Raw genomic sequence first — 330,455 nt, forward strand, 5'->3', positions numbered from 1 at the left:
GCATCGAGACCAGCACAATCCATCTCGACACCATCCGAGACCTCAAGCAGATCAACTCGCTGCTCGCATCAATGGCCTATCCCGTCCTCGAAGAACAGGGCCTCCTCAGCGATACACGCCTCAAGACCGTCAAGCAAAACTGAAATCAGACCATGCGGCGGCGGGTACACATCCGTTGCCGCACGACGTTGAATATCAAAAGGAAATATCCGCAGCAGGGCGAACCCGCACACGGGCACTTCCAGCCTTGAAACCATTCAGCGTTTCATTGTGGTGCGCAACGATGTCCGCAAATTGCAGGCTGGCAGTGTCGCCGGTCGTATGCGCATCCCCGATCAGAGTGACGTCAAAGCCGAGCGAAACGGCGCGTCGGACGGTGGTGTCGATGCAATATTGTGTCTGGCATCCGCCGACAATGAGATGCGCGATATTCTGCTGTTGCAAAAGGGCGTGAAGAGCCGTCTCGTGGAAAGAGTCGCAACTCTGCTTTTCAACGAGAACATCTCCCGGTTTTAAAGCAAGTTCCTCGCGGATTTCCCATCCGGCTATGCCTTTTTCAAGCTCGTCGCCCGGACCGCCATCGTGCTGCACCATGATGACTGGAACGCCGGCCTGACGCGCTTTCTCCCGCAGATCACGCAGTTTGATGACAATCTCATCAAGGGCATGGTCGATAGCTGGTTGCCGCTCCGGCGTGCCCGTCCCGGCCACAATGTCGTTCTGAACGTCTATGACAAGCAAAGCTGTTTTCATCGGTTCACACCCGGTTGTTGATCGGTCTTTGCCATGCATAGCACAAGAAAAAGCCCCCGCCAGAGCGAGGGCTAGACAAAACGAAGGGCGGTTAAACCTTACGCTTTCACTGCAGAAGCGATTTCACGATAGCGCTGGCCTTGGTGAAATCCATCTTGCCTGCATAGCGTTCCTTCAGGACAGCCATGCACTTGCCCATGTCACGGAGACCCTGGGCACCGATTTCAGCGATCACATCCGCGCAGGCCTGCTTGATCTCATCTTCGGTCATCTGCTGTGGCAGAAACTCGGTAATGATCGTGATTTCCTCGCGCTCGGCTTCAGCAAGCTCAAGACGGCTGCCTTCTTCATAAATGCGAGCGGATTCTTCGCGCTGCTTGACCATCTTGCCGAGAATGCCCAGCAATTCTTCATCCCCGACCGGGTCCTTGCCAGCGGTACGGTTGGCGATATCTCGGTCCTTTACCGCAGCCAGAATAAGGCGCAGCGTCGACGTGCGACGCTTCTCCTGTGCTTTCAGCGCGGTTGTGAGGGCCTGGGAAATCTCCTGGCGAAGCATAACGTCTCTCCTGACGGTGTTTGTTCTGTGTTGTTCGTTTCATGCATCTATACAGCAAGCGCATAGAAACGCCGAGCTGTCCGAACCACCATCCCGCGAAATAATAATACGACGATTATCGTCATTATTTCAGGAAAGCATGGCTTCGGGCGATTGACCCGGCCTTCAAGTTTCTCTATTGCTCAAGGCTTAGCAGGACATCGGCACGCGCTCGCGGCGGGAGGTTTAAATCCCCGCTGCCTTTTGGCGCATATATGACCCTTGACGCTTCATCTTTCAAGCCATCCGCCCGTAGCGGCACTATGGCTGGTTGAAACACGGATGCGTGCCGCCTAAAGCATGCCGCCCAAAAGTGGGAACCGGTTTTGGGACAACGGCATGCACGAAAACAAACAATTAGGGTGTCGATTTGATTCCATCAGTTCGACGCACTAACTGGTAACGAAATAACAGCACACGCTGGCGCGCGGCTAACGAAACAGGAGTGCAGACCATGACAGAGACCACACCGAAAACAGCACCCTGGACTGTTGAAAAGCGAACCGCCGTCCTCGTGCTGTCCGATGGAACCGTGATCGAAGGCAAGGGCCTCGGCGCAATCGGTGCGATCGAAGCTGAAGTCGTTTTCAACACGGCGCTCACCGGTTACGAAGAAATCCTGACCGACCCATCCTACGCCGGCCAGATCGTAACCTTCACCTTCCCGCATATCGGCAATGTCGGCACCAATGCCGAAGACGTTGAAGACCTGACGCCCGCCAATCGCCACGGCGCTGTCGGCGCGATCTTCAAGGCCGACATCACGTCACCATCGAATTTCCGCGCAACAGAAGATCTGGATGCCTGGCTGAAGCATCGCGGCATCATCGCGCTTGCAGGTATCGATACACGTGCGCTCACCTCGCTTATCCGCGAGCGCGGCGCCCAGAACGCGGTCATCGCGCATGATCCGAGCGGCAAGTTCGATCTTGACGCCCTCAAGGCGCGCGCTGCCGCATGGGGCGGCCTGGAAAATCTCGATCTTGCCAAGGACGTCACCATCGGCCAGAGCCTCACATGGAAGGAAACGCCATGGACGCTCGCAGACGGCTATGGTGAACAGGACGCCCCGGAATATCACGTGGTGGCGCTCGACTTTGGCGTGAAGCGCAACATTCTGCGCCTGCTCACCGGCCTCGGCGCAAAGGTCACCGTGCTGCCTGCAACGGCGACGGCTGAGGACGTTCTGGCCCACAACCCGGATGGCGTTTTCCTGTCCAACGGTCCCGGCGATCCGGCGGCAACCGGTGAATATGCCGTGCCAACCATCAAGCAACTTGTCGAAACCGATCTTCCGGTCTTCGGCATCTGCCTCGGCCACCAGATGCTGGCGCTCGCGCTCGGCGGACGCACCGAGAAAATGCATCAGGGCCATCACGGCGCCAACCATCCCGTGAAGGACTACACAACCGGCAAGGTCGAGATCGTGTCGATGAACCACGGCTTTGCAGTCGATTCAGACTCTCTACCGGAAAATGTCGAGGAAACGCATGTGTCGCTCTTCGACGGCACCAATTGCGGTCTGCGCGTTGTCGGCAAGCCGGTGTTCTCCGTCCAGCACCATCCGGAAGCATCGCCCGGCCCGCAGGATTCGCACTATCTGTTCCGCCGCTTCATCAACCTGATCCGCGAAAAGAAGGGCGAAACGCCGCTTCCCGAGCGCGAACAGGCTGCATAAACCCGCCGCATGAGTTATCAAAGTAAAAGGCCGGAGTGAAAACTCCGGCCTTTTCGTTTTCCGTATCGATCAAACTTCCGACAGCTTGGCCGATGGTGTCGGGCGCACCCGCGCCACCACGATGACCAGCGCCAGAAAGACCAGCCCCGCCCCAACGGCATAGGGCATGCCCGCAAAGACGAACGGCGCATTCATGCCGGTGAACACGGCGAAAAGCTGCGTGAAGATGAGCGGGCCGATGATGGTCGTAATGCTCGACACGCTTGTCAGCGCGCCTTGCAATTCGCCTTGCGCGGATGGCGGAACCTTGCCTGCCGCGATACTGCGTAGCGGCGGATCGGCCAGACCTTCCAGCGCCGTCAGGAAGATGACGGCATAAACCATCCAGCCTTCCCATGCGATAGCATAGCCGATCATGCCCAGACAGGAGAACAGCACACCCGTAATCGCCGTGCGCCGTTCGCCGAGCACGGGCAAAACCCGAGGCAGAACCAGCGCCATCACGAATGCGGCCCCGATACCGAAGAGCCCCAGCGACAGACCGATCTGGGCTTCGCTCCAATTATAGCGATAAGCACCGACGAAGGACCAGACGGACGGATAGACGGCGTGGGCCAGCCAGAACAGGAAGAAGACCAGCACCACCCAGCCGATGCCGGGATAGTTTCGCATCTGCTTGAGCGCGCCAAGCGGATTGGCCCGGGCAATCTGGAACGTGCGTCGGTTTTCGCGCTTCAAAGTCTCCGGCAACAGGAAATAAGCCAGAATGAAGTTGATGAACGACAGGAACGCTGCTCCATAAAACGGAACACGTGGACCGAATTCACCCAGCAAACCGCCCAGAACCGGACCGAGTGCAAAACCGACACCGAAGGCGATGCCGATCAGGCCGAAATTGCGCGCACGATTGCTGTCATCGCTGACATCGGCGATATAGGCTGATGCCGTTGCAAAGCTCGCTCCGCTGATCCCTGCCAGCACACGGCCGACAAACAGCATCCAGTAGGAGACTGCGAGCGCGCAGATCAGATTGTCGAGCGCGAAGGTGAAGATCGATGCGAGCAGCACCGGGCGCCGCCCGAAACGGTCGCTCAGATTGCCGATCATCGGCGCGAACAGAAACTGCATCCCGGCATAGACCAGCAAAAGCCAGCCGCCATCGACGGCAGCGGTGCTGATATCCGCGCCGGTCAGCTCTTCGAGAAAAGTGGGCAGAACCGGCATGATGATCGCAATGCCGATAATGTCGAGAAACAGTGTCATAAAGACGAGTAACAAGCCCCGCCGTACAAACTGGGGATCATGCATGGGACACCTGAAATATGCTCCACGACAAAAAGGGTGGAACATTCATAAATTGTGTTGATTGGAGAACTCGCGCGCCATCGTCGCTCAAAACTGAGCGTCACGCTTGTAAATCGGAAAAAGGCCGCGCCGGTGCGAAAGCATTTATCTGGAAAATTATTTCACGACAAGACGAATATTACCGGGTTTGGACAAAAAGAACGGATGCTTTCCCTGCATAAAGAAAAAGGCGGTCGAAACCGCCTTTTCTAAAATGTTGCAGGCACTTTAAACATCGCCGCTGAAGGTATCGCAGGATTCCAGCTTGCCACTATCGAAGCCGCGCTGAAACCACTTGGCGCGCTGAGCAGAAGTGCCGTGGTTGAAACTCTCCGGCACGACATAGCCCTGGCTGCGCTTTTGCAACGTATCGTCACCGATCTGATGTGCTGCATTGAGCGCCTCTTCAAGGTCACCTGTCTCAAGAATACCCTTCTGCTCCGTGTAATATCCCCACACACCGGCAAAGCAATCGGCCTGGAGCTCAACGCGAACCGACATCTGGTTGGCCTGCGCTTCACTCATCTGCTGACGCATCTGGTTGAACTTGGGCAGAATGCCAAGAAGGTTCTGGACATGGTGACCGACCTCATGCGCAAGGACATAGGCCTGCGCGAAATCGCCGGACGCGCCGAAGCGGTTTGCCAGTTCCTTATAGAAGCTCAGATCGATGTAGAGCTTACGGTCGCCGGGGCAATAAAACGGACCGGACGCCGCAGAAGCAAAGCCGCAAGCCGAACGGACCTGCCCAGAGAAGAGCACCATTGTCGGCGGTGTGTAGGTCTGTCCGCGTGACTGGAAGATGCCGCTCCAGACGTCTTCCGTCTCAGCCAGCACCGTGCGGGCAAATTGCGTCGTCTCGTCATTGGCAACGGTTCTTCCGGATTGTCCGGCCTGCTGCGTCACGCTCGGCCCCATGCTGCCATCACCGAACAGGATCGGCAGCGGATCGATGCCAACCGCACGCAGCACGAAGAACATCACCACCAGGATGAGAATGCCGGAAATTCCGCCGCCACGCACGATCCTGAAGCCGGGACCGCCAAGGCCACCACCGCGACCGAAGCCGCCGCCCTGCTCTCCGCGTACATCTTCCACATTGTCGCTTTGCCTACGGCCTTGCCAGCGCATTGACCAACTCCCCTGCACCGTGCCGCTCTCAACGAAGCAGCACCAAACTATATATGCAATTGTCGCATAAAGAGTTGGCACGGCAACATAAAAAGTAAATGGCAGTGTCAATCACAAACGGAGACTCTTTCGCAATAGTTTGGGCACAAGAAAGCTCTTTCTGCTGCGATAGACAAAAACTGCCGCAACAAGCACCGGTAGAAGGCATGCCACAAGAAATGGCGACCCTAAGCCATAGGGAAAAGCGACTTCATTCATGATGCGCCCCGGCATGAACGCGAAGGCCCCCGCCCCAAGAATACCGCCGAGATAAACGCTTCTGATGATTTTACGATGAGACTCGATCTGCCCCATTCGGGCCGCAGCGACAGCGCGCCCGCAACCCAAAAGCACCAGTATCGAAAGAATATGTATCGGACTGAATCCGCCGACGAGGTTGATCTTGTGAATAAAGAAACTGGATAATGCAGTTGTAATCATCAGGACCATCCATAGTCGCCCAAGCATCTTGTGCAGCGCGGTGCCTTTGCGACGCATGAAAATGGCAAGTCCGATAACCGCAGCAGCCACGACAGTCGCAACATGAATTTGAATGGCAAGCGGTGCATGAAGAAGCGGTTCGAAGTTCATCGCAGGGTTCCTGTTGAATTTCCCATCGCTTTCAACAAGACTGCACCCGGCTCAATCGAAACGGCGTCAAATGCAGGAAAACTACGTGACCGGCGGCCTGTTGCAATTCGCGCTTCGTGAATTGTCGACCATTCTTCGTGCGCCGCGTCTGTGGGGCACCTTCATCATCGTCGTCCTGATCTTCACTATTACCGGCCCCTTCGGAACGGACCTGTCCATGCCGGTGGCGGTTCGCTTCTTTTACTGGCTCTCCGTGCAGTTTGCCGGATGGTCTACGGCAATCGTGTTTTCCATTCTGGCGGATGCCTTTCTGGAACCTGTCGCAAGACACGCCTTTGCCCGCATGATGATCGGGGCGGCCGTGGCCGCTCTGCCGATCGGGCTCTGGGTTGCGTTCATCGACTGGGGGTTCTCTGGCAGAACGCCCACAATCGCCGCCATCCTCGCCAATGCCGTTATCGCGTTGCCACTCAGTGCCCTGTTCTGCATTCTGGCTTATATGACGCTACGCCGTGATCTGGAAGCCGTACCGAGAAATGTTTCCGATACGCCACCGCCATTGTTGGCCCGACTGAAACCGGGCAATCGGGGTACGATCCTGCGTCTCTCCGCCGAGGATCACTACACGCGAGTTGTCACCAGCCGGGGGCAAGAACTCATCCTTCTTCGCTTTTCGGATGCCGTGAAAGAGGTCGGCACGACGAGCGGGCTTCAGATTCATCGTTCGCACTGGATTGCCGACCGCCATGTTGCCGAATTGCGCAAAACCAATGGCGGTTTCAGCCTGCTGACAAACGACGGTATCTTGCTGCCGATCAGCCGCGCGAGCCAGAAATCTACGCGCGAACGGTTTGGTTCGGCTATAACATCCGTCGAGAAAGTAAGAGGCAGGCAAGAATTTTCGTGAATGCCAGCACTTTCTTTGAAATAAAACGATTTGTGGGGTTCCGCTTTCGGAATCGATTGCCTATAAGGCCCGCTTAGCCCACAGAATTCATACGCTGCCAACCCGCCGGTAAACCGTGCGGGCTTTTCTGGCAGGCTAAACACAGGATGAGCCCATGCCGAAACGTACAGATATCAAATCGATCCTGATTATCGGCGCGGGCCCCATTGTCATCGGCCAGGCTTGCGAATTCGACTATTCGGGCACCCAGGCCTGCAAGGCGTTGAAAGAGGAAGGCTACCGCATCATCCTCGTCAACTCCAACCCGGCCACGATCATGACCGATCCCGATCTGGCGGACGCGACCTATATCGAACCGATCACGCCGGAAGTCGTCGCCAAGATCATCGCCAAGGAACGCCCGGACGCACTCTTGCCAACCATGGGGGGCCAGACCGCGCTGAACACCGCATTGTCGCTGCGCCGCATGGGCGTGCTGGAGCGTTACAATGTGGAGATGATCGGCGCCAATGCCGAAGCCATCGACAAGGCCGAAGATCGCGCGCTGTTCCGTGAAGCCATGGAAAAGATCGGTCTTGATACGCCGGAATCCAGGCTCGCAAACGCGACCGAAATCAAGGATGAAGACCGCAAGCGCCACGAAGCAAAGCGCACTGAGGTCAAGGCGCAGTTTTCGGGTGACGAACTGGACAAGGCTCTCGACAAGCTTGAAACCGAGTGGCAGCTCGGCGAAGTTGACCGCAAACAACGCTACATGACCCACGCGCTGGCCAAGGCTGCTCAGGCGCTCGACGTGGTCGGCCTGCCCGCGATCATTCGCCCCAGCTTCACGCTCGGCGGCACCGGCGGCGGCATCGCCTATAACCGTCAGGAATTCTTCGAAATCATCGAGCGCGGTCTGGACGCATCGCCAACGACCGAAGTTCTGATCGAAGAGTCGGTTCTGGGCTGGAAAGAATATGAAATGGAAGTCGTCCGCGACAAGGCGGACAACTGCATCATCATCTGCTCGATTGAAAACCTCGATCCGATGGGCGTGCATACGGGCGACTCGATCACCGTTGCACCGGCGCTGACGCTGACCGACAAAGAATACCAGATCATGCGTAACGCCTCGATTGCGGTACTGCGCGAGATCGGCGTCGAAACCGGCGGCTCCAACGTGCAGTTCGCGATCAACCCGGCCAATGGCCGCATGATCGTCATCGAAATGAACCCGCGCGTCTCGCGGTCTTCGGCGCTCGCTTCCAAGGCGACCGGCTTCCCGATTGCCAAGGTCGCAGCCAAGCTTGCCGTCGGCTACACGCTTGACGAACTCGACAACGACATCACCGGCGGCGCGACGCCTGCCTCGTTCGAACCGTCGATTGACTATGTCGTCACCAAGATCCCGCGCTTCGCATTCGAAAAATTCCCTGGCTCCTCGCCGATCCTGACCACCGCCATGAAGTCGGTCGGTGAAGTCATGGCCATCGGTCGTACCTTCCAGGAAAGCTTGCAGAAGGCGCTTCGCGGCCTTGAAACCGGCCTGACGGGTCTTGACGAAATCGCCATTCCGAACATCGAGGAAGGCGACGAGAAGAACGCAATCCGTGCGGCCATCGGCACGCCGACGCCGGATCGTCTACGCATGGTCGCACAGGCTATGCGTCTCGGCCTGACCACCGAGCAGGTGCATGACGCATCGAAGATCGATCCGTGGTTCCTCGAGCAGATCGAAGCCATCGTGAAGACCGAAGAGCGCGTCCGCGAGCACAGCCTGCCGCAGGATGCTGAAAACCTGCGTATGCTGAAAGCCATGGGCTTCTCCGACGCGCGCCTCGCAAGCCTCACCGGTAAGGACGCCGAAGACGTTGCAAAGCTGCGCGCCGATCTCGACGTGCATCCGGTCTATAAGCGCATCGACACCTGCGCCGCTGAATTCGCTTCGCCGACCGCCTATATGTACTCGACTTATGAAACGCCATTTGTCGGTCAGCCGCGTTCGGAAGCTGAAGTCTCAGATCGCAAGAAGGTCGTCATCCTCGGCGGCGGCCCGAACCGTATCGGTCAGGGCATCGAGTTCGATTATTGCTGCTGCCATGCGGCTTTCGCGCTCAATGATGCTGATTACGAAGCCATCATGATCAACTGCAACCCGGAAACGGTTTCAACCGACTATGATACGTCGGACCGCCTCTATTTCGAGCCGCTGACGGCGGAAGACGTGCTGGAAATCCTGCGCGTCGAAAAGGAAAAGGGCACGCTGCACGGCGTCATCGTCCAGTTCGGCGGACAGACCCCGCTCAAGCTCGCTACGGCACTGGAAAAGGCGGGCATCCCGATCCTTGGCACCTCGCCGGACGCCATCGACCTTGCGGAAGATCGCGACCGCTTCCAGAAGCTTTTGATCAAGCTCGATCTCAACCAGCCGAAGAACGGCATTGCCTATTCGGTTGAACAGGCCCGCCTCATTGCGGCTGACCTCGGTTTCCCGCTGGTTGTTCGCCCATCTTATGTTCTGGGTGGCCGCGCCATGCAGATCATCACCGACGAACGTTCCTTGCAGAACTATCTGCTCGACACCGTACCGGAGCTGGTGCCGGAAGACATCAAGGCGAAGTACCCGAACGACAAGACAGGCCAGATCAACACGCTGCTCGGCAAGAATCCGCTTCTCTTCGACACCTATCTGACGCAGGCCATCGAAGTGGACGTAGACTGCCTGTGCGACGGCAAGGACAGCTATGTTTCCGGCATCATGGAGCACATCGAAGAAGCCGGCATCCATTCGGGTGACTCGGCTTGCTCGCTGCCTGTCCACACGCTGTCGCCTGAAATCGTTGCTGAACTGGAACGCCAGACTGCGGCGCTCGCCAAAGCGCTCGATGTCGGCGGTTTGATGAACGTGCAGTTTGCCATCAAGGATGATGAAATCTTCATCCTTGAAGTCAATCCACGCGCATCGCGGACGGTTCCATTCGTCGCCAAGACCATCGGCACGCCGATTGCCAAGGTTGCAGCGCGCATCATGGCCGGTGAAAGCCTGGAAGACGCGCTCAACGCCTATGGCGGCAAGCCGAAGACGCCGTCCCGCCCGCACATTGCGGTCAAGGAAGCGGTGTTCCCGTTTGCGCGCTTCCCCGGCGTCGACACGCTGCTCGGACCGGAAATGCGGTCCACCGGCGAAGTCATGGGCCTCGACTACGACTATGCGCTGGCCTTCGCCAAGGCGCAGCTCGGTGCAGGCGTTGAACTGCCGCGTGAAGGTACTGTTTTCGTTTCGGTGCGTGACGAGGACAAGGAACGTGTGCTGGGTGCAGTCCGCAAGCTTGCAAGCATCGGCTTCAAGGTGATGGCAACCGGCGGAACACAGAAGTTCCTCGAAGCCAACGGCGTCGAATCGACCAAGATCAACAAGGTCATCGAAGGCCGTCCGCACGTGGAAGATGCGATCCGCAATCGCCAGATCCATCTTGTCTTCAATACGACCGACAGCGCCAGCGCGGTTTCCGATAGCAAGTCGATCCGCCGTGCAACGCTCATGCAAAAACTGCCTTACTACACGACCATGGCCGGAGCGGAATCTGCCGCCGAAGCCATTGCGGCACTCAAGGCAGGATCGCTGGAAGTGCGTCCGCTTCAGGATTACTTCCGCTGATCGTATAGGCATAAAAGTAAAAAGAGCCGCCGGTCACCCCGGCGGCTTTTTCTATGCCGTTTTCAGGGCTGGCAGCTCCAGAGGTTTTCCGGAAGGATCGTCTTCCAGATTGACCTGCTGCGTGAAAAGACCGTCGTGCAGATGCGGCTTGCCGAGATGAATGACGGCAGCGTCTTTCAGTTCGCTGTTCAGCATGTCGCGAATCCGGTCGTAGGCTTCGGCATCAAGGCCATCAAGCGCGCCATCGATGACGATCCACTCCGGCTTCTGCAGGATCAGACGGGCGAAGGCGATGCATTGGCGCTCATCGTCCGTCAGCACGCGATCCCAGCGCGCAACGCGGTCGAGGCTCGTGGAAAGCCGCTCGAGCCCGGCCCGTCGCAGAACATTTTCCACATCTTCTTCGGAAAACTTCTTGATATCGAGCGGATAAACGATCACGCCCTTGAGGTTGCCGGGCGGGAAATAAGGCGCGCGCGGCATGAAGGCGACACCGTCGCCGACCGGCATCCCGATCCGTCCCTCGCCCCATGGCCAAAGCCCGCCCAATGCACGGAACAACAACGTTCTTTGCGTCTCGGTTCCGCCCGTGACGAGCACCCGCTCGCCGGGTTTGACCGAAAAGGCCTTGCGGGAAAGTTTCAGGCACTGATCGGGCGCGGCGATGGAAACATCATCCAGTGTCAGCCTGTCATTATCATTCGTGGCAAGATCGATCTGCCGGTCCAGATGACCGAGCTCGTCCATACGCAACACCGCCTGACGGAAGCTTGCGACACGCAGCAACGTCGCCCGCCAGTCCGCAATCGCCCCGAAATTGTCGACGAACCAGCGCAACGAATTGTGCACCTGCGTAAACGCGCCGACTGCCATCATCAGCCCGCCGAAGGTCAGTCCTCCAGAGAAATAAACCGGCGCCGCGACGAGAATTGGGGCGACGATGGTGAGCCAGCCGTAACCGGCGGTCACCCAGGTCAATCGCGTGGTCGCAAAGACGATCTTGCGAATAGCAGCCAGAACCGCGTCGATATCCAGATCGAGGCGGCGTCTCTCATCCCCTTCGCCGCGCGACAGGGTGATGGCATCCACGTGCTCATTGACCCGCATCAGCGATGCGCGAAAATCAGCTTCGCGCGCATAGCGATTGGCATTGATATTGACCAGACTGCGCCCGACGATCCATGTCAGCCATGAGGCGGAAGCCGCATAGATGATGACAGCCCAGACCATGTAACCGGGGATTGAGAAACTGTAGCCCGCGACATGAAACACGAAGCCGCTCGACAGCGACCACAGAACGCCGACGAAACTTACCAGAATGACGGTCGACTGGAGGAGATTGATCCCGAGATTGCACGAGGTTTCCGCGAGGTGACGCGCATCTTCATGCAGACGCTGATCGGGATTGATGCCGATCTCGCCCGCATTGGCGAGACGAAACGCCCGGCCCGGCACAAGCCATTGTCCCACCAGATCACGCGCCAGCCCCTCGCGCATCTTGAGCGCAAACATCTGGTTGAGCCAGGTTTGCGATACGTTGAGCACAAGCAAGCTGCCTGCAATCCCGAAGAAGACCATCAGTTGATGGAAGAAAGCCTGCAAATCCCGACGGGAGAGCGCGTCGTAGAAGGGTTCGTTCCAGCGATTGATGGCGACCTGCCCGACGGCGATCAGCACGACGAGAACGAAAATGCCGGTTCCGAGCGCAATCAGCGTGTTGCGCACAGGCGAGACCAGAAAAGCCCCCACCATCATCGACACCTGGGAGAAGAGATCGGTCCCGTCGTGTGAGGGAGTGCCGCCGATCAGCTTGGCCGAACTTTTGCGCAGGCGCTCGGTGACGCTGCGTCTGGGCTTTCTGCGGCGACGCTCTTTTTTAGGCGCGCTCTGCTTCGTCTTGTCCTTGTCTGGTTCAGACGTCATGTCCTGCCTCGCTGCCCATCCGCCCGGCTCAATTTTGCAGATATGTTTGCAACATGCTGAATATCTACGTCACGTGGAAGTCAAAGATAGGAGATCAGCACGCTTTTTCCCGCAAACCATCCATGATGGCCCACAACAGTATGCGGGTTTTACCGCAAATCATTCGTTGCAATTATGGCCTGAACGCGAACCCCGCCGGAAACATTCCATGACTGTCACAATCCAGCCCATCGACAAAGTACTCATTTACGCCACGTGGAACGATCGCCTTCTGGTTTTTGAAGAACCCGATTTTCCTGAAACACCGCTTCAAGTGCCGGGCGGCACGGTCGATCCGGGAGAAGATATTCTCGCCGCCGCCTATCGCGAATTCGCCGAGGAAACCGGCCTTCTTTATGACCATGGCATGATCCATCTTGAAACCGTTGACTATGACTACCCGGAAGAGGAACATACAGAGCTTCACCGCAGACACTGTTTCCACCTGCGATTGAGAGCGGCAACGCCCGAGACCTGGGATCACTATGAAATGTCGCCTTGCGACGGAAGTGCTCCGATTCTGTTCCGGCTGTTCTGGCTCGACCGATCGAGCGCGCGAAACCGGTTGGGACTCGGAATGGCAAAAAGCCTGAATAAAATCAATTTCTAGATCCTATCCCGGAAAGCATGGAATAGTTTTCGGACAAGATGCGTATCAAAACAGGACAGCGAAAGCTGTCGACCCGGCCTAATCAGATCAAAACGCTTTAGCTGGCAACGTAGCTGACTTGTATTGGTCAAATTTGTCGCATATAGTTAGTGCATCGATTTTTCGGTCAAGTGACTTTGCGACCCGTGCGGCCCGCCGTGCTTCCTGACGATCTCCTGTCCATAAATTCGATTCACAGGGACGTATGTGAAGCATACGGACTACTCTACTACTAATGTTACAAAGGAATTTCCCATGGCTACGGGAACAGTTAAGTGGTTCAACACGACCAAGGGCTTCGGCTTCATCCAGCCTGATCAGGGCGGCACGGACGTATTCGTTCACATCTCCGCCGTTCAGCGCGCCGGTCTGGCCACGCTCGACGAAGGCCAGAAGGTTTCGTACGAAATCGTTCAGGACCGCCGTTCGGGTCGTTCGTCTGCCGACAATCTGGTCGCAGCATAAGTTTTGCCGCAAGGCAGAGAAAAGGCGGGTCTTCGGGCCCGCCTTTTTTATTTGCCTGCTTTTTGCTTAGACCTTTGCCATCGCGCTCGCGCCCAGAATAAGCGCCGCAATCAGCGCGGCCACGGTGCGGACATGATTCCATATGGTCCAGTCCCGCACATAAGCCAGCCAGACCTCCGCCGATGCGGCATCATTGGCATCCATCGCGGCAAGCTGGTTATTCAGCGGCACATTCAAAACCATCGTGACGCCGATAGTGCCGACGAGATAGACGGCAGCGCCGATCATCGCCCATTTCGACAGGCTTCCGATGCCCATCAAGCCCAGAACGATAATCACCAGACACAACAGCGCCGTTCCAAAGAACGCGGCAAAAAACGTACCATTGATGACAGTGATATTAATCGACTGCATCGCCGTTATGCCTGCATTGGCCGGAATGCGTGCCAGTGCGGCCATCACAAAGCTTGAGAACGCATAGAAGATGCCGCCTGTAATGGCGCTACCCCACGCCGTCAGTAGCACAAGCAGTTGAAAACTCATTGTCATGATCGTCCCTCCCATATGCCCTCATCGGCAGCCTTGCGGGCAAAATCTGCAAACCGGCGCGGCTTTCGTCCGAGAGCTTCCTCCACGCCATGTGCCACATTGGCATTGCGGCCATCGAAAAGCTCGGTGAAAAGATAGCGCAAGAGCGTGATCACATCTTCCGGTAATGCCTGTTCACGCAATGCGGCCTCATAGTCGGCGAATGAGACGGGATGAAACGACAGCTCCCGACGCGTCGCTCTGGCGATCTCGCTCACCGCCTCGTTGAAGCTGAACAGTTCGGGGCCGGTCAGTTCATAGAGCCGATTACGGTGGCCGAGTTCCGTAAGAGCGGCAACCGCAACATCGGCAATATCGTCGGCGTCGATGAACGGCTCTTTCGTCCCTGCGACAGGCAAGGTCAGCGAACCGGAAAGCAACTCGTCCAGCATGTAATTCTCGCTGAAATTCTGCATGAACCAGCTAGCGCGCAACACGGTCCAGTCCAGCCCGGACGCCCGCAGAACCTGTTCCGCAGCTTCCGCCTCTTCCTCGCCGCGCCCGGAGAGAAGCACGATATGCTTCACACTTGCCTTCTTCGCCGCGGAAAGAAATGCGCGGATGACATCCACGGCACCGGGCAAAGCCAGATCCGGCTGATATGTGACATAGGCGCCAGCAATGCCTTCAAGCGCTGCAGCCCAGGTGGACTGGTTGTTCCAGTCAAAGGAAACTTCGGTGCTTCGCGATACGGCCCGAACTGAAAGCCCCTTCTGCCGCAGTTTTTCCGCGACGCGCCTGCCGGTTTTGCCGGTAGCACCAATCACCAGATAACGATCGTCAGGATACGTATTCATCTTTCTTCTCCCAAAATATGAGTAACCCTCATATTTGCAATATGTGAGCAATCCTCATATTCTGTCAAGAGAGAAAAATTGTGAGTCGGTCATGAAGCAGAATTCCGTCAAGCAAGCAGAGACAACCAGCGCGCCTATCCTGCGTCGTACGCCCAGCCAGAGCCGCGCGCAGGAAAAGATTCGTCGCATCGCTGAATGCGCTACAGCCCTGATCGCCGCCAAAGGCAGCGACAGCCTCAAGATGAGTGAAATCGCCCAACAGGCTGGTATCTCCATCGGCGCGCTTTATCAGTATTTCCCCGATAAAAGCGCCCTGATCCGCTACCTGTTCGAAAGCTGCAATGCGCAATCGCGCCAATGCATCGCGGAAGGACTTGCGGCGGCCAATTCAGCCGACGAGCTGATTGTCGCCTTCAACGCATTGATCGATGAGTATCTGGCCCTGATGCGGCAGGAACCGGCAATGCGCGACATATGGTCTGCCACACAAACCGACAAATCACTGTCAAAGCTGGAGATTGCCGAAAGCAGGCAGAACGGGCAACTGCTGGCCGATACGATCCGCCGAATCGCCCCCGACAAAGAGCCGGCACAACTGGACGAGTCCGCCTTCCTGTTGATGCATTTTGGCGAATCCGCCATGCGCATCGCGGTCGAGGTTCCGGAGGATGAATGCGATGCACTGATAACGGCCTACAAAGTCATGGCCACGCGCAGTTTGCGCGACCTCATGGCGGGATAGAGCCCAACATCGCCCGTCCGATCAGTTTCGTTGCGTTAACATGTCAGCATTGCTGATCGATCTGTTCGTTTCGGCAACACATTTTCGCGAAATCAAGCAATTGCCGATGAAATCACAATCCATCTGTTGCGCTTCCTGCGCCGATGGGACATAGAAAACCCGCAAAACCGGACGCGCCCGGTGCCGGTTAACAGAGCCTGCCATCTATGGAGATCTATCATGGCATTTCTCGCCGACGCCCTTTCTCGTGTAAAGCCATCTGCGACCATCGCGGTCAGCCAGAAAGCACGTGAACTGAAAGCCAAGGGCAAGGATGTGATTGGTCTCGGTGCGGGCGAGCCCGACTTCGACACGCCCACGAATATCAAGCAGGCCGCTATCGACGCGATCAATCGCGGCGAAACAAAGTACACGCCAGTTGCCGGTATTCCTGAGCTGCGTCAGGCCATCGTTGCCAAGTTCAAGCGTGAAAACGGCCTCGACTACAAGCCGGAACAGGTTATCGTCGGCACCGGCGGCAAGCAGATCCTGTTCAACGCCTTCATGGCGACGCTGAACCCCGGCGACGAAGTCATCGTTCCTGCTCCTTACTGGGTCAGCTATCCGGAAATGGTGGCGATCAACGGCGGCAACCCGGTTTTCATCAACACAAAGATCGAAGACAATTTCAAGCTGACGGCCGCCGATCTGGAAAAGGCGATCACGCCGAAGACCAAGTGGCTGATCTTCAACTCGCCGTCAAACCCGACCGGCGCGGCTTACACGGAAGCAGAACTCAAGTCCCTGACCGACGTTCTGGTTCGTCATCCGCATGTCTGGATCCTGACCGACGACATGTATGAGCATCTGGTCTATGGCGACTTCGTCTTCACGACGCCTGCTCAGGTCGAGCCTTCGCTTTACGACCGCACGCTCACCATGAACGGCGTGTCCAAGGCCTATGCCATGACCGGCTGGCGTATCGGCTACGCAGCAGGACCGCTGCAGCTCATCAAGGCCATGGATATGGTGCAGGGTCAGCAGACCTCGGGCGCCTGCTCCATCGCACAGTGGGCCGCAGTCGAAGCCCTCAATGGCACCCAGGATTTCATCCCGGAAAACAAGAAGATCTTCCAGGCCCGTCGCGATCTGGTCGTGTCAATGCTCAATCAGGCCAAGGGCATCAAGTGCCCGACGCCGGAAGGTGCTTTCTACGTCTATCCGTCCTGCGCTAACCTGATCGGCAAGAAGACGGAAGCTGGCAAGGTCATCGAGACCGATGAAGACTTCGTCACCGAACTGCTGGAAGCCGAAGGCGTCGCCGTTGTTCACGGTTCGGCTTTCGGTCTCGGACCGAACTTCCGCATTTCCTATGCAACGTCGGATACGCTGCTCGAAGAAGCCTGCACCCGCATCCAGCGCTTCTGCGCAAGCCTGCGCTAAACACTTCAGGCACAGAATGACCAAGGGGCCGAAAGGCCCCTTTTTTGTGCCTGCAATTCAGGTGAAAAAGCGAGACTTGGCGAAAAGCCAAAAAAAAAGCCAGACAAATGTCTGGCTTTGAGTTTTGAAGGTGCCTTTGAGGCAAACCTCCAGAGGGGAACACTCAGCCTGCGCAAATGGGAGGAGGAAACGCAGCGCTGAGATGATCTTTATATGCCTCGTGCACATTGTTTTTGCAATGCGGCTTTATCGCAATGCAGCTATGCGTTTTACGCATGACTAGATTCGATATAAAAACAAAATGAAAACAATGACTTAAAAGCATTCAAATTACTTCGTAATATTATAATGTGCAGATCGGTCGCCTAAAGGATGAGCATCGGCAAAAATGCGATGCCTCCAAAATTGGCAAACCACCTTCTCTGAGTCGCCCAAAGCAGATGTCATGCAACTGTCACTGCAGTGCAGCGGGCCTGTCACACAACGCGCCTAAAAGCCCCGGCAAGATGCCGCGCATGATGCGCTCGGCGGAGTGCAGCACAAGAAAAAGTGCTGCAACAAGTGACAGACCCGAGAAGGAGCGTACCCGTGCGGATCGTTCAGATTACAGACACCCACCTCAGCCCCATCAAGCCGCACTTCAACCGCAACTGGGAACCACTCGTTGCCTGGATCGATCAGCAGAAACCCGATCTCATCATCCACACCGGTGACCTCACAGTCGACGGTGCGGACGTGGAAGCCGACCTTCTGTTCTGCCGTGCCTGCCTGAACGATCTTCCAGCGCGCGTTCTCAGTCTTCCCGGCAACCACGATATCGGTCATCTTCCCGAAAGCCATCAGCCGGTCAATGCGCAACGCCTGATGCGCTGGCGCCGTCATGTCGGCCCGGATCGCTGGGCGGAAAATTTCGGCGACTGGCGCATTTTCGGCCTCAACAGCCTGATTATCGGATCGGGTGAAGCCGAAGAAGAAGAGCAGTTTCAGTGGCTCGAAGACGAGTTGAAAAACAGTGACGGCAAGCCCGTCGCCGTCTTCGCGCACAAGCCGCTCTTTGTGGACGATCCGGATGAAGGCGACAGCGGTTATTGGGGCATTCGCCCTGCCCCACGCCAGCGCCTTTATGATCTCTTCGCGCAGTATAATGTGCAGCTTCATGCCAGCGGTCACCTGCACCGTGCGTGGTCGGGCGATGCTTTCGGCACGAACTATATCTGGGCGCCAGCCGCAGCCTTCATCGTCGGGCCGATGGAACGCGACCTCCCCGGCGAGCGCATTCTCGGCGCTGTCGTTCACGATCTCGATGAAATCGCCACAAGCCACATCGCCCGCATCCATGAACTGACGCCCTATGTCATCGATGATGTGGTGCATGAAGTCTATCCGCACCACACAGGCGACGGCGAGAAAGTCGCCGAGGAGGCAAGCCAGTGAGCACGCTCGTCCTTCGCGATATCGGCAAATCCTACGGGGGGAACCACATTCTCGATGGCATTTCCATCGAAGCTGCGGAGGGTGAATTCATTGCCCTCGTCGGTCCGTCGGGCTGCGGCAAGAGCACATTGCTGCGCATCCTCGCCGGTCTCGACCATGCGGATGAAGGAAGTGTGGAGCTTGCAGGGCGCAACATAACCGGCGCTCATCCCGCAGACCGCAACATCGCCATGGTGTTCCAGTCTTATGCGCTCTATCCCCATCTGACGACGGCGCAGAATATCGCAGTGCCGCTGGCAATGCGTGATCTGACCGCATTGGAACGCCTGCCCATGATCGGCGCTTTCATTCCCGGCCAGCGCAGCAAGCGCGCCGCCATCCAGAAGCAGGTCAAGGCAACCGCAACGAGCCTCAAGATCGACCATCTGCTTGACCGCAAGCCGGGCCAGATGTCCGGGGGCCAGCGCCAGCGCGTCGCCCTTGCCCGCGCGCTCGTCCGCCAGCCCGGCGCATTCCTGATGGATGAGCCGCTGTCCAACCTCGATGCCAATCTGCGCGTTCACACCCGCGCGGAAATCGTTGAACTGCATCGCCGCGCCGGTGTCCCCACCATCTACGTGACCCACGATCAGGCCGAAGCACTCAGCATGGCCGACCGCGTTGCGGTCATGATGGGCGGCAAACTGCTGCAGATCGACACGCCGACCGCGATCTATAATGATCCACGCCATATCGAGGTCGCGCAATTCATCGGCACGCCGCGCATCAATATTCTGGAAGCCTTGGTCAGCGATAGCGGCATAGTACATTTTGCAGGCCGCGCCATCCTGCAGGACGTCGCCGCCCATTCCGGCACCGCTATCCGCATCGGCGTTCGCCCTGAACATCTTCAGCTCAAGCCGCACGACAAGACGGGCATTGCAGGCGCGGTCTCGCGGATCGAATTTCTCGGTTCGGAAGTGCTCGTCTATCTCAAGGCTCCCGGTGCCCCGCATGACCTCACCGTAAAGCTTGCGCCCGAAGAAGCCCGCGACATCGCCGTCGGCCTACCCGTGGGCCTGAATTTCGATGCGAGCCACGCCCACCTCTTCGGAGAAGACGGTCTGCGCCTGCGCCAGCCCGCCGGGAACATCGTCAAGCTTGCAGTACCGGCAAAGGCTGCTGCTCATGTCTGATATGACGTTACCCGGCCACGCAACCGCCAGCGCACGCACGGCAGCCGAGGAAGCCCGTCGCCGCGAGGAACGGCTTGCCTGGAAACTGGCAGCTCCGGCCATCATTCTGACGGTACTGCTCATTCTCCTGCCGACTGCGGCCGTCATTTTCTGGAGCCTGACCAATTTCGAGCTTGGTTATGACAGTTTCGAATTCATCGGACTGGATAACTATGCCGAACTGTTCAGCGACCGGACATTTCTGATCTCGCTGAAGAACACCGCCATCTATACCGCGATCGTGGCCCCCGCTTCCGTCTTTCTCGGCCTCGGCGTAGCCCTCCTCATCGAAGGCGAAGTTCGCGGCAAGTCCTTCTTTCGCACGGTCTACTTTCTGCCGGTGGCCTCGCTCCTCGTTGCCATGGCAACCGTCTGGCAATATCTGCTGCATCCGACACTCGGCCCCGTCAATGCCATGCTGGGCATGATCGGCATTGCCGGCCCCAACTGGCTTGGCTCCAGCGAGACGGTGCTGTTCAGCCTCGCATTGATCGGCATCTGGCAGAGCGTCGGCTTCAACATGGTGCTGTTTCTGGCCGGTCTCACCGCCATTCCGCGAGAACTCTATTCCGCAGCCGAAGTGGACGGCGTGAAAAATAGCTGGGAGCGCTTCCGGCTGGTCACATGGCCCTTGCTCGGCCCCACCACGCTTTTCGTCACGACGATCAGCATCATCAATGCCGTGAAGGTGTTCGAGACGGTCAAGACGCTGACCGAAGGCGGCCCGAACAAGGCTTCGGAAGTGTTGCTCTGGACCATTTATCAGGAAGGCTTCGTCTATCTGCGCGTCGGCTATGCTTCGGCAATGACAGTGATCTTTCTCGCGGTTCTCGTGATCCTGATGATGTTGCAGTTCCGCGTGCTGGACCGCCGCACCCACTATTGAGGAAACCTCCCATGTCGCTTGCCCGTTCGCTTCGCCTCGGCATTCTTTCACTGGGTGCCCTGCTTTTCCTCGCGCCCTATATTTTCATGCTGTCGACGGCAGCAAAGTCGCAGCAGGATATTTTCTCGTCTTCCTTGTCGCTGATCCCGCATAACTGGGCGCTGTGGGATAATCTTGCCAAGGCATTCAACCGTGTGCCGATGGGGCTTTTGCTGTTTAACGGCGTGGTCGTCTGCGCACTCGTTCTGGTCATTCAGGTCGTGGTCGCCATTCCCTGCGCCTATGCCATGGCAAAACTCAATTTTCGCGGCCAGCGCGCCATGATGATGATGGTCATGCTCGGTCTGCTCGTGCCGATCCATGCCACCGCACTGCCCTTCTATGTCGGCTTCAACCAGCTCGGCGTGCTCAACAGCTATTTTGCTCTCAGCGCCCCGTTCTTCATCTCGGTCTTCGGCATATTCCTGTTTCTGCAATTCTTCCGCGCCATGCCGGACGATCTGATCAGTGCCGCTCGTCTCGACGGCATGTCGGAAGCAGGCATCGTCATGCGGGTGATCGTGCCCAATGCCTGGCCTGCGATTACCGCCTTCTCGATCTTCTCCGTTGTCGCGCACTGGAACGATCTGTTCTGGCCGCTGATCGTCGTCAACGGCATGGAACGCGCCACGCCACCGCTCGGCCTCCTCTATTTCCGCGCTGCGGAAGCAGGCGATGATTACGGGGCGCTGATGGCCGCGACTCTCATCATCACCCTGCCGCTGCTGCTGGCATTTCTCGCCGCCCAGCGCCGCTTCATCGAAGGCATCACCCTCACCGGCCTCAAGGGCTGAATTCATCCCTCCCATCCTCCACAGGAGTTCAAACATGAAACGCCTCGCAAGCAATCTTGGCGCACTCGCCGCTCTGGCAATGGCAACAGGCTTCGGCTCGCCCGCCTTTGCCGACACGACACTGAACGTGCACTACCCGATGCCGGGCTTCTTCAAGGATGTCATGGCCGACATCTCCAAAAAATTCATGGAGGAAAATCCGGGCATCAAGATCAACTTCGTCAGCCCGTCGGCAACCTACGAAGAAGGCATCCAGACGATCATGCGTCAGGCTGGCACGTCGGAAATGCCGGACATCACCTTCACCGGTTTGAACCGCCTGCGTGTTCTGGCGGAACGCAATATCGGCGTCGACATGAAGCCGCTGGTCGAAAAAGAAGCCGACATGGAAGCGCAGGGCTTCACCGATCACCTGCTGAGCCTCGCCCGCGTCGGCGACCGTCAGGTCGGCCTTGCTTTCGCGACCTCCAACCCGATCATGTATTACAATGCCGATCTTCTGAAGGCGGCAGGCGGCAATCCCGACACTCCACCAACCACTTGGGACGAAGTGATTGAGATCGGCGGCAAGATCAAGGCGCTCGGCGATGGCAATGAGGGCATCGACTTCCGCTGGCAGGGCGACGACTGGATGTTCTCAGCCCTTCTGTTCGGCGCGGGCGGCACCATGCTGACCGAAGACGAGAAGAAGGTCGCCTTCAACGGTCCGGAAGGTCTCGAAGCCTTCAAGCTGGTCGACCGCATGGTGAAGGAAGGCGGTATGCCGGTTCTGACCAAGGCTGCGGGCGAACAGGCTTTCGCGGCTGGCAAGGTCGGCTTCTCGTTCCAGACCACCGGTGCACTGCGCAACACGATCAAAAATGTCGGCGACAAGTTCGATCTTCGCACGGCAAAAATCCCGCTCATCAACGCTGAAAAGGGTCGCCTGCCAACTGGCGGCAACGCGGTTGTCATCCTGACCGAAGATCAGGCCAAGCAGGATGCGGCATGGAAATTCGCCAAATTCGCTGCCGGACCATACGGTGCTTCCGTTGTCGTCCCCGGCACCGGCTATGTGCCGAACAACGAACTCGCTGCAAAGTCCGACGAATATCTCGGCAAGTTCTATGAGGAAAATCCGCTCTTCAAGGCCGGTCTCAGCCAGATGTCGCTGATGATCCCCTGGTATGCCTTCCCCGGTTCGAACGGCGTGAAGGTGACGCAGACCATCGTGGACAATCTTTCGCGCGTCGTCGAGCAGTCTGCCACGCCGGAAGACGCCCTTGCCGATGCCTCCAAGGAAGTCCAGCGCCTCTTGCCGCGCAAGTAATCAGCCATCGTTAAAAACAAAAAAAGCCGCGCTGGCGATCAGCGCGACCTTTTGATGAATCGCAAACGACGATCAATAGGTCCAGTTGCGGGCCTTCGAGAACAGGAAGTCGCGGAAGGCATGCAGTTTCGCGGAGTTCTTCAAAGCTTCCGGGTAACAGAAGAACGTATCGAAAGACGGTATTTCTTCCAGTTCCGGCAGAAGCTGCACCAGACCGGATTCCTTGTCGGCCATATAGTCGGGCAGAACAGCGATACCGACGCCACGCTGCACAGCGCGACGAATCGACAGCAGATTGTTCACCTGCAACGCCGGAATGCGTGTGCTGCCATCGGCGCGTCCGGCAATCTCCAGCCAGTTCAGGCCTGTCAGATAGCTTGGCGCCGGTTCGCCGAAAGTGACGACGCGATGCTGGTCGATCTCGTCTATCGAATTCAGCTTGCCATATTTCGAAACATACCCGGCGGACGCATAGACATGCATATGCACCGTGAACAGACGACGCTGGATCAGGTCCGGCTGCTGCGGCTGCCGCAACCGGATGGCACAATCTGCATGACGCATCGTCAGGTCCAGTTCCTCATTGTCGAGGATGAGCTGGAGCTGGATATCGGGATAAAGCTCGACGAATTCCTGAATGCGCTCGACCAGCCAGCCGGAACCGAGACCAACAGTCGTCGTCACGCGGAGACGGCCTGTCGGTTTTTCCTTGCTCTCGGCAAGTTTCGAGCGGACATTTTCGAGCTTCATCAGCACGTCATGTGCCGTGCGATAAAGCGTTTCGCCCTGCTCGGTCAGGATGAGACCGCGCGCGTGACGATGAAACAGCGGGACGCCGACATCCTGCTCCAGCGCGCTTACCTGACGCGAGATAGCCGATTGCGACAGATGCAATGTCTGGGCCGCGTGGGTGAACGACCCAGCCTCAGCCGCAGCATGAAAAATGCGCAGTTTATCCCAGTCGAGCGGAGCGACCACGATTATCCCCTCTCATTGTTTTCACCGCATTCACCTTACGCAAAACGGCCTCACACCTTTGGCCAGGAAATGCTCTACTCCGCAGCTTCGTGCAGCGGTTCCTGTGCAGCAAGCCAGCGCTCGGCTTCAAGAGCTGCCATGCAACCCAAACCGGCGGCAGTCACAGCCTGACGATAGATATCGTCCGTGACGTCGCCCGCAGCGAAGATGCCCGGAACGTCGGTAGCGGTCGAATCAGGCGCGGTCCACAGATAGCCGTTTGGCTTCTGCTTGAGTTTGCCCTCGAACAAAGAAACCGCAGGTGCGTGGCCGATAGCGACAAAAACACCATGCGTGTCGAGTTCCTGCGTCTCGCCCGTCACCACGTTCTTGAGGCGCACGCCGGTCACAGTCGCGCCCATTGGCGGCTTTGCCTCGGTGCCGAGGATTTCGTCAATCACGCTGTTCCAGACAACCGAGACGTTCTGGCGCGAAAGCAGGCGATCCTGCATGATTTTTTCTGCACGGAAACCGTCGCGGCGATGCACGACCGTCACGCTCTTGGCGATATGCGAAAGATAAAGCGCTTCCTCGACAGCGGTATTGCCGCCGCCGACGACGACCACATCCTTGCCGCGATAGAAGAAACCATCACAGGTCGCGCAGGCGGAAACGCCGCCGCCCATGAAGGTCTGTTCGCTGTCGAGGCCCAGCCACTTGGCTTGTGCACCCGTCGCGATGATCAGCGCATCGCAGGTATAGATCGTGCCGGAATCACCCTTCAGGCGGAAAGGCCGTACGGTGGTTTCAACCTCGGTGATGATGTCATGGACGATTTCTGCGCCGACATTTTGCGCCTGCGTCGCCATCTGGTCCATCATCCATGGTCCCTGCACCGGCTCGGCATAGCCTGGATAATTTTCTACATCCGTGGTGATCATGAGCTGGCCGCCCTGCTGCAGCCCGGCAATGATGATGGGTTTCAGCATCGCGCGTGCGGCATAAATCACTGCAGTATAACCAGCAGGACCTGAGCCGATGACGATGACTGGCGCATGACGCTGTGACATGAAGTTCTCTCCGGTCCCGGAGCGTTTTGACCTGATCGAGCCAGATCGACGCTCCTTATGTCTGTTTTCGCACGTTTGTCTTTTCGGCACCTTGTCCAAAAACCGTTTCACACTTTTGGGGTGCACTTTAAAATCGATTTAAAGCAGCGGGTTCCAACTCACCGGAATCGCTTCCGCGTCCAGTTCGGCGAATGCCCCGACCTTATGGCCAAAGTAGGTCTGCCCCTGAATGTTTGCAAGGTTTGGCAGGGATTTGCTGTGCGTTAGCCACAGCTTGTGACCTTTAAGCAAACCCTTTGATAGCCACACGTTGCGGGTGGATCGATCTCACGCTAAACAAACATCATATAAGAGACAATTCGCCCAACCTCGGAGCCAGAAGCCATCTATAAAACAGTCGCCAATATCTGCGCGCGTTTCGGCCTCATCATGGCTGCTGCCATGCTTCTGCCCGCTGCGATCGATCTGCGCGACGGAAGTGACGACTGGCTGATCTTCGTGCGCTCGGCTGCGGCGACGGGCGCGCTCTCTGCGCTGATCCTGCTCGCCACGCAAAACCAGACCATGCGCTTCACCCCGCGCCTCGGCTTTCTACTGACGGCGTGCCTCTGGCTCACGGCAAGCTTTCTCGGCTCGATCCCGCTTTATTTTTCGCATTTGCCGATCAGCTATGCGACGGCGTTCTTCGAGGCCATGTCGGGTGTCACATCCACTGGCGCCACCGCGCTGACCGGGCTCGACAACATGCAGCGCGGCATTCTTTTGTGGCGCTCGCTTCTTTGCTGGATCGGAGGCGTAGGCTTTATCGGCCTGGCGCTCTTGATGCTGCCCTCGCTGCGCGCAGGCGGACTTGCGCTCTTTCACATGGAGAACTCCGACAAGTCTGAAAAAATCCTCCCCCGCATGAACCAGATCGCGCTGGGCATCGTGCTTGCTTATCTCAGCCTGACGGCTGCCTGTATCATCGCCTATTTTGCCGTCGGCATGAGTGTGTTCGATGCCATCAATCACGGCCTGACGACCGTCGCCACGGCGGGCTTTTCCACTCACGACAGTTCAATCGGCTTTTATGATGGAAACCGACTGCTTCTGATCGTGTCCACGATCTTCATGGCGCTCTCGGCTTTGCCCTTCGTGCTTTACATCAAAGCCTTCATGCCACGCCGTATGGAACTGCTTGCCGATCCGCAGGTGAAGCTGTTCTTCACAATCGTGATCGGTTTCAGCTTTGCGCTCGCAGTGGTCCTGCGGCTCGGCTCCGACGTGCCTTTCGGCGAAGCATTGATCTCGGCCTCGTTTCATTTCGTCTCGGTCATGACGACGACTGGCTATGCCACCGAGGACTATTCGCTCTGGGGACCGCCAGCGATTGGAATTTTCTTTCTCGCATCGTTTCTGGGTGGCTGTGCCGGTTCAACGTCGGGCGGCATCAAGATGAACCGTCTCATCATCCTGTGGAGCCTGACGCAGGCCAATCTCGCCCGCCTCATCATGCCCCATGCCGTCATCAAGATCCGTTACGGCAGTTCGGAAGTCTCCGGTGACATTGCGCAGAATGTTCTCCTCTACCTGTTCCTTTACTGCGCTTCGCTCGTCACAGGCGCGGTATTGCTCGCCTCACTCGGACTTGACTTCGTATCGGCCTTCACCGGTGCCCTGACCGCGCTTTCCAATGTTGGCCCCGGTTTGGGCGACACCATCGGCCCCGTCGGCAATTTTTCAACCATCCGGGACCCTGCCTTATGGGTCCTTTCATTCCTGATGCTGGTCGGGCGCCTGGAGCTCGTTACCGTGTATATCCTGTTCACGCGCGCTTTTTGGGTGCGTTGACAGCGCGTTAGGCAGTTTACATCCGCCTGCTTCATTTGATATGAGCAGGATTAGATTGCGCCACGATGGCGACGAATGTTCTATAATTACCCCGGAATGAAATTTCCTTGCGCGCGGAGTTATGCATGCCGATCAAGGCCGATCTGGATGAAATCGATTGGAAAATCCTTCGGGAGCTCCAGAATAACGGGCGCATCACCAATGTCGAGCTGGCCGAACGCGTCGGCATTTCGGCTCCGCCCTGCCTTCGCCGTGTGCGCAAGCTGGAAGAAAGCGGCGTCATCCGAGGGTATCGCGCCATTCTCAACGGCAATTCGCTCGGGCAGGATCTGGTCGCCTTCTGTTCGGTCGGCCTCCACCGTCAGGCCGATGCCGACCTTAAGGCGTTCGCCGAAAAAACCAAGCAATGGCCGCTGGTACGCCGCGCCTGGATGGTTTCGGGCGAATCCGATTTCCTGCTCCATTGCGTCGCGCGCGATCTCAACACGTTCCAGACCTTCGTGATCGAAGAACTGACCGCCGCTCCCAATGTGGATTCCGTGCGCACCGCTCTGACCATTCGTCCGGTCAAGGACGAGCCACTGATGATCCTTTAAATATTGGATTTTGCGCCGGGGGTACTTATTATTTCCCGGCGAATATGCGCTCGTAAACGTCGCTGATTGCGGCAGCTTCCTTTTCGAGCGGAAACGTGGCGCGAACGTGCTTGAGAGCATTTTCGCCGTCACGCTCGGCCAGAGCCGGATCGGCTAGATAAGGCTCGATAGCCTTGCGCAGGGCTTCGCCGTCTCCCGCCGGAACCGATATGCCCGTCTCGTCAACGAACATTTCCGCATAAGCCCCTGCATCGCTGGCCACCACCGCCGTTTGCGATGCCATGGCTTCAAGCGGCGTCAGCCCGAAACCTTCATTGCGCGAAGGCGCAACATAAAGCGTCAGGCGACGATACCAGATACGGATATCCGGCACTTCCCCCATAATGAGGATACGGTCCTGCAGACCGGCAGCGGCGATCTTCGCCTTCAAAGCATCCTCGAAAGACTGGTGTTCGGCAGTCGTGCGCCCGGTAATGATCGCCGTCCAGTCCGGATATTTCGGCAAGAGCGCGATCATAGCATCGACAAAAAGGTCCGTTCCCTTGGAGGAACGGACGCGGCCGAAACAACCCACAGCATATTTTCCGGGCAGGCCCGACGCCGCGAAGCTGTCGTCGTCACCAACAGGTGGATGGAAGCGCTGCAGGTCCACGCCATGCATGATGACCTCGTGCGGAACTTCAAGAAAGCTTCCCGACCGGCCGCTCGTTGCAATCACCGCATTCATGCGGCGGATGAGCCATTTGGTAAAAGGCTTGTGGTGGCGCTGTGCGGCCGAGGTAAACACCAGCCGCAGTTTCATGCGCAGCACATCGCGCATGAAGATACCTGCAAGCATTTCGATATTGCGCCGCGCATGCCAGATGCGGAACGGTTTTGTCCTCGGCTTCGACCAGAAAGACAGAAGAGCCTTCCATCCCAGATGCGGAAGCGTGTCCGGCAGACCCGGCCCCATCGTCGCAATGTTCAGGCCCTTTGCGCGCTGCAAAGGGATCAACTGAACAATCGTCGATGTGACACCGGAGAGGCGGCGCTTGAAATTTGGCGCCACTACCTCGACATCCTGAACCCGAACCTGTCCGGAATCTGACCCTGAATCTGACTTGTCAGCGGACACGGAAATCAGACGAACTTCAAACCGACGATTTCGTAGGAACGCGAACCGCCTGGTGCGTTGACTTCAATCGTATCGCCTTCGCCCTTGCCGATCAGCGCACGCGCAATCGGCGATGAAATGGAGATGCGGCCTTCCTTCACATCGGCTTCCTGATCGCCGACGATCTGGTAGATTTTCTCTTCTTCCGTATCTTCGTCGATCATAGTGACGGTAGCGCCGAACTTGATGCGGTCGCCCGACAATTTCGAGACGTCGATAATCTCGGCGCGCGCAACCAGATCTTCCAGTTCGTTGATACGACCTTCATTCAGGCTTTGGGCTTCTTTCGCAGCGTGATATTCGGCGTTTTCCGACAGATCGCCATGCGCACGCGCCTCAGCGATTGCCTCAATAATCCGAGGGCGCTCCGATTGCTGACGCCAGCGCAGCTCTTCCTTAAGCTTTGCAAAACCGCCAGGGGTCATAGGGAACTTTTCCATACCCAGTCCTTTCCTTCGTCCGGTGCTCGCCTCACCCCGAGGCCTGCACGCACCGGCATCTTGATTTGCCCGCCTCACCTCGCGCAATGCTTGGATAATGCGAGGCGCTTTTCGAAGGCTGCAGCCTCCGACACACAAAAAGAAAACGGTCACCGAAACATCCGTCTCGGAACCGTTCGAATAGCCGTTCACAGAACTATAGCATTTCCATCAATCATTTCACGCGGAAAAGTATGCCTCTGTCAACTGTGCCCTCAAGCGGTACTATTTCGGGTTGATCGGCCAGCTTGCAGGCCATTTTTCCGGACCTCCCGCATAATTTCCATCGCAATCGCCTTTCGACCGCTCCTGCAGCAGGACGAAACGCACCCGACCCTCGCCGCTGTCTGTGGCTTTCCAGACATCGTAGATGCCGCAATCGCCAAGCCCTCTCCCCTTGAAAAAAGCCGTCAGCATCGTGGTCTTCTGCGTCCAGTCGATGTTCCATGCCGTGTCGGTCACTGTCGGGCCATCATCGGAAATGGTCGGCAACGAGATCGGCACGATCTTGTTTTCGTAGCGGCTGTAGAAGCTATAAGGCTGATTATAGGCACCCGGCGATCCGCATGGCAGGCCGATGAGATCAAGACCATCGGCAACCTTCGTTTCAAAACCGCCCGCATTGCGGAACGTGCCGGGGCTGGCCCCGCCGCAAACCGCCGTTTCGTCGGAAAAATCCTTGCGGATTTCAGCAGGTATCTCTTCGACGGTCTCGATCAGCTTGATTGCCGGTGGAACGGGAGCAGGCTTTCTGCCCGTCACCTGCAATGCCTCGACGGTGCCGTCGCGCGATTGTTGCTCATCGACAAAGATCAACCCGCCGACAAAGCCCGAAAGCGAATAGGTCGAGGTCTTTCCGGCAAATTTCAGTTGCAGTTTCTGGCCGTTTTTCATCGCATCGAGCGCTTTGGCAATATCGCCCGTATAGTCGAGCTGGTCGTTCTCAGCCTTCAAGGTCGAAACCTCGACATCGAGCAGTGCTTGACCGTCGACGGAAATCTCCAACTTGCCGGTTTTCTGTGATGGATCGACATAGGAAAGCTTCAACACCGGTTTCGACCCGGATTGGCCGCTGCGAAAGACGCCCAATCCCGGCGCGCCGTCGCTCGCGACCGGTGAGAGCGTCACGGTGCAGTTTTGCGCGAAATCGCACAGAACCAGCGTATCACGCACTTTCTTGAAGGCCGCCTGTGATTCCTCACCCGCCAGAAACAGCATCGTCGTGGCAATCGTTGTCACCGCAACAGATCGACGATTCAAAGAAAGCATAAAACACCTCGTCAGTAAGAAATCGTTCTAAAATAGATCATGCATGAATGTCGCAGAATCGGAAGTTCCCTTGCCGCCTGCCCATAATATTGCCTATAGCATGGCGACCGGAAAAGACTGAAAAGTGTCCGGTTTCTCTTTCTATTGTGACATATGCTGAAAAGTTCGAAACGAGGCAATGATGACGCGCGTACAAGCCAACATGCTGCTGCTTCTGGCAGGCGTCATCTGGGGCATGGGCTTCGTCGCCCAATCAACGGCGATGGCCAGTATCGGTCCGTTTCTGTTCATCGGCATCCGCTCGGCAATCGCATCGCTCACGGTCCTGCCATGGGCCGTAGCGGAAGGGCGTCGGGCGAAGGTCCGTCTGAGCCGGTCGAACTATCTCTTCTTCATTATCATCGGATTGAGCCTGTTCACCGGGCTCGTTCTCCAGCAGATCGGGCTCATCACCACATCCGTCACCAATGCCGGTTTTCTGACCGGGCTTTATGTCGTGATGGTGCCCGTACTCGGCGTCATCCTGTTTCGCACATGGCCGCACCCGGTCGTCTGGCCAAGTGCGGCGGCATGTCTTGCTGGCATATTTCTGCTTTCAGGAGGCGCGCTGACCGCCCTCAAGCAAGGGGATTGGCTGGTCATTTGCGGTGCGGTTTTCTGGGCCTTGCAGGTGGTCTTGATCAGCAGGGCAAACCGCGCAGGGCGACCGATAACGCTAAGCTGCATCCAGTTTGCGACCAGCGCCGTTGTCGGGCTTGCCATCGCATCTATGGTCGAAGACTTCAACTGGACTGCCATTACGCTCACCTGGAAGGAAATCCTGTTCACCGGCGTCTTCTCGTCCGGCGTCGCCTTCACCTTGCAGGCCATCGGGCAGCGCTATACGACGTCCGCACAGGCCGCGATCTTCCTGGCATCGGAAGCGCTTTTCGCGGCCCTGTTCGGCGCCATCTTCCTCGGCGAGCGCGTAACCTTCATCGGCTTCATCGGCTGCGGACTGATCTTCGGCGCCATGATGGCCGTAGAGCTCATTCCCATGTTCTGGAAACGCAAGCCGGCACTCGTTCCCGCCGAGTAATACCAAAACTCGATGAGTTTGACTCATCGAGTTTTGGTTAAGCCTGTGCGGCGATTGAGCATTTTCAGGGCGTGATGCGTTAGCATCTCAGCGCCCTGGTATAAAAGGCGTCATGCCTTGAAGATTAACGCCGCACCGCCTGCTATGAAAGCGAAGCCCAGCAGATGGTGCCAGGTAAAGGCTTCCTTGAGATAGAGGACCGAAAACAGGCTGAAGATCACCAGTGTGATAACCTCCTGAATGGTCTTCAGTTGCGCCGCCGAATAGACCTCATGTCCGATGCGATTGGCCGGAACCGCGAGGCAATATTCGATCAGCGCGATACCCCAGCTTATGAAAATAACGGTGATAAGTGGCGTGCTGGTGAATTTCAGGTGCCCGTACCAGGCGAATGTCATGAAAACATTCGAACCGATGAGAAGCAGGATCGGCAGAACGCTTGGCGAAATCAGTGCTGACATGGAAATGACTTTAGGGACCGGGAGGATGTTGTCTGCGGCATGGCCCGAAGCCGCAGCACGGTGATAAAACAACGGCGGCATTTTGCCAATGCTGCCCCGATTACGCCACAGCCCTTAACACCGGCGCTGACTCTTCCTTTACGCTTGCGGGCTAATATTCGGGAAACGCCATCGGTCTGGTCTCCTGAAGAAAAGGTATGGACATGAGTTCTGTGTTGTCCGCCAACGCTCCAGTCAGCCGCCAGCGCTCCCGGTTGCGAGGTCTGGCTCCGTCATTATCCATCGCTCTGCTGGCCATCATCGCCGGTTGTTCCGGTGAAAGCGCCCCGCGTCCGCAGGCCAGCGTCGGCAATTCGGATATGATGGTACCCGACGCGCCGGTCGCAAGTGCTGCTCCAGTTAATGCCCCTGTCGTGGACGCACCTGTCATGCCGGAGCCACAGGAAGAACGCATCGTGGGGCTTGCCGAAGAGGAAGAAAACCACGTCGCGCGATCCACACCGCAGAGCCAGCCGCAATATTCCGGCGACTACGGCTTCACAGCACCTATTCAAAACCCGGTAACAGCCGCTGAAAACATCTACACGATGTCCAATGCGGAAGCCGCCTGCCGCACGCGCCTGAAGCGGCTCGGCGTTGTATTCAAGGAAAAGCCGACGATCTATCGCAGCAGTTCCTGCCAGATCGCAAACCCCATCGAGGTATCCGGTTTCAACAGCGGGTCCATCGCCTTCAAACCGGCAGCAACGCTGAACTGTCAGGTGACCGAAGCCTTTGCGCGCTGGATCAAGGGCGACCTGCAACCCGCCTCCCGGATGCGCTATCTGTCCGGCGTAAGCACCATCTATAATGCCGGGGGCTATTCCTGCCGCACCATGAACAATCGTCGCGGCGCGAAAATGTCGGAACATTCACGCGGCAACGCCATCGATGTCACCAAGATCGTGCTGAACAATGGCAAGAACATCATGGTGCGCAAGCCGGGATTCTTCGCCTTCCGCGAAAAGGGCCTGCTCAACAGCGTTCGCTCCGATGCCTGCGGCTATTTCACGACAGTTCTCGGCCCCGGCTACAATCCGGAACATGCCGATCACTTCCATTTCGACCTGATGCAGCGCCGCAGCGGCTATCGCACCTGCAAATAAGCCCGGCGCAATACCGGGCTTGACGTTTCTTTATTCTTCCTGCGGTACCGGTGTCGGCTTGCCGTCCGCATCCAGGGAAACCATGATGAATTCGGCATGCGTAACAAGGTCGCGTTTATCGCTGAGATAGCGCTTCGCCCACGCCTCGACCCGCAGTGTGATGGAAGTGCGGCCTACCCGCGTTATTTCCGTGTATACGCAGAGCGTGTCACCGATCTTTACCGGCCGGGCGAATGACATTTCGCGTACCGCCGCCGTCACCGTACGCCCCTTGGCGCGCTCGGCGGAACGGATGCCAGCAGCCATATCCATCTGCGCCATCACCCAGCCGCCGAAAATATCATAGGCTGAATTGGCGTCCTTGGGCATGGCGGAAACGCGGATGGTCAGCGTGCCATTCGGCTCATTGTCAGTACTCATCAATGTCAGTCCTTAAGTGCTTGAGAGAGTCGGCCTCTAATATGAGACAAGCCCGGCGCGAAGAAAAGTACCGCGCAAAGCGCTTAAACCGTTAGAATGCAGCCCGATTTCAGGATGTCGATATTCATTAATCATGAATTGAAATCGAAGAATCGTGATGCACGTAAATAATAATCCCCATGCTATAAGTAAACAACAGAAGTATATTAGAGGAATAATATATGAAACTATCGGTAAAATCTTCCATAGTTACATTAGCGCTTCTTGTTTCAACAAATGCTTATGCATCATCGGCAATCGTAACATCGACAATTAATCTGCGCGTCGGCCCCGGCACCCAGTATGGCACCATCGGATCGATACCGAACGGCGTTGGCATTGCTGTGGGCGGCTGCACCAGCGGTTATGGCTGGTGCCAGGTCACCTATGGCGACATGACCGGATGGGCTGCATCCAGCTACATCGCCATTCAGACGGGCAACGGCTACACGACAAACGACAATTTCGGATCGACTGCCGCCGCTGTCGGCATACCGCTCATCGCAGGCATGGTCATCGGCTCGGCTATCGCCAATAGCGGTCCCGGCTGGGGTCCTGGCCCTTATCGCGGCTGGGGTGGCGGCGGCAATGTCTATAATGGCTGCATCGGACGCAACTGCCAGTCGAACTGGGGACCGCCACGTCCGCATTGGACGGACCGTCCCGGCTGGCGGGACAATCCGGGATATCATCCCGGCTTCGGTCATGGCTTTGGTCCGGGCCCTCGTATGCGTCCCGGCGGACGGCTGTAAAGCGCGCCGGAATTACCCCGCCTCCTGACAGCCTTCTGTCAGGAGCATCGCCGGATAGAAGACGGGTGCGGAGGATTTCTCCTTCACACTCTTTTCATTTGAACGCTGAAATTCCATATTGAGGACATGGCTTCCTCAAAAGACAAACACTCCCAGGATTCGCACAACAAGGCTGGCGGCTTCGGTGAAGCGCCACAGGCCGAGTTTTCGGGTGCGCCGCTATCCGGTTCCCCCCTGTCCGGTTCTATCGCCGATTGGGCGAAGGAGATTGGCGACGAGGCCGCGAAGCCGCGCGGCAGCGGCGCGAGCGCGAAAAGCCCGAAGCAACCAAAGAAGATTCCCGAGCGCAGCAAGGAAGCGTCGCGCACGGGTCGCGGCACGTCGATGGGCGGCGCCGCTTCCGCCAAGGAACGTGCGGCGGCTGGCCTCAATCCGGTTGCCGGCCTCGATATCAGTCTGGAAGACGCTGCCGGGCTCAATCCTTCCGGTGCGACGGCGACGGTTCAGGCCCTGTCGGACCTGATTGCTTCCGGCAATCCGCTGTTCAAGAATGGCGAACTCTGGACGCCTCACCGCCCGTCCCGCCCGGAAAAATCCGAAGGTGGCATCGCCATCGAGATGGAAACCAGTTTCGAACCGTCCGGCGATCAGCCGACGGCTATTCGCGATCTGATGGAAGGGCTGGAGAATGACGACCGCACGCAGGTTCTGCTCGGCGTCACCGGTTCGGGCAAGACCTTCACCATGGCGCAGGTCATCCAGCGGACGCAGCGCCCTGCCCTGATCCTCGCGCCGAACAAGACGCTGGCCGCGCAGCTTTACGGCGAGTTCAAGAACTTCTTTCCGAACAACGCCGTCGAATATTTCGTTTCCTACTACGATTATTACCAGCCGGAAGCCTATGTGCCCCGCTCGGACACTTATATCGAGAAGGAATCGTCCATCAACGAACAGATCGACCGTATGCGCCACTCGGCCACGCGCTCGCTGCTCGAACGCGACGATGTGATCATCGTCGCTTCGGTCTCGTGCATCTACGGTATCGGTTCGGTCGAAACCTATACGGCCATGACCTTCGAAATGAAGATCGGCGACCGGCTCGACCAGCGCCAATTGCTCGCTGATCTCGTGGCACAGCAATATAAGCGGCAGGACATTAATTTCGTGCGCGGCTCGTTCCGTGTGCGCGGCGATACGATCGAAATCTTCCCGGCCCACTTGGAAGATCGCGCCTGGCGCATTTCCCTTTTCGGAGACGAGATTGAAACCATCACCGAATTCGACCCGCTGACCGGCCAGAAAACAGGCGAGCTGAAATCGGTCAAGATCTACGCGAATTCGCACTATGTGACGCCGCGCCCGACTCTCAATCAGGCGATGAAGTCGATCAAGGAAGAGCTGAAGCATCGCCTCGACGAACTGAATCGGGCCGGTCGCCTGCTGGAAGCCCAGCGCCTCGACCAGCGCACGACCTTCGATCTGGAAATGCTGGAAGCAACCGGTTCCTGCGCAGGCATCGAAAACTATTCGCGCTATCTGACCGGCCGCAACCCCGGTGAGCCGCCGCCAACGCTGTTCGAATATATTCCCGACAACGCGCTGGTTTTCATCGATGAAAGCCACGTCACGGTTCCGCAGATCGGCGGCATGTATCGCGGCGACTTCCGCCGCAAGGCAACACTTGCCGAATATGGCTTCCGCCTTCCGTCCTGCATGGACAATCGCCCGCTTCGTTTCGAGGAATGGGACGCCATGCGCCCGCAGACCATCGCCGTTTCGGCGACGCCGGGCGGTTGGGAAATGGAGGAAGCGGGCGGCGTGTTCGCAGAACAGGTCATCCGTCCGACCGGGCTGATCGATCCGCCCGTCGAAATCCGTCCTGCCAAGTCGCAGGTTGATGATGTGCTCGGCGAAATTCGCGAAACGGCGCAAAAAGGCTATCGTACACTGGTCACGGTGCTGACCAAGCGCATGGCCGAAGACCTGACCGAATATCTGCATGAACAGGGCGTGCGTGTGCGTTACATGCATTCCGACATCGACACGCTGGAGCGCATCGAAATCATCCGCGATCTGCGCCTCGGCGCTTTCGACGTGCTGGTCGGCATCAACCTGCTGCGCGAAGGTCTCGACATTCCCGAATGCGGCTTCGTCGCCATTCTCGACGCCGACAAGGAAGGTTTCCTGCGTTCGGAAACCTCACTGGTCCAGACAATTGGCCGTGCAGCGCGTAACGTCGACGGCAAGGTCATTCTCTACGCCGACAATATTACCGGCTCGATGCAGCGCGCGATGGACGAAACCAGCCGCCGCCGTGAGAAGCAGGTTGCCTACAATGAAGAGCACGGCATTACGCCTGCCTCGGTGAAGAAGAATATCTCGGATATTCTCGGCTCGGTTTACGAGCGCGATCATGTCCGCGCGGATATTTCGGGCTTCGCGGAAGAAGGCGCGATGATGGGCAACAATCTTGCCGCCCATCTGGAGCATCTGGAAAAGCAGATGCGCGACGCCGCTGCCGATCTCGACTTCGAAAAGGCCGCGCGCCTGCGCGACGAAATCAAGCGCCTGCGCGAGACGGAGCTGGCTATTGCCGATGATCCGCTGGCACGCGAATTCGAAGCGGGCGATGCGGGTGCGGGACGCAACAAGGGCAAACCCACTGGCAAATCCCGTTTCCGCAAGCCGACACTGGATGAAATGGGTGCCGACACGACACGTCCGGCCGGTAAGCCATCTCTGTTCCAGAAGCCGTCGCTCGACGATATGGGACCGGGCACCGACATGGCGAAACCGCTGTTCCGCAAGAACACGCTGGACGAGATGACGGTCAAGCGGACGGAAGTGCCTGCTGGCGGAAATGACGCGGCGATCCGTCGTGAGCGCGCTGGCATCGGGTCTTACGAAGACCCGGCCGAAACGGCACGCAAGAAGCGCCGCCCCGGCAAGACAGGCCGTCCGGGACGGTGATTGGGGCGCAGTGATTATGTGTTGGAGGGCTTACCAGCCTTCCAACACGATTTTGCCCTTCGCCTTGCCGCTTTCAAGCACACCATGAGCTGCCTTGAGATTGGCGGCATTGATCGGTGAAAGAGCCTCCGTCAGCGTTGTCTTGACCTTGCCTTCATCAACCAGTCGCGCGACTTCGTTCAACAGCCTGCCCTGCTCACCCATATCTGCGGTCTGATAAATCGGGCGCGTGAACATCAGTTCCCAGTGCACCGACACCGACTTGCGCTTGAACGGCATGATGTCAAGCTTGTCCGGATCATCGATCAGCCCGAACCGACCCTGCGGCGCAATGAGACCAACGATTTCGGAAAGGTGATCCAGTGTCTGCGTCGTCGAAAAGACGAAGGCCGGTGCACCGATCCCCAAAGCTTCAACCTGTTCGGCCAGCGGCTTGCTGTGGTCAATGACATGATGCGCTCCGAGCTGCTTGACCCATTCCTGCGTTTCCGGTCGCGAAGCCGTCGCTATCACCGTCAGATCGGTCAATGCGCGTGCTAACTGGATCGCGATCGAGCCGACACCACCGGCCCCGCCAATAATAAGAATGGCATTAGCCGCACCGGCGACAGGTTTGCGCACATCCAGTCTGTCGAACAGCATTTCCCATGCGGTAATCGACGTTAGCGGCAAGGCCGCAGCTTCGCTATTGGCGAGCGATGCTGGCTTGTGCCCAACGATGCGTTCATCGACAAGATGAAACTCGCAGTTGGCACCCGGACGAACCAGCGAACCTGCATACCAGACCCTGTCGCCGGACTTGAAACCCCGCACCTGATCGCCGGTCTCCACGACGGTGCCAACCGCATCCCAGCCAAGCACTTTCCATTGGCCAGCCTCGGGCGAAACGCCGTTACGGATTTTATAATCAACCGGATTTACTGAAACTGCCTCTACCTGAACAAGCAGATCGCGCCCAGTTGCAGCCGGCTTGTCCAGTGTCACATCGACGAGCGAATCCACACACTCCAGTTTACCGGCCTTCTGATAGGCAACAGCTTTCATTGTCTTTGCTCCATTTGCTATGGACCAAATATTAGACTACCATCGATTTACATAAATACGCACAAATATCGCCCATAGTGTCTATATTTGTACTTAGTATACGAAGGATACCAATGTGACCAAGGCCAAGCATTCGCGTTTCGACTGTAGCCCCGGTTGTGCGGTTGAAGCGGCCATCAGTCTGATCGACGGAAAATGGAAAAGCGTGGTTCTTTTTCACCTCATGGACGGTACGCTTCGGTTCAATGAAATCAGGCGGCAGATACCCGGCGTCACGCAGCGCATGTTGACCAACCAGCTTCGAGAGCTTGAAGACGATGGCCTCATCGAGCGCAAAGTCTATGCACAGGTGCCGCCAAAGGTGGAATACAGTCTTTCCCCGTTGGGCCGCAGCATCGAGCCCATTTTGCTTGCATTGAAAGAATGGGGTGACGCCAATATCGACCGCTTTGGCAAACCGGTGAGAGAACCATCATCCGTTCAGGATGCGGTCTAAAAAAAGGCGGCAATTGCCGCCCTTTCATGTGAGCCACCTTTACCGGCACTGCCCGCCATTCATGATGCGATAACCCGCGCGGTCGGCTTCGCAACGATTGGGGAAAGTGCGGCGGTCGTTGCCGCGTATTGCGCAGACCGGCCTGTATTCCCGTGTACACGCACCGACTCCGGGCCTGCCCGGCCTGTTGCCCTGATGCGGCGGATGCATTCCGCCTGCGCCGCCCCATCCCGGGCCCGGCCTTGACGAGCATTGGCCATTTGCGATGATGCGATAGCCCTCCGCTCTTGCCTGACATGAATTGCCAAAGGTTTTGCGTGAAGAGCCGCGCGTGGCGCAAACTGGCGCATAATTCATGGGACAGATTTGCGGCTGTGACGGTCCGGGGCGCATCGGTGGGCGATAATCCGGCCCGCCTTCGGCCACGCAACCGGCGAGAAGCAGCGCGCCCGCAAGCACAGCCAATTGTCTGAGTCGATGAAATTGCATTTTCCTCTCCTTTTGTCCCGAAGGCTAAGATGGCGCAACCTTCGATAAGAGCAAGTCTTTTCGCAAAAGTGCAAAACCTTGCAGACCATATCGACAACCTGCCGATATAGGTTACCTTGGCCGAGGTTGAGGGGCGGAACAGGCAGCATGAATCGTTACCGGCGCAGCATAGCGATTATCTTGGCTTCGCAGCTTTTCAGCCTGCCTTTCGGCGTCGCTTCACCTTACGCAGCGAGCGAACCGAACCCACCGGTCTATGCGCCACCGTTACCGCCGGAGAAGAAAACGCCGACTGTCGGTCGCATTTGCCAGCTCATTGGCGCCAATGCCGATGCCCATGGCATTCCGCGCGATTTCTTCGCCCGGCTGATCTGGAAGGAAAGCCGTTTCGACCACAATGCCGTCAGCCCTGTGGGCGCTGAGGGTATCGCGCAATTTATGCCCTACACGGCAAAGGAACGCGGCCTTGCCGATCCCTTCGACATCGAGCAGGCTATCCCCGCATCGGCGAGTTTCCTGCGGGATCTGAAAGGTGCCTTCGGCAATTGGGGCCTCGCAGCCGCCGCCTATAATGCAGGGGCCGGGCGTGTTTCCAACTGGATACGGTCCGGCGGTTTTCTGCCCCTCGAAACAGAAAATTACGTGCTGGACATTACCGGCGCCCCCGCCGACGACTTTGCGGCAGGCAAGGAGATCGTGAACCGTCCGCTGGATCCAAAGCTTGCATTCAATGCGGCTTGCAAGCGCCTGCCCATCATCCGCAGCGCCACCATTCCAATGTCACGTGTGAAACCCAAGCCGTGGGGCATACAGGTCGCAGGCAATTTCCGCCGCAGTGCGGCCGTCAATCAATGGGCGCGTCTGCGCAAGCAGTTCAGTGCCGTGCTTGCCGGCCACGATCCCGTCATCAGCCGGATTCGGACACCGATCGGTCGCCGTGGTATATATGCAGTACGCATCGGGGCAGACAGCCGTGGTGAAGCCGACGGTATTTGCGCGAAGCTGCGCGCCGCCGGTGGCGCATGCATAGTTTCGCGCAATCGATGAGAAAACCCAAAAATTTCCCAATATATCCGCGATATATTAGGGATAGCCTGTTCTATTTTGGAAACAGCTATACGATTTTCTTGAAACAATCGTAAAAAATCCAGACGATACCGGTTCAAAGATAACCAATCATGTACCCCCCAAAGAATTTGCTTGCCAAATACCGCATCATAGATCAGTCTCCACCTGTTCGGGCACTTAGCGAACAAATGGAAGACTGGAAGAACGGCGTGCCGGGGCCGCTATAAGTTCCGGGTCGAAGGCTCCCCTTCGGCAATGATCGGTTCCTTCCCAATGTCGAGAACTGCCTGCATAACCCTCTGCCGGGTGTGTGGTGCGCTTGGCAGAATTTGTAATACCACTGTCTCCCACAAGAGCAGTGGCGCCAAGGAAAAGGAACGGATCCAATGGCACAGACCGGACTGGTCAAATTCTTCAATACCGAAAAAGGCTTCGGTTTTATCAAGCCGGACGACGGTGGCGCTGACATCTTCGTACATATCTCAGCCGTACAGGCTTCTGGCCTCACTGGCCTCGCAGACAATCAGAAGGTTTCCTACGAGACGGAACCGGATCGTCGCGGCAAAGGCCCCAAGGCCGTGAACATCACCGTTACCGGTTGATCGTTCATAAAAGAACCTACCTTTTACCCCGGCTTCTGCCGGGGTTTTTTATTGCCCTTCGTCGCCGATAAGCGGCCGGCAGTTCAGGCGCGAAATATTACAGATGCTGCATGTAATTGACCGGAAACGAACAGCTTTTCATCGCCCTTCACCATTGTTCAGCCTCCATTCATGTCGAAAGAGTTAATCAGTTATTCATAAACGATACGTGCGTGCCTGTTCGGCGAGCGTATCGGAGAAATTACAGTCGAGCTTCTGAAGGAGCGAACAATGAACCGATTTGCGAAAACAGCCATCCTGGCAGCGGCGTCCCTCGCGGCAGTTGCCGCACCGCTCGCAACAGCATCGGCAGATTCCTGGGGTCGTCATGGTTGGGATCGCGGCGGCTGGGACCGTCCCTATTATCGTGGTCGGCATCACAACAATGGCGACGCTGTCGCCGCAGGTGTGATCGGCCTGGCAGCAGGCGCCCTCATCGGCAGCGCGCTGAGCCAGCCGCAGCCGACCTATGTGCAGCCTGCCCCGGTTTATGCACCGCCTCCACCGCCGCCTGCTTATTACCCGGCAGCCCCGGCTCGTCAGGCGACTTATTATCGCTCAAGCTATGAGCCATGGAGCCGCGGCTGGTATCAGTATTGCTCCGATCGTTATCGGTCGTTCAATCCGAATACCGGCACCTATCGCGGTTACGACGGACGCGATCACTTCTGCTCCGCCAACTAAAGCCGGAGTTTAATAGGAAAAGCCGCCTTTAAAGGCGGCTTTTTTATTTATGCATATCCGATGTCGTTCAAAAACGGATTGGAACGCCGCTCATCGCCGAACCGGCTGCCGGGACCGTGCCCGCAAATGAAGCCGATATCGTCGCCGAGTGGCAGCAGCTTTTCCTTGATGGAGCGAATCAGCGCCGCGTGATCACCGCCAGGCAGATCGGTACGTCCGACCGAGCCGTTGAAAAGCACGTCACCGACAATGGCAAACCGGGCTTCCGGGCTGAAGAAAACGACATGTCCCGGTGCATGGCCCGGCGTATGGAAGACATCGAACTCGTGACCGGCGACGGAAACCTTGTCGCCCTCGTCGAGCCAGCGATCCGGCGTGACATTGCGCGCGCCTTCAGTGATGCCATATTTCAGGCCGGTCGTTTCCAGATTATCGAGCAGGAATTTATCGTCCTTGTGCGGGCCGATAATGTCCACATTCAGGGCTTCCTTGAGATCAAGAGCAGCCGCAGCATGATCAATATGGCCATGCGTGATCCAGATGGCCTCGACATCGATCCCTTGAGATTCAATTGCCTCCCGGATGCGATCAAGATCGCCGCCCGGATCGATCACGACCCCCTTCTTGGTCTCGCTGTCAAACAGAATGGTGCAATTCTGCTGAAAAGGCGTGACGGGAACGATAATGGCCTGCAATTGCCCCATGTTCTTTACTCCACTCGATATGCGGTTTTCCTGTTCACACATAATGGTCAGCCGTGGCCGCGTGAAGGCTTTGTAAAATAAAAACGGACGGCGAATAGCCGTCCGTTTTTCCCTCTCCGACAGTTCGTCTTGCCGATCGTCCCCACAATCAGGCAATCAGAGCATGTCTCCCGAAAATGGGAACCAGCTTCGGGAGACATGCGTAAGACTAATGAATAGAGCACTTTCAATCCGATCGAAATGCGCTCCAATCAAAGCTTATTCCGAAAAGCGGGTTCGCTTTCCGGGCTGAAGGCTTCTCGCCTCCACAGGGGGCACTGCATCATAAAGGGCTGCGCCCCAAATGCATCAGGCCTTGGCGGCCATCGAGTTCTTGATCAGGCCGACAATAGCCGTCAGCACGATACCGCCAACACCGCCGCCCGCCAACTGACCGACAACGCCATTGAGCACCGAATCCAGGCCCCCGCCGGACAGCATCGGAAGGAGCTGACCGAGGATGACACCACCGATGCCACCAGCTACCGTGTTACCCGTGGTACCTAGACTGATGTTCTTCACGGCACCGGCGATGTTGCCACCAACCGCGCCAGCGACAAGCTGGAGAATGATAGGTAGTAGAGATTCCATAATCGTCACCCCATCTGAGTTTTAAACCGGAATAGTGCGAGTCCGGTCCAAAAAATCTTGGACTGAAACTGCCCAATGTCAAACAATAAGCGACGACATAATTAAAAAGCGGCCCGAAGGCCGCTCTTTTTCTGTTTAAAACTCAGTTACTCTGCTGCCACTCGCTTTGGCTGAACTTCTGCAGAATAGTCATTCATTAGAACATTTGTAATTTCGGAAGGCTTGAAACGGTATTGACCGATCTCGGACACCGGCGTCACTTCCGCTGCTGTTCCGCACAGGAAGCATTCAGAGAAACCGGCAAGTTCTTCCGGCATGATTGCCCGCTCGATGACTTCGATACCGCGACGCTTGGCAAGATCAATGATCGTGCGGCGCGTAATACCGTCAAGGAAACAGTCAGGCTTCGGCGTATGCAGCGCTCCATCCTTCACGAAGAAGACGTTAGCGCCGGTTGCTTCGGCAACCTGTCCGCGCCAGTCGAGCATCAACGCATCGGCATAGCCCTTGGCTTCGGCGGCATGTTTGGAGATCGTGCAGATCATATAGAGACCGGCAGCCTTTGAACGCGAAGGCGCGGTACGCGGGTCCGGGCGGCAATATTCGGCAATATCAAGCCGGATGCCCTTCATTTTTTCTTCAGGCGAGAAATAGCTCGGCCACTGCCAGATGGCGACTGCAAGATGAATGCGGTTGTTCTGCGCCGAAACGCCAAGCGATTCCGAACCGCGCCAGGCAATCGGACGCACATAGGCGTCTTCAAAACCCTGCTTCTTGAGAAGTTCACGGCAAGCATCATTGATTTCTGCAACGCTGAAAGGAATCTCGAAGCCGAGAATGCGCGCAGATTCGTGCAAGCGTTCGGTATGCTCATTAAGCTTGAATATCTCGCCGCCATAGGCGCGCTCGCCTTCAAACACGGCACTCGCATAATGCAGGCCATGGGTCAGCACATGAATCTTTGCATCTTTCCAGTCGACGAATTCTCCGTCCAGCCAGATAAATCCGTCCCGTTGATCGAATGGAATCGCAGCCATTTTCTTGCTCCTGAATATTTCGCGGCGCTGTCTCGAAACCGATTTCCGGTCGGGCAACCTTTTCCGCAACCTGTCTTCCCCAATTAAATCGATATAACTGGTGAGACGGCCACCTTTTTCTGCGTAATTGCTGGCCTTTTTGTTCGAAATGCTCTGAGGTCACGCAAACATATTGCGCGAATCCCAGGCGGAGCATGCATGGAAAGAAAATAAATCCTCCACCGGGATAGAATATTGCGGCAACCATTCTCATCATCCATCTTTTGGACGGTGACGGAAAGCCAGTCAGCGCAATTATTCCTCCTCCTTGCATGCGTCAGCGCGAACATTATTCCAAAAAAGCCAGCCTACGCTTATCGAAAATTATCTGGGCGATTGAATTATGTCAATAATGCTGACATATTTAACGCGACAGAACGGAGCACAGATGTGAATTCGACGAACGATATGAATTATATAAGCAATCCGTTGACGGCTGAGGAGGCGGCCGATCTCAACGTGATCGAACTTCTGTTTTTTTCCTATCGCGATTTTACCGCCGACCCTGATCTTATTCTGGAAAAGATCGGATTCGGGCGGGCACATCACCGAGTTCTCTACTTCATCAACCGGAAACCCGGCATGACCGTTGCGGAACTGCTGGAGGTTTTGCGGATCACCAAGCAGAGCCTGTCGCGCGTGCTCAAACAACTGATCGATACCGGCCATGTGGTTCAGGCCACCGGCCTGCATGACCGCCGCCACCGCAAGCTCTATCCGACCAAGAGCGGTCGCCAGCTCACGCTAGCGCTGGCCCTTCCACAGTCGCGGCGCATCGCACGTGCACTGGAAGACTGCGTACCGCAGGACCGCCAGGTAATCGAACGCTTCCTCTATAATATGGTCAATCCCGAACGGCGGACGCAAATCGACGAGTTTTCCGCAGAAGACAGCTCTGCCCGGCAAGGTTGAGAGGAAGTGTTACGTAAAGTAGCAGTAAGTGCTTGTATAAAAACGCTTCCGTGCAGGCAGTGAATGGACGTGCCGCATTCCAGTGAGTAATATGCCGTGCGACGCATCTTGCGTCATAGTCGAATTGGAACGGAATGGGATCGAAAGACGCCATGGCTGCAGAAGAAGAAAAGACGCTCTCGGACGACGCGCCGCATCTCCTCGTTGTTGACGATGACACGCGTATCCGCAGCCTTCTCTCGCAATATCTGACCAATAGCGGATTCCGTGTCACCATGGCTGGAAGTGCTGCCGAAGCGCGCCGCAAGCTGGAAGGCATCGACTTCGACCTTTTGATCCTCGACGTCATGATGCCGGGCGAAACCGGCGTTTCGCTGACGCGTTCGCTGCGCGAGCAAAAGAACGTCCCCATCCTGATGCTCACGGCCCTGTCGGAAACCGACAGCCGCATTGACGGTCTGTCTGCCGGTGCAGACGATTATCTGCCCAAGCCGTTCGATCCCCGCGAGCTGACGCTGCGCATCAATAACATTCTGCGTCGCGGCGCGCCGCCTGCACAACCAAAGATCGAGCAGATCGTCTTCGGTCCCTATACATTCTTCATCCCGCGCCGCGAGCTGAAGAAAGGCACTGAAACGATCAAGCTGACCGACCGTGAACAGGACATCATGGCGATCTTCGCCGAGCGTGCCGGTGAAACCATCCCCCGCCATGAGCTGACCGGTCAGGACGGCGATGTCGGCGAACGCACGATCGACGTCCAGATCAATCGCCTGCGCCGCAAGATCGAGCAGGACCCGGCCAATCCGGTCTGGCTCCAGACCGTGCGCGGTATCGGCTACAAGCTCAGCATCGAATAGCAACCATCGGCAATCAGGAATATCGCGATCAGAAAATGGTGTTTTCCCAAAACGCAGGGCGACGTGTACAAAAGCTACAGTCGCAATGTTGTTCATGGAAAGCGCAACCGTGCGGCCCTGGGGACGTTTTAACACGATGAAATCGCCCTTGAGAAAATTCTCCCGCTGGTTGGCGCGCATCATGCCGAAAGGGCTTTATGCGCGGTCGCTCATCATCATCATTGCCCCGATGGTTCTGCTCCAGTCCGTGATCGCCTATGTGTTCATGGAACGTCACTGGCAGATGGTGACTGAACGACTATCGACCGCCGTTGTGCGCGATATTGCGGGTATCATCGACATTCTTGAAACCTATCCGCAGGAACCGGGCTACGACAATCTCATCCGCATCGCGCAGCAGCGGCTGGCGCTGAACATTTCGATCCTGCCGCCCGATCCGCTGCCGCCGCCCGGGCCGAAGCCCTTTTTCGCCATCCTCGATTACTTCCTCAGTGAAGAGATTACCCGTCAGATCAATCGTCCCTTCTGGGTGGATACTGTTGGCGATTCCGATCTGATCGAAATCAGGATCAAGCTTGAGGACAAGGTGTTGCGCGTCTTTGCCCGGCGCAGTCAGGCCTATGCGTCCAATACGGGCATCTTCCTGACATGGATGGTCGGCACCGCGCTTGTTCTGCTGATTATCGCCATCGCCTTCCTGCGCAACCAGATCAAGCCGATCCAGCAGCTTGCCGAAGCGGCGGAGAGTTTCGGCAAGGGACGCCCCATGCCGGAAGGTTTTCATCCGCGCGGGGCCGAGGAAGTGCGCCGTGCAGGCATTGCCTTCGTTCAGATGCGCTCGCGCATCGAGCGCCAGATCGAGCAGCGCACTGCCATGCTTTCCGGCGTCAGCCACGATCTGCGCACCATCCTGACCCGCTTCAAGCTGCAGCTTGCACTGACTGGCCATTCGATCGACACCGAGCCGCTCAATCAGGACATCGCCGACATGCAGACCATGCTTGAAGGCTATCTCGCCTTTGCGCGCGGCGAAGGCTCCGAGGAAACGGCAAGCTACGACGTCACGAAGCTTTGCGAAAAACTGGAGCATGAGGCACGCCTGCGCGAACGCGGCTTCAAGTATCATATCGAAGGCGACAGCGAGATTCATGTGCGTCCGAACGCCTTCTCGCGTCTGGTCAGCAATCTCGTGTCGAATGCCTTCCGTCACGCACAGAATGTCGAGCTTTCGATTTCGCATGAGGATGGCTGGCTGAAGGTCGTCGTGGACGATGACGGGCCCGGCATTCCGGAAGACCGTCGCGAAGATGTCTTCAAGCCTTTCGTCCGGCTGGATGAAGCACGTACGCAGGATTCAGGCGGCACCGGCGGGCTGGGGCTTGCCATTGCACGCGATATTGCACGCAGCCACGGTGGCGACATTACGCTGGAAGACGCCCCGACGGGCGGGCTGCGCGCCACCATTCATATTCCGGCGTGAAGCATTCTGATGCTCGTCTAAGTGAAATGCACTTCGAGACGGTTCCTTCGCAAGCTCAGGGGCCTCATCAGGATGAGGGGGAGCGCGGTTGCTCAACGGGAAATCATGATACCCTTAGTAAAGCTTGCCACCGTTTGGCACCGGCTTGTCTATTCCCGCGAGAACCACTTCGCCGTCTTCATCCGGCATTCCAAGCGTCAGCACTTCCGACATAAAGGGGCCGATCTGGCGTGGCGGGAAATTCACCACGGCCATGATCTGTTTGCCGATGAGTTGCTCCGGCGTGTAGTGCTTGGTGATCTGGGCTGACGATTTCTTGATGCCGATCTTTTCACCGAAATCGATCTTCAGCTTGAAGGCTGGCTTGCGCGCTTCGGGAAATGGCACGGCTTCCACGATGGTTCCGCTGCGGATATCGACCTTTTCGAAATCTGCCCAGGTGATGGTGGTTGCTTCGCTCATTTTCTCACTCCCCGGCCCTCATTCCCGGCCTCGCAGAAAACCCGGCGCGAGCGCCGGGCCAAAATTCAGATAATATTCACGCTCACGCGCGACCGACGGTCTCGAACACGACGCTTTCCAGCGCCTCGCGTGCCGTGACGCCCGACCAGACTACAAACTGGAACGCCTGGAAATAGGCTTCGCACGCTTCCAGCGCAGCCGACAGCAGCACTTCCACCTGACGGCTCGTCGGTTCCGCACCGCCCGCCAGCAGCAGCGACTGGCGATACATGATCGCACCTTCCTGCTGCCAGAGGTCGAAATGGCCCATCAAAAGCTTTTCATTGATGAGCGACAGCAGGCGCATCACTTCATTGACGCGTGGCTCGGCCACCTTGATGTCGAATGCGCAGGCCAGATGCAGTGCCTCGAAATCCTCCATCCAGGAAAACGAGATGTGATAGTCAGTCCAGTTGCCCGCAACCGAGATTGCGATTTCGTCGTCGCCAGTCCGCTCGAACGTCCAGTCGTTTGAATTCGCAACATGCTCGATCACATCCACCGGGTGCGCTTCGCGTGCGAATTCAAGCTCAAGAAGGCTCATGTCCGTTTCCTGTTCTGCGAAACACCTGCCCCCAGATGCTTCCTAATTCCCGGCGCGCAAGTCATTGCTCGCCCGTGCCGGCCACCGCGCAAGAACAGGCGCAGGAAAACAGGCACGAATTGATCGGTTGAGGAACCGGCATGCACAACGGCATGCAAGCGCCCCAATGGCACACGCACATACGCAACTGATACTGGAAAGCAGCCTGAAAGACGCGAAACCTGACACTGAGCCCCTCGCCGCCGCCTACATGACCACGTTACGAATCATGTAGTGTTTTCAGTCTATTGATGCTGAATCTGAACGCCAGCCCCTTTTGAGAAAAGAGCCATGAAAGCATGTGGAAATATAAGGGGCGCTGACCGCAGCCCTTGCCTTAAGCGACTCTAAGACAAGGGTTTTTGCCACTTGCGGCCTGTTAATAAATATTCAGGGATTATTTTTGGATTTCGCCGAAGATGAAGCTGATTTCGCCGCTTTGGCATCAGAATCAACTTCGAATTTGGCAAGACGTGCTTCGAGAGCTTCGATTCTTGCCAGCAACGCGCTGTTTTCCGCCCGAGCCTTGATCGCCATTTCACGAACGGCCTCGAAGTCTTCGCGCTGCACCACGTCGAGCGTGTTCAGCACGCGTTCTCCTTGCGAACGCAACGCCGTTTCCACTTCACGGCGCACGCCTTGCGCAGCGCCCGCCGCATCCGTCACAAGCTTGGCGAGTTCATCGAGAACCCGGTTCTGTCCGCTGGTCATGGCAATCATTCCTTATTTCCAGGTGAGACCTGTTGAAAACATAGATTTGAAATAGGGCCGTCTCAGTTCCGATGCAAGCGCAGCTATAGAAAGTGATCGGGTTCAGCGTATTTGAAGCAATAATCATGGGCTCGCGAAAATAGCCGCCCGCAGGAACCGCAGGCGAATGTACTTAAGGCTGCCTTAAGGGTAAATCAGCACCGGAAGCCCCGAAACCGCAATTTGCAACCGCGATTGCAAACGCGAACTGCAGCGAACGGGAACAGCTTGACCATAACGGGCCGGTCCAGCATGTTCCGTCACAAAACGGAGTGATTTCATGATTGAGACGTTGCTGCCCGCATCGGCGCTCGCCTTCCCAAATATCGATCCGGTGATTTTCCAGATCGGGCCGCTGGCGGTGCACTGGTATGGCCTCGGCTATGTCGTCGGCATCATGTTTGCCTGGTGGTATGGCAAAAAGCTCCTGCGCAGCCATCGCCTATGGGCCCACAACCAGCCGCCCATGGCGCCGGAAGCTCTCGATGACTTCGTGATCTGGGCAGCGCTGGGCGTGGTGCTCGGTGGACGCATCGGCTACGTACTCTTCTATAATTTCTCTTATTATATCTCCAACCCGCTTGCCATTCCGGCGGTCTGGGATGGCGGCATGTCGTTTCATGGCGGCATTCTCGGCACCACCATCGCCATGATCCTGTTTGCCCGCTCGCGCGGCATCAAGGTCTGGAGCATGTTCGACACGATTGCCGCCGGTGTGCCGGTCGGACTTGGCGTGGTGCGCGTTGCCAATTTCATCAACTCGGAACTTTGGGGCCGTGTCAGCGATGTGCCATGGGCAGTTTATTTCCCCAATGGCGGCCCGCTGCCGCGCCATCCGAGCCAGCTTTACGAGGCATTTCTCGAAGGCTTCGTCCTGTTCTTCGTTCTGTTCCTCCTCGTCTGGGTCGGGCGCAAACTGAAGAAGCCGGGCTTCGTCGCGGGTGCTTTCGTCACCGGTTACGGCCTCAGCCGCATCGTGGTCGAATTCTTCCGCGAGCCGGATGCCCAGCTCGGCTATCTCTTCGGCGGATGGCTCACCATGGGCATGGTGCTTTCGGTGCCGATGGTGCTGATCGGGCTTTGGGCCATGTGGCGCGCCAACCGTGCAGCGGCGAAAGATGCCTGAAGCAGCGCTGAAAGACCGGCTGAAACGGCTGATTGCCACGTCCGGGCCGATCAGCGTTGCCGATTATATGGCAGCCTGCCTCGGTGATCACGAGGCGGGCTACTATACGACGCGCGAACCTTTCGGGCGTGACGGCGATTTCATCACCGCGCCGGAAGTCAGTCAGATGTTCGGCGAACTGATCGGTATCTGGTGCGTCAGCGAATGGGACGCGCTGGGACGCCCGGACAGTATCGTGCTTTGCGAAATCGGCCCCGGCCGCGGCACGCTGATGAGCGACATGCTGCGCACCATCGGCAGGCTCGCCCCGCAAATGCTGGCCCATGCGCGGGTCGCCATGGTGGAAACCAGCCCGCGCCTTGTCGAAAGGCAAAGGGAAAAGCTGTCCGATACCGGAGCGAAGATCGACTGGTTCGAACGCTTTTCCGATATTTCCGCCGATACTGCCAACAGGCCGCTGATCCTCGTGACCAATGAGCTGTTCGATGCGATTCCGTTCCGGCAATTCGTCAAGGTCGATGGCCGCTTTGTCGAACGGATGATCGCGCTCGACGAAAAGAACGAGTTCCATTTCGTCAGCGGACTGGGCGGCATTGATCCGGCACTTTTACCTGCAGGCCATGCGCAAGCACCTGAAGGCGCTATCTTTGAAGCGGCTCCGGCGCGCACGGCCTTGATGCAGGAAATTGCCAGCCGTATCGCGGCCACGCGCGGTGCAGCGCTCAACATCGATTACGGCCATCTCGAAGCCGGTTTCGGCGATACGCTGCAAGCCATGCTGAAACATGCTTATGACGATGTGTTCGGCCATCCGGGCGAAGCCGATCTGACCAGCCATGTCGATTTCGATAGTCTTGACAAGACCGCACGAGCCAGCGGCTGCAAGACCGGAATGATGACGCAGGGCGAATTTCTGCTTGCAATGGGCCTTCTCGATCGCGCCGGAAAACTCGGTTCGGGCAAGGATGCAGCGTTTCAGGAAAAAATCCGGCAGGACGTCGAAAGACTGGCCGCGCCCGATCAAATGGGAACCTTGTTCAAGGTTCTGGCATTGAGTGACAGGCAGACGCGCCTCTATCCTTTCGAGGCCACGTGATGCCCTGGCCTTCAAAAAGCAGCGATTGACAAGCCAACAGACCTCCCCCACCATCCCGCCGTTTACGAAAGCCAGCAAGATGACCGATATGCCGCAACCGCTCCGCTCGCCTCTCCTTGAAAAGCCCGTCGGACAGAACGGGAAGCGGATTGCGCACGGCTTTTTCACCCGCAAGGGCGGCGTTTCCGATGGCATCTATATGGGCTTGAATGTTGGAAGCGGTTCAAACGATGTGCCGGAAAAGGTTGCCGAGAATCGCCGTCGCGTGGCGGAAAGCCTTGGCGTTGCACCCGATCATCTCATGACCGTGCATCAGGTTCATTCGCCCGATGTCCTCCATGTCACCGAACCGTTTGCCGCCCCGCGTCCGAAGGCTGACGCAATGGTGACGAATGTTCCCGGCATCGCCATCGGTGCGCTTTCCGCCGACTGCGGGCCTGTACTTTTTGCGGATCATGAAGCGGGAGTCATCGGCTCCGCCCATGCCGGATGGCGCGGCGCTTTCGGCGGTGTGCTCGAAAATACCGTTGAAGCCATGATCGGCCTCGGTGCAAAGCGCGAGAACATCGTTGCCGTTCTCGGCCCGACCATCGGACCCAAAAACTACGAAGTCGGACCGGAGTTCTACGCAGAATTTATCGGCAGGGACCCTGCCTACACCGCCTATTTCCGGCCTTCCGACAAGCCGGAACACAAGCTTTTCGATCTGTGGACCTTCATTACCGACAGGCTGACAAAGGCTGGCGTGCGGGCAGAATCCCTTCGCCAGTGCACCTATGCCGATGAGGAACAGTTCTATTCCTACCGGCGCACCACCCATCGCAACGAACCCGATTACGGGCGTCAGATTGCAGCGATAGCCATCATCAAAGAATAGGGAGAACCGCATGGCCCTTCACTTCGAGCCGGAAGAATTCGCCGCACGTCGCGACCGTCTGATCTTGAAGATGGAGGAGGAAAAGCTGGATGCGCTTTTGCTGTTCGCACAGGAGAGCATGTACTGGCTGACCGGCTATGACACGTTCGGCTTCTGCTTTTTCCAGTGTCTCGTGGTGAAAGCCGACGGGTCGATGGTGCTGATGACGCGTTCTGCAGATCTGCGGCAGGCGCGCCACACGTCGAATATCGAGAACATCGTCGTCTGGACCGACCGCGACAATGCCAATCCGGCTTCCGACCTGCGCAATATCCTGACGGAACTCGACCTTCTCGGCACCCGGATCGGGATCGAATACCAGACGCACGGCCTCACCGGTGCCAATGCCCGCAAGCTGGACGAACAGTTGCAGAGCTTTGCCAAGCTTTACGATGCATCCGGCATGGTGGATCGCCTGCGTCTTCTCAAAAGCCCTGCCGAAATCGCCTATGCCAAGCGGGCTGCCGAACTCAGCGACGACGCGCTTGATGCCGCCGTGAAACTCACCAAGGCAGGTGCCAGCGAAGCCGATATTCTGGCCGCGATGATGAGCGCCAATTTCGCGGGTGACGGCGATTATCCGGCAAACGAATATATCATCGGCTCGGGCGACGATGCCCTGCTCTGCCGCTACAAATCCGGCCGGCGCAAGCTGAACAAGAACGACCAGCTTACGCTCGAATGGTCGGGTGTCTTCCGGCATTACCATGCGCCGATGATGCGCACGCTGATCGTCGGAAAACCGACCACACATCATCTGGAACTCTATGCCGCCGCACGTGAAGCCCTCGAAGCGGTAGAAGCGGCAATGACGCCCGCCTCGACATTCGGCGACGTCTTTGACGCCCATGCGCGGACCATGGAAGCGCACGGCCTCACCCGCCACCGCCTCAATGCCTGCGGCTATTCGGTGGGCGCGCGCTTCACGCCATCGTGGATGGACCCACAAATGTTTTATGCCGGAAACCCGGAAAGCATCCAGCCGGACATGACACTTTTCGCGCATATGATCATCACGGATTCCGATACGCAGACCGCGATGACGCTGGGGCAGACTTATCTCACAACAAATGGCGCGGCGCAGCCATTATCCCGCCATTCTCTTGATATGATTGTCAAATGAGGCGCAATCGGCGATAAAACTGCCACAAGTGCATCCTGAAAAGTGCGAAGCGGTTTTCGGATGAGATGCACGTCGGGAGAGATCGATAGACTATTTCATACTGAAAATGCCCTATCGCAGAGAAACTGCGCCTTCAGGAGCATGAAGCCGAACATGAACAAGGCACGTCTTTCAACGATGTTGTTGCTGGCCGGGGTGCTTACAAGCTTGCTTGCCGCCTGCAACAGCACCGAATCCGCTCTGAACGTACAAGGCAGCAATCAGAGTTCGGGCCAGAGCTCTGGCCAAACTGCTACGCCAGCGGCGACACCGGGCACCCCGGCGACAGGAACAGCACCCGTCCAGCCCACGGGAACAACCCCGGCTGCGACCGGAACAGCGCCCGCAACGACCGCACCAGCGGCACCGCAGCGCAGTGCGGCGCTCAAGCCGGGAAAGTTGCACATTGCGCCCATCGTCGGCGCGCCTGTGAATGTGGTGACTCCCCTCACCCATCGCATGAATGATGACGCCAAGACGAAGGGCATCGAGCTTGCGGGCAACAACGACACGAGTGCCGCCTATGTCATGAAGGGTTATTTCTCCGTTCTTTCGGAAGATAACCAGACCACCGTGCTCTATGTCTGGGACGTGCTGGATGCTTCCGGCAACCGCCTTCACCGGATACAGGGGCAGGAGAAAGTTCCAGGTGCGGCCGCAGACTCATGGAGCGTCGTTCCGGCTTCCGCAATGCAGGCAATCGCCGACCGCACCATGCAGGAATATTCGACCTGGCTTGCGGCAAATCGCGCATAGAAAGTTGCTTTGGTGGCAAAAGACTGAAATCTTTTGCTGAATCATGTTTGCCCACTGTGGGAAAGCCGGAAAACCGGGCTTTTAACAGCAATTGTGTTCCCAAGGGCCTTGCAATGACGGTGACTCTTTGCAATAGGCCCCACATCCGAAAGAAAACCTTGCAAGCTGCAGTACTTGATCCCGTCAGAAAGTACGCAGCTTAAAGTTTTTAAGAGATTAAGTCCGTTACGGCGGACTGTTGCGACAGAACCAAACTGCAAACCGCGACCGCATCGGCGTCAGAGGCAAAAGAATGAAACTTTTCGCAGGCAACTCCAACCGGGTTCTTGCCGAATCCGTTGCTCAATATCTCAACATTCCACTCGGTAAGGCCAGCGTCCGTCGCTTCGCCGATCAGGAAATCTTCGTAGAGATTCAGGAAAACGTCCGCGGCGAAGACGTATTCGTTCTGCAATCGACTTCCTACCCGGCAAATGATCACCTGATGGAACTGCTCATCATGATCGATGCCTTCCGCCGTTCCTCCGCACGTCGCATCACCGCCGTCCTGCCCTATTTCGGCTATGCCCGTCAGGACCGCAAGCCCGGTCCGCGCACGCCGATCTCGGCAAAGCTTGTTTCCAACCTCATCACTGAAGCCGGTGCGAACCGCGTTCTGACGCTCGACCTTCATGCCGGTCAGATTCAGGGCTTCTTCGATATCCCGACCGACAATCTCTATGCGGTTCCGGTTATCGCGCGCGACGTGAAGGCCAACTATGCCACCGGCAACTGCATGGTCGTTTCGCCTGACGTCGGTGGCGTGGTGCGTGCCCGCTCGCTGGCCAAGCGTATCGATGCACAGCTCGCCATCGTCGACAAGCGCCGCGAACGTCCAGGTGAATCGGAAGTCATGAACGTCATCGGCGACGTTGTCGGCAAAGATTGTCTGCTGTTCGACGATATCGTCGATTCCGGCGGCACGCTCTGCAATGCAGCCGAAGCCCTGCTGGCCAAGGGTGCGAACAGCGTCACCGCCTACATTACGCATGGCGTTCTGTCCGGCGGCGCGGTTGCCCGTATCGCCGCGTCCAAGCTGAAGGAACTGGTCATCACCGATTCCATCCAGCCGACCACCGCGATCAACGATGCGCCGAATATCCGCGTGCTCTCGATTTCCGACCTGATCGGCGAAGCCATTGCGCGTACAGCAGCGGAAGAGTCCGTTTCGAGCCTGTTCGACTAAAACACCAGCCGGATTACAATTCCGAGACATGCCGCCAGCAACAGCACGAGCGGCATGTTCAGTTTGAAGACGACAAGCAATAATGCCGCCGCGCCTGCGATCAGGACGGCGGCATTGTCTATTGTGCTCCAGACCGGCAGCGGCAATGTGAAGGGACCGACAGCCTTCTCGACCACCTGCGAAAACAGGACGTGCAGCGAGAACCACAGCGCCAGATTGGCAATTACGCCGACGACCGCAGCCGTAATGCCGCCCAGCATGGCAGACAGCCAGCGTACCTGACGCAGCCGCTCGACGAATGGCGCGCCCGCCAATATCCATAGAAAGCAGGGCACGAAGGTAAACCAGAGCGCGATCAATCCACCAAAAAAGCCGCCCGGAAGCGGCGGCAGGCCCGACAGGTTCGCAGCCCCCACAAAGCCGACAAAGACCAGCACGAGGATTAGCGGCCCTGGCGTGGTTTCGGCGAGACCGAGCCCGGTCAGCATTTCCCCCGGCTTCATCCAACCGAAATGCTCGACCGCCTGCTGCGCCGTATAAGAAAGAGCGGCATAAGCGCCACCGAATGTCACCGCAGCAAGCTTCGAGAAGAAGGCTGCTTCCTGCACGAAAACATGCGCGCCGCCAAAAGCGAAAAAGAGCCCTAGCAACGGCAAAAGCCACAGCCCGCCCCAGATGAGCGTCTGCTGCGTGAACTCTCGCAGGGCACCGGGTGTCGCCTCTCCCAGAATTGTTGCTGCACTCTTCCCCTGAACGACATGTCGTAGTCCGCCCACAAGAGCTGCCAGCAGGACGACGAGCGGAAACGGCAGTTTCAGGAAGGCTATCGCAATGAATGCAGCAATCGCCACCGCATAGGAAAAACCCGAGGCCAATGTCCGTTTGGCCATGCGATAGAGTGCTTCGAAAACCACAGCCAAAACCGCAGCCTTGAGGCCGAACAACAGCCCCGCCACGACCTCGACATGGCCGAAGGCGATATAAAGCGCCGACAGTGCAAGCATGACAACTGCGCCGGGCAGCACGAACAAAAGCCCTGCCAGCAGGCCGCCACGCCAGCCTTTGACCGCCCAGCCGGAATAGGTCGCAAGCTGCATGGCTTCCGGCCCCGGCAGCAACATGCAGAAATTGAGTGCATGAATCAGCCGTTCCTGATCCATCCATTTTTTCTCATCCACGAGGATGCGTTGCAACATGGCAATCTGCGCCGCCGGTCCGCCGAAGGACAGAAGGCCGATCTTGCCAAAGGTCGTGAAAAGTTCTTTGAAATCCGGCTGCTTTACTGGCTCTGTCACGCTGTCGCCCTGAATGATCCGTTTCGCAAGCTGTCGGCGAGGATCATTACAGGTTCATGACAGTTTTCACAGGCAACAACTTATTCTATTCAGCCGCAGCGCCTTCTTCCGCCAGCTCGTCCGGCGCATTCGGGTCGCCCGGAGCGGTCTCACAGGCAAGATCGGGAAAATTGACGATGCGCATTCCCTTGAAATCATTGCGAACAACCAGAAGCCCGCGCTCCTCGAAATAGGTCAGCAGACGCCGCGCGCGGCTGAACGAGTGCGTGCCATAGGCGCGCGCCAATGCCGCGTCAGAAGGGCACGGCGCACCGGTTACCGCTGCCTGCGCCACGATCAGGAACACGCCCTGCACATCGTCGGTGAGGCTTTCTGACAGCGACAGCGCCTGCTGCCATGTCTCTCCATTGGCCACATCGCTTTCAATGCTGGCCTGCGCCACCGCCAGCCTGCGGCGGAAGGCAGGCAGTGCCAGCGGTTCGCCCGGAACACGGTGAATGCGGCAGCGCACAAGAAAGTCCTGATAGAGAACGGCAACCGAGCGGAACGAAGCTTCCGGGTCGTCCACGATCTCGCGCATGACCTTCTCAAGAAGCCCATCCCGTTCAGCTTCCACGATGCCGGGGAACAACGGCTCTTGTGCCGGCTCGGCCTCGGGCTTCGGCTTTGCCACCTGCGCCAGAATTTCCGCCGTCGATGGCGGCGGTGGTGGTGGTGGCGTCCTGCGCACAGCGGTACGGATTTCCTGCGGCGCAGGCGTGAAAATGAGATCGAGCGCATCTTCCGGCGCTTCGGGCAGCGGCATCAGTTTGGGCGACGACGAACGCGCCGATGTCTCTACCTTGCCAATCTTGATCGGCAAGGGACGGCGCGACAATGCAGGGCCAAGCGCCACGAAATGCCCGCGCTGCAAATCTCGGAACATTTCAGCTTGGCGGCGCTCCATGCCGAGAAGATCGGCAGCGCGTGCCATGTCGATATCGAGAAATGTACGTCCCATCAGGAAGTTGGAAGCTTCGGCAGCAACGTTCTTGGCAAGCTTGGCCAGTCGCTGCGTGGCGATGACACCGGCCAGTCCGCGCTTTCGTCCACGACACATGAGATTTGTCATCGCGCCCAGCGACAACTTGCGTGCTTCGTCCGACACTTCGCCTGCGGCGGCAGGTGCAAAAAGCTGCGCCTCGTCCACAACCACCAGCATCGGATACCAATAGTCGCGCTCTGCATCGAAAAGACCGCCGAGAAAAGCTGCTGCCGAGCGCATCTGCTGCTCGACATCGAGACCTTCCAGATTGAGCACCACCGAAACACGATGCTGGCGGATGCGTCCGGCAATACGGGTAAGTTCAGCTTCGGTACGGGCGGCGTCAACGACAACATGGCCGTAAAGATCGGCGAGCGTGACGAAATCGCCTTCCGGATCGACGATGCACTGCTGCACCCATTGCGCGCTCTGTTCCAGAAGACGGCGCAGAAGGTGCGACTTGCCGGAGCCGGAATTGCCCTGCACCAGCAGACGCGTGGCGAGAAGCTCCTCAAGATCAAGCATGGCCTGCTTGCCACCGCCAAGCGCCGCTGCCGAGGCAGAACCGCTTCCGGCAACAGAACCCATGTCGATACCGACCTGCATCTCGTCTCCTTGTTTCAACATTGCAGGAACAGACGACTCGTACGGTCCAGCCGCCAGTCGATCAGGCATTCGCTTAACACTTTTGCGGCTGCCATTGCCACCCGTTAATGCATGTCTCCCAAAAGTGGGAACCGGTTTTGGGATGAAGACATGCATGAAAACAAAAACTTAAAGCGTGTCATATGACGACGATAAAAGGCGACGCGCTTTAAGACAAATACCCACAGATGCCGGGCAGTAGATTTCAACCAGAAGTTTTGATAGCAATTGGATCAGGGGGCAAAAGCAGCAAGCGTCCAGCCAGCGGGCGCGTCGGGGAGGATGAGCCACTCCGACCGTGGCAAGGGCTTTGCTCTCTGTTCGGAGGTGAACTCTATGTGGCTAATACCCATTAGATTCACGCTTAGAATAAAGAAAACCCGCACTGGCTGGCAAGCCTCAGTGCGGGTACAGATCTTTATCTAAGTACGCGGTAGCTGGAGTTCGCGCTTCAGCTACCGATCCGAATATAGGCCATCGGGATCATTTTTTCAACTATCGCCCGTCGGCCTCCGCGCGAAGGCAAATCCAAAAAACTTGCGCCGCCGCACGCTATGGTCTATAGCCACCGCCATCCGCGTAGACACCCTTGGAGGCAACGCGGAATGGAGCGGTCCGGTCTTTCACCTTGTGACAGACGATACGGGCTGTTTCATGTCGTTTGTTGGAGCATGATCCCGAAAAGTGGAAACCGGTTTTCGGACAAGATCATGCGCAGATTATACAGCGAGCGACACTCCAGTAACTTTGAAAGGAAATGCCATGAGCGAGACTTACGTGCTCAAGGCCGATCTGCGTACCCGGGTTGGTAAGGGGTCCTCCCGCGAACTGCGTCGCAACGGCCAGATTCCTGCAGTCATCTATGGCGACAAGCAGGAACCCCTCGCAATCGCCGTCCCCTACAAGGAAATCTTCTACAAGATTCATGGCGGTGGTTTTAAGACCACGGTTGCCACGATCGAAGTAGACGGCAAGAAGATTCAGGTCCTCCCGAAGGACTACCAGTTGGACCCAGTCCGCGACTTCCCGCAGCATGTCGACTTCCTGCGCGTTTCCGCCAAGTCGGTCGTTCACGTGAACGTTCCTGTTCACTTCAAGAACGAAGAAGCTGCTCCGGGCATCAAGCGCGGCGGCGTTCTCAACATCGTTCGTCACGACGTTGAACTGATCGTTCCGGCCAATGCAATTCCGGAAGCACTCGAGTTCGACCTGACCGGCCTCGAAATCGGCGACTCCGTCCATATTTCGGCTATCAAGCTGCCGAAGGGCGCGACCGCTGCCATTCAGGACCGCGACTTCACCATCGCCACGATTGCTGCTCCTGCCGGCCTGAAGTCGGAAGAAGCTGCTTCGGAAGGCGCTGCAGAAGAAGAAGCCAAGGACGGCGAATAATCGCTTTCCGCATTTTAGGGGCTCAGAACCATGCTGCTCATTGCAGGTCTTGGCAATCCGGGCCCCAAATATGCGCATAACCGGCACAATATCGGTTTCATGGCGGCGGATGAAATATTCCGCCGCCATCGCTTTTCCAACTGGCAGAAGAAATTTCAAGCCGAGATCGCCGACGGTGTGATCGATGGCGAAAAGGTGCTGCTGATCAAGCCGCAGACTTTCATGAACCTTTCCGGCCAGTCCATCGGTGAAGCCATGCGCTTCTACAAGCTGACATCCGCCGATCTCGTCGTGATCTATGACGAACTCGACCTTATTCCGGGCAAGCTGCGCATCAAGACCGGTGGCGGCTCTGGCGGCCATAACGGTATTAAATCCATCGACGCGCATGTACAGTCTTTCCCCGGCGGCCAGAACTATCGCCGCATGCGGCTTGGCATCGGCCATCCCGGCGCGAAAGAACTCGTGCATAATTATGTCCTCGGCGATTTTGCCAAGGCCGACAATGAATGGCTGGACACGCTTCTGGGCGCTATCGCCGATAATGTGGGCTTGCTCGCCAAGGCGGGCGAAGACAACAGCTTCATGAACCGCATTGCGCTTGCCATGGGCGACGGCAATCAGCGGCCAAGCGGCTTCAAGGCCGATCCCGCGCAAGCGGAAAAGGCCCCCCCTGAAGCAAAGGCCAAGGCGCAGAGCCATATTCGCCAGGCGCGGCAAAACCAGAAGAAGCCGGATATTCCTGCAAGCGGACCGATGGCTGAAATGCTGAAAAAGCTGCTGGGGAAGAAGGATTAATCCCCGGCGACGGCTGCGCCTCTTGACGCTTCACACCTCAATGTCGCATAGCGACGGTAATTCTATTCTAGTCTGACAGGTACGATCATGGGTTTCAAATGCGGCATCGTCGGTCTGCCAAATGTTGGCAAGTCGACGCTTTTCAACGCGCTGACCAAAACGGCCGCCGCACAGGCCGCAAACTATCCGTTCTGCACCATCGAGCCGAACACCGGCGAAGTGGCGGTTCCCGATCCGCGCCAGAACGAAATTGCCAAGATCGCAGGTTCGAAGGAAATCATCCCGACCCGCATCAACTTCGTGGACATTGCCGGTCTCGTGCGCGGCGCATCGAAGGGCGAAGGTCTCGGCAACCAGTTCCTCGCCAATATTCGCGAAGTCGATGCCATCGTGCATGTGCTGCGCTGCTTCGAAGATGACGACATCACCCATGTCGAAGGCCGCATCGATCCCGTGTCAGACGCCGAGACGGTCGAAACGGAACTGATGCTGTCGGACCTCGAAAGCATCGAGCGCCGCATCGTGCAGATCCGCAAGCGCGCTACGGCCAAGGACAAGGAAGCCCTCACCATTCTGCCGGTGATGGAAACCGCACTCGAACTGCTCCAGAACGGCCAGCCGGTTCGCCTCATGCTGAAGGACATCGCAGCAGAAGACCTGCTGACGCTTAAAGGTCTGAACCTGCTGACCTCCAAGCCTGTTCTTTATGTCTGCAACGTCGCAGAAGGCGACGCCGCCAAGGGCAACGAATTTAGCGCTGCCGTCGACAAGATGGCCGACGAACAGGGCGCCCAGACGGTCATCATTTCGGCTGCAATCGAAGCAGAAGTTGCGCAGCTTCCCGATGAGGAAGCCAAGGAATATCTGGAAAGCATGGACCTTGAGGAACCGGGTCTCGACCGCCTGATCCGTGCCGGGTACAAGCTTCTCGACCTCATCACCTATTTCACCGCAGGACCGAAGGAAACCCGCGCCTGGACCATCCGGCGCGGCACCAAGGCTCCCGGCGCTGCCGGTGTCATTCATACCGATTTCGAGCGCGGCTTCATCCGCGCCCAGACCATCGCCTATGAAGACTACGTCAAATACAATGGCGAAGTCGGCGCCAAGGAAGCCGGCAAGGCAAGGGACGAAGGCAAGGAATACATCGTCCATGACGGCGATGTGATGCTGTTCCGCTTCAATACCTGATACGATCAGGCCGCCGAAAACCGGCGGCCTTTTCTTTATTCTGCATAGAGCGCATCCCGAAAGGTGCGAAGCGGTTTTCGGAATCGGATGCGCGGTCCAAGACAAACAGATAGAGCGGAAGCGCGACCGAATGTGAACGCAATCCGCTCCAGTGGGAGGAGATCGAGGGTGACCAAGCCTCTGCCAAAATATGCCTACGAGGATATGGAACCGGGAATGACCCTTCCCTTCGGCCCTCGTACGATCAACAAGGAAGAAATCATCGAATTTGCCAGCGCGTTCGACCCGCAGCCATTCCATCTCGATGAAGAAGCGGGCAAGGCGAGCGTTCTCGGCGGGCTGGCAGCATCGGGGTGGCAGACCACTTCCCTCATCATGCGCATGGTCTGCGATGCCTATCTCACCAATTCCATGTCGCAGGGCGGCCCCGGCGTTGAATTCACACGCTGGAAACGCCCCGTACTTGCCGGTGATACGCTGAACGGCGTGACGACCATCAAGGACAAGCGCATTTCCAAATCACGTCCGGCCATCGGGCTGGTGACATTCCACCATGAGCTGTTCAATCAGCGCGGCGAAAGCGTGTGCGAAATGCAGCATCCATGCATGATGGGACGCCGCGACTACGATGCAATCCCGGAAGGTGCGGCCCCGGGAGGTGCAGCATGAGTTTCCTGGAAGAAAATCTCGGACAGAACCTCGTCATCGGCAGCTATACGTTTACCGCCGAGGAAATCATCGATTTCGCCAGAAAATACGATCCGCAGCCGTTCCATCTGGATGCGGAAGCGGCAAAGAAGAGCGTCTTCGGCGGGCTTTGCGCCTCCGGCTGGCATACTACGGCGGTGTTCATGAAGCTCAATGTCGCTTCCATCGTCGAGGCGACGAAAGAAGCACTGAAACGCGGCGAGACGCCGCCGACATTTGGCCCCTCGCCCGGCTTTGAAAACCTGAAATGGTCGAAGCCCGTTTATGCCGGAGATACCATTACCTACAAGCGTGTGGTCCATGCCATCCGACCGCTTGCGTCCCGTCCCGGCTGGTCCATGCTGACCATGACGACAAGTGCCCATAACCAGAATGGCGAAGAGGTGCTGTCCTTCGACAATGCGGCGATGGTGAAGCTGCCACCCAAGGCCGATGCCTGAAACAACAAAGCCCGGAGCGATCCGGGCTTTCTCGTATTCTCAATCGCCTTCGCTTTCTCGTATTCTCAATCGCCTTCGAAGGCAACGAGCGTGCGAACCGGCACGCCGAGAGCTTCAAGCTTCTTGCGGCCGCCGAGGTCCGGCAGATCGATGATGAAACAGGCTGCGACGATATCCGCCCCCATTTGAAGCAGAAGTTTCGCCGCCGCTTCCGCCGTTCCGCCCGTGGCGATCAGATCGTCCACCAGAATGATCCGCTCACCCTTTTCGATCGCGTCACGGTGCATTTCCATTTCGTCGATGCCATATTCAAGGCTGTAGGCAATGCGCACGGTATCGCGCGGCAGCTTGCCCTTCTTGCGGATCGGCACGAAACCGGCTGAAAGCTGATGCGCAATTGCGCCACCGAGGATGAAGCCACGCGCCTCGATACCGGCTACCTTGTCGACCTTGTTGCCTGCATAAGGATAGACCAGTTCATCGACCGAACGGCGAAATGCCTGTGCATCGCCCATAAGCGTCGTCACGTCACGGAACTGGACGCCCGGCTTCGGATAGTCCGGAATAGTGCGGATCGCATCCTTCAAGCTGGCTTTAAATCCGGATTCCATTTTCCATCCTTTCAGGCGGCCGTGGGGCCGGTCAAATTAATCAAGGCAAAGTTGGGGCCAAGCTCCTTTACACCCTCAAACGAGCAAATTGCAAAAGAAACCGCCCGTTTACGCCAAGAACATTGCGGCGACGCACCGTCATTTTTATGGCTTGATTGCGGCAATGGTATCCCGGCGAACCGAACGATCATTCTCTATCCATCCATACCAAAAAAAATGGGCGCCCGCGGCGCCCATTTTTTAACTCGGACTGACCGGTCAGTGCTTCACATTCGACCAGATCGAACGCTTGGCAACATAAACCAGACCAGCAAAAAGGATCAGGAATATGATGACCCGGAAACCGGTGCGCTTGCGATCTTCCAGATGCGGCTCTGCAGCCCACATCAGGAAAGCCGAAACGTCGCGTGCATATTGGTCCACCGTTTGCGGCGAACCATCGTCATAGGTGACCTGGTCGTCGCTCAGCGGCTTCGCCATTGCCAGAGCCTTTGCCGAAATGAAGTACGGATTGTAATGCGTACCTTCGGCGATCTGCATGCCTGCAGGCGGCTGTTCGTCGTACCCGGTCAAAAGTCCATGAATGTAGTCCGGACCAGCTTCGGCATATTGCGTGAATATGTCGAAGATGAAGGTTGGAAAGCCACGCTCAACACCACGGGCCTTCGCGATCAGCGAGAAGTCCGGAGGCGCTGCGCCGTTGTTCGAGGCCGCGGCTGCAGCCGCGTTCGGGAACGGTGCCGGAAAGTGATCGGTCGGGAGAGCCTTGCGGGTGAACATCTCGCCATCCGCATTCGGGCCATCCTGCACTTCATATTCAGCGGCAAGCGCCTTGACCTGCTCCGGCGAGTAGCCGAGGCCTTCCAGCGTGCGGAAAGCCACCAGGTTCATCGAATGACAAGCCGAACAGACTTCCTTGTAGACCTTCAGGCCACGCTGAAGCTGTCCCTTGTCATAGGTTCCGAACGGACCGGCGAAGCTCCACTTTTCCTGCTTGGGATGGTGGATCGGAAAATGTTCCGGCTCCGCGGCATTACCGCCTTCCTCAGCCGAGGCACCACCCATCGTACCCAGGGCGATACCAAGCGCAACCAGCGGAGCAATACCGAAGGCAGCGAAATTCTTGAGGATGTTTTTCATTGTTACGTCCTTCATCTCTCTCGCTGACTCAGCCCTTGATTTCCACAGGGGCGATATCGGCCTTGCCGTTCTTCTCCAGAACCGCCTCGGTGATCGAGTTCGGCAAACGCTTCGGCGTTTCGATCAGGCCGATGACCGGCATGATGACGATGAAGAAGGCAAAGTAGTAGAGCGTACCGAGCTGCGCCATGAAGACGTAGGAACCTTCCGCCGGACGCGAACCCAGCCAGCCGAGGAAGATGGCGTTGATCACGAACAGCCAGAAGAACAGCTTGAACCACGGACGATAGACAGCCGAACGAACCTTCGATGTATCGAGCCAAGGCACGACGAAGAGGATCGCGATCGAACCGAACATGGTCAGAACGCCGCCGAGCTTCGAATCGATTGGGCCGATGTTGAAGGTGATGGCGCGCAGCATCGCGTAGAACGGCAGGAAGTACCATTCCGGAACGATGTGAGCAGGCGTCTTCAGGGAATCGGCCGGGATATAGTTATCCGGATGGCCGAGGAAGTTCGGCATGTAGAAGACGAAGTAAGCGAAGAACACGAAGAAGACGAGCGCGCCGAAAGCGTCCTTGATGGTCGCATAAGGCGTGAACGGCAGCGTATCGGTCTTCGATTTCACTTCAATGCCGGTCGGGTTGGTCTGGCCCGTCACGTGCAGCGCCCAGACGTGCAGGATAACGACACCCGCAATCATGAACGGCAGCAGGTAATGCAGCGAGAAGAAGCGGTTGAGCGTCGGATTGTCGACCGCAAAGCCGCCCAGCAGAAGCTGCTGGATCGGTTCGCCGATGATCGGGAAAGCCGTGAAGAAGCCGGTGATAACCGTCGCACCCCAGAAGGACATCTGGCCCCATGGCAGCACGTAGCCCATGAAGGCGGTCGCCATCATTAGAAGGAAGATGACCACGCCCAGAATCCACAAAAGCTCACGCGGCGCCTTGTAGGAGCCGTAATAGAGACCGCGAGCGATATGGAGATAAACGGCGATGAAGAAGAACGATGCACCGTTGGAGTGCATGTAGCGCAGCAGCCAGCCGGAGTTGACGTCGCGCATGATCTTCTCGACGGAATTGAACGCAATACCCGTATCCGCAGCATAATGCATGGCCAGCACGACGCCGGTCAGAATCTGCGAAATGAGCATGAAGCTCAAAATGCCACCGAAGGTGTACATGTAGTTCAGGTTACGCGGCGTCGGATAGGCCACGAAGGAATCATAGACGAGACGCGGCAAGGGAAGCCGTTCGTCCACCCATTTTTCGATGCCGGTCTTCGGCGTGTATGTGGAGTGTCCAGCACTCATGTCTTCTCTCCCCAAGACCTGTTAGCCGATCCTGATGACCGTATCGGAAGTGAACGCATATTGCGGGATGTGCATGTTTTCCGGTGCCGGACCACTGCGGATACGACCGGCAGTGTCATAGGTCGAACCATGGCATGGGCAGAACCAGCCACCGAAAGAACCGGACTCACCGAGCGGCACGCAACCCAGATGGGTACACACGCCGATCATCACCAGCCAGTTTTCCTTGCCTTCGCCTGCCGAGCGGGCAAGATCGGTCGCCTGCGCGTCCGACGCAAGGTTGGCATTACGCGCAATCGGATCCTTGAGATCGCCAAGAACGGTCGTCTTGCCATCCTCGACTTCCTTGGCGGAGCGGTTACGAATAAAAACCGGCTTACCACGCCATTTAACAGTTAATGATGCTCCTTCCGCAAGGGACGAAACATCAACCTCGATGGACGCAGCCGCGAGTGTCGAAGCGTCCGGACGCATCTGGTCGATAAACGGCCAGGCCAGTCCGCCAACTCCGACGACACCGGCCATTCCCGTCGCAATATACAAAAAATCACGCCGTGTCGGCTCAGCCGTGTCGTGTGCGCTCACGTGCCAATTCCTTTTCAACCTGCATGTTCAATTGAACTCTCCCCTCGTCCTCTTTTGCACTTGCGCAAAAGTAGTCCCGCAAGTGCTCACAGGACGAAATTCCCTCCATTTCACTTTCCGGTTTAGGCGTGTAAAAATCGCTTGTCCAGACACCAAGCCCTTATGACGGCACGATGTCGCAGGCGGATTTGCTTGCTCAATTCAGCGAATGCGCAACAAACCGATAATGCACCACAGATAACGCAAAGCTCTCAACTTTATTCATTCCGCCCAATAAAACCACCCGACTGGCGGGCCCAAAGTCCCGCATAGATGCCGTCACGGGCAATAAGTTCGTCATGCGTGCCCTCCTCCACGATTCGCCCCCGATCCATCACCACGAGACGATCGAGCGCTGCAATGGTGGAAAGGCGATGGGCAATCGCAATCACGGTCTTGCCGTCCATGAGGCGCTTCAGATTCTCCTGAATGGTGGCCTCCACCTCCGAATCGAGTGCGGATGTCGCCTCATCGAGGATAAGGATGGGTGCATCCTTCAAAATGGCGCGCGCTATCGCAATGCGCTGGCGCTGGCCGCCGGAAAGCTTGACGCCGCGCTCGCCCACAAAGGCATCGAACGAGCGGCGCCCCTGAAAATCCTCCAGATTGGCAATGAAGCCATCGGCCTCGGCCTGTCGTGCTGCCTGCAGCAATTCTTCATCGGTCGCATCATCGCGCGCCAGCATGATGTTATCGCGCAAAGACCTGTGCAACAGGGCGGTTTCCTGACTGACGACCGCAACGGCACGGCGCAATGATGTCTGGGTGACATCGCGAATGTCCTGCCCGTCTACGAGAATCGCGCCTTTCTCGACATCGTAGAGGCGCAGGATGAGGTTGACGAGGGTCGATTTTCCTGCACCGGAATGACCGACGAGACCGACCCTCTCACCACCGCGCACAGTGAGGTTGATATTGTCGAGAACGCCTGCAGCCTTTCCATAATGAAAGGTGACGTTCTGGACATCGATACGCGCCTTTGTCACCTGCAACGGCTTCGCATTGGGCCGATCCTCCAGACCGAGCGGGGCCGAAACCAGCCGCATGGAATTTTCGATCAGTCCAAGCTGGCGCAGCATTCCATTGAGCTGCATCATGAGGCGGCCAAGCAGCATGTTGAGGCGCAGCACCAGCCCAAGCGTGAACGACACCTGCCCGACTGTGATGGCATTGCGTGTCCACAGATCGATGGCAATCGCCGCAACCGTCACGATCATCAGGCCGGAAAGTGCCGTGAGCGAAACCCGGACGCCGGTGAGCGAACGCATGAACGGGAGAATCGCGCCAAGATAGCGCTCGAACCCTTCGCGCAGATAGCGTTCGTCGTCGTCGGCGGTATTGAGCTTGATCGTCTGGATGTTGGAATAGCTGTCAACGATACGCCCATTGATCATGGAGCCCGCCTCGGCCGTAGCCTCGGCATTCTTGCGGATGCGCGGCAGATAACGCCATGCGATGAAACCGAAAGCAATGATCCACAGGATCACGGCTGCCGCCAGCCGCCAGTCGAGCCGGCCAACCAGAAACAGCGTGGTGATGCTGTAGATCGCCATGAACCAGACGACCTGAATGAGACTTTCTATGAGGTCGCCAGCCGCCTGCCCTGCCTGCCAGACCTTGGTGGCAATGCGCCCGGCGAAATCATTCTGGAAGAAGGCGTAGGACTGGCGGAGTACATAGGAATTCGCCTGCCAGCGGATCATATTGTAGAAGCCCGGCGACAAGGTCTGATCATCCAACAGCGTATTGATCGCTGTCACGACGAGGCGGATCACAAGGACCGTGATTCCCATGAAAAGCAGTTCGGGGCCTGCCGCCTGCAAAAGCGCCGACCAGCTTCGCTCAACACCACCTTTTCCCGCCTGGTCGAGAATATCGACCAGCCTGCCAGTGAAATAGAACAGTCCGGCCTCGACCAGCGGCAGCAATCCGCCGACCACGAGGGAAGCAGCAAGCGGCCATTTCGCCTGCCTTGCATAATGCCAGAGAAAGCCGAGCGTAGTTGAAGGCGGTCTCAGCCTGTCCGGTTCGCGAAAGGGATCGACCCAGCGTTCGAACAGGCTGTAAACCGCTTTCATCAATGGCTTCTGTCCTTATTTTACCAGCGCATCCTCGGAACTGTCATCGAAACCGAGGAAGCCGCCAGACTGACGGGCCCACAGACTTGCATAAATGCCGCCAAGCGCGACAAGTTCCTCATGCGTACCGTCTTCGACGATGCGGCCCTTGTCCATCACCACGAGACGATCGAGCGCCGCGATGGTTGAAAGACGATGTGCTATGGCAATCACCGTCTTGCCTTCCATCAAAGTATTGAGGCTGTCCTGAATAGCCGCCTCAACCTCTGAATCGAGCGCCGATGTCGCCTCGTCCAGGATGAGGATCGGCGCGTCCTTCAGCATCACGCGCGCAATAGCGATGCGCTGGCGCTGTCCGCCCGAAAGCTTGACGCCGCGCTCGCCGACATGGGCATCCAGTCCCTGCCGTCCCTTCGGGTCGGTCAGCAACGGAATGAACTGGTCGGCCTGTGCCAGCCGGATAGCCTGCTGCAACATTTCTTCCGTTGCGTCCGGTCGTCCGTACATGATGTTCTCGCGAACCGAGCGGTGCAGAAGCGAGGTATCCTGTGTCACCATGCCGATATTGGCGCGCAGCGAATCCTGCGTGACTTGGGAAATATCCTGCCCGTCGATCAGGATGCGGCCCTTCTCCAGATCGTAGAAGCGCAACAGCAGATTGACCAGCGTGGATTTACCAGCGCCGGAACGTCCGACCAATCCTACTTTCTGGCCGGGCTGAATGGTGAGCGTGAGATTTTCGATAACCCCTTTGCCCTTGCCGTAATGGAAGCCGATCTTGTCGAAGTCGAGCTCGCCCCTGGTCACCTGTAATGCGGGTGCACGGGGGACATCCACAACTTCATGCGAGCGTGCAATCGTCGTGATCCCGTCTTCAACGGTGCCGATATTTTCGAACAGGGCGGACATTTCCCACATGATCCACTGCGACATGCCGTTGAGGCGCAGCACCAGGCCGATGCCGACGGCAACGGCACCAACCGAAATTGCTTCATTCATCCAGAGCTGGATGCCGATTGCACCCACAGCAAACAGCAAAATGCAGTTCGCCATATAGAGGGTAAAATGGAACATCGTCACCAGACGCATCTGCCGGTGCACAGTGCCGAGGAAGCCATCGAGGCTCTCGCGTACGTATGATTCCTCCCGGCTTGAATGCGAGAAAAGCTTCACAGTCGCAATGTTGGTGTAGCTGTCGACGATACGTCCGGTCATCGATGAACGCGCATCGGCCTGCTGCTCCGAAATCACGCGCAGGCGCGGAATGAAGACGCGCAGCAATATGATATAGACGCCGAGCCAGACGGCAAACGGGATCATCAGAACCAGATCCGCAGACGCTGCGATGAACAGCGTGCCCGCGAAATAGACAATGACATAGTTGAGCACGTCCAGAAGCTTCATCACCGTTTCGCGAACGGCGAGAGCAGTCTGCATCAATTTGGTCGAGATGCGCCCGGCAAACTCGTCCTGAAAGAAAGCCATCGACTGGCGGATCAGGTAACGGTGCATCAGCCAGCGCACACGCATCGGATAATTGCCGAGCAATGTCTGGTGGATAAGCAGCGAATGGATCAATACCACACCCGGAAGAACAACCAGAACAACACCAGCAATCAGCGCAAGCCGCCAGCCTTCATTGCTCAGGAATGTCTCGCGCGACTGGTGTGACAGCCAGTCTACGATATTGCCCATGAAGGCAAAGAGCGACACTTCGATCACGGCGATAAGCGTCGTGAAAATCGCCATGCCGATGATCCACGGCCATGCGCCACGGGTGTAATAAAGACAAAAGGCTACCAGTCCGCGCGGCGGTTCGCGCGGCGGTTCTTCGGGATAGGCTTCGAGTCGTTTTTCAAACCATCTGAACATGGTGATCCTTTTAGGTGGCCCCGCAGGAATTGCCAAGACGGAAGGGGAACAAAACAGGAATATTTTCGTGATGCCGGAATGATTTTATTCTTGCGAACACTATCCTCGCCAACTGATGTGTTGACGTGAGATGCGCAACCACTTTGAACGCTTGCAGCCATCGGCTTTGTGGGCTACCCGCTTCATATGGAACTGCGCGTCGCACTTTACCAGCCCGACATTCCCGGCAATACGGGAACCATCCTGCGTATGGCCGCTTGCCTCGGCTTCGCGGTCGACCTGATCGAACCCGCCGGTTTCGACATTTCCGACCGGTCCCTGAAGCGCGCCGGCATGGATTATCTGGAGCAGGCTGCCCTCACCCGCCATGCAGACTGGCGTCACTTCGAAGACTGGCGCATACAGTCCGGGCGCCGCATCGTATTGCTGTCCACCAAGGCAGCGATTCCCTATACGGATTATCAGTTTCAGGAAAATGACATCCTGCTCTTTGGGCGTGAGTCGTCAGGCGTTCCCGACGATGTCCACGATTGTGCCGATGCGCGGCTTCTGATCCCGATGGTGCACGGCGCCAGATCGCTAAATCTTGCGGTTTCGGTTGCGATGACAGCAGGCGAAGCTCTGCGCCAGCGGAAGGGAAGAATCGATTCCCTTCTCTCATAAACACAACCCCCACAGTGAAAGGCTCGCTTCGTCCATGAACCCGTCCATTCGCATTCTCGTCGCTTCCACCATTTCCCTGCTGGCAAGCGCTCCGGCTTTTGCCAAGGAGGCTTCGCCCATCGCACCAAAGGTGATGGTCATCACCATGTTCGGCGAAGAAGCCAAGCCGTGGCTTGAAGGTGAAAAATTCACGCAGAAGATCAAGCTGCCGGGCCTCAATCCGGAATATCCGGAGATCGACTGCACCGCCGACGGCCTCTGCCACATGACGACGGCGATGGGCTTTGCCAATGCCGCAAGCTCGGTTTCCGCCATGGTCTTGAGCGACAAGCTCGACCTCAGCCACACCTATTTCGTGATCGCCGGCATCGCCGGTGTCGACCCGAAGCATGGCACACTCGGATCGGCGCATTGGGCAAAATACGCCATCGATGCCAATCTGAACCATCGCATCGACATTCGTGAAGCGCCGGAAGGCTGGCCGACCGACTTCTTCGGCCTCGGCGCTGCAAAGCCCGGCGAGAAGCCGAAATGGGCCGCAGGCACGGAAGTGTTCGAACTGAACGGCAAACTGGCCGACTACGCACTGGCGACGACCAAGGGCGTCGAACTCCTCGATAGCGACGCTGCGAAGGAATATCGCAAGCACTACTCAGAGGAAGCGGCGACCGATGCGCCAAAGGTCACGATCTGCGATACGGCTTCGGGCGACACCTATTGGCACGGCGCGAAGCTCGGCGAAGCCATGACCGAATGGTCGAAACTTCTGACCGACGGCAAGGCCGACTATTGCACATCGCAGATGGAAGACAATGCCACGCTGACCGCGCTGAAGCGCGCTGCCGAGGCGGGCAAGCTCGATTTCGACCGCATCGCATTGCTGCGCACCGCATCCAACTTCGACCGTCAAGGCAAGGACCAGACGGCGGCTCAATCGCTTGCCGCGAACTCCGGCGGTTTCCCGCTCGCCACGACCAATGCCTATCGCGTTGGCAAGGCCTATGCCGACAGCATCATCCAGAACTGGGATGCGTGGGAAAAAGCACCACAAACGACGGCGAAATAAGGCTGTAATGGAATAACGATTCAAACAGAGAAGGCGCCCCTCGGGGCGCCTTTTGGATCTCTAATCTGAATCGTATTTCAAGGCTTTGACCGTCACGGTTAAGCCGTTGCTCAGTCCGCAGTCGCCAGCCGACGCATGGTGAATTCGATCACATCGTCCGGACGTTCGCACCAGCTTTCGATCTCCGTCCAGTAGGCCGCCTTGGGGAATGTCTCGAACCATTCGCGCGCCTTTTCGCGCGCCGCCAGCCTCGGCAGGGTGAATGTCTCGCGAACGAAGCCATCGCGCGGCATACGACTTTGCTTCATGCCTTTCTGGACACGGCTCTTCTGAAGCTGCTTGCGCAAGCCTTCGAGCGGTGGACGGGGCGGTGCTGCGGTCATGCGATGCCCTCCCGGCAAAACCGGAAATGAACGACTTCCAAACCCTGGGTAGAGAAAGATAGGGGAGCAGGTTAACAAAGACGAGTCTTTTCTTGGGGAGAGGGTCTATACTGCCCTGCGATCGCGCGCTTCGCGCTTTGCGCCAGCAGCGGACTTTGATAAGCCAAGGAACAATAGTTCATCCATTTACCCTTGGCCGCCAGATACCGCCGAGCGATCCGGCAAACCGCGCCGGAAGGAAACAGACAATGCAACGCGACGAAATTCCAGCAATCATCCCCGCAGACATCGAAGAGAAGAAGCAGGCGGCACAGCGCTGGTTCGAGGAACTGCGCGACCGCATCTGCGCAAGCTACGAACAACTTGAAGATGAATTGCAGGGCCCGCTTTCGGATCGCGAACCTGGACGTTTCGTTCGCACGCCCTGGCAGAAGGATGAAGGTCGTGGCGGCGGTGGTGTCATGTCGATCATGCATGGTCGCGTCTTCGAAAAGGTCGGCGTGCATGTCTCGACGGTCTATGGCGAGTTTTCGCCGGAATTCCGCAAGCAGATCCCCGGTGCAGAGGAAGACCCGCGTTATTGGGCCAGCGGCATTTCGCTCATCGCTCATCCGCAGAACCCGAACGTGCCTGCCGTCCACATGAACACGCGCATGGTCGTGACCACGCGCCAGTGGTTCGGCGGCGGTGCCGACCTGACGCCGGTTCTGGACAACCGCCGCACGCAGGACGATCCCGATACACTCGCCTTCCACAAGGCTTTCCGTTTCATCTGCGAGAAGCACAAGGACATCGTCGACTATCAGCGCGTGAAGGACTGGTGTGACGAATATTTCTTCCTGCCGCATCGTAATGAGCCCCGCGGCACCGGCGGCATCTTCTACGACTGGCTGCATTCATCGGATGATAAGGGCGGCTGGGACGCGGATTTTGCCTATACCCGCGATGTGGGGCGTGGCTTCTCGGTCGTCTATCCGCATCTCGTTCGCCAGAACTTCAACAAGGATTGGACCGACGCGGATCGCAACGAGCAGCTCATCCGCCGTGGCCGCTATGTCGAGTTCAACCTGCTTTACGACCGTGGCACGATCTTCGGCCTCAAGACCGGCGGCAATGTAAATTCCATCCTGTCGTCCATGCCGCCCGTGGTGAAATGGCCGTAAACCATTGAAAAAGGGCCGGTTTCCCGGCCCTTCCATCATATAGCGAATGCGGAATGATAGGTCACATCGCCTTCCGGTATATCCGACCCGAAGGCCAGACACTGGAAATATTCCGCTGGCACGCCCGGCAATTTCAGTCGCGCATCGGCCTTGAAGCCGAAACGCCCGTAATAGCCGGGATCACCCAGAAGAACACAGCCTTTGGCGCCTTCGCGCCGCAGAATGGCAAGGCCCTCGCGGATAAGCTTGCCGCCAATCCCCTCACCTTGCCGATCCGGACGGACTGAAACAGGACCAAGCCCGTACCAACCCTTATCCGCGCCGTCGATCAGGACGGGCGAAAAGGCGACATGGCCCAACATCTGCCCGTTCTCTTCCGCAACCAGCGACAGGGTAAGCGCTTTTGCAGCGCGAAGCGCATCGACAATCTCCCCTTCCTTCTGGTTGCTATAAGCCACAGTACGGAATGCCTCCTCCGTCATGTGGCGGATTTCAGCGGCATCTTCAGGCATTTCCTTTCGAATATGCATGATGCTCTCCTTCACCGGTTATTGAGCTGAGCGCGAACATTTTCGCGCCCTTTGAACGAGATGCGATAAGGACTGCCCATTCGGGATTCGATTAGTCGCTTGCGGCGCAACTGCTGGAAAACTGCCATCGTACAATCGGAAAGCAGATAGCCTTCGCGGGTAAAGCACTCGATTTCGCAGATATGTCCGTCTTCGCGCAGATGGCGGATGTAACCGCCCTGCGCCAGCACGTGCAAGACGCGCTGTTCCATGCGTGAGATATTCATTTTGTTATGCCTGGATGGAAACCATGACAAGCATCAGCACTCGCGGACGGTGAACCATCCACGGCCAATGCCGTTTCCGCTCCTGAACACTGCCTGTCAGACGCTCTCGGCGCCTGTCATCTACAGCTTGTTCGGAACGATCAAAGGCTTCCTACAATCTCCGGCATCAACAATTCCTCTTCCAGAGGCCCAAAGGACAGGAGGGCAATAGCCCCTCCTGCTCATTTACAAGCGCGCAACAGCAGTGTCAAACCGTTCAGTTTTTCGGCTGGTTGCGAAGCTTTTCTGCTTCCGCATAGAATTTCTTTTCCCACTCATTGTGGTTATCGAGTCCCTCCTTGATGAAGGGCGTGAAAATCGCGAGATTCATCAGGCACCAGTTGACCAGTCGGGCCGGAAACTTGAGCGGCTTCACGAAATCGACGAAAAGGACCACACGCGTCTTGTCGGTATGATTCCACGCCTCGTGCTCATAGGCATCGTCGAAGATCAGCACCTTGCCTTCCTGCCAATGGCAGACTTGCTTGTCTACGCGAATGGCAAGCTGGTCGTTGGGCTCCGGCACGATAAGGCCAAGATGCAGGCGCAGCACGCCATTATAAGGCCCGCGATGCGGCGGCAGATGCTTGCCCGGTTCGAAGATGGAGAACATCGCCGTCGTCAGGCCGGGGATCTTGTTGACGATGCGCCAGGTTTCCGGGCAGGCCTTGATGTTCTGCTCCGACTTCACACCGAAACCGAGCAGGAAGAATGTCTTCCAGCGATTATCGGTCGAGATCGTCTTCACATCGGTCGAAATATCCTGAAAGGAAGGCAATTCACTCTGGCGCAGAAGAACTTTTTCCAGTTCCTTGCGGATGGCGGGCCATTCCTTCTCGATTTCGGCTGACCAGGGGAAAGTCGCATTGTCATAGACAGGCGGATTGCCAAGCTTGGCATATTTCAGATTGAGACCTTCGGCCCAGGATACGATCCCCATGAAAAAACGGGTGATTTTGCTCGGCCGCTCCATTGCGGCAAGGCCTTCGGTGCCAAACTTCTGCTGCGGATCGGTCGCTGTCTTGTCTTGTATCGATGTATCGGGATTGGACATCTCATGCTCTTTCAAAACGCGCGCTAAAAATTATCATTTCCTGTTTTGGGCATATTTTGCCCCAAAACCGGTCCCACTTTCGGGAAACATGCTCCAGCTATAAGGCGATGAAACTACGGCTGAAATTTGCAAGCAAGCCATCAGTTGTTCAATTTAAAAGCATTTCCAACAAAAGTGAGACACGGTTTTGTGTTCGGAAATGCTTGGGAAAAAACGGTTAGAGCGGAACCGCTCTAACCACGATCAAGCTTGCGCAGAAGTGCGGTCCGGTCAAGGCTAAAACCGGAGTCAATCCAGAAAGTTTCAAGCGACCGCAATGCTTCTCCAAGCTCCGGCCCCTTTTCAAAGCCGATAGCCAGAAGATCGCTGCCCGTGACGGGGAAAACAGGGGTATCATAATGTTCGGCGGCATCCAGAAGACGCGCGAAACCACCGGCGCGGATCATGGCATCGTCGCTGCCTGCAGCATCGGCCCGCGCCGTCGCATAGGCCAGACGGATACGATCCAGCACCGCCTGCTTGCTGCCGCGATAGATGGTCTTTTTCAATGCCTGCTCGGAAAGCTCCGGCTTGACCGCATCGGCGCGCGCCCAGGCCTCAAGGCGGGCCCTTTCCGCATTGGACATTTTCAGCCGTTTGCCCATCTCTTCCATCCGCACGCTATCGGGCGGAATAATGCTCTCAAGCCGCAATAGTGGATCGGGTTGCCAGCCAAGATCGGTCTCGGTTCGCACCAGCCCATGAATGGCGTCGATGCCCCACTTCTCGCTTTCAGGCAGAATGAGATTCAAGACACCGGCCTGTCGCATCCACAAAAGCGCGCGCGACGGATCGGGAGCGGACAGGAGTTTCTTCAGTTCCGACCAGACCCGTTCGGCAGAAAGCTGTGAAAGACCGTCCTTCAATCGTGCGCTGGCCCGCAAGCCTTCAGCCTCGGGCCGACCCGAACCATACCAGGCGAAGAAACGGAAAAAACGCAGGATACGCAGGTAATCCTCGCGAATGCGTTGTTCCGCATCGCCAATAAAGCGCAGCGTCCGGCTCTCGATATCGGCCAGCCCGCCGACATGATCGATGATCGTGCCGTCAGCCGTCACATAGAGCGCATTAATGGTAAAGTCGCGCCGCTCCGCATCGACTTTCCAGTCGGTCCCAAAGGCGACCTTGGCGTGGCGGCCATTGGTTTCGATATCCTGCCGCAGCGTCGTCACTTCGAACGGATGCCCCTGCACGACGACTGTGATCGTGCCATGCTCGATGCCGGTCGGCACCGGCTTGAAACCGGCCTCTGTCGCCAGTCTGACCGTATCCCGCGGCAGATGCGTCGTCGCCAGATCGACGTCGCTCACCTTGGTGCCCAGCAACGTGTTTCGCACCGCGCCGCCCACGACACGCGCTTCGCCGCCATCACGGTTCAGCGCCTTGAACAGTGCTTGCAACGGCTTTGCTTTCAGCCAGTTCGCCTTGCCGGAAATATTCATACTCTCGCTCAAACGTAGAGCCTTTCATAAAGTCCGCGAATGATACCGGCGGTTGCCCCCCAGATGAATCGCTCGTGATAGGGCATGGCGTAAAAAAAGCGTTCCTTGCCGTTGAACAGCCTGCTTTCACGCCGATGGTTCTCGGGGTTCATCAGGAAGGAAAGCGGCACTTCGAAAATATCGGCGACTTCGTCCGGGTTGGGATGCACATCGAACGGAGTCTTGACCACCGCCAGAATGGGCGTGATCGAAAAACCGCTGCCGGTAAGATAACGTGGCAGATTGCCGATGATTTCCGCACGGTCCGCCGCAAGCCCGATTTCTTCATTGGCCTCGCGAAGTGCTGCCCGCTCAGCGGTGCCGTCCTCCGGGTCGATTGCGCCACCGGGAAAGGCGATCTGGCCGGAATGCTTGCGCAGAGTATCGGTACGTTGTGTCAGAAGAAGTGTTGCCTCCGATCCGCGATCCACCACCGGCACCAGCACGGCGGCATCGCGCATCTTAGCCATCTGCATTAATTGCGTAATATCGGGATTAAGCGAATGATCGCCGGTCAGATCATCCTGGTTGGGACGCCACTGCCGAACCCGCTCGGCAAAATCACCGGCTGAAAAGGCTGGGAATTCATTCATTGCAGTGCAGCCTCCAGTGTATCGGACGCCATGATCGGAAACACCATGCCACCCGAGCGAACGGCAAATGTCGGCACGCCATCGATTTCGATTTCTTCGCCCAGCGCCACCAGATCATACATGACAGCACGGGCAATCAGTGCCTCCAGCCGTCCGCGAACCAGCACATAGGGTTTCAGCCCACCACTGACGGGCTCGATCACAAAACGCAAGGGATGCTGCGCGTCTGTGGTCACCACATCACCCACATTGGTGCGGAATGTCAGCGCCTGCGCCTCGCCTGCGCCGGAAACTTCCATTTCCACAGCGATGAAAGGCGCGTCCTCCACCCGGATACCGATCTTTTCAACCGGCGTGACCAGATAGGTTTTCCCGTCCTCGTCCTTGCGAAGCACAGTCGAAAACAGCCGCACAAGCTGCTTGCGGCCAATCGGCGTGCCCATATAGAACCAGGTGCCATCCGCCTTGATTTCCATATCGAGGTCGCCGCAAAAGTCCGGGCTCCAGCGCTCCACCGGCGGGATTCCGCGCTCTTTCGTCGCCGGACCGCTTTGCGCATCGGCATGGGCGCGCGCAATCAGGGCTTCCAATCCGCCAGTTGTTTCTGCATTCCGCATCGAAACTTGCGGCGCGTCTTTGCCTTCAGGGGTGCTTTTTATCATCCGACTCGGTTATTCCTGCGCAAATAGACCCAAAGCCATGAAATAGTCACCCTTTCGCGGCTTGTCAGTATTATATAGCGATTTATGAGGCAGTTCCGCCAGAGCGGTCATATTGCGAGGTTCCCATGAGTGTCGTCGTCACGCCTGAAACCGCCAATCCCGAGCAAATCGTCGCGGAGGCCGAACGGGCGCTCGCAGACCTTACCCGCATCAAGGAAAGCGTCGGGACTGTGATCTTCGGTCAGGAAAACGTGATCGAGCGCACGCTCGTCGCCGTTCTGGCTGGCGGACACGCGCTTCTAGTCGGCGTACCGGGTCTCGCCAAGACCAAGCTGGTCGAAACGCTGGGCACCGTGCTTGGTCTCTCAGGCCAGCGCATCCAGTTCACGCCCGACCTGATGCCATCCGACATCATCGGCTCGGAAGTCATGGAGCAGGATGCCGACGGGCGCCGCTCGTTCCGCTATCTCAAGGGCCCGATCTTCGCGCAGCTTCTGATGGCCGACGAAATCAACCGCGCCAGCCCACGCACCCAGTCGGCGCTTTTGCAGGCCATGCAGGAATATCATGTCACCGTCGCTGGCCAGCGCTATGACCTGCCCGCGCCCTTCCACGTTCTTGCGACACAGAACCCGCTGGAGCAGGAAGGCACCTATCCGCTGCCGGAAGCCCAGCTCGACCGCTTCCTGATGCAGATCGACATTCTCTATCCGGAACTCGACGCCGAGCGGCGCATTCTTCTGGAGACTACCGGCGTTTCCGAAGCCAAGGCCTATGAGATCATCAATGCAGAACGGTTGATCGAAATGCAGACTTTGGTGCGACGCATGCCGGTGTCGGAAAGCGTCGTGGAAGCAATCCTCAAGCTGGTGCGTTCCGCCAGACCGGATTCTGGGCCGAATGCCGACAACGACCACGCGAAGAAACACATTGCCTGGGGCCCCGGCCCACGCGCCAGCCAGGCGTTGATGCTGTGTGCCCGCGCCCGCGCGCTCTATGAAGGCCGTCTCGCCCCTTCGGTGGACGACGTGAAGGCACTGGCCGAGCCGGTTCTGCAACACCGCATGGCGCTCAACTTCGCTGCACGCGCCGATGGCATGCATATTCGCGATGTCATCGCAAATCTGGTAAAGGCTGCCGTCTGATGGTCATTGGCGCAGAAGTTTCCACCGCAGATCGCAAGGAGACACTTGCCCGCGCCCGTGCGCGGGCCGCAAGCCTCCCCGATCTGCTGGTCGAAGCGCAGCGCGTGGTCAACACCGTCATGAATGGCTGGCACGGACGGCGCAAGCGCGGTCCCGGCGAAAATTTCTGGCAGTTCCGCCCTTATGTAGACGGCGAATCCCTTTCCCGCATCGACTGGCGGCGTTCCGCCCGCGACGACCATACCTATGTCCGCGACCGCGAATGGGAATCCGCCCATACGGTCTGGCTTTGGTGCGATTTCTCGCCCTCGATGCTCTATCGCTCGCAGCTCGCGCCTGTTTCCAAGGAAGCACGTTCGCTGGTTCTTACCCTTGCCCTCGCCGAGCTTCTCTCGCGCTCCGGCGAACGCATCGCCTTTCCGGCACTTATCCAACCTTTTTCGGCCCGTAACGGGGCCGAGCGTCTGGCAAGCGCATTGATGCACGAAGCGCCGGTTGCAGCGCTGCCCGACATCGGCCAGATCCGCCGTTTTTCCGAAGTCGTCCTCGTGTCGGACTTTCTGCATCCGTTCGACGAACTGACCGATCTTCTCAACCGTCTGGCAAAGCGCGGTGTCCGCGCGCATCTGGTGGAAGTTGCCGATCCGGCGGAGGAAACATTTCCCTATTCCGGTCGCACCGAGTTCCGCGATCCCGAAACCGGCGCCACGCTCGTTGCCGGCCGGGCCGAAACCTATGCGGATGACTATCGCCGCCTCTATACCGCCCGCCGTGAAACCCTCATCGATTTCTGCAAACGACTTGGCTGGAGCTACACGGTTCACCGGACGGACAGGCCCACGGCGGAAGCTTTGGCACGCCTGCATAATGCCCTAAGCGCAACGGGGAGTGCGGGTGCATGAATTTTCTGCCGCTCGCCTTCGGTTCGCCGCTCATCCTCGCAGGACTGATCGCCCTGCCGGTCATCTGGTGGCTTCTGCGCATGACGCCGCCGCGACCGCAGGAGGAAACCTTTCCGCCGCTCCGCATTCTGGCGCAGGTCTTCAAGCGCGAGGAAGTCCCGTCGAAAAGCCCATGGTGGATGACCTTGCTGCGGCTGCTGATTGCCGCGCTTGTCATTCTGGCGCTGGCCTCGCCGATCTGGAATCCACGTCCGGTCGCGCTTGCAGGCAACGAACCGCTCGCCATCGTCATCGATAATGGCTGGGCCTCTGCCGAGGATTGGCAACAGCGGGTCAATGCTGCCGAAAAGCTTATCTCCGATGCGGAAGGCACCGACGCGCCGATCTACATCGTGGGTTCGGCAGAACCGGCCAATGCCGAAATCGGCCCCTATGACGGCAAGCGCGCTGCCGAGCGTCTTCAGGCACTGGAACCGCGCCCGATCCCGGTCGACCGCAAGTCGGCAATGGAACGACTGGCTTCTACCTTGCCAGCAGACACAAAGGTCCGCCTCGCCTTCATGAGCGACGGGCTGGCTGCGCCGAATGATGCGGAGACATTTGCAGAACTGGACAAGTCAGGGCACCTCGCCTCCGTTCTCTGGTATGAAGCGAGCCTCAGCCGCACTTTCGCGCTGACTGGCATCGACAACAAGGCTGACAGTCTGGAAGCGGTCGCCATCCGCCCGGAAGGCGTATCGGCTCCACGCACGCTCACCGCCGCTGCCTATGACGACAAGGGACGCCGCATCGCCGAAGCGCCGCTTTCCTTCGCGCTTGGGAGCGCGGAAGGCACGGCACGGTTCAACCTGCCGGTAGAGCTTCGCAACGATTTCCGCCTGATCCGCGTCGATGGTATCGAACAGGCAGGCGCGACCCGGCTCATCGATGCAGGATCGGAACGGCGCGCAGTCGGCCTTATCGCCAGCGGTGACGGTGATCTGGCGCAGCCGCTGCTCTCGCCGCTGCATTATATTTCCCGGGCGCTTTCGCCTTACGTCAATCTGATCGAACCGCGCTCTGCCGATCTTCTGCAATCCGTGCCGGAAGTGCTGGATGCAAAACCGTCGATCCTTATCATGGCCGATATCGGCACATTGCCGCAGCCGGTCACCGAGCAGCTTTCCAAATGGATACAGGATGGCGGCACACTCGTGCGATTTGCAGGCCCGCGCCTTGCTGGTGCCAGCGACAACGATCCGCTCCTGCCGGTGAAATTGCGCAAGGGCGAACGCGCGCTTGGCGGCACGCTGTCGTGGTCCGAACCGCAGAAATTGCGCACGTTCCCGGATAAGGGGCCTTTCGCCGGTCTGGATGTCCCCGATGATGTAACTGTCACCCGGCAGGTGCTTGCCGAGCCGTCATTCGATCTCAACGACAAGGCGTATGCCATTCTTCAGGATGGAACGCCGCTTGTGACCGGCGAAGAGCGCGGGCGCGGCAATATCGTTTTGTTCCACATTTCTCCGGATGCTAGCTGGTCGAGCCTGCCCATTTCGGGCTCCTTCGTGGAGATGCTGCGCCGCATTGTGTCGCTGTCGCAAAGAACTGGCGCGCAGGACAATCAGGCTTCGGTCTCGCTGCCGCCGTACCAGCTTCTTTCGGCTTCCGGTGCCCTGACCCCGCCCACATCGGAAGCCAAGCCGCTGATCGTCGAAAAGAACAAGCAGGCCAGCGTCAGCATCAACACGCCGCCCGGTTTCTATGGCAATGAGGACGGCTTGAAAGCTCTCAATATTTTCGAAGGTGCGAATATCAAGCTGCAACCGATCGCCCAACCGGCACTGTCCGTCGGAATAACGCCCGCCTCCTATACATCAGACCAGTCGATCTCGCTGGCGGGCCCATTCCTTGCCGTCGCCGCGATGCTTCTCGCACTTGATACGCTTTTGATGCTGTGGCTGCGCGGTGCCTTCCGACGCCGCATGAAAGTGCGTGCCAAGGCAGCGGGAATAGCCGTTCTGCTGGCCGGTTCATTGGCCTTCAACCTTCTTCCTTCCGGAATGGGCAAAGCACAAGCTCAGACTCAGGCACAATCCCAGTCCGGGGCTCAAGAGCAGGTGCATGACGACAGCAAGCCGGGAGACGAGGCGATCATCAACTCCGTCTCGCAGACGCATCTTGCCTATGTCATCACCGGCAGAGCCCAGACCGACGACATAAGCAAGGCAGGACTGCGGGGCCTAAACTTCGCATTGACAGACAAGACCGCACTCGAACCGGGCGACCCTGTCGGCGTCGATCCCGCCAAGGACGAGCTGGCCTTTTATCCGCTGATCTACTGGCCGATCGACCCAGACGCGCCGATGCCAAGCCCCGAAGCGATTGCCAAGGTCGATGCCTATATGCAGCAGGGTGGCACAGTGCTTTTCGACACGCGCGACCAGTTGCAGGCTGGAGCCAGTCTCGATCCGTCCGCCTCACCTGCCAACCAGCGCCTGCGCGCCATTCTTGATGGGATGAACGTTCCGCCGCTGGAACCAGTGCCTGACGATCACGTGTTGACCAAATCCTTCTTCATCATGCCGGATTTCCCCGGTCGCTATGAAGGAAGCCCGCTCTGGGTCGAGGCATCCACACCGAACGCCTCGCCCAGGGAACGTCCCGTGCGCACCGGCGACGGTGTGACGCCGATCATGATTACCGCCAATGATTTCGCGGGCGCATGGGCTGTCGATGACCAAGGCAATCCGCTGCTTCCGACCGTGCCGAACGACCCGATGCAGCGCATCTATGCCATTCGCGGCGGCGTGAACATCGTGATGTATATGCTGACCGGCAACTACAAGTCCGATCAGGTCCACGCCAAGGACCTCATCGAGCGGCTGGGGAATTAGAGCATGTTTCGGAAAAGTGGAAACCGGTTTTCCGGTAAAGACATGCTCAAAGAAAAGAGAGAGGGGCAGGTATGAATATCGAATTCGAACCCTTCCTCTCCACGCCATGGCTGATCGCCATTCTCGTGCCGCTGGCGCTGTTGGTGCTGGCCACGATTGCATTGCGGATGCGTGGTGGTCTGATCCGATTGCTGGCTGCGGCAGCACTTGCGCTCGCTCTTTTCAATCCAGTCATCATCAATGAAGAGCGCGAACCGCTGAAAAGCGTGGTCTCTGTGGTGGTGGACCGCAGCCAGAGCCAGGAACTGGGGCAGCGCCGCGCCGACACCGATGCCGCCTTGAAAGCGGTGCAAGACCAGCTTGCGACCATGCCGCAATTTGAAACCCGCGTCGTGGAAGCAGGCCAACCCGGAGAGAACGAAGACGGTTACGCCACCCGACTGTTTGGACCGCTGGCGCGTTCGCTTCTCGACGTTCCGCCTTCCCGCGTGGCGGGCGCGATCATGATTACCGACGGTCAGGTCCACGATATTCCTGCCAACAAGAATGCGCTCGGCTTCGACGCGCCGCTGCATGGTCTTGTGACCGGAAAGCCGGACGAATTCGATCGCCGCATCCGCTTCAACAAGGCGCCGCGCTACGGCATCAGCGGCAAGCCGCTCGAAATGTCGTTTACGGTAATCGATGAAGGCAAGAACCTCGGCAGTCCCGCGCCGGTTGAAATCCGCGTCAATGGCGAGGTCGTCAGCGAGGAAGAAGCGCAGGTCGGGCAAGAAACGCCAATCACCATCACCCTGCCGCGCGCCGGTGTGAACATCGTCGAAATCGCCACGCCAGCGCTTCCCGGCGAAGTAACGGACGCCAACAATCGTGCCGTGGCGACTGTAGATGGCGTTCGCGAGAACCTGCGCGTGCTGCTCGTCTCCGGCGAGCCCCACAATGGCGAGCGCACCTGGCGCAACCTGCTGAAATCCGATGCTGCCGTCGATCTGGTTCACTTCACCATTTTGCGCCCGCCGGAAAAGCAGGATGGTACCCCAATCAACGAATTGTCACTGATCGCGTTCCCGACGCGTGAACTCTTCGTGGACAAGGTCAACGAGTTCGATCTCATCATTCTCGACCGCTACCAGCACCGCGACGTGCTGCCGCTCCTCTATTATGATTACATCGCGCAATATGTTGAGAATGGCGGTGCGCTGCTGGTCGCCGCTGGTCCGGAATATGCCGGCGAAATGTCAATTGCCCGCACGCCGCTTTATAGCGCCCTGCCCGCGATGCCCACCGGGGCCGTGACAGAGAAGGCGTTCTATCCCCGCCTCACGAATATTGGCAAACGCCATCCAGTGACGCGCGGCCTCGACGGCAGCGAACAGGAGCCGCCGCACTGGAGCCGCTGGTTCCGCACTATCGACATCACGGCGCCGCAGGGCGAAACGGTAATGAGCGGCGCAGACAACAAGCCTCTGCTGGTTCTCAACCGCGTCGGAAAAGGCCGTGTCGGCATGTTTCTCTCCGATCAGGGCTGGCTTTGGGCGCGCGGCTTCGAAGGCGGAGGCCCCTATGCTTCGCTCTATCGTCGCATTGCCCACTGGCTGATGCAGGAACCGGAACTGGAGGAAGAAGCACTCACTGCCGCAGGCAATGGCCGCACGCTTTCCATCCGTCGCCAGACCATGGGCGACAATCCGGGTACAGCGGCCGTTACAACACCTTCCGGCAAGGAAGTGCAGGTCAATCTTGCGCAAAGCAAGCCGGGCCTGTTCGAAGGTTCGCTGCAGACGGACGAGATCGGCATCTTCCGGGTGAAGAACGGCGATCTGGAAGCACTGGCCCATGTGGGGCCGATTGATGCGCCGGAATTTGCAGACAGCATCTCCACGACGGATCGCCTGAAGCCACTTGCCGAGGCGACCGGCGGCTCGGTCCATCGCGTGCATGCAAGTGCGGACAGTTCAGTCCGGGTTCCCACGATCACTGCCGTCGGCGGCAATCGTGCGGCCAGCGGCAATGACTGGATCGGCCTGCGCGAGACGTCAGATACGCAACTGAAAAGTGTCAATCGCCTGCCACTGTTCTCGGGCTTTCTGGCGCTTGGCCTGCTGCTCTTCGTCTTCGGCAGCATGTGGCATCGCGAAGGGCGGTAACCCGCCCCTCGCTTTCCCCTCTTTTTAACTATTTTGCCCGGTTGGCGTGGCGCACGATGCCGCTGACACCATTCAGCGCGCCGGGCGCCAGTTCGCAAGCAAGCATCCGGCGCGGATCGACCGATGCCGGCATAACCATGGAACCCGGCTCCACCATCTTGAAGCCGAACGGGCCATAATAAGGCTCGTCACCGACAAGAATGACCAGCTTGTGACCGGCTTTCGTCGCCGCTTCCAGCGACATGCGCATCAGCTTGCCGCCAATACCCCGCTTTTTCCATTCAGGCCGCACAGCAAGGGGGCCAAGCAGGAGTGCGGGCGTCTTGCCGACGATAACCGGCGTCTGCCGCACTGACCCCACGACGATACCACCCATCAGCGCCACGAAGGAAAGATCGAGATCGTGCGGGCCGCCTTCGCGGATGAAATGCGCAGCCCTGGTAAACCGTCCCGGTCCGAAGGCTTCAGCATTGATAGCTTCGATTTCAATGTCGTGCGCCGGGCATTCCTGCGCGTAGGTCAGTTCAAGCTGCTGCATGGGCTTAGATCGCAATAGGAGAAGTCGGGGACCGTCAGGTCAATGGAATGCATTCCGCACGCACGGCACGGTCCAAGTTTCATCGTCGGATGAAAAGCATTTCCATTACATCATTCTCCTTAGCGGTCGGCGTTTGGATGACCGCAATTTGGAAGTTGCATTACACCAAAATGGACAGAGGTAAAACTATTTTTTTCAAAATGGCAGTTTCGGCTGATCTTTTTGGAACCGTTACGCACTGTTCACGGCTTGCGATGCTGCAAAATGGCGGCTCTCGCCCTATTCTCTTTCCAAAAGGAGCAATCACATGGGACTTCTGGTCGATGGCAAGTGGCACGATGTCTGGTACGACACCGAGAGCACGAAAGGCCGTTTTGAGCGGTCGAAATCGCAATTCCGCAACTGGGTGACCGCAGACGGCAGCGCCGGTCCGAGTGGCGAAGGCGGCTTCAAGGCCGAGCCGGGGCGCTACCACCTCTACGTTTCCTATGCCTGTCCGTGGGCGCATCGCACGTTGATCTTTCGCGCGCTGAAGGGGCTGGAAGACGTCATTTCCGTATCCGTCGTGGACTATCTGATGGCAGATGAAGGCTGGACCTTCTCCGGCACGACCGGCAGCACCGGCGATGCGCTCTACGGCGCGAAGCGCCTGTATGAAATCTACACCCGCGCCGATCCGAACTATTCCGGTCGCGTCACCGTGCCGGTTCTGTGGGACAAGCAGCGCCAGACGATCGTGTCCAACGAATCGTCAGAAATCATTCGCATGCTCAACACCGCCTTCAACGAATTCGGCGATGCTTCGCTCGATTTCTATCCGGAATCGCTGCGCGGCGAAATCGATGCGCTCAACGATTTCATCTATCCCAATATCAACAACGGGGTCTATCGCGCCGGTTTCGCCACCACGCAGGACGCTTATGAAGAAGCGTTCGGGCAATTGTTCGCGGCCCTCGATTCGCTCGAAGACCGTCTTTCCCGCCAGCGCTATCTGACCGGCGACCGCCTGACGGAAGCCGATTGGCGGCTGTTCACGACACTGTTGCGCTTCGATCCGGTCTATGTCGGCCATTTCAAGTGTAATCTGCGTCGCCTTGCCGATTACCCGAACCTGTGGAACTACACGCGTGAGCTCTATCAGGTGCCGGGCGTGGCCTCGACCGTGAACTTGGAGCACATCAAGGGCCATTACTATCACAGCCACAAGACGATCAACCCGACCGGCGTTGTACCGCTTGGACCGGAAATCGACTTCTCTGCACCACATGACCGGGACCGGTTCCCGAAAGCCTGACCGGACCAACTGCGTTCTTCCTGCAACACTGTTGTTAGAACATCAGCACTCTCTCAAATCTCTTGCGCCCCTTTGATTTCGATCAATGGGGCGTTTCGTTGCGCGGTCCAGATTGCACGCATCACGATTACCCAAGACCGATCACGACTTAAGGAGAGAGAAGATGAACCGCTTCATGAGGGGATTGCTGGCCGCCACCGCGCTGACCGTTGCCGCACCGGTTGCATTTGCTGCGGACGCCATCGTAGCCCAGCCTGCATCAGAAATTCAGGCCGTGCCGGAAGCCCTGTCACCGTGGCAGATTCGTGTGCGCGCACTCGGCGTCGTTCCCCAGAATTCCGGCTATGTGAACGGCGTTTCTGGTTCGGATCTCGACTATTCGAAGTCGATCACACCTGAACTCGACATCACCTACTACTTCACCGATAATTTCGCAGCCGAACTCATTCTCGGCACGACCTATGCCAATATCAATGGCGCCGGTTCAATCGACGGATTGGGCAAGATCGGCAAGGCATGGATTCTGCCTCCGACCCTCACCCTGCAATATCACTTCACCAATTTCGGCGCCTTCAAGCCTTATGTCGGCGCAGGCGTAAACTACACCATGTTCTACAATCAGGATGCGACCGGCGTTGAATATCTCAAGGTCAAGAATGCATTCGGCGGCGCGCTGCAGATCGGCTTCGACTACATGCTCAACGAGCATTGGGGCGTGAACTTCGACGTCAAGAAGCTGTTCCTTGAACCGAAATTCGACGCCACTCTGGCTGGCGGCGTGGAAGTCAGCGGCAAGGCCAAGCTTAATCCATGGCTGATCGGTACGGGTATCACCTACCGCTTCTAAACCTCTATGTTCCGGTAAAGGTGCGGCATCCGCGCCTTTACCAAAGCGGAAGCGGTTCCAGATCGTGAAGCGCTTCCTGCAGACGCCGCTTGGTCGACGATGTCGTCCCTTCCGGCAGATCGTCCAGCGGAAAGAAACCGCATTCCGCGATTTCCCGATCCGGCAAACGCGGTGCCGTCTGCTCGAATTGCCTACATATATACAGCGCCACGTGATCGCGCGGCGATGCATGCGCATTCTTGTAGAGCGCAAAAAGCTGCGGCGGGCCTTTCAAAACGATATTGGCCTCCTCGCGCAATTCCTTTTCCAACGCCTGCCCGAAGGTCTCGCCGCGTTCGACACCCCCGCCCGGCAATTGCCATCCCGGCACATAGGTATGCTTCACCAGGAAAACGGAATTTTTGTTTTCATCGAAGACAATAGCCCTGACGCCCAATGTCATCGGGCGTCGCATTAAAAAATAAGTATGAAATATGAAATGACGAAAGCGCATACCGTCTCTCCGCGAGGCAACATACCTCTATCCCAAACAGCACTGACATCAACAAAAAGTCGCTAAACAGGTTTCGGTTTCACGCATTATCCAGTAAATGGGCTTAATGTTTCGTCTCGCGCACATCTCCGATATACACCTTTCGCCTTTGCCTCGCGTGAGATATCGCGAACTGGCATCGAAGCGCATCACAGGCTATATCAACTGGCTGCGCAATCGCAAAAACGCGATGCACGGAACCGTGCTGGATACTCTCATCGGCGACATGCAGGCGCAATCGCCTGACCACATCGCAGTGACGGGCGATCTCGTCAATCTGGCGCTCAATCTGGAAATCGATATTGCCCATGACTGGCTGTCCAAACTGGGCAACCCGAACGATGTTTCGGTCGTTCCTGGCAATCATGATGCTTATGTGCCCGGCGCACTCGACAAGACCTGCCGGAAATGGGAACCGTGGATGCGCGGTGACGGCATCGACAACAAGGGCAATCGCCCGCAATTCCCTTATATGCGAGTGCGTGGACCCGTTGCGCTGATCGGTGTTTCTTCGGCGCGCGCAACAGCTCCCTTCATGGCCAGCGGCGACTTCCGGTCCGAGCAAGGGAAGCGTCTGGCTGCAATGCTCGATGAAGCCGGCGCGCGTGGCCTCTTCCGTATCGTGATGATCCATCACCCGCCCATTTATGGCGCGACGCCCGCCCATAAACGCCTTTATGGTATTCGCCGTTTCCAGAAGATCATACGCAAGCACGGTGCGGAACTGGTCATTCACGGCCATACGCATCTTATCACGCATTATGAAATCGACGGGCCGAACGGCAAGATCCCCGTTATCAGTGTGCCATCTGCAAGCCAGAATTTCGGCGGCCATAAACCCGCTGCTCGCTATAATATATTCAGCATCGATAAACGCCCTGAAGGCGGCTGGTCCTGCCTGATGGAAGAGCACGGCGTTTCCGATGCAAGCGAGAAAATAACGAAGCTCAACGAGCGCGTTCTCTATTGATCCGGCCAATAAAAAACGGCGCCGAAGCGCCGTTTTCATTTCATTTATGTTCGCTCACTTGCTGATGACGCGGTTGGCCGCCGATACGATGGCTTCCAGTGAAGCACTGACAATATTATCGTTGATGCCAGCGCCGAACAATTTGCCGCCCGGATGCGCCATTTCGACATAGGAGATGGCCGAAGCGTCCGAACCCTGCTGTAGCGAATGTTCGGAATAATCCACGACCGACATCTTCACACCGAGATATTTGGACAGCGCATCGACAAATCCGTCGATTGGGCCGGTGCCCTTGCCTTCGATATTCCTGGTCACGCCATTATCGGTGATTTCGGCGGTGAGAATACGGCGTCCCTTCTGCTCCGGATCGGGCATGGTGTGGTGATCTACGAACTTGATACGAGCCTCCGGCTGCGTCACATAGAGTTGCTGGAACTCTTCATGAATACGCTTGGAGGGCAGTTCCTTGCCTTCTTCATCGGTGATGTTCTGGATGATCTCGCGGAACTCGACCTGCAGATTGCGCGGCAGGTTCAAGCCGTAATCCGCCTGCAGTATGTAAGCGATCCCGCCCTTGCCCGACTGCGAATTGATGCGAATGATCGCTTCGTAGGAGCGGCCCACATCCTGTGGGTCGATCGGCAGATAGGGCACTTCCCAGACCGGTGAATTGGCAGACTTGCGCGCCTTCATACCCTTGTTGATCGCATCCTGATGCGAGCCCGAGAAGGCCGTATAAACCAGTTCGCCGACATAGGGATGGCGTTCGGCAATCTTCAACTGGTTCGAATATTCATAGACTTCCTTCATCCGGTTGATGTCGGTGCAGTCCAGTTCGGGGTCCACGCCCTGCGTGTACATATTGAGCGCCAGCGTCACGACGTCGACATTGCCGGTGCGTTCGCCATTGCCGAACAGTGTACCTTCCACACGGTCGGCCCCGGCCATCAGGCCCAGTTCGGTTGCAGCGATGCCGGTACCGCGGTCATTGTGCGGATGCAGCGAGATAATCAGGTTCTCGCGATTGTCGAGGTTGCGGCACATCCATTCGATCTGGTCGGCATAGACGTTCGGCGTGTTCATCTCGACCGTCGAGGGCAGATTGACGATCAGCTTGTTGTCTGCGGTCGGCTTCACGATCTCGATGACCGCGTTGCAGATTTCCAGCGCCACATCCATCTCGGTGCCGGTGAAGCTTTCGGGCGAATACTGGAAGCGATAGCCACCACCCGCTTTCGCAGCCATATCCATGATCATCTTGGCAGCGTCGGTTGCGATCTGCTTGATACCACCGACATCCTTGGCGAAAACCACACGGCGCTGCAATTCACTGGTGGAATTGTAGAAATGGATGATCGGTGTCTTCGCGCCTTCCAGCGCTTCAAAAGTGCGCGTGATCAGTTCGGGGCGGCACTGGACCAGAACCTGCAAATCCACTTCGTCGGGAACATTGCCCTGTTCGATGGCCCAGCGGCAGAAGTCGAAATCCGTCTGCGAAGCGGACGGGAAGCCGATCTCGATTTCCGGAAAACCCATATCGACCAGCAGGCGGAACATACGCTCCTTGCGGTCATGCCCCATGGGGTCGACCAGGGCCTGATTGCCATCACGCAGATCGACTGAACACCAGATCGGCGCCTTTTCGATGCGCTTGGACGGCCAGGTGCGGTCATCGAGTTGCGGGGCCGGGAAAGGCGAATATTTGGTGCCTGCAACAGGCATGCCTTTGCGCTCAGCATTGGATTCTGATTGCGGTGTGGCGACGGACTGATTCATTTTCGTTTCCTCCCGGCTTTCGACGGCATTATAGACCGTCAAGCACGGATACTACTGATCGATTATAAGGGTTTTTTGAAAAGGAGCACAGGCCAGCGGGACCGTTTTCGACCGCCGGACGCTCCTTCAGCGAGCCCGGCGATCGCCGCTAAGGCCGAGGGTAAGAAGCGAGTTTAGAACGCAAACATCAACGCGCGCGCCGAAGGCGGCTGCGGAATGTTCCAGGGATGTTGCGTTTTTGATCGTCATGGCAAAAGCTTTTACACGCGAGATTTGTACTGCGCAAGACAGTATTTCATTCAGGCGAAAGGCACCGCACTCGTCCCCGGAGGCAACTTTGCCTCATCCTCCGGTTCGACATGGATCACCACCCGCGCGCTATCAATCTGCTTCTTCAAAGCGTCTTCGATACGGTCGCAGATCACATGGGCATCGCCGACACTCATATCCGCCGCAACGACCAGGTGAAACTCGATGAAGGTAACACGGCCCGCAATACGGGTCTTCAGATCATGAACCTCGATGGCGCCACCCGCATTGGCCGAAATGACATCGCGAATGCGCATCTCCTCAGTCGGCTCGACACCAATATCCATCAATCCCTGCACCGAGGAATTGATAACATGCCAGCCCTGCCAGAGAATGTTGATCGCCACCAGAATGGCGAGCAATGGATCAAGTATGGCCCAGCCGGTCACGACAGCACCGACAAGACCGACCAGAACACCTGCGGACGTGAAAACATCCGTCATGATGTGCTTGCCGTCGGCTTCCAGCGCCGGTGAGCGGGACTTGCGACCGGTGCGGATCAGCAATGTCGCCCAGAAGCCGTTTATGACGGCTGCAGCCGTATTGATGCTCAGCCCAAGCCAGGGTTCATCGAGCATTCGCGGCGTTTGAAGCGCAAACCACGCCTCGCGGAAGATCAAAAGTGCGGCGACCGTGATCAGCACGCCTTCCACGACAGCCGAAATATACTCGGCCTTGTGATGTCCGAAGGGATGGTTGTCGTCGGCAGGCAGATAGCTGACCCGAATGGCCCACCACGCGCCGATTGCCGCGATCACATTGACGATGGATTCCAATGCGTCCGAATAAAGGGCCACGGAGCCGGTCAGCGCATAGGCCAGATATTTCAGACCCATCACACCGAAAGCAATGGGAATAGACCAAGCGGCAAGCCGCCGAACCTTTGCACTCGCGTCCATGATGAACCTTATTATCTTGATCTTTTCCCGAAATCGGGATGGCCAACAGTTGGCCCCTCATACATTGGCTTGAACGCGGGACGTATCCGCAACGCATCTGGCATATGCAGCAGCAATTCACCGGCGTTCTATACCCCAGAAAAGCGAAACTTCGTACCCCTGTTTTTTCTGTTCTCGCATTTAATTTTCTCCTGCAAATGCAAGGCATTACAGTTGCAAATGAGTTGCCAAAGCAGGCAATGGGTAAGCAGCGAAAAAGCATAAAAAAGCCAGCCGCAGCAATAGCTGCGGCTGGCTCAAAATCAGGACGGAAGGCGTTCGATCAGTAGTTGGTACGGCGCGCCTTGTTCTTGCCCGCCAGATGCGTCACCACATTCTCGATCATGCGCATTCCGGCGTTGTGGCCCAGCGTCATGATGGATTCCGGGTGGAACTGAACGGCGGCAACTGGCTCCTTCTTGTGCTCGAAAGCCATGATGACACCGTCTTCGGTCTCTGCTGTCACCAGGAAATCATCCGGCAAACGTTCCGGATCAGCGAAGATCGAATGATAACGCCCGACCGTCACTTCCTTTGGCAGACCCGAGAATATCCGCTCCGGCTTCGACACGCGAATGCGCGACGGCTTGCCGTGCATCGGAATGCGCAACTGGCGCAATGTGCCGCCATAGGCTTCCGCCAGCGCCTGCAATCCAAGACAGACACCGAAGATCGGCAGTTCACGCTTGCGCGCCTTGTCGATGGTCGCCTTGCAATCGAAATCCTGCGGCGTGCCGGGTCCGGGTGACAGGACCACGAGGTCCGGCTTGACCCTGTCGAACACGTCATCGGCAACAGGCGAGCGCACCGTCGAGACCGTGGCACCGGTCTGGCGGAAATAATTGGCGAGCGTGTGCACGAAGGAATCTTCGTGATCAACGAGCAGGATCGAAATCCCCTCACCCACCTTTGCCGCCACACGCTCTTCGGCAATATGATTGCTCTTCTGTGCTTCGCGAACAGCCGTGATCATTGCCGATGCCTTCAATTCGGTTTCGGCTTCTTCTTCTTCCGGATTGGAATCGAACAGAAGCGTTGCGCCGGCGCGGATTTCAGCCACGCCGTCCTTCACGCGGATCGTGCGCAGCGTGAGGCCGGTATTCATGTCACCGTTGAAGTGCATCATACCAATGGCACCGCCGTACCATGCACGCGGGCTGCGTTCATTTTCCTCAAGGAACCGCATTGCCCACAGCTTCGGTGCGCCGGTTACCGTCACGGCCCATGCATGGCTGAGGAAACCGTCGAACGCATCCATGCCGTCACGAAGGCGTCCTTCAATGTGATCGACCGTGTGGATCAGGCGCGAATACATTTCGATCTGGCGGCGACCGATGACGCGCACCGAACCCGGCTCGCAGACACGGCTCTTGTCGTTGCGGTCCACGTCCGAGCACATGGTCAGCTCGGATTCATCCTTCTTGGAATTGAGCAGTTTCAGAATCTGTTCCGAATCCGAAATCGCATCTTCGCCGCGCTTGATCGTGCCGGAGATGGGGCAGGTTTCGATACGCCGCCCGTTGACCCGCACGAACATTTCCGGCGATGCGCCGACCAGATATTCGTTGTCACCCAGATTGATGAAGAACGAATAGGGCGACGGATTGATCGTCTTCAACCGGCGGAAAATCTCGGACGGCGGTGTGTGGCAGCGTTCATAGAAAGTCTGGCCCGGAACCACTTCGAAGAGGTCGCCGCGCTTGAAGCTTTCCTTGGCGCGCTCGACGAGCTTGGCATATTCGCCCGGATTGTGATCGCCACGCGCGAGCTTGGCTTCCGAAGGCTTGAATGCCTGTATGGGCGTCGCCCGTGCGAGACCGTGCGTGGAAGAACCGCCGCAGGTAAATTCATAACGGTCCACCCAGGCACGTGCCGCATAGTGGTCTGCCACGAAGATTTCATCGGGAATGAACAGCACCAGATCGCGCTGATCGTCGGGGCGCTTCAGCTTGTACTGAACCGGATCGAACTGGAACGCCAAATCGTAACCGAAGGCACCGTACAGACCGAGATTGGCGTCTTCCTCGGAGAAGAACAGGCCGACAATGGCGCGCAGAACCGTGAAAACCGAAGGCATGCGCGAGCGCTCTTCCTCGGTGAAGGTGCCGCTCGGCTCGGCAATGGCCAGCTCGATGCGGTTTTCCTCGGCCTTGTCGACCGTCACCTCGCTAAGCGCCTTCACCGTGTCGAGGATAGGCCGCAGAAGAATAACGCCGCGGGCATTCAGCGCTTCGATGCGCATGGTGCGGGCCCGTGACGTGATCACCACCGGAGGATCGACGATAGCCGTGTCCCATCGCGTATAGCGGCCCGGATATTCGTAATTTGACGAAAACACCGCGCCGCGCCGTTCGTTCAATGCATCGATATAGGTCTCGATCGCACCCTTATAGGCTGTGAGGTGGCGCACGCGCTCGACGACGATGCCGCCTGCCGTCTCGTGCTGGAATATCTCGCTATCCGCAATCTTCGCATTCATGATCGGCTATCCCAAATCTCGCTTGTTTCCAAACACTTCCAGAACCCGGTATTCCTGAGGTCTTATTCAAACAGCCAAACAAAAAGGCCGCCCGGATAATCCCAGCGGCCTGTTTCCTAAACGCAAATGCACAAACGCCTGCGTGGCCGCTATTAGCGGGCCCACCACCAACCGTTGATGACGATATTGCGCGAAATGTTCATGGACATACAGTTAGCCTTCAATGTGCATCCTTGCAACCGCAAAATTTAAGTATGGAACTGAGCAATACAGTTCGGCGTCCGAACAGCGATCCCGCCATGCATTCGCGGGTTTTGCCGGGCGATCCTGTTCCTTGCAAAGAAAATCCGGACAGTTTGGGGCTGTCCGGATTTCCTCAGAACCGGGATGGACAAAACGGAAGGAACTGAACGATTCCTCCAGTTTCGGCCCCCCATACCCCATGCCTAAATTTACAGGTGCAATATAACTTTCAGTATGCACAGTATCATTATCACAGGTTGTACATAAATCACAACCTGTGATTGTTATTTGCATATATGCTTACATTTAAGGCGTTTTCATCGGAACGGTTCGAAAATTTGTAGGACCACCCAACAAGTTTCATCTTGCGTCGGGGCCCGATTTCGGATTGATTTCCGTGGCAACTCAAACACATATCCAAAAATCAAGAACAGAGCCGTCGCACATAAACGGCCATTGGGGACAACTGATGAAGAATCTCGATGCGATGGACAGGAGTATTTTGCGCGCCCTTCAGGAGAACGGGCGCCTGACCAATACCGAACTGGCCGATCGCATAAATCTCTCGCAGACGGCGACCGCCGAACGCGTCAAGCGACTGACCCGTGAAGGGTATATTCTCGGCTATTCGGCACGCCTATCGCCCAAGATGCTCGACCGGGCCATGCTGGTCTTCATAGAGATCAAGCTCGACCGCACAACGCCGGAAGTCTTCGAAACCTTTTCAACCTTCACCCGCAATAATCCCGACATTCTGGAATGCCACATGGTTGCGGGCGGCTTCGATTATCTCGTCAAAGCCCGTGTATCCGATATGGATCACTACCGGCGTTTTCTTTCCGAGGCGCTCCTTTCTCTACCCGGCGTGCGGGAATCGCACACTTATGCCGTGATGGAGGAAGTGAAGGAAACCGCCTATATCGCGGTCTAGTCCCCGTCGACAAAACACGAGCGTTACCTGAAGGCATTGTTGCTGTCAGCAAAATGGCAGCAGCGTAGCCCCTATTTTTCACTTCGTTCTTGCTATCGACTATTTACGGGTATATACCCGCAATATGTCTCATCCGTGTTTCTGTATTCTTCTGCGCCAGGCAGCCCGCAAGACATCAGGCGTCTATGACAACGCTCTGGCCCCGCTTGGCATTAATGTTGCCCAATTCAGTACACTGCGAAAAATCCGCCGTGCAGGCTCCATTTCGCTGACGGAACTTGCACATCTGTCCGAGTTGGATCGTTCGACCATGGGCCGCAATGTGAAGGTTCTGCAGCGCATGGGCCTGATCGAGCCTGCAGTCAGCGATGACCACCGCGAGACCAGCGTAACGCTGACCGCCGAAGGTCGCGACCTCGTGGAGCGCGGCGGTCCGCTCTGGGATCAGGCGCAGGAGGAGATTGAAGCCAGATTGGGAGAGGACGGCGTAGAGCAGTTGCAAAGCCTTCTTCGCAGTCTCGATTGATCGGACACCGAACGCCCTTTGACTGAAAACAATGACCTGAAGCCACGCGCCCTCTATGGAGCGCACGGTTTCGCCATCAGCCCATGGCTGGCCAATAGCCAGCTTGAAACCAGCTTGAACCCGAAAGCGCCAAAGATGATTTCTGCCCGCCTTGCCAGTTTTCTCGCCCAGAGAAACATCCATTACGGATGGGTCGTCGCCGCCATAACCTTCCTGACCATGCTGGCGACGGCAGCCGCCATGGGGTCTGCGGGCATTCTGATCGAACCGCTCCAGCGTGAATTCGGCTGGACGAATGCGAATATCTCCTTCGCAATGGCACTTCGCCTCGTCCTTTTCGGCCTGATGGGGCCATTTGCGGCAGCCTTCATGAACCAATTCGGCCTGCGCCGCGTGGTTGCAGCCGCTCTTGTCATGATTTCGCTGGGACTTGTCGGCTCCATTTTCATGACCGAGGAATGGCAGATGCTTGCGCTCTGGGGTGTGGTGATTGGTCTTGGCACTGGCATGACCGCGCTCGTCCTCGGTGCGACCGTCGCCGCGCGCTGGTTCGAAAAGCGGCGCGGTCTCGTCGTCGGCCTCATGACAGCTAGCAACGCCACCGGTCAGCTCGTCTTCATGCCGATCCTTGCCAGCGTCAGCCAGACGATTGGCTGGCGTACATCGCTCACCATCGTTGTTTGCTTCCTTGTTGCCGCGCTTGTGCTGGTTCTCGCTTTGATGCGCGACCATCCGGCAGATATTGGTCTGAAGCCTTACGGTCGCATAGCGCCGCTTCCCGCACCTGAACCCCGGAAGAGCTTCGGCGCCATGCTCGCCTCGCCGCTCGTAACCCTGCGCGAAGCGTCTTCAACAGCAACTTTCTGGGTCTTGTTCCTGACCTTCTTCGTCTGTGGCTTCTCCACCAATGGCCTTATCCAGACGCACTGGATCACGCTTTGCGGTGATTTCGGCATCGCACCTGTTGGTGCAGCAGGCATCCTTGCCGTGATTGGCGCATTCGACCTGATTGGCACGATCATGTCCGGCTGGCTGTCCGACCGCTTCGACAATCGCTGGCTCCTGTTCTGGTTCTATGCACTGCGCGGCCTGTCGCTGATCTACCTGACCTTCACTGACTTCACCGTTTACGAACTGGCATTGTTCGCCGTCTTTTACGGGCTGGACTGGGTGGCGACCGTGCCGCCGACCGTCAAGCTCGCTGCCGAGCGTTTCGGTCCGGAAAAGGCCGGTCTGGTCTTCGGCTGGGTCTTCACCGGCCATCAGATCGGTGCCGCTGCTGCTGCCGCCTTCGCCGGTTTCGTCCGCACCGACTATGACAGCTACACCCCTGCTCTGATCCTTGCCGGTGCCATGTGCTTTGCCGCCGCGGCTATGGTGTTCATCATCAACCGCCCTGCACCGCGCGTCGTTCTGCAGACTTCATGATGCGACAGGCTTCTTTCCCTTCCTGTTCAGCGCCAGCACACCGAGACTGATCAGGAAGGCGGCCAGCGTGTCGGGCCAGCCCGGCACCTCACCCAGCAGGACGAGCGCCAGAACCAGAGTGATGACAGGGATCAGTGCCGACAGCGCTGCCCCTGCCGCCGTTCCCAGCAGCACAACGGCACGGTTGAAGGCAAAGACGCCGAATGCCGAGGTTAAAACGCCCTGATAGAAGCCTTGCAGGGCAATATCGCCCCAGGATGTTGCTCCAAGCCCCTTGGGCAGAAAGATCGCATAGATCGGCAGATAGGCGATTGCTGACGCAACTGCCGCAACGGCGGTGGCGTGCAACCCGTCCATTCCCTTCCTGCGAAACACCATGACATAGATCGCCCACACCAGTGCCGCAGTGAAAAAGGCGACGTGCCCAAGCATCTCCTGTTCGCCCGATTGCGACAGACCGGCGATCAGCATGGCGCCGATCAGGATCAGCACGACCCCGGACCAGCGCGACGGCGCAAGATGTTCCTTGAGAAGCGCCATTCCCAGAACGGCAACCATCGCAGTCATCATGCCCGGAATGAGCGCTGCTGCATGGGACGCCGGAGCATATTGCAGGCCGCAGGTGGTTAAAAGCGCATAAGGAACGCCCGCACCGGAAACCAGAAGCACAAAGCCAAGCGGACCAAGCTTCCGAAAGCCAAATCCATTCATCAGAACCACCGGCAACAGCACCAGCCCTGCCACGCCGAAGCGCAGGGCAATGATGTCGAAAGGCGTCAATGCGGTCTTGAACCCGAAACGGGTCAGGACAAACGACCCGGACCATACCAGAACCCCGGACAGCCCCCAGGCCAGACCGCGTATGGTGTCCGAAGTCGAGCTCGTCGGGGTGGTTTCGGTAATTGCCGTCATGGTCACTCACTACAGGATGAAGAAAGAGCGCAGACTATTGCACCCCTGGCATACGCAAGCGCCACGGATAAGCAAGATATGAGATATTAGAGTTTCTTATGCCGCTTTGCTTCTGGCATCCACTGCCATATCGCAGAACCGTTCGACCAGATGCCTGACCGGACTGTCGGCCCGAAAAACAATATAGACGGTGCGGAACGTCGGCGGATCGAGGCGGCGCGCCCGCAATCCATGCAGATCGGCGCCCGGCAGGCTGATTTCTGACAGAAGCGTCGTGCCGATGCCATGCCGCACCATTTCCAGCACCGTGGCAACGTCGCGGGTGCGCACCTGCTCGCTGCGCGTCTCGCCGTCGCCCTCGCCCTCACCCTCACCATGAATAATCCGGTCGATAATCATTTCGCAGCCTGCAGCGGCGATCAACTGGCGGTCCCGCAGGTCCGCGGCAGTGATTGTGTCATTGCGCATGAAAGGGTCATCACGCCGCCCCACCACGACAAGTTCTTCCCGGCCAACTTCCCGTGCCTCAAGCTCGGGCGTCGGTAACGATGTAATGCCGAGATCGGCAATACCGTCGCGCACCCACAGGCTGACATCATCGTGCCCGCCCTCGAAAGCGCTGAATTCAATGCCGGGATAAAGCCGCTGAAACGACTTTCGCAGACCGGGCAGAACAGGCTTGGAATTGCCGCGACGCGCAGCCGTTCGGGCACACCGGAAGCACTGCATCGTGCCTGTAATTCTATCCGGTCGACTGCGGCAAGGGCGGCCTTGGCATCCGCAAGGATCGATTGTCCGAACGCCGTCAGGGCGGCCCCATCGCGCTTTCGCGCCAGCACATAGACCCCGAGGATTTTTTCCAGTGTTGCAATCGCCTGACTGGCCCCCGATTGCGTGAGACGCAAGCGCCGTGCCGCAGCACCTACACTGCCGGTTTCCGCGACAGCTTCAAGCAGACGTAACTGGACCAGACTGATCTTCATCGTTTTGGTTCCGGGTTTCGGTTCCGGCTCACTCTTTCATCAAGGCATCGCCCCAGTCGGCGCGACGCGCCCAACGGAACAGATCCCCGTCGCGCTTGGTCAGGAGGCGTTCTTCCGCCCTGCCGTTATCCTTGCAGAGTTTAACCGAAACTTTGCCGCCGCCAACCCGCGTCGGCGCGATGATCCGCGCTTCCACACCACCGACCGTCTCGCGCACCGCAGCAAGATAGATGAACTTCTCATCCTCCCACGGCACTTCGGCTTCCTTGGTCAGACGATGAATACGCGAGCGCGCAACGCGGCGCGAAAAATGGCACCAGTCGGGCGCGACCAACGGGCAATCGAGCTGGTGTGGACAGGGTGCCGCAATGACTGCGCCTTCAGCAACAAGCGCACTGCGTGCATCGAGAATACGCTGCCAGCCTGCTGGTGTGCCCGGTTCCACGATCACCAGCATGTGCCGTGCTGACGCCCACAGACGCTCGATCAGTCCCAGCCGCTTTTCAGGAGCAAGCTCGTCGAGCACATAGGCAATGGTCACGAGATCGGCTTGCGGAAAATCAAGTTTTTCCCGAACCACATCCCCTGCCCGCCAGTCCAGGTCACGCAGCCCGCTATTTTGCGAAAGATCGCTACCCACCGCTCGGATCGCGGGGCTTGCCTCGATCATGGTAGCGGCTTGAAGCGTCGGCCAGCATTGTTTTGCTGCCCAAAGGGCTGTTCCCGGCCCCGCGCCCACATCGAGCATGGATTGCGGTGCGAAATCGGGACAAACCTCTGCTGCACTGCTCATGCTGGCGCGAACCGCCGCATAGGTCGCAGGCAAGCGCGCCGCCAGATAGGCTTTCGCAGCAAGATCGTCGGAAATATGCATGCGTCCGTCCCGCGTCTCGGCACGGTAACGGCGGGAAAGCATTTCAGATGCGCGCTTGAGGTCGGCCAATGCCACGCCCTCAAGCGCGGCATCCACCGCCTGTCGCAAGGAAGTTGGCAGTTCCATTGCCGGTCAGCGCTCCAGAACCTGTTTCACATCGACCAGATTGGAACGGACACGCAGGATATAGAAGCCCATCGTGGTCAGATGCGACGGCGTGAACCATGCATCAGGGCTGCCGTTGGAAACGATGAAAGGCTGCATGTCGAGTGCGGCGCGCATCTGCTTTTCCATCTCGTCCCACACACCATCGAGGTGCTTTTCGGCAAGAACGCCACGGAAATCCGAATGTGCTGCGCGCAGCAGGCCGTAATATGCATAGAGCTGACCGTAGGCGAACCAGAAGCGGTCATCCGCACGCGTGTCAAACCAGCCAGCGTGATAGTTCTCGGCGCGGTCCTTGAGGATAGCCGAGGTGGAACCGAGATCGCTCGCGATACGGTCGACAAACTGGATCAGATTGTCGGCGCGGGCATCGAAGGTCGCCTGACAGTTTTCAAGCCGTCCGTTGAAGGAACGCAAATCCTTGATCGCCGAACGGTAATAGCTCGGCGTCGGCGTCTTCGGACCGAACGGGCTCAGGCCGAAATACCAGGAATCTTCTGCAAATTGCAGATTGCCACGCGCCTTTTGCAGATCGCCGTCGATCTGCGATGTGCCACGCAGACGGCCGATATTGTCGACCAGTTCAATCGCAGTACGGCGCACCGCTGCATTGATGCCGCGCTGGAACGAAGCCTTATTGTCGAGGAACGGCGTGCGATCCCAATCCAGACCGAAAAGGCCAAGCTTGTAGAGCAGCATGGACGAAATCCATGCATTCTGGTTGACGTTGAAGTCGGTGAGATCGGCAGCAACTTCGGCAATGGCCGAGCGGGAACATTTGCGGGCCGAGGACGGCAGTTGTGCTGCCTGAACCGGCTGATTCGCCGGTGCGGCCTCGCCAGTCTGGTTGGCTTCGGGCGTAACGGCAGGCTGTTCCACTGGTGCCGCGGTGGAAGGTGCTTCAGCCGGTGCGGCCTCCGCTTTCACCTCTTCACCGGGTGTGGTCGCATTCTGATAGGTGTACTTGGCCGGATAGTCCGGGTCGAAATTCGTCCACGCCTGAGTCTGCCAGATGAAATAGACGTAAAGGCCGCCCAGACCGATCACGATGACCGCAATCGCGACTTTCCACAAAATTCCGAGCCGCAGGAAAAGCCGCCATAATCCGCCAAGCGGAATGGCTATCAGACGAGCAAGCGCGGCTAGGAAACGGCCGAGGAAGGAAAAAACGCCCTTAACTGCATTCCACACTGTAACAAATCCTTCCTTTTGCCCGAAACTCCGGGCTTCGCACCGCCTCTGCGTCGCATCTCGACCCATGCATGGCATGTCCCGTTCGCAAGCAGCCAAGCCTGAAAAAGCTTCAGGTTCTCAAATAGAGTGTGCTCATCTTTTCGACAACCTCGAACGGTCATCCAACTGATTTTATCCGTCATTTTCGGCTGGCAGGGTTGAAACCGGGGGCTCAATACGTAACATGGCGCCACCCCGCTTCGACCAAGTACGTGGCAATCATGCTCCGTTTCCCCCACGGTCGACGGTTCCGGAAAACGATGGGCGGCAGCAGTTTCAGGAAGGTGCGAAACGGTTTTCCGCCGGAAACTGCGACCAACGTCGCAATCAAGAACATTTTCGCCGCTATGGTACTTGAATGGCGAAATCTTTGGTGTTTGCTAAAGCTGGAACCGGAAAAACAATCAATCCGTCAAAACGGCCCGGTAAATGGAGAGAACAATGAAGTCCGTATCGACCTATATGCTTACGCTTGCCTTGGGTGGGCTTGCCACGGGGACAGCAATGCTAAGCGCCCCGGCAACCGGTTTCGCCGCCGAACCCGAAAGCTGTTCAACCGTCCGTTTCTCGGATGTCGGCTGGACCGACATCACCTCGACGACGGCGGTGGCGACAGAAATCCTCAAAGGTCTCGGCTACAAGACCGACATCAAGGTTCTCTCCGTACCGGTGACTTATGCGTCGCTGAGCAAAAAGGACATCGACGTCTTCCTCGGCTACTGGAACCCTTCCATGACCGCCGACCTCCAGCCTTATCTGGATAACAAGACCGTCGAGACACTGCGCACCAATCTGACCGGCGCAAAATATACGCTCGCCGTGCCGAAATACGCCTATGACGAAGGCCTCAAGGACTTCAAGGATATCGCCACGTTCAAGGACAAGCTCGGCGGCAAGATCTACGGCATCGAGCCAGGCAATGACGGCAACCGTCTGATCCTCGACATGATCAACAAGGATGCCTTCGGCCTCAAGTCGTTCGAACTGGCGGAATCGTCTGAACAGGGCATGCTGGCTCAGGTCGCGCGCAGCATCAAGAGCAAGGAACCGGTGGTGTTCCTGGCATGGGAGCCACACCCCATGAACAAGCGCTTCGAAATCGCGTACCTCACCGGTGGCGACGATTTCTTCGGTCCCAATCTCGGCGGCGCCAAGGTCGAAACCAATGTCCGCACCGGCTACACGCAGGAATGCCCGAATGTCGGCAAGTTCCTCACCAATCTGGAATTCAAGCTCGATATCGAAAACGACATCATGGGCAAGATTCTCGATGATGGCGAAGAGCCGTCGAAGGCTGCAACCAACTGGTTGAAAGCCAATCCGGGCGTACTCGACCAGTGGCTCGCCGGTGTAACCACCGTTGATGGCAAGGAAGGCCTGCCTGCTGTAAAGTCGGCACTCGGTCTTTAATCCCGACACATGCTGCCGGGCTGCGACGAACGCGGCCCGGCAACTTCAAGAATGCCCGCACCCTTTCTCTTTGTTTTTAACGCATTATCCTACGCATCGGAGCGGGATCAGAAATCAGTCCAGTGAACTGATTTCCCCGCGTGGACGCTTCGCACCTTTGCTGGAAATGCTCTAGCACGCAGCAGGAGACTTGATCGTTGAACTGGCTGACGGATTACAAGATTCCTGTCGGACCAACCGCCAAATCTGTGGTGGACTGGCTGACGGACAATATGGGCGGCTTTTTCGATACACTGGCCGCTGTCATGCAGAGCCTTATTGACGGGCTGCTTTTTCTTCTAAAGCTACCACACCCTCTGCTTTTGATCGCCATCTTCGCTGTCATAGCGTGGCTGATCCAGCGCCGTATCTCGGTGGTCGTGCTGACCGTGATCGGCTTCCTGTTCATCATCAATCAGGGCTATTGGGACCGCACACTCGAAACCCTGACCCTCGTTCTGTCGGCCTGCTTTCTGTGTATGGCAATCGGCGTGCCACTCGGCATTGCCGCCGCCCATCGTCCGGCACTTTATGCCGCGATGAGGCCCGTCCTCGACCTCATGCAGACATTGCCGACATTCGTTTATCTGATCCCGGCCATCGTCTTCTTCGGCATCGGCATGGTGCCAGGCCTGCTTGCAACGGCGATCTTCGTGCTGCCTGCGCCAGTGCGCCTGACCCATCTCGGCATATCGTCCACACCGTCGTCGCTGATCGAGGCGGGTGAAGCGTTCGGTGCGTCACGGTCGCAGCTCTTGTGTAAGATCGAACTACCCTATGCGATGCCGCAAATTCTCGCCGGTCTGACCCAGACGATCATGCTGTCGCTCTCGATGGTGGTCATCGCAGCACTTGTCGGCGCTGACGGCCTTGGGGTGCCGGTGGTCCGAGCGCTGAATTCGGTCAATACCGCACTCGGCTTCGAGGCCGGACTTGTCATTGTTGTGGTCGCCATTGTGCTCGACCGTATCTTCCGCGCTGGCAGAGAAAAATAGGAGACCGCGGATGACCATTATCGCACTCGAAGACGTCTGCATCATTTTCGGCAGCAATGTCGATGAAGCGCTTGCTCTTGCAGATCGCGGCGCCACCCGCTCCCAGATTCAGGCCGAAACCAATCTCGTACTGGGCGTACACAACTGTACGCTCAACATTGAGGAAGGCGAAATCCTCGTTCTGATGGGATTGTCAGGCTCCGGGAAATCCACGCTTCTTCGTGCCATCAACCGGCTCAATCCGATCTCACGCGGGCACGTTCTCGTTCGGGAAGGCGATCGCACCATCGATGTCGGCAAAGCTGACCGTGGAACCCTTCGCCATCTGCGCACCGAACTTGTCTCGATGGTGTTCCAGCAGTTCGGCCTTCTGCCGTGGCGCACGGTTGAAGAAAATGTCGCCTTCGGGCTGGAAATTTCCGGCATGGGCAAGGAAGAGCGTCTTACCCAAGCCCGTCAGCAACTTGAGCTTGTCGGCCTGCAGGACTGGGCCAAGCGTAAGGTCGGAGAACTTTCCGGCGGCATGCAACAGCGTGTCGGTCTCGCCCGCGCTTTTGCAACCGGCGCGCCGATCCTGCTGATGGATGAGCCTTTCTCAGCCCTCGATCCGCTGATCCGCACCCGTCTGCAAGACGAATTGCTGGCCTTCCAGTCACGCCTGAAGAAAACCATCGTCTTCGTCAGCCACGATCTCGATGAAGCCATGAAGATCGGCAATCGCATCGCCATCATGGAAGGTGGGCGTATCGTTCAGTGCGGCACGCCGCAGGAAATTCTCCTGCAGCCTGCCGACGACTATGTTGCTGACTTCGTTGCGCATATGAACCCGCTCGGCGTTCTTCGGGCCGGGGACATCATGGTGCCTTTCGATCGCAATGCAGCGCCACGTCCTTTTGCGGCAACCGCCCGGCGTGAGACGCTGGTGCGAGAGCTGATGAATGCCGTGGCGGACAGCAGCGGTGATGTCGGCATCATTGAAAACGGCGCCATCGTTGGCAAGATCGCCGCAGATGATATTGTGCGCGCGCTCGCCTGGCATCAGCAACGTGGAACACAAGCTTAAACAGGAAACCCAAATGCCATGTTTTCTATCCAAAAAATAGCGGACAACATCATAGTAACGACAAAAACGACAAAGTAAAAATACATTAAAATACCGAAATAGAGATAAATACAATCATTTTATAAGGCGGAACTGCAAGAAATACTATAATCTCGTTTCATATAAAAAGGCCGCACATTCTCATGTGCGGCCTTTTTAAGCATCGCATCGATAGGGATCAGCTATGAGCGGCCTGTCTGGCAGCGGCACGTGCTTCCACGCGAGCCCGAATAGCATCGACATCCGCGCGCGGCGTCGCGGCAAACAGCTTCTTCGTATAATCATGCTGCGGATTATTGAACACGGCGTCGCGCGAACCGTATTCGACGACCTCACCGAAATACATCACCATCACCTCGTCGGCGATATAACGCACCACCGAAAGATCGTGGCTGATGAAGACATAGGTGAGGCCAAACTCTTCCTGCAGGTCAGAGAGCAGGTTCAGAACCTGCGCCTGCACCGACAGATCGAGCGCGGAAACCGGCTCGTCGAGTATCAGCAGCTTTGGATTGAGCATCAGCGCGCGCGCGATGGCGATACGCTGGCGCTGACCGCCCGAGAACATATGCGGATAACGGTTGAAGTGCTCGCGACCGAGACCAACCTTCAACAACATCTGCATCGCCTTGGCACGCCGCTCTTCTGCCGACATATTGGTATTCAGCAGCAGCGGTTCCGCCAGAACATCACCGATCTTCTGGCGCGGGTTCAGCGAACCGTAAGGGTTCTGGAACACGATCTGCACCTTCTGGCGCATTTCCGCCGTCAGCCCGTCACGAGCGATGTCCACATCCTTACCGCCGATCTTCAGTTCGCCGGATGTCTGAGGATCGATCATCGTGAGGATACGCGCCAGCGTGGACTTGCCGCAGCCGGATTCGCCAACGATCGCCAGCGTCTTGCCCTTCTCGAGCTTGAAGCTCACGCCCTTCACAGCGTGAACCACTTTCGGTTTGCCGAACAGGCCACCGCCAACATGATAATCGCGCTTGATATCGCGCGCTTCGAGAACGATCTCGCTCATCGCGCTTCTCCTGCACTGCTGGTGTCAAAGACGAAATCGGACACCGTCGGAAGACGATCACCAGTCGCATTTTCCGGCAGAGCCGAGAGAAGCGCACGCGTGTAAGGGCTTTTCGGCGCGGAGAACAGCGACAGCACGTCGGCATCCTCCATCTTGTGGCCCTTATACTGCACGATGACCCGGTCCGCCGTTTCGGCGACAACACCCATATCGTGAGTGATCATGATCAACCCCATGCCGTGCTCCACCTGAAGCCTCATCAGGAGATCAAGGATCTGCTTCTGGATCGTCACGTCGAGAGCCGTGGTCGGCTCGTCGGCAATCAGGAGCTTCGGATTGCAGGCAATCGCAATCGCGATCATGACACGCTGGCACTGGCCACCCGACATCTGGTGCGGGAAGCTGCCGAGACGCTCGGAGGCATCGCGAATGCCGACGAGTTCCAGAAGCTCGATGGCACGCGCACGGCTCGCCGAGCCGTTCATGCCCATATGCTGCTTCAGAACTTCCTCAAGCTGATAGCCAACCGTGAAACACGGATTGAGGCTTGCCACAGGTTCCTGAAAGATCATCGAAATATCGCGACCGATGATCTGGCGGCGTTCCGAACTCGAAAGCGTGCGCAAATCCTTGCCGTCGAACGACATGACGTCCGCCGTCACGGTCGCAGTCTTGGGCAGAAGGCCCATCACCGCAAGCATGCCGACGGACTTGCCCGAACCGGACTCACCGACGATGGCGAGAACTTCGCCCTTGTCGACCGTAATATCGATGCCGTCGACCGCCTTGAAAGGACCGACCGAGGTATCGAACGAAACCGTAAGGTTCTTGATTTCAAGCAAAGCCATCAATCAGCTCCTCTTGAGTTTCGGGTCAAGCGCGTCGCGCAGACCGTCGCCAATCAGGTTGATGGCGAGAACAGTGATCAGGATTGCCAGACCGGGGAAGGTAACAATCCACCAGGCGCTCAAGATGAACTCACGCGCTTCTGCAAGCATTGTGCCCCATTCCGGTGTCGGCGGCTGCGCACCCATACCCAGGAAGCCTAGTGCCGCAACATCGAGGATGGCGTTGGAAAACGACATCGTTGCCTGTACCACGAGCGGGGCAAGACAGTTCGGCAGAATGGTCTTGAACATCAGGCGCAACCTGCTCGCACCGGCAAGCTTGGCTGCAGTCACATATTCACGTTCCTTTTCCGCCATGACGGCGGCGCGGGTGAGACGCGAAAAATGCGGGAGCAAAACCAGCGTGATGGCAAGCACGGCATTGATGAGACCCGGCCCGAGAATTGCCACCAGAACCAGCGCCAGCAGCAACGACGGAAACGCCAGGATCACGTCCATGATGCGCATGAACACCGTATCGACACCGCCACCGAAATAGCCGGTGATGAGGCCGATGGTGATGCCAAGGCACATCGAGATGATGACGATGACGAAACCGACGAGCAGCGAATACTGTGCGCCATAGATCAGGCGGGACAGAATATCACGCCCGACAGCATCTGTTCCCAGCAAGAACTGGGTTGTACCGCCGTCTTCCCAAAAAGGTGGAATCTTTACGAACTCGCGGAACTGTTCTGTAGGATTGTGCGGCGCAATGAGCGGAGCAAATATCGCCACCAGAATAATCGCGACAAAAACGTACAGGCCGATAACCGCGCCGCGATTGACGCTGAAATAGAACCAGAAGTCCTTCAGTGCGCGCATCTTTCCAATGTCGCTCGCGGCTTCCGGCTGAATAGCTGAGTGTGTCATGATACCCTCACTTATGCCGGATACGCGGATTGATCAGGCCGTACATCAGATCAACCACCAGATTGACCACCATGATGATGGCGGCAATCAGGAGCAAACCGCTTTGCACAACCGGATAATCGCGACGGAAAATGGAATCGAGCATCCATTTGCCGATTCCAGGCCAGGAGAAAATGGTTTCCGTCAGAATCGCACCGGCCATCAGCACGCCGACCTGCAAACCGATCGTCGTGATGACTGGGATCATTGCGTTGCGCAAGGCATGAATGCCCACGACACGACGGCTTGGCAGACCCTTGGCGCGAGCGGTGCGCACATAGTCCTCACCCAGCACTTCCAGCATCGCAGAGCGCGTCTGACGCGCAATAACCGCGAGCGGAATGGTCGCAAGCACGATGGTCGGCAGGATGAGATGTGACGCCGCCGACAGGAACGCGCCTTTCTGGTCCGACAAAAGGCTGTCGATCAGCATGAAGCCGGTCACGGGCGGGAAAAAATACAGAAGCGAAATGCGGCCTGAAACCGGAGTCCACTGCAAAATGCCGGAGAAGAAAATGATGAGCAGAAGCGCCCACCAGAAAATCGGCATCGAGTAGCCTACCAGCGAAATGCCCATAAGGCCCTGATCGAACCAGGAACCGCGTTTGACGGCTGCGATAACGCCTGCGGGAATACCGAGGAAAATGGCCAGGATGATCGCGCAGACGGACAACTCGACAGTTGCAGGAAACAGCGCGAAAAACTCTACCAGAACCGGCTTTTTGGTCACGAGAGACTGACCGAAATCGCCGTGCAGCAGGTTCCAGACATAATCCAGATATTGTTGCCAGATCGGGCGATCGAAGCCGAGCTGTGCCATCAGTTCGGCATGGCGCTCAGGGCTTACGCCGCGTTCGCCGGCCATCAACAGCACAGGATCGCCGGGCAGAACCCGGACGAAGGCAAAGGCGACGATTGTGATGCCTATGAAGGTCGGAACCAGATAGACGAGTTTGTTGAATATGAAACGGAACATACAAAAACTCCGACCGGGTGCAGGGGATCACCCTACACCCGGCCGCCGATTTGGCGAAACCGAAATTCGCATGCTCCTTGGAAGGAGCCATGAACGAATTTCGGTTTCAAACCAAACCAGCAACCAATTGAATCGAGTGTGGTTTACGGATTTGAGGTTCCTGAACGCGCATATCACGCAAAGAATAGAAACCTCAAATCCACCACACTCGTGTTGTCAGATTTTACTCAGCAATATCAACTTCTTCGAAGCGATAATCGCCGAGCGGGCTCTGCTTGAAGCCAGTAACCTTGGCCGACATCGGCACGAAGACCGTCGAGTGAGCAAGCGTATTCCAAGGAGCCTGCTCCTTGAAGACCACCTGTGCTTCTTCGTAAAGCTTCGTGCGTTCTTCCTGGCTGGTCGAGACCTTTGCCTTCTGGATCAGGTCTTCGAATGGCTTGTAGCACCACTGGGCACGGTTGTTGTTGCCAACGCCAGCGCAGCCGAGAAGCGTGCCGAGGAAGTTGTCCGGATCGCCGTTGTCACCGGTCCAGCCGAGGATAACGGAACCGTCGCGGTCCTTGTCGGACGACTTCTTGAGGTATTCACCCCATTCCATCGAAACGATTTCGGCGCTGACGCCAACCTTGGCCAGATCGGCCTGCATGAGTTCAGCGGTACGACGGGCATTCGGCATGTAAGGACGGCTGACGGGCATCGCCCACAGCTTCATCTTGAGATCCTTGACGCCAGCAGCTTCGAGAGCCTTCTTGGCAGCTTCCGGATCATACTTGTCGTCCTCGACCTTGTCGTTATAGCCCCACATTGTCGGCGGGATCGGGTTTTTGGCAACCTGACCCTGACCCTGGAACACGGCGTCAACGATGGCCTGCTTATTGATTGCCTGGTTCAGTGCCTTGCGGACTTCCGGCTTGTCGTAAGGTGCCTTCAGCGTGTTGTACGCGAAGTAAGCCACGTTGAGACCGGCCTGTTCGTCAACCTTCAGGTTGGAATCGGCCTGAAGCCCCTTGATATCTGCCGGAGCAGGATAGGACATCAGATGGCATTCGCCAGCCTTGAGCTTCTGCGCGCGAACGGCCGGGTCGGTCGTGATTGCGAAGACGAGATCGTCGATCTTCGGCTTGCCGCCCCAATAGTTTTCGTTGGCCTTGAAGCGGACGACGGCGTCCTTCTGATATGCGACGAACTGGAACGGGCCAGTGCCAACCGGGATCTGGTTGAGATCGTCTTTCTTGCCGTCGGCAGCAAGCTTGTCCGTATATTCCTTCGAAATGATCGAAGCGAAAGGCATCGAGATATTAGCGAGGAACGGTGCTTCCGGACGGTTCAGCACAAACTTGACGGTATAATCGTCAACCTTGGTGATGTCCTTGATCAGCGCGCCCATTTCCATGCTGTCGAAATATTCGTAGGTGATACCAGCCGTATACTGATGCCAAGGATTGTCCTTGTTGCGCATGCGATCGAAAGAAAAGATCACGTCGTCGGCATTGAAGTCGCGGGTCGGCGTGAAATAGTCGTTCGAGTGGAACTTGACGCCCTTGCGCAGATGGAAGGTGTATTCCAGACCATCGTCGGTAACATCCCAGCTTTCTGCGAGACCAGGCACGACTTTCGTCGTTCCGTTTTCGAATTCGGCAAGACGGTTGTAGACCGGGTGGGCCGAGGCATCGAAGGTATCACCGCCAGTATAGGCGGCCGGATCGAAGCCTTCAGGCGAAGCCGGCGAGCAATATACAAACGTTTTTGCCGATGCAGCACCGCTCATCAGAGCCACCAGCGCGGTTGCTGCCAGGAGTTTTTGGTAGAATTTCATTATTGTCCGCCTCCACGGAAAAGCATGCCGCGTGCACCCCATTGCCCGCAGCTTGCGCTTATCGAAACGTGTGGGCGGTCACTTTGCAAGCGCAATTTTTAGAACCAGTTCATATTCTCAACCGAATATGGCCGCATATGTTAGATTTTTATTCTAAATATAACGGCATTTTCGGAATATTGCGCTAAAGCTCCTCGATTTATAATATTATTCGCACAGAACTTGCATGAGATAATGCGCTTTATGCATCATCGACTCACGCGCGACGCCGATGCAATCGCATCAATCGTTAATCGCCCACCGCTCCGGCCATCCAGCACAACTCCCGCACCGAATTCACTAGCTCTTTTAGCGGAAGCACATTATTAAGTGGATAATATAAGTCATATTTGAGTCCAGCAAATCATGCCCGAAACCAATCCAATTCGCCCGACCACACCAGAAGCCATTCAGCTTGCCAAAACCCTGCTCCGCACCTCGCGCTATGGCGCCATCGCCGTCTTCGATGCCGCAACAGGTCGGCCATTGGCAAGCCGCGTCGCCGTTGCGACGGATCTGGATGGCACCCCACTGATTCTCGTTTCCGGGTTGGCAGCCCACACACCGGGTCTTCTGGCAAACCCTGCCTGCTCGCTTCTACTCGGCGAAGTTGGCAAGGGAGACCCCCTCGCCCATGCGCGTGTCACTCTGCACTGTCAGGCCCGGAAAATTGAGAGGACGAATTCTGACTATCCGCGCATTCGGCGACGCTACCTCAATCACAATCCGAAAGGTTCACTGTATGTGGATCTGGGAGATTTCGCGTTCTTCCGGCTTGAACTGGAAAGCGCCAGTCTGAACGGTGGCTTTGGCAAGGCGTTCAGCCTGACGCAGGACGACTTGCTGTGTGCAGCTTCGATCAGCGCGAATTTTACCGAAGGCGAACAGGGCGCGCTTGACGAACTGAATGAACACCACGCACCTGAAATCGCCGAAATAGCTCAACCGCTATTGAAAGCAGGTGCTATTAAAGATCAACTGAAAGTGATAGGCTTGGATCCGGATGGTATCGACATTGCCAAAGGCGATCTCGTTCTGCGTCATACGTTTCCAACAAGCGCTGATTCCATCAGGGAAGCCGTTACAGCACTGACCAGACGGTAAAATAAAGCCCTTGAAACAAAATCATATTTTTTTTGGGACGAAATTGCACGTCTTTATACCGGAATGAATATAAGCAAGGGCTTTTCAAACTCGGTTTATAGTATTAATTTCAATATGCATGCTTATGCAAACTCGCATGTATATTTCAACTTTGTCCAGTCTTACGGGGGTATGACGGCAAATGAGCAACGAAGATACTTTCTTTGATTTGATTCAAAACGTAGATCAAGCCGCTGATTTTCTATCGGCACTTGCTAACAATAAGCGATTACTAATTTTATGTAAGTTGCTTCACAATGAAATGTCGGTAGGTGCACTTGCCAAGGCGATTGACCTTAGCCAATCCGCCTTGTCTCAGCACCTGGCAAAATTACGAGCTCTCGACCTCGTTTCAACCCGGCGCGACGCGCAGACCATCTACTATATGGTCTCTTCGCCGCACATCGAGTTGATGTTGTCGACGCTCTCGAGTCTCTATATGAGTCCAACGCCGCGCAGACACAATTTGACGGCAGTCGCTCACGTATAACAATATGAGGTCACAGCCGTGCGATGAACGAAAACACTCATTCGCACGGCTGCGTCCAGCAGATTGACGATCAGGACGATATTCGCCTTTCCCCCTACCGTGACATTCGCGAGAAGGATCTCGTCGGACGCCAGCAACGGTTTATCGCTGAAGGCAAGGTGGTTCTGAACGTCCTGTTTTCATCCTCAGCACGATTCGAAACAGAATCGTTGCTCGTTCTGGAAAACCGGCTTGCCGGACTTGCCGGACAGCTCAGTCAATTACCGCCAGATGTGCCTGTCTATTCTGTTCCACAAACTGTCATGGATGCGGTCGCCGGATTCCATGTTCATCGTGGAATTCTCGCGGTTGGCCACCGCAAGAAGCAGCCGAACCTGCAGGCGATGCTGGATGGCTTGCCCACGAATTCGCTCGTCGTCGTTTTGTGCGGTATCTCCAACCACGATAATGTCGGCTCGATTTTTCGCAATGCTGCCGCCTTCGAATCCGATTGCGTATTGATGGACGAAACCTGCTGTGACCCGCTTTACCGCAAGGCCATTCGCGTATCGGTCGGCGCGACGTTGAAGATTCCCTATTTCCATGGCGCGAACATTGATGAAATCATTGCCGCGTTGGGCGATGCCGGGTTCAATCTGCTGGCGCTCAGCCCATCATCCTCGCTCAGCATCTACGATGCGACCAAACACGCCCGCCAGGCACTCCTGCTCGGCACCGAAGGTGACGGATTGCCACCTCGCCTGCTTCATAAGCTGCAGACCGCCAGAATTCCGATGTCCAAAGCGTTCGACAGTCTGAATGTCGCGACTGCATCGGGTATAGCTTTGTCCCGGTTCAGCAAGTTTCAGTAGACTTCTCGTTTCCCTGATGACGATAACGCTGCCGCTATCAACCGGCCGTCGATGGCTGCCAATCCTGCTGCAATCATCGCCATGCCGATCAAGTGCTTGATTTGCAGAGTCTCGCCGAGAAAAAGCGCTCCAAGCAGGATAGCACTGACTGGAATGAGAAATGTCACCAGCATGAGATTGACCGCACCCGCCGTCGATAGAATGCGGAAAAAGAGAACGTAAGCGAGTGCTGTCGAAAGCAGCGCGATACCGGCCAACGCTCCCCATACTGCAGCGCTCGGAGCAGCCAGCGTCCAGGGATGATCCACCAACAGGGCTACCGGGATGAGCATGATCGTTGTTGCCGTTACCTGACCGGTGGCCGTTATCAGCGGCGCGACTCCCATCGCTTTGAAGCGACGCCCAAAAATACCTGCCAACGAATAGGAGAATGCAGCACACAGAATCGCAAGCTGCGGCCACAGCTTGCCTCCGATTCCGCTGATGGCATCGGGTCCGATCATGATCGCCACCCCGCAAAAGCCGATCAAAACACCGGCAATCTTGTTCCGGGTGATCTTTTCGTCCACCGTCAGAAAATGTGCGACAATAACGCCGAAGAGCGGTGTCGTGGCATTGAGAATGGAGGCCAATCCACTGGCGATCTGGGTCTGTCCCCAGACGATGAGACTGAACGGCAGCAGATTATTGAGAAAACCCATACCGAAAAACGCCCACCATATATGGCGATCTTTCGGTAACGATAGGCCCATCATCCGAATTAACACCACCAAAGCGAGCGCAGCCAGCCCGACCCGGAGCGTGACGATAGTAAAAGGCGGCAACTCCCGAACGGCAACACCATTAAAGAAGAAAGAACCACCCCAAAGAACGGAAAGAATAATGAGCATCGCCCATTCCTTCCATCCCATCATTTTCTGCACTGCCATCTTCAAAACCTCTGAAGCCAAAGCTTAAGTTCCGCCCACTATGAACTTAGATTCACTCAGTGCAATTGACTTCCCGTTTATCGCTTTCAAATTCCAGAGCATATCTCTCGAAAGAAGGAACCGGCTTCAGGAGTTAGCATCTAGCTGGAGCAGATAAAAAAAGCGGGCGCTCTCGCGCCCGCTTTTCATTCATCAATCGGAAACTTGGTCAGGCTGCAGAAGCACTGGCCGTGTTAGCAACAAGACGGCGCAGCATTTCTTCAGCTTGCGGTTCACGTTCCGAACGGCCAATAAAGCCGCCGCCAAAGACGCGAGCAGTGTTGCTTTCATCAGAATAGAGCACACAGGCCTGTCCCGGAGCTATACCACTTTCGCCGTCAATCAGCTCAACCCAGGTCTGGCCATCGGCATGGCGCAGTACGGCAGGGCGTGGCGGCCGGGTAGAGCGAACCTTGGCGAAAACTTCCATTCCACCTTCCGGCAGATCACCGATCGGAGCATCGCCCAGCCAGTTGATGTCACGCAGGAAGACCTTATGCGTTTCCAGCGCTTCACGCGGGCCGACGATAACCCGCGCATTGGCAGCATCGAGATGCACGACATAGAGTGGTTCACCCGTGGCCACGCCGATACCGCGACGCTGGCCGACCGTATAGTGCACGATGCCGTCATGGCGACCAAGCGTGCGGCCGTCGATATGAACAATATCGCCAGGATTGGCCGCTTCCGGCTTCAGCTTGGAGATAATGTCGGAATATTTGCCCTGCGGCACGAAGCAGATGTCCTGGCTGTCCTGTTTCTTCGCAACAGTCAGGCCCATTTCCTCTGCAATTTCACGCACCTGGGCTTTCGGCAGGTGACCAAGCGGAAAGCGCAGATAATCAATCTGTTCTTGCGTGGTGGCAAACAGGAAATAACTCTGGTCGCGATCCGTATCGACAGGACGATAGAGCGACCGATGCGCGCCATTGGCGCGGCTGCGGATATAATGCCCCGTCGCCAGCGCATCGGCGCCAAGATCGCGTGCGGTCTGCAAAAGGTCGGCAAACTTCACCGTCTGATTGCACGAGACACATGGAATCGGCGTTTCGCCACTGACATAGGAATTCGCAAAAGGATCGATCACAGCTTCGCGGAAACGCGCTTCGTAATCGAGAACATAATGCGGAATGCCGAGGCTTTCCGAAACGCGACGGGCATCTTCGATGTCCTGTCCTGCACAACAGGAGCCAGCGCGATGAACCGCTGCGCCATGATCATAAAGCTGCAGCGTCACGCCGACGACATCGTAACCTTCACGTTTGAGAATCCCGGCCACAACAGATGAATCGACGCCGCCCGACATGGCGACGACAACGCGCGTGTCTTCCGGCTTTCCCGGCAGATCGAGGCTGTTCAGGCTCATGATTGATTCCAGCTTCCGGGCAAGCGCCCTGCTTCTCAAAATTTAGTTTTCTGCGCCCTATATAGGCTAAAGTGCGGCAATTTGCCAAGGGTCCAGGAACAATCATTGTCCAGATTGCGACAAGCCACACGCACTTCCACGTGAAGTTTTCCGATCATATGCCGCAAAAAGGCCCGTAATGGGGCACAGCCGAATATTTTTCCAAGTCTTACCAGAGTGTTACCAGGTGTTTAGGTAATTTTTAAAGCTGTCGCGTTAGTCTCCTACTCGATTAGGTCCTTGAGTGTTGTGTAGAGAGTACAATGACCGATCTGGTAAGACCGCGTATAAAATATGTTATCGGTCCTGATGGCAGCCCGCTGACCATCGCGGACCTCCCCCCCGCCAATACAAGGCGCTGGGTCATTCGCCGCAAGGCTGAAGTCGTCGCTGCTGTTCGCGGCGGGCTTCTAAGCCTTGAGGAGGCATGTCAGCGCTATACATTGACGGTGGAGGAATTCCTTGGCTGGCAATCTTCGATCGACGAGCATGGTCTCGCCGGTCTCAGGACCACCAGAATTCAACAGTATCGTCACTAAAACCTGTCTCTCCAAAGCCGAGACAGGTTTTGGAAGAACGGTAACACGACCAGGGCGGAGTAAAATCTTCCGCGATGGATCTGATAAATCGAAAACCGGCCCACGTGGCCGGTTTTTATTTGCACATTCCATTTCTATGTTGTGAACTCGTGAGGCTGATCCGCAAAAGCGGATCGAAGCGATCCAGACACGCATCGTTCAGGAGGATGGCATGAGCGCGACTATCGAGATTCGTAAGGAAGACAGTTCCGACGGTGGCCGTTACGCGGCTGTTCTCGACGGCAGCGAAGCCGAAATGACCTATACGAAGCTCGGCCCCTCACTGGTATCCATCGACCATACTTTCGTGCCGGATGCGATGCGCGGCAAAGGAGTCGCTCAGGCGCTTGCCAAGAATGCCGTTCTCGACGCCCGCCGGAGCGGATGGAAAATCATTCCGCGCTGTAGTTTCATGCATGCACAGGCGATGCGTCATCCCGATTGGTCGGATGTTTTCGGCAAAGAATAAACTTTAGAGCGCATCCCGAAAAGTGTGAAACGGTTTTCGGAAAAGATGCGCGGTTCAAAACAAAGGATTAGAGCGCCGATCTGATCCAATCAGATCGAAACGCGCTCTAAACGGAAGACTTACTGCAGATCACGAATGCGGCGCGCCAGGCTTTTCGAGCCATCGTTCTTGCCTTTGTCTGTGTCGGATTTTTCCGCTGCCTCAAGAATTGAGTGGATTGGAGAATCCGGTCCTTCTTTATCGGCGGTTACAGCCACCATGCGGGCGGCAAGCTCAGCCATTTCTTCACGAAGCGCTGCATTCTCGCGTTCGATTTCGGCCTGCTCGGGGCTTACATTTAAACCCGTATTCTTCCGGCTATAGCGTTCGATTTTTTCCTGCGCATCGGAAAGCTCCGATATCAGCTTCTCAAGCTTCTGCTGCAATTCACCATTGCGGCGCTTTTCGCTTTTCAGCTCCGTCTGTGCAGACGTCAACTGGGTCGAAACTTCGTTGTAACGCGCTGCGGCTTCCTTGCGATCTCGACGCATTTCGGTCATCTCGTTTGTCAGACGGCTGTACTCCGTCTCGCTTCCACTTATCTCGATCCGCAAAGTATCGGCCAGTCCCTCGAGCGCACTGTAGTGGCTCTGCACCCGCTCCAGTTCAGCCTGAAGGATTTCTGCCTTTTCCAGCGCCGTATCGCGTGCTGCTTCGGCATCCTTGGTCACCCGTTCATGCTCAGCAAGTTGCTTCTCGATATCGGCCTGGCTCCCCTCGAGGAGCGGGATGCGTTTCAGCTCTTCATATTGCCGGGCAAGCGTCACCTTCTGTTCAGCAGCCTTCTGGCGTTCGAGCTTCAGCAACTGTTCCTGTCGGCTGAGCGCAACAGCATGTTCGGCCCGGAGCCCGTCACGGTCGGCACGTATCTCGGCTAGCGTTATCGGCAGTTCAGCCTGCACCTGACGGCGCGCCAGAAAGAAAGCGCGTCGCCAGACAGAAGGGCCAAGCAGAACCACGACGAAAACCGTCACAAGAACACCGAATATGAAAAAGAGAGCGGACTGGATCACGGTTTCAAATGGGCCCGAACAGTTTCAGACAAGCATTTACTATTCATAGTGCGCGATCGACCGTCTTTCCAGCCAGCTAGAGCATAATCCGATCGGAGTGAAACGAGGATCGATAAGATTATGCTTCAAAGAGAAGATTTTAGAGCGCCGATCTGATTCAATCAGATCGAAACGCGCTCTAAAACAATCTCCGGCTGAAAAGACACCTATCTGTAACTAAGCTTTAGAACGGATTCCATGTCGGCGCTGCGGACAGCTTCAGATAGCCTATATTCACGCCCAGTCTTGCGCCCACACCGGTGCGGATCGGAACCAGCATGATGTTCTCGCGTTTCAGGACGTTGAAGCCCACGCCTGCAATGACATAAGCAGAGCCCGCAACACCGGCATACCGGCCATACAGGTTCTGGATGTCATCGAGATTATAGACGAGCATCATCACACGAGACCCCTGCCCGCCGAAATCCCAACCAAGTGAGGGACCTTGCCAGTAGGTCTTATGGTCGCCTGCGTTCTTGGTGTAGAGTGTACCTTCACCATAAGTCAGGCCGCCGATGAAAGCGCCGGAACCTTCTTCACCAAGAATATAGCCGTTGGGCAGACCAAAACTCTGGAAGGCCTTCTCGACCGCGCTTGCGATACCGCCCGAAGTCGAGCCGAAGAACCTGTGACCAGATTCGACGATTTCCTCGGCAGTGTATGTGTTCTGTGCTCTCGCCTGATTTGGCAGAGCGATGAAAGAAACAAACAGCGCCGCAAAAAACGCAACGAAGCACGCCGCATTGCGGAACCTGATTTGCGACAGGGATTGTATGGCCATGTAAAATTCCTTTTGGCTCTCCGCTCCTCTGTCTGACGGCCCTGTTAAAGCCAGACCACGTCTCTTCCGGACATTTCGGTCGAATCGCGCCTATTTTAGACCCGAATTTATTGTCCAAACCTTTAAGCATCGAAATTGACTTTACGAAGGCATCTGATTTCCGGTCTTTTTCACACTGATGTGAGGAAATGCCGAGGCATACGGCTCGAAAAGAGAGCTTTGTTGCGGCAGTCCGATGGCGCGTGTATCCAGTTAAATCGACATTCAGGGCGATTCGCCCACCTTCATGCAGCGCGCAAACTCTGGCTTTGCGGGCTGTCTCGTTAACCGAAAACGGTCCCGTCATCCGAAACGATCAGGTGACAGGGATCGATCCGCGTTCCGGAGAAAACGCCATGCCAATGCCCGTTACCCTTTCTGCGCTCGACCTCGGTGCGCTTCTGTGCAGCAGGATCTGTCATGACATCATTTCGCCGGTCGGCGCGATCAATAACGGCCTGGAGCTGCTGGAAGAAGGCGGTGCCGACGAAGACGCAATGTCGCTCATCAAGTCGAGTGCCCGCAATGCTTCCGCCCGCCTTCAGTTTGCCCGCATCGCTTTTGGTGCCGCAGGTTCGGCTGGTGTGCAGATCGACACCGGTGATGCCCAGAACGTCGCCACTGAATATTTCAAAAACGAAAAGCCGGAGTTCACCTGGGAAGGCACCCGCGTCCTTCTGCCCAAGAACAAGGTGAAGCTGCTTTTGAACATGCTTCTTATCGCCAATGCAGCCATACCGCGTGGCGGCTCGCTGGCCGTGCGTCTCGAAGGCGGAGACACCGAACCGCGTTTCGTCATCACCGTGAAGGGCCGCATGCTGCGCGTGCCGCCGAAGTTCCTTGAGCTTCATTCGGGTGCAGCCCCGGAAGAGCCGATCGATGCCCATTCCGTCCAACCTTACTATACACTTCTTCTGGCCGAAGAAGCTGGTATGAAGATTTCCATCCACGCCACTGCAGAAGACATCGTATTTTCTGCTGAATAAGCACTCCAGAGCGCGGGACCAACCCGCGCTCACACTGGCAAACCATCATGAAACCCTCTATCAGTCAGGCAACGCATTTGTGGAGGGGACTGAATGGCGAATGAACCAATGACAGGTTATTGCCTGCTGGTTGACGACTCCTCCGTCATTCGCAAAGTAGCCCGGCGCATCCTGTCCGAAACTATTGCAGAATTTGCCGAAGCCTCAACCGGTCGGGAAGCGCTCGAAACCTGTTTCTCGCGGATGCCCGACGTCGTTCTGCTCGACTACGACCTTCCCGATATGACGGCACTGGAAGTCGTGAGCGAGCTGCGCGCCATGCCAAACGGCAAGCAGCCCCGCATTGTCCTTTGTCTTTATGAACTCGACGTCACCCGCATCATGCGGGCAAAACGCGCCGGCGCCGATGGCTACATTCTGAAGCCATTTGACCGGGCCTACCTGACCGACCAGTTTGCAGGCATATTGTCCGCCTGAAATCCAAAGTGAATGATCACTTCAAAAAGCAAAAGCTCCGCCGAAGCGGAGCTTTTTACATTTCGGACTGTGTTGCCGATCAGGCGCTTTCGCGCATTTCTGCATCCGGCTCACGCAGCACATAGCCGCGACCCCAGACCGTCTCAATGTAGCTCTGGCTACCGGAAACAGCATCAAGCTTCTTGCGCAGCTTGCAGATGAAGACGTCGATGATCTTCAGTTCCGGCTCGTCCATGCCACCATAAAGATGGTTGAGGAACATTTCCTTGGTGAGCGTCGTACCCTTGCGGAGCGAAAGAAGCTCCAGCATCTGGTATTCCTTGCCGGTCAGATGAACACGCTGGCCGGAAACTTCGACCGTCTTCGCATCCAGATTGACGATCAGATCGCCCGTCGTGATGACCGACTGCGCATGTCCCTTCGAACGGCGCACAATCGCATGAATACGTGCGATCAGCTCGTCCTTGTGGAACGGCTTGGTCATGTAGTCATCGGCGCCGAAGCCCAGACCGCGAACCTTGTCCTCGATACCAGCCATGCCGGAAAGGATGAGGATCGGCGTCTTCACCTTGGACAGACGCAAGGTGCGAAGAACTTCGTAACCAGACATATCCGGCAAGTTTAGATCCAGCAGGATGATGTCGTAATCATACAGCTTGCCGAGATCGATGCCTTCTTCGCCCAGATCGGTCGTATAGACATTGAAACTCTCGGACTTGAGCATCAACTCAATGCTCTGTGCGATAGCACTGTCGTCTTCAATCAAAAGGACGCGCATCTCTTATCCCCTTTCCGCAGCCGACCAGATGTCCCTCACGGCGGCACACGGAACTGTCGTTGCCTTTGCATGAAGGTGCCAGCAAATGGTTAACAAAATATGATTCTGCTTGGCAAGCATATTTCTGTCCAGTTTAGAAAATTCTCTTACGCACCTGAATCATAAAGACATTCATTTCTTCACGACTCTAAAGCACCGCATTAAGAATCTTCGCTAAGCGATTCATCTGACTCTAGCTTTCGCCTGTTGCTCAAAAACCACACGAGGTTTACCGAGCCTTAAGTCCTAACGCGTATGATTAACTTCGCCGGTAAAGGAATGGTTACCAAACGAGCGAATTCTTAACTTTTTGTTTCGCTTGTTGAGCCAATTCGGAAAAACGGCTGCGATGATTTCCCCTCCAGGGGCTTGGATTCGCAAGGAGATTCGGGTGTCGACCGGGTGCGTTTTGCTCGTTTACACCTGTTAATAAAGTCGGGGGGAACGCCCCAACACATGAAAGCTGGTTGGTGTTCAAGGAGTATTGCGTATGAAGCCACGTGAAAGCCTAGTCAGGCTGAAACTGTTCCAGGTGAAGGAAAAACGCCGTCAACTGGGCCAGCTCGACCTGATGATCGGCGAGTTCGAACGGATGGCCGGAGAACTCGACGCCCAGATTCTATCCGAAGAAAAGAAAGCTGGCATCACTGACATCAATCATTTCGCTTATCCGACCTTCGCCAAGGCTGCACGCCAGCGACGCGACAACCTCTTCGTATCGATTCGCGATCTGATGTCCCAGAAGGAAGCGGCCGAAGCCGAATTGTCGGCTGCGGAAACCGAGCTGACAAAAGCCGAGGCGCTCGAAGAACGCGATGGCGGCAAGGCCCCGCGGGAGGTGATCGAACGCTCCGTGAACCAGCGCCGCGCCATGATCGGCTGATCGAGGCCATCTAGGGGTAATTCAAGACGCTGCTTTTGTTGAAAAGCGGCGTCTTGCCGTTTGCTGCAAACCCCTCTTTTTCCTCAATATATTGATATTTAGAAATCAATGTTTCTTGAATAAAAACGGATTTGCATAGCTCTCTCGCCAGATGTAGTGAGGAAGGGCAATGCAGAAAACCTCTCCTTCGGGGCCGAATTCGACCCCAAACAAATTCAGTTTCAAGCAGACAGCCAGGCCGATCCAATGGATCTTGCTGGTTGTATTTTCCGCTATCCTGATTTTCGCAGGGGAAGTGCTGCAGCTACCTGCCGCCATGCTTCTGGGCGCGATGCTCGGCGCAATATTGATGGCCGCTGGCGAAAGCACCTTGCGGGTTCACCGCTGGCTGTCACTGGCGGCACAGGCTGTTGTCGGGTCCCTCATCGCCCGTTCGATCACGGCAGAGTTTTTCACCAGCATGGGGCAACACCTGCCCGTCATCCTGCTATCCGTCGGCTATGTGCTGTTCACCAGCACCCTGATCGGCTATCTGCTCGCACGGTTTCGTATCCTGCCGGGAACAACCGCTGTGTGGGGCTCCTCTCCGGGCGCTGCCACCGCAATGACGCTGATGGCTGAATCGCACGGAGCGGATGCCCGTCTCGTCGCCTTCATGCAATATTTGCGTGTGGTGCTGGTCGCCACGGCCGCTTCGCTCGTCCTGCGCCTCAGCACAGGCGTGGAAACGGTTGCGCCCGTCGAGATCGTCTGGTTTCCACCCATTGATTGGTCCACCCTTGGCCCGACATTGCTTTTAATCGTCGGCGGCGCGTTCCTAGGAGAAATCCTCCGCATCCCGACTGGCGCCATGCTCGTGCCGCTCATATTGGGGGCACTGCTTCAGGACACCGGTTTCATCACTATCGACCTGCCACCATGGCTGCTCGCGGTCAGCTATCTGCTCATAGGCTGGCGCATCGGCCTCGGCTTCTCGCGCGCCATTATCGCTCATGCCGCGCGGGCCTTTCCGGCAGTTCTGACATCCACGCTGCTCCTCATCGCCGTCTGTGGGCTGTTCGGCATGGCGCTCGGTCACGTGCTGGGCCTCGACCCGCTGACAGCCTATCTCGCCACCAGCCCCGGTGGTGCCGATACAGTGGCGATCATCGCGGCATCAAGCAATGTCGATCTGCCCTTCATCATTGCGATGCAGACAAGCCGGTTCTTCATCGTACTACTGGCAGGCCCCGCTATCGCCCGTTTTGTCGCTGCGCGCATTGATGAGCGCACTATGAAAAAGAACCTTTAACGGCCCGATTGCCGGAACTGGCGGGGCCGTGTTAGGCTTTCGACATGACACAGGTTTGCACCCATCTCATGTTTCAGGGCAGTGCAGGCGCAGCTCTGGAAACATATCGTTCGATCTTTCCCGACTTCCTGATCGAGTCGATCAAAACCTATGACGAAGCGAGCGGCAGTCCCGGTAAGGTGCAGATTGCGCGTGTAACCTTCGCCGAACACCGCCTGATCGTGATCGACAGCCCCATTCCGCACCAGTTCGATTTCAACCCATCCATATCGCTGTTCATCGATTTCCACGATGAAGAAAGCCTGACCAGCGTTTTTGAAAAGCTTTCGGAAGGCGGCGAGACACTGATGCCGCTCGACAATTACGGTTTCAGCAAGCTTTTCGCCTGGATTAAGGACAAATACGGGGTTTCCTGGCAATTGAATTTGCAGGCATGACAAATAAAAAACCCGGCTTTCGCCGGGTTTTTCGTCAATCAGATTGGAAACTGATCAGGCCTTCTTGCCGTGGAAACCACGGATAGCGCCGATGATCTTGTCATGATCGGCTTCCGACAAATAGGGGTGCATCGGCAGGCTCAGAATACGGTTCGGCAGGCTTTCCGAAACCGGAAGACCGCCCGGCGCAACCGGATAATGCTTGTATGCAGTCTGCTGGTGCAACGGCTTCACGTAATAAATGACCGATGGAATGCCGGCTGCCTGAAGATGCGCCTTCAGACCGTCGCGGTTTTCGCTTTCAATCGAATACTGTGCCCAGGCCGAACGATTGCCAGTCGGAAGTGCCGGAACCTTGACCACGTCCTTGAGCAACTCATTGTAGCGTTTGGCAATACGGTCGCGCGCTTCCATTTCGTCTTCAAGGATTGCCAGCTTTTCCAGAAGAACAGCGGCCTGGATCGTATCCAGACGTGAGTTGATGCCGATACGAACATTGTCATACTGCGTTTCGCCCTTGCCGTGGAACAGCACGGAGCGCAGCGTGTCGGCAAGCTCGGCATCATTGGTAAACATGGCACCACCGTCGCCGTAGCAACCAAGCGGCTTGGCCGGATAGAAGCTCGTCGCACCAACATGACCGAAAGCACCACACATGACGTTGTCACGCTTGCCGCCGATCGATTGCGCAGCGTCTTCAATGACGAACAGGCCTTCGCGGTCGGCGATAGCGCTGATGCGGTTATAATCGGCAGCCAGACCGAACAGATCGACCGGAATGATCGCCTTCGGCTGCAGGCGGCCTTCCTTCCGGATAGCGGCGATGGCAGCTTCAAGCTGTTCGACATTCAGATTGTATGTATCCGCGTCTACGTCGATGAACACCGGCTCCGCGCCGACGAGCGCAACGACTTCCGCGGTGGCAGCAAAGGTGAAGGACGGAACGAATACCGCATCACCCGGACCAATGCCGCGTGCCATCAGGGGCATCTGCAAGGCGTCGGTACCGTTGGCGCAGGCGATGACGTGTTCCACGCCCAGATACTCGCCGAGTTTCTTTTCGAATTCGGCCACTTCCGGTCCAAGAATATAACGGCCTTCCGCAACAACCTTGGAAATGGCGGCATTGAGACGGTCTTCGATACGCGCGCGCTGCGCTCCAAGATCAATAAACTGCATGTTGGCTCCAATATATCTGGCCCGCACAATTCGATATGCGAATCCTCGGCAACCTATTTATTCGCTTGCGCCCTGCCCCGCTACGGCCAGAGCGTTCAAAGTTTTGCGATTCCTGTAACACCGCTTGACGCAGATTACTCGGACCGCACGGCTCCCTTTTAACGCGGGTGCCGGACAGTACCTTCCGTGAGAATGCGCAGCACGCTGATCGCTTCCTTGCCATCGGTCCGCGGCTTCTCGCGTGTCTCGATGCAATGCATGAAATGCTGCAATTCACGTGTCAGTGGCATGCCTTCCTCAACCGGGATATAGACCGGCTCGACGGATTTGAAAGACCACTGATCGTTTTCCCGCCAGACATCGTGGCTGTAGAGCGCAAGCTTGCGATCCCATGGCTCGACGTCATCGAATACAGCCATGCCTTTTGTGCCGGTGACTGTCAGGCGGCGCTCGCGATAGGCATTCAGACGCGACGCAAACAAATGCCCACGGATACCACTCGGAAAATCGAGATGAAGATGGGCGATGTCAGTGAGATGATTGAGCGTCGCGACGCCTTCTCCACGAACTGCGCTCGGCTCTTCTCCGGTGATCGCCAGGATCATCGAAAGATCGTGCGGCGCAAGGTCCCACAGGGCGTCGAACTCGTTGTGGAACTTGCCGAAGCCGACGCGATGCGAATGCACATAGCGGATGTCGCCGAGCTCGCCGCTTTTCACCATGTCGAGAAGCTTTTCGAAGGCCGGATGGAAACGCAGCACATGGCCAACCATGAACACGCGACCGTTTTCGCGGGCAGCCTCCACTTCGGCTTCCGCAGCCGGAATGTCGAGCGCGATCGGCTTTTCGACCAGCACGTCCTTGCCGTTCTTCACTGCCTGAATGGCGTATTGTGAATGAAACTGTGCCGGTAGCGCCAGAACGATGCCATCAATGTCCGGACGGCTGAACAACTCATCGACGGGAATGCTGGGAACGTTGAACTCGGTCGCGAAGCGTTCCGCCTGTTCTGCCCTTGAGTCCGAGACTGCCTGAAGGGCACCGAGGCTCTTCAGGGTACGAATGTGATTGCCGCCCCAATAGCCGCAACCCAAAACCGCAATACGAGGTGCCATAAAACTATGCCTTTGCTGATGCCAAGTTCCTTATCGGTGCAAATGATAGAAAACAAGACGAAAGCTATGCGAAGAATGCTTGACAGCTTTTCATTCCGCACATATACCGCCGCCATTCCTTGCAGGAACAACGATTTGTCCCACCGGAAACGGCGATCATGAAGTTGTCTCTGCAAAGCGACGCGTGGCGGAGTAGCTCAGTAGGTTAGAGCAGAGGAATCATAATCCTTGTGTCGGGGGTTCGAATCCCTCCTCCGCTACCAACGCCCCCCTGAAATGAACGCAATTTTCGTAGCTTGACCGGCAGTCGGCGAGCTTTATGCTGTGGGTTCATCTTTTGGACCCGGCCACCTTCATGCAAATCATCGCTCTCGATCATGTTCAACTGGCAATGCCGGAAGGCCAGGAGCAGAAAGCGCGCGATTTCTATGGCTCGATCCTGGGTTTCAAGGAAGTTCCAAAACCTGAGAATCTGGTAGCCCGCGGTGGCTGCTGGTTTGAAATGGGGACGATCAGGCTTCATCTGGGCGTTGAGCGCCCTTTCGCACCTGCGCGCAAGGCACATCCTGCATTTCTGGTCGACGATCTGCAGGAGATGACCGCACATCTGGCAAGAGCCGGTATCGAAGCTGTCGTGGATGAGCCACTGCAAGGTTATGAGCGTTGCTACATCCACGATCCGTTCGGCAATCGTATCGAATTGATGCAGAAAATTGCCTGATGGCATCGACCATCAGGCAATAAGGCTCAATTCGCTGCAGCAGCAATGATGCGGCAAAGCCCTTCGCGTACCACCGACTTGCTGGTTGCCTGTCCCGCCTGAATACTGAAAATCGCATCGACACGTGTGCCCTTACCCTGCGCCCGCGCAGTTACGCGCAAGGTCTGGATACGGCCTGATCCGGTCGTCTCCTGAAAAGCATCAATCGAAGCGAGCTGTTTGTTGATCTTGATGCCTGAGAAACCTTCGGCGGCAACAGCTTGTGCCAGACGCTGCAAGGCGGTCGACGATTTCACACCGGCAAAGTTTTGTGTCGAGCGATAGCTCATCGCAGTTACGAGCGGAACGCCCTCGGACTTGAAATTCTGTTCACACGAAGCAGCAAAGCCTGCCCCGGCCATCGTCAGGGTCAGGAGACCCGCAATCAGGAACACCCGCATTCATCTCTCCCTCAACTATATACAGAAGGACTAATAAGCTGTCATAGCCGCGCCGCCAACGGGAAGTTGATGCCCATGCGGCAACACTTCACTGGATTGTGGTCAACACAGCGATTATATCTGCCCTACAGCACGTCTCCCGAAAGGAGGGACCGGTTTCGGGATAAAGACATGCGTAAAAACAAACGGATAGAGCTGTTCCAACGACTCTGTTTAACTGGAGCCGCTCGAGAATCCACCTCTGGCACAAAGACATTCGACAAGCGATCATGACCGTTCTCATCAATCAGCCTCATCCGTCCATTGATCCAGCCTCCATTGAAAAGCTGGTGGCCACTTTCTACGGACGGGCGCGCGAAGATGCAGTTATCGGGCCGATTTTCGCCGATGCAGTTCACGATTGGGATCATCATATCGCACAGATCGCTACATTCTGGTCGTCAGTTATTCTCAAGACTGGCAGCTATGACGGGCGCCCCATGGCGCCACATCTGAAGCTGGGATTGAAGAACGAACATTTTGACCGCTGGCTCGAGCTTTTCGAGAAAACCGCGCGCGAAATATTCCCGCCCGAAGCCGCAATCATTTTCATCGACCGGGCGCAGCGCATTGCCGACAGTTTTGAAATGGCAATCGCCACCAACACGGGACAGATTTCCGCACCACGGCATTCTCGACGCCCTCTTTAACCAAAAAGAGCGCGCAACCCTTGCGGGCAATGCAACATATCTTGTCATTGAATATTTAACTATATAAGCACGTCCCCAGAATAAGCGGAATGCAACTCAGTCACGTCAACAGAAAATAAAGGCTTGCGGGAGCAGATAAAGCCAAACGCGCGATGGTGTGTTTGCGATGTAGCTAATATTCGCAACATATCACTTGCATAAAGGGGCAGAATTTCGAACAGTTGCCGCAGCTTTTTTGAAAGCTCAAGAGATCGTGTTGTCGCGTCAACCCAGACGCGAACATTCGACTTGAGCGGATATGCAGGGAGATAAATTATGAATGAATCCATTCGCGAACTTTTGGCCAAGGTCGGCAGCCTGCCGGGACCCGTGACCGACATCGCCGACGATGCCGATCTTTACAGCGCGGGCCTGTCCTCCTTTGCATCGGTTCAGCTCATGCTTGGTCTGGAAGACAAGTTCGATATCGAATTTCCGGACCAGTATCTCAATCGCAAGTCTTTCGCGAGCATCAAGGCCATCGAACAGACGATCACCCAGATTCTCAAGGACAAAGAGGCTGCATAATGAATGCCGGGGCGGGAAACAGTCTTTCAGAGCGCGTAGGCCGCGTTGCGGCCATAGCGGGTAAATTTTCCGATAGCGTCGATAAGGAAGGCCGCTTCCCGCGTGAAGCAATCGATGCAATGAAGGCCGAAGGTCTGCTCGGCATTCAGGTGCCAAGTGAGTTCGGCGGCGAGAGTGCAGAAATCGACCAGATTGCGGAACTATGTTGCGTTCTCGGACAGTCCTGTGCGTCGAGCGCGATGATTTTCGCCATGCATCACATCAAGCTTTCAAGCGTGGTGGAACACGGCCAAACGGTCGAGTGGCACCGGGACTTCATGCGCAAAATCGCGAAAGACCAGTTGTTGCTTGCGTCCGCAACGACTGAAGGCGGCATCGGCGGCGATCTGCGCAATTCGATCTGCGCCATTGAGGTCGACGGCGATATCTGCCGTCTGGAAAAGAACGCCACTGTCATTTCCTATGGCACCTATGCAGATGCCATTTTGATCACGTCGCGCTCCCACAAGGATGCCGCCTCGTCGGATCAGGTGATGACCGTGTTCCTGAAAGACCAGTACACACTCGAAAAGACCCATGATTGGGACACGCTCGGCATGCGCGGCACCTGCTCGGAAGGATTTGTGTTCCGCGGCGAGGCCGACAAGGTGCAAATCCTGCCGCATCCTTTCGCTGAAATCGCAGCGCAATCCATGCTGGCGCAGTCGCATACGCTGTGGAGCTCGCTCTGGTATGGCATCGCCGTCGATGCGGTCAACCGGGCGCAGGCATTCGTGCGCGCCGCCGCAAAGCGCAATCCGGGCGCGCCGCAGCCGGGCGCATTGCGCGTTGCCGAAGCATCCAACATGCTTCAGATGCTGAAGTCCGAAATCGTCGCCTGCCTCAAGACCTATCGCGAAGCAAAGCACGACCCTGACAAGCTGGCATCGATGGGCTTTGCGATTGCGATGAACAATCTCAAGATTGCCGCGTCACAAACGATCCTTCAGATCATCAATCACGCCATGCTGGTCTGCGGCATCATGGGCTACAAGAATGGCACGCCTTTCAGTCTCGGACGCCATCTGCGCGACGCGCATTCCGCGCAACTAATGATTTCAAACGAGCGCATCCTCGGCAATACGGCCACGATGTTGCTCATTCACAAACAGAACACCAGCCTTTTGGGATAATCGCCATGGATGCTCAGAGATCATTTCTAGACCGGCTTTTTGATTCCGGTCTCCTGATCGACACCGGCGTGGAAGGTCTATATGGACGCTCCGGCCAGTTCGAAGATGTCATCCAGGCATTCGAACGCCTGATAGATCGTACCGGAGGCAATGACGGCGCCGAAGCGATCCGCTTCCCGCCCGGCATGAACCGCGCTTTTTTCGAAAAAAGCGGCTACATGAAAAGCTTCCCGCAACTCGCCGGCACGGTGCACAGCTTCTGTGGTTGCGAGCTTGACCACGTCAACCTCATAAAGTGCATGGATGAAGGCACGGACTGGACGCTGGAACAAAAGGCTACGGACATCGTTCTGACGCCCGCAGCCTGCTATCCGCTCTATCCCACGATTGCCAAGCGCGGACCGCTGCCGCAGGGTGGCGGGCTTTACGACCTGCAATCCTATTGCTTCCGCCATGAACCATCGGTTGACCCTGCCCGCCAGCAGCTTTTCCGCATGCGTGAATATGTGCGCATGGGCACGGAAGCCGATGTGATGTCGTTCCGCCAGCTCTGGATCGACCGTGGCACGGAAATGATGAAGAAGGTCGAACTGCCCGTCGAGATCGACGTCGCCAACGACCCGTTCTTCGGACGTGCTGGCAAGTTGCTGGTCAACAACCAGCGCGACCAGAACCTGAAATTCGAACTGCTGATTCCGATCACCAGCGTCGAAAAGCCGACCGCCTGCATGAGCTTCAATTATCATCAGGACCAGTTCGGCGTGAAGTGGGGCCTCTCGCTCGATGACGGTGCCGTGGCACACACCGCCTGCGTCGGGTTCGGGCTGGAGCGCATCGCACTGGCGCTCTTCCATCATCACGGTCTGGATGTTGAAATCTGGCCGGAAAACGTACGCAAGGAATTGTGGGGCTGATCGCGACCATGAAGGCAGTTTTTCCGAACATCGCGCCCGACCGTTACACGCCGCACGCTTTGCATGCCCAGACGCGTATCTGGCCGGAAACCAACTGCTATGTCGATCTTTGGATCGAAGTGCTGGCAACATTGGGCGTCGCCCCGGAAGCCATGCTCGGCTTCACGCTGACGCAGGATTTCGAGGGCGACCAGTTCACCTTCTTCAAGGTGCCGCTGGAAGACCTTGAAGCCCTTTATGGTGTGCGGGCGACGGAGCTTGCAATTTTCGATCATGTGGAAAGCCATATCGCCGAGCAGATTGCGCGCGGACGCCTTTGCATGATCGAAATGGACAGCTATTTCATGCCTGATACGCATGGCGTCAGCTACCGCACGGAACATGGCAAGACGACCATCGCCATCAACCGCATGGACGTCGAAAGCCGCTCGCTCGATTATTTCCACAATGGCAGTTTCTATCACCTCGAAGGTGAGGATTTCGACGGCGTTTTCCAGCGTCATCTGACGGAAGCCGACCTGCCCTTCCTGCCCTATACGGAATTCGCCAAGTTTCCGAAGCATGTGCCGGATGAGGCGCATCAGCGACGCATTGCCGAAATCCTTCTGACACGCCATTTTGCGCGGAGACCGACGGAAAACCCGATCCGCGCTTTTGCCAGCGTGTTCCCCGCTCAGGTTGAAGCAATCGCCGAACGCCCGTTTGGCTTCTTCCATAAATATGCCTTCAACACGCTGCGTCAGCTCGGCGCAAATTTCGAACTCGCGGCAAGTCACCTCGACTGGCTTGGGCAAGGCAAGCGCTTTGCAACGGCCTCGGCAGATGCCTTGCAGATCGCGGAAACAGCAAAGGCCGTCCAGTTCCAGCTCGCCCGCGCCGTGATGCGCAAAAAGTTCGACGCATTGGCCGGAACGCTTCAACCGGCAGCGGATGCCTGGGATCGGCTGATGGCAGCGCTGGCAACGGAACTCGGTCGCGATGCGGCTTGAACTGAACCCGACCAGCCGACCACTCTCTGCCGGGTGGCGGCTCGTCATCACCGGCCCGGATGCAGCGCAATCGCCGCACGACGTCCCGCGCAGTGAGACAATTGACAATGCTCCCGTACCCGGCACAGTGGCGGAAGCACTGGATAAATCCGGACGCTTCGACCGGAAAAACCCCGCACCGCTCGACAATCAGGATGCCTGGTATTTCCTCGATCTCAAGGAAACACCCGGCCCGGTCACCCTGCATTTTGGCGGACTTGCCACGATCTGCGACGTCTTTTTCAACGGCGAACTGCTGCTGCAGACCGACAGCATGTTCCTTGGCCATGATCTGGCCGTCATACTGACCGGCAAGGATGAGCTCGCGCTGTGTTTTCGCGCGCTCGCTCCCCGTCTCGCCCAGAAAGGTCCGCGTGCCCGCTGGCGCACACAACTGATGAACACGCAAGGCCTGCGCCTCGTCCGCACGACCACGCTTGGCTACATGCCGGGCTGGTGCCCGGAAGTGCATGCCGTTGGCCCATGGCGTCCAATTACAATCAGCCGCTATGACGCTGAAGCCATATCCGGCATTGCCATTCAGGCGAAATTGACCGCAACCAGCCATGGTGAACTTGGGGTCAGCTTTACCTATAGCGGCAAAACCGAAACGCCCACCCTCCATTGTGCGGGGCAGAAAACCGCCTGCGAGCGCCAAAACGGCGATCAGTGGGCGGCAAGGCTGACGCTTCCCAATATCGAACCATGGTGGCCGCACACGCATGGCAATCCGACGCTTCACGATGTCGAACTTTCGCTCGACGGTGAAAAGCAGTTGCTCGGGCGTACTGGTTTTCGCAGCATCGAAGTCGACCGTGGACCGGACGGCAAGGGATTTGCACTCAAGATCAATGGCGAGAAGATCTTCTGTCGTGGTGCGGTATGGAGTTCCGCCGATATCGTCCGTCTCCCCGGCGCGCGCAGCGATTATGAGCCATGGCTGAAGCTCGCACAGGAAGCGGGCATGAACATGCTGCGGCTGAGCGGCATCACCACCTATGAGACACCGGATTTCTATGCGCTTTGCGACGAGCTGGGCATCATGGTGTGGCAGGACTTCATGTTCGCCAACTTCGATTACCCGGTGAAGGACGAAACTTTTGTCGCCAAAGTAAGAGCGGAAGCTTGTCAGATTCTCAACGCCGTCCGACATGCGCCGTCGCTGACAGTTCTTTGCGGCGGCAGCGAAATCTACCAACAAGGCGCGATGATGGGCCTCCCGGAAGCAACCTGGAAAGGTCCGCTTACCGAGGAAATTTTACCCAGCATCGCTGTCGAGCTTTGCCCGAATATTCCCTATGTGCCGAATTCGCCCTGCTATGGCGCCCTCCCCTTCATCAGCAATGAAGGTGTCAGCCACTATTACGGCGTCAGTGCCTATTGCCGACCAATGGAAGATGCACGGCGTGCGGAAGTGCGCTTTGCGACCGAATGTCTGGCCTTCTCCAACGTGCCGGAAACGCGCACGCTGAAAACCCATCTCGATGTGCCGCCAGTCCACGATCCGCGCTGGAAGGCAGGTGTGCCCCGCGATCGTGGCGTATCCTGGGATTTCGAGGATGTGCGGGACGCCTATCTGGAGATGTTATACAGCTACGATCCGGCGCGGTTGCGGCGCGAGGATATGGAACAATATCTCCACCTTTCCCGCGCCGTCACTGCGGAAGTGATGGAAGCGACCTTCGCCGAATGGAGACGCCCCGAAAGCACCTGTTTTGGTGCACTTCTCTGGATGTTTCAGGATCTTCTGCCGGGTGCCGGTTGGGGCATGATCGATGCGACCGGCGAACCCAAGGCTTCGTGGTATGGCCTCAAGCGCGCCTTCCGCCCGCAACAACTCGCCTTGACCGATGAAGGCATCAACGGCCTTGCGATTCACATTCTGAACGAGCAGGTGGAATCCGCTGATCTTTCGCTTGAATTAGCATGTCTGCGCACCGGTTCGCAGCCGGTGGCTTCCGGTCGCCAAGATCTTTCAATTGCCGGTCGTTCAACGATAACCGTCCCCGCCACCGACCTGTTCGGCGCATTTTTCGATGTCACTTACGCCTATCGTTTCGGCCCTGCGGCACATGACGTCACGGTGGCTCGACTGAAGCGTAATGATGTTACAGTCGCTGAAGCGTTTCACTTTCCGCTTGGACGGACAAAGGCCTTTCACGATGCCGCCGTCGAAGCTGTGCCTGTCGAAAAGAACGGGAACTGGTTCCTCGATCTGAAAACACCGGTTCTGGCCCAATCCGTCAGCATCGATGCAGGTGACTGGCGCGCGGCGGAGAACTGGTTTCACCTTGCTCCCAATGAGACCAAACGCATCGCACTCATCCCGCGTAAGGATGCGCAGGAGAAACCAACGGGCGAAATCCGTATCGCCGGTTCGTCCCGGATCGTCTGGTTCTAACCACGCATGGCCAGCGAACGGATCTCATCGATATAGATTTCGCGTGAATGTTCCGGCGTCAGATTATGATCGGCATCGGGAATGAGGGCGACCGACACATTGTCGAAACCCTGCACGCTGCTGCCCGCCTGATCGAAATAGAAATCGAAATGTTCGCGCCCGGTGTCCTTTTCGGCATAGACCAATGCCACTGGTACCTGACGTTGCTTCAATTCGTCAAAAGCCGAGTAGACCGCTCGTCCTTCCACTGTGCGGCTGCGCAGCAGCTTGCGTGCCAGACTGCGAACACGCCCGACGATCCCTCGCATGAGGTTGCGCAGGATAGCACGGATGTCCAATTCACCGCGAAACAGACGCTGGAATGTTTCGGCACGGAGCGCGCGACTGCCGTAATCCTCCAGCGTGCGATTGCCTTCGCGAACAGCATCCTCAACCGAGCGCTCTGGCGCCCAATAAAATGTCACCGGATTGACGAGAACCGCACCGGAAATGCGTTCATCTTTGAGGGCGCTGTGGAACCCCAGAAACGCACCGCTGCACCGTCCGGCGACAACGGGACGCCCCCAGCCTATGGCGTCAAGATAATCGAGAGCTTCGGCAACATCTGTTTCTGGTCCTTGGGTGTAAAGCACCTGTTCCGGCATGCCCGGATTGGGTGGACTATCACCTGCATTCGCGATGTCGAAGCGCAGGGAAGCCAACCCTTCCCGTGCAAGCTTGCGTGCCATATCAACAGTGGTGCGGCCCCATCCGACACGCCGGTCATAGGATGATGACAGGAAAAGGACCGTTCTGCCGCGCCGTTCGCCCAAGGGCGCACAGATAACGCCTGAAAGGCGATCGCCAGAACCGAAAGATACAGGCGTTTCGATAAAACCGTCGCCCGTCAACGAGCCGCCAAGAGCGCTATCATCGGGCTTATTCTGCGCAGGATCAGACCCTGCAAGGCCTGCCACCCAATCGACAAGCCGATCCGCGACTTCCAGAGGAAGCCGAGAGATAACCGGGTTCGAAATCAGCTTGTCGTAATCGGCAAAGGCTTCAACCGTCACGTCCGCACCCAGTTTTTCCAGATGCGTCGCCAGTTCGGCATCGTTCGGACGCTCCGTCCGTGCCAGCAAAAGACATTGCGGCGCGGGCTTCGTCTCCAGTGACAGAAGATTGATCTTCTTCACATCGGCAGCCACTTGCCGCTGCATCGTCAGCGATGCGATGGAAACGCTGTTCTTGATCCTCTGCGCATCGGTCAGTCCCAGATCGGCATCGACCATGCTCGACCAGACGGCCAGTTCGCGCGTATAGAACCGTCCTGAAATGACCGGCGCCAGTAGCGCCAATGCCGCGATACCGTCGATCCGGGCTGCAGTTTCGGCAGCGACGGCTGCACCAAGGCTCTGCCCTATGATAATGACGCGGCGTGCCCCTGACAGGTCGCGCGCTTTCCGAGCAGCCTCCACCAAGGTATTTTGCCAGAGCGCCAGCCCCTGTGAAAAATCGATGTCATCACGCCCATCGCCCGTGCCGGGCCAGTCAAAACGGAAAGAAGCGATGCCATGCACCGACAGTTCGTCGGCAATGACGCGCCAGAATTTGCGTGTCGTGCAGAGTTCTTCCAGCCCCCAGGGACTGGAAAATACGACAACTATATCAAGAGATTGGCCAAGGGGAGCCTGAAAAAGGCCGAGTGTCTCGCAGAAGACGACGGGGCTGGCGGCAAGCCGCACGGTCCTTGCCGATTGTCTAAAGAATGTTTCGCTTTCCACCCTGTCGCCCATGCTCGATGCACCCCATCACAGAAATCACATCCTGCAATAATAGAAATCGCGCACGGCACAAGAGTTTATCGCATTGATTGTGAAAGAGCGTCCCCGCCGCGCATCAAGCGCGGCAGGGTTGCAACAGGTAGAGCCCATCTTCCAAAAGTGGAAGCTGCTCAAAAGATCAGAAATCAGGCCGCTGGCTTGGACTTTTCGGCCTGAAGCTGCTGCTTGTGGCGCAACAACATGCCGTAAAGATCGCGCGGCTCATCCGGATCAGCCAGCAGATCGAGCTGCTCATAAAAGCCCGTATCCTTCAGCTTGTCACGAACATAGCGCAGAGCCGAAAAGTCTTCCGTTGCAAAGCCGACAGAGTCGAACAGCGTTATCTGACGCACATCCTTGCGGCCTTCGGTCTTGCCGGTAATCACTTCCCACAATTCATTGACGGGATAATCTTCCGGAAGCTGCTGGATTTCGCCTTCAATGCGGGTCTGCGGCGGATATTCGACGAAGATATCCGAACGACGGAGGATATCGCCGTGCAGCTCCGTCTTGCCTGGGCAGTCACCGCCAACCGCGTTGATATGAACGCCAGCACCAACCATATTGTCGGTCAGGATCGTCGCATTAAGCTTGTCGGCCGTTACGGTCGTGATGATTTCCGCACCCTCGACCACTTCTTCAACATCCTTGCAGATCACGATATCAATGCCTGCACCTTCCAGATTGCGCGCGCATTTTTCCGAAGCCGTGCGGTCAATGTCATAGAGACGCAGCTTGTCGATACCGAGAATTGCCTTGAACGCCAGGGCCTGAAACTCACTCTGAGCGCCGTTGCCGATGATCGCCATCGTGCGCGCATTCTTCGGCGCAAGATGCTTGGCTGCGACTGCCGAGGTTGCAGCCGTGCGCAGCGCCGTCAGAATGGTCATTTCGGTCAGAAGCATCGGATAACCGCTGCCAACATCCGAGAGAACGCCAAAGGCCGTAACCGTCTGCAGGCCGTCACGCGTATTCTTCGGATGACCGTTCACATATTTGAAGCCGTACATCGTACCGTCGCTTGTCGGCATCAGCTCGATCACGCCTTCATCGGAATGCGAAGCCACGCGCGGCGTCTTGTCGAAGCTTTCCCAGCGGCGGAAATCCTCTTCCACATAATCGGCGAGCTCCTTGAGGAAGGTTTCGACGCCGACGGAAAGCACCAGCTTCATCATGTGATCGACACTGACGAAAGGGACGATATTGAGGTTCGGTTGGGTCATTATTACTCCTAAAGCATCTGCGGCCAGATGAGCGACATCTGGCGTCGCATCAATGCGGCCTCCTGAATTCAGTAATTGATGGTTGGACGGTCCATGACGCTGCGGCCCAAAAGGCTCGCCATCAGGTCAACCATCACGGTTGCGGTGCGTCCGCGTTCATCGAGAAACGGATTAAGCTCAACGAGATCGAGGCTTGTCACCAGATCGCTGTCGTGCAGCATTTCCATGATGAGATGTGCTTCACGGAAGGTCGCACCGCCGGGAACCGTGGTGCCCACAGCGGGCGCAATCGAAGGTTCAAGGAAATCGACATCGAGACTCACATGAAGAAGACCGTTTTCGTCCTTCACGCGCTGCAGGAAGCGGCGCAACAGGGCTGCCACACCGTGCTCATCAATAAGGCGCATGTCATAGACGGCAACATCGGTCTGCTTGATCGCAGCACGTTCTGCCGGATCAACACTGCGAATGCCCATCATGCAAACATTGGCGGGATCAATCGGCGCTGCCAATGTCGGAAAATAGCCTTCAAAGCCCTTCTGGCCCGTGTAATAGGCAACAGGTGTACCATGCAGATTGCCGCTGCCCGTCGTTTCCAGCGTATGGAAATCCGTATGCGCATCAAGCCACAGCACAAATTGCTTGAGGCCCTTTTCCGCGGCGCGGCGCGCAATGCCGGGAACAGTGCCTGCTGCAAGCAGATGATCGCCACCGAGGAAGATCGGGAAACCTTCTTCGCTTTCGCGATAAGCAGCTTCGCTGATTGCTTCGATCCAGGCGACAGCCTGCGGCAGTGCCTTGATCACAGGATTGGGATGGGTCAGCGGGCGCAGTTCAGCCGGAGCCAGATTGCCGAGATCGGTAAACTCGTGGCCAAGCTCGCGAATTGCATCCGCAATGCCAGCGGCGCGATAACCGTCAGGGCCCATATTGCAGCCGAGACGTCCAGTGCCTTCCTGAACAGGCAATCCCAAAATCTTGCAATGCATAAAGTGCTACTCCAGAGAAATTATTGCCCTAGATTGACCATTTACGCTTGGCGATGTGAAGCAACCGGATTGGCAATTTTAATGGTTTGGTTTATCAGAATGTCGGATTGGCTTTTCAAAATGGAGAAAACATGGACGACCTGGATGAAAAGCTAATCACGCTTTTACGTCACAATGGCCGACGCAGCATTTCGGATGTGGCAATCGATCTCGGTGTTTCCCGCGCGACGGTTCGCGCCCGTATGGAACGACTGGAACAGTCCGGAGACATCATCGGCTACACAGTGATCCTGCGGTCCGATGCGGTCGATCTGCCGGTGCGTGGCATCATGATGATCGAAATCGAAGGCCATGTCGCCGACCGTGTGGTCAAGGCGCTTGGTGGCTTCTCGGAAATTTCAGCCGTTCACACTACCAATGGTCGTTTCGATCTGGTGGTGGAACTGGGTGCTGCAACACTGACCGATTTCGATGCCGTGCTGCGCCGCATTCGACTGGTGCCGGGCATCAAGGCCAGCGAAACCAATCTGCTGCTCGCCACCCCGCGCTCAACCCGGGCAAGGTTATAAACGACAAAGAGGCCAGAGTTTCTCCGGCCTCTTTATTTTCATGATCAGGCAAGGAGCGGATAGTCCGTATAGCCCTTGGCACCACCGCCATACATATGCTGCTGATCCAGCTCATTGAGCGGCGAATTATCCTTCAAACGGCGAACAAGATCCGGATTTGAGATAAACGGCTTGCCAAAGGCAACCACATCGGCGCGACCGCTTTCGACTTCCTCTTCGGCAAGTGCGCGGTCATAACCATTGTTGACCATCCATGCAGCCTTGCCGCCCGCATCGCGATAGACCCGCTTGAGACGCGCATAATCGAATGGCTGCGGACCCTGCTGGAAATCGCGTGGACCGCCGGTCGCACCTTCGATGATGTGAATATATGCAAGACCGTAAGAGGCAAGCTTTTCGAGCACATAGTCGAACAGCGGCTGTGGATCGGAATCCGATGAGTCATTGGCAGGTGTTACCGGCGAAAGACGAATACCGACCTTTCCGGCACCAACCGCTTTCGTCACGGCATCGACGACTTCGAACAGGAAGCGGGCGCGGTTTTCGATCGAGCCACCATATTCATCGGTGCGGTGATTGCTGCCCGAACGCAGGAACTGATCGATCAGATAGCCGTTTGCAGCGTGGATTTCGACACCGTCAAAACCAGCTACTTCAACAGCGTCCTTTGCAGCTTTGGCATAGGTCGCAACGATTTCCGGCAACTCGCTCTTGTCCAGTGCGCGCGGCTCGGAGGTTGGCGCAAATTCGCCTGTGCCATCAGGATGCACGAGATAGGTCTTCGACTTGGCCGTGATGGCCGAAGGTGCTACCGGCTTGCCGCCATTTGGCTGCAGGCTGTCGTGCGAAATACGGCCCACATGCCACATCTGCACGACGATCTTGCCGCCTGCGCTATGCACGGCGTCGGTCACGCGCTTCCAGCCGGCAAGCTGCTCATCGGAATAAAGGCCCGGCACATCGGCATAGCCTTGCCCCTGATGGCTGATCGGCGTTGCCTCGGTGATGATAAGACCGGCGCTTGCGCGCTGTTCATAATAGGTAACGTTGAGATCGTTTGGCACAGCGCGGGGTGAGCGATTGCGCGTCAGCGGTGCCATAACGATGCGATTGGCAAGCTTGAGATCGCCGATAGTAACTGGATCGAACAATGTGGCCATGGATGCATTTCCTTCAAGTGGGAAAGATCGTTTCAGGATGGATTAAAGATCGGACAATGATTTGAGCAAGGCGGTAATCGCCTCCTCATCGCGCTTGTAGAAGGTCCATTGGCCAACGCGGTGGGGCGTAATCAGCCCCGCTTTCGTCAGCACGGACAAATGAGCAGAAACGGTGGATTGGGAAAGACCGCACCGTTCGAACTGACCGGCGCACACACCCATCTCCAGGGGCATGTGCTGAGCGGAGAAATGCCTCTCCGGCTGCTTGAGCCAGCTCAAAATGTCGAGACGAACTGGATGGCCAAGTGCCTTGAGTATCTCGTCCAACGGCATAGCCGTTGCTATAGATTGATTAGCCGACATCATGGTCACCTCGCTGATCTTCATTCATATCGTCATTTCACGATATAAGTATCGTTTAAATTCGATTTAAAAAGAGGGAGGCTGTTCACATGCGCGTGAAGAGGTAAATCGACGCCTTTCCTGTGGAACATCGATACTGCCTTGATTGCGCCGAACCGGCATCCGACTATGTTCGCCGTAATAGTGGAGAATTGGAAAATACATGGCGGACATCACCAAGCGTATTGCCGGGATTATAGCGGCGGAGATCAATGCAAAGCCGGAACAGGCAATCGCCGCTATTGGCCTGCTGGATGAAGGCTCAACCGTGCCTTTCGTCGCCCGTTACCGCAAGGAAGTCACCGGCGGGCTTGATGACACGCAACTGCGCCAGCTTTCAGAGCGCCTCTCCTACTTGCGCGAACTCGAAGCACGCCGCAGCTCCATTCTGGAATCGATCCGCAGTCAGGAAAAGCTGACACCGGAACTGGAACTGAAAATCGCTGGCGTTCAGACCAAGGCCGAGCTTGAAGATCTTTATCTTCCCTATAAGCCCAAGCGCCGCACCAAAGCGGAAATTGCCCGCGAACGCGGCCTTGGCCCCCTTGCCGAAGCGATACTCACCGACCGCAGGCTGGTTCCCGCCGAGATTGCTGTGCAATATGTCACCGGAGACGTTGCCGATGTGAAGGCAGCACTGGATGGTGCGCGCGACATCATCGCTGAAGGCTTTGCAGAAAACGCCGAACTGCTCGGCAATCTGCGCAACTATCTCAAAGATCGTGCCGTGTTGCGCTCGCGCGTTGTCGATGGCAAACAGGGCGCAGGCGCGAAGTTCTCCGATTATTTCGACCATTCCGAACGCTGGGCAAATGTTGCAGGCCACCGCGCTCTCGCCATGCTGCGCGGCCGCAACGAGGATTTTCTGTCGCTCGACATTGAAATCGACGCCGACGACACCTCGCCTGTAAAGCCGGTCGAACGCAAGATTGCCGCCGCCTATAATATCGGTGCAACCCTGCCCGGTGATCGCTGGCTCATGGAAGTTGCTGGCTGGGCATGGCGCGTCAAACTTTCGCTTTCGTTGTCGCTTGATCTGATGCGCGACTTGCGTGAACGCGCCGAGGAAGAAGCCATCAACGTCTTCGCCCGCAACCTCAAAGACCTGCTGTTGGCCGCGCCTGCCGGTTCGCGTGCCACCATGGGCCTTGATCCAGGCATCCGCACCGGCGTCAAGGTCGCAATCATCGATGGTACGGGCAAACTGCTCGACACAACGACGGTCTATCCGTTTCCGCCAAAGAACGATGTGCGTGGCACCCAGGCCGAACTGGCAAGCCTGATCCGCAAACACAAGATCGAGCTGATTGCCATCGGCAATGGCACAGGCAGTCGCGAAACCGAACGGCTTGTCGTGGATATGCTCACCGACATGCCCGCGCCAAAGCCGCTGAAAGTCATCGTGTCGGAAGCAGGTGCATCGGTCTATTCGGCATCAGAAGCCGCAGCAGCCGAATTCCCGCAGCTCGACGTATCGCTGCGCGGTGCCGTTTCCATCGCCCGCCGCTTGCAGGACCCTTTGGCGGAACTCGTCAAGATCGAGCCGAAATCCATCGGCGTCGGCCAATACCAGCATGATGTCGATCAGTCCCGTCTGGCGCGTTCGCTCGATGCAGTGGTCGAAGATGCAGTGAACGCTGTCGGCGTTGATCTCAACACGGCATCCGCCTCACTGCTGGCGCGTGTGTCCGGTCTCGGAAAGTCGCTCGCCGAAGCAATTGTCGCGCATCGCGATGACGCCGGTGCCTTCAAGAACCGCAAGGAACTTCTGAAAGTCGCCCGCCTCGGCAACCGCGCTTTTGAACAATGCGCAGGCTTCCTGCGTATCGCGAACGGCACCGAGCCGCTCGATGCATCCTCCGTTCACCCGGAAGCCTATGGCATTGCCAAGAAGATCGTTTCTGCCTGCGGTCGCGATGTGCGCAGTCTCATGGGCGACAGCGCAGCGCTCAAGGCACTCGATCCGCGCGTCTTTGTCGATGAGCGTTTCGGCCTGCCAACCGTGCGCGACATTATTGCCGAGCTCGACAAGCCCGGCCGCGACCCGCGTCCTGAATTCAAGACCGCGACATTTGCGGACGGCATTGATGACATCAAGGACCTGAAACCCGGCATGATGTTGGAAGGCACCGTCACAAATGTTGCGGCCTTTGGTGCATTCGTTGATATCGGCGTGCATCAGGACGGGCTTGTCCATGTTTCGCAGCTCGCCGACCGCTTTGTCAAAGACCCGCATGAAGTGGTCAAGGCTGGCGATGTGGTGAAGGTGCGCGTGACGGAAGTAGACGTGCCACGCAAGCGCATCGGCCTCACGATGCGCAAGGATGGTGGCGAATCCCCTGCCCCACGTGACCCTATAAGCCGCGACCGGCAGCCCGCTAAGAACTTCGCGCCGCAGCGCAAACAGGAACAGCCATCAACCGGCGGTTTTGGCGCTGCGTTGCTGGAAGCAATGAAGAAGAAATGAAAACGACGAACGGCCTTTGCGATCTTGCGTAGAGGCCGTTCAGCTTGCCGCCTGTTGTAAGGGACGATTGACTTGTCCAGAAATCCTTCGGCCAACCGCAATCATCGGCTTCTCCACATAACGATAAGTCAGGATCGAAACCGCGAACGATCCAACGACACACAATGCTATCGTGATGAGATCGCTTAAGGTGCCTGTCGGCGGCAAGAACAGGTAAATCGTCCAACAGACCGGGACGTGAAAAAGATAGATCGAGTAACTTATCTCACCTGTTGAAGACAGAAGCTCCGATTGTGGTCTCATCGTCCAGAGTGACAGAAGAAAGACGAAAAAAGCTGCCAAATAAGATGCAATGACCGGGAATTTTCCCACGATGAAGAACGTGTCATTTCGAGCAAGAGAAAAGTCTCCAATCGAGACAATAATGCTCATCTGTACAATGATCAGCACGAGAGCCGCCCATAAAGCGCCCCTTTCCTTTTCAATGACGGCAAAGCGGAGCAGCAATCCGCAAAACAGAAACGATAGATGAAGCCCGATATAGATAACGGGCAGATTGACGCCGAGGAAGCGCAGCAGAAACGGCCCACCGGTTGAGAGCGCCAGCAACAGCCCGGCCGCGAAGACCAGCAAGGGTTGTCGCAAAATCCCGGCCATGAAGGCCACGGCGATCAATACATAGAAGGCCAGCTCGATAAACAGCGTCCAGTAAACACCGGAAAGCCACGGCTGCCCGAAAACATTCGCCGCCATGGTCGCATTGGCCAGCACGGTTTTCAATTCTGGCGTGTTTCCGGTGAATACCAGATAGCCACACATGAAAAGCAGTGAAAGCCAGAACGCAGGGTATAGACGGAAGAACCGACCGATTGCAAATCGCCTGATCGGCTGGTCACCCTTGATGCTGAAAGGCACCACGAAACCGCTGATCAGAAAAAACAGCACCACGCCAAAACGGCCGAAGTCAAAACTCGAAACTATCGAGGTAAGAAAACCAATCAGAGCTGTACTCTGATCAGATGCGTCCCGGATGAAATCACCAAAGATATGATGAAATAAAACCGATGTGGCTGCAATCGCGCGCAACCCATCTATATTGGAAAACCGCCCCGCCCCCATCGCCCCCTCCAGGTAAAGCACCAGATCGGGTGTATATCTGCAAGAAACTTACATCACAAGTTGAAAAATTTTTTATATCTTGTTGCCGATTGGAAAGCCGGTCGAAACTCTTCTCACCGGCATTTCATCCGTTGGAATGATCCAGCCGCCGCGAATGGCGACGCGGACCTCATCGCCTTCTTCCAGCCGCACCGGATCGCGCAGCTCAAAATGCAGGTGAATATCCGGCTTTGAAAGCGGTGAGGCTTCAATCCGTGAACCGCCACCCCGATAAACAGAACGTTTGACCCGCACAGGAATGCCACTGGCTTCGGTCAATGCCAGATCTTCTGCACGAACGCATAGCTGCGCATTGGCACGCGGCATTTCAATGCCGGAACAACGCACCTGCGCGCGGCTTCCCAACACCAGTGCTTCGCAATGTCCCGCTTGCGCAAAGGACACGACCTCCGCAGGCAGAACCATGCCATGCGCGATAAAGGACGCGACCATCTCGCTGGCCGGTTCCTCATAGAGTTTGCGCGGCGTATCGAACTGCTGAAGCTTGCCGTGGTCGAGAACCGCAATACGGTCAGCAAGCGCCATGGCCTCGGCCTGGTCATGCGTGATATAGATAATCGTCGTGCCAGTGCGCTTGTGGAAAGCTGCAAACTCGTCTTCCATCGAAGCACGCAAATGCACGTCGAGATTGGCAAGCGGTTCGTCAAACAATACGAGCGAAGGGGCAGCTACCAGACAGCGGGCCAAAGCCACACGCTGCCGCTGACCACCCGAAAGATTGGCCGGGCGGCGATCACCGAAACCGTCAAGATCAACCAGCGCCAGCGCTTGCTTCACACGGGCCTCGCGCTCGGCTTTGGCAACCTTTGCCACTCGCAGACTATAGCCAACATTCTCGGCCACGGTCATATGCGGCCAGAGCGCATAATTCTGGAAGACGATACCGACCTGCCGCTTCTCCGGTGGGACGTTCCCATCCACATGGGAAACACGGCTGTCACCAATATGGATTTCGCCACCGTCAACATCTTCAAAACCTGCAATCATCCGCAGAAGCGTGGTCTTGCCGCAGCCGGATGGGCCGAGAATGGCAACGAACTCGCCGTCCTTCACATCAAGCGACACTTCAGACAGGGCCTGAAACTCGTTGAAGTCCTTGGAAACAGAAGCGATTTTCAGTCGCGCCATGGCAGCACTCCGTTTGGAAGACGCCGCGCAAACAGATTTGTTGCAAGCATCAGCATGAATGTCACCGCAACGGCCAGAATGGATATGGCAGCCGCATAGGCGGAATCGCCCGCCTGTTCGAAAGAAAACATCACAACGCCCAGCGTTTCCGATCCCGACGCCCATAGTAGCGCTGAAACCGTCAGCTCACAAAATGCGGTCATGAAAATGAGCACACCCCCTGCAAGCGTCGCTGGTGCGACAAGAGGAAATATAATAGTCCGCAGCCGATAGAAAAGGCCTGCGCCCGCAACTCGCGCGGCTTCTTCCAGCGCACGGTCGATCTGGTGGAGGCCAGCCACCGTTGGCCGCAGCGCCAACACGAAGAAGCGTGCAAGATAGGCAAACAGGATGATCCAGAGCGTGTTGTAGAGGCTGAGGCCGACCACCGGCAACGGCTTCAGGAACATCAGCAAGCAGGCGATGGCCAGCACGACGCCCGGAAGAGCATAAGGCAGCTCGGCTGCGAAATTGAGGATCGGCGTCCAGCGCCGTTTGCGCCATGCCAGCATATAGGCAAGCGGAACGGCAATCAGCACAGCAAAACCCGCCGTCACCACCGACAGCAGAATACTGTTGCCAAAAGCGCGGGCTGATCCGCTGTGTTCAAGCATGACAAAGCGGAAATTTTCAAGCGTTGCCGTCGCAAATGTAAGCGGAACGCCATAGGCCGGAACCAGTGCTGAAAGCGTCAAGCCGATCAGCGGCAGAAACAGCACGATCACGATCAACAGCCATGCACCAAGCTCTGCCCACACACGCCATACGCCAAGCGCAAAAGGTGCCGCTGGAAGCGACGTTGACACAATGCGGAAATCGCGACGGCGGGAGGCATAATCCTGCGCGGCGATCCCTGCCATTGCGATCAGACCGATCAGCACAGAAAGCACGGCGACGCTGGAGAGCACCGCTGGCCCGCCGCCCGCAAGACGCTGATAAATCAGCGTTGGCAGAACCAGATAATTCGACGGAATTCCCAAAAATGCCGGGATGCCGAAATTCCCGACGCACGACACAAAAGCCAAGGCCGCAGCTCCGATAATCGATGGCGTCATCAGCGGCAGGATAATGGTGCGCAGAACGGTCCATTTGCTGGCACCGGCACTCAGACCCGCTTCCACCAGCTCGCGCGGAAGCTTGCGCAAACCCGCCCGTACAATCAGAAAGACCAGCGGTCCATATTGCACACCAAGCAGAAAGATAATGCCCCAGACGGAATAGAGCGGATTGCGGCTTCCCAGCGGCGGCGCCATGCCGATGATCTTGAGGAACTGGCTGGAAGGCCCGAAAAGCTGGAGCCACGCCAGCGCTGTTACCTGCGGGGCGATCAAGAGCGGGGTCACATAGAAAAGCACGAAGACATTGCGCCCGCGCATATCTGTGAGGCCGACGAGCAACGCCGCCACAATGCCAAAGACCAGCGCCAGCAGCGTGCCGCCAATACCGATCTGCAGGGAATGCCATGTGGCAACCCATGTTGAACGGCTGCTCAGTGTTTCGGAAAGAACGGATGTCGAAAACTGTCCCTGCGGCGCAACAAGCTCAACAAGCAGACGCGCCATCGGCAGAAGCGACAGCACAGCAACAATCAGCGTTACACCAACAATCAGGGCCGTATCCCGGCCCTGAAGATCTCGAAACATCCGCATTTTCGTTTTTATCCGCCAAACAGCTCGGAGAACTGCTTCTTGTCGGCATCAGTCTGATAGAGAACCTTCTGGGTGTCGATAGACATGATGTTGATCTTGGTGCCTTCCGGCAGCCATGCAGGGCGGCCGACGCCTTCCTTGGCAGGCAGATAGCCCTGCTCAAGTGCCAGCTTCTGGCCATCATCCGACAGGATGAAATCAACGAACTTCTTGGCACCATCGACGTTCTTGGCGGTTGCCATGATCGCAACTGGTTCAGTCACGGCAGGCACACCTTCCGGCGGGAAGACAAACTCGATCGGCGAACCCTTGGCCTTGGCATTAAGCGCCATGAAGTCAACGAGAATGCCATATGGCTTTTCGCCACTCGCAACCGACTTCAGCACTGCGCCATTGCCCTTGACGCTTGCCAGTTCATTGGCCTTGAGGTTCTTGAAATAATCCCAGCCGAGATCCTTGTTGAGCGCGAAACCGCTCAGGAGATAGGCCGCTGCACCCGAATAAAGCGGGCTTGGCATGACAACCTGCCCCTTATAGTCGGCCTTTGCGAGATCGGCCCAATGTTCAGGCTTCTGGCTCGCACCCGTATTATAGGCGATGCCGGTGGTGATCAGCTTGGAGCCGAAATAGGTCTTGTCGGCGTCATAGCTATCCGTAGCAAAACCACCGACCTTGGCTTCCGGATAGGCGAGCAGGCGCTTGTCCTTCTTCAGACCTTCCATCGTCACCGCGTCGGCGATCAGCAGAACATCAGGCTGCGGCGCGCCAGCCGAAAACTCGGCGGCAAGCTTGGTGAGGAGTTCGCTCGTTCCCGAACGGAAAATCTGCACATCCGTATCCGGATTGGCCTTGCGAAAAGCTTCAACCGTCTTGGTCGCATCCGCTTCGGGTTGCGACGTATAGAGCGTCAGCGTATCGGCCTGTGCCACGGCGATGGAAAGAGCAAGAAGCGCAGGTACGGCAACGGCCCGCTTCAGCATCTTGTTCATGGGATTCGCTCCTCGAATTTCTGTATAATGTTCGCCAGCATGACCAGCGATGCCGGTGCAATCCTGACGCGTGCGAAGTGATAGCGCGCAGATACTGCCATGGCGATAGGCACGATCATTTCCATTCATGGTGCACCTGTCAAACATCCTGCAACGTGAACCCGGAAAACAAAAGCCTCCCGGCGGAATCATATCCATCGGAAGGCTTGTAAAACATTGAATGTTTTGCAGAACAGCCATCCGTATCTCCAAGCATGGAGAAGATGCGGATGGCATTAGAGGAATTGCAATGCGGTTTTATGACAACCGCGAACCCATTCCCGGCAAAAGATTAACACATCAGATAACAATCTCGGCGACATGCGCAACCTGCGCACCGGCCTCGTAATAGGCTTCACGCAGACCTCGGAAATTCTGTTCCTTCGGATCGCTGACCGGCAGCGGCAGATCGTCTTCCTTGATCTCGCCCGAAACGAGCTGCGAAAGCAGTTTTCCAAAGACCGTCCCCGGCGCGATGCCGCGACCGTTGTAACCGGAGAACCCAACCACATTACGCGCCAGGCGATGGAATTTCGGCAGGCTGTCATCGGTCATGCCGATCTTGCCATACCATTCAGCTTCAAACTCGACTTCGCCGATCTGCGGGAAGAGACGCTTCAACGATTTCTTTGCCCATGCCTTGTGCACGGCAGCACCCGTGTTGCGCAACGCACCGACGCTGCCGAAAACGAGGCGACCCTGTTGGTCGAAACGGAAGGATGAGAGAACTTCCTTTGTATCCCACACACCCTGACGTTCCGGCAATATGGAGCGCTTGATATTATCCGACAGCGGCTTCGTGGCCATGTTGAAATATGGCAAGTGAACCAGCTCGGCGCGCACTTCCGGCCATGGCGCATTGGTGTAGGCATTTGTCGCCACAACGACCCAGTTTGCCGTCACGGAACCCTTGGCGGTCTTGACCACCCATTTGCCGCTCTTTTCCTCGGCCCCGATCACCGGACTTCCGGTAAATACAGTCGCACCGGCGGCAATGGCAGCATGGGCCAGCCCGCGCACATAGGCGAGCGGTTGGATCGTACCGGCGCGCAGATCGAGCAGTGAGCCCGCATAAGCCTTGGTTCCGACCTTGGCTTCGGTTTCCTTGGCGTCTAGCAGTTTCACATTAGCGCCACGACGCGCCCACTGCTCATAGCGGTCCTCAAGTTCCTTCAGGCCCTTCTTTCCGACGGCGCAGTGGAGCGTGCCTTGCTTCTCGACTTCGCAGGCAATCTTGTGCTTCTCAACGATTTCGAAGACAAGCTTCGGCGCATTGCCGAGGACATCAAGTAACCGGTCACCATATTTCTGACCGAGCACGCCGGGCAGATCATCCGGCATGACCCACATGCCTGCATTGACCAGACCGACATTGCGGCCAGAACCGCCATAGCCGATCTCTATACCTTCGAGGACGATGGCTCGCGTGCCTTTCTCGGCCAGATGCAGAGCTGTCGAGAGACCGGTAAAACCGCCCCCAACGATCACCACATCCGCAGTCAGATCACCTTGCAGCGCGGCCGTCTCGGGAGCAGCAGGGGCGGTCTTTTCCCAAAGACCATGGGAGCGCGGATCGTTCAGCATTGAGAGCAACCATTTTAAATAGTGGAATACGGGCACTCTGCCCGACTGTTTCTATTTCACGCCGCGAAAGCCGGTTGGACAGCGTTATTTGCGCAACAATTCATTCCGGTTTGGAATGAACCAGCATTGAATAGTCGGTATTCCCCACCTGCCCGGCAATCCACTGACAAAACACCTGCGTCAACGGGTTTTCCAGTTTCCCTTCCGGCACGACGAGATAATATTCATTCTCGGTTCGCATCGGCTTCTCAAAAAGCATGACAAGTTCGCCGCTGAGCAATTCCTGCTCGATCAGATAGAGTGGTAGAAGCGCGAAGCCCAAACCGGCCAATGCCGCGCCGATAACCATCGAGAACTGGTCAAATCGGTGCCCACGATAGGCCGACCGCCCCTCGACACCGCAGCTTTCGAACCATTGCGCCCACATTTTGGGCCGTGTCGCAAGATGCAGCAAAGGCTCGTTTTCAAGTTCTTCCGGGGCGGACGGATGGCGCACTTCTAACAGGCTGGGGCTGGCGACCGGCACAATGACTTCGCTGCACAGGAAGGTACAGTTGGCATGTGCCCAGACAGGCTGGCCATAGTGAATCGCGAGATCAAAAGGCTGCTCCTCGAAATCGAAGACACCGGAGCGCGACGCGACATTGATGGCAATACCGGGGTGCTTTTCGATGAAATCGGAAATCCGCGGCATCAGCCAGCGTGTGCCGAATGTCGGCAAGGTCGCGACGCTGAACGACGATGTCGATTGCGCGGATGCCATGGCGCGCAGCATCGTATCCTCAGTCTGATTGAGAAGACGTCGCACTTCCGGCAGGAACTTGCGCCCGGCATCGGACAGAAGAATACGCTGGCGGATGCGCTCGAAGAGAAGCACGCCGAGCTGGCTTTCCAGATCCTTGATCTGACGGCTGACCGCGCTCTGGGTGAGATTGAGTTCATTGGCCGCCTGGGTGAAACTTCCGTGGCGGGCAGCACACTCAAATGCCTGCAGCGTGGCGATGTCCGGGATCAGTCTTCTGCTCAGCTTCATTCCATTCTCGCATTAACATAGTTGCGTTCGTCGCGATCATAACGGCAAAACGGCTGATATGATACATTTTCATCATAATCCATGCATGTTCCTCCCAAGTACGACATGCATCACCCGAAGATGCCCCATTCGACGGAAATTTTCGCCATGAAAGACCAGAAATTCGTTTCGCCGGACGCCATTCGCTCCGCTTTCTCTGCAGCCATGTCGGCCATGTACAGGGAAGAAGTGCCTGCCTATGGCACCTTGATGGAACTCGTCGCCGACGTAAATGCCAAGGTGCTGGCAGACGATACACATCTGCATGAGCGTTTGACGGAAACAGACTCGCTGGAACGCATCTCCGAGGAACGTCACGGTGCAATTCGTCTCGGCACAGCCGCTGAGCTGTCGATGATGCGCCGCGTCTTCGCGGTCATGGGCATGTTCCCGGTTGGCTATTACGATTTGAGTGCCGCCGGTGTCCCGGTTCATTCGACCGCCTTCCGTCCAATCGATGATGCTGCCCTGAAGCACAATCCATTCCGTGTTTTCACCTCGCTTCTGCGCCTCGATCTCATCGCCGATGAAAAGCTGCGTGCTGAATCGGAAGAAGTCCTGTCGAAGCGCAATATCTTCACCGCCGGAGCCGTCGCTCTGGTTGAAAAGGCTGAGGTCGAAGGCGGCCTTCTTGAAGAAGACGCCAAGACTTTCGTGGCCGAGGTTCTGGAAACATTCCGCTGGCACGATCATGCCAATGTCAGCGCCGAGCTCTACCATCGCCTGCATGATGCCCATCGCCTGATTGCCGACGTCGTGTCCTTCAAGGGCCCACACATCAACCATTTGACGCCGCGCACGCTCGACATCGATGCCGTACAGGTTCAGATGCCGGATCGCGGCATCAACCCGAAGGCTGTTGTCGAAGGTCCGCCAACCCGCAGATGTCCAATCCTTCTGCGCCAGACCTCCTTCAAGGCACTGGAGGAAGAGGTATCCTTCGCAAGCAGCGACGGCACCTGGACCCCTGGCTCACACACTGCCCGTTTCGGCGAAATCGAGCAGCGCGGCGTTGCCCTGACACCAAAGGGCCGTGCGCTTTACGACAAGCTGCTCAACGACACCCGCGCAGTTGCCCGCCCTGCTCCGGATGGCTCGAATTCGGCTGAATATGTGAAGGCGCTGAGCGACACCTTTGCCGCTTTCCCGGACACATGGGCCGGTGTGCGTGAAGAAGGCCTCGGCTACTTCGCCTATTCGGTCAAGGACGCAGCAAAGCTTGAAGCTTTCAAGCCCGGTACCGATATCGAGGTTCTGATTGAAGCTGGTGCAGTTCAGTTCGATCCGATTATCTATGAAGACTTCCTGCCGGTCAGCGCGGCCGGTATATTCCAGTCCAATCTGGGCGACGACGAAACACAGGATTTTGTCGAAAGCCCCAACCAGAAGCGTTTCGAGGATGATCTGGGTGCGAAAGTGCTTAATGAGTTCGAGCACTATGCCCGCATTGAACGCGAATCCATCGAAGCCGCTCAAATAGGCCTAAAAGGCCTCGAAGCGGCAGAATAAAGTCAAAGAAATACAGAGAGGAAAACCATGAACACCGCTGTAAAAAAACTCGACGTGAAAAAGGAAGCCGCAGAGCTGCTTTCGAAGCTTGGCGTTGACGCAGCCCTTTACACGTCGGGCGACCTCGCTGGCTTCAGCCCGGTCTCCGGTGAACAGATCGCTTCGATCAAGACCCACAGCAAGGACGATGCAGTCAAGATCATCGACAAGGCTGACGAAGCTTTCCGCGCATGGCGCACTGTTCCAGCTCCAAAGCGTGGCGAACTGATCCGTCTGCTTGGTGAAGAACTGCGCGCTTCCAAGGAAGATCTCGGCCGTCTCGTTTCGCTCGAAGCTGGCAAGATCCCTTCGGAAGGCCTCGGCGAAGTGCAGGAAATGATCGACATCTGCGATTTCGCAGTCGGTCTGTCGCGTCAGCTCTACGGTCTCACCATCGCAACCGAACGCGCTGGCCATCGCATGATGGAAACCTGGCACCCGCTCGGCGTTGTCGGCGTTATCTCTGCCTTCAACTTTCCCGTGGCGGTCTGGTCATGGAATGCCGCTCTGGCAATCGTTTGCGGTAACTCGGTCGTCTGGAAGCCGTCTGAAAAGACCCTCCTGACAGCTCTTGCCTGCGACGCCATTTTCAAGCGCGCGCTCAAGCGTTTCGGCGATGCACCAGAAGGCATCGCGCTGCTTCTGCTCGGCGACCGTGAAGTTGGCGAAGTCCTCGTCGACAGCCCGAAGGTTCCAGTCGTTTCGGCAACCGGTTCGACCCGCATGGGCCGCGAAGTTGGTCCACGTCTTGCAAAGCGTTTTGCGCGCGCAATTCTCGAACTCGGTGGCAACAATGCCGGTATCGTCTGCCCATCGGCCGATCTCGACATGGCGCTGCGCGCAATCGCTTTCGGCGCAATGGGCACCGCTGGTCAGCGTTGCACCACGCTGCGTCGTCTGTTCGTGCATGAAAGCGTTTACGACGCTCTCGTTCCACGTCTGCAGAAGGCATATGCCAGCGTTACCGTTGGTTCGCCGCTCGAAACCACAGCTCTGGTTGGTCCATTGATCGACAAGGTTGCTTTCGACAACATGCAGAAGGCACTGAAGGAAGCAGCAGCACACGGCGGCAAGGTACAGGGCGGCGACCGCGTCGACGCTGGCCATGAAAACGCTTACTATGTGCGCCCAGCTATCGTCGAAATGCCAAAGCAGCAGGGTCCGGTTCTCGAAGAAACCTTCGCACCAATCCTTTATGTGATGAAGTATTCCGACTTCGACGACGTGCTGGCGAGCCACAACGAAGTTGGCGCAGGCCTGTCTTCGTCGATCTTCACGCTCAACCTGCAGGAAGCAGAGCGTTTCCTTTCGGTTGAAGGTTCAGATTGCGGCATTGCAAACGTCAATATCGGTACTTCGGGTGCTGAAATCGGCGGCGCATTCGGCGGCGAAAAGGAAACCGGCGGCGGTCGTGAATCGGGTTCGGATGCGTGGAAGGGCTACATGCGCCGCGCAACCAACACCATCAACTACTCGAAGGCTCTGCCGCTCGCACAGGGCGTTTCCTTCGACATCGACTAATCGATCTGATTTCAGATCAAAAGAAAACCCCGCGAAAGCGGGGTTTTTTATTGGCAAGACGCACCGACAGGCATCTCACTAGGTCAGGCGATTAGCGAGATTGTCGTTATGACGAGCCGAAAATCGTGGCTTTTGAGAACCGGCGCGCAGCGTACTTGAGTACGTGAGCACCGGAAGCGCAAAAAAACGCGATTTGCAGGCCGTCAGAGCCGCAATATCAGCCCATACGTTCGGAGGCGAATGAACCGGGCGAAGCCGGGAATACGACGGTGCGATTGCCGTTGAGGAACGAACGGTGATGAATATGCGCGTGAACGGCGCGTGCCAGAACCTGCGCTTCAACATCACGGCCAATCGACACATAATCCGCAGCACTTTGTGCGTGGGTGATACGGGCAACGTCCTGTTCGATGATCGGACCTTCATCAAGATCGGCGGTCACATAATGCGCCGTGGCACCAATCAGCTTCACGCCGCGCTCATAGGCCTGCTTGTAAGGGTTTGCACCCTTGAAGGACGGCAGGAAGGAATGGTGGATATTGATGATCTTGCCCGACATTTTCTGGCAAAGTTGATCGGACAGAACCTGCATATAACGCGCAAGAACGACAAGTTCAGTGCCAGTATCATCGACGATATCCAGAAGACGCTGTTCAGCTTCCGGTTTGTTGGCCTTGGTAACCGCCACATGATGGAAGGGAATATCGTGGTTCACGACCACCTTCTGATAATCGAAATGATTCGACACGACGCCCACGATGTCGATTGGCAGAGCGCCGATCTTCCAGCGATAGAGAAGGTCGTTCAGACAATGACCAAAACGCGACACCATCAGCAATGTCTTCGTGCGATGGGCATTGTCGTGGAAATCGAAATCCATTTCGAACGGTGCCGCGATAGGCTCAAAGCCTTCGCGCAGTATATCAAGTGCCACGCCGTCTTCGGAAATGAAGCTGACGCGCATGAAGAAGCGACCGGTGTCCAGATCGTCAAACTGGGCGCTGTCGATGATGTTGCAACCCTTGCTCGCGAGATAACCCGAAATGGCGGCAACAATACCGCGGGTAGACTTGCAGGTGACGGTCAGGACAAAATTATGCATCGGACTTCCTCAAATTTTCCAAGGCGCAAGCCTAAGCGCGCGCCTTGAAACTAGTTCACGATGCGGCCTCCGCCATGCCAGAATGCGTAATGCACTGACCGGATTGCGCTATCAAGCGACTTTGGAAGAAAGATTGCCCTGATTTGATCAAAGATGAGGATTGCGATTACGATAACGAGCCACCAGCGAGCGATTGACATCGCCGGAACCCGGCATATTGGCGCTGAGATAGATCGGCGCATCCCCCTCGCCCACCAGCTTTGCTGCCACATCGGCAAAAATGGCGTTGAGAATCGTTACGCCCAGCGCCGTCGAAACCGGACCGACCTTCAATGCGCTGCCTTTCACTTCCAGCACCGCATCGCCTGCAGGCGCATCATTATCCAGCACGACATCCGCCAGGGAAAGCAACTGTGTGCGACCCTTGGCAATTGCATTGGAATAGGTAACGGAAGTGACCGCCACGATCGCAGCCCCCTTCTCCCTCGCATAGCGCGCCGCCTCGATGGGAGCGGCATTCACGCCGGAATTTGAGACGACGATCAAAACGTCACCTTCACGAATACCGTAGCGTTCGAGAATTGGCAGCACAGCCCCTTCAATCCGCTCGAAATGCGAGCTTGCCACTGCCCCATCCTGCAGCATGATCGCCCCGCAGAGGATCGGTACTGTGATCGCCAGTCCGCCTGCGCGATAATGCAGCTCTTCCGCCATCATATGCGAATGGCCGGTGCCAAATACATAGACCCGACGATCCGCCTTGGCTGCAGCGGCAATAAGCTCGGCGGCTTTGGCCATTGGCTCGGCGAGGCGGTCACGCAGACCGTTGAGCCTTGCGATAAGGTCATTGAAATAACGATCGGTGATTTCCGTCATTGCCCTTACCCCGCTATCTGTTTTTCACCGGAAAGCCATGTGGCTTTCGCAAACAACCCGTCATCAAGGTGTACGGCATCCATGCGCATTCCCGGTCGGAACGTTCCGCGATCATCCAGACGCAGGTAGCGGGCCGGATAATGGCTCGCCATGCGCAGTGCCTCGGCCAGGGTCAGCTCCAGCTCGGCCACGCCGAAACGCACTGCCGACGCCATGTCGAGATCGGAACCGGCAATGGTGCCATCCGCCAGCACAAGCTTCGAACAGATGCCGCCCGGCACACGACGGACAGCACGCCCGTTGATCTCGAAGCTTTCCGAAGCCGAACCAACCAAAGCCATGGCATCTGTCACGAAAAACAGATGGGCATCGCCGCGTTTCGCCCGCAAGGCAAGCCGCAGCGCCATCGGATCGACATGGTGGCCATCGGCAACGATGCCGCACCAGATATCGGGATGGTCAAGCGCTGCCCCTGCAAGCCCCGGCGCGCGGTGGCCGATCTGGCTCATGGCGTTGAAGAGATGGGTGACGCTACGCGCACCGGCATCGAACCGCTTGAACGCTTCCTCAGCCGTTGTATCGCTATGACCGATGCTGACCACGACACCGCCATCGCTTAAGGTGCGCACCTGCTCAGGCGTGACCTGCTCGGCAGCAAGCGTGACCAGCAAAGTGCCGATCTGCTTCGCGGTATGGATATAAAGCGCAATATCGGCATCATTGACGGGACGCATCAGTTCCGCCAGATGGGCCCCTTTACGGGCCGGAGCCAGATGCGGCCCTTCGAGATGAAGACCCGCAACGCCCTTGTCGGCCTTGACCGCTTCAATTGCCGCTTCAATGGCACGGTCACGGACCGGCATCGTATCGGTGATCAACGTCGGCAGGAGGCTGGTCGTTCCGTATTTGCGATGGCCCCTGGCAATCACAAACATGGTTTCGGGCGTCGGTTCGTCATTCAGCATGCGCCCGCCGCCGCCATTAACCTGCGCATCGATGAAGCCGGGCGCCAGAACACCGCCTTGCAGCCGCTCGATATCGTGGCCTTCGCCAAGCGACACTTCCGGCACGATGGCTTCAATCTTGCCATCGCTGAACACCAGTGCACTTTGGTCATGAAAGCGCTCGCCGTCGAAAATACGCGCGCCAGCAATTGCCGATTTTTTGGTCATACCGTCACCGTAACCTTGTTGAGATTGCGCGGCTTGTCGGGGTCAAAACCCTTACGGCGCGTGACCGCTTCAATAACGCGGTAATAATTGATGAGGGAGACCAGTGGATCGAGATGCGCATTGCCCGTGCTCGCCGATGGCAGCCGGAAGCCCGGCGTTTCCGCGTCGGACAGCGTCACGATACTCGCACCGAACGAGTGCAGCCGCTTCAAAGCCTGTATGTTGGTGTCGAAGGCTTCATCGCGCGGCAGAAAGGAAATGATCGGGAAACCTTCCTCGACCAGACGCATCGGACCGTGCATGAGTTCCGCCAGAGAGAAAGCCTCGGCATGGATATTGGCCGTTTCCTTGGCCTTCAGAGCAGCTTCCAAAGCGATCGCAAAGGCCGTGCCGCGGCCGCCCGTATAAAGCGAACGGGCATTGAAAAGAAGATTTTCAACTGCTTCGCGACCATCGGGACTTGTTGCAGCCAAGGCTTCCGGCAGGCGTTGCAGCCCGGCCTGCAGGCTTGCGTCACCACTAGCCGACGCCACGACGCCCGACAGTGCGGCAACTGCGGCAATGAACGACTTGGTTGCCGCGACGCTCTTTTCTTCACCGGCATTGAGCGCCAGCACGATGTCCGCGGCCCTGCCCAACGGGCTATCAACGACGTTCACGACGGCGATTGTCGTTGCGCCACCTCTTTTGGCAGCGTCCTGCGCCGCGACAATGTCAGGGCTGGCGCCAGATTGCGACACAGTGAAGTGCAATCCATTATTCAGCTTCAACTTGGAACCATAGACCGATGCCACCGATGGCCCGATGGATGCCACCGGAATACCCATCGTGATTTCCATCAGATATTTGAAGAACGTCGCAGCATGATCGGACGAACCCCGGGCGGCGGTGGTGATGACGGCAGGTTCGCTCTTCTGGAAAACGCGTGCGATTTCTGCGAGTGTGCCTGCCTCCTTCTCAAGCAGACCGGCGACGACAGCGGACGACTGTTCGGTTTCCTGTAACATCAGGGAGGAAGGGGTATTCATGGTCATTCTCCAATTTTCAGTTCCGCGACGAAGTCATAGGCATCGGCGCGATAGTGCGAACGGGTATATTCGACGATCCGGTCGTCCTCGAGATGCGAGATGCGTTCGATCAGAAGCGCAGGCGCTCCCCGGTGCACACCAAGCAAGCGCGCCGTGCCCGGATCGAGTGTAACGGCTGTCAGGCGCTGCAAGGCGCGAACCGGCTTGTGGCCGCGCCGCGCCAATGCGCCATAGAGCGACGTTTCCTCCACGCGGTCCTTATCCAGGTAATGGCGCGGAACCACAGCGCGCTCGAAGGCCATTGGCACGCCGTCGGCAAGCCTCAGACGGTCCAGCCGGACGATTGTCGTATCAACGCCGATTCCCAGCCGGAAAGCCTCGTCGGGCGACGGCCTGTCGACCTTGTTGGTGACAACGCGCGCGCCCGGCTCCTTGCCGCGTGACAGCATGTCCTCGGAAAACGAAGTCAGACGCCAGAGGTGCTGGCTGATACGCGCCGGGCGTTCAGCGACAAAGGTGCCACTACCACGCCGCGCCTCTACCGCGCCTTGCGTCAATAGTTCCTTATAGGCATTGCGAACAGTAATCCGGCCGACGCCAAGCTGTTCCGCCAGATCGCGCTCCGGCGGCAGTCCCACAGAAGGCGCAAGTTGCCCTTCCTCGATCAGTTCACCGAGAATACGCGCAAGGTTCCGGTAAAGCGGCCCCGTCAACTGCGGATCATGCAAGCCGCGCTCTTCGATGGCCGTGATCAATGTGGTTCTATTCATGCTTTACATATTAGAACCTATATAGAACCAATGGCAAGTGACAATCTCATGAAAAAGGCCCGCGTCCAAGCGGGCCTTTTTAGCTTAATGTGATTACTGAGCGGGATGCGCTTCGGCTGGCGGTTCATCTGCGCCGTGTTCCGGCTCCTTGATCCGGAACCAGGCGACATAAAGCGCTGGCAGGAAGAGCAGCGTGATTGCCGTGCCCGCTATGATCCCGCCCATCATGGCGTAGGCCATCGGACCCCAGAACACTTCACGCGCAATCGGGATCAGCGCCAGACTTGCCGCCGCCGCCGTCAGTGCGATGGGTCGCATTCGGTGCTGGCTGGCCTGTGTCACTGCATCCCATGGATGCATACCCTCCGTGATATGCTCCTCGACCTGCACGATCAGGATGACCGAGTTTCGGATAAGAATACCAACCAGCGCCAGCACGCCGAGGATCGCCACGAAACCGAGCGGCTTTCCGCTTGGCAGCAGCGCCGCCACCACACCGATCAGACCTAGCGGCGCCACGGCGACGACAAGGAACAGGCGCTGGAAGCTCTGCAACTGAATCATCAGGATCGTAGCCATGACGAACAGCATCAGGGGCACCACGGCAGCAATCGGGCCCTGGCTCTTGCCGCTTTCCTCCACCGTGCCTGCCGTCTGGATATAATATCCCGATGGCAACTTGTCAGCAAAAGTCTTGATAGCAGGCGCCAGATCCTTGACGATCGTGTCCGGCATCGTCTTGTCGATGATCCCGGCCGCAACCGTAATCGTTGGTGTACGTGAGCGACGATAGATAACCGGCTGCTCCAGTTCATACCGGAAATTGGCAATCGCCGCCAAGGGCACCGAAGTCCCGTTACCAGTTGCGATCTGAAGGCTCTGCAACGTATCGATCGAGTCGCGTTCGTGTTTCTGCGCCCGCGCGATGACGTCGATCAGATAGATCGAATCCCGCACCTGGGTGATCGTGATACCACCGACGATACCGTTGAGAGTTGTTGCAATATCCTTGGAGGAAATGCCGAGCTTTCTCGCCTTGTCCTGCATAACGTCCACGCGGATAACCCGGCCTGGTTCGTTCCAGTTGTAGCTCACAACCCCAAGCCGCTTGTCGGAACTGAGGATACCGGCAAAATCCTGCGCGACGCCGCGCAGCTTCTGAATATCCGGCCCGGAGACACGATACTGCACCGGACGGCCAACAGGCGGTCCAAGCTCCAGATATTTCACATAAACATCTGTACCAACGTAGTCCTTGCGTAGAACCTCGTTGAATTTCTGCTTAAGCCTGTCTCGCGCTTCAAGATCTTTTGCAACGACGACCATCTGCCCGAAATACGGGTTTGCAGGTTGCACGTCGAACGAAAGAATAAAGCGAATAGCGCCTTCCCCGATATAGGTGCTCCAGTGATCCACATCGGGATTGTCCTTCAGCATCGTTGCTTCGAACTTTTCCATCTGAGCCTTGGTATCAGTGATGGAACTGTTTTGCGGCAGCGTCCAGTCGAGCACCAGTTCCGGACGGTCTGATTGCGGGAAGAACTGCCGTTCGATGAAGCCCATGCCGAAAACCGACACGAGGAAAAGCGCAATCGTCGTAATGATCGTGATCCATTTATGCCGCATGGATGCAAGCAGGACCTGAGAGAAGATGTTGAAAAAGCGACTATGTTTCTCCTCATGCGCCTTCATTTTCTTCGGCAGGAAAGTGACCCCCAGCAAGGGCGCGAACAGCACCGCCACGACCCATGAAACAACCAGCGAAACCGCAATCACCACGAACAATGTGAACGTGTATTCACCGGCCTGACTATTGTTCAGACCAATCGGGATAAACCCGGCAATGGTTACGAGCGTACCCGTCAGCATCGGAAAGGCCGTATGCGAATACACGTAAGTTGCGGCCTTGTTGATGGGGTCACCCATTTCCAGCCGGGCTACCATCATTTCAACCGCAATCATCGCGTCATCAACCAGTAGCCCCAGCGCAATGATAAGCGCACCAAGCGATACACGCTGCAGTGAAATATCCATCAACGACATCGCCAGGAAGGTGATGGCCAACACCAGCGGTATCGAAAGAGAGACGACAAAGCCCGCTCGTACTCCGAGACTGACAAAACTCACGGCGAGGACGATAACTACCGCTTCAAATAGCGCTTTGGTAAAGCCCGAAACGGCGTCAGTAACAACCTGCGGCTGATCGGCAACCTTGAATACCTGGACGCCTACCGGAAGTTCTGCCGTCACTTGGCTCATCATCTTGTCGAGCGCTGCACCAAATTCAAGCAGATTGCCGTTGGGCTTCATGCCGATGCCGAGGCCGATGGCATCCTGTCCGTTCACCCGGAAAATGGATGTCGGCGGATCGACATAACCACGTGTGATCGTCGCCACGTCGGAAAGGCGAAAGAAACGATCATTGACGCGCAGATTTACAGCACGCAGATCGGCTTCCGAGTTGAATTGCCCGCTGACACGCACACTGATACGCTCCGGCCCGGCCTCAACCACACCCGAGGGCGTAATGGCGTTCTGGTCCTGCAAGGCTTGCAGGATTGCCTGCTGATCCAGCCCAAGCGCCGCAATCTGCCGCGTTGAGAATTCCAGATAGATTGCTTCGTCCTGCGCACCGATCAGTTCAACTTTGCCCGCATTGGGCAATGTCAGAATCTTGGTTCGCGTGCTTTCGGCATAATCCCGCAACTGCCGCATCGACAGCCCGTCCGATGTGAACGCATAGACGTTCCCGTAAACATCACCGAACTGGTCGTTGAAATATGGTCCGAGAACACCTTGCGGCAGCGTGTTCTGAATATCGTTCAGAAGGTGGCGTACTTCGGTCCATGACTTTTTGACCTGCTCAGCCCGTGTCGTATCTTTGAGAAATACGAATACCACCGACTTGCCCGCTGTGGTTATGCTGCGCGTGTAATCGAGCGTATCCAGCTCTTCGAGCTTCTTTTCCAGCCGGTCGGTAACCTGGTTGAGCGTTTCCTCGACAGATGCTCCGGGCCAGTTGGCCTGAACGACCATCGTTTTAACGGTAAATTCCGGATCTTCCTCACGTCCGAGGTCAATATACGAAATCAGGCCCGCCACCAGAAAGACAAGCATGAAATACCAGACCAGGGACCGGTGGTTCAGAGCCCAGTCAGACAGATTGAATCCCTTCTTCACAGACCGGCTCCTTTCTCGTTCAGGCGGACTTTCTGTCCTTCTTTAAGCTCGTTCACACCGGCAATCGCAACATAGCTTCCGATGTCCACGCCTCCGGCAACGAAACTGTTGCCGTGCCGCTCAGTCACCTGCACGTCATGAAGAGAGACCGTCTGTTTATGCGGATCGATGACCCAGATGCTTGTCTTGCCATTTTCATCGAGCAATGCCTGGATCGGCATCGTCACAAGATTCTGTTCGGGTGCCGCCATCGCAGCCCTGATCGTCGCACCGAGGCGAAAGCCTTCCGGCGGATTGTCGAGGGCAATACGTACGCGACGCGTGCGCGTCTGCGCATCTGCCTGTGGGGCGACCTCGCGCACCATTCCGTGCCCGGTGACAGCGGGATCGGCCTGAAGCTGCACATTGAATGACGTGCCCTGCTCGAAATACTGCGTCATGCTGTCGGGAATATCGAGCACTGCTTCGCGAATATCGGGGCGCGCGACCGTCATGACGGTCTGACCAGCGGCAACCACCTGTCCGACTTCCGCATCCGTTGCTGAGATGACGCCATCATAATCCGGACGCAGTACGGCATAGCTGCGCTGGTCTTGCGCCTTCTTCAGCCCTGCCCGAGCCTTTTCAAGTCCCGCCTCGGCGCTGTCCCGCGCCTGCCTTGCAGCGTCATAGTCAGCTTGCGAGACATTGTTTCCCTTCAGCAGGATATGCTGGCGCTCCTCGCTTGCAGAGGCGTTGGCAAACTGTGCTTCGGCGCTTGCCAGATCTGCCCTTGCCGACTGAACGGCAAGATCGAGATTGGAAGGGTCGAGCATCGCCACCATCTCGTCTTTCTTCACGAGATCCCCCACCTGCACGGGCCGATTGATAATCCGCCCGAGTACACGAAATGCAAGATCGGTGGAATAACGCGGTTCAATTGTGCCTGCGAAGCCTGTCTGCGTTACGGGCTTGGGTTCGACCACCATGTAAAGAACGGGACGCACAACGTCCGCGTTCGCTTGTTTTTCTTCTTCCTTGCCACAAGCGCTGAGCACAACCGCAGCGCCAAACACGACGAGATACCCTATTGACCGGATCGCAGGAAACTGGATTGCCGTTTTCATTGCGCGACGAGCCCTTCCTGTTCCTGCACGACTTCGGCGGGCTCGCCCGAACGCAACATTTGTGCGCCCTTCGTGACGATCAGCTCGCCTTCCTGCAGTCCGCCCTCCACCAGCAACCGGCCTTTCGCGAAGGCAAGCACCTTGATCGGAACCAGCGTTGCCACCTTGGAATCCTTCGAGAGCCTCCAGACGGCCGTGCGCCCCGCATCCGAAGTCATTGCGCTCCACGGCAGAACCACGACTTTCACAGTGTCCATATGGACCGTGCCCGTCACCGTGGCTCCGAGCGCCATCTGGGGCGGAGTTTGCGCTATTCCGACCTTCACCCGCACGGTTCCGGTCTGTGCATCGACCACCGGAGAAATTTCGCGAATCTTGCCTTCGGCGTTTATCGAAGCATCGGACAGAAGCGCAATCGTTACACCCATCCCGATCTTGGCATGATTGACCAGTGTTTCCTGAACATCGAAGACCGCGTCACGAGGCCCGTCCTCAGCAATCGAGAACGCCGTCTGTGCGGCCTGCACGACCTGACCGGCCTCAACATTGCGCGCGGTAATCACGCCTGAAACGGGTGCCTGCAATTGCGTGTAGGACAGTTGGTCGCGCGCATCGTTAAGCTGGCTTTCAGCACCAGCAAGGGCGCTCTGCGTCGTCTGCAGGTTCTGGTTCGCCTGGTCATAGGTGCTGCGCGTCGTGAAGCCTTGCGCCAGCAAAGCCTTCTGTCTTGCAAAATTGGCCTGCGCCTGCACGAGCTGCGCCTGAGCGGCATCTTTCGTGGCCTGCGCAACACGCAGATTAGCCTGCTGTTCGACATTGTCGATGCTGGCGAGGGGCTGCCCCTTTTCCACGTGCTGGCCAATTTCGACCAGACGCTGCACAACCTGACCATTCAGACGAAACGATACATTGACAAGCGATCGGGCCGCTATCGCACCGGACAACGTCAGTTTCGGCTGATAATCGCTTGCGACCACTTTCACTACCGCCACCGGCACGACATTGAGCGAGTCTGCCCGCGCCTGAACCGTGGCGCCTGATACAAGCAGCCCCAAACAAACAAGTAGCACGTTGGGTATTCTGAAATGGGGAGCAGGTTGGCTCGCAACTCGCCTCCACCCGTTTCGCAAACCGTAAACAAATGATTTTACTGCCATTTACACGATTCTCACTGGTTCGGTTCTGTTGAGAATGCAACTAAAGCTAAGCAGAGAAAAGCCGCGTTGTAAAAGATCATGTTTCATAGTTATCGCTGTTAAAATCTTTCAAAAAATTTGCTCAAGACAATTGAAAGGCTGCTGCCTTCCATCAGGGTCTTTATGAGTAGAAATATATAGCTCTGTTAAATATCAAGAATATCGGCTGCTGCGAGCAGCCCGCTACTCCCTTACCTCCTCGACAAGCCTTTGGCCGAGCGCACTCAATTCATAGCGTGTGCGTTGTGTTCGCAGATCGCGCTGTCTGATCCTGATATAACCGTGGTCCTGTCCGAGTACTGAAATTTCCCGAAGCACCAGCGCGTGAGCAACACCCAGCAGCCGCGAAAAAGTCCGGCTGTCTGAAGCAATTTCGAGCGCCGCCGCAGCAACAATCCCGGCACCAAGCCCGGTAAGACTGCGGGATGCAGTCATGAGCGTGTCGACGAACGCCATATATTCCGCCTCGCCCTCATCCATCATGATGCAACCGATTTAAGCGGACGGAACGAAACGATTACCGATTTCGAGGTCGGCGTGAAGCTTTCATCCCCGGAACTGGCCAGCGGTACCAGCACGTTCATTTCCGGATAGTAGCCAGCAATGCAGCCGCGCGGAATGTCATAGGGCACAAAACGGAAATCCCGTGCAATACGCTCCACGCCATCATCAAATTCGCCGACGATATCTGCCCGGTCACCCGCTTCAACGCCGATATCCGCCATATCATCCGCATTCATGAAGACCACTTGCCGCTCGCCGTAAACGCCGCGATAGCGATCATCCATGCCATAGATGGTGGTGTTATACTGATCATGGCTGCGGAATGTCTGCAGCACATAGCGCCCCGGCATACCGCGTGCCTGCTGATGTTCGACAGTTTCCGGCAGAGCGCCGGTCCAGAACGTCGCCTTGCCCTTTGCCGTGTTCCATTCCAGCTCGCGGGCAGAATTGCGCAAGTGGAAACCGCGCGGGACCCGTACGCGCTCGTTGAAGTTGTAAAAGTCTGGCAAAACGCGGGCGATGCGGTCACGGATAAGGTCATAATCGTCGGCGAGCTCCAGCCAGTCGACCGGCTGCGGCCCAAGCGTCGCCTGCGCCATGCCCGCAATAATCGCCACTTCCGAACGCAGATGTGCAGATGCAGGTGCATTGATGCCGCCTGAGCCATGCACCATGCTCATGGAGTCTTCGACCGTCACGATCTGCGCGGTTCCGCGAGAATTAAGATCAATTTCCGTGCGGCCAAGGCAAGGCAGGATAAACGAATCCTGCCCCGGCACGAGATGTGAATGGTTGAGCTTGGTCGCAATATGGACCGTCAGGCGCTGACCGGAAAGCGCTTTCGAAATAAGCGGGCTATCCGGAGTAGCGCGTGCGAAATTGCCGCCAAGGCCAATGAAGGCCTGAGCCGATCCGTCGAGCATGGCGCCAATGGCACCCAGAACATTGTGCCCCGGTTCACGCGGAACCTCGAAGCCGAATTCCTTTTCCAGTGCATCAAGGAATGCGACCGGAGGCCGTTCATTGATGCCGACCGTGCGGTCCCCTTGAACGTTGGAGTGACCGCGCACCGGGCAAAGCCCGGCTCCCGGCCTGCCAATATTGCCGCGCAACAGCATGAAATTGGTGATCTCGCGGATCATGATCACCGAATGGCGATGCTGGGTGATCCCCATCGCCCAAGTGCAGATGACCCGCTCCGATTTCATGTAAATTTGCGCTGCACGCTCCAGCGACTGGCGAAGAAGCCCGGACTGATCTTCGATTTCCTCCCACGACGTACTGTCTACCGCAACACGGTAAGCTTCCAGTTCCGCCGTATGTGTGCCGAGAAAATCCCGGTCGAGGATCGATGGCCTGCCTGCGGCGAGTGCGGCATCGTCTGCGGCAAAAACCGCCTTGGCCATACCGCGAAAGGCAGCAAGATCACCACCCAGACGCGGCTGGAAGTAGTCGCTGGCTATGGCTTCGCTGCCGCCATGCAGCATTTCAAGCTTGTTCTGTGGATCGGCGAACCGCTCCAGCCCGCGTTCGCGGATCGGATTGAAAACAACAATGCGCGCGCCTCGCTCGGCTGCACGACGCAAATCACCCAGCATGCGCGGATGGTTGGTGCCCGGATTCTGCCCGACCACGAAAATGGCATCGGCCATCTCGAAGTCTTCCAGCAGCACCGTCCCCTTGCCGACACCGACAGACTGTTTCAATGCGACGCCGCTTGCCTCATGGCACATATTGGAGCAGTCGGGGAAATTGTTGGTTCCGTAGGCACGCACGAATAGCTGGTAGAGAAACGCAGCTTCATTCGAAGCACGGCCCGATGTATAAAATTCGACGCGGTTCGGGCTATCGAAACTCTTGAGAATGTCGCCAATAGCCTTGAATGCCTCACCCCATTCGATGGCTTCATACTGGTCTTTCGAGGCATTGTAACGCATCGGATGGGTCAGACGACCGGTATTCTCCAGATCGTAATCCGTCCAGCCGCGTAGCTGAGAAACCGTATGCTCGCGAAAGAAGGCGGGCGTCGTGCGCCGGTCGGTCGCCTCCCAGGCGACAGCCTTCACGCCATTCTCGCAAAATTCAAAGGAAGAGCCATGTTCCGGATCGCCCCAGGCGCAACCAGGGCAATCGAACCCGTCAGGCTGGTTCGCTTTCAGAAGCGTGCGTGCGCCGGAAAGAGGAGCACCGCTTGCAAGCAATTGCCTGCCGCAGCTTTTCAATGCGCCCCATCCACCCGCTGCAGCGGATCGCTTGCCGATGAAACCGGTTTTGGTGGCCTTGCTCATCCGTTACCCTCTAACCCAGTTGCGGGACCGCCTTCTTCTACTGGCAGAAAATTGCCTTGGGCGGGTGCCATTACCATAAGAGCAATTACCTGGTCCTTCAATTAACCGCGAGGCAATTGTTATTCGATACTTGTTCGTACTTGATTTCGGCCGCGCGATCCGTCATGCGAATGGTCAAGAAAAATTACCACAAGGGGTGGGAAGATGCCCAACATCGTTGAAATCGCCGATCTGAAGCGGCTTGCCCAGCGCCGCGTCCCCAAGATGTTCTTTGATTACGCGGATTCTGGCGCATGGACCGAGTCGACCTACCGCGCAAATGAAGACGACTTCAAGAAGATCAAATTGCGCCAGCGCATTCTCGTGGACATGACGAACCGTTCGCTGGAAACGACGATGATCGGTGAGAAAGTGTCCATGCCGGTCGCTCTTGCGCCAACCGGCCTGACGGGTATGCAGCATGCCGACGGTGAAATGCTCGCCGCACAAGCGGCTGAAGCCTTCGGCGTTCCCTTCACGCTCTCGACCATGAGCATCTGCTCCATCGAAGATGTCGCTTCGGTCACCAAGAAGCCGTTCTGGTTCCAGCTTTATGTGATGAAGGACCGTGACTTTGTGAAGAACCTGATCGGTCGCGCCAAGGCTGCTGGCTGTTCCGCACTGGTGCTGACGCTTGATCTCCAGATTCTCGGCCAGCGTCACAAGGATATCCGCAACGGCCTTTCCGCTCCGCCGAAATTCACCCCGAAGCATATCTGGCAGATGGCGACCCGCCCCGCCTGGTGCCTTGGCATGATGGGCACGCAGCGTCGCACCTTCCGCAACATTGCCGGTCACGCCAAGAACGTCACCGACCTTTCCTCGCTCTCCTCCTGGACGGCGGAACAGTTCGATCCGCAGCTCAACTGGAACGACGTGGCCTGGATCAAGGAACAGTGGGGCGGCAAGCTGATCCTCAAGGGCATTCTCGATGTCGAGGACGCCAAGATGGCGGCAAAGTCGGGGGCCGATGCGATCATCGTATCGAACCATGGCGGTCGTCAGCTCGACGGTGCGCCGTCCTCGATCTCCATGCTGCAGCCAATCGTTGACGCTGTCGGCGACAAGATCGAAGTTCACGTCGATGGCGGTATCCGCTCCGGCCAGGATGTGCTCAAGGCGCGCGCGCTCGGCGCGCAAGGCGTGTTCATCGGTCGCCCGTTCCTCTATGGCCTCGGCGCGATGGGCAAGGACGGCGTAACGCTGGCGCTCGAAATCATCCGCAAGGAACTGGATGTCACGATGGCGCTCTGCGGCAAGCGCGATATCAACGATATCGACAAGTCGATCATCCATTCCGTAAACTTTTGACGACATTTGGAGCCGGCCCAGGGTCGGCTCCTATACCTCAGCAATTGCTTGAGTATTATCGCGCCATGCGCGAGTCCCTGCGGTCGATGCACCGTAAGGTTATTTAAAAATAACCAAGTGTTAAACATATCTCTTTACCATATCCGGCAATAGGGCTTGTGGGCCATTTTTCTGTTCGGATTTGGAGTGGGAACCGATGAAGTGCACTTCCGCCATTGCCATCGTGGCTATCAGTCTGATGGCGGGATCAGGAGCGGCATTTGCCGCCGATATAATTGCAGACCCCATTGTTGAGCCAATGCCGGAACCGGTCAATTCCTCCGGCTGGTATATTCGTGGCGACCTCGGTTACAATTTCAAATCCAGCACGGACGGCGACTGGAGCTTCTGGAACCAGTTCGATCCGCCCTATCGCGGCATTGACGACACGCTGCGCTATGACGATTTCGACCTCAAGGCAGGCGCAACCTACGGCGTGGGTGTCGGTTATCGCTTCACCGACATGTTCCGTGCGGATGCCACGCTCGACTTCTTCCGCGCGGGCATCAACGGGCGCACCGCCTGCCCAAGCTATGTGAAATCCAGCAAGGGCTTCAACCCGGTTGAGGACAACTGCAACTACGAGGATTCTTCGACGGCCAATATCTGGACGGCGATGGCTAACGCCTATGTCGACCTGCCGCGCGTAGGACCAGTCACACCTTATTTAGGCGCCGGTCTGGGCGCTGCCTATGTACAATATGACGACTGGAAATCCCATGAAGTTTGCGCAGGCTGCACCTATTCCAGCGAGAAGGACGGACTGGATAGCTGGCGCTTTGCAATGGCTCTCATGGCCGGTGTCAGCTATGACCTGACCGAACAACTCAAGCTGGATGTCGGTTACCGCTATACGCGCATCAATGGCGGCAAAGCCTATGGTTTCGACGCGGCCGACCGCAGCACCAACCCTTACGGCAATGCCGAAGGACCGGGCGCCACGGGAACACAGGCCAAGGACAATGGCTTCAACATGCACACGATCCGCGCCGGTCTTCGCTACGAATTTCGTTAAAGAGAGTAACCTTTCGGATAGAAAGCCCGGTCAATGCCGGGCTTTTTCATTTCAGCCGCGTGAAGTCGGTGCTTTCGACAGAAGCACCGTTCGGATGGCGAAACTAGAATGGATGCGCGCGACACCGGGCAGTCGCGACAGGATTTCCTTGTGAATGATCTCATAAGCCGCGGCATTTTCGGCTTCGACGCGCAGAATATAATCCGCGTCGCCCGTCATGAGATAACATTCCTGTACTTCCGGGTGCCGCCGCACCGCCTCCTCGAAACGGTTCAGAAACTCCTCGGTCTGTCGGTCAAGCGTAATGCGCACGATGGCGACCAGCCGCTCATCACCATCGGATGAGCCGACGATGGCCGTGTAGCCACGAATGACCCCACTTTCCTCCAATATCTGCACCCGCCGCAAACAGGCAGACTGCGAAAGCCCCACTTCACTGGCAAGATGGCTGTTGGTCATGCGCCCATCCCGGCGCAGGCAACGGATGATATTGCGGTCGATACTGTCGAGCGTCGGCATGAATAATCTTCAACCTAAAAGCTAAAATATGCGCAAGATGTGCCAAAATTCGCACAATATGCGATAAATAGCAAAAACATTCGAATAGTCTTCGACTAATATGCACCTAAGCTTCGGGAGGGCGCAGCCGCAGGTTTTTCCACCCGAGCTATATGCTTTGGGCGGCAGACGATCCGTATCGATGATGACCTTCCGAGCGTTCTCGTAGCGAAGTGAGCAGTTTGGAAAGAACCGTGCGAATGGTTGATATGTCGATGCAATTTTCCCAGGATGAGCGCGACCTTGCCGCCGGCGGCATATTGACCATCGACCTGTCGGCCCTGCGCCATAATTATTCGGCCATTGCCCGGCACATTACCCCCACCCGCGCCGCCGCTGTCGTGAAGGCGGATGCCTACGGCCTCGGCGCCAGCCGCGTCGCACCAGCATTTTACGATGCCGGTTGCCGTGATTTCTTCGTTGCACATCTTGGCGAAGCTATTGCGCTCAAACCTTTTCTCCAGCTCGACGCAACACTCTACGTCCTAAACGGTCTTCAGCCGGGAACCGAGGCGGCCTGCGCCCGCGAAGGCATTCTGCCAGTACTCAACTCGCTGGAACAGATTGAAAACTGGGCGGCGCTCGCTGCCAAACACGGCAAGAAACTGCCTGCCTTGCTGCAGCTTGACACCGGCATGTCACGTCTCGGCCTGTCATCGAGAGAGTTTGAAAGCCTTCTTGAGAATTCCGCACTTCTGGACAACATCGACATCAAGTTCGTCATCAGCCATCTGGCCAGCGGCGACGAGCCGGCAAATGCAGCCAATGCCCGTCAGCTCGCCAATATGACTGCTTTGCTGGCGCGGCTGCCAAAACTTCCAGTTGCCTTTGCCAATTCCGGCGGAACCTTTCTCGACAAGACCTATCATTTCGACCTCGCCCGCCCCGGTGTCGCGCTTTATGGCGTTGGACCTAAAAGCGAGATCGTTCCTGTCCTCACCCTTTCGGCACGTGTCATCCAGGTGCGCGACATCGACAAGGGCGCGGCTGTTGGCTATGGCGGCACCTATATAGCCGAAGGTCCAATGCGGGTCGCGACGATTGCTGTCGGCTACGCCGATGGCTGGTTCCGTTCTCTCAGCAACAAGGGTGCGGCCTTCTACGGCGACACGCGTCTGCCGATCATCGGTCGTGTGTCGATGGACTCGATTACGCTCGACGTCAGCGCATTGCCGGAAGGCACGCTGCAACTCGGCAACCTTGTGGAACTGATCGGCCCGCATCAACGTCTCGAAGATGTGGCGCGCGACTGTGACACCATTCCCTATGAAATCCTGACTGCGCTCGGCAACCGTTATGCACGTGTCTACGTGGAGAGCGGCGCGAGCGACATAAAAGCATAAGACAAGAGGCGAACATGCAGATCATCATCCTCGGCAGCGGCGTTATCGGCGTCACAACAGCCTACTACCTCGCCAAACTCGGTCACGAGGTAACCGTTGTCGACCGCGAAGAAGGCCCCGCACTGGAAACAAGCTTCGCCAATGCAGGCCAGGTTTCGCCAGGCTATGCCTCGCCATGGGCCGCGCCCGGCATTCCGTTCAAGGCTGCGAAATGGCTGTTCCAGAAGCACGCGCCGCTCATCCTGCGCCCGACCTGCGACCCGGCTCAATATAGCTGGCTCATACAGATGCTCGCGAACTGCACCGACAGCCGCTACAAGGTCAACAAGACCCGCATGGTGCGCGTTGCCGAATATGCGCGCGATTGCCTTGTCGATCTGCGCAAGGAAACCGGCATCGAATACGACCAGCGCATGCAGGGCACGCTCCAGCTTTTCCGCGAGCAGTACCAGCTCGACGGCATCGGCAAGGACATTGAGGTGCTTCGTCAGGATGGCGTACCGTTTGAAGTCCTCGACCGTGAAGGCTGCGCCAAGGTGGAACCGGCGCTTGCCCGCGTGAAAGACAAGTTCGTCGGCGGCCTGCGTCTTCCGCATGACGAAACCGGCGACTGCTTCAAGTTCACCAATGCACTGGCAAAGATCGCCGAAGGGCTCGGCGTGAAATTCCGCTTCGGCGTCAACATCAAGTCGTTGCTGATGTCCGGCGGCAAGGTTTCCGGCGTCGAGACCTCAGAAGGCGTTCTGACCGCCGACCGCTATGTCGTTGCTCTCGGCAGCTATACGCCCGCACTCGTCAAATCGCTGGGCCTCAACGCGCCGATCTATCCGGTGAAAGGCTATTCCATCACCGCGCCAATCGTCGATGAGGATCGCGCGCCGGTTTCGACGGTTTTGGACGAAAGCTACAAGATCGCCATCACCCGCCTTGGCGACCGCATTCGCGTCGGCGGCATGGCGGAAGTGTCAGGTTTCACCAAGGATCTTCCCGCCGCGCGGCGTGCAACGCTGGACCTTTCGGTCACCGACCTGTTCCCTGGCGGCGATCTGAAAGCGGCGACCTTCTGGTCCGGCCTGCGTCCGATGACGCCGGATTCCACCCCGATCATCGGTGCAACGCGCTACGACAACGTGTTCATCAATGCCGGCCACGGAACGCTCGGCTGGACCATGTCGTGTGGTTCCGGCAAGCTGCTCGCCGACCTTATTTCCGGCAACAAGCCGGATATCCGGGCCGACGACCTCGGTATCTCCCGCTACGAATAAGAATATTTGCGCGAAATTGAATCGCCTTTCCGAGGCGATTCAAAAACTCGGTGGCGTGCAGGCGCTTACGATTTCGCATGGCACCGGTCCGACGCAACGGAACCGGTGCGGCAGCTTGCTGGAAAAATAATAGGCGTCGCCTGGCCCCAAGATGCGGCGCTCACTGCCGACAGTCACTTCGATGCGACCCGAAATGACGATGCCCCCCTCCTCGCCCTCATGCATGAGCAACACCTTGCCTGTGTCGGAGCCCGGTTCATACCGCTCCTTCAGCATCTGTAACGAACGCGAGAACAGATGGTCGCCCACCTGACGATAAGAAATCGGCCCCTTGCCGATTTCCACCAACTCCTCCGCCTGATAGAATACCTTATGCGGGGCATCCGGTTCGAGCGCGAAAAACTCGGCCATGCCGATGGGAATGCCGTCGAGAATACGTTTCAATGCACCGACGGACGGATTGGACTGATTGGCTTCGATGAGGGAGATCGTGGAGTTCGTCACACCCGCCCTCTTGGCAAGTTCACGCTGCGACAGATTCTGCCGCATGCGCACATAGCGAAGCCGCCCGCCAATATCGATGCTCATCGAACTCTTCCCCATGTTTATGATGTTCGATATAGCACAAACTTGATAATTATCCCAGATAAAAACAATAACTTAATATCTTGAAGAAAAGGACTTGTTGCACCTCGCAAAGCGTGGCCTGCTGCTTACAAATAGGAGGTAATTATGCTCACCAAAACCAACACGCCAAGCCTTGAGAACTTCTGGATGCCGTTCACCGCGAACCGGCAGTTCAAGGCAGCGCCTCGCCTGCTCGCAAGTGCTTCGGGCATGTATTACACCGACACCGACGGCAATCAGGTTCTGGATGGCACGGCTGGTCTCTGGTGCTGCAATGCCGGTCATGGCCGCAAGCGCATCACCGAAGCTGTCGAGCGCCAGATTTCGACCATGGATTTCGCACCGACCTTCCAGATGGGCCATAATGTGGCTTTCGACTTTGCTGAAAAGCTCGCAGCCATCGCGCCGGGCGGACCGGATGCAAAACTCGACCGCGTATTCTTCACCAATTCCGGTTCGGAATCGGTCGATACCGCACTGAAGATCGCCATCGCCTATCAGCGCGCCATCGGCCAGGGCACCCGCACCATGGTTCTGGGCCGCGAAAAGGGCTATCACGGCGTTGGTTTCGGCGGCATTTCCGTCGGCGGCCTCGTCAACAACCGCCGCGTCTTCCCGCAGATTCCTGCCGACCATCTGCGTCATACGCTCGATATCGAGAAGAACGCCTTCTCCAAGGGCCTGCCTGCAAACGGCATCGAACTTGCCGACGATCTGGAACGTCTCGTCCAACTGCATGGCGCTGAAAAGATCGCTGCGGTTATCGTTGAACCGATGTCCGGTTCGGCTGGCGTCATCCTGCCATCGAAGGGTTATCTGGAACGCCTCCGCGCTACGGCAGACAAGCATGGCATCCTCCTGATCTTCGACGAAGTCATCACCGGTTTCGGCCGCCTCGGCACGCCGTTTGCCGTTGATTATTTCGGCGTCGTGCCCGACCTCGTGACAACCGCCAAGGGCCTGACCAATGGCGCCATCCCGATGGGCGCAGTCTTCGCCGCCCGCAAGGTCTATGATGGCCTGATGACCGGCCCGGAAAACGCCATCGAGCTGTTCCATGGCTACACCTATTCCGGCCATCCGGTTGCCGCTGCTGCCGGCCTTGCAACGCTGGAAGTCTATGCCGAGGAAGGCTTGCTGACGCGCGGTGCGGAGCTTGCCAATCACTGGCAGGAGGCACTCCATTCGCTCAAGGGCGTTTCGAACGTCATCGACATTCGCAACCTCGGTCTGGTTGGCGCAATCGAACTCTCGTCGCGCAAGGATGCACCGGGCGCACGCGCCTACGATATTTTCGTGGATTGCTTCCAGAAGGGCCTGCTCATCCGCGTGACCGGCGACGTGATCGCGCTTTCGCCGCCGCTCATCGTGGAAAAGGAGCAGATCGACACCATCGTGTCCATCCTTGGCGACGCCATCAAACGCGCAGCCTGATCTTCACCCAAGTCATGCTGCCTTTTAGCCGCCGCTGTTCCCCTGCGGCGGCTTTTTTGTCTGCTACCAGAAATTGGCGAACGGTAGTATCATTTGGAATGTTCCGTAAAACGGACACTATGTATCTTCGGGAACCTTTTGACCTCGCATACATCCAATAAACTCCACAGGAGTTTGACCTATGCGTGCAAAAACAGCCATACCGACCAACTCACCGACATTTCACGGTGATCTTGCGCTTGCTCAATGCGCAAAAATGCATGATCTGGATGCGCTGCGCAAAATCATGCAGACCAACAACCAGCGGCTCTATCGTTTGGCCCGCAGCATCCTGCGCAACGATGCCGAAGCGGAAGACGTGGTTCAGGAGACCTATTTTCTGGCCTTCAGGAGCCTTGATCGCTTTCGCGGTCAGTCCAGCCTGACCACGTGGTTGTCCCGCATCGCAATTCACGAAGCACTCGGTCGCCTGCGCAAGACCCGGAAGGCCGAAAAGCTTCTCGACACATTGCCCGACACATCAGCGGACAATATCATCCCGTTCCCCTCTGCCATAAGCACGGACGATCCCGAACGCGGTTTTGCGCAGCGCCAGATTTTGCAGATGGTCGAACAGGCAACGGACAATCTGCCGGAAATTTTCCGCCTTGTATTCGTCGCACGGGTCATCGAGGGCTTGAGCGTGGATGAAACAGCCGAATTGTTGAACCTGCGCCCTCAGACGGTGAAGACGCGTCTTCACCGTGCCCGATATTTGTTGCGCAAACAGCTTGACGCAAAAATTGGCCCGGTGCTGCTTGATGCCTTCCCCTTCGCAGGCAAACGCTGCGAACGGATCACAACCGCCGTTTTGGAGCGACTGGACAAACAGATATAATGTCAGGAACCTTTTGAATTCTCCCGCATCCAATAGCTATCGCTAGAAGAAAGAGCCCGTAAAGGCACCGGGCAAGGGAGAGCTCCATGTCTATTCGTTCAGTTGTATCCGTTGCTGCAATTTGCATTTGCGGCAGCCTGTCTCTGGCAATCGCCCATGACGGAAAATTACACGATCCGGCGATTGCGCATATTGCTTACACGGCAGGCGCTATCGACGTCGCAGCCGCCAAGCAAGCACTTGAAAAATCCAAAAACAAAATGGTGCTCGAGTTTGCACAGACCATGGTGCGCGATCATGAAGCGGTCAATCAGCAAGCGCTCGCTCTGGTCAAGAAACTCAAGGTCACACCAGAGGATAACGACACAAGCAAAGCCTTGTCCAAAGCGGCTGCAGACGAACTGGCAAAATTGAGCAAGCTTGATGGAGCTGCCTTCGACAAGTCCTATGTCGACAACGAGGTTGTCTATCATAAGGAAGTGAACAAGGCCCTGAAAACCACACTTATCCCGTCCGCCAGCAATGCCGAGCTGAAGAGCCTGCTCGAAACCGGCCTCAAATTGTTCCAGAGCCACGAGCAACATGCCGAACACATCGCCATGTCGTTGAAATAGGAACGGTCCGATGAGATATGTTCAAGCCGTCACGATACTTGGCGGGCTTCTGATTACCAGTGTCCCGGCAGAGGCCAAAACAATTGAGGTTACGGTCGAGAAACTGGCCTTTTCGCCGCAGAATATTGAGGCAAATGTGGGCGATGTGATCGAATGGAATAATAAGGATCCCATGCAGCACACCACGACCGTAAAGGGAGGATGGGATATTCTGCTGCCACCCCAAAAGGTTACGAAACAGGTTCTCAATTCGCCAGAAACAGTCAGCTATTACTGTCGTTTCCATCCGGATATGGTCGGAAAACTGACAGTCAAACCATAAGGAAAAGCGTGTCCGTGCGGCCTGCGGCCCGTATCATACAGGCCTTTCATCCTCCCTGCGACGGCGTGAAACTCGCCACCAGCGCATGGCTGTCGCCGGGATAGGTGAAACGCACATGCGTCACCGGCTGGTCAGCATTCCACGTCTGGCGCTCGATCACCAGACAGGGCGACCCCAGCGGAATACCGAGCATGCCCGCATTCTCCTGCGTGGCGGCAATTGCCCGTATCGAGTGCTTTGCACTGCTCCACGGCACACACGAAACCAGCCACGGCCCCGGAGAGTTTTCGGCAAAATCCGTCTGAGCCGCACCCGGAACAGCATCCAGACTGATGATGCGCTCTTCAAGGGTAAAGACGCGCTTGCCCGCATAGTGACGGCAAACAAGCTCAATCAGCGGCGTGTGGCGCGGCATGTCGATATGCCTTGCATCGGCAGGCCCGCTCAATCGCTCGCGTCGGTTCGTCAATTCGAACCGATAGGCAACGCCAAGTGCTGCCACTTCATCGCGAATATCGTGGATTTCGAGAATCGCCGCCTGCGATTGCGGAAAGGAAACAAAGCTGCCGGACCGCCGCTTGCGCTCGATCAGACCGGCCTTGGCAAGCTGGGTCAGCGCCTTGTTCACCGTCATGCGCGAACAGCCATATTGCTCGGTCAGTTCATGCTCGAACGGGATGCGGTGTCCCGGCGCCCATTCCCCCGACAGGATGTGCGATTCAATGTCGTCCAAAATACGCTGATGCAGTGACAGCACCGGACCGTCTTTTGCCGCTGAACTGTCATCCGCCATGCCATTTCCCCTTGTTTTCGCTTTGCTGAAAATGCTCAGCCGAGCAACTCGCCTATTGCTTTCTGGAAAGCACGCTCGGCTTGATCGCGCAAGCGGTGACGTCCGCACTCTACCTGTTTCACGCCGCGCACCCACACATCGTTGATCCGCGCGCGACCGGCAAAAATCCAGCCATCCAGCACTGTATCGCCTTTCGCATGAGGCAGACGCTCCGTATCGAGTGCGACAAAATCCGCCGAAGCGCCGAGCTTCAACCCGTCATCCGCGCGACCCATCGCGATGTTGCCGCCGCGCACCGCGCCATCAAACAGGGAGCGACCCGTCGAGGCTTCGCTTTCAGCCAGCACATTGCGTGCGCGATGATGGAGACGCTGCGAATATTCGAGCTGGCGCAATTCATCGCCGATACCGATCAACACATTCGAATCCGAGCCGACGCCAAACTTGCCGCCTGCCTTCGCGAACACCGTCGCATTGAAGGTTCCGTCGCCGAGATTAGCTTCCGTCACAGGACATAGACCGGCAATCGCACCAGCCTTGGCCATGCGCCGTGTTTCGTCGTCTGTCATATGGGTTGCATGGATCAGGCACCAGCGTGAGGACAGGTCTTGATGGTCAAGAAGCCACTCGGCCGGGCGCTTGCCCGACCAGGCGATGCAGTCCTCCACTTCCTTCACCTGTTCGGCCACATGGATATGCACCGGCGCGTCGGGCAGGAGCTTCGTCACGACGCTCAGTTCATCCGGCGTCACAGCGCGCAGGCTATGCGGCGCAACACCTAAAACCGCGCCGTCGAATCCCGCCAGTGCTTGTTTGCAGCCTTCGATCAGCCGCACAAAGCGTTCCGGATCGTTGATGAAACGGCGCTGGCTTTCATTGGGCGCGCTGCCGCCGAAGCCTGAATGCGCATAGAAAACAGGAAGCAACGTCAGGCCGATGCCTGCCTCCTTTGCTGCAGCGACAATGCGGTCGGCCATCTCGGAGAGATTGGCATAGGGCGTGCCGTCGCGGTCATGGTGCAGGTAATGAAACTCGCCGACGCGGGTGAACCCGGCCTCCAGCATGTCGACATAAAGCCGCAGCGCCACAGCTTCCGCCTGTTCGGGCGACATGGTGAGCGCAAATTTGTACATAATCTCGCGCCAGCTCCAGAAAGAATCGACAGACGGCCCGCGCCTTTCGGCAAGCCCGGCCATCCCGTATTGGAACGCATGGCTGTGCAGATTGGGCACGCCTGCGACAATCGCCGTGTGACGTTCATCCCCTGCCTCGGCAGCCTTATCCACCTCCAGCGAGGCGATCTTTCCACCGGTAATACCAATGCGGACATTCTCGGCCCAGCCATTGTCGAGAAGCACCTGGCCGGCATGGATAAAACGCAATTCAGGCGTGGCTGCTGACATGAAATTCATCTCCTCGAATGTTCCCGCGCATTTTTTCTCTTGGCTGTCTCTCTAATATGTATATACATTATCAAAAAACAGGGGAAGCGAGAAAACGCTCATGCTCAAGAATTCAAGTACCGTTTTTATCAATGCGCGCATTGCGACGCTGGAGGAAGACGCGAACGGTCTCGGTCTCATCGAGAATGCGGCACTTGCGATCAAGGGCGGCAAGATCGCTTATGTGGGGCCGCAGTCCGCACTGCCTGCCGATTATGCTTCCTTCGATAGAATCGATTGCGAAAACCGGCTGATCACGCCGGGATTGATCGATTGCCACACCCATCTCGTTCATGCCGGAAATCGCGCGCATGAATTCGAACTGCGTTTGCAGGGCGCGTCCTATGAGGAAGTCGCGCGGGCCGGCGGTGGCATTGTTTCATCGGTCAAGAACCTGCGCGCTGCCAGCGAGGACGATCTGGTGCGCGAAACCCTGCCCCGTCTCGATGCGCTGATTGCCGAAGGCGTCACCACTGTCGAAGTCAAATCCGGTTACGGTCTCGACCGCGACAGCGAAATCAAGTCACTGAAGGCCGCCCGTCGCCTTGCTGAAGAGCGCGACGTTGCGATCCGCACCACCTTCCTCGGCGCGCACGCCCTGCCTCCGGAAATGAACGGCGACAAGGCCGCCTATATCGACAAGGTGGTCGACGACATGCTGCCCGCCATTGCAGCCGAGCATCTGGCCGATGCGGTTGATGGTTTCTGCGAGGGCATCGCCTTCCTGCCGGATGAAATCGCCCGCGTGTTTGATGCGGCCAAAGCGCATGGTATTCCGGTCAAACTTCACGCCGACCAGCTTTCCAATCTGCACGGCGCGGCCCTTGCCGCATCCTATGGTGCACTTTCCGCCGATCATCTTGAATATACCGATGCGGACGGTGCTGCCGCGATGGCCAAGGCCGGAACCGTCGCGGTTCTGCTTCCCGGCGCTTACTACTTCATTCGCGAAACACAGAAGCCACCGGTTGAGACATTCCGCGCTGCTGGCACCAAGATGGCGCTCGCCACCGACAACAATCCGGGCACATCGCCGCTGACCTCGCTTCTCCTCACCATGAATATGGGTGCAACGCTCTTCCGCATGACGGTCGATGAATGCATTGCAGGCGTCACCCGCGAGGCCGCGCGCGCGCTGGGCATTCTCGACCAGACCGGCACGCTTGCTATCGGCAAGGATGCTGATCTGGCCATCTGGAACGTCGAGCGTCCCGCCGAACTCGTCTACCGTATCGGCTTCAACCCGCTGTGGAAGCGGGTATTCAAGGGCCGAATCTGACTGCTTTTATAACGGAGCCTTTCATGTCCCTTGTTCTTCATCCCGGCAGCGTTCCGCTCGCGACCCTTGAAAAAATCTACCGCGAAGGTCTCCCCGTCCGCATCGACACCGCCTTCCATGCAGGCATTGAAAAGGCGGCAGCGCGCATTGCGGAAATCGCAGCGGGGGATGAACCGGTTTACGGCATCAATACCGGCTTCGGCAAACTCGCTTCGATCCGCATCGCGGCGGGCGATGTCGCCACGCTGCAGCGTAACCTGATCCTGTCGCATTGCTGTGGCGTCGGCGAAGCACTGCCGGAAAAAATCGTACGCCTCATCATGGCGCTGAAGCTGATCTCGCTCGGTCGCGGCGCATCCGGCGTGCGGCTTGAAGTCATCACACTCATTGAGGACATGCTGGAAAAAGGCGTGATCCCGATGATCCCGGAAAAAGGCTCCGTCGGCGCTTCGGGCGACCTTGCACCGCTGGCCCACATGACTGCGGCCATGATCGGCGAAGGCGAAGCCTTTTATCAGGGCGAACGCCTCTCCAGCGCAAAGGCACTGGAAAAAGCCGGACTGAAGCCGGTCGTACTTGCCGCCAAGGAAGGGCTGGCGCTTATCAACGGCACGCAGACATCGACGGCGCTTGCGCTGGCCGGGCTTTTCCGCGCCCATCGCGCCGCGCAGACGGCTCTGATCACTGGCGCATTGTCCACCGATGCCGCCATGGGATCGGATGCGCCATTCCATGAGGAAATCCACACGCTGCGTGGCCATAAGGGCCAGATCGATGCAGGACGGGCGCTGCGCGCCCTGCTGGAAGGTTCTGTCATTCGCCAGAGCCATCTCGAAGGCGACCAGCGCGTGCAGGACCCTTATTGCATTCGCTGCCAGCCGCAGGTTGATGGCGCCTGCCTCGACATTCTGCGACAAGCCGCGCGCACGCTGGAAATTGAAGCCAATGCGGTTACCGACAATCCGCTGGTTCTCTCGGATGGGCGGGCCGTATCGGGCGGCAATTTCCACGCCGAACCGGTTGCCTTTGCCGCGGACCAGATTGCGCTTGCCGTCTGCGAAATCGGCGCGATTTCACAGCGTCGCATCGCACTTCTGGTCGATCCGGCACTGTCATTCGGTCTTCCGGCCTTCCTCGCCCGCAAGCCGGGGCTCAATTCCGGCCTGATGATCGCCGAAGTCACCTCCGCCGCACTGATGAGCGAAAACAAGCAGATGGCGCATCCGGCTTCGGTCGATTCCACGCCAACCTCGGCCAATCAGGAAGACCATGTGTCCATGGCCTGCCATGGCGCACGCCGCCTGTTGCAGATGACCGCCAATCTCAATGCCATCATCGGCATTGAGGCGCTGACCGGTGCGCTGGGCGTGGAGTTGCGCGAACCGCTGACCACCAGCCCTGAGCTTGCCAAGGTGATCGCGGCATTGCGCGGCCGCGTGCCGACGTTGGAAGACGACCGCTACATGGCTGACGACCTGAAGAATGCCGCCGATCTGGTCGCTGACGGTGTGCTTTCCGGTGCGGTTTCGAGCGGCATCCTGCCAGCGCTGGAGGCGTGAGCATGAGCCCGTTCGAAGTTCGTCAGGGAACGTCGCCGGTCATTCTTGGCCTGCCGCACACCGGAACCGACGTGCCGCAGGATATCTGGGCGCGTCTCAACGACAATGGCAAAATTATTGCCGATACCGACTGGCACATTCACACGCTCTATGACGGTCTCATCGAAGGCGCGACTACGGTGCGCGCCACCTTCCACCGCTATTGCATCGATGCCAATCGCGATCCGGCGGGTGTGAGCCTCTATCCGGGACAGAACACCACGACGCTGATCCCGGAAACCGACTTTGACGGCATTGCCATCTGGAAAGACGGAGAAGCACCGACGGAAGCCGATATTGCCGACCGCATTGCGCGCTTCCACAAGCCCTATCACGAGGCGCTTGCCGCTGAGATCGAACGGGTAAAGGCAATCCATGGGGTCGCCATCCTTTATGACTGCCATTCGATCCGCTCGCATATCCCGTTCCTGTTCGAAGGCAAATTGCCCGATTTCAACATAGGTACGGATATGGGCAAGACCTGCGATCCGAGGATCGAGGCGGCCGCTGTCGACGTGACGGGCGGGGCACAAGGTTACACGTCGATCCTCAATGGTCGTTTCAAGGGCGGCTGGACGACGCGCCATTACGGCAAGCCGGAAACCGGCGTTCACGCCATCCAGATGGAGCTTGCCCAATCGACCCATCTTGCGACCGAAACTGTTCCCTTCGCCTATGATGAGGCCAAGGCGAACAGGCTGCGTGTCCATCTGAAAACCCTTTTACAGCGGCTGGAAACAATTGCCGCCGACCTGAAATCCTGAGGAGAACACCATGTCGAACCCACGCCACAATGAGCGCGAAGTCCGAGCGCCGCGCGGAGACGAACTCAACGCCAAGAGCTGGCTGACCGAAGCGCCCTTGCGTATGTTGATGAACAATCTCGACCCCGATGTGGCCGAGCGTCCGCATGAGCTGGTGGTCTATGGCGGCATCGGTCGCGCAGCCCGCACATGGGACGATTTCGACCGTATCGTCGCCACCCTCAAGACACTCAACGAGGATGAAACCCTGCTGGTGCAGTCGGGCAAGCCGGTCGGCGTTTTCCGCACCCATAAGGATGCGCCGCGTGTTCTGATCGCCAATTCCAACCTCGTACCGCATTGGGCAACCTGGGATCATTTCAACGAACTGGATAAGAAGGGTCTCGCCATGTATGGCCAGATGACCGCAGGTTCGTGGATTTATATCGGCGCACAGGGCATCGTTCAGGGCACATACGAAACCTTCGTGGAAGCCGGTCGCCAGCATTATGATGGCAACCTCAAAGGCAAATGGATCCTGACCGGCGGTCTCGGCGGCATGGGCGGCGCACAGCCTCTGGCAGCCGTTATGGCAGGCGCTTGCTGCCTTGCGGTCGAATGCGACGAAACCCGAGCTGATTTCCGCTTGCGCACCCGTTATGTCGATGAAAAGACCCACAGCCTCGACGAAGCGCTGGCCAAGATCGATGCATGGGCCAAGGCAGGTGAAGCCAAGTCCATCGCGCTCATCGGAAATGCGGCCGAAATCTATCCAGAACTCGTCAAGCGCGACGTGCGCCCCGACATCGTCACCGACCAAACCTCGGCGCATGATCCGGTGCATGGCTATCTGCCGCTTGGCTGGACCGTCGCCGAATGGCGCGCCAAGCAGGAGAGTGATCCAAAGGCTGTCGAGAAGGCTGCCCGCGCGTCGATGAAGATACAGGTTCAGGCCATGCTCGATTTCTGGAGTGCAGGCATTCCAACAGTCGATTATGGCAACAACATCCGTCAGATGGCGCTGGAAGAAGGTCTGGAAAACGCTTTCGATTTTCCCGGTTTCGTACCTGCCTATATCCGCCCGCTGTTCTGCCGCGGCATCGGCCCGTTCCGCTGGGCCGCTCTCTCCGGCGATCCCGAAGATATTGCAAAGACCGACGCCAAGGTGAAGGAGCTGCTGCCCGACAACAAGCACCTGCACAACTGGCTCGATATGGCAAAGGAACGCATCGCGTTTCAGGGCCTGCCTGCCCGTATCTGCTGGGTGGGCCTCGGCGACCGTCACCGCCTTGGTCTCGCCTTCAACGAAATGGTCCGCAATGGCGAATTGAAAGCGCCTATCGTGATTGGTCGCGACCATCTCGACAGCGGCTCGGTGGCTTCGCCGAACCGCGAAACGGAAGCCATGAAGGACGGTTCGGATGCCGTGTCCGACTGGCCGCTCCTCAACGCCCTCCTCAACACCGCTTCAGGTGCGACCTGGGTGTCGCTGCATCACGGCGGCGGCGTCGGCATGGGCTTTAGCCAGCACGCAGGCATGGTCATCTGCTGCGACGGCACCGAAGATGCGGATCGTCGTCTGGAGCGCGTCTTGTGGAACGACCCGGCCACCGGCGTCATGCGCCATGCCGATGCGGGCTATGAAGAAGCGCTCGACTGGGCCAAGCAGCAGGGCCTGCGCCTGCCCGGCATTCTGGGAAACTGAGGTCCAATGGGCATCACTATCCTCAAGGCCGAAAATCATCGCCGCATGCCGTGGAAAAACGGCGGCGGCGTGACGGTCGAGATCGCCGTCCACCCGCAAGGCGCGTCAGTCGATGATTTCGACTGGCGCATCTCCATGGCGACCGTCGCAAATGACGGCCCCTTTTCCGTCTTTCCCGGCGTCGACCGGACATTGTCGGTGCTGGAGGGCGACGGCATCGTGCTCGATGTCGACGGACAGATGACCACCCTCACCTGCGACAGCGCACCCTTGGCCTTTGCAGCCGACAGCCGTTCGGCAGCGCGCCTGATCGGCTCCGCCATCACCGACCTCAATGTCATGACCCGACGCGGGCGTTTTGCTCACAGGGTCCAGCGCCTGCCCGTCAGCGGCACCATACTGACGCAGACCAGTGGCGATCCGACGCTTCTTTTCTGTGCCGAAGGTCAGATCGATCTCATATCTGCGGGAAAGGCGGCGAAACTTGCGGAACATGATTGCGCGGTTCTAACGAACTGCGACGCCTTGCCTCTTGAACTGAAGGGGAAGGGAACGATTTACCTGATCTCGATTAGCGTAATCTGATCAGTAGCTTACGCCTTTTCCAGGGAGAAACGGGAGTTTGAGGACCCGCGACGAACTCTCTGGACAGACGATACGGTCCTGTTAATTTGGCAGGAGTTAAGAGACAAAAAAGTCTCACTATAAAAGGGGTACTAAACATGAAGAAAACATTGCTCGCCGGGGCAACACTAGCAGCTTTCACTTTTGTGTCTGCCGCGCATGCTGAAACTGCCGTTTCACTCGGCTTGTCCGGCTGGACTGGTTTTGCTCCGCTGACACTTGCGAAAGAAGCCGGTATTTTCAAGAAAAACGGCCTCGACGTGACGCTGACCAAAATCCCGCAGGCAAGCCGCCATCTGGCGCTGGCTTCCGGTGACATCCAGTGCGCGGCCACCACCGTGGAGACCTGGATTGTCTGGAACGCGGCGGGTGTAAAGACCAAGCAAATTTTCCAGATGGACAAGTCCTACGGCGCCGACGGCATAGCAGTGCGCGCCGATGTGAATTCCTTCGCCGACCTGAAAGGCAAGACGGTTGCCGCTTCGGCACCGGGCACATCGCCTTACTTCCTTCTCGCCTTCATGCTCGCCAAAAACGGCATGACCACGAAGGACGTCAAGGTCGTCAATATGGAGCCGGGACCGGCTGCACAGGCTTTCGTGGCAGGCCAGAACGACGCCGCCATGACCTACGAGCCTTATCTCTCGACCGTGCGCGCGGCACCCGACAAGGGCAAGATTCTCGCCACCACGCTCGATTATCCGGCGGTCATGGATACGGTCGGCTGCACGCCCGATTTCCTGGAAAAGAACCCCGAAGCTGCCAAAGCACTCGCCGACAGTTATTTTGAAGCGCTGCAGATGATCGCTTCCGACAAGGCCAAATCCTATGAAATCATGGGCAAGGACGTGAAGCAGTCGGGCGAGGATTTCGGCAAATCGGCCGATTATCTTCGCTGGCAGGACAAGGCGGCAAACCAGAAATTCTTCGAGAAGGAATTCAAGGAATTCTCGACCGAAGCCGCCGACCTCCTGCTGCAGGCAGGCGTTATCAAGTCGAAGCCCAATCTCGACGATATCGTGGACACAAGCTTCATCAAGTAACATCGTTTCATGCGCCAGCCCGGACCAAGCGTCCGGGCTTCCTCATTTTCCGCCTGTCGAGTGCGGCAGATACGCGATCAAACGGAAAAATATATGCAGCCCTTGCAGCCGATAGGCAGTCAGGCCCGGATATTACTGGGCATTCTATTCTTCGTTCTCTTCTTTACATTCTGGGGTGTCGCCACTCTGGGCGGCTTCGTTTCCCCGACTTTTCTTGCCGATCCCATCACCATGGTGAAGGACGGCTGGGACCTCATCGCCAATCAGGGCTTCCTTTCCGATATCGGCATGACGGTCTGGCGCGTGCTGGGCGGCTTCGTGCTGGCAAGCATCGTTGCCATTCCGCTCGGGATCGCCATGGGCGCCTACAAACCCATCGAAGCCCTGCTGGAGCCCTTCGTATCCTTCGCCCGCTATCTCCCGGCTTCCGCCTTCGTGCCCCTGCTGATCCTGTGGGCAGGCATTGGTGAAACCCAGAAGCTGCTGGTTATCTTCATCGGCGCCGTGTTCCAGATCATCCTTATGATCGCTGTGACCGTCTCCAATACACGGCGCGATCTTGTTGAAGCCGCCTATACGCTCGGCGCATCGAACAGCGGCATCATCCGTCGCGTACTCATGCCGGCCAGCGCGCCGGATATCGCCGAAACGCTGCGCCTCGTGCTCGGCTGGGCCTGGACCTACGTGATTGTCGCCGAACTCATCGGCGCCTCGTCCGGCATCGGTTACATGATTATCAACAGCCAGGCGCTGATGGCCACTGGCCAGATCATTTTCGGCATCATCGTGATCGGTGTGATCGGCCTGATCTCCGACCTTGCCTTCAAATATTTCAACCGCTGGCTCTTCGCATGGAGGTTCGCATAATGGTTACGAAAAGCGACCAGGAACTTGTCATCAAGGGCGTGAGCCGCACCTTTCCGGGCGTGCATGGCGGCAAGCCGACGCTTGCCTTACAGCCGACCGACCTCGTCATACCGAAAAATGATTTCGTGACCGTCCTCGGCCCCTCGGGCTGCGGTAAGTCCACGCTCCTTCGCATCATCGCCGGTCTCGACAAACCGACCACCGGCACAGTGACGCTGGAAGGTAAACCCGTAACCGGCCCCGGCGCCGATCGCGGTATGGTGTTCCAATCCTACACGCTGTTTCCGTGGCTCAATATCCGGCAGAATGTCGGCTTCGGGCTTCGCGAAAAAGGCGTGCCGGAAAAACAGGCGCGCGAAATCGTGGACAGTTATATCGACAAGGTGGGGCTGCGTGGTTTTGAAGATCATTGGCCGAAGCAGCTTTCGGGCGGCATGCAACAGCGCACGGCGATTGCCCGCGCACTTGCCAACGATCCAAAAATCCTGCTTCTCGACGAGCCGTTCGGCGCACTCGACAACCAGACCCGCGGACTGATGCAGGAACTTCTGCTCGGCATTTGGGAGCGGGAGCACAAGACAGTGATCTTCGTCACCCACGACATCGAGGAAGCCATCTTCATGGCGACCCGCGTGGTTACGATGACCGCTCGTCCGGGCAAGATCAAATCAATTACGCCGGTCGATATCGCGCATCCGCGCACCTACCACGTCAAGGCAAGCCCGGAATTTTCGGAGTTGCGCCTCAAGCTCACAGAAGAAATCCGCAGCGAAGCCATTGCAGCGGCAAAACAGGCTGCCTGAAAATAGCTGTTTCCCATTGCAGCCGAGTGACCTATGAAAAGACTGCGACTTGATCGCAGTCTTTTCGTTTCAGGACACATTCCATCATGGCCGTTTCAGCAGAAGAACTTGAAAACCGCATCGTCTATGTCAATGGTGAATATGTCACCGCCCGCGATGCGCGCATTTCCATCTTTGACCGTGGCTTCCTGTTCGGCGACGGCATCTACGAAGTGACAGCCGTGCTGGAAGGCAAGCTCATCGACAGCGAGCCGCATATGCGACGCCTGCGACGCTCGACCGGCGAGATCGGCATTCCGATGCCAATGAACGAAGACGAGATCGTGGCCATCGAGCGTGAACTGATCCGCCGCAACAATCTGACTGAAGGTCTGGTCTATCTGCAGGTGACACGCGGCGACGGACGCGACCGCGACTTCGTACCCGCAAAGGGTATGAAGCCATCAGTCGTCCTGTTCACACAGGAAGCCAATCTGCTCGACAAGCCTGCACTGAAAACCGGTGCACGCGTGCTTTCGCTGGAAGACCTGCGCTGGAAACGCCGTGACATCAAGACGGTCTGTCTGCTGCCGCAAGCGCTCGCCAAGGAAATCGCCAAGAACGCGGGTTGCGATGAAGCGTGGATGATCGAAGATGGTTATGTGACCGAAGGCGCATCGTCTACCGCCTATATCGTGACCGAAGACGATGTTGTCGTCACACGCCCGAACAGCAATTCCATCCTGCCCGGCTGCACGCGGCTTTCGCTTCTGCAACTGATCGCCGAGACCGGCATGAAGCTGGAAGAGCGGCTCTTCACCATCGATGAAGCCTATGCCGCAAAGGAAGCTTTCCTCACCAGCGCTGGCACATTCGTCACCCCGATCACCGCCATCGATGACAAGACCATCGGCACGGGCAAACCCGGTCCTGTCGCCCAGCGCCTGCGCGAGATCTATCTCGACCACGCCCGCCGCACGGCGATCTGAGGCATGACGTAACCATTTTTCCTCGCTCCTCATCCTGAGCTTGTCGAAGGGCGAGGGAAAACCCACCGCGCCTGCCCTCGTCCTTCGAGGCTACGCTTCGCTCCGCACCTCAGGATGAGGGATAAGCGTCGCGACAGACAAACCTGAAATGATTGCGCCCAACACAGAACAGCGCCATTTGCAGGCCGCCAGAGCCGAAATATCAGCGTTTCTGGTTATAGACGTCGATACAGACGGCCCCCAGCAGCACGATCCCCTTGATCACCTGCTGATAGTCAATGCCGATGCCGAGGATCGACATACCGTTGTTCATCACGCCCATGATGAGTGCGCCGATCACGGCACCGGTCACACGACCCACACCGCCATAGGCCGATGCACCGCCGATGAAGCAGGCCGCGATCACGTCCAGCTCGAAGCCGATACCGGCCTTGGGCGTGGCCGTATTCAGGCGCGCCGCGAAAACCAGACCGGCCAGTGCCGCCAGCACCCCCATATTGACGAAAGCAAGAAATGTCAGCCGTTCGGTCTTCACGCCCGAAAGCTTGGCCGCATGGCGGTTGCCACCGACCGCATAGATCTGGCGACCGATCACCGTGCGGTTGGTGAGAAAGGCATAAGCCGCAATCAGAACCGCCATGATGATCAGTACATTCGGCAGGCCGCGATGCATGGAAATCAGCAGCGACAGATAGGCAATCGCGGCAAAGAACAGAACGTTCTTGATGACGAACAAGCCGAACGGCTCCGTTTCCACTTCATGCGCGATATGGCGCTGGCGCGACTTCACATTCTGCCAGATCATGAAGGCCGCCAGAAGCACACCGATAGTCAGCGAGGTGAGATAAACACCACCGGCCGTGGTGCCTAGAATTTCAGGGATGAAGCCCGACGACAGCTTCTGGAACACGACCGGGAAAGGCCCAACGGACTGACCGCCGAGCACAGCGAGCGTCAGACCCTTGAAGACCAGCATGCCCGCCAGCGTGACGATGAAGGACGGTATGTTGAAATAGGCAACCCAGAAGCCTTGTAACGCACCGATCAGCCCGCCAACCAGCAGGCAGAGAATGGCGGCGATTGGGAACGGTACGCCCCATTTCACCATCATCACCGCAGCCACTGCGCCGATGAAGCCGCAGACCGAACCGACCGACAGGTCGATATGGCCGGTCACGATGATGAGCAGCATGCCGAGCGCCATGATGACGATATAGCTGTTCTGCAATACCAGATTGGTCAGGTTCAGCGGCTTCATCAACACGCCGCCGGTGACAATCTGGAAGAAGATCATGATCGCGACGAGCGAGAGCAGCATCCCGGATTCGCGCAGATTGTTCTTGAGATAACGCCCCACGCTGCTTGTCTGGCTGCTTCCGATTATGTTCTCGCTCATTGCCGTTTTCCCTTGTTCCGCATGATGGCGCGCATGATGTTTTCCTGCGTTGCCTCTTCGCCGGCGACTTCACCGACGAAAGCGCCTTCATGCATGACGACGATGCGATCGCAGATGCCGATCAGTTCCGGCATTTCCGAAGAAATGACGACCACGCCCTTGCCGCTCTCCGCCAGTGAGTTGATGATGGTGTAAATGTCGTATTTCGCGCCGACATCGATGCCGCGCGTCGGCTCATCGAGAATGAGCACATCCGGTCCGGTGAACAGCCATTTCGACAGCACCACCTTCTGCTGGTTGCCGCCGGAAAGCGTGCCGGTCTGCTGAAAGACATTGTGGCTGCGAATGCTCATCTGGTTGCGATATTCACCGGCAACCTTCATTTCGCGAATATCGTCGATGACGCCCTTCGGGCTGACGCCACGCAAATTGGCCAGCGAAATGTTACGCGAAATGTTTTCGCCCAGAACGAGGCCAAGCTTTTTGCGATCCTCGGTCACATAGGCAAGTCCCGACTTGATCGCCCGCGCCACGGTGGAAATATCCGAGGCCTTGCCGTTGATGCGTGCCTCGCCGGTAATATTCGTGCCCCAGGAGCGTCCGAACAGGCTCATGGCGAATTCAGTGCGCCCAGCGCCCATCAGGCCTGCAATGCCGACAATCTCACCCGCCTTGACCTTGAACGACACGTTCTTGACCGAATGCCGCTCTGGATGCAGCGGGTGATAGACCGACCAGTTATCGACTTCGAAAATCACATCACCGATCTTCGGCTCGCGCTTCGGATAGCGGCTTTCCAGATCACGATCGACCATCTTGCGGATGATATCGTCTTCCTCGACCTCGCCTGCATGACAATCGAGCGTCGCCACGGCCTTGCCGTCGCGCAGCACGGTGATCTTGTCGGCAACTTCGCGGATTTCATTGAGCTTGTGCGAAATCAGGATCGACGTGATGCCCTGCGCACGAAACTCTTTCAGGAGCGTCAGAAGTGCTGCACTATCCGTCTCGTTGAGGCTGGCGGTCGGTTCGTCGAGGATCAAGAGCCGCACGCGTTTCGACAGCGCCTTGGCTATTTCGACGAGCTGCTGCTTGCCGATGCCTATATCGGTGATCAGCGTATCGGGCGATTCCGACAGGCCCACTTTCTTCAAAAGTTCCCGCGTGCGCATATGCACGGCACTGCGGTCGATGACGCCATGGCTTGACGGTGGATTGACCAGGAAAATATTTTCCGCAATCGACATCAGCGGAATCAGTGCCAGCTCCTGATGGATGATGACGATGCCGAGCGCCTCGGAATCGTTGATGTCGCGAAATTGCCGTTCTTCTCCGTCGAAGAAGATCGAGCCTTCATAACTGCCATGGGGATAAACCCCCGACAGCACCTTCATGAGCGTGGATTTGCCGGCGCCGTTTTCGCCGACAAATGCGTGAATCTCCCCCGGCATAACCGTGAAGTTGACGTCGCTTAACGCCTTCACGACCCCGAAGGATTTGCTGATGCCGCGCATTTCCAGAATAGGTTTGCCAGCATCATTCGGCTGGCCACCCTGCTCGTGCAGCGGGACAGGATTGGCTACATTCATCGCTCGCTCCCATTTCAACTTCTGCGGCCATTGCCCCAGCGAAAAGACAACGTTGTCAATCGCCGAGGCTACCCCAGCCGAAAGACTGGGGTTTTGGGGGCAATGGCTTGCAGAAAAGCTCCGGGCATATCCTCCGATGCGCCCAGAACCATAAATTAGAACCACAGATTACTGGATCTGGTCTTCCTTGTAGTAACCGCTATCGATCAGAACCTGCTTCCAGTTTGACTTGTCGACGATCACCGGCTTGAGCAGATAGGACGGCACGACCTTGACGCCATTGTCATAGGTCTTGGTGTCATTGACTTCCGGCTCCTTGCCGCTCATCAGCGCATCGACCATATCAACCGTGACCTTTGCCAGTTCACGGGTATCCTTGAAGATCGTCGAATTCTGCTCGCCAGCGAGGATCGACTTCACCGAAGGCACTTCCGCATCCTGACCGGATACGACCGGCATCGGCATGTCACCGCTGCCATAGCCTACACCCTTGAGCGACGACAGGATACCAATGGAAATGCCGTCATAAGGCGACAGGACCGCATCGAGCTTCTTGTCGGAATAATAGGCCGAGAGGATCGAATCCATGCGGGCCTGTGCAGTTGCACCGTCCCAGCGCAGTGTTGCGACCTTGTCCATGCCGGTCTGACCGCTGGCAATGACAACCTTGCCGCTATCGATATAGGGCTGCAGGACAGACATGGCGCCGTTATAGAAGAAATAGGCGTTGTTATCATCCGGTGAACCGCCGAACAGTTCGATATTGAACGGGCCCGGCTTGTTCTTGAGGTCCAGAGCCGTTTCAATCGACTGTGCCTGCAGCACGCCAACCTGAAAATTGTCGAACGTGGCATAGTAATCGACATTGGGCGTGTCGCGGATCAGGCGGTCATAAGCAATGACCTTGATGCCTGCATCATGCGCTTTGGCCAGTACGTCGGAAAGCGTGGTGCCGTCGATGGATGCAACGACGAGAACCTTGGCGCCCTTGGTCACCATGTTTTCGATCTGCGCCAACTGGTTTGGCACATCGTCTTCAGCATATTGAAGATCGGTCTGATAACCGCGTTCCTTCAGCACCTTGACCATATTGTCACCATCGGCGATCCAGCGCGCCGACGACTTCGTCGGCATGGCAACTGCGACAAGACCTTTGTCTTCCGCATGTGCCATGCCTGTGAAGGCAAGCGCGGCCATCGCGACTGCCATTGTTAGAGATTTCATGCCTGCCATTGTCTCACTCCCAAAATTGGGACAGGCTTTCCGCCTGCCTTTCTCCCAAAATTTCCGCCCCCGCCTTCCGGCCATGCGGAATTCCTCCAAAACAAATCACAGGGACCGTCAGCCCGCGATCTTGTCCCATACCGCGCAGGATTGCGACCAACGGAAGCGCAGTTTCGGCCATGCACCGCGCGCACTCATTGGGCACCTTCCGCAAAAGCGTGCTTTGCGGCCATGAACAGACCATCGCGCACCAGTGCGTCCGCCTCGACGCGCTTGAACGTAAGCCCAGCAATATCAAGCGCGCTTGCATAAAGCCCGCCCATCATGCCGTCGGAGAGCAGCAGCACCTGCTGCGGTTTGCCGTAAAGCGTGCGCCCACCCGCAACTTCCAGCCCGATCAACAGACCGGAAAGCCGCGCAAGCTGGTCGGTCGGCTTGCCGTCATGCACGAGCCAGTCCGCACGAACGGAGAACAGGGCATTGGCGATCAGTTCCGGCCTTTCGAGCGAGGCTTTGACACCCGCCGCAAACGCCGCTCCAGTCGGATCAACCGGACCAGCACCTTCCAGCGCACCGGCCAGCACCGACTTGTCTTTCAGAAGTGCGAACAATTCGCCCGTCATGAAGGTCCGGTAATCCGCGAGACCGCCATCGGCAATCCGCACCCATTTGGCATGAGTGCCGGGCATGACGACAACCGCATCCTGCGTGCCGCCATGCACAAGACCGAGAAGCTTGGTTTCCTCGCCGCGCATAACGTCGGGAGCAGCTTCGTCCCGCCGCGCAACGCCCGGCAGCATGATGACGTGGCGGCGCGCAGGAACACGCACCGCAGCCTTCACAATGCCATCCAGTCCGGCAGGCAGGCTCATATAAGGCGCCTCGATCCAGCCGGTCCGTGAACCGGCCATACCGCAGATCACCACCGGCAGATCGTCCGGCGCGCCAATAGAAGCAAGGTGCCGTTCGAGCGTTGGTTCGAAACCGGCTTCCTTTGCCCGCAGCAAACCGTCATCACCACGGCTCTCACCCAGCACGGTACCGTCCGCATCCAGCGTCCAGAGCCGCAACCGGGTGGTGCCCCAGTCCGCAATTGCCGCAAATGGCTTTTTATCGAGAGCCATCCGGGGAACCTTAGTGGTTATCTCGCGGCAGGCCACGCGTATGCGCGATGTCCTGATACTTGACCGCGTTTTCGAGAACCGCACCAGTTTCCATCTGGCCAACAACGGCGCGCTGGATTTCCTGCCACGGCGTCTGGCTTTCCGGATACTTGAAGCCGCCGGCGGCTTCCAGAGCCTTGTGACGCGCGGCCAGTTCTTCGTCAGAGATCAGAATATCCGCCGCGCCACGACCCAGATCGATGCGCACACGGTCGCCGGTCTTCAAAATTGCCAGACCGCCGCCAGCGGCAGCTTCTGGCGAAGCGTTGAGGATCGACGGCGAACCCGACGTGCCCGACTGGCGACCATCGCCAATGCATGGCAGCGAGCTGATGCCCTTCTTCAAAAGATAATCCGGCGCGCGCATGTTGACGACTTCCGCCGCTCCCGGATAGCCGATCGGGCCAGCACCGCGCATAAACAGCACCGTATGCTCATCGATTTCCAGCGACGGATCATCGATGCGGTGATGATAATCCTCCGGTCCGTCGAACACGACCGCCTTGCCTTCAAAGGCGTTCGGGTCTTTATCGTCGGACAGATAGCGATTGCGGAACTCGTCCGAAATAACGCTGAGCTTCATGATCGCCGACGAGAACAGATTGCCACGCAGCACGCGGAAACCGGCATGCTTCTTCAGCGGCTGATCATAGGTCTTGATGACATTGCTGTCTTCAATGGTGGCGTTCTTGCAGTTTTCGCCGATGGTCTTGCCATTGACGGTCAGCGCATCCTCGTTGATGAGGCCCTGCCCCATGAGCTGATTGACGACGGCTGGCACACCGCCCGCATGGTAATAATCTTCACCGAGATATTCACCAGCCGGTTGCAGATTGACCAGAAGCGGGATTTCCTCACCATATTTCTGCCAGTCGTCGACCGTCAGGTCCACGCCGACATGGCGGGCGAGCGCGTTCAGATGGATTGGCGCATTGGTCGAGCCGCCAATGGCGGAATTGACGCGGATGGCGTTGACAAAAGCGTCCTTGGTCAAAATGTCGGAAGGCTTGAGGTCTTCATAGACCATCTCGACGATACGGCGGCCGGTCAGATAGGACACTTCCTGACGGTCACGGTAAGGTGCCGGAATAGCCGCAGAACCCGGAAGCTGCATGCCCAGCGCTTCAGCAAGCGAGTTCATGGTTGTAGCCGTGCCCATCGTATTGCAATAGCCAGTGGACGGTGCCGAGGAAGCAACCAGTTTCACAAAGCCCTGATAATCGATCTCGCCCTTGGCCAGAAGTTCGCGCGCCTTCCAGACGATGGTGCCCGAACCGGTACGCTCGCCACGGAACCAGCCATTGAGCATCGGGCCGACCGAAAGCGCAATCGCCGGAATATTGACCGTCGCGGCAGCCATCAGGCAGGCAGGCGTGGTCTTGTCGCAACCAATCGTCAGCACGACGCCATCGAGCGGATAGCCGTAAAGCACTTCCACGAGGCCAAGATAGGCGAGGTTGCGGTCCAGACCAGCGGTCGGGCGCTTGCCGGTTTCCTGTATAGGATGAACCGGAAATTCGATGACGATACCGCCTGCCTCACGAACACCTTCGCGCACGCGCTTGGCCAGTTCCAGATGATGCCGGTTACAAGGTGAGAGGTCGGAACCCGTCTGCGCGATCCCGATGATCGGGCGACCCGACTGCAATTCTTCCTGGCTCAAGCCGTAATTCATGTAGCGCTCAAGATAGAGCGCCGTCATGTCGACATTGTCCGGATTGTCGAACCATGCGCGCGAGCGGAACTTCGGAGTTTTCGGAGTGACGGGCTTATTCATGTCTTTGTCCTGCTGGGTAAGAGGCCGCGTTGCGACAACCTCATTTCCTAATCTTCAAATGCTTCGACCACGTGCCGTTTTCCAAACAGGAAAGCATCGGCGACGTGCGTCAGCGGAGCAAGATCGACATCCGAACGCCCCGCACCGATCAATTGCACAAAATGCTTGTAAAGACGCTGATATTCGCGATCCGGCTCGGCCATTTTTTCAGTCCCGGCAATGGTCAGTCGGCTACCGCCATGGCTGAGCAAGACCGTGCCCCTGTCGGTCTCGACGCGAATGTCCCACGTCTGCGGTCCGGTCTGACGCCAATCCAGTTCGAAGGAAACCGGAATGCCGCTTTCCGTCTGGAATTGAAGGCCGGCGGCAATCGGCGCGGCGCGATTTTCCGGGAAATACAGATCGGATTGCGTCAGGAAAAAGCGCTCCGGCAAAATATGCGTGACGATAGACAACGCATTGATACCCGGATCGAACACGCCAAGCCCACCCGGCTCCCAGATCCATTGTTGGCCCGGATGCCAGTGACGCACATCTTCCTTCCAGGCAACCGCAACCGAACGGATCGCGGCATCCTTCAGGAAATCGCGGGCCGGTTCCACCGCCGCCGCCTCACGTGAATGCCATGTCGCATAAAGCGATACGCCCTGCTTTTCAGCGAGCCGCTCCAGCGCTTGCACTTCAGAAATGGTCGCACCGGGAGGCTTTTCCAGCATTACGTGCTTGCGTGCCTTCAGAGCCGCGTAGGCTTGGCTAAAACGCCCCTGCGGCGGCGTGCAGAGCGAAACCGCGTCAATAGCGACATCCGACGCCAGCAATTGCTCGATATCGTGAAAAGATGGCAGGCCGTCCAGCCCGGCATTGCGGCTGGCAATGGCTTTCAGCTCGATGCCATCGACGGCTTCAATGGACGGCAGGTGCTGGTCACGTGCGATCTTGCCGAGACCGACGATTGCGAGAGCGATGTTCGATTGTGCAGCCATTTCAGAGCGCCTTCACGGCAATATCTTCGGCATCTTCGGCTGGGGCCTGCGCCAGTCTGTTGACCAGCGGATAACGGAACGGCTTGGCCGAAATCTCGAACCGGTCGCCGACTTGCGTCTTCACGCCTTCCGAGAAAGACAAGGTTGCCGTACCGAAGAAATGGACGTGAATATCGCCCGGTCGGCGGAACAGCTCATATTTGAAATGGTGATGCTCCAGATTGGCAATCGTGTGCGACATATTCGCTTCGCCCGACAGGAACGGCTTTTCGAAGATCACCTCATCGCCGCGGCGAATGCGTGAAACGCCTTCCACATGATCCGGTAGCGCGCCGACATAGAGTTCCGGTCCAAGCGACGCCTGGCGCAGCTTGGAATGGGCGAGCCAGAGATAGTTCTGCTTTTCGGTCACGTGATCGGAGAATTCATTGGCGAGGCAGAAGCCGAGACGGTGTGGCGCGCCATCCGGTCCGATCAGATAAATACCTGCAAGTTCCGGCTCTTCGCCGCCATCCTCGGCGAAGGAAGGCGAAACCAGTTCGCCGCCGGTTGCGACCAGCGCGGAACCATCGCCCTTGTAGAACCATTCCGGCTGAACGCCGGTCTGGCCCGGTTTCGGCTTGCCGCCCTCGACGCCCATCAGGAACATGCGCATCGAATCGGTCGGCTTTTCGGCAGCCTGCGCTGCCTTGTGCATCTTGTCGCGACCGTCAGCAGAGCCAAGATGTGTGAGGCCGGTGCCTGCCACGATCAAATGAGCCGGATCGGAATGGGTGATCGGCAGGCCGACGCGGCCCGCAGCCAAAGCGGCGTCGAGATCGACGGCTTCGCCCTTACCGCTCCGCTCAACCTGCTCTGCGAGGCCAATGCCCGCCTGAATTGCCGCCCAGGCCAGTTCATAGGTCGTGGACGCGCCCTTGACCACATGCGCCACACCATCATCACCACATGCAGCCACACGCGTTTCACCGCCCGCATCGCGGAACTGTACCAGACGTAACATTGATCCTCCCATTTTCCGCATTACCCATTGCGGAACTCACCCCGACCGCTTGAAGACACCATACGGCGTCAATATACGGTTCGCGTTATTAATATGACTATTTTGCTCCAGCTCGCTTTGTCAAGCAAGCAGACGCACCCGCTCCACCGGTTGGAAAATCCTGCCATATACAGGTAGCTTCAAGCCTTTGTTTTATATTAACAAACGGGAAATTTGCCTGTTTGTCGCACCGGCATTTTGTTGGGAAACGCCGAAAGATACTTGCCATAAAGTAATATTATATGCTTCATAAATGACGAGGCCGGGAGGGCCTTAATGGGAGGAACCACCATGAAACGCAGTTTGACGGCCCTGACGGCCGCCCTGATCTCAGCATCGTCGCTTGCCCTGATTTCCAGCGCATCCGCCGCATCGCTGACGGTCGGCTTTTCGCAGATTGGCTCGGAATCAGGCTGGCGTGCCGCAGAAACGGCCCTGACCAAGCAGGAAGCTGAAAAGCGCGGCTACACGCTCAAATTCGCCGATGCCCAGCAGAAGCAAGAAAACCAGATCAAGGCCGTGCGTGGCTTCATCGCGCAGGGCGTCGACGCGATCCTGATAGCGCCAGTGGTCTCCACGGGCTGGGATGCAGTTTTGAAGGAAGCCAAGGAAGCGGAAATTCCGGTTGTCCTGCTTGATCGCCAGATCGATTCGCCGGAAGATCTTTATCTCACCGCCGTTACCTCCGATCAGGTTCATGAAGGCAAAGTTGCCGGTGACTGGCTAGTGAAGGACGTGGGCGACAAGCCGTGCAATGTCGTCGAGCTTCAAGGCACCACCGGTTCCTCACCGGCGATCAACCGCAAGAAGGGCTTCGAAGACGCGATCAAGGGCCACGACAACATCAAAATTTCCCGCTCGCAGACCGGTGACTTCACCCGCACCAAGGGCAAGGAAGTCATGGAAAGCTTCATCAAGGCCGAAGGTGGCGGCAAGAATATCTGCGCTGTCTATGCCCACAATGACGACATGGCTGTCGGTGCCATTCAGGCCATCAAGGAAGCCGGATTGAAGCCGGGCACCGAGATCAAGATCGTATCGATCGACTCCGTGCCGGACATCTTCCAGGCCATGGCGAACGGTGAAGCCAACGCGACCGTCGAGCTGACGCCAAATATGGCTGGCCCGGCCTTCGACGCAATTGAAGCCTTCAAGGACAAGGGCACTGTTCCGCCGAAATGGATCCAGACGGAATCCAAGCTCTACACACAGGCTGACGATCCGAAAGCCGTCTACGAAGCCAAGAAGGGTCTCGGCTACTGATCCTCTCGTCCTCGGGCCGCGGTTATCGCGGCCCGGAATGACCTTTGCAAAATGCAATGGAAGACTGCCATGGCTGCAAAAGACGCTGCATCGGCGGCCGCAATGCCGCTTCTTGAAGCTCGTTCGATCACCAAATCTTTTCTGGGCGTGACTGCGCTCGACCATGTCGATTTCACGCTCAACCGTGGTGAAATTCACGCGCTGCTCGGCGAAAACGGCGCGGGCAAATCGACGCTCATCAAGATATTGACCGGCGCCTATCACGGCTTCGACGGGGCGATCCTGCTTGACGGCCAGCCGATTGCGCCCGCTTCCGTTGCGGAAGCGCAGACGCTCGGTATCGGCACGGTCTATCAGGAGGTCAACCTTCTCGAAAATTTGACAGTTGCAGAAAACCTGTTTCTGGGACGCCAGCCGAAACGTTTCGGACTGGTCGACCGTAGCCGTATGGAAAAGGATGCGGCAGGTCTCCTTTCCCGCTATGGCCTCGCCATCGATGTCGGCGCGCCCCTGTCCGCCTATTCAGTCGCCGTCCGCCAGATTATCGCGATTGCGCGTGCTGTCGACCTGTCGGGCAAGGTACTCGTTCTTGACGAACCAACCGCCAGCCTTGATGCGCGCGAAGTCGAAATGCTGTTCGGGGTGTTGCGTCAATTGAAGGCCGAAGGCCTCGGCATTGTCGTCATCACGCATTTTCTGGATCAGGTCTACGCGATTGCCGATTGCGCCACCGTGCTACGCAACGGTCGTCTGGTTGGAAGCCGCAATCTATCGGAATTGCCGCGCACCGATCTCATTTCCATGATGCTCGGCCACCAGTTGCAGGAAACCGTGCGCCGCCAGCTCACCGAAGAAGTAAGCTGCGAGACGGTCGCGCCGATCCGCTTTGCGGACTTCGGCAGACAAGGCAGCGTCGCCCCGTTCGATCTCGCCATCAAGCCCGGAGAAGCCGTCGGCATTGCCGGGCTGCTTGGTTCAGGCCGCACGGAAACCGCACTTTTGATGTTCGGCGTCGATCAGACCGACAGCGGGACACTGACCGTCGACGGAAAGGAAATCAGGCTCCCCTCGCCCGTCGCGGCAATTGGCGAGCGTTTCGCCTTCTGCCCGGAGGAACGCAAGACCGATGGCATCATCGGTGATTTCTCGATGGCAGAAAACATTGCGCTCGCCGTTCAGGCGAAGCGCGGCTGGTCCAGACCGATATCGTCGCGTGAGAAGACGGCGCTCGCGCAGCGCTACATCAAGGCGCTCGATATTCGCCCGCCCGACCCCGACAAGCCGATCAAGTTCCTGTCCGGCGGCAATCAGCAGAAGGCCATTCTGGCCCGCTGGCTCGCCACCGATCCTCGCCTGCTGATCCTCGACGAGCCGACGCGCGGTATCGACATCGGCGCTCATGCTGAAATCCTCAAGCTCATCGGAGAACTTTGCGCCGATGGCATGTCGCTGGTCATCATCTCATCTGAATTCGAGGAGCTTGCCGCCGTTGCCAATCGCGTCGTCGTCCTGTCCGACCGCCGCCATGTGGCGGAACTGAAAGGTGAGGAAATCACCGCCGACAACATCGTCCGGGCAATCGCAGAGACCGGAAGCGAAAAGGAAACTGCGGCATGATGAACCGCATCGGCAGAAAGCTGAAAAGACTGGCGCCGCAACTGGCAGCTCTGGCGCTGATCCTGACGGCAAATACAATCATCGCGCCCGGTTTTCTCGACATCTCGTTTCAGAACGGACGGCTCTACGGCAGCCTGATCGACATTCTGGTGCGTGCAGCGCCCGTCGCGATTCTGGCTGTCGGCATGACACTGGTGATCGCAACGCGTGGCATAGATCTGTCGGTCGGGGCAGTCATGGCAATCAGCGGCGCTTTTGCCGCGTCACTCATTGTTGCAGGCTATCCGCTTGCAATCGTCATTCCGGCAGCGCTTGGCGTGGGCCTTCTGTGTGGCTTGTGGAACGGCTTTCTGGTTGCCGTCTTCGATATCCAGCCGATCATTGCAACGCTCATTCTGATGGTAGCAGGGCGCGGCATCGCACAGCTTATCACCGAAGGCGCGATCCTCACCTTCAATAATGAATCCTTCGCCGCGCTTGGCTCCGGCTCCTTCCTCGGCATACCCGTCCCGGTTCTGATATGGATTCTGGCTGGTCTCGTCGTGGGCCTTGCTGTGCGGTCCAGTGCGCTTGGCTTCCTGATTGAAGCGACCGGCATCAATCGCCGCGCGGCGATGCTGGCAGGCGTCAAGGCGCGCTTTCTCCTGTTCAGCGTCTATGCGGTTTCAGGCGTCGGCGCTGCCCTTGCCGGGCTGATCGCGGCGGCGGATATTCGCGGCGCGGATGCCAACAATGCCGGTCTCTGGCTTGAACTCGATGCCATCCTGGCTGTCGTCATCGGCGGTACCTCCCTCAATGGCGGGCGTTTCTCGATCATGGCTTCGTTGCTCGGCGCGCTCATCATCCAGTCGATCAACACAGGCATCCTGATGGCGGGCTTTCCGCCGGAATTCAACCTTATCATCAAGGCGGTCATCATCGTGATCGTGCTTACCTTCCAGTCACCGGCAATTGTCCAGCTCATCACCTTCCTGCGCTCGGAGCGCAAAGGCAATGGAGCCAGCACAATCGGCCAAAGCCAGCAGGGAGCACGGCAATGAGAGCTCTTCGCAATCTGCCCTTCCTGACCACAGTCGCGATCTTCCTGCTCGCCTATGCGCTCTGCGTCATCCAGTTTCCGAACATGCTGTCGACACGGGTCATCGGCAATCTTCTGACGGACAATGCCTTTCTCGGCATTGCCGCAGTCGGCATGACCTTTGTGATTATCTCCGGCGGCATCGACCTTTCGGTCGGCTCCGTCATCGCCTTTACAAGTGTCTTCGTTGCCGTGCTGGTCGGACAGCTTGGGGTGCATCCGCTTGTGGCCTTCGCGCTCGTTCTGGTGATTGCTGCATTGTTCGGGGCGTGGATGGGCATGATGATCCATTTCCTCGGCATCCCGCCTTTCGTGGCAACACTTGCCGGCATGTTTCTGGCACGCGGCGCAGCATTCCTCATCTCGACGCAATCCGTGCCCATCGCGCATCCATTTCTTGATACGTTGCAGGGGCTTTATTTCCGCCTGCCGGGTGGCGGCAGGCTGACATTCATCGCCATGCTCATGCTCGCAGTCTTCATCGCCGGCGGTGTTATTGCCCATCGCACGCGCTTCGGCGCCAATATCTATGCGCTGGGTGGAAACCAACAGTCGGCGGAACTGATGGGCGTTCCGATTGCTCGCACGACAATCGGCATCTATACGATGTCGGGCATCCTTTCCGGCCTCGCCGGGATCGTCTATACGCTTTACACCTCGTCCGGCTATTCGCTGGCAACGGTGGGGGTGGAACTGGACGCCATCGCTTCGGTGGTGATCGGCGGAACCTTGCTGACGGGCGGTGCAGGCCTTGTGGCCGGAACATTCGTCGGCATTCTCATTCAGGGGCTGATCCAGACATACATTGTTTTCGACGGCACGCTGTCTTCCTGGTGGACGAAAATAGCAATCGGTATATTGCTGTTCCTGTTCATTGCTCTGCAACGAGGACTTGCGTGGTTCTCTGATCTAAAACTGGCCAGGCAACGCATGAAGGAGGCCTGAATTGGGATTGCTGGAAACGGCCATAACCGGACGCAAACGCCATAACAGCCACGCTGTCGTGGTGGGTGAACTGGGCCGCGGCATCGTCGCGGGAACCATTCCTGCAGGGTCCATCCTTCCGGGCGATCATGAACTGTCGTTGCGCTTCGGCGTCTCCCGCACAGTTTTGCGAGAGGCGATGAAAACACTTGCCGCCAAGCGCCTGATCGAACCCAAGGCCAAGGTCGGCACGCGTGTTCTGGGCCATGCAAGCTGGAACTTCTTCGATCCCGATGTGCTGACATGGCGCTTTGAAGCAGGTTTCGATGAGGTCTTTGTGGACCATCTGGCCGAAATGCGCATGGCACTGGAACCGGCAGCAGCGGCCGCGGCCGCAGAGCGCGCTTCCAGCGACGAGATTGTCGAGCTTTACGCGCTCGCTGCCAAGTTCGACGATCCAAGTCACACGCCGGAATCCATCGCCAAGGTCGATCTTGAATTCCATCTTGCCATTGCCCGCATGTCCGGTAACCCGTTCATGCGTTCGGTCAGCGGATTGATCGAGGCCGCACTTGCAGTCTCATTTCAGCTCTCCTCACCAGCGGCTTCGCGCGAGGGTATTACCGAATGCGCGGCCAATCACCTGCGTATTGCGCATGCCATTGCATCGCGTGATCCGCAAAAGGCGCGTCTGGCGATGGAAAACGTCATTAAGGTCGGCGTCGAGCGTATACGGGACGTGATCTGAACGTCAGGACACGTTCAGGTCAAACTGCGGCTCTCCACGCAGCGTATTGCTGACCGTACAGATTTCCTCGGCCATTTCGGCAAGGCGATGTTTTTCATCATCCGTCAGATCGCCATCGAAATGGAAGGTGATGTTGAACCGTTCGATACGTGACGGACCTTCGTGGGCTTTGTCGCCCTTCACTTCCACCCGAAGATTGGTCAGTTTTTCCTTCAGTTCGAGCTTGCCTGCGGCAATACGTGCGCTCAACGCCATGCAGGCGGCGACCGACGAATAGATGAGGTCGAGCGGGTTGAACCCTGCCTGACTGACACTGGTGACGATTTCAACCACACCGCCTGTCGGCGTGGTGATGACGGGGAGCTTTCCATGCAACATCTCGGCGACGGCGCCCGTCTCGCGGGTTCTGACTTTCAGTTCGCTCATTCCTGAATTCTCCTGTAGTCTATATGCCGTGCCAGCCAGCAGCCGACGGTCATGCCTGTTATCCCGCCTTTGGCATCGCGATGGAAAACAAGCTTCCACTCGCCGGGCGATGGCGCATCCATCGAACGCTGCACCGGCAGCAACCACACATCCGGGCCCGCCTCATAGAGCGGATACATATCGCTTTTGCCGAGAAAGCCCTCAAAGGTGCCATAGAACGCACCGCCCTGATTGACGATCAGAAGATCGGCTTCCAGTTCGTCACTGCGATAACGCCCCGCAATATCCGGCTTCCCTGCACCTTTCAGGCGCCGCATTGTCAGGCTCAGATTTTCATCTTCGCGCGCCAGATGGATCGTATCACCATCGCGACGGATCGTGGTCATCGAAGAACGTGCTTCGTTCTCGGCCACGACGTCCATGATTTCCGGACCGGTGCCGAAACGTGCTTTCATGCATCCACATCCCGCATCTTCGAGGCCCAGCACAAGACCTGTTTCGTGATCGAGCCATGAGCCGAACCATCCAGCATCGGCTTCGACCCGCACCGTTTCCGATACGGAAACCCCAAGCGCAATATTCATCAGCTTGAAGGCAACATCAGATGCGCCACCTTCAAAATTGAACATGGCGATTGTCGAAAGACGCTCATCGGCGCAATGCCAGCGCTGGCAGCGCCAGCCGCGCAAAGCACCGCCATGGCCGGTCAGCCGCTTGCCGCCTGTTTCCTCAAATTTGAGACCGAGACCGTAAGGCGCTGACGCACCATCGCGGAATGTCTGCGGCCCGCTCAGGCGACGATAGATTCCGTTTTCGTCGTCGCGGGTTGCGTCGATGAACTGTTCCCAGGCAATCATGTCGTCCAGCGACGCGCAGATGCCCGCATCACCCATCCAGTGGAGGCGGTTGACGGCAGGCAGGAAGCCGCGCACCGTATCGCCCTCATAGCCGGTGCATTCGTCGAACAGCGCGGTATCGGGGATAAGCTCTGCCGTCTTCATGCCCGCAGGCTGGAAAACACGCTCCGACAGCAGTTCGACCAGCGACCGGCCCGTATGCTGCTCGATCAGATCAGCCAGAATGCGGAAATTGCCATTACAGTAGGAATAATGCGTTCCCGGTGCAAAATGCGTGGTCTTCAGGCGGCGCAGCAGGCTTTGCGCCTGTTCGGGCAGAAAAACGCCTTCCGGATCGGCCCCGCACAGAACCGTCAGCGCCCAGTAGTCACGCAAGCCCGACTGGTTGTTGCATAGATCGCGCACGCTGGGGCGCTTTTCCGCAAATTTGTCGAGATAGGCGGCAAGGGCATCGTCAAGTACTTCCGGCTCGCCGACACTGTCGAGCAGAACGGCGCAGGTGAACTGCTTGCTGACCGAGCAGATCGGCATGCGCGTTTCGGGCGTCATCGCCTTGCGCGCAGCAAGATCGGCAAAGCCCCATGCATGGCGCAGCACAACCTTGCTGTCCTTCAGCACCGCGACCGCACCGCCCGGCCCCTTGTAATTCTGCGGAATGGTATGAACGAAGGCTTCAAGCGCGGAAAGATCGAATTTTGACATGATGCTCAGGCGACTCAGATGAAAATCAACAGCCGCCACGAGGCATCATTTTGTCCGTTCGATCAAGGCCATGGCCGCATGCGGATTATGCGCCTTATAGCCGCTGATGACATAGAGATAGACATCGCGGGCAATATGATCGGCAACAGGCGGAGTGACGGTCTTCAATCCTTCGGGAATTTCTCCAACGGCTATCGCCTGCGCGCGCGCTGCCCACTGGTCGAGATCGCTTTCGCTATAGCCAAGCGGTTCGCTTTCCTTGGTTCCCATGATGCGAAGATAGGCGAAAGGTGCAGTCATATCGGCGAATTGCGGAAAGTCACTGTCGCCCGCAATCACCACGGCCACCCCATATTCACGCAGCAAGGCGATGAACTCCGGTGAATTGAAACTGTCGTGGCGTACTTCCACTGCATGGCGCACATCACGCCCGTCCACACGCTTCGGCAGAAGCTTCAAAAAGGCCTCGAAATCCACGGGGTCGAACTTCTTCGTTCCCATGAACTGCCAGTTGACCACACCGAGCTTGTCCTTCAGTTCCATCATGCCGCCGGTCATGAACCGTTCAATGCTCTCGCCCGCCTCCGCCAGCACACGGCGGTTGGTGGAAAAACGCGGCGCCTTCAGTGAAAACACAAAACCTTCCGGCGTTTCATCATGCCATTTAGCAAAGGTCGCAGGCTTCTGAGGCCCGTAATAAGTGCTGTTGATCTCAATGGATGTGAGCTTGCTGGAGGCATATTCAAGCTGGCGCTTCTTCGACAGTTTTTCAGGATAAAAACTCTTGTCCCACGGTTCATAGGCCCATCCGCCAATACCGATGCGGATCTTGCCCGTGTTTTCCTTGGCCATCGCCGTTCCTCCATACCGGTGCATCATGAGTTCATACAGTTTAGTCATAATGTTTAATCTGTATTCGCACCGCTGGCTATGTTCATATCAGCGTGTTTGACTGGGAGGAGAAGCAAGCGGCTGAACCTGAAAACTTTGCCGCAAAACTAAACAGGCCCGGTGCACCTGTCGGCCATTTGGGTGCGTCTGACCATGAATTCCCGTTCCCCTAAACACATAGGTTGTCAGAAATTTACGGCAATCTTTTTTGAAAAGAGGCGGAGAAACCGTCCTTGCAAGGCGAGCCGAACGGCAAGCCAGACATGGTGAGATTGAGGAAATGCATCACATGACGAGCAAACCCAATGCCCGTACCGGAGGTCAGATTTTGGTGGATGCGCTGCGCATCCATGGCACTGACCGGGTATTCTGTGTCCCCGGCGAGAGCTATCTCGCCGCGCTTGACGCCTTTCATGATTCCAGCGACGCGATTGATCTGATCGTCTGCCGGCAGGAAGGCGGCGCGGCCTACATGGCGGAAGCCTATGGCAAGTTGACCGGCAAGCCGGGCATCTGCTTCGTCACGCGCGGGCCGGGCGCAACCAATGCCTCGGTCGGCGTCCACACGGCCTTTCAGGACTCGACGCCGATGCTGCTCTTCATCGGACAGGTCGCCAGCGATCAGGTCGAACGCGAGGCGTTTCAGGAAATCGATTATCGCCGCATGTTCGGCCAGATGGCCAAATGGGTCGTGCAGATCGACGATGCCGCGCGCATACCGGAACTTGTGAGCCAAGCCTTTCACCGCGCCGTCAACGGACGCCCCGGCCCGGTCGTGATCGCACTGCCGGAAGACATGCTGACATCTTTTGCCGCCGTCAGCGACGCACCTGCCTATAAGCAGGTTCAGATGCATCCAGGCGCTGACCAGCTCCAAGACATGCAGGCGCTGCTCGCGAAGGCCGAGCGGCCTCTGGTCATCGTCGGCGGTGGCGGCTGGGATGCTAGCGCCGTCAGCGATCTGCAGAAATTTGCCAAGAACATGCATCTGCCGGTCGCCGCATCCTTCCGTTGCCAGGATATGTTCGACAACACCCATCCGCTTTATGCCGGTGAAATGGGAACCTCGATCAGCCCCAAGCTGGCGCAGCGCGTGCGCGATGCCGATCTTCTGATCGTGATCGGCGCGCGCCTTGGCGAAATGACGACACAGGGCTACGAACTGGTATCCATTCCGGTGCCGCAGCAGAAGCTCGTCCATATCCATCCTGGCGCAGAGGAGCTCGGCCGCGTCTATCATGCTGACGTTCCGGTCAATGCCTCCATGCCTGCCTTCTGTGCGGCGGCGGCAAAGCTCGCGCCGGTTGCCGATCCGCGCTGGAAGACATGGACCGACAGCGCCAATGCCGATTACCGCGACAACATCAAATCACCCACCATCCCCGGCGATGTGCAGATGGGTGAAGTGATGGAATGGCTGCGCGCGCATCTGCCAGCCGATGCCATCATCACCAATGGTGCAGGCAACTATTCCGCCTGGCCGCATCGCTTCTACCAATACCGCACCTATCGCAGCCAGTTGGCGCCGACCAATGGCTCCATGGGCTATGGCGTACCGGCTGCGGTCGCAGCCAAGCTCACCGCGCCGGAACGCACGGTGGTGGCTTTTGCAGGCGATGGCTGCTTCCTCATGAACGGGCAGGAGCTGGCGACAGCAGCACAATATGGGGCCAATGCCATCTTCATCGTCGTCAATAACGGCATGTATGGCACGATCCGCATGCATCAGGAACGCACCTATCCGGGCCGCGTTTCCGGCACCGGCCTTGCGAACCCCGATTTTGCAGCGCTTGCCCGCGCCTATGGCCTGCATGGCGAAGTGGTGGAAAAGACGGCTGATTTTGCCCCTGCCTTCGAGGCTTGCGAAAAGTCCGGCAAGCCGGGACTGATCGAAATCCGCATCGATCCGGAAGCACTTTCACCGAAAATGAGCCTCAGCCAGATGCGCGAACAGGGCCTCGCCAAACAACGATAAGCCGGCCCCGATAAAAACACGCTTCCCTCTCGGCCAAGAGGGAAGCGTGTTAATAAACTTTCAATGACCACTGCTTCATCGAACTCGCGATCAAGCCTGCGCTTCTCCGCAAACCTGCCGATTATCAAGTGCTTCAACCATCAGTTCCACGGCTGACGAGATCGGCGCGACGATCGGAACATCGAAGCTTCCCTGCAATTGTTCCGCAGCCTCACCTAGCGGTCCGCCGCCGATAATGACCGCTTCCGCTCCATCCATGATGCAAAGCTGCACTGCCGCTTCCAGCTCCATGCGCAAACGCTCACCATCACCTGCCAGTTTTTCCGGATCGCCCGGCGTGCAACGAATACCCGTATAAAGATGCGACAGGCCGAGGCTTTCCGCCCGTGCCGCTATCGCATCGGCAAGATCCGGCGTTACTGTCGCAATGCCGAAACGTCGTCCGTTCCGCGTTGCCTCGACCATCGAGGCTTCGCATATGCCGAGAACCGGCACGGCCAGGCTCTCCTGCAGATGCACGACACCGGGATCGCCATAAGCGCTGACGATGACCCCGATGCAGTTCGAATCCTGCCCCCTGCCGATTTCGATGACCTGTGCCGCAGAAGCATGAAGCTGCTCGTCATTGACGATCATCGAGGGGCTGCGCGTGGCGGTGGCTGCTTCAATCCGAAGCCGTCCATCCGCCCTGCGTCTGGCAATATCGAGCATCATCCCGCTCGTTGCCTCCGAGCTGTTTGGATTGATCAGCAGGACATAAGGGGATGATGCAGTCATGTTCAGGCCTGTTCTTTAGCAGTTTTAGTGAAATCGACTGTCGGCTCCTCGGCTTCCACCGGTTGCGTCAGGTCTTCCATGGACCGGCCATAGGTTTCCGGTCCAAGCTGGATGCAGAATGCGAAGATCGCGTACATCGATGCAGCAAGACCGAAGACACCGATCATGCCGTAAGTATCGAACAATGCGCCCGCAATTGTCGGCACGAAGGACCCGGCTGCCGAACCGCTCGCGAGGATAAGCGCCACACCGAAGCCACGGATACGGGTCGGATAGAGTTCCGGCGCGTAAATCCAGATCGACGTGTTCAGCAACAGGACGAAGAACTGGAACAAGGCTCCAAAGAACAGCACAAGATAGATATTCGTGCCGAGATAAATGATCGAAAGCGCTGCAGCACAGGCACAAACTGCACCCAGGGTGAGAACCTTCTTACGCGGGAAGTAGTAGCCAAAAGCCGATGCCGCAATGGCGCCGAGCACGCTGCCGCTCTGGATGATCATGCTGTAAAGAAGGCTGCCCGAAAGCGTATAACCCATCGAAACGAAGATCATCGGCATCAGCGTCAGGACAGAAAGCTGTGCGCCGTAGCTCATCAGGATCGCAATCGCCACCGGGACGGTGCGGCCGAGATAAGGAGCCTGAAACAGTTCCTTCCAATTGCCTTTGACCGGCTTGACGTCACTATCTTCCATCTTCGACAGATATTCGGTGACTTTCAGGTTCTTAGGTCTAAGCGTTCCTGACGCCAGAATGGAAAGCACCTTGTTTGCTTCATCGATCTTGCCTTGTGAGGCCAGAAAGCGCGGTGTTTCCGGTACGTAACGGCGGAAGAAAACGACAAGGAAAGCGGGGATAGCCAATACGGCGAAGAGCCAGCGCCAGTTGTCGTCGCCCGGAAAGAGCGTGAAGACCAGCAGGCCGAAAGCTGGTGCGAGGAAATTGCCAAAGCCGCCTGCACCAACATTGACGAGACCGGCAGCGGTTCCGCGGAACTTCGGCGAACAGAATTCGGCAAGCATCGTCACCGCGGTCGAAATTTCGCCGCCGACACCAAAACCGACAATGGCACGTGCGAAGCAGAGCCAGCCGAAGCTCGGGGCGAGTGCACAAAGTGCGGAACCGACGGTGAAGAGAAGTAGATTGATGGTCAGCATGACACGGCGACCGTACCGGTCGCCGAGAATGCCGGACAGGAGACGGCCTGCCGCCGCACTTGCGAAGGTGATGGTGTTGAGGAAACCGATATCGGCACCCGACAAACCCCATTGTTCGCGAAGGATCGGCCCCACAAGGCCAATCGTATTCTGCTCAAAACTGTCAAAGAGACAGCCGATCAGGATCAGCGCGAGAATCTGCTTGTGCGCAGTCGTCACACCGATGTTTCCCAAAGCATTTTCCATCTGCTTGATGGCCGGTGATGTCGCACCGGATTGTATCATTTGTTCCCCTGCCATAACGGTCCAACTCCCATGATATTAGCCGCATGAAATTATTTTTTCATAATCAAACATCAGAAAATCAATTTTTACAAGAACTTTTTTATCGTTTATTTTCAGATAGATAATCTGCACAATCCTTGAGCGAAAAAGATGCAAAATTAATCAAAAGCTGCTAATAGTTAGGCATTCTGAAAATCTGATTTCATCAGGCAGGCCATGAAACCCACCGAAAAGTCCTTTCTGACCCGTGTAAGAGACGTCATGGGCGAACTGCCGCCAGCCGAAAAAAGGCTTGGTGAATTCGTCTGTGATTTTCCGGGGGAACTGGCGAGCTATTCGGCGTCGGAACTGGCAGCACTCGCCCATGTTTCCAACGCGACTGTGACGCGCTTCGTGCAGCGTCTCGGCTACGACACTTATGAAGAATCGCGACGTCACGCTCGCGAAGAAAAACAGACCGGATCACGCCTATTTCTGTCGAGCGCCACCGACACGGAGAGCGGGCAGTCCCTGTCCTCGCATGTCGGTCAGGGCATTGCCAATCTGGAAAAGACCTTCCTTTCCATACGCGAAACGCAGATCGATGCCGTTGTGGAAGCGATGCTTGCTGCACGCAAGACATGGGTGTTCGGCTTTCGCAGCAGCCAGCCTTTTGCGGCCTATCTGCAATGGCAGATGATACAGGTGATGGACAATATCGTTGCGGTTCCCGGACCGGGCCAGACACTTGGCGAATATATTGCCAGCATCGGCCCCGATGATCTGGTCATCGTCTTCGCGCTTCGCCGCCGTATCGCGAAGATGGACGACATTCTTGCCGCCATCGAAAAGCGTGGCGCGAAACTTCTCTACATCACCGATGAAGGCGCGCCGTTCCGGGCTTCCGCACAATGGCATTTTCATTGCCAGACACTGGCGCCCGGCCCGTTGTTCAATCACGTCGCGGTCATGGCGCTCTGCCATTTATTGACCACGCGGGCGATTGAAAAAGCAGGCGCTTCCGGACGAAAGCGCCTGCGCGATATTGAAGTCTTCGGCGATCTGCTCGAAGAGCTGTAAACCTGTTATTTTACGGGCGGCGCGTACATGAGCCCGCCCTTGTTCCACAATGCGTTGATGCCACGGTCAATCTTGAGCAGGCTGCCCTTGCCGATGGTGCGTTCGAACATTTCACCATAATTGCCGATCTTGGAGACGATATTGTAGGCCCATTTCGGCTCAAGGCCGAGCTGCTGGCCGCTGTCGCCTTCGGTTCCAAGGAATCGGCGCACGTCCGGCTTCTTGGAATTGAGGTCCGCTTCAGCAGAGGCTTGCGTAATGCCCAGTTCCTCTGCCTCAAGCATTGCAAACAGGGTCCAGCGAACGATGTTGAACCATTTGTCGTCACCCTGCCGGACGGCGGGTCCAAGCGGCTCCTTGGAAATCACTTCCGGCAGAACGGTGAAAGCATCGGGTTCGGCAAGCTTGAGACGCTGCGCGTAAAGTGCTGACGCATCGGTCGTATAAACGTCACAGCGACCGGTTTCGAACGCCTTCAGAATACCGTCAGCGGAATCGATGACCACCGGCTCGTATTTGATGTTGTTGGCGCTGAAATAATCGGCAACGTTCTGTTCAGTGGTCGTCCCCTGTTCGGTACAGACCGACGCGCCATCGAGCTTCAGGGCGCTATCGACGCCCAGATCCTTACGGATCATGAAGCCCTGTCCGTCATAATAGGCCGTGCCGACAAAATGGACACCCATGCCCGCATCGCGTGAAAGCGTCCAGGTCGTCTGGCGCGAAAGCAGGTCGACCGCGCCGGACTGCAATGCGGTAAAGCGCTCCTTGGTCGAAAGCGGAATAAAGCTCACCTTGTCAGGATCGCCGAAAACTGCCGCCGAAACAGCACGACAGAAATCGATGTCGAAGCCGGTCCATTTGCCCTGGTCATCCGGCGACGAAAAGCCCGCGACGCCCTGGCTGACGCCGCAATTGATCTTGCCGCGTTCCTTGACCGTCGAAAGCGTATCCGCCTGCGCCCCGCTTTGAGCGGACAGGGCAAAGCCCACCGCCAGCAACGAACCCAAAACTATCTTTTTCATTGTTCCTCCTCCCAGAGTTTCGGCAAAAGCCGATCCATTGCCCGGCGACATGCCGCCGGGCTTGTTGTTTGTTCAGTTATCCGACTACGAACTACTTCAGAGCAGCCGCGAAGCTATCCTCCAGAACGCTTAAGAGATGATCGGCATTGGCGCGTGTGAAGATCATCGGCGGACGCATTTTCAGCACATTGTCGAATGGACCTTCGGTCCCCATCAAAATGCCGCGTTCGCGCGCGCCATCATTGATTTTCTTGGCCAGCGCCGTCGCCGGTTCCTTGGTCTTGCGATCCGTGACCAGCTCGATACCGAGAAACAGCCCCTGCCCGCGCACATCGCCGATGATATCGAAGCGCTTCTGCATCGAACGGAAACCGTCGACGAGATAATTGCCGATGTCGAGCGCGTTGCGGCGCAGATCGTTGCGTTCGATCACATCCAGCACCGCCAGCCCTGCAGCGCAGGAAACCGGATTGCCGCCGAATGTGTTGAAATATTCCATGCCATTGTTGAAACTGTTGGCAATCTCGCGGGTCGTCACCACTGCCGACATCGGATGGCCGTTGCCGATTGGTTTGCCCATGGTGACGATATCCGGCACCACATCCTGCATTTCGAATGCCCACCAGTGGCTGCCGACACGGCCGAAACCGACCTGAACTTCGTCAGCGATGCAAACACCGCCAGCCGCCCGCACCATCGCGTAGACTTCCTGCAGATAGAATTCCGGCAGGAAAACCTGTCCGGCAACGCTCGGGATCGACTCGGCAATGAAATAAGCCGGGCCGCGTCCAAGGCTTTTGATGGCCTCGATCTGTTCTGCAATGCTGTCAGCAAAGCGCTTGCCATGTTCCGCCAGCGGCCAGTTTTCCGGCGCGCGATAGCTGTCGGGGATGGTGGCCTCGAACACATGGTCCGGACGTCCCTTGCCGCCCTTGCGCTTGTATTTATAGGGGCTGAGATCGATCAGCTCCTGCGTCGTGCCATGATAGGCCCAGTCGAGCACCAGCGCATCGCGCTGACCTGAATGTGCGCGCGCCATGCGCAGCGCCAGACTGTTCGCTTCACTGCCCGAGCAGGCAAAAGAGGCCACCGCCAAGCCTTCCGGCAAGGTCGCCGTCAGGCGCTCGGCATAGGAAACGATATTATCATGCAGATAGCGCGTATTGGTGTTGAGGATCGCAGCCTGTCTGGCGATCGCTTCCACCACTTCCGGGTGCGCATGACCGAGATGGCAGACATTGTTGAAGCAATCGAGATAGGCACGGCCCCGATTGTCGATCAGCCATGCCCCTTCGCCGCGCACGAACTTGATCGGCTCGGAATAGGAGATGGAGAGGTTCGGCAGCAAAATGTCCTTGCGGGCGCTGACGATTTCGGCGCGCGTGCGTCCTGTCTGGTGGAAGGCTTCCGCCGGAATATCGGCAAGGACTGCGGCATCTGGGAAAATATCGGCCCAGACATCGAGATAAGCATTCTCGCCGACGCCCAGAATTTCCGCTGCCGTGAGGCCGGTATCGGTCGAAATCTGGAAATGGAGATGTGGCGTCCAGCCGCCATTCTCGTGCATGTCGCCCATAGGGCCGACGAGATCACCGGCGGCGAGCTTTTGCCCCGGCTTGAGGCGGGACACAGCTTCGTGCGCCATATGGCCCCAGAGCGTGATGAAGGGCGGACAGCCTTCCGGCTGATGCTCCAGTGCGATCAACCCGCCATAGCCAAGCGGCGCGGTCTCGATCTCGACGCTTTTCACAGTGGCTGCAAGCGGCGTGTAGACGGGCGTGCCTGCAGGCATGAACAGGTCGAGGCCCAGATGATGGACACGCCGCTCGCCTTCGACAAAGCGCGAACGGAACGCCTCATCGGTATAGACCGTACGCTTTTCGCCCCATGGCCCAATGCCGAGCTGCACATGGTTGCGGGCGCAGAAATCGTCCCACCAGGCGGTGGCTTCCTTCGGGCGCTGCCCGGCGGAATCGACCGTCATCACATGGGCCGGATCGCCATAGGGCACCAGCGCCTTGGTCATCGTCGCCGGATGCGGGTGAACGATCGGGGCGAAGTTCTTTCGGTTGGCACTCATCCAGTGGCGGACCGCACCGGCACCGTCGACAGCATCGAAACCGCAGGCCTTGCGCAAAATGGCGGTGGCAAAGCGCGGGTTCATGGCATCGAGCTTGTGCAGAAGCCGCCATGCAGGCGCTTCGCTGATCGCAAGATAAGGATTATCGTCGGTCTTTTCGCGACGCGAGGCCGACAGCGTGACGCTTGTGACGAGACGCATCGCAATCAGATCGAATATGAGATCGATTTCCTGCGGCAGAAGCGGATATTTCGCATGGAACCCGGCAGCAAGGGCTGCGGCTGCACCAATCGGGTCGTCCATGTCCAGAACGGAATAGGCAGCGGCAACCGCCACTTCGGCGACCAGAACGGTGTGAACCGCATCGCCGAAATCGATCAGCCCGGCGATACGCTCATTGTCCTGCGGGTCGACCAGCACATTCCAGTCATTGGCGTCGCTGTGGATCACCTGCGCGCGCTGCAGCGGCAGTTTCGGCGCCACATCACGCTCGAAACGAACAAGGAAGCGCTCGACGACGGCGCGATCTTCCGGCTTGTCGATGAAATGCAGGCGGTCACGGGCCCGGCCCGCATGGCGCACGTCCCAATCGAAATCACGCAAGGCGCCCGGATGGATAAAGCCCTGCAAGGCGCGGTCCAGTTGCCCCAGCGCGCTACCCAGATTGTGCATCAGCGCTTTGGTGCGCTTAACCTCGGCCAGCGGCGTGCCGGGAAGCCAGCTTGCCACCCGCAACGCATGCGGCTTGCCCGCTTCCTTTTCGGCAGAAGCCAGAACCTCACCCGACAGGCTCGCCTTCAGGCGCGGCACGGCGAGCGCCGGATCGGCCTTGGCCAGATGCTGCAGAAGCGCGGTCTGGAACTCGCTTTCCACGCGCGGCTCGCTGGCATTGACGACCTTCAGAATCCAGTCCCCTGATCCATTGCCCGTCTTCAGCCGGAAATTGCGGTCGCGCTCGCTGTCGAGCGGCGAGGCACTTGCCGTCACACCGAAATGAAGCTGAGCCAGCACTTCAGCCTCTTGGGGAGAAAAATCGGGAGCGGGATGCGAAAGATCGGTCATGGGAGGCGCTTCACGGGTTGAATATGAATGGGAGATCACAGGATCAGCTTGGCATGTCCGCGATTTTCAGGCATCAGACAAGACGTCGGTCAGACCGGCACTTTGCCGGAATGAGCCGGCACATTTACGGCAACACGAAAGAACCGACCATGCGGGAACTGGATGCGAAAGATCGCGAGATACTGGCCATTCTCTCCAAGGAAGCACGCATTCCGCTGAAAACGCTGGCGGGCCGTATCGGTCTTTCGCGCAGCGCAACCGGAGAGCGCGTCGCCAATCTTGAAAAGAACGGTGTCATACGCGGCTACAGGGCCGACATAGGCCAAATCGACAAGAATGTCATTCGTGCCATGATTCTGGTCAGTCTCAAACGCACCCCGGCGCTCGGTCTTCTCGATGAACTGGCGCGTCATGCCGAAGTGCGCCGGGTCTCCTCGGTGAGCGGCCAGCTCGATTTGATTGTCGAGGTGGAAGTTCCCTCCATAGACCGGCTCAACAGCTTGCGCGATCTCATCGCTACTCATGAAACTGCAGAGGATCTCACTACGGCAATTGTGCTTCGCCGTGATATCGAGCGTGAAACCGTTTGAAATCAGGCTCCACAACTTTAGTTTGGACTATTACAATTTAAGGTAGACATTCTACCGCAAGTCGAACATAACGCCCCTGGGTTGAAAAGGAGGGGACATGAAGACGCTTAATCTATTCATTATCGGGTTCGGCTTTACCGCGCTCGTCATCACATGCATTTTTGCCATTGGCGGCGGTACGATCTAGAGCGGTTTCAGTTAAGACGGAATCGTAGAACCGCTCTATCTCTTTGTGTTTACGCATTATCTTACGCAAAACCGCTTCGCACTTTTGCTGGAAATGCTTTGACCGGCAACGAACGACAATCTCACTATAATTCATGCCCGCAGCAGGGGTTCCCCAAGGAATATTGCTGCAGATTCGCGCACAGCGCGGATCATGAAATCGCTCAGCACCCGGATTCGCGGTGCAGCCACCACATCGATGTGACAACTCATCCAGTATTCACGCACCAGATGCATCTCGCGCGGCAGAACCGGAACCAGTTCCGAATGCCGGCTGGCAATGAAATAAGGCAGAACACATAGGCCATATCCGATCTGCGTCGCGATAAGCTGCGCATGGATGCTGGAGCTTTGATAGGTGCAGCGCTGCCCCGGCAGGATTTCGCGCATGTAATCGAGGCCCGGCGTGAAAACCATGTCGTCGATATATCCAATGAAGGGATGCCGGGCCATATCCTCGCGCGTCCTGATCGGCGGATGCCGCTCCAGATAATCGCGATGTCCATAGATGAAAAGACGATAAGGCGTCAGCTTCTCGCTGTGATAAGGACCAGTGCGCGGCATATGCAAGGTGATCGACAGTTCCGCCTCACGGCGTGATAGCGACATGATCTGCTGGATCGTCACCACCTCCACGAACAGGCTCGGATAGGATTGCGCCAGCACCGGCAGACGGTCGGCAAGAAAGAAATTGCCGAAACCTTCCAGTGTCGAAAGGCGCACGACGCCCGACAGTGCCGCCAAATTGCCGGTGGCTTCGGTGTGGAACTTCATCGCCTCACGTTCCATGACTTCGGCAGACGTCACCAGCCGTTCGCCGATCGGCGTCAGCAGATAGCCGCGCGGATTGCGCTCGAAAAGCTTGGTCGCAAGCGCCTGTTCCAACCGGTCGATCCGACGCAGAACAGTGACGTGGCTGGTGCGCAATTGCCGTGCCGCCGTGGAGAGCTGGCCGGTGCGGGCAACCGCCAGAAAATATTGCAGATCGTCCCATGTGAACTGCCGCATCCACCCCTCCCAAACAATTGCAGCAGCTTATGCTGCTCTATCTGTACGTTTTTGAACAGACACTGTTCAAAAATTGTTGTTCGTGTACGCATTTGTCAATGCTACCGTTCTAATTCAACGCCCGAGCGGAGGAACAAATCGGGCGGAAGCAGAGGGTGGCTTGTCGTGAGGAAGACGGCCCCGCCCCATCTGAAAAAACTGCTTCATAAGGAGGATTCCGTACGGCTTTCCGTTGCGGTTTATGGTGTTATTGGGAGGAGCACTTCATGAAATGTCTCGCACTTGCAACGGCAGCGCTTTTCGCCGCCACGGCTATCTCGTCGGCGGCGGAAATTTCCGACGGTAAGGTCAAGATCGGCATTCTGAACGATCAATCCGGCGTCTATGCCGACTTCGGCGGCAAATGGTCGTTCGAAGCTGCCAAGATGGCAGCCGAAGATTTCGGCGGCAAAGTGCTCGATGCGCCGATTGAAATCATTACGGCAGACCACCAGAACAAGCCGGACGTCGCCTCGAACATTGCGCGCCAGTGGTACGACACCGAACAGGTCGATTCCATCATGGAACTGACGACCTCGTCAGTCGGCCTCGCCGTGCAGGCCCTGTCGAAAGACAAGAAAAAGATCACCATCAACACCGGCGCCGCCACGTCGGAACTGACCGGCAAGCAGTGCACGCCTTATGGCTTCCACTGGGCCTATGACACTCATGCGCTTGCAGTCGGCACCGGCGGCTCGCTCGTGCAGCAGGGCGGCGATACCTGGTTCTTCCTCACCGCCGACTATGCCTTCGGCTATTCGCTGGAAGAGCAGACGACCAAATTCGTCGAATCCAAGGGCGGCAAGGTGCTTGGTTCCGTGCGTCACCCGCTGGCAACCACCGATTACTCGTCCTTCCTGCTGCAAGCACAGGCTTCCGGCGCGAAGGTGGTCGGCCTCGCCAACGCAGGTCTCGACACGTCCAACGCAATCAAGCAGGCGGCTGAATTCGGCATCGTTGCCGGTGGACAACGTCTTGCAGCATTGCTCTTCACCTTGTCGGAAGTACACGGTCTCGGCCTTGAAGCCGCTCAAGGTTTGACGCTGACGGAAGGCTTCTACTGGGATCGCGACGATGAATCGCGTGAATTCGGCAAGCGTTTCTTCGAGCGTACCGGCCGTATGCCAAACATGATCCAGGCAGGCACCTATTCCGCCGTCACCCAATATTTGAAGGCGATCAAGGAAGCAGGCACGGACGAAACCGAAACCGTCGCCAAGAAGCTTCATGAAATGCCGGTCGAAGATGTCTTTGCTCGTCACGGCAAGGTCGGCCCCAACGGACGCATGATCTATGATATGTATCTGATGGAAGTGAAGAAGCCGGATGAAAGCAAAGCGCCTTGGGATTACTATAAGGTGCTGGACACCATTCCCGGCGATCAGGCCTACATGAAGCCGGAAGAAAGCGGCTGCCCGCTGGTAACGCAGTAAGAGGCTGGTTGAATGAACGCAGCAACTGGCAATATGGCGGCCCTGCATGAAGCAGGGCCGGACGGTGGAGGCTCATCCGGCAGGACCGTTCTGTCGGCGCGCGGACTGGGCAAGTCTTTTGGCGGCTTTCACGCGGTCAAGAATGTCGATCTTGACGTGGAACACGCGCGCGTTCACGCGCTGATCGGCCCGAATGGTGCAGGCAAAACCACGGTTTTCAACCTCCTGACCAAATTCTTGCAGCCTTCGAGCGGTGAGATCACACTTCTTGGCGAAACCATTACCAAAACCGATCCGGCCAAAGTGGCCCGCATGGGGCTGGTGCGCTCATTCCAGATTTCGGCCACCTTTCCGCATCTGACGGTGCTGGAGAATGTGAAGGTCGCGCTGCAGCGCCCCAACGGGCTTGCCACGCAGTTCTGGCGCTCATTGTCAGCACTCGACCGGCTCGATGCACAGGCGACCGAGCTTCTGGAACGGGTCGGCCTTGCCGATGCCCGTTATGCGCTGGCCGCCGATCTGTCCTATGGCCGCAAGCGCGCGCTCGAGATTGCCACCACGCTGGCGCTTGACCCCAAAGTGCTGCTGCTCGACGAGCCGATGGCCGGCATGGGCCATGAAGACGTCCACACCATTGCCGCCCTCATTGCCGATGTGGCGAAGGATCGCGCGGTGCTGATGGTCGAGCACAATCTCAAGGTGGTGGCCGATATCGCTCACCATGTCACGGTGTTGCAACGCGGCGAGATTCTCGCCTCCGGCAGCTATGCCGACGTCTCGAAGGACGAGCGCGTGCGCACCGCCTATATGGGAACCGAACATGAATAAAGGCCAACCGCTCCTGTCCGTGCGCGGGCTGAATGCCTGGTATGGCGAAAGCCACGCCCTGCATGGCGTCGACCTCGATATCTGGCCCGGCGAAACAATCACGCTTCTGGGCCGCAACGGCGTCGGCAAGACGACAACGCTGCGCGCCATCATGGGCATCATCCGCAAACGCACCGGCTCCATCACACTGGACGGCAAGGACATCATGCGCGTGCCTTTGCATCGCATCGCCCATGCTGGTCTCGGTTTCGTGCCGGAAGAACGCGGCATCTTCGCCACCTTGAGCGTGCACGAAAACCTGCTTTTGCCACCAGTTGTCGCCAAGGGCAGTCAGGGCATCATGTCTCTGGATGAGATCTACGAACTCTTTCCCAATCTGCATGAGCGCCGCAACAGCCCCGGCACAAAGCTTTCGGGCGGCGAACAACAGATGCTGGCAATTGCGCGCATCCTGCGCACCGGGGTCAAGGTGCTGCTGCTCGACGAGCCGACAGAAGGTCTTGCGCCCGTCATCGTGCAACGCATCGGCGATGTGCTGGTGGAGCTGAAGAAGCGCGGCATGACCGTACTTCTGGTCGAACAAAACTTCCGCTTCGCGGCCAAGGTCGCCGACCGCTTCTACCTCATGGACCATGGCGTGGTGACGGAAAACTTCCCGACCGCCGAACTGCCCGCCCGCATGGCGGCGCTCACGCACGCGCTGGGGGTATGACACGATGACAATGATTTTTGGAATACCTTTACAGGCACTTCTCGGGCAGTTGCTGGTCGGGCTCATCAACGGCTCGTTCTACGCTATGCTGAGCCTCGGCCTTGCAATCATCTTCGGGCTTCTGCGCATCATCAATTTCGCCCATGGCGCGCAATATATGCTGGGCGCTTTTGTCGGCTATCTGCTGTTGAGCTGGCTCGGCATCGGTTACTGGCCAGCGCTCATCCTGGCCCCGCTCATCGTCGGGCTGGGTGGCGCGATCGTCGAGCGCGTGGCCCTGTCGCGGCTCTACAATCTCGATCCGCTTTACGGCCTGCTCTTCACCTTCGGCCTTGCGCTGGTGATCGAAGGCACGTTCCGCTATTATTATGGCGCTGCCGGTCAGCCCTATGCGGTGCCGCCTTCGCTTGCGGGCGGGCATAATCTCGGCTTCATGTTCCTGCCGAACTATCGCGCCTGGGTGGTTGTTGCCTCGCTTTTCGTCTGCCTCGGCACCTGGCTTCTGGTCGAAAAGACCAAACTGGGCGCCTATCTGCGTGCCGCGACTGAAAACCCCACCTTGGTCAAAGCCTTCGGCATCAATGTGCCGCTGCTCCTCACCTTCACCTATGCGCTGGGTGCCGCTCTTGCCGGTGTTGCAGGCATCATGGCAGCCCCTATCTATCAGGTCAGTCCACTGATGGGCTCAAACATCATCATCGTGGTCTTTGCCGTGGTGGTTGTCGGCGGCATGGGCTCGATCCTTGGCGCCATCATCACCGGCTATGTGCTGGGGCTGGCGGAAGGTCTCACCAAGGTCTTCTATCCAGAAGCCTCCAGCATCGTCATCTTCGTCATCATGGCTATCGTCCTTCTGGTTCGACCCGCCGGACTGTTCGGGAAGGAGGCCTGATATGGCTGATACCGCTCTCAAGGCCACTTCCAAGGCAACTGCGGCCCCGCGCGACAGCAAGGCACCTGCCGTCAACAGCCTCTCGATCATCGTCCTCGGCATCGCGCTGGTCGGACTGCTGGCTGCACCCTTCATGGTCTACCCCATCTTCCTGATGAAGATGCTGTGCTTTGCGCTGTTCGCCTCCGCCTTCAACCTTCTGCTGGGTTATACCGGCATTCTCTCCTTCGGCCATGCGGCCTTCTTTGGCGGTGCTGCCTATATCACAGCCCATACGGTGAAGGTCTGGGGCGTCACGCCGGAACTGGGGCTGGTACTCGGCGTTCTCGCCGCAGCAGCGCTTGGCCTCGTCATCGGTTATCTCGCCATTCGCCGTCAGGGCATCTATTCGACGATGATTACGCTGGCGCTGGCGCAGATGTTCTTCTTCTTTTGCCTGCAGGCTTCCTTCACTCATGGCGAAGACGGATTGCAGGGTGTGCCGCGCGGGTTTCTCTTCGGCATCATCGATCTCAACCAGCCGATGAACATGTATTATTTCGTGCTGGCCGTGTTCGTGCTGGGGGTCTTTATCATCTGGCGTATCATCAATTCGCCCTTCGGCATGATCCTGAAGTCAGTGCGCGAGAATGAAAACCGCGCGATCTCGCTCGGTTACTCCGTCAACCGCTACAAGCTTGCAGCCTTCGTCATGTCGGCAGGGCTTGCAGGCCTCGCGGGCGGCTTGAAGGCGCTTGTCTTCCAGTTTGCAACGCTGACCGATGTCGGCTGGCAGATGTCCGGCGAAGTGATCCTGATGACGCTTCTCGGCGGCATCGGAACGCTTATCGGTCCCATCGTCGGTGCGGCCTTCGTCGTCGCGCTGCAGAACTATCTCGCAACATCCGACTTCCCGGTCACGATCGTGACGGGCGTCATCTTCATGGCATGCGTCCTCCTCTTCCGTAAGGGAATCGTGGGCGAGTTCTATGCATCGCGGATCGGAAAGAAACTCTTCGGATAATACCCAAGCCTGCGGGAGGCAAAAATCCCGTTAACTGACTGGATATGACATTATGACCGACACCTACGACTACATCGTGGTTGGCGCGGGCACGGCAGGTTGCGCGCTTGCAAACCGGCTTTCCGCAGACCAGAACCGCTCCGTATTGCTGCTGGAGGCAGGCGGAAAGGACAATTACGCCTGGATTCACATCCCGGTCGGCTATCTCTATTGCATCGGCAATCCGCGCACCGACTGGTGTTTCACCACGGAAGCCGAACCGGGACTGAACGGTCGTTCGCTCGGCTATCCGCGCGGTAAGGTGCTTGGCGGCTGCTCCTCCATCAATGGCATGATCTATATGCGCGGTCAGGCCCGCGACTACGATCTGTGGCGTCAGGCCGGATGCGACGGCTGGGGCTGGGACGATGTCCTGCCGCTCTTCAAGAAGTCGGAAGATTATTTTGCGGGTGCCAGCGATGTGCATGGCGCGGGCGGTGAATGGCGCGTCGAAAACGCCCGCCTGCACTGGGATATTCTGGATGCCTTCCGCGATGCAGCGGTCTCTGCGGGCATCCCCGCCACCGACGATTTCAATGGCGGCGACAATGAAGGCGTGTCCTATTTCAAGGTCAACCAGAAGCGTGGCATTCGCTGGAATACCGCCAAGGCGTTTTTGCGCCCGGCACTGGATCGCAAGAATCTGACGGTCGAAACCGGCGCGCATGTGCGCCGCATCGAAATCGAGGAGCTGCGCGCCACCGGCGTCACCTTCGACCAGAACGGCACCACCCGCACAGTGAAGGCAAAGCGCGAGGTCATTCTGGCCGCCGGTGCTGTCGGATCGCCGCAAATCCTCGAATTGTCGGGCGTCGGGCGCGGCGACGTGCTGCAGCAGGCGGGCATCCCTGTGAAGCTGGAGCGCAGGCAGCTCGGCGAAAACCTTCAGGATCACCTGCAATTGCGCTGCGCATACAAGGTCACGGGCATTCCGACGCTCAACGAGAAGGCCAACAAGCTTGTCGGCAAAGCGATGATCGGGCTGGAATATCTGCTGCGGCAATCCGGTCCCATGTCGATGGCGCCAAGCCAGCTCGGCGTCTTCACCCGTTCCGATCCGTCCTACGAGACTGCCAACCTGCAATATCACGTGCAGCCGCTGAGTCTGGAAAAGTTCGGCGAAAACGTCCACCCCTTCCCTGCCTTCACGGCAAGCGTGTGCAATCTGCGCCCCGACAGCCGCGGTTCGATCCACGTCAAGTCGCCGGATCATCGCGCCCAACCGGCAATCAGGCCGAACTATCTCGCCACCGAGAGCGACCGTCGCGTTGCCGCCGACGCCATCCGCATCACGCGCCATATCGTGGCACAGGCACCGTTGCAGAAGTTCCGCCCGGAAGAGTTCAAGCCCGGCCCTGCTTACGAAACGCAGGAACAGTTGGAAAAGGCCGCCGGCGATATCGGCACGACGATTTTCCATCCGGTCGGCACCTGCCGCATGGGGCAGGACGCGGAAGCAATCGTCGATCCCCGCCTGCGCTTCAACGGCATTGCGGGCTTGCGCGTCGCCGACGCCTCGGTCATGCCGACCATCACTTCCGGCAACACCAACTCACCGACTCTCATGATCGCCGAGAAGGCCGCACAGATGATTATTGCTGACAACCGCTAGAACAAGATTTCCGAGCGCCCGGTCAGCGGAAATGGCAATCCGCTCACCGTCTCGTGAACGCAATTTCGGCATCATCGCTTCGGCAAATTCTGAAATAATTTTCCTTGTTTATTGCCCGACAAAAGGGAATTATCGGCAACAAGGTGGGCAGGGGGAGAAAGATCATCTCAAAAGATCGTTTTCCAGGACCGGCTCTCCAAAGTCTTTAAACAAGGAAAACAAAATGTCGTCAGTCCTTTCCCGCTACACGCTGACCCGTCGCGCCGGTCTGAAAGCCCTTCTCTTCACCGCAGCCGCACTGACCGTCGGCTTCGCTGCCGCACCGAGCCACGCAGAAGACAAGACCATCAAGGTTGGCATCATGGGCGGCGAAGACGAAGACGTCTGGAAAGTCGTTGCCGAAGAAGGCAAGAAACACGGCCTCAACATCGAGCGCGTGACCTTCAATGATTACAACCAGCCGAATGAAGCTCTGGAACGCAAGGAAATCGACGCCAATGCCTTCCAGCACAAGCCTTACCTTGATGAACAGATCAAGCAGCACGGCTACAAGATCAGCGTTGCCGGTTACACCGCCGTATGGCCGATCGGCATCTATTCGCGCAAGGTGAAAAGCCTTGAAGAACTGAAGGAAGGCGCGGTTGTTGGCGTGCCGAACGACCCGACCAATGAAGGCCGCGCGCTGCGTGTTCTGGAAGCCCATGGCCTCATCAAGCTGAAGCCGGATGCAGGCATTCTGGCAACCCCGATCGATATTGTCGAAAACCCCAAGAAGCTGGAGATCAAGGAACTCGACGCCGGTGTTGTCGGCCGTTCCATCGATGACCTTGATGCAGCCATCGTGAACAACGACTGGGCTGCGAAAGCTGGTCTGAAGAAGGAAGAAGCGATCGGCTGGGAATCCAAGGAAAACAACCCATACAACAACTTCATCGCGGTCCGCACCGAAGATGAAAACGCCGAATGGGTGAAAAACCTCGTGGCTTCGTTCCAGAACGACGCCGTGAAGGCCGAAATCGACCGTGCCTACAAGGGCACCGGCATCCCGGCCTGGAAATAATTGCCTTTGATGCTTGAAAGACCGCGCCGGAACCATTTCCGGCGCGGCTTTTATTGACGTACCGACAAAAATTGCCCTAAAGCATCGCCACAGCGAAAGCTGATGGCTTGAGCCAGGCATCATCCTTCCTTGAAGCCTTATCGAATACAACAAGCCGCTGCCCGCAGCGGCCTATCCAGACATAGAAGAAACGACCGTGACCATTGAAAAGCCACCCGCCACATCAGCGCCCATCGTCGAAATGAAAGACGTGCGCCGAATGTTCGGCGATACGGCAGCTATCAACGGCGTTTCACTTTCCGTCGCGCGCGGTGAAATCCTTGGCATCATCGGTCGCAGCGGCGCGGGCAAGTCCACGCTGATCCGTTGCGTCAACGGCCTTGAAAAGCCGGATGCCGGTTCGATCCTGATCGAAGGGCGCGAAATCACCGGCCTTGGCGAAGATGCGCTGCGCCCCGTGCGCCGCCGCATCGGCATGGTGTTCCAGCATTTCAATCTTCTGTCGGCCAAAACCGTTGCTGAAAACATCGCCCTGCCCCTGAAGATCGCTGGCAAGCCGAAGGCAGAACGTGTCAAGCGTGTGGCAGAACTGCTGGAACTGGTCGGCCTTTCCGACAAGGCAAAGCAATACCCCGCCCAGCTTTCCGGCGGCCAGAAGCAACGCGTCGGCATTGCCCGCGCCCTTGCCGCTGAACCTGCCGTGCTGCTTTCGGACGAGGCGACATCCGCACTCGACCCGGAAACCACGCAATCTATTCTGGCGCTCTTGAAAGATATCAACACCAAGCTCGGCCTCACCATCCTGCTCATCACGCATGAGATGGAAGTGATCCGTCGCATTGCAGACCGCGTCATCGTGCTCGACCACGGCGCCATCGCCGAGGAAGGCCCGGTCTGGAAAGTCTTCGCCAACCCGCAATCGCCTGTAACGCAAAGCATGTTGCAGGTGCTGACGCCGGAACTGCCTACCATCTGGCGCGATCGGCTGGAGAAATCCGGCAACCTCGCCGTGCTGAAGGTAAAGCTGTCGGGCGCAGCCGCAAAAGGCGCGTTCTTCAACGATGTTTCCGCTGCCACCGGCGTGGCGCCGCAGCTCATCCATGGCGGCATGGATACGATTCAGGGCGAGCCGGTCGGCACGCTCTTCATCGGCCTGCCCGCAGAGGACAAGGCGAAACTCGACGCCGCAATCACCTATCTCAACACCCATGCAGACGCCACGGAGGTACTCGGCTATGTCTCAGGCGATGCTTGATCTTCTCTGGCGCTCCTTCTGGGAGACCATGATCATGACCGGCTTTTCGAGCCTGATCTCGCTCGTCGTCGGTCTGCCGCTCGCACTCATCATGATCCTGACGGAGCGTGGCGGCCTCGCACAGAACCTGACGCTGAACACGATCCTCGGCGCCATCATCAACGGCTTCCGCTCGGTTCCGTTCATCATTCTGCTGGTTGCGCTCATTCCCGTCACGCGCTTCATCGTCGGCACATCCATCGGCACATGGGCATCCATCGTGCCGCTGTCCATTGCCGCCATCCCCTATTATGCGCGCATTGCGGAAGTATCGCTGCGTGAAGTGGATCACGGCCTGATCGAAGCCGCGCGCTCCATGGGCGCAAACCGCTGGACCATCGTGCGCGAAGTGCTCGTCCCCGAAGCCCTGCCGGGCATCGTCGCGGGCTTTACGGTCACGATCATCACTCTGGTCGGCGCATCGGCAATGGCGGGCGCCATTGGCGCAGGCGGTCTGGGCGATCTTGCCATTCGCTACGGCTATCAGCGTTTCGAGACGCAGATCATGATCGCGGTCGTGATCATTCTCATCATCATGGTTTGCGGTATCCAGTGGATTGGCGACCGGCTGGTGAGCCGCCTCGACAAGCGCAACCTTCGGGCTTGATTAGAGCGTCGGGCGCCCTATTGGGCGCACAAAGGTCGCTCAACAGTTTAAATTATGCCGCAATCCTGCCTATCTCTTCCTCTCACGGAAACCCGCTTCCAGCGTGTTTCCGTCGGGGTCGAAGACCAACGCCGCGTAATAGCCCATTTCCTCCGGCCCCTGATAGCCAGGGCCACCGCTATCCTTGCCGCCCGCTTTCAGCGCGGTTTGATGAAAAGCTTCGACCGCCTCACGGCTTCCTGCCGTAAACATCAGATGCAGGCGGTCACCGGGCTTGTCCTCACCATCACCTGCCCCATCCGGGCTGCCATGGATCCACAGAAACGGTACCGGCGCTCGTTCTCCCCCGCTGACGAAGAAGCCGCTGCCTGATCGGGCAATGACCTCCAGGCCAAGTTCAGGCATGCAGCTTTCGTAAAAAGAAAGGCTGCGATTGACGTTACGGGCTTTGAATCCGATGTGATCGAAGAGCGACATGAGATTCAATATATCGCGGCCAATTATAAAGAAAAGCGGCGCTCCCCAATTTGGAAAGCGCCGCTATCAATCTTCAATACTTGGCAATACGGAAGGTTATCCGCGCGTCCGTGCCAGACCATCCTTCGCAGGCTGGTATTTCGGATCAAGCTGCACGGCACGCGAATAAGAATTCGCAGCCTTGGCCTTGTCGCCATTGTGCTCGTAGACAAGCGCCTGATTGGCCCAGCTTTCGGCAACATTCTTGTCGAGCGTGATGGCGGTGTTGAAATCGTCGAAGGCGTTGTCGTAGTCGCCGAGCGCCACATAGGAAATGCCGCGACCGTTATAAGGCTCCGGCGCAGTCGAATTCAGCGAGACGGCCTTGGAGAAATCCTCGATGGCCTGCTTATGCTGGCCCTTCGCCTGATAGATCAGACCGCGATTATGGTAGGCGCGACCATCCGTCGTCTGCAGGGCAATTGCCTGATTGAAGTCGTTGAGCGCCTGATCGAGACGTCCGGCCTGACGGTAGACATTGCCTCGGCCGATATAGGCGGCGTCATATTGCGAATTGAGCTGGATGGCTTTGCTGTAATCCTGCACGGCCTTGGTACTGTCACCCATATAGCGATAGACCAGCGCGCGGTTGGCATAGGCCTGATAGAAATTCGGGTTGAGCGCTATTGCCTGATCGAAATCGCGCAGCGCTTCCTTGTAGCGCCCGGACTTGCCATAGGCGGAGCCACGCACGTTGTAGCCTTCCGGATCACGCGGATTGCTCTGGATTACGCTCGTCAGCGAACTGATGTTCTCGCTCGACCCCTGAGCACGATCAACCGTACTCAGTGCTGTCGTCGTGGAGCTTTGGCAGCCCGCAACGGTCAAAGCCAGAAGTGCGGTGGCAATGATGAGGCCGTTTCGACCTGCTCCACCCAATGCCCCGATTCCCGAAACTTTCGTTCCAGACGATTGCATCACCTTTAAGCGTGTGGGCAACGACTGCATTCCTTTCAGCTCGCATAGGGCGCAAAACCCTTCTGCTTCTTCTCCATCCCGTAGCCAGATCCGTTTTGGGGGATCTCGCCTCTGCCGGATTGTTCTGTCTGTTACGGTACTATACTGGTCTCAACCACCAGATAAAAACAGCAAAAAGGCGGCATTTTCTTCAGTTTGGTTTACTTTTGGATAGCCCGCTTGACAGTTGGATACCCTAACTATTGTTTTTACACATATTGGCATGCGAGGAGTCCAGAAACTTTTCGTAACGCCGCATTAAAAATGGAAGCCTGAACAAATGAAAATATATGTATTGGTCTGATTTTCGAGATTTGCACGCTTCGGATGCAGGCATCGAGCAAATGTCGAATTCAATCCACTCGCTGACCTAAAATCGCTTCCAAGGTGCGGGAAACGATCGCAAATATCTGAGGTCAAAACATGCAAAATCCGGCGCAAGCGAAAGCCAGCACCGGAAAGCAAAAAAGGCGCTGTTCAACAGCGCCTGTTTTAAAGTCGATCAGCGAGCGCCAGGACGGCCGCCGATGAGGCCTTCACGCTGTGCGCGCTTACGGGCCAGCTTGCGTGCACGACGAACGGCTTCTGCCTTTTCGCGAGCGCGCTTTTCGGACGGCTTTTCATAGTGGCCGCGCATCTTCATTTCGCGGAAGATACCTTCGCGCTGCATCTTTTTCTTGAGAGCGCGGAGAGCCTGATCAACATTATTATCGCGGACGAGTACCTGCACGTGTATTCCCGTATCAGTTAGAATTTCGGTTAAGCCTGAGGCCGTTAGGGGGTCTTTTAACGATTTCAGCCGGTCTGACCGGCCGATCAACGCCCAAAGGCTCCCAAGCTTCGCAACGGATACGCTGCAAATTGGTCGTGGCTATTACCAGAAAGAGCCTAGCCTGTCCACCTCAAGATGCAACTTTGCCCACCGGCTTGCGCGAAATACCGGCTTGCACACGATTTACTATAGTCGCAATCGTGCGAATAGGCTAAGCGGCACGTGTTTCCCGCATAATTCAGCCTCAATGACTGCCCATAGCATTTCGCCAGAAAACCGATAGTGCTTCCTCTCAATTTATCCGATTCTCCTGATGCCCCTCCGCAAACGACTCGTTATCCAGTTCACAGGCTATGAAGGCCTGCACCCCAAGGCCGTCCGCGTGCGCCACGCGCAGGCCCTGAAGGATTTCGACCGCTTGTGGAAAGCAAAGACCAAGCTTCCGCCCATGACGGAAGAGCCTGACGATTGCGGTACGACGACCGCTGTCACTCTGGGCAATGGCTGGCAGACGGAAACAGAGTTCTGCCAGTTTGGCACGGCTGATATTTTCGATGATTACGCCGCGCGCTCGACGCCTAAGCGGATGCTGACCGGCTTTCACGCATTCTTGAACATTCTCTTCACGGGAACGCTCTGGCGCTATCTGACGACGAGCTGGCGTTTCGTCCTGTTTTTCCTCTGGCCGTTTCTGCTGTCGCTGGCGATTCTGGCTGTAGCGACGCTGCTGGCCTTCGCACCGATAGCCGCAGGCTTTTCGGCGCTGCACCTTCTCTGGTCTGTTCCGTTAGCCGCCATCGTCGCAACCCTGCTCGTGCGCAAGCCCGGCGACCGGTTTTTCATGTCCTATCTGCTCGACGACTGGTCGGCTGCGTATGATCGTATTTACGGCCGCAACGAGAAGCTCAACCAGCGGCGCAAGGCTTTTGCCAATGCCCTGAAACGAAAGATCGAAGCCAGTGATGCCGATGAGGTCATCATCGTTGCACATAGTCTCGGCACGGTTCCGGCAGTGGAAGCGCTTGCCGACCTTCAGCGCGAGCGTCCCGATCTTCTGGCGAAACAGCCGGTTTCGCTGCTTGCCATCGGCTCATGCCTGATGATGATTGCCCTGCACCCCAAGGCAAAGTCGCTGCGCGAGGACGCGCGCGTGGTGATCGAGGAAAGCCCCGTCCTGTGGTCAGAATTTCAGGTGCTGACCGACATCATTCACTTCTACGGCTCGGACCCGGCCAAGGTTCTCAAGCTGAAGACAGCTAACCCGCCGCTCATCCACCGCATCCGCTTCAAGAACGTGCACAGCGAAAACCGCTACAAGCGCTCCAAGGGCAACTTCTTCCTGATGCATCTGCTTTATATGCGCGGGGCGGAGAAAAAGAATTTCTACGATTTCGGCATGTTCCTGCACGGCCCGTTCTTCTTCCGTGAGCTGATGACGGAGCACAAAGAAAAAGCCGCCCCGCTTGATGAAGAAGGGCGGCTTCCAGTTCAGTATCGCGAAGCGGCTTAGCTCTCCGGTGGCTCCACCACGGCAATGGTGAGCCAGGTTGCGGTCAGTGCTGGCTTCAGCGAGTTTTCGATCTCCAGCGTCACATCATAGTGATTGACCACCCGGCCTGACGGGCGGATATCTGCATCCGCCAGCTTGAAGCGAGCACGCACGCGAGCCCCGGTTTTGACCGGCGATTGGAAGCGCAATTTGTCGAAACCGTAATTGATGCCCATGGTGGCACCTTCCAGCATCGGCAATGCCTCATAAGCCAGCGTCGAAAGCAGTGACAGCGTCAGAAAGCCGTGCGCGATGGTGCCGCCGAAAGGCGTTTCCTTGGCAGCGCGTTCCGGATCGACGTGAATGAACTGATGATCGTCGGTTGCATCCGCGAACTGGTTGATCATTTCCTGCGTGACTTCGCGCCACTCGGAACATCCGATTTCCGTGCCGATTGCCTCGCGCAACTGGTCGAGCGTGATTGCGTCTTTCATTCGCTGGCTATTCCTGCTGATGTGATTTGCCTTGTGTTTAACGCATAAAGTTCAGGCAGCAACCAGAATTTCCCGGGCAATATCATCCCAGTGCGAGAAAACCTGATGCGCTCCTTTGGCCGAAAGCCGCTCGGCATGGCCTTCATAAGTATGTCCGCCGCCTGTATAGCCAAACGCGGTCATCCCGGCTGCGACCGCGCCTTCGACACCAAAGGGCGAATCCTCGATCACCACACAGCGCGACGGATCGACACCCATCTTGGTCGCAGCAAACAGGAACAGATCCGGTGCAGGTTTGCCGCGCTTGACCATGGTAGACGAATAAACGGCATCGCCGAAATAGTGGCTGATGCCGGTCTTCTCCAGACTGAAGGCAATACGCTCGGGTTGCGACGACGAAGCCACGCAGCGCTTTTGCGGCAGCTCGCGCAGAAAGTCGGCAATGCCGACTGTCGGCTGCAAGGCTTCCGCGAACAGCGTTCTGGTGACAGGCCAGAATTCGCCGTCAACGCCGTCCGGCAGACGATGCCCGGTCATATCCTCGATCATCTTCATGATGTCGGCCTGCTTCATGCCGATGCCCTTGGCGACCGTGCCCTGCGGCAATTCCATACCGTGATTGGCGTAGACCCGCTCGAACGCAAGACAGGAAAGCGGCTCACTATCGACGAGAACGCCGTCGCAATCGAAGATTACAAGATCGAAAGGGGATACGCTGTTCATTTTGGCTCCAGTGGCCCGCTAAAGGGATGCATATTTTGTCGCGCAGATTGGGGGTGCGCGCCTGTCAGTGTTGATATAGAGACTGTTCATCTAATACGCATCTATATCAACACAAGCGTGACAAATTTATCTCGCCGGTGCGGTTCTGACGTTTTGCGGAGAGTTTCATGACGACAAATGTGGCACTGGTAGGACTGGCGCGCGATCTCGCAGCGCGGGCTGAAACCGGCAAGCCGATCCGCATCGGCCTGATTGGCGCTGGCGAAATGGGCACCGACATCGTCACGCAGGTGGCACGCATGCAAGGCATCGAAGTTGGCGCACTTTCGGCCCGCAGGCTGCCGAACACGTTTAAAGCCGTGCGCACCGCCTATGGCGACGAGAACAACGCACAGGAAGCCAACAGCGAAGCGGCAATGACCCGCGCCATTGAAGCAGGCAAGATCGCCGTCACCGGCGACAATGACCTGATCCTCTCCAACCCGCTGATCGATGTCATCATTGACGCCACCGGCATTCCGGAAGTGGGTGCAGAGACCGGCATCAAGGCGATCCGCAACGGCAAGCATCTCGTCATGATGAATGTCGAGGCGGATGTCACCATCGGCCCGTATCTCAAGGCCGAGGCCGACAGGCACGGCGTGATCTATTCGCTCGGCGCGGGCGACGAGCCGTCATCCTGCATGGAGCTGATCGAATTCGTGTCCGCCATGGGCCACAAGGTCGTTGCCGCTGGCAAGGGCAAGAACAATCCGCTCAATTTCGATGCGATCCCCGACGATTATCAGGAAGAGGCTGACCGCCGGAACATGAATGTCCGCCTGCTGGTGGAATTCGTCGACGGCTCCAAGACCATGGTTGAAATGGCGGCCATCGCCAATGCGACCGGCCTCGTGCCGGACATTGCGGGCATGCACGGCCCCAAGGCCGCCATCGACGAACTGAACCGCACCCTGATCCCGAAGGAAGACGGCGGCGTTCTCAACAAGACCGGTGTGGTCGATTATTCCATCGGGCGTGGTGTGTCGCCCGGCGTCTTCGTCATCGCCAAGATGGAACATCCGCGCCTTGTCGAGCGTCTGGAAGACTTGAAGATGGGCAAAGGCCCCTACTTCACCTTCCATCGACCTTTCCACCTCACCTCGCTGGAAGTGCCGCTGACGGTGGCGCGCGTCGTGCTGCATGGCAAGACCGACATGGTGCCGCTGCCGAAACCCGTGGCAGAAGTCTGTGCCGTTGCCAAGAAGGATTTGCAGCCCGGCGATCACCTGGATGCCATCGGCCAATATTGCTATCGCTCGTGGATCATGACAACGCCTGAAGCGCGTGCGGCGAAGGCCATTCCCTGCGGCCTGCTCCAGAATGGTTCGGTCATCGCGCCGATCAAGAAAGGCGAGCTCATCACCTATGCCAACGCCACCCCGCAGCCCGGCTCAAAGATCGCCGAACTGCGTGCTTTGCAGGATGCCATGCTAGGGCAGTAAGGCAGTAGGGCGATATGGCAGTATGTTTAGGGGAGTAATGGATTAAGGCGAAGACGGGCAGCATGTCCGCAAGTCAAACATACTGCCCTAATGCCTTACTGCCCTATTGCCTTCCCCTAGTGGTCGAGCGCCTTCACAATACTCTCCACCATCTTCTTCGCATCGGCGAAGAGCATCATGGTGTTGTCGCGGAAGAACAGTTCGTTTTCCACGCCCGCATAGCCGGAGCCCATGCCGCGCTTGATGAACAGAACCGTACCGGCCTTGTCGACATCAAGGATCGGCATGCCGAAGATCGGTGACTTCGGATCGGTCTTCGCAGCCGGATTGGTGACGTCATTCGCGCCGATCACGAAAGCCACATCGGCCTGCGCGAATTCCGAATTGATGTCTTCCAGCTCGAACACTTCATCGTAAGGCACATTGGCCTCGGCCAGAAGCACGTTCATATGGCCCGGCATACGACCGGCAACCGGATGGATGGCGTATTTCACTTCCACACCTTCGGCCTTGAGCTTGTCGGCCATTTCACGCAGCGCGTGCTGGGCCTGCGCCACCGCCATACCGTAGCCCGGCACGATGATGACCTTGGAAGCGTTCTTCATGATGAAGGCCGCATCGTCGGCAGAACCCTGCTTGACCGGACGCTGTTCGACCTCACCAGCCGGACCGCCGGACGTATCGCCGCCAAAGCCGCCGAGAATGACCGAGATGAACGAGCGGTTCATGCCCTTGCACATAATGTAGGACAGGATCGCACCGGATGAGCCGACCAGCGCGCCGGTGATGATCAGCGCCAGATTGCCAAGCGTGAAGCCGATGCCTGCCGCTGCCCATCCCGAATAGGAATTGAGCATGGAGACCACGACCGGCATGTCTGCACCGCCGATTGGCACGATGATCAGCACGCCGAACACCAGCGACAGAAGCACAATCAGCCAGAACACGAAATGACTTTCGGTGTTCACCAGCACAACGACCAGCAGCACGATGGCTGCGGCAAGAACGGCGTTGATGACATGGCGGCCCGGCAGCATGATCGGCTTGCCCGACATGCGACCGTCAAGCTTGAGGAAGGCGATGATCGAGCCGGTGAAGGTGATCGCGCCGATGGCGACGCCCAGCGACATTTCAATCAGCGCCTGACCGTGGATCTGGCCCACTTCGCCGATACCGAAGGAATGCGGCGAGTAAATTGCGGCAGCGGCCACCAGAACGGCAGCAAGACCGATCAGCGAGTGGAATGCGGCAACGAGCTGCGGCATGGCCGTCATGGCGATGCGGCGCGCAATGACCGCACCGACACCGCCACCAATGGCGATGCCGATGACGATCAGCGCCAGACCGCCAAAGCTTGGACGCGCCAGCAAAAGCGTGGTGACGATGGAAATCGCCATACCGATCATGCCATACATATTGCCCTGACGGCTGGTCGTCGGATGCGACAGGCCGCGTAGCGCGAGAATGAACAATACGCCGGAGACGAGGTAAAGGAAGGCTGCGAGATTAACGCTCATAATGGTTCAGCCTCACTTTTCTTTTTTCTTGTACATGGCGAGCATGCGCTGGGTGACCAGGAAGCCGCCAAAAATGTTGACGCTCGCCAGAATGAGCGCAATGAAACCGAAGCCGGTTGCCCAGCCAGAAAGCGAAAGGCCGACGGCCAGAAGCGCGCCCACCACGATCACCGATGAAATGGCGTTGGTAACGGCCATCAACGGGGTGTGCAGCGCAGGTGTAACCGACCACACGACGTAATAGCCGACGAAGATCGACAGGATGAAAATTGCAAAGCGGAACACGAACGGATCGATTACGCCGCCCGATGCGGCATGCGCGGCAGCCGCTGCTGCGTCACCCAGACCGCCGGCATTTTCCGCTGCCTGTCTGACGGCATCTGCGGCCTGGTTCAGGCTCTCAAGAGCTTTATCAAGACTTGTTTCGGCCATTATGCCTCTCCTCCATCAACTGGAGATTTGGGGGAAGACGAAGACTTTGCGGCAGCCTTCGGTGCTTTTGCAGGCGCTTTTTTCGCCGATTTGGGCGCGGCTGGCTTTGTATCGCCGACTACTTCTGCCTTCGCCACTTTCGGCTTCGGTGCCGCTTTCGGTTTGGCAGCGGGTTTCGCTGGCTTTTCGGCAGCAGGTGCGGCTGCGACAGGCGTAGCATCGGCCTTGGCGAAGGCCGGGTGCAGAATCTTGCCCTGATGGGTCAGAAGCGTCGCCTTGACCAGCTCTTCTTCCGGATCGATCTTGAGAAGCTTGGTTTCCTTGTCGACCAGCGTTTCGAGGAAAGCGATCAGGTTGCGGGCATAAAGCTGCGATGCGCTCGCAGCGATGCGGCCCGATACGTTGAGATGGCCGACAATCCTGACACCATTCACTTCGGCGATCTGACCAGCGATAGCGCCTTCGACATTGCCGCCGCGTTCGACAGCCAGGTCGATCAGCACCGAGCCGGGACGCATGGAAGCGACCATTTCCTTTGAAACCAGACGCGGCGCCGGACGGCCCGGAATGAGCGCCGTGGTGATGACGATATCCTGCTTGGCGATGTGATCGGCAACGAGCGCGGCCTGTTTCGCCTGATATTCCTTTGACATTTCCTTGGCATAACCGCCGGATGTTTCAGCAGCCTTGAACTCGTCATCCTCGACGGCGATGAACTTCGCACCGAGCGAGGCGACCTGTTCTTTCGCAGCCGGGCGCACGTCGGTTGCCGTCACCACGGCGCCGAGACGGCGCGCAGTCGCGATGGCCTGAAGACCGGCAACGCCCGACCCCATGACGAAAACCTTGGCGGCTGGAACCGTACCCGCCGCCGTCATCATCATCGGCATGGCGCGATCATAGACCTCTGCCGCATCGATCACGGCCTGATAACCGGCAAGGTTTGCCTGCGACGACAGCACATCCATCACCTGCGCGCGGGTGATGCGCGGCATGAATTCCATCGTGAAAGCCGAAATTCCAGCCTTGGCAAGCGCCGCAACAGCGTCTTCATGGCCATAGGGATCAAGCATGGCAAACAGTGCTGCTCCCGATTTATACCCTTTGAGTTCCGTATCCGTCGGACGTCGCACTTTAAGCACAACATCCGCCGTTTTGGCATCCGCCGCCGCGCCGATCCGCGCACCCGCCGCCGTAAACTCGGCATCGGGAATGCGCGATTTCTCGCCAGCGCCTTTTTCCACCACAACATCGAAACCGAGCGCGATGAATTTCTTCACCGTCTCCGCCGATGCCGCAACGCGTGTCTCGTTGGGATCACTCTCTTTCGGGATAAATAACGTTTGGGCCAAGCTGGTTTCCCTTTCGTGGCGTTCTTCCGGATTTGATTCCGGTCAGGCAGAATTGCGGGCTTCCGGGAAGAAGCCTTTTAAAAAAATGAACTACAGACATGCATAAACCCTCGGCACGGTACCCCATGCCAAGGCATTCGATCAAATTGTGCGGGTTAATCCGGGTTCAGATGTTCTGAAGCCGCATCGGCGCGCCACCAGATGTCACCATCTGGCAGCGAAAGGATGCGCTAGAGGATGAACCAGGCAGCGACACAGACGAGAATGAAAAGAACGGTCGCGGAGAAGAAACCACCAGCAAAAAAGCCGAACGCCATGGCAATCATAAGGGCAACGAGCGCCACCGTGGCCCATTTCACCAGGCCCGCAAAACCGGCATAAGTTTTCTCATGCTCAGCATAGTCCATCGGTGCGCCAAGTTCAGCCGGAGCCGTCGTATGATGTTCTGCCATTTTCGTTCCACCCATTCAGATTTTCCACCCAACATTGATGATGTTAAGCGAAAACACCTGCAATCTTCAATGTGCGACCGACTAAAGCCGTGCATTGACAGCAAGGCTTTTCGTCGCAGCTACCCTCTCTCCGCAAGAAGCGGTTCCGCAATCTTCGTAAAGCGAAACCACCCCTCTGGCTATATTTAATTGTTTAATCTGGCGGAAGATTTTTCCAATCTTAGACTACAGTGGCGGCCTTGGATCAGACATTTACACGCCGAGACCGGTATACTTTGCAGTCGGCAGGATTGTCAGCGGCACAGAACTGCCGTGCATATCGGCAAACATGGCGCGACGTTCATGCGGCTGCGACTTGAAAAACGGAAAGCGCACGGCCACCGCATCGCGGATATTGCGGATGGGAGCAGCACCGAGCCCGACTCTAATTCCATAGCCTTCATGTTCGCGCGCATCGGCCATCATGGATGTGCCGAAAATGCGCTTGTAGAATGCCATGTGCTCCGGCTTTACCGAGGCAAGGCATTGGTCTGCTGCGAAAAACTCGGATGCCATCGCCGCAATGCGCAAGGTGATATAAGGAATGGCCGGATATTCGCTCAACAGCTCCGGATCAGCGGCAAAGCGTGTCGGATCGACAAAATGCATGCCGCTATTGAGCAGCGGATCGAGAATATCCGGAAACAGCGCATAGCTCGTGCCGCGACGATGATCGGGCGTAATGTGATGGATGCGCAGCGTGCTGACCAGTTGCCCGTCCACATGCACACCATAGACAAAGGCATGGCTGTCACGGTCAATGTCATCCACGATGGACGGCACTTCCGCCTCATGCATGACATTGCGGGTGCGATAGGAACGGTAGCGCAGACGACCGATTTCCTCCAGATCCTCTGCATGGACGATCCGGCGATATTCAACCCGATCGAGAAATTGCAACAGCTGTCGCGCGAAATTGGACAATGGCGGTTTTTCGCCTGTAACAGCCGTATTCGTCATGCAATCGATTTCCGCACCCCACAAATCAGTGCGCAGAATATGCACCTTTAACAGCGTGTAAAGATATAACTTTGTGCGCTGCCTTCTTATTGCCTTGCAATCAACATTCCGTCGCCACAATTGAATTGCGCTTTTGCGCACGACAAATAGGCCGGAAATGCGAAATGGCCCAATTACGGGCCATTTCACGACTTTGCCTTAGTTTGAAAACGGGGCGTCAAAGCGCATTGGCGATAGCCTGAAATGCGTGCATCGACTCGTCCTTCATATCCTGTCCGTCGATATTGTAACTGGAATGCGCGGAAGTCTTGGCAATGACGACACGCTTGGCAGGATTGACATAGATGAACTGCCCATAGATGCCGACAGCACTATAATCACCCTGCCAGTCAGCCGGTGTCCACCACTGATAACCATAGCCGAACGGAATCTTGCCGAATGCATCCTTGCGACCGGGCATGAGATAGGGCGCATCCGGCGTCACCGAATCATGCACCCATTGCGCCGGAACAAGCTGCTCGCCCTTGAAGTTGCGCCCTTCATTGAGATAGAGCAGGCCGAAACGCGCATAGTCGCGAAGCACAGCATTCAGTCCTGCAGCCGCCGCAACTTCTCCGGTCGGATCGACCAGCCAATAGGCATCCGCCTCGGCGCCAAGCTTCGACCACAGCCGATCCTCGAAATATTTCTGAAGCGGGATTCCGGTTGCACCCTCCAGCATCAGGCCGAGCACTTGGGTATCCGCCGACACATAATGACTATCGGTGCCTTGCGGACGCTCGTTCTTGAGATGCGCCGTGAATTTGGCGATCGAGCCTGTCAAAAGCTCAGCCGCATAACGCACGATGTCCGAATTGAGGTCGGCATAATTTTCGCTGAAGCCAATACCCGATGCCATCTGCATCACATTCTTGACCATGACGCCCTTATAGCCGCCCTCGGCCAATATCGGTGCATAACGCTCTACCGGCTGGTTGATGTCGATCAATCCGTCATTGACGGCATTGCCCACGAGAAAGGACACAAAGGATTTCGACAGGGAAAAAGCAATCGCCTGCGTATTCTCGGTATTGCCGTGATCATATTCCTCATGAACGATGACACCGTCTTTCAGCACGATGAAGCCGGTTGTACCGCCACGCTGAAGCCAGTCGGCAATTTTGCGCGTTTCGCCCTTATAGACAAAGGTTTCCGGAAGGGGACGTTCAGCCTTGGCAAGCCGACTGACCTCGCCCTCATGCGGAATCCGTACCGAAGGATACATTTTGTATAGATTGCGGAATCTTTCAAAGATGTGCTCGGGCTTGAATACCTGCGCATATTGATAGACCGCCCAGGTCTCATGAATCTTCTTCCAGAACACGGCAGTGCCGGCACCTGCAAGAATGACAAGCCCGATCAAAGCATACAGACCATAGCGAAGAAAACGTTTCATTGCCTCCCCTTTAAATTAGTAGATTAAATTTAAGGATTTCCTTATAGTAATATAATGAAATACTTATACAGATCCCGTTGAGACAATAAGTGCACGATATCTATGCCTTAAAACATCCCAATTATTTATCTTATATTCAAATTATGGTGAGAAACACAAGAAACCTCAGCGACACAAAGCGCCGCAGATAAAATATCAGCAGACCGCCTTATCCTGCGACCGCCCCAGAACCCATAAATTTTGAGATTTTATTCTGTAAAAACAGTCAATTAATCCATGTCTCCCGACAGTGGGAACCGGTTTTGGGATAAGACATGCATGAAAACAAAAGCTTAAAGCGTGTCGTACGAGTACGATAAAATGCGACACGCTTTAGAGACAATTCAACGACTTCACCGTCGAACCCGGTCTCAATTCATGGAAATTCAAGCTACGGTTCGCCCACCGTCGCGTCGTGCTGCGGCTTTCATGGTCATGGCGGTGATCGCTTCGACCGGCACGGGCATACCGAGAAGATAGCCCTGAACGAGATCTGCACCCGCCGCCACGCGGATCAGCGCAAGCTGTTCCTCGGTTTCCACGCCCTCGACCGTCACACCCAGCCCAAGCTCGTGCGAAAGCTGGGTAACACCGCGAAGCAGCATCAACGACCGCCGGTCGCTAGTGATGTCACGGACGAAGGAGCGGTCGACCTTCACCTTGGTCAGCGGCAAGGTATTGAGATAGCTGAGGCTGGAATAACCGGTTCCGAAATCGTCCAGCGCGATATTGATCCCGGCATTCTTGAGACGCTGCAGCACCATCGAGGTCTTGTTACGGTCGGAGATGATGGCGCTTTCCGTCACTTCAACCTCAAGACGGTGGGCCGGAAGTCCTGATTTCTGCAAAGCATTCGCAATGTCGCGGGCAATGTCGCTGCTTTTCAGATCAATGGCCGACAAATTGACGGAAACGCCGATCCGGTCCCCCCATGACAGGCAATCGGCACAGGCCTGGGCCAGCATGAAGCGCGTAATATCGGTAATGATACCCATCTCTTCCGCAAGCGGAATGAACTCGGCAGGCGGTACGAAGCCAAGTTCCGGATGTTCCCATCGTGCCAGCGCCTCACATGCGACAACGCGCAGGGACTGCGCGCTGACAATGGGCTGGTAGACCACCTTGATCTCGCCGTGATCGATGGCAAGTCGCAGATCGGCTTTGAGTTTCTGGCGTCCGCGATATTTGGTATCCATTGCATCGACAAAGATCGACCAGGGTTTGTCTTCCCTGCTTTTGGCTTCGTAGAGCGCCAGATCGGCATTGATGTGCATGCTGCCGACATCGCATCTTTCGAGATCCTCGATCGCGATGCCTGCACTGATATCGATATGAACCTGATCGCCGTCGAGATCATAAACCCCGGTCACAACGGCCATGATGTGATCCATCACACCCGCCGCTTCAGCCTCGCTGCGCAAGTTGAAGACAAACACCACGAATTCGTCGCCGCCGAACCGCGAGGTGATAAAACGCTGCGGATCGAGCGAACTGAGCCGCTCCGCAAACAGGCGCAACAGCACGTCACCTGTATGATGTCCCAGCGTATCGTTGACATGCTTGAAATGATTGATGTCGATGACGATGAGAGCGGCCCGCGTGCCCATTTGCTGGTGGGAACGCATGGCTCGTACCAAGGTCTCGAAATAATTGCGGTTCGGCAGGCCGGTCAGACCGTCGTAGCGCGCCATATGCTGGATGCGCGCTTCCGCTTCCACGCGCTGCGTCACATCCTCGAACATCAGGACCGCCCCCTCATTGAGGGTCTGGTTGCCGATACATTCGATATAACGCTGGTTCGAAAGCTGGAAAATGTCGCGGGTACGTTTGCCGAGCAGAAGATCCTGCATGCGCACATATACGTTCTTCAAATCTTTCTGCGGAAACAGCCCCTTCTTCGCGCAATAGCGCAACAGAACGTCGAGCTTGCGGCCATGCAGCTTGGTATGTTCGGCAATCTGCAGCATCGCCTTGGCCTTGTTGTTGATAACCGCGATACGGTGCTGGCTGTCGAACATCAGCAGGCCCTGCGGCATGTTGTTGAGCGCCGCATCGAAACGCCCGGCCACGATGGAGAGGCGCCGCTTGCCCATGACCGCGGCGAAGAGAAACTCGCGCAGGCCATTGGCCATCTGGATATTGGATAGGAAATACGGGATCAGCAGCAGACCGATAATGACGTGAAACGGCGTTCCGGCCAGAATGAGCCCGGCCAGAACCGGAATAAGCGTGCAGGCCGACATCAGGACGACGGCTTTCGCCGAAGCATAATTGCGGCCCACAATGGAAACGACCGAGGCGAGCAGCACGGTCAAACTGGCAAGCTCGGCGAAAGAATCCCGCAGCACATAGCTTGAGAAGAAGCACAACATGCCAAGCGTCAGGCAGACAGCGGATGCGCCAATCAGATAACGCGTTTCCCACCGGTCGAGATCGGCATGGGAAAGCGACTGCTGTTTTGCCTGATCGAACTTGTGCATGTCGAAGATGCGACCGACGGCTATGACGGCGAAGACACCGGCAAAGACCAGATAGCGCCAGTCGTCAGTTTTTACATAGATGACGACGCAGGCTACAACGTGCGCGAGCAAGCCGAACCAAAGCGTCGTACGATTGCCGTACAGCGCTCTGAGAAAAGATAGCCGCACATCTGCAGGTATCTCAGGTTTACGGCTTTGCCACATTCGATGCATTAATCCCTTACACGGGGAGGCAATATCGCACTAATGACTTAAAAATATCTTTCGGGATATTAAACCACAAGCTGTCATGGCAACCACCATAAGATGTATTCAGATATTTTTTAAGGAAACCCACAGACGCACAACCCTCAAAGGCCAATTACAACCACAGGCATTCATCTTTTAGTCGTCCCAATATTACTGAAATGCCTATAACGGGAGAACAGGAACAGGTTAGTTTCCCTGTTTCCGAGAATTAATCCAAATTAGTCGAAGTGGATATTCTACTGCCAGACCCCGACCGGCTAGAGGAAAAACCTGTCCCACAAGTCACGATGCGGGAAATAGTCGCCCGTGAAACTTTCCAACTCTGTCAGAGTTGATGCCCCCCATCAATGGTAATGATTGAACCCGTCATATAGCGGCTCGCATCGGAAGCCAGCATCAGCACAACCCCGTCCAGATCTTCCGGCTCGCCAAGGCGCCGCATCGGGTTTCGACCTTTGAAGTAGCCGCCCGCAGGACCCTGTAGTTGCTCTTCATTGATTCGGGTCGGAAACCATCCCGGCGAGATTGCATTGACGCGAATATCGTGGGCAGCCCATTCCAGTGCCAGCGCCCGCGTCATCTGGGTAACACAGGCCTTGGACATCGAATAGGCTGCAGCCCCTTTCTGTGGACGCTCGCCCAGAATGCTGGTCGTATTGACGATGGAACCGCCCTCGCCGCGCTCGATCATGCGGCGGGCAGCCTCCTGCGCCACGAAAAAGGCACCGGCAACATTGACCTCGAATATATGCTCAAGCATATCGCGCGTCGTGTCGAGCGCGCGTGCCATATGGGCAACGCCGGCATTGTTGAAAAGCGTCGTCACCGGCCCGAAACGCGCCTCCGCCTCATCGAAAGCGCGTATGATTTCATTCGGATGGGTTACATCCGCCATGATTTCCAGAACCTCGCCACCCGACGGGCAGATGCTTTCACCCGCATGCGTGCGTGAGATCGAAATCACCCGCGCCCCATGCCCCGCCAGTACATGGACCATTCTTAGGCCCAACCCCGAAGACCCACCCGTCACGGCAATGACCTTGCCCTTGACGGAGAAAAGCTGATCGTCAGTCATTCATCCCCTCAACTGCCAATCTCTCTCTTTATCCATTCCTAGATTATCGGGAGCAGCATTTGAACCATCTTCGACCGTAAAAATCGGTTCAAATCAACACAATACACAGAAGGCACGACGAAAGACCTATGGCGTAGCCGATAGACGACACCTGTTCGTGATTGCGCGCGCCATTGCGGAGAAGTAAGGAACAGAGCAGATAAGAGCATAATCCGACTGGTGGATACGAACATTATGCCCAAGACTTCTCGCCCTCTCGTCGCCGTGCCGACCGATGTGAAGCCATTTGAAAACTACACCTGGCACGCCGCACCCCAACAATATCTGGCAGCCGCCATCGACGTTGCGGAAGTAACTCCGCTGCTGGTGCCGAGCTTCGGCGACAAGATGGACCTCGACGCCATTCTGGATGCCGTCGACGGGGTTCTCGTCACGGGTTCCAAATCGAACGTTAACCCGGCGCTCTACGGCGTCGAACCGAGCGCCGCGTTCGAACCCTATGACAATGCCCGCGACGCGACTTCACTACCGCTCATCCGCGCCGCCATTGAAAAGGGTGTTCCCGTGCTGGCCATCTGCCGTGGCATACAGGAACTGAACGTCGCGCTTGGCGGTACGCTCGCCACCGAAATTCAGGAGCTCGAAGGCCGGATGGACCACCGCGCGCCTGAATCCGAAAGCCAGGCCGAGCGTTTTGCCATCCAGCACCCGATCAAGCTCAACCCGAACTCATGCCTTGCGGAAATCCTGAAAGAAGAAAGCGTGCGCGTGAATTCCGTTCACCGTCAGGCCATCGACAAGCTTGCCCCGCAGCTTGAGGTCGAAGCCGTCGCCGAAGACGGCACGGTAGAGGCCGTATCGGTGAAGAACGCGAAAGGATTTGTCGTCGGCGTCCAATGGCACCCGGAATATTGGGCGCATTCCGATGCCCCTTCCCGCAAGATCTTCGAGGCTTTCGGCGATGCGGTGCGCAAGCATAGTTTAGGGGAATAGGGGAATAGGGGAATAGGGGAATAGGGGAATAGGGGAATAGGGGAATAGGGGAATAGGGGAATAGGGGAATTTGAAAGAATCGGATAAGCTAAAGCAAGTTATTTTCTGCTTACTCCCTTACTCCCTTACTCCCTTACTCCCTTACTCCCTTAATCAGCGATCGCAACCACACCGCAATCCCCGGCTTCCGAGCCGAAGACGAGGCGGTGGCCCTGTTCATCCCAGCCCATGCTGGTGATCGCGCCCTTGCCGGGGCGGCGCAACAGAACTTCCTTGCTGTCGGCGAAACGCGCAACCAGGATCATGCCGTCATTATAGCCGATGGCCGCGATGTCCTCGACCGGATGGCAGGCAACCGATGTCACCATGCTGTCGCCGCGAAGACCAAGCTCCAGAGGAGCCTTGCCCATCGGGCCATCCTTGCCTGCAAAGGGCCAGACGATTGCTGCCGGGGCACCCGACGTGGCGAGCCACTTGGCCTTGGCGCTCCACGACCAGTCTTTCACCTTTGCCGGATAGCCGGTCATGCGCATGTGCTTGGTGTCTTCGAGACGCCAGCCATGCAGGGCATTTTCCTGCATCGAGGTGACGAGGAAGCGGCCGTCGGGCGAAAAGATCACGCCGATATGCGCGCCCTTCCATTCCAGTTCAACGGGTTTCGCCGCCGTTCCGGTCCAGATCAGGGTTGCACCATTATAGCGCGCTATCGCCAGCCGCTGGCCCTTCGGCGCAAAGGCGATGCCCTCGACGCTGCGTTCCTGCGCAAATTCCTGCACCTTGCCGTCGGAGGTGCGCACCCAGGCGGTGCGACCCGATGCAAAACCGACAGTTCCGCCGGGGCCTGCTGCCACTGCGGTCATCCATTTGCGCGGTATCTTCGCAAGTTCGGTTACCGTCCCGTCGGCATCCGTGCGGCAGACGCGACCGTCTTCGCCGCCGGTGACAAGCGATTTTCCGTCAACGGAAACAGTTGCGCTCAGCAGCCCGTCATGAGCTGCCAAGGTCTTGTTTCCATTGTTGAGCTGATGGATCGAGCCATCCGCCATTGCGAAAAAGGGAATGCCGCCGACAAAGCGCGCATAAAGACAATGACCTTCGAGGTCGAGCGGAGCTACTGTAGGCATCGGCTTCCGGTATTTCCTGTTTACTTGACTTGGCTGTTTTCGAAGCCGGCTTTCAAGGCAGCAGGATCGAGTTCACGACCGATAAAGACGAGACGGCTTTCACGCTTTTCGTCTTCCTTCCACGCGCGCTGGTGGTCGCCCTCGATAATCATGTGCACGCCTTGCACTACATAGCGATCCGGGTCGTCCTTGAAAGCGATGATGCCCTTGAGGCGCAGAATGTTCGGCCCCTGCGTCTGGGTGATATTCTGGATCCATGGGAAGAATTTCGCCGGATCGATTTCACCAGCCCTGAGCGATACTGACTTCACCGTCACATCATGGATCGGCGAGGCGTGATCATGGTGATGGTCATGATCGCAGTCGGGGCCGCAGACATGATCATGGTCGTGATGATCGTGATCATGCGCATGATGATGGTGGTCGTGCCCATGGTGATCATGATCGTGATCGCAATCCGGTCCGCATACGTGATCGGGATGGTCATGGTCGAGGAAGTGCGGGTCGTTGTCCAGAACACGCTTCAGGTCGAAGGCACCGCGATCCAGCACGCGGTCGAGCGGAATCGAAGCGCGTTCGGTGCGATGGATGATGGCATGCGGGTTGATGGCGCGCACGGTCGCCTCGATGGCAGCCAGTTCCTGCAGCGTCACGAGGTCTGTCTTGTTGATGAGCACCACGTCGGCAAAGGCGATCTGGTCTTCCGCCTCGCGGCTATCCTTCAGGCGTAGCGGCAGGTGCTTGGCATCGACAAGGGCGACAACGGCGTCGAGGCCGGTCTTGGCGCGCACGTCATCATCCATGAAGAAGGTTTGCGCAACCGGAACGGGATCGGCAAGGCCGGTGGTTTCCACGACGATGGCGTCGAAACGACCCGGACGGCGCATCAGGCCTTCCACCACGCGGATCAGATCGCCGCGCACGGTGCAGCAGATGCAGCCATTGTTCATTTCATAGATTTCTTCGTCCGACTCGACGATCAGGTCGTTGTCGATACCGATCTCGCCGAACTCATTGACGATGACGGCATAACGCTTGCCGTGATTCTCGGTCAGGATGCGGTTGAGAAGAGTGGTTTTACCCGAACCCAGATAACCGGTCAGAACGGTCACGGGAATGCGGCCAGCTTCAGTGGTCGTCGTGCTTTCAGACGGAGCTTCGGTTCGGGCTTCAGCCTGGCTCATGGTCATGCCTCTTGAAGTTGTGGCCCGGTGTGGCCAGCGTGAAGCGGCACGGCACCGAAACCTCGGATAGGACAATTCATATAAGGGAAGGGCAACGTGAATGCCATATGCAATGCTATAATATTACATCCGCCCAATCACATTCACGCCAGTTGGTGCACAGGTTTTGCGGGGCTAAAGCATGTCTCCCAAAAGCGGGAACCGCCTTCGCGGGGAAATCAGTCCACTGGACTGATTTCTGGTCCCGCTACGATGGGATAAAGACATGCGTGAAAACAAAAGCTTAAAGCGTGTTCCCTGAATATAATAGGATGCAACACGCTTTAACCCGCCTGACTGGCGAGGCGTTGCGACTTGAACCGGGCGAGATCGAACCTGTCGACATCGCGCAGCAGGTCGATAAAGCCTGCAACCGCGTTGGCGATCAGTTTTTCACCAGCTTCAGCGGTTGCGGCAGCAGCGTTGCCTGCGACCCCCTCCGGGTTGAGATCGTGCATCTTCCAGCCGAAGGCATGTGGGCCATAGGCCCGCAGAAACTTGAATTCCTCGGCATAACGTGACTGGGCATTGGAGAAATTGCGTGCCTTCGACATATCCACCAGATCGGGGCACAGCGCCAGCATCACCGATGTCTCGATGAAGCCGCCATGAATATCGAGCGCTTTTTCCTCCGGTGTAATCAGGCCTTCCGGCAGACCGAAACGGGTCCAGCTTGTAGCAACCGCCAGCATGTCGAGCCGCGTGCGCAACTCTGTCGCTACAATCGTCATCAGCGGCGAATTTCCGCCATGTGCGTTCAGCATGACCAGTTTGCGAATACCGCCTGCATGAAGGTTTTCGCCGATGCCGACCCACTGGTTCACAGCCTCGGCGAAGGCGAGGCTCTGCGTTCCTTCGGTATCCATGTGCTCGATGGAATAGCCGACCGGCTGGGCAGGCAGAAAATTGACATTCAGCTCGGCAGGCAGCGCATCGCTGACGCGCGCAACAATGCCTTCGGCGATAATCGTATCCGTTTCAAACGGCAGGTGAGGCCCATGCTGTTCGTGAGCGCCAAGGGGCAGAACGACAATCATGTCGCTGTTTTGATCGCGCAGATCGGTCATGTTTTCCTCGCTTTATTCTTTTCTTTGAGCCTGAGACCCTAACGCTCGTTAGCCATGACAGCAACCGGGCCTTGTTGTTTCATAAGTCGGACAATATTTTACGATATATGGATGGATGGGACTATCGATCAGGCGACAGGAACTATTTCATTTTAACGCGCATCTCGTCCGAAAACTGTTTCACACTTTTCGGGGTGCGCTCCAAAGCGGCAACAAGGGCGAGGTGGCGATGAGCAAGGACAATAAGGCGGTTGTACTCTACCGGCTGCAATCCGTGGCACGACTGTCGCGGACGGTGCTGGCCACGCGGCTTCTCGAACAGGGACTCTATGCAGGGCAGGATGCAGTCATGCTGCAACTGGCTGCGGAAGACGGGCTGACGCCAGGCGTTCTTGCACAGCGGCTGGGTGTGCGCCCGCCCACTATCACCAAAACCATTGCGCGCCTGCAGGGCCAGGGTTTCGTGGCAAAACGCGCCTCGGAAACCGACCAGCGCCAGTCGCATGTCTATCTGACACAGACCGGTCTCGAGACGATCAAGGCAATCGAGAAATCCATTCGCAAGACCGAAAAGGACATGCTGAAGAGCCTCGATAAGAAAGACCGCAAGACCTTCCTCAAGATGTTGAGCCGGATGGAGAGCAATCTTGCGCTTCGCGGTGTCACACGCCTTCCCGACGAACCTGAAACGGACGTGCCTGAAGAGGACGACGTGGAATAAGCCTGCCGTTTATCGGGCTCTAACTATTTGTTTTGACGCGTATCTTGGCTGGAAACCGTTAAACACTTTTCAAGATGCCTGCTATCGAAAATGCTTCCAATTCAAGGATTGCAATGGCATAACCGTTCGCAGGACGGACGGTCGCGTCACACCTTGTCAGGTTGCGGCCGCGTCTCCGATTGCGGCACGGACCAATTTGGGGAGGCGACTTGGCCCAGAAAATAAAGCTATCGACCATCGCTGATGCGCTTGGTGTTTCGACAGCCACAGTTTCGCTCGCTTTGCGCGACAGCCCGCTCGTTGCCGACCAGACCCGCGAAAAAATCAAGGAACATGCCCGCACGATCGGTTATATCTATAACCGTCGCGCCGCGAGCCTGCGCACCTCGCGCTCCGGCATTGTCGGTGTCGTGGTGCATGACATCATGAATCCGTTCTTCGCGGAAATTCTCAAATCCATCGAAACGGAACTGGACCGGTCGCGGCAGACCTTCATCCTGTCCAACCATTACGACCAGCTTGAAAAGCAGCGCACCTTCATGGATACGCTTCTGCAGCTCGGCGCGGATGGGGTGATCATGTCGCCCGCCATCGGCACGCCGCCGGAAGATATCCAGCTTGCGGAAGATAACGGCCTGCCGGTCGTGCTGATCGCGCGTAGCGTCGATGGTGTTCATGCGCCGGTTTTCCGGGGTGACGATGCCTATGGCATCGGCCTTGCCACCAATCATCTGATTTCCCTCGGCCATACGCGCATCGCCATGATCGGCGGTACGGACCAGACTTCGACAGGCCGTGACCGTTATCGCGGCTATGTGCAGGCAATGGACAAGGCTGGCCTTGAGGTTCGTCCCGACTGGCGTATTGCCGGGCCGCGCACGAAACAAGGCGGCTTTGAAGTTGCGCCACAGTTTCTGGCATTGAAGGACAAGCCGACGGCTGCGGTCTGCTGGAACGATCTGACGGCCATCGGCCTGATGAACGGCATTGCCCGCGCCGGGCTGGTGCCGGGCGAGGACATTTCCGTGACCGGTTATGACGACCTTGAGGAAGCGGCCATCGCGACGCCAGCGCTCACGACCGTCTGGAACGGACAGCGCGAAGTGGGACGCCGTGCCGCCCGCGCGCTGCTCGACCAGTTGAACGGTGTCGAGGTTTCTTCGATGCAGGAACTCATCAAGCCGGAACTGCATATCCGGCAATCGACATCCAAGCCAAGACACGGCTGATTTTCCCCGCACCGGTGGCCTCTTGGCGGACCGGTTTTCTTTACGCATTCTCCCAGGCAAAACCGCTACGCACTTTTGCCGGAAATGCTCCGTGACATGAGGAATGCCATGACAAAACGCGACGCGACTATACTGGTGCTCGGCAACTTCGATGATTATGCCGTGCAGAGGCTTTCGGGTGAGTTCAATGTCCAGCGTATTGCGCGCGGCGACACTGCACTTCTGGATGCGGCCTGGGCGAAGGACGTAAAGGGCATTGCCAGCATGTCGACCGTCGATGCGGCGCTGATCGACGCATTGCCCAATCTTGAAATCGTCGGCAATTTCGGTGTCGGTTACGATGCGGTGGACGCAAAACATGCCGGTACGAAGAATGTCATGGTCACCAACACGCCTGACGTCCTGACGGATGAAGTGGCGGACACGACCATCGGCCTTTTGATCGATACGGTGCGCGAACTGTCGAAGTCGCAGGAGTTCCTGCGCGCCGGCAACTGGGTCAAGGAAGGCCGCTACCCGCTGTCGAAGCTTTCATTGCGTGGACGCAAGGTTGGTATTTTCGGGCTCGGCCGCATTGGCAAGGCGGTTGCCCACCGCGTCGAGGCTTTCGGCCTGCCGATTGCCTATCATAATCGCCGGAAATCCGCCGATGTCGCCTATGAATATCATCCGAGCCTGCTCGAACTTGCCAAGGCTGTCGATACGCTCATTCTGGTGGCGCCCGGCGGCGAGGAAACAGCCAAGGCCGTGAATGCGGAAGTGCTGAAGGCGCTCGGACCGGAAGGCGTGCTGATCAATATCGGGCGCGGTTCTGTGGTGGATGAAGATGCGCTTGCCGAAGCACTACAGAACGGAACGATTGCCGCAGCCGGTCTTGATGTCTTTGCAAACGAACCGCACGTGCCGCAGGCATTGCTCGATGCCCCCAACACAGTTCTGCTGCCTCATATCGGCTCTGCCTCGGTCAAGACCCGCCGCGACATGGCGAATCTTGTGATCGACAATCTCATCGCGTGGTTCGACACTGGTTCGGCGCTGACGCCTGTGCCGGAGACGGTTCATGTGAAGGGAGTAAGGGAGTAAGGGAGTAAGGGAGTAAGGGAGTAAGGGAGTAAGGGAAAAAACGCTTATTCTCGGTCAAGGCAAATATTTTACTTGCCTTGTCCACCACCTGCCAGCACCCTATTCCCCTATTCCCCTATTCCCCTATTCCCCTATTCCCCTATTCCCCTATTCCCCTATTCCCCTATTCCCCTACTGAACTCACTTCGCCTTCATAGAAACCGCTGGCGCGCCATCTGGTCCCAGCGATGCTACCCATTGACTGATGGCAGCGATATCCTTTTCACCCAGCATATGATCCGCATCGATCGTGCGGGCATCAACGCGCGCGCCGCCGGAGCGCAGCAGTGCGGAAAGCGCTGGCGCAAACGGTGAATAGAGTTTGTCCTCGTCGCCCGTAATCGTCAGAACACGCGTCTTGCTCAGATTGGCGACCGGAACATTATCCAAAACCGGCATCGAGCGCATCAGGATAGCGCGTTTCACCAGATCGGGGTGAAGTATCATGGTTGCAGCCAGAAGATTGGCGCCATTCGAATAGCCCACGAAAGTTGCATGGGTAAGATCGAGATCCTTTTCGTCGGCCAGACGGGTGAGAAAAGTCACGAAGGCATTGGCTTCGAGCTTAACGTCCTTCTGGTCGAATTTGACCGGCGAGATGCGCTTGTACCAGCGCGTACCGCCATCCTGCATCACGCGGCCACGAATGCCAAGCAATGTGGCGCGCGGCCAGATCCTGGAAGCCAGCGGCACAAGGCTGGTTTCATTCCCGCCTGAACCATGCAGCAGAATCACCAGTTCATTCGAAGCATTTTCCGGCTTGTAGAAGCGGTGAATGAACTGCTTGCTGCGCGAGAAATTCTGCTCCGGGGTTGTTTCCGTATCCATCTTCTTCTCGCGCATTGTCACGCCTTCACCAAGCTTCGGAGCACCCTGCTCTTCCTTCATCGACGCGGCAATAGCGCTCAGAACCTTGCCCTGACCGTTCGTCGAAACAGGCTGCCCTTCGGCCAGAGCCGAGCCAGCCGCCACCGTGAATGCAGCCGCCGCCAAAGCGGCAATAAACATCTTCTTTACCATGATCTCTACATAGCCAATGAGACGTTAACGAAGGTTTGAAGGCAGCTCTTCCCGGGTGCGTCCCCACCCCTGCCGGCGATATCAATTTTATCCGACACATCTCTCCGAAATCGCTCTCCGCGCCTTTTCGGGATGCGCTAATGTAATGCCGTTAACAGCAGAGTTTTAGCGAGAATATGGCAGAATGCACGAAAAGTTACATCGTGTTACAATTCTGTTACGCTTTCACGCGGTTTCAACAATGCGTGAACAAGGGGCAGGTCCCAAATTATCCATGCTTTTGACGCGTTTACGTGGGAACCTATCTGCAACTTGAGGGTCAATTTTTTTGGAAGTGGGAATGACCATGAGCAGCTTCAAACCGGGACGTTTTTCATCCGCTCGTCTCACTTATGATGCGGTGACGCCCAAAAGCCTCTACCTGAACCGTCGCTCTTTCATGGTCGGCGCGGGTGCTCTGGCTGCTGCCGGTGTCGCATCGTCGGCTTTTGCCGAACCGCTCAAGGCCAAGGCTTCCGCCTATAAGGTCGATGAAAAACTGACCCCGCAGGACGCGGTGACGACCTATAACAACTTCTACGAGTTCGGCACGGACAAGAGCGACCCGTCCGCCAATTCCGGCAGTTATAAACCGCTGCCATGGAAGCTTACGGTCGATGGCCTTGTGAAACAGCCAAAAGAATTCGACATTCAGGACCTGATCGCGAAGATGCCGCTCGAAGAACGCATCTATCGGATGCGCTGTGTCGAGGCATGGTCGATGGTCATTCCGTGGATCGGATTTCCGCTCGCAAGCCTTCTGTCGCAGGTGGAGCCGCTTGGTTCCGCCAAATACATCGCCTTTACCGGCGTCGTGCGACCGGAAGAAATGCCGGGCCAGACCGGACTCTTTCAGGTTCTCGACTGGCCCTATATCGAGGGCCTGCGTCTCGACGAAGCCAATCATCCGCTGACCATCCTTTCGGTCGGCCTTTACGGCGAGACATTGCCCAATGCGAACGGCGCGCCGATCCGGCTCGTGGTGCCCTGGAAATACGGCTTCAAGGGGATCAAGGCGATCACGAAGATCAGCTTCGTCGAAAAGCAGCCACCGACCTCATGGCAGCAACAGGCCGCCAACGAATATGGCTTCTACGCCAATGTGAACCCGGAGGTCGATCACCCGCGCTGGAGCCAGGCGACCGAGCGGCGTATCGGCGAAGGCAGCTTTCTCGGCTCGGGCCGTCGCCCGACATTGCCGTTCAATGGTTATGGCGACGAAGTCGCGTCACTCTATGCGGGCCTGGACCTGAAAGCGAATTACTGACATGGCGACAGCGACCCAGACAAGTAACCAGACAGCCAGGAAGAAAACAACCCGGCCCGGCGAATGGAAAATCTGGCTGCTCTATGTGGTCGGTTTCGTTCCGGCAGTCTGGACGTTCTATCTGGGTGCGACCGGCAATCTTGGCGCCGATCCGGTCAAGACTTTTGAACACACGCTTGGCCTGTGGGCTCTGCGCTTTTTGATTCTGACCCTCATGGTAACGCCGATCCGCGACCTCACAGGCATCGCGTTTTTACGCTACCGGCGCGCACTCGGCCTGCTTGCCTTCTATTATGCGCTGATGCACTTCGCCACCTATATGGTGCTTGATCAGGGCCTGAACCTGTCCGCCATCATCACCGATATCGTGCGACGGCCCTTCATCACCATCGGCATGATCAGTCTGGTCCTGCTGGTGCCGCTGGCGCTCACCTCCAACAACTGGTCGATCCGCAAGCTCGGCCGCCGCTGGAACAGCCTGCACAGACTGGTTTATGTCGCGATAGCGGGGGGCGCCATCCATTTCATCATGTCGGTAAAGAGCTGGCCCGCCGAACCGGTTATCTATGCCGGGATCGTCAGCGCGCTGCTTCTGTGGCGTCTGGTGCGCCCGCACGCCCGCAACCGCAAGCCTGTTGCCCGCCCGCGCGGCCAAGCAATGGCGCTAAAGAAATAATCCCGAAATGCAGAGCAACTTTCTACAGTTTCTAATATAGAAACTTAAATTCCTTATTCTAAGGGATACCCCCATGACATGACGATGCAAATCATGTCAGTATCCCCGCGATTTCCGCACGCTGAATAATTCCAGACAGCGGCAACCGACGAATACGGAATGCATATGTCTTCTCTCCTGAAATCGGCTCCCGTCCGCATCGCAGGCAAGTTCGTCTTCATTTTATTCGTCCTTATCTTTGCGATATGGGCCAGCTTCGCCATGTGGTTCCAGTTGCCCTTCGGCGATGCCATGCGCGGATCGATTATTGCCGTCTGGCTTCTGATCGCTCTCGGGGTGATTGCAGGCGAAAGACATTATAGCTGTTGGCGCAGGCGACTGGTCTTCTGCCTTCTGGCGCTGGTGATGCTGGGGGCATGGTCGACGGTGCGCCCATCCCTCAACCGTATATGGGCGCCCGACGTTGCCCGCACGGTAACGGGGCAGATCAATGGCGACATGATCACCCTTTCCAATGTCCGTGACTTCATCTGGCGGACAACGGAAGATTTTACACCCAACTGGAAAGAGGAAACCTACGACCTCAGCAAGATCACGTCCGTGGACGTCTTTCTTTCCTACTGGTCAGGCCCTGCAATCGCCCACACGCTTCTGTCATTCGGCTTCGAGGATGGTCGCCATGTGGTTTTTTCGGGAGAAATTCGCCGCGAACACCATGAGGTCTATTCGCCGATTGCCGGTTTCTTCCGCAAATATGAGCTGGCTATGATTGCCGCCGAAGAGCGCGACATCATCTATCTGCGCACCAATGTCCGCAAGGAAAACGTCTATCGCTATCGCGTGAAACTGCCGCAGGCAGGCGCGCGCGAACTCTTCCTGTCCTATGTCGAGCTTGGCAATGAACTGGCTGAACAGCCGAAATTCTACAATACGCTGACGGCGAACTGCACCACGATCATCTTCCACATGGCGCGCGTTCTGGACCCGGCCTTCCCGTTCGATTACCGCATTCTCCTGTCGGGCTACCTGCCCGGCTATCTGCACGATCACGGCTGGATCGAGAATGGCGGCACGCTGGAGGAAACAAGGGAACGCGCGTCGATCGATGCAAGAGCGCTGGCAGGCGGACGCGACGGCTTTTCGGAACGAATCCGCAAATAAAAACCCCGCCGAAACCGAAATTTCGACGGGGTTCGCATCGATATGAAGAAATTACACCGCAGCGGTGATGATGATTTCAACCTTGTAGTCAGGCGTTGCCAGCGCAGCTTCGCCGGTAGCGCGGGCAGGCGTGTGAGCCGGATCGACCCATGCGTCCCAGACAGCGTTCATTTCGCCAAAGTCCTTCATATCGGCAAGCCAGATAATGGCCTGAAGGATCTTGGTCTTGTCGGAACCCACTTCCTTGAGAAGACGGTCCACCTCGGCCAGAACGGCCTTGGTCTGTTCAGTGACGCTGGCACCCGGATTTCCCACCTGACCGGCGAGATAAACGGTGTTGCCGTGAACAACGGCCTGGCTCATGCGCGGGCCGACTCCGATGCGACGGATGCTCATGGTGAACTCCTCTCAATACTGCTCTTCTGCGGGAATGCTCCCGCATGTGAATATGTTGCGCATCCTTATTAAAGCCCTAGTCTGCTTTGGCAATGCCAATGCCAACCCGATTTGCGCATTTTCGGCAAAAAGAGCATTTCCAGCAAAAGTGCGAAGCGGTTTTGCGTGAGGATAATGCGAGGAAACAAATACTTGGAGCGGCCTCAGCGACACAGCTTCAACTGGAACCGCTCCAAAGAGGAGGACAGCCATGTCGGAACCACTCGCAGAGATATATCGCGACTATATTGCATGCCTGAACCGGCAGGATTGGGATAACCTCGGGCTTTACGTGCATGAGGAAGCAATTCATAACGGCAGACCTTTGGGACTTGGCGGTTACCGCACGATGCTGGAACAGGATTTCGAGGCGATCCCCGACCTGCGCTTCAACATTGAGCTGCTTGTCAGCGAACCACCCTATATTGCCAGCCGACTCCAGTTCGATTGCACGCCCAAGGCGCTATTGTTCGGGCTTCCGGTCAACGGCAAACGAATCCAGTTCGCCGAGAATGTTTTCTATGAATTCGAGAATACGCTGATAAGGAAAGTCTGGTCAGTCATCGACAAGGCAGCGATTGAAGCGCAACTGTGATATAGCGCCCGTCACCATTGACTCTTTGTCCCCCTCCCCCTATAAGCCGCGTCACGTTCGCCCGCGCGGTTTACGGATGGTTTTGTGCTGTCCGTCGCAAGGGACAAGAACCAGCTCCTGTTCAATAGAGCATGATCCCGAAAAGTGAATAACGGTTTCGGACAAGATCGTGTTCAACGGAAAAACAGAATTAAGAAGGGCCGCACACCGCGGTATTAAATAAATGAAGCGCACTTACCAGCCATCCAAGATCGTCCGCAAGCGTCGCCACGGTTTCCGTGCACGCATGGCAACCACCGGCGGCCGCAAGGTTCTCGCCGCTCGCCGCTCGCGCGGCCGTAAGCGGCTTTCCGCTTAATCTTTTCCCGCGCTGTCGCGCGGTGAATAAAGACATGAACAAGCCGAAACAAATACTCCGCCTTCGCAAGAGAGCGGAGTTTTTGGCTTTGAGGAATGGTGAAAAGCGACGTGGTCCACTGTTTCTTCTCGAAGTCCGCGAGCGGGCGCAAGAAGAATCGAAAACCGCCAAAATCGGCGAAAAACCCCGTGCAGGTTTCACCGTAACGAAGAAAAACGGCAACGCCGTGATAAGAAACCGCATCCGCCGCAGGCTGCGAGAAGCGGTTCGTTGTCACGCAGGGCGTGACATGGCGCCTTCGACCGACTATGTGATCGTAGCGCGCGAGCAAGCCCTCACTGCGCCCTTTTCGCGACTGACCGAAGAACTCTCCCGCCGCATCAAGGCGAAGGGTGAACGGCGGGGCGATGGGAAACGCCGAACGGAAAGACCGGAATCAGGACCCGTCAATGGAAAATAATCGTAATTTCTTCATCACCATTGCCCTGTCCATCCTCGTGCTAACGCTGTGGCAAGTGTTTTATCTGGGTCCGAAAACGGAAGCCCAGCGGGAGCAGGCACGCATTGAGGAGCAGCAGCAGCAGAAACAACAGGCGACGCAACAGCAGGCTCAAAGTGGCGACACGCCGCAGATGCCCGCCACCTCCGGGAACATTCCCGGCCATGGCGATGTTGCAGCCGCGGGCGGCACGCTGACCCGCGAAGCAGCCATTGCCCAGACGCAGCGCGTCGAAATCGACACGCCTTCGCTGCGCGGTTCGATCAACCTGACCGGCGCGCGCCTCGATGATCTCTTCCTCAAGAATTATCACGAGACCGTCGACGACAATTCTCCGAATATCGAACTGCTCGCGCCTTCCGCGCTGAAGCAGGGCTATTTCGTAGAACTCGGCTTTACCGGCAACGACACGACCGGCCCGGTTCCGGGACCGAACACGGTCTGGACCGTGGAGGGCAACAACAGGTTGACCCAGGCCACGCCGGTCACGCTGACCTATACCAACGAGAAGAACATCACCTTCAAGCGCGTCATTTCGGTTGACGACGCCTATATGTTCGCCGTTGAAGACACCATCACCAACAATACCGGCGCGCCGATCTCGCTGGCCTCCTATGGCCGCGTGACCCGCTTCAACCAGCCGGAACATGCAAGCGCGACCTATGTTCTGCATGAAGGCCTGATCGGCGTCATGGGTCAGGACGGCCTGCAGGAAATCAAATATTCCAAGGTCGAAGACGACAAGGACATCTCGTTCAAGGACGTCATGGGCGGCTGGCTCGGCATCACCGACAAATACTGGGCCGCAACGCTCGTACCGCCGCAGGACGAAAAATTCACCGGTCGCTTCTCGCACTTCACCAATGATCGTCCGCGCTATCAGACCGACTTCCTCGGCGCGCCGATGACAATCGCGCCCGGTCAGGCACAGACGCTGAAGAACCACGTCTTCGCCGGTGCGAAGGTGGTCACACAGATCCAGGCTTACGAACAGCAGCTTGGCATCAAGCAGTTCGAGCTCCTGATCGACTGGGGCTGGTTCTACTTCATCACCAAGCCGATGTTCTATCTCATCGACTGGATCTACAAATTCTCGGGCAACTTCGGCGTCGCCATTCTGGTCGTCACCGTTCTCCTCAAGGGCCTGTTCTTCCCGCTTGCCAACAAGTCGTACAAGTCGATGGCACGCATGAAGCTGGTGCAGCCGAAGCTGACTGAAATCCGCGAGAAATATGCGGATGATAAGATGAAGCAGCAGCAGGAAATGATGCAGCTCTACAAGCAGGAAAAGATCAATCCTCTGGCCGGTTGCTGGCCGGTGCTGGTGCAGATTCCGGTGTTCTTCGCGCTCTACAAGGTGCTCTACGTCACCATCGAAATGCGCCATGCGCCGTTCTTCGGCTGGATTCAGGACCTTGCAGCGCCCGATCCGACCTCGCTCTTCAACCTGTTCGGTCTTCTGCCTTACACCGTGCCGCACTTCCTGATGATCGGCGTCTGGCCGCTCCTGATGGGCATCACGATGTTCCTGCAAATGCGCATGAACCCGACGCCTCCAGATCCGACGCAGGCTGCCATCTTCACCTGGATGCCAGTGATCTTCACCTTCATGCTGGCTTCGTTCCCCGCTGGTCTCGTGATCTACTGGGCATGGAACAACCTGCTCTCCATCACCCAGCAGGGCATCATCATGAAGCGCCAGGGCGTGAAGATCGAACTCTTCGATAATCTCAAGGGCCTCTTCAAGAGAAAGCCGAAAGAAGCGAAGAAATAGACTTGAAAGAACCCCGCTTCGGCGGGGTTTTTTGTGCCGTCATGTTGACAATGCGGCCCATAACATTGATGCGTGTACGCAAGAGAACACACCGACCGGGACAGAACCATTGAGCGAGCAGGATAAGAAGCAGGCGGCAATCAGGGCCGCTCAGGCAGCGGCGGATGCAGTCCGGGAAGCCCAGGCGGCACTCGTCGAGGAAGGACGCCTGCTCTTCAAGAAATCATGGATATTCATCCGTGGCGTCCCGTCGATGAATTTCCTGCCGCCCGAAGGACCCGTGGAGATCGCCTTTGCAGGCCGCTCCAATGTCGGCAAGTCGTCGCTCATCAACGCGCTCGTCAACAAGAAGGGTCTTGCGCGTACGTCCAATACACCGGGCCGCACGCAGGAACTGAACTATTTCGTGCCGGACGGCTATTCCGGCGAAAACGGCGACCTGCCGCCGCTGGCACTGGTCGACATGCCCGGCTATGGCTTCGCCGAAGCGCCGAAAGCGCAGGTCGATGCCTGGACGCGCCTGGTGTTCGATTATCTGCGTGGACGCACCACGCTGAAACGTGTCTATGTGCTGATTGATTCCCGCCACGGCATCAAGAAGAACGACGCGGAAGTGCTCGACCTTCTCGACAAGGCGGCTGTGTCCTATCAGATCGTGTTGACCAAGATCGACAAGATCAAGTCTGCGGGCGTACCGCGCCTGATAGAAGAAACGCACAAGCTTACCTACAAGCGCGCCGCCTGCTTCCCCGGTATCATCGCGACATCGTCGGAAAAAGGCGAAGGTTTCGACGAGCTGCGTGCAGCAATCGCGCTGCTGCTGAAAGAATACTGATAATCAGCTCGGGCAGCTTTCCGGTTGCCCGTCCAAACCTTCGTTCAATCGTTCGAAACGGGCACTCACATGCCCGTCACCGCGCCGGATGTGCAGCACGTAGATACTGTCGAAATCATCGCTGCGCCATTTCGGCACCGCAGCTTTATCTCCGCCATTGTCCTTCAGCAGATTTCTGGCCAGCTTGTAGAGCTGCTTGTGTTCCCAGCCAACCAGTATCGTCGCATTGCTGTATTGCGGCTGCTCAAGCGCCGCCTGCAGCTTGCCGATCTCGTCATAGCCAAAGCGCGTATCGACCGGCATTCCAAAACGGATGGCAGTCGGCTCCACCGTCGCCAGCGGGCGGTTATAGGCATAGGAAATGCCGCTATCCGTCTTCTCCTTCGCGGGATCAGGCGCGAAAATGGCATCGGGCTTGCCGAAATCCCGTGCGAGGACGGCGGGCAATTTCAAAGAGCGATTGAGGCCCCGGCAGTCGAGCTGTCCCATGCCATCTTCGGGCTTTTCTCCGTGACGGACGAGAATGATTGTTTCGGTCGTTGGTGCCGGTGCAGCATAGGACGCAGTTGCGCCAAGTACGGTAGCAAGAACGGTGAGGAATATTTTGCGCATGATGCGATCTCTGAAAATCATTCCGGTTCAAAAACCTGCATAGGCCGCAGACCAGCTTTTTGTTGGGCATGTTTCGGGCCGCAAATTCAAATAATCGCGAACGGGTAAGCGAAAAATAAGCATCTGCGGATTCCAATTGCGATAAATCCGGTCTAGAAGAACCTGCCTCTTTTTGCCCTGTCGCCTGCCATGGAGCCCGCGATGACGACACTTGAAAATCCCGAAATGCAAGCGCAACTCCTGTCGGCTGCCCTGCCCTATATGCAGCGCTACGAGAACAAGCATGTCGTCGTGAAATATGGCGGCCACGCCATGGGCAATCCGGAACTGGGCAAGGCCTTCGCGCGTGACATCGCGCTTTTGAAGCAATCGGGCATCAATCCGATTGTCGTTCATGGCGGCGGCCCGCAGATTCAGGCCATGCTGACGAAGCTCGGCATCGAATCCCGCTTCGAAGGCGGCTTGCGCGTCACCGACGAAAAGACCGTCGAAGTGGTGGAAATGGTTCTGGCCGGTTCCATCAACAAGGAAATCGTCGCCCTCATCAATGCCGAAGGCGAGTGGGCAATCGGGCTTTGCGGCAAGGATGGCAACATGGTCTTTGCGCAGAAGGCGCACAAGACCGTCATCGATCCCGATTCCAATATCGAGAAGGTGCTGGACCTCGGCTTCGTCGGCGAACCGGCGGAAGTGGATCGCACCCTGCTCGATTTGCTGGCACGTTCCGAGATGATTCCGGTCATTGCGCCAGTGGCACCGGGCCGCGACGGCCACACATATAATATCAACGCAGACACATTTGCCGGCGCGATTGCCGGTGCGCTCGCCGCAACGCGCCTCCTGTTCCTGACCGATGTGCCGGGCGTGCTCGACAAGGACAAGAACCTCATCAAGGAACTGTCGGTTGCCGATGCGCAGGCGCTCATCAAGGACGGCACGATTTCCGGCGGTATGATCCCCAAGGTGGAAACCTGCATCGAAGCAATCCGCCGTGGCGTGGAAGGCGTCGTCATTCTGAACGGCAAGACCCCGCATTCGGTGCTGCTGGAGCTTTTCACCGAGCACGGTGCCGGCACGCTTATCGTGCCGTAATAAGAAGAAGCACGCTTATCGTGCCTTAAGGATCGACCATGACCGATATTCCGGACAGAGCTGCCTTCGCCCACGTCACCGACTGGGTGTTCGACCTCGACAACACGCTCTACCCGCACGCCGCCAATCTGTTTTCGCAGATCGACGTGAAGATGACGACCTATGTCGAGACTTTGCTGAAGCTGCCGCGTGACGAAGCGCGCAAGATCCAGAAGCAGTTCTATCTGGAATATGGCACCACGCTGAAAGGCCTGATGGAATGCCATCAGATCGACCCGGACGATTTTCTCAGACAAGTCCATGACATCGACTATTCCTGGCTGACGCCCGATCCGGCGCTCGGACAGGCGATCAAGGCGCTGCCGGGCCGTCGCTTCATCTTCACCAATGGTGATCGCAGTCATGCCGAACGTGCCGCCAGCCAGCTTGGAATCCTCGATGATTTCGACGATATTTTCGACATTGTCGCGGCAGGCCTGACACCGAAGCCGGAACGGGCCACCTATGACCGCTTCCTCGGCGCTTTTGGCATCGATGCGGGCAAGGCAGTCATGTTCGAGGATCTGGCGCGCAATCTGGTCGTTCCCAAAACACTCGGCATGAAAACCGTGTTGGTCGTGCCGAACAATTTTGAGCCTACATTTTCCGAGATATGGGAAAGCGATCCCGAATTCACCGATCAGGTGGACTATGTGACCGATAACCTGACCCAGTTTCTGGAAACCATAATTGCAGACCGATAGGCAATTCACCGGCCTTGAAAAACGCATCGACAAGGCCGCCCACCGCCTTCTCGACAATCTGCCCCGTCACCGGATCAGCGATGCGCTGATCGAGTTTCTGGTCTTCGGGCTGAAACAGGCATGGGCCTGCCTTTTCGGGGGCGCCATGCTGGCGCTCATCATGCTGACCCGCTGGTTCTGGCCGGATGGCGGTGCAGGATTCATCACGCGCTACGATTTTCTGTTCCTGTCCGCGCTTGCCATCCAGCTTGCCATGCTGCTTTTCAAGCTGGAGGCATGGGAGGAAGCCAAGGTCATCCTCATCTTCCATGTGGTCGGCACAGCGATGGAAGTGTTCAAGACCCATGCCGGTTCATGGGTCTACCCGGAGGAGAATTTCTTTCGCATCGGTGGCGTGCCGCTGTTTTCCGGCTTCATGTATGCGGCTGTCGGCTCCTACATGGCGCGCATCAATCGCATCTTCGATATAAGGCTGAACCACTATCCACGACTCTGGATGACCGTCATTCTGGCCGCCGCAATCTATATCAACTTTTTCGCCCACCACTTCATCTGGGATATGCGCTGGCTGCTGTTCGCCGCGACCTTCGCCCTTTTCTGGCGCACCAGCATGCACTACCGCGTCTTCCGCTTCCGGCACAAAATGCCGCTGCTGATCGCCTTCCTGCTGACCTCGCTCTTCATCTGGATTGCAGAGAACATAGGCACATGGTCCAAGGCCTGGCTTTATCCGAACCAGCGCAATGGCTGGGAGCTGGTCTCAATGAGCAAGCTCGGCTCGTGGTACCTCTTGATGATTATCTCAGTCGTGCTGGTGACGCTCGTTCACCGCCCTCGTCCCTATCAAGCAGAAGAAAAGCCGCAAAAAGAAACGCCCGACCATTTGGCCGGGCGCATCGAACAGAAAATCCGGGGCGATCAGAGCTTATAAAAATCCTTGATCTGTTCCCAGGCTTCGTCGGCGGTTTCGACAAAGTTAAGCAGTTCGATATCGGCAGGCGAAATCGTGCCCTGCTCGGCCAGAAACTCGATATTGATGGCCTTGGTCCAGAATTCCTTGCCGAACAGGATCAACGGCATCCGCTCCATACGGTTGGTCTGGATCAGGGTCATCGCCTCGAATAATTCGTCCATCGTGCCGAACCCGCCAGGGAACACGCAGATCGCCTTGGCCCGCATCAGGAAGTGCATCTTGCGGATCGCAAAATAATGGAAGTTGAAGCAGAGGTCTGGCGTGACATAGACGTTGGGCGCCTGTTCGTGCGGCAGCACAATGTTGAGCCCGATCGTCGGGGCACCGACATCGGCCGCACCGCGATTGCCGGCTTCCATGACGCCGGGGCCGCCGCCCGTCACCACGATGAACTCGCGATAATAGGTCGTCGCGGAATATTCGGAGCAAAGCCGCGCAAACTTGCGCGCTTCCTCGTAATAATGCGCATTGGCTTCGAGGTTCTTCTTCTGAATCTCGTTCTTGGCCGCCCATGCTTCGCCGCCCGGTTCCGGAATGCGCGCACCGCCAAACATGACGACAGTGGACTTGATGCCCCGGTCGGCCAGAATCATTTCAGGTTTGAGGAGTTCAAGCTGCAACCGGATCGGTCGCAGTTCGCTTCGGGTCAAAAAATCCTCGTCCGTAAAGGCAAGGCGATAGGCAGGGGCTTCGGTCTGTGGCGTCTGCGGTACGGTGCGCGCCTGCTTGACCGCTTCCTCTGAATTCGGGAATGGCGTCCAGCCAGACTTCTCCATCGGGTTCATTCGTCTCACCTGCTCCTTCATTATCGCCATTCAACGCATAACAGCATCCATTCTGGCGCTAAATGCTTAATCTGTCTCAAACGTGGCACAGCAATCGGATCACGAACGACATTGACCCTCATGGCGCCTTCGCTTAATCAATTGCCCAGCAAACGGGCCGGACTTGTCCACGCCTGCCTTCCGCCGCCCCTTCATGGAGATCGACCCTATGACCAAGCCAGACCTCGCCTCCCTTGAGAAGACAATCGACAAGGCTTTTGACGAGCGCGACGGTATCAACACGGCAACGCGCGGCGAAGTGCGCGAAGCCGTCGAACACTCGCTCATTCTGCTCGATCGCGGTGAAGCCCGTGTCGCAGAAAAACAGGCGGACGGCAACTGGCATGTCAACCAATGGCTGAAGAAAGCAGTTCTGCTCTCCTTCCGTCTCAACCCGATGGAAGTCATCAAGGGCGGCCCCGGCCAGTCATCCTGGTGGGACAAGGTGCCCTCGAAATTCGACGGCTGGACGGCCAATGAATTCGAAAAGGCCAGCTTCCGCGCCGTGCCGAACTGCATCGTGCGCCACTCGGCCTATATTGCGCCAAACGCGATCCTGATGCCGTCCTTCGTCAATCTCGGCGCCTATGTCGATGAAGGCACGATGGTCGACACCTGGGCGACCGTCGGCTCCTGCGCGCAGATCGGCAAGAACGTTCATCTTTCGGGCGGCGTCGGCATTGGCGGTGTTCTGGAGCCGATGCAGGCCGGTCCAACCATCATCGAGGACAATTGTTTCATCGGCGCCCGTTCGGAAGTCGTTGAAGGCTGCATCGTGCGCGAAGGCTCAGTGCTCGGCATGGGTGTTTTCATCGGCAAGTCGACCAAGATCGTGGATCGCGCAACCGGCGAAGTCTTCTACGGCGAAGTGCCGCCCTATTCGGTTGTCGTTGCCGGCACCATGCCGGGCAAGAACGTTCCCGGTGAAAACTGGGGCCCAAGCCTCTATTGCGCCGTCATCGTCAAGCGTGTGGACGAAAAGACCCGCTCCAAGACCTCCATCAACGAATTGCTGCGCGATTGACCGACAATTCAACGTGCTGAAAACAAAAGGCGACGCTTTTGGCGTCGCCTTTTTCATTTGAGACTTGTCGCCCCTTCGGATGGCGCAACGCCTCTGATCCGGGCAATCCGGGGAGACATTGACGCCATCCTCCGGGGAGATTTTGTAGCAGCCTTCGGTTGTCTGCGTATCTCATGCGTGAGGGGGACGAACGCAGGAGACAATCGCAGGACAACCGACAGGCTCAGCTATCAGAGCAAATTAGTTCTGGTAGCTGGATGGGGAGGCATCGCCGAAGCGATGAGCCGAACCGTCCTGATTAACCGGCGCAGACTGATGAATGGCAGCCGGAGCCGTATAATCGATGTTGCTGCGGGTCGAAGCGACCGGGGTTTCGCCAGGAAGAACGAAAGCCTTGTCCTGAGCAGCCATTGCAGGCGGCTGGCCGACAAACGGGTTTTCAGCATAGGCAGCACCGGCGCTAAGAGCGACAGCAAGAGCGGCGAGAGCGAACTTCTTCATTTCTTTATTCCTTTTCTCCATAGCGTCCCCGGCATCAGCTTTTCGTGGCTGGAACTCAAGATCGTGTCCTGAGCGCAAAGGGGACATTCGGTTAACTGAGCCTTCGTGGCCCGCCCTAAGGTGTCAGGCACATCTGGGAGGAAATGCCCCGACACCATCGGAAATACATGCAATGCGGGTATTTCATTCATGTCCGGTCCAGATGAACCGGAGAGGCCAAAGTCCGAACGGACTTTTAGTTCTGGTAAGAGGAAGGCGATGCATCACCGAAGCGGTGAGCCGAACCATCCTGATAAACCGTTGCCTTGTTGATCGAAGCAGGAGCCGTGTAGTCGAGCTTCTGGCTCTGGGTCGCAACCGGGGTACGGTCATTTGCATAAAGATCGGCAGGTTCGCCGACATGCGGGTTTTCAGCAAAGGCAGCACCGGCGCTAAGAGCGAGGGCAGCGGCAGCAAGAACAATCTTCTTCATTTTCCTATCTCCTTGGAAAGTGGAGCGGCGTTTGTTCGTCGTTCCGATGCTGCTGAAATGGGTGACAATGGGTAAAAGTTCCAGTCACGAAATTGTTTTGTTGATCACACATTCGTGCAGGATTTTTTTGGAAGAACGATAATGATAATTTGTAAAAACTAACAGTAACAATGATTTAATTGATATACCAGCAATCACGCGACTGTTACAATCCTACATTTGTTCAAAAAGCGCGAACAGTCTGTCCAAATATATTGTCCAATGACAGTGAACAATGAGGCCATTTTCCGCAAAATCGACGTTAAAGAAGCGAAGCGGGCTTCGTCGAAATGACACCCTGATTTGCCTCTGACATCGTTTAGCCAGTCAATTCAGCCCTTACTAAACAAAAAAGCCGCATCGAAATGCGGCTTGGTAAGGCTTGATGGATCGAATGAACCGGCCTTCAATCGAACGCCGTGACCCTGTCAGTTGTTTGCGACCGCGACCGAACGCCCGGCGATGGAAACCCACTGGCCGGAATTGGCGGGCGACTGCATCTTGATATAACGATAAGAGGTTTTCTCGACCGGCAACACCTCATCGCGCAGATTGTCGAGAATATAATCGCCATGATCGGTACGCGCCGTCAGAACGACGTGCGCTTCGCTGCCCTGCACCATGGTGATGAGAAGTTGCGACGGGCTGATGCCGCGCGCCATCAACTGGGCGCGTTTCATCAAAACATAGTCCTCGCAGTCACCCTTGCCGTTGACGGGCATGGTCCAGTGATCGCGCTTGCCATAATTATCCTGATCGGAAACAGGCTTGATGCGATGATTGACGGAACTGCTGACCGATTGCAGCAGCTTGGCGCGCTGAGGGGTCATCTTCATCGGCGGCAACACGCGATGCGCGCCGCAATCGCGCCGATTGCGATCGCAGTAATCCTTGTGTCCGTAAGGAATGCTTGTTAGCCCGCCTGCTTCACTCCATTGCGCGGCCTTGGCCGGTATCGTTGTCGCCCCGAAGAGCACCATCATGCCTGCTATCGCAGAAGTGACAAAACGCATGCGCAGTTTCCCATTTTAAAGAGTCCCCGTTGACCGGCCCTTTGCGGGTCTCGTTATCAACTTTTTTTTAACTAACGATGACAGGGGGCCTCCGGTCAAGGAAATTTCGTTCCCAAATTGAAACCGCTTGAGAAAAACAAGTGAAAGGCGAAAAATGCATCCTGCCGCAACCGCCGGATTATTGTTTCATCCGGTGATATCTATCTGTTTATTTCAACGCGCATCTTAATCCGAAAACCGCTTCGCACTTTTCGGGATGCGGTTTGTTTTCACGCGCATCTTAGTCCGAAAACCGCTTCGCACTTTTCGGGATGCGCGATAATCTCTCCCTCAGACGATTCCTTTTACAAAAAAAGTCCCGATCTCATGAGCTTAGCCGTCAATCCCGCCGATAACCTTGCTGCCCTCATCCGCTGCGCATCCGTAACACCTGCCGAAGGTGGCGCGCTGACGGCGCTGGAAGCGATGTTGAAGCCGATGGGTTTTTCGGTGGAGCGGCCCATCTTCCGCGATGAAGGCACGCCGGATATTGAAAATCTCTATGCGCGCAAGTCGGGCAATGGCCCGCATCTGATGTTTGCCGGGCACACCGATGTCGTGCCGCCCGGCAATAAAGGCGACTGGAAACACCCACCCTTCGGTGCCGCTATTGAAGACGGCGTGATGTATGGTCGCGGTGCGGTGGATATGAAGGGCGGAGTTGCCTGTTTCGTGGCCGCAGTTGCCCGCCACATCGAAAAGCACGGCAGCATCAAAGGCAGCGTCTCCCTCCTCATCACCGGCGACGAGGAAGGTCCGGCCATCAATGGCACGGTCAAGCTTCTCGATTGGGCGAAACAGCGCGGCGAAAGCTGGGATGCATCAATTGTCGGAGAGCCGAGCAATCCGAACGCACTTGGCGATGCGATCAAGATCGGACGGCGCGGCTCGCTGTCCGGCACGATCACCGTCCATGGCGTACAGGGCCATGCCGCCTATCCGCATCTGGCCGAAAACCCGGTGCGTGGCATTACCACGCTGGTCGACAGCCTGCTTTACCCGGCTTTCGACGAGGGCACGGCCAATTTCCAGGCCAGCAATCTGGAAGTGACCAGCATCGACGTCGGCAACAAGGCCACCAATGTCATTGCAAACAAGGCAACGGCCTCGTTCAATATCCGCTTCAACGATACCTGGACGGCAGAGACCTTGCAGGCCGAAATCATCGCGCGTCTCGAAAAAGCCGCCCGAGACAATCGCCTGCGTCCAGGCCGCGAAACGCCGATCAATTATGAACTCACCTGGCGCGAGCATCCGAGCCATGTGTTCCTGACCCGCGACGAGAAACTGATCGGCACGCTGACGGATTCGGTCGAGGCGGTAACCGGCAGACGTCCGGAACTATCGACATCGGGCGGCACATCCGATGCCCGTTTCATCAAGGATTACTGCCCGGTGGTCGAATTCGGCCTTGTCGGGCAGACCATGCATATGGTCGACGAGCGCGTGGCCCTTGCCGACCTCGAAGGCCTGACACAGATTTATGAACGCTTCATCGCCGATTTCTTTGGGTAACGCATAATCCCGGAAAGTCGCATGACTTTTCCGCCAGGATTACGCGAAATTTGGGAACCTCATGCCAAGCCTGGACGATATTTTCAGATATTTCTGGGGCGTCTGGAAAATGATGCTCGGGCGCAAGGAAGGACTGGGCTATCTCGACATTTCCGCCGAGGGCTTCTGGTCATCCTTTTTTGCGATAGCGATTGCGCTGCCCCCCATGTTCGCGAACTGGGTGTCCTATGCGGCGGACCTCACGGCTGGCCGTGACGAGGCAGGCTTGCGCTTCGCCATCGTCACCCGCGCCGCAGTCGTGGAGATAGCGGCGTGGATCATTCCGCTTGTCATCATCGGCCTTCTCGCCAAGCGCATCGGCATTGCCAAACGTTATGCGGCTTTCGTGATTGCGACCAACTGGGGCAGCGCCCTGATTTCATGGATCTTCGCACCGATCACGTTGCTGCAACTGTTCTTTCCCGGACAGCTTGATATCACGACATTGTTCGCCATCATCATGTTCGGCATATCCATCGTGCTGGGTTACCGGCTGACATTCGTTGCGCTGCAACGCCCGCATGCCTATGTGGCACCGTTCTTTGCCTGCACCGTTTTCGGTTCGCTCTTCCTGACTGTCCTGCTGCAGAATTTGCTCGGGATCGGTTTCGATCCGCACGCCTATTAAGCTAAGATGGCGCGAATGCCTCGATCTTAGAACGGAAAGGCGTAGTCCACACCAACAAGATAAAGCCCATAAGGCGGGGCAACCTGCCCGCAGGCCTTGCGATCTCTGGCTTCCAAAGCAGACTGCAGATCATCCGCTGTCCAGCGACCCACGCCCACTTCCATCAGGCTGCCTGCAAAGGACCTGACCTGATTGTGCAGGAAGGACCGCGCCGAAACGCGCATTTCTATCATGTCACCAATCCGAGTGATGTCGAGCCGGTCGAGCGTCTTGATCGGGCTCTTGGCCTGGCATTGCGTTGCGCGAAACGTGGTGAAGTCGTGCTCTCCCAGAAGCCGCTTCGCCGCTTCATGCATCGCTTCAGCATCAAGCCGCTTCTGCACCCACCATGCGCGCTGATAATCAATAGCCAGAGGCGCACGGCGATTATGGATGCGGTAGAGATAATGCCGCGCCCGCGCAGAAAAGCGCGCATCGAATGTGTCCGTCGTCTTCTCGACATTCAGGATACTGACGCGCTCGTCCGCCATGACCAGATGCGCATTGACCGCATCGCGCACCTTGCCTGCGCCCCAATCCTTGGTGAGATCGACATGGACAACCTGTGCCGTCGCGTGAACACCAGCATCGGTGCGGCCCGCAGCGCTTAACGTCAGGTCTTCGCCACAGAATTTCTTGAATGCCAGTTCAATGGCATTCTGCACCGCATGGCCGTTTTCCTGCCGCTGCCAGCCGACATAGGGCGTGCCGTCATATTCGACAGTGAGCTTGTAGCGCGGCACCGCCTACAGAACCTTCATGACCTGTGCGCCACGCAGAAACTCCTGCGCAGGCAATGGCTTGCCGCCGGAGCGTTGCAGCGTGACGAGCCGCACGGCACCCTCACCACAAGCAACCGTCAAGCGATCATCCAGCACCGTACCCGGCTCGCCCTTGCCCTCACCCGGCGTCGAGCGCTGAAGTTTTATACGTTCGGCAGCGCCGTTGATTTCCATCTCGCACCAGGCACCAGGAAAGGGCGACAGTCCGCGAATGGTGTTGTGCACATCCTTAGCAGGCTTCGACCAGTCGATGCGTGCCTCGGTCTTCTCGATCTTGGCAGCATAGGTGACGCCTTCTTCCGCCTGCGGCTGCAGGGCAAGGCTTTCACGCTCCAGCGCACCCAGCGCACGGATCATCAGGTCGGCGCCGATCATGCTCAGACGATCATGCAGTTCGCCTGCTGTCATGTCAGGCGTAATCGCGACCTTTTCCGCCATGGCAACGGGACCAGTATCGAGCCCTGCATCCATCTTCATGATCATCATGCCGGTTTCGCTGTCACCCGCCATGATGGCGCGCTGGATCGGAGCAGCACCGCGCCAGCGCGGCAGCAGCGAGGCATGGCCGTTATAACAACCCAGACGCGGCGCATCCAGAATGGCTTGCGGCAGCAGCAGGCCATAAGCCACGACAATCGCGACATCGGCCTCGAGGCTTGCGAAAACCTCCTGCTCTTCCGCGCCCTTGAGGCTTTTCGGCGTGAACACCGGAATGCCGAACTGTTCGGCCTTCTCATGCACCGGCGACTTGGTCAGCTCCAGCCCGCGACGGCCAGCCGGACGCGGCGGCTGCGTATAAACTGCAACAACCTCATAACCGTGACCGATAATGGCGGTGAGGATCGGCACGGAAAATTCCGGCGTCCCCATGAAAACGACACGCATTAAAGCACTCTCTTCGATGCTCGCTGGCTGGCGAGCTTCTTGAACTTCTTGATGACCATATCGCGCTTCAGCTTGGAAATATGATCGATGAAGAGCACGCCGTTCAGGTGGTCGATCTCATGCTGCAGACAGGTGGCCATCAGTCCGTCGGCTTCGATCGAATGCGGCTTGCCGTCGGCATCGAAATAATTGACCTTGATGGCCGCTGGCCGTTCCACCTCGGCATAATAATCCGGGATCGAAAGGCAGCCTTCCTCATAGGTGCTGGCTTCATCCGTGATGCCGATGATCTCGGGATTGATGAAGACATGCGGCGCTTTCGGTTCACCTTCCTTGGCAAGGTCGATGACGAGCATACGGATCGGCTCGCCCACCTGAATGGCGGCAAGACCAATGCCCGGCGCATCATACATGGTGTCGAACATGTCGCCGGCGAATTTGCGCAGATGGTCGTCAAAGCGCTCCACAGGCTTGGAAACCTGGCGCAGGACGGGATCGGGAAGGATGACAAGCGGTTTTACAGACATGGGCTTTCACGTAATAGCTCGCGTGAGAATCGTCAATTACACTTTGCAAAATGTTCTTGTTTTGATCTCATCAAGGCGGCACGAATCAGCTAAGCTTCTCTCATGGAAAACCAGAATCTCTTGAATGAGCCGCTTCTGCAGCTCGGCGCCACGTCGTTCACGCTCGGGAATATCCTGCTTGCGGGCATCGTCGTGCTGGTGCTGTGTCTTGCCATTTTTCTGATCGCGGCAACACGCTCTGCCCGGCTTCGCGCAGTCGCGGAAGCGCAGGCCGAAGACCGTGCCCGCGATGCCGAATATCGCATGGCGGAAATCCTCAAAGCGCAAGCCGAGATGCAGGGCCGAATGCAGACCATGGCGGAAGTGTTCGGTTCGCGACAGGCGGAACTCAACCAGTCGATCCGCGAGCGACTCGATGGCATGACGCATCGCATCGGCCAGACCATGACCGAACAGACCCGTTCGACGCATGAAAACCTCGCCAAATTGCAGGAGCGTCTCGCCGTCATCGACACGGCGCAGAACAATATCCAGTCGCTCGCCGGACAGGTGGTGCAGTTGCAGGCGATCCTCGCCAACAAGCAGACGCGCGGCGCTTTCGGCCAGTCGCGCATGGAAGCGATCATCGCCGACGGTCTGCCGCAGGGTGCCTACGAGTTTCAGGCAACGCTCTCCAACAGCACCCGTCCCGATTGCCTTGTGCGCATGCCCAACAATGCGCCCTCGCTGGTGATCGATGCGAAATTTCCGCTCGAAGCCTGGAATTCGATGCGCGAAACGGAACAGCCGGAGGCGCGCAAAACAGCAGTCGCCCAGTTTCGCCGCGACATGGAAGTGCATATCAAGGATGTCTCCGACAAATATCTGATCCCCGGTGAAACGCAGGATACGGCTTTCCTGTTCGTGCCATCGGAGTCGATCTTCGCCGATATTCATGAGCATTTCGAGGCGCTGATCCAGCGTGCACACCGGGCGCGAGTGGTCATCGTCTCGCCGTCGCTGCTGATGCTGTCGATTCAGGTCATTCAGGCGATCCTGAAAGACGCCCGCATGCGCGAGCAGGCGCATGTGATTCAGGGCGAAGTGATCCGGCTGATGGAAGATGTCGGCCGTCTCGACGAGCGCGTGCGCAAGCTTCAAACCCACTTCGTGCAGGCCAACAAGGATATTGACGATATTCTTGTGTCGTCCAGCAAGGTCACGAAGCGCGGTGCGAAGATCGAGGCGCTGGAATTCGGCCCCGCGCCCGCAGAGGAAGTATCCCGCCCTCAATCACGGCAGGCGGAAAGCACCCCCACCCAAATGCGTTTGCGCGTGGTGGATGAGGACTAATTGCTTCGGCTTAAAATAGCGACGCTGCTATTTCCCTCATCCTGAGGAGGCGCAAAGTGCCGTCTCGAAGGACGAGGGAAACGCACAACTCGCCCTTCATTCTCAGCCTGTCAAAGGGGCGGGCAACACAACGGCTCATCAAATATTAGCTGGTCGGTCCGAATGACCGAGATCGCGTTCCGGCCAGACCAGATCACGCACGCGCTGCTTCAACACCTTGGCTTCAGGAAAACCGCCATCGCGCTTGCGTTCCCAGATCAGCTCTTCGCGACCATCTGGCATCAACACACGGATTTCAAAAACCCCGCCGGTCCCCGGACGCAACGTCACTTCGCCTAAGTCCTGCCCGAAAGTCTGCAACAGTTCCTGCGCCATCCACGCCGCCCGCAACAGCCAATTGCATTGGGTGCAGTAGGTGATGGAAATGCGAGGAAGATCAGGCACTTGATGAATCCTATTAGGGTGCGGAGGCTGCCGCTTGCGTCAGCCTCCATAATCATAGCTTACTTTTCTTTACGGACACCTTTGAAAGGCGTCCCATCCTTTTTGCCATCCATAAAACGGCCAGTGTCACTATCTCGCTTAGTCCAAGTTTCCGTCTTCGGATTATAGACCTGTGAGCGATCTCGAACAGCACCATTACGGTGTCCATCACCTTTTGGTGGGTTGGTAGCCATAGGATTCCTTTCTTTGAAAAAGAAAAGCCAGCACCGGTTTGGTGCTGGCCTTTTCGTTAAGCTGACCTCTGCAACAACGCTGCTTCGCGACTGCCTAGATGCCTGCGCTCTTTAAGAACTTCGTTCACGCGGGCAGGATTAACATCAAAATTCGCTGCGATGCGGTTCTGGAATTCTCCAGCCCAATGCCGCAACCAAATTTTCACTGCATCATCAAAGGTGAGCGTGTAGCTCGGGATAAAAGAAGGAGCCATTTTGACCTCCATTTCAAGAAGCCCTCTTGAAACGAAAACTCAGAAGTGCGATTCAAACACTGTAGCTGTTTAGCGTCGCATTCCCGATATTTTCCGTCCAGCGGGTTCGGGCATGTCCGCTGACACCATGGGTCACATTACGCATCGAGTTCGAGTCGGTGGGTTTTGTGGCCCTTTAAATTAAAGCCGATACTGTCGGCGCTCATAGACAGAATTGGCTAATTCTCTTCTTTTCATGAGCTTTTCTCCACTATTCACAGGCATTCAAATTACTTGAGCTTTCTTGCCCAAGATTCTTTGACAGAAGCACGACCGAGATCAGTCAAAACATAACTACCTCTCGTCAAGGAGGTACCCTTGCGATATTCGGCCAGTCCTTTCTTATCTAAAGTTCTATGGCTCACCAGGTTACGGATGATTTGACTCAGTCTGTCATCGCTCCGTCCCTGTAAGGGCAACAAGTCCTCATTGGTAGGCTTGACTATTTCGCGCAGCTTTTTGGCCAACACCGAAATCTCCAGCCCTAAATCTTCATCTCCATACTTTGCGATGACGGCAAGTGCTGGGTCTATCAAGTCTACCTCCCGCGTGCGCATCGCATTAACCATCTATCTTTCTGTTTTAGTGTTCACATTTTACCGGTTTAGGAATCCGAATCTAATAATAGTGGATTCGTTAACCATGTCAACTCGCGATATGTTCCCGTTATGTTTTGAATGGGGAAACAAAAAAGGGGCGCAGAAGCGCCCCCTCGATCTCAACCCGTTAATTCGTCAAATCGCTCATAATAAAGCTATACGACTGGATCAATCATCACCCATCTTGAGCGCCTGAATAAAGGCCTCCTGCGGGATTTCGACCTTGCCGAACTGGCGCATACGCTTCTTGCCTTCCTTCTGCTTGTCCAGAAGTTTGCGCTTACGCGAAATATCGCCGCCATAACACTTGGCCGTCACGTCCTTGCGCAGTGCCGAGATCGTCTCGCGCGCCACGATGCGGCCGCCGATTGCCGCCTGGATCGGGATCTTGAACATGTGCTGCGGGATCAGCTCTTTCAGCTTTTCGCAAAGCACACGACCACGCTTTTCAGCCGCCGAGCGGTGAACCAGCATCGACAATGCATCCACGGGCTCTTCGTTGACAAGGATCGACATCTTGACCAGATCGCCTTCGCGATAATCTGAAAGATTGTAGTCAAACGAGGCATAGCCCTTCGAGATCGACTTCAGGCGGTCGTAGAAATCGAAAACGACTTCGTTGAGCGGAAGATCATAGGTGATCATCGCACGCGGGCCGACATAGGTCAGATCGATCTGGAGGCCGCGACGCTCCTGACAAAGCTTCATGATGGCACCGAGATAATCATCGGGCGTCATGATGGTTGCGCGAATCCAAGGCTCTTCAATCGCAGTGATCTTTACCACATCCGGCATATCAGCCGGATTGTGCAGCTCTTTCTGCGAACCATCCTGCATGTTCAGGCGATAGACAACCGAAGGCGCGGTCGTAATGAGATCGAGATCGAACTCGCGCTCAAGGCGCTCTTGAATGATTTCAAGATGCAGAAGCCCGAGGAAGCCGCAGCGGAAACCAAAACCGAGCGCCGCAGAGGTTTCCATTTCAAACGAGAACGACGCATCGTTGAGGCGCAGCTTGCCCATGGCAGCGCGCAGGTCTTCGAAATCTGCCGCATCGACAGGGAACAGCCCACAGAACACCACCGGCTGTGCAGGCTTGAAGCCCGGCAGCATCTTTTCGGTGGGGCGGCGATCTTCGGTGATCGTGTCGCCAACGCGGGTATCGGCCACTTCCTTGATCGAAGCGGTAATAAAGCCAAGCTCACCGGGACCGAGTTCATCCATCTGAACCATCTTCGGCGTGAACACGCCGGTTCGTTCAACAGGATATTTCGCACCCGTGCCCATCATGCGGATGGTCTGGCCCTTCTTGAGCACACCGTCGATGACGCGCACCAGAACGATGACGCCGAGATAGGAATCGTACCAGCTATCAACCAACATGGCCTTGAGCGGCGCATTGCGGTCGCCTTCCTTCGGCGCGGGCAACTGCGTGACGATGGCTTCCAGTACATCTTCGATGCCGATTCCGGTCTTGGCGGAGATATGCACGGCCTGCGCCGCATCGATGCCGATCACTTCCTCGATTTGGCTCTTGACGCGCTCAGGTTCGGCAGCGGGGAGATCGATCTTGTTCAGCACCACCACGATTTCATGGTTGTTGTCGATGGCCTGATAAACATTGGCCAGCGTCTGTGCTTCCACGCCCTGGGAAGCGTCCACCACGAGAAGCGAACCTTCACATGCCGCCAGCGAGCGCGAGACTTCATAGGCGAAGTCGACGTGACCGGGCGTGTCGATCAGGTTCAGCACATAATCTTCGCCGTTCTTCGCCTTGTAATTGAGACGGACGGTCTGCGCCTTGATGGTGATGCCGCGTTCGCGCTCGATATCCATCGAGTCGAGAACCTGATCCTTCATCTCGCGCGTATCCAGCCCGCCCGTCAATTGAATGAGGCGGTCGGCCAGCGTCGATTTGCCATGATCGATATGGGCGACGATCGAAAAATTGCGAATATGGTCAAGTGGTGTGCTCATGCGCGCGATTTAACAGCAAGCAGCAAAATCTCAAAGCTCTATTAAGCGTTAAACATGGGAAAAAGCCCCGCTATCATGATCGTGACAACAAGTCCCCTTTGCCTTGTGGCAAAAAGGCGATAAATCACCGGCAATACAGACGCATCGCGACCACTGTTCGAAAGTGGCGCAACTGGCTTTCATGCAGGAGTTTAGGATGAAGACCGAACCGAACGAAGTCCACAACAGGCCGAAACTGGTCACCGTTTTCGGCGGCTCCGGCTTTGTCGGGCGCGCGGTCGTGGCGGCTCTCACCAAACGCGGCTATCGTGTGCGCGTCGCCGTGCGCAAGCCGGAAGTCGCCTATTACATGGCACCGCTCGGCAATGTCGGCCAGATCCAGATGGTGCAGGCCAATGTCCGCAATCGTGCATCGGTCGAACTGGTCGTCAAGGGCTCCGACCATGTCGTGAACCTGGTCGGCATTCTCGCCGAAAGCGGTCGCCAGCGTTTCAACACCGTTCAAGTGCTGGGTGCAAAAAACATTGCCGAAGCCGCCAAGGCCGCAGGCATCCGCATGACGCATGTGTCCTCACTTGCAGCCGACGCCAACTCGCCGTCAGATTATGCGCGCACCAAGGCGGAAGGCGAAAACGCTATTCTTTCAATTCTGCCGGAAAGCGTCATCCTGCGCCCATCGATCATCTTCGGCCCTGAAGACCGCTTCTTCAACCGCTTCGCCAATATGGCGCGCTTCTCGCCGTTCCTGCCGGTCATCGGCGGTGGCGAAACCCGCCTCCAGCCGGTCTATGTGGGCGATGTCGCGGAAGCAGTCGCGCGTGCCGTCGACGGCAAGCTGATGCCGGGCGGTGTCTACGAACTCGGCGGTCCGGATGTGCAGCCGTTCAAGAACTGGATGAAGGATATGCTGCGCGTCATCGACCGCAAGCGCCTCCTCATTTCCATGCCTTGGTGGGTTGCCCGCTTGCAAGCATCAGTCCTCGGCCTGCTGCCGAATCCGCCAATCACCAATGATCAGGTGACGCTGTTGAAATTCGACAACGTCGTTTCCGACAAGGCGATCAAGGAAGGCCGCACGCTGGAGGGCATGGGCATCACGCCGGAAGGCGTTGACGCCGTTCTGCCTGCCTATCTGTGGCGCTACCGCGTTGCCGGCCAGTACACCAAGACCGGTTTTGCGTGAGACATTTCATTCATCGGAAAATGAATAAGGGGCCGAAAGGCCCCTTTTTGTTTAACCCCATACAAGCAATGCTGCCAGCCCCACCGATCCGACGATCAGGCGCCACCATCCAAATAGCTTGAAGCCATGGCGGGACACGTAATCGAGCAGATAGCGCACGACGAAAACGCCGGAGATGAAAGCCATCACGAAGCCGATCCCGATCAATGCGCCGTCGTTGAACGACAGGATATTGCGGCTCTTGTAAAGATCATAGGCAAATGCGCCTGCCATGGTCGGCATGGCGAGAAAGAACGAGAATTCCGCCGCTGATCGCTTGTCCGCACCGAGCAGCAGCGAGCCGACAATGGTGGAGCCGGAGCGCGACACGCCGGGGATCATGGCAAGGCATTGGATGAAGCCGATGGCGAGGCAGATCGGCAGCGGATAATCCATGACATCGTGATAGCGCGGACGCAGATTGAGCTGGTCCACCCAGAGCAGAATGAACCCGCCTATAATGAGCATGATGCATACCAGCATCGGCGTCTCGAACAGCACGCTCTTGATAAAGCCATGCGCCAGCGCACCAATAAAGGCTGCGGGCAGAAAAGCGATCAGGATACCCAAGACAAAGCGCCGCGTGCGGGCATCGCGCGGAAAATCGGTCAGGATTTTCAGGAGTTTTGCCGAATAGACAGTCAGAATGGCCAGAATGGCGCCGAGCTGGATCAGCACCTCAAAAGTCTTTCCTGTGGATTCAAAGCCGAGAAAATGGCCGATCAGCAGCAAATGCCCGGTGGAGGAAACCGGGATAAATTCGGTCAAGCCTTCGACAAGACCGAGAAACGCGGCTTCCAGCAGATTAAAAATATCCATGAAGTCAGTACCTTAGAATGGTGAGTACAATGGAGGCATCTGAACCGGCCCGCGATTGCGGGTGTTGAGGCGACAACGAGCACGTCGAGCGATTGCTTGTCTCCCGCAAACATAGGTCTTATAGACTTTATATTCCGTTGAGGCGGCGTCGAATCGCTTGGTAGCAGGAATAGCCTGCTGCATGGGCAAACGCCAGCCGCCGTGCCAATCTCCGGACGTTCAATTCAAGCTTCAGTCGAGAGTATCGCGTCGATCATGCTTACGCTTTTTCATCATCCCATGTCTTCGGGTTCGCGCTATGTGCGGCTCATCCTCGGCGAATATGGCGTTGAAGCGGAGCTGATCGAGGAACGACCATGGTCGCGCCGCAGGGAATTTCTGGCACTGAACCCGGCGGGCACCTTGCCCGTGCTTCTGGCTGAAAACGACCTTCCAGTCGTCGGCCCGACGGTAATCGCCGAATATCTGGACGAGACACGCGGTGCCTTGAAACGCAGCCGCCGTCTTCTGCCGGAAAGCCCGATGGAACGCGCCGAGGTGCGCCGCCTCGTCGACTGGTTCCTGCTCAAGTTCGAAAACGAAGTGACGCGCCATATCGCCCGCGAACGTGTGTTCAAGCTGCAGATGGCCGCCGAGATGGGCGGTAGCGCACCGGATTCAACGGCCATTCGCGCCGCCCGCACCAATATCCGCCAGCACATGAAATATATCGACTGGCTGGCCGCCACCCGCGACTGGCTTGGCGGCGCGCATCCAAGCTACGCCGACACGGCTGCGGCGGCTTGCATTTCCGTGCTAGACTATCTGGGCGAAATCGAATGGAGCGAAACCAAAGCGGCACGTGACTGGTATGCCCGGATGAAGTCGCGCCCGGCTTTCCGCCCCCTGCTTTCCGACCGTGTTCGCGGACTTGCCCCGGTGGCTCATTATGGCGACCTCGACTTCTAGTTCCAAAACAGAAAAGCTGAAGCGCTTCCTGATCGAAGAGGCGAAGGCGGTTGGTTTCGATGCCGTTGCCTTCACCACGCCGGACGCAATTCCGCAGGCGCCTGAACGGTTGCGGCAATATATTGCCGACGGCCACCATGCCGATATGGAATGGATGGAAGAAACGGAAGCGCGCCGCAGCGATCCGAGCATACTGTGGCCGGAAGTCCGTTCCATCATGATGCTGGCAATGAATTACGGACCTGACGTCAATCCGCTCGCCATTCTGGACGAAAAGGATCGCGCGGCCATTTCAGTCTATGCGCAGAACCGCGATTATCATGACATCATCAAGGGCAAGCTGAAGCATGTAGCGAGCCGTTTCGCTGCGCGCGCCGGACAGGATGTCAAAGTCTTCGTCGACACAGCACCCGTCATGGAAAAGCCGCTGGCGCAAGCCGCCGGTCTCGGCTGGCAGGGCAAGCACACCAATCTGGTGAGCCGTGAGCTCGGCTCCTGGCTGTTCCTCGGCTCGATCTTCACCACGGCGGAAATCCCGCCTGACCAGCCTGACCGCGACCATTGCGGCTCCTGCCGCGCCTGTCTGGATGTCTGCCCGACCAAAGCTTTTCCCTCGCCTTATCGCATCGATGCGCGGCGCTGCATTTCCTATCTCACAATCGAGAACAAGGGACCGATCCCGCACGAATTCCGCGAGGCGATGGGCAACCGCATCTATGGCTGCGATGACTGTCTTTCCGTCTGCCCGTGGAACAAGTTTGCGCAAGCCACCAGCGAAATGAAGCTCATGGCACGCGACGATCTGAAAGCGCCACGTCTGGCCGATCTGTTGACACTGGATGACCCCGCGTTCCGCACCTTGTTTTCCGGCTCCCCTGTAAAGCGTATCGGACGCGATCGCTTCATCCGCAATGTGCTGATCGCTACTGGTAATTCCGGTGATGAAGCTCTTCTGCCAGATGTCGAACGATTGCTGGAAGACGAAGCGCCGGTCGTGCGCGGGGCGGCTATATGGGCGTTGAAGCAATTGGCCAATCCAGACCACGTAGCTGAAATGCAGAAACGTCTGGCCTCATCGGAAGAGGATGCTACGGTGCAGGCGGAATGGAATATGGAGGAAGTTTGATGCGCATTTTTCTGTTCGGAGCCGGTTATTCCGCCCAGGCCTTTGCTCAAAGGATGACCGGTGAGGCGGAACGCATCGACGGGACCACGCGGCACGAGCAGAAATTCCCGCTCCTTGAACAGGCAGGCATAAAGCCGATGCTGTTCGATGGCGAGACGCCCTCGCCCGAACTTCTCGACCGGCTTGCCCAATCGACCCATGTGGTGGTTTCGATCTCTCCCGGCGAAAGCGGCGATCCGGCGGTCGCCGTCGTTGAGGAAGCGCTTCGCCGCCCCGACAACACCATTCGCTGGATCGGCTATCTGTCGACAGTCGGCGTCTATGGCGATCATCAGGGCGAATGGGTGGACGAGACGGCACCCTGCAAGCCTGCGTCCCGCCGCAGTCTGGAGCGCGTTGAAGCCGAAGAAGCATGGGCACGTTTAAGCGAACGGTATGGAACGCCGCTCGCAATCTCGCGCCTTTCCGGCATTTACGGGCCGGGCCGCAATGCCTTCGTCAATCTGGAGCGCGGCACGGCACGACGCATCGTCAAGGAAAATCAGGTTTTCAACCGCATCCATGTCGATGACATTGCCGGCAGCCTTCGCTTTCTGGCAGGGACCAATACGGGCGGCATCTTCAATATCACCGACAATGAACCAAGCCCGCCACAGGATGTCGTCACCTATGCAGCCGAACTGATGGGCGTGACGCCGCCACCGGAAGTCCCCTTCGCGGAAGCCGACATGACGCCGATGGCGCGTTCCTTCTATGGCGAGAACAAGCGTGTCTCCAACCAGCGTATCAGAGATCTCGGCTACGAATTCGTCTATCCCGACTACAAGACGGCCTTCTCGGCCATGTGGCGTGACGATAGCTGGCGCTGAAGTCGCGCCAATGCTAAAAGCAGGTCTGCAATCGAACCGGGACAACACAGAATGAGCAGCACCGAACTCGCAACCAGATAAGCCGCAACAGCCTTTCCGACCTGTTGCGGCATCTGCCCCGGACCAATTTCCCGAAAAGCGCATCCCGAAAAGCGTGTGACGGTTTTCGGATAAGACGCGCGTTTTAAAGAAGGCAGATCGTCGCCCGAATTTTTTCTCGAGCGGATGCTTCGTCATGCCTTTTGATAACAAACAAAATCCACGTTGGGATCACTCCCTGCCATTTGCGCTCGCGCTGATGGCTCCCTTCGACATTCTCGCTTCACTGGCCATGGACATCTACCTGCCGGTGGTGCCTTCCATGCCCGCAATCCTGCAAACGACACCCGCCATGGTGCAGTTCACGCTCAGCCTCTACATGGTGATGCTGGGTGTCGGGCAACTCCTGTTCGGCCCGTTGTCGGACCGTTTCGGACGCAGGCCAATCCTTGTCGGCGGCGGACTGGTCTTCACCCTTTCGTCCTTCGCTCTGGCAATCACCGACAATGCCACGCTATTCGTGGCGCTTCGCTTCGTGCAGGCAACAGGCGCCTCGGCGGCACTTGTCGCCACTTTCGCAGCGGTCCGCGATGTCTATGCGAACCGCCCCGAAGGCGCGACGATCTACGGCCTTTTCAGCGCCATGCTTTCCTTCGTCCCTGCCCTTGGACCAATCGCTGGCGCACTCATTGCAAAGGGTTTCGGATGGCGGGCAATCTTTGCGATGCTTGGCGTGTTCGGCCTGGTCGCAACATGGCGCGCTTTGCGCCACTGGCACGAGACGCGACCGACCAGCAATGCCTCAAGCACCGGAAGTTTGGGCCGGATCATGAAGGATTTCAGTTTCTGGACCTACACGTTGGGCTTTGCGACGGCAATGGGCACGTTTTTCGTGTTCTTTTCCACGGCGCCGCGCATTCTGATCGAACGCGGCGGTTTCGGCGAGACCAGCTTCAGCTTCGCCTTCGCAAGTGTCGCCATCGTTATGATCGTTGCCACGCGCATCCTGTCACGCCATACGCAAAGATGGGGCGCCCGCACCAGCGTCGCACTTGGCATGGCCGTTCTCCTTGCCAGCGCGCTCCTGCTTTTGGCGGGCGAGAAACTGCTGCAACCATCGTTCACAAGCCTCATCGTCCCGATGTGGCTTGCCGCCGTCGGGATCGTTCTCACAGCATCGATGACAGCAAATGGCGCGCTTGCAGCCTTTGATGACAGTGCAGGCATGGCCGTCGCAGTCTATTTCTGCATTCAGAGCCTGATCGTCAGTCTGGCAGGAACCGCACTGGTCATCTTTCTGCCGGGCGATACTGCCTGGCCGCTGATCGTCTTTTGCACATTCATGCCGCTATTGGTTCTGGTCTTGCTTGCAAAGATACGGAAGAACTGAGTGAAATGGTGGTCGGCAGCAGCAAACTGTCGACCACCATTGAAGGCCCGCCCATCACACAGCATAATGCCCGCAATCCGGTTGCCTTGATTCGCGACCGCAGCGCCCTTTGGCCAAACATGGAATTGCCCCATGCTCGCAAACAAACTGAAAAAGATCGTTCTCGCAGCCTCGCTGGCCGCAATGATCGCGCCCGACTTCGTGCCGATGGCCATGGCGGAGGACATGCCTGCCAAACAGGCTTTCGGTGGCGAAACGCTTCCCGTGCTGGCGCAGCAGCCACAATCCATCGGCTTCTATGCCAAGGGTTGCCTCTCCGGGGCCGTGGCACTGCCGACGGACGGACCGAACTGGCAAGTGATGCGCCTTTCTCGCAATCGTCGCTGGGGCCATCCGCGCATGATCGGTCTTCTGGAAAAACTATCCCGTGATGCAGCACAGGATGGTTGGCCCGGTCTGCTCGTCGGCGACATCTCGCAACCCCGCGGCGGGCCGATGCTCACTGGTCACGCCTCGCATCAGGTCGGTCTCGATGCCGATATCTGGCTGACGCCGATGCCGAAAAAGCGGTTCACCGATGCCCAACGCGAGAGCGTTTCTGCCGTTTCGATGCTGAAGCCGGATTCGCTATACGTCGATCCCAAGAAATGGACCCCTGCCCGCACGGCCCTCATCAAACATGCCGCAAGCTATCCGGAAGTCGAGCGCATCTTCGTGCATCCGGGCATCAAGAAGCAGCTTTGCGACACGGTGACGGGTGACAGAAGCTGGCTCGGCAAGGTGCGTCCCTATTGGGGTCACTTCTACCATTTCCACGTCCGCCTGACCTGCCAGCCCGGCTCACCACAGTGCAAGGCGCAGCCAAAGGTGGCTGCCGGTGACGGTTGTGACAAGTCGCTCGCATGGTGGTTCACTGACGAGCCGTGGAAGCCTGCAAAGCCGTCGAAGGAACCGCCGAAAAAGCCACGTCCGGTCATGGTTTCCGATCTGCCGAAAGCCTGCGCTGCCGTCCTCAACGGCCCTGCGCCGAATTCGGTCGCGGATGTCACCTACGGCGCGCAGTAGAAAGGCTTTTAAAGTAAAACCTCTTTTCAGGTCTCTAGTGCTTCTCTATAGGATTAAAACGATTTAGAGTGCTAATGACAAGGTTATCAACTCGTAAGGTTGCTCATTCATGACGGAACGCCTGCGCATCGCATTGATCGCCCACGATCAGAAGAAGGATGACATGGTTGCCTTCGCAACGGCTCACGAGCAGGCGCTGGCCCGCTATGACATCGTGGCGACGGGCACAACCGGCGGTCTCATTCTGGATGCCTGCCCTTCTCTCCGTATTCAGCGTGTGAAAAGCGGGCCGCTGGGCGGGGACCAGCAGATCGGCGCGATGATCGCGGAAGGCACGGTCGAAGTGCTCATCTTCTTCATCGATCCGCTATCGCCACTACCACACGATGTCGATGTGAAGGCGCTGACGCGTCTCGGCAGCGTCTACGACATTCCCATGGCGCTCAATCGTGCAACAGCGGAAAAACTGATCAAGGCTCTTGATTAAGCCTGCACAAAACTGACCCACCAACGGGAAACCGTTGCAAGTGGAAGACATGACCAGGGAGAGGACATGCTAGCGACTATCGACGCCGAACAGAGTTTCCGGTTTCCAGTACTCGTCGGCGATATCGGCGGCACCAATGCCCGCTTTGCTATCCTCGTGGATTCCAATGCCGAGCCGAAGGAGTTTCCCGTTCTCCAGACGGCAGATTATGCCACCATCGATGAGGCGATACAGAGCGCCATTCTCGATCACACCTCGATCCAGCCACGTTCCGCGATTCTCGCTGTGGCAGGCCCTGTAGACGGTGATGAAATCGACCTTACCAATTGCGACTGGGTCGTGCGCCCGAAGAAGATGATCGCCGATCTCGGTTTCGAGGACGTGACGGTGCTGAACGATTTCGAGGCGCAGGCGCTCGCTGTTGTGTCTCTCGGCAGCGATCATCTGGAGCAGATCGGCGGCAAGCCGGAAGAAGTGATCGCCACCCGCGTCGTGCTCGGGCCGGGCACGGGGCTTGGCGTTGCCGGTCTTGTCCGCACGCGCCATGCATGGGTGCCGGTTCCGGGCGAAGGCGGTCACATTGATATCGGTCCCCGGAGTGAACGCGATTATCAGGTATTCCCGCATATCGAGCGCATCGAAGGCCGCGTCGCAGGCGAGCAGATTCTTTGCGGGCGCGGCCTGCGCAACCTCTATCTTGCCATCTGCGCCGCCGACAAGGTGACGCCAACGCTGGAGACCCCCGCCGACATCACCTCAGCCGGGCTTGACGGCAGCAATGCGCAGGCAGAAGAAACCCTGCATTTGTTCGTCACTTACCTCGGGCGCCTTGCAGGCGATCTGGCGCTGGTCTTCATGGCGCAGGGCGGTGTCTACCTTTCCGGCGGCATTCCGCAGCGCATTCTTTCCGCGCTGAAGGCCGGTGCTTTCCGTGAAGCCTTCGAAGACAAGGCCCCGCACAAGGCCATCATGCGCGACATTCCTGTCCGCGTAATCACGCACCAGCTTGCAGCCCTCACCGGGCTTTCGGCCTTTGCGCAGGCCCCTGCCCGTTTCGAAGTCTCGACCGAAGGACGCCGCTGGCGCATCGACTGACCGGCAAAGCTTGAGGATGGTCAAGCCGCACGGATAACGTTATAGAAACGCTGCACTGAAATTGCCGCTGGCTTTTTCAGTGCAGCGTTTCCGTATGGGAAGTCGTATTTTTCAACGATAGCCGCCGGGTCAACCGGAAGGCTCTGAGACAAAAAGCGCTTTTGCACGTGAGTCTATTCAAGAAGAAGAACAAGAAGATCGACACGGGCGAAGCCACCCGCGTAATCCGGCGCATGATGTCGGAAAACATCCGCGAATATAAAAAGAACTACATCATCGCCATCCTTGCATCGCTGATCGTCGGCGGCTCGAACGGTGCGCTGGCCTATATGATGAAACCGATGATCGACAAGATTTTTGTCGAGCAGCAGCTCAATCTGGTCTGGATCATCTGCGGCACACTTCTCGCGCTGTTTATCTTCCGTGGCATTGCCGGTTATGTGCAGGCGGTGGAACTGGCCAAGATCGGCAACAATCTGGTCGCGCGCTATCAGAAGCGCATCTTCGACCATCTGATGAAGCTCGGCCTCGACTTCTACAACGATACCCGCTCCGGCCATCTGGCGGCGCAGATCAACCAGAATGTTTCCGGCATTCGCGATCTTCTAAACATGACGATTTCGTCGATCGCGCGCGATCTCATCTCGCTTATCGGTCTCATCGGCACGATGTTCTACATGGACCCGGTCCTGTCGGTTGCGATTTTCCTGATCGGCCCGCCGCTCATTCTCGCCGTTGCCTATATTTCTCGCCGTATCCGCTCCGTCACCCGCGATCTCGTGCATCTCAATTCCCATCTGCTGGGCGCCATGCAGGAATCGATCCAGGGTATTGCCATCGTCAAAGCCTTTACGATGGAAGATCAGTTGCGCGCCAAGATCGGCAAGCTCATTGACCAGTCCGAAGGCCGCAGCAACAAGATTGCCAAGGTCTCCGAACGCACGACGCCCATTTCCGAAATGCTGGCCGGTGTTGCCGTCTCCGGCGTGCTGGCCTATAGCGGCTATCGCGCCATTCTCGAACAGCAGCCGCCCGGTGCAACCTTTGCCTTCATCACCGCTATGCTGCTTGCCTATGATCCGGCACGTCGCCTCGCCCGCCTTCAGGTCGGGCTGGAGAAGGCGCTCGTCAATGCGCGCATGATCTATGAAGTGCTGGATATAGAGCCGCGCCAGCGCGATCTTCCCGGCGCTGTGGAGCTGAAAGCCGGTCCCGGCGAAATCCGCTTCGAGGACATCTATTTCTCCTATAACGAGACAGCCCCTGTGCTGCATGGCGTCAGCTTTGTCGCCAAAGCGGGCGAAACCACCGCCGTGGTCGGTGCTTCTGGCGCGGGCAAATCGACGCTCATCAATCTCGTCCAGCGCTTCTACGATCTCGATAGCGGGAAGATTCTATTCGACGGACAGGATATCGCACAGGTCAGGAAACGGTCGCTGCGCCATGCCATCGCCTATGTCTCTCAGCAGCCCTATCTGTTCGAAGGCACCATTGCCGACAATATCCGCTATGGCCGCCCTGACGCGACGGATGAGGAAATCATCGAGGCCGCGAAGCTTGCCCATGCGCATGATTTCATCCTGCAACAGCCGCAGGGCTACGATACCCCGGTCGGCGAAAACGGTGTGACGCTTTCCGGCGGCCAGCGACAGCGCGTTTCGATTGCCCGCGCCATCGTGCGCAATGCGCCGGTTCTGCTGCTCGACGAAGCGACTTCCGCGCTCGATAACGAATCGGAAAAGCGGGTCCAGCAGGCGCTGGAAGGCATCATGCAGAACCGCACCACAATCGTGATTGCACATCGCCTTTCCACGGTAGTCAATGCGGATCGCATCGTGGTGATGGAAGCCGGTCGCGTTGTGGAGGAAGGCCGTCACGACGATCTGATCGCCATCCAGAACGGCGTCTATGCGCGCTTCTATCAATTGCAGAGCGGCAACGGCGATATCATCACCGAACAGTCGGCAGAAGAATTGCGGACAGGAGAATCCCGATGAGCGGAGAAACGCAAAACAGCGAAATGGGCCTCGTCGTCGTCGGCGCTGGCGGACGCATGGGCCAAACCCTGATCCGTACCATCCAGACCATCGAAGGCGTGAAGCTGGTCGGCGCCATCGAACGCTCCAGCTCTCCCTTTCTGGGCCGCGATGCGGGTGAAGTGACCGGCATTGGGCCACTCGGCGTCACCATCACCGACGATCCGCTGCCGATCTTTGCCAAGGCGCAAGGCGTCCTTGATTTCACAAGCCCTGCGGCCAGCGTCGAGTTTGCAGGGCTTGCCGCGCAGGCGCGCATCGTTCATGTCATCGGCACGACAGGCTGTTCGACCGAGGATGATGAAAAAATCCATGCCGCCGCCCGCCACGCAACCATCGTCAAATCCGGCAATATGAGCCTCGGCGTCAATCTTCTGTCCGTTCTCGTGCAAAAGGCAGCGCAAGCGCTCGACCCGCAAGATTTCGACATCGAAATTCTTGAAATGCATCACAGGTACAAGGTCGATGCACCGTCCGGCACTGCGCTGCTTCTCGGCGAAGCCGCAGCCAAGGGACGCGACATAGCACTGGCGGAAAACAGCGTCCGCGTGCGCGACGGCTATACGGGCCCACGCGAAACCGGTTCCATCGGCTTTGCAACATTGCGCGGCGGTTCGGTAATCGGTGATCATTCGGTGATCCTGGCCGGTCCCGGTGAACGCGTCGTTCTTTCCCATCATGCCGAAGACCGTTCGGTCTTTGCGCGCGGCGCGATCAAGGCCGCACTCTGGGCTCATGGCAAGAAGCCCGGTCTCTATTCCATGCTCGACGTTCTCGGGCTGAATGACTGATTATCTTTATTAATGGAGCGTTGCATATGTCTCGTACTCTCGTCCTGGTCCGCCACGGTCAAAGTGAATGGAACCTCAAGAACCTTTTCACCGGATGGCGCGATCCGGGCCTGACCGAACAGGGCCATGCCGAAGCCAAGGCCGCTGGCCAGCGCCTGAAAGCCGCCGGTCTGAAGTTCGACATCGCCTATACGTCCGTGCTGTCGCGTGCGCAGGTGACCTGCCAGCACATTCTTGACCAGCTCGGCCAGTCTGATCTCAAGACAATCCGCGATCAGGCTTTGAACGAGCGCGACTATGGTGACCTGTCGGGCCTCAACAAGGATGACGCCCGCGCCAAGTGGGGTGAAGAACAGGTCCACATCTGGCGCCGTTCCTATGACGTCCCGCCTCCGGGTGGCGAAAGCCTGAAGGACACCGGCGCCCGCGTATGGCCCTATTATCTCCACACGGTGCAGCCGCACGTGCTGCGCGGCGAGACGGTTCTGGTTGCCGCGCACGGCAATTCGCTGCGCGCGCTCATCATGGCGCTCGACGGCCTGACACCGGAACAGATTCTCAAGCAGGAACTCAACACCGGTGTTCCGGTCGTTTACCGGCTCAATGCCGATTCGACTGTTGCTTCAAAGGAAATTCTCGAAGCCTGATAGCTGTCTGGCTGTGAATTTATCGGGCGCGTCAGCGCGCCCGTCCCTCTTTTCAACGCGAAAAAAGCATTGGCTGAAAAAAAGCTGGCTGAATGTCGAAAACGCGATTGACAGAGGCAGGTCGACCCCTTAGATGGGTCCTCGTCGCCCAGATGGCGGAATTGGTAGACGCACCAGCTTCAGGTGCTGGCGCTCGCAAGGGCGTGGAGGTTCGAGTCCTCTTCTGGGCACCATTTCCAAGTCTTCGAACCACTACCAAGGTTCAGAAGCATCCCAAAAAGCCCGCGCAAGCGGGCTTTTTTGTTTCCGGATTGTCGTCCCGGCAGGATCCGGCTTTGAGCCGGTTAATCCGACCAACAGATTTGGCAGTCGATGCAGTTTTCTCCCTCCGAACGCAACGCTTTCTTTGAATTGCTGAAATGGCGGCGCGATGTTCGTCACTTCAGCAATGCGACCGTGGACGACGGAATCATCGCCGCTTTGCAAGAAGCGATGACCTACGCCCCCTCCGTCGGCAATGCCCGTCCCTGGCGGGTGATTTCAGTCGAGAGTATCCCGATACGCGCTGCCGTCCGCGATATATTCATCGAAGCCAACCGGTCAGCCGCACAAATCTATGAAGGGGCGCGCGCAGAGCATTATCGCGATTTGAAACTGGAAGGCATAGAGGTTGCTCCCCTGCAGCTTGCGATTTTCACCGAAACGGCACCCATCGAAGGGCACGGCCTCGGAAGACAGTCCATGGCCGTCACCCTGGAGCACAGCACGGCGATGGCGGTCCAGAACCTCAATCTGGCGGCAAGATCGTTCGGGCTCGGTGTCGGCATGGTTTCCATTCTCGATCCAAGCGCAATGGAAACGCTTTTCCAGGTTCAGCCTAGCTGGCGTTTTGGCCTTTATCTGTGCATCGGCTGGCCGCAGGCAGTTGACGACACGCCTTTACTGCATAGAAACGGCTGGCAGAAAAACAAAGCGACGATCTGGCATCGTTTCTGACCGCCGCTTGTTGCAACAAGCGGTCGCTCCGCGCATTCTCGTCATACGGAAATCGGAGGCGAGATGAGCCATGCAACAACCGGACTATGATCGGGACTTTGGCGAAATCATCCGCTGGCTGAAGCAGGAAGGCCTCATTTTGCAGACCGACCTTGAAGGCAATACGGAGCTTTCCACCCGAGCCGAGCGCATCGACCGCAAAAGGCGCAAGACAGCAGAATCACTTCCTGACAGCCCTCGTCTATCCTGATCCGCTTCCAACCTGTAAGGTACGTCCCGCGAGGCGGGCTTTCCTGGGAGGAAAATCATGCGACGGATCATTGTTGGAACGTTCCTGAGCCTCGACGGCGTGATGCAGGCGCCGGGCGGACCGGAAGAGGACCGGACCGGTCAGTTCGAATATGGCGGCTGGACCGTGCCCTATTGGGACGATGTGGTTGCCGGAGCGATGGGCGAGAGCTTTTCCAAGCCGTTCGACCTGCTTTTGGGCAGGCGCACCTATGATATTTTTGCTGCCCATTGGCCGCATCAGGTAACAGACCCAAACGACCCCGGTTTTGTACCTGGTGAAGGCGAGATTGCCAGAATGTTCAACGAAGTGACGAAATATGTCGCGACGCACAGGCCGGAAAGCCTGAGCTGGCAGAACAGCGAACTGTTGGGCGACGATATCATCGCCTCATTGAAGGCCATCAAGGCGACCGAAGGTCCCGACCTGTCAGTTTCGGGCAGCAGCGAACTTGCTCATCAGCTACTTGCCAGCGATCTGGTCGACGAGTTGCGGCTGTTGATCTATCCGGTCGTCCTCGGCACGGGCAAGCGCCTGTTCGACGGACAGTCCATGCCAGCAGCCTTCAAGCTGGTCAGCTCCACCGCATCGCCCAGCGGCGTCATCATTGCCAATTATCAGCGTTCAGGCGATCTCAAGACCGGTTCTTTTGCGATGGACCACCCATCGGAAGAAGAGATCGAGCGACGCAAGAACCTTTCCTGATTCCAACCGGGCTTTCCGGCCCCGGACAACCAGGAGCCCGCTTCCTTCGGCTGGGCTTTGTCAACAGCCCGATGAATTGTGCCTATTGCGCTGATCTCGCAATTGGCGGCACAATCCGACGACCTTTTGACCCTAATCCATTTGCTTACAATTATAATAACGGGGAGCCAATATGCGCCGAAGAGGCTTGCTGGAGTTTGAAGGGAACAGAACGCTTTACGGCCTGTTTCTGTTCTGCGCAGTCTGCGCCATTGCGGGCAGTCTCATGAGCTATAATGGCGAAGCTTCCGCATGGCGCTGGCTGCATTATCTGACCAAGCCGACCGCAACGCTGCTGCTGCTCGCAGCCGTGCTTTGCGCCGGGCGCCCCAAATCGAAATCCTATGGTTTCGCGGTCGCCTTTGGCCTGGCTTTTGCCGCACTCGGCGACTTGTTTCTGATGCTGCCCGGCGATTATTTCATGGCGGGACTGATCTGCTTTCTCATCACCCATTGCGCTTATATCTATGCGCTTTGCCGCCGTGCACGCTTTGCCGCGCATAAAGGCGTTTTCGTCCTTTTCGCCATCGCAGCCCTTGCCATCATAGCGGGACTCTGGTCATCGCTGCCGACACCCATGAAAATCCCCGTCATCATCTATGCCGCCGCACTCGGCATCATGGCGGCACAGGCGATGAGCCGCGCGCTCGACACCGAACCGGGAACGCCGCAGCGCTATGCCGCCTGGCTTGCTGCAGCAGGTGGCCTCTTCTTCATGGCAAGCGACACATTGCTTGCCTATGGACGGTTCAGCTTCGATATTCCGCTGAACGGCCTCTGGGTGCTTGCAACCTATTATGCCGCGCAATTCCTCTTTGCTCGTTCGACGGAGGATTTTGCCTATGGTGACTGAAGCACAAGCATTGCAAACCGCATTCGAGCGCCTGCGGCAGGCATGGCTTGAAGATCGGCCTGCCTATGAACAGCGCCTGGACGACCTGAAGCGTCTGCGTGAAAGGCTCGAAGCGAGACTGGATGAAATGGCGAAAGCCATCAGCACGGATTTCGGCAATCGGTCGCTGCACGAAACCCTACTCGGTGAAGCCAGCGTCGTTTTTGCCGAAATCGATGATGCCCTGCACAAACTCAAGCGCTGGATGAAGCCGAAACGCCGCAAGGCCGGTTGGAAAATGTGGCCTGCCAAAGCCGAAATCCGCTATGTTCCACTGGGCGTGGTGGGGATCATCGCACCGTGGAACTATCCGGTCAATCTCGCACTGGCGCCGCTTGTCGCGGCAATCGCAGCCGGAAACCACGTTTTCCTGAAACCATCCGAACACACACCGCACACCGCCGAATTTCTGCAAAGCCTGCTTGCAGATGTTTTTCCAGATGATCGTGTTACCGTGGCACTTGGCGACGCATCGCTTTCCGCGCAATTCGCGTCGCTGCCATTCGACCATCTCTTTTTCACCGGCTCCACCGCCGTCGGGCGCAAGATCATGGCGGCCGCAGCGCAAAACCTGACCCCGGTAACGCTCGAGCTTGGCGGCAAGTCGCCCGCCATTGTCAGCGAAAACGCCAACCTCAAACGCGCCGCCCGCGCAATCGCCACTGGCAAATTCTTCAATGCAGGGCAAACCTGCATCGCGCCGGACTATGTTCTGATCCATCACAGCCAGCGCGACGACTTCGTGGACCTTCTGCGTGCCGAAATGCAGATGCGTTACGGCAGTGCATCAGCGGAAAAAGACCGCACGACAATCATCAATGATGCTCAGGAAATGCGACTGTCGAAACTGCTGGCCGATGCCGCAAACAGGAGCGAGACCGTCATCGAGCTTCCGGCAAACTCCGATCAGCCCCGTTTCATGGCGCCTGCACTGGTGCTGGAACCTGCCACAGACAGCGCGATCATGCAGGAGGAGATTTTCGGCCCGCTTCTGCCAATCGTCAGCTATCGCCTGCTCGACGATGCAATCGGTTTCATTCTCAAGCTTGATCGTCCGCTGGCGCTATACTGTTTCAGCGACAACACGGCAGAGATTGAAATGATGCTCAGCCGCATTGTTGCGGGTGGCGTCTGCGTCAACGATACGCTTTATCACTTCGCCTGCAGCGACTTGCCGTTCGGAGGCGTGGGCGCGAGCGGCATGGGGCAATATCATGGCCATGACGGCTTTCTGACCTTTTCCAAGGCCATGCCGGTCCTGACCAAATACGCCCTGGCTCCAAGCGATCTCATCAAGCCACCCTACACAGGTCTTACCGACAGGCTGATCCGTTTCATTGCAAGGTAGTCGCCTAATTGTGTAGGGGATTGCTATTCAAACGGGCGTGCAACCTGTCTATATATAGGATGTTGCAATACAGTTTCAGACGGATACCAGTTTATCTCACTGGCGGATGTCATAGTCTTTCGGAACCGAATACCTGACAGGTGAAAAACGGGTGCTGAAGAAGAAAGAACCAAACCGGATATCGAAATCCATCCTGACGGCTATCCGGAACAGGCCGGGTTACAGGCCGCTCAACGCCAATATTACCGGCGGCGATATTGTCATTGCATCCTACAATGTCCACAAATGCATCGGCATCGACAAGCAGTTCAATCCGCAACGCACGGCCGAAGTTATCAGTGAAATCGACGCGGATGTGATCGCCCTGCAGGAAGCCGACAGGCGTTTCGGCGAACGTTCCGGCCTGCTCGATCTCGGCCTGCTTGAACGCCGCCATGGTCTCATACCCGTCCCCATCACCTCAACAATGCCCAAGGGCCATGGCTGGCATGGCAATGTGCTTCTGTTCCGCGAAGGCGTGGTGCGCAATGTGCAGCAGCTCAAGCTTCCCGGCGTCGAGCCGCGTGGTGCACTGGTTGCGGACTTGCAGTTTCCGGCAGGCCCCTTGCGCGTGATCGCCGCGCATCTTGGTCTCTTGAAACGTTCCCGCGAGCAGCAGGCCGAAAGCATTCTCACCGCCTTGCAGGAGGCCGACACACTGCCGACCTTGCTGATCGGCGACCTCAACGAATGGCGCATCGGCAAGCGCTCGTCGCTTGCAGCTCTGATGCCGACCTTCAATCACGTCGCCACAGCAGTCCCGAGTTTCCCTTCACGGTTCCCTGTTTTTGCGCTGGATCGCGTGCTGGGTGCGCCGCACAATCTGGTTACATCGGTTGAAGTCCACAATACGCCGCTGGCGCGCCTGGCATCCGATCACCTGCCCATCAAGGCACATCTCGATCTCAAATCGGCAACAAACCTGCTTGAAGAATACAGCCCGGAAATATTCACGAGCAGAGCTGGATAGTTTTAGAGATAAGGCGAACCAAGCCAAATAATCCGGTCCAAAAGTCGCTCCAGAAATGGTCGGTTCTTGAGCCGCGCAAGATTGACCTCGCGGCTACCCTCTATCACCTTGCCGATGCGTTCTTCCACCTGACGTGCCACGTCGCGGTCGAGGATTTCAAGATCGACCTCGAAATTCAGCCGCAGCGAGCGCGGATCGATATTCGACGATCCGACATAGGACCATGCACCGTCGATGGTCATCAGCTTCGAGTGATTGAAAGCACCACCGGCCCGCCAGATGCGACAGCCATCCTTCAAGAGCTGGTCGAACTGGGCGCGCATGGCACGATCCACCAGCTTCAGATTGTTGACGCCCGGCACGACGATATCCACCGACACGCCGCGCCGCGCCGCCGTCACCAGCGCGCTGATCAGTTCGCGATCCGGCAAAAGATAAGGCGTCATGATGAGAATATGCTGCTCGGCAATCGAAAACGCGCCCATCATCATGCGCTGGTTGGTTTCCACATTCTTGTCGGGACCTGATCCGACGACACGCACCAGCGTTCCCGTTCCCGGCGGGTTGTCCGGCGGCGCTATCTTCCAGGCTCCGCCGGTCAGGAGTTCACCGGTCGCAAAGCGCCAGTCTTCGGATGCGATGTGAAAGAGATCGGCAATCGCCGGACCTTCCAGCTTGAAATGCGTATCGAAGGCAACCGCATCACCCGCAATCGCACGCACGAAACCCGCACGAATATTCATGCCTCCGGTAAAGGCGATCTTGCCGTCGACAATGAGGATTTTGCGGTGGGTGCGCAGATTCGCATAAGGCAGGCGCAGCCCGATGATGATATTGCCGTTGAACACATCAACCGCAACGCCTTTGTCCTTCAAAAGCTTGACGATGCTCGGAAAGGAATAACGCGCGCCGACCGCATCGACCAGCACCCGCACCTCCACGCCGCGCTTGACTGCATCGCTCAGAGCATCGGCAAATTTTTCGCCAATACCATCCCGGTCGAAAATATAGGTTTCCAGCATGATGCTGCGCTCGGCCTTGCCAATGGCGTCGAGCATTGCGGCATAGGCTTCGTCGCCCGTTTCCAGCATCTCGATACTGTTGCCGCTGGTGAAATCGTAAAGGCTGACTGCGTCGCCAAGTATCTTCATCGCCCCGAACTGGCGTCCGAAGGCGGCACGCACGAGATCGTTCGTCGTATCAAAGTGCGACAGGTGATAGAGCGCGATCTTGCCCATATTGGCGCGCTGGTGGGTGAGCGTCGAACGCCGAATCCGGTTCACGCCCGCGATGGCATAAACCACCGCCCCGACGATGGGCGACAGCACGATCACACCAACCCAGCCGATGGCGGTGCGCACCTCCTCCTTGGTCATGGTCGCGTGAATGGCAGCGATCGCTCCAAGAACGCCCGACAGGACAAACAGGATATGCGGCCAGTAGTGGGAAACGAGATCGAACATCACATTAACTTTAAGCGGAAAACGACTGCAATAGCAAAGAGATATAATGCCAGGCAGACCAAACGAACAGTGGGGGCAACAACGATCTGACCTGTCCTGAGCAAAAGCTGGTCAAAATCCGGACATGCCTTATATTGTTCAGGAGGCATGAAAATTTGAGGGACGTCTCATGGCAACAGCTCACAATGATTTCGACCGACCAACCCTTCCAAAAGAACTTACCGGCAAGTGGGGGTGGTTCGTCGCCCTTGGGGTGGCACTGCTGATCCTCGGAGGCATCGCCTTCGGCAATCTCGTTCTGGCCACCGTGGTCTCGGTCTACTATGTCGGCCTGATGATGCTGATCGGCGGTGTCATCGAGATCATTCACGCGTTCGGCGTCAAAACCTGGGGCAGCTTCTTCTTCTGGCTCCTGAGCGGCCTGCTCTATACGGCAGCCGGTATTGTCGCCTTCATCAATCCGGTACTGGCGGCCGGTGTGCTGACCTTCCTTCTGGCGGCAGCTCTTCTGGGTTCCGGTGCTTTCCGCATCTGGCTCGGTTTCAAGTCCAAGCCCGCTGCCGGCTGGGGTTGGGTTGTCGCAGCCGGTGTCATCACCTTGCTGCTTGGTCTCATCATCGCCATCAAATGGCCGGTCAACAGCCTGTTCATCCTCGGTCTATTTCTGGCGATAGACCTGATCTTCCAGGGCTGGTCCTTCATCGCCTTCGGCCTTGGCATCAAGAGCCGATAAGCATCATCACGCATCACTGGCAAAGCGGCGCACACTGCGCCGCTTTTCATTTGAACTCGACCTTTCGGCCAAGTCCTGCTAGATGCTCCCCAACATCTTCGCGGCGCGCTTTCACGCGCAGCCCAACGTTTCGCCATCACGAGTTTCTTCATGCCCGCTGACCACCCCGTTTCCAAGCGCCGCACATTCGCGATCATCGCGCACCCGGACGCCGGTAAGACCACGCTGACCGAAAAGCTGCTGCTGTTCGGCGGCGCCATCCAACTCGCCGGTGAGGTGAAGGCCAAGAAGGATCGCATCCAGACCCGTTCGGACTGGATGAACATCGAGCGCGACCGCGGCATCTCGGTCGTCACCTCGGTGATGACCTTCGAATACAAGGATTGCATCTTTAACCTGCTCGACACGCCGGGCCACGAAGACTTCGCGGACGACACCTACCGCACGCTGACTGCCGTGGATTCTGCCGTCATGGTCATCGACGCCGCCAAGGGTATCGAGCCACGGACGCTGAAGCTGTTCGAAGTCTGTCGCATGCGCGACATTCCTATCGTCACCTTCGTCAACAAGATGGACCGCGAAGCGCGCGACCCGCTCGAAATCCTCGACGAGATCGAGGAAAAGCTGGCGCTCGATACAGCCCCGATCACTTGGCCTATCGGTTCCGGCAAGAGCTTTGCAGGCACCTATGATCTGCATAACGACACGATGCGCCGCCAGGACAGTGAAGAGCAGCCAACCAGGGTCAGCGGCCCGGCAGAGGCTGCGGCACTTCTGCCTGAAAACGAGCGCGAAGCCTGGCTGGAAAATGTCGAGCTGGCACGCGGCGTCTGCCGTCCGTTCGATCTCGCTTCCTTCCGCGAAGGTCATATGACCCCGGTTTATTTCGGTTCGGCGCTGAAGAATTACGGCGTGCGCGACCTGATTGAAGCCTTCTGCGATTTTGGTCCCTCGCCGCGCGACCAGCAGGCCGATACGCGTATGGTCGGTTCAACCGAAGACAAGATGACCGGCTTCGTGTTCAAGATTCAGGCCAATATGGACCCGAACCACCGCGACCGCATCGCCTTCCTGCGCGTCTGCTCTGGTAAGCTTTCACGTGGCATGAAGGCAAAGCTGGTGCGCACCGGCAAACCGATGAGCCTGTCCGCACCGCAATTCTTCTTTGCGCGTTCGCGCCAGATCGCCGACGAGGCTTTTGCGGGTGATGTGGTCGGCATTCCCAACCACGGCACGCTGCGCATCGGCGATACGCTGACCGAGGGCGAGGATATTCTGTTCCGCGGTGTGCCGAACTTTGCCCCGGAAATTTTGCGCCGCGTGCGCCTCGACGACGCCATGAAGGCCAAGAAGCTGCGCGAAGCGCTGCAGCAGATGGCCGAGGAAGGCGTCGTGCAGCTCTTTGTACCCGATGACGGTTCTCCGGCCATTGTCGGTGTGGTCGGCGCTCTCCAGATCGACGTTCTGACGGAACGCCTGAAAGTGGAATATTCGCTACCGGTCGGCTTTGAAATGTCGCGCTTCTCCGTCTGCCGGTGGATTTCCGCCGACGACCCGGCCGAACTCGACCGCTTCATTGCCTCGCATCGCGCGGACATCGCGCATGACCTCGACCATGACCCAGTCTTCCTGGCGCAGAACGGCTTCTCTCTCAATTACGAGGCCGAACGCTGGAAGGATATCCGCTTCGCCACCGTCAAGGACTATCAGGTCCGCGACAAGGTTTAATCCGCAAGGCTGGCGGCGATCTTCTCCGCCAGCTTTTCAGCAACCTGCTCTTTGCTCATCTCCGGCCATTCCTCAATGCCGGAATGGCTCAAGATGCGCACATGATTGCGGTCGCCACCCATCACATCGCCTGAAACATCATTGGCGACGATCCAGTCCGCACCCTTTTTCTCCAGCTTGCGTTGCGCGTTTTCTGCCACGTCCTGCGTTTCCGCTGCAAAGCCGACCACCAGACCCGGTCGCTTGTCACTGTGACCGACACCCGCGAGAATGTCGGGGTTCTCGACCATGGCAAGTGTGGGAGCGCTTTCGCCGGGCTTTTTCTTGATCTTCTGCCCGGCTTCATTGGCGGTGCGCCAATCGGCAACGGCTGCAACCATCACCGCCGCATCGGCGGGGAGATGTCGCTCCACTGCCGCCTGCATCTCGCGCGCCGTCTCGACATGGATGACGTCAACGCCGTCGGGGTCGGGAATATTGACTGGACCGGACACCAGATGCACCACAGCACCTAATCGCGCCAGCGCCGCCGCGATGGCATGGCCCTGCTTGCCCGACGAACGGTTGGCAATGTAGCGAACCGGATCAATCGGCTCGTGCGTGGGGCCGGAAGTCATGACAATGGTTTTGCCAGCAAGCGGCTTTGCCGGCGGTGCCAGCAAATTTTCTATTGCCGCGACAATTGCCAGCGGTTCACTCATCCGGCCTGTTCCGGCTTCACCGCTTTCCGCCATCTCGCCCTTCTCCGGACCAATGAAGTGCACGCCGTCCTTTTCGAGCGTCAGACGGTTGCGTCTCGTCGCGGAATTATCCCACATGGCAGGGTTCATGGCAGGTGCAACGAGCACCGGAACTTTGCGGGCAAGCAGTACTGCGCTAGCAAGATCGTCAGCCAGACCATTGGCCATCTTGGCCATCAGATTGGCGGTCGTGGGCGCGACCACGATCAGGTCCGCATCGCGCGCCAGCCGGATGTGGCCTACATCCTGCTCATCCTCGCGGGAAAAAAGATCGGTAAAGACATGATCGGCGGAAACTGCGCCAATGGTCAGCGGTGTCACGAATTGCTGCGCTGCTGCCGTCATCAACGGGCGCACATGCGCGCCACGCTCACGCAGCCGCCGAATGAGGTCCGGCGTCTTATAGGCGGCGATGCCACCGCCGATAATGAGAAGAATGCGTTTGCCAGCCAGCGAAGTTCCTGCACCTGAAGATACTGCAATAGTTTGCGGAGCTTCATTCAGTCCGGCCAGAAGAAGCCGCGCCTCTTCTTCCATGGAGCGCCCATTCTGTGCTGCCCTGATGCGCAGTCGTTCTTTAGCGGCATCGTCGAGATTACGAATCGTAATACTGGCCATCTGATTGCACCTGCCCGTTACAAGTGCAATCACTGAAATCACAACAGGGTTGATCTGTCACTTTAAAAGTGAACTTAGAGCCAAAGATAGAGTTTAATCGCTATCGCCGCGAGTGAAACTGCAATCACCACCTGCGCTATCCGGCCCCAGCGCGAATGCTTGGCTTCAGCGCGACCGATGGCTTCCGCCGTCGCCGCATCGAAGCGCAAACCGTTGGCGGCCATATCATCCAGCGCCACCGAAACTCGCTCCACACGTGCCACAAGTTCCGGCGTCTTGCGCGTGAAATGCAGCAGCGAATAAGCGCTGTCCTTCGCGTCGAGAAGCATGCCTTGCGGTCCAAGATTTTTGGCGATCCAGTCGCCGACGACCGGCTCCGCCGCTTTCCACATATTGAAATGCGGATTGAGCGTACGCGACACCCCTTCCACGACAACCATGGTTTTCTGGAGCATCAGAAGTTCCGGCCGTGTCTCCATGTCGAAAAGCTGGGTCACTTCGAACAGAAGCGTCAAAAGCTTGGCCATGGAAATGGTTTCTGCCGGCTGGCCGTGGATCGGCTCACCGATAGCGCGAATGGCCTGCGCAAAGCTCGCCACATCATGGGTGTGTGGCACATAACCCGCTTCGAAATGCACTTCGGCCACACGCATGTAATCGCGGGTGATGAAGCCATAGAGAATTTCGGCAAGGAAGCGCCGCTGCTGCTTGTTGAGCCGTCCGGTGATGCCGAAATCGACCGCAACGATAATACCTTGCGGGTCGACGAACAGATTGCCGGGATGCATGTCGGCGTGGAAAAAGCCGTCACGCAGTGTATGACGCAGGAAGGACTGGATCAGCGTTTCGGCAAGCTTCTTAAGATCAAAACCGGCTGCTTCAAGCGCAGAAATATCCGACATCTTGATGCCGTCGATCCATTCGAGCGTCAGCACATCGCGACCGGTCCGCTCCCAATCGACGTTGGGCACGCGAAAACCTTCGTCGCCCTTGATGTTTTCGGCAATCTCGGAAAGCGCTGCCGCTTCCAGACGCAGATCCATCTCGATGCGGGTGGTCTGCTGAAGCGTCTCGACAACCTGTACCGGGCGCAGACGGCGCGTGAAGGGCACGTGGCGCTCCTGCATGCGCGCAACCATGTAGAAACCTTCAAGGTCGCGGGCAAAGCGCTGGCGAACGCCCGGCCGAATAACCTTGACCGCAACCTTCTGGCGCGTTCCGTCTTTCATGACTTCAGCCGGATGCACCTGCGCCATCGACGCCGCCGCTATCGGCGCATCGAAATGCAGGTAAAGATCATCGATCTTGCGACCAAGCGAGCCTTCGACGCCGGCAATCGCATCGGCTTGCGGGAAGAAGTCGAGACGATCCTGCAAAAGCTCCAGATCGGCAGCAACATCTTGCCCGACAATATCCGGGCGGGTTGCCAGAAACTGGCCAAGCTTCACATAGGATGGACCGAGCTTGTTCATGGCTCGCGACATGCGCTCGGAACGCTGCATGTGCCGCGCACGCGGGCGCGCCAGAATGCCTGCAATCTTGTGCCCGAACGCCGGAAGACCGGAAAGCCCTTCCACCGGCAAGGCGCTGATAACGCCTTCGCGCGTTAATATCCATCCGGCCCGCATCAGCCGAAAAGCGGCGGATAGATTACTCATGCCTCGATGCCCCGTTCTGACCCCAATTCATCACAGGCACAATCAAAGCTTCCAGCCGGAATGAAGCGCGGCAATGCCACCAGTGAAATTGCGATAACTCACGCGCTCGAAACCAGCCTTCTCGATCATCGCGGCAAAATCCTGCTGCTTGGGGAATTTGCGGATCGATTCAACCAGATAGCTGTAGGAATCGGCATCCCCGGTAATCATCTTGCCGATGCGTGGGATGGCGTGGAACGACCACTGGTCGTAAACCTTGTCGAGAACCGGCAGTTCAACCTCGGAGAATTCGAGGCAGAGGAAACGACCGCCCGGCTTCAACACGCGATAAGCTTCGGACAGCGCCTTGTCGATATGCGGAACATTGCGAATGCCGAACGAAATCGTGTAAGCATCGAAGCTCGCATCTTCAAATGGCAGCTCTTCGGCACTGGCTTCAACAAATTCGAGATTGTCGGCAAGGCCCTTCTTGATCGCCCGTTCACGACCAACACCGAGCATCGAGCCATTGATATCGAGAATGGTGACATGGGCCTGACGACCGGAAGCCTCCACAATGCGGAAAGCAATATCGCCGGTACCGCCTGCAACGTCGAGGGAGGTCCAGCCGGGGCGCTTCGACGGCGCCAGCCATGCAATCATCGCATCTTTCCAGACGCGGTGCATGCCCGCCGACATGAGATCGTTCATCACGTCGTACTTGCTGGCGACCTTATGGAAAACGTCGTTGACCAGACCCTGCTTTTCGCTTTCGTCAACCGCCTTGAAGCCGAATGAATGCTCCATGCCACCTTGTGCGCCGACGCGGTCCGCATTGCCGTTCTGCTGGCTCATAGCTCATCCTGCTTTTTGAATAGTCTGACGAAAATGATTTTCGGTTATGCATATAAAGCTTGTGCCGAACGATACAAGCAGAGACCGTCCTCCACTACCCCTTTTGTGATCCGGCACCTTTGAACTGGCTTGCGTTAGCGCTTAAAAATGGCCAAAGAGACATAAAACTGTGCGTGCGCGCTCGCCACGCGTTTTCTCCGGCGCAAACTGCCGCTAAAGTCAAAAAGATAACAAGAAAAGTGGAAAGATCATGGGCGTTACAGTCGTCAGCCATCCGCTTGTCCAGCACAAGCTCACCATCATGCGCAAGAAGGAAACGTCGACAGCCAGCTTTCGACGGCTGCTGAAGGAAATATCGCTGTTGCTCTGCTATGAAGTGACGCGCGATCTCGAACTGACCACCATGCCGATCGAAACACCGTTGATGCCGATGGACGCGCCGGTACTTGAAGGCAAGAAGCTGGTCTTCGCCTCGATCCTGCGCGCAGGCAATGGCCTTCTGGAAGGCATGCTCGATCTGGTGCCCGCCGCGCGCGTCGCCCATATCGGCCTTTACCGCGATCACGACACGCTGCAGCCGGTCGAATATTACTTCAAGGCGCCGGAAGATATCGTCAACCGCCTCATCATCGTGGTCGATCCGATGCTGGCCACCGGGCATTCGGCAATCGCCGCCATCGACAAGCTGAAAGAACGCGGCGCGACCAATATCCGCTTCCTCTGTCTGCTGGCGGCACCGGAAGGCATCAAGCGCTTTACCGACGCCCATCCGGATGTCGACGTGTTCACAGCCTCCATTGATGAGCGCCTCGATGAAAAGGGCTATATCGTTCCCGGTCTCGGCGATGCGGGCGACCGCATGTACGGCACGAAGTAAACACCAGCGCGCATCCCGAAAAGTGTGAAGCGGTTTTCGGGCCAGATGCGCGCTAAAATAAACAACGCAGAGCGCCCCGCGCCTGCTATTGTCCTTGGAAACGGGGGCAGCATGGCGCGGGTTTTTACGATCCTTCTGGTATTTGCGGGACTGGCAATAGCCTTCCCGCTTCTGTTTGAGAAATTCGGCCAGCAGCCGAAAGTCGCTTCAAACACATCCGCTACAGCTTCGACTGCTCCTTCAGAAAACCCCACTGCGTACAGCGGACGCCGCACGCAGATCGCGCCGGACAGTCGCGGTCATTTCATCACGGACATAAAGGTTGCCGGTCAATCCCTTCGCGCCATGGTGGATACGGGGGCAAGTGTCGTTGCGATCAACGCCAGCGCCGCAAGGCGCGTCGGCCTGTCGCTCAAACCTGCCGATTTCAAATATCGCGTCTCGACCGCCAATGGCGAAACCATTGCTGCATCCGCCATCCTGCCCAGCATCGAAATCGGACGAGTCCGGTTGGAAAATGTGGAAGCCATGGTACTGCGTAACGACGCCCTGTCCGACACGCTTCTCGGCATGAGCTTTCTGAAGCGTCTGCGTCACTATGAAGTTTCAAACGGCGTGCTCGTGCTGACGCAATGATGTGATACCGTACTTCCGATATGGACCGAAAGCGGCTAAACCCCGCTGACCACCGATGCCCAAAGACCAATGGAAGCCAGCCATGACACCGGATCAGCGCCTGACCGAGCTCGAAATTCGCGTAGCCGAACAGGAAAAGACAATCGATGAGTTATCATCCGTTCTGGCCGAACAATGGAAAACCATAGATCAGCTTTCCAAGAAACTCGGCGCATTGACCGACCGATTTCTGGAACTGGAAGAACAGACCGCGCCGGAGGTGCCGGTCACCAAGCCACCGCACTGGTAAAGCCATGCTCCAGATCGTCTCCCTCGCCGAGTGTCCCGATCTTGTGCCCATCTGTGCCGCATGGAACCATGCGGAATGGGGCGAATTTTCCGGTTTATCCCTTGAGCAGACAGCCAAGGCTTTCAGCGAAATTTCCCACGAAAACGATGGGCAGGCGGCACGGGTCGCGCTCTGGAACGGGCAGCCCGCCGGCCTTGCCCTTCTGATCCACAGCGATCTGGAAACCCATCCGCATCTGAAGCCATGGGTGGCGAGCGTGTTCGTCGCACCCGACTATCGCGGCAAAGGCATTGCCAAAGGTCTTGTCGGCGCCATCGAGGACGCCGCGCAGGAACTCGGCTATAGAAAAATCTATCTCTATACGAACAAGCCGGACCTATACCGGCAAATAGGTTGGAGCGATTTCGAGCATCTGGAAGGCGACTATGCCGGGATGTTGATCCTGAAAAAGCAGATCGCGCGGTAAGGACCGCGCGATCTGTTGATTACAGCCCGCCTATCGTGCCAGCGGGATCGGGCAGCTCACGCCGGTGCCGCGCAATCCACAATAGCCATTCGGGTTCTTCGCCAGATATTGCTGATGATAGTCCTCGGCATAATAGAGTTCCGGCGCATCCTCGATTTCCGTGGTGATCGGACCGAGATCACGGGCAGCAAGCGCCTGCGAATAGGCTTCACGGCTCTTTTCTGCCACGTCACGATCAGCTTTGTCGAACGTATAGATGACCGAACGATAGGTCGTGCCTATATCGTTGCCCTGCCGCATGCCCTGGGTTGGATCGTGCTCCTCCCAGAACAGGGTCAGCAACTCGTCAAGGCTCACGACGTTGGGATCGTAGACCACAAGCACAACTTCGGCATGACCAGTCAGTCCGGTGCAGGTTTCCTCATAGGTTGGATTGGGCGTCGAGCCGCCCGCATAGCCAACAGCGGTGACGTAAACACCCGGCACCTGCCAGAACAGACGCTCGGCACCCCAGAAACAGCCCATTCCAAACAGAACCTGCTTGTAGCCTTCCGGCCAGGAGCCTTTCAGCGGGCGACCGTTGACGAAGTGCGTGGCGGCTGTCGGGATCGGTTGCGCACGTCCGGGCAATGCCTCATCCGACGAAGGCATCTGCGTCTTCTTGCGATAGCTGTCCAAGAAACTCATGGTCTCCACCTCCTGATTATCGAGCGGTGAAGCGTCCCAGAGGGCGCTCCCGACGATGACCGATTGCATAGAATAAAAGGGCGAGAACGCCGAAAAGAAGCCAGCCCGGTTGCTCAAGCAGCGGAATGCAGACGGCATTCCAGGCTCCTGCCCCTATATAGTGCGTCACGAAGGTTTCTGCATCGGCCAATGTCTCGGGCGCATTGCGCGACCACATGGACAAAAGCGGTTTTGCCGTGAACTGTGATGCTCCGACGGAACGCGCACCGTCAAGGACCGCGAAAATCACAGCCAAAGCCAGAAAAACAACCGCAAAACTACGCAATACAAATCGGATCACGATTCTCTGCCCCGGAATTCCTACCCTGATCTCGGCACCGGTTTTCAGCCTGGTCATCCGAGGATTTGTCTTTTTGATGTTGCTAAAGCATAGCACACAGAGCCCGTCAGACTCAAAGCCACGCAGCAACACAATTGCACGATTAAAATAAAGCCAAATAATTACATATGGTTACGCCTCATATACCGTTCTTTGCACAGGCTCGGTGATTTAGGCACAAAAACTTGCAAATAGCTGTTGAACATATGCATTTTCTGGCTATATTCGCGCCGCACCCGCTAGTTGGCGATTAACCAGCGCCTGTTTCGAAAAGCGGTGCCACGTTTGCAGTCAGTTTTCACCGTGATACACGGTTTCCCGACAGCAAGGCGGACGGAGAGGTGGCCGAGTGGTTGAAGGCGCACGCCTGGAAAGTGTGTATACGGGGAACCGTATCGCGGGTTCGAATCCCGCTCTCTCCGCCATTTGATCTTCCCAAGAATTGACAAGAGATGCACCTATGAACGCAGTCGGCAATTGCTGCGTCTGTAGCCAAGGTAATAAAAGCCGGAGGTTTGGGCCTCCGGCCTTTATTTTTTAGTTCAGGCCTTCTTCCTTGAATGCCTTCTGCACGTTTGGGCGGGCCAGCACACGCTCGCGTAATTTCAGAGCCTTGGGATAAGCACTGAGATCAAGCTTGAGGCCGACACCCCAGCCAATGATGACAGACGCATAGGCATCAGGCTGCGTGAAATCATCGCCAAGCCAGTAAGCATTCTTATCCGACAGCATGGCTTCGAACTGGCCCAGGCGACGATTGATATTGGCGATAACGCCAGCTTTTGCTTCCTCGCTCAGGTTAGGCGCGAACAGACCGCTAAAGGCCGAATGCAAGTCGGAGCAGAAGCCGAGCGCTTCCTGCAGGCGTGCGCGTTCAATCGTGCCATAGGCAGGCTTGAACGCCGCAACATCGGAATGGTCACCGATATATTGGAGGATTGCCGCGTTCTGCGTGATGACGTTGCCGGGCTCCACTTCCAGCGCGGGAACTGCTCCACGCGGATTGATCGCAAAATAGTCGGCACCATCTGCCGTCGTCTTGGCCTTGAGGTCCACGGCTTCCAGTTCATAAGGCAGGCCTGCTTCGCTCAGAATGATATGGGGTGCGAGCGAACAAGCACCCACCTTGTAATAAAGCTTCATAGAAATCTCCGATCAGTTTCGATGAAAGATCTCTACCAATTCTGGTGTGCCCTGCAAGAAATTGGGGATCACATTTCTTTGTGATGCACCATCATTCGAAAGATCATCCAATCAAAGGCGATTTATCAGAAAAGAGATGCGATCCGTGCTGGCTTGGAAGATTGCATTCGCGTCACGACAACCATCTTGTTGAACTCACCGCGCTTGAAGGCACGCAGGAAGCGGGCGTAGTCCTTGAACACTACACAACCGTTGGAATCACCACGGCGCCCCAGCATGAAAGTATGCGCCAGCAGACCATCGCGGTTATAGCGGTTATTGCCGTCAACGGGCGTAAGGCGGATCGCCTCGACACCATGGAACAGCGCCTCGCGCATGCGCAGATCATAGGTATGCGGCGGCGTGGGTCCGCGGTTCTTCTGGTTCACATAGCGCGGGTTATCACGCATCGGGCCGAGACCCGAATGTGCTTCCAGGCGTTCTCCGCCCGGCAGATAAACAGTAGCTGCTGAAATGTCATAGATAGCGACTTTGCTGCGCGAAGCCTGATTGAGAAGCGGGCTGAACAGGCCGGGGCGTGGCTCCTCGGTTGCACCGCTTTCCGGCGCATAGGCAAGCTCGGTCTTTTCGCGCATGCGGGAGCGACGCAGCGAAGGCTTGGCGCCTGGTAACGGTACATCATCGGGCAGGAACGCGTCGCGGGCGGCCTCGTCTTCTGCGGCCATATCGGTCTTCTGGTCCGGAGCAAGTTGCGGAACAGGAACAGCAATGCCGGCGGGAAGGTTCGCCTGCATTTCAACGGCATCCGCCTCTTCTGCTTGCGAAAGAGGCGCTATCTTGCTGAAAGCCGACGCAGCTTCCGCTGCGGTCGACATCGGCGCATAGGCCACCACGTTCGCACCGGCAGTCGCAGCCGGTTGCTCTTGCCCCACGCTCGCCACAACAGGCTCTTCACGCCGGACGCGGTCAGCGCGCAATTCGACAAGAGATGCCGTATCGACGGGTTTGTCCTCGATCACGGAGTCAGGCCCAATATCGGCAATGATCAGCTCATCGCCCACGCCTTTGGTGCGGCGCCAGTCGAGATTGGAATAGGCCGTATCGGCAGTATAGGCCTTGATGAAACTTTGCCTGATCTTCTGTGATGGCGCGATCTTGTGATCAACAACTGCAAGTGCCTGCGGCGTTGTCAACGAAACCCGGCGCATGATTGGAGCGACAGGCGCAAAGGCCGGCACGACCGTTTCCAGCGTACTGAGCGCGGTCATCATCCAGCTTCCAGCCACGAGGCCCGTCGCTGCGAAGACCGCAACGCGCGCAAACCCCTTGAAACCGAATGGAAGCCTGATGCCGTTGCTGCGCGGTGCCGCGTAGTCATACACTTCTGTTACACACGCCATGATACAAAACCCGAATGGAATTCAACTTTCGCGACACCGCCTTGCATGTCAGTTCGGCAAAAAGACGAACAAGACATGACAAGACCGTGACTGGAAGGTCGCCTCCAGCATCGCCAATTATGGTAACCAAATCCTTTACGGGATGAAGAAATCCGGTTCAGCGGGCCTCGGAAAACAATTCAGGCGGTCAGGAGATAGGTGCCCTGCGTGGCGCTCGGGAATTCCAATCCCTCCACGGCCACGCGATTGCGTCCGCGATGCTTTACACGCATGAGGGCAAGATCGGCACGGGCCGCCGTTTCCCATAGTGTCTCACCACCGCGCACCATGGCGATACCGAAACTGCATGTCAGTTGGCGCCCTGCAGGCAGCACGGAAAAACTATGGCGGGCGACGCGTCCGCAGAGCGTGTTGCCCAGCCGCTCGCATGTCTCTGCATCGCCATGAACCAGAAGAACAAACTCCTCACCACCAATGCGCCCGACAATCGTCGTGTTTGCTGCCGACGTTTGCAGGATACGGGCGAACTCTACCAGAACCTGATCACCGGTCGCATGGCCCAACTCATCATTGATCGACTTGAAGTGGTCTATATCGGCGATGATGACCCCATAATCACCGCGCTGGGCCTCGGCCAGGCGCAGATGCGCGTGACGCTCAAGGCCGCGACGATTGAAAACACCGGTCAGCGGATCGGAGTCGCGTTCCGCCTGCAACTCCTTCACCACATCGGAAGTCGTCACGACCAGAAGAACAAGCCCGGCAAAGACACCGGCAAACGCACCAAATATCATGATGCCTTGCCAATAGCGCGAATGTATCAGCTCGGAAGGTCGTGCAATTTCGGGGGAGAGCCCCAGTGCCATTCCAGCCTGCACATAGAAATGCACCGTCAACAGCAGCAATGCGCCAAACAGCACGCGCTCGATCCAGCTTCGGTGTGCGAGATCACGCGCCTGAATGCAAAGAACGGCAACCAGACTGCCCAGAGTCAACTGGACCGCAGGCGCAATCCGCGCATAGCTTGTATCATTCGCAATGAAGTAGATCATCGCTCCCAGAAGAGCGAGGCCGATCAGGCCCGATGCAGGGCGGGAATAATGCTTGCCCATGCGTATCATCACACCTTCGCAAAGCAGCCAGCCGCCCATAAAATGGAAAGTTGTGGCAATCGGCGAAGTCAGGGTCAGGCTGTTCGAGATCAGCGATATCGGAACCAGAAGCCCGAAAGCAAAGCTGGCAAAGCTCAGGCCGAAAAGCAAAAGATGCCTGCGCTTCGTGTCGAGCATCCAGATGCCCAACATCGTCGCAGCAAACAGCAATACTACCAGCGGCGGCACAAACTTCACGAACAGGCCCTAAATCGGTTGAAAATGAGAATGCAAAAACGTTATTTCAAATTGAACCTGATGTGCAATTACAAACCAGCATCAAAGTCAAGTTGTTAGCTTGCAATATTGATGAGCATTAAATCCTAAAGTAGCAATATAGAGAATAAGCGATTGCTAAAAATAAATTGAAAACAACATCCTTCGGCCAGAATCTTTTCTCACGCAGATTTGACCTTAAAATTTATCCCCAGAAGCTTTTCGGCAATCATGCGACCGATAGGAATGGAAGACGTCGCAGCCGGTGATGGCGCGTTGCACACATGAAGCATTCTCTCCGTTTCCTTGAAGAGGAAATCATGCACCAATGTGCCGTCATCAAGAACAGCTTGCGCACGTATTCCCGCTCCCGGTGCACCAAGATCGGAAAGCTCCAGTGTCGGGCAATATTTCCGGCATTCCTTCAGATAGCGTGTGCGAGACGCGGAATTGCTGAATTCGGATAAAGCCGAGCGCCAGTTCTTCATCGCCATCTTCCAGAAGCCCGGAAATGTCGACATATCCGCGACATCACCTGCACGGAAACTGCCTTTGCCGTACCCTTCGCGGGAGAAACCCAGAACCGCATTCGGTCCGACGGTCACGCCGCCGTCAATCGTCCGCGTCAGGTGAATGCCGAGAAATGGCAGGTCGGGATCGGGGATCGGGTAGATCAAATGCTTGACGATCTTCGCCTTCGATTGCGGCAAGGTATAGTACTCGCCACGAAACGGCACGATGCGATGGCTGATGTCCAGTCCGGCAAGCCGCGCGATGCGGTCCGACTGCAATCCGGCACAGGCGACCAGTCTGGACGCGCGAATGGTCTCACCATTCGCCATTACCATGACACCCTTGCCATCCTCCCGGATTGCCGTAACCGGCGAATTGAGCCGCACGATACCACCACGCTCGATGATCTCGGCTGCCATGGCCCGCGATACCTTTGCGTAATCCACAATACCGGTTGCCGGAACGAGGAGCGCCTCCAGCCCGGCTACAGCGGGTTCGACCTTGCGCAGCGCCTGCTGGTCCAGATGCTGGAACGCGATGTCGTTCTGGATTGCGCGCCTGGCGAGCGCCTCCATGCGTTCGACCTCCTGCGGAGAGGTTGCCACCAGAAGCTTGCCGCATGCCTCGAAAGGAATGGAATATTGCCTGCAAAAGGCTTTCGTGGCTTCGGCGCCGGCCCGGCACAATTGCGCCTTCAATGAACCCGGCTGGTAATAGATGCCAGCATGGATGACGCCGCTATTGTGTCCCGTCTGGTGGCGCGCAAAATCGTTTTCCTTCTCCAGCAGGATGATCCTTGCGCCCGGCTCTGCCTCCTGCATGGCTTTTGCAGTCGCAAGCCCGACAATACCGCCGCCAATGACGCAATAATCATAATCTGCCACGAAGTCCCCTCCTCTTGCCCTTTTCCGACGCAAAAGCCTGCCTTGCTACCGCTCGACAGGATGATTACCTGTTACTTATACGATTGCGGCCTTGGTTGCAGCACCGCAAAATGGCATTCTTTGTCAAACCCGTTCCCCCATGCGGAGAAGTTCCATGCGCCATCAGTTCGACCTTTTTGCTCCTTCCCCCGCGGAAAGGGAGCAACGGGCAGAGCTGCGCCCTGCCCGCGCCAAGCCCGGCAAGACGACCGGCATCGATGAAGCGGAAATGGTGAAGCGACTGAAGGACAGCGGACGTTACCGCATCCTGCAGCGGCTCGATCCGCCACCGACAGTACCGGATGCCGACAAGGTGGCCTTTCCGCGACTGGGCATCGTCGTCGATACGGAAACAACCGGCCTCAATCCCGCGCAGGAAGAAATCATCGAAATCGGCGCCGTTGCCTTCCGCTACGCGGATGACGGCTCCATCGGCGATGTCTGTGCCACTTTCGGCGCGCTGCAGCAGCCGTCGAAGCCAATCCCGGCTGACATTACCCGCATCACCGGCATCACCGACGAGATGGTAAAGGGCCAAACGATCCCGCGTGAGAAGCTGGACGCACTCATCACCGAAGCCGACATCATCATCGCGCATAATGCCGGTTTTGACCGTCCGTTTCTCGAACGTTTCTCAATCGCTTTCGCCGACAAGCCGTGGGCTTGCTCGGTCAAGGAAATCGACTGGACGGCACGCGGTTTCGAAGGCACCAAGCTTGGCTATCTGATCGGCCAGAGCGGTTATTTTCATAACGGGCACCGTGCCGAGGATGATTGTCAGGCACTGCTCGCCGTGCTGATGGAACAGTCGGGCGAGACGACACCTTTTGCCGAGCTGCTGAAAGCCAGCCAGAAATCGCGACTGCGCATCTATGCCGAAAACAGCCCCTTCGACATGAAGGACAAGCTGAAAGAACGCCGCTATCGCTGGTCGGATGGCAGTGACGGACGCCCGAAATCGTGGTGGACGGAGATTGGCGAGGATGAACTCGACGCCGAGCTCGATTATCTGCGCACCGAGATTTACGGCTGGCGCGATGCCGATCCGCTGATCCAGAAGCTTACCGCCGTGGATCGCTACAAGGAACGCGCGCCGCTTAGGCCCAATAAATAAAAAGGCGGCATTCATGCCGCCTTTTTATCAAGCAATAACGGGCCATGGGCGTTGCGCTGGCCGCATATCTTCATAAGCTTTGGCGAGACGCAAAACGCCCAGATCGTCGAAACGCTGGCCGAAAATCTGCAAGCCAATTGGCAGTCCCGTCGACGTATAACCGCAATTGATCGAGATCGCAGGCTGTTCCGACATATTCATCGCAACGGTGAAGGCGATATGTTCGAAAGGGCGCTGCGGATCATTGACCGGAGATGCCCACTCTGCCGGATAAGTCGGCATCGGAGCGGTCGGTGAAAGGATAAAGTCGAAGCTCTTGGATGCTGCGAGCGCGGCGTTGCGCATGGCGTCCATCTGGGCAAAGCCGAGGTAGACTTCCTCGCCGGAAAGCCCTTCCGCCGTCTCGGTCCATTGATAGATATAAGGCAGAATCTTCGCACGGTTTTCCGGCGTCATCTTCTTGATGTCCGACCATGAACGCGCACGCCAGAAGCGATCCAGACCATCGATCATGGTACGGTTCACGAACAGCGCCACCGGCTCGATAATCGCGCCTGCATCAGCAAAAAGCTTGGCTGCGGCTTCTACGGCAGCGCGGGTTTCATCCCCTATCGGCTCGCCGAAACCGGCATCAAGCCATAGACCGATCTTCAGGCCCTTGACGTCGATGTCGAGGTTCATCCAGTCGATATCCTGCGGGGGCAGGCTCATGCCGTCGCGGCGATCCGGTCTCGACAGAACCGACATATAAAGCGCGCTATCGGCAACCGTGCGGGTCATCGGCCCGGCAACGCGACCAAGGAATGGCGGATCAATCGGAATGCGCCCGAAGGACGGCTTCAGACCGACGAGACCGCACCAGCCAGCAGGTAGACGGATGGAGCCGCCAATATCGGTGCCAATGTGCAACGGGCCGTAACCGGCAGCACCGGCGCTGCCAGCGCCCGCGCTCGAACCGCCCGGATTGGTGTTCAAGTCCCACGGGTTGCGCGCAAGCTTATGAAAGCTCGACAGGCCCGACGACAACATGCCGAGATCGGGCATGGTCGTCTTGGCGAGCAGCACGCCGCCAGCCTCGCGGGTGCGCGCCGCTGGCGGTGCATCAGCGGCGGCAGGCTTCAGCGGCAGCGCCGCGCAGCCAAGCGGAACCGCCGTACCTTCGGTCGCGATATTTTCCTTGATCGTCAGCGGCACACCATCAATAGGCCCGGCGGGCTCACCCTTCGCCCAGCGTGCTTCCGAAGCCTCGGCTGCCGCCCGTGCCGCATCTGGATCATAAGCCCAAAGCGCATTCAGCTTCGGCTCATAGGCTTCGATGCGGGTGATGACGGCTTCCGTGACCTCGACCGGCGAAAGCGACTTCGCCTTATAGGCGGACACGAGTTCAACGGCTGACAAATCGGCTAGATTCGACATTGGATATTTCCTCAAATCACTCAGGTAATTTCAGTGTGGAACTTGGACGTCGCACTCGCTTGCGGCGACCGGAAAATGGCTTTGGCACGGCATCGACCAGCGCCCGCGTATAATCATGCTGCGGATTGTCAAAGACCTCATTCGTTGGCCCCTGCTCGACAATATTGCCGCGATAGATCACCGCAACGCGGTCGGTGATGGCGCGCACGACGCCGAGGTCGTGGCTGATGAAGAGATAGGACAGGCCGAACTTTTCCTGCAAATCCATCATCAGGTTCAAAACCTGTGCCTGAATGGAAACGTCGAGCGCAGAAACCGGCTCGTCAGCAACGATGAGCGCCGGTTTGGTGATCAGAGCGCGCGCAATGGCAACGCGCTGGCGCTGCCCGCCGGAAAACTCGTGCGGATATTTTTCCGCCGATGCTCTTGGCAGGCCAACCGCTTCCAGCACTTCCGCCACGCGGTCGTCACGGTCTTTGGAGCTGGTGCCGCTTTCCAGCGACACAATCGGCTCGGAAATGATCCGCTTGACCGTATGGCGCGGATCGAGCGAACCGTAAGGGTCCTGAAAGATCGCCTGAAAACCCTTGCGTGCCTCGCGCAGACCCGAGCGATCCAGTGCATAGATATCCTGCCCGTTGATGAGAATCTGCCCCGATTGAGGGCGCTCCAGCCCCATCACGGCGCGGGCCAGCGTGGATTTGCCGGAACCGCTTTCGCCGACAATGCCAAGACTTTGGCCTGCTTCAATCTCGACATTCACACCATGCAGAACGCGCAGTGATTCCGACCTGGAGAAGAAAGACGCGCGCGGGAGCTGATATTCGCGTACCACATTGCGCACCTGCAAAATCATATTGCTCATAACACCACCTCACCTTCGCGCGGATGCAAGCAGGCGGCGCGATGCACGATGCCGTCATTCTCGGCGATGAAATCGAGACCCGGTATCGCCTGTCGGCAATCGTCCTGCACGAAGGCGCAGCGGTCGGCGAAGGTGCAATAGGGCGGACGTGCCAGCGGGTCCGGCACCACGCCGGGAATGGCGGCAAGGCGTTGACGCCCCGTGCCGTGGCTGCGCACCAGTGCCGCACCATGGGGCGAGGCTGCAAACAAGCCACGGGCATATGGATGCGCCATGCGGTGGAAGACGGCTTCAGTGCGGCCAGTCTCGACGATGCGGCCGGCATACATGACCGCGATGCGATCAGTCATTTCCGAAACCACGCCGAGATCGTGGGTGATGAGCATCAGAGCTGTGCCGGTTTCGTCGATCAACTCATCCATGAGATCGAGAATCTGCGCTTGCACGGTGACATCGAGCGCCGTTGTCGGCTCATCTGCAATCAGCAGGTCCGGCTCGCACGCTATCGCCATGGCGATCATCACGCGCTGGCGTTGACCGCCGGAAAGCTGGTGCGGGTAGAGATCGAGATTGAAACGCGGTGCAGGCAGTCCCACGCGATCCAGCAAATCGCGCGCCTTGCGTTCGGCATCGGCACGGCTTTCGCCCAAATGCAGACGACGACCTTCGGCAATCTGCGCACCGATAGTCTTGACCGGATTGAGCGCCGTCATTGGTTCCTGGAAGATCATCGCCATGCGCCGTCCGCGCATCCTGCACAGTTCCGCTTCCGGCTTGCTCGCCAGATCCTCACCGTCGAAGCGCAATGTGCCGCGCACGCGCATTCGATCAGGCAGCAGTCCCATGGCGGCAAGTGCAGTGATCGACTTGCCGCTGCCGGATTCACCCACGATACCGAGGCGCTCGCCACGGTTCAGCGTCAGCGTGATGCCGGAGACAATATCTGCCGAACGAACGCCAAAGGGCAGCTCAACGGACATATTGTCCATTTCAAGAAGGGGTGTTGTCATCTCTGCCTCCGCACGCGCGGGTCGAGCACATCGCGCAATCCATCGCCCAGCATGTTGAGGCCGAGCACGGCCAGCGTAATGGCGAGGCCGGGGAAAATGGCGAGCCATGGAGCGTCGTAAATAAAGGTCTGTGCGTCGTTGAGCATCTTGCCCCAGCTCGGCATGGGCGGTTGGGTGCCAAGCCCGACATAGGAAAGGCCCGCCTCGGCAACGATGGCGAGCGCAAACTGGATCGTCGCCTGCACGATCAGCACATGGTTGATGTTGGGCAGCACATGCAGAAGCGTGATCGACACATCGCCACGCCCAGCACAACGGGCCGCCTGCACATACTCCCGCTTCCAAAGCCCTAGCGATGCGCCACGCGTCACACGCGCAAAGACCGGGATATTGAAAATGCCGATGGCGATCATCGCGTTGACGGCGCCGGGCCCGAAAATCGCGGTTATGATAACGGCCGTAAGAAGTGCTGGAAACGCAAAAGCCAGATCGGTCATGCGCATGACGAAACCGTCCACCATGCCGCCGCGTGCAGCCGCGAAAGCGCCAAGCGGAATGCCGATCCCGGCCCCAACCAGCACGGCGATGATCGACACGGCGATGGAATTGCGCGCGCCGACCATGATCATGGAAAACACATCGCGGCCGAAATTATCCGTCCCGAACAGATGATTGAGGTTTGGCCCCTGCAACTTGTCGCGGAAATTCATGGCCGTTGGCGAATAGGGCGTCCAGAAAAAGGAGACCAGCGCCATCCCGACGAGGATTACCGTAATGATCGAGCCAATGGTCAGACTGCGGCTCAAAAGCACCGTTCGGAAAAAGCCGGGCTTCGGCAGGATTTGCGTTTCGCTCATCGGCTGCCTCCCGTCGAAAGGCGCGGATCGATGAAGCCATAGACAAGATCGACGATGAAATTGACCGCGATCACGGAAGCCGCAAGCAACGTCACCAGCGACTGCACAGTGATGAGATCGCGCTGGGCAATGGCCTGAAACACCAGCCTTCCAAGGCCGGGCAGATTGAAGACGTTTTCGATGATGATGGTTCCCGCCAGCAGAAAGGAGAATTGCAGTCCGATGATGGTAACGACCGGGATCAGCGCATTGGGCACCGCATGACGCCAGAGTGCCGCCTTGCGCGTCAGGCCCTTTGCCCGCGCGGTGCGAACGAAATCTTCACCCAGCGTTTCGATGACCGCGGATCTGGTCACCCGAGCCAGAATGGCGGCAAGCGGCAGCGCGAGTGCCAGTGCGGGCAGAAACAGCGAACGGATGCCGTTCCAAAAACCGCCTTCCCAACCCGCAAAGCCCGAAGCTGGAAACCAGCCGAGCTGCAAGGCGAACAGCAGGATCAAAAGCAGGCCAAGCCAGAAATTCGGGATGGCAACGCCGACCTGCGCCACCCCCATGGAGAGCACGTCGCCGGTCTTGCCGCGCTTGGACGCCGCATAGACGCCGACCGGAATGGCGACCGCGACCGACAGAACCATGGACAAAAGCGCCAGCGGCAGCGTGACCATGATGCGCGGTCCGAGCAGTTCGCTGATCGGCACAGAATAGGTATAGCTCGTGCCGAAATCGCCTTTCAGAAAGCCGCCAATCCATTCGAGATAGCGCCACCAGAGCGGCTGGTCGAGGCCGAGCTGTTTGTGAAGCGCTGCCAGCGTTTCTGGCTGTGCATTGATGCCGAGGATCACCGCCGCCGGATCGCCCGGCAGCACCTGCATCAGTAGAAAGACGATGACGGAAGCCGCAAGCGTCGTCAGCAAGAGCGAGACCAACCGCCCGGATATGTAAGCCAGCAAAGCGACCTCCTTGAAAAGACGGATATCCGCTTTCCACATTCCAACTCGCCGCACGCCCTCCCCTTATCTTTATGGGGTGCGCGGCTATTCGCGTAAAATTGTCCCGCCGAACATGCGACGGGGCAAGCTAGTTATTCAGCCCAATAGGCTTGTGTCAGATCGTCGGCCGGGATCGGCATGTTCTTCCACAGACCCTTGACGTTCTTGTTCCACACACCGATTTTCGGCAGTGCATAGAGGAAGATGTTCGGCTCATCGGCGGCAAGCTTTTCCTGCAGCTTCTTCACGAGTTCGAGCTGTTCCTCGTCGCTTCCAGCCTCGGCATAGGCCTTGTAAAGCGCCTTATATTCCGGGTTGTTATAGTTGAAGTAGTATTTGTCGCGGGCATAGATATCGAGATCGCGCGCTTCGGTATGAGCGATGATCGTCGCGTCGAAATCCGAGCGCTTGAACACCTGATCCAGCCACTGCGCAAACTCGATCGGTACGAGATTGGCCTGAATGCCGACTTCCGCCAGCATCGCTGCAATGATTTCGCCGCCGCGACGCGCATAGGCCGGTGGCGGCAGCGTGATGGTGATCGACGTGCCTGCCGGAACGCCAGCTTCTTCCAGCAGTTGCTTCGCCTTGGCCGGATCATACGGATAGGTTTCCGACAGATCGACATAGCCCGGATCAACCGGCGCATAATGCGAGCCGATGGGCGTACCGAAACCGGAATAAACACCTTCGATCAGCGCCTTGCTGTCGATGGCATGGGCCAAAGCCTGACGCACTTTCAGATTATCGAAAGGCGCCTTGGCATTGTTGAGCGACAGCAGAACCTTGCCCGCGGTATCACCCACCTCGACCTGCAACTTGTCGTCACTCTTGAAGCGGCTGATCAGCTCCGGCGCCTGGAACATCGGGAACACGTCGATGTCACCGGCGAGGATAGCAGCAGCAGCAGCGGACGGATCGCTGACGAAGCGGAACGTGACGGCGGAAAGCTTTGCAGGCTCGCCCCAATAATCCGGGTTACGCTCAAGCTCCACACGATCGCCCTGCACCCAGCGCTTGAACTTGAACGGGCCCGTGCCGACCGGCTTGGTCTTGTTCTCGCCGGCCGAATTCGGCGCGACCATCACCGCGTCACCCCAGCCCATGTTGAACAGGAAGTTCGAGGTCGGACGCTTCAGCGTCACAACGGCGGTTGCGGGATCAGGACATTCCGTGCTCGCAATCGGCTCAAACAGCCCCTTTTGCGCATTGGTGGAATCCGGAGCCACTGCGCGTTCATAGGAGAACTTCACGACCGAGCAGTCGAACGGCGTGCCGTCATGAAACTTCACGCCCTGACGCAGCTTGAACGTATAGGTCTTCTTGTCGTCGGAGACGGTCCAGCTTTCAGCCAGAAGCGGCTTCACCGTGCCGTCCTCGACGATACGCACAAGACCTTCATAAAGATTGGCATAGGTAACCTGCCGGATACCGGCGGCGGCATTGGCCGTCGGATCAAGGCCCGGCGGCTCCAGCACTTCGCCGACGACCAGCGTATCTTTCGCAAAAGCACCGTTGATCAATGCCAGCATCGCAGTCGTTATAAGCCCGGCTTTCAGTAAATTACCCATTGTTCCTCTTTGGCTCCCCTTGCCTCTTTTTTAAATCGAGCGCCCGCCATCCACGTCGAGCGCAACCCCGGTAATCATAGAGGCAGCAGGCGAGCAAAGGAAAGCCGCAGCTTCAGCCAGATCGTCGGGTTTCAACAGGCGGCCCATCGGGATGGAATCGCGGAACTTCTTGCGGATTTCCTCGGTGTCCTCGCCCATGAATGTGGTGAGAAGCGGCGTTTCACCTGCAACAGGGTTCAGCGCCACGACGCGGATTTTCGCAGGCGCCAGCTCAATGGCGAGCGCCTTGGTCACGGAAACAACCCAGCCCTTGGTGGCATTGTACCAGGCGAGATTCGGACGCGGGCGACCAGCACCGGTCGAAGCGACGTTCAGAATAACGCCTTCGCCATTACCCTTGAAATGCGGAATTAGCTTGCGCGTCATCAGATAGACACCACGCACATTGACGCCGAGAATGCGGTCGAATTCTTCCGGCTCCACCAGTTCGGCATTTTGCGGCTTGTGGCCGATACCAGCATTGTTGATCAGAATATCGACCTTGCCGAATTTCGACAAAGCGGCTTCCACCGCTGCATCGACATCGGCTTCCTTGGAAATATCGGCAGCCACGGCCAGCGCCGCATCGCCGATTTCGCCTGCGACGCGCTCAGCGCCTGCCTTGTCGCGGTCAACGATGACCACCTTCGCGCCGCCATCAGCGAAACGCTTTGCCATGCCTTCGCCAAACCCCGAACCTGCTCCCGTGATGAGCGCGACCTTACCTTCAAGCGACACTGCTATTCTCCTTAACCGTGATACACGGAAATCGTCTTCAGCAAGGCAAACCCGTAGAGCGCCTCAAAACCCTTTTCGCGGCCATGGCCGGATTTCTTCACGCCGCCGAATGGCAGTTCGATACCGCCGCCAGCGCCGTAATTATTGATGAATACCTGACCGGAATGGATGGCATGCGCCAGGCGGAACTGCCGTCCGCCATCATTGGTCCAGATGCCGCAGACGAGGCCATAGGACGTGCCATTGGCAATCGCGATAGCTTCTTCTTCGGTATCGAAAGGCAGGATGACCTGTACCGGACCGAAGATTTCTTCCTGCGCCAGACGATGATCGGCAGGTACGTCGCGGATCAGCGTCGGCAACACATAGGCCCCGCCTTCCGGCGCTTCTTCCGCCAAAACGCCTTGCGCAGCAATTGCCAGACCGCTCTCTTTCGCAAGATCCAGATAGCCGTCAACAATCGCCTTCTGGCGCTGCGACACCACTGGGCCGACCGACAGATCGGCACTGGCCGGACCAACCTTCAATGCGCGATAGCGCTCACTCATACGCGCCACAACATCTTCATAAATGCTGCGCTCGACCAGAATACGTGATGACGCCGAACAGGTCTGACCGGCATTCTGAATTCCCGCATTGACCAGAAACGGCAAAGCGCGGTCGAGATCGGCATCGGCGAAAACGATCTGCGGCGATTTTCCGCCAAGCTCCAGCGTCACCGGAACGGTGTTCTTGGCTGCTGCGGCCTGCACAGCCTCGCCCGTGCGCACCGAACCCGTAAACGAGATGTGATTGACGTCTGGATGTTCGGAGAGCGCCGCTCCCGCTTCTGCACCAAGCCCGGTCACGACATTGAGCGCACCCTTCGGCAGACCGGCCTTTTCGGCAATTTTTGCAAATTCCAAAATGGTCAGGCAGGCTTCCTCAGCAGGTTTGATCACGGCTGCATTGCCCATGGCAAGCGCTGCGCCAAGGCTCCGGCCCAGAATCTGCATCGGGTAGTTCCACGGAATGATATGGCCCGTGACACCATGCGGTTCATAGATCGACAGGACCGTAAAGCCGTTCTGATAGGGCAGCGTATCGCCATGGACCTTGTCGGCGGAAGCGCCATAGAATTCGAGATAGCGCGCCAGCGCCACCACATCGGCGCGGGCCTGTGTGACCGGCTTGCCGACATCTTTCGATTCCAGATCGGTTAGAAGGTCGATGTTCTTCAACACTTCTTCCGAAATGCGGTGCAGCACGCGACCGCGCTCGGTCGCCGTCAGCTTGCCCCAATCGCCGGAAAGTGCGCTACGGGCTGCCGCTACGGCCTGATCGATATCGGCCTTGGTGCCGCGCGCAATCAGCGCAAGATCGCTGCCGTCGGAAGGATTTCGGAGCGTGATATGCTCGCCGCCAACGGCATCCTGCCATTCGCCCGCGATAAAATTGCCATAACGGAGCAAGCCTGCTCCTCCCGTCTTGTTCTCATGCTTCATTTTCATTCTCCCGAAGAGGCATTTCCGCCTCAAGTCTCGCGGTTGTGGCGCGAATATGCGCGCGCGCCAGCCGTTCGGCCTCTTCCCCGTCGCGCGAAGCGATGGCTTCAACAATGGCACCATGTTCGCGGATTGCATCGCACGCCCTGTCCACGGACAACGAGAACGAAGGCGCAAAAACCTGTGACGTCATGCGCAAAAGCGGCACAAAGGCAATCAGCGAAGCGTTTCCCGCCGTATTCATCACCGCCATGTGGAAATCGACATTGGACTGGGTATAGGCTTTCGCATCCCACGGATCGACCACAGCCGACTGGCCTGCAACATGGGTGCGCAATCTGGCGATATCCGCATCGCTCGCCCGCTCGGCGGCAAAACGCGCTGCCACGCCGTCCAGCACTTCACGCACCGCATAGGCATCGATCAGGCGGGTGAGATCGGCGGAAGCGACACGAACCCCCCTGCCCGGTAGGTGAATGACCAGCCCATCCCGCTCCAGAACGCGCAAGGCTTCACGCAAGGGCGTCCGGCTGATGCCGAACTCTGCTGCTATATGTTCCTGCCGAAGTATCGCGCCCGGCGCATAGTCACCAGCATAGATTCGCTCGCGAAGTGCCTCTGCCACTTCGTCCAGCAAACGGGTCTGACTGCGCCATTCAAAAGCCGCCAATAGAAAAGCCTCCCAACTTTTCTGGACACAATATCCTGGATACAAAATCAGTCAATCTGAAAACGGATGTGCTTTTCAGAAATCAAACGGAGAATGAAAGACCGAAAATTTGGCAAATAATGCTTAAAACGACACAAACTGTCGCGCCGGGAGTTTGCCTCAGGAGAGCCTCTATCGGTGGCCTGTCGGAAGAGCCCTCACTCGCTGACGATTTCCGCCAGCATTTCGGCAAGCTGGCGGATTTGATCAGGCCCATTGTCCATGTGCCGGATGACGATTTCCATCGGTTCGACGAACGGCAATCCCGCAGTCGCAGGCACAACCCGATGACCGGGAAGCGCGACACGCGTCGGCAGCAGGCTGACGCCCAGCCCCTCGGCAACCGCACTTTGAATACTCGCCAGACTGGAGCTAGTGAAAACCACGTGCCAGCGCCTGCCTGCCCGGTCGAGGGCTTCCATCATGTCGCTGCGATAAAGCCCGTTGGGCGGAAACACCACGAGCGGCAGCGGGTCGACATGGGAAACGGGAAAATCGGCGCTATCAAGCCATGAAAGCGGTTCCGGCCAGTGCATGGTCCCCACGGTTTCGCCGCGCTTCTGTTTCACCATGACAAGGTCGAACTCACCGGTCTCGAAACCTTTCTGCAAGTCACGGCTGAGACCGCTCGTCACCTCGAGTTTTGTATTGGGATGCGTACGCATGAAACGTGCCAGCGCAGGCGTAACCAGCCGTGAGGCGAAATCTTCCGGCAGCCCGAGGCGAAACACGGCGGCGAGCGCCGTCCCGGTCATCGCGGCTGCGGCCTCGTCATGTAGATGCAGGATGCGGCGCGCATAACCCAGCAGCTTTTCACCCGCATCCGTCGGTCGCACATCATGCCGGGCGCGTTCCAGAAGCGCCTGTCCGGCGGCCTCCTCCAGCCGTATGATCTTCTGGCTCACAGTCGATTGTGTCGAGTGCAATTGCAAGGCCGCAGCCGTAAAACTGCGGCTGTCGACAACAGCCACAAAGGCCCGCAAAAGATCAAGATTGAAAGAAGTATTCATAAATCCACTGGATATCAGTTCAACATTTAATTTCCAAATATGACACCCTGCTTGTATGAACGCAACAAGCAGGAGAACCAGCCGATGCGTCAAACAATATTCAGCTTGAGTGCCTTGGCATTGATTGCAGGGACGATAGTTATGACCGAACCGACATTGCCGGGCCACCACGCCGCAGCCCAAGCCCAAGCCGAAACTTCTCTTCTTCAGGCCGCAACATCTGGCGATCTGGCTGCGGTCAATGCAGCCATCAAAGCCGGAGCGGACCTCGAAGCGCGCGGCAAGAATGGCGAGACGGCGCTTCTGGCGGCCACCCATGCCAATCATGTCGATGTCGCCCGTGCGCTCATTGATGCTGGCGCCGACGTCAATGCCAAGGATGCCATCAAGGACAGCCCCTATCTTTATGCGGGCGCACGCGGACACCTCGAAATCCTCAAGATGACGCTTGCGCACGGTGCTGACCTGAAGAGCACCAATCGCTATGGCGGAACGGCACTCATTCCCGCCTCCGAACGCGGACATGTCGAAACAGTGCGCACGCTGATCGAGGCTGGCGTCAAGGTCGATCACGTCAACAATCTTGGCTGGACGGCGCTTCTCGAAGCCATCATGCTCGGTGATGGCGGCCAGCGCCATGTCGATATCGTAAAGCTTCTCATCGATGCGGGTGCCGACGTCAATCTGGCAGACAATGACGGCGTCACGCCTCTTCAGCATGCCCGCAGCCGCGGCTATGCGCCGATGGTGGCCCTGCTGGAAAAGGCGGGTGCGAAATGAGCAGCGACAGTACATTTCTCGATCAGGCTATCAAGCTCGCCTTCGACAATGTCGAACAAGGCGGACGCCCGTTCGGTGCGGTAGTCGTCAAGGGCGGCGAGATCATCGCCACAGGCGTCAATCGCATGCAGGCCGATTGCGACCCGACCGCCCATGCCGAATTGCTGGCATTGCGCGCAGCAGGCAAGACCTTGCAATCACCGCGTCTCGATGGCTGTGAAGTCTATGCCAGCGGTCAGCCCTGCCCCATGTGCTTTGCCGCGATGCGCATGGCAGGCGTCGAAAAAATCCGCTTCGCCTATTCCAATGAGCAGGCCGAGCCCTTCGGTCTTTCGACCGCGAAAATCGCGGCTGAACTTGCCAAATCTCTCAGCGCGCAGGCAGGTATCAGCTTCGAGCATTTGCCGCCGATAAACGATCCTGGACTGTACCAAGTCTGGAAAAACAAGAGCGCATCCCGAAAAGTGTGAAACGGTTTTCGGATAATATGCGCGGTTCAAAACAAAAAGTTAGAGCGCCGATCTGATTCAATCAGATCGAAACGCGCTCTAAGAGCAAGGCAGGCGCCTGAGACATGCAGACCACCACCCATCCGGCGACCGGCAGCAAGAACGCGGCAAGCCTCGCCCTCATCGCGCTCGTGGTCCTGATCGGCCTCAATCTGCGTCCATTTCTGACCGCGCCGGGGCCTGTTCTTTCGGACATCGTAGCCGACACCGGGATGGGTTTCGGCGCGCTTTCCCTGCTCACCTTCCTGCCAATGATGCTGATGGGACTTGGCGCTTTCGCTGCCCCGCGCATCCAGTCGCTGTTCGGAACCCGGCGCAGCATGTTCGCGGCACTTGCCATTCTTGCAGCAGGCTCCCTCCTGCGCGGCATTGTTCCTGACGGTGTTTCGCTGGTGCTGACCGCCATCCTGTGCGGTGCAGGCGTTGCGATGATCCAGGCATTGATGCCGGGCCTCATCAAGGCCAACTTCCCGTCGAGCATCGCCACCGTGACCGGGCTCTATTCTGCCATGATCATGGGCGGCGGCGCGCTCGGCGCACGGCTGACACCGTGGCTTGCAGGCCCGGAGCATAACTGGCGGTTCGCCCTCGCCGTCCTTGCAATTCCAGCCGTACTGGCGCTGCTGACAGCAATTCCCATTCTCCGCGAAACGTCATCGTCGGGCAAAAAATCCGGAATAACCGGGCACCTGCTGCGACGCCCCCGCACCTGGGTGCTGATGGCTGCATTCGGTCTCGTCAATGCAGGCTATTCGTCTATGGTCGCCTGGCTTGCTCCCTATTATCAGTCGCTGGGGCTTGCTGCGTCCACCACCGGCAATCTCGTCGCAGCAATGGCCGTCGCACAAGCGCTGGCCGCTTTCGGACTGCCGCTGCTTGCCCGCCACGGTATCGACCGTCGCCCTTGGTTGCTGCTGACACTGGCCATGCAGGCTATTGGCTTCGCAGGTCTTGCCTTTGCGCCGCAGCTTTCGCCCTTCTTCTGGTCTGCCATCTGCGGCGCAGGTCTCGGCGGCAGCTTCGCGCTCGCCATGATTACCTCGCTCGACCACCTGCCCAGACCTGAGGAAGCCGGCGCTCTCGCGGCCATGATGCAGGGTGGCGGCTTCCTGATCGCCGCTCTCGGCCCGGTCGCCACCGCTTTTCTACATGGCCTGACCGGTTCGTTCGCCTCCGGCTGGATCATGCATCTCGTTCTGGTCGCAAGCATCTGTCCGCTCTATATGAGCTTCAATCCGCGCAAATATGCGCATGCGATGAAACTGCCGGTTCCGGCGGAAAGTGGCACACAATAGTGTTACCGGGCCGGTTAACGACCCGAAAACAGTGTTCGTCGGGTGATTTTCGGCTAGATAGCTTGCTGACCTTACCGATACGGTTAAGGTTACAGGAAATCTGTCTTTTATTTTGCGGCACCTGGAACGGTTCCTCTTCACACGGAACCGCCCGCCGCCCTGGTCCCGAACACTGGTCATGAAATGAAGCACGAAACCGCTATTCAGCAAGCCGCGTCCGCAGCTCCGGACGGTTTGCCCAAGCCGCGAATCTATTGGGCATGGGCGACCCTGATGGTGGGCCTGACGCTCGCCGTCATCGATGGCACGATTGCAAATGTCGCCCTACCGACGATCGCCGCCGACTTTTCGGCTGGCCCTGCCGCTTCTATCTGGATCGTCAACGGCTACCAGCTTGCGATCGTGGTCACGCTGCTTCCACTTGCGGCGCTCGGTGAAATCTATGGCTATCGGCGCGTTTATCTGGGCGGCGTGGCGTTGTTTACGGTCGCTTCCGTGGCCTGCGTGTTCTCACGCTCGCTGGAAGCGCTTACTTTCGCCCGCATCGTTCAAGGTCTGGGCGCAGCCGGCCTGATGAGCGTGAATGCCGCCCTTCTGCGCTATACGGTGCCGCAGGCGAAATTCGGCACGGCCATCGGCCTCAATGCGCTTTTCGTCGCCGTTTCGTCGACCATCGGGCCGACACTCGCCGGTGTCATGCTCTCCTCCCTGAGCTGGCCCTGGCTTTTTGTCATCAACATTCCGCTCGGCGTTGCTGCCGTCGTGATGGGCATCAAAAGCCTGCCCGAAAATGACCGCTCTGCGCGCAAGTTCGACGTGGTCAGCGCAATTCTGTCAGCGCTTACCATCGGCTTGCTGGTCACCACCATCGACAGCGCAGGTAACGAGATCAATTCCTCGATCGTCCTCTTGCAAGCGGTCGTCTGCGTGACCGCAGGCGTTCTCCTCACGCGGCGATCGCTGCGCATGGCCGACCCGCTGCTGCCACTCGATCTCCTGCGCATACCGGTCTTCACACTCTCCATCTGCACGTCGATCATGTCATTCCTCGCCCAGATGATGGCATTTATCTCGCTGCCTTTCCTCTTTCAGGTCGTCTTTGGCTTCAGGCCGATAGAAGTCGGTTTGCTGATGATGCCCTGGCCTATCGCTCTTGCATTCGTCGCGCCGCTATCGGGCAAACTGTCCGACAAGCACTCGCCGGCGATCCTGGGCTTACTCGGCCTTATCATATTCGCCATCGGGCTTGCTCTGGTCGGCATGCTGCCGGAACATCCGTCGATCCCTGATATATGCTGGCGCATGGCAATCTGCGGAATTGGCTTCGGCCTGTTTCAGGCACCGAACAATCGAATGATGATTACCTCGACGCCGCGCTCGCGCAGTGGTGCCGCAAGCGGCATGCTGGGTACAGCGCGCCTCCTCGGCCAGTCGCTAGGGGCGGCATTCGTCGCATTTCTGCTGTCGCAATGGGGCGTCGAAGGAACACCCTATATTCTCTTCTTCGCATCCGGATTTGCACTATTCGCCTCACTTATCAGCGTCACGCGCCTTGGCCGCTGACTTCATCCACAGCTTTGGAGAGAACCGGCAAATAACTTGCACAAAGAAGCAAAATTCCCTGTTGCAATCTCCGAAGCGTTGGTCCATATAGCGCCTGCCTGACGGAAACGAACGGTTTCCGGAATGACTGGCGCGAGCGGGTGTAGCTCAGGGGTAGAGCACAACCTTGCCAAGGTTGGGGTCGAGGGTTCGAATCCCTTCGCCCGCTCCAGTTTTTCTTCAGATCAGGTTTTACGAAGGCTGCCGACAGGCGGCCTTTCGTGTTTTCAGGACCGAGCAAATATTCGGACTTTAGCTAGAGTGGTTCCGTTTAAAACAGAGTCGTTGAAACCTCTCTATCCGTTTGTTTTTACGTATGTCTTTATCCCAAAACCGGTTCTCACTTTCGGAAGAAATTCTCTAGAGCAGCTTGAATGGCAGGCCTGAAACGAGCACCTTTATATAGCGTTTCTTCTGAAAATAGCCGTTGAGGGAAATACGCGGAATAGCCGCCACCTGCATCTCGTCTGTTTGCTGCAGCACGCCCGGCTGGGTGGTCACCCCCACATCGAAGCCTGCTTCGGAAACGGCCTGGATCTCGCGCGCTCCAGCCGCCGCCTTCCATCCATATGGATAGGCGAACGATCGCGGTTTGTAACCGGCATAGCGTGCCACGGCATCGGTCGAATCAGCAATTTCCTTTGCCAGCCTTTTGTCATCCACACGACGCAGATTGACGTGGGTGACCGTGTGGGCTCCAAGATGCACAAGCGGATCGACAGCAAGATTTCGTAACTCCGATGGGCTCATTACTGATTCATCGACAAGAGAAATTGCATCAATCCCGACCCTCTGCGCGGCTGCATCAATGCGGGCTACTCCTTCGTCTTCATCGAAACACTGCATGAACTGCACAAGCCGGGCAAAGGCCACCGATTTTTGCGCCGAATTTGTCGAGCGGATATCGACAGCACCGCCGCCAAAGTCAAACCGGAAGCTGTCAGCTTCCGTCACCAGAGCGGCGGCGGTTCTCCACCACATGGACCGCTTGCGCTCCACAAAGCCGGTTGTGATGAAAACCGTGTAGGGGATATTATAGCGGGAAAATACGGGGGCCGCGAATTCCGCATTATTCCGATAACCGTCATCCAGTGTGAAAACGACATACTTCTGTTGGTTATCCGGCTCGGAAAGCAGTTTTGGCAAATCATGCAGATGCACCGGAACGAGGCCCGCTTCCAACGCCGCCTCTATCGCCATTCGGAGTGTTTGCGGCGTAATCGAAAGAATGGCATTGGGATCATATCCATCCTGCGCATCGTCGGGCTTTACGTGATGCATCGTGAAGACAACACCGCGGCCACCGGCAGAAGGGAAAAGCGTCGCTGCACCGGAAAGCGCGATAGCCTCCAGCCCTGCCCGGATCAGCGGATACTTCAAACTGCCCTTTATTGACCGCAGCGACATTGTCTCGAATACATTTCCCCGACGGATCGGCTTCGTGAAAGGCAGAGCGCCAGTCCTGAACCCCATTTGCCCTATAGCAATTTCATCACCCTGCGTGAATTGCTTTCACCGCCTCCTATTTCAAGCAAAAAGGCCGCACGCAAAGCGTGCGGCCCTTTATCATACTGTTCGTTAAAACTAATACATCAAAGCAAAGTCGAGCTCTTCCACCAATCGGTTCCGCCATCATGCGCATATTGGTCAATTTCAGCCAATTCCTCGATGCTGAAATCCAGCCCCTTCAAGGCTCCCAGAGAGTTTTCCAACTGCTCGACCGAGCTCGCGCCGATGAGCGAAGACGTGACACGCGGATCGCGAAGCGTCCAGGCAATAGCCATCTGGGCCAAGGTCTGCCCACGACGTTCCGCAATGGCGTTCAGCGCCCGGATACGTCCCAGCAATTCTTCGCTCTGGGCGCTGGCTTTCAAGGAACCGCCCTGATTCGCCCGCGCACCTTCTGGGATGCCATTCAAATAGCGCGATGTCAGCAACCCCTGGGCCAGTGGCGAAAAGACGATGCAGCCGGTGCCCAGTTCCTCAAGCGTGTCGAGCAGGCCATTCTCGATCCAGCGGTTGAACATGTTGTAATTCGGCTGGTGAATGAAAAGCGGTACGCGTTCTTCCTTCAGAATCGCCGCCGCCTTCTGAGTGAGTTCGGGCGAATAGCTGGAAATGCCGATATACAGCGCCTTGCCCTGACGATGCAGATGCGCGAGCGCTCCCATCGTCTCTTCCAACGGGGTCGTGGCATCGACGCGATGCGAGTAGAAAATATCGACATAGTCGAGCCCCATCCGCCGCAGCGATTGGTCGAGACTTGCGATCAGGTATTTGCGGCTGCCACCGATCCCGCCATAAGGTCCAGGCCACATATCCCAGCCAGCTTTTGAAGAGACGATCATCTCATCGCGATAGGGTCGAAAATCGCTGGCCATGATGCGACCGAAATTTTCTTCCGCAGATCCAGGCGGCGGTCCATAATTATTCGCCAGGTCGAAATGGGTGACACCCAGATCGAACGCACGACGCAGAATGGCACGACCATTTTCATAAACATCCCGGCCACCGAAATTGTGCCAGAGACCAAGTGAAACTGCCGGTAGATCGATACCGCTTCGACCGGTCCGGCGATAGATCATATTTGTCTGGTAGCGATCAGCCGCTGCATTGTAATGCATGACGCATCTCCATGAGTGAAATGGTTCGACCATGCATGGAAGGCAGCGCCGGTTCCACACATATCAGGTGTGGCGCATACTTGAGCTCGAAAGGGACCCGAAGCAACCATAATTTGTTGAGATTACCTCAACGAATGAATGAGAGAATGTCAACGACCAGCATATCAAAGCGCAGTCGCTTCCTCGGTGACCACCAACTTCGTCAAGCCTTGTTCCTCACGGATAAGATCAATCAGCCTTCGCAAACCAGCAGGGACCTGTCGCCGACTGGGATAATACATGGTCAGGGGTGGTCCTTCTGAAGCCCAGTCCGGCAACACCGCTTCAAGCGCACTTTTAGCAATATACTTCTGGACCAATGGCTCCAGACAATAGGCAAAACCAACGCCGCCCAGGGCGGCCTCAATGGCCTGCTCAGTCTCATTGGCGCAAATCGGCCCCTTCACATCCACCCGTCGCAGCGATGCTCCGTTTCCCAGTTCCCATGCATAACGGGAATTGTCGCCAAGCCTCGTCTCTATACACGGCAAATGAAGCAGGTCGTCAGGCATTCTCGGATGCCCTACCCTCGAGATCAAAATTGGGGAACCAACTACAATCCATTGCAACGGACCAGTCAGCGCCACACCGATCATATCTTGCGGCACCCGGTCACCATAGCGAATCCCCGCGTCGAAACCATCGGCGACGATATCGACCATCTGGTCATTTATGGTGATATCGAGATGCATGTCCGGATAGGTTTGCGTATAACGCGGCAAGATGGGTGCAATGATCAACCGCGCGGCATCGCGCAATGCATTCAGCCTTATGCGTCCCGACGGGAAGTCCCGCTGGCTGGTCAGCGCCTCGATGGCCTCGCCTATCGTCCGCAACCCGCCTTCAAGTTGTGCCGCAAACGCCGCGCCGGCTTCGGTTGGCGTGAGAGAACGGCTGGTGCGGTTGAGCAAGCGCACGCCCAGATCCGCCTCCAGTTTTCTGATCCGATGACTGATAGCGGATGTTGAGACTCCGATTTCGTTGGCGGCGTGTTTCATGCTTTGTCGCCGCACGATTGTCACGAATATGTTGAGATCGGCGAGCAGCGACCGGTCGAGGTTCACCATTGTCTTCCTTCGATGAGCGCCCTGTCTGATAGCTCAAACATGCAGGTTTATCGCTCTTCTGAGCGCTGGGAAGTTTTAGCGGCTGTTTAAACGCCAAAACCCCGTGGTGTATGCCACGGGGTTTTGTTGATTTGGTTGCGGGGGCAGGATTTGAACCTGCGGCCTTCAGGTTATGAGCCTGACGAGCTACCGGGCTGCTCCACCCCGCGCCATTGTTTTTATGATGAACCGGTTGGGTATTTTTGCGCGTAT

General features: G+C 57.3%; 312 protein-coding genes, 5 tRNA genes and 2 pseudogenes. 162 read left to right on the forward strand and 157 right to left on the reverse strand.

Going from position 1 to position 330,455, the window contains the following annotated elements:
- Positions 1–195: 195 nt before the first annotated feature.
- Together ACYSN1_RS14340 and ACYSN1_RS14345 are read right to left on the reverse strand one after the other, a co-directional pair.
- A complete protein-coding gene (locus ACYSN1_RS14340) occupies positions 196–753 on the reverse strand; it encodes a cysteine hydrolase family protein (protein ID WP_461726306.1) in 558 nt (185 codons plus the stop codon).
- Positions 754–859: 106 nt separating this feature from the next.
- Positions 860–1,312: a GatB/YqeY domain-containing protein gene (locus ACYSN1_RS14345; protein ID WP_105542295.1), complete on the reverse strand. Its 453-nt coding sequence runs from the start codon at positions 1,310–1,312 to the stop codon at positions 860–862.
- A gap of 493 nt (positions 1,313–1,805) precedes the next feature.
- Between ACYSN1_RS14345 and carA the strand changes: the two genes are divergently transcribed.
- Complete coding sequence (carA, locus tag ACYSN1_RS14350; RefSeq protein WP_461726307.1) at positions 1,806–3,029, forward strand: glutamine-hydrolyzing carbamoyl-phosphate synthase small subunit; 1,224 nt, start codon at positions 1,806–1,808, stop codon at positions 3,027–3,029.
- 69 nt (positions 3,030–3,098) lie between these two features.
- On the opposite strand, the gene ACYSN1_RS14355 is transcribed toward carA, so the two are convergent.
- The 3 genes from ACYSN1_RS14355 to ACYSN1_RS14365 form a co-directional block, all read right to left on the reverse strand.
- Positions 3,099–4,337 carry a TCR/Tet family MFS transporter gene (locus tag ACYSN1_RS14355; protein WP_109987187.1) on the reverse strand — a complete coding sequence of 413 codons (1,239 nt, stop codon included), beginning with the start codon at positions 4,335–4,337 and terminating at the stop codon, positions 3,099–3,101.
- A gap of 264 nt (positions 4,338–4,601) precedes the next feature.
- Positions 4,602–5,504 carry a KPN_02809 family neutral zinc metallopeptidase gene (gene ypfJ / locus ACYSN1_RS14360; RefSeq protein ID WP_461726308.1) on the reverse strand — a complete coding sequence of 301 codons (903 nt, stop codon included), beginning with the start codon at positions 5,502–5,504 and terminating at the stop codon, positions 4,602–4,604.
- Positions 5,505–5,615: 111 nt separating this feature from the next.
- Positions 5,616–6,134, reverse strand: a complete 519-nt coding sequence (locus ACYSN1_RS14365; protein ID WP_461726309.1) for a DUF2306 domain-containing protein — start codon at positions 6,132–6,134, stop codon at positions 5,616–5,618.
- 70 nt (positions 6,135–6,204) lie between these two features.
- On the opposite strand from ACYSN1_RS14365, the gene ACYSN1_RS14370 reads away from it, so the two are divergent.
- Both ACYSN1_RS14370 and carB read left to right on the forward strand, forming a co-directional pair.
- Positions 6,205–7,041, forward strand: a complete 837-nt coding sequence (locus ACYSN1_RS14370; protein ID WP_461726310.1) for a LytTR family DNA-binding domain-containing protein — start codon at positions 6,205–6,207, stop codon at positions 7,039–7,041.
- A 154-nt stretch (positions 7,042–7,195) separates the two neighbouring features.
- Complete coding sequence (carB, locus tag ACYSN1_RS14375) at positions 7,196–10,681, forward strand: carbamoyl-phosphate synthase large subunit (protein ID WP_461726311.1); 3,486 nt, start codon at positions 7,196–7,198, stop codon at positions 10,679–10,681.
- 51 nt (positions 10,682–10,732) lie between these two features.
- Here carB and ACYSN1_RS14380 read toward each other — a convergent pair whose 3' ends face one another.
- A complete protein-coding gene (locus ACYSN1_RS14380) occupies positions 10,733–12,604 on the reverse strand; it encodes an ABC transporter ATP-binding protein/permease (protein ID WP_461726312.1) in 1,872 nt (623 codons plus the stop codon).
- Between the two features lie 208 nt (positions 12,605–12,812).
- On the opposite strand from ACYSN1_RS14380, the gene ACYSN1_RS14385 reads away from it, so the two are divergent.
- Both ACYSN1_RS14385 and ACYSN1_RS14390 read left to right on the forward strand, forming a co-directional pair.
- On the forward strand, positions 12,813–13,253 hold the full coding sequence (locus tag ACYSN1_RS14385; protein WP_461726313.1) for an NUDIX hydrolase: 441 nt from the start codon (positions 12,813–12,815) through the stop codon (positions 13,251–13,253).
- A 294-nt stretch (positions 13,254–13,547) separates the two neighbouring features.
- Positions 13,548–13,757 carry a cold-shock protein gene (locus ACYSN1_RS14390; protein WP_006471898.1) on the forward strand — a complete coding sequence of 70 codons (210 nt, stop codon included), beginning with the start codon at positions 13,548–13,550 and terminating at the stop codon, positions 13,755–13,757.
- A 66-nt stretch (positions 13,758–13,823) separates the two neighbouring features.
- Here the strand turns inward: ACYSN1_RS14390 and ACYSN1_RS14395 are convergent, their stop codons facing one another.
- Together ACYSN1_RS14395 and ACYSN1_RS14400 are read right to left on the reverse strand one after the other, a co-directional pair.
- Positions 13,824–14,306 carry an anthrone oxygenase family protein gene (locus ACYSN1_RS14395; RefSeq protein WP_461726314.1) on the reverse strand — a complete coding sequence of 161 codons (483 nt, stop codon included), beginning with the start codon at positions 14,304–14,306 and terminating at the stop codon, positions 13,824–13,826.
- Entirely contained in the window at positions 14,303–15,142 is an 840-nt protein-coding gene (locus ACYSN1_RS14400) for an NAD(P)H-binding protein (RefSeq protein WP_461726315.1), read from the reverse strand. The genes ACYSN1_RS14395 and ACYSN1_RS14400 overlap by 4 nt, the downstream gene beginning before the upstream one ends.
- A gap of 91 nt (positions 15,143–15,233) precedes the next feature.
- Here ACYSN1_RS14400 and ACYSN1_RS14405 point away from each other — a divergent pair, with 91 nt between their 5' ends.
- The 8 genes and pseudogenes from ACYSN1_RS14405 to ACYSN1_RS14440 all read left to right on the forward strand — a co-directional run bounded on the left by ACYSN1_RS14405 (position 15,234) and on the right by ACYSN1_RS14440 (position 22,982).
- Complete coding sequence (locus ACYSN1_RS14405) at positions 15,234–15,884, forward strand: TetR family transcriptional regulator (protein ID WP_461726316.1); 651 nt, start codon at positions 15,234–15,236, stop codon at positions 15,882–15,884.
- Positions 15,885–16,103: 219 nt separating this feature from the next.
- On the forward strand, positions 16,104–17,306 hold the full coding sequence (locus ACYSN1_RS14410; RefSeq protein ID WP_461726317.1) for a pyridoxal phosphate-dependent aminotransferase: 1,203 nt from the start codon (positions 16,104–16,106) through the stop codon (positions 17,304–17,306).
- Between the two features lie 16 nt (positions 17,307–17,322).
- Positions 17,323–17,512: pseudogene (locus tag ACYSN1_RS14415) on the forward strand (hypothetical protein).
- Between the two features lie 382 nt (positions 17,513–17,894).
- A complete protein-coding gene (locus ACYSN1_RS14420) occupies positions 17,895–18,740 on the forward strand; it encodes a metallophosphoesterase family protein (RefSeq protein WP_461726318.1) in 846 nt (281 codons plus the stop codon).
- Positions 18,737–19,915: an ABC transporter ATP-binding protein gene (locus tag ACYSN1_RS14425; protein ID WP_461726319.1), complete on the forward strand. Its 1,179-nt coding sequence runs from the start codon at positions 18,737–18,739 to the stop codon at positions 19,913–19,915. The genes ACYSN1_RS14420 and ACYSN1_RS14425 overlap by 4 nt, the downstream gene beginning before the upstream one ends.
- The gene (locus ACYSN1_RS14430; RefSeq protein WP_461726320.1) at positions 19,908–20,840 is read left to right on the forward strand and encodes a carbohydrate ABC transporter permease; all 933 of its coding nucleotides are present in this window, start codon (positions 19,908–19,910) and stop codon (positions 20,838–20,840) included. The genes ACYSN1_RS14425 and ACYSN1_RS14430 overlap by 8 nt, the downstream gene beginning before the upstream one ends.
- A gap of 11 nt (positions 20,841–20,851) precedes the next feature.
- Positions 20,852–21,673, forward strand: coding sequence for a carbohydrate ABC transporter permease (locus ACYSN1_RS14435; protein ID WP_461726321.1), 822 nt, complete (start codon positions 20,852–20,854; stop codon positions 21,671–21,673).
- 34 nt (positions 21,674–21,707) lie between these two features.
- Complete coding sequence (locus ACYSN1_RS14440) at positions 21,708–22,982, forward strand: ABC transporter substrate-binding protein (RefSeq protein ID WP_461726322.1); 1,275 nt, start codon at positions 21,708–21,710, stop codon at positions 22,980–22,982.
- 72 nt (positions 22,983–23,054) lie between these two features.
- Here ACYSN1_RS14440 and ACYSN1_RS14445 read toward each other — a convergent pair whose 3' ends face one another.
- A complete protein-coding gene (locus ACYSN1_RS14445; RefSeq protein ID WP_061345943.1) occupies positions 23,055–23,960 on the reverse strand; it encodes a LysR family transcriptional regulator in 906 nt (301 codons plus the stop codon).
- 74 nt (positions 23,961–24,034) lie between these two features.
- Complete coding sequence (trxB, locus tag ACYSN1_RS14450) at positions 24,035–25,009, reverse strand: thioredoxin-disulfide reductase (protein WP_461726323.1); 975 nt, start codon at positions 25,007–25,009, stop codon at positions 24,035–24,037.
- A gap of 429 nt (positions 25,010–25,438) precedes the next feature.
- On the opposite strand from trxB, the gene ACYSN1_RS14455 reads away from it, so the two are divergent.
- Together ACYSN1_RS14455 and ACYSN1_RS14460 are read left to right on the forward strand one after the other, a co-directional pair.
- Positions 25,439–26,839 carry a TrkH family potassium uptake protein gene (locus ACYSN1_RS14455; RefSeq protein ID WP_461726324.1) on the forward strand — a complete coding sequence of 467 codons (1,401 nt, stop codon included), beginning with the start codon at positions 25,439–25,441 and terminating at the stop codon, positions 26,837–26,839.
- Between the two features lie 125 nt (positions 26,840–26,964).
- Entirely contained in the window at positions 26,965–27,435 is a 471-nt protein-coding gene (locus ACYSN1_RS14460; RefSeq protein WP_006471903.1) for an Lrp/AsnC family transcriptional regulator, read from the forward strand.
- Between the two features lie 28 nt (positions 27,436–27,463).
- Here the strand turns inward: ACYSN1_RS14460 and ACYSN1_RS14465 are convergent, their stop codons facing one another.
- The 3 genes from ACYSN1_RS14465 to ACYSN1_RS14475 form a co-directional block, all read right to left on the reverse strand.
- On the reverse strand, positions 27,464–28,552 hold the full coding sequence (locus ACYSN1_RS14465; RefSeq protein ID WP_461726325.1) for a glycosyltransferase family 4 protein: 1,089 nt from the start codon (positions 28,550–28,552) through the stop codon (positions 27,464–27,466).
- 5 nt (positions 28,553–28,557) lie between these two features.
- Complete coding sequence (gene greA, locus ACYSN1_RS14470; protein WP_461726326.1) at positions 28,558–29,031, reverse strand: transcription elongation factor GreA; 474 nt, start codon at positions 29,029–29,031, stop codon at positions 28,558–28,560.
- A gap of 264 nt (positions 29,032–29,295) precedes the next feature.
- Complete coding sequence (locus ACYSN1_RS14475; protein WP_461726327.1) at positions 29,296–30,339, reverse strand: DUF1176 domain-containing protein; 1,044 nt, start codon at positions 30,337–30,339, stop codon at positions 29,296–29,298.
- A 181-nt stretch (positions 30,340–30,520) separates the two neighbouring features.
- Here ACYSN1_RS14475 and ACYSN1_RS14480 point away from each other — a divergent pair, with 181 nt between their 5' ends.
- A complete protein-coding gene (locus ACYSN1_RS14480) occupies positions 30,521–31,417 on the forward strand; it encodes a DMT family transporter (protein WP_461726328.1) in 897 nt (298 codons plus the stop codon).
- Between the two features lie 110 nt (positions 31,418–31,527).
- Here ACYSN1_RS14480 and ACYSN1_RS14485 read toward each other — a convergent pair whose 3' ends face one another.
- A complete protein-coding gene (locus ACYSN1_RS14485; protein WP_461726572.1) occupies positions 31,528–31,878 on the reverse strand; it encodes a DMT family protein in 351 nt (116 codons plus the stop codon).
- A 203-nt stretch (positions 31,879–32,081) separates the two neighbouring features.
- Between ACYSN1_RS14485 and ACYSN1_RS14490 the strand changes: the two genes are divergently transcribed.
- On the forward strand, positions 32,082–33,023 hold the full coding sequence (locus tag ACYSN1_RS14490; protein ID WP_461726573.1) for an extensin-like domain-containing protein: 942 nt from the start codon (positions 32,082–32,084) through the stop codon (positions 33,021–33,023).
- A gap of 30 nt (positions 33,024–33,053) precedes the next feature.
- On the opposite strand, the gene ACYSN1_RS14495 is transcribed toward ACYSN1_RS14490, so the two are convergent.
- On the reverse strand, positions 33,054–33,443 hold the full coding sequence (locus tag ACYSN1_RS14495; protein WP_109987208.1) for an acyl-CoA thioesterase: 390 nt from the start codon (positions 33,441–33,443) through the stop codon (positions 33,054–33,056).
- A 221-nt stretch (positions 33,444–33,664) separates the two neighbouring features.
- Between ACYSN1_RS14495 and ACYSN1_RS14500 the strand changes: the two genes are divergently transcribed.
- Together ACYSN1_RS14500 and uvrB are read left to right on the forward strand one after the other, a co-directional pair.
- A complete protein-coding gene (locus tag ACYSN1_RS14500; RefSeq protein WP_461726329.1) occupies positions 33,665–34,234 on the forward strand; it encodes an SH3 domain-containing protein in 570 nt (189 codons plus the stop codon).
- Between the two features lie 126 nt (positions 34,235–34,360).
- A complete protein-coding gene (uvrB, locus tag ACYSN1_RS14505; protein WP_461726330.1) occupies positions 34,361–37,204 on the forward strand; it encodes an excinuclease ABC subunit UvrB in 2,844 nt (947 codons plus the stop codon).
- A 30-nt stretch (positions 37,205–37,234) separates the two neighbouring features.
- Here uvrB and ACYSN1_RS14510 read toward each other — a convergent pair whose 3' ends face one another.
- On the reverse strand, positions 37,235–38,248 hold the full coding sequence (locus ACYSN1_RS14510; RefSeq protein ID WP_461726331.1) for a zinc-binding alcohol dehydrogenase family protein: 1,014 nt from the start codon (positions 38,246–38,248) through the stop codon (positions 37,235–37,237).
- A 115-nt stretch (positions 38,249–38,363) separates the two neighbouring features.
- Between ACYSN1_RS14510 and ACYSN1_RS14515 the strand changes: the two genes are divergently transcribed.
- Positions 38,364–38,744: a winged helix-turn-helix transcriptional regulator gene (locus ACYSN1_RS14515; protein ID WP_461726332.1), complete on the forward strand. Its 381-nt coding sequence runs from the start codon at positions 38,364–38,366 to the stop codon at positions 38,742–38,744.
- Positions 38,745–38,783: 39 nt separating this feature from the next.
- Here the strand turns inward: ACYSN1_RS14515 and ACYSN1_RS14520 are convergent, their stop codons facing one another.
- Positions 38,784–39,233 carry a Kazal-type serine protease inhibitor family protein gene (locus ACYSN1_RS14520; RefSeq protein ID WP_461726333.1) on the reverse strand — a complete coding sequence of 150 codons (450 nt, stop codon included), beginning with the start codon at positions 39,231–39,233 and terminating at the stop codon, positions 38,784–38,786.
- A 147-nt stretch (positions 39,234–39,380) separates the two neighbouring features.
- Here ACYSN1_RS14520 and ACYSN1_RS14525 point away from each other — a divergent pair, with 147 nt between their 5' ends.
- From ACYSN1_RS14525 to ACYSN1_RS14535, 3 genes are all read left to right on the forward strand, one after another.
- Positions 39,381–40,280 carry an SPOR domain-containing protein gene (locus ACYSN1_RS14525; RefSeq protein WP_461726334.1) on the forward strand — a complete coding sequence of 300 codons (900 nt, stop codon included), beginning with the start codon at positions 39,381–39,383 and terminating at the stop codon, positions 40,278–40,280.
- A 407-nt stretch (positions 40,281–40,687) separates the two neighbouring features.
- Entirely contained in the window at positions 40,688–40,903 is a 216-nt protein-coding gene (locus ACYSN1_RS14530; protein WP_010659637.1) for a cold-shock protein, read from the forward strand.
- A gap of 270 nt (positions 40,904–41,173) precedes the next feature.
- Complete coding sequence (locus tag ACYSN1_RS14535) at positions 41,174–41,626, forward strand: BA14K family protein (RefSeq protein ID WP_461726335.1); 453 nt, start codon at positions 41,174–41,176, stop codon at positions 41,624–41,626.
- 47 nt (positions 41,627–41,673) lie between these two features.
- Here ACYSN1_RS14535 and ACYSN1_RS14540 read toward each other — a convergent pair whose 3' ends face one another.
- From ACYSN1_RS14540 to ACYSN1_RS14550, 3 genes are all read right to left on the reverse strand, one after another.
- Positions 41,674–42,330 (reverse strand): MBL fold metallo-hydrolase, encoded by a 657-nt coding sequence (locus ACYSN1_RS14540; protein WP_461726336.1) that lies wholly within the window; start codon positions 42,328–42,330, stop codon positions 41,674–41,676.
- Between the two features lie 348 nt (positions 42,331–42,678).
- Positions 42,679–42,960, reverse strand: a complete 282-nt coding sequence (locus tag ACYSN1_RS14545; RefSeq protein WP_109987217.1) for a hypothetical protein — start codon at positions 42,958–42,960, stop codon at positions 42,679–42,681.
- Between the two features lie 146 nt (positions 42,961–43,106).
- Positions 43,107–43,997, reverse strand: a complete 891-nt coding sequence (locus tag ACYSN1_RS14550) for a branched-chain amino acid aminotransferase (RefSeq protein ID WP_461726337.1) — start codon at positions 43,995–43,997, stop codon at positions 43,107–43,109.
- Positions 43,998–44,426: 429 nt separating this feature from the next.
- On the opposite strand from ACYSN1_RS14550, the gene ACYSN1_RS14555 reads away from it, so the two are divergent.
- The 3 genes from ACYSN1_RS14555 (at position 44,427) to ACYSN1_RS14565 (ending at position 47,288) form a co-directional block, all read left to right on the forward strand.
- Complete coding sequence (locus tag ACYSN1_RS14555; RefSeq protein ID WP_461726338.1) at positions 44,427–44,948, forward strand: MarR family winged helix-turn-helix transcriptional regulator; 522 nt, start codon at positions 44,427–44,429, stop codon at positions 44,946–44,948.
- A gap of 152 nt (positions 44,949–45,100) precedes the next feature.
- Complete coding sequence (locus ACYSN1_RS14560; RefSeq protein WP_461726339.1) at positions 45,101–45,808, forward strand: response regulator; 708 nt, start codon at positions 45,101–45,103, stop codon at positions 45,806–45,808.
- A gap of 136 nt (positions 45,809–45,944) precedes the next feature.
- The gene (locus ACYSN1_RS14565) at positions 45,945–47,288 is read left to right on the forward strand and encodes an ATP-binding protein (RefSeq protein WP_461726340.1); all 1,344 of its coding nucleotides are present in this window, start codon (positions 45,945–45,947) and stop codon (positions 47,286–47,288) included.
- Positions 47,289–47,402: 114 nt separating this feature from the next.
- Here ACYSN1_RS14565 and ACYSN1_RS14570 read toward each other — a convergent pair whose 3' ends face one another.
- From ACYSN1_RS14570 to ACYSN1_RS14580, 3 genes are all read right to left on the reverse strand, one after another.
- Complete coding sequence (locus ACYSN1_RS14570; protein ID WP_461726341.1) at positions 47,403–47,750, reverse strand: tRNA-binding protein; 348 nt, start codon at positions 47,748–47,750, stop codon at positions 47,403–47,405.
- 82 nt (positions 47,751–47,832) lie between these two features.
- Positions 47,833–48,333, reverse strand: a complete 501-nt coding sequence (locus ACYSN1_RS14575; protein ID WP_461726342.1) for a type III secretion system chaperone family protein — start codon at positions 48,331–48,333, stop codon at positions 47,833–47,835.
- 429 nt (positions 48,334–48,762) lie between these two features.
- Complete coding sequence (locus ACYSN1_RS14580) at positions 48,763–49,083, reverse strand: accessory factor UbiK family protein (protein ID WP_461726343.1); 321 nt, start codon at positions 49,081–49,083, stop codon at positions 48,763–48,765.
- A 319-nt stretch (positions 49,084–49,402) separates the two neighbouring features.
- Between ACYSN1_RS14580 and lgt the strand changes: the two genes are divergently transcribed.
- From lgt to ACYSN1_RS14610, 6 genes are all read left to right on the forward strand, one after another.
- Positions 49,403–50,248 carry a prolipoprotein diacylglyceryl transferase gene (gene lgt / locus ACYSN1_RS14585; protein WP_461726344.1) on the forward strand — a complete coding sequence of 282 codons (846 nt, stop codon included), beginning with the start codon at positions 49,403–49,405 and terminating at the stop codon, positions 50,246–50,248.
- Positions 50,241–51,344 (forward strand): class I SAM-dependent methyltransferase, encoded by a 1,104-nt coding sequence (locus ACYSN1_RS14590; protein WP_461726345.1) that lies wholly within the window; start codon positions 50,241–50,243, stop codon positions 51,342–51,344. Before lgt ends, ACYSN1_RS14590 begins: the two co-directional genes overlap by 8 nt.
- A 79-nt stretch (positions 51,345–51,423) precedes the next feature.
- On the forward strand, positions 51,424–52,221 hold the full coding sequence (gene pgeF, locus ACYSN1_RS14595; RefSeq protein ID WP_461726574.1) for a peptidoglycan editing factor PgeF: 798 nt from the start codon (positions 51,424–51,426) through the stop codon (positions 52,219–52,221).
- Positions 52,222–52,231: 10 nt separating this feature from the next.
- Positions 52,232–53,383 (forward strand): M24 family metallopeptidase, encoded by a 1,152-nt coding sequence (locus tag ACYSN1_RS14600; protein WP_461726346.1) that lies wholly within the window; start codon positions 52,232–52,234, stop codon positions 53,381–53,383.
- A gap of 141 nt (positions 53,384–53,524) precedes the next feature.
- The gene (locus ACYSN1_RS14605) at positions 53,525–54,178 is read left to right on the forward strand and encodes a hypothetical protein (RefSeq protein WP_461726347.1); all 654 of its coding nucleotides are present in this window, start codon (positions 53,525–53,527) and stop codon (positions 54,176–54,178) included.
- Between the two features lie 292 nt (positions 54,179–54,470).
- A complete protein-coding gene (locus ACYSN1_RS14610; RefSeq protein ID WP_140022421.1) occupies positions 54,471–55,403 on the forward strand; it encodes a ribose-phosphate pyrophosphokinase in 933 nt (310 codons plus the stop codon).
- Here the strand turns inward: ACYSN1_RS14610 and chrA are convergent.
- Both chrA and ACYSN1_RS14620 read right to left on the reverse strand, forming a co-directional pair.
- A complete protein-coding gene (gene chrA, locus ACYSN1_RS14615; RefSeq protein WP_461726348.1) occupies positions 55,400–56,698 on the reverse strand; it encodes a chromate efflux transporter in 1,299 nt (432 codons plus the stop codon). The two genes, ACYSN1_RS14610 and chrA, sit on opposite strands and share 4 nt — an antisense overlap.
- Before the next feature lie 85 nt (positions 56,699–56,783).
- On the reverse strand, positions 56,784–58,328 hold the full coding sequence (locus ACYSN1_RS14620; protein WP_461726349.1) for a helicase HerA domain-containing protein: 1,545 nt from the start codon (positions 58,326–58,328) through the stop codon (positions 56,784–56,786).
- Between the two features lie 801 nt (positions 58,329–59,129).
- On the opposite strand from ACYSN1_RS14620, the gene ACYSN1_RS14625 reads away from it, so the two are divergent.
- The 5 genes from ACYSN1_RS14625 to ACYSN1_RS14645 all read left to right on the forward strand — a co-directional run bounded on the left by ACYSN1_RS14625 (position 59,130) and on the right by ACYSN1_RS14645 (position 62,896).
- A complete protein-coding gene (locus tag ACYSN1_RS14625) occupies positions 59,130–59,759 on the forward strand; it encodes a 50S ribosomal protein L25/general stress protein Ctc (RefSeq protein WP_461726350.1) in 630 nt (209 codons plus the stop codon).
- Positions 59,760–59,789: 30 nt separating this feature from the next.
- Positions 59,790–60,557 (forward strand): aminoacyl-tRNA hydrolase, encoded by a 768-nt coding sequence (gene pth, locus ACYSN1_RS14630; protein ID WP_461726351.1) that lies wholly within the window; start codon positions 59,790–59,792, stop codon positions 60,555–60,557.
- 87 nt (positions 60,558–60,644) lie between these two features.
- On the forward strand, positions 60,645–61,748 hold the full coding sequence (gene ychF / locus ACYSN1_RS14635) for a redox-regulated ATPase YchF (protein WP_461726352.1): 1,104 nt from the start codon (positions 60,645–60,647) through the stop codon (positions 61,746–61,748).
- Positions 61,749–61,916: 168 nt separating this feature from the next.
- On the forward strand, positions 61,917–62,417 hold the full coding sequence (locus ACYSN1_RS14640) for a MaoC family dehydratase (RefSeq protein ID WP_461726353.1): 501 nt from the start codon (positions 61,917–61,919) through the stop codon (positions 62,415–62,417).
- Positions 62,414–62,896, forward strand: a complete 483-nt coding sequence (locus ACYSN1_RS14645; RefSeq protein WP_461726354.1) for a MaoC family dehydratase — start codon at positions 62,414–62,416, stop codon at positions 62,894–62,896. Before ACYSN1_RS14640 ends, ACYSN1_RS14645 begins: the two co-directional genes overlap by 4 nt.
- A 65-nt stretch (positions 62,897–62,961) precedes the next feature.
- Here the strand turns inward: ACYSN1_RS14645 and ACYSN1_RS14650 are convergent, their stop codons facing one another.
- From ACYSN1_RS14650 to ACYSN1_RS14675, 6 genes are all read right to left on the reverse strand, one after another.
- Positions 62,962–63,507 (reverse strand): adenine phosphoribosyltransferase, encoded by a 546-nt coding sequence (locus tag ACYSN1_RS14650; RefSeq protein WP_061345912.1) that lies wholly within the window; start codon positions 63,505–63,507, stop codon positions 62,962–62,964.
- 258 nt (positions 63,508–63,765) lie between these two features.
- The gene (locus ACYSN1_RS14655) at positions 63,766–64,647 is read right to left on the reverse strand and encodes a cytochrome c1 (protein WP_461726355.1); all 882 of its coding nucleotides are present in this window, start codon (positions 64,645–64,647) and stop codon (positions 63,766–63,768) included.
- A gap of 28 nt (positions 64,648–64,675) precedes the next feature.
- Entirely contained in the window at positions 64,676–65,959 is a 1,284-nt protein-coding gene (locus ACYSN1_RS14660; RefSeq protein ID WP_461726356.1) for a cytochrome b, read from the reverse strand.
- Between the two features lie 21 nt (positions 65,960–65,980).
- Positions 65,981–66,544 (reverse strand): ubiquinol-cytochrome c reductase iron-sulfur subunit, encoded by a 564-nt coding sequence (gene petA / locus ACYSN1_RS14665; RefSeq protein WP_461726357.1) that lies wholly within the window; start codon positions 66,542–66,544, stop codon positions 65,981–65,983.
- A gap of 257 nt (positions 66,545–66,801) precedes the next feature.
- Positions 66,802–68,661, reverse strand: coding sequence for an ABC transporter ATP-binding protein (locus ACYSN1_RS14670; protein ID WP_461726358.1), 1,860 nt, complete (start codon positions 68,659–68,661; stop codon positions 66,802–66,804).
- Between the two features lie 15 nt (positions 68,662–68,676).
- Positions 68,677–70,533, reverse strand: a complete 1,857-nt coding sequence (locus ACYSN1_RS14675; protein WP_461726359.1) for an ABC transporter ATP-binding protein — start codon at positions 70,531–70,533, stop codon at positions 68,677–68,679.
- A 186-nt stretch (positions 70,534–70,719) separates the two neighbouring features.
- On the opposite strand from ACYSN1_RS14675, the gene ACYSN1_RS14680 reads away from it, so the two are divergent.
- Positions 70,720–71,196 carry a tRNA (cytidine(34)-2'-O)-methyltransferase gene (locus ACYSN1_RS14680; protein ID WP_461726360.1) on the forward strand — a complete coding sequence of 159 codons (477 nt, stop codon included), beginning with the start codon at positions 70,720–70,722 and terminating at the stop codon, positions 71,194–71,196.
- A gap of 34 nt (positions 71,197–71,230) precedes the next feature.
- On the forward strand, positions 71,231–72,262 hold the full coding sequence (locus tag ACYSN1_RS14685) for a purine-nucleoside phosphorylase (protein WP_461726361.1): 1,032 nt from the start codon (positions 71,231–71,233) through the stop codon (positions 72,260–72,262).
- A 110-nt stretch (positions 72,263–72,372) separates the two neighbouring features.
- On the opposite strand, the gene ACYSN1_RS14690 is transcribed toward ACYSN1_RS14685, so the two are convergent.
- Positions 72,373–72,645 (reverse strand): hypothetical protein, encoded by a 273-nt coding sequence (locus ACYSN1_RS14690; protein WP_461726362.1) that lies wholly within the window; start codon positions 72,643–72,645, stop codon positions 72,373–72,375.
- 248 nt (positions 72,646–72,893) lie between these two features.
- Here ACYSN1_RS14690 and hemF point away from each other — a divergent pair, with 248 nt between their 5' ends.
- A complete protein-coding gene (hemF, locus tag ACYSN1_RS14695) occupies positions 72,894–73,808 on the forward strand; it encodes an oxygen-dependent coproporphyrinogen oxidase (RefSeq protein WP_461726363.1) in 915 nt (304 codons plus the stop codon).
- A 35-nt stretch (positions 73,809–73,843) separates the two neighbouring features.
- Here the strand turns inward: hemF and ACYSN1_RS14700 are convergent, their stop codons facing one another.
- The 6 genes from ACYSN1_RS14700 to ACYSN1_RS14725 form a co-directional block, all read right to left on the reverse strand.
- Positions 73,844–74,338 carry a GNAT family N-acetyltransferase gene (locus ACYSN1_RS14700; RefSeq protein ID WP_461726364.1) on the reverse strand — a complete coding sequence of 165 codons (495 nt, stop codon included), beginning with the start codon at positions 74,336–74,338 and terminating at the stop codon, positions 73,844–73,846.
- An 11-nt stretch (positions 74,339–74,349) separates the two neighbouring features.
- Entirely contained in the window at positions 74,350–74,604 is a 255-nt protein-coding gene (locus ACYSN1_RS14705) for a YjhX family toxin (RefSeq protein WP_010659599.1), read from the reverse strand.
- A gap of 256 nt (positions 74,605–74,860) precedes the next feature.
- A complete protein-coding gene (gene olsC, locus ACYSN1_RS14710; protein WP_461726365.1) occupies positions 74,861–75,697 on the reverse strand; it encodes an ornithine lipid ester-linked acyl 2-hydroxylase OlsC in 837 nt (278 codons plus the stop codon).
- A gap of 233 nt (positions 75,698–75,930) precedes the next feature.
- Positions 75,931–77,190, reverse strand: a complete 1,260-nt coding sequence (locus ACYSN1_RS14715; RefSeq protein ID WP_461726366.1) for a CCA tRNA nucleotidyltransferase — start codon at positions 77,188–77,190, stop codon at positions 75,931–75,933.
- Complete coding sequence (locus tag ACYSN1_RS14720; RefSeq protein WP_461726367.1) at positions 77,187–77,810, reverse strand: CoA pyrophosphatase; 624 nt, start codon at positions 77,808–77,810, stop codon at positions 77,187–77,189. The genes ACYSN1_RS14715 and ACYSN1_RS14720 overlap by 4 nt, the downstream gene beginning before the upstream one ends.
- On the reverse strand, positions 77,807–78,472 hold the full coding sequence (locus ACYSN1_RS14725; RefSeq protein WP_461726368.1) for a DUF1285 domain-containing protein: 666 nt from the start codon (positions 78,470–78,472) through the stop codon (positions 77,807–77,809). Before ACYSN1_RS14725 ends, ACYSN1_RS14720 begins: the two co-directional genes overlap by 4 nt.
- A gap of 125 nt (positions 78,473–78,597) precedes the next feature.
- Here ACYSN1_RS14725 and ACYSN1_RS14730 point away from each other — a divergent pair, with 125 nt between their 5' ends.
- From ACYSN1_RS14730 to ACYSN1_RS14745, 4 genes are all read left to right on the forward strand, one after another.
- Positions 78,598–79,617 carry an AAA family ATPase gene (locus tag ACYSN1_RS14730; RefSeq protein ID WP_461726369.1) on the forward strand — a complete coding sequence of 340 codons (1,020 nt, stop codon included), beginning with the start codon at positions 78,598–78,600 and terminating at the stop codon, positions 79,615–79,617.
- The gene (locus tag ACYSN1_RS14735) at positions 79,617–80,519 is read left to right on the forward strand and encodes a DUF58 domain-containing protein (RefSeq protein ID WP_461726370.1); all 903 of its coding nucleotides are present in this window, start codon (positions 79,617–79,619) and stop codon (positions 80,517–80,519) included. Before ACYSN1_RS14730 ends, ACYSN1_RS14735 begins: the two co-directional genes overlap by 1 nt.
- Positions 80,516–83,395 (forward strand): DUF4159 domain-containing protein, encoded by a 2,880-nt coding sequence (locus tag ACYSN1_RS14740; RefSeq protein ID WP_461726371.1) that lies wholly within the window; start codon positions 80,516–80,518, stop codon positions 83,393–83,395. The genes ACYSN1_RS14735 and ACYSN1_RS14740 overlap by 4 nt, the downstream gene beginning before the upstream one ends.
- A 71-nt stretch (positions 83,396–83,466) precedes the next feature.
- Complete coding sequence (locus ACYSN1_RS14745) at positions 83,467–85,542, forward strand: hypothetical protein (protein WP_461726372.1); 2,076 nt, start codon at positions 83,467–83,469, stop codon at positions 85,540–85,542.
- Positions 85,543–85,570: 28 nt separating this feature from the next.
- On the opposite strand, the gene ACYSN1_RS14750 is transcribed toward ACYSN1_RS14745, so the two are convergent.
- Positions 85,571–86,080 (reverse strand): GNAT family N-acetyltransferase, encoded by a 510-nt coding sequence (locus tag ACYSN1_RS14750; RefSeq protein ID WP_461726373.1) that lies wholly within the window; start codon positions 86,078–86,080, stop codon positions 85,571–85,573.
- Between the two features lie 307 nt (positions 86,081–86,387).
- Between ACYSN1_RS14750 and ACYSN1_RS14755 the strand changes: the two genes are divergently transcribed.
- Both ACYSN1_RS14755 and ACYSN1_RS14760 read left to right on the forward strand, forming a co-directional pair.
- Positions 86,388–87,374 carry a glutathione S-transferase family protein gene (locus ACYSN1_RS14755; RefSeq protein WP_461726374.1) on the forward strand — a complete coding sequence of 329 codons (987 nt, stop codon included), beginning with the start codon at positions 86,388–86,390 and terminating at the stop codon, positions 87,372–87,374.
- 163 nt (positions 87,375–87,537) lie between these two features.
- Complete coding sequence (locus ACYSN1_RS14760; RefSeq protein WP_461726375.1) at positions 87,538–88,221, forward strand: OmpW/AlkL family protein; 684 nt, start codon at positions 87,538–87,540, stop codon at positions 88,219–88,221.
- 37 nt (positions 88,222–88,258) lie between these two features.
- Here the strand turns inward: ACYSN1_RS14760 and ACYSN1_RS14765 are convergent, their stop codons facing one another.
- Positions 88,259–88,714, reverse strand: a complete 456-nt coding sequence (locus ACYSN1_RS14765; RefSeq protein WP_461726376.1) for an NUDIX domain-containing protein — start codon at positions 88,712–88,714, stop codon at positions 88,259–88,261.
- A gap of 106 nt (positions 88,715–88,820) precedes the next feature.
- On the opposite strand from ACYSN1_RS14765, the gene ACYSN1_RS14770 reads away from it, so the two are divergent.
- The gene (locus tag ACYSN1_RS14770; RefSeq protein ID WP_461726377.1) at positions 88,821–89,723 is read left to right on the forward strand and encodes a metallophosphoesterase family protein; all 903 of its coding nucleotides are present in this window, start codon (positions 88,821–88,823) and stop codon (positions 89,721–89,723) included.
- Between the two features lie 54 nt (positions 89,724–89,777).
- Here the strand turns inward: ACYSN1_RS14770 and leuA are convergent, their stop codons facing one another.
- Positions 89,778–91,499: a 2-isopropylmalate synthase gene (gene leuA, locus ACYSN1_RS14775; protein ID WP_461726378.1), complete on the reverse strand. Its 1,722-nt coding sequence runs from the start codon at positions 91,497–91,499 to the stop codon at positions 89,778–89,780.
- Positions 91,500–91,798: 299 nt separating this feature from the next.
- Complete coding sequence (locus tag ACYSN1_RS14780; RefSeq protein ID WP_461726379.1) at positions 91,799–92,707, reverse strand: cation diffusion facilitator family transporter; 909 nt, start codon at positions 92,705–92,707, stop codon at positions 91,799–91,801.
- Between the two features lie 38 nt (positions 92,708–92,745).
- Here ACYSN1_RS14780 and ACYSN1_RS14785 point away from each other — a divergent pair, with 38 nt between their 5' ends.
- The gene (locus tag ACYSN1_RS14785) at positions 92,746–93,036 is read left to right on the forward strand and encodes a hypothetical protein (protein WP_461726380.1); all 291 of its coding nucleotides are present in this window, start codon (positions 92,746–92,748) and stop codon (positions 93,034–93,036) included.
- On the opposite strand, the gene ACYSN1_RS14790 is transcribed toward ACYSN1_RS14785, so the two are convergent.
- Positions 93,030–95,225 carry an anthranilate synthase component I gene (locus tag ACYSN1_RS14790; RefSeq protein WP_461726381.1) on the reverse strand — a complete coding sequence of 732 codons (2,196 nt, stop codon included), beginning with the start codon at positions 95,223–95,225 and terminating at the stop codon, positions 93,030–93,032. The two genes, ACYSN1_RS14785 and ACYSN1_RS14790, sit on opposite strands and share 7 nt — an antisense overlap.
- Positions 95,226–95,937: 712 nt before the next feature.
- Between ACYSN1_RS14790 and ACYSN1_RS14795 the strand changes: the two genes are divergently transcribed.
- From ACYSN1_RS14795 to ACYSN1_RS14805, 3 genes are all read left to right on the forward strand, one after another.
- Positions 95,938–96,399: an Lrp/AsnC ligand binding domain-containing protein gene (locus ACYSN1_RS14795; protein WP_006472719.1), complete on the forward strand. Its 462-nt coding sequence runs from the start codon at positions 95,938–95,940 to the stop codon at positions 96,397–96,399.
- A 124-nt stretch (positions 96,400–96,523) separates the two neighbouring features.
- Entirely contained in the window at positions 96,524–96,925 is a 402-nt protein-coding gene (locus tag ACYSN1_RS14800) for a MarR family winged helix-turn-helix transcriptional regulator (protein WP_461726382.1), read from the forward strand.
- Between the two features lie 135 nt (positions 96,926–97,060).
- Positions 97,061–98,353, forward strand: coding sequence for an MFS transporter (locus ACYSN1_RS14805; RefSeq protein WP_461726575.1), 1,293 nt, complete (start codon positions 97,061–97,063; stop codon positions 98,351–98,353).
- Here ACYSN1_RS14805 and ACYSN1_RS14810 read toward each other — a convergent pair.
- The 5 genes and pseudogenes from ACYSN1_RS14810 to ACYSN1_RS14830 all read right to left on the reverse strand — a co-directional run bounded on the left by ACYSN1_RS14810 (position 98,348) and on the right by ACYSN1_RS14830 (position 102,478).
- Complete coding sequence (locus ACYSN1_RS14810; protein WP_461726383.1) at positions 98,348–99,265, reverse strand: DMT family transporter; 918 nt, start codon at positions 99,263–99,265, stop codon at positions 98,348–98,350. The two genes, ACYSN1_RS14805 and ACYSN1_RS14810, sit on opposite strands and share 6 nt — an antisense overlap.
- A 96-nt stretch (positions 99,266–99,361) precedes the next feature.
- Entirely contained in the window at positions 99,362–99,994 is a 633-nt protein-coding gene (locus tag ACYSN1_RS14815; RefSeq protein ID WP_461726384.1) for a LysR family transcriptional regulator substrate-binding protein, read from the reverse strand.
- Positions 99,995–100,116: 122 nt separating this feature from the next.
- Positions 100,117–100,248 (reverse strand): annotated as a pseudogene (locus tag ACYSN1_RS14820) (LysR family transcriptional regulator); the annotation flags it as partial.
- A gap of 28 nt (positions 100,249–100,276) precedes the next feature.
- On the reverse strand, positions 100,277–101,248 hold the full coding sequence (locus ACYSN1_RS14825) for a small ribosomal subunit Rsm22 family protein (protein WP_461726385.1): 972 nt from the start codon (positions 101,246–101,248) through the stop codon (positions 100,277–100,279).
- 6 nt (positions 101,249–101,254) lie between these two features.
- Positions 101,255–102,478 (reverse strand): DUF2333 family protein, encoded by a 1,224-nt coding sequence (locus ACYSN1_RS14830; protein ID WP_461726386.1) that lies wholly within the window; start codon positions 102,476–102,478, stop codon positions 101,255–101,257.
- A gap of 483 nt (positions 102,479–102,961) precedes the next feature.
- Here ACYSN1_RS14830 and ACYSN1_RS14835 point away from each other — a divergent pair, with 483 nt between their 5' ends.
- The 3 genes from ACYSN1_RS14835 to choV all read left to right on the forward strand — a co-directional run bounded on the left by ACYSN1_RS14835 (position 102,962) and on the right by choV (position 106,027).
- The gene (locus tag ACYSN1_RS14835; RefSeq protein ID WP_461726387.1) at positions 102,962–103,930 is read left to right on the forward strand and encodes a choline ABC transporter substrate-binding protein; all 969 of its coding nucleotides are present in this window, start codon (positions 102,962–102,964) and stop codon (positions 103,928–103,930) included.
- Positions 103,931–104,127: 197 nt separating this feature from the next.
- Positions 104,128–104,964: a choline ABC transporter permease subunit gene (choW, locus tag ACYSN1_RS14840; protein WP_461726388.1), complete on the forward strand. Its 837-nt coding sequence runs from the start codon at positions 104,128–104,130 to the stop codon at positions 104,962–104,964.
- A gap of 10 nt (positions 104,965–104,974) precedes the next feature.
- The gene (choV, locus tag ACYSN1_RS14845) at positions 104,975–106,027 is read left to right on the forward strand and encodes a choline ABC transporter ATP-binding protein (RefSeq protein ID WP_461726389.1); all 1,053 of its coding nucleotides are present in this window, start codon (positions 104,975–104,977) and stop codon (positions 106,025–106,027) included.
- Between the two features lie 217 nt (positions 106,028–106,244).
- On the opposite strand, the gene ACYSN1_RS14850 is transcribed toward choV, so the two are convergent.
- From ACYSN1_RS14850 to ACYSN1_RS14870, 5 genes are all read right to left on the reverse strand, one after another.
- Positions 106,245–107,093 (reverse strand): dipeptide ABC transporter ATP-binding protein, encoded by an 849-nt coding sequence (locus tag ACYSN1_RS14850; protein ID WP_461726390.1) that lies wholly within the window; start codon positions 107,091–107,093, stop codon positions 106,245–106,247.
- The gene (locus ACYSN1_RS14855) at positions 107,090–107,941 is read right to left on the reverse strand and encodes an ABC transporter ATP-binding protein (RefSeq protein ID WP_140021647.1); all 852 of its coding nucleotides are present in this window, start codon (positions 107,939–107,941) and stop codon (positions 107,090–107,092) included. Before ACYSN1_RS14855 ends, ACYSN1_RS14850 begins: the two co-directional genes overlap by 4 nt.
- A gap of 3 nt (positions 107,942–107,944) precedes the next feature.
- Complete coding sequence (locus ACYSN1_RS14860; RefSeq protein ID WP_461726391.1) at positions 107,945–108,853, reverse strand: ABC transporter permease subunit; 909 nt, start codon at positions 108,851–108,853, stop codon at positions 107,945–107,947.
- A gap of 7 nt (positions 108,854–108,860) precedes the next feature.
- A complete protein-coding gene (locus ACYSN1_RS14865; RefSeq protein WP_461726392.1) occupies positions 108,861–109,868 on the reverse strand; it encodes an ABC transporter permease subunit in 1,008 nt (335 codons plus the stop codon).
- Between the two features lie 223 nt (positions 109,869–110,091).
- Complete coding sequence (locus tag ACYSN1_RS14870; protein WP_461726393.1) at positions 110,092–111,687, reverse strand: ABC transporter substrate-binding protein; 1,596 nt, start codon at positions 111,685–111,687, stop codon at positions 110,092–110,094.
- 405 nt (positions 111,688–112,092) lie between these two features.
- On the opposite strand from ACYSN1_RS14870, the gene ACYSN1_RS14875 reads away from it, so the two are divergent.
- The 3 genes from ACYSN1_RS14875 to ACYSN1_RS14885 all read left to right on the forward strand — a co-directional run bounded on the left by ACYSN1_RS14875 (position 112,093) and on the right by ACYSN1_RS14885 (position 114,210).
- Positions 112,093–112,830: a HugZ family pyridoxamine 5'-phosphate oxidase gene (locus ACYSN1_RS14875; protein ID WP_461726394.1), complete on the forward strand. Its 738-nt coding sequence runs from the start codon at positions 112,093–112,095 to the stop codon at positions 112,828–112,830.
- 181 nt (positions 112,831–113,011) lie between these two features.
- Positions 113,012–113,359, forward strand: a complete 348-nt coding sequence (locus ACYSN1_RS14880; protein WP_461726395.1) for an ArsR/SmtB family transcription factor — start codon at positions 113,012–113,014, stop codon at positions 113,357–113,359.
- 23 nt (positions 113,360–113,382) lie between these two features.
- Positions 113,383–114,210 (forward strand): TrmH family RNA methyltransferase, encoded by an 828-nt coding sequence (locus tag ACYSN1_RS14885; RefSeq protein WP_461726396.1) that lies wholly within the window; start codon positions 113,383–113,385, stop codon positions 114,208–114,210.
- On the opposite strand, the gene ACYSN1_RS14890 is transcribed toward ACYSN1_RS14885, so the two are convergent.
- Both ACYSN1_RS14890 and mnmA read right to left on the reverse strand, forming a co-directional pair.
- Complete coding sequence (locus ACYSN1_RS14890) at positions 114,204–115,139, reverse strand: DMT family transporter (RefSeq protein WP_461726397.1); 936 nt, start codon at positions 115,137–115,139, stop codon at positions 114,204–114,206. The genes ACYSN1_RS14885 and ACYSN1_RS14890 overlap by 7 nt on opposite strands.
- A gap of 208 nt (positions 115,140–115,347) precedes the next feature.
- Positions 115,348–116,544: a tRNA 2-thiouridine(34) synthase MnmA gene (gene mnmA / locus ACYSN1_RS14895; RefSeq protein ID WP_461726398.1), complete on the reverse strand. Its 1,197-nt coding sequence runs from the start codon at positions 116,542–116,544 to the stop codon at positions 115,348–115,350.
- 302 nt (positions 116,545–116,846) lie between these two features.
- On the opposite strand from mnmA, the gene sciP reads away from it, so the two are divergent.
- The gene (sciP, locus tag ACYSN1_RS14900; RefSeq protein WP_010659559.1) at positions 116,847–117,122 is read left to right on the forward strand and encodes a CtrA inhibitor SciP; all 276 of its coding nucleotides are present in this window, start codon (positions 116,847–116,849) and stop codon (positions 117,120–117,122) included.
- A gap of 211 nt (positions 117,123–117,333) precedes the next feature.
- A complete protein-coding gene (locus tag ACYSN1_RS14905; protein WP_461726399.1) occupies positions 117,334–117,630 on the forward strand; it encodes a GNAT family N-acetyltransferase in 297 nt (98 codons plus the stop codon).
- 119 nt (positions 117,631–117,749) lie between these two features.
- On the opposite strand, the gene ACYSN1_RS14910 is transcribed toward ACYSN1_RS14905, so the two are convergent.
- Positions 117,750–118,658 (reverse strand): hypothetical protein, encoded by a 909-nt coding sequence (locus ACYSN1_RS14910; RefSeq protein ID WP_461726576.1) that lies wholly within the window; start codon positions 118,656–118,658, stop codon positions 117,750–117,752.
- 247 nt (positions 118,659–118,905) lie between these two features.
- Positions 118,906–119,502 carry a DUF1134 domain-containing protein gene (locus ACYSN1_RS14915; RefSeq protein WP_010659556.1) on the reverse strand — a complete coding sequence of 199 codons (597 nt, stop codon included), beginning with the start codon at positions 119,500–119,502 and terminating at the stop codon, positions 118,906–118,908.
- Between the two features lie 395 nt (positions 119,503–119,897).
- Here ACYSN1_RS14915 and chpT point away from each other — a divergent pair, with 395 nt between their 5' ends.
- Together chpT and ACYSN1_RS14925 are read left to right on the forward strand one after the other, a co-directional pair.
- Positions 119,898–120,527 carry a histidine phosphotransferase ChpT gene (gene chpT, locus ACYSN1_RS14920; protein ID WP_461726400.1) on the forward strand — a complete coding sequence of 210 codons (630 nt, stop codon included), beginning with the start codon at positions 119,898–119,900 and terminating at the stop codon, positions 120,525–120,527.
- Between the two features lie 93 nt (positions 120,528–120,620).
- A complete protein-coding gene (locus ACYSN1_RS14925) occupies positions 120,621–121,004 on the forward strand; it encodes a response regulator (protein WP_461726401.1) in 384 nt (127 codons plus the stop codon).
- Between the two features lie 79 nt (positions 121,005–121,083).
- On the opposite strand, the gene ctrA is transcribed toward ACYSN1_RS14925, so the two are convergent.
- Entirely contained in the window at positions 121,084–121,782 is a 699-nt protein-coding gene (ctrA, locus tag ACYSN1_RS14930; protein WP_105542391.1) for a response regulator transcription factor CtrA, read from the reverse strand.
- Between the two features lie 529 nt (positions 121,783–122,311).
- Between ctrA and ACYSN1_RS14935 the strand changes: the two genes are divergently transcribed.
- The 3 genes from ACYSN1_RS14935 (at position 122,312) to ACYSN1_RS14945 (ending at position 124,432) form a co-directional block, all read left to right on the forward strand.
- The gene (locus tag ACYSN1_RS14935) at positions 122,312–122,704 is read left to right on the forward strand and encodes a flagellar export protein FliJ (RefSeq protein WP_461726402.1); all 393 of its coding nucleotides are present in this window, start codon (positions 122,312–122,314) and stop codon (positions 122,702–122,704) included.
- A gap of 169 nt (positions 122,705–122,873) precedes the next feature.
- Complete coding sequence (locus tag ACYSN1_RS14940; RefSeq protein ID WP_461726403.1) at positions 122,874–123,995, forward strand: AbrB family transcriptional regulator; 1,122 nt, start codon at positions 122,874–122,876, stop codon at positions 123,993–123,995.
- Positions 123,996–124,039: 44 nt separating this feature from the next.
- Positions 124,040–124,432 carry a VOC family protein gene (locus tag ACYSN1_RS14945; protein ID WP_109987278.1) on the forward strand — a complete coding sequence of 131 codons (393 nt, stop codon included), beginning with the start codon at positions 124,040–124,042 and terminating at the stop codon, positions 124,430–124,432.
- Positions 124,433–124,486: 54 nt separating this feature from the next.
- Here ACYSN1_RS14945 and ACYSN1_RS14950 read toward each other — a convergent pair whose 3' ends face one another.
- Positions 124,487–125,611, reverse strand: coding sequence for a DegT/DnrJ/EryC1/StrS family aminotransferase (locus tag ACYSN1_RS14950; RefSeq protein ID WP_461726404.1), 1,125 nt, complete (start codon positions 125,609–125,611; stop codon positions 124,487–124,489).
- 158 nt (positions 125,612–125,769) lie between these two features.
- Positions 125,770–126,726 (reverse strand): Gfo/Idh/MocA family protein, encoded by a 957-nt coding sequence (locus tag ACYSN1_RS14955; protein WP_461726405.1) that lies wholly within the window; start codon positions 126,724–126,726, stop codon positions 125,770–125,772.
- A 186-nt stretch (positions 126,727–126,912) separates the two neighbouring features.
- On the opposite strand from ACYSN1_RS14955, the gene ACYSN1_RS14960 reads away from it, so the two are divergent.
- Both ACYSN1_RS14960 and ACYSN1_RS14965 read left to right on the forward strand, forming a co-directional pair.
- Positions 126,913–126,989 (forward strand) — tRNA-Met (locus ACYSN1_RS14960).
- A gap of 92 nt (positions 126,990–127,081) precedes the next feature.
- Complete coding sequence (locus ACYSN1_RS14965; RefSeq protein WP_461726406.1) at positions 127,082–127,447, forward strand: VOC family protein; 366 nt, start codon at positions 127,082–127,084, stop codon at positions 127,445–127,447.
- Between the two features lie 26 nt (positions 127,448–127,473).
- Here ACYSN1_RS14965 and ACYSN1_RS14970 read toward each other — a convergent pair whose 3' ends face one another.
- The gene (locus tag ACYSN1_RS14970) at positions 127,474–127,887 is read right to left on the reverse strand and encodes a hypothetical protein (RefSeq protein WP_461726407.1); all 414 of its coding nucleotides are present in this window, start codon (positions 127,885–127,887) and stop codon (positions 127,474–127,476) included.
- Between the two features lie 269 nt (positions 127,888–128,156).
- Between ACYSN1_RS14970 and ACYSN1_RS14975 the strand changes: the two genes are divergently transcribed.
- The 6 genes from ACYSN1_RS14975 (at position 128,157) to ACYSN1_RS15000 (ending at position 134,658) form a co-directional block, all read left to right on the forward strand.
- Entirely contained in the window at positions 128,157–128,576 is a 420-nt protein-coding gene (locus tag ACYSN1_RS14975; protein ID WP_461726408.1) for a group III truncated hemoglobin, read from the forward strand.
- 315 nt (positions 128,577–128,891) lie between these two features.
- Positions 128,892–129,143: an acyl carrier protein gene (locus ACYSN1_RS14980; protein WP_140021628.1), complete on the forward strand. Its 252-nt coding sequence runs from the start codon at positions 128,892–128,894 to the stop codon at positions 129,141–129,143.
- Positions 129,143–130,315, forward strand: coding sequence for an acyl-CoA dehydrogenase family protein (locus tag ACYSN1_RS14985; RefSeq protein ID WP_140021627.1), 1,173 nt, complete (start codon positions 129,143–129,145; stop codon positions 130,313–130,315). Before ACYSN1_RS14980 ends, ACYSN1_RS14985 begins: the two co-directional genes overlap by 1 nt.
- Positions 130,316–130,320: 5 nt before the next feature.
- The gene (locus ACYSN1_RS14990; RefSeq protein ID WP_151555949.1) at positions 130,321–131,229 is read left to right on the forward strand and encodes an amino acid--[acyl-carrier-protein] ligase; all 909 of its coding nucleotides are present in this window, start codon (positions 130,321–130,323) and stop codon (positions 131,227–131,229) included.
- 8 nt (positions 131,230–131,237) lie between these two features.
- On the forward strand, positions 131,238–132,218 hold the full coding sequence (locus tag ACYSN1_RS14995) for a DUF1839 family protein (RefSeq protein ID WP_461726409.1): 981 nt from the start codon (positions 131,238–131,240) through the stop codon (positions 132,216–132,218).
- Entirely contained in the window at positions 132,208–134,658 is a 2,451-nt protein-coding gene (locus ACYSN1_RS15000) for a glycoside hydrolase family 2 protein (protein ID WP_461726410.1), read from the forward strand. Before ACYSN1_RS14995 ends, ACYSN1_RS15000 begins: the two co-directional genes overlap by 11 nt.
- Here ACYSN1_RS15000 and ACYSN1_RS15005 read toward each other — a convergent pair.
- The 3 genes from ACYSN1_RS15005 to rocF form a co-directional block, all read right to left on the reverse strand.
- A complete protein-coding gene (locus ACYSN1_RS15005) occupies positions 134,655–136,433 on the reverse strand; it encodes an alpha/beta fold hydrolase (RefSeq protein ID WP_461726411.1) in 1,779 nt (592 codons plus the stop codon). The two genes, ACYSN1_RS15000 and ACYSN1_RS15005, sit on opposite strands and share 4 nt — an antisense overlap.
- A 173-nt stretch (positions 136,434–136,606) precedes the next feature.
- Entirely contained in the window at positions 136,607–137,683 is a 1,077-nt protein-coding gene (locus ACYSN1_RS15010) for an ornithine cyclodeaminase (RefSeq protein ID WP_461726412.1), read from the reverse strand.
- Between the two features lie 68 nt (positions 137,684–137,751).
- Positions 137,752–138,672 carry an arginase gene (gene rocF / locus ACYSN1_RS15015; protein WP_461726413.1) on the reverse strand — a complete coding sequence of 307 codons (921 nt, stop codon included), beginning with the start codon at positions 138,670–138,672 and terminating at the stop codon, positions 137,752–137,754.
- 131 nt (positions 138,673–138,803) lie between these two features.
- Between rocF and ACYSN1_RS15020 the strand changes: the two genes are divergently transcribed.
- Positions 138,804–139,241: an Lrp/AsnC family transcriptional regulator gene (locus ACYSN1_RS15020; RefSeq protein ID WP_140021621.1), complete on the forward strand. Its 438-nt coding sequence runs from the start codon at positions 138,804–138,806 to the stop codon at positions 139,239–139,241.
- A 44-nt stretch (positions 139,242–139,285) separates the two neighbouring features.
- Here ACYSN1_RS15020 and ACYSN1_RS15025 read toward each other — a convergent pair whose 3' ends face one another.
- Both ACYSN1_RS15025 and ACYSN1_RS15030 read right to left on the reverse strand, forming a co-directional pair.
- Positions 139,286–140,401, reverse strand: coding sequence for an alkene reductase (locus ACYSN1_RS15025; protein WP_461726414.1), 1,116 nt, complete (start codon positions 140,399–140,401; stop codon positions 139,286–139,288).
- A 42-nt stretch (positions 140,402–140,443) separates the two neighbouring features.
- Positions 140,444–140,734 (reverse strand): ArsR/SmtB family transcription factor, encoded by a 291-nt coding sequence (locus ACYSN1_RS15030; protein WP_461726577.1) that lies wholly within the window; start codon positions 140,732–140,734, stop codon positions 140,444–140,446.
- A gap of 232 nt (positions 140,735–140,966) precedes the next feature.
- Here ACYSN1_RS15030 and ACYSN1_RS15035 point away from each other — a divergent pair, with 232 nt between their 5' ends.
- Positions 140,967–143,270, forward strand: a complete 2,304-nt coding sequence (locus tag ACYSN1_RS15035) for a Tex family protein (RefSeq protein WP_461726415.1) — start codon at positions 140,967–140,969, stop codon at positions 143,268–143,270.
- Positions 143,271–143,309: 39 nt separating this feature from the next.
- On the opposite strand, the gene ACYSN1_RS15040 is transcribed toward ACYSN1_RS15035, so the two are convergent.
- From ACYSN1_RS15040 to ACYSN1_RS15070, 7 genes are all read right to left on the reverse strand, one after another.
- Complete coding sequence (locus ACYSN1_RS15040) at positions 143,310–144,389, reverse strand: acyltransferase family protein (protein WP_461726416.1); 1,080 nt, start codon at positions 144,387–144,389, stop codon at positions 143,310–143,312.
- Between the two features lie 72 nt (positions 144,390–144,461).
- Complete coding sequence (locus ACYSN1_RS15045; protein ID WP_461726417.1) at positions 144,462–145,577, reverse strand: ABC transporter ATP-binding protein; 1,116 nt, start codon at positions 145,575–145,577, stop codon at positions 144,462–144,464.
- Entirely contained in the window at positions 145,565–147,265 is a 1,701-nt protein-coding gene (locus ACYSN1_RS15050; protein ID WP_461726418.1) for an ABC transporter permease, read from the reverse strand. Before ACYSN1_RS15050 ends, ACYSN1_RS15045 begins: the two co-directional genes overlap by 13 nt.
- 8 nt (positions 147,266–147,273) lie before the next feature.
- Positions 147,274–148,254, reverse strand: a complete 981-nt coding sequence (locus ACYSN1_RS15055) for an ABC transporter substrate-binding protein (protein ID WP_461726419.1) — start codon at positions 148,252–148,254, stop codon at positions 147,274–147,276.
- On the reverse strand, positions 148,251–148,379 hold the full coding sequence (locus ACYSN1_RS15060; RefSeq protein ID WP_268878402.1) for a hypothetical protein: 129 nt from the start codon (positions 148,377–148,379) through the stop codon (positions 148,251–148,253). Before ACYSN1_RS15060 ends, ACYSN1_RS15055 begins: the two co-directional genes overlap by 4 nt.
- Positions 148,380–148,593: 214 nt before the next feature.
- Positions 148,594–149,877, reverse strand: coding sequence for an NAD(P)/FAD-dependent oxidoreductase (locus tag ACYSN1_RS15065; protein ID WP_461726420.1), 1,284 nt, complete (start codon positions 149,875–149,877; stop codon positions 148,594–148,596).
- A gap of 100 nt (positions 149,878–149,977) precedes the next feature.
- Complete coding sequence (locus tag ACYSN1_RS15070; protein WP_461726421.1) at positions 149,978–150,910, reverse strand: LysR family transcriptional regulator; 933 nt, start codon at positions 150,908–150,910, stop codon at positions 149,978–149,980.
- A gap of 147 nt (positions 150,911–151,057) precedes the next feature.
- Between ACYSN1_RS15070 and hglS the strand changes: the two genes are divergently transcribed.
- The gene (gene hglS / locus ACYSN1_RS15075; protein ID WP_461726422.1) at positions 151,058–152,458 is read left to right on the forward strand and encodes a 2-oxoadipate dioxygenase/decarboxylase HglS; all 1,401 of its coding nucleotides are present in this window, start codon (positions 151,058–151,060) and stop codon (positions 152,456–152,458) included.
- Between the two features lie 27 nt (positions 152,459–152,485).
- On the forward strand, positions 152,486–154,018 hold the full coding sequence (amaB, locus tag ACYSN1_RS15080; RefSeq protein ID WP_461726423.1) for an L-piperidine-6-carboxylate dehydrogenase: 1,533 nt from the start codon (positions 152,486–152,488) through the stop codon (positions 154,016–154,018).
- Positions 154,019–154,235: 217 nt separating this feature from the next.
- Here the strand turns inward: amaB and purU are convergent, their stop codons facing one another.
- The 10 genes from purU to ACYSN1_RS15130 form a co-directional block, all read right to left on the reverse strand.
- Positions 154,236–155,120 (reverse strand): formyltetrahydrofolate deformylase, encoded by an 885-nt coding sequence (gene purU, locus ACYSN1_RS15085; protein WP_461726424.1) that lies wholly within the window; start codon positions 155,118–155,120, stop codon positions 154,236–154,238.
- Between the two features lie 147 nt (positions 155,121–155,267).
- A complete protein-coding gene (locus ACYSN1_RS15090) occupies positions 155,268–155,996 on the reverse strand; it encodes an SIS domain-containing protein (protein ID WP_461726425.1) in 729 nt (242 codons plus the stop codon).
- A 5-nt stretch (positions 155,997–156,001) separates the two neighbouring features.
- On the reverse strand, positions 156,002–157,168 hold the full coding sequence (nagA, locus tag ACYSN1_RS15095; protein ID WP_461726426.1) for an N-acetylglucosamine-6-phosphate deacetylase: 1,167 nt from the start codon (positions 157,166–157,168) through the stop codon (positions 156,002–156,004).
- Positions 157,165–158,196 carry an SIS domain-containing protein gene (locus ACYSN1_RS15100; RefSeq protein WP_461726427.1) on the reverse strand — a complete coding sequence of 344 codons (1,032 nt, stop codon included), beginning with the start codon at positions 158,194–158,196 and terminating at the stop codon, positions 157,165–157,167. Before ACYSN1_RS15100 ends, nagA begins: the two co-directional genes overlap by 4 nt.
- A gap of 2 nt (positions 158,197–158,198) precedes the next feature.
- A complete protein-coding gene (locus ACYSN1_RS15105; RefSeq protein WP_461726428.1) occupies positions 158,199–158,966 on the reverse strand; it encodes a GntR family transcriptional regulator in 768 nt (255 codons plus the stop codon).
- 93 nt (positions 158,967–159,059) lie between these two features.
- The gene (locus tag ACYSN1_RS15110; protein WP_461726429.1) at positions 159,060–162,146 is read right to left on the reverse strand and encodes an efflux RND transporter permease subunit; all 3,087 of its coding nucleotides are present in this window, start codon (positions 162,144–162,146) and stop codon (positions 159,060–159,062) included.
- Entirely contained in the window at positions 162,143–163,252 is a 1,110-nt protein-coding gene (locus tag ACYSN1_RS15115) for an efflux RND transporter periplasmic adaptor subunit (protein WP_461726430.1), read from the reverse strand. Before ACYSN1_RS15115 ends, ACYSN1_RS15110 begins: the two co-directional genes overlap by 4 nt.
- Positions 163,249–164,409 carry an efflux RND transporter periplasmic adaptor subunit gene (locus tag ACYSN1_RS15120; RefSeq protein ID WP_461726431.1) on the reverse strand — a complete coding sequence of 387 codons (1,161 nt, stop codon included), beginning with the start codon at positions 164,407–164,409 and terminating at the stop codon, positions 163,249–163,251. The genes ACYSN1_RS15115 and ACYSN1_RS15120 overlap by 4 nt, the downstream gene beginning before the upstream one ends.
- 222 nt (positions 164,410–164,631) lie before the next feature.
- Positions 164,632–164,931 (reverse strand): hypothetical protein, encoded by a 300-nt coding sequence (locus tag ACYSN1_RS15125; RefSeq protein WP_461726432.1) that lies wholly within the window; start codon positions 164,929–164,931, stop codon positions 164,632–164,634.
- Complete coding sequence (locus tag ACYSN1_RS15130; RefSeq protein ID WP_461726433.1) at positions 164,928–167,240, reverse strand: FdhF/YdeP family oxidoreductase; 2,313 nt, start codon at positions 167,238–167,240, stop codon at positions 164,928–164,930. Before ACYSN1_RS15130 ends, ACYSN1_RS15125 begins: the two co-directional genes overlap by 4 nt.
- 204 nt (positions 167,241–167,444) lie before the next feature.
- Here ACYSN1_RS15130 and ACYSN1_RS15135 point away from each other — a divergent pair, with 204 nt between their 5' ends.
- Positions 167,445–168,590 (forward strand): alpha-hydroxy acid oxidase, encoded by a 1,146-nt coding sequence (locus tag ACYSN1_RS15135; protein WP_461726434.1) that lies wholly within the window; start codon positions 167,445–167,447, stop codon positions 168,588–168,590.
- A gap of 196 nt (positions 168,591–168,786) precedes the next feature.
- The gene (locus ACYSN1_RS15140; RefSeq protein ID WP_461726435.1) at positions 168,787–169,644 is read left to right on the forward strand and encodes an outer membrane protein; all 858 of its coding nucleotides are present in this window, start codon (positions 168,787–168,789) and stop codon (positions 169,642–169,644) included.
- 51 nt (positions 169,645–169,695) lie between these two features.
- Here ACYSN1_RS15140 and ACYSN1_RS15145 read toward each other — a convergent pair whose 3' ends face one another.
- A complete protein-coding gene (locus ACYSN1_RS15145; RefSeq protein WP_010659515.1) occupies positions 169,696–170,163 on the reverse strand; it encodes an Lrp/AsnC family transcriptional regulator in 468 nt (155 codons plus the stop codon).
- Between the two features lie 239 nt (positions 170,164–170,402).
- Here ACYSN1_RS15145 and alr point away from each other — a divergent pair, with 239 nt between their 5' ends.
- Together alr and ACYSN1_RS15155 are read left to right on the forward strand one after the other, a co-directional pair.
- Positions 170,403–171,545, forward strand: a complete 1,143-nt coding sequence (alr, locus tag ACYSN1_RS15150; RefSeq protein ID WP_461726436.1) for an alanine racemase — start codon at positions 170,403–170,405, stop codon at positions 171,543–171,545.
- A 14-nt stretch (positions 171,546–171,559) separates the two neighbouring features.
- A complete protein-coding gene (locus tag ACYSN1_RS15155; protein ID WP_461726437.1) occupies positions 171,560–172,810 on the forward strand; it encodes a D-amino acid dehydrogenase in 1,251 nt (416 codons plus the stop codon).
- 39 nt (positions 172,811–172,849) lie between these two features.
- On the opposite strand, the gene ACYSN1_RS15160 is transcribed toward ACYSN1_RS15155, so the two are convergent.
- On the reverse strand, positions 172,850–173,398 hold the full coding sequence (locus tag ACYSN1_RS15160) for a cupin domain-containing protein (RefSeq protein WP_010659512.1): 549 nt from the start codon (positions 173,396–173,398) through the stop codon (positions 172,850–172,852).
- Positions 173,399–173,542: 144 nt separating this feature from the next.
- On the opposite strand from ACYSN1_RS15160, the gene aptA reads away from it, so the two are divergent.
- The 4 genes from aptA (at position 173,543) to ACYSN1_RS15180 (ending at position 176,684) form a co-directional block, all read left to right on the forward strand.
- Positions 173,543–174,871 carry an omega-aminotransferase AptA gene (aptA, locus tag ACYSN1_RS15165; RefSeq protein ID WP_461726438.1) on the forward strand — a complete coding sequence of 443 codons (1,329 nt, stop codon included), beginning with the start codon at positions 173,543–173,545 and terminating at the stop codon, positions 174,869–174,871.
- A gap of 181 nt (positions 174,872–175,052) precedes the next feature.
- Positions 175,053–175,748: an RNA polymerase sigma factor gene (locus ACYSN1_RS15170; protein ID WP_461726439.1), complete on the forward strand. Its 696-nt coding sequence runs from the start codon at positions 175,053–175,055 to the stop codon at positions 175,746–175,748.
- 86 nt (positions 175,749–175,834) lie between these two features.
- Positions 175,835–176,362 carry a DUF4142 domain-containing protein gene (locus ACYSN1_RS15175; protein WP_461726440.1) on the forward strand — a complete coding sequence of 176 codons (528 nt, stop codon included), beginning with the start codon at positions 175,835–175,837 and terminating at the stop codon, positions 176,360–176,362.
- A 10-nt stretch (positions 176,363–176,372) separates the two neighbouring features.
- On the forward strand, positions 176,373–176,684 hold the full coding sequence (locus tag ACYSN1_RS15180) for a cupredoxin domain-containing protein (RefSeq protein ID WP_461726441.1): 312 nt from the start codon (positions 176,373–176,375) through the stop codon (positions 176,682–176,684).
- 46 nt (positions 176,685–176,730) lie between these two features.
- On the opposite strand, the gene hutC is transcribed toward ACYSN1_RS15180, so the two are convergent.
- Both hutC and ACYSN1_RS15190 read right to left on the reverse strand, forming a co-directional pair.
- Positions 176,731–177,477 (reverse strand): histidine utilization repressor, encoded by a 747-nt coding sequence (gene hutC / locus ACYSN1_RS15185; RefSeq protein ID WP_461726442.1) that lies wholly within the window; start codon positions 177,475–177,477, stop codon positions 176,731–176,733.
- Positions 177,478–177,512: 35 nt separating this feature from the next.
- A complete protein-coding gene (locus tag ACYSN1_RS15190; protein ID WP_461726443.1) occupies positions 177,513–178,880 on the reverse strand; it encodes a formimidoylglutamate deiminase in 1,368 nt (455 codons plus the stop codon).
- A 100-nt stretch (positions 178,881–178,980) separates the two neighbouring features.
- Here ACYSN1_RS15190 and hutI point away from each other — a divergent pair, with 100 nt between their 5' ends.
- The 9 genes from hutI (at position 178,981) to ACYSN1_RS15235 (ending at position 188,549) form a co-directional block, all read left to right on the forward strand.
- Positions 178,981–180,198: an imidazolonepropionase gene (hutI, locus tag ACYSN1_RS15195; protein ID WP_461726444.1), complete on the forward strand. Its 1,218-nt coding sequence runs from the start codon at positions 178,981–178,983 to the stop codon at positions 180,196–180,198.
- Between the two features lie 23 nt (positions 180,199–180,221).
- The gene (hutH, locus tag ACYSN1_RS15200) at positions 180,222–181,757 is read left to right on the forward strand and encodes a histidine ammonia-lyase (protein ID WP_461726445.1); all 1,536 of its coding nucleotides are present in this window, start codon (positions 180,222–180,224) and stop codon (positions 181,755–181,757) included.
- Between the two features lie 2 nt (positions 181,758–181,759).
- Positions 181,760–182,560: an N-formylglutamate deformylase gene (gene hutG, locus ACYSN1_RS15205; RefSeq protein ID WP_461726446.1), complete on the forward strand. Its 801-nt coding sequence runs from the start codon at positions 181,760–181,762 to the stop codon at positions 182,558–182,560.
- A gap of 10 nt (positions 182,561–182,570) precedes the next feature.
- Positions 182,571–184,244 (forward strand): urocanate hydratase, encoded by a 1,674-nt coding sequence (gene hutU / locus ACYSN1_RS15210; protein WP_461726447.1) that lies wholly within the window; start codon positions 182,571–182,573, stop codon positions 184,242–184,244.
- A gap of 6 nt (positions 184,245–184,250) precedes the next feature.
- A complete protein-coding gene (locus tag ACYSN1_RS15215) occupies positions 184,251–184,829 on the forward strand; it encodes a HutD/Ves family protein (RefSeq protein ID WP_461726448.1) in 579 nt (192 codons plus the stop codon).
- 137 nt (positions 184,830–184,966) lie between these two features.
- Positions 184,967–185,911 carry an ABC transporter substrate-binding protein gene (locus ACYSN1_RS15220; RefSeq protein WP_461726449.1) on the forward strand — a complete coding sequence of 315 codons (945 nt, stop codon included), beginning with the start codon at positions 184,967–184,969 and terminating at the stop codon, positions 185,909–185,911.
- 93 nt (positions 185,912–186,004) lie between these two features.
- Positions 186,005–186,778, forward strand: coding sequence for an ABC transporter permease (locus tag ACYSN1_RS15225; RefSeq protein ID WP_461726450.1), 774 nt, complete (start codon positions 186,005–186,007; stop codon positions 186,776–186,778).
- Complete coding sequence (locus ACYSN1_RS15230) at positions 186,778–187,581, forward strand: ABC transporter ATP-binding protein (protein ID WP_461726451.1); 804 nt, start codon at positions 186,778–186,780, stop codon at positions 187,579–187,581. Before ACYSN1_RS15225 ends, ACYSN1_RS15230 begins: the two co-directional genes overlap by 1 nt.
- Positions 187,582–187,667: 86 nt before the next feature.
- Positions 187,668–188,549: a D-amino-acid transaminase gene (locus ACYSN1_RS15235; protein ID WP_461726452.1), complete on the forward strand. Its 882-nt coding sequence runs from the start codon at positions 187,668–187,670 to the stop codon at positions 188,547–188,549.
- 202 nt (positions 188,550–188,751) lie between these two features.
- Here ACYSN1_RS15235 and mmsB read toward each other — a convergent pair whose 3' ends face one another.
- From mmsB to araD1, 7 genes are all read right to left on the reverse strand, one after another.
- Positions 188,752–189,945, reverse strand: coding sequence for a multiple monosaccharide ABC transporter permease (gene mmsB / locus ACYSN1_RS15240; RefSeq protein ID WP_461726453.1), 1,194 nt, complete (start codon positions 189,943–189,945; stop codon positions 188,752–188,754).
- The gene (gene mmsA / locus ACYSN1_RS15245; protein ID WP_461726454.1) at positions 189,942–191,534 is read right to left on the reverse strand and encodes a multiple monosaccharide ABC transporter ATP-binding protein; all 1,593 of its coding nucleotides are present in this window, start codon (positions 191,532–191,534) and stop codon (positions 189,942–189,944) included. The genes mmsB and mmsA overlap by 4 nt, the downstream gene beginning before the upstream one ends.
- 168 nt (positions 191,535–191,702) lie before the next feature.
- Positions 191,703–192,767: a multiple monosaccharide ABC transporter substrate-binding protein gene (gene chvE / locus ACYSN1_RS15250; RefSeq protein WP_461726455.1), complete on the reverse strand. Its 1,065-nt coding sequence runs from the start codon at positions 192,765–192,767 to the stop codon at positions 191,703–191,705.
- A gap of 185 nt (positions 192,768–192,952) precedes the next feature.
- Positions 192,953–193,882, reverse strand: coding sequence for a 2-dehydro-3-deoxygalactonokinase (locus tag ACYSN1_RS15255; RefSeq protein WP_461726456.1), 930 nt, complete (start codon positions 193,880–193,882; stop codon positions 192,953–192,955).
- 10 nt (positions 193,883–193,892) lie between these two features.
- Positions 193,893–195,698, reverse strand: a complete 1,806-nt coding sequence (locus ACYSN1_RS15260; protein ID WP_461726457.1) for an IlvD/Edd family dehydratase — start codon at positions 195,696–195,698, stop codon at positions 193,893–193,895.
- A 47-nt stretch (positions 195,699–195,745) separates the two neighbouring features.
- Positions 195,746–196,681: a Gfo/Idh/MocA family protein gene (locus ACYSN1_RS15265; RefSeq protein WP_461726458.1), complete on the reverse strand. Its 936-nt coding sequence runs from the start codon at positions 196,679–196,681 to the stop codon at positions 195,746–195,748.
- Between the two features lies 1 nt (position 196,682).
- Positions 196,683–197,684, reverse strand: coding sequence for an AraD1 family protein (araD1, locus tag ACYSN1_RS15270; protein ID WP_461726459.1), 1,002 nt, complete (start codon positions 197,682–197,684; stop codon positions 196,683–196,685).
- A gap of 330 nt (positions 197,685–198,014) precedes the next feature.
- Between araD1 and ytfQ the strand changes: the two genes are divergently transcribed.
- The 5 genes from ytfQ to ACYSN1_RS15295 all read left to right on the forward strand — a co-directional run bounded on the left by ytfQ (position 198,015) and on the right by ACYSN1_RS15295 (position 203,353).
- Positions 198,015–198,986, forward strand: coding sequence for a galactofuranose ABC transporter, galactofuranose-binding protein YtfQ (gene ytfQ / locus ACYSN1_RS15275; RefSeq protein WP_140021579.1), 972 nt, complete (start codon positions 198,015–198,017; stop codon positions 198,984–198,986).
- Positions 198,987–199,055: 69 nt separating this feature from the next.
- Positions 199,056–200,603: a sugar ABC transporter ATP-binding protein gene (locus tag ACYSN1_RS15280; RefSeq protein WP_461726460.1), complete on the forward strand. Its 1,548-nt coding sequence runs from the start codon at positions 199,056–199,058 to the stop codon at positions 200,601–200,603.
- Positions 200,600–201,643, forward strand: a complete 1,044-nt coding sequence (locus ACYSN1_RS15285) for an ABC transporter permease (RefSeq protein ID WP_461726461.1) — start codon at positions 200,600–200,602, stop codon at positions 201,641–201,643. The genes ACYSN1_RS15280 and ACYSN1_RS15285 overlap by 4 nt, the downstream gene beginning before the upstream one ends.
- Positions 201,640–202,626 (forward strand): galactofuranose ABC transporter, permease protein YjfF, encoded by a 987-nt coding sequence (gene yjfF, locus ACYSN1_RS15290; protein WP_461726462.1) that lies wholly within the window; start codon positions 201,640–201,642, stop codon positions 202,624–202,626. The genes ACYSN1_RS15285 and yjfF overlap by 4 nt, the downstream gene beginning before the upstream one ends.
- A gap of 1 nt (position 202,627) precedes the next feature.
- A complete protein-coding gene (locus ACYSN1_RS15295) occupies positions 202,628–203,353 on the forward strand; it encodes a FadR/GntR family transcriptional regulator (RefSeq protein ID WP_461726463.1) in 726 nt (241 codons plus the stop codon).
- A gap of 3 nt (positions 203,354–203,356) precedes the next feature.
- On the opposite strand, the gene ACYSN1_RS15300 is transcribed toward ACYSN1_RS15295, so the two are convergent.
- Genes ACYSN1_RS15300 through ACYSN1_RS15310 form a run of 3 tightly spaced genes read right to left on the reverse strand, consistent with a single transcriptional unit; the run spans position 203,357 to position 206,190 of the window.
- Positions 203,357–203,779 (reverse strand): OsmC family protein, encoded by a 423-nt coding sequence (locus ACYSN1_RS15300; RefSeq protein WP_461726464.1) that lies wholly within the window; start codon positions 203,777–203,779, stop codon positions 203,357–203,359.
- Positions 203,776–205,338, reverse strand: a complete 1,563-nt coding sequence (locus tag ACYSN1_RS15305) for a D-aminopeptidase (RefSeq protein ID WP_461726465.1) — start codon at positions 205,336–205,338, stop codon at positions 203,776–203,778. Before ACYSN1_RS15305 ends, ACYSN1_RS15300 begins: the two co-directional genes overlap by 4 nt.
- A 45-nt stretch (positions 205,339–205,383) precedes the next feature.
- The gene (locus ACYSN1_RS15310; RefSeq protein WP_461726466.1) at positions 205,384–206,190 is read right to left on the reverse strand and encodes a DUF72 domain-containing protein; all 807 of its coding nucleotides are present in this window, start codon (positions 206,188–206,190) and stop codon (positions 205,384–205,386) included.
- A gap of 328 nt (positions 206,191–206,518) precedes the next feature.
- On the opposite strand from ACYSN1_RS15310, the gene ACYSN1_RS15315 reads away from it, so the two are divergent.
- Entirely contained in the window at positions 206,519–208,204 is a 1,686-nt protein-coding gene (locus ACYSN1_RS15315) for a thiamine pyrophosphate-binding protein (protein ID WP_461726467.1), read from the forward strand.
- Between the two features lie 90 nt (positions 208,205–208,294).
- Here the strand turns inward: ACYSN1_RS15315 and ACYSN1_RS15320 are convergent, their stop codons facing one another.
- Both ACYSN1_RS15320 and ACYSN1_RS15325 read right to left on the reverse strand, forming a co-directional pair.
- Positions 208,295–208,981: an aspartate/glutamate racemase family protein gene (locus tag ACYSN1_RS15320; protein WP_461726468.1), complete on the reverse strand. Its 687-nt coding sequence runs from the start codon at positions 208,979–208,981 to the stop codon at positions 208,295–208,297.
- A 2-nt stretch (positions 208,982–208,983) separates the two neighbouring features.
- On the reverse strand, positions 208,984–210,438 hold the full coding sequence (locus ACYSN1_RS15325; protein ID WP_461726469.1) for an MFS transporter: 1,455 nt from the start codon (positions 210,436–210,438) through the stop codon (positions 208,984–208,986).
- 201 nt (positions 210,439–210,639) lie between these two features.
- Here ACYSN1_RS15325 and ACYSN1_RS15330 point away from each other — a divergent pair, with 201 nt between their 5' ends.
- Positions 210,640–211,482, forward strand: coding sequence for a MurR/RpiR family transcriptional regulator (locus ACYSN1_RS15330; protein ID WP_461726470.1), 843 nt, complete (start codon positions 210,640–210,642; stop codon positions 211,480–211,482).
- Positions 211,483–211,487: 5 nt separating this feature from the next.
- Here the strand turns inward: ACYSN1_RS15330 and ACYSN1_RS15335 are convergent, their stop codons facing one another.
- A complete protein-coding gene (locus ACYSN1_RS15335) occupies positions 211,488–212,507 on the reverse strand; it encodes an amino acid ABC transporter substrate-binding protein (protein ID WP_461726471.1) in 1,020 nt (339 codons plus the stop codon).
- 91 nt (positions 212,508–212,598) lie between these two features.
- Positions 212,599–215,649 (reverse strand): aminotransferase class III-fold pyridoxal phosphate-dependent enzyme, encoded by a 3,051-nt coding sequence (locus tag ACYSN1_RS15340; RefSeq protein ID WP_461726472.1) that lies wholly within the window; start codon positions 215,647–215,649, stop codon positions 212,599–212,601.
- A 149-nt stretch (positions 215,650–215,798) separates the two neighbouring features.
- On the opposite strand from ACYSN1_RS15340, the gene ACYSN1_RS15345 reads away from it, so the two are divergent.
- On the forward strand, positions 215,799–216,239 hold the full coding sequence (locus tag ACYSN1_RS15345; protein WP_461726578.1) for an Lrp/AsnC family transcriptional regulator: 441 nt from the start codon (positions 215,799–215,801) through the stop codon (positions 216,237–216,239).
- A gap of 318 nt (positions 216,240–216,557) precedes the next feature.
- Here ACYSN1_RS15345 and ACYSN1_RS15350 read toward each other — a convergent pair whose 3' ends face one another.
- Positions 216,558–217,472: a LysR family transcriptional regulator gene (locus ACYSN1_RS15350; protein WP_461726473.1), complete on the reverse strand. Its 915-nt coding sequence runs from the start codon at positions 217,470–217,472 to the stop codon at positions 216,558–216,560.
- A gap of 266 nt (positions 217,473–217,738) precedes the next feature.
- Here ACYSN1_RS15350 and ACYSN1_RS15355 point away from each other — a divergent pair, with 266 nt between their 5' ends.
- The 9 genes from ACYSN1_RS15355 to ACYSN1_RS15395 all read left to right on the forward strand — a co-directional run bounded on the left by ACYSN1_RS15355 (position 217,739) and on the right by ACYSN1_RS15395 (position 226,991).
- Positions 217,739–218,944: an ABC transporter substrate-binding protein gene (locus ACYSN1_RS15355; protein WP_461726474.1), complete on the forward strand. Its 1,206-nt coding sequence runs from the start codon at positions 217,739–217,741 to the stop codon at positions 218,942–218,944.
- Between the two features lie 12 nt (positions 218,945–218,956).
- A complete protein-coding gene (locus ACYSN1_RS15360; RefSeq protein ID WP_461726475.1) occupies positions 218,957–219,772 on the forward strand; it encodes an ABC transporter ATP-binding protein in 816 nt (271 codons plus the stop codon).
- Positions 219,765–220,484, forward strand: a complete 720-nt coding sequence (locus ACYSN1_RS15365; protein ID WP_461726476.1) for an ABC transporter ATP-binding protein — start codon at positions 219,765–219,767, stop codon at positions 220,482–220,484. The genes ACYSN1_RS15360 and ACYSN1_RS15365 overlap by 8 nt, the downstream gene beginning before the upstream one ends.
- Positions 220,485–220,488: 4 nt before the next feature.
- Complete coding sequence (locus ACYSN1_RS15370) at positions 220,489–221,376, forward strand: branched-chain amino acid ABC transporter permease (protein WP_461726477.1); 888 nt, start codon at positions 220,489–220,491, stop codon at positions 221,374–221,376.
- A gap of 1 nt (position 221,377) precedes the next feature.
- Positions 221,378–222,379: a branched-chain amino acid ABC transporter permease gene (locus tag ACYSN1_RS15375; protein ID WP_461726478.1), complete on the forward strand. Its 1,002-nt coding sequence runs from the start codon at positions 221,378–221,380 to the stop codon at positions 222,377–222,379.
- A gap of 52 nt (positions 222,380–222,431) precedes the next feature.
- Positions 222,432–224,030, forward strand: a complete 1,599-nt coding sequence (locus ACYSN1_RS15380; RefSeq protein ID WP_461726479.1) for a GMC family oxidoreductase — start codon at positions 222,432–222,434, stop codon at positions 224,028–224,030.
- Between the two features lie 223 nt (positions 224,031–224,253).
- Positions 224,254–225,090 carry a MetQ/NlpA family ABC transporter substrate-binding protein gene (locus ACYSN1_RS15385; protein ID WP_461726480.1) on the forward strand — a complete coding sequence of 279 codons (837 nt, stop codon included), beginning with the start codon at positions 224,254–224,256 and terminating at the stop codon, positions 225,088–225,090.
- A gap of 196 nt (positions 225,091–225,286) precedes the next feature.
- Positions 225,287–226,345: a methionine ABC transporter ATP-binding protein gene (locus tag ACYSN1_RS15390; protein WP_461726481.1), complete on the forward strand. Its 1,059-nt coding sequence runs from the start codon at positions 225,287–225,289 to the stop codon at positions 226,343–226,345.
- Positions 226,326–226,991 carry a methionine ABC transporter permease gene (locus tag ACYSN1_RS15395; RefSeq protein ID WP_461726482.1) on the forward strand — a complete coding sequence of 222 codons (666 nt, stop codon included), beginning with the start codon at positions 226,326–226,328 and terminating at the stop codon, positions 226,989–226,991. Before ACYSN1_RS15390 ends, ACYSN1_RS15395 begins: the two co-directional genes overlap by 20 nt.
- A gap of 69 nt (positions 226,992–227,060) precedes the next feature.
- Here ACYSN1_RS15395 and ACYSN1_RS15400 read toward each other — a convergent pair whose 3' ends face one another.
- From ACYSN1_RS15400 to rpsU, 3 genes are all read right to left on the reverse strand, one after another.
- On the reverse strand, positions 227,061–227,468 hold the full coding sequence (locus tag ACYSN1_RS15400) for a VOC family protein (RefSeq protein ID WP_461726483.1): 408 nt from the start codon (positions 227,466–227,468) through the stop codon (positions 227,061–227,063).
- Positions 227,469–227,564: 96 nt separating this feature from the next.
- Complete coding sequence (locus tag ACYSN1_RS15405) at positions 227,565–228,455, reverse strand: tetratricopeptide repeat protein (RefSeq protein WP_461726484.1); 891 nt, start codon at positions 228,453–228,455, stop codon at positions 227,565–227,567.
- A gap of 511 nt (positions 228,456–228,966) precedes the next feature.
- Entirely contained in the window at positions 228,967–229,194 is a 228-nt protein-coding gene (gene rpsU, locus ACYSN1_RS15410; protein ID WP_010659458.1) for a 30S ribosomal protein S21, read from the reverse strand.
- Between the two features lie 355 nt (positions 229,195–229,549).
- Between rpsU and ACYSN1_RS15415 the strand changes: the two genes are divergently transcribed.
- Positions 229,550–230,746 carry an alpha/beta hydrolase gene (locus tag ACYSN1_RS15415; RefSeq protein WP_461726485.1) on the forward strand — a complete coding sequence of 399 codons (1,197 nt, stop codon included), beginning with the start codon at positions 229,550–229,552 and terminating at the stop codon, positions 230,744–230,746.
- On the opposite strand, the gene ACYSN1_RS15420 is transcribed toward ACYSN1_RS15415, so the two are convergent.
- Positions 230,743–231,219 (reverse strand): MaoC family dehydratase, encoded by a 477-nt coding sequence (locus ACYSN1_RS15420; protein ID WP_461726486.1) that lies wholly within the window; start codon positions 231,217–231,219, stop codon positions 230,743–230,745. The genes ACYSN1_RS15415 and ACYSN1_RS15420 overlap by 4 nt on opposite strands.
- A gap of 51 nt (positions 231,220–231,270) precedes the next feature.
- Positions 231,271–231,942: an HAD family hydrolase gene (locus tag ACYSN1_RS15425; RefSeq protein WP_461726487.1), complete on the reverse strand. Its 672-nt coding sequence runs from the start codon at positions 231,940–231,942 to the stop codon at positions 231,271–231,273.
- A 167-nt stretch (positions 231,943–232,109) separates the two neighbouring features.
- Here ACYSN1_RS15425 and ACYSN1_RS15430 point away from each other — a divergent pair, with 167 nt between their 5' ends.
- Entirely contained in the window at positions 232,110–233,426 is a 1,317-nt protein-coding gene (locus ACYSN1_RS15430) for a 1-deoxy-D-ribulose 5-phosphate reductoisomerase (protein WP_461726488.1), read from the forward strand.
- Between the two features lie 116 nt (positions 233,427–233,542).
- Here ACYSN1_RS15430 and ACYSN1_RS15435 read toward each other — a convergent pair whose 3' ends face one another.
- The 8 genes from ACYSN1_RS15435 to ACYSN1_RS15470 form a co-directional block, all read right to left on the reverse strand.
- Positions 233,543–234,943, reverse strand: a complete 1,401-nt coding sequence (locus ACYSN1_RS15435) for an NAD(P)(+) transhydrogenase (Re/Si-specific) subunit beta (RefSeq protein ID WP_461726489.1) — start codon at positions 234,941–234,943, stop codon at positions 233,543–233,545.
- Between the two features lie 12 nt (positions 234,944–234,955).
- On the reverse strand, positions 234,956–235,375 hold the full coding sequence (locus ACYSN1_RS15440; protein ID WP_140021549.1) for a proton-translocating transhydrogenase family protein: 420 nt from the start codon (positions 235,373–235,375) through the stop codon (positions 234,956–234,958).
- Complete coding sequence (locus ACYSN1_RS15445) at positions 235,375–236,727, reverse strand: Re/Si-specific NAD(P)(+) transhydrogenase subunit alpha (RefSeq protein ID WP_461726490.1); 1,353 nt, start codon at positions 236,725–236,727, stop codon at positions 235,375–235,377. Before ACYSN1_RS15445 ends, ACYSN1_RS15440 begins: the two co-directional genes overlap by 1 nt.
- Positions 236,728–236,957: 230 nt before the next feature.
- The gene (locus ACYSN1_RS15450) at positions 236,958–237,179 is read right to left on the reverse strand and encodes an aa3-type cytochrome c oxidase subunit IV (RefSeq protein WP_061345780.1); all 222 of its coding nucleotides are present in this window, start codon (positions 237,177–237,179) and stop codon (positions 236,958–236,960) included.
- Positions 237,180–237,431: 252 nt separating this feature from the next.
- Positions 237,432–238,178: an N-acyl amino acid synthase FeeM domain-containing protein gene (locus ACYSN1_RS15455; RefSeq protein ID WP_140021547.1), complete on the reverse strand. Its 747-nt coding sequence runs from the start codon at positions 238,176–238,178 to the stop codon at positions 237,432–237,434.
- A gap of 217 nt (positions 238,179–238,395) precedes the next feature.
- On the reverse strand, positions 238,396–239,613 hold the full coding sequence (locus ACYSN1_RS15460) for a serine hydrolase domain-containing protein (protein ID WP_461726491.1): 1,218 nt from the start codon (positions 239,611–239,613) through the stop codon (positions 238,396–238,398).
- Between the two features lie 425 nt (positions 239,614–240,038).
- Complete coding sequence (locus tag ACYSN1_RS15465) at positions 240,039–242,336, reverse strand: putative bifunctional diguanylate cyclase/phosphodiesterase (RefSeq protein WP_461726492.1); 2,298 nt, start codon at positions 242,334–242,336, stop codon at positions 240,039–240,041.
- Between the two features lie 370 nt (positions 242,337–242,706).
- The gene (locus ACYSN1_RS15470; protein WP_461726493.1) at positions 242,707–243,456 is read right to left on the reverse strand and encodes an SDR family NAD(P)-dependent oxidoreductase; all 750 of its coding nucleotides are present in this window, start codon (positions 243,454–243,456) and stop codon (positions 242,707–242,709) included.
- A gap of 234 nt (positions 243,457–243,690) precedes the next feature.
- On the opposite strand from ACYSN1_RS15470, the gene ACYSN1_RS15475 reads away from it, so the two are divergent.
- Entirely contained in the window at positions 243,691–244,449 is a 759-nt protein-coding gene (locus tag ACYSN1_RS15475) for a gamma-glutamyl-gamma-aminobutyrate hydrolase family protein (RefSeq protein WP_461726494.1), read from the forward strand.
- A 149-nt stretch (positions 244,450–244,598) separates the two neighbouring features.
- Here the strand turns inward: ACYSN1_RS15475 and ACYSN1_RS15480 are convergent, their stop codons facing one another.
- The 3 genes from ACYSN1_RS15480 to ACYSN1_RS15490 all read right to left on the reverse strand — a co-directional run bounded on the left by ACYSN1_RS15480 (position 244,599) and on the right by ACYSN1_RS15490 (position 247,863).
- Positions 244,599–245,573 carry a WD40 repeat domain-containing protein gene (locus tag ACYSN1_RS15480; protein WP_461726495.1) on the reverse strand — a complete coding sequence of 325 codons (975 nt, stop codon included), beginning with the start codon at positions 245,571–245,573 and terminating at the stop codon, positions 244,599–244,601.
- Positions 245,574–245,593: 20 nt separating this feature from the next.
- Complete coding sequence (locus ACYSN1_RS15485) at positions 245,594–246,757, reverse strand: CobW family GTP-binding protein (RefSeq protein WP_461726496.1); 1,164 nt, start codon at positions 246,755–246,757, stop codon at positions 245,594–245,596.
- A gap of 323 nt (positions 246,758–247,080) precedes the next feature.
- Positions 247,081–247,863 (reverse strand): creatininase family protein, encoded by a 783-nt coding sequence (locus ACYSN1_RS15490; protein WP_461726497.1) that lies wholly within the window; start codon positions 247,861–247,863, stop codon positions 247,081–247,083.
- A 229-nt stretch (positions 247,864–248,092) separates the two neighbouring features.
- On the opposite strand from ACYSN1_RS15490, the gene ACYSN1_RS15495 reads away from it, so the two are divergent.
- From ACYSN1_RS15495 to ACYSN1_RS15505, 3 genes are all read left to right on the forward strand, one after another.
- Positions 248,093–248,584: a MarR family winged helix-turn-helix transcriptional regulator gene (locus ACYSN1_RS15495; protein WP_461726498.1), complete on the forward strand. Its 492-nt coding sequence runs from the start codon at positions 248,093–248,095 to the stop codon at positions 248,582–248,584.
- A 209-nt stretch (positions 248,585–248,793) separates the two neighbouring features.
- Positions 248,794–249,813, forward strand: coding sequence for a LacI family DNA-binding transcriptional regulator (locus ACYSN1_RS15500; protein ID WP_461726499.1), 1,020 nt, complete (start codon positions 248,794–248,796; stop codon positions 249,811–249,813).
- Between the two features lie 108 nt (positions 249,814–249,921).
- The gene (locus ACYSN1_RS15505; RefSeq protein WP_461726500.1) at positions 249,922–250,896 is read left to right on the forward strand and encodes a 2-hydroxyacid dehydrogenase; all 975 of its coding nucleotides are present in this window, start codon (positions 249,922–249,924) and stop codon (positions 250,894–250,896) included.
- A 180-nt stretch (positions 250,897–251,076) separates the two neighbouring features.
- On the opposite strand, the gene ACYSN1_RS15510 is transcribed toward ACYSN1_RS15505, so the two are convergent.
- Positions 251,077–251,955 (reverse strand): alpha/beta hydrolase, encoded by an 879-nt coding sequence (locus tag ACYSN1_RS15510; RefSeq protein ID WP_461726501.1) that lies wholly within the window; start codon positions 251,953–251,955, stop codon positions 251,077–251,079.
- Between the two features lie 346 nt (positions 251,956–252,301).
- Between ACYSN1_RS15510 and msrP the strand changes: the two genes are divergently transcribed.
- From msrP to ACYSN1_RS15525, 3 genes are all read left to right on the forward strand, one after another.
- On the forward strand, positions 252,302–253,261 hold the full coding sequence (msrP, locus tag ACYSN1_RS15515) for a protein-methionine-sulfoxide reductase catalytic subunit MsrP (protein ID WP_461726502.1): 960 nt from the start codon (positions 252,302–252,304) through the stop codon (positions 253,259–253,261).
- Position 253,262: 1 nt separating this feature from the next.
- On the forward strand, positions 253,263–253,937 hold the full coding sequence (gene msrQ, locus ACYSN1_RS15520; protein ID WP_461726503.1) for a protein-methionine-sulfoxide reductase heme-binding subunit MsrQ: 675 nt from the start codon (positions 253,263–253,265) through the stop codon (positions 253,935–253,937).
- A gap of 165 nt (positions 253,938–254,102) precedes the next feature.
- Positions 254,103–255,098 (forward strand): Lnb N-terminal periplasmic domain-containing protein, encoded by a 996-nt coding sequence (locus ACYSN1_RS15525; protein ID WP_461726504.1) that lies wholly within the window; start codon positions 254,103–254,105, stop codon positions 255,096–255,098.
- 51 nt (positions 255,099–255,149) lie between these two features.
- Here the strand turns inward: ACYSN1_RS15525 and ACYSN1_RS15530 are convergent, their stop codons facing one another.
- Positions 255,150–255,494: a RidA family protein gene (locus ACYSN1_RS15530; RefSeq protein ID WP_461726505.1), complete on the reverse strand. Its 345-nt coding sequence runs from the start codon at positions 255,492–255,494 to the stop codon at positions 255,150–255,152.
- 250 nt (positions 255,495–255,744) lie between these two features.
- On the opposite strand from ACYSN1_RS15530, the gene ACYSN1_RS15535 reads away from it, so the two are divergent.
- The 5 genes from ACYSN1_RS15535 to yihA all read left to right on the forward strand — a co-directional run bounded on the left by ACYSN1_RS15535 (position 255,745) and on the right by yihA (position 259,594).
- Complete coding sequence (locus ACYSN1_RS15535; protein WP_461726506.1) at positions 255,745–256,128, forward strand: ester cyclase; 384 nt, start codon at positions 255,745–255,747, stop codon at positions 256,126–256,128.
- A gap of 223 nt (positions 256,129–256,351) precedes the next feature.
- On the forward strand, positions 256,352–256,486 hold the full coding sequence (gene rpmH / locus ACYSN1_RS15540) for a 50S ribosomal protein L34 (protein WP_006467565.1): 135 nt from the start codon (positions 256,352–256,354) through the stop codon (positions 256,484–256,486).
- A gap of 34 nt (positions 256,487–256,520) precedes the next feature.
- Positions 256,521–256,946 (forward strand): ribonuclease P protein component, encoded by a 426-nt coding sequence (rnpA, locus tag ACYSN1_RS15545; protein ID WP_461726507.1) that lies wholly within the window; start codon positions 256,521–256,523, stop codon positions 256,944–256,946.
- Positions 256,936–258,759, forward strand: coding sequence for a membrane protein insertase YidC (gene yidC, locus ACYSN1_RS15550; protein ID WP_461726508.1), 1,824 nt, complete (start codon positions 256,936–256,938; stop codon positions 258,757–258,759). Before rnpA ends, yidC begins: the two co-directional genes overlap by 11 nt.
- A 31-nt stretch (positions 258,760–258,790) precedes the next feature.
- A complete protein-coding gene (yihA, locus tag ACYSN1_RS15555) occupies positions 258,791–259,594 on the forward strand; it encodes a ribosome biogenesis GTP-binding protein YihA/YsxC (protein WP_461726509.1) in 804 nt (267 codons plus the stop codon).
- Between the two features lie 3 nt (positions 259,595–259,597).
- On the opposite strand, the gene ACYSN1_RS15560 is transcribed toward yihA, so the two are convergent.
- Positions 259,598–260,206, reverse strand: a complete 609-nt coding sequence (locus ACYSN1_RS15560; RefSeq protein ID WP_461726510.1) for a hypothetical protein — start codon at positions 260,204–260,206, stop codon at positions 259,598–259,600.
- Between the two features lie 201 nt (positions 260,207–260,407).
- Here ACYSN1_RS15560 and argB point away from each other — a divergent pair, with 201 nt between their 5' ends.
- Genes argB through ACYSN1_RS15575 form a run of 3 tightly spaced genes read left to right on the forward strand, consistent with a single transcriptional unit; the run spans position 260,408 to position 262,972 of the window.
- Positions 260,408–261,298: an acetylglutamate kinase gene (gene argB / locus ACYSN1_RS15565; RefSeq protein WP_010659426.1), complete on the forward strand. Its 891-nt coding sequence runs from the start codon at positions 260,408–260,410 to the stop codon at positions 261,296–261,298.
- A gap of 38 nt (positions 261,299–261,336) precedes the next feature.
- Complete coding sequence (locus ACYSN1_RS15570; protein WP_461726511.1) at positions 261,337–262,041, forward strand: pyrimidine 5'-nucleotidase; 705 nt, start codon at positions 261,337–261,339, stop codon at positions 262,039–262,041.
- Positions 262,028–262,972, forward strand: coding sequence for a DUF817 domain-containing protein (locus ACYSN1_RS15575; RefSeq protein WP_461726512.1), 945 nt, complete (start codon positions 262,028–262,030; stop codon positions 262,970–262,972). Before ACYSN1_RS15570 ends, ACYSN1_RS15575 begins: the two co-directional genes overlap by 14 nt.
- Here the strand turns inward: ACYSN1_RS15575 and ACYSN1_RS15580 are convergent.
- A complete protein-coding gene (locus ACYSN1_RS15580; protein WP_461726513.1) occupies positions 262,960–263,799 on the reverse strand; it encodes an LOG family protein in 840 nt (279 codons plus the stop codon). The two genes, ACYSN1_RS15575 and ACYSN1_RS15580, sit on opposite strands and share 13 nt — an antisense overlap.
- Before the next feature lie 208 nt (positions 263,800–264,007).
- On the opposite strand from ACYSN1_RS15580, the gene dapD reads away from it, so the two are divergent.
- The gene (dapD, locus tag ACYSN1_RS15585) at positions 264,008–264,862 is read left to right on the forward strand and encodes a 2,3,4,5-tetrahydropyridine-2,6-dicarboxylate N-succinyltransferase (RefSeq protein ID WP_461726514.1); all 855 of its coding nucleotides are present in this window, start codon (positions 264,008–264,010) and stop codon (positions 264,860–264,862) included.
- A 240-nt stretch (positions 264,863–265,102) separates the two neighbouring features.
- Here dapD and ACYSN1_RS15590 read toward each other — a convergent pair whose 3' ends face one another.
- From ACYSN1_RS15590 to ACYSN1_RS15600, 3 genes are all read right to left on the reverse strand, one after another.
- On the reverse strand, positions 265,103–265,363 hold the full coding sequence (locus ACYSN1_RS15590; RefSeq protein ID WP_461726515.1) for a hypothetical protein: 261 nt from the start codon (positions 265,361–265,363) through the stop codon (positions 265,103–265,105).
- A 235-nt stretch (positions 265,364–265,598) separates the two neighbouring features.
- Positions 265,599–265,835: a hypothetical protein gene (locus tag ACYSN1_RS15595; RefSeq protein ID WP_461726516.1), complete on the reverse strand. Its 237-nt coding sequence runs from the start codon at positions 265,833–265,835 to the stop codon at positions 265,599–265,601.
- Positions 265,836–266,302: 467 nt separating this feature from the next.
- Complete coding sequence (locus ACYSN1_RS15600) at positions 266,303–266,854, reverse strand: transglutaminase-like cysteine peptidase (RefSeq protein ID WP_461726579.1); 552 nt, start codon at positions 266,852–266,854, stop codon at positions 266,303–266,305.
- 399 nt (positions 266,855–267,253) lie between these two features.
- Between ACYSN1_RS15600 and dapE the strand changes: the two genes are divergently transcribed.
- Complete coding sequence (dapE, locus tag ACYSN1_RS15605; protein ID WP_461726517.1) at positions 267,254–268,441, forward strand: succinyl-diaminopimelate desuccinylase; 1,188 nt, start codon at positions 267,254–267,256, stop codon at positions 268,439–268,441.
- Positions 268,442–268,502: 61 nt separating this feature from the next.
- Positions 268,503–269,108: a hypothetical protein gene (locus ACYSN1_RS15610; protein WP_461726518.1), complete on the forward strand. Its 606-nt coding sequence runs from the start codon at positions 268,503–268,505 to the stop codon at positions 269,106–269,108.
- Positions 269,109–269,134: 26 nt separating this feature from the next.
- On the opposite strand, the gene truA is transcribed toward ACYSN1_RS15610, so the two are convergent.
- From truA to def, 3 genes are read right to left on the reverse strand one after another with little or no spacing between them, the layout of a single operon-like run.
- Entirely contained in the window at positions 269,135–269,890 is a 756-nt protein-coding gene (gene truA / locus ACYSN1_RS15615; RefSeq protein WP_461726519.1) for a tRNA pseudouridine(38-40) synthase TruA, read from the reverse strand.
- A 3-nt stretch (positions 269,891–269,893) separates the two neighbouring features.
- Complete coding sequence (gene fmt / locus ACYSN1_RS15620) at positions 269,894–270,814, reverse strand: methionyl-tRNA formyltransferase (RefSeq protein ID WP_461726520.1); 921 nt, start codon at positions 270,812–270,814, stop codon at positions 269,894–269,896.
- Positions 270,814–271,341, reverse strand: coding sequence for a peptide deformylase (gene def, locus ACYSN1_RS15625; protein WP_461726521.1), 528 nt, complete (start codon positions 271,339–271,341; stop codon positions 270,814–270,816). Before def ends, fmt begins: the two co-directional genes overlap by 1 nt.
- A 102-nt stretch (positions 271,342–271,443) precedes the next feature.
- Here def and ACYSN1_RS15630 point away from each other — a divergent pair, with 102 nt between their 5' ends.
- On the forward strand, positions 271,444–272,673 hold the full coding sequence (locus ACYSN1_RS15630) for a DNA recombination protein RmuC (protein WP_461726522.1): 1,230 nt from the start codon (positions 271,444–271,446) through the stop codon (positions 272,671–272,673).
- Between the two features lie 138 nt (positions 272,674–272,811).
- Here ACYSN1_RS15630 and ACYSN1_RS15635 read toward each other — a convergent pair whose 3' ends face one another.
- The 4 genes from ACYSN1_RS15635 to lepA all read right to left on the reverse strand — a co-directional run bounded on the left by ACYSN1_RS15635 (position 272,812) and on the right by lepA (position 276,219).
- Complete coding sequence (locus tag ACYSN1_RS15635; protein ID WP_461726523.1) at positions 272,812–273,117, reverse strand: Rdx family protein; 306 nt, start codon at positions 273,115–273,117, stop codon at positions 272,812–272,814.
- A 289-nt stretch (positions 273,118–273,406) separates the two neighbouring features.
- Positions 273,407–273,604, reverse strand: coding sequence for a hypothetical protein (locus tag ACYSN1_RS15640; RefSeq protein WP_112812703.1), 198 nt, complete (start codon positions 273,602–273,604; stop codon positions 273,407–273,409).
- Positions 273,605–273,873: 269 nt separating this feature from the next.
- Complete coding sequence (locus ACYSN1_RS15645) at positions 273,874–274,179, reverse strand: hypothetical protein (RefSeq protein WP_461726524.1); 306 nt, start codon at positions 274,177–274,179, stop codon at positions 273,874–273,876.
- A gap of 231 nt (positions 274,180–274,410) precedes the next feature.
- Complete coding sequence (gene lepA, locus ACYSN1_RS15650; protein ID WP_461726525.1) at positions 274,411–276,219, reverse strand: translation elongation factor 4; 1,809 nt, start codon at positions 276,217–276,219, stop codon at positions 274,411–274,413.
- A 196-nt stretch (positions 276,220–276,415) separates the two neighbouring features.
- On the opposite strand from lepA, the gene ACYSN1_RS15655 reads away from it, so the two are divergent.
- Positions 276,416–277,402 carry a complex I NDUFA9 subunit family protein gene (locus ACYSN1_RS15655; RefSeq protein ID WP_461726526.1) on the forward strand — a complete coding sequence of 329 codons (987 nt, stop codon included), beginning with the start codon at positions 276,416–276,418 and terminating at the stop codon, positions 277,400–277,402.
- Positions 277,403–277,453: 51 nt separating this feature from the next.
- Here the strand turns inward: ACYSN1_RS15655 and ACYSN1_RS15660 are convergent, their stop codons facing one another.
- On the reverse strand, positions 277,454–278,260 hold the full coding sequence (locus tag ACYSN1_RS15660; RefSeq protein WP_461726527.1) for an undecaprenyl-diphosphate phosphatase: 807 nt from the start codon (positions 278,258–278,260) through the stop codon (positions 277,454–277,456).
- Positions 278,261–278,515: 255 nt separating this feature from the next.
- Between ACYSN1_RS15660 and ACYSN1_RS15665 the strand changes: the two genes are divergently transcribed.
- The 17 genes from ACYSN1_RS15665 to ACYSN1_RS15745 all read left to right on the forward strand — a co-directional run bounded on the left by ACYSN1_RS15665 (position 278,516) and on the right by ACYSN1_RS15745 (position 294,031).
- Positions 278,516–279,208 carry a glutathione S-transferase family protein gene (locus ACYSN1_RS15665; protein WP_105543267.1) on the forward strand — a complete coding sequence of 231 codons (693 nt, stop codon included), beginning with the start codon at positions 278,516–278,518 and terminating at the stop codon, positions 279,206–279,208.
- A complete protein-coding gene (queG, locus tag ACYSN1_RS15670; protein ID WP_461726528.1) occupies positions 279,189–280,334 on the forward strand; it encodes a tRNA epoxyqueuosine(34) reductase QueG in 1,146 nt (381 codons plus the stop codon). The genes ACYSN1_RS15665 and queG overlap by 20 nt, the downstream gene beginning before the upstream one ends.
- On the forward strand, positions 280,334–281,203 hold the full coding sequence (locus ACYSN1_RS15675) for an SDR family oxidoreductase (protein ID WP_461726529.1): 870 nt from the start codon (positions 280,334–280,336) through the stop codon (positions 281,201–281,203). The genes queG and ACYSN1_RS15675 overlap by 1 nt, the downstream gene beginning before the upstream one ends.
- A gap of 235 nt (positions 281,204–281,438) precedes the next feature.
- On the forward strand, positions 281,439–282,632 hold the full coding sequence (gene cml, locus ACYSN1_RS15680; RefSeq protein WP_461726530.1) for a CmlA/FloR family chloramphenicol efflux MFS transporter: 1,194 nt from the start codon (positions 281,439–281,441) through the stop codon (positions 282,630–282,632).
- A 132-nt stretch (positions 282,633–282,764) separates the two neighbouring features.
- On the forward strand, positions 282,765–283,697 hold the full coding sequence (gene mepA, locus ACYSN1_RS15685; RefSeq protein WP_461726531.1) for a penicillin-insensitive murein endopeptidase: 933 nt from the start codon (positions 282,765–282,767) through the stop codon (positions 283,695–283,697).
- 109 nt (positions 283,698–283,806) lie between these two features.
- Positions 283,807–284,184 (forward strand): methylglyoxal synthase, encoded by a 378-nt coding sequence (locus tag ACYSN1_RS15690; protein ID WP_461726532.1) that lies wholly within the window; start codon positions 283,807–283,809, stop codon positions 284,182–284,184.
- Between the two features lie 66 nt (positions 284,185–284,250).
- Complete coding sequence (locus ACYSN1_RS15695; protein WP_461726533.1) at positions 284,251–285,279, forward strand: glucokinase; 1,029 nt, start codon at positions 284,251–284,253, stop codon at positions 285,277–285,279.
- 167 nt (positions 285,280–285,446) lie between these two features.
- Positions 285,447–287,276, forward strand: coding sequence for an ABC transporter ATP-binding protein (locus ACYSN1_RS15700; RefSeq protein ID WP_461726534.1), 1,830 nt, complete (start codon positions 285,447–285,449; stop codon positions 287,274–287,276).
- On the forward strand, positions 287,273–288,106 hold the full coding sequence (dapB, locus tag ACYSN1_RS15705) for a 4-hydroxy-tetrahydrodipicolinate reductase (RefSeq protein ID WP_461726535.1): 834 nt from the start codon (positions 287,273–287,275) through the stop codon (positions 288,104–288,106). Before ACYSN1_RS15700 ends, dapB begins: the two co-directional genes overlap by 4 nt.
- 26 nt (positions 288,107–288,132) lie before the next feature.
- Positions 288,133–288,753, forward strand: a complete 621-nt coding sequence (locus ACYSN1_RS15710) for a 2,3-bisphosphoglycerate-dependent phosphoglycerate mutase (RefSeq protein WP_461726536.1) — start codon at positions 288,133–288,135, stop codon at positions 288,751–288,753.
- A 146-nt stretch (positions 288,754–288,899) separates the two neighbouring features.
- A tRNA-Leu gene (locus tag ACYSN1_RS15715) sits at positions 288,900–288,986 on the forward strand.
- Between the two features lie 139 nt (positions 288,987–289,125).
- Complete coding sequence (bluB, locus tag ACYSN1_RS15720) at positions 289,126–289,749, forward strand: 5,6-dimethylbenzimidazole synthase (RefSeq protein ID WP_461726537.1); 624 nt, start codon at positions 289,126–289,128, stop codon at positions 289,747–289,749.
- A gap of 70 nt (positions 289,750–289,819) precedes the next feature.
- Positions 289,820–289,999, forward strand: coding sequence for a hypothetical protein (locus ACYSN1_RS15725; protein ID WP_461726538.1), 180 nt, complete (start codon positions 289,820–289,822; stop codon positions 289,997–289,999).
- Positions 290,000–290,056: 57 nt separating this feature from the next.
- The gene (locus tag ACYSN1_RS15730) at positions 290,057–290,743 is read left to right on the forward strand and encodes a dihydrofolate reductase family protein (RefSeq protein ID WP_461726539.1); all 687 of its coding nucleotides are present in this window, start codon (positions 290,057–290,059) and stop codon (positions 290,741–290,743) included.
- Positions 290,744–290,915: 172 nt separating this feature from the next.
- The gene (locus ACYSN1_RS15735) at positions 290,916–291,635 is read left to right on the forward strand and encodes a lysoplasmalogenase (RefSeq protein WP_461726540.1); all 720 of its coding nucleotides are present in this window, start codon (positions 290,916–290,918) and stop codon (positions 291,633–291,635) included.
- On the forward strand, positions 291,625–293,022 hold the full coding sequence (locus ACYSN1_RS15740) for a coniferyl aldehyde dehydrogenase (RefSeq protein ID WP_461726541.1): 1,398 nt from the start codon (positions 291,625–291,627) through the stop codon (positions 293,020–293,022). The genes ACYSN1_RS15735 and ACYSN1_RS15740 overlap by 11 nt, the downstream gene beginning before the upstream one ends.
- Positions 293,023–293,173: 151 nt before the next feature.
- Entirely contained in the window at positions 293,174–294,031 is an 858-nt protein-coding gene (locus tag ACYSN1_RS15745) for an endonuclease/exonuclease/phosphatase family protein (protein ID WP_461726542.1), read from the forward strand.
- 2 nt (positions 294,032–294,033) lie between these two features.
- On the opposite strand, the gene cls is transcribed toward ACYSN1_RS15745, so the two are convergent.
- Positions 294,034–295,494 (reverse strand): cardiolipin synthase, encoded by a 1,461-nt coding sequence (cls, locus tag ACYSN1_RS15750; RefSeq protein WP_461726543.1) that lies wholly within the window; start codon positions 295,492–295,494, stop codon positions 294,034–294,036.
- A 169-nt stretch (positions 295,495–295,663) separates the two neighbouring features.
- Between cls and ACYSN1_RS15755 the strand changes: the two genes are divergently transcribed.
- Both ACYSN1_RS15755 and ACYSN1_RS15760 read left to right on the forward strand, forming a co-directional pair.
- The gene (locus ACYSN1_RS15755) at positions 295,664–296,227 is read left to right on the forward strand and encodes an HdeD family acid-resistance protein (RefSeq protein ID WP_140021497.1); all 564 of its coding nucleotides are present in this window, start codon (positions 295,664–295,666) and stop codon (positions 296,225–296,227) included.
- A gap of 150 nt (positions 296,228–296,377) precedes the next feature.
- Complete coding sequence (locus tag ACYSN1_RS15760; RefSeq protein WP_461726544.1) at positions 296,378–297,955, forward strand: peptide chain release factor 3; 1,578 nt, start codon at positions 296,378–296,380, stop codon at positions 297,953–297,955.
- On the opposite strand, the gene coaBC is transcribed toward ACYSN1_RS15760, so the two are convergent.
- The 3 genes from coaBC to ubiE all read right to left on the reverse strand — a co-directional run bounded on the left by coaBC (position 297,952) and on the right by ubiE (position 301,805).
- On the reverse strand, positions 297,952–299,313 hold the full coding sequence (coaBC, locus tag ACYSN1_RS15765; protein WP_461726545.1) for a bifunctional phosphopantothenoylcysteine decarboxylase/phosphopantothenate--cysteine ligase CoaBC: 1,362 nt from the start codon (positions 299,311–299,313) through the stop codon (positions 297,952–297,954). The genes ACYSN1_RS15760 and coaBC overlap by 4 nt on opposite strands.
- Before the next feature lie 74 nt (positions 299,314–299,387).
- Positions 299,388–300,971, reverse strand: coding sequence for a 2-polyprenylphenol 6-hydroxylase (gene ubiB / locus ACYSN1_RS15770; RefSeq protein WP_461726546.1), 1,584 nt, complete (start codon positions 300,969–300,971; stop codon positions 299,388–299,390).
- A 42-nt stretch (positions 300,972–301,013) separates the two neighbouring features.
- Complete coding sequence (gene ubiE / locus ACYSN1_RS15775) at positions 301,014–301,805, reverse strand: bifunctional demethylmenaquinone methyltransferase/2-methoxy-6-polyprenyl-1,4-benzoquinol methylase UbiE (RefSeq protein ID WP_010659383.1); 792 nt, start codon at positions 301,803–301,805, stop codon at positions 301,014–301,016.
- Positions 301,806–302,055: 250 nt separating this feature from the next.
- Here ubiE and upp point away from each other — a divergent pair, with 250 nt between their 5' ends.
- From upp to ACYSN1_RS15795, 4 genes are all read left to right on the forward strand, one after another.
- Positions 302,056–302,682, forward strand: a complete 627-nt coding sequence (upp, locus tag ACYSN1_RS15780; protein WP_461726547.1) for a uracil phosphoribosyltransferase — start codon at positions 302,056–302,058, stop codon at positions 302,680–302,682.
- Between the two features lie 111 nt (positions 302,683–302,793).
- Positions 302,794–303,318, forward strand: a complete 525-nt coding sequence (locus ACYSN1_RS15785) for a retropepsin-like aspartic protease family protein (RefSeq protein WP_461726548.1) — start codon at positions 302,794–302,796, stop codon at positions 303,316–303,318.
- 82 nt (positions 303,319–303,400) lie between these two features.
- Positions 303,401–303,607, forward strand: coding sequence for a SlyX family protein (locus tag ACYSN1_RS15790; protein WP_121981663.1), 207 nt, complete (start codon positions 303,401–303,403; stop codon positions 303,605–303,607).
- A gap of 4 nt (positions 303,608–303,611) precedes the next feature.
- Positions 303,612–304,073 carry a GNAT family N-acetyltransferase gene (locus ACYSN1_RS15795; protein ID WP_461726549.1) on the forward strand — a complete coding sequence of 154 codons (462 nt, stop codon included), beginning with the start codon at positions 303,612–303,614 and terminating at the stop codon, positions 304,071–304,073.
- A 30-nt stretch (positions 304,074–304,103) separates the two neighbouring features.
- On the opposite strand, the gene msrA is transcribed toward ACYSN1_RS15795, so the two are convergent.
- Both msrA and ACYSN1_RS15805 read right to left on the reverse strand, forming a co-directional pair.
- A complete protein-coding gene (msrA, locus tag ACYSN1_RS15800; protein WP_461726550.1) occupies positions 304,104–304,760 on the reverse strand; it encodes a peptide-methionine (S)-S-oxide reductase MsrA in 657 nt (218 codons plus the stop codon).
- A gap of 16 nt (positions 304,761–304,776) precedes the next feature.
- Positions 304,777–305,100, reverse strand: coding sequence for a hypothetical protein (locus ACYSN1_RS15805; protein WP_461726551.1), 324 nt, complete (start codon positions 305,098–305,100; stop codon positions 304,777–304,779).
- A 374-nt stretch (positions 305,101–305,474) separates the two neighbouring features.
- Here ACYSN1_RS15805 and ACYSN1_RS15810 point away from each other — a divergent pair.
- Positions 305,475–305,564, forward strand: a tRNA-Ser gene (locus tag ACYSN1_RS15810).
- Positions 305,565–305,676: 112 nt separating this feature from the next.
- Here ACYSN1_RS15810 and gst read toward each other — a convergent pair.
- The 4 genes from gst to lhgO form a co-directional block, all read right to left on the reverse strand.
- A complete protein-coding gene (gene gst / locus ACYSN1_RS15815) occupies positions 305,677–306,282 on the reverse strand; it encodes a glutathione transferase (RefSeq protein WP_461726552.1) in 606 nt (201 codons plus the stop codon).
- A gap of 125 nt (positions 306,283–306,407) precedes the next feature.
- Entirely contained in the window at positions 306,408–307,682 is a 1,275-nt protein-coding gene (locus ACYSN1_RS15820; RefSeq protein ID WP_461726553.1) for a DUF2778 domain-containing protein, read from the reverse strand.
- Positions 307,683–307,861: 179 nt separating this feature from the next.
- Positions 307,862–309,031, reverse strand: a complete 1,170-nt coding sequence (locus ACYSN1_RS15825) for a GGDEF domain-containing protein (protein ID WP_461726554.1) — start codon at positions 309,029–309,031, stop codon at positions 307,862–307,864.
- A 200-nt stretch (positions 309,032–309,231) separates the two neighbouring features.
- The gene (lhgO, locus tag ACYSN1_RS15830; protein WP_461726555.1) at positions 309,232–310,446 is read right to left on the reverse strand and encodes an L-2-hydroxyglutarate oxidase; all 1,215 of its coding nucleotides are present in this window, start codon (positions 310,444–310,446) and stop codon (positions 309,232–309,234) included.
- Positions 310,447–310,600: 154 nt separating this feature from the next.
- On the opposite strand from lhgO, the gene ACYSN1_RS15835 reads away from it, so the two are divergent.
- Complete coding sequence (locus ACYSN1_RS15835) at positions 310,601–311,599, forward strand: 3'-5' exonuclease (RefSeq protein ID WP_461726556.1); 999 nt, start codon at positions 310,601–310,603, stop codon at positions 311,597–311,599.
- Positions 311,600–311,626: 27 nt separating this feature from the next.
- Here ACYSN1_RS15835 and ACYSN1_RS15840 read toward each other — a convergent pair whose 3' ends face one another.
- The 10 genes from ACYSN1_RS15840 to ACYSN1_RS15885 all read right to left on the reverse strand — a co-directional run bounded on the left by ACYSN1_RS15840 (position 311,627) and on the right by ACYSN1_RS15885 (position 322,287).
- On the reverse strand, positions 311,627–313,015 hold the full coding sequence (locus ACYSN1_RS15840; protein WP_461726557.1) for an amidase: 1,389 nt from the start codon (positions 313,013–313,015) through the stop codon (positions 311,627–311,629).
- A 16-nt stretch (positions 313,016–313,031) separates the two neighbouring features.
- Positions 313,032–313,880, reverse strand: a complete 849-nt coding sequence (locus tag ACYSN1_RS15845) for an ATP-binding cassette domain-containing protein (protein ID WP_461726558.1) — start codon at positions 313,878–313,880, stop codon at positions 313,032–313,034.
- A complete protein-coding gene (locus tag ACYSN1_RS15850; protein WP_461726559.1) occupies positions 313,877–314,890 on the reverse strand; it encodes an ABC transporter ATP-binding protein in 1,014 nt (337 codons plus the stop codon). Before ACYSN1_RS15850 ends, ACYSN1_RS15845 begins: the two co-directional genes overlap by 4 nt.
- Positions 314,887–315,747, reverse strand: coding sequence for an ABC transporter permease (locus ACYSN1_RS15855; protein ID WP_461726560.1), 861 nt, complete (start codon positions 315,745–315,747; stop codon positions 314,887–314,889). The genes ACYSN1_RS15850 and ACYSN1_RS15855 overlap by 4 nt, the downstream gene beginning before the upstream one ends.
- Entirely contained in the window at positions 315,744–316,697 is a 954-nt protein-coding gene (locus tag ACYSN1_RS15860) for an ABC transporter permease (RefSeq protein WP_461726580.1), read from the reverse strand. The genes ACYSN1_RS15855 and ACYSN1_RS15860 overlap by 4 nt, the downstream gene beginning before the upstream one ends.
- 131 nt (positions 316,698–316,828) lie before the next feature.
- The gene (locus tag ACYSN1_RS15865) at positions 316,829–318,307 is read right to left on the reverse strand and encodes an ABC transporter substrate-binding protein (RefSeq protein WP_461726561.1); all 1,479 of its coding nucleotides are present in this window, start codon (positions 318,305–318,307) and stop codon (positions 316,829–316,831) included.
- A 30-nt stretch (positions 318,308–318,337) separates the two neighbouring features.
- Positions 318,338–319,084 (reverse strand): SDR family oxidoreductase, encoded by a 747-nt coding sequence (locus ACYSN1_RS15870; RefSeq protein WP_109988634.1) that lies wholly within the window; start codon positions 319,082–319,084, stop codon positions 318,338–318,340.
- An 11-nt stretch (positions 319,085–319,095) separates the two neighbouring features.
- Positions 319,096–320,568: an aldehyde dehydrogenase family protein gene (locus tag ACYSN1_RS15875; protein ID WP_461726562.1), complete on the reverse strand. Its 1,473-nt coding sequence runs from the start codon at positions 320,566–320,568 to the stop codon at positions 319,096–319,098.
- On the reverse strand, positions 320,558–321,238 hold the full coding sequence (locus ACYSN1_RS15880) for a GntR family transcriptional regulator (protein WP_461726563.1): 681 nt from the start codon (positions 321,236–321,238) through the stop codon (positions 320,558–320,560). Before ACYSN1_RS15880 ends, ACYSN1_RS15875 begins: the two co-directional genes overlap by 11 nt.
- A gap of 197 nt (positions 321,239–321,435) precedes the next feature.
- Positions 321,436–322,287 (reverse strand): LysR family transcriptional regulator, encoded by an 852-nt coding sequence (locus tag ACYSN1_RS15885; protein ID WP_461726564.1) that lies wholly within the window; start codon positions 322,285–322,287, stop codon positions 321,436–321,438.
- Positions 322,288–322,428: 141 nt separating this feature from the next.
- Here ACYSN1_RS15885 and ACYSN1_RS15890 point away from each other — a divergent pair, with 141 nt between their 5' ends.
- The 5 genes from ACYSN1_RS15890 (at position 322,429) to ACYSN1_RS15910 (ending at position 326,645) form a co-directional block, all read left to right on the forward strand.
- Positions 322,429–323,067 carry an ankyrin repeat domain-containing protein gene (locus ACYSN1_RS15890; protein WP_461726565.1) on the forward strand — a complete coding sequence of 213 codons (639 nt, stop codon included), beginning with the start codon at positions 322,429–322,431 and terminating at the stop codon, positions 323,065–323,067.
- Positions 323,064–323,537 carry a nucleoside deaminase gene (locus ACYSN1_RS15895; RefSeq protein WP_461726566.1) on the forward strand — a complete coding sequence of 158 codons (474 nt, stop codon included), beginning with the start codon at positions 323,064–323,066 and terminating at the stop codon, positions 323,535–323,537. Before ACYSN1_RS15890 ends, ACYSN1_RS15895 begins: the two co-directional genes overlap by 4 nt.
- Before the next feature lie 104 nt (positions 323,538–323,641).
- A complete protein-coding gene (locus tag ACYSN1_RS15900; RefSeq protein ID WP_461726567.1) occupies positions 323,642–324,871 on the forward strand; it encodes a cyanate transporter in 1,230 nt (409 codons plus the stop codon).
- 183 nt (positions 324,872–325,054) lie between these two features.
- A complete protein-coding gene (locus ACYSN1_RS15905) occupies positions 325,055–326,434 on the forward strand; it encodes an MFS transporter (RefSeq protein WP_461726568.1) in 1,380 nt (459 codons plus the stop codon).
- Between the two features lie 136 nt (positions 326,435–326,570).
- A tRNA-Gly gene (locus tag ACYSN1_RS15910) sits at positions 326,571–326,645 on the forward strand.
- A 188-nt stretch (positions 326,646–326,833) separates the two neighbouring features.
- Here ACYSN1_RS15910 and ACYSN1_RS15915 read toward each other — a convergent pair.
- From ACYSN1_RS15915 to ACYSN1_RS15930, 4 genes are all read right to left on the reverse strand, one after another.
- A complete protein-coding gene (locus tag ACYSN1_RS15915; RefSeq protein ID WP_461726569.1) occupies positions 326,834–327,880 on the reverse strand; it encodes a polysaccharide deacetylase family protein in 1,047 nt (348 codons plus the stop codon).
- A 185-nt stretch (positions 327,881–328,065) separates the two neighbouring features.
- Positions 328,066–329,097, reverse strand: coding sequence for an L-glyceraldehyde 3-phosphate reductase (gene mgrA / locus ACYSN1_RS15920; RefSeq protein WP_461726570.1), 1,032 nt, complete (start codon positions 329,095–329,097; stop codon positions 328,066–328,068).
- A 164-nt stretch (positions 329,098–329,261) separates the two neighbouring features.
- A complete protein-coding gene (locus ACYSN1_RS15925) occupies positions 329,262–330,203 on the reverse strand; it encodes a LysR family transcriptional regulator (RefSeq protein WP_461726571.1) in 942 nt (313 codons plus the stop codon).
- 132 nt (positions 330,204–330,335) lie between these two features.
- Positions 330,336–330,412, reverse strand: a tRNA-Met gene (locus tag ACYSN1_RS15930).
- Between the last annotated feature and the right edge of the window lie 43 nt (positions 330,413–330,455).

Source organism: Brucella sp. LJL56, from assembly GCF_054871705.1.

Excerpts from the sequence above, each read along its gene's own strand:
- ACYSN1_RS14340 (WP_461726306.1), bottom strand. The coding sequence starts at position 753 with ATGAAAACAGCTTTGCTTGTCATAGACGTTCAGAACGACATTGTGGCC.
- ACYSN1_RS14345 (WP_105542295.1), bottom strand. The coding sequence starts at position 1,312 with ATGCTTCGCCAGGAGATTTCCCAGGCCCTCACAACCGCGCTGAAAGCA.
- carA (WP_461726307.1), top strand. The coding sequence starts at position 1,806 with ATGACAGAGACCACACCGAAAACAGCACCCTGGACTGTTGAAAAGCGA.
- ACYSN1_RS14355 (WP_109987187.1), bottom strand. The coding sequence starts at position 4,337 with ATGCATGATCCCCAGTTTGTACGGCGGGGCTTGTTACTCGTCTTTATG.
- ypfJ (WP_461726308.1), bottom strand. The coding sequence starts at position 5,504 with ATGCGCTGGCAAGGCCGTAGGCAAAGCGACAATGTGGAAGATGTACGC.
- ACYSN1_RS14365 (WP_461726309.1), bottom strand. The coding sequence starts at position 6,134 with ATGAACTTCGAACCGCTTCTTCATGCACCGCTTGCCATTCAAATTCAT.
- ACYSN1_RS14370 (WP_461726310.1), top strand. The coding sequence starts at position 6,205 with ATGCAGGAAAACTACGTGACCGGCGGCCTGTTGCAATTCGCGCTTCGT.
- carB (WP_461726311.1), top strand. The coding sequence starts at position 7,196 with ATGCCGAAACGTACAGATATCAAATCGATCCTGATTATCGGCGCGGGC.
- ACYSN1_RS14380 (WP_461726312.1), bottom strand. The coding sequence starts at position 12,604 with ATGACGTCTGAACCAGACAAGGACAAGACGAAGCAGAGCGCGCCTAAA.
- ACYSN1_RS14385 (WP_461726313.1), top strand. The coding sequence starts at position 12,813 with ATGACTGTCACAATCCAGCCCATCGACAAAGTACTCATTTACGCCACG.
- ACYSN1_RS14390 (WP_006471898.1), top strand. The coding sequence starts at position 13,548 with ATGGCTACGGGAACAGTTAAGTGGTTCAACACGACCAAGGGCTTCGGC.
- ACYSN1_RS14395 (WP_461726314.1), bottom strand. The coding sequence starts at position 14,306 with ATGACAATGAGTTTTCAACTGCTTGTGCTACTGACGGCGTGGGGTAGC.
- ACYSN1_RS14400 (WP_461726315.1), bottom strand. The coding sequence starts at position 15,142 with ATGAATACGTATCCTGACGATCGTTATCTGGTGATTGGTGCTACCGGC.
- ACYSN1_RS14405 (WP_461726316.1), top strand. The coding sequence starts at position 15,234 with ATGAAGCAGAATTCCGTCAAGCAAGCAGAGACAACCAGCGCGCCTATC.
- ACYSN1_RS14410 (WP_461726317.1), top strand. The coding sequence starts at position 16,104 with ATGGCATTTCTCGCCGACGCCCTTTCTCGTGTAAAGCCATCTGCGACC.
- ACYSN1_RS14430 (WP_461726320.1), top strand. The coding sequence starts at position 19,908 with ATGTCTGATATGACGTTACCCGGCCACGCAACCGCCAGCGCACGCACG.
- ACYSN1_RS14435 (WP_461726321.1), top strand. The coding sequence starts at position 20,852 with ATGTCGCTTGCCCGTTCGCTTCGCCTCGGCATTCTTTCACTGGGTGCC.
- ACYSN1_RS14440 (WP_461726322.1), top strand. The coding sequence starts at position 21,708 with ATGAAACGCCTCGCAAGCAATCTTGGCGCACTCGCCGCTCTGGCAATG.
- trxB (WP_461726323.1), bottom strand. The coding sequence starts at position 25,009 with ATGTCACAGCGTCATGCGCCAGTCATCGTCATCGGCTCAGGTCCTGCT.
- ACYSN1_RS14455 (WP_461726324.1), top strand. The coding sequence starts at position 25,439 with ATGGCTGCTGCCATGCTTCTGCCCGCTGCGATCGATCTGCGCGACGGA.
- ACYSN1_RS14460 (WP_006471903.1), top strand. The coding sequence starts at position 26,965 with ATGCCGATCAAGGCCGATCTGGATGAAATCGATTGGAAAATCCTTCGG.
- greA (WP_461726326.1), bottom strand. The coding sequence starts at position 29,031 with ATGGAAAAGTTCCCTATGACCCCTGGCGGTTTTGCAAAGCTTAAGGAA.
- ACYSN1_RS14475 (WP_461726327.1), bottom strand. The coding sequence starts at position 30,339 with ATGCTTTCTTTGAATCGTCGATCTGTTGCGGTGACAACGATTGCCACG.
- ACYSN1_RS14480 (WP_461726328.1), top strand. The coding sequence starts at position 30,521 with ATGACGCGCGTACAAGCCAACATGCTGCTGCTTCTGGCAGGCGTCATC.
- ACYSN1_RS14485 (WP_461726572.1), bottom strand. The coding sequence starts at position 31,878 with ATGTCAGCACTGATTTCGCCAAGCGTTCTGCCGATCCTGCTTCTCATC.
- ACYSN1_RS14490 (WP_461726573.1), top strand. The coding sequence starts at position 32,082 with ATGAGTTCTGTGTTGTCCGCCAACGCTCCAGTCAGCCGCCAGCGCTCC.
- ACYSN1_RS14495 (WP_109987208.1), bottom strand. The coding sequence starts at position 33,443 with ATGAGTACTGACAATGAGCCGAATGGCACGCTGACCATCCGCGTTTCC.
- ACYSN1_RS14500 (WP_461726329.1), top strand. The coding sequence starts at position 33,665 with ATGAAACTATCGGTAAAATCTTCCATAGTTACATTAGCGCTTCTTGTT.
- uvrB (WP_461726330.1), top strand. The coding sequence starts at position 34,361 with ATGGCTTCCTCAAAAGACAAACACTCCCAGGATTCGCACAACAAGGCT.
- ACYSN1_RS14510 (WP_461726331.1), bottom strand. The coding sequence starts at position 38,248 with ATGAAAGCTGTTGCCTATCAGAAGGCCGGTAAACTGGAGTGTGTGGAT.
- ACYSN1_RS14520 (WP_461726333.1), bottom strand. The coding sequence starts at position 39,233 with ATGCAATTTCATCGACTCAGACAATTGGCTGTGCTTGCGGGCGCGCTG.
- ACYSN1_RS14525 (WP_461726334.1), top strand. The coding sequence starts at position 39,381 with ATGAATCGTTACCGGCGCAGCATAGCGATTATCTTGGCTTCGCAGCTT.
- ACYSN1_RS14530 (WP_010659637.1), top strand. The coding sequence starts at position 40,688 with ATGGCACAGACCGGACTGGTCAAATTCTTCAATACCGAAAAAGGCTTC.
- ACYSN1_RS14535 (WP_461726335.1), top strand. The coding sequence starts at position 41,174 with ATGAACCGATTTGCGAAAACAGCCATCCTGGCAGCGGCGTCCCTCGCG.
- ACYSN1_RS14540 (WP_461726336.1), bottom strand. The coding sequence starts at position 42,330 with ATGGGGCAATTGCAGGCCATTATCGTTCCCGTCACGCCTTTTCAGCAG.
- ACYSN1_RS14545 (WP_109987217.1), bottom strand. The coding sequence starts at position 42,960 with ATGGAATCTCTACTACCTATCATTCTCCAGCTTGTCGCTGGCGCGGTT.
- ACYSN1_RS14550 (WP_461726337.1), bottom strand. The coding sequence starts at position 43,997 with ATGGCTGCGATTCCATTCGATCAACGGGACGGATTTATCTGGCTGGAC.
- ACYSN1_RS14560 (WP_461726339.1), top strand. The coding sequence starts at position 45,101 with ATGGCTGCAGAAGAAGAAAAGACGCTCTCGGACGACGCGCCGCATCTC.
- ACYSN1_RS14565 (WP_461726340.1), top strand. The coding sequence starts at position 45,945 with ATGAAATCGCCCTTGAGAAAATTCTCCCGCTGGTTGGCGCGCATCATG.
- ACYSN1_RS14570 (WP_461726341.1), bottom strand. The coding sequence starts at position 47,750 with ATGAGCGAAGCAACCACCATCACCTGGGCAGATTTCGAAAAGGTCGAT.
- ACYSN1_RS14575 (WP_461726342.1), bottom strand. The coding sequence starts at position 48,333 with ATGAGCCTTCTTGAGCTTGAATTCGCACGCGAAGCGCACCCGGTGGAT.
- ACYSN1_RS14580 (WP_461726343.1), bottom strand. The coding sequence starts at position 49,083 with ATGACCAGCGGACAGAACCGGGTTCTCGATGAACTCGCCAAGCTTGTG.
- lgt (WP_461726344.1), top strand. The coding sequence starts at position 49,403 with ATGATTGAGACGTTGCTGCCCGCATCGGCGCTCGCCTTCCCAAATATC.
- ACYSN1_RS14590 (WP_461726345.1), top strand. The coding sequence starts at position 50,241 with ATGCCTGAAGCAGCGCTGAAAGACCGGCTGAAACGGCTGATTGCCACG.
- pgeF (WP_461726574.1), top strand. The coding sequence starts at position 51,424 with ATGACCGATATGCCGCAACCGCTCCGCTCGCCTCTCCTTGAAAAGCCC.
- ACYSN1_RS14600 (WP_461726346.1), top strand. The coding sequence starts at position 52,232 with ATGGCCCTTCACTTCGAGCCGGAAGAATTCGCCGCACGTCGCGACCGT.
- ACYSN1_RS14605 (WP_461726347.1), top strand. The coding sequence starts at position 53,525 with ATGAAGCCGAACATGAACAAGGCACGTCTTTCAACGATGTTGTTGCTG.
- ACYSN1_RS14610 (WP_140022421.1), top strand. The coding sequence starts at position 54,471 with ATGAAACTTTTCGCAGGCAACTCCAACCGGGTTCTTGCCGAATCCGTT.
- ACYSN1_RS14620 (WP_461726349.1), bottom strand. The coding sequence starts at position 58,328 with ATGCAGGTCGGTATCGACATGGGTTCTGTTGCCGGAAGCGGTTCTGCC.
- ACYSN1_RS14625 (WP_461726350.1), top strand. The coding sequence starts at position 59,130 with ATGAGCGAGACTTACGTGCTCAAGGCCGATCTGCGTACCCGGGTTGGT.
- pth (WP_461726351.1), top strand. The coding sequence starts at position 59,790 with ATGCTGCTCATTGCAGGTCTTGGCAATCCGGGCCCCAAATATGCGCAT.
- ychF (WP_461726352.1), top strand. The coding sequence starts at position 60,645 with ATGGGTTTCAAATGCGGCATCGTCGGTCTGCCAAATGTTGGCAAGTCG.
- ACYSN1_RS14645 (WP_461726354.1), top strand. The coding sequence starts at position 62,414 with ATGAGTTTCCTGGAAGAAAATCTCGGACAGAACCTCGTCATCGGCAGC.
- ACYSN1_RS14650 (WP_061345912.1), bottom strand. The coding sequence starts at position 63,507 with ATGGAATCCGGATTTAAAGCCAGCTTGAAGGATGCGATCCGCACTATT.
- ACYSN1_RS14655 (WP_461726355.1), bottom strand. The coding sequence starts at position 64,647 with ATGAAAAACATCCTCAAGAATTTCGCTGCCTTCGGTATTGCTCCGCTG.
- ACYSN1_RS14660 (WP_461726356.1), bottom strand. The coding sequence starts at position 65,959 with ATGAGTGCTGGACACTCCACATACACGCCGAAGACCGGCATCGAAAAA.
- ACYSN1_RS14670 (WP_461726358.1), bottom strand. The coding sequence starts at position 68,661 with ATGAAAGCGGTTTACAGCCTGTTCGAACGCTGGGTCGATCCCTTTCGC.
- ACYSN1_RS14675 (WP_461726359.1), bottom strand. The coding sequence starts at position 70,533 with ATGTTCAGATGGTTTGAAAAACGACTCGAAGCCTATCCCGAAGAACCG.
- ACYSN1_RS14680 (WP_461726360.1), top strand. The coding sequence starts at position 70,720 with ATGGAACTGCGCGTCGCACTTTACCAGCCCGACATTCCCGGCAATACG.
- ACYSN1_RS14685 (WP_461726361.1), top strand. The coding sequence starts at position 71,231 with ATGAACCCGTCCATTCGCATTCTCGTCGCTTCCACCATTTCCCTGCTG.
- ACYSN1_RS14690 (WP_461726362.1), bottom strand. The coding sequence starts at position 72,645 with ATGACCGCAGCACCGCCCCGTCCACCGCTCGAAGGCTTGCGCAAGCAG.
- hemF (WP_461726363.1), top strand. The coding sequence starts at position 72,894 with ATGCAACGCGACGAAATTCCAGCAATCATCCCCGCAGACATCGAAGAG.
- ACYSN1_RS14700 (WP_461726364.1), bottom strand. The coding sequence starts at position 74,338 with ATGCATATTCGAAAGGAAATGCCTGAAGATGCCGCTGAAATCCGCCAC.
- ACYSN1_RS14705 (WP_010659599.1), bottom strand. The coding sequence starts at position 74,604 with ATGAATATCTCACGCATGGAACAGCGCGTCTTGCACGTGCTGGCGCAG.
- olsC (WP_461726365.1), bottom strand. The coding sequence starts at position 75,697 with ATGTCCAATCCCGATACATCGATACAAGACAAGACAGCGACCGATCCG.
- ACYSN1_RS14720 (WP_461726367.1), bottom strand. The coding sequence starts at position 77,810 with ATGAATGAATTCCCAGCCTTTTCAGCCGGTGATTTTGCCGAGCGGGTT.
- ACYSN1_RS14725 (WP_461726368.1), bottom strand. The coding sequence starts at position 78,472 with ATGATAAAAAGCACCCCTGAAGGCAAAGACGCGCCGCAAGTTTCGATG.
- ACYSN1_RS14730 (WP_461726369.1), top strand. The coding sequence starts at position 78,598 with ATGAGTGTCGTCGTCACGCCTGAAACCGCCAATCCCGAGCAAATCGTC.
- ACYSN1_RS14735 (WP_461726370.1), top strand. The coding sequence starts at position 79,617 with ATGGTCATTGGCGCAGAAGTTTCCACCGCAGATCGCAAGGAGACACTT.
- ACYSN1_RS14740 (WP_461726371.1), top strand. The coding sequence starts at position 80,516 with ATGAATTTTCTGCCGCTCGCCTTCGGTTCGCCGCTCATCCTCGCAGGA.
- ACYSN1_RS14745 (WP_461726372.1), top strand. The coding sequence starts at position 83,467 with ATGAATATCGAATTCGAACCCTTCCTCTCCACGCCATGGCTGATCGCC.
- ACYSN1_RS14750 (WP_461726373.1), bottom strand. The coding sequence starts at position 86,080 with ATGCAGCAGCTTGAACTGACCTACGCGCAGGAATGCCCGGCGCACGAC.
- ACYSN1_RS14755 (WP_461726374.1), top strand. The coding sequence starts at position 86,388 with ATGGGACTTCTGGTCGATGGCAAGTGGCACGATGTCTGGTACGACACC.
- ACYSN1_RS14760 (WP_461726375.1), top strand. The coding sequence starts at position 87,538 with ATGAACCGCTTCATGAGGGGATTGCTGGCCGCCACCGCGCTGACCGTT.
- ACYSN1_RS14765 (WP_461726376.1), bottom strand. The coding sequence starts at position 88,714 with ATGCGCTTTCGTCATTTCATATTTCATACTTATTTTTTAATGCGACGC.
- ACYSN1_RS14770 (WP_461726377.1), top strand. The coding sequence starts at position 88,821 with ATGTTTCGTCTCGCGCACATCTCCGATATACACCTTTCGCCTTTGCCT.
- leuA (WP_461726378.1), bottom strand. The coding sequence starts at position 91,499 with ATGAATCAGTCCGTCGCCACACCGCAATCAGAATCCAATGCTGAGCGC.
- ACYSN1_RS14780 (WP_461726379.1), bottom strand. The coding sequence starts at position 92,707 with ATGGACGCGAGTGCAAAGGTTCGGCGGCTTGCCGCTTGGTCTATTCCC.
- ACYSN1_RS14785 (WP_461726380.1), top strand. The coding sequence starts at position 92,746 with ATGGCCAACAGTTGGCCCCTCATACATTGGCTTGAACGCGGGACGTAT.
- ACYSN1_RS14790 (WP_461726381.1), bottom strand. The coding sequence starts at position 95,225 with ATGAATGCGAAGATTGCGGATAGCGAGATATTCCAGCACGAGACGGCA.
- ACYSN1_RS14795 (WP_006472719.1), top strand. The coding sequence starts at position 95,938 with ATGAAGAATCTCGATGCGATGGACAGGAGTATTTTGCGCGCCCTTCAG.
- ACYSN1_RS14800 (WP_461726382.1), top strand. The coding sequence starts at position 96,524 with ATGTCTCATCCGTGTTTCTGTATTCTTCTGCGCCAGGCAGCCCGCAAG.
- ACYSN1_RS14805 (WP_461726575.1), top strand. The coding sequence starts at position 97,061 with ATGATTTCTGCCCGCCTTGCCAGTTTTCTCGCCCAGAGAAACATCCAT.
- ACYSN1_RS14810 (WP_461726383.1), bottom strand. The coding sequence starts at position 99,265 with ATGACGGCAATTACCGAAACCACCCCGACGAGCTCGACTTCGGACACC.
- ACYSN1_RS14815 (WP_461726384.1), bottom strand. The coding sequence starts at position 99,994 with ATGCAGTGCTTCCGGTGTGCCCGAACGGCTGCGCGTCGCGGCAATTCC.
- ACYSN1_RS14825 (WP_461726385.1), bottom strand. The coding sequence starts at position 101,248 with ATGGAACTGCCAACTTCCTTGCGACAGGCGGTGGATGCCGCGCTTGAG.
- ACYSN1_RS14835 (WP_461726387.1), top strand. The coding sequence starts at position 102,962 with ATGAAGTCCGTATCGACCTATATGCTTACGCTTGCCTTGGGTGGGCTT.
- choV (WP_461726389.1), top strand. The coding sequence starts at position 104,975 with ATGACCATTATCGCACTCGAAGACGTCTGCATCATTTTCGGCAGCAAT.
- ACYSN1_RS14850 (WP_461726390.1), bottom strand. The coding sequence starts at position 107,093 with ATGAGCGAGATCGTTCTCGAAGCGCGCGATATCAAGCGCGATTATCAT.
- ACYSN1_RS14855 (WP_140021647.1), bottom strand. The coding sequence starts at position 107,941 with ATGGCTTTGCTTGAAATCAAGAACCTTACGGTTTCGTTCGATACCTCG.
- ACYSN1_RS14860 (WP_461726391.1), bottom strand. The coding sequence starts at position 108,853 with ATGACACACTCAGCTATTCAGCCGGAAGCCGCGAGCGACATTGGAAAG.
- ACYSN1_RS14865 (WP_461726392.1), bottom strand. The coding sequence starts at position 109,868 with ATGTTCCGTTTCATATTCAACAAACTCGTCTATCTGGTTCCGACCTTC.
- ACYSN1_RS14870 (WP_461726393.1), bottom strand. The coding sequence starts at position 111,687 with ATGAAATTCTACCAAAAACTCCTGGCAGCAACCGCGCTGGTGGCTCTG.
- ACYSN1_RS14875 (WP_461726394.1), top strand. The coding sequence starts at position 112,093 with ATGCCCGAAACCAATCCAATTCGCCCGACCACACCAGAAGCCATTCAG.
- ACYSN1_RS14880 (WP_461726395.1), top strand. The coding sequence starts at position 113,012 with ATGAGCAACGAAGATACTTTCTTTGATTTGATTCAAAACGTAGATCAA.
- ACYSN1_RS14885 (WP_461726396.1), top strand. The coding sequence starts at position 113,383 with ATGAACGAAAACACTCATTCGCACGGCTGCGTCCAGCAGATTGACGAT.
- ACYSN1_RS14890 (WP_461726397.1), bottom strand. The coding sequence starts at position 115,139 with ATGGCAGTGCAGAAAATGATGGGATGGAAGGAATGGGCGATGCTCATT.
- mnmA (WP_461726398.1), bottom strand. The coding sequence starts at position 116,544 with ATGAGCCTGAACAGCCTCGATCTGCCGGGAAAGCCGGAAGACACGCGC.
- sciP (WP_010659559.1), top strand. The coding sequence starts at position 116,847 with ATGACCGATCTGGTAAGACCGCGTATAAAATATGTTATCGGTCCTGAT.
- ACYSN1_RS14905 (WP_461726399.1), top strand. The coding sequence starts at position 117,334 with ATGAGCGCGACTATCGAGATTCGTAAGGAAGACAGTTCCGACGGTGGC.
- ACYSN1_RS14915 (WP_010659556.1), bottom strand. The coding sequence starts at position 119,502 with ATGGCCATACAATCCCTGTCGCAAATCAGGTTCCGCAATGCGGCGTGC.
- chpT (WP_461726400.1), top strand. The coding sequence starts at position 119,898 with ATGCCAATGCCCGTTACCCTTTCTGCGCTCGACCTCGGTGCGCTTCTG.
- ACYSN1_RS14925 (WP_461726401.1), top strand. The coding sequence starts at position 120,621 with ATGGCGAATGAACCAATGACAGGTTATTGCCTGCTGGTTGACGACTCC.
- ctrA (WP_105542391.1), bottom strand. The coding sequence starts at position 121,782 with ATGCGCGTCCTTTTGATTGAAGACGACAGTGCTATCGCACAGAGCATT.
- ACYSN1_RS14935 (WP_461726402.1), top strand. The coding sequence starts at position 122,312 with ATGAAGCCACGTGAAAGCCTAGTCAGGCTGAAACTGTTCCAGGTGAAG.
- ACYSN1_RS14940 (WP_461726403.1), top strand. The coding sequence starts at position 122,874 with ATGCAGAAAACCTCTCCTTCGGGGCCGAATTCGACCCCAAACAAATTC.
- ACYSN1_RS14945 (WP_109987278.1), top strand. The coding sequence starts at position 124,040 with ATGACACAGGTTTGCACCCATCTCATGTTTCAGGGCAGTGCAGGCGCA.
- ACYSN1_RS14950 (WP_461726404.1), bottom strand. The coding sequence starts at position 125,611 with ATGCAGTTTATTGATCTTGGAGCGCAGCGCGCGCGTATCGAAGACCGT.
- ACYSN1_RS14955 (WP_461726405.1), bottom strand. The coding sequence starts at position 126,726 with ATGGCACCTCGTATTGCGGTTTTGGGTTGCGGCTATTGGGGCGGCAAT.
- ACYSN1_RS14965 (WP_461726406.1), top strand. The coding sequence starts at position 127,082 with ATGCAAATCATCGCTCTCGATCATGTTCAACTGGCAATGCCGGAAGGC.
- ACYSN1_RS14970 (WP_461726407.1), bottom strand. The coding sequence starts at position 127,887 with ATGCGGGTGTTCCTGATTGCGGGTCTCCTGACCCTGACGATGGCCGGG.
- ACYSN1_RS14975 (WP_461726408.1), top strand. The coding sequence starts at position 128,157 with ATGACCGTTCTCATCAATCAGCCTCATCCGTCCATTGATCCAGCCTCC.
- ACYSN1_RS14980 (WP_140021628.1), top strand. The coding sequence starts at position 128,892 with ATGAATGAATCCATTCGCGAACTTTTGGCCAAGGTCGGCAGCCTGCCG.
- ACYSN1_RS14985 (WP_140021627.1), top strand. The coding sequence starts at position 129,143 with ATGAATGCCGGGGCGGGAAACAGTCTTTCAGAGCGCGTAGGCCGCGTT.
- ACYSN1_RS14990 (WP_151555949.1), top strand. The coding sequence starts at position 130,321 with ATGGATGCTCAGAGATCATTTCTAGACCGGCTTTTTGATTCCGGTCTC.
- ACYSN1_RS14995 (WP_461726409.1), top strand. The coding sequence starts at position 131,238 with ATGAAGGCAGTTTTTCCGAACATCGCGCCCGACCGTTACACGCCGCAC.
- ACYSN1_RS15000 (WP_461726410.1), top strand. The coding sequence starts at position 132,208 with ATGCGGCTTGAACTGAACCCGACCAGCCGACCACTCTCTGCCGGGTGG.
- ACYSN1_RS15005 (WP_461726411.1), bottom strand. The coding sequence starts at position 136,433 with ATGGGCGACAGGGTGGAAAGCGAAACATTCTTTAGACAATCGGCAAGG.
- ACYSN1_RS15010 (WP_461726412.1), bottom strand. The coding sequence starts at position 137,683 with ATGACCCAACCGAACCTCAATATCGTCCCTTTCGTCAGTGTCGATCAC.
- rocF (WP_461726413.1), bottom strand. The coding sequence starts at position 138,672 with ATGCATTGCAAGATTTTGGGATTGCCTGTTCAGGAAGGCACTGGACGT.
- ACYSN1_RS15020 (WP_140021621.1), top strand. The coding sequence starts at position 138,804 with ATGGACGACCTGGATGAAAAGCTAATCACGCTTTTACGTCACAATGGC.
- ACYSN1_RS15025 (WP_461726414.1), bottom strand. The coding sequence starts at position 140,401 with ATGGCCACATTGTTCGATCCAGTTACTATCGGCGATCTCAAGCTTGCC.
- ACYSN1_RS15030 (WP_461726577.1), bottom strand. The coding sequence starts at position 140,734 with ATGCCGTTGGACGAGATACTCAAGGCACTTGGCCATCCAGTTCGTCTC.
- ACYSN1_RS15035 (WP_461726415.1), top strand. The coding sequence starts at position 140,967 with ATGGCGGACATCACCAAGCGTATTGCCGGGATTATAGCGGCGGAGATC.
- ACYSN1_RS15040 (WP_461726416.1), bottom strand. The coding sequence starts at position 144,389 with ATGGGGGCGGGGCGGTTTTCCAATATAGATGGGTTGCGCGCGATTGCA.
- ACYSN1_RS15045 (WP_461726417.1), bottom strand. The coding sequence starts at position 145,577 with ATGGCGCGACTGAAAATCGCTTCTGTTTCCAAGGACTTCAACGAGTTT.
- ACYSN1_RS15050 (WP_461726418.1), bottom strand. The coding sequence starts at position 147,265 with ATGCGGATGTTTCGAGATCTTCAGGGCCGGGATACGGCCCTGATTGTT.
- ACYSN1_RS15055 (WP_461726419.1), bottom strand. The coding sequence starts at position 148,254 with ATGAACAAGATGCTGAAGCGGGCCGTTGCCGTACCTGCGCTTCTTGCT.
- ACYSN1_RS15060 (WP_268878402.1), bottom strand. The coding sequence starts at position 148,379 with ATGGAAATGATCGTGCCTATCGCCATGGCAGTATCTGCGCGCTATCAC.
- ACYSN1_RS15065 (WP_461726420.1), bottom strand. The coding sequence starts at position 149,877 with ATGCTGAACGATCCGCGCTCCCATGGTCTTTGGGAAAAGACCGCCCCT.
- ACYSN1_RS15070 (WP_461726421.1), bottom strand. The coding sequence starts at position 150,910 with ATGAAGCTGAGCAGAAGACTGATCCCGGACATCGCCACGCTGCAGGCA.
- hglS (WP_461726422.1), top strand. The coding sequence starts at position 151,058 with ATGAAAGACCAGAAATTCGTTTCGCCGGACGCCATTCGCTCCGCTTTC.
- amaB (WP_461726423.1), top strand. The coding sequence starts at position 152,486 with ATGAACACCGCTGTAAAAAAACTCGACGTGAAAAAGGAAGCCGCAGAG.
- purU (WP_461726424.1), bottom strand. The coding sequence starts at position 155,120 with ATGCATAATTTTGTCCTGACCGTCACCTGCAAGTCTACCCGCGGTATT.
- ACYSN1_RS15090 (WP_461726425.1), bottom strand. The coding sequence starts at position 155,996 with ATGACGGAAATCACCGATCGTTATTTCAATGACCTTATCGCAAGGCTC.
- nagA (WP_461726426.1), bottom strand. The coding sequence starts at position 157,168 with ATGACCAAAAAATCGGCAATTGCTGGCGCGCGTATTTTCGACGGCGAG.
- ACYSN1_RS15100 (WP_461726427.1), bottom strand. The coding sequence starts at position 158,196 with ATGAATACCCCTTCCTCCCTGATGTTACAGGAAACCGAACAGTCGTCC.
- ACYSN1_RS15105 (WP_461726428.1), bottom strand. The coding sequence starts at position 158,966 with ATGAATAGAACCACATTGATCACGGCCATCGAAGAGCGCGGCTTGCAT.
- ACYSN1_RS15115 (WP_461726430.1), bottom strand. The coding sequence starts at position 163,252 with ATGAAAACGGCAATCCAGTTTCCTGCGATCCGGTCAATAGGGTATCTC.
- ACYSN1_RS15120 (WP_461726431.1), bottom strand. The coding sequence starts at position 164,409 with ATGGCAGTAAAATCATTTGTTTACGGTTTGCGAAACGGGTGGAGGCGA.
- ACYSN1_RS15125 (WP_461726432.1), bottom strand. The coding sequence starts at position 164,931 with ATGATGGATGAGGGCGAGGCGGAATATATGGCGTTCGTCGACACGCTC.
- ACYSN1_RS15130 (WP_461726433.1), bottom strand. The coding sequence starts at position 167,240 with ATGAGCAAGGCCACCAAAACCGGTTTCATCGGCAAGCGATCCGCTGCA.
- ACYSN1_RS15135 (WP_461726434.1), top strand. The coding sequence starts at position 167,445 with ATGCCCAACATCGTTGAAATCGCCGATCTGAAGCGGCTTGCCCAGCGC.
- ACYSN1_RS15140 (WP_461726435.1), top strand. The coding sequence starts at position 168,787 with ATGAAGTGCACTTCCGCCATTGCCATCGTGGCTATCAGTCTGATGGCG.
- ACYSN1_RS15145 (WP_010659515.1), bottom strand. The coding sequence starts at position 170,163 with ATGCCGACGCTCGACAGTATCGACCGCAATATCATCCGTTGCCTGCGC.
- alr (WP_461726436.1), top strand. The coding sequence starts at position 170,403 with ATGGTTGATATGTCGATGCAATTTTCCCAGGATGAGCGCGACCTTGCC.
- ACYSN1_RS15155 (WP_461726437.1), top strand. The coding sequence starts at position 171,560 with ATGCAGATCATCATCCTCGGCAGCGGCGTTATCGGCGTCACAACAGCC.
- ACYSN1_RS15160 (WP_010659512.1), bottom strand. The coding sequence starts at position 173,398 with ATGAGCATCGATATTGGCGGGCGGCTTCGCTATGTGCGCATGCGGCAG.
- aptA (WP_461726438.1), top strand. The coding sequence starts at position 173,543 with ATGCTCACCAAAACCAACACGCCAAGCCTTGAGAACTTCTGGATGCCG.
- ACYSN1_RS15170 (WP_461726439.1), top strand. The coding sequence starts at position 175,053 with ATGCGTGCAAAAACAGCCATACCGACCAACTCACCGACATTTCACGGT.
- ACYSN1_RS15175 (WP_461726440.1), top strand. The coding sequence starts at position 175,835 with ATGTCTATTCGTTCAGTTGTATCCGTTGCTGCAATTTGCATTTGCGGC.
- ACYSN1_RS15180 (WP_461726441.1), top strand. The coding sequence starts at position 176,373 with ATGAGATATGTTCAAGCCGTCACGATACTTGGCGGGCTTCTGATTACC.
- hutC (WP_461726442.1), bottom strand. The coding sequence starts at position 177,477 with ATGGCGGATGACAGTTCAGCGGCAAAAGACGGTCCGGTGCTGTCACTG.
- ACYSN1_RS15190 (WP_461726443.1), bottom strand. The coding sequence starts at position 178,880 with ATGTCAGCAGCCACGCCTGAATTGCGTTTTATCCATGCCGGCCAGGTG.
- hutI (WP_461726444.1), top strand. The coding sequence starts at position 178,981 with ATGCTCAAGAATTCAAGTACCGTTTTTATCAATGCGCGCATTGCGACG.
- hutH (WP_461726445.1), top strand. The coding sequence starts at position 180,222 with ATGTCCCTTGTTCTTCATCCCGGCAGCGTTCCGCTCGCGACCCTTGAA.
- hutG (WP_461726446.1), top strand. The coding sequence starts at position 181,760 with ATGAGCCCGTTCGAAGTTCGTCAGGGAACGTCGCCGGTCATTCTTGGC.
- hutU (WP_461726447.1), top strand. The coding sequence starts at position 182,571 with ATGTCGAACCCACGCCACAATGAGCGCGAAGTCCGAGCGCCGCGCGGA.
- ACYSN1_RS15215 (WP_461726448.1), top strand. The coding sequence starts at position 184,251 with ATGGGCATCACTATCCTCAAGGCCGAAAATCATCGCCGCATGCCGTGG.
- ACYSN1_RS15220 (WP_461726449.1), top strand. The coding sequence starts at position 184,967 with ATGAAGAAAACATTGCTCGCCGGGGCAACACTAGCAGCTTTCACTTTT.
- ACYSN1_RS15225 (WP_461726450.1), top strand. The coding sequence starts at position 186,005 with ATGCAGCCCTTGCAGCCGATAGGCAGTCAGGCCCGGATATTACTGGGC.
- ACYSN1_RS15230 (WP_461726451.1), top strand. The coding sequence starts at position 186,778 with ATGGTTACGAAAAGCGACCAGGAACTTGTCATCAAGGGCGTGAGCCGC.
- ACYSN1_RS15235 (WP_461726452.1), top strand. The coding sequence starts at position 187,668 with ATGGCCGTTTCAGCAGAAGAACTTGAAAACCGCATCGTCTATGTCAAT.
- mmsB (WP_461726453.1), bottom strand. The coding sequence starts at position 189,945 with ATGAGCGAGAACATAATCGGAAGCAGCCAGACAAGCAGCGTGGGGCGT.
- mmsA (WP_461726454.1), bottom strand. The coding sequence starts at position 191,534 with ATGAATGTAGCCAATCCTGTCCCGCTGCACGAGCAGGGTGGCCAGCCG.
- chvE (WP_461726455.1), bottom strand. The coding sequence starts at position 192,767 with ATGGCAGGCATGAAATCTCTAACAATGGCAGTCGCGATGGCCGCGCTT.
- ACYSN1_RS15255 (WP_461726456.1), bottom strand. The coding sequence starts at position 193,882 with ATGGCTCTCGATAAAAAGCCATTTGCGGCAATTGCGGACTGGGGCACC.
- ACYSN1_RS15260 (WP_461726457.1), bottom strand. The coding sequence starts at position 195,698 with ATGAATAAGCCCGTCACTCCGAAAACTCCGAAGTTCCGCTCGCGCGCA.
- ACYSN1_RS15265 (WP_461726458.1), bottom strand. The coding sequence starts at position 196,681 with ATGGCTGCACAATCGAACATCGCTCTCGCAATCGTCGGTCTCGGCAAG.
- araD1 (WP_461726459.1), bottom strand. The coding sequence starts at position 197,684 with ATGTTACGTCTGGTACAGTTCCGCGATGCGGGCGGTGAAACGCGTGTG.
- ytfQ (WP_140021579.1), top strand. The coding sequence starts at position 198,015 with ATGAAACGCAGTTTGACGGCCCTGACGGCCGCCCTGATCTCAGCATCG.
- ACYSN1_RS15280 (WP_461726460.1), top strand. The coding sequence starts at position 199,056 with ATGGCTGCAAAAGACGCTGCATCGGCGGCCGCAATGCCGCTTCTTGAA.
- ACYSN1_RS15285 (WP_461726461.1), top strand. The coding sequence starts at position 200,600 with ATGATGAACCGCATCGGCAGAAAGCTGAAAAGACTGGCGCCGCAACTG.
- yjfF (WP_461726462.1), top strand. The coding sequence starts at position 201,640 with ATGAGAGCTCTTCGCAATCTGCCCTTCCTGACCACAGTCGCGATCTTC.
- ACYSN1_RS15300 (WP_461726464.1), bottom strand. The coding sequence starts at position 203,779 with ATGAGCGAACTGAAAGTCAGAACCCGCGAGACGGGCGCCGTCGCCGAG.
- ACYSN1_RS15305 (WP_461726465.1), bottom strand. The coding sequence starts at position 205,338 with ATGTCAAAATTCGATCTTTCCGCGCTTGAAGCCTTCGTTCATACCATT.
- ACYSN1_RS15310 (WP_461726466.1), bottom strand. The coding sequence starts at position 206,190 with ATGGCCAAGGAAAACACGGGCAAGATCCGCATCGGTATTGGCGGATGG.
- ACYSN1_RS15315 (WP_461726467.1), top strand. The coding sequence starts at position 206,519 with ATGACGAGCAAACCCAATGCCCGTACCGGAGGTCAGATTTTGGTGGAT.
- ACYSN1_RS15320 (WP_461726468.1), bottom strand. The coding sequence starts at position 208,981 with ATGACTGCATCATCCCCTTATGTCCTGCTGATCAATCCAAACAGCTCG.
- ACYSN1_RS15325 (WP_461726469.1), bottom strand. The coding sequence starts at position 210,438 with ATGGCAGGGGAACAAATGATACAATCCGGTGCGACATCACCGGCCATC.
- ACYSN1_RS15330 (WP_461726470.1), top strand. The coding sequence starts at position 210,640 with ATGAAACCCACCGAAAAGTCCTTTCTGACCCGTGTAAGAGACGTCATG.
- ACYSN1_RS15335 (WP_461726471.1), bottom strand. The coding sequence starts at position 212,507 with ATGAAAAAGATAGTTTTGGGTTCGTTGCTGGCGGTGGGCTTTGCCCTG.
- ACYSN1_RS15340 (WP_461726472.1), bottom strand. The coding sequence starts at position 215,649 with ATGACCGATCTTTCGCATCCCGCTCCCGATTTTTCTCCCCAAGAGGCT.
- ACYSN1_RS15345 (WP_461726578.1), top strand. The coding sequence starts at position 215,799 with ATGCGGGAACTGGATGCGAAAGATCGCGAGATACTGGCCATTCTCTCC.
- ACYSN1_RS15350 (WP_461726473.1), bottom strand. The coding sequence starts at position 217,472 with ATGCGGCAGTTCACATGGGACGATCTGCAATATTTTCTGGCGGTTGCC.
- ACYSN1_RS15355 (WP_461726474.1), top strand. The coding sequence starts at position 217,739 with ATGAAATGTCTCGCACTTGCAACGGCAGCGCTTTTCGCCGCCACGGCT.
- ACYSN1_RS15360 (WP_461726475.1), top strand. The coding sequence starts at position 218,957 with ATGAACGCAGCAACTGGCAATATGGCGGCCCTGCATGAAGCAGGGCCG.
- ACYSN1_RS15365 (WP_461726476.1), top strand. The coding sequence starts at position 219,765 with ATGAATAAAGGCCAACCGCTCCTGTCCGTGCGCGGGCTGAATGCCTGG.
- ACYSN1_RS15370 (WP_461726477.1), top strand. The coding sequence starts at position 220,489 with ATGACAATGATTTTTGGAATACCTTTACAGGCACTTCTCGGGCAGTTG.
- ACYSN1_RS15375 (WP_461726478.1), top strand. The coding sequence starts at position 221,378 with ATGGCTGATACCGCTCTCAAGGCCACTTCCAAGGCAACTGCGGCCCCG.
- ACYSN1_RS15380 (WP_461726479.1), top strand. The coding sequence starts at position 222,432 with ATGACCGACACCTACGACTACATCGTGGTTGGCGCGGGCACGGCAGGT.
- ACYSN1_RS15385 (WP_461726480.1), top strand. The coding sequence starts at position 224,254 with ATGTCGTCAGTCCTTTCCCGCTACACGCTGACCCGTCGCGCCGGTCTG.
- ACYSN1_RS15395 (WP_461726482.1), top strand. The coding sequence starts at position 226,326 with ATGTCTCAGGCGATGCTTGATCTTCTCTGGCGCTCCTTCTGGGAGACC.
- ACYSN1_RS15400 (WP_461726483.1), bottom strand. The coding sequence starts at position 227,468 with ATGTCGCTCTTCGATCACATCGGATTCAAAGCCCGTAACGTCAATCGC.
- ACYSN1_RS15405 (WP_461726484.1), bottom strand. The coding sequence starts at position 228,455 with ATGCAGTCGTTGCCCACACGCTTAAAGGTGATGCAATCGTCTGGAACG.
- ACYSN1_RS15415 (WP_461726485.1), top strand. The coding sequence starts at position 229,550 with ATGCCCCTCCGCAAACGACTCGTTATCCAGTTCACAGGCTATGAAGGC.
- ACYSN1_RS15420 (WP_461726486.1), bottom strand. The coding sequence starts at position 231,219 with ATGAAAGACGCAATCACGCTCGACCAGTTGCGCGAGGCAATCGGCACG.
- ACYSN1_RS15425 (WP_461726487.1), bottom strand. The coding sequence starts at position 231,942 with ATGAACAGCGTATCCCCTTTCGATCTTGTAATCTTCGATTGCGACGGC.
- ACYSN1_RS15430 (WP_461726488.1), top strand. The coding sequence starts at position 232,110 with ATGACGACAAATGTGGCACTGGTAGGACTGGCGCGCGATCTCGCAGCG.
- ACYSN1_RS15435 (WP_461726489.1), bottom strand. The coding sequence starts at position 234,943 with ATGAGCGTTAATCTCGCAGCCTTCCTTTACCTCGTCTCCGGCGTATTG.
- ACYSN1_RS15440 (WP_140021549.1), bottom strand. The coding sequence starts at position 235,375 with ATGGCCGAAACAAGTCTTGATAAAGCTCTTGAGAGCCTGAACCAGGCC.
- ACYSN1_RS15450 (WP_061345780.1), bottom strand. The coding sequence starts at position 237,179 with ATGGCAGAACATCATACGACGGCTCCGGCTGAACTTGGCGCACCGATG.
- ACYSN1_RS15455 (WP_140021547.1), bottom strand. The coding sequence starts at position 238,178 with ATGACGAATACGGCTGTTACAGGCGAAAAACCGCCATTGTCCAATTTC.
- ACYSN1_RS15460 (WP_461726491.1), bottom strand. The coding sequence starts at position 239,613 with ATGAAACGTTTTCTTCGCTATGGTCTGTATGCTTTGATCGGGCTTGTC.
- ACYSN1_RS15465 (WP_461726492.1), bottom strand. The coding sequence starts at position 242,336 with ATGTGGCAAAGCCGTAAACCTGAGATACCTGCAGATGTGCGGCTATCT.
- ACYSN1_RS15470 (WP_461726493.1), bottom strand. The coding sequence starts at position 243,456 with ATGACTGACGATCAGCTTTTCTCCGTCAAGGGCAAGGTCATTGCCGTG.
- ACYSN1_RS15475 (WP_461726494.1), top strand. The coding sequence starts at position 243,691 with ATGCCCAAGACTTCTCGCCCTCTCGTCGCCGTGCCGACCGATGTGAAG.
- ACYSN1_RS15480 (WP_461726495.1), bottom strand. The coding sequence starts at position 245,573 with ATGCCTACAGTAGCTCCGCTCGACCTCGAAGGTCATTGTCTTTATGCG.
- ACYSN1_RS15485 (WP_461726496.1), bottom strand. The coding sequence starts at position 246,757 with ATGAGCCAGGCTGAAGCCCGAACCGAAGCTCCGTCTGAAAGCACGACG.
- ACYSN1_RS15490 (WP_461726497.1), bottom strand. The coding sequence starts at position 247,863 with ATGACCGATCTGCGCGATCAAAACAGCGACATGATTGTCGTTCTGCCC.
- ACYSN1_RS15495 (WP_461726498.1), top strand. The coding sequence starts at position 248,093 with ATGAGCAAGGACAATAAGGCGGTTGTACTCTACCGGCTGCAATCCGTG.
- ACYSN1_RS15505 (WP_461726500.1), top strand. The coding sequence starts at position 249,922 with ATGACAAAACGCGACGCGACTATACTGGTGCTCGGCAACTTCGATGAT.
- ACYSN1_RS15510 (WP_461726501.1), bottom strand. The coding sequence starts at position 251,955 with ATGGTAAAGAAGATGTTTATTGCCGCTTTGGCGGCGGCTGCATTCACG.
- msrP (WP_461726502.1), top strand. The coding sequence starts at position 252,302 with ATGAGCAGCTTCAAACCGGGACGTTTTTCATCCGCTCGTCTCACTTAT.
- msrQ (WP_461726503.1), top strand. The coding sequence starts at position 253,263 with ATGGCGACAGCGACCCAGACAAGTAACCAGACAGCCAGGAAGAAAACA.
- ACYSN1_RS15525 (WP_461726504.1), top strand. The coding sequence starts at position 254,103 with ATGTCTTCTCTCCTGAAATCGGCTCCCGTCCGCATCGCAGGCAAGTTC.
- ACYSN1_RS15530 (WP_461726505.1), bottom strand. The coding sequence starts at position 255,494 with ATGAGCATCCGTCGCATCGGAGTCGGCCCGCGCATGAGCCAGGCCGTT.
- ACYSN1_RS15535 (WP_461726506.1), top strand. The coding sequence starts at position 255,745 with ATGTCGGAACCACTCGCAGAGATATATCGCGACTATATTGCATGCCTG.
- rpmH (WP_006467565.1), top strand. The coding sequence starts at position 256,352 with ATGAAGCGCACTTACCAGCCATCCAAGATCGTCCGCAAGCGTCGCCAC.
- rnpA (WP_461726507.1), top strand. The coding sequence starts at position 256,521 with ATGAACAAGCCGAAACAAATACTCCGCCTTCGCAAGAGAGCGGAGTTT.
- yidC (WP_461726508.1), top strand. The coding sequence starts at position 256,936 with ATGGAAAATAATCGTAATTTCTTCATCACCATTGCCCTGTCCATCCTC.
- ACYSN1_RS15560 (WP_461726510.1), bottom strand. The coding sequence starts at position 260,206 with ATGCGCAAAATATTCCTCACCGTTCTTGCTACCGTACTTGGCGCAACT.
- argB (WP_010659426.1), top strand. The coding sequence starts at position 260,408 with ATGACGACACTTGAAAATCCCGAAATGCAAGCGCAACTCCTGTCGGCT.
- ACYSN1_RS15570 (WP_461726511.1), top strand. The coding sequence starts at position 261,337 with ATGACCGATATTCCGGACAGAGCTGCCTTCGCCCACGTCACCGACTGG.
- ACYSN1_RS15580 (WP_461726513.1), bottom strand. The coding sequence starts at position 263,799 with ATGAACCCGATGGAGAAGTCTGGCTGGACGCCATTCCCGAATTCAGAG.
- dapD (WP_461726514.1), top strand. The coding sequence starts at position 264,008 with ATGACCAAGCCAGACCTCGCCTCCCTTGAGAAGACAATCGACAAGGCT.
- ACYSN1_RS15590 (WP_461726515.1), bottom strand. The coding sequence starts at position 265,363 with ATGAAGAAGTTCGCTCTCGCCGCTCTTGCTGTCGCTCTTAGCGCCGGT.
- ACYSN1_RS15595 (WP_461726516.1), bottom strand. The coding sequence starts at position 265,835 with ATGAAGAAGATTGTTCTTGCTGCCGCTGCCCTCGCTCTTAGCGCCGGT.
- ACYSN1_RS15600 (WP_461726579.1), bottom strand. The coding sequence starts at position 266,854 with ATGGTGCTCTTCGGGGCGACAACGATACCGGCCAAGGCCGCGCAATGG.
- dapE (WP_461726517.1), top strand. The coding sequence starts at position 267,254 with ATGAGCTTAGCCGTCAATCCCGCCGATAACCTTGCTGCCCTCATCCGC.
- ACYSN1_RS15610 (WP_461726518.1), top strand. The coding sequence starts at position 268,503 with ATGCCAAGCCTGGACGATATTTTCAGATATTTCTGGGGCGTCTGGAAA.
- fmt (WP_461726520.1), bottom strand. The coding sequence starts at position 270,814 with ATGCGTGTCGTTTTCATGGGGACGCCGGAATTTTCCGTGCCGATCCTC.
- def (WP_461726521.1), bottom strand. The coding sequence starts at position 271,341 with ATGTCTGTAAAACCGCTTGTCATCCTTCCCGATCCCGTCCTGCGCCAG.
- ACYSN1_RS15630 (WP_461726522.1), top strand. The coding sequence starts at position 271,444 with ATGGAAAACCAGAATCTCTTGAATGAGCCGCTTCTGCAGCTCGGCGCC.
- ACYSN1_RS15640 (WP_112812703.1), bottom strand. The coding sequence starts at position 273,604 with ATGGCTCCTTCTTTTATCCCGAGCTACACGCTCACCTTTGATGATGCA.
- lepA (WP_461726525.1), bottom strand. The coding sequence starts at position 276,219 with ATGAGCACACCACTTGACCATATTCGCAATTTTTCGATCGTCGCCCAT.
- ACYSN1_RS15655 (WP_461726526.1), top strand. The coding sequence starts at position 276,416 with ATGAAGACCGAACCGAACGAAGTCCACAACAGGCCGAAACTGGTCACC.
- ACYSN1_RS15660 (WP_461726527.1), bottom strand. The coding sequence starts at position 278,260 with ATGGATATTTTTAATCTGCTGGAAGCCGCGTTTCTCGGTCTTGTCGAA.
- ACYSN1_RS15665 (WP_105543267.1), top strand. The coding sequence starts at position 278,516 with ATGCTTACGCTTTTTCATCATCCCATGTCTTCGGGTTCGCGCTATGTG.
- queG (WP_461726528.1), top strand. The coding sequence starts at position 279,189 with ATGGCGACCTCGACTTCTAGTTCCAAAACAGAAAAGCTGAAGCGCTTC.
- ACYSN1_RS15675 (WP_461726529.1), top strand. The coding sequence starts at position 280,334 with ATGCGCATTTTTCTGTTCGGAGCCGGTTATTCCGCCCAGGCCTTTGCT.
- cml (WP_461726530.1), top strand. The coding sequence starts at position 281,439 with ATGCCTTTTGATAACAAACAAAATCCACGTTGGGATCACTCCCTGCCA.
- mepA (WP_461726531.1), top strand. The coding sequence starts at position 282,765 with ATGCTCGCAAACAAACTGAAAAAGATCGTTCTCGCAGCCTCGCTGGCC.
- ACYSN1_RS15690 (WP_461726532.1), top strand. The coding sequence starts at position 283,807 with ATGACGGAACGCCTGCGCATCGCATTGATCGCCCACGATCAGAAGAAG.
- ACYSN1_RS15695 (WP_461726533.1), top strand. The coding sequence starts at position 284,251 with ATGCTAGCGACTATCGACGCCGAACAGAGTTTCCGGTTTCCAGTACTC.
- dapB (WP_461726535.1), top strand. The coding sequence starts at position 287,273 with ATGAGCGGAGAAACGCAAAACAGCGAAATGGGCCTCGTCGTCGTCGGC.
- ACYSN1_RS15710 (WP_461726536.1), top strand. The coding sequence starts at position 288,133 with ATGTCTCGTACTCTCGTCCTGGTCCGCCACGGTCAAAGTGAATGGAAC.
- bluB (WP_461726537.1), top strand. The coding sequence starts at position 289,126 with ATGCAGTTTTCTCCCTCCGAACGCAACGCTTTCTTTGAATTGCTGAAA.
- ACYSN1_RS15725 (WP_461726538.1), top strand. The coding sequence starts at position 289,820 with ATGCAACAACCGGACTATGATCGGGACTTTGGCGAAATCATCCGCTGG.
- ACYSN1_RS15730 (WP_461726539.1), top strand. The coding sequence starts at position 290,057 with ATGCGACGGATCATTGTTGGAACGTTCCTGAGCCTCGACGGCGTGATG.
- ACYSN1_RS15735 (WP_461726540.1), top strand. The coding sequence starts at position 290,916 with ATGCGCCGAAGAGGCTTGCTGGAGTTTGAAGGGAACAGAACGCTTTAC.
- ACYSN1_RS15740 (WP_461726541.1), top strand. The coding sequence starts at position 291,625 with ATGGTGACTGAAGCACAAGCATTGCAAACCGCATTCGAGCGCCTGCGG.
- cls (WP_461726543.1), bottom strand. The coding sequence starts at position 295,494 with ATGTTCGATCTCGTTTCCCACTACTGGCCGCATATCCTGTTTGTCCTG.
- ACYSN1_RS15755 (WP_140021497.1), top strand. The coding sequence starts at position 295,664 with ATGGCAACAGCTCACAATGATTTCGACCGACCAACCCTTCCAAAAGAA.
- ACYSN1_RS15760 (WP_461726544.1), top strand. The coding sequence starts at position 296,378 with ATGCCCGCTGACCACCCCGTTTCCAAGCGCCGCACATTCGCGATCATC.
- coaBC (WP_461726545.1), bottom strand. The coding sequence starts at position 299,313 with ATGGCCAGTATTACGATTCGTAATCTCGACGATGCCGCTAAAGAACGA.
- ubiB (WP_461726546.1), bottom strand. The coding sequence starts at position 300,971 with ATGAGTAATCTATCCGCCGCTTTTCGGCTGATGCGGGCCGGATGGATA.
- ubiE (WP_010659383.1), bottom strand. The coding sequence starts at position 301,805 with ATGAGCCAGCAGAACGGCAATGCGGACCGCGTCGGCGCACAAGGTGGC.
- upp (WP_461726547.1), top strand. The coding sequence starts at position 302,056 with ATGGGCGTTACAGTCGTCAGCCATCCGCTTGTCCAGCACAAGCTCACC.
- ACYSN1_RS15785 (WP_461726548.1), top strand. The coding sequence starts at position 302,794 with ATGGCGCGGGTTTTTACGATCCTTCTGGTATTTGCGGGACTGGCAATA.
- ACYSN1_RS15790 (WP_121981663.1), top strand. The coding sequence starts at position 303,401 with ATGACACCGGATCAGCGCCTGACCGAGCTCGAAATTCGCGTAGCCGAA.
- ACYSN1_RS15795 (WP_461726549.1), top strand. The coding sequence starts at position 303,612 with ATGCTCCAGATCGTCTCCCTCGCCGAGTGTCCCGATCTTGTGCCCATC.
- msrA (WP_461726550.1), bottom strand. The coding sequence starts at position 304,760 with ATGAGTTTCTTGGACAGCTATCGCAAGAAGACGCAGATGCCTTCGTCG.
- gst (WP_461726552.1), bottom strand. The coding sequence starts at position 306,282 with ATGAAGCTTTATTACAAGGTGGGTGCTTGTTCGCTCGCACCCCATATC.
- ACYSN1_RS15820 (WP_461726553.1), bottom strand. The coding sequence starts at position 307,682 with ATGGCGTGTGTAACAGAAGTGTATGACTACGCGGCACCGCGCAGCAAC.
- ACYSN1_RS15835 (WP_461726556.1), top strand. The coding sequence starts at position 310,601 with ATGCGCCATCAGTTCGACCTTTTTGCTCCTTCCCCCGCGGAAAGGGAG.
- ACYSN1_RS15840 (WP_461726557.1), bottom strand. The coding sequence starts at position 313,015 with ATGTCGAATCTAGCCGATTTGTCAGCCGTTGAACTCGTGTCCGCCTAT.
- ACYSN1_RS15845 (WP_461726558.1), bottom strand. The coding sequence starts at position 313,880 with ATGAGCAATATGATTTTGCAGGTGCGCAATGTGGTACGCGAATATCAG.
- ACYSN1_RS15850 (WP_461726559.1), bottom strand. The coding sequence starts at position 314,890 with ATGACAACACCCCTTCTTGAAATGGACAATATGTCCGTTGAGCTGCCC.
- ACYSN1_RS15855 (WP_461726560.1), bottom strand. The coding sequence starts at position 315,747 with ATGAGCGAAACGCAAATCCTGCCGAAGCCCGGCTTTTTCCGAACGGTG.
- ACYSN1_RS15865 (WP_461726561.1), bottom strand. The coding sequence starts at position 318,307 with ATGGGTAATTTACTGAAAGCCGGGCTTATAACGACTGCGATGCTGGCA.
- ACYSN1_RS15875 (WP_461726562.1), bottom strand. The coding sequence starts at position 320,568 with ATGAAGCATGAGAACAAGACGGGAGGAGCAGGCTTGCTCCGTTATGGC.
- ACYSN1_RS15885 (WP_461726564.1), bottom strand. The coding sequence starts at position 322,287 with ATGAATACTTCTTTCAATCTTGATCTTTTGCGGGCCTTTGTGGCTGTT.
- ACYSN1_RS15890 (WP_461726565.1), top strand. The coding sequence starts at position 322,429 with ATGACCGAACCGACATTGCCGGGCCACCACGCCGCAGCCCAAGCCCAA.
- ACYSN1_RS15895 (WP_461726566.1), top strand. The coding sequence starts at position 323,064 with ATGAGCAGCGACAGTACATTTCTCGATCAGGCTATCAAGCTCGCCTTC.
- ACYSN1_RS15900 (WP_461726567.1), top strand. The coding sequence starts at position 323,642 with ATGCAGACCACCACCCATCCGGCGACCGGCAGCAAGAACGCGGCAAGC.
- ACYSN1_RS15905 (WP_461726568.1), top strand. The coding sequence starts at position 325,055 with ATGAAGCACGAAACCGCTATTCAGCAAGCCGCGTCCGCAGCTCCGGAC.
- ACYSN1_RS15915 (WP_461726569.1), bottom strand. The coding sequence starts at position 327,880 with ATGTCGCTGCGGTCAATAAAGGGCAGTTTGAAGTATCCGCTGATCCGG.
- mgrA (WP_461726570.1), bottom strand. The coding sequence starts at position 329,097 with ATGCATTACAATGCAGCGGCTGATCGCTACCAGACAAATATGATCTAT.
- ACYSN1_RS15925 (WP_461726571.1), bottom strand. The coding sequence starts at position 330,203 with ATGGTGAACCTCGACCGGTCGCTGCTCGCCGATCTCAACATATTCGTG.